Consider the following 461,373-nt stretch of genomic DNA (forward strand, 5'->3'; position numbering starts at 1 on the left):
GTTCCGACATTTTTGCACTTTCATTTCATGTATCAAATATTTAATTTTAAAGATGCTTAATCCAAAATCTTCTCGTATTTTCTTCTTCATCTGATTTATACGGTTCATCTTCTACACCATTATTATTTATAATGACTTTCGCACTTGCATCATTCGATTCATCACAAGTTACAAGAACAGAATGAACACCTTCATTATTTAAATTCTTAACTGCATAATTTAACAACTTTGTCGCATAGCCTTTTCCTCGTTCGCTTTTTCTAACACCGTAACCGACATGTCCACCCTTTTTATTTAAATAGTCATTTAAGGCATATCTAATATTTACAGCGCCAACAATTTTATCATCATCAATAAGTACATACGTTTTTGCTTTTACAAAGTTTGCGTCAACTGGGTCAATTGCTTCTTCTAACATGATTAACATCTTATCAAAACCACCGTGTTGACGGACGTCAGTCGCCCATGGAACAACGTGTTCTTCGTTTTCATACCATTCATTTATATATTCTGTGAATAACGATTCAATATCTTTATCTATTTCTCTGAATTCCATAAATGCATCCCCTTTTAATTTAATTCTTTTATTTGTTCATCATCATTTGTATTTAACATATGATAATAAATGCCTTGTTGTTCGATTAATGCATCTTGAGAGCCAGATTCAATCAATTCACCGTGTGATAATACAAAGACTAAGTCTGCTTTTTTAACTGTATTTAAACGGTGCGCAATAATAACACTCGTTCTACCTTGCATTAATGTATCTAACGCTTCTTGAATTTTAATTTCAGTAACTGTATCGATACTACTTGTTGCTTCATCCAATAAAAGTATTTTAGGATCTTGAAGTAAACATCTTGCGATAGAAATAAGCTGTTTCTCACCTTGAGATAATGAACCAGATTCACCTTTCAATACTGTATCATAACCATTTTCTAAAGCTTCTATAAAGTCATGTGCATTTGCTTTTTTGGCAGCTTCTACAACTTCTTCATATGTAGCATTTGGCGTTCCATACATAATATTGTCTTTAATCGTTCCATCAAATAAATAGGAATCTTGTAACACGACACCTATAGAACTTCTCAAAGATTCACGTGTTATTTTATTAATTGGAATGCCATCAATAAGAATGCGTCCTTTATTCACTTCATAATAATGTAGAATAAGTTGCACGATTGTCGTTTTACCTGCACCAGTTGCGCCGACTAATGCAACAGATTCACCGTTATTAATTTTAAAGGACAAATCTTTTATAGTCGGTACTTTTTGGTTAGGATCATATTTGAATTCAACATGTTCGAATTCAATTTTTCCATTAATATTTTGATAATCTTGCGCCTCTTTATCATCTTTCTCACTTGGCTCATCCATAATATCAAAGACACGTTCGGCACCTGCTATTGCAGATAATACTGTATTAAATTGGTTTGCTAAATCTGATAATGGTCTTGTAAACTGTCTCGCATATTCAGCGAAAATCACGATTACCCCAACTGTAACACCAGCAGTTTGATTAAGAGCTAATATACCACCAATACCGGCTACAATGGCAAAGCTTAAATTATTTAAATAGTTCATTACTTTCGGTATTAAACCACCAAATGTGATTGACCAAAAACTATATTCTCTCACGTCTTTCGCTTTTTCATTAAATGTATCTATAACATACTTTTCTTGAGAAAAAGCTTTAACTACTGTTTGTCCATTTACAATTTCCTCGATATATCCATTCATAATACCAAATTGTTTTTGGCGTAAAGCATATAACACACTTGTTCGTGTAGTAATCCATCTTAAACTTATAAACATGATTGGAATAATAATGACCGTCAATAATGTAAGTAAAGGACTTAAATAAAGCATAATTGAAAGTGTACCAATGAGTGTCACGACACTAGAAGTAAACTGTATAAATGATGAATTTAATACTTGTGATACATTTTCAATATCATTTTGCATTCGACTCATCAGTTCACCGTGTTGCTTTTGATCATAATAAGCGACAGGCAAAGTTTGAAAATGTTTAAAGAGTTGATTTCTTAATAAATATACCGTGCGCTGGGCAATACTGACCATCATAAATGAGCCTATATATGATGTAACTGACAGCATTATATATACAATAGCAAGCAGTATGATATATTGTGGCAGCCCATTTAATTCTTTCGGTATAATTTTCGTATCAATGATATGTCCGATTAAAAACGGTCCAACTAAACTTAATATGGATGAACAAATAATCATTAGAATTACGACAATCAATTGTATTCGCTTTTCATCTATTAATTTCCATATATTTAATAATGTACCTTTCGTATCTCTTGCTCTTTTTTTCTTTTTAGTTGGATTTTGAGTACGATTTTTATCTTCAAATACTGATTTATGACCATAAGGGTTTCTTAGACTCATGATGAACTCACCGCACTTTCTTGACTACTTGCAATTTCTTTATACAATGGTGATGTTTCTAATAGTGTTTCATGTGTCCCAATCGCTTCAATACGTCCATCGACTAGTAACATAATTCGATCTGCTGTTTGAGCAGTTGAAATTTTTTGTGTCACAATTAATTTAGTCGTTTCTTCATCTTCCAAAGCATCCCATAAAGCAGATTCCGTCTTAATATCTAATGCTGATGTTGAATCATCTAAAATTAATAAACCTGGTTTCCTAACAAGTGCTCTAGCAATAGATAGTCTTTGCTTTTGACCACCTGATAACGTCACACCTTGTTGGCCAATCATCGTATCATATTGATGATCAAAACGTTCGATAGATTGATGTATTTGGGCTTTTTCTGAAGATAATTCTAACATTTCACTTTCGGCTGATGGATCTCCAAATTGTAAATTCTCATAAATTGTTCCTGAGAATAACAATGCTTTTTGAGGTACGTATCCAATTGCATCTCTTAAAGATTCAATTTCCCAATCGTTTACGTTTTTATTGTTAAGCAATATTTCTCCAGATGTCACTTTATACATTTTAGGTATCAAACTGAGTAAAGTTGATTTACCAGAACCAGTAGATCCCATAATGGCAAAAGTTTCTCTCGGTTTCACTTCAAATGATATATGTTCTAAAACAGGCTTATGACTATTTGGATACGTGAAAGAAACATCTTTAAATTGAATAGGATATGCATAATTTGGCTTATGTTCGATTTCATTATTGAACACTTTTTCATCTGATGGCGTAATTAATACTTCTTCAATTCGTTCACTTGATGCTTTCATTCTGCTAAGTGTCATGATTAAGAAAGCAAGCATCCCAAATCCACCTTGCATTCTCATACCATAATTTAATATAGCAACTAATTTACCAACTTCTAAAGTAGAATGATCGACCATATCTGAACCAAACCATACAACAGCTAATATACTGCCATTTATAATCAATAATAATGAAGGATTGATAAATTCCATGAGGCGTAACGCGTATGTATAATTGCTTCTAATATCTTTGATTTTTTCATTAAATTGATTGATTTCTTGTTTGCTCGTTTGGCTTGCTTTAATTAATCTAACCGCTTCTAAATTCTGTTGGAAAAATCTATTCATTTCATCAAATTTTCTTTGTATTTTTGTGAATAGTTTAGATCCTTTTCGCGCAATTACAAATATAATAATAAAAATAATCGGAGAACCTATTACTAAATAAATTGCTAATTTCGGTTCGACTGCAAAACTTAATATAATGCTCCCAATAATCATTAAAGGTGCTCGTAACATGATTCGAATTGACATATATACTGCTTGATCACAATTGGTTACATCACTTGTTAACCTCGTAATTAAACTTGAAGTCTTAAACCTCTCTAATGTTGCTAAAGAAAAAGATTGGATTTTCTTAAATTGTTCAGTTCTTAAATCATAAGCAAATGCTTGTGATACATGACCCGCAACAAAACTATTCCATATCCCTGATAAAAGGGCTACTAATCCTGTTACAAGCATAATCATTAAATATAAATATACGTGGTTCAAATCATTCTTTAAAATGCCGTTATCAATAATTTCTGATATAAAAATGGGTTGAATGAGTTCAACCGCTAATTCTACTAACATTAATATTAAACCGAGTATAAACAACCATTTATACGGTCTAATAAATTTAAGTACCGTTTTCAATTTACATATCCCCTTTAATATATTTTCCTATAACATTCTCCTTTTCTTCTAACTCATTATTTTGAAATTATGATTTATACTTATCCGTTAATGTATCCATTGTTATACCTTCAGGCACATGATAGAACTTTATCTGAGAAATAATACTGTCACATTCAAGTTCAACCATACGTTCATTTATTTGTTCAATGAGAATAAGACATGCATTTAAATCTCCTTCTATCGTTGTTTCTAAAGGATGCACTTCATATTTAAGACCCGATTGATCGATGATACTGATTGCCTCATCAACTAATGGAATAACACCTGTTTGTTGATGTTCTGGAATAATTTGAATACTCATTAATGTATTTGTCATTTCGAATCCCCCTTTTCTATGTATAAAAGCTCATAGATAAATCTATGAGCTTAAAGTGGTATAATTATATAATTATTTAAACTGAGAAACAAGTTCATCAAATTGATTTTGTTCTAGTTTAAGTGATTTTTTAACAAGCGGTTGCTCATCAAACTGTTCAATTTGTGATTCATATGATGGTGTATCTTTATCTTGATAAATAATACCTGTAATCATTGATTCAGTATCTAATACAGTTTGCATTGCTTGAGATTTATTCGTATTATCATAACCTTCAATATCTGCAAGCTTTGTTAAATTTTCTTTAAACCAGTCGTACGTATTAATTTTATTATACGTTACACATGGTGAAAATACATTTACAAATGAAAATCCTTTATGTTTAATCGCTTCTTCAATAATACTTGTTAATTCTTTAATATCACTAGAGAAACTTTGAGCGACAAATGTTGCACCAGATGATATCGCCAATTCTAAAGGTGCAATATTTTGTTCGATGTTACCTTTTGGAGTTGATTTCGTTACAAATCCTTTAGCTGAACTTGGTGATGTTTGTCCTTTTGTTAAACCATAAATTTGGTTATCCATAACGATATAAGTCATATCCATATTTCTTCTTAATGCATGAACAGTATGACCCATACCAATCGCAAATCCATCACCGTCACCACCTGAAGCGATAACAGTTAAATCTTTATTTGCCATTTTAACACCTTGTGCTAATGGTAAAGAACGGCCATGTATAGAATGAACGCCGTATGAATTCACATAACCACTTAAACGGCCTGAACATCCAATCCCTGTAATAATGGCAACTTCTTCTGGCTCTAACCCAACATTAGCTGCAGCTTTTTGAATCGCAGCTTGTACTGAGAAATCTCCACAACCTGGACACCAGTTTGGTTTAACATTATTTCTAAAATCTTTAAATGTTGCCAATTAAATCAACTCCTTCATATTACTTACGATTTCTAACGCTTTATCTTCTATTTCATGTGGTAAGAACGGTGTACCGTCATATTTAGTTTGGTTAATAATTTTATTTTGATGATTAATATTCATCTTAATAATATTAGATAGTTGTCCTTGATAGTTATGCTCAGCTACAACAACTTTTTTAGCTTTGTTAAATGCTTCTTGCACAACATCTGAAGGGAACGGATGAAGTTGTCTTATTTGAATGTGATTGACTTTCACATTTTGTTGATCCAATCTTGAAATAGCTTCTTCGATTGCACCAGCTGTTGAGATAAAGCCAACATATAATATATCCGCTTCTTCATATTTTTCATTAGATTCTACTGGCTCATCTATCAATAATTGAGCTGTCTTGCGCATACGTTTATCCATTTGTTTTTGTCTGTTTTCAGCACTTTCAGAAGGTTTTCCTTCTTCATCATGTTCAACACCTGTTACGTGATGGATACCGCCTTTTGTACCTGGTAAGATACGTGGTGAAATACCTGAATCTGTTAAAGCATAACGTTTAAAGTACGCTTTATCTTCTTGTTTTTCTAAATCACCTTCAACCAATGCACCTCTACGAATTTCAACTTTGCTATAATCTAATGATTCGACAGTTTGTTTACCTAATGATAATTGTAAATCTGATAATAAAATAACTGGACATTGATATTCTTCAGCTAAGTTAAACGCTTCTACAGTTAAGTAGAACGCATCACTTGCACTAGTTGGTGCCAATACGATTTTAGGAATGTCACCATGTGTACCATAAATCATTTGCATTAAATCTGATTGTTCTTGTTTCGTTGGCAGACCAGTAGAAGGACCTCCACGTTGTGTATTGACAATCACAAGTGGTGTTTCAGTCATACCTGATAAACCTATTGATTCCATCATTAATGATAAACCTGGACCTGCTGAAGATGTGAATGAACGTACACCTGCATAGTTTGAACCTATAGCCATTGTACATGCTGCAATTTCATCTTCTGTTTGAATAACCGTACCGCCTAATGCTGGTAAACGATCAATCATATACTCCATAATTTCTGATGCTGGTGTAATTGGATATGCTGCCATAAATCTAACACCTGCTGCAACAGCACCTAAACCAATTGCATCATTCCCTATCATAAATAAATGACCTTCTGAGTCAGTTGGTTCTAATGTATGTTCACTTTGTAAATCGTCCATTTGTTCAGACATTAAGCGATATCCTTCATTTAAAGCTTGAATGTTTAAATCTACTACACTCTCACCTTTTTTACCGAATAGATCTTTTATTAATGATTCAAATACTGTCGTATCTAAATTCATTACAGCACAAGTTGCACCAACTGCGACCATATTTTTCATAAGTGCAGTGCCCAATTCTTTTGCTACACCTGTGAATGGTAAACTAACCAATTGTGCTTTACTATCTTCTGGATTTTGTGGTTTCGCTTTTTCATCTGCAATAATAATGCTGCCTTCAAGCATTTCATGATAGTTAACTTCTATCGTCTCTTGATCAAATGCAATTAATATATCTAAATCGTCACTAATAGCTCTTACTGGTTTTGACGATACTCTAATTTTATTATTTGTATGCCCACCTTTAATTCTACTTGAAAAATGGCGATATCCGTATAAATAATATCCTTGACGGTTCATAGCAGTTGCAAAAATTTCACCTGTTGATTCAATTCCTTCGCCTTGCTGTCCGCCCACTTTCCATGAAATTTGTGATTTCATTTTATGGCCTCCCCATGTAATATCTCATGTTATATCATAACAAAAAAACCCTTTTAATCCTATGAAATTAAAGGGTTTTAGTAAAAATCAGTCTAATGGACGATACTATTCAAATGGATGATCGTCATTAATTAATATACGTTGTATTTTTTTAGCTTTACCTGCACTATCAAGGTCAATAATAACACCTGACAATACTTTTCTACCTTCATCAGGTAAATTATGACGTTGCGGTAAACTTGTTATAAATCTTTCAATAACTTCATCTTTATTAATACCTAATATGCCATCATAATAACCTGTCATACCTACGTCAGTAATATAAGCAGTACCTTCATTTAACACGCGCTCATCAGATGTTTGAATATGCGTATGTGTACCAACCATGGCACTTACTCTACCATTCAAATACCATCCCATTGCGTTTTTCTCTGAAGTTGTTTCAGCATGAAAATCTACAAATATATACGGCGTTATTTTTGAAGCTTGTTCTATAAGTTCATCTGCTTTTTTAAATGGGCAGTCTATTGCTGGCATAAATGAACGTCCTTGTAAATTAATGATTGCGATATCTTTATCATTAACTCTAATAATTCTCATGCCAAGACCTGGCGCTTCTTCAGGGAAATTCGCTGGACGAACCATTCTATTCGCTTGTCCAATAAAGTCATATATTTCTCTTTGACCATAAGTATGATTACCCATCGTTAAAAAGTCGGCACCCATTCTCAAAATATCTTTATAAATTTTCTCTGTTAAACCTTTACCATGTGCAGCGTTCTCTGCATTCACAATCGTAAAAGTTGGTTTGTAACTTGCTTTAATTTTTGGTAAATATGTTTCTAACTGTTCTCTTCCTAGTTTGCCTACAATATCACCTATAAATAAAATTCTCAATATTGACATCCTCTCTATTCACTCTATATTCTAATTCAAAATAAAAAATTTTAAAAGAGATGATTATTAATTTTTTATTAGGGTATACATAATACGAGCGTTATTCAAACACATTTGTTTAGTAACGTTACAAAATCTAATAGGAGTGTTTATTTAAACATGGGAATTGAAATCCAACCAGAAAAATTTGCAGAATTAGTGGTTAGAGCAAATCCATCCGTAGAAGAAAATGCAGAAGATATCGCGAAAGACAGTTTAGAACTATACGTTACAGCATTCAAACTCGCTGAAAAATATGGTAGTTGTGGCGTAAATTCACAAGAAACGTCCAACGTTTTAAAAGAAGCATTAGATTTAGAACTGAACTTAACACGTTAAATTTATTATAAAATACTAATATCAAAAACCATCGCTATAGACTGTAGCGATGGTTTTTGGTTTGTATAATAAAAATGTTTGAATAGACGTGAGTTAAAAGATGAATAAACTCACGAGTTCTCTAATCTTGTGGGTTAATGTCTTCGTTAACTCACGAGTTCCCTAATCTTGTGGGTTAATGTCCTCATTAACTCACGAGTTTTCTAATCTTGTGGGTTAATGTCCTCATTAACTCACGAGTTTTCTAATCTTGTGGATTAATGTCCTCGTTAACTCACGAGTTCTCTAATCTTGTGGGTTAATGTCCTCGTTAACTCACGAGTTTTCTAATCTTGCGTGTTAATGTCCTCATTAACTCACGACTTTCCTAATCTTGTGGGTTAATGTCCTCATTAACTCACGAGTTTCCTAATCTTGTGGGTTAATGTCCTCATTAACTCACGAGTTCTCCAATCTTGTGGGTTAATGTCTTCGTTAACTCACGAGTTCTAAGATAACTATTTAAAATCAACACTTTGTATAATACTTACTTAAATATATAATTCACGATATTTTCAGTGGTACCTATTTTGTCATCTTGTAATAGTTGATCTGTTATATTTTGATAATCTGGTTGTTTATTTTCTAGTAATTGCCTAGCTAGTATGCGCTCATCATTACTTGCTATTTCTATTGTGACAAGTTCGAATATATCAAAGTAAAAACCTATTTGTTCTGAGTAAACTTCTGTATCTTCTTGCAATAAGAAAATGGGTTTATTTAAATGTGCATAATCAAATATCGTAGATGAATAATCTGTAATCATGGCATCTGAAATTAAATATAGTTCTTGAATGTCTACAAGTTCATTATAAAAACAATGAATTCGATCACTTAATTCACTATATGTTACTCTCAAATGTGATTCGTTAGGATGTAATTTAACAATAATTTCATATTCTTCAGGCAATTGTTCTAATAAGATATTTAAATTGATTTTTGACAATAATGCTCTTTTTTCTTTTCTCCATGTCGGACAGAACAAAATATATTTTTTATCATTACTTTTAGTAAAGAAATATTTCGTAAGCACGCGTTCTTTCTCTGTTTCGTCATGCTTCATTAAATATTCATTTCTCGGTGCACCGAGTTGAAGGATTTGTAAGTTCTGCTCTGGTTGAATGTTAAATGATGACTCTAGTAACATTGTGTTTACTGCTGAAGAGGTTAATAAGTAATCCCACTTCTTCATTCTTGGTTTAAATGCTGCGACTTGAGCGTTTCTTTCAGTTTTATCTTCTAAATCATTCAACATTCTTTTAAGTGGAAAGCCATGCCATGTTTGTACAAATATTTGATCTTTATGTTTAAACACACTATCTAAAGTATTGCCATTCACCACGACATATTTGCATGACCTAAATGTTTGATTATAAATGGTACTACCAAACCTTATAGGTATTAAATTATGATTTCTAATTTCCATATCTACTAACGCATTTCTAGAACTTACATATACTTCTTTTTCAGGAAAATGTTCTTTAATATATAATGCGATATATTTCGGATCTCCGCTAAAGTTATTCCCATGAAATGACTCAATGAACACTTTGTTTTCTGACGGTGTAATAGCATCGTATTGCTGTTTAAGCTTATCCATTTTTCTTTTTTCGTATTTCTTTTTAGCAAAATTAAAGACTTTCTCATTATTTAACACTCTTCTAATAACTGGTTTAGTCTTATATTGTTCATACAAATCTCTACCATATTCAAGCTTTGATTTTTTACGGACTTTTTGTGTAACTTGTGACTTACTTCCTGATCCTACTTTTAAACCATCCATACATGCTTTAGATGCTTCAATAAAATCAGAAGCATAGTCTCTATTAATAAATGTTGCATTCAATAACGCTACATCTTCACCTCGTTCTTCCTTTGTATATTTATTATCAATAAACTCAATTAAGCGCTCACTATCTTCTTGAATATCTTTCTCCAAAAATTGAACGGCATGATACGGTTCATATATACGTTTAAGCACACCATCTTCTCCAGCGTAAATAAATGCTTTATTTCCTTCTGCTATAGATTCTAATATAGAATAACCTAATGTTTCATACGGAGAAGATGATATATAAATATAGTTTTTAGGTTCACGTTCATTCATATGAACATGTTCCTCTAGTTGATAATAATGAATTAAATTCTTATATAAAATTTCAGATGGTCCATACCCCTTGATATATAAATGTATATCATCATACCCCTTAACATTAATGATACGATTCATCATTTTTATAACATATGAAATATCCTTTATATTATCTTCAAATCTCGCTTTAATTAATAAATTTCTTCGTGTCACACTAGGTTCTTCATTCACAATAATATGTGACGCATCAACATATTGATTAAAGACATTCTCTTTTCCATAACGTTCGATGAAATCATGCTTAATATCAATAGAACTCACTCTATACGCATCAATTGCATCAAAAGCTAAATCTTGGTTATCATCAATATATGCTAATGGCCCATGTATCTCCCCTACGACCATTGCATTTGGATTGATGGATTTTATTTCTCTTGCTAAATAAAAGAAAGTTTCTCTCGTTAGTATAACGAGATCTGCATTTACAAAATCTTCACTTGTTTTAAATTCTTCGAAACTTAAATGCTTATCAAATAATTGTTCATTAATCATTGTATTAAATTTCGCTGTCTTATCAAAAGTTTTAAAATTATAATAAACAACTTCATGATTAGCTTTATTAAACGATTTAATTAAATTGATATTACTTCTTGATGTTCCACCTTTAGCAAAAAGATTGAACCCTAAAATTTTAATTTTCATTCAATCTCGCCCCTTTGTAATTGTTTTTATCTTATAATTAAATTTTCATTCATACTAACACTCCTTATACACTTATTCCACAATTTTTAATTATTTTACACAGAATTATTTGTTAGAAATAATTAATTCTATTGAATATAAAAATAGAAGACAATCTAATATAAGATTATCTTCTATATTACAATATTAAATTCAATTTCTTTTTCTCATCAATCACTTACTAGTATATCTCTTTTTAATTGTATAGCTTGAATAACACCCTTTGAAATTTCTTCATGATTCAGCCAACGTTTAGTTCCATCATCATTTACTCGATGACCCAATTTTACCGTGAATACATTAAAGCCTTTATTCTTAAGCTTATTAATAAACTCAGCATCATCAAATTTATTTGTACCGACGACGTGAACATAAATTGGTTCAGCATGCTTATCCACACTTATATATTTCTCAATGAACTTGAGATGATTGAAATAACCATTACTATGTACCCAACTCACTATCATATTGACATCTCGTATATGCTCATCACCTAACACATTATCATTTTCATAATCATATTGTTTAAAATGTATATTTTTTGAATGAAGTAAGTCCTCTGAGTATTTATTTTGATTTCTAGAAAGTAGCCAAATATCATCATCAAAATGTTCTTTAATCCATTTCGTTGCATCCATCAGCATACCAGATCCACCAGCAATCACAATTGTCACTTTATTCACCTACTTTAATTTTAAAATTTTTTCTTAAGTATGCTTTATATAACACAAGCTTTCAATAGATTTTCATTTATTAAGTCAAATTTATCTCTCACATTTCACTTTACAAATACGAACACTTGTTCGTATAATAAAAGAAAAGATTCTACGGGAGGTGTTTGTGATGAATAAGTATATTAACTTAATGATTCATAAATTTGAAACTTACATTTACATGTTAGATAGCGTTGAACCAACTAATGATACGGCGATATTTTTAAATGGTGAAGTCATTTATAAAGAAATAAACAAAGTTGAACGCTACCTTCAATCATTTGATTATCGAACTGAGAAGTTCATTTTATTTACGGGATATTTAAAGATTTTACGCGTCATTTATCGTGATGTTTATACATCTTCAACACAACGTAATACGATGATTGTTTCTTTGAATAACGCGATTCATTGCTTAAATAAAATGAATAAGGAGCTTGTATATGAAAATCATTAATCCTGACTTACCAGAACCTTATAAATATGAGACAGATTATCGCAAAATTCCTAATCATTATCTACAACGTAATATTCCTAAAGGAAGAGGCATGATTAAATGGGCACCATTTGCAACAATGCCTCAACAATATGAAATGATTAAACAATTTATAGCCGATCAAACAAAAGTAGAGAAACCTATATTAGAAGAAACTGCATTAAATGATTTGAATAACGTATTAGCAGAGAAAATATTTTATAATCCACAAGCACTTATTAAATATTGGGAAGATGGTTATTTTAAAGAAATAGCATGTGAAATTAATAAATTTGATAGTGAACATAAAAAATTAGAAGTCATTGCAGAGGATAAGAAAGTACGATTGAGCATGGATTGTATTGTAAGTATTGAATAGTCATAAACCATTTTCTCCACCTATGCTATGATATGTAAATGGGGGTGGCATCATTTATGATAACGATTGAACGTATTACTAAAAATAATGAGCATGCACTTAAATTACCTAATGAACCATTTGAATTGTTCGGTAAACTTGTCGTTACGAGAACTGCTGATGCATGGCAATATCATGAAGTATTAACGGATTCTGATACGATGATTTTTCCTGATGAAGATTATCAGCTTGATTCAATAGATCAGAAAGGTTTTGCAATAGGTGCTTTTGATGATAACAAATGTATTGGTTTAGGTGTTTTTGAAAAGGATTGGAATAAATATTTGTATTTAAGTGATTTAAAAGTCTCTTCTTCTTACCGCGGTCAAAATGTTGCATCAACATTGTTAAATGCAGCGATAGAATTCGCAAAAGATGAAGGAATGAAAGGACTTTATACGATAGCTCAAGACAATAATTTAAATGCTAATCGCTTTTATTTAAAATATGGCTTTGAAATTGGTGGATTAAATACCAAATCATATCAATTCACACAACAAAAAGGTAAATTTGATATTTACTATTATTTGGATTTTAATGCATAACTAAAAAGCGGGACGGAAATCTTTTTAAATAAATTAGATTTCTATCCCACTCTCATTTTCACTATATTACATTTAGTTTATTTTCTTCGCTTTAAAACATGATATCAGAATGAAAGCAATAAATTTAATGTTTTAATAACCCCGCTATCGTTATGATTGATAGCGATGAGGTTTGCCTCTTTTTTCAATTCTGGATAGGCGTTATCCATTGCTACTTTATATTTAGCTGATTTGAATAAATCTATATCATTAAGTCCGTCTCCAAAAGCAATTGTTTCAGCTGGATCAATGTTTAATATGCTTTGTATTTTATGAATAGTCGTTCCTTTATTCACACCTAACTTCGTAATATCAATCCAGTAATCTTCAGATGCAATAATATACACTTCGTTGTTAAAGTAATCAATTTGTTGTGCTGTTTGTTTACATTTACCTGAAGCGTCATGAACTGTAATTTTCAAGAAATCACTTTTAATTTCTGTGAAATCTTTAATGTATGTAACGTTTTGATATGAACCATGTACAGCTTTTCTCTCTTCTTCAGAAACAGTATCTAGAACATATGCTACATCTTCTGTACATGCAATAATTGTTTGCTCTGGATCTATTTTTGTTAAAGCATCAATAATATTTAATCCTAGTTCATTTTGTATCGTTGCTGTGTAAAGAAATTCACCGTTATATTTTATACGTGTTGCACTATCTCCAATGATAAATGTATCTTTCGTTAAATCACCTACAATATTTTCAACTCTTTCACATTGTTTTCCAGTACAGAACACAAATCTAATATTGTGTGAATCTAAATTATCTTTTAATATACCAAACGCTTCTCTATCAAACTCGCTATTCCCATCTAAAAAAGTACCATCCATATCTGTAACAACTAATTTTATATCCATCTTATTATCTCCTTTACTTTGTAACTATTTAATCACATTGTATCGGTATAATTATAGTTTTTCAATAGAAAGCGTTTACTTTTTTATTTGTTTAAGAAATTGTCTCGGTGTTTGGCCATATCTTTCTTTAAATTTTTGTATAAAATAACTCGTTGTTGAAAAGCCACACGTGTATGAAATATCTGTAATCGACTTATCTGTATGTTTATTTAACATACTGACACTTTTTTCTAATCTATAGTTTAAGATATATTGAAATGGCGTTTGATGAACATATTTACTAAACAGTCGAACAGTCTCAGATTTACTCATATGGATATTGTCACTTAAATCACTCAAAGTTATTTTAGATTGGTAATTATCTTGTATATACTTAATCAATGTTTTAATACGTTGATCAAAATAGTAATGTGCGTCTGTTTCAATTTGCGACATGATATTTATCAAATGTTTCAATGACTCATAATAGCAAATTGAAATATCTAGTTTAAAATGTTGTTCTTTTTTATCAAATTTATCACCCGCTTCTTTAATAATATTAATCAACATTTGATGTTCGGAGAGATTGGGAGACAAGTAAATATAAGGTATTTTATGTGCTAATTCTAATACTTGTGTTAAATATTCCATCTCTATCTGTTTATGCATATCAGCAAGATCAATATTCCAACAAAAATATTCAGTATCAGACATACTTTCATTTATTTCATGAACAACTTGAGAATTGATAAATAACCCGTGCCCTTTTGGAATATATATCAACTCTTCACCTATCCCAACTTTAAGTTCACCATTAATGACATAAACATATTGCAAAGCACTGTGCCAATGAATGGGGATATATCCGTATAACGTTTTGTTTAAAATAGTATGTAAAATAATATGATGCCAATTTTTATAAGGATATTGAATTAATTCTTCTCTTGTTTCTTCAACAATAATTTCAGTATACAATCAACAATCACCTCAATATTTTGATATTATTACACAATATTTATGTATTATATCATGTTTTAAATCACTATAATCAATATATAATTATAAAATGAAGGTGAAACATATGGACAAGTATAATCGCATTAAAGGTATAACTTTAGCAATAGTTGGTGCAAGCTTTTGGGGATTAGGTGCTACAGTTTCTGATTATTTATTTCAACATCAACATATTGATATGAATTGGTATGTAACAGCAAGACTGCTTATAAGTGGTGTATTACTATTATGCTTGTTTAAATTAACGCATAAACAACATAGCTTGTTTAGTATATTTAAAGATAAGGCCAGTATCATTCAGTTGTTGCTATTTTCAATTTTTGGGATGTTTCTCGTTCAATACTCATATATGGCATCCATCAATTACGGTAATGCAGCAGTAGCAACACTTTTACAATATATCGCGCCAGTCTATATCATTATTTGGTATGTCTTAAGAAAGAAAGACACTTTTAAAGCATTTGATTTAATAGCCATTATTTTAACTATCGCTGGTTCTTTTTTATTATTAACAAATGGGAGTATCCACAACTTAATGGTTGCTAAAAGTAGTATTATTTGGGGAATTATATCTGGTTTATCATTAGCTTTTTATACGATTTATGTTGGTAATTTATTAAAAAAATATCCGTCAGTTCTCGTTGTTGGATGGTCAATGCTCATATCTGGTATATTTATCAATTTTAAAGCGCCTATTTGGGATATTGATATTCAACTATTAAATGGCCAAACTATTTTCTATCTCTTATTTGGGATTATTGCAGGTACAACGATTGCGTTCTTCTTCTTTATTTCTAGTTTGAATTATTTAAGTGCTAAAGAAACCGCATTTTTTGGAACAATTGAACCTGTAATTGCAATATTAAGCAGTGCTATTTGGTTAAATGTAGCGTTTTTACCATTTCAAATATTAGGGATATTGTTAATATTAGTATTAATACTCACAATATCATTAAAAAAAGGAAATACTTCCGAAGTTTAAAAATTAAAAACAACCATACTCAAACAAAAATTTTTGTCTCAGTATGGTTGTAAATCATTTATAAAAATATTTGATAAAAGTCTAAATCTAACCACTTATCAAATTTATATCCTACTTTTTCTATTTTACCACTATATTTAAATCCTAATTTTTTATGTAAATCAATACTGCCTTGATTATCACCATCAATTCCTGCAACAATCGTTTTATAGCCATTTTTCTTAGCTAATTCAATAATTTCTAATAATAACTTTGAAGCAATACCTTGTCTTCTGAAATCTGGATTTACATAAATAGAATGTTCAATTGTATATTGATATGCTGGCCAATCTCTGAAAGATCCGTATGTTGCAAAACCAGCAACTTGACCATCCACTTCATACACAATAACAGGTTGGTTATTTTCTACTTTAGTATTAAACCATTTATGACGTTCTTCTAATGTTGTTTCATCATATGTGTATACAGCTGTCGTATTCTTAATTGCATCATTATAAATATATAGGATATCTTTTAAATCTTCTTCATTTGCTAATCTAATCATCTTTCCATCCTCCTTATTTATATTTAGTATACATAAAGAATACAATCACACAAATTTATGTGAATATAACTGACATGACTGTACAATTATTTAAAAACACAAATTTGTTAACATAATATTATTATTTGAAATGTTTTTCTATCCAATTATTTAAACGTAATCTATTTGGATTGATTTGATCCATTTGTTCAAAGTCAACAACATATCCTTTTTCTTCTAGCCAACTTTTTTCAGCAGTTTGACTAGAAAATTGACCTTTTATTTCAGTTTTTATGCCTGTTACATTTGTAAACGTATCAACGACTTCGTTTAATGTTAATTCATCAGAAGCAATTTCAATAGATTGATGATTGTATTCATCTACGTTTTTGAATATTTGAACAGTTATTTTAGCGATATCTTCAGAAGGAATCATCGCAAATTTTATATCAGGTGAAATAAATTCTGGAATATATATGTTATCCGCTTCTACTTTTACAATGCGCAGAAAATTATCCATGAAAAATGATGGTTTAATAATTGTATAATTTAATGGAGATTCACTAAGCATGTCTTCAATTTTAGCTAACGCTTCGAAGTGTGGACCTGTACGATTTCTATTAACGCCTCCTGCAGTACTATATACGACATAAGAAATATTTTGTTTTACTGCCATATCGATTATAGCTTTACCTTGTTGTAATTCTTGTTCTACATCATTCGGTATAATTGGCTGAACACAATATACACCATATTGTTCGTTCATAGCTTGTTCTAAATCACTTTGATTACTTAAATCACCTTCAAATATTTCTAAATTGTCATCTTTAATATTTGCTAATTTATCATTATGTTTATTACGCGTAAATGCACGAACTTTCCATCCATCACTTAGTAATTCTCGAACGACCGCATTACCTTGCTTACCTGTAGATCCTATTACTAAAATACTTTGAGTCATCTATTTCCTCTCCCTTGTAAGAAACTATAATCCTCTTTATTGCCTTTTAAATACGTATACTCAATCGGTTCATTTCCTTGTGCTTTAATTTCTTTATTTATAAAATCTCTAACATCCCATACTAAATGAATAAAATCCATTAATCTATTTCTCATTAATCCATTTGGTGCTTCCATATTTAATGCTTTATGAATATCTTTAGGTGTTACATTCAATCCCTCAGCAATTTCTTCCTCTGTTAAATGAGATGCTTTAAAATGCTCAATTAATTCTTTGCTCGTAACTTTTCTTTGTTCTTTATTTAAAGACATGATATTCCTTCTTTCAATTCAAATTCTTTGAACTTTAACTTTATATTTCATATAATAAACGGACAGGTATCCGATTGTCAATTTAAAAGCAAGGAGGCGTCAACATGAGGAGAGATGCCGAAGAAAATAAACATCGTATAGAAACGAAAGCTAAAGCACTTTTTACTGAATTTGGTGTTGAAAATATCAGCATGAAACGAATTTCTAATGAACTCAATATAGGCATGGGAACACTTTATAGACATTTTGAAGATAAAAGTGCCCTTTGCTACAAATTAATCTCAAATGATTTTGAAATGTTCATGTCGGATCTAAACACAATTTCACAAAAAGAGCATTCAAACAAAATGATTTTTATACAGTCAATCGATCGATTTTTACAGTTCAAAATGGAACATCAAGCATTACTGAAGTGTGTTGAAAATAGTACAAGTAAAAAGGATTTCAAACAAACTGAATTCTATCAACTGTTACATGACTATTATTCAAATCTATTTAATTATGAAGACAATGAACATTTCATTACATTCAAAGTAGATATCCTATTAAATGCACTTACGACTAAAAATTATGAATTTTTAACAGAAAATAGGGAAATGTCTAATGAAGAACTTCGTAATGCACTTGTCCAATTATTTTATAACAATTATCAAGGAGACGATGAACAATGAGAAATGTACTGATTACAGGTGGAAACAAAGGTTTAGGATTTGAAACAGCGCGTGTATTGAAAGAACAAGGTTTTAAAGTATATATCGGTTCTCGCGATGAATCACGTGGTAAAAAAGCAGCAGAGGATATTGGTGTTGATTACGTTCAATTAGATGTAACAGACGATCAATCAGTTAAATCTGCTGCAGAAACAATTCTTAATCAAGAAGGACATTTAGATATTCTCATTAATAATGCAGGTATCTCTGGTGGTTTTACTAAAGTTAGAGATATTAAACCTGAAGATATGGAAAATGTTTATCAGACAAATGTATTTGGTATTGTACGTGTGACAAATCAGTTCATTCCATTATTAGAGAAATCTGAGCAACCTGTCATTGTTAATGTTAGCAGTGGATTAGGCTCATTTGGAATGGTTACAAATGAAGAAACTATGGAATCCAAAGTTAACTCACTTGCTTATTGCTCTTCAAAATCTGCTGTCACAATGTTAACGGTACAATATGCAAAAGGATTACCACATATTCAAATAAATGCAGCAGACCCAGGTTCAACCAATACAGACTTAGTTGGAGATGCAAGTAACCAATCTAAACCAGTATCTGAAGGTGCTAAAGCAATTATTGAACTTGCGACAATAGATCAAAACGGTCCTACAGGTACATTTATAGATGCTAATGGAACAATGCCTTGGTAATATAAACAAATTATATTTCAATTAATTTTAAAAGGAGTTCTAACAATGAAAAGTATTAATTTCGAAGAACATTTTGTATTAAAAGAAGTTCAAGAACAAATGAGTAAAATTATTCAACCATCAGAAAACGGTGTGCCATTAAAAGCGATGTTAGAAGCACTGGAACATCAAACTGGTTTTACGAATGAAGATGAAATTAATCAACATGACCAACGCATTAAGTTTATGGATGAACAAAATGTACAAATCCAAGTGTTGTCTTACGGTAATGGCTCACCTTCCCTTCTTACTGGTGATAAAGCAATCGAATTATGCCGATATACAAATGACAAGTTAAAAAAATATATTGATCAATATCCTGATCGTTTTCTAGGATTTGCTACATTACCTATTAATGAACCAAAAGCAGCTGCTGAAGAATTCAAAAGATGTGTGAATGAACTCAACTTTAAAGGTGCGCTCATCTTTGGTCGTCCAAATGGTAAGTTTTTAGATAGTCCTGAATTCCATACTATTTTTGAAACTGCAGAAGCTTTAGATGTACCTATTTATTTACATCCAGCGCCAATAAGTGACGAAGCATATCAAGCTTATTATCAAAGTGATCAATATTCAGATGCTACTGCTGGATCATTTGCTTGTTTTGGTTATGGTTGGCATGTTGATGTTGGTGTACATGCAATGCGTATTATTTTAAGTGGTATTATGGACAAATATCCAAACTTAAAAATGATTATTGGACATTGGGGAGAATTCACGCCATTCTTCTACGAAAGAATGGATGAAACAATTTATGCACCAAACTTAAAACATAAACCAAGTCACTACTTCAAAAATAATTTCTTTATTACACCAAGTGGTATGTTAACTAAACCTCAATTTGAAATGGTTAAAAATGCAGTCGGTGTTGATCACATATTATATTCTGCAGACTATCCTTATATTCAACCTGAAGAATTAGGTACATTCTTAGATGAATTAGACTTAACAACTGAAGAAAAAGAAAAGATTAGTTTTAAAAATGCACAAAAATTATTAAAACTTTAAAAATGGAGGCAATATAATGAATACATTAAAATTGCAAGGCGCAAACTTGAATTACTATAAAGTTGGAGAAGGACCTGTTTTAATACTTGTCCCAGGTGCTAACGGTACTGGAGATATATTCTTACCTTTAGCCGAACAATTGAAAGATCGTTTTACAGTTGTTGCTATAGATAGAAGAGATTACGGACATAGTGAATTAACAGAACCGCTTCCAGAACGTGCACAAAATCCAGACGATGACTATCGTGTTAAACGAGACGCACAAGATGTTGCAGAACTTGCGAAACATTTAAGTGATGAGCCAGTATATATATTAGGTTCAAGCTCAGGATCAATCGTTACGATGCACGTATTAAAAGATTATCCAGAAGTTGTTAAACAAATTGCATTCCATGAACCACCCATCAATACTTTCCTTCCAGATAGTCAATATTGGAAAGAAAAAAATGATCAAATCGTAGAACAAATTGCATCAGAAGGATTACAGAAAGGCATGAAAACATTTGGAGAAACATTAAACATCTCGGCAATTGATGCTAAAGACATGTCTAAACCAGTTTCAGAAGACGATGAAGCACAAAAAGCACAATACGAACATATGATTTTCTGGGCAAATTATGAAATCAGACAATATACACATTCTGATATTACATTAGAAGATTTATCAAAACATAAAGATATTATCACATTATTAAACGGTACAGATTCAGTAGGTTCATTCCCACAAGACGTTAACTTCTATATAGAAGAACAAACAGGTATTAAAATCGTCGATATACCAGGTGGACACTTAGGTTATGTTCAAAAACCAGAAGGATTTGCAGAAACTTTAACAAAAATGTGGTTATAATATCATAAAACATCGCATGTCACTCATAAACGAATGGCATGCGATGCTTTTTTTGTACAAAGTGTGATTGAGTTTATATATTTATTTACTCATGTAAATACTTAAACATAAGCTATTTCTTTACTTTTTTTCTTTTAGTAAAATTAATATTTAGTTTAGGTGTACCACTCCATACAGAGAAAGTATCCATAAGAAAAGATATCAACTGTTTTAACAGATCAACCATTATATCTCCCTCCTATATTCCACTAAATAAAAAATATTATATAATTACTATACCCTATCTAATACTATAAAACTTTATCTTCAATCAACTTTTCAATAACTCTTTTAGTATTTTGATTATCTTTAAATTCGTTAATTTCTTCATACTTATAATTATATACTTCATTTAGAATATAATTTCCATCAATTGCTTTGTTTATCTCGTCAATTAATTCCGCTTCATCGTAAGCAATTGGTCCTGGTGCATTTGATTCATTTAGGGGTGGTGTTGCTTTATAATTTTTGATTAAGTAATCTTTTTCTTTCCAATAAAATATTGGATATGCACCTCTATAAATAGCATCATATATAATAGACGAATAATCTGTAATAAAAATAATAGAATTTTTTAATGCTTCTGTTGGATTAGTATCAATAATATGAGCATACTTTTTAAAGTTTTCTTTAAAGTACTGGGCAAATTTATTATGAGGTACGATCAATAATCTATCGAGTAAACCTGCTTTTTCAAATGCATCGATTACTTCAATAATTGATTGATAGTATGAAGTTTTTTCTATCTCATTATTTACAACATACATCTCTTCCCAATATCTCCAAGTTGGCATAAATGCTATTTTATTTGCATTTTTATTAAGATATGCATGATCTAATTTAGGCAATCCTGTTTTCATAAGATCCTGTTTATCATATCCCATTTTATAAAATTCTAAAGCTTCTAAATCAGAACTAATAACACTCTTTACTAAATTATTATTTTGATTTTCTTTATAAAAACTCCTACCTTGTGGATTTTCTACAGGTTTGGCAAACATAATACCATGTTGTAAAAAGTACAATGGTGTCTTTTTTATTTTATTAGAAAGTAGATTATCAAAAGTTTTGGTTGCTATAACATGATTGCTAAGTTCACTAGAAATAAAATGATCAGCCATAAACACATAATAATAATGTTTGAATGAAAAACGTTTTAAAATATCGTGTTTATATTGCTTTCGTAAAATTTCATAACTACTAGATTTCTTATCGATAACAAATTTATTCACTGAGTTTAAATGTTCTAATTTTTTAATTGCTTCAAACATTACAAACCCTGATTCAGAAGCACTTGAAGCATCTTTTTCAAAATACAAATTTACATTTTTCTTTTTAAATTTCAAAACAGAATCAGCAATTTTTTTCGATAAGCTAATTTTAAATTGATTGAATTGATTATAAATAGGTAATTTAGGTATTGATGTAATAACCGCTTTATCAACTGCACTTATTCTTGAAATATATGATGTTTTTTTATGATTTTTTGTACATAATACTGTATTCTTTAAATCATCTAGATTATCTACAATAAGCGGATGTATTATGATTTCGTTATAAGCAAAGTATAAGTTATTATGAACTTCTTTTAATTCCTTTAGTTTATATTTGGAAACTTCAAATTCAAAATCCCCGTTATCTTTCCACTTAATTTTGGATAATATGAGTCCATCACGTGTCACAACGTTATTAAAAAGATTATTAAAATGATACTTATAATCTATATGCCCACTAAATTTAATTCCATGCCTTGTATTACTCGAATTAATATGTGAAACATTGAAAGTCGGCTTTTCAACAAGATCTTGTTCAATATTTATTAAATCTGGACTATTGTATGAAATAGTTAATAGTCTATTATTTAATTTAACAATGATAGGATTAAAATTTTGCAAAGCAATTTTTGATTTTATTTTTAAATGTTTTTCTTTAATAAGTTCGCTTATCTTTATGACTTCATTTGATAAATTAGAAAGTTCAAAAGTGTTGTTAGATATCAAATTAAAACCTAAGTTCCCTTCCAAATCTATCATCTGAACATATGACGTTTTTAACGAAAATTCCTTTTTAGAAATCGTATACTCTAAAAAACTCACTATGTGATGATATCTAATCTTTAAATAAATATAAGGTTCATTAGAATGAATTCTTTCTAATGAATCGATTTTTGAGTATCCTTTCAAAAAAATTGATTCATTTAATTCATATTTATTATTGTTCTCATCTAATACTTCATAAGCGTATTTAGTCTTTTGAATTTTAAATTTGTCATAATATGATTCAATGCTAATATCTAAACTTTTTTCTGTATTACCATTTAAATAAGGTGAAATATAAATCATGCCATTTTTAATATGAACATATAAAATCTTTTGATCGATTTCTAATATCATTAAAATGTTATCTTCAAAATTAGTCTTTTTAATGGCATGTTCTCGTAAATCTAAGTATTTTGGAGTGATATAGAAAAATTCATCGCTATCAAACATTTTAATTTTTAAAAAATCATTTGTATTTTTTTCTATTAAACAAACTTCATTAAAAATCTTTTTTATATTCATTACATACCTTCCCCATTATTTTGACTTGTATTAATTTTAATTCCAACTTAATCATTATATTAACATACATACAATTTTAACTTTATAACTTATGAATTTTACCTTCTTCTAAAAATTTCACTTTTTTAAAATGTCACATTTTAGACACAACGTATATAAATTCATTTTTCAAGCTCCCTCTCTTGTATTTACAATAAATACATGTTTATTTATTCATCATTAAGTGACTTTATAATATTTATGAAATTTTAATGTGAGCATATATTCAATAAACCACAATTTATTAATTTATTTATCTTGCCTAGAACATATCCCCAAATGTATACTACAAAAGTTATTATTTTAAGGAGACAAATTATGAAAAAATTAAATTATCTATTGTGGTTGTGTTTTTTAGCTTTGATAACGATTATACCAATGCTTTGGGGAGGGCAAGGTTTATTAGTTATTATATTTACGGGATTAATGCTTCTATCATTCTATTTCACAATTGTATATTCATATAATATGATTGTTTCATTTTTTGGATTTAAAAACATAAAAAGAGATTACCTTATTAAACAAGATAGAACAAAGTTTTTAATTTTAGTTGCAGCTCATAATGAAGAAAGTGTGATTCGGGAAACAATTAGAAATCTTAAACAAATTAATTACGATAAAAATTTATATGATATATGCATCGTTAGTGATAACTCTACTGATCTTACAACACAAATTGCTTTAAATGAAAATGTACTTGTAGTAGATACTATTAAAAATGAATTTGAACGAGAAGGTGTTGGTAAACCTGCAGGTATTCAATACGCACTTAGAAAATTAGGTTTTGAAAATGTTAAACGTCAATATGACATGATTATGGTTTTAGATGCTGATAATTTTGTTAGTAAAAATATTTTAAAAGAAGTTAATTCACAATTTATTACTAAAGGTAGACCAACAGCAATTCAAACTTATCTTGATAGTAAAAACTACTCTAAATTTATGAGTTTAGCCTACTCAGTTGTATTTTGGACAAATAATCGATTTATGCAATTAGCAAAATATAAATTAAACTTACCTAATTCAATTGGTGGTACAGGATTTTTTGTGAAAACAGATTGGCTAATTGATAAAGGCGGTTTCAAATTTGATTCACTTACTGAAGATTTAGAAATGGAAATTGAGATTATCAATGATGGCGGACGTATATTATGGAATGACCATGCGTCTATTTATGATGAAAAGCCAGAAAAAACAAAAGTAAGTATGGTACAAAGACATAGATGGATAAAAGGTCATTGGTACGTTGCTTTCAAACAAATTTTGCCATTAACTAAGAAATTTATTATGACTTTAAATATTAAATACTTAGACAAAATATTCTTCTTAATGAGTATGGGTAAAGCATTTCATATACTCTTAATATTTTTAGTGCTCATCATTAATATTATATTATTAACCCATCATCACATGTTGGTATCAACATTAGCAGCTTTGAATATTTTAGGTGCATTGCATTTATTGAATGATTACATGTTTTATATTACAGGAATAAACGCATTACTTATTATTTATAGTTTCGTCATATTACCTTTGTATAGTGTCTATGCAAAACTTAGAAATATTAATCCAATCAAAATTGTACTATCTTTACAATGGTTTATGATAACTGATTTTATCGTACAATTATTCGGTTTATTTACATGGCCAAATCAACAAACTTGGATTAGAACACCCCACTCTAAAGTTAGTATAGAAACAAGTGAAGAAGCTTACCAAACACCAGGTATTTATGAACACGATAACCAACCTGCAATACAAGTCCCTGAAGTTGGTTTAAATACAAGTAATCATATTGTAGAGCAACATAAATAAACATACAAAATTCACTTTGATGATGTAACCTTGTATGTTTTATTTTTCATTCTTTACTACTTCATATTTTGTTTTAACTGAATATACTACTCTTCTCATAGAAAAAACACCTTCGTATAAAATCATTTTAGTATGAATTCAACGAAAGTGTTTTTTTATTTTCTTTTGACTATATACTATATTTTATCATTTATTGATTTAAAAGTTGTATCCCTAATCAATTTTATAGTTTGAGTATTTTTTTGATTTACGTAGCGCTAAATACGCACCAAAACATGCTAGAATAACACCTACAACTAAATTAACACTGAGTCTAGACTCACCCATAATAACGCTAGCCATACCACCTATCGCTGGAAACATTGCTACCATATATCCACTTTCAGCTGCACCAATGTTACTTATTAGTTTCAAGTAAAACAACCAGGCAAAGAAAGAAGCAAAAACCGATAAATAAATTAAACCAATCCAAAAGTTCAACTCATTTGGTATTTCATATACACTACCTTTTATTAATGTATAAATTATCATAAAAGCCACTGCACTAAACATACCAATTACATTAGAAATCACTGGATTAATATTTTTTTGACTATTATAAAAAGATAATACATCGCCAATAGATGTTACAACTGTACCTAATACTGCAAATGAAATACCTATAATAAACTTTGGTGTTAAATTATTTATATCTGGATAAATTATTACAACCACACTGATAAGACCTAGTAATCCACCCAAATAAATTCTCTTAGCTATTTTTGTTTTAAATACTATGCTTATAAATATTGGTGTTAATATAGCTTTCATAGAAAACAATAAAGTAACTATTGCTGCTGAACTGTAAAATGTTCCATAATATAAAAGCAAGTAACTTAAAGTGAAATTACACAATCCAAAACCTATAACAGAAAATAAATTAACCTGCATAAAATTTATTTTTTTATATAACAAAAAGAATAAAATTAAAAATAACAAAAAAGCAATAGCTGATCTATATAATAATGAAATTTCTAAAGCGACACTATTCCCTTGTATTTTTACTGCAATAAAGTTCAAACCCCACACAAACATACAAAACAAATACATCAAATAATTCATAATATCTCTTGTCCACGCTTAATATCAAGTTTATCAAAAACGTAAACAAGCGATTCAACTAATAAATCAATTTGTTCATCTGTATGATTAGGCGTTACATTAATTCTGAATCGTTCTGTACCTTTTTCAACAGTTGGAGCATTAATTGCTTGGACATATATACCAAAATCTTCTAAAAGCATTTTAGCAGCATCTTTACACTTTTGAGAATCCCCTATTATTACAGGAAGAATATGCGTACTACTTTCTTCTAAAACTTCTATACCATTTAATTTTAATTTTTCTCTGAGTTTTCTTGTTTTACTATGTAGTTTATTTCTCTCTCCATCATTTTTCCTCACAATTTTTATACTCTTAAGGCATCCTGCTACAATTGCTGGAGGAAGGGCAGTAGTAAAAATAAAACCTGATGAGTATGACCTAATAACATCAATCAGCCATTTTTCTCCTGCTATATAGCCCCCTATTATTCCAATACCTTTTGCCATTGTTGATTGAATAACATCAATATCTGCTTGAACACCCAATAGATCTGAGTATCCTTTCCCTTCACTACCATACATACCAATAGCATGTACTTCATCTAAAAAAGTAAGTGAATTATATTCTTTTGCCAGTTTTACTATTTCTCTAATAGGAGCTACATCTCCATCCATTGAATAAACAGACTCAAAAACTATTAATTTTGGTATGTTTATATCATATTCACTTAGTAATTCGCCTAAATGGTTAATATCATTATGATTAAAAATTTTAACTTCATTTTTAACGCTTCTCAATGCATTGATTATTGAAGCGTGATTTTTGGCATCTGAAAATACAATCATTTCAGGGAATGTTCTCAATAATCCTTGTAAAGCAGCATCATTAGAAGAATATCCAGTTGGAAATATTAAAGAACTTTCTTTTTGGTGCCAGTCACACAATTCTTCTTCAATTAATTTAAAATACTTATGACTTCCACCAATATTTCTGGAGCCGCCTGCACCAGCTCCAAAAGAATCAAGAGCTACTTTCATCGCAGTTATTACTTCTGAAATTTGAGACATTCCTAAATAATCATTACTACAAAAAACTATAACCTCATTACCATTCTCATTTTTAGCTAAGGGATATTTTGAAGATACTCTATTAATTTCTATAAATTCTCTATAATTCCCACTATCTTTCAACTCTGAAATTTTATTATAAAATAGTTCTTTATACATAACCAATTCCCCTTTATCATTAATCCTTAAATAATATATCAATTTATAACATAATATCCATTTATTAACAATTAATGGTATGCTAATATTTTAATTCAATCTAAAATTCAATTCAATAGTTCTTTTCAAAATAAGATAAGAATTCTCATCAAATTTAAACTAGGAGATTATGGAAATAGAAAATCTACTTTGTTCGTATAATTTAATTGCAGTTTTTGATTTTAGTTAGGAATACATAATAGATGGGAATTACATCTCAAACTTTCTTTTGAAAACAGATAAATAAACTTTAGTAGGATGAAAGGTTTGATCAGTTAATAGCGATTTAAAATGTTTAGGTCATAAAATAAGAAAGTTTTTTATATTGTCATTACTTACATGTGTATTTACTTTTATAATCACGTTGTTAATTACTGAATTAACAATGCCTTTACTATAGAATGACAAGGATACCATTATAAAATATAATTACTTTTAATTTCATCAGTTTTCTGGACATTATTAACAATCGTAAATACTATACGCGTTCTAAAAAAGAAATAAATTAAATTCTTTCATGGATTTTGACATTTTTTTCATAAATAAAAAAATATTTCTATATACCTATCATTGATATCAAAATAGATACTTATATAGAAATAGTCCTAATTATAAAAGAAATATCTCAATTTACAACTAATATTATAGCTATAAGGAGGAGTAATATGAACAAAAAAGTTGTTTATTCATATTTTTTCTATTTTAAGGTTCTATACTTTATTCCAAGGTATTACCATTTTAATTTCAAATAATTTGTTTTTAGCTACTCAAGATACTTCAAAAGACATATTTCCATACATAATATTTATACTAATTATTCTTTGTATATCTTATAAATATAGAGGTAAAAATATTTATATTTTTTAATCATCTTAAATATGACCAAAACTAATTTTTCATTACTACTATTTTTGCATAATGAAACGTAATAAGATTAGTAGTCAACTAAACTTATTACGTTAGTTGATTTTTCTTTTTATATTACTTAATATACATACTAATATAAAAATTTTTGTAAAGTGCTAATGCCTGAAGAAATAGTATGAATGAGAGAATACAGGCTCTAGCCATACTCTAGGCAAGCATGAACGAATAAAACTCATAGATTATAAAAATAACACCTCATTTGCTGAATAAATCAGTAAATGAGGTGTTAATTAATTAGAGTTAGGATTTATGTCTAAGTTTCTTTTTACTTCCTAATATTCTCAGATAGTAAACTATACATAAATTGATCACTAATTTCATATATAACAGGTTTACTTTTAATTTTTATTAATTTTTCTTCATGGCTAGAAATAACATTATTAATCTTTCCTCTTGAATAACCTGAAGCTTTTTGTAGTTCTTTCAAAGTAATTCTTGAATATTTACTACCAAATACTTTATCTTGTAGCAAAATATATAATATTTTATATTCATACTTATCATAATGTTTGTTGTGTAATGCTAGTTGTATTTTATTGATAATATTAATATTCTCTTCAAAATTATCAATTATATTTTCTTGTCCTTCAATTAAAATACTCAACATATCATCAATAAAATTAGTTAATTCGCCTTTATTGAAATAATTCGAAGTATCGACAAAAGCTTTATAATATTTAGACTTGTTATTATTTACAGAATAAGAAAATGTAAGTGCTGTATATGGGTCTAATAAATCGTTTAATTTTCTAGCTATTATATATCTACCAATACGCCCATTCCCATCATAAAATGGATGTATATATTCAAAAATATAATGACTTGCTAAAATTTTAATAAGTTCAGGTGATTCATGACTTTTTATATAATCTATAAGCTTTGTTAATAATTCTATTACTTTCGATTCACTATATTCATTTCTATGAACCCATTTATTTTTAGAATGATCAAATACACCTATACTACTAGCTCTAAACATCTTACCGTCAGGATGTTCATCTTTTTTGATTTCATCAGAAACAATTTCATCGTATATTTTTCTGAAATCTGCAACAGAATTTAGATCAAGTTCTCCAAATTTCATCATTAAATACTGAGTGACTAATCCAGTAAACCTTTTATCTTTCTTACTTGTATTATTTAATGCTTCAGCTATTTCTTTTTTAGTACTTTTAATATTTTCAGTTTCATTTGTACTTTGTAATTCGTTAATTAATAACTTATTAATATATGCATGTGTTGCTATTCTAGGGAGATTAGCAGATAATTGTTTGATTTTAGATGAATTTAATAGAATTCTTTCATACTGCTTAAACAAGCTTTTATTTATTGAATAAAATAATGGATATTGTATATCGAGCAATTGTTTTTCATCTTGCATGGGACTAATGTTTATATCTAATAAGTAACTTGAATAATGTCTGATTCTCATATCATATTCTGCTTGCATAACATCTGTTCCAAACATATGAAAAATCGTTTTAAGTGATTTATACTTCATTAATTTCACTCCTATTTAACATATATGCCGAATATGTTCATTAGATATATTCATTATATACTCAAAATAGCTAAAATCATAGAATTAGTTCAATAGCTAAAATACAATATCATTGATGGAACTATAATTTTCTCAATAAACACCAAATATTCTTCCTGCTAATCCGAGTACGACGAGTATGGTTGCTATAAACCATTTATTTTGAGCGTCTTTCATATTACTAATGTTGGCGCTAATTTTTTGATCTACTAAATTGATAATATCTTCTTTTAATGATTCAGATTCTCTCATTCTTTGATGACTTTCACTTTTGATATCATTTTTCAATTCGTTTTTCACTTCTCTTAAAGAACTTTCTATTAGATCAAATCTTGTGTTCATATGTTTTTCTAGCATTTGAAATTCTGCTCTAGTTACGTAGTCATTATTCATATATCACACCTCACTTTATATAAATCTACTATGAATGGTTTTATCATTTTCAGTTTAAATTACATTAAATATTTTTACACTTCCATATTATACATATATATTATACTATAATTTTGTATTGTGCAAAAGATTTTTTGATAACAACATAAAAAACCCTAACCGCATTCGGTTAGGGTTTTAAAATTTGAGAACTATTCTACTTAGCGTATTCAGTAGCTCTCATTTCCCGGACAACTGTCACCTTAATATGCCCTGGATATTGTAATTCGCCTTCTATTTGATCTTTAATATCTCTAGCTATTCTATGTGCTTTCAAGTCGTCAATATCTTCAGGAGAAACGATTACTCTAATTTCTCTACCTGCTTGTATTGCGAATGCTTTTTCAACACCTTGATAACCTTCTGATATTTCTTCTAATCTTTCTAAACGTTTCACATAATTTTCTAAAGTTTCTCGTCTAGCTCCAGGTCTTGCAGCACTTAACGCATCTGCTGCTGCTACCAGTATAGAAATAACTGATGTTGGTTCTACATCCCCATGATGTGAGTGTATTGCATTTATGACTGTATCATGTTCATGATATTTCTTTGCAAGTTCTACCCCTATTTCAACATGGCTACCTTCAACTTCGTGATCAATAGCTTTACCAATATCATGTAATAAACCTGCACGTTTTGCTAAAGTAACATCTTCACCTAGTTCAGCTGCTAACATTCCTGAAAGTTGTGCAACTTCTACTGAGTGTTTCAGTACACTTTGGCCATAACTTGTACGATATTTCATACGTCCTAAAATTTTAACCAATTCTGGGTGTAAGTTATGAATACCTAATTCAAATGTCGCTTGTTCACCTGATTCTCTCATTAGGTCATCCACTTCTCTTCTCGCTTTTTCAACCATATCTTCAATTCTACCTGGATGGATACGTCCATCAGATACTAAATTAGTTAAGGCTGTCTTAGCGATTTCTCTTCGAATTGGATCAAATCCAGATAATATAACCGCTTCTGGTGTATCGTCTATAATTAAATCTACACCTGTTAATGTTTCTAAAGTACGAATATTACGACCTTCACGACCGATAATACGTCCTTTCATCTCATCATTTGGTAAATTTACTACGGATACAGTCGATTCTGAAGTATGATCTGCTGCTAATCTTTGTACAGTAATAGACAACAGTTCTTTAGCTTTTTTATCGACATTTGCTTTTAGTTCTCTTTCTTTTTCTTTTACAAGTACAGCAATATCATGTGACAGTTCTTCTTCTACTTGTGAGAATTGCTCTTTACGAGCTTCTTCACGTGTGAGTCCGGAGATGCGTTCTAGTTCTTGTTCATGTTTCATTATTATTTCTTGAACATTACTCTCTTTTGCATCTACCTGTTGTTGTCGCTCTTCAATTTTAGCTTCTTTGTTTTCTAGAATTTCATCTTTTTTGTCTAAAAGATCAGATTTGCGCTCTAAATTTTCTTCTTTTTGAAGTAATCTTGCTTCTTGCTTTTGTAGGTCACTTCTTCTCTCTCTAATTTCACTATCAAGATGATCTCTAATTTGTTGATTTTCTTCTTTAGCTTCAATCAACTTTTCTTTCTTAAGACTCTCAGCTTCTTTATTCGCTTCACTTATAATATAGTGAGCAGACTGACGAGCTTGATCTTGCTTTTTCGTTAAGCTATTATGTGCGAAAAAGTATCCTACAACAACACCTAGAATAACTCCTAGCAAAATGAGTAAGAGGGTTAATAAGTCCACATAAACACCTCCTTCTATCTAGGTTCTACGTCTTATATATACAAAAATATGATTAAATGAAACTATGGAATCATACAACTCAATTGTACGTTTAAATTTGTACAAGTGTCAAGGACATGGACTTTAATTTTTAATTCTATTTTTATAAAAAAACATTCTATAGATTACACAATGAAACGTAATCTATAGAATGTTTAATTTAATGACAAAATACTATTTAGTCTAATAAAGTCTCTTGTTCAGGCTCATTAGGTTTTTCTTCTTTTTTAGCTTCTTCTTTCTTCTTACCGTTAAAGCCTAATTGATCTCTTAAGATTCCATCAATTTCTTCGATAATAGCTGGGTTTTCTTTTAAGTAAGTCTTAACGTTTTCTTTACCTTGACCCATACGTTCTCCGTTATATGAATACCAAGCACCTGATTTATCTACAATATCAAATTCAACTGCTAAGTCGATTAATTCACCTTCACGTGAAATACCTTCACCGTACATAATATCAACTTCTGCTACTCTGAATGGAGGCGCAACTTTGTTTTTAACAACTTTAATTTTAGTACGGTTACCCACTACTTCTTGACCTTGTTTCAATTGTTCAGCACGACGTACTTCTAAACGAACAGAACTATAGAATTTCAACGCACGTCCACCTGGTGTAACTTCAGGATTACCGAACATAACGCCAACTTTTTCACGAATTTGGTTGATAAAGATAGCTGTTGTATTTGATTTAGAAATAGCACCTGATAATTTACGTAAAGCTTGACTCATTAATCTTGCTTGTAAACCAACGTGTGTATCTCCCATTTCACCTTCAATTTCAGCTTTAGGTGTTAATGCAGCTACTGAGTCGACAATAACAATATCAACTGCACCACTACGAACAAATGCTTCTGCAATCTCTAAACCTTGTTCACCGTGGTCTGGTTGTGATAAATATAGGTTATCAATATCTACGCCTAAGTTTTTAGCATAAACAGGATCTAGTGCGTGCTCAGCATCAATAAAAGCAGCTACGCCACCTTGTCTTTGTGCTTCAGCGATAGCGTGTAAAGCTACTGTTGTTTTACCAGAACTTTCTGGACCATATATTTCAATGATACGTCCTTTAGGGTAACCACCCACACCTAATGCTTTATCAAGTGTGATTGAGCCACTAGAAACTGCTGATACTTCTCTACTTGTATTATCCCCTAGCTTCATTACTGCCCCTTTACCAAAGGATTTTTCCATATTCTTAATTACTGTATCGAGTGCTTTTTGACGTTCGTTCACGCGATAACCTCCTATATATATAAAATGAATTTACTTGTTTAATTAGCTATTATTACTATAAATGCTTTTGTTCTAAATTGCAAGCATAAAGCGAATATTTGTTCGTGTTTTTGTACGCATTTTTTAAAATTAAGCGAACATAAGTACCGATTTTATGAATTATTGCAAGTTACCTTAATTGGTTCAAAAACTTTATAAGTGCTATATTGCTTATTCTATCACGTCTTCCAGCATATGATTGACTTAATGACGAAATAAATTTTTCCGTTTTTTGCATATGTGAAATATATACTGTTGATTCTTTATGATCTTGTTTTAACACGATAACACTTTCTACGTTAAATGTTGATTTTAATTTATTTGCAATTTGTTCAATTGAATCATCTTGACTAATATTCAACATTTCATCAGTCCATGAATTTTGTAAGAGATATGATTTTAAATATTGCTTGCTGTCTTTAGATAGTTTAAGTCGCGCATTTAATACACCGTCTGTAATGCCATCATATATAACAAGTGGTTGGTCTAATTCATTAAATACAGCATCTTCAACTGTTAAATCATCACTACCATAATAAAATTCGCCGATTCTATTTAATATTTCTGTTTTAACTGGATGGATTAAATCTATCGCTTGTTGTTTAGTATTCGCATTAGCCGTAATACGGAGTGATACTTCATGTTGACCAGCAAGTGGTGCAATTGTAGGATTGGATTGATTATCTATTAAGTCAATCAACTCTGTTTCCAAACTAGATTCACCAATACCCATGAATTTCAACGACTCTGAAAAGATGACACGTTCTTCATTTAAGAAGAAAGGTACAAGATATTGATTGACCATTGGTTGAAGTTCTTTCGGCGGACCTGGCAATAATACGACTTTTTTGTCATCCACTTCTAAATACATGCCTGGTGCCATACCAAAGTCATTCTTCAGTACTTCACTACCTTCAATAACAAGTGCTTGTTGTCTATTATTAGGTGTCATCGTACGGTTTTCATTTTTGAAATATTGTTCAATCTGATCCATAGCTTGTTTATTTGTTTCTAACGATTTACCTAATACTTTACCAACAGTTTGTTTTGTTAAATCATCTTTCGTTGGTCCTAAACCACCTGTTAAAATTACAACGTCATGATGCGCTAATTCTTCTTTAAAAGTACGCTCTAATCTTCCAGGATTATCACCTACAGCAACATGTCTCATCACACTTGCACCGAGTTCATTAAGTACTTTTGATATAAACTGTGCATTTGTATTTGCAATTTGTCCTAATAAAATTTCAGTACCTACGCTTAAAATACTAACTTTCATACTTTTGCCTCCTACAGAAAAACCTACAAACGAAATGTTGTAGGTTAAATGTTGTTAATATTTTGATCCTTTAAATACATCTCTACCATGATAAAAATACTCTATACCAGATAGAATTGTAAAGAAAGTAGCAATATACATGAGCCATTGCCCAAGATTAATTTGCCATAAAGTAGAGAATGGTTCTTGTAATAGGATAAATACGATTGCAACCATCGTTACAGCCGTTTTAATTTTACCTAATTGACCAGCTGCACTTACAAAGCCTTGTTCAATTTGAAGTAATCTTAGACCTGTTACAGCAAATTCTCTAGCAATGATGATAATAGCAATAACTGATGATACTTTATCAAGTTCTACTAATGCAATTAATGCACTCGCAACTAATAATTTATCAGCTAGAGGGTCTAAAAATTTCCCCATGTTTGTAACAAGTTCCCATTTTCTCGCTAAATAGCCATCAAACCAATCTGTAACAGAAGCTAAAATAAATATAATACCAGCTATAAATTGTTCTATTCTCATTTCTTGTCCAAATAAGAAATGCATGTCACCCATATTAAAATCTACAAGTAAAAACAAAACAAATACAGGTATTAAAATAACACGTAATACTGTTAATTGATTAGGAATATTCATATTCGTTCTCCTTCTTTTCTTACAACTGCATAATAATACTATTATAAATCAATACTATATATAATTAAATGATAATTATTAATAATATCCAACCTATTAAACATATACCAAAGAACGTAACCATTTGTGTTATGAGTTTAGCTACCATTTTATTCTCTGATATTTCAGTTTGGCTTCTTTTTTCTTGCGTAAGCTGTCTAAAAGCTTCTTTAGCAGAAGGTGCTGTTTTAGGCAACTCACTTTGATGTTTATCAATTAATTCTGGTGCACTCATATTGATTGCCGAAGCATATTTCGTTATAAAACCTCTTGTATAATCGGGATTTGGTAGATTTTCAAATTCATTCTTTTCAATCATCATTAAAAATGGTCTTTGTATCTTTGTTTTTTCCTCAAGTTCAACTAAAGTCATCCCTAATTGTTCTCTTTTACTTCTTAACGTTTCTCCAATATATTTCAAATATATTCACCTCAAACAATTTATTCAAAAAATCCAAATCCATCTCCAAATGCCATATTGTCATTTGTAAATAAATCATTTTTATTTAATTGCTCATATGTAATTTCTTGGTCTTCTGTTTCTCTTAGTTCAATAATATAATCAAAATCTTCAAGGCTATATTCAGAGCGCTGTACAAATAAATCAGGATGTTCTACTACTTTAATTGTTGGTAAACTCATAACTTCTCTAACGAGTTGTTTATGCTTTTCGTCAGTTTGTTTAGACGTTACAGCCCCATCAATAATATAAACATTTTCATCACTATATTCACCTTTTAATAAAGAGCTTCTTACAGTTTGTTTAATAAGCGTTGAACTAATAAATAACCATTTTTTATGGGCACATACACTTGCAGCAACAACAGATTCTGTTTTACCTACTCTTGGCATACCTCTTACACCAATAAGTTTATGACGGTTCTCTTTAAACAGTTCTGCCATAAAATCGACTAACAAACCTAAGTCTTTTCTTTCGAATCTAAAAGTCTTTTTGTCATCAACATCTCGTTTAATATATCTACCGTGTCTTACCGCTAATCGATCTCTTAAGCCAGGTGTACGTAGTTTTTTAATTGTGATATCATCAATTTCTTTAACAATATTTTCAAAGCGTTTAACTTTATTCATATCATCTGTCTTAATGAGTAGACCTCTGCGGCCTTGATCGACACCATTTATCGTAATGATATTAATACCTAAAATACCAAGCAAACTAGAGATATCCCCTAATAAACCTGCTCTATTTACTTGTATATCGTATTCTAAATACCATTCTTTTTTAATGACTTCTTCCATAATATCCACCCCAATATTAAATATACCATCCTCCGTTTACACGAAGTACTTGACCGGTCACACTTTGAGATAACGGATTTAATAAATATCCCACCGTTGCCGCAACTTCTTTAGTTTGAACAAACCGACCTTGTGGTATTTCATCTTTTAATTGTGTTTGTGTAATTTCATCAAGTTCATCTGTCATTTTACCATGAACGACCCCTGGACATATAGCGTTTACTGTAATAGATGTTAAAGCAAGTTCTTTTGCTAAAGATTTAACAAAGCCAAGTTGAGCTGCTTTCATTGTTGAATAGATTGTTTCGTAACTTGCACCAGTCTCACCCCAAATAGATGATATAACGATTATTCTGCCATTTTCACTTTTTCTAATATCATCAACAAATAATTGAACAATTTTTATGAGCGCATATACATTCAAATTATATTGAACATCAATATCAACATCTGTAAAATCTTGAATCGCACCAAATGACGATTGCCCAGCTGCATATATTAATTGATCAATATGTCCAATTGAAGTTAAAGACTGTAGATTATCTTTGTTTGTTAAATCGAAATGTAGAAAAGTAACAGGTTGTCCGGCATACCTTTGTTTGAGTTCATTAATATTAGATCGATTATAATGCAGTATCACTTCATGCCCTAGTGATAAACATTCATCAACAATCGATAAGCCAATGTCACCACTACCACCAACAATAAATGTTCTAGCCATTTTGTTTCACCAAACGACTTTCTACAACATGATCAAAGTCTATTAATGAAGCCAATGTTTCTTGTACACTTTCTACTGTTATAGATTCTAAAATGTTTACAAGTTCAAATAGTTCTACACCTTCGAAATAGAATTTAGTATATTGATTCGCAATATATTCTGGAGAGTTTAAGCTCGATACAATTTCCCCTAAAGTTTGTTTTCTCACTCTTTCTAACTCTTCTGGAACAAATCCATTTTCTATATATTTCTTAAGTTCTGCTTTAACCGCTTCTTTAAATTCATGATGATAATCAGTTGTCACAGCTAGAATTAAATAACTATATGTCATTTCGTTAGCAAATTGATAACCAAACGTATCATCAATCACTTCTTTTTCTAAATTTGATTGATAAAATTCAGTTTGTTCACCAAACATTAAATCTAAAGCAATCATCATTTCCATATCATTTTTTACGCGTACTTTATCAGAAATAGTATTAGGCTTGAACTTATATGCCAACATTGATTTTTCTTGGACGATATCCATTTTCGTTTCGACATATGGTGTATGTACAGATGTCGGTTCGTCTATTGCTTTTCTCGTAATAGGTGGCATTTCATGCATATTTCTTTTATCTTCATGTTCACGCACTAATTGTATAGTCTCGTCAGGATTGACATCGCCAACAATGATTAACACCATATTTGCTGGATGATAAAACGTTTCATATGATAAATATAAATCTTCTGCCGTAATGTCATAAATACTTTCTACAGAACCTGCTATATCCACTTGTACAGGATGATTATGATAAAGTGCACCTAAAGTTTGGAACATTAATTTATAATTCGGCTGTTCTTGGTACATCTTAATTTCTTCAGCGATAATCCCTTTTTCTTTTTCTACTGTCTTCTCAGTAAAATACGGACTTTCAATCATCTTTAATAAACGAATAATATTATCGTGTACATTTCCTGTCGCACTAAATAAATAACTTGTTCTATCAAATGTTGTAAATGCATTAACTTGTGCATCATTTTCAGCGAAACTTGTAAAGACATCGCCGTCTTCTTTTTCAAACAATTTATGTTCTAAGAAATGTGCTACGCCATCCGGAACAGTTACAAAATCATCTTTGCCATGTGGCTTAAATGTGTGATCAAGTGAACCGAAATGTGTTGTATATGTCACAAAAGTCTTTGAAAAACCTGCTTTTGGAATGACAACTACTTTTAAACCATTCTCTAAAGTCTCTTCAAATACAGTTTCATCAATCTGTTTATAATATTGATTACGCATTGTTATCACCTTCAGTCAGTATATATATTGTATCTAATTGTCCAAGTTGTGCGATCTTTTTAATATCTTCAATAGTGATAGATTCAATTTCTTTAATCCACTCATCATAGTTATAAACGGATTGATATCTCGCATGTGTATGCAATAAGTCGATCATTTGTCGTTGCTTATCAAACATTTCTCGTGCATGTGAGATTAAGACTTTCTTCGCTAAAGTCAGTCTCTCTGTATCAATTTCACCTTGTTGAATATCTTTAAAAATATTTAAAATTGTTTCTTTAGCGACATGTACTTTATCTTTAGAGATGCCACCAACTATATATAAGAACCCATTTCTTGCATCGATTTGAGAATGTATTGAATATGCTAAACTTTGTTTTTCACGTACTTCACTAAATAAAATTGAAGAAGCATCTCCACCAAGTAACATATTTAACACTAAGAACGAATAATATTCTTTAGAATGGAATGTTATTGGGAACCTATATCCCATATTTAATTTTGCTTGATCAATCTTTGTATAATCAACTATTTCTTTTACTTCTTTAATATCTTTTAATAATGTCGTTTCGATTTCTAATTGACTATTATGATCGAAATTAAAATATTCATGACACAATGATTTAACTTCATCTAATTCAACATTTCCAATAATATATGTAGATATCGCATTCTCATGTAACAAATCATGGTATGTATTGACTAAAGATTCAGGTGTTACGTTATCAATGTCTTCTAGTCGACCTGAAGCTAAATATTTATAAGGCTCATCTTCAAACATATGATTCATAAATTGAATAAATGCGCGTTGAGATTTATTGTCTTCAATTGCAGTTAATTTTTTATGTAATAAAGATTTTTCTTGCTTCGTATATTTTTCGTTAAATTTTCCATTTTCAATAAGTGGGTTAAAAATCACTTCGTGCAATAATTTAACGGCTTGCTCAAACAGTGGAATTTCACTATTTAAATATTTTTCATTTACGATTTCAATACCAATTGTCATGATATGATTATTAGCTTGTTTATTGACATAGCTAAATAAATGCGCACCATATAAGTCCGCAAGCAAATTATTCATTTCTTTATCAGTTTGGTATTGTTTTGTAACACGTGTAATTAATTTACTTAAAATTGACCTAGATGTAATCGTCTCACTGTTTAATGGTGCTACAAATTTAAAAACGATAGTCGTTGTTTTAAATTTTTCAGTTGGTATCACATAAACGTCATTTGAAGATAATTGTATATGTTCTGTTGTTATCATAATAGATACCTCTCTTATATGTATGTATATAGAGAAACAAAGCAACAATTGTTACTTTGTTTCTCTCAATATATTTATTATATCCTATTTCTTGTAATTCGAAACTTTACAAGACTGCTTTTAAAATAATTTAGTGAATAAAGTACAGGTGTACCATGTTCATTATAATGAATTTGTGTTAATAACATCATTGCATCATCTGGTTCAGAATTCAGTATTTCACTAATATACGGCTCATAACTAATAGATTCAATAGATGTATTAGCATGTGTTATTTTAAATTCTACTTTACTTTCAATTGCAGATAAAATAGATGAATTGGATCGGTAGTCACTGCATGCAAATAAATCAGTAGCAATTTTATCTAAACAATAAACGACTGGCTCACCATTAGCTGTGCGTACTCTTTCAATTACTGAAATATATGCATCTTTTTCTAAGTTTAATACTTCTATATCTTTTAAAGTTGCAACTTCTTCATCTAAACTAATAAATTCAGTTCCTGCAACTTCACCATTTTTTTCTATCATTTTTGTAATACTGACTAATTCGTCTAATGGATAATAATATGGTTGTGTAGGTTTAACTACTGTTACGTCGCCTGTTTTTTGAGATAAAATTTGTTCCGTGACAAGTTCATGTATGGCTTTTTCAATTTCATCATAATTTATATTTAACAACTTTTTAATTTCAAACTCATTCGGAATAGCATCTCCCGGTTTGAGTTCAGCTGTTTGAATTTTTTCTAATATCCAATTTTTAACGAAATTTGTACTTGCATTTGTAGACATAATATCCCCCTATTCGTCTTGATAAATATCAACCAATACTTGTCTAGGTTTACTACCTGATTGAGGACCAATAACACCATTATTTTCCAAATCATCCATTAACCTAGATGCCCTATTATAACCTATTCTAAATCTTCTTTGTAATAAACTCGCACTTGCTTTTTGTTCTTCTACAACAAATAAATATGCTTCTTTGTATAAAGCATCTTCACTTTCCATTTCATTTGTTTCAGTTGGTTCATCAGGTTCCATCTCTTTAACATAGTTCGCTGTTTGTTCTCCAACAACATGTTGAACTACTGATTCAACTTCACCATCAGAAAGAAATGCACCTTGTATTCTTGTTGGTTTCGAAGAATCTCTAGATAAGAATAGCATATCACCTCTACCTAGTAATTTTTCAGCACCACCACTATCTAAAATTGTTCTAGAATCTGTTGCAGAACTTACTGCAAATGCAATTCTAGAAGGAATATTAGCTTTAATACTACCTGTGATAACATCAACAGATGGTCTTTGTGTTGCAATAATTAAGTGAATACCTGCTGCACGAGCAAGTTGTGCGATTCTCATAATGGATGATTCAACATCTTTACCAGCAACCATCATTAAGTCAGCAAGTTCATCAACAATGACGACTATATAAGGTAATTGTGCTTGTTTTTCTTCCATTTCTTGATTCGTACGTTCAATGAATTGATTATATCCTTCAATATTTCTTGCACCAACGTGTTGGAACAAGTCGTATCTTTTTTCCATTTCAGATACAATTTTTTGTAATGCTTGATTTGCCTTTTGAGGATTCGTAACAACAGGTGTTAACAAATGTGGTATCCCGTTATACACATTTAATTCAACCATCTTAGGGTCAATAAGCATTAATTTTACTTCATGTGGTTTAGCATTCATTAATATACTTGTGATAATACCATTAATACAAACTGATTTACCACTTCCTGTAGCACCTGCTACGAGTAAGTGAGGTAATTTGTTTAATTCTGCAGTAATCGGTTCACCTGAAATATCTCTTCCTAAAGCAACTTCAAGTTTATTTGATGTTGGTTTTGCCTCATTCAGTACTTCTTTCAACGTTACCATTGAAATATGTTCATTTGGCACTTCAATCCCAACTGCCGACTTACCTGGAATAGGTGCTTCAATTCTAATATCTTTTGCTGCTAAATTCAGTGCAATATCATTACTCAAATTAACAATTTTATTTACTTTCACACCTTGAGCTGGCTGTACTTCGTATTGCGTAACAGCTGGTCCAATTCTTATTTGAGTCACTTTCGCATCAACATTAAAGTTTCTTAACGTAGCTTCGAGTAGTTTCCCTTTTTCTTGAACAGTCTTTTTAGAAACTGATTGAGATTTAGGTGGATCGTTTAAAATCGTAATCGGTGGTAATTTATAATTTAAATTCTCAGTTTCATCTATAGTTGACTCGTTCATTTCAGGTTCATGATTTTCATGCTCTTTTTGAACCGTTTGTTTAGGTTGTTGTGCTCTTTTAGCAGCTAACTTTTCTTGTGATTCAAAGATTGGAATTTCTTCATTAGTTTGTAGTTGGTCATTTTTAGAAATTTCTTGAACTGGTTCGACTTCTTCTAAATGTGAAACGTCTTTAGGTTGCTCTTTTTGACGCTTTTCTTTTTCTAGTTGTTTAGCTTTCGCTTTTTCTTCTCTTTTTTGTTCAAGATTTGTCATTTTTGATTTAGTTTTACTTTGTGCCATATCAAATGCTGATTTCGTAATATCACGATGTCTTTTCTTCATGATTAAAATGACACTAGAAAGTAAAACGAGAATCGTTAATAAACTATATCCAAAGACAGAAATAAGCTTGCTTATGACATTAAACGCATAATAACCAATATAACCACCACCGTTAAAGTAAAATGCATTTCGTTCTAAACTTGAATATGTTTCACTCAAGGTTGTCTTAAACGTATTAAACGATGGATCTTTGAAATATAATACTAACTGCATAATAAACAGCAATGCTACTTGAAAGACGAGCAATCCGTTTACTCTTCTTGTGAATTTTAATTTACCATTCACTGTTATTAATAGTGAAATAATCGCTATCAGTATATAGGTGAAGTATTTTGAGAATCCAAATAAGAAATGAAAGAAGCTATCAATCATTAAACCTATAAATCCTAATTGAAAAATACCTAACACGAGTAAAAACAACACAATCATCTGTATGACGTATTTTAGTGTATTATCTTTTTGCTTTTTCTTGCCACGTGTTGTTTTTCTTTTACGTGTTGCTGGCTTCTTCTTTTGTACCATTTTTGAAATAGCCTCCTTATCTATAATGCAAAAAGAGGCTGGGACATAAATAGATGTCTCAGCCTCATATAGTATGTAGGCAGTTAATGAACAAATAGCGTGTAAGACACATTATTTGTTCATATTTGCCGAGATGGAAAAACCCATTATATTGATATAGAATTTAGTCTCATCTCTTGACTGTTAAAAATCATCCATAAAACAATTCATTAGATTTCTGAAATAATTGGAATAATCATCGGGCGACGTTTCGTTTGTTCATAAAGATACTTACCGAGTTTATCACGCATATTTTGTTTCATTTCAGACCATTCAATTTTCTTTTGAAGTAAACCTTCTTCAACAATTTCACGGACTTTTTCTGAAGCATCGTTTAATAATTCTTCACTTTCTCTAACATAAACGAATCCACGTGATTGAATTTCAGGTCCACCAACAATTTTTCTATTTTTAGGATCTAAAGTTACAACAGCAATAAATATACCATCTTCAGCTAATAAGTGTCTGTCTCTCAAAACAATATTACCGACGTCTCCAACACCGATACCGTCAATTAATACGTTACCAGCTGTAACTTTTTCATTAGCAATCATTTTTTCGCCATCAAAGTTAACAACGTCACCTTTTTCTAGTAAGAAAATTTTCTCAGGATCTACGCCTGTTTCAGCTGCTAATTTCGCGTGTGCGATTTGCATTTTAAATTCACCTTGTACCGGAATAAAGTATTCAGGTTTCATTAAATTAAGCATCATTTTAAGTTCTTCCATACAACCATGACTAGATGCATGTGTTTTTTTGTTATTAGGCATAATATGTGCGCCAGCTTTAACTAATTCATTTAAAGTCTGACCAATAATCACTTCCATATTAGCAGAAGCTGTTGTAGAAATATAAACATTATCGCCTTCTAAAATGTTTAAAATAGGATGTCTTTGTTGAGCCATTTGGCCTAATGCTTCAATTGGTTCACCTTGCATACCTGTAGCAATAATAATTAATTCATTTTTAGGATATTTACTAATGTCATGCACAGGTACTAAAAGATTTTCTGGAATATTGAAGTAACCTAATTTACGTGCAACATTGAAAGAACTTTCTAAAGAACGTCCTAAGAATGAAACTTTACGGTTTAATTTACTAGCCGCATTCAACACTTGTTGAATACGAATAAAGTTAGATGCATAACATGACACGATAATGCGTCCACTTGCTTTTGCAAATTCATCAACCATATGACTTTCGATTACATTTTCAGGAACGTTATAGCCAGGCTTTTCCGCTTCTGTTGAATCACTTATCAACGCAAATACGCCATTTTGACCAATTTCAGTCATCTTAGCGATATCTGGTGCATAGGCACCTTGTAAACTTTGGTCGAATTTAAATTCTCCAGTATAAACGATTGCACCATATGATGTATGGATACATACACCTAAACTATCTGGGATAGAATGTGTTGTATTAAAGAATGTCACGTTAACGTTTTTAAATCTCATGACAGAATCTTTATTTACTGTATAATAACGTACTTTTTTATTGATTTTTCTTGCTTTCATATGATCTTTAACTAATGCGATCGTCAATCTTGATCCGTATACTGGTGCATCAAGCTTTTCAAGTATATAACTTACAGCACCGATAGAATCTTCATGTCCGTGTGATAAAAAGATACCTTTAAGTTTATCTTTATTCTCAATAACATATTGTATGTCTGGTATAACAACGTCTACACCTAACATTTCATCTTCTGGAAACATTAAACCAGCGTCTAACATGAACATTTCTTCGTCCACTTCAACGATATACATGTTTTTTGCAATTTCTCCTACACCACCGAGTGGTATGATACGAATTTTATCATTTTTCTTTTTTATTAAACTCAAAATTGTTCCTCCTAAATGTAGTCCCGTCCATAATATATTTATTTAATCATACCATTTATATAATCGATTATACAAGCACATACAACAGTCTTATACATATTTTAAATTAAGGAAGACAATAATTGTTATATCAGGTCATAACTTTACGATTTCTCTGTCAAAATAAACTCAGAATAAGGTGCATCCAGTAATCTTTTCGTAGCTGATTTAATATCTGCTAACTGTATTTGATTAATCTCGTGCTCGAACTGCTCATTCGTAACTAATTCATTATGAAACATGATTGAACGTGCATTTCTCGTCATTTTATTTTGGTTAGATTCAGATGCCATTAAAAAGCTTGTGACAATATGACTTTTAGCATCGTCTAATTCATTCTGTGTTATACCATCACTTAATAATGACTCGAGCACTTCCGTAATAAGTTCACTTGATGCATCAACATTTTCTTTATCAGTTGCTACATAAATTGTCAGCAAACCATCATTGTGAAAACTTTGGAAATCCGAGTAAACATTATAACATAATCCATGTTCTTCTCTTAGAACTTGGAACAATTTAGAGCTCATTGTTTCTCCTAAAATCGTGTTCAATATATTCGTTGCATAATAGTGTTCGTCATTATAACTTGGTGCATCATAACTTCTCATAAAATGCGTTTGTTCTAGCTCGTTTTTATAATATGTTTCTTTCTTCTCAACAAAAGTCATGCTTTGTTCTTGTTGATTAACTGGTATTTCAACCCCATCAGATAATTGCTTAAGCAATGTTTCTTTCATAGATTCGCTATAAGCACCTGCAACTGAAACAATTAAACGATTACTTTGATAATATTTTTTATGGAAATCAACTAATGTATCTCTATCAATTTGATTGACACTATCAGGCGTACCAAGGATCATTCGTCCTAATGGTTGGTCTTTATAAATTTCATGTTCTAATTTATCCATTAACCACTCTTCTGGTGTATCTTCAATCATTTTAATTTCTTCTAAAATGACTTTTTTCTCACGAACAATTTCTTCTTCAAGAAATAGCGGGTTTTTAACCATATCTATAAGTAAATCAATTGCTTTATGTTCAAATCTTTTTAATGTTTTACAGAAATAACACGTATACATTTTTGTCGTATATGCATTGTTATAGCCACCAATTTTATCAAATTCATTTGATAATTGCTGTCTCGTATAGTGTTCACTACCTTTAAACAACATATGTTCCATAAAATGAGCAATACCTTCTGGATAATCACCTTCATCACCCGTTCCAGTATTGACATAAACACCTACACTAATTGTTTCACTGTTAGGAACTTCTTCAAAAATCACAGTCGTCCCATTATTCAGTCGTTGTAAATCAGCCATATTTATTCACCTCAAAATAAATAGGGACACGTCAATGTCCCTCTATTAGTAGACATACATACTTTCATAACCTCTCTTGCCTAGGGTACAGTCTCAGCCTGTAGTCTTCGACTTGTACTATTCCCTCAGGCGTATCGGTTATAAAAGTATTTTATATGAAGCAATCATTAAATTAAAACCTTTCTTGTTATAAGTATTGAGAAGTATTATGTACATGTATAATCGCAGTATTTGCACCTTTAGTCAGAACTGCTAATAACGGTATCAGTATTTGCACTTTTAGTCAGAACTGCTAATAACGGTATCAGTATTTGCACTTTTAGCCAAAACTGCTAATAACGGTATCAGTATTTGCACTTTTAGCCAAAACTGCTAATAACGGCACCAGTATTTGCACTTTTGACCAGAACTGCTAATAACGGTATCAGTATTTACACTTTTGAACAGAACTGCTAATAACGACACCAGTATTTGCACCTTCAGCCAGAACTGCTAATAACGGTATCAGTATTTACACTTTTGAACAAAACTGCTAATAACGGTATCAGTATTTGCACCTTTTGCCAGAACTGCTAATAACGACACCCTTATTCATACCACTACTAACATATGTCATGTAACTTCTTGTTCTACTTACTCATAAAAAATGCCAACAAAATCTATGACTTTGTTGACACTTTAAATTTCAGATTTTAATGATTGTCAATGTCCCTATCTGAATCATTTCTTTTATTATTTTTGTTCTTTTTCTTCGTTTAACAACACTTTGCGTGATGCGTTTACGCGTCCTTGACGGTCAATTTCAGTTACTTTTACTAAGAATTGGTCGCCAATTTTAGCTACATCTTCAACTTTGTTAACTCTTTCGTTAGAGAATTGAGAAATATGAACAAGGGCATCTTTACCTGGGAAGATTTCAACAAATGCACCGAATTTTTCGATACGTTTAACTGTTGCCATATAAATTGCACCGACTTCAGCTTCTCTTGTAATATCTTCAATAATTTGTCTAGCACGATCGATCATTTCTTTATCTTTAGATCCGATAAATACTGTACCGTCTTGTTCGATATCTAATTTAACACCTGTTTCATCAATGATTTCATTGATTTTCTTACCACCAGGTCCAATAACATCTCTAATTTTATCTGGTTTAATATGCATAATTTCAATTTTAGGTGCATATTGGCTAAGTTCTTCTCTAGGTTCTCTTAATGTTTCAAGCATATGATTTAAGATATATAATCTACCAATTCTTGCTTGCTCAAGTGCTTCTTTTAAGATTTGTTCACTTAAACCATCGATTTTGATGTCCATTTGAATAGCAGTGATACCTTTTTCTGTACCTGCAACTTTAAAGTCCATATCACCTAGTGCATCTTCCATACCTTGAATATCAGATAAAATTGTGTAGTTATCATCTTTAGTAATCAAGCCCATTGCGATACCTGCAACTGGTGCTTTAATTGGCACACCTGCATCCATTAAAGCTAAAGTTGAACCACAAATTGAAGCTTGTGATGATGAACCATTTGATTCAAGTACTTCTGAAACAACTCTTATTGTATAAGGGAATTCTTTTTCATCAGGAATAACTTGTAGTAATCCACGTTCACCTAATGCACCGTGACCAATTTCACGACGTCCTGGTGCTCTCACTGGTCCTGTTTCACCAACTGAGAAGTTAGGGAAATTATAGTGATGCATGTAACGTTTTTGTTCTTCTGTACCTAGACCATCAATGATTTGATGTTCACCTAATGCACCTAAAGTCGCAACTGAAAATGCTTGAGTTTGTCCACGTGTAAATAAACCTGAACCATGAGCTCTAGGTAATAATCCAACTTCAGAAGACAATGGTCTGATTTCTTCAGGATTACGTCCATCTGGTCTCACTTTATCTTCAGTAATTAAACGACGCACTTCTTCTTTTACAAGTGCATCTAATACTTTACTTACATCTTTAAGAACTTCTTCGTTATCTGGATCTTCTTCGTTAGTAAAGTCATTTAGAACTTCTTCTTTAACTGCAGAAATATTAATATCTCTTTGTTGTTTTTCTTCAGTTCTGATTGCTGAAATAATATCTAAAGCTTCTGCTTTAGCACGAACTGTTTCTTCAAATGAAGCTTCAATTTCAACAGGTATAAATTCAGCTTTTTCAGGTTGAATATCTTCAATGATAGCTTCTTGGAATTCAACTAATCTTTGAATTTCTTTATGACCAAATAAAATAGCATTTAACATTGTTTCTTCAGTTACTTCTTTAGCACCCGCTTCAACCATGTTAATCGCATCTTTATGACCCGCTACTTGTAAATCCAATAAAGAGACTTCTCTTTGTTCAACATCTGGGTTGATAACAAATTCGCCGTCTACTAATCCTACGTTTACACCTGCAATTGGTCTTTCAAACGGAATATCTGAAACAGATAATGCCATTGAAGAACCGATCATAGCTGCCATTTCTGGTGAACAGTTTGGATCAACACTCATTACGATAGAAATAACTTGAACATCATGTCTGTATCCTTTAGGGAATAATGGACGAATTGGTCTATCAATTAATCTACTTGTTAAAGTAGCATCTTCACCAGGTCTACCTTCACGTTTATTAAAGCCACCAGGAATTTTTCCTGCAGCATACATTTTTTCTTCATAGTTAACCATTAATGGGAAAAAGTCTACATTTCTAGGTTCTTTTGATGCAGTTGCTGTTGATAATACAACTGTATCCCCATATCTTACTAATACTGCACCATTAGCTTGTTTTGCTAATTGGCCTGTTTCAATTATTAATGGACTTCCTGCCCATTCTGTCTTAAAGACTTTCTTCTCTTGAGACATTTATGAATCTCCTCTCATACACTTAATCTCTTATATCATACCATTATACACATATTTTTTATATTTATTTATAAAAAAATCGAAAGAAATCTGATTGATTTCCTTCGATTGAAATTACGATTAGCGACGTAATCCTAATGATTTAATTAAATCACGGTAACGTTGAACATCATTTTCACGTAAATATGTTAATAAATGTTTACGACGACCAACCATTTTTAATAATCCACGACGTGAATGATGGTCTTTCTTGTGAGTACGTAAATGTTCGTTTAAAGCAGTGATTTCTGCTGTTAAAACTGCGATTTGTACTTCTGGAGAACCAGTATCAGTTTCATGTACGCGGTATTGTTCGATTAGTTCGTTTTTTCTTTCTTGTGAAATTGCCATTGTCAATTTCCCTCCTATAATTGTATTCACCATAAACCTGAGCTGATCGTCGGAGTGTCGATAAGCCAAGGATTAGGCACTCAAATCATTATACATAACTCTTTATGTTCTTTCAAGTGATAATAACGCTTTTGCTTCTTCTTTATCTTGCTTAATTTGATTAACAAGTGCATCTATGCCATCAAATTTTTGTTCTGGTCTAATAAAATGGTGCCAATATACTTCTACACGTTCACCATATATACTTTCTTCAAAATCAAAGATATTAACTTCAATACTTATTTGAGAAACAGATGGATCATGGAATGTTGGTTTCACACCAACGTTACACACACCTTTATATGACTTATCTCTTGATTTAATTAATAATGTTACGGCGTAAACACCTTTTCTAGGTAATACATAGTCATCGCTTGGTTCAACATTAGCTGTAGGAAAACCAATCGTACGCCCTCTTTTTTCGCCTTGAACAACCATACCTTTAATAACATATGGGCGTCCTAAAGCTAAATTACAAGCTTCTATTTCTCCTAGTTCAAGTGATGTTCTAATATTCGTTGTTGAGATTTTTTCATCCTCATGTAATGTTTGCTTAGAAACGACAAATACATCAAATGGATAATCATTCTCTTGTAATGATGCCATATTTCCTTTTCCATATTTACCAAAACTAAAATCATAACCAGCAATAACAGCTTTTACATGATTTTGAATAAAATATTGGTCAATAAAATCATCTGCAGACACATCTGCAAATGTCGAAGAAAAGTTAACGACGAAACAGTAATCTACGCCTAACTTTTCAATTGCTTCAATTTTATCCGCAATAGGTGTTAAATACGTTGTTCTTTTCTTTTCAGGATTTAAGACAACTGAAGGGTGTGGATCAAATGTCATAACAGCTTTTTTTAAATGTTTATCTTTAGCTACTTTAATCATTTTTTTAAGAACTTGTTGATGACCTAAATGTATGCCATCAAAAAAACCGATAGCTAAAGCAATATTTTCATTTACAAATTGTTTAGATTTAATTGGGTGTGTAATTTCTATAACTTCCATCAATATACTCCTTTAAAGAAAAACTTTTTTCGGTTTATAAAGTGTTTCATTTTTATCGTAAGTATCCATAATAGCAATTGCTTTGTCTTCATACCAAACAACAAATTCGCCATCATGTTTACTTTCATCTATTAAAGATTTTTCTATTTTTTGTCCGTTTTGAATACGCGTTACGATATTTTTATCATGTACGGTAATTTTCGTTAAACCATTCAATCCATATTCTAATGGAAGAATCACATCTTGTAACTTATCTTGCTCAACAATTTCTCTTAAGTCATCTAATTTAATAGCTTGATTTAAAGTAAAACCGCCACTTTTCAATCTAATTAAATGAGACATATGTGCAGGATAATTTAGTAACGCACCAATTTGAGTTGCTAACGTTCTAATATATGTCCCTTTGCCACATTCGACTTCAATTTCAAATTTACAAGCATCATTCTCATAAATAATATCAGAAATTAAATCAATACTGTTAATATGCACCCTTCTAACAGGACGTTCAACTTCAATATTTTGTCTAGCATATTCATATAATTTCTTACCATTAACTTTAACAGCAGAATACATAGGTGGAATTTGTTCAATGTCACCTTCTAATTGTTTTAAAGTCGCAATCATTTCATCTTTGCCCCATAAATTTTGATCAACACGCTTCTGATCAACTATCTCACCAGTTTGGTCTTCAGTCGTTGTACTCATACCAATCGTTACTTCAGCTCTGTAAGACTTGCCACTTTCCATCACATAATCACTCACACGCGTCGCTTTCCCAACACAAATCGGTAGTACACCACTTACCTCAGGATCCAAAGTTCCAGTATGGCCAACTTTTTTTGTTTTTAAAATTTTACGAAGTTTAAATACGACGTCATGACTTGTCATACCAACTTCCTTATGAATTGCTAGAATGCCATCCAAATTTACGACCTCCATAATGTTTCTATTCTTTTTAATTTTACATGAAAATATTCATAAAAAGAAGAAATAACTCAATTTCATAAAAAAAGCGATTGTGTTGGGGACAGAATTCTGAGTAATGTCCCTAACTTGGGCGTCGCTCTATTTACCAGAATCCGGAATAATGGTAGTTAGCGCGTTCTTATTACCACAATTCAGAATAATGGTCGTTACAGCCTTCTTATTACCACAATTCAGAATAATGGTCGTTACAACCCCTCTAATCAAAAAAAGACTAAGACATCTTATAGTGTCTTAGCCTAAATTCAGATTAATCATTGCGATTTAAATCTTGAATCATGCGTTCAATTTTATTACCGTAATCGATTGATTCATCATATTCAAAATGCAATTCTGGTAAAATACGTAATTTCATACGATTACCTAATTCTGATTTAATAAAGCCTTTTGCTTTTTCTAAACCTTTAAATGTATCTTCTTTTTCTTTATCAGTACCTAATACAGTTAAATAAACTGTAGCGTGTGATAAGTCTCCTGGAAGTTCTACATCTGTAATTGTTAAAAATCCAACTCTTGGATCTTTAAGTTTATTGTTGATGATATCCATTAATTCTTTTTTCATTTGTTCGCCTACTCGTTCAGAACGAATACTCATATCTTTCACCTCTTAACATTCTCATCTCTCTATATACATTAGTACATTATAGCACATGCTTGAATGCTTAAAAAGATAATCACTCCATTAATTATTTGTTTAAATTACATTACAAAAATAAATGAAAGATTATCGAAAAATAAGTTAAAAAAGAATTCATAAACAATCCATCAATACTTCACTATATACCATCTTAGGCATGCTTAAAGATGATAATAAATGAAACAATAAATAATATTTGCAACAGTGCTCTTAAATATATATTCATCGGTACTTTTCCACCTATAGTAATATTTTTAGCATGTGCTTTCATATAGCCAGGGAACAATACAAAACATAAAATAATACCAATAACACTGAATACAAAATTAACTTTAGGAATAAACACACTTATCGCAATGAGAAATTCTAACCACCCTGTTACATACACAATCATTTTCGGATTTGGAATACTACTCGGAACCATTTTAATAAGTGAATTTCGAATAGAAGGCATAAATCTACCAATAAATGTATACATAAATGCGAAAAATATTGAAAATTGAGCGACATTCATCCACATACTTTCAGTTTGAAATATACGATGTACAATAAATCCAATAAAGCAGCCGATAAAATAAACAATCATTGTTTGCATAAGAACCACTCCAATACGTCATATTTGTAGTTCATGAATAACTTTACTGCATCCAATCTATTTACTTTCTTATTCCCTTATTGGAGTGTAAATATACATTAAAAATAACGATTCATACTTAAATGAATGTCATTAACTGTCACATAACAAGTCATCATCTATAACACAAATTTCACTTTTCTAAATAAACAGTTATGCTATATATATCAAGTATATTTATATACTTGAAGAGAATCCGTATTCTCGACTCAACAATAAAAGTGCTTATCTTCCAAAAATGGGAAGTATATCTCCAGCTAAGGTATACTTCCCATTTACATGTCAGTAAATCCAGTTATTTGATTATGATTATATTTAATAACCTTATTTGCTTCTAAAGTGTCAATTCCCATATTTAAATCTTTGGCTACTTCAACTGATAAAATATAAAATTGTTCTGTAATATTTAATAATGAATTTGTTATATCATCAACTTCACCGTGTGGATATGATTCTAACAATTTATTCCATTCAGACTTAGAAATGTATTTTTTTAATAATTTATGGTTTTTTCCAGTTGAGATTTGCCATTCAAATTTGTTACCGACTTTCCAGTCATACATAGTCAAAAGTAAATCACGCATCATATTTAAATGATCAATAGCATAAAAAATTTCTTCTATTTTAATGCCTTTAACAACATACGTTGATAACCACCAAAATTCATTAAAAACAAAATCAAACCGCTTCTGGTTAGGTTTCTTAATATGATATTTTTTATCATTTGGTTCAATTTGTTCACTAAAATACTGATCCTTATCAATTAATACCTTCAGTAAATAATCTTCATGTCTATATGCTTCTATACATTCAATTGGTATAAATCTGAAATCTACTCGCATATGATTTTCAAACAACACCATATAAAATAATTGATCCTTTATACCACTATCAGAATGCTCTCTATTACACTGTGAAATAATAGGTTCTCCAAAATTTTCAATAAATGATAAATGTTGAATAAATGTCTCATAATTATTTACGATAAATGCAATATCAAAATCTTGATATTCATCCGGTTCAATAAATTTATTAACCCTAGACCCATTCATGCAAACTGCTCTAATATCATCCTCAATCGAAGCAATATTAAAAATTTCTTCCAATACCTCACGTTCTGTTTTCATGATATCACCTACTACTCATTATGATAAATTAATTGTATAACACCTGATTTAAATTTTCTTGAATGTACTAGTTTAAGTTGTTGTCTATCTTCTATATCTATAAATAGTGGTTTTCCTTTTCCTAAAACTATAGGATGTATGGATAGTCTATATTCATCTACTAATCCATAATTTACAAATGTCGTAATTAAGCTAGATCCACCATATAACCATATATCTTTACCTGGCTTACTTTTTATTTCATTTACATGTTCTACGATATTATCTTTAATAACTTTGACATGTTTATCTTCAAACTCAAATTTCTTTGTAAAGACATATTTTTCTTTGGCATGTATGTTTTTCCACATTAATTTGTCTTCTTCTGAATCTTCTAAACTCGGTTGAAAATCTCCCCATGCTTCGTAACTTTTTCTTCCATAAAAAATTGTATCGACTTGATTTAAAAAGTCATCAAAATTCATTTCAGGATCCATAATACACCAGTCAATCTCACCATTTTCACCTTCAATAAGCCCGTCTAATGTAACAGCTAAATCTAAAATGACTTTCCTACTATTATCATCACTACTCATATATTGACCCCCAATCATCTCTTTCTATTATCATACACGAAATGATAATAGAAAACACACCACATTATTTATGATAAATGGGTGTGTCTTGATTCTAATTCTAATAATGATTGCTTCATTTCAAGTCCGCCTCTATAGCCTCTTAGTTGTCCGTCTTTGCCTATAACACGATGGCAAGGTATCACAATGTTTAATGGATTTTTACCGACTGCTGATGCAACGGCTCTAACTGCATTTGGTTTATCAATTTTATTGGCTAAATCTGAATAAGTTGTTGTTTCTCCATACGGTATTTTGGTCAATGCTTGCCACACAGTTTCGTTAAAAGGTGTGGAATTTATATCTATTTTTAAGTCAAAAGTTTTTCTTGTGCCATCAAAATATTCATTCAATTGGTCGATATATGGTTTTACTTTGTCTTGATTTTCTTTAATTTCTATATTTGAAATAAACTGATGTATTTCATTTTCTTTATCAAAAGAGCCTACAAATATGAGACCTTCATCACTTGCATAAATATCGAGTTGTTTATTAAGATGCTTAAGAATACCATGATAAATTATTTTCATCGTCTACCTCCTTTGATGAAAGTTTAAATGAATTTATTTGTAAACTCAATATAAATAGTCGTTATCATAATTAGATAGCAATATAAGGATATTTTTATATGTTATGATATTTTTGAGGTGATAGATTTGGCAATGTATTTAACTGAGAAAAGATGGCAAGACATTCAAACAAACAATAAATTAGCAAATGATGATTTTGTATATGCAGTTAAGACGACAATGATATTCTGTAAACCTTCATGCAATGCTAAATTACCTAATAAAGAAAATGTTTCAATATACCGTGACTATCACGAAGCTATAGAAAATGGTTATCGTCCTTGTAAAAAGTGTAATCCAACAGGTCAATTATTAGAAGATGAAGAATGGGTATTACAAATAAAAAATTTCACTCATCGAAATTATCATTTAAATCTTACATTAGATGAAATTTGTAACCAATGTCACGGTTCAAAATTTCATTTATCAAGACTATTTAAACAAGTAACACAACAAACAATTATGCAATATTTACATGAAATAAGAATCGAAAAAAGTATCGCATTGCTTAATGAGAATATAATGACAATTGAAGATATTAGTAGAAAAGTAGGCTATAAAACAACATCACATTATATCAAAGTATTTAAGCAATTCTATTTTATGACGCCCTTACAATATCGCAAACGGAAAAACAGCTAAGATAGCTTCCTATCTTAACTGTTTTTTAAAAGATTAACATTGTTACATACAATCCTACTAATGTAATGAATAATACGGGTATCGTTATGATAATACCTGTTTTAAAGTATGTGCCCCAAGGTATTTTAACACCTTTTTGTGACAATACATGAAGCCACAATAATGTTGCTAATGAACCGATGGGAGTAATTTTCGGACCGAGATCTGAACCGATGACATTTGCATAAATCATTCCCTCTTTAAGATGACCTACTACATCTGATTGATGGATAGCGAGCGCATCTATGAGAACGGTTGGTAAGTTATTCATAATCGATGACAGAAATGCAGCTATAAATCCCATTCCCATAATACTTGCAAATAATCCATGTTGAGAAACGTCTGTTAGTATATGACTTAAAATTGTAAGGATACCTACATTTTTTAGTCCAAAGACAACTAAATACATACCAATTGAGAATACGACTATATTCCATGGTGCACCTTTGAGCACTTTTTTAGTATGAACTGCAGGAGATTTTCTAGCAAACCATACAAATATAATCGCTACTATACCTGCAATAATTGATACAGGAATGTGTACAAAATCACTGATAAAATAGCCGATGAGTAAAATGGATAAAATTGCCCATGACATATGAAACAGTTTCAAATCTTTAATTGCTTCTTTTGGTTGTTTTAAATGACGATCATCAAATGTACGTGGTATTGACGATTTAAAGAATAACCATAATACAGCAATACTGGCCAATAACGAGAATATGTTCGGTATGAACATATGTAAGAAATATTCAACAAAGCCAATATTAAAATAGTCTGCAGAAACAATATTAACTAAATTACTCACTGTAAATGGTAACGAAGTTGTATCTGCTATAAATCCACTTGCTATTACAAAAGGAAAAATGATTTTTTTATTAAATCCTAGATGACGTACCATTGCCAATACAATAGGCGTAAGTATCAAAGCCGCACCATCATTCGCAAAAAATGCCGCAACAATTGCACCTAATATCATGATATAAACAAACATCTTTACACCATTTCCACGAGAGGCTTTAACCATATGAATCGCAGACCATTCAAAGAATCCTATTTCATCAAGAATAAGTGAAATGATAATAATCGCTATAAATGTTAATGTTGCATTCCAAACAATGCTGGTCACTTCAAATATATCTTCTATTTGTACAACACCAGTTATTATGGCAATTAATGCACCAATAAAAGCTGTTACACCGATATCTAGTCCTTTCGGTTGCCAAATAACGAAAGACAGTGTTAATACAAAAATAATGATTGCAAGTATGGTCATCATCGCTTTCCTCCTTTCATGAAAACCCCAAAATTATGTGCTATATCAAAAAAGACTGAGACAATAAATAAATAATGTCCCAGTCTCTTAAGATTTATATTAAAGTATTCACTTTATTTTCTTTCAATTTCAACCATTTTGAAAGCTTCGAATATGTCGCCTTCTTTAATGTCGTTGAATTTTTCAATTGTGATACCACATTCATATCCAGCTGCTACTTCTTTAGCGTCATCTTTGAAACGTTTAAGTGTATCTAATTCACCTTCAAAGATAACAATACCGTCACGAATAATACGTACACTTGCATCTCTTGTAATCTTACCGTCTGTTACGTAACTACCAGCGATTGTACCGACTTTAGATACTTTAAATGTTTGACGTACTTCAGCTTGACCAATAACTTGCTCTTCAAATTCAGGGTCTAATAGACCTTTCATAGCTGATTCAATTTCTTCGATTACTTTATAAATAATACGGTGTAATCTCATATCAACATTTTCTTCTTCTGCAGCACGTTTAGCACCTGCATCTGGTCTTACGTTAAATCCGATAATAATACCGTTTGATGCTGCTGCTAATGTAACGTCTGATGCATTAATCGCACCAACTGCTGTATGAATAATACGTACATTAACACCTTCAACATCTATTTTCATTAATGATGCTGCTAAAGCTTCTACAGAACCTTGAACATCACCTTTAATGATGATATTTAAATCTTTCATTTCACCTTGTTTCATTTGTTCAAACAAGTTATCTAATGAAACGCTCTTACTATCTTGACGTTGTTTTAAGATATTTTCTTGTTGACGTTTTTCACCGATTTGACGCGCTTGTTTTTCATTTTTGAATACAACAAAGCGATCACCAGCTTGTGGTACATCATGTAAACCAGTAATTTCAACAGGTGTTGATGGTCCAGCTGTTTTGATTCTTTTACCTAAATCGTTAACCATCGCACGTACTCTACCGTATGTGTTACCCACTACTAATGAGTCACCTACTTCTAAAGTACCGTTTTGTACTAATAGAGAAGCTGCAGGTCCACGTGATTTATCAAGCTCAGCTTCGATTACAGTACCTACTGCTGCACGGTCAGGGTTCGCTTTTAATTCTTCAACTTCAGAAACTAAACCAATCATTTCTAATAAATCATCGATTCCGTCACCTTGGATTGCTGAAAGTTGAACGAAGATTGTATCTCCACCCCAGTCTTCAGGATAAAGACCATATTCACCTAATTCTTGCATAACACGATCAGGATTTGCTGTTGGTTTATCAACTTTGTTTACCGCAACAATAATTGGTACTTCTGCTGCTTTAGCATGGTTGATTGCTTCAATTGTTTGAGGCATTACACCATCATCAGCTGCAACAACTAAAATTGTGATATCTGTTACTTGGGCACCACGCGCTCTCATTGTTGTGAAAGCAGCATGTCCTGGTGTATCAAGGAATGTAATTTTCTTGTTATTGTTAACAATTTGGTATGCACCAATATGTTGTGTAATACCACCCGCTTCACCAGCTGTAACACGTGTATTACGGATTGAATCTAGAAGTGTTGTTTTACCATGGTCAACGTGTCCCATGATTGTAACAACTGCAGGTCTTTCAATTAAGTCTGCATCATTTTCATCAACTTCAAAGTAATTTTCTAAGTCAGTAGCATCTACATGTACTTCTAACTCAGCTTCAATATCATAATCTGCACAAATTAATTCAACAGTTTCAGTATCTAATGCTTGGTTAATATTAGCTACGACACCAAGTAAGAATAACTTCTTAATAATTTCAGAAGCATCTTTGTTGATTTTATCAGCTAATTCACCAACTGTAATACCTTCTTCATACGTAATTAAAGATGGTGTTTCTTTAACTTCCGGTTTAGGTTGTTGCTGTTGTTGATTATGTTGTTTTTTGTTATTTTGCTTTTTATTCTTTTGATTCTTTTGTTGATGATTAGGTTTATTGTTTTGTTTGTTATTCTGTTTGTTGTTATTTGATTTATTTGTATTTGCGTGAGTAGTTGTTTGGTCTTTTTTAGCAGAATCCTGCTTTTTAAATGCTTTATCTAAAATTTTAATGTCATTCTCCTCTAATGCTTGCATGTGATTTGATACTTCTATGTTATTCTTTTTTAATTCATCTATGATTGCTTTACTCTTTACATCGATTTCTTTTGCATACTCATATATTCTCTTTTTACTCATATACTCACTCCTCATGAAAATCATGAATCATCGTTTTTAGCTTTTTGCTAAATCCAATGTCAGTTATGCCCAACACCACTCTGCTTTCTTTTCCAATTGCGTAGCCTAATTCATAGCGTGTAGCAAAAGTTAAAAGTGTTACATGATAAGTTGCACATTTATTTTTTATAGTTTTTGTAACATTTGCTGCAGCATCTTCTGAAAGTATGACAAGTTTAACATTGCCTTTTCTTAACTCACTTATGACAATTTCTTCGCCAGTCTTAATCTTTCTAGCTCTTGTTGCCAGACCAAGAAGATTTAAAATTTGATCTTTCTTTTCTATACTCATTTAGGTATACGCTCACGGTAAATTAAACGAATGATTTCTTTATATACAGGTTCAAGTGTTTCTTTATTACTGTCAAAATAACGTTCTAACTTTCCTTGTTTCTGTGCAGTTTCAATAACTTCTAGATCTTTAGAAACATATGCACCGCGACCTGGTGCTTTACCTGTCGCATCTGCTGTTATTTCGCCTTCTTTATTTTTAACGACACGAATCATATCATTTTTAGGTTTCATTTCATTTGAAAGTATACATTTACGCATTGGTATCTTTTTCTTTTTCATGATAAAAGCACCTCACTTTATGATTCTTCAGTTGAAATAATGCCTGCTTCTCTTGCATCAGTTTCTGATTTAATATCAATCTTCCAACCTGTTAATTTTGCAGCAAGTCGTGCATTTTGTCCACGTTTACCGATTGCTAATGATAATTGATAATCTGGTACGACAACTGTAGTCGATTGATTTTCTTCGTCTACAATAACTTCTACAACTTGTGAAGGACTTAAAGCATTTCTTACGAATACTTTTGGATCTTCGTCCCACTCAACGATGTCGATTTTTTCGCCACCTAATTCATTAACGACTGCTTCAACACGAACACCTTTAGCACCAACACATGCACCTACAGCATCGATATCGCCATTTTCTGAAGTGACACTAATTTTAGAACGGTCTCCAGCTTCACGTGCTACAGATTTAACAATAACAGTACCGTCATAAATTTCAGGAACTTCTTGCTCGAATAAACGCTTTAATAAACCAGGATGTGTACGTGATACAAAGATTTGAGGACCTTTAGTCGTTTGTTCAACTTTATTCACATATACTTTAATACGTTCATTTGGTAAATATTGTTCATTTGGACTTCTCTCAGCTTCAGAAAGTACAGCTTCAGTACGGCCTAAATTAACATACACATAACGGTGATCGACTCTGTCGATAACACCTGTTACAATGTCATCTTCTTTATCAATAAACTCATCATAAAGAATGCCTCTTTCAGCATCTCTTAAACGTTGCATAACTGCTTGTTTAGCTGCTTGAGCACCAACACGACCGAAATCTTTAGGTGTAACGTCTTCTTCAAAGACATCTCCAATTTCGTATGCTGGATTTGTAACTAACGCTGTATCTAATGCTACTTGATCTCTATAATCTTCAACATCTTCTACAACATCTTTTCTTGAAATAACTCTATAAGTACCTTCATCAAGATTCAATTCGATTCTAACATTTTTGGCACTGTCATAGTTCTTTTTGTAAGCTGTGATTAAAGCCGCTTCTATTGCATCAATAAGTACCTCACGAGGTATTCTTTTTTCCTTTTCAAGGTATTCAATTGCAAGTAATAATTCATTACCTTTCACAATGTATCCTCCTTTATATTATAACATTACTGATCGACGTGCTTTAGCGATTTTCTTGCGTGGCAACGTGACATTTTTAGTTCTTGTTTTAATTTTCACTTCTAGCGTTATAGATGTTTCAGTAACTTCTTTTAAAACGCCTAACCATTCTTTATCTCCTTCAACAGGTTCGTATAACGAGATAAATACGGGTTGTTCAATTGCATTTTGATAGTCTTTTTCTTTTTTCAATGGGCGTTCTGCACCAGGTGAAGATACATCCATGAAATAAGGTTCTTTAATAGGATCTTCTTTGTCCATAACTTCACTAATCTTTTCAGAGGCAATTGTGCAGTCGTTCAAATCAACGCCACCGTCTTTATCAATTGCAATACGTAGATAATAGTCTGATCCCTCTTTGACATATTCGACATCTACAAGTTCATAATTTAAATCTTCAAGTATTGGTTGAATAATTTCCTCAACGTGTGCTGCAACTTTACTCATAATGACCTCCCTCTTAATACAAACAGAAAAGAGCGGGAAATGTCCCACTCTTTAAACGTCAGAGTATTATTTTAAGCAATAACAGTATATCACATAATGGCGCTATGCTCAAGAACATGCATTATAAATCAAATATTGAAAGTTGAGCTTTATCAGGCATATTTGGTAATGATCCAAGTTCATCGAGATATTCGATGATTTTTTGAGATACACCTGCTTTTTTATTAAGGTCTTCTTTAGCTAAGAATGGACCTTCTTCTCTTGCTTCAACGATACGTTTCGCAACGTTTTCACCTAGTCCAGGAACTGCGATAAATGGTGGAATAAGTGAATCACCTTCAATTTTGAATTCAAACGAATCACTTTTCTCTAAGCTGACTGGTTGGATTTTGTATCCTCTATGTGCCATTTCATTTGTTATTTCTAAAACTGTTAATACATCTTTTTCTTTTTTAGCTAATTCATGGAATCGGCTATAATATTCTTTCACCGTTGATTTAATAGACTCTTTATCTTTTGTCATTGTTTTTAAATCAAAGTCTGTCGCACGTACTGTAAAGTAACTTGCATAATAGAACAACGGATGATGAACTTTGAAGTATGCAATTCTTAATGCCATTAGAACGTATGCAGCAGCGTGGGCTTTAGGGAACATGTACTTAATTTTTTTACATGATTCTAAATACCAATCTGGTACATTATTTTCTTTCATAGCTTCTTCGAATTCATCTGTTAAACCTTTACCTTTACGAACTGCTTCCATAATTTTAAAGGCAAGTGATGGTTCTAAGCCGTTATACATTAAGTAAACCATAATATCATCACGACAACCGATAACACTTGATAAATCACATGTACCGGATTTGATTAACTCTTGTGCGTTTCCTAACCAAACGTCTGTACCGTGTGATAATCCAGATATTTGAACGAGCTCTGAAAAAGTAGTTGGTTTCGTATCTTCAAGCATTTGTCTAACGAATCCTGTACCGAATTCTGGCACACCAAATGTTCCAGTCTTACAAAGAATATCTTCTTCTGTTACACCTAATGATTCAGGTGTACTAAAGATTTTCATTGTTTCTTTATCATCTACTGGTATTGTCTTAGGATCAATGCCTGATAAATCTTGTAACATTCTAATCATTGTTGGATCATCGTGTCCTAATATATCCAATTTCAAAATATTATCATGGATAGAATGGAAGTCGAAATGCGTTGTTTTCCATGGTGATTTTTGATCGTCGGCAGGGTATTGGATTGGTGTAAAATCATAAATATCCATATAATCTGGTACAACAATGATACCACCTGGATGTTGCCCGGTTGTTCTTTTAACACCGGTACATCCTTTAACAAGTCTATCAACTTCAGCTGCACGTTTATGAATACCTTGATCATTTAAATATCCTTTAACATAACCAAAAGCTGTTTTTTCAGCAACAGTACCGATTGTACCTGCTCTGAATACTTTGTCTTCACCGAACAGTACTTTCGTATAATTATGGGCTACTGGTTGATATTCACCACTAAAGTTCAAGTCAATATCCGGTACTTTATCTCCTTTAAAACCTAAGAATGTTTCAAACGGTATATCTTGTCCTTCTTTAATCATATCAACATGACATTTTTCACATTGTTTATCTGGTAAGTCGAAACCTGATCCGACTGAACCATCATCAAAGAAATGACTTTCTTTACAAGATGGGCAAATATAATGTGGCGGCAATGGATTCACTTCAGTTATTTCAGTCATTGTCGCAACAAAACTAGATCCGACAGAACCACGCGAACCAACTAAATACCCATCATTCAATGATTTCTTAACTAATCTTTGCGAGATTAAGTAAATAACCGCAAAACCATTTCCGATAATACTTTCTAATTCTTTTTCAAGTCTATCAATTACGATTTGTGGTAAGTCTTCACCATATAATTTTCTAGCATTCTCATAACTCATTTCACGAATTTCTTCATTCGCACCTTCCATATTAGGTGTATATAATTCATCCCTAATCGGTATTACTGTTTCGAGTCTATCTGCTAAGTCGTTCGTATTTTTCACAACGATTTCATATGCTTTTTCTTCACCTAAGAAGTGGAATTCATCTAACATTTCATCTGTTGTTCTAAAGTGTGCTTCAGGTAATGTTTGTCTATTCAATGGATTACCTGGTTGAGAAGCGATTAATATTTTTCGTGCAACAGCATCATGTTCGTATAAATAATGGGCATTTCCTGTTGCTATAACTGGAATATCAAGTTTCTCACCAACGCTTAATATACGAGTATATATTTCTTCCATCGTTTCATTATCTTTAATCAATTCTCTATCAATTAAATCTTGATATAACCCTTTAGGTTGAACTTCTATATAGTCATAATATTTCGCAACTTTCTCAACTTCATCTTGGTCTTTTTGCATAACCGTTGTAAACACTTCACCTTCATCACATGCACTACCTACTAGAATACCTTCTCTATATTTGTTTAATAACGAGCGTGGTATACGTGGTGTACGATAAAAGTAATCAACTAATGAGGCACTTACAATTTTGAATAAATTTTTCAGTCCGACTTGGTTTTGTACGATTAGCGTTACATGAGAAGGTCTTGCACGTTTATATGCTTCATCATTTGATAGCTTCTCGTTTATTTGATTATGATTATGAACATTGAGTTCTTCTAACTGTTTTAACATCTTAATAAAGATATGCGCTGTTGTTTCCGCATCATAAATCGCTCTATGGTGTTGTGTAAGTTCTACACCATATTTTTTAGCTAAGAAATTCAATCCATGTTTACCATATTCAGTATTCACTGTACGTGATAATTCAAGTGTATCGATAACACCATTTGTCGTAGCACCAAGTCCGATACGTTCAAAACCTGTATCTATAAAGCCCATATCAAATGATGCGTTATGCGCAATATATATTGCGTCTCCAACCCATTCATGGAAATCTTTTAGAACTGTTTCGATATCAGGTTGTCCACGTAACATTTCGTCTGTAATACCAGTTAAATTTTTAATTGTTTCTGATAGACGTTCTCCTGGGTCAGAAAAACGTTCAAAGGTATCAATTACTTCGCCATCTTTAACCTTAACGGCCGCTAATTCTATAATTTGATCATATTGACTTGAAAGTCCTGTTGTTTCGACGTCAAATACAATATACGTTGCTGTCTTAAGCGGAATATCTTGTGACTTGTACGCAATCGGCACACCATCATCTACAAGCATACCTTCCATACCATAAATCATTTTAATACCATTTTTCATTGCTGCTGCATGCGCATCTGGATAACCTTGAACACCATTATGGTCTGTTATCGCGATTGCTTTATGTCCCCATTTAGCCGCTTGTTCAACATACTTACCGATATGTGTTATCCCATCCATTTGACTCATAGATGTATGTAAGTGAAATTCAACTCTTTTTTCATCTGCTTTATCAAGTTTAGGAGACTTCTTAATTTCATGGATATCCGTCATCATCATCACTAAATCACGTATAAATTGATCTTGTTCAATTCTACCTTGCGCTCTAACCCATGTACCTACTTTTAAAGCTTTAAAATGTTCAAGGTCATCTTTACCTTTTCTCGTAAACATTTTAAGTATAAGTGAATCGGTATAGTCCGTAATTTTTAATGTGACAATATGTCTACCACTTTTAAGCTCTTTCATTTCGATATCAAAAATAACACCTTCAAGTGCTACTTTGAACTCTTCTTCGATAATATCTTCTATTTTACGAATAGAATCTACAGGAATGTCTTTACCAATTTGACATCGTGATACAGCATTTTCATTATCACTAGATTCTGCTTTTTCTTTCTTCATACGTTCCATTTTTTCTGATGCAATTCGTGCAGCTTCTTCATCTTCTTGTTGGATGTGCGCTTCAAATGATTCAAGTTCTCTTCTCATTTGTTCTTCATTATCCATCGTTTCGAATATAACACGACTTATTTGAAAGCCACATTTTTGGAGCGCTTTTACTAATGAACCATTAACACGCTTATCGAAATAATCGCGTTCAATATCATTGTTCACTTGAACTTTCACGATATCATCAGCAAAGATAATAGGCTTTTGTTTAAGTTGATGTTTCACTTTATCACTTAATTCAGTACCATCAATACAATGTGGAATGTATTTCAATATATGTTCATCTATTTGTTCTTTAGTTGTCACTTCAATTGTCCAATCAACTTGCGCAATACTACTAAAAGCACTTTTCAGTTGATTTGTAAAAACAAGATACATTTCACTTGATAAATAATATGGCAACTTAATGTAGAAATGCCACAATCTTTTTGATTGGGACACATCAATTCTTGTAAGTTCACCTTGTTCTACGACATCTTTATCAAGTTCATCTGTTATGTTCATTTGCGTGAGAAGCGTTTGGAATTTCTCTTGCCCTGTCATTGACACTTATACGACCACCTTCATCAAAATGAAAAAGAGGCTAATCATTAAATAGCCTCTTTAAATATCTTATATTATATCAGATTTAGTTGTTTTTATCAGTCTATTTTACTGCATCATAGAAAGTAGCAAGTACTTCATCTAATTCATCAATATGGACTTCTTTACTTTCTGAATTATCACGACGTTTTACTTCTACGATACCTTCTGAAGCTTTCTTACCAACCATAACACGTACTGGTAAACCTATTAAATCTGCATCATTAAATTTAACCCCAGCACTTTCTTTACGGTCATCATATAAGACATCATATTTATTTTGCAATTGTCCATAAAGTTGATCTGCTAATGTTTGTTGCTCTTCTTTTTTAGGATTAATCGCAATTAAATGTACTTCATAAGGTGCAATAGCTTTTGGCCAAATAATCCCTTTATCATCATGATGTTGTTCGATTGCTGCTGATAATGTTCTAGAGATACCAATACCATAACAACCCATAATAAGTGGTTGTGCTTTACCTTGTTCATCTAAGAATGTCGCATTCATACTTTCAGAGTATTTCGTTCCAAGTTTGAAGACTTGACCAACTTCAATACCTTCAGCGAATTTCGCAACTCCTAAATCACCCGGTAATGCTTCTTCTTCAAGAATAAATCTAAAGTCTCCATATGCTTCAATCTTAAAGTCTCTATCTACGTTCGCATTAATAAAATGATAACCTGTTTCATTCGCACCAACAGCTAAATTATTAATATCTTGAACGAAATTGTCTGCATAAATTTTGATTTGGTCTACATTAACTGGTCCTAGACTACCTGGCTTAGCACCTAAAATATTCACGATTTCAGACTCAGTTGCCATTTCGATATTATCTGTTTTGAAATATGATTTTAACTTAACATCATTTACTTCATGATGACCTCTAATTAAAATCATGACATACTCATCATCAACTATAAGAATCATTGATTTAATAATTTTATCTAAAGTCACATTTAAAAAGTCTGCTAATGCTTGTGCTGTCGTCACATTAGGCGTTTCCACTTTTTCTATATCTTTTAATGGTGTATGTTCATGATTAGGTGTATAAGCTACTTCAGCTTTTTCAATATTTGCAGCATAGTCACTTGTTTCACTATAAACAATTGTATCTTCACCAATATCAGCTAATGCCATAAACTCATGCGTGTGGTCTCCACCGATAGCACCAGAGTCAGCAAGTACTGGTCTAAAGTTTAAACCTACTCTTGTAAAGATATTATGATAAGCATGATACATATCTTGGTATGTATCATCTAATGAATCTTCATTAGCATGGAAAGAATAAGCATCTTTCATAATAAATTCACGGCCACGTAATAATCCAAATCTTGGACGTTGTTCGTCTCTAAATTTTGTTTGAATTTGGAATAAAGTGATTGGTAAACGTTTATAAGATTTCAATTCATCTCTTACAAGAGAAGTCACAACTTCTTCATGTGTAGGTCCTAAACTAAATTCACGTTTATTACGATCGTGCAATCTCATTAACTCTGGACCATACGCATCCCATCTACCTGATTCTTTCCAAAGTTCAGCTTGTTGTAACACAGGCATAAGCACTTCTACGCCATCGATTTTTTCCATTTCTTCACGTACAATTTGCTCAATTTTGTTGAGTACACGTTTTGCAGTTGGTAAATAGCTATATATACCTCTTGCATTTTGTTTAATCATACCTGACTTTAATAAAAGTTTATGACTAATTGCTTCCGCTTCTGCAGGAACTTCTCTTAATGTTGGTATAAATATTTTCGACTGTTTCATAAGTTTCCTCCTATAAGCTACATGAAGTACCTTTGAATATCATTCCATGTAACCATAATCATTACAAATATTAAAAATACAGCACCAATTGAAAGCATAACCATTTCTGCTTTTTTATTAATCGGTCTTCTGAAAATCATTTCATAAATAACAAATAATAATCTTCCGCCATCTAAAGCTGGAATAGGTAATAAATTCATAATACCTAAGTTAACACTTAATAACGCTGTGTAACCCATTAATGTAATAAATCCTTGCTTCACAATAGAATCTACATTGCTATATATACCAACAGGTCCATTTAACATATCAAAGGAGAATCCACCCGTGAATATGCTCGTAATCAAGCCAAGAACTGCTTGGAATATTAATTGACCTGCCACTATTGTTTTTTCAATACCTGCAATTAATGGACCAAACACTGTGTGTTCTGTCGGTTGTGCAACTCCAATAATGTATCGTGTTTCATATTTACCTTTACTAACTTCTAGTTTATCTTTTTTAGCTGCTACTTTGAAAGTCTTTTCTTGACCATCACGATTAACTTTGATTTCTACAGGTTCAGTTTTCTTCTCTTTAAAAATAGGTTGTAAATCTGTAAACTTTTGAATTTTTTGTCCATCTACTGATAAAATTTCGTCACCTTTTTTAATACCTGCAGTTTGTGCAGGAGCACCGTCTTCTAAATCTCCAAATACTGGTTCATTCGTTGGCACACCATTCCAATAAGCAAGCCCAATAAAAATAACAAAAGCAAGAATAAAATTAAATAACGGACCTGCAAATAAAGTTAAGAATCTTTGATAAGGCTTTTTAGACATTAATTGTCTATCTTTAGGTGCAATTTGTATTAAATCTCCACCTTGAACAAAGTAAGCTTCTCTCGCTATTTTAAAATGATGTCTTTCTTCATCGCTTGCTGTAATACCTTCAATGAAAATATCATTTTCGAAATCACTATCTTTAATTTCAATATGTTCAATTTGTTGGAATTTATGTTGATCATCCATAATAACATGTGTTATTTCGTTTTGATCGTTTAATTTAATTGCGATATGCATACCTGGTGTTAATGGATTTTGTTCTAATCCATCTCCAGCCATTCTGACATAACCACCTACTGGAAGTAGTCTAATTGTATAAAGTGTTTCATTTTTCTTATATGAATATATTTTAGGTCCCATACCTATGGCAAACTCTGGGCACATGATACCTGCACGTTTCGCAAAGAACATATGTCCATATTCATGTACTGTCACTAATAGTCCAAATACAAAAATAAATGCTAATATTGTATAAATCACGCCTACACCCCGTAATCCTTAGATTTATATGTAGCATCAATTTTTAGAATCGTTTCTAAATCTGGATGCTCAATAACTTCATGGTTTTTCATTGCTTCCCCAATCATGTCTTCAATTTCCAAAAATGTTATTTCATTGTTCAAGAACTTATTTACAGCTACTTCATTCACAGCATTTAAAACAACGGGCATTGTACCACCTATTTTAATGGCTTCATAAGCATACTGTATACATTTAAAGCGATCGAAATCCATTTCTTTAAAATTCAACTGTCCGATTTGAGCTAAATTTAATTTTTCTGCATCTCTTGTATATCTTTCTGGATATGTAAATGCATATTGAATGGGTGTTCTCATATCTGGTGTACCCAATTGTGCAATCACGCTCGTATCCTTAAATTCAACCATAGAATGGATAATACTCTCTTTATGTAAGACAGTTTCAATTTGGTCAATATCTAAATCAAATAACCATTTTGCTTCAATGACTTCTAAACCTTTATTCATCATTGTTGCAGAATCTATCGTAATCTTTTGCCCCATAGACCAGTTAGGATGGTTGAGCGCTTCATCACGTGTTACAGATTTGAGTTCTGCACGTGTTAAATCACGAAATGATCCGCCACTCGCAGTTATGATTAATTTATTAACCTGTTCTTTCTTCTCACCATTTAAACATTGAAATATTGCTGAGTGTTCTGAATCTACAGGTAGAATGTTAACATTATGTTCTCTAGCTTTTGACATCACAAGTTCACCAGCTGCAACTAAAGTCTCTTTATTCGCTAGTCCTATATCTATACCAGCTTCTATAGCTGCGATAGTAGGTCTTAAACCTATACTACCGACAATTGAATTTAATAAAATATCGGTATTATGGTATGTTGCAACTGTTAATAAACCTGCGTCCCCATGTACAATTTCAATATTTAAATGTTTAAGTTTATCTATATCTTCTTCATTTTGAACAGATATGAGTTCTGGATGAAATTCTTCAATTATATTCTGTGCATAAGCAATGTTTTTACCGACTGAAAATGCAACTAAATTAAATTGTGATGCATGTTCTCTTATAACATCTAATGCTTGCTGTCCAACAGAACCACTAGCTCCTAAAATAGCTATATTTTTCAAAGACTTCACCCCAATTTACAATTGAAATAGGAATAGATTTAACAGCGGTAATACAAAGATAAAGCTATCAAATCTATCTAATATACCACCATGTCCTGGCATAATATTCCCTGAATCTTTCACACCGAAATGTCTTTTAAGCCCTGATTCTACTAAGTCACCTAATTGTCCAAACATACTTAATAACATCGTTAATGGAATTAATAACCATAATGATACATCCATATCAAAATATTGTCCAAAAATAACTGCAACGATTAAACTCGAGAAAATGCCGCCAATAAATCCTTCAATCGTTTTGTTCGGACTAATTAATGGCCAAAGTTTATGTTTACCAAATAATCTACCAAATATATATGCACCTGTATCAGTTAACCACACTAATAATAATGCGAATAAGATAAATTGTAAGCCATGTTCTCTTGTCTCATAGAAATACATAAAGCCTATTCCGATATATGTAACGGACATGACACAGAAAGAGGCATCCATAAAATTAAATCTATTTTTAGACATCACTGTATAACTCAACATTAAGAAACTCATTACGATTAGAAGTCTAAGTTGAACACTTATATCGTTATTAATGAGTTCTTGAGGCAATAATATTATACATAGCGAAACAGTGGACAAAAAACCTGGTATAGAAATAATTGATAAATTATTCATATTTAAAATTTCTTTTAAAGCAATAATCGCTAATAAATACGCTAACGCTATTACGGGTAATCCACCATATATTACGACTGGAAGAAATACAGCCATAGCAACAATTGCCGATATTGTTCTTGTCTTCATTTTTATCTCCTTTACAGCCCACCAAATCTTCGTTGTCTCGACTGATAAATTTTTAAACAGTCTATGAGTGATTGTTCATCAAAATCTGGCCACAGTGTCTTAGTAAATATAAATTCACTATAAGATGATTGCCATATTAAAAAATTACTTAATCTTTCTTCACCTGATGTACGAATGAGCAACTCTGGATCTGGAATATCTGAAGTGAATAAATATTTCTTTATATTATCTTCACATAGATCATCAATTGTTAAATTGCCTTCTTCAACTTCATGGTAAAGTTCTTTAACAGCATTAAGAATTTCTGCTCTACCACCATAGTTCAACGCAAACACAAGATTTAGCCCTGTATTATGTTTCGTTTTTTCGATAGCTTCTTCAATTGCATTTTTAGTATGCTTAGGCAAAGCTTCGGTAAAACCAATCGTTGTGACTTTAACATTTTTTTCGATCAATTCAGGTAGAAAAGTCTTTAAAAAATCAACAGGTAATTTCATTAAATATTTCACTTCATCTTCTGGTCTCGACCAATTTTCCGTAGAAAAAGCATATAAAGTCAAATATTTCACACCTAAATCACTTGCTTTACGTGTTATTTTCTTAACCGTTTGCATACCTTCATAATGTCCTTTTATACGAGGCATTTTTCTATTTTTAGCCCATCTACCATTTCCGTCCATAATAATTGCTATATGTTCAGGTATCGATAATTCATTGTCTTGATTATTTATTTGTTGTTTTTGCTTTATAAACTTTTTTATCATAGCGTCCTCCATCAAACAAACGCGAATTTATATGTAAAATTAATTAAACATATCGTAATACATTTTATCACAAAAAGAGTGATTCTGTTATATATAAAGAAAAAACCGTACCAAAGTCTGATTTGGTACAGCTCTTATCTTTAAACTTCCAAAATGTCATTTTCTTTTTGAGTCGTTAAATCATCTATTTGTTTGATGAAATCATTTGTAATGTTTTGAACTTCTTCAGTTTGATTTCTTAAATCATCTTCTGTAATTTCGCCATTTTTTTCTTGTTTCTTCAAATCTTCATTTGAATCACGACGAACATTACGAATTGCAACTTTAGCATTTTCAGCTTCTTTTTTAGCTTCTTTTACTAATTCTTTTCTGCGTTCTTCAGTTAATGCTGGTACTGAAATTCTAATAACTGTACCATCACTTGTTGGATTAACACCTAAGTTAGCAGCATTTATTGCTTTAAGTACATCATCAACTGATGATTTGTCATATGGTTGAACAACTAACAAACGCGCTTCAGGTACTGAGATACCTGCTAATTGTTGAATAGGTGTTGGAACACCGTAATACTCAACATTTACTCTTTCTAAAAGATTCGCATTTGCATGTCCAGTTCTAATACCAGCTAAATCTCTATTGAAACTTTCAATAGTTTTGTTCATTTTTGACTTCGTTTCTTGAATAACATCTGCCATGGAATTACACCTCAAGTTTATTTTGTAATAATCGTACCGATTTCTTCACCTTGAACAGCACGTTTAATATTTCCTTCTTCCATAATTGAGAATACAACAAGTGGGATATCATTGTCCATACAGAATGATGAAGCAGTTGAATCCATAACTTGTAATCCTTCTTGTAACATTTGAATATATGTTAATCTTTCGTATTTTTCTGCTTTAGGATCTACTTTAGGGTCAGCAGAATAAACACCATCAACATTGTTTTTACCCATTAAGATAACATCAGCCTCAACTTCAGCTGCTCTTAAAGCTGCAGTCGTATCTGTAGAGAAGTAAGGATTCCCTATTCCCGCTGCAAATATAACGACCCTCTTTTTCTCTAAGTGACGAATCGCACGTCTTCTAATATATGGTTCAGCAACTTGTTTCATTTCGATTGAAGTTAATACACGAGTATCACAATCTAATTGTTCTAAACTATCTTGTAATGCTAAAGCATTCATAACAGTGGCTAACATGCCCATATAATCAGCTGTTCCACGATCCATACCTAAATCGCTTCCAGTTTTACCTCTCCAAATGTTTCCGCCACCAACGATTACAGCAACTTCGCAATCCATTTGAGCAACTTCTGACACTTGTTGAGCGATACTTTTAATTACGACTGGGTTAATGCCAAAGCCTGAATCTCCTGCTAAAGCTTCACCACTTAGTTTTAATACGACGCGTTTATATTTAGAATTCTTAGTCATCTTGATCCCTCTCTATGCTTATAATTAGGTCTTTATATATAACGAAAGAAGACACAAAGCGTGTCTTCTTCCTAAAAAGCAATCTTAGTTGCCTTTCATTTGTCCTTTTACTTCATCAGCAAAGTTATCAGAACGTTTCTCGATACCTTCCCCAACTTCGTAACGAACGAAATCTACAAGCACGCCACCGTCTGTTTTTAAGAATTCAGCAACAGTTTGGTCTGGATTTTTAACGAATGCTTGGTCAACAGCACAGATTTCTTCTAAATATTTACGCATTCTACCTTCAACCATTTTTTCAACGATATTTTCAGGTTTACCTTCATTTAAAGCTTGTTGTTTTAAAATTTCTTTTTCGTGAGCTAATTCTTCTTCAGATACTTGGTCACGAGAAACAAATTTAGGGTTTAATGCAGCGATGTGCATAGCAACGTCTTTAGCTGCTTCTTCATTTGTTGAACCTTCAACAACAGTTAATACACCAATACGTCCACCCATGTGTAAGTACTCACCGAATGAATCGTTATCAGTTTTTGTTTTTAATGTAAATCTACGTAAAGTTAATTTTTCACCAATAGTAGAGATAGCTTCGTTCATTTTTTCTTCAACAGTTTGACCACTAGCTAATTTTGAAGCGTTTAATGCATCAACATCAGCTGGTTTAACATCAAGAATATGATCAGCCATTTCTTTAACTAAGTTTTGGAAACCTTCGTTACGAGCAACGAAGTCAGTTTCTGAGTTTAATTCAAGAATTACTGCATCGTTACCTTTAGATGCAACAAAAGTAGTACCTTCTGCAGCAATACGGTCTGCTTTCTTAGCAGCTTTAGCGATACCTTTTTCACGTAAGTAATCTACCGCTTTATCGATGTCACCATCAGTTTCTGTTAAAGCTTTTTTACAGTCCATCATACCTGCGCCAGTTTTTTCACGTAGTTCTTTAACAAGTTTAGCTGAAATAGCCATAATCTAATTCCTCCATTTATTCAAATAATATATTGTTTATCTTAAATCTTTCTAAAAAAAGGTGATAAGTTATAGAACCTTATCACCTTTTTGAAATTATGCTTCAGTAGTTTCAGTTGATTCTTCTTCAGGTGCTTGTTCTGTTTCGTTTAAGTCGATGTTTTGCTCTTCAGCAACATCTTCATTTGAAACGCCTTGTTGACCTTCTAAAATAGCATCAGCCATTTTACCAGTTAACAATTTAACAGCACGAATAGCATCATCGTTCGCAGGGATAACATAGTCGATTTCATCTGGGTCACAGTTTGTATCAACAATACCAACGATTGGAATGTTTAATTTACGTGCTTCAGCAATCGCATTACGCTCTTTACGAGGGTCTACTACGAATAATGCTTGAGGCATTGATTTCATATCACGAATACCGCCTAAGAATTTGATTAAACGGTTATATTCTTTTTTAAGTTCTACAACTTCTTTTTTAGGTAATACATCAAACGTACCGTCTTCTTCCATTTTTTCAATTTCAGAAATACGTTTTACACGTTTAGAGATTGTTTTATAGTTAGTTAAGATACCACCTAACCATCTTTGGTTAATGTAGTAGTGTCCAGCACGTTCAGCTTCTTCTTTAACTGACTCTTGTGCTTGTTTTTTAGTACCTACGAATAATACTTTACCGCCTTCTTCAGAAACAGATTTAATAAAGTTGTATGCTTCGTCAACTTTTTTAACTGTTTTTTGTAAATCGATAATGTAGATACCGTTTCTTTCTGTGAAAATGTATTTTTTCATTTTTGGGTTCCAACGGCGTGTTTGGTGACCGAAGTGAACACCTGCTTCAAGCAATTGTTTCATTGAGATAACTGCCATGATAATTCCTCCTAATTGGTTTTATTCCGCCATAAACACTTATTATAGAAACAACTTAGTTAAGTTGCACCAATCCATAATTTTCGTGATTATGTGTGAATTTGGCTTTTATAGCCGTTTTCAAATATATCATATCTTATTCTGTTCATCAAGTATTTTATTTAGATAATCCTAACTCATCTAAGAATTTTTCTTTTTTAATTCTAATGAATGTACCCTTCATACCTAAAGAACGAGATTCAATTACGCCAGCACTTTCTAATTTTCTTAATGCATTGACGATAACTGATCTTGTAATACCTACTCTATCAGCAACTTTAGAAGCAACTAATAAACCTTCAGGTGCACCAAGTTCTTCAAAGATATGTTCAATCGCTTCTCTTTCTGAATATGAAAGTGAATTAATTGCCATATTGATTGCTGCTTTATCTCTAGCTTCTTGTTCAATTTCATTATGTTTTTCTCTTAATATTTCCATACCAATAACAGTAGCTGCATATTCACCAAGTACTAAATCGTTGTCATTGAAATCTTGAGATACACGTCCAACTACTAATGTACCTAAACGTTCACCACCACCAAGGATTGGGAAAATTGTTGTTTGACTATCAACGAATAATTCTTTATTTTCTGGTGGGAATACAGTTAATACTTCTTCAATACCGATATTTGATTTCGTTTGTTCTACATGCATTAATTGATCAGTATATTCTTTAGGAATATGTCTGTCTTCTAACATTTTGATAATACGTTCATTGCTTAATAATTCATTTAAACTTGAACCTAAAATTTTACCTCTTCTTGATACGATGAATACGTTTGTCACCGTTACATCACTGATAGTTTTAGCCATATCTTTAAAGTCTACAGCAATACCTTTATGCTTTTGTAATAACGTATTTAATTCTCTTGTCTTTGATAATAAACTCATTTAATTTTTTCTCCTTTTTTATAGAATAAACGCGCTTAAATCTTTATTTGTCGCAATAGATTCTAATTTTTGATTAACATATTCAGGTGTTATATCTACAACTGCATTTGGCATATTTGAAGCTTCAAAAGAAAGATCTTCTAGCATTTTTTCAAGTATAGTATGCAGTCTTCTTGCACCGATATTATCTGTCTCTTGGTTAACTTGAAAAGCAATTTCAGCTAAACGATTAATGGCTTCATCTGTAAAGTTGATTGTCACCATCTCAGTTTCCAACAATGCTTTGTATTGATCAAGAAGCGATTGTTTCGGTTCTTTTAAAATTTTAACGAAATCTTCAGTAGTTAAACTATCTAATTCAACACGAATTGGAAATCTACCTTGTAACTCAGGTATTAAATCACTTGGTTTAGACATATGGAATGCACCTGCACCAATAAATAAAATGTGCTCAGTATTAATTGAACCATATTTCGTTTGAACGACACTACCTTCAACAATTGGTAAAATATCTCTTTGTACACCTTGTCGAGATACATCTTGTCCACCGTTACTGTTGCTCACAGCAATTTTATCGATTTCATCGATGAATACCATGCCCATTTGTTCAGTTAATTGAATTGCTTCTTCGTTAACTGACTCTTGATCAATCAATTCATTCGCAATCTCATCTGTTAAAATTTTTCGTGCTGATTTAACTGGCAAGTTTCTTTCAACTTTTTTCTTAGGCATCATTTGGCTAAGCATATCTTGCATTTGAGGGTTATTTTCCATACTCATCATGCCAAGTGTTTGTTGTTCTTGTTCTACTTTTATTTTAACGATTTCTTCTTCAAGTTCACCGTTTAATAATTGTTTTTTAATATCTTCACGTTTTGTTTTTATCTCTTCAGTTGGTGTTTCTTCAACTTCTTCTTGTTGATTGAAGTTCGGGAATTGTCCACCAAATAATGACTCTAACGGATTATTACTATTACTTTGTGCTTTTTTCTTCATGCTTGGCACAAGCAATTTCACTAATTTTTCATTAGCTTTTTGAGTTGCCTCATCAAGTACGCCTTTTTTCTTTTCTTCTTTAACAAGTCGACGACCAACTTCAACAAGGTCACGTATCATACTTTCAACATCTCGACCTACATAACCTACTTCAGTAAATTTAGTAGCTTCTACTTTTACAAAAGGTGCACCAACTAATCTAGCCATTCTTCTAGCTATTTCAGTCTTACCTACACCTGTAGGACCTATCATGAGAATGTTTTTAGGTATGATTTCGTTTCTAAGTTGTTCATCTAATAAACTTCGTCTATAGCGATTTCTTAGAGCAATTGCTACTTTACGTTTAGCATCTTGTTGACCAATGATATGATCATTTAATCGATCAACGATATCATGCGGTGTCATTTTTAATTGATTTTGTGACAACCTTAAACCCCTCCAATTATATTTCTTCAACTTTTATTTCATGGTTTGTAAACACACAAATATCTGCAGCTGTATTAAGTGAAGCTTCTGCAATTTCTTTAGCCGATAAATGAGGTGCATATGACTTAAGCGCTCTACCAGCACTTAAAGCGTAATTACCACCAGAACCAATAGCAATGATACCATCATCTGGCTCAATCACTTCTCCAGTACCACTTACGACTAATAAATCCGTCTCATTCATAACAATGAGCATCGCTTCAAGTTGACGTAACATTTTATCTCCACGCCATTCTTGAGCAAGCTCAACTGCAGCTCGCGTTAAATTACCGCTATATTCTTGTAATTTAACTTCAAATTTTTCGAATAAAGTAAATGCGTCTGCAACGCTGCCAGCGAAACCAGCAACAACTTTATCATGATATAATCTTCTAACTTTTCTTGCTGTTTGTTTCATGATGACTTGCTCACCTAATGTAACTTGACCGTCACCTGCCATTGCAGAATGACCATTATGTCTTATTGCAAATATAGTTGTAGCATGTAATGAAGAACTCATTATCAAATCTCCTTTACGCACGTGGATGTGCTGATAAGTATACTTTTCTTAATTGATCTTTTGTAACATGTGTATATTGACTTGTCGTTGATAAACTTTCATGTCCCAGTAAACTTTGAACACTTCTCATATCGGCTCCTTGATTTAGCAAATGTGTTGCAAAAGTATGCCTTAATTTATGAGGATGAATATGATACACACCTTGCGTTCTCTTAACAATTTCGTTGAGTGCATATCTTACACCACGTTCAGTTATAGGTTTACCTCTCATGTTTACTATCAAGAAATCATGATCTAAATGCATCTGACTTCTAAATTGTTCAATATAGTCAACGATTGCACTTTGACAATACTCTCCAAATGGAACGATACGTTCTTTATTCCCTTTACCTAGCACTTTGACAAATGCATAATTCAAATCAATATCACTCATTTGAATATGAACTAATTCTGACACTCGAATACCTGTCGCATAAAGCAACTCAAGAATGACGCGATCTCTTATATTCGTTTTTTTACCATCATCAAGTGTTTTAAATAGCTTTTCCATTTCTTCTTCATAGAAAAAGCTTGGTAAATGATGTTCTTTTTTTGGATGTACAAGTTGAATAAATGGATTCTGAATTTCGCTATCAACACTCATCCAATATTGATATAAAGATCTTAATGTAGAAATTTTACGCGAAACACTCGTCCTTTTATGTCCTTTATTATACAAAAACGCAAGGTATCTCCTTGCATCTTTATATTCAAATGATTCTAAAGATAAATGTTCTGATTGTAAAAAATCATTAAATTCATTCAAATCAAGTTGATATGCATTTAAAGTATGGGTGGAAAAATGTTTTTCATAAGTTAACATATCAACAAACTGTTGTTCAATTGTATGTACCATAACTCATTCCTCCCATTTTATCTGAATTGTATCACAATTCTAAAAAATCTTAAAATAATTTACTAAAGCATTACTTTAAATGAATCTAAATGTTTTAATGCACGATTTGCAAGTGTTTCATATCGTTCTTTCTTATCTTTAATACGTTTTTCTAATGTAGGTAACAAACCAAAGTTCGCATTCATTGGTTGGAAGTTCTTATTATTATTCGCATGTGTAATGTAATAAGCCATACTTCCGATTACTGTTTCTCTAGGGAAAACAATTGGGTCAAGTCCTGAAACGAGTTTACTCGCATTAATTCCTGCAATCAGTCCACTCGCTGCACTTTCAACATATCCTTCTACACCAGTCATTTGACCAGCAAAGAATAAATCTTCTCTTGATTTTAATTGATACGTTTCTTTAAGCGCGTTTGGTGAATTAATAAATGTATTTCGATGCATCACGCCGTAACGTACGATATCAACATTTTCTAATCCAGGAATTAGCGAAATAACTTCTTTTTGCGCGCCCCATTTTAGATGTGTTTGGAAACCTACAATATTATATAACGTTCCAGCTGCGTCATCTTGTCGTAATTGAACAACTGCATATGGTCTTTTACCAGTTTTAGGATCTTCTAAACCTACAGGCTTCATAGGACCAAATAATAAAGTTTTCTTACCACGTTCAGCCATTACTTCAAATGGCATACAACCTTCAAAATAAATTTCTTTTTCGAATTCTTTTAAAGGTACAACTTCAGCATTTATAAGTGCATCATAAAAAGTATTGAATTCTTCTTCAGTCATTGGACAATTCAAGTATGCTGCATCACCTTTGTCATAGCGTGATTTCAAATATACTTTATCCATGTTAATAGATTCTTTTTCAATAATTGGTGCAGCTGCATCATAGAAGTACAGTTGTTCTTCACCTGTAATATTCATAATTTGTTTCGTTAAACTTTCTGTCGTTAAAGGACCTGTTGCAATAATTGTTGGTCCATCAGGAATCTCAGTTATTTCTTCATTTTTTACAGTAATATTCGGATGATTCTTAAGCGTATCTGTAATGTATCCCGCAAAATCATGTCGATCGACAGCAAGTGCACCTCCCGCTGGTACACGCGCATTATCTGCTGCTTTTATAATTAATGAATCTAATTGTCTCATTTCTTCTTTTAAGACACCGACAGCATTTGTTAACTGATTACCTCTTAAAGAATTAGAACATACAAGTTCTGCAAATTTATCTGTATGATGCGCTGGTGTTTGTTTTACCGGTCTCATTTCATATAGATTAACATTGAATCCTCTCTTGGCAATTTGATATGCCGCTTCTGAACCTGCTAATCCAGCACCGATAACATTTATTGAAGTCATTATTTATGCCTCCTTGATTTTCGAATTTTTTATTCCATATTGAATTGTATAACAAATCTGAATTTAATCAAATGATAAAGTGATGATAAATTTTAAAAATTAGTGACGTTTTACTATTAAAACATTAAATCAAAAAACAAGTGCAAAAAGTTATCATTAAAATAACTTTTTGCACTGTATTATAACTATTTTTGTTCTTGCTCTTTATAATCACAATTTGGACATATAACTTGAGCTGTTTTTCCTTTTTTACGTTCAACAAGTACTGTTTCACATTTAGGACATGAACGATCTAAAGGTTTATCCCATGATGTATAATCACATTCTGGGTATCTTGAACAACCATAGAATACTCTATTCTTTTTAGATTTACGTTCGACAACTTCGCCCTCTTTACATTTAGGGCATTTAACGCCAATCGTTTTAATGATTGCTTTCGTATTTCTACAATCTGGGAAATTTGAACAAGCCATAAACTTACCGTATCGGCCCATTTTATAAACCATTGGTGAACCACATAATTCGCAATCCTCACCAGCTGGTTCATCTTTGATTTCAATTTTCTCCATTTCTTCTTCTGCTCTTGCTACATCGATTTTAAAGTTTTCATAGAACATATCTATGACTTTCTTCCACTCAATTTCGCCATCTGCTACTTTATCTAGCAATGTTTCCATGTTAACTGTAAAATCAACATCGATAATTTCAGGGAAGTATTCTTTAACTGACTCATGCACGATTTCTCCTAACTCTGTAGGCACAAATCTTTTCTGGTCTAATTTTACGTAGTTTCTTTTTTGAATCGTATCGATTGTAGGTGCATAAGTTGAAGGTCTACCGATTTTTAATTCTTCTAAAGTTTTAACCAATCGTGCTTCAGTGTATCGTGGTGGTGGTTGAGTGAAATGTTGTTTTGGATCGATTTTCTCAGCCGTAACGATATCACCTTTTTCTAACGGTGGTAATTTACCTTCTTTTTCTTCATCAGTATCATCTTTAGCTTCAACATATACTTTCATGAAACCTTTAAATTTGATTGTTTGACCATTTGCTCTGAATTTCAAATCGCCTTGTGTAATATCTGCTGCAACTGTATCAGCAATAGCAGGTGCCATTTGACTTGCCATAAAACGTTCCCAAATCAATTTATATAATCGATATTGATCTCTAGATAAGAATGTTTTCATCTGATCTGGTGTACGTTCCACACTTGTCGGTCTAACTGCTTCATGGGCATCTTGTGCGCCTTGTTTACCTTTTGCTGCTTTTGTTTTAGATAAATACTCTTTACCGTACTCTTTTTCAATAAATGATGCTGCTTCAGCTTGAGCACTATCAGCTATACGTGTAGAGTCCGTTCTCATATACGTAATCAAACCAACAGTACCTTGTTTTTTCAAATCTATACCTTCGTATAATTGTTGTGCTAACATCATTGTTTTTCTAGCTTTAAAATTCAACTTACGTGATGCTTCTTGTTGTAAAGATGAAGTTGTAAATGATTTCGCAGGATATCTTAATTTTTCTTTCTTAGTAACTTGCGTAACTTCAAATTTATCCCCATCTAATTGTGTTGTAATTTTTTGTACGTCTTTTTCATTTTTTAATTTAACGGGTTTACTTTTCTCATGTAAAAACTTCGCACTAAATGTTTTAGTTTTATGTTTAAATAAACCTTCAATAGTCCAGTATTCTTCTGGATTAAAATTATTAATTTCGTTTTCACGATCTATAACGAGTCTTAATGCAACAGATTGTACTCGACCTGCCGATAAACCTTTTTTAACTTTTTTCCATAACACTGGAGAAATATTATACCCAACAAGTCTATCTAGTACACGTCTTGCTTGTTGTGCATCAACTAACTCATGTTCAATTTCTCTAGGATGCTTAAAACTATCTTTTACTGCATCTTTTGTAATTTCGTTAAATACGACTCTTGATTTTTTATTTTCATCTATATCTAATATATGTGCTAAATGCCACGCAATTGCTTCACCTTCACGATCGGGGTCACTTGCGAGATAAACGTTTTTTGCTTTTTTTGCATAGCGTTTTAAATCTTTTACAACTGGCCCTTTGCCGCGAATCGTAATATATCTAGGTTCATAATTATTTTCAACATCTACGCCCATTTGACTACGAGGTAAATCTCTAACATGCCCCATAGATGCAACGACTTTATATTTTTTTCCTAAATATTTTTCAATGGTTTTTGCTTTTGCGGGCGATTCAACGATGACAAGATTTTCTGCCAAAGTAAGTCCCCCTTGCTATTCTATTGATTACAAATGTAAATGATAAACTGATAAATTCAGCTTTGTCAATTAAAACATTTTATAAAATTTATTTTTGTTCAGTAAATATACAATAATCCTCAATGATATCTTGAGCATTTTGTACGAGCTTGGCACCTTCTTTTATTCTATTATTGCCACCTTTGCTTAGAGATTGAAAAATCGTGCCCGGGCAACAATATACATTTCTATTTTGTTCCAATGCCAAGTCTATCGTGATTAAAGAACCACTACGTTCATTTGCTTCAGTTACTAATACACCTTGTGACAATCCACTAATAATACGATTTCTTTCTGGGAAACGCCATTTTTGAACTTTCGTTGTTGGATAATACTCAGATATAACAAGATGATTTTTACGCATCAGTTCACTTATATATTGTGTCGCTTTAGGATAATGGTAATCTAAACCAAATGCAGCAACACCTATAGTTTGACCACTATACTCTATCGCTTTTAAATGTGCAAAATAATCTGCTCCCATAGCCATTCCAGAAACAACTGTAATATGAGACTTAACCAGTTCTGGGACGATAGCATCACAAATTTGTTCTGAATATTGAGTAGCCTTCCTTGAACCGACTATAGCCAATTTTTGTTTATTTTGCAATAACGACATATTACCCATTCCAAAAAGTACAAGCGGATAATCATAAATTTCCTTCAATAAAGTTGGATAACAATCCTCATCAGAAAACACCATTTGAATATTTCTTTTCTTTAATGAAGAACGTATTTTATCTATATGACTATCATTATATTTGTGATACATCGTTAATATTGTTCTCTCTTTAAAACCACTTTTATATACAAAATCAATAAAAGCAGTTCTATATGAAAGAAAATTTAACTCAGGATCATAACGAATCATCTTGTGAATTTGATTAGTCGTAAAACCACTGTAAATTAATTTTAAAATCGATTGTTGATAATCATTCATAAATGTACACCTCTTATAATGTAGATTTTTTCTGTTTTGGCTGGCGGCTAACGATCTTGTTTTGGTTTGTTGAGCGTTAGAATTTCTAACGATCTTGTTTTTCAGTCTTAATCGTTAGCGCGGGGTTCACTACTCATTTTTTTATATTTTTAACGGCTAACGATCTTGTTTCTCAGTCTTGATCGTTAGCGCGGGGGTTACTCCTCTTTTTTTAATTTTTTTAACGGCTAACGATCTTGTTTTACTTTCTTGAGCGTTAGAATTTCTAACGATCTTGTTTTTTAGTCTTGATCGTTAGCGCGGGGCTCACTACTCATTTTTCAAAATTTTTAACGGCTAACGATCTTGTTTTGGTTTCTTGACCGTTAGAATTTCTAACGATCTTGTTTCTCAGTCTTGATCGTTAGCACGACGGTCACCCCTCGTTTTTTAAATTTTTTGACGGCTAACGATCTTGTGTTAGTTTCTTGAGCGTTAGAATTTCTAACGATCTTGTTTTTCAGTCTTGATCGTTAGCACCGCATCACCTAATAAATTCTTCTAAATAATACGTCTTATACCTTTGACCTTTACTCTTAAAATGTTGATTGCATATTCTTTTTACAGTTTGAACATTATTCGCCTCACACCATTCAACTGCTTCTGGTATTGTAAATCCTTCTTTTCCTTTTATTATGGCTAGTTCCATTATGTTGAAATAGTAAATTTCCACTCTTCTAAAATTTTTCAAACAATTTGTACAAGGTATAATCTTCTTCTTTTCTTCAATTATAATAGTATGTAACTTTTTACATTCTGGACATTTTATACCTTTAGTTATCTTATTAAAAGCGACTCTTTCGACTGGTTTAAATCTATGAGAAAATATTTGCTGCTTAGCTAAAATTCGCTGAAGTATTTGTCTATCTTTTTCAATTTGTTGAGATTGAAATAGTTTTGGAAATTTATAAAATTCAGAGCGCAATAGTACTTGCGAGCGGTTTGGTATGTGGTTTCTTAGTGTAAATGTGGGATTTGAAAATACTAAATAGTGATTTATTGGTAAGTTTAGTTTTATTTCTTGAAGTATTGATTGGAGGGTACTTTTAGCTTTGTATAATTGGACAAATGGTGATGTGTAACGTTTATTATAAGAACTCTTTATATAGTTGTCATAGATTTCGAAATCGCCATAGTAGTGTTTAACTTCTAATATACTTATTTGACTGTTATGTATGATTAAAAAATCTATTTGTACTGCATTTGAAGATACAAATTCAAGATTATGGCTAAACACAATTTGGTGTTGTCGCTTTAGTAGATTTTCTACTAGTTGTTCGCCTTCATAACCTTTAAATATATTCATGATTTCAAAATCATGACTGTCTTCATTTAATCTTGATGTTATTGCATTTACATATGCTGTTTCATCGTTAAATTTCATGCCTCACTCCTGTTTGTTAATATTTTACATATATTATAGTTTATGCATTTAATATTGTCTACAAAAAAACCACTAACAAACTAAAATTCAGTTCACTAGTGGGATATATAAATTAAAACACCAAATAAGCACAGTGCTTTTCTATTGTAGAAAGACACTGTACTTATATATATGGTTATTATTTAACTGTTAGACATTTTTCGTATAAACCGTCTTCTTTTTTAATACGGTTTATAAGTGTTTCAGCGATAACAGATGGTGTATCTGCTGTATCAATACCACAGTCATTTAAAGTTTTGATTTTTTCAGATGCAGTACCTTTACCGCCTGAAATAATTGCACCAGCGTGACCCATACGTTTTCCTGGAGGTGCTGTTTGACCACCAATGAATCCTACTACTGGTTTTGTCATGTTAGCTTTAATCCATTCAGCTGCTTCTTCTTCAGCAGTACCACCGATTTCACCAATCATAACAACTGCATATGTTTCGTCGTCTTCATTAAATGCTTTTAATACATCAATGAAGTCTGTACCATTAACTGGGTCTCCACCAATACCAACTGCTGTCGTTTGACCGATACCAGCTTGAGTTAATTGATGAACCGCTTCATATGTTAATGTACCTGAACGTGAAACTACGCCTACGTGACCTTTTTTATGGATGTAACCAGGCATAATACCAATTTTACATTCATCTGCAGTGATCACACCAGGACAGTTTGGTCCTACTAAGCGAGTTTTCTTACCTTCTAAGTATCTCTTAACTTTAATCATATCAATAACAGGAATATGTTCTGTGATACAAATAGCTAAGTCTAATTCAGCATCTGCACTTTCAATAATTGCATCAGCCGCAAATGGAGCTGGTACATATATTACTGAAACAGTTGCGCCAGTTTCAGCGACTGCTTCTTCTATAGTGTTAAATACTGGTACACCTTCAACCACTTGCCCACCTTTACCAGGTGTTACCCCAGCAACGATTTGAGTACCGTATTCTAGCATTTGTTTAGTATGGAAAAGTGCTGTTGCACCCGTAATACCTTGAACTAATACTTTTGTATTTTTATCGATGTATACACTCACGTAACTCTCCGCCTTTCTTATCGTTCTTGAACTAATTTAACAATTTTTTGAGCACCATCAGCCATGATAGATGCTGGCTCGATTGCTAAACCAGATTCTTTTAAGATTTGTTTACCTTGTTCAACATTAGTACCTTCAAGTCTTACAACTAAAGGCATATCTAATTCAACTTCTTTAGCAGCAGCTACGATACCTTCAGCAATGACATCACATTTCATGATTCCACCGAAGATATTTACAAAGATACCTTCAACTTGTGAATCACCTAAGATGATTTTGAATGCTTCAGTAACTTTTTCTTTTGTTGCGCCGCCCCCAACGTCAAGGAAGTTAGCCGGATTACCGCCAAAGTGATTAATTGTATCCATCGTAGCCATAGCTAAGCCAGCTCCGTTTACCATACAACCAATGTTTCCATCTAGTGCGATATAAGATAAGTCGTATTTAGAAGCTTCGATTTCTTTTTCATCTTCTTCTTCTAAATCACGCATTTCAACGATATCTTTATGTCTAAATAAAGCATTATCATCGAAGTTTACTTTTGCATCAAGTGCTAATACTTCACCACTACCTGTTGTAACAAGTGGGTTAATTTCAACAATTGAGCAGTCTTTTTCTACAAACACATTATATAAAGACATCATTAATTTAACAGCTTTGTTAACTGATTCTTTAGGGATGTTAATATTAAATGCTATTCTTCTAGCTTGGTAAGGCATTAATCCAGTAACAGGATCAATCACTTCTTTGAAGATTTTTTCAGGTGTTGCTGCTGCAACTTCTTCAATTTCAGTTCCGCCTTCTTCAGAAGCCATTAAAGTAATTCTGTCTGTAGCTCTATCGATAACGAACCCAATGTAATATTCTTTTTGAATATCGCATCCTTCTTCGATAAGAAGACGTTTTACTTCTTTACCTTCAGGGCCAGTTTGATGTGTAACAAGTACTTTGCCTAATAATTCTTTAGCATATTCACGTACTTCATCAATTGATTTAGCAATTTTAACGCCACCAGCTTTACCACGTCCACCAGCATGGATTTGCGCTTTAACAACATATACATTTGAATCTAATTCTTTCGCTTTTTCTACTGCTTCAGCAGGTGAAAAAGCCACTGAACCATTAGGTACAGCTACGCCCATAGAGCGAAAAATCTCTTTACCTTGATACTCATGGATATTCATTCTCCATCCTCCTAATACATACAATAATGTTTGCTTACTTCTCAATTATAGAAAATGTAAGCGTTATTGTAAACAAGGAGAGTCCAATTTTACGAATTGTTAGACTAATATTTCACTTTTGATTTGATAGGTTCGAAAGTTTTACGGTGTATCGGTGTAATACCATAATTTTCGAGCCCTTCTAAATGTGATTTTGTGCCGTAACCTTTGTTTTTATCAAAATCATATCCAGGATATTCTGTATGATATTGAGACATTAACTTATCACGATATTCTTTAGCAATCACACTTGCTGCTGCTATAGAAACACTATTTAAGTCACCCTTTATAATAGATGTTTGTGGAATGCCATTATCTAGCTTCATCGCATCTATTAATAAGTGGTCTGGTTTAACTGACAATTGATCTATCGCTCGTTGCATCGCTACCTTTGTTGCTTCATATATATTGAGTTCATCAATTTCTTCAACAGTTGCAATGCCAATACCTACTGCATGTGCACGATTATATATTTCTTGTTCGAAATAAGAACGTTTAGCTTGCGATAAAGCTTTCGAATCTGTAATGCCTAAATATTGATGGTCTTGTTCAAGAATGACCGCACTTGCTACGACTGGGCCTGCAAGTGGACCTCTCCCTACTTCATCAATTCCACAAATAACAGCATCTTTGTTTGAGTCTAATACTTGTTTTTCATATTGATTCATTTGAATATATTTAAGATGAAGTTGTTCTATTTTTTCTAACTGCTTGATTCGCTTACTTAAAGCACTTTGGACACCTTTACGTTCATCTTCATTATAAGGCGATGCTTTAACTTCTTGAATCGTTAAATATTGATTAATCTCTTCAACAATTTCTTTAATGCTCTTCTGTTTCATGCATGCCATCCTTCATTTCTTCATATATATCGAAGCAGTAATGACCAATTTTAGCATTACGTAAATCTCTAATAATCAACTCAGTAACAGACTCATAATCCACTTCATTACCACGTTTTAACATGCCTCTTCTTTTACCAATTTGATCAAATAAACCAATGACGTCACCGTCTTCAGGTAATTCAATTTGATAGAATTGCTTTAATTTTTCCGGATCATGATCAATTAAAAAGTTTAATCCATATATCGCAACTTCATCTAAATGAACAATACTATCTTTAATTGCCCCTGTTAAACTCAACTTTTTACCAATGGTTTGGTCTTCAAATTTCGGCCATAAAATCCCTGGTGTATCTAACAATTCTAATTCTTTTCCTACTTTAATCCATTGTTGTTTTTTCGTCACACCCGGTGTATTACCTGTTTTAGCAATTGATTTTTTGGCTAATTTATTGATAAGTGTGGATTTACCTACATTCGGAATACCAACTATCATAGCTCTGATTGCTCTCGGACGAAGACCTTTACTTTTTTCTCTATCAAATTTTTCTTTAGTGGCAGCTTGTGCAGCTTTCATAAGCTCACCTAAATGCTTACCATGTTTCGAATCAATTTGAACTGGGAAAAAGCCTTGATTTTTAAAATATTGCGTCCATTTATCTGTCTCACTTTGTTTTGACATGTCTTTTTTATTAAGTATTACAACACGAGGTTTTTGTTTAACAATGTCATCAATCATTGGATTTCTTGAAGATAGCGGAATACGTGCATCGACTAATTCGAATACCACATCTACCATTTTTAATTGTTCTGTTACTTCGCGTCTCGCTTTGGCCATATGACCTGGAAACCATTGAATTGTCATTTATATTTATCCTTTCTTATCTTAAACTATCGAAATATGATATATTAACCATATCTATATAGGAGGTTTGTTATGTTTATTTCAATTATAGTTCCTCTTTATAATGAGGAAACTAACATCTCTATTTTACATGAAAAAGTATCAAACGTCTTTTTAAATTTGCCACATCAATTTGAAATCATTTTTGTTGATGATGGTTCTACAGATACTTCACTAAATTTAATTCAATCACTATCAAAAAAAGACGAACATGTTAAATACATATCTTTCTCTAAAAATTTCGGCAAAGAATCTGCTATGTATTGTGGACTTGAGCACAGTATAGGAGATGCTGTTATTATTATGGATTCAGACCTTCAACACCCACCTGAGATAATCCCACAAATGATCGAATTACACCTTGAAGGCTATCAACAAGTCGTCGCATTACGCAATCGCGACAAAGAGTCGTTTTTAAAAAGAATCCCAGCTAAAATTTTCTACAAATTATCTAGAAATATGATTGATGTTAAATTAAAAAGTGGTGAAGGTGACTTTCGCTTAATATCTAAAGAAGTTGTTGAGTCTATCATTAAAATGACAGAGTACAATCGCTTCTCTAAAGGTATATTTGAATGGGTTGGTTTTAATAAGACAACTATTACATATAATCATCTAGATAGAAATCAAGGACGTTCTAAATATTCCAACTTTAAATTAATCGATTACGCAATTGATGGTATCGTTAGTTTTAATAATAAACCGCTTCGACTATGCTTTTATTTTGGTGGTATTACAATGTTTATCTGTCTTCTATATATTTTAATTACATTTATAAATATTATGATACATGGCATCGAAGAACCTGGTTATTTCACAATTATTTCCGCCATTTTATTCTTAGGTGGTCTTCAATTATTTAGTTTAGGTGTTATAGGTGAATACATTGGTCGTATTTATTATGAAACAAAAGATAGACCAAAATATATTATTCAACAAACAAACCTTAAATCTCATGAATAACACATATAGGTGAATCAAATGATAAATAAAATAAAAACATTTTTGAATAACAACGCTATTTTCAAATACATTTTACTTTTCGGTGTCTTAGCCATTTTAGGGCATAGTTATATACTATATCGCTATTTTAAAGATGGTATTATTTTCACTGGTCCAAATGATGGTATCGAACAAATGTTGCCAATTCAAATGTATCTATATGAACATTGGACACACGGAACATTTTTCTATTCAACTGATTTAGGTCTTGGTGGAGATATGTTTATGGATTTGTCCTATTACTTCTCTACGAATATTTTGTTCATTATCAATGTCATTTTTGTTTGGATAGGCTCATTTATCTTCCATTTTAATACGGACCATATGTTATTTTGGACTCAGAATGCCATTGTCATATCAATCGTAAAATCATTTTTAATTATGAGTTTTACCTATTTATATGTTAAGAAGATTGGCTTAAATCGAACTACTTCAATAGTCGCTGCTTTTCTATTTGCAGTTTCACCTATATACTTTAGGTTTACTGTATATTGGCCATTCTTTAGCGATGTCTTTATGCTATTACCATTATTATTATTCAGTATTGAAAGATTTTTAAAAGATAAAAAGATTGGCCTGTTTATCTTAATCGTTGCCTTAACGTTTATCAATAACTTTTATTTTGCATACTATCAATTTTTAACAGGACTCATTTACTTTTTCTATCGATTTATTTTTCAACATAAGGCTGATATTGTACCAAGAATTCAACAACTTAAATTACTTGTAGTAGCAAGTATACTTGGACTTGGAAGTAGTTTATTTATTTTCTTCCACTCTGCTCATAGTTTCATTGGGAATAATCGTGCAATTTATAATGGAACGATTCCATTACTGTCTAACTTCAATAAACATGACAATATATTCTATGACAATTATTTAATTGTTGTACTTTTTATAGCCATTCAGGCGCTTTTAACAATAAAGCTTTACAAACATTATTATTATAGATTATTTAGTATTTTCACGATTATTTTAATGATTGCGAGTTTCTTACCTTATGTAGATAGTATTTTTAACGGCTTTTCAGCACCACAAAAAAGATGGCATTATTTATTAACGTTCTTTTCTAGTGGTTTAATTGCAAGTTACGTATATTACTTTAAATCGATCAGTATCAAGCAATATATCATCACGGCCATACCTGGTTTTGTTGTTATTTTTACAAGTTATTATATAACTAAAGATTATGTCAGTTGGATATGGATGGTACCTATTCTATTTATAATAGGATTACTCGTATTAACTATAAAACGTTTTACACGTTTATTGATGCTTGTATTTGCGACTTTGATATTGTTAACTTCTTTCTTAGTTTCAAAGGAACATAGTAAGAACCAAATCTATCACGATGATCATGAAAGACGTGCGAATAAATTCTTTATTCAAGCAAGTACGTTTGATAGTGGCTTACAACGAAGTCATGTATCACATTTAGATCAACAATTGAATCCTGATGAAAGATTAGGATGGCGTGTATTAACACAAGACAACACACCTATGTATCAACATTTTAAAGGTCTTAGTTTATACTCGAGTATTTTTGATGGCGGTTTAAATCAATATCTGTTTGAAGATGCAAAAGTTAATCTACAGAATGAATCGTTAAGTCGTTATAGCGATATGCAAGATCGATCTAACTTATACAGCCTTTGGTCAACAAAGTATATAATGAAGAAATCATACCAAAAATCATCGCCAGCAAACTTTAAATTGATTCAAGACGATGGTAAATATCAAATATTAGAAAATGAGCAACCGTTACCTGCAGTTAAAGTAACCGATCAATATTATGATGCCCATGATATTGATAATCCATTAGATCTTGAACATGCCATGATTAAAGGTGTTGTTACAACAGATAAAGATAAAGTTAATACAGAAATAAACAAAGCACCGAATCTATTAAATCAAACGACCATTACAACGCGTGATGCCGATTATAAAGATGACATGTTGACCGTGCCTCGAAATGGAGATGGTTTAACGATTCAACTACCTAAAAAGTTAACGAATCAATATCAAGATTTATATTTGATGTTACATTTAGAACGTGAATTACCGCAATCAAACTTTACAATTCAAGTAAATGATTATCCAAATAATCGTCTCTTCCAAGATTCAAAATATCGCATGAATCAAGATGATTTACTTTATCGTGTTCCAGTACCTAAAGATGGTAAAATATTCATCTCATTAACGAATGGGAAATATAAATTACAGTTACAAAGTTTATATGGTGAAAATTATCAAACATTAAAGCAAGCTCATAAAGAGAAGCGTTATACTTACCATGAAACAAACGGGAAAATTAATATATCTTTAAAAGAACATAAAAAAGGAACTGCAGTCATCAATATACCGTATAGAGAAGGCTTAAAAGCTAAAGTAGACGGTAAAGACAAAGCCATTCATAAAGTCAATCACATTATGACAGGTATAGATGTAGATCAACAAGACAAAGATATAGAAATCACATATCAACCACCCTATTTTAAAACGATGATCTTGGTTTCAATTGTTTCAATTATTTTAAGTATTGTCTTCACAAGAAAAGTGAATTCGAAGCAGCAAACTTAAATATACTCGACTCATTTTTGTAAATAAAAAATAAGCATATCACTAGCAACTGAGTAATCAGTTCAGTGATATGCTTATTTATTTTGTGTCGGAATATATGTCCCAAACACTTAAACGCTTAGCAAGCAATGCCAAGGTTTATATTATCTAATTTCTTTAATACGAGCAGCTTTACCACGTAGGCTACGTAAGTAGTAAAGTTTCGCACGACGTACTTTACCGCGACGTTTAACTTCGATTTTCTCGATTTTTGGAGTGTGTACAGGGAATGTACGCTCAACACCAACACCGTAAGAAATTTTACGAACTGTAAACGTTTCAGAAATTCCGCCACCACGACGTTTAATAACTACACCTTCGAACACTTGGATACGTTCGCGGCTACCTTCAACGATACGTACGTGTACAGTTAAAGTGTCACCAGCACGGAATGTTGGAATATCCGTACGTAATTGGTCTTTTGTTACTGCTTCGATTAACTTATTATTACTCATTATATTCTCTCCTTCTGACTATGTTCTTGCCCAATGTAATTGTTTCATATAAATGCTAGCAGCGGATCATAGTGAATTTGTGCTCACACACTTATATTAATATATCACATTGCACAAGTTGATTCAATCTATTTTTTGTTATCATTTAAGAAACGTTTATCCGCTTCTGTTAATGGATAACTTTCTAACAAATCTGGTCTTCTCTGTTGTGTTCTTAACAATGATTGTTCATGTCTCCACTTTTCAATGTTGGCATGATTCCCAGATAATAATACATCTGGTACTTTTAAGCCTTCATAATCTGCTGGTCTTGTGTATTGAGGATGTTCTAATAATCCAGATGAAAATGAATCATCTTCATGTGATACTTGATTGCCTAGAACACCTGGTAATAGTCTTACGATTGCATCTGTCATTGTCATGCTCGCAAGTTCGCCACCTGTTAATACAAAGTCCCCAATTGAAATTTCATCCGTTACACAATGTTCTCTAATACGCTCATCATAGCCTTCATAATGACCACATATAAAAATAATATGATCACTTTCTGATAAAGACTCCGCTTTTGCTTGTGTGAATGGCTCACCTTGTGGACACATTAAAATAACGCGCGTATTTTCATCTTTATCTAATGATTGAAGCGCATTAAATACAGGCTCTGGTTTAAGAACCATACCTTGTCCGCCACCATAAGGATAATCATCAACTTGTGAATGTTTATTATTCGCAAAATCTCTAAAATTCACTGTATTAAATTGAACAATTTCTTTATCTTGTGCTCGTTTCATTATGGAATGATTGAGTACACCTTCATACATTTCTGGAAACAGTGTTAAATAATCAATCTTCATCAGTCTATTAAACCTTCTAATGGTTCAATTTTAATAGTCTTCAGATCAACATCAACATGTTTAACAACATCTTCAATATAAGGAATTAAATATTCTTTATCTCCCTTAACGACCCATACATCGTTCGCACCTGTTTCCATAATTTCAATTACTCTACCTAACGCTTCTTCTTCAACAAATACTGTACAACCAATAATATCTGAATAATAGTATTCATTCTCTTCAAGTTCAATCGCTTCATTTGATTGTTCTTGATAAATTTTAGAACCTTTTAAATGTTCGATATCATTAATGTTATGAATACCTTCAAACGTTAATAGATGAAAATTCTTATGAATTCTATGTGATGCTATAGTAAATGAAAATGATTCATTATTTTTCTTAACTGTAATAAGTTGACCTTTTTGAAATCGTTCATCGGTAAAGTCAGAATCTGATAATACTTTCACTTCACCTTTAATACCATGCGTATTAACAATTTTGCCTATTTCAACATTCATTGAGCTGTGCCTCCTCAACTGTTTCTTTCATTATTAACATAAAAAAGAGCACCAATTAGGTACTCTTAATTAACTTCTACAAACACTTTCTTGCCTTGCTCGTTCATTGAACCAGACACAATTGTACGAATTGCTTTAATCATTCTGCCCTTCTTACCAATAATTCTGCCAATGTCTTCTTCATGAACGTCTATATTGAACGTAATGCTAGAATCTTGTTCATCTTTAGATATATTGATGTTCTCCGGATAATCTACGAGCGGTACTATAATTGTTTGTATTAATTTTTCCAATATAATCTACGCTTTACTTAGAAAGTTTAGAATTATGGAATTTCTCCATGATACCTTGAGTTGATAAGATATCACGAACTGTATCAGTAGGTTTTGCACCATCAGCTAACCATTTTAAAGCTAACTCTTCGTCAACTTTGATTTCTGCTTCTGGTTTAGCAACGGGATTGTAAGTACCGATTGGTTCGATAATACGACCATCACGTGGAGAACGTGCATCTGCTACTACTATACGATAGAATGGGTTTCTTTTTGACCCTTTACGTGTTAAACGAATTTTAACTGCCATGTTTAAAAAACTCCTTACTCATTTATAATTTCTTTTCTACAAGTAAATACTATAACAGGATATAAATTGTTTGTAAAGTGTTTTCTCTTTACCAATTTAAATTTCATGCAAAATAAGAGAGCAAAGCTGGCATTATCACTTAAAGATAGCTGCCATAACTTTGCTCTATATTATAGATGCGTCACGCTACTATTAGAATGGTAAGTTCATGCCTTGGAATGGATTTCCGCCACGGTTACCTTTTTTACCTTTTTTACCTTTTTTATTGCTTCCTGTAAATTGTTTCATCATTTTCTTCATGTCGCCAAATTGTTTGATCAATCTATTTACTTCTTGTAAAGAACGACCTGAACCTTTAGCAATACGACGTTTTCTAGAAACATTTAAAATGTCAGGATTATTTCTTTCTTCTAAAGTCATAGAACGGATAATCGCTTGAACATTATCGATTTGTTTAGGATCCATGTTAGCATTTTTCATGCCTTTCATTTTGTTTGCACCTGGAATCATATTCATCAGATCATCTAACGAACCTAAACCTTTAACTTGTTCTAATTGTTCTAAGAAATCATCAAACGTAAATGAAGATGTTCTCATTTTCTTTTCTAATTCTTTTGCTTTTTCTTCATCGACACCTTGTTGGGCTTTTTCAATTAAACTTAATACGTCACCCATACCTAAAATTCTAGATGCCATACGTTCTGGATGGAACAATTCAAGTCCATCTAGCTTTTCACTCATACCAATAAATTTAATTGGCTTTTCAGTAACAGAACGGATTGAAAGTGCTGCACCACCACGTGTATCACCATCTAATTTAGTCAACGTAACACCTGTTACATCTAATGTATTATCAAATGATTCTGCAACATTTACAGCATCTTGACCTGTCATAGAGTCTACAACAAGCATGATTTCATCTGGTTTAGATACTTCTTTAACGTCTACAAGTTCATTCATTAATGCTTCATCAATATGCAGACGACCTGCTGTATCGATAATAACAAAGTCTAAATGTTCTTCACGTGCATATTTCAACGCGTTCTCAGTAATTTGTTTCGGACTTACTTGATCGCCTTCTGTATATACTGGTATATCGATTTGTTTACCAACTGTTTGTAATTGTTGAATCGCAGCTGGTCTATAAATATCACATGCAACAAGTAATGGCTTTTTATTGTATTTTTTTCTCATTAATAATGCTAATTTACCTGCAGTTGTTGTTTTACCTGCACCTTGTAAACCAACCATCATCACAACAGTAGGTGGTTTACTGCTCATGTTAATTTTACTATTTTCTCCACCCATTAAAGTTGTTAATTCATCTTGAACAATCTTGATGACTTGTTGTCCAGGTGTTAAAGATTGCATAACATCTGCACCTAATGCGCGTTCAGATACTGTGTTTACAAAAGATTTAACAACTTTAAAGTTAACGTCTGCTTCTAATAATGCTAATCGTACTTCACGCATCATTGCTTTAATATCTGACTCTGTAACTTTACCCTTACCTTTGATGCGTTGCATCGTGGCTTGAAGTCTTTCGGATAACCCTTCAAATGCCATAAATTTCTCCTCCTATTCAAGAATTTCTAAGCGTTCAATCGCCTGATTAAGTTCTTGATTATCTCCTGACAATCTTTTTAATTCATCAATAATAGATTGTCTTTCTTTAAATTTTTTAAAGAGTTGTAATTTCGTTTCATACTCTTCTAATAATTCATCTGTTCGTTTTATATTATCATATACTGCTTGTCGACTCACATGAAATGTCTCTGCAATTTCACTTAGTGCATAATCTTGTAAATAATATAACTCTAAATAATTGCGTTGTTTTTCAGTTAATAAACCTTGATAAAAATCAAATAAGTAATTCATTCTCATTGTTTTTATAAGTTCATTATTTTCCGTCATTTTGATCAGCTTCTTCAGTAGTATTTTCAACAGACTCATTTGCATCTATCATATCTGCAAATAATCCATAAACATAGCTTTCTGCATCAAATGGTTGTAAGTCATCAAGTTTTTCACCGAGTCCTACAAATTTAACTGGAATTTGTAATTCATTACGTATCGCTAACACGATACCACCTTTTGCTGTTCCGTCAAGTTTCGTTAATACGATACCTGTAACTTGTGTCACTTCTTTAAATGACTTAGCTTGTGATAATGCATTTTGTCCAGTTGTCGCATCTAATGCTAATAATACTTCGTGAGGTGCGCCAGGTACGTTACGATCAATAACTTTTCTAACTTTTTGTAATTCATTCATTAAGTTGGCTTTATTTTGTAATCGTCCTGCAGTATCACAAATTAAAATATCAGCACCTCTATTTTTAGCAGCATTTACTGCATCATACATAACTGCTGCTGGGTCAGAACCTTCTTTTTGACTAATCACTTCTACACCAACACGTTCTCCCCAAACTTTTAACTGCTCAATAGCACCTGCACGGAAAGTATCTCCAGCTGCTAACATAACTTTTTTACCTTCTTGTTTATAACGGTGTGCTAATTTACCAATAGTCGTCGTTTTACCAACACCATTAACACCAACCATTAATATAACATTTAATCGGTCATTTTCAATGTTCATTCGATCAATATCTTCATCATCTTGTACATAAATTTCGACTATTTTTTCAACGATGACTTCTCTTAATTCAGATGTTTCACTAATATTTTGGCGTTTAGCTTCCATACGTAATTCATCAACAAGTTCCATAACTGTGTTAAATCCAACATCTGCTTGAATTAACATTTCTTCTAATGCTTCAAAGAAATCTTCGTCAACTTTACGATACACAGCTAATAAATCATTTAATTTATTTTGGAAGTTCTCTCTAGATTTTTCTAATCCTTGTTTGAACTTAGCACCAAGTTGTTCTGATTCCCATTCTTCAAACTCATCTAATGACATTAAGCCATCGTCAAACTGAATCGCCTCTGGATTTTCCTTTTCATTAGACTCAGGTTCTAAGTCTTGGACTGGTTGTTCTTCTTGGTTTTCAATCTCTTTGTTTTTTTCTTCACTAGGAGAGAATCTATCCTTTAATCGTTTAAAAAAACTCATGATTGTAATGCCTCCAATTCTTCTTCTTTAATTGATTTTAAGTTAACACTCACAAGTTTAGAAATGCCCGCTTCTTGCATTGTAACACCATATAAGCTATCCGCGTATGACATTGTACCTTTTCTATGTGTAATGACGATAAATTGAGTTTCTGATTTGAGCTGATCTAAATATTCTGCATATCTTATGACATTTTGTTCATCTAATGCAGCCTCAACTTCATCTAGAATTACAAAAGGCGCTGTACGTGCTTTTAATATCGCAAAGAGTAAACTAATGGCAGATAACGCACGTTCCCCACCACTAAGTAGTGATAAGTATTGTCGGTTCTTCCCTGGAGGTTGTACAACAATTTCAACACCAGCATCTAAAATATCTTTGTCTGTAAGTTGTAACTCAGCACGTCCGCCATTGAAAAGTGATTTAAACACATTTCCAAAATGATGATTCACTTCATCAAATGTTTCTTTAAATCTAGTTGATACTTCGCCATCCATTTCTAATATGACTTGTTCTAATGTTTCTTTTGCTTCTAATAAATCTGTTCTTTGTTCACTTAAGAAAGTATATCTTTCATTAACTTCTTTAAATTGTTCAATCGCATTTAAATTTACATGTCCAAGTTCATCTATAGACATTTTCGTTAATTTAACAGTTTTTCTTGCTTCTGAAATATCTTCTGGCATTTCATACAATGATTGTGCTTTTTCAAAAGTTAATTGATACGTTTCATTTAAGTGTGTCAATTGATGCTCAATCATAATATCTATTTTAGAGTGCTTACTCACCATATCTTGTAAGCCTGTTTCTAAACCAGAAATGCTTTGATGCATAGATTGCGTATCGCGTTCTATTTGCTCAATTTCTTCTTGAATAGATTTATATTTATCTTGATCATCCATCATTTTCGTTTCTATTTCTTGCTTTTTAGCTGTAAATAGTTGAATTTGACTTTCGACTTTTTCAAATTGACCGCTTCCCATATAATCATCAGAATTGATTAATTCAATTTGATCATTAATCTTAGTTAACGTATGTTCATATTCGTTTAAATCTTCTTTAAGTCGTTTCTTATCTTGTTCTTTCAAACGATTTCGTTCTTTTTCAACTGCAAGATTCGAACGCTTTTCATTTAATGTATTTTGAATTGTTTTTTCGCTATCTTTACTATGTGAAAGAGATGCATTTAATTGATTGATTTCGTTATCAATTTTGTCTATGTCTTGTTTAATCGTTACAAGTTTATTTTGCTTTTCTTGTAATGTTTCTTGACCTTTCACAAAGTTATAGCCATCATTTTTTTCAAATTCAAACGTTTCATTTTCGTCTTTTAATCGTTTTTCTTTAGCTAATACTGCATCTAATTGTAACGTTACTTCATGCTCTTTAGCTCTTAATTCAGTACCTTTTTCTTGCGTTTCAGTTAAGGACTGTTCGATATTTTGAACTTCTTGTTTTAATACTTTGACATTCTCTTCGATTTGAGTTGTTTGTTGCATAAAGTTCTGATACTTATCTTCAGTTGTTTTCAGTTCATCTTTTTGTGATAACAAACTTGCTTTCTTCTCTTTGCCACCACCAGTCATAGCACCGCCTGGCGTAATCACATCACCTTCAAGTGTCACGATTCTATGCTTGAACTGAATTAACCTCGCAAGTTGATTGGCAGTTTCTAAATCTTTAGCAATAATTGTACTACCTAACAAATGCTCTACAATATTTCGATACTTCTCATCATATTTAACACCTTCAGAAGCTACTGTAATGAAGCCTTGTTGATCATTAATTTGCTCGATAACAGATTGTGGTATAAATCGTTTTTTTACCACATTCATCGGTAAGAATGTAGCACGACCTAGCTTTTTATCTTTTAAATATTTAATCGCTAATCGCGCATCTTTCTCTTCTTGTACAATAATGTGTTGCAAAGAAGCACCTAGTGCTATTTCAATAGCTGTTGTCAATTTCGAGGGTGTATCAATAATTTCAGCAACTGCACCTTCTATACCATAGAGTGACTTTTCTTTCAGAACATGTTTAACACCAGAATAAAATCCAGAGTATTCATCTTGCATACTCTTTAACGTATTAATACGTGTCTTCATTTGTTCTGTATAACGATACGCTTGATACAGTTTTGATTCCGTATCTTTATATGCTTGCTCTTTACTTTTTAACAACTTATGGTCAGCTTTATATTTTTCAGTTGTTTCTTGAAGTTCTTTTTCAACAGATTGTAGCTTTTCGGTATATGAAGATTTATCTTCCCAAACGCGTTGAAGTTCTTCGTATACTTCTTTTTGTCTGCCATCTAATCTAGATTGTTTTTCTTGATGTGTTGCTAATTTGTCTTCTAAAAATCTAATATCATTATTAATGTCTGATTGCTCTGTCATCAGTTGATAATAACGATCTTTTAGTTGTTCAATTTTCTCTTCAAATGTACCTTCTTGATTCGATAATTGACCTTCAAGTCCATTAATTTCTTGCACTAATGTTTGATATCTATCTTTAAATTCTTTTAGTTCTACATCTATTTCTTTAATTTGTTCCGTTATTTTGTTAATTCTCGTTTGAGAAGCTTGCTTTTCTTCTTCTAATCTTTCATTTGTCGCATCACTATTTTTTTGACGTTCTTTTAAGACTTCTAATTGACCAGTAAATCGTTCTAATGATTCAGTCGCTTCAACTAATGCCTTGTTATCATTTTGAATTTGATTAGAAATCTGATCTCTCGATTTTTTCTTTTCATTTAATTCAAAAGTCATAGCGTCTAATTCATTTGTTTTTTGTTCTTTTTGATATTGAAAATGCTCAATCTCTTGTTCAAGCTTTTTAAAATCTTTATTTAAACTTTCAATATCATATACCGTTACAGTAATATCACTTTTTTTCATTTCTTCTTTTAAAGCAATATACTCTTCAGCAATCGCAGCTTCTTCTCTTAGAGGCTCAACTCTTGCTTCTAAATCGAATACAATATCTTCTACACGATTTAAATTTTGTTCTGTTTCGTCTAATTTTTGCGTCGCTTCTTTTTTACGTTTTTTATATTTTAATACGCCAGCTGCTTCTTCTATGAGATATCTTCTATCACTAGGCTTAGCATTTAAGACTTCATCAACTTTACCTTGAGATATAATACTAAAAGCTTCTTTACCAAGACCTGAATCTAAAAATAGATCAAGAACTGATTTTAAGCGTGTTCGTTCTTTATTTAAATAATATTCACTGTCACCATTTCTATATAAGCGGCGTTCAACTGTTATTGTATCTTCATCTATATTCAATTTTCTTGAATGATTATCCAATGTTAATTTTACTTCTGCATATTGGCACTTTTTACGTTCTTTCGACCCGTTAAAGATAACATCTTCCATCTTAGATCCACGTAAACTTTTTGCTGATTGCTCACCGAGAACCCATTTTATAGCATCCGTAATATTACTTTTACCACTACCATTTGGGCCTACAATAGCTGTTACGCCATTATCAAAGTCTACATGTGTATGTTCAGCAAAAGATTTAAATCCATATGCATCTATTGATTTTAAATAAACCATAAACTACCCCTTATTGACCATTATTCAACGCTTTTTTAGCAGCATTTTGTTCTGATTCTTTTTTCGTTCTACCTTTTCCTGTTTCTAAAGGTTTGCCATTTAATAGTACTTCAGAAGTAAACATCTTGTGATGTGCTGGACCACTTTCATCTAATAAATGATACGTAATATTGCCTTTATTATGACGATGCATAAATTCCTGCAATTCTGTTTTATAATCACGATTCGCTGTATAATTTTCATCAACGACATGTGGAAATACAACTTTTTCTAAAAATTGCTCTACAATTTCAAGTCCTTTATCTAAATACAATGCACCAATAAATGATTCGAATGCATCGGCGATTAATGATGGACGTTCACGACCACCTGTTTTTTCTTCACCTTTACCAAGTAAAAGTAATTCGTTCATATTTAAACTCATTGCAAATGTTACAAGTGATGGTTCACATACAATTGATGCGCGCAGTTTAGTGAGCTTACCTTCTGGAAGTAATGGAAATTTCTTAAATAAAAACTGTGACACCGTCAATTCTAACACCGCGTCTCCTAAGAACTCTAAACGTTCATTGTGACTTAATTTATCTAATTTAAAGTCATTGATAAAGCTTGAATGCGAGAATGCTTGAACATAAATATCATATTGTTCAAATTCGATATTTATGTCTTTCATAAACACATCGAATTGAGCTTTAAATTGTGCTATGATTTGTGCTTTATTTTTAACCATGCCTATCCTCCCTAATATTATGTTTCCTATCTATTTTACGTTATATTTCATAAAAAAAAAAGAATATTATCATAAACGACAATATCCATTGACACAATATATAAAACGCCTGAACAAATTGCTTTGTTCAGACGTTTATATTATCTTATGTAATCATCATGGATTGCTTAATTTGGTCTTATAAACCACATTTCAGTTTCATAATCATGCGTGATACGTTGTGCAACTTCTGTCTTGTCAGCGCCGCCACCATACCAGTTTTGATCTAAACTTGTAAATTGCATGACGTTACCATCTGCATTACCGTTTAACACAATAGCTGTATGTCCAGCACCTGATCCGAAATCTTCATTAAATACAACGACATCTCCAGGCTGTGCTACAAATGATGGTGTGTTTTTGTACACTGTAGCTTCACCACTAAAATTATTAGCAGTTGGAATATCTTTTGCATAATCACCATGTAAACCGTGACCATATAAATAATTCCAATAATAATTCACTAAATCAAAACATTGCCAACCGTAGTAGCCATCAAAATCCCAACCCTTACCTTCCAATGAATAAACATAATTCATGGCAGCCGTTGAAGATTTTGCAACTTCTTTTTGGACCTTGCTTGATTTCTTATCGTAATCTCTATGTTCAACCTCTACGTTCTGTATCTTAGGTGTCTTATCTTTAGATGTATCACTACCGCCGCCATCCTTAGCGTCAGCATGCAAATTCAAATTCAATGCAGTCAAGCTCGTAAATGCAATAGCTAACAATAATTTGCTTTTAATTTTCATACATCCCCCTAATAAATATGTATTATATATATTCTTAAATAATATATTAAAACATTTTATCATATATAAAGTATACTGGATAGGTTATAATGATTAAGTATTGATTACAAAAAGACCACTAATCTACCTCTCTATTTTATTAAAATTCATGATAACACTTGTTGCGACATAAAAATGCCCCACCAATTATGGCAGGGATATTTTTATTTTGTCTTATCATATATAAAATCTCCAATAATTTTAGAAGATTGACCTTTTTCTATAGAACAGAATTTATCGTAAAACTTTTCTATTTTATCTTTATATTTTTCTTTATGTTTATCAATATCTTTTAATTCCTCAGCTAATTTAAACTCATCTGTAATAATTTCTCCAGGTAAATCATTCATATAATCCATATAAAATCCTCTCAAACCTTTATCATATTTCTCAATATCATAAGCAAAGAAATATTGTGGTCTTTTAAGAATACCAAAGTCAAACATGACTGAAGAATAATCTGTAATGAGTGCATCAGATATTAAATATAATTCGGATATATCATTATAATTAGATACGTCGATTGCAAAATCTTCATATCCACTTAAATCTAGTGCATTTGAAATTAAATAATGCATTCTTAGTAAAACGACAAATTCATCACCTAATTCTTTTTGTAGGTTTTCTAAATTTATTTTTAAATCGAATAAATATTTACCTTTTTTAACAAATTCATCATCTCTCCATGTTGGAGCGTACATAATAATTTTCTTACCTTTTGGTATGTTTAATTCTTTTTTCAGTTTTTCTATATATTCTTGATCATTACTTCTATTAACTAATATATCATTCCGAGGATATCCTATTTCTAAAGTTCTATTCTCATCCATCCAAAATGCCGTTTTAAAAATGTTCGTTGAGTACCTATTAGGAGAAATTAAATAATCCCATCTTGATGTTTCAGCGTAGAAATTTTTTTTATATTTAGGTGTAGTTGTTCCTGGCATTCTTACTATCTTCATATCATTAGCCAAACGTTTTAATGGTGTTCCGTGCCATGTTTGAATGTAAATTTGGTTATCTTTTTTATTTAAATACAGTGGTAACCTTGCATTCGTAACCCAGAATTTAGCTTTTGAGTATGCATCATAATATTCTTTAGATCCTTTTTTAACCTTTACTGCATTACCAGTTATGACATTTTGATTAGGATTTTTAAACACCCATATATAGTTTAATTTAGGATAATGTTTTTGCATATATTCATAAATATATTTAGGACTATCACTATAATTTTTACCACCGAAAGACTCAAAAACGATAGTTTCATTATTAACAGCTTCTTCTTTATCTAATAGTTGATATTTTGATCTATTCTTCATTTTATTATTCTGAACTATATTTTTTACATGTCTACTTACACTTCTAATATTATTTATATATTTAGCATTTTCAATGTCATTCATAGATAAGAATAATAGTTCTAATTTGTAGAGTATTTTCCCATCTTTTATAATGTTCCATTTTAGTCTTTTAACAATTTTAATTAAAGGTTGTGCAAGGACACTATATCTTATATTTATATCTCTCAAAGATGGGTCGAACCCTTTTTTAATTTCAAGTTTCATTTTTTGAGATAAAAAGTTAAGAATATCTTTATTATCCGTTCTTTTAATGGAATCAAGATAACTATTAACGTAATCTTCGAATGTAAAAATGAAATCTTGATCACTTAAAGTATTACCTTCAAATGGATCATAAATTTCACCTCTAAAATAGAAAGGAAAATTACGTAACCTTACAAACCTCTCAACGTATTTAATATATTCAAGCGTAAACGAAGTATCGATATATATTTTTAAATCTTCATTAAATCTAATGTTATGCGCTTTGACAATAGATGTTTTAAATAAAATATTACAAACTGTATTTTTTCTTAAAAAGGAATTAGGATTATTACCTTTAGTTAAGTAGTCAATTCTAATTTTATCTTTATTTACATATTGAGGTTTTTTTAATGAGAATTTATTTATTGGCCCAATTAAGCCGTCTAATCCATTGATTTTAGATAAGTAATACTCAACTGAATAGCTTGCAAGTTGGTCATCAGCATCTAAAAACATAAAATATTTTGTTTCAACATTTTCTAAAGCAATATTTCTAGCATAGGCGTGCCCATAATTTCTATCTAAATTAATGTGATTTACATTTTTATCATAATTATTTATCGCTTCATTAACTAATCTATTAGAAGAGTCTGTTGATCCATCATTAACTATGATTAAATCAAAGTTTTGATTTCTTTGGTTTTTAATACTACCAATACAATCAAGTATATAATCTTCTTTATTATGATAAGTAATGATAATTGTTAATTCATTCATGATATTTCTCCTTAAAGTTTTTTAATATAATTAATATAAAAATATAATGCGTACTCAATTTTTTTATGACGACTTTAGTCATTCTTTTTTAGTACTCAAATAAAAGTACTACCTAAGGCATTTATTTCAATATCTAAAGAATAAATCAATGTATTATTAGGAGAATGGCTAATATTGAGTTTTAAATATTAATTTTACATTATATTATTATAGCTCCTTAATACTATTTGGCAATATTAATAAACAAAAACCTTAAACTGAATTAATTATCCATTTACTTATTTGAATTATTGTTAAATTTTTCAAAACTATTAAAACACTAAAAATATAGATTTTACATCTTCTATAAAAAACATAATAAAAAGCCCGTAGCCAATGGCATACGGACTTTAGTAATTTGAATTATTTTTCTAATGATGAAATACATGTGATTTTCGCATGAGTTTATAGGTGTTCAAGTGTAGTAATTAGCACACTTGAACACAGGTTTTATCCAATGACTATTTCATATTAGTTCATATGAAAACAAACTTTTTGCCCCCTTTTTGCCCCCTTATACATATATACGCCTTCCCTTTACAAAACAGAACATTTGTTCGTATAATGAAACTACTAATTATACGTGAGGTGTTTAATAATGAAAATCATTAATCCAGGCATGCCCGAACCGTACAAGTACGAGACAGATTACCGTAAGATACCAAAGCAATATCTGAATAGTAATATACCTAAAGGGAGAAAAATGATTAAGTGGGCTCCTTTTGCCACAATGCCACAACAGTATGAAACGATTAATCAATATATTAAGGACCAAAGTAAGACAGACAAGCCTATCTTAGATGAATTGGCGTTAAGAGATTTAAATGACATACTAGCACAAAAATTATTTTATGATCCACCTGCTACAATTAAGTATTGGGAGAATGGTTATTATAAATCTATTGAATGCGAGATAAATCGGTTTGATAGCGAAAAGAATAAGTTAGAGGTATTGGAGAATGGTGAGAAAGTGTCATTGAGTATGGATTGTATTGTGGAGATAGAGTAATATTATATTATGGAGGGGATAAAAATGAATCAGGAAATACACAATTATGATAAGGAAGTTGTAAAAGTTATTACTAATGCTATTTTTAGAGAAGAAATAACGAGTAAACAAGTTTTAAAAGACAGAGTATATCAAAATGGGCATGATGACAAAGATGTTTCTAATATTCTACAAGTTTTACTGTATTCAGGAATAATTGAAATGCCTGTTCAAAAAATTGGAGAACATGATTTTTTAGTTAATATGCATAAATTAAATGAAGTAGAACGTGAAGGATTAATTTAAAAAAATAACCCACCAATTAAGGTGGGTTTACTCTGTAATTTTGATATTATTTTTTTCTGCCATTTCTCTAGCAATATTTCTAACTGGCATATTATAATTTGGAAATCGATTCGATTTTCCAGTCAAATCACTAACTATCGATCTCAGATAAGGAAATAAAATTGCGACTGCATTAGTTCTTAAAAATTCTCTAAATTCGATTCCATCTGATTCTTTTTCATCAAATTCGAAATATCCCACTATACTCACTTCAAATGAAAATGGCACGTTTTCATTTTCTTCAAGTTTCGCTCTCAAAGTAATAATTGCTGTTTCTTGTTCGTCTATAATATTAATTTGGGCATCAACGTCTTCTTCAATTACTATATCCTTATTACCATCAATATCAAATTTAGGATTTGTTTTATAAAACATAGTATCTACTACGTAATTAATAAAATTTATAGCCGCCATTATGCTGCCTCCGTAATTAATGGATCATTAGTATTTTCCTTTGAAGGAAAACCGTCTTTTTTAGAATTAGGCGTATTATAAGAAAAATTATTTGCAGCTTTGGTATAGGAGTATTTATTAAAATAATTGTTCTGATATTCTTTATTCTGTCTTTTTGATTTTTTTAAATCAAAAGCAGAAAGAGCATCCCATTTTTCTATTTCACCATTTTCGTTTTTTGAGTAAAAACCACCCTCATTATTATTAGATGCTGATTCAACCTCAAATCCAACTTCTTTAGCTAATTCAACAATCTTTTTAATATCATACATAATTATGACCTCCTAGCTCATGACCTCTATTTCATTATACACTATACATTCTGTATCATGCACACAAATCTGTTTTTCTGTTCTAACATACCCTATACTATCTAAATATTGCTTATACTTTCTATTAGTTGAGATAAATGTAGCAGATATCACTTTAAAATCTCCATATCTCATATATAAATTCATTAATTTACACCTTTTTACTATTTCATCACCAGAAGACATAAGCTTTTCATCACTATTTTCGATAAATCTAATAAATTCTCCTAACTTATCTTCTTCACTAGGTTTATCTAAATTAATATAATGTTTTGCAGGAACTATAATATTTGATTTTATAATTGCTGGTTCTTCTTTACGACTCCCCCACCATTCAGCTTTCTCATATAATTCATAGAAATAAACCCCATGACCAAGCCATTCGTTATTCTTGTCGGATTTTTCAAAATTATTAAGAATTATACTTGAAGCTGAATCACGAGTAGTACCATGATACCCTAATATTTCAATATTCAAACTGCATCCCCATCTTTCTGAAGATATAAAACATATTCATCTTAAACTTTTTACAATAGTTAGTCAATAAATATTTATGAGCACCTATTCATTTAGGTGGGCACTTTATTTTAATAACAATTCTTTTAATGTTAGATTTTTATACTCATCTTCCCATTCATCTTTAAAGCTATCGAAAATTGAATTCTCAGGCAAACTAGTTTCAAATATGAACTCATACAATTCATCTTCTATGTAATTAAAATCGTTTTTGAATATAAAATCTTTAAGCGCTATAAATTTTAATATTTTTTCTTCTTGATTATTCATATGTATCCCCTTTTTTATATCATTAATCTTAATACTATATCAAAATTAAATTGAATAAAAGTCGGAACATCAATCGAACAATTTTTTGTTATAAAACTAAAATGTATTTTAAAAAAAATAAAACCCTACCACTATTGTGATAGGGCATAGGATAACTTAATTAGATTTGTTTATATTTGGAAGAGAAACAAACCTATAATCATTGTAACATAATAAAAACCCCATCACACAAAGTGACAGGGAAAGTTAATGGTTGATTATATATGAAAATTCAGCACCGTATAAGTGCTTATATATAGTAATACTACACTTTAGGTATTAAATCAAATAAATAACACCCCACATAAGTGAGGTGTATGATAGAAACAAATTATTAGATAGATTAAATCGGGAGAAGTAATCAAATCTAAAATGATTATAACATGATTAATTTAAAAAACAACCCTACCTAGTTTCCGCTAGATAGGGCTTTGAATTTACTTCCACTTAATCTTGCCCCAATATTTTTCATTCTTAATCTTCTCATTTTTATCTGTAATCTTGCATACAGCACAATAGAAGTAACCTGCTTTAGGGTTCGTTGGATATTTAAACTTAATCCACCAATAACCGTCTTTCTTAGTTACTGATACGAAATCAACCCAATCACTTTTATCTTTTAACCATGAGCCTTTATCTACGATTACGCCTTTTAATCCTGGTGATTTACGAACCTTAATTTTAGTATTCGGTGTAAATCGACCTTTCCAATCCCACCTAATCTTTTTACTCTTTCCTGCAGGAGTGCCACCTATTGGCTTACCATGAATACCCTCAGCAATACGTTTAGTAAATGCTTGTAGGTTCTTCTTGATATAGTCCATATCTTTCTTACTTGTGATAAACCCTAATTCAACTAAACGATAGTTAATATTTTGATTATAAGCTACGTTAACGTTAAGTAAATCATTACGAGTTGTTATACCTCTGATTGTGCCTACTGTGTCTTCGAGGGCTTTCTGTATACCTTTATCTATACTATCTGCTGCATAGGCATTTTTGATAACGTGACCACCACTAGCGCTCGCACCTGCGCTATCTAAATGAAATTCAATTACGGCATCTGGTTTAAGTTTATTCTTAACCCAGTATAGCCCGTAGTTCTTCGTATCACCACGATTATATCCGTATGCTGTATCTTGATACATATCTTGTTTTTTATCGTATAACGTCACTGTATGACCTGCTGAACGTAAGTATTTTGCAACATTATCAATAATATTCTTACGGATAAAGTCACGTTCATTTGTTCCATTACCAACTGCGCCTGGATCGTTATATCCATGACCAGCAACAAGTACAAATTTCTTTTTAGTTACAGTAGTTTTAGGTTTAACCACACTTGTTACTTTCTTTACCACTGATGTTGATTTGGCATAATGCGGACGGATAAAGTGCATGCCTGTATCATATGAATGTGTACGAACAGTTGCTACTTCTTTTTTAACTGCACCATATCCTAACCAGTTTTGTTCTACAACTGTAATTTGGTTAAGTGTTGCCGATTTAACAACCGCTACATGACCCCAACCACCACCATAAGTATTAGGGAACACAACTAAATCTCCAGGTAAAGCCAAAAATGATGGCGTGTTTTTATATAATGTAGCATATCCTGTAAAATTATTTTGATATGGTATATCTGCTGCACCCATACCTGCAAGTGTTCTACCTGTGACGTAATACCAATAAAAATTGGCTAAATCAAAACATTGCCAACCGTAGTAACCGTCCCAGTCCCACCCTTTACCAACTAAACTATTTAAATATTTAATAGCTTCATCTTGTGTCTTCATTTATTCACCTCATTAAAAAAGGGCGACTCATAATTGAGCCACCCTAAAATATTTTATTTATTTTGTAATCCATCTACTGGTTCTTCAGTAACCGGTGCATAACCTGTAGCTTTAGCCATCTTTTTTTCTGCCTTATACTTTTTCTTTTTTTCATCTGCCCACTTAGCTTCTTTTGTTACTGGGTTGTTTTTCCACCATGCCCAAATACTTGCTACACCCATAAATGCCATTGAGATAAACTGATATAAAGCATCTTCATCTACTGGTATTGGGTTAAAACCTGTTAAAGCTAACGCTTGGTTAATTAAAGCTATTACTAATACGATAATTCTTGTTAAAGTTCCTGCATCTATGTTTTTCATTTAATCACTCCTTATTATTTAAAGAACAATCCGATGAATGGTACTAAACCACCACCGCCCATTAATAGTCCTATGAACCATTTAAAAAGCGTAATATTGTCCTTTTGCCTTTTCTTAACTTCTTCTTTATATATTTTCAGTTCTTCTTTGTTTTCTTCGATGTCTTCGGTGTTCTTTTCAGTTTTATACTTGATATCTTTTATCTCGTCATTCTGTTTAGACATTGTAGTATTTAGCTTAACAAGTTCCGTTTTAACATCCTTATTAACTTCGACCATTTGTTTGTTAACTTCAGTCATCGCCACAATTGCAATTTCTAAACTGTGGTATTTATCATCGTGTTTTTGATCTACTTCATTTATGCGTTGGTGTATTTTACCTCTTGAATGTTCCCACTCATGACGTAAGACATATTTATCTACTTCTTCTGCCATAAGTAACTACCTCCTACAAAAGTAAGAATGGCTGTTAAAGCCCAGAATGTTAGATATTGAACCCATGATAACCAATTTAAAGCATTATACACGCCAACCGTTGACATAATAAAGTAGAAAATAGATGATATTAAACCACCTATCATAATAAACAACGCAGCTTTTTTAGAATGATTAATAGTTGGTAGAAATACACTACCTAAAATCAAACATACGCCACCTAAGAAGAAAAATATGCCCCAAATACTCAACGGCATAACTTGATGTAAAGATAAATATAAGTCGGAATCTTTAATAACTGCATCGCTTTCTGCTATCCAGAACATGCCTCTTTCTCCAGTTAATAACCCAAAACCAAACAAGCATAAACTAGCGATGACACCTTCTATTTTGAGACCTTCCTTTTCATTCATACGACACCCACTCTCTGTAATTTATTTATATAAAAAAGACACTGAAATTAATCAGTGCCTTGTGGTTTATTCTGGATATTTCTCGCCTGTGATAAGTGCGTATTCTTCTTTATCAATAACTTGCATATCTACAAACCATTTTATTTGGTCGTTACTATAACAACCCCAACCATACATTACTTTTATATCTTCAAACGTCGGAAATAACATTTTCATTATTCACTACCTCCATCTAGTTTTTGATTTATCATTACCATTTCTTGTGATAATCTTGCGTTTTGTTGAGTTAGTTGCATGACCATCATGTTCGCTTGCACTAACTGTACTTGCATACTCGCAAACATTTTACGTAGTTCTTCGTCGCTACCTGGTACAGAGTGTGTTGTATCAACAATAGGTGGTTGAATATCATTTGTGTAATTTTCATTAAAGGTAATTTGTCCATCAACATATAAATATAATCTAGGCTTGAATTCTAAAGTAAATGCACTTGGATAATCGTTAACTTCTATACCATCTTTCATGTTGCCTATAACTGCATATGATGTAATTTCATTATTTTCGTTAATTATAATCTGCATTATCTCACCCCTATAATTTCTTTTAAGACGATATCGTTATCATCGTATAAATTTCTTTGACCTTTAACATCAAATGAATTGTTATGTGTCACTTTCACATCAGTATCAGTCGTGAAAATTAAACCCATTTCATTCATCTTAGGATTATCGCCTGCTGCATCTGTCATGTTAAAATCTTGTATCGGTATTTTCTTATCAGTATCTATATGAATAGGTACTGTTTTACCTCCACCAGAGTATCTATAACGAACTAATAAATAAGAAAAGTTTTTGTAGCTTTCACTTATAGTAAAAACAGTATTACGTTCACGAGCATCACCTGAAAACAACGTTTTACGTCTGTTTACCATTGATGAATCAGTGTATTGTTTTGCTTCGCTTAAAGCTAAAGTAACTTTTTCTTGAGAACCATACGTTGTTTCCATGTCTTTATTAGATAATTCCCAATCATTCCAAGTATTATAAAAACGCTTTGTCCATACCTGATTAGAATTGTGAGGCTTAAAAGTTATACGTTTTAGTGCGCCACTATTTTTTTCTAATACTTCAACAAACCCAGAATCGGCAGATGCGCCTGTTATAGGAATAAGTGTGGCAAAATAAAAACCAGGCTTTAAATTATGCAATTTATCAATATTGTTTGCTAAAGAAACATCTAATGTTTGTCCACTGTCTTCAGTTAACTTAAATTTTTGCCAAGTATCGGTCATTGGTTCAGTGATGAAATCATTATTTTCTACATCGATATTAAACTGGTCAATTTTTTCATTAATACCTGTTCTAATATCAGTCAGATCATTCGCGTATTCAGTACCTGTTGTTTCGATTTGATTAACATGTGTATTTCTACTGTTTTCTAATTCAACAAGTGCGCTATCTTTTGTATCATTTATTAATGAAACACCATCATCACTAGCTTTTTGAACTCTTGTAATATAATCATCTATATTTTTATAAGCTTCTTCTATGTTATGCACTTTTGCTTTTAGTAATTTTTCAAGTTCTTCGTATTTACGAATAGTGTTTAATTTAACAACAGAAGGTATTCCATTAATCAAAGCATCTTTAATTTCAAAAGTGAAATCTATACTTGTAACAGTATCCTCTTTATTATCAACACTAATATAAAATTGACCTTTGGATTTACCTGTATGATTTAAAAATTCATTTGGTATAACATACTCGCAAATACCATTCAACTCATCTGTGATAGCTACTTCATCTTGTATGAATGAACCGTCACTTGCTTCAAGATAAATGTAAGTATCTACATTATTTTTGCCCAATGGTAATATTTTATTATTTCTTGTAATGATAAATTTAAGTGTTGAGGTATTAATATCCATGTTATAAAACATAATATTTGTACTTTGTGTATTCTTATAATGTGCGTTAACATCAAGTCTCAATGTACCTATCTTATTCATCGCCATTAATTAGCACCTCCATCATGTCTTATAATATTTCCGTTAATATCCTTAAATCCATAATAATTCTTTTCTTTATCTAAGATTGTAATTGTTGAGTTGCCTGGTTGAATATTCCAAACTTGAATGTTTGTACATTCTTCTGAAACTCTAACAGCATCTACGAAACTTTTACCTACAGCACTTAATGTGTTATTAGTAATTGATCCGTTATGAACATCAACAAAATAAATACCTGCAACTATCCAACTTTGTGTAGCATTCAAGCCGTAGCTAGATACACGATTGCTTTCAACATCAATATATACGGCGCCTTCTGAAACACGAATACCATCTTGTCCAGTATTGAATACTTGGTTGCCATGTATTGATGCATGACTTTGTACACTACCGTTTTCTAACTTTTTATTATTAGATACAAAAATACCAATTGTATTTGCATTAGAAACGATATTATCTGATAGGTTTAACTGCCAAGTACCATATGACTGAATACCGACGTTTGTTTTATCAACTGAATTGCTAGTGATTTTAACTCTGTCAGACTCAGGCACATAGATGCCGACTTTCAGACAATTTCTGATTGTATTACCTTTGATTTCCACAAAGTCAAATGACTCATTTAACTCTGAATCTAATTTGTTAGGATAAGCTGAAACATGTATACCATTTGTCGCTATGTTCGTAATGGTATTATTAATAATTTTCAAATCTTCCCCACCTTGTGCTGCACCCATTTGTACACCTTCAGCATTATGCGAAGATAAGTAACCGCCAGGTGTTGGTGTAGCAAAGATACCACCATTACAATCGGTTATAATATTGCCTTCTAATATCGTGTTCTTAAATTTATATACTCTTAACGCGTAATTCGTTGTACCTTCAATGAAGTTATTCGTTAAACGTACATTCGATACCCATTTGTCATAAACACTGAAATGGTCGCCAATTGCAGTTGCCCAACTTCCAAACTCTTCTGAAGGTCCAAAATAGCAATTTTCAACAACTATATTTTTTGAAGGTGTGCTATCGAATGAACTACTATATTGTTCACCGATACCGTCTTTACTTGCAATGGATACTTGTATAGCTTCCTTATTACCTTCAACAGCATCACGTTGCCCTTTAAAACTACAACGTTTGATTAACACATCCTTACAACCACTTAAATCAATTGCATGTGTACCCGAAACGTTTTTAAATAGACAATCTTCAAATACAATGTTTTCTCCGTGTGCCAGTATTACACCATTCATATTTGTTGTCAGTTCGCTATTACCATCAAATGTTAGACCACAAATTTTTATGTTGCCTTCACCTTCATATTTATAAGGTAGTTCACCATTAGGTAAATTTGTCATCCAACTTCTATTATCTCCATGTCTGATGATTTTTGCGCCATAGCCTAAAATTGTTGTATTTCTATATATGGTTAATTGCTTACCGATTAAATACTCCCCATATGGAAGTATAATTGTTCCTCCGCCTCTATGGTTATTCCAATCTAGCCATGCTTGTAGTCCGTCGCTAGAATCTTCATCTCTGTCTGGATAAACACCAAAATCATAAGCCGAACGGATAATTTTAGATTTTTCTAATTCGTTATTTGTTACGTCAATTTGATTTTCCAAGTTCAAAAAATCTGAACGTAATCTTTTGGCAAGCACTTCATGTCTAGTACCCACCATATCTACTTGCGCTTGCGTTACTTCGGCAATACCGTCACCATTATTAGTAACGATAACATTGTCGAATTCGCCACTCATTCGATTAATTTCTCTATCTAAACTGTTTCCGTTATGATCTATTTGTGATGATTTATGCGCTCTCTTTTCAGTTGTACGGTGCTTATCAAAGATTAATTTCATATCATCAAATTTTTGTTGAATTAATCTGAAATTCTCTATAATAAACCGTCTAAACTTTTGACCTAATTCGATTGGAAAATTAAGTTTTATCTTCATCTACTCGCCCTCCTCTGGTGGTATTGTTGAATCACTTTTCAATACTTCTATTTCTTGTTTCATTTGTTCGATATCTTGTTTAAATTGATTACTGTCCATTTCGAGTTTTGACACCCTATTTTGTAGTGCTGAATTGTCAGTAGTGAGTTTATTAATTAGCGCATTTAAATTACTAATATCATCGCCATTATCAAATTCTTCTAAGCCTAATATGGCGTTAACATGTGTCATAGGGAAATATCTATCCCCATCAGTATCTTGAAGATATCTTATATTAATTTCAGCCATCTAATAACACCACCCCTACAGAATCTGAATATAAATTAGGCATAACAAAAGTCGAGCCACCTAGTGTACCCGACTTGATTTGTTTATCTACATTTTTTATACGCTTATTTATCGACTGTTGTATCTTGATGATATCTGTTTTCTTATTACTGAAATCTACTTCAACTGGTAAACTCAATAACGGGTGTGACTCCGTTATCTTGATGACTTTTAACATCGTGTCAAAACCTAAACCAGTATGTTTAAAGTAAACTAAATCACGTTCAGTAATTTGTTCAGTATCTAGATAATTGGTTGATAGCTCAACTACTGGCTCATCATTTAGTTCTTGAATCAGTTTCTTACGTAATTCTGCTTTATCAAGAATATTATCGTCATAGATTGTCGCAGCTTGTTTAGGGTTGTCTTTATCGTAATATGGCGAATAATAAGTATCACTCACATGATATAAGTCTTCACCTTTCAACACTGCTGTTAAGTTTAACGTTGTAGACTTTTCAGTACCAACATACATTGTTGGTGCAGTTTTGTACTCCTTAACATTTGGATCAGCACCACGATGAACTGCTTTAAATGTGTGCCACCCTTTTGACAAATTTCGAGCAATCACAATTTGTTCAGAACGTGCTGTATGACTGTAACAACTATACCTACCTATCAATTCATCATCTAAATAGACATCTAATAGTCCACCACGAGATAATTTTTTAAGTGACCACATAAGAGTTTCATTACCCCACTTACACTCAAAACGTTTCTCGTAACTCGCACCGACTACTTGTGTACGCCAAGTACCCTCTTTAAAGAAAGTACCATTGTACGTTAAGCTAGGTGGTTTAAATGGCGAATAGTTTTTCGTTTCTGTCTTAGTTTTCTTCTTACCATAGCCTTTTATAAATGTTTTCTGTTCTTGTGTATTAACCGATACGGACGCCTCGTCTACGTTATAACCACCAATCAACTCAACATCAGATGTTTTATAGTAAGTATCCTCGTCATAGATATAAATTGTTTTATTATCAGCATAGAAGATATAGCCAAATAGTTCAGCACCTTCGACTAGAAACTCTATTCCGTTTTTATCTCCGACTTCATCAATTGCGATACGTTGGTCAAACTTTCCTACAATTTTGTAACTGTAACCTAATTTATTTCCTTTGAAACCAAAGTCTAAATATTGTTCTAACGTCCAAGTGGGCGTTGGTAGTTCTTCACTACTATCATTATTCATTTCTTCTGATTCCAAATCTTTGTCGATATAGTGATTCTGAAATTCAAACATAATGTGATGAGCTACAATATCATTTGTTAATGTGACGTTATTACTTTTTGGATCAGTCGTTTTTATGACATACTGTTGACCACGGAATATTAAAATAGATTCGTTTTGTATCAAGTCATATATATCCGGTGCATAACTTGTTTTAAAAACAGTTAGCGATAATGAACGACTACTATTCTTTTCAACTTCATATTTAAACGTTCCTAAATCATAATCAATTAACAACTCTGAAAATGTATTAGCACTATTGGTAATAATTAAGTTATCCATTTAAACACCTACCTATAAATAAACGGGAATATAAACTCAGCAGTTGGCTCAGTTATATCCGTTCCGATTATTTCAATATCGTTATATCCAGGTGCTAGTGATAACCATTCATGATTCGTATCTATACCGACGCGTTTCCCGTCTATCGTTGGATATACGCCATTAATGATGAGTTGTTTGTTTTTCGTGATTGGTTTTTTGTATTCAAATACATCACCAGTTGTACGATTAATAAGTTTAAAGCCTTTTGGTGCATTGACATTAATTTTTATAATTAATTTATGTCGGTGTGGAAAAGGTGCGATTGCATCAGAAGAACCATTAAATATTTTAAAACTTGTATGATTATGTTTATATTTAATATCATCATTCACAAGTAAACCATTGCCGAATTGCCATTTATCAGAAGTCTTGTCATATTCATCTGTTTCGTACAGTGATTCAGAATAGCCTTTATTGCAAGTAAATGTAATAGTGAAATCACTGTGTCTTATTGTTATTGGGCTTTTTTCTACTTTAGGAGTTGGAGCAACAAAATACTTTATTCCAGGCATTCTACTATGGACAACATGATATGGTTCTCTACTTTGTATTTCATTTTCTAATTCAAAGCAAAATAAATCCATATCTATACTATCAACACCCGTATATCTAAAATGTAAATTAAGTTCAAACGGACCAAATGTTGTTGTTCCCATTAAAGCGCCGTCTACTCCACTTATTTCTTGGATATAAGTATTTCCGTTCACTTCGTGTTTATCAAATCCAATAAATTCAAAACCGTCTTTCTCCATGAGATTGACGGTTTTATTGTTGCTATATATTAACTTGACCCATTTGCCATTGTCACAATTCATTTACCCACCTCCTAATACATATGAATTGTTTTTATACATTGAACCTTGTTGTTTACTTACTTGTTGTGCAACTCTTTTACCGTCCATGTATACATTTGTATCCTTGTTAGCAATTCTATTTGTATCTCTGTTGTTGATTTGTTGTAGGCTATTACCTTCATTAATCGCTGTAATAATTCCACGTAGTAATTCAGCATCTTCTGAGAATCCAAGCATTTCTCCTGTTCTGTCCCAAATCACTTTGCTTCGTGCTTTCATTGAAGGGTCATGACTGATTACAGATTCACTAAAGCCACCTTCAGCAAGCCAAGCTATTTCTGGTGAATTGATTATTCCACCACTTGCATAACCATGACCATGACCAATAACATCTAGTAAACTACTTCCATATGTTTTACTTGCATAGTTCATGCCTGCAACTAAGTTGTGTAATGGATTCCAGATGTCACCCATACCTTTTCCTTGATTGGCTTTAAAAGTACCAGGTTTAACTTGTACAAGCCCCATTGCATTTCCGTCAGCTAGTCCGTCGTTACCACCCATAGCATTAGGATTACCACCTGATTCAGTTTCAATCTGTTTCATCCAAGCATTAATATATTTCTGAGTTACAGGGAGTTTGGCAATTTTTAAGGCAGTTATGACATTGCTTAACATGCCACCTCCACCACCTTTAGATGGATTATCTTTCGCCCATTTCAATGGGTCAATCGCTTGATTATTACTAGCATAAGATGTTCCTTTGTTTACTTGCCAGTGAATGTGAGGACCCGAACTATTACCTGTAGAACCAACTTCTCCAAGTTTTTGTCCTTGTTTTACCATATCCCCAGCTTGAACTGATCGTTTATTCATATGCATGAAAATATGTCCCATGCCTCCACTTGCAACTTGAACTTCATTACCGCCACCGTATGGAGATGACCAGGCTTTAACTACACGCCCCGAAACTGAAGATGGAATTTTAGTACCAGTATTAGCACCGTAATCTAGTCCATAGTGACTTGGGGGATTGAACCCTCTAACCCAGTGATAAGCTGGATTATTAGCAAACGGATTGGATCCACCTCCACCACCGTCTGACGCGTCTACAAACCATTCCATAACTTTTTTCTTCAAGCTATTTTTCAATTTGTTATAACTGTGTTTAATTATATCTCCATATACAGCTTTGATATCATCAAAATTCACACCAAATTGATTCATGACCGTATCGACTAACTTACTTGGATTTTCAACATAATCCCAAGCATCTAATGCAACTTTACTTCCTTTAGCAACTAGTTCAGCAGTCTTTTTACTTCCGTATGATTTCAAAGCTTTATATCCAGAATCTACAGATGCCATACCTACTTGTAGTGCATTTGGTCTCTTTTCTGATTTATGCTTTTTGTGTGGCTTATCACCTGTACCATTATGAAAAGCTGCAATATTTCCATTTTCAATCATACTTTGTGTATTTCTACCGTTGATTACTTCCATTCCTTTTCTCAACGGAAGAACTACATTTCGACCTTTAGGCGCAAATAATGAGCCGTCTTTATCTCTTATTAATTCTTGATGTCCATTACGACCTTTCCCGTTACCTGGTCCCTTGTCATTAACCATTGCTAAAGTATCTTCTTGTAATTGACCCTTTGCATTTGTTTTAACAGAATTACTTCCACCAGTACCAGTAGATAATTTTACTTCTGGTATTTCATTTTTTATAAGCTTTTTATTCATTATCTTATCCGATAAGGTATTGATACCTTTAATCATTGCGTTTAAACCTTTGATTGCACCATTAGCAACTCCTGCACCAACTTTTTTAGCAATCGATTTGAAGCCACTCACTGAGTCAGATAAGAAGTTTTTAAGTTTATCTATCCAAGATTTACCTTTGTCATACATGGCTTTGAAACCATTCACAACATTATCTCTTGCACCATGTGCTAAACTTGTCACTCTGTTTTTGATATTCGTAAAGATATTTTTAGCACTCTCGAATAATCTACCGAATATTTCTCTAGAACTTTTAGACATTCCTGAAAACTTATTACGTACGTTAGTCCAAATATTTTGTGCTAAATTAGTAATGAAGTTTTTCATTCTCGTCCACAAATTACGGGCATAATTAAATAAATTACTAAAAATAGTTCTCGTAGATTTACTTAATCCAGTAAACTTATTGCGTATGTTATTCCAAATTGACTGACCTAAAGAAGTGATTTTATTCTTTAATAACGTCCATAAATTACTACACCATTTGAATAAATTTGTAAAAATATTTCTTGTTGATTTATACAAATTACTAAAAGATGATTTAACTTTATTCCAGATTGCATATGCAGTAGTTGCAATGAAGGTGTGTATGAAACGCCAACTACTAGAAACGACACCTTTCAATAAACCTAGTCCAACTTTTACAGCACTTAGTATCTTGCCGACAAACCATAATTGAACTAAATTCCACGCTAAAACAACTGCGCCTTTTAGAATTTGAACAATACCCTGCCATACACCTTTCCAATTACCTGTGAGTAAAGCAGAAAATACTTTAATGACGCCGAGTATTATATTTAACGCACCCTGTATTACGCCTTTGATATTGTTCCATACTGAAACGATTAATAGTTTTATAGCTGGCCATAATAATTTCATGATGTTCCAAATTAGCGTCATGATTGGCTTAATTACATTACCCCAAATGAATTTGAATGTTGTAGAAATAAAACTACCTACATTTCGTAAAGCAATCATTATTTCAGTACCATTTTTAGCCCAAAATGCACTAATTTGTGTGCCAATAGATCTAGCGAAAGTACTTATTGCGTTAACAACTTGATAGAATGTAGTTTTAACTTTTGTGGCAAAATTAGTCAATCCAACAACTACATTAGGAGGTAATATCTTACTTAGTGTTATAACACCGTCTTGACCATTTCCTTTGAATAATTGGAAGAAACCTTTGATGATATTTCCTATCGTTATAAATGTTTGTTTAACGCCATTAAGCGCAGCATTAACGATATTTCTGAATGTTTCTGATTTCTTATATGCAACGACAAATGCAGTTCCTAATGCAATGACTCCTAATGTTATCCATCCAACAGGTCCAGTAAGCGTTCCTAGTATTGCGCCTAATTTAGGGAATACTTTAGTAATACCGATTATTGCACCTTCTGAACTTTTAGCAGCAGTACTAAATTTAGCAAAGAATTTTAAGAACTTGCCAAATGGTCCAAATATAGCGCCAATTATTCCAGTTAATTTACTGAATATCATTAAGACAGGACCAAGCCCGATAAGTATCAATGTACTCCATTGCATAATACTTGCTATCAGTTTTTGAGTACTCTTATCTAAACTGTTGTACCAATTAACAATACCTTTGATACCGTTAACGACTTTACCAAGCACTTGACCTAGTGTTTCTCCCCACTTAGCGGCAGAACCTTCCATTCCGTCAATAGCAGTAGTTAGATCATTCATTAAAGGTTTCATCTTACTGAAGAAACCTCCACCTTTTCCACCGGCATCTAAGAAACTAGCACCAAGTCGTCCAACTGCTGCCCACATATTAGCAAGAGAAGCAGTAAAGGACTTTTGTCCCATTTTTTTAGCTGCGCCACCGATATTTGTTTCAATAGCATTTAAGAACATCTTACTTGAAATTTCTCCGTCACTTGCCATTTTAAATACTTCATCAGCAGTAACGCCTGCTTCCTTAGCAATCCATTGATAAATTGGTATACCACGTTCAGAAAGTTGTTGTAACTCTCCGTTATATGCTTTGTTCGAAGTTTGGACTTTGTTAATAATAGAACCCATTTCTCCCATGCTTGAACCAGCTATAGCAGCAGCATCGCCTGTTAAACTTAAATATCTAGTAAGTTCTTTACCTGGTTTGATTCCAGCTGCAACTGCACTAGATGCAGTCGTCGCAGCTTCACCTAATCCGAATGATGTTCCTTTAACTGATTCTAAGGCGTTATCCATGATTTTTTGAACACTTTCACTACTATGTCCTAAACCATCTAGTTTAGCTTTGGCATTATCAATCTCTACTAATCGACCAAAACCTTTACCAATAGTTATGCTTGCTAAAGCACCACCAGCAATCATTGCAGGCTTTGTAATTTTTTTTGTAAGATTACTACCTACTTCTTCTGATTTTTTAGATATATTATTGAAAGTTGAACCAACCTTTTCAAACCCTTCGCCCGTTTTGAACACTCTATTCATGCCACGAGTCATGTTCTTTTCGATATTTCTTGCAGCACGATCAGATGCTTTTTCAATATCGTTGAGACGATTAGCAATAGCAGTAAATGCCGAATCCATGCCGCTTTGATTGGCGCTAAATTTGGCTTGCAACTCCTTAATAGTTGCCATAAGAACCCTCCCTTCTTTTATTTATTTTTTAATTTACATATTTTGTTCAGCACGTTTTCTAGCTTCGATTTTCTTTTGAACTCTCTCGTTCCATTGATATTTCTTTTTAGGTCTTGAAGATTTTTCAACTTTCTTTTTAGGTTGAATATCTTTCAAGAACTTCTTAACATTTTTCATATCGTCTTTTGACTGAGGATTACTATTTAACATTGCGATAAAGTTCATATAGTAATCAGCTTGCTCTTTTTCTGCTTTGCGTTCTTCGTTTTCGAAGTGTGTCATTAAATAAGCTAGTAACTCACTAAAAGGCGTGCTAAGAACTTCATCACGCCCACCGAGTTCTTTGCTTAATTTATATATAATGACTTCTTCTAATTCGATGTCGCTGGCATTGTTGCTGACATTACTTCGTCCTTCGTTTGTTCCTTCTTCGGAAACAGAACTGCCAGCACCATTGAGAAGGAATCTTTTGACTTTTTTAATCGTTCGATTAATTTCGGAATATCATTAACTTCGATTACTGCATCTATAATGTCTAAGAACGTATAAACGTTTTGTTGACCAATTACATCAGCGTTGATGTTAGATGCTTGAGAAATTAAGTTTTGTAATGAATCTGGTGCGTTCTCTAACACGATTTCAAAAGAACCTAATACATCTTTAAAGAATTGAGCGCCTGCTCGTTTGAACGCCTCTGAACCGTCATATTGAAAAACATTTACTTTATCATCGTCACTTTTAGCTTTTTCAAGCGCTTCTTCATAAAGTCTTCTATTCTCTTCATTGATTTCATTACGTTTCGCAAAGAATGTGTCCACTGCACTTTTTAAGTGATCGTTTGTATTAATATCTTTAACTAATTTATTTAGTTCTCTTGATACTCTTTTAATTTGAAGAATATTCATTTCTTTGATTTCAACGTTTTCAGTTACTAACTTGTTACCTTCATATGTTTTGATTTCTACTTGTGCCATGTGTCATTTCTCCTTTGATATATAAATTAAAAAACAAATAAAAAAGAGTGAGGTTATCCCTCACTCTACTTATCCTGCTGGTATTTCTTCTGGTGCTTCTCCTAATTCATCTGGATCTTGTCCGATGTAGAAGTAGTTATTCGGTTTATTGGCATCTGCGCAATCTTTAGGGAACATTGCAAATTCCATTTCGTAGTTACCTTGCTCGTTTGCGAATGATTTTGTCATACCACTAGAGTTTGCGATTTTATGAATGAAGATATCTTCTGAAGTATCATCTCCCATTTGTCTTGGGTGAATTCTTAATGTTCTAGCACCTTCTCTAAGTGATGCTCCAATAGGTGCATCTGTAACTGATACGACTTTACCGTCCTTTGTTAAAGCAATAGTTCCACTTAATGTTTTACTAATTAAATCTAAAGTTGCTTTCATTGCAACGATTGTTACAGTACCGTTCCAACCAACCACTACTTGGTCGTAGTTTGTATTACCGAAGTCTGGTGAATTAATGTCTTCTAATTCTGGCTCTAATTGAACTTCTCCGCCATCACCTTGTAATAACGAACCATCTTCACACATTTTTCCGTCAAATCTCGTTTCAGTCGGTAAACCTTCATCAAAAATGAAGTCAGCCATACCAAATTCATAACTAATTTTTTCTTGTGGCATTATAATTCCTCCTTAAATTTAGGTATTAAAAAAGCACTTATTCGCAATAAGGCAAAATAAGTGCTAAAAAATTTATTGTGTAGATCATATTGTCACTTTCTACACCCACTCTAATTGGTGGCGATTCTGCGTAAATGTATTGAATAAAGTGTTTATCTGTTCTGATTAAACGACCGTCTTCTAATATTGGGATTTCCATTAACCTATTCTCTATTCCATGAATAGCTTTGTAAGTATCGAAAGCCCTGTTTGCTGCTTTATCAAAGCTTTGACTTCTTATCTCAACTTGATAATTCATCAAGTGTGATTTCATATCACTTCTATCTGGTGGATAACCACCTTCGTAATAAACAACACCGAACTCTGATTGTGCAGTACGATAATCAACTGTCCACTCTAAGTCAGGTATTCTATCCTGTAATATCTTTTTAATAGCGCGTTGTATCATCTAACTGCCTCCTTCTAGTAAACGCTCTAACGCTCGTTCCATTGCTTTTTCAAAATGTTGGTCAGTTAAAATGACGGCGTGTTGTAGAAATTTACGACCTGGTTGATATCCTTTAACATTAGGTTTTTGACGGGTACCTGTACCACGTCCTCTTATATAATAATTAGGATATTTCACACCACGTTCATATTTATCTCCAACTGGTCTAACGTTGTTTAACTCATGGACATATGTTGCATATTCCATATTTGTACCAACGTAGACCACAAACGACTGTCCTTCAACTGTGGCTTGTGTTGAATGAATACTATTCTCTAAATCTCCACTATCACGTGGCGATAGCGCTTTAGCATATTCTTCGCAACTCAGACCGATTTTATCCATTTCATCTAGCAATATAAGGTTGAAACGTTTATTCATTGTTTTAAACTCTTGTTGTAATTCTCGAAGTCCTGTCCATTCAATTTTTAAACTGAGTCCTGACATCTACATATAACCCTTAATAAAATGTGGTTTTCCTGTAATATCTTGCCCGTATTCAAGCTTTTTAACTTGTCCTAATACTTTTGTATGTTTAGGTGTTATATGCTCAATACGTGCGTTTAAATCGATATTTGAAACAGTATCAGATATAGGAATGTAAACTTGAGTAACTGATGTGTATTCTTCACCGTTAGCATTATAGATATTTTGAATACCATATCTAACATGTGCTTTAGTTAATACCTTTTCAGTTAATGGTTTACCGTAGTCATCTTTTATCTGATTACCGTTTGAATCAACCGTTGGCACAATTACGTTAACTTTATCTCTGTATATAATCATATTAATCTCCCAATATGACCTACTGATTTAGTTTGTAATTGTTGGTTGATTAGGAAAAGAACATATTGATCAAGTAGATTATCGGACATCGTTACGCTAGCATCATTAATTTTTTGTGTTTCTACACCTTGTCTTTTCAACATAGCGTAACCATTGGACTCTCCTTCAAGTTTGTACAACATTTGTTTAACAATCATTCGTTCTGAGATTATTACTTTTGGATATAAGGAATGAATATCTTCGTAAGAGTCAAATATATTTTGTTCTAATTCTTGAGGTCCCATACCTTCTAACAACGGATTAGAAGGTATTTTCTCAATGTATTCAATTACTTTTTCAGTATCCAACATATATCATCACCTACTCGCTAGGTTCTTCAATACGTTCGAAATAAGGACCTGTTCCTTTGAATTTCTTTTGTTTATCAATGTTTGTTTCAATTTCTTGAACACGCTTAACAGTTAGTTCAACTTCTTCGCCTGGTTCGAAACGTTTATTCTCTTTCTTACCATCAACTTGTTTAAGCACTTTAAATTTCGCCATTGATTTAACCTCCTTATTTATTTTAGAAAGTTAAAATTAACCTTCAGGAACTTCTTGTGTTTCTTCAACCTGCTCATTTGCAGTGATGATAGATATACCTTTGATGTTTTTCAATACAGGCATTGCTACTTCTCCGACAATTGTTTTCTCTCCAACTGGGTCTTGAGAAACAACAGAAACAACATACTTACCGTTTGCGAAGTTGTTATCAGCGGCTGGACCACTTAATGTATTACCTAAGTTTGCAGCGTGTAATACGACTACATCATCATCTAAATGTTTCTTAACAATATCTCCAGTGATACCTTCGATAATTGTTTGAGCATCATCGATTTCAACTTTAGGTAAGCCAATATCTGTGAATAAAGTATCTAAATCAGATTGACGAACAATTTTGTTTCCAGCCTCTGAACCATATAAGTCAGCAGCAACATTAGGATTACGTTTAATCTTCGCTAATGTTTTAGAATTCATAACAACATAAGCAGGTGCTTGACCATTGTTACGCTCTTTGTACTTTTCAACTTCATTCATTAATACTTCTAATGGATTAACATCTGTACGAGAGAAATCTCCTGCTGTTGTTTTAGCTTCATCTGGTAAATCTAAATCAAATTGAATTTTCACTTCTGATTTTGGATCTTCATAATCAAACACACCACGGTAAACCATGTTTGCTCTGATTAACTCTTTAGTATCTTCAATACCTTCAGATAAATCAGCGATTGATAATAAAGCATTTTGAACTAAAGCATCTTGTTCAGCACTGTTACGTGAGTTTTTGTAACGATACATTTCTTCTTCTGTGTAGTGGTAGGCATGAGCGATTTTAGAAAGCTTAGCCAATACTTGTTGGATATCACCTTTCTTACGTAATGGTGTAGCAGCATCAAATCCAATAATAGAACCTGCTTTAATTCCAGTTGAATCAATAACGTTATACGCTACGTTGATATCGAATACTTGTTCAGTAGGAAAAGCATTTGATAAACGTCTTGAAGATTGAGCTGGTGCATTTTCAATAAATGCTTGTAATGTAGGTGTTTGTAAATTTTCGTGTTCAGTAATTAATACCATTAATATTTCCTCCTTTTATTTGCAATTAAATAGGACGTATTACACGTCGAATGTAATGCGTCCTTGAGTAGCTTTTTTGAAATTGTTTGTTACGCCTGTTAATAGTTCTTCATAAACAGATGCTTTACGTAAAGCTGATACTTGTTCATTAACTTGAACATCATCAATTTTAACTGCATGTCCTGTTAACACTGGAGCAGTCATTGTCTCAGGTGTTGAAGCTTGTACTAACTCAAACAAATCTGATTCAGTGTTTTTAAATACTGCTGTTCCACCTTTAATAACTTGACCTTCTGTTAATTTAGATGAATCTAAAGTGATGTTACCGACAGTCCACTCAAGATTTTTAGCATCTCTTAAAAATTCTGGTTGTTCATTTTCGAATTGAACTTTCTTTGGTTTTAAACTCATTCTTTATTCCTCCTTTTGTTTTCCAAATAATTCATTTGCTAAATCTCTACCACGCTTTGAATAGTCAACCTTTTGCTTACCATTGCCACTTTGTCCACCAGACTTGTAATCATTGCTTGGTGGTGGCGTACCTTCTTCGTCTGAACCACCTTCATCATTTGAAGTGTTAGTTTGATTAAATAAGTAGGCTTTATTCTCACGTAATTCATTCATGACCTCATTAAAGTTTGTGATGTCTCCACTTTCTTCATCACGATTAAACTTTTCTTTATCAATAAATAAAAATACATCGTCTGGATCATAAGCATCTTTAGATACTTCTTTTAAGATTTTCTTATCCAATTCGTTAGATGCTACTTGAACTTTAAAGTCTTTGATTTGTTCTTGAAGTTCTTTATTAGTTCCCTCAAGCTTGTCATAATCATTTGCTTTCTTTTCAAGTGTTGTAATCTGTTTAGATAAGGTTTCTTTTTCGGTTTCTAAAGATTTGATTTCTGTATCTTTCTCACTCAATTGCGACTTGATGTCTTGAATATCCTTACCGTTTTCTGCCATTACTTTTTCAATTTGTTCATCGGATAATTCTAAAGCTTTAAGTGTTTCTCTATTCATATTTATTCTCTCCTCACGTTTTGATAACGATGTCCGACACCGATTGGATTAGTACAATAACGCTTGTACCTGCGACATCGTCTTTTAGTGACTTACGAACAGGTCAAACGGAATACCACCGTTATGAGATACGTTTAGATCACTTCCTTATGATTAGATAAACGCACAAAAATAACCGGCAATCTCACGACTGTCGGCTTGTTTATACATTATCTTGTAACTTATGTTTTATATCGTTGTACGTCATATTAATACTTAATTCATGTTGTCTGTATGCTGCTCGGTTATCTAAGCATCTATCTTTGTCATCTGATTGGACTACATCAACCTCACAAGTATCTAAATGATTACCTTTATTATCTTGATAGAACTCAATAAATGTTTTAATAGCATTAAGGAAATGAACATCTTCTCCCCACTTATCAATGATTATCTTATCTTTAGTTTGTTCAATCATATTCTTCACCCTTTCATTTCTTGCCTAGCGACTCTTAACTTCTGTTTCATCTTTACATAACCAGTACTATTAGAACGTTTCATTCTTCGATATGCACCTAATGTCTTAGGGGCATCATCACCTAATATTGCTTTGATACTGTTATATGTTTTCATTTCTTGTCTTGCTTTACGTTTTAATTGTTGATCGTGTTCATAACTTTCTCTTTGCTTTTTAGTACGAGGGTCAAGATTAGGATTAAAGTCTTTACCTTTAGCAATGTATTTATTAATTTCACTTTCTGATTTGAAGTCAGAAACAAAAGGTCTAACCATACACTTACAGTTTGGATGAACAGGAATAACATCTCGTACATCTAATTGTGGGAATCTTGTATCTTTACCAGTTAAAGAAAATACTCTGTCTTGATATTTAGCACATTCACTACATGTGTTTAAATTGCCTGTGACGTACACCAAATCATTTCCAGTAGCTAAATAATGATTAACATGAGCGTGTGTTCTAGCAGTGCTTATTTTCGTTCTCACGACTGTTTCTGTATAGAAGCCTAAAGGTAATAACTTATTATCAATTGTTCTAAATGATTTCATACCACCTTGAACAAAAGAATCAGACACCCGTTGAATTATCTTCCTACGATTCTGACCGTATAAGATACCTCTTGAAATGTCTGATTGAACTTCTAATAATGTTTGATTAATTGTTGAAACTGTAGTGACAAACGCTTGCCTAAGTGCTGCTTGTAAATCCAGCATTGTATCACTTGTGATAGTCGCTAATGCACTTTTATGAACTTGTGAATTAAGTTCGTTTGATAAAGCTATGCCTTGCTTACTTAATTCTTTCGTTGCGATGTTCAACTCTGATTCATATACTTTTGCAAGTTCGGGTTCAATAAACTCAAAAACATCTGTACCAAATTGTTGAATCAAGTTTTCAATATTTCTAAACATAATTTGTTTATCTCTAGCACTTAATAAATCAACTTCTTGAATTAACTTAAGTATTTCATTTTGCAAGAACTCAACTGTAGGCTTTATTTGTTCAATCTTCATTCAATCACCTACTCCATTCCTTTTACTTCTTCATCAACTGGATTAGTTTCTTCCTCATCTTCTTTATTGTCATTGAAGTTTAAACCTGTCATGTTACCCCTTAACAATGACATGCTATCTTGTGATGTTCTTTCAGCTTCAATCTTTTCTACTTCTTCCATAATCCACTCTTCTGATTTATCTGGATTATTATTTCTAACTGTTTGTTCAAGTGATTGAGTACCTGCTGCATAACTTTGATTGTTTAACGTTGAAGTTTCTTTTGAAGTGACTGGCATCATATCTTTTTGAACAATGATTGGTTTTTCAATAATGATGTCGCTATTATCTCGATTCAGTAACCACATACAGTTTTCAACGCCTTGTTGAATGAACTCAATGTATTCATCTCGCATTTGTTCGGCTTTCATAATCGATAAGAATAAGTCATAAAACTTCGCAGTACCAGATTGTGCTTGTGCGCCTTCCGAAGTAAAGAAATCAATTGCCTTCTCACTTGTTTGTGTTTCCATTAACATCATCTTGATAACGTCTTTCACATAAGTAATGTCACCAATCTTTGAGATATCAATTTGATGTATTTGTATTGACCTTCCGTCTTCATCGATTGATGTCATTTCGATATCGCGATGATCAAACTTATTATCAACACCATATTTCCTTAACGAGACTTCCATTAATCTTTCCATTATCTCTTTTGAAACAGATATTCTAGGTTTACCATTTCGTTCAAAAATTTGTGCTGTTCTTGTCATTGTCCAGTTCACTTCGTCTTGCTTGCCTTCTTGTCCCATCAGAACACTTCTACCGTATCGATTCATGAATGTTGGACTATAAGGTAGGTAAACAAACAATGTTCGCTTACGACCTTTTAAAACGTAATTACGATGCCCTCTTTCAAGCTTAGTAATATCAAATATGATTTCTTCATCATCCACTAATTGTAGGTCTCCATTATCGTCCATATGATAAACAGTATGACTGCCTGTTAATTCGTCTTCTCCTTCGACTTCTTCGTGAACATGTACAAACTTGTCATCACCACGTTCAACAATGTAACGAAGTTGATATGTCTTGCCGTCTTCTAGTTCGTAATACACATTACGTTCTTTAAACGATAACTTTACTTGTCCGTTAATCACTTCAGGTACTGCCACAATGCCACCGTCTATTTGCCATTGCTTTATATTCATTCCGTGATGTTTGTTGAAGTTTGAATTCACTTCTATTTGGTCTAACGTTTCTTGTTGTAAGTCGAATAGTTCGCCATTCAGTGAATCATCTTGTGTTCCCTCGATATGATTATCTTCTGCGTTGAAGTCTTCATCATCTTCTATCTCATTGATTGGATAGTTCGTTTGAAGTTTGCCCATTGACCTCGTAATAAACAGTGTAGGTATATCAACAATCATTTTAGATATATTCACTACAATGTATGGCGTTTGAACGTTTTGTGCTTTAACATCGCCATATTCAATACGGTCAATGATTTCACCTTGTTCAATTAATGCTTTTGCTCTATCGAATAACTTCGAATGACGGCCGTCATATAAGTCTCTATATAAAAACATATCACCGTGCGTTTCAGTGATTTCTTCTTGCGTAAATGATTTTAACTCTGCCATTGTCTACCTCCTTATCCTCACCACATTGTTCTGGATGAAATGACTGCCTTAGGTTTCTTCTTCATATCTTCGCTAAAGGCATATCTAGTAGCATCTATTGTGTGGTTATCTTTATCTTCTAGTCTTGGTTTAGGATTACCGTCTTTATCAGTTTCATAATCGATGTTCTCAAATTCCTTTGCAATGTTTGGTGTACGCTTTGGGTCAATGATTATTGCATCTAAATCATCAAGCCATTGCTCACCATATTCAACACTGTCTGGACCTTTCTTCACACCTTTAATTCGTTTAATACCATGTTCATTCTTTAACTCGTCAATACTTTTAGGTTCAGCACTATCAGCGAATATCTCATCAGACATATATTTCTTTCGTGTTAACCATTTAGCCAACTCTCTATTAGATATCTTCTGACCATAGTATTCATCAACTGCATATATAACGTTTTTCTTTTTGTCATAATGCCAACGAACAAAAGCTAATGGATCAGTAGCATATCCAAAATCGACTGCACTTCGAATGTTATCGAATGAGTTAAATAATTCATCAGGTATTGTTTCAATTTGTAGGTTATCGAATGGAACAACGCCACTACCGATAGCTTCACCTAAATACTCCCAACGATATCTCATTTCACTTTTTTGTTTAGTTGCCTCTGCTTCTTCAACAAACTGTTTCGATATATGTTGGTTATCTTTGTATGTACTGTGATGTACAAAAGTATTATCTGGTTGAATTGATGATTCATACTTTTTATTAACCCATGATTGTTTTCTCTTTGGTGGGTTGTAACTATAAAAGAATTTATAAAAAAGACCATCGTCCAACTCTCCGCGTAATAATGAGTTAGTGATGGTCTTTACTTCATCTTCTGTTTTAAACTCTGCTAATTCTTCTATCCAACCAATAGCGAATGGAAAGTTAGCATCTTTCAATGATTTAATTCTTTCTGGGTCTTTAGCACCTCTAAAAGCAATATAATTCCCTCTAGGTATATAAGTAATCCTCATAGGCGATTTAGTTACTTTGAATAAATGTGAAACACCTTGATGACTAATAGCCCACTTCAATTGTTCATATATTGATAATTCAATCGTGTTATCCACTTTACGTATACAAACTGCGTTAACTGGATATCTCATAATCAGTTGAACAATAATGATTGCTAGGTCAGTTGATTTACCACTACCACGTCCACCTTTTTCCACAATGTGCAATATATTTGGGTCTTTAGCTGCTTTCCATGATTTGTGAAACTCCATAGGCAATAGTTCTGATAGTTTCTTTATGTTTGTCATTCTATATCATCTACAAACGTAACTGCACCACTATGTTCCACCTCTTGTTTTTCAGTCCACATAGCGTACCGTTTACCTAGTAATTCAGCAGCTTTAGTTCTAGCAACTATATCAGCACGTTTTTCGTGTCTTTCAACTTCACTCATGAAATCGCCAGTTGGAACTAACATTAATTCTTCATCTGTCATTTTACCTCTCATAACTGAAGTAAGGTATTGGAGTATTTCATCTTGTTCGGCAATACTTTCTTTTTTCAATTCTTCAAGTCTTGCATCAATATAAGATTTAACACTCACATTTTCCAACAATTTTACAATGTTTCCTTTAGCATAGTTATGACTATAACCAGCACTTACTGCCGACTGATATGCGTTACCTGTTCTGATATACTCATCTGCAAACAACTGTTGTTTTCTTGTTAATTTCATTTCATCTACCACCAACTCTCACGATAATCTCATTCATTTATTTTAATTCCTTTACTTTAAATACTTTCATAATTACTAAATACAAATGTGCTTGAATATAAAAAATAGAGTTAATCACATATTTGAATTTCTTCATGTAATCAACTCTACTTCTATATCATAATCTTTATCGCCTTTAACAATTGGATCATAATCAATTAATACTTTACTTGCCTCAGCATCGTTCTTCAATCTCTTAATCATTGCTATTAAGTGACAATCATTATTCACTTTTCTAATACCTTTTAAAACACCTGCTACTACCACCATTACTTTCATATATTCAACTCCAAATAAAAAACACCTGAACTTAATCAGATGTTTTAAATCTATTTACTAATTCGTTTTTTCTATTTTCTTTCGTAATTTTTTCTTCGACAATAATATTTAATAATTCAAATACTATAATTGCATCGTCTTTATTAATTTCTTCATCTATATTTCTTGGATGTACTGCTCCATTTCCCAAACCTCTAACGCCATGTGCTAATTCTTTCAATTCGGCATCTATTACATTTTCATTGTATAGCCATTCTACTTTTTTGAATAAATTATCTTGTTCTTTTGCACCTAATTTAATACATAACAAATCTAAAGCTAATCTAATTATAGCCAATGAGGATCTAGGAGATGATTCGAACACAGAACTAGCTTCATTATATAAATCTTTAATATTTTTAGGCATATCATTATTAGGTTCTTTTATACTTGAAGTAGTTGGATGTATTTTCATGCCAGTATTAGCATCATAGATACATGCACCTTGACATACTTCACAATTTTCGAAGTAAAATAAATTAGCATATGCATCTATAGAGTCCGAAGCTCCCCGAAACAAACTTTTATATTCCTCATCCCGAAAGGATAATGGCCTATTTATATGATTTCTGGGATATATTCTTTCGTTCTCATAATCTATTACACCTAAATAATAATAATCTTCTCTATTTTTATCTAAACCAATTAATGTCCATAAACTTTTAGTCTTATTACCACAATATTCACAGTCACTAAATCCCCATATTTTCATTGCTTCTTCCATTCTATAACCTCTCCCCCTATAATAATTAAATACAATCTAATTATACGAAATCCACCTAGCAAAAGCCAGATGGATTTAATTAATATATAGGATTATAGAAAGGATATGGACAATAGCCGTAAGGTTGTGTAGGGCGACGTACAAACTTATCAGTTTGATTGATTGAAATTTGCCTAGCCGTCCTGCCTTCCATGGTAAGCTACATAACATATTCTTGTCACTCTTCCTAATTATCATTAATTACTTTAATAACATTAATTACATTAATCGGTCATAATTACTGCTATTTCTTTTACTATTTGGCTTATTCTACTTGGTGTTTTACCCATTGTTTTTGCTATTTCTTCGTAACTCACACCAGAGAGTACTTGGTTTAATATTGTTTCTTGTGTTTCATCTGAAACTCTATCCCAACGATCTTGTACATATTTAATTTTGTTTTCATATCTGTTTAACATTTTATCCTGTTTAAGTAATCTTGTTACTTCTCTAAATACTGGGTCTGATGTTTGACCTACCGCTTTTGGCATTGATGATTCAATTCCATATTGGGCTATGTTTCCACCACATACATTTTCAATATATTCTTTTCTCAAACGTGCAATAGTTTTTACATTGTCTTGATACTCTTTTATTAAAGTTAAAACTTGTTTAGTCGAATAAGTCATGTGTTCAATTCCTCCGATTGGTTTAGTTTTTGATGTGGTCTACATCGGTTAAATAGTCGAAAATTACGCCATTACCACTCCTAACTAATTCAGCATTTTCTTCAAACCATTCGTACGGAATACTTTTACGTTCATGTTGTTTCTTAAAATCATTAAACTGGTCAATGTCTAATTTAAAACATGTGTCGTTAAATCTAAATAGTACTAATAGAAAAGCTTCAGCACCCATTCGTTTAGTATCGGTCAAATACTTAACTTGATGATCACTCACATTTTTCAAAGGTAAATTCTTAATTTTAACTTCTTTCGTATCAAAGGCTATGTACTTACCTTTGTTGTTACAGCCTACAAAATCGACTGTACTCTTTTCTTGATACCGTGCTTTACCTGTCCTAGTGTTATAACTTATCGGTGTTGCTACTTTATCGATTATTGCTATCTTCTTTTGTTTGTACACACGATTGATATTGCCTATTACTGTTTCAAACCACATACCTCGATTAGCTTGTTTTCTGTTCAATTTATCAACTCCTTATTAGGCTATTTACCACTTATACCTTTTACAATTTCCTTTATCGCTACATAGTCTGGTGCAAATATACCAGTGATATTGTCACACATTACAACTATCCCTGCTACACTCAAAACACCGAATACTACTGTCCCTATTACAGTTGGTGTTGATATCGCATTAAAAAAGTCACTTCTAAATCCATTACTTAAACCTTTTTTCTTTGATGTCCAATAACCATACTGTAACCAAAATAAAATTGATAAACTGATAATAGCAACTAACAATCCTGATATTCCTAATGCGATAGATTCTACAAACACACCATGTACATAAATTTCAAAACCTTTTTCGCTTGCTCCTTGAATATACTGCCCAACTTTATCTAAATAATTTAATATGTCTTTATCCATATTAATCACTCCTCATTTAATTTTTTAAATTCACCTTGTAACGACATTAATTCTTGAAGTAACACTTGTTCATTTTCTGTGCCGTAAACCTTAATTGATAAAAAAACATATTCATTGATCAACCATTTAATTAATTCATCTTTAGTTTGAATTTCATTAATTTGTTCTTGTACTGATGCCATACTCTATCCCTCCATTACTGCCATTAATATTAGTGCTAAAACTATAATTACAAATAGTGTTGCTGCGAATATCAATGTCTACCAACTCCACTAAACCATGTTTCTGCCTCTTTATACTTATCTGACTCATAATCGATTGGTGCCTCCACTTCATCCTGCGCGCTTGCATACGTATATGATCGTTTGATAAATGTGTATAGTGCTATAAGCGATATCGTTAATATGATTAGGTATAGTTTCATAATGGTTCCTCCCTGTAATCTATACGACTTATAGTTTTGGTATCTATAATGACCTCTTTATTATTTAAGGTATATACGATTGTCGTATCTTCGTTTTTTACTGCTCTAAGGATAGTTTCTTTAGTCCATCGAGCCTCAGAATATAAGATATATCGGTTATTGTATTTTGTAGTTATAATATATTGGTGTTTCATAAGTTAGTCCTCCTAAAATAAATTCAATTGTTTCCCTTCAAGTAAATCTTTAACATATGGCTTTCCAGTAGTTCTAAAGTACTCGTGCATTTCTTTAATCGAATTAAACACTACAAAGCCGATATCTTCTTTAAACACTTCAATGGTTTCTACCTGTCCCGTATCAAATAGACGAACATAGATGTTGTTATTGTTGCCACCGTTTTTATAACGTTTAACTACTTTATCCATTTCGCTATCATTGCAATACTTGAATTTTTTCATTTTCCTTCACTTCTTCTTCCAAGATTTTCAACACTTCTTCAAATATTGCTTCTAACACTTGAACTACGATACTATTGCCAGCTTGTTTATATAACGTTCCGTTTGTCGTATTCTTACGTGTCGGGTGTTCATCTGCGACCTTATAATAATCTTCATCTTCAAACCCCATAAGTCTCCAACACTCTAGTTCGGTTAATAATCGATACTGTCCATTTCCAATCGGAACGATGCCACTGTTAGGACATCTATTTTGTTTTGTTGTAATCGTCCAGCTATAATTTTCAATTGGTTTGAGTCCTCCACCAAAACCTTGTCGCTTGTTTATCGCACTTAACATAGACGGTGATTTGATTGTGTATTTATCATCAACATTCGTTTCTAAGAACTCACTTACGTTTCTCATAGGTCTACATTTTAATGACGAGAAGTCAAACCAGTGACCGTCCAGCATACTAATAACAAAAACACGTTCTCGTTTTTGTGGTATGCCAAACTCTCTACTGTCCAACACTTTGTAATTGTTGGTATATCCTAGTCGTTCCGTTTCAACAAAATACTTTTTGAAGTTATGGATCATATCTTTTGCTAACACACCTTTGACGTTTTCCCATATCACGACTTTAGGTTTCCAAACGCCCATGTTTTCGATTATCCTAATTGTTTCCCACATCAACGATGAACGTGTTTTATCTTCATCATTACCACCTAATCTAGTTCCAGCGCGACTAAAGTCTTGGCATGGACTCCCATGTACCAATATGTCTGGTTTAAGATTCCAACCAACTACTGATTGTGGTTGATGTAAATGGTCATATAGTGCGTTGTATGTTCTAACTGATTTCTCATCTATTTCTACATAATCAATAGCTTTGTGTGGATAGCCTAGATTTAACATGGCTTTTCTAGGTGCGCCTATGCCACCTAACCAAACAACTCAAGTATTTTTACATGGTTGTTCATTTAGCATCACTCCTTAAAAATCAAATATACTTAACTGCATTCCTAACTCTTCTTCTAACTTCAAATCATGTGCTGCTTTGAATTGTTCAAATGTTTCTTTATTAAACTCACGATGTTTAAATTCTTTGAACTTCTTGTAATGTCCACACACTTTATATGTTCCATCGACTATGTGAACGTGAGCAATACGTTGATTACCTTTGATTAGGTAATACTTGTTTTTAAAGTATTCTGTACGCATTACATCACTCCTTGAACTTTTGAACTTCACCGTTTACAAGATAGGCAATTCCTAAGGCTTTTCTGTAATCATCTGTTATCCAAACATTCCTAATATCTAACTTTTCATTATCGGGTGTATAACTTCCCCAATAACCACCCATTTTTGTTGAGCCTCTTAGGTGGATGTCATTTACATATGAACCCTGCACTTCAACAACATATTTTGTTGGTACATCGTTATACATGTTGCTAATATGTTGAATGACAGGTGGTTCTGCATCTTCTTCGTCTGTTGCTAGGGTGTAGTAATGATAACCATTTAACCCATATTCTTCTGTGTTTGGTCTGCATACCTTGAAATTATTGAATAAAATATTACTACAATCTGTAAGTTCGAAACGAAACTCATCGAAAATTCTTAACGTTGCATAAAAATCTGTTTTTACCCCAAGCAACATTCTCACATGCACTCTATAGCCTGCTTTAAATTCCATTAGCACTCAACCTTTCTATTCTTTAATTTCTCAGCAAACGCTGGGTTACTTTCGATATACTTTAATTGTCTTGGATTGAGTGGTAGTTTATTTTCAATAAATCGAATGATATCTTTTTCAGTTCCATTCATCTTTTCTACTGATTTCAATGACGTTGCACCATAACTTAACCTTTCTGTAGTTAAAGCTTTTTCCAATGACCAACCTCTTTTCACTCTTCCAGTAAAAGTAGATTTATTCACTTTGGCTTTATCTTTGTATAGTCGATAGTAATAAGTCGGACTTGTTTCAAATGTGGACTTGTATTGATCATTAATCATCTCGTAGATAACATTCTCGCTAGGTGTTCTTTTCTTGTTATTTAAATATGTGTATATTTCAAATAACATTGCCAGACTTCCTTTTCCATTTAACTTTTTCACCATCTATATCACCTTCTAAAATTAATAGCATGACTAAATGTCAAATATGCTTAGTTGCTTTTTAACTACTTCTTCACGTTCAATTTTGTAATTCTTATTAATAAATCCTTTAAAAGCTAGTAGATGACCATTAACATCAGCTACTCTAAAAATGTCTACTACATCAACATTTACTCTCCACTCGGTAATAGTGCCTACGCCATTTTTACCAACTTCAAAGCAAGATTTTTCATTACTAATTTTAGTGATCATATTTACCAACTCCCACAACAGTCATTGAATAATTGTTTAGCATAATCTCCGAATTCTGTTTTCTGAAGATATTTTTCTAACCATGGTTTCGGTTTTGAATAATCCTTTTTAGGTTTTCTCTTACGTCCATCTAACTCTTCGAACTTCATATATGCTTCGGCATCACATTTCGGTACACCTCGAGGAACACTTACAGCTAAATTCAACTTCCAACCTGCTCTTATACGCATTCTTATAAAACTTTTATCAAAGTTGTTTTCTTCAGCCATTCTTACTTGTTGTGGCGTTAAAATGTATTCATTGCCATCAGCTGTTATTTTTTCTTCTTGTAACATTTTTTACACTCTCCATTTGGTCATTTAGTTTGTTTAGACTCTTTCTGTTCGACACCAATCTTTGCTTTTCAACTGACATAGTTACTCTGATTTCATTTTCAGTGGTCATGCCGATGTATAAAATAAAGCCATATACATCGTTTTTTCTTAAAAACCACTGCAAAGCATCTGTATCGTTTATATAGTGTCCAGATTGTTTAATACTTGCTATAAACGTCTGAAATTGGTCAATTAACGGACGTTTTAGCTTATAGTTCTGTTTAACTGCATCTGATAACCTAAAAATCGGTTTTGTTGTCATATTTCGCACCTCGTCGAATAAAGGATATGTTCTAAAATTTAGTCAAAAGGTAAATCGTCATCATTAAAATTACTGCCATTGTTGAATGGATTATTTTGTTGGTCGTATTTTGCTTTATTTTGCCCCTGTTGGACGTTTTGGCTATTTTGGGTATAGTTGTTACCCTTTTGATAACTCGTTCCATTTTGATATGAATTTGAGCCGTTTTGACTATCTTTAGGCTCTAGGAATTGAACGTTATCGCAAACAACTTCAGTGACAAATACTTTTTGCCCTTCTTTGTTGTCATAACTTCTCGTTTGAAGTCGTCCAACAATGCCTGCTAACTTGCCTTTAGATAAATATTGATTGACGTTTACTGCTTGTTTTCTAAATACAATGCAATTTATGAAGTCAGCCTCGCGTTCGCCTTGATGATTAGTAAACGTTCGATTGACTGCTAAAGTGAAATTACCTACTTCAACGCCACTCGGAGTAGTTCTAAGTTCAGGGTCTTTTGTAAGGCGCCCGACAAGCGTTACAGAATTGATCATATTGTTGCTACCTCCATTGGTTTATTAATTATGATTGCTGGTGTTGTTTCTCTTTTATGGATTTGTCTTGCGAGTTCTTTTCTGATTAATGCTTGGTCGAAGTTACATAAACTCATAAACTTTCGAGCGTATGCTTCACTACAATTTAATCGTGTAATAATGTCTTTAACTGTTATTGGCATCATTTAATTTCCTCCTGTTAATTACTTTAGACTTCTAAATCCTTTCATTCGGTAATCGTCACCCTCCAAAGTAATGCCAGTGGTGTTAGACATTAACCGGCTAAATAATCTTTGTTGGTCTTTTGTTTTCGTTAATTCTTTGACTGATAGATTAGTTGTTATGATGTTGTGCTTACCTACTCTACTTTCAGCAATTTGAAATAGTTTTGACATGCCATAATCCGTGACATTCATACCGAAGTCATCGAAAACCATTAAATCAACTTGTCCTATCGCTCTTTCTAAATCTGTTTCTGAATATTCGCTATCTTTATCAAAGGTAGATCTGAACTTAGATATCAATTCAGTTAAATTAATAAAGAGTACTGAATAATTTTTAGCTTTCACTTCTTTTATTATTGACATTGCTAAGTGTGATTTTCCTAATCCAAATGAACCTTGTAATAAAAGCGACTGCTTATTATCTTTATCAAATGAGTTGGCATATCTTTCACAGATTACTTTTGCTTTTTCTTGGTTTTGATTTTCTGGAATGTAAGTTTCAAAAGTAGCGTTTTTAGTTTCTTCATTCTCACTTGAAAAACTTAAAATTCTATTTATTTCTTTTTGTTTTTGACGTTGCTTGAAATTACGTGTTAACTTTTTACCATGTTCAATCATGTCGCAGTCACAACCCAGTCTGTAGGTATAACCATTTTTAAATTGATATTCCTCATAATCTCGACCACATTTCTCACATTTGCCTTTTTCTAATAACTTAGGCTGCATTTTTTGTTCTAACTTATTTGCTAACTTTGGATTGAATAGACCATTCATTTAATCACCTCAACTATTCATATATTTAAGATAAGGATTATCTTCATCAGCTATTTCTTTGGATAATTCATTTCGATATGTGTCGAACTTATTTCCAAATAGCGTTGTCGGTCTTAGATACTCAGACATCTTAGGATCATTAATCCATTGTTCTACTTTTACGTTAATAACATGTTTGAAGTCTTCTTCTGTAAAACCTTCGTTTATTCTTGCTTTGATTAATTTTTGCGTATTCTTTGATGTATGCTTATATTGTTTTCCAGTCTTACTATTCAAATATTGAATTATAGATTTATAAGGTGCTGGTGTCGGGTTGCCCGACAATATATCTATTCTTCTTGTATTATTTAATCTTGTAGTATTATTACTTGTATTATTCTCTACGTGATTTGACAATATACCCTTACCGTGTGAATTCGAGATACCCCTATCTTGATTTGTCACGATACCTCTATTGATTTGCGACAATGGGTATATTCTTCTTTTTATTATTTGTTTATCTTTATATTCAATTTCTACATCAATAAATCCATTAGTTTTTAACTTGTTTATTCTTCTAGAAATCGTATCTTTATTTACGTTGTAAAGTTCTGCGAAATACTTGTTAGAAGCACTACAAAACCCGTTTTTATTACTTAAAGCAGTTATTTCAGAAAACAGAACTTTCTCACTGTCGTTTATATATGTGCTATATCTAACATCAGCAGTTAATATTGAGTAATAACTAGGTTGTTCTTTCAATGTTTTCACCTCACGTAATCAATTTTTGGAATTTCTTTTTCTTTAATTTGTTTTCTAAAAGTTGAAGTACTTCAAATGCACACTTACTAGAATCTCTATATAGTTCAGTTCCTGTATACCTAATCACTTCATAACCAAGTTTAGAAATATTTCTTTCTCTAATTCGATCTTGTTCAATCTTTTCTTTAGTGTTGTAATGAAAATCGTGTCCATCACATTCAATGATTAATTTTTGTTCTCTATACAGCATTCCATCTTCCATTTCCATAAATTCAGACATGGATATTAAAAAGTCAGCGAAATATTTTTTATTTCTTGTTTGAATCAAATATTGAGGAGTTATGCTTATTTTTGATTCACCGTGGTAAAATGAGAGATATTTTAAATTCAAATACAAAAGTTGTTCAATTGGTGATTTAATATTTTCAATTTCTGTTGATCCATTAAGTAAGTTTGTACCTATCAAATCGTTCAGCATTTTCACTTTTATTTCTTCATAAACATCTTTTGTTTTATCGAATTCAAATTTCGATAAAATATCACTATCACTATGCATAATAAATTCCATTCCTATTCTCCTTTCTTAAAGTACATATACTGGTCTTCCAGTAACTTTTTGAATAGATTTCTTAAACAATACTTCGTCTGAGTTACTATCAGATAAATGAATTAAATATGTTTCTTTCAATCTCGATAAATCACAGTCATTTATAAAATCAATTACATTCTCTAAACTGAAATGACTTTTTCTAATTCGCTTTTTCAAAGATGAATTTAGTACGCCATTTTCTACATTTCGATTTAATATTTCGATACTGTTATTACATTCAATTAGCATGTGAGTGAGTCCTGTAAACGTATATTTGATGTAATAGGTATCAGTCGCAAACAGTAGCTTGTCGCCACTGTCTGACTGAATGAGATAACCTAATGGCTGACCTGTGTCATGCTGCACATCAAAGGGTAATATTGTTAACGTGCCAATCTTGAAATGTTCTAAAGGCTGAATACCTTTCAATCTAAAGTTGTCATACCTTTTATCTATTGCTATCAGTTCGTCTTTTTCGATTTCACCGATATAACAGTTGATACCGTAGTTCAATAGTTCTTTTAATCCTTTGATATGATCATTGTGTCTATGACTGATTAAACATGCTGAAATGGTTTTAAGTTGGTAATTTAAAGCTTGTTGTATCTTTTTGAAGTTAAACCCACATTCAAGTAATACTTCTGTTTCACCATCTGTAATGTGGTAGCAGTTCCCGCTGGAACCACTACCTATACAATTAATTTTCATTACCAAATAGTCTTTCATCGAATATTGATTGTTTAGCTTGTTTTGGTTCTTTAACTTCTTCAAACTGTACAGGCTCAACTTCTACTTTTTCTTGTTGTTTTGGTGTTTCAACTTTTTGAGGTTCTTCTTTTGGAATATCAATTGCTGTTTTATTAGCATTCTGTTTAATTTCTTGCTGAACATCATCATTTACATTGATTGGTTGAATACTTTCTTCTTCGGTATACATAGCACCTAAATTTTCTGGAAAAGCTTCACGTAGTGCGTTTACGATTGCAGTCTTTCTAATCATTGTTAATGGCATTTGTTTCCATGTAGATTGCTTTTTATCGTATTCATCAAGCGATACTTTAGCTACAATCGGCATTTCTCTATCTTCTCGATAGACCTTTGCCCAGCCACCAATTAAAACATCGTTTTTAAGCTTTACAGCACCTTCAATTTCGTGTAATTCGTTGTTACGTTCAACAATGATTCCAGCTGCAATACCTTTGTATTTAGCGTTAGACTCTGCACGTTTCATAAATGCCTCTTTACCAACAATTATTTGAGCATCTCCACCAAACTTAACGATGTACGCCTCATTTAAGAATGGGTTCAATTTTTGATACTTACAAAGTGATAAGAACATCATAATTTCTTGATCATTAACTTCTTTGTTACCTCTTACTAAATATTTTTTGATGATTGAAGGTGATAACTTAACTGTTTCACCGTTAACCTCATATGTTGTACTTGATTTCTCTACTACTTGATTTTGATTTGTCATTTTAATTCCTCCATTTTTTTTATTAAATTACTTCTACTGTTAACGCTTTGTCCTTTTTACTTACTTCTAATTGAATTTGTTGAGATGTTGTTTTATGAACGTCTGTAACAGATTCAGCGTTATCAATCATGATTGGTGCATAGAAATTAAAGTGCTTAGATAAAGCGTTTATGATATCTAAACCGACGTTTATTCTTGCTGCGTTATTTAATCCACTATCAAATGGAACGCCGTTATGAGTTGCGATACAAACATCTTGAACACCTTGATTAATCTGAACATCAAACAGTTTAAATTTAGTAATTTCAAACTTGTCATTGATTGAACCTTCCATCAGATTTACTTTTTGTTTCGTAAATTCTTCTGTTAAGAATGTCGCATGTTCTAAGTCGTTATATTCTTGTGCTAATTGTTCTTGTTTAGTTTCAAGTTCTTTAATACGATCTACTGCACGTTGACTAACTTGGATATCATCTAATTTTTGTTTAATATCTTGTTGTTGTTTAATTAGTGGCTCTTTTTTGTTTTTAACGATGTTTTGAACGTCTTCGCTCATACTTTGAATAGATTGTCCCTTTTTCTCTTTTAAGGCTTTAATTTCGCTATCTAATTGTTTGTAATCATCTGTATCTGTAACATCTGTATTATTGCTTTCTATTTTTTTGATACTTTCTTTGATTTCTTCTACTTTCTTTGTTTCTTTTTCAATTTCTTCTTTCAGTTCTTCCATAGTTGATTCAATTTCATCGTTTTGTTCTGATAGTTGTTTCACTTTATTTCTAATTTCAATACCGTCTGATTGTATTTTCTCTAATCTTTCAGACTTATCAGCGTTGTAATTCTCTTTCATTTTCTGTATAGCTTCTTGTTGCATATGGTCTGGTATTTCTTGACCACAACAATCACATACAGTAGCTGTCGTAAACTCTTTTTGTTCATTTACTAATTCTTTATGTTTGATACCTAATGCTTTGAATTTTTCGTTTTGCTCTTCCATTACACTTTCATTTTTTTGCAGTTCAGCTGTTAAATTGCTTAAATCTCTACGTTTTATTGCAATTGCTCTTTGTAGTTCAGAATCTTGGTTGATCAATGACGATAATTCTCGCTTGTTACCATGATTGTGATTATCTTTTAAATACTGGATATCGAGTTCTTTAGATTTGATATCTTTCTCAATCTTTTCAATTTCCAAACCGTTCTCTACATCTTTAATTTCAATGTCTACTTCCTTAATTTGATTGTTTATTTCAGTTAATTCTTCTTCTAAAGCTTGTTTGTTATATTTTCGAACGTCTGGCATATTGTGATTGATTTCATCTACACGTACTGGAATAGCCTTTAAATCTTCATTGATAGATTTCTTATTTCGACTTATTCGCATCTTAAAATCTTCTAATGATCCGTCACCTAATAATTTTTTAAGTTCTTTCAACTTACTATCTGAATTAATTACATCTTCGTCTGTCACTTCATCAACTAAACTCATTAATATCTTTTTACGTTCATCTTGTTTTAAGCTGTTAAACCAAAACGGATTAGTTGTTAGTTTGAAAATTTGTTCGTCGCTGATGATTGAATTAATAAATTCATTAAAGTCTTTTAATTTTTTAGGTGTTAATTCATCTTCTGTAGCACCTAATTCGTATACTGTTTCGTGTCCTGTGAAAGTTGATTTCGCTTGACCTCGTTTTCTTGTCCATTTCTCTGAATAAGTTTTCTTAATATGTTGTTCTTTGCCGTCAATATCTAAGACTGCATAAACGCTGTGCTTTAAATTGTTTATTTCTTCTCCTGCGCTATCTAAAGTTTTTATTGAAAATTTAGTAGCACCTTTACTATCTTTGTTGAAAAGTAACCAATAAAAAGCATCTGCAATTGTTGTTTTACCTGTGTTATTTTCGCCTTTAACTACAATGTCTTTACCTTCAGCATTTAATTCAAAATGTTTAGCACCTTTAAAGTTATCTAGCACTAACTTAATCAGCTTGATTTCCATATCCATATCCTCCTGTGGTATAATATTTACAAATCTTATTTCTCATTTGGACACCTTGGTCGAGGTGTCTTTTTTAGTCGAATAAATCATGGTTCCAATGTCTACTGGTCAAATAGTTATACAATCTTTCGTTTTCGGTCGTGTTTTCTAACAAATAGTCATTTAGCATTGCTACAATGTTTTCTTTCTGTGTTTCGTAATCATCAGCTGATGTAAAGCAAGCTGATACTATTGTTCTTTCAGTTCTATTACATCTGATTTTCATATCAATATAGTCATCGTAATAAACAACTTCTTTTTCAAACCAAAATCCTGATAATGAAAAATTTGATTTCCTTTGTTCTCCTACTTCAAGCATTTAGATCCCTCCTTTAAATTTCATCATTTTTTAAACTATTGAATACATGGTCGAACATTTCGAAAAACAAAACTGTTACAAGCCAAAACATTAAGGAATGTTCAATAGGTGTAACTGAAAAACTTGCTATAATAAAGAACTCAATTACTATGATCAATGTAAGTAACGGATATTTTAAAATGTTCATAAATCCACCTTCATTTCTTCGAATTTTTTTATTACATCATTTATTGCTCTGTTATAACCTTTTTTAAATGCTTGCCTTTTGATTTCATTTATACCTTTTGGTCGTTTATCCTCTACTATGTCTTCTATATCGGTAGCACTATATTTAAGAAAGTTAGATAATTTAAGTTCAGTTTTACTAGAATAATTAACTTTATGATTCTTCATTTTTGATAAAAAAGCTGGAGAAACCTCTAATATTAATGCCAGTTTATTAATCGATAATCCAAGTTCATCAGACTTTTGAAAAACTTTGTTCAATAAATTTTCTCTAGCTTTAGTCATTCCTTTCATATAATACCTCCTATATTCTGCGTTCCATTTTTAATTTCTGTTCATGTGCTTTTACTAAATCTCTAATGTTTTTATTAATGTGTTCACATGTCTTATTGATGAATACAGTTCCGTGGAACAATACATCTTCACATTCGGACATTGTCTTTACGATTTCTTCTTTTTCATTTCTAGTCATATATTCCGGTCTTTTTAAGAAATCGCATTCTTCTAAGGCGTAGATTGCTTCTTTCATTTCCTTTATAAGTTGATATTTAACTAAACCAGGGTGATCATAATAATATTCATCACTGTGTGCAGGTGTGGAGAAACCGTCCGAAAATTCATTTAATGTATCTGTTACAAAAACTCCGTCATTACTATTTGTTGCTAAAGCTTTATATGTGTCTGCCGATATATTCCTTTGACCGTTAATCATCATCGACATGTTGCTCTTTGTTGTTAGTGCCATGTCTGCCAATCGTTGCTGTGTCATTCCTGTTCTATCAATTTGCCTTTTGATTACATGTGCCATATTGTTCTCCTTCTTTCTATAATCCTTATTGATTAATGCGTGTGTTTGGTTAACTGTTCCGTCTTTAAAGTTCACATCATGTGATGTATTATTTAGTTATCATCATTTGGTCGAATAAATGATGTGTTCTAAAAATCTCAATTTGGTCATTGAGTGTAACTGGACTGGGTTTGGTCACCTGGTTCAGTTATTTTTTTATGCTTCTTTAAGGTTGAGTTCTAGTTGATATACTGTGTCGTAAGATGGTTGCCATTGTTCAATAAATTTAACTGCTTCTTCGTATCGTCCTCTAGGAATACTGTTATACGTTGGTACTTGGAAGATTTTTTTAATACTTCTATAGATTTCTGCAAACAATTTCTTAGATGTTTCTTTGTAATATCCATTGAATTTATTCCTAACAATCTCTGCTACTTTACGAGCAACTAGTTGTTGAATATGTTTTGCTTGTCCATGCATAATTGGATAACTTTCTTCTATAGCTGTTACACGTTCGTCTAATTCGGTATTACCTTGTGCAATCAGTTGAATTTGTTCTGATGTTGTTAAAGGTTTAACTTGATAAGAACCAGTCTTTCTTAAAGTTGGTAAAACATCGTCAAATACCCACTCTTCAAATTGTTCTGCTTGTGGAAGTTTTGATTTAGTAATTAATCTGTATAAATTTCCTTCGTCAATAAACTTTTTGTTTTGAATACCACCATTTGAAAGGACCTCGCGTTTCACGACCCCCTTTGTTTTAGAATGTCTGTTAATGGCATCATGTGGATTTGAATAACCTAAAATTTCAGCTACCTTAATTGCTGGGAACCATTGCTTTCCTTCTATTGTTAAAACTTCTAAATTTCCGAAACTAGAATTCTTAAAAATTTGTAATTCGTTTGTCATTTGAATGACCTCCTAAATTTGTTATAGATTTATTATTTTGATTTGGTACAATTAATTTAATTTATTATGAAAGCGTGGTGAAATTTATGACTGAGAAAGAATTTAATGATGCGTTTGATAAAGCTTTTAATGAATCTGTTGATTTCGCTACTTCAACAGAAAATATTTCAAAGATAAAACGTATTGTTGATAAAGAAAATCCTACTTTTTCTAAAAACGAAAAAGAATTGATGATTCAACAGCACGTTTTGCAAGCAACATTTACTAATCTAATGAAAAATTCTTTACGTAGTGTATTTGTTCGCGAATCTTAGATTGAATATTGGAAATATCACTTGCTTTAATTGACTTATAATTTTTAGTTTCACTCTTAACACTTTTAATCTCCTCGGCCAAGATGATGATTAGGAGTGTTATTTTGATAATTTTTAACTTGCTCATGTACAGACCTCCTATAACCATTTTTTATGTTTTTTCTTTAAAAATTCTTCTAGTTTTTGAATATTGATTAGTGTTAAACCAGGTGTTAAATCAAGATACAGTCCTTCGATACCTAAATTGTCTTGTTCGTAAGATTTCAACCAGTTGTATACTGTTGTTCTACCTACTCCAAACGCTTTTCCGACTGGACCAGGTTTAGCATAAATAGGATTAAACACAACTTGATCTGAATCTACGATTACATTTTTTTCATTAGGCAATATCTTTAAATTAGACATAGTTTAGTTCCTCCTTTTCTTTTGTTGACGTCCTATTACAACGTTTAGTCTTGGCAATGACTGTTAGATGTATTTAAGCGTGGCTCATATCATCGCTCACTCTAGCTCTTAAACGCTCTAGTAGGACGTCAACATGTTCGTTTTAAGTTCTGTCTTACTTATTTACTTTCAAATTTGTAATATTAAATTTGAAGGGTGGTGATACTGTGGAATTAAATCAAGACTGTATCAGAGATATTTTATTAACAATTGAAGGTATGAATTACACATTAGAAGGTTTAACAAAAGAAAAATTTGAAAAAACCGATCGAATGCAAAAATACGATTCAATACAAATCTTATATACTCTAAAACGTCTATTTGATGCTGGATTTATCAAAGTGCTTTTTGCAAAAGGTGAAGCATTTTACGCTTTCTACAATGTTCATTCAATGACTTATGAAGGTCATCAACTTTTAGATTCAATAAGGGACGACATTATTTGGTCTGAAACTAAAAAGCGTGCTTCTAAAGTCTCTAGTGTTTCAATACCTGTGCTTCAAAACATTGCAACTTCCGTAATGAATAAATATTTAGGTCTCGATTAATCCAACTTGAATTCAACTGTGTCAATTTGTACATAATAATTATTTTTTAATCTTGGCATATGCTGAATTTGTCTATTAATTATATTTTCGGATATTGACATGTTTACATCTTCAATATCTTCAATCTCAATCAGTCGTCTATTACCTAAATCGTCATAAAAGTAATAGATGGCTTTTTCATTACTCATAAAACATCCTCTCTTTCCGTGAACTGACTGGTCTATCATGTTCACTTATTTTTTCGTATTATTTAGTTAGTCGAATAAATCAAGTGTTCTAGTTATATACTTCATCGTACGTATCGCGTACTTGTTTCTCAAAAAAAATTTTCCAATCTACTCCATATAAATCACCAAGTATTATAGCTACCTTTATAGGCAAACTTCTGTGTTCCTGTTCATAGCTTGCATACGTTGATTTTGGAATATTTAAAACTTCGGACAATTTTATTTGAGTGTATTTATTTTCAAGTCTTAATTCTTTAAGTTTATTCATTATTAGCACCTCCTAAGTCTTACGTATTGCGTACTATCAATATATTACATTACGCGTACTATGTCAACAATAAATATTCTTTTCGTAATAGTTTGTATAATTTGTATTCAAAAAGTACGCATATTGTGTATATAATACAATTAAGAGGTGATACTATGTTTGCAGCAAATCTTCAAAGGTTACGCAAACAAAAGCGTTTAACTCAAGTGGAAATGGCTAAAATATTAGATGTAGCAAAAACTACATATGCTAGCTATGAACAAAATAGAAGAATGCCAGATAATATAATTCAAAATAAAATTGCAGATTTTTTTAATGTTACATTAGATGAATTACACGGTCGTAAAACTAAGGAAAGACTTAACCTACTTGAAGATGCTGAAGTTTTGATGTTTTCAGACAAAGAAGGTTGGGACGAACTATCCGATGACCGTAAAAAAGAAATTATGCGAGAATTATCAGATTTAGCCGACTTCTATATAGAGAAAGATAAAAAGGCTAAAGGTGATCAATAGAAAAGAGTATGAACTAACACCCTGTTAGTTTATATTTTTTAACTAAATTTTAGATTGCACTAAATTAGTAGACTAACATTTATAAATTGGATGAAGGTATATTTTTAGTGTTTTATATTATTAATAAATAAGGGGAATATTAAATGAATAAAGTTGCTGAAAAATATTTAGATGATTTTTTAAGTTCATATAGAAATGCTGTTAAAAATAGAATGATTTCACAATACAATAGTAATCCTGAAACTTTTCCATTTATGGAAGATGAGAATTATTATATAGGTTTAATTAAATTAAATGATAAATTTTTTGAATATAGTGATGTAGTTATCATAACTAATAAAAATATTAATGATTTAAATCTTGATTATAGAAATCAAGACAATGTTGAACTTTCAAAAACAGCTACCAAATATATTAGACAACCTATAGAATATATTTTTGATGTTTTAAAAATATTTAATTTCGATGATTACAAAACATTTATAAATATAGTTCATCATTTCGATGATTTTAAAGAGTACAAAAATTATAGGGGGAAAAATTTTCAAAGAGATGGAAGTAAATTAGCTGAAAAACACTTAAAAAATTACGAAAAATTGTCCACAGAAAGAATGTCATCTAAAAAACATAGTAAAGTTAGTCCTTTCAATCATTTAAAATTGGATGATATGGTTAGGGTTGTTGATGATAAGACTTTTGAATATCAAATTAACCAAGGATTAGAAGCTTATAAACGAGAGCTCTATCTACCTGCTGCTGCCACGTTTGCAGTAGCAATAGAAACATTTTTAATAAAATTAAAAAGACTAAACAACATTAAACATAAGGATTCTGATTCAACAATGTATGATAAGTTAATCGAAAATTTAAAAGAAAGAGATAAAATTAACTATCGAACTAAGAGACGAATTGAAGTAGCTTATTCTATGAGAAATATAATTAATCATACTCAAGCTGGAGCTGTAGCAAAAGCAGACTGTGACTTTTTACTCACAACATTAAAAGATATTGTCGACCAAAACCAAACAATTTTCCTTGCAAATCAATCTTCAAGAAGTGAAAGCAATTCTCTAGAGTGATAATTGCTTTCTATTTTCTCAATAATTGACTTATATAGCTCAAATTTAAGTTTTTGATCATATTCATAAATACCGAAAGACTCACTATATGATATAACTGATTCTTTAATATACGCTATTTCTGCTTTACTAAAATTTATTTCCACTTAAATCACCCTTTTTCTTGATATTATATCAAATATAAGGAACCTTACCAATTATACAAGGAGATGCATAAATGAAAAAGCTTTTATTAGCAACACTTACAGGAACTTTATTACTTGGTGCATGTAGTCAGGAAGATGAAAAATCATCTAAAAATGATACTACTAAGAAAATAGATAATAAAGACAAGAATAAAAAAGAAAACGAAAAAACGAACAATACTGATAAAGAAAATAAAAACAAAGATAGTAAAAATGAATCAGAATCAAAAACAGAGGAACAATCTACTGATGAAAATACAACAGAAATTTCTCAATCAGTTGAAGAAACAACCACAGAACAACCTAATCAAGTGCAACAAACTGAGCAAAATGTTTCAACAGAAGAACAACCACCACTATCTGAACAACAGGGTGGATATGATGGTTCGCAACCTGGATGGAATTATAATGAAGACACTGGACAATTTACTGACAGAGATCCGAATTTTGAAAGTAATATGCAAAAAGAAGAAGAATTATTCGACCAATTAGAAAATGGCGATTTATCACAAGAAGAATATTCTAACCAAATGGACGAATTATGGAATCAATAATAACTTTAATTTAGCTGACCACTAAATATTTTGGTCGGCTTTTATTTCAAACTTAAACCGAACATACGTTCTAATAAATTGGAGGAATAGAACATGAATACAAACACATTAATTGAAATACCAGAAAGATATAAACAATTTAGGACTGGAATATCAAAGTTTGCTACATCAAGAGATAACAAAAGAATAGAAAATAATGACCAAGCAATCATTATATATTTTGATGATACAGACAACATTGAGCCTTTGCTATTTGATAAAGATATTGTAGTTATAAATGATGAAATGAACGGTACTCCTTTTAACCAGTTTGTTGCAGAAATTAATTTTATTGAATCAGATAGATTTGAAATAAAAAAATTATCAAACTATGTTGCTATTAATAACACCAGCTACTCTCTTGAAGATATAAACAACGTAAATATAATCGGCAAAGTGATTAAATTAATTAGATCATTTGATTAGATTTGGAGGAAGTAAAATGAGAGTCGAAGATATAGTGAATGAACTCACTGCTTATACTATTTTAGATAAGAGTGACTTGAATATAGATTTTTTAAGCAATATATATAATATTTTAGTGGTCTATAACTCCCCTATTACGTTATATGCGAAAGTAAGGAATAGAGATGTAATATTCATCAAAAACGACAGTAACGAGAATATGTGGAAAGCATTTTGTCATGAGTTTGCACATTTTTACTTACACATTGGAAATCAAAATAAAACAAAACATCTATTCAACTTTAAACAAGAAGCTGAAGCTGAAAAGTTTTCTTTATTACTACGTATGCCAGAAAGATTAATCGTTACAAATGAGTTATGGACTGCTGAACAGCTTGTATATTACTTTGAGGTAACGTATTTAGAGGCATATAAAAGACTAGAGATGTTGATCAATAGAAGTAAAACACATCCTTTAGTTGGTATTAAATCGATTTGATGTAATTTTGGAGGTATAAAAACATGTGGTATGAAGAAAGGGTTTTAAAAAATGGAAAAACAACTTATAAATTTTATGAAAGATATAAAGATCCACTTACTAATAAAAGTAAAAAAGTAAGTATAAGTATGAATACATGTACAAAAAAGGCTAAAAATGAAGCTGTGTTATTGCTAGATAAAAAAATAAATTCTATTATTTCAAATAGTGATACACAACAATTAAGTACTTTAACTTTTTTCGAGGTCTGTGATGAGTATTTTAAACACTATAAAGCGACTTCAGGTAATAAATATAATACATTTTTGAGTAAAGAAAGTGAACTCAAAGTACTAAAAAAATTATTTAATAGTGATGTATTAGTTCAAAAGTTAAATTTATCTTATACTCAAAAGCAATTTGATAAAATTCTAGAATTAAATATTGCTCATGAATATAGCTATAAGATATTATCCCTATTTAAAAACATAATGCGATACGTTAATAAATTTTATAACTTAGAAAACATATCTTTCATTGATAACATTACTCTACCACGAAAAAGTTTATCTATAGAACAAATTAGAAATAAACAATCATTTTTCTTGGAAAATTCAGAGGTTAAATTAATAATTAATAAAATACTGGAAGATTACCAGGCACTTAATAGATTAGATAGCAAAAGAATACGTTTTGTGACTGCATATATTATTGAATTTATGTATCTAAATGGGATGAGGGTCGGAGAACTATTAGCTATTAAAAATGAAAATATAGACTTTGATAAAAAGGAATTAATGATAGAAGGAACTATCAATTGGAAAAAGTCCAATGGTGGTTACGGTGTTAAAGATACTACTAAAAATGAATATAGTACTCGAAAAATTAATATAAATAATAGAAGTTGCCAAATATTAAAAACACTTATCCATGAAAATAAAAAATTACAACTTTATAATAAATCATATATTAATCGAGGTTTTATTTTCACTACAAGTAAAGGTAACCCTATCTTTATTTCTCAAATAAATAAAATATTAGAAGAAGCTGTAGATAAAATTGATTCGATCAATAAAAAAGTGACTACTCATATATTCAGACATTCACATATAACCCTTTTAGCTGAAATGGGTATTCCTTTGAAAGTTACTATGGATAGAGTTGGTCATAATGATCATGATACTACTTTAAAAATATACTCACACGTATCTGAAAAAATGTCTAAAGAGTTAGTAAATAAGTTAGAAAATATTAACATCGTATAGATTTTGCCCCCTTTTTGCCCCCTTTTCATAAAAAGACATAATAAAAAGCCCGAAACCATTGGTATACGGGCTTTTATAATTTGAATTATTTTTCTAATGATTCAATATATTTTACAGCGTCACCAACTGTGTTGATTTTTTCTGCTTCCTCATCAGGAATTTCCATATCAAATTCATCTTCTAATTCCATTACTAATTCTGCGATATCTAAAGAATCAGCACCTAAATCATCTTTAAATGAAGCTTCAGGCGTTACTTTTTCAGCGTCTACACCTAGACGATCTACAATAATGTCTTTAACTTTGTCGAAACTTGCCATTCCATTCACCTCCTTTAAATGATTTAAATCTTATATAATAAGAAATTCAATTTCTCTTACTATCCTATTCTACTATAAAAGTAGTTATTATTGCATATACATTCCGCCATTAACGTGAATTGTTTGGCCAGTAATATAGCTTGCTTTATCACTTACAAGAAATGCTACTGTATGTGCAATATCACTATCTTCACCAAATCGTGCAAGTGGAATTTGTGATTTCATTTGTTCTTTTAATTCATCAGATAATTGATCTGTCATATCTGATATGATAAATCCTGGTGCAACTGCATTACAAGTAATGCCTCTAGATGCTAATTCTCTAGCAAATGTTCTTGTCATACCTTCAACACCTGATTTAGTTGCTACATAGTTCACTTGTCCTGCGTTTCCTAATGATCCTACAACACTTGATAAGTTAATGATGCGACCAGATTTTTGTTTTAACATTGGTCTTGTTACTGCTTGAACACAGTTAAATACACCTTTTAAGTTTGTATTGATTACGTCATCCCATTCGTCTTGTTTCATACGCATCAATAAATTATCTCTTGTAATACCTGCATTATTGACGAGTACGTCGATAGTACCAAATTGAGATGTTGTTTCTTTAATCATAGCTTTCACTTCATCTTGCTCACTTACATTTGCTTGAAATGCAAATGCTTCTACACCAAATGATTTAATTTCAGAAACGACTTCTTCTGCTTTTTCTTTATTTCCTGCATAGTTTACAACTACATTGTAACCTTCTTTACCAAGTTCTAATGCAATTTTACGACCAATACCTCTAGAAGCACCTGTAACGATAGCTGTTTTTGTCATTATTCATTCCATCCTTTAATATCATCAATTGTTTGAATTGATGTTATTTTAACATCACGACTAATTTTTTTAACTAACCCAGATAATACTTTGTTAGGACCGACTTCGATAAAGTGATCTACACCTTGTTCAATTAAATACTCAACAGATTGACTGAATTCAACTGGTGAGAATAATTGTTTAACCATGTTCGCTTTAATAACTTCATGATCTGTTTCAGGTTTAGCATATACATTTTGTACAATTGGGTGTTCAGCATCATTCCACTCAAATTGATTAATGTAGTTTTCAAAATCATCTGCTATAGTTTTCATCATTGAAGAATGAAATGGACCTGAAACTTTTAAAGGCATAACACGTTTAGCACCTAGTGATTTACCTTCTGCTGCAAGTTTATCAATGAGTTCTGCATGACCAGATACAACGATTTGACCTGGGCAATTGATGTTTGCTGGTTCAATAAGTTTGTCCTCTGTTGATAATTGTTCACAGATTTCTCTCACTTTTTCAATGTCTAAACCTAGTACCGCTGCCATAGAACCTACACCTTGTGGAAAAGCTTCAGACATTAATGTACCACGTTTATGTACGATTTGAACGGCATCTTCAAACTTTAATACACCTTCTGATACTAATGCTGAATATTCACCTAAACTATGTCCTAATGCGTAGTCATAATTTAAATCTTTTAAAGCATTCATTAAAGCTGAACTATGCGTTAACAATGCTGGTTGTGTATATTCAGTTAATCCAAGAATTTCTTCTGGATCTTTAAACATAATTTCAAGTAAATCAAATGATAATGATTCATTTGCTCTTTCTAAAATTGATGTTGCATTAATTTCTTCTTGATATAAATCTTCTGCCATTCCTACTTTTTGTGACCCTTGACCAGGGAACATGATTGCAACTTTACCCATTTATTTCACCTACTGCTTTCTTCATTTTATCTACTATTTTAGTATCTGCAGCTAGCTTAGCTTGTTTAATTGCATTATAGAATGCACGTTGATCTGATGATCCGTGTGCTTTAACAACAACACCATTTAATCCTAATAGGACTGAACCACCGTATTCTGCATAGTCCATTTTATTGCTGATTTTTTTAATATCTTTTTTCAAAGTAAGTGCAGCAAGTTTATTTTTAGTTGAAGCAGTCATCGCTTCTTTCAACATTTTAAATATACCTGTTGCTGTACCTTCGATTGTTTTTAACACCATGTTACCGTTATAACCATCTGATACAACGACATCACATGCATCTAACAATAAAGATTTTGCTTCAACATTTCCAATAAAGTTATCAAATTGTTCTTCTTTAAGTAATTGATAAGTCTTTTTCATTAAAGCATTACCTTTTGTTTCTTCAGTACCAATATTTAAAAGAGCCAATGAAGGATTTTCAATACTTCTAATTTGTTTGGCATAAATTTCACCCATTTTAGCATATTGCACAAGATGTTCAGGTTTAGCATCTGAGTTTGCACCAATATCTAAAAATACAAATCCTTTACCTGTCACAGTTGGGAAAGTCGCAACTAATGCAGGTCTTTCAATACCTTTTATTCTGCCGACAATAAATAATCCACTACTCATAAGTGCACCTGTATTACCAGCTGATACACATGCTTCTGCTTTACCTTCTTTAACAGCATTCGCCATTAAAACCATTGAAGCATTTTTCTTTTTCTTAATTGATCTAACAGGTTCATCATCCATTGTTATCTTTTCATCTGTATGATAAAAAGTGATACGATCATGTTTGTAATCAAATTGTTTTTCGTCACCATATAACAAAATCTCTAAATCTGGAAAATCATTAACTGCTTGTTTAACCGCTTCTATTACGATACCTGGCGCGTCATCTCCGCCCATCATATCTATCGCAATCTTAACCATTATTTTCACCCTCGCTCGAATAATACATTTCAAATTGTCCTTGGAAAACAGTTTCTCCATGAACAGTGCTTGTGACATCTACTTTAGCTATATGTTTCGATTTATGAATCACAGTAGCTTTAGCAATGACTCTTTCATTTAGTTTTACTGATTTTTTGAATTGAACATTACTCTTAGTTGTTAATGCTAATTCATCATTAATCAATGCTACACATAATGAGTTAGCTTGGGCAAATAAATAGTGTCCTCTAGCAATACCGTTACGTGTAAAAACATGTTCTTCCTTAATATCTATAATAGATATTGCTGATTTATCTAATTCAATATCTATAATTTCCCCAATGACATCTTCAATGGGTAATGATTTAATTTCATCATGATTTTGTGTTGCTACATCTTTGATGCGGCGTCTTAATTCTGGAATACCTAGCTCCATTCTATCTAGTCTAATAGTTTGGATGCTTACTTTAAAATATTCACTTAAAGTTTCGTCAGTTATGAAAGGTTCAGCTTTCAAACGATTTGTTAATTCCCTCTGGCGATCTGCTTTTGATAATTTCATTTCATCCAAATCCATTCTATTATGTACTTATAGCTAAAATTAGCACCTGCTATCATGACCTACCTTACTTATACTAACATGGGTATAACAATATACTCAACAAATTATACAATAAAAAAGAGCGAAATTTAAAAAATTGGTCATAAGACTTAAATAATAAGATGAGAAGACAAGGTGGAATGAGTAAATTTTTTTGGGGGTGGTTATGGATTTGAGGAGGAAGGTCGGGTTATTTTGGGTGCGAGGTTAGGTGTTGGAATTGGGAGCTGAGGCTTAAGCTATCACTTGGCTTAATGTAGGCATTAAGCTACGATTTGGGCGATTTCTTGGCTTAATGTAGTAGTTAAGCTACGACTTGAGCGATATCTTGGCTTAAGTTAGGAGTTAAGCTATGACTTGAGCAATCTCTTGGCTTAATGTAGGACTTAAGCCATGACTTGGACAATCTCTTGGCTTTATTTAGGACTTAAGCCATGACTTGGACGATCTCTTGGCTTTATTCAGGACTTAAGCTAAGACTTAAGCAATTTCTTGGCTTAATGTAGGACTTAAGCTACGACTTGAGCGATCTCTTGGCTTTATTCAGGACTTAAGCTACGACTTGAGTGATCTCTTGGCTTAATGTAGGCATTAAGCTACGACTTGGGCGATTTTTTATGTAATCAAAAATGTTCATTTCTAAATAATCATTTAATTTTTAAAAAGATGTGAGTTTACTACCACTTTAACTCACATGTTCACCAATCTCGTGAGTTTACTACCTCTTTAACTCACATGTTCACCAATCTCGTGAGTTTACTACCTCTTTAACTCACATGTTCATCTATCTCGTGGGTTTATTACTTCTTTAACTCACATGTTCATCTATCTTGTGAGTTTACTACCTCTTTAACTCACATCTTCTTCAATCTCGTGGGTTTACTTCTTCTTTAACTCACATGTTCGACAATCTTGTGAGTTTACTACCTCTTTAACTCACATCTTTTTCAATCTCGTGAGTTTACTGCCTCTTTAACTCACATCTTTTCAAAACTCGTGAGTTTACTGCCTCTTTAACTCACATCTTTCACAATCTCGTGGGTTTACTGCCTCTTTAACTCACATGTTTTCCAATCTTGTGAGTTTACTACTTCTTTAACTCACATGTTCACCAATCTCGTTGGTTTACTACTTCTTTAACTCACATCTTCTTCAATCTTGTGAGTTTACTGCCTCTTTAACTCACATGTTTTCCAATCTCGTGGGTTTAATACCTCATTAACTCACATCTTCTCGAATATCTCACATTCTCCCTACCTACTCGATGAATCCTCCACACCTATATCCAACAAATCACCCACCTATCTCTCATACCCACTTCATCCAACTCATTTCTCCCAACAAAAAAAGAGCAAAATTTGAAATTTTGCTCTCCTCTATCATAGTTATGCTGCATTTTCTTCTACTGCTGTAAATATCATGCGCTCTTCGAACAATAAAGTATCTGGATTATAATTATCACATGTTATTAATGTTAATTGATTCGGTTTACCTTTATGTTCATCTAATACTTCTACTTGATTTGGCTTCACATTTTTAATGTTTTTAATTATATATGTCTTTTTACCTTTTAATGTGATGAGTTCTACTTTATCGCCAACTTTTGCGCGATCGAGATAATTAAATCTTATTCCTGCACCTTCTACACGATGGCCTGCGATTGCGACATTTTGCTCACTTAATTTTTCGTTCTCATCTACTAAAGACAATCCGTTTTTCAAATTTTGTTCTGTTGCTGGTCCTTTAAATATAGGCTCTGATATATCTGCTGCTGGTACTTTTAAATAACCAACCATGTGTTCATTTACTTTTAAGTTATCTGTTTCTGTTTTTGTAATCCATGATTCTATTGGATTTATTTTAACGCTGTCATCATGATTTTCATACGACTCGATGACTTTATCATTAACACGGTCTGTAAAATACGTTCTAATATCATTCCAGAAGAAAATAGATATTGCCGTCATGATTAATAAGATACCTATAATTTTATATAACCATCTCATGTTTCTAACCTACTCTCAAAATATGGTAATTCAAATTTATACAATACGTGTACCAATGTCAATCAAAATTTTGTTCTGACATAGATTCTTGTACTAATAATCTCAATTTATCATATTCAGGTTTGAAAAATTCACCTGATTGCACTAATTCACTCGCTTCGTCTCTTGCGACTTCTAACATCCTATAATCTTCTACAATATTTGCAACTCTGAAATCAGGTAAACCACTTTGTTTAACGCCAAAGAAGTCACCTGGTCCTCTCATTTCCAAATCTCGTTCTGATAAATAAAAACCGTCAGTAGATTCAGTCATAATGTGCATACGTTCTACACCACTCTCAGTTTTAGGTGATGCTACTAACGTACAGTAACTTTGGTGATGACTTCTACCGACACGTCCTCTTAATTGGTGTAAAGTAGATAAACCAAATCGGTCAGCATCATAGATAATCATAAATGTTGCATTAGGGACGTTTACACCTACTTCAACAACAGTTGTAGAAACTAATATCGCGATTTCATTATTACTAAATTTATTCATGATTTCGTCTTTTTCATCTGCATGCATTTTCCCATGGACAAGACCGACTTTATCCGCACCGAAACGCAACTGTAATTGCTCATAAATTGCGACTACATTTTGAACATCCAACGCTTCACTTTCTTCTATTAATGGACAAATGACATACGCTTGTCGACCTTTTGATATTTCACTGTTTAGTTGATTCAGTACATGATCAATTTCTTCATGTTTAGCCCACGATGTCAAAATTTCTTTTCTCCCTTTAGGCATTTGTTTAATCGAGGTTACATCCATTTCCCCGAACGCAGAGATAGACAATGTTCTCGGAATTGGTGTTGCTGTCATAAATAAGACATTTGTATCTGCACCTTTTTCACGCAACTTCTTACGTTGATTTACACCAAATCGATGCTGTTCATCAATGATAACTAATCCAATATCATTGAACGCTACATCATCTTGAATAAGTGCATGCGTGCCTACAATAACGTCAACTTCTCCTGCTTCTAACTGTTCAAGTAATAATTTTCTTTTTTTACCTTTAACCGAACTTGTTAATAAAGCGACATTCAATTGCCCACCAAACAACTCATCTAAACTGATTGCATGTTGTTCAGCTAATATAGCTGTTGGGACCATAAGCGCACTTTGCTTACCTGCATTAAACATTGCATAAATCGCAATAGCTGCAACAACCGTTTTACCCGAACCTACATCACCTTGTAATAATCGATGCATTTTAATAGGCGCTTTTAAATCTCTAAAAATTTCATTCACACTATTTTTCTGAGCATCTGTTAATTCAAATGGTAATGTTTCGATAAAAGATTTCACCGCATTAACATCATAATTTAAACCTTCTATTTTATTAGATTCTTTTTCTAATTTGCTTAACCATTTCATCTTTAACTGAAATAAGAATAATTCATTAAATGAAAATGTTCGACGTGCTAATTTGAGGTGATTAAATTGAAGTGGTTTATGTAAAATTGGAATGACATCTTTTAATGGCATTAATTTGTACTTATCCATTAAATTTGGAGATAACCATTCATCAATTTCAACAAGTTGTAATGCTTGTTCAATGTATTTATTAAGCTGCTTTTGTTTTAAACCTTCTTTTAATCGATAAATAGGTGTTAACGCATTTCCACCGTCCTCTTTTTCAGCCATTACTTTTTGACCAGCAATAATTTGTTTCTTTTGATCCCATTTACCTTTGATCGTAACTGTTTCACCCATAATGAGTCTTTTTTTCAAATAAGGTTGATTAAAGAATGTGACTTTAACGGCAATTTGATCAATCAGCATATGGCACGTTAATTTAGATTTATTTCTACCAAAAAATGCGACAGTCGGACTAGAGTACACTTCTCCAGTAACAGTGACAACATCACCATCAGTTGCTTCGTTTAAATTTATGACAGATTCATCTTCGTAACGTGTTGGTAAATACAACACTAAATCTTCTAATGTATAGATATTTAATTCATTTAATAACTGTAAACTTTTTGGTCCAACACCTTTAAGTTCTTGCAAAGTTCGGTCTGTATATATTAGATGTTGCTTATTCATTTTTATCACCTATATTTATTAATACTCTAATTATAGAACAAATACATAATATAAACCAATCGATTTCACCAAAATGAGCTTTATACAAACAAATAAAGACTAGGACAATGAATCATGTCCCAGCCTTATAAATTAATGTTTTGGTTAATTTCCAAATATCTCTTGTTTTAACCTTTCTCCTGTTGGCGTACCTGCTAAACCACCACGACCTGTTTCACGTAGTGCTGAAGGCATTGTTTGGCCAATCTTATACATAGCTTCTATAACTTCATCAGTAGGAATTCTTGATTTCACGCCTGCTAAAGCCATATCAGCTGAAATAATTGCATTTGAAGCACCTGCAGCGTTTCTCTTAACACAAGGTACTTCTACTAATCCCGCAACTGGATCACAAACAAGTCCTAACATATTTTTTAAGCTAATCGCAAATGCTTCTGCAGATTGTTGAGGTGTACCGCCAGCCATTTCTACTGTTGCAGCAGCACTCATCGCGGCTGCTGAACCAACTTCAGCTTGGCAACCACCAGCCGCACCTGATATAGATGCGTTATTCGCAACAACAAATCCAAATGCACCTGTTGTAAATAAGAAATGTAACATATCTTCTCTAGAAGGGTTTAGTCTTTTTTTCAGTGCAAATAATACACCAGGCGCAACCCCTGCAGAACCGGCAGTTGGTGTTGCACATATTTTACCCATTGCTGCATTTACTTCGTTCGTCGCAACAGCTTTACTTACTGCATCAATCATTAAATCACCTGAAAGTGATTGTCCACTTTCTAAATAATCTTGTAAAAGTACAGCATCCATTCCAGTTAAACCTGTTGTTGACGTTACACCATTTATACCACGTTCAATGGCTTTTTCCATTGTATCTAAATTGCGTTCCATATTTTGATAAACTTCTTCTTTAGAGAGTTTAGACACACGCATTTCTTGTTCAATCATGACTTCATAAATTTTTTTATTTTCTCTTTCACAAATTTCAATAAGTTCTTTTACACTTTGAAACATGATAACCCTCCTTTTATGATTCCCCCATTAATGTGACTGTCTGTACACCATCAATTTCTTTAATTTTATTTAAGACTTCTTGTGGAATATCATCATCTAATTCACACGTCATTAATGCAAGTTCACCTTTCTCTTTACGCGCCACTTGCATACTACCAACATTAATACGATAATCACCAAAGACATTGGTCACTTTCCCGATTGTGCCAAATGTATCCTTATGAAAAACAAGTAAAGCAGGATAATTCCCACTAATGGCAATTTGGAATCCGTTTATCGCAATGATTTCAACTTTACCACCACCAATTGAAATACCTTCTACTGAGATTTCCATTTCTTTATTTCTCATGTTGATAATTGCTGTATTCGGATGTGATCGTTCTTCATACATTTCGATAAAGTTGACATCAATCTGTTGTTGCTCAGCATCTTGAAGACTTGTTTTGATTCGGTCATCGTCTGTATCATAGCCTAGAATACCGCCGACTAACGCAACGTCAGTACCATGTCCTTTATAAGTTTCCATGAAAGACCCATATAAATATATATCAATATGTTCAGGTTTACCATCAAATAACCCTCTAGCTATTAATCCAATTCTTACTGCACCAGCAGTATGTGATGAAGATGGTCCAACCATTACTGGACCAATAATGTCAAAGACACTTCTATATTTCATCAATAATCACTCGTTTCTCTTTTAATTTCACCATACCATTATAACAACTTTCGCTCGTTTTGTAAGCGTTTTACAACACAAAAGACAACAACGCTTTTGTTTAACATTGTTGTCTTTTATCTTGAGATTATTCTACTGAGAATAAGAATGAGTAAATTGGTTGGTCACCTTGATGTACTTCTACTTCAACTTCTTCATAGTTTTCTTCAACATATGATACTAATTGATCGACTTCTTCATCAGTAGCGTCTTCACCTTTAATAATTGTTAAAATTTCACTGTCTTCATCAATCATTTCATCGATAAGCTTTTTACTAGCTGTTAGGTGGTCAGCATCACTTACTTTAATACTGCTTTCATGGATACCCATGAACTCACCTTTTTTAATTGTAATACCATCTATATTTGTGTCTCTAACGGCATATGTTACAGAACCTGATTTTACAAAACGCATTGCATCTTCCATATGCGCTTTATTCTCTTCGATTGATTGCTCTAAGTTAAGATTTAACATTGCTGAAAGACCTTGAGATACTGTTTTTGATGCTACAACAGCTACAGGTATATCAACTAAATGTTCAACTTGCTCAGCTGCCATAATAATATTTTTATTATTTGGTAAGATGATTGCATTTTTACAACCTGATTGTTTTACAACTTTTACAATATCTTCTGTTGAAGGATTCATAGTTTGGCCACCGCTGATGACATGTGTTGCACCAAGTGATTTAAATAATGTTGTGATTCCTTCACCCATTGAAATTGTAATAACTGCTGTTTCAATCTCTTCTTGCTCTTGTTGTTGTTCTTGTTTGATCTTTTTATCTGCGCTTTTACGAAGTACTTCTCTATGTTGTTCGCGCATGTTTTCGATTTTAATTTTAATGAGTTCACCGTATTGGCTACCGTAAGATAATACTTCACCTGGTGTTTCAGAATGAACATGTACTTTTACGATTTCATCATCAGAGATTACGAGTAATGAATCACCGAATTGACTCATATCTTCTCTAAATTGTTCTTCATCGAAAGCTTTTTTATCTTTTCCAAAGCGAACCATAATTTCAGTACAGTAGCCGTAGACGATATCTTCAGTATTCATGACGCCACCGAAATCATGGTCATCATTAATAAATTCGTCTGTATCTACTTTTTCTTTAGCAGGTTGAATTTTTTCGCCTTTTAATGTTGATAAGAAGCCTTCATAAACAAACATTAAACCTTGTCCACCACTATCCACAACACCTACTTCTTTAAGTACAGGTAGTTGGTTTGGTGTGTTTTCTAATGCTGTTTGACCTTCTTTAATGACTGCTTCCATAACTGTTATAACATCTTCTGTTGATTCAGCTGCTTTAACAGCTGCTTCTCCAGCTACTCTCGCAACTGTTAAAATAGTTCCTTCAACTGGTTTCATTACAGCTTTATATGCTGTATTCACACCTGATTGGAATGCTTTAGCGAATTGTTGAGCATCAATTTCTTGTTCATTCTCAATCGATTTTGAGAATCCTCTAAATAATTGAGATAAGATAACACCTGAGTTACCTCTTGCGCCCATTAACAATCCTTTAGAAAATATTTTACCAACCTCACCGATATGTACATTACTATGAGCTTTAACCTCTGCTGCACCTGATGACATTGATAAATTCATATTTGTTCCTGTATCTCCATCTGGTACAGGAAACACATTTAAAGAATCTACAAAATCTGCATTGTTTGATAAACTATCTGATCCTTGAACGATCATATCAGCAAACAATTTGCCGTCAATCTTATTCATACTGTATTTGCCTCCCTATGCTTCCTCATCATCATTAATAACTCTAACACCTTGGATATATATGTTGACTGCGTTGACTTTTAAATTTAATGATTGTTCTAAAGTATATTTAACAGCAGATTGGACATTGTTTGCTATTTCTGAGATTTTCGTACCATAACTCACAATTATATACATATCTACATCAAGAACACCTTCGTTTTGAGATACAATAACACCTTTGGCATAATTATCACGCCCAAGAATTTCTGCAATGCCATCTCTAACTTGATGTTTACTTGCCATACCAACGATACCATAACATTCTACGGCAGCACCGCCAGCAAGCGTTGCAATAACGTCATTTGAAATATCGATACTTCCATACTCATTTGTAATTTCTAAAGTCATGATTACGTCCCTCCTACACATTTAAATTTTTTCGTTTTATAAACTACTTTATATATGTTCTGTTTAATTATACTTAATATCACATTCACATCGCAAGAATTCATCATTTTAATCACGTTTTTTATACAACGTTTTCACAAGATATTATTATAACAAATAAATTGAACTTTAAAATACTTTTTGCGAAATTTGTTATTATTTTTTCGCTAATTTACAAAAAAGGCGTTGAATAAATGACAAGTGCGTGTTATATTATTAAGGTGTGTAAACGTAAATAAATGTGTATTTATATTTCATTAAAGGAGGATATTTATGGCTAAAGAATGTTTCGTAACAGGTCGTAAAGCTAGAACTGGTAACCACCGTTCTCACGCATTAAATGCTAACAAACGTCGTTGGAACGCTAATTTACAAAAAGTTAGAATCTTAGTTGACGGTAAACCTAAACGTGTATGGGTTTCAGCTCGTGCGCTTAAATCAGGTAAAGTTACACGCGTTTAATGAATATAAGTCACATATAATAAAGAGAACCTTTGTGTGGAAGGTTCTCTTTTTTTATTTATCTTTACTTTGTACCATCAATATATTACCAAGTTCAACTGTTACTAATGGGTGTTCATGACCCGCTTTAAACTCATTACTAATTGTTAACGTTGAGCCTTGAGCCAAAGTTGTAAATGGCAAATCATATTTAAATTCTTCTAATTTTATTCTAATATTCGTACTTAGCGGAATAAACGATACATATTTCATGCCTTCTACTTGTGAAATTCGATGATTTCCTGCTTTTAATACTGTAATTTCATTTTGCTCATCTACAAGCGTAATTTGAATATTATCTTCCAGAAATTCTGGTTTCGTTAATATTTGAACAGCACCCATAAAATGATCTAATCTGCCACCTGTCGCACCATATATTCTTATTTCTTCGTATCCGAGTTCAACTGCTAAGTTAACTGCTAATGCAAGATCAGTATCAACCTTTTCTTTTTTTACTGGATCAATATCGATATGTTTAATAATTTGTTGATACTCTTCATCTGATACCGAATCAAAATCTCCTATAGCAGCAACAGGCTTAATGTCATGTTTAATTAATTCAATTGTGCCTCTATCTACACCTATCCAATCAATGTGCTTTTCATCTTGAAGAATATGTTCATTGATATGACGCATACTACATAATAGATTTACTTTCACGATTAATCACCCTTTAATTTGTGTACAGGTTCTTTGTAGTCTTCATGTTTGAAGTAATAAGATCCTGCAACTAATATGTCTGCTCCTTGTGCTTTACATAACGCACCAGTTTCTTCATTAACACCACCATCAACTTCAATTTCAAAGTTTAAGTCATGTTCATTTCTATATTCGTCTAACCAAGTAATTTTACTTAACGTAGATTCTATAAAGCTTTGACCACCAAATCCAGGATTCACAGTCATAATTAAAACAAAGTCCACGTCACCTAAAATTTGCGACAATGATTCTACAGGCGTTCCAGGATTGATCACAACACCTGCTAATTTATGATGCGCTTTGATTTGTTGTATCGCTCTATGAATGTGTGGTGTCGCCTCAAAGTGAACAGAAACCATGTCACTACCCGCTTCACAAAATGCATCAATCATTTGTTCTGGGTTCTCGATCATTAAATGTGTATCAATCATCATATCTGTTACTTTTCTTAATGATTCTAAAATAGGTAATCCAATTGATATATTCGGTACAAACTGACCATCCATTACATCAAAATGTAAAATGTCTGCGCCAGATTCCTTAACGCGTGTTACTTCTTGTTTTAATTCTGCAAAATCACAAGCTAAAAGTGAAGGTGCTATTTTTACCATTAATATCTTACCTTTCTATTTTGAATTTCTTCGAATAATGTCAAATAGTGCTTATATCTTAACTGATAAAAATGATTGTCTCGTATGCGTTCTTTTACTGCACATTTAGGTTCATTAATGTGCGTACAATTTCTAAATTTACACTGTGATTTAATGGCTTCAAATTCTGGGAATAAATCTGCAAGTTCTTCCTTTTCAATGTGAGAAAAGTCTAATGCACTAAATCCAGGTGTATCCGCTAAATAACCACCATCTAGCTCATACAACTCTACGTGTCTTGTCGTATGTTTACCACGATTAAGCGCTTTTGAGATTTTGTTTGTTTCTAAATTCAAATCCTCGAACAATCTATTCATAATCGTGGATTTACCAACACCTGATTGGCCACTTAACACGATGATACCGTCAATTAAAGGTTTAATCGCATTTGATACATCATCTTCTTCGCCTATAAATAATGTTTCATATCCAATTGATTGATATTGCGCTAATTTATCTTGAATTTTTTGAATTTCGTCATCAGTGGCGAGATCTTTTTTAGTTACACATATTATCGGTGTAATATTGTATGAATGAACGACTACGAGAAATCTATCTAATAATTGTTGACTAAACGCTGGTTCCGATGCGCTCATCACGACAATAACTTTATGAATATTTGAGACTGGTGGTCTTAATAATATATTCTCACGTTCATGAATATGTTGAATATACCCACCCGTTTCATTTTCAACTTGAAAATCAACAATATCTCCGACAACAGGAGATGTCTTCTTCTTTCTGAATAACCCTCGAGCTCTCGTAATATATATACCATCGTCAGCTTGTACTGAATAATCTCCACTTATTGATTTAATAATACGACCCGTTTTCAATATAACACCTACCTCATTTTATTTTTATTATACCAAATCATACTGCTTAAATAATCAATTATTTATGTTGCTTAAACAAAATCGTTACTTCTGTCCCTTTATCGACTTCACTTTCGAAGAAGATTTGAGCATCATGATGTTCAATAATTGAATCAACAATTGATAAACCAAGACCGTTACTATCAACATGAATATTATGCGATTGATCGCCTTTATAAAATCGATCTTTAATATGTTTCAATTGTTTCTCAGTCATGCCATAACCTTCATCAATAATAGAAACTTTTACAAATTCATTTTGTTCTTTAAGATCAATTTGTATCATACTATGTTTAGGTGAATATTTAATAGCATTATTTAATATATTATAGAGTGCTTGATAAAGTAACTTATGATTACCTTTAATAGTTAAATCATCCATATCAAACAGAACTGAGATTTCATTGTCTTCTAATAAGAAATTGAGATTTTGAACGACTTCTTTAATGACTTTTTGAACATGTACTGTTTCATTAAATGACAAATGTTCACTATTATCTAACTCCGATAACAACAATAATTGTTTCGTTAAATTACTCAAACGGTATGCTCTTGCATATATATCTTCTATAATTTGTATTCTGTTATTTTCATCTTGTTCATGTTCAAGTTCTCTTAATAAACTTAAAATAGATTGAAGCGGAGATTTAATTTCATGAGAGACATTTTGAACAAAGGATTGTCTCATCATTTCTAGTTGTTTAAGTTCATCTCTCATCTTAATAAATCGATGTTGTAATATACCTATTTCATCGTCACGTGTTACTTTGATATCGACATCAAAATCACCTTTACGTAATGATTCCGTTGTCTTCATAAGTCTTCTAATTGGGTTTGCCAATGAATAACTTGAAAAGAGCACGAGTACTAATGAAATAACGACAAGTAATACAAGTAATATCGCTAAAAATATTCTAAATTCGCCTAACATAGAACCGACACTAGGTCTTAAAAATAAGGCATATTCACTACCTTGATGTTGAATCTTAATACCGACAGTGTTTCTCGTTTCATTATCAAAGAATCCTGTAATAAAAATATTAAACGGTCTATTTTTAATACCATGATACGTCTTACCGTCTAAAACATCTTCAACAGCTTGTTTATCTAAATTATATTTTCTGAAGTGATCACCATAATAAGTCGGTTTCAACTTATCGTTATATAATACAGCCTGATAATGAAGTTCGCTTAAGTGATTTAAATAATTATCCAGCGACATTTCATTGTCATGATCAATATAATCTTGAACATCTTTTAAAGTATTAAATACTTTGTGATCATTTTTTTCTTTTAAATCTATATGATAATAAATATTTGTAAGAATAAATCCTAAAATAGCACTTACGAGCATCACAACTATTGTATAGATCGTTATACGTTGCGCTAAAGACTTAAACCTCATGAGCAAGCACCGCCTTGTAACCAACGCCTCTCACGGTTTTAATCAAGACATCGCTCTCTAACTTTTCTAATCGCTTTCTAATACGTTTAATATGTACATCAAGCGTTCGCTCGTCTCCTTCGAAATCAATGCCCCATACAACTTCAATGATTTTGTCTCGTTGTAATACTTTATCTTTGTTACGCATTAAATAATCTAGTAATGCAAATTCTTTCTTTGGTAAAAGCATTGTTTTCTGATTAATCGTTATTTCCATATCAACACTATTAATAAATGTGTTACCTATTTGAAGTTCATTGGATGAATTAATTTTAAATCTGCGTAGTACAGCTTTTATTCTAAAAATTAACTCTTTAATTTCAAATGGTTTCGTTACATAATCATCTGTTCCAGCAAGAAATGCATTTTCTTTATCACTCAACTCATCTCTTGCCGTTAACATGATAACTGGAATATCAAAACTATCTTTAAGTATTTGACACAATTCAAAGCCGTCCATACCTGGCATCATAATATCTACAACAGCAATATCAATATATTTATGCTCTACAACTTCTAAAGCTTCCTCACCACTGAGACTTGTTATAACATTTATATGTTCACGTTCAATTTCTCGCTTCAAATCATTTAAGATAAATTTATCATCATCTACAACTAAACAAGTTACCATGTCATCACCTCTTTACCTATGATACCAAATATCTTTGAAAATTTTCATATATACATGAATTCAGGCTGAAATTTCATTAGAAATTTCAGCCTGATTAATATTATTATAATGAATCAATTCATGATTAAACTGATTCTACGTTACGATTTACTAATGCATTAACATTTTCAATGATTGTACCACTTACAACACGACCTGGTAATTTATTTAAATTAACAGATAGGTCTTGGTCTTTTTTCATATCATATGAAATGTTTCTAGCGAAGTATTTCATTGATTCTTCCATGATGATAATTGTCATCCATTCACCCGCACAACGGTGGTTTGTATAATAATCGCCACCACCTTGAGGGATTAAATCAAATGGGCTTCCGTCCCAATCGCTGAAGCGGTTTGGATAGAATCTTTCTGGATTCTCCCATAAGCCTTCTCTATGCAATGTTCCGTAAATATCTAATACTAAGAACGTATCTTTCTCAATAGTATAGCCATCAAATTCGATATCTACTGCTGCTTTACCTGGTAAAAATGGTACGAAAGGATAGAATCTTCTAACTTCTTGTACAAATTTATAAGCATAGTCATTTTCATTATTGAAGACTTTTTCTGCTTCTCCTGGATAATCATGTAATGCTTTCACACCGAAACTAACAAAACGGTTAATTGCGACTAGAGGACGCACAACGTTCATTAAATCGATCGCACACAATCTAGAATCCATTAAATTACCTTCAAAATCTTCCCAATGACTAAATTCATGTAATGCTGTACCTTGTGGAGGTGTTAATTTACCTTCACGTACTGCAATAATTTGATTTTCTAGGAATGTTTCTACTCTATCTCTTGCTTTTTTAGCTTCTCTATATCCTTTGAATGCAGTACCGATATTTTTGAATGAATCGATCATAGTATCCATATCTTTAGCACAGCTTTCGATTTCTTCAGGAGAAGCGATAATGCCTGCCCATCTAAATCCAACTTTAGTTAATAGAATGATAGATTCTTTATAAACGTTAACTTCGTCCATTCTTTCCATACGTTCAGTATTCATAAACCAAGTACTACGTGTAAGTTCTCTCAAATATTCTAAGTTTTCTTCAGTCATTAATGACATAAATAGAGCTTTACGGTCTATGTGTTTTTTACCACCAGTAGTATGTATAGCGCCTTTACCGAATAAAGTATTAACAACACGTTTAGGTAATGTACCTTGTCTTTCGATTAATTCATTGTTATAAAAAATCTCTGCAGCTTCTTTACCGCTAAATACAACTGTTCTTCTTCCACCTAATGCTCTTAATTCAAAAATATTTGTATCAAATTTCTCAAGTCTATTTGGTACATATTTATAGCCTTCTTTTAAGACTTTTAATGTACTGTCTAGCCCTCTATCTTTTGGTATTTGCTTACCCATAAAGTTAATGCCCCCTAGAATTTTTGTAAATTTCATATACTTACATATTATTTCATTTTCTGTGAAAATAATCAATCAACTACTATTATCAATTGAAAATTTTATATCTTTGTCAACTAATGCATGCCTTTTTGACCACTCAATTAGCGTATCTGGATAAACGACATCATGTTGAATCGATTGACTTAGATTTTCAACTGGAAAACTGAGTATAAATCGTTGATCAATAATTTCCTCAACAATATTAAAAAATGCTAGATTTCCACTCGTTGGTCTTCCGACAAGATTGACTATTCCCGATTTTGCTATTTTATAAACGAGCCATTCAGCTGCATAAGATGTATCTTTATCAATTAATACCACAATTTCTTCAAATCGACTTAATCCGATAAAATCAATTTTATCATCATCAAAGAGTTTCCAATCACCAACAGGTTGATCTAAAATATTTTGATAAAAAGCTTGTTCATTCATTTCACTGCACGCTTTATACAAACGTTCTAATTTTTGCTTAAATAACGTCTTATGACGCTCTCGCTCAACCTTTACGTGTGTGTCTCTCGTTAATATCGTTTCTTGATTTCCAATCTCATAAAAATAAGGTATAAGAAACTCTGCGATACTTAAATTTTTAAATTGTGCGTTCCTAAAATCAAACACGACTTTTTTAGATGATTCTTGAATTTTGGATAATTTATATAACGCGTCAACAGCTTGTTCAAAACGAATATCACCGTTAAATTCTAATATTGGTACATCATCCTTAACCGTCACATCAATCGTATGTTCTGTATCGACGGGATAGTGTCTCAATTCAAAGCGATAAGTTTGATTCGCTCTTTTTACTTCTACTTCATTTTGGAAAGTTAATATATGTCCCCATTCTTCCCTATGGTAAGGTTCATCTTTTAATAAACGATGATATCTCATTCTACAATATTCAATAGAATCTCCTGATAACTGTGTAATTTCATCACCAACAACAAAGCGTATATCATCCAGCACTTCCGTAACAACTAAAGCATCTTTAGTAGCTCTTACCTTAATTCCCACTTGCTTGTCAGGAACTTTCAATGCCTTAATAGACGTACTCAACAAGCCTATATCATAGAAGAAATTATTCATAACTTCTATAAAGACTTGATCAGTTAGATGAGATGAGGTCACAATATTTTTATACTCTTCATAAATAGCGTGCTTTTGATCAGCATCTACAATAGCATGTTCTGTTTGACGATATACATATTCATATAAAGACACATAAGGAAGCATATTTTTCACCCCAGACTCATTTTCTAAATTTTACTAAGAACTAAGCATTAAATCAATAGTGTATAAAAATAGAGACTGAAACACTGGTTAATGTTTCAGTCTCACAAATAGCTATATACTTTTCATATATTTAGAAATCATCGTAATCAATTGTGTTACTTTCAATTTCTTTACCATCTACTTCAACGCGATATTCAGCTGATTCACCTTTTGGAATCGTGAAATTAATGCTTCTTGTTGTATCTTTTTTAATCGTAAAGGAATCTGCAACTTTTTTAATATTATTTGATTTATCTTTAACAAAGATTTCTACTTTTTGACCTTTTTTACTATCAGACCCTGTAAATGGTATATAAACGGATTGTGTATATGTTTTATCTCTTGCATTATCATTGTTGTCATCTTTTTTATCTTTGTCATCTGATTTATCTGAGTCAGAGTCTTTATCTTCACCTTTAGATACATCAAAGTAAATCGTTGATTCGACTGGTAATTGTCCATCTTTAAATGATTGTTTGACGATTGTATCTGCTGGTTCATCACTTTCAACTTCAGATTGTTCTACTTTAAATCCAAGCGCTTCAAGTTCAGATGTCGCTTTACTGATTTCTTCACCCGTATAATCTTTAACGTATTCTTGTTTCACGCCGATTGATTTAGTCAAAATAATCATCGTATCTTTAGGTACGACTTTAGAACCTGGTTCGATATTTTGATTAATCACTGTGCCATTCGCCGCTTTATCATACTGTTCTTTTATACGGACAGATTCAAAGCCTTGTTTTTCTAATTGCTTTTTCGTTTTGTCTGCTGATTTTCCAACATAATCTTCTACGGTAAACGTCTTAACACCTTGAGATATCACTAAATCAACTTTAGTCATTTCTTTAACTTTGCTACCAACTTTAGGTGTTACTTTCATAACTTCGCCTTCTTTAAAGCTATTACTATAGGCTTCTGTTATTTTGCCTTTACTTAAACCTTTTTCGTCTATTAAAGCTAAGGCTTCACCACGTGATTTTCCTAATAAATTAGGCACATCTACATATTTAGGAGCCGTTAAGGCAAAACCGATTGCACCTACTAACATACATAATAGTAAAATAGGTACAAAAACGATTAACCATTTATTTCGTTTACGTTTAGGCTTATTTGTTTCCGTATTTTGTTGTTGTGCATTAGCATCTTGTTGAGTCGTTGCAATTGGAACAGTCTTTGTATCACTTTCTTCTTCATCTGCTTTTATAACGGGCATTGTTTTAGTATCTAAATTAGAATCATACCTAGGTAATTCATCTTTACGTTCATCATCCAATGCTGTTAAAAGGTCATAATACATTTCATTTGTGTCACGGTACCTGAGTGACTTTTCTTTACGCGTTGCTTTCATAATGACATTTTCTATACTTTGAGGTATAGATGGTCGTTCTTTTCTAATAGAAGGCAACTCTTCTTGAATATGTTTAATGGCAACACTTACAGGCGTTTCCCCATTAAATGGCGGGTGTCCTGTTAATAATTCATACAATACAATACCAATAGAATAAATATCTGATGATTCATCTGTTGATTGACCTTTAGCTTGTTCAGGCGATAAATATTGAACAGAACCCATAACATGATTCGTTTCAGTTAGAGCTGTTTCACTTAATGCCCTTGCGATACCAAAGTCTAATATTTTTAACGTCCCATTTTTAGTCATGAGAATGTTTTGCGGTTTAATATCTCGATGAATAATTCGATGATGGTGTGCATGTGCGATACCTTTTAAGATTTGAAGGGTCATTTCAACCGCTTCATCTGCAGATAACTTACCTTCTTTACATAGATATTCCTTTAAAGTTGGTCCTTCTATGTATTCCATAACAAGGTAATAACAATTATCATCTTCTTCTACATCAAGTACATTCACAACGTTACTATGACTTAAAATCGTCGTATTTTGAACTTCTCTTTCGAAACGTTCAACGGCTTTTTCTTTTTCATAAGGCGGTATGTTGATTACTTTCACTGCTACATCACGGTTCAAGATCTTATCTTTCGCTAAATAGACGTTACTCATACCACCGCCACCAAGATACTTCACAAATTCATAGCGACCGGCGATTATGCGACCTATCATATTTTTCCACCTTCAAATGGATATAATATTAACGAAATATTATCTTTACCTTCGACTTCGATTGTTTCTTCGATAAGCGTTTCACCAATATCCTCAACCGTACCTTTATGAGACATCACAATTTGTTGAACGTCATCTTCATGTAAGTAATCTGTTAAACCATCTGAATTTAAAAGCAAATAATCATAAAATTTTGTATTGTAGTAAAAAATATCTGGGTTAACACGTTTATCTGTTCCCATAACTTTTGTAATAATGTTTCTTTGAGGATGCGTGAAAGCTTCTTCTTTCGTAATTTCCCCAATCGTAACAAGATGATTAACAAATGTATGATCATTTGTTAATTGCATCATTTCACGACTGTTCATCAAATAAGCACGTGAATCACCTATATTAGCTACAACGATGTCTTTTTCATAGACTAGAGCACAAACACAAGTTGTACCCATGCCTCTATACATCTCATTGTTCATAGACTCGTTATATAATTGTCTGTTTATATCAGCTAAGTTAGATTGCAACCAATCTTCAGCATGATCATATTCAATATAATTTTCATCTTCGAATCTAGCTTTAAGTGAATCATTCACAAATTGACTTGCAACTTCACCTGCAGCATGTCCGCCCATACCATCACAAATCACTAATAAAACTTGACCTGTTTGATTTGTATAGATTCCACCTGCATCTTCATTTTGTTCTCGAAATTGACCGACATCTGTAAAAAACCGTGCTTCCATGATTTGTTACCTCGTTTCTTCTTTTCGCTCTTTTGCTCTTAGTTGTCCACATGCAGCATCAATATCTGCACCTTGATTACGTCTTATTGTAGCATTTATCCCGTTTCTTTTTAATTCTTTTTCGAATTTAAAGATATCTTCTTTTGATGTTTTTACATAATCACGTTCTGGTACGTGGTTAACTGGAATTAAGTTCACGTGACAGTTTAAATGTTTAATTAATTTTGCCAATGCTTTTGCATGATGAACTTGGTCATTCACGCCTCCGAATAAACCATATTCAAATGTGATTCTTCTATTCGTTTTATTGACATAGTATTCAATAGCTTCCATTAATTTATCTAAATCATAAGCTCTGTTAATAGGCATCAATCTAGAACGTGTTTCATTATCAGCAGCGTGTAAACTTAATGCGAAGTTTATTTGTAGTGACTCATCAGCAAAATCATAAATTTTAGGGACAATTCCTGATGTAGACACTGTAATATGACGTGCTCCGATGTTTAAACCTTTATCATGATTAATGATTTTTAAGAATCCCATCATTTCATCATAGTTCTCAAATGGTTCACCAATACCCATAATAACGACTTGACTGACACGCTCATCCGTAGCATCTAAAGCTTTTTGAACTGTTAATACTTGCGCAACAATTTCACCCGCTTCAAGGTTACGTTTCAAACCACCGATTGATGAGGCACAGAACGTACAACCTATACGACAACCTACTTGAGTTGTCACACAAACTGAATTCCCATATTCATGTCTCATTAATACTGTTTCAATCGTGTATCCATCTTGTAATTCAAAAAGAAACTTGATTGTTCCATCTTTACTTTCTTGTTTAACAGCTACTTCTAACGTTGTAATTTCAAATGATTGTACAAGCTTTTCTCTCAATTCTTTTGAAAGATTTGTCATTTCGCTAAAAGCATCTACTCTTTTAACATATAACCAATCAAAAATTTGTTTAGCTCTAAACTTTGGTTCTGATTGATCGATCAACCAATCTTCTAATTCTCCTAATTGTAATGAATATATTGAAGGTCTTTCGAAGTTTGGCATAAATTTATTGCGTTTTTTCTGTATCGCTGGCATATTAACTTTCCTTTCTCTTAATTTTAGTAATAAAGAAACCATCTGAATTATAATCTTGAGGTAGTAGCTGTAATGTTTTAGTTTCTTGATTTGTTCTCGGATCTATAAATGGTGCGAATTCAAATTCTGGATTTGCTTTTAAGAATGAATAAACAACATTTTCATTTTCCATTTGTTCAATTGTACAAGTTGAGTACACTAATTCTCCATTAGGTGCAAGAGATTTACTCGCATTTTCAAGGATTTCTAATTGTAAGTGCCATAATGATTCAACATCTTTTGACGTCTTGTCATATTTAATTTCAGGCTTTCTTCTCATGACACCAAATCCACTACACGGTGCATCTACAAGGATGTAATCATATGTTTGATCAAAAGGCTGAGTTGCATCGTGTACAGCTGCTGTTACATTTTTTAGTCTTAATTTTTTAATATTAAAATCAATTAAATCTATTTTATGTGGGTGAATGTCAAACGCATCAACATGACCTGTTTGATTCATGATTTCAGCGATATGACAAGTCTTACCACCTGGTGCACTACATGTATCTAACACTGTGCTATTCGGTTTCGGATTCAAAATTTCTGCTACAAACATTGAACTCTTATCTTGTACTGATAATAAACCATCTTTAAACAGTCTATCATTTACAATAGCTTCACCTTTAACATGTAAACATCTTTCTATGTCTTTATCTATTTCGACAGTATAACCATTACTTTGTAATCTTTCAACTGCATCTTCAACAGATATACGTGTTGTATTTACTCTCACTGTTGTATCTGGCGGTGTTAAACTTAGTAAACACATTTCTCTTGTCTTTTCATATCCGAAATGCGTAATCCAATGTTTCGTTAACCATAAAGGTACACTACCTTCTATTGATAATTTCTTATCATCATGTTTGATTTCATCTAATGTTCTTAATGGTGCAGACATGAAATTTCTAAGAATTGCATTAATTGCTTTACTATTGTGTAAATCACCGCGTACTTTAGCAATATTGACAGCTTCATTGATAATCGCATGATTTGGGACTTTATCTAAATATACATATTGATATGCACTCATAATTAATAGACGTTTCATCCAACCTTTTAACTTCGTCTTAATAAAAGGCTCAATTAAATATTCTAAAGTGATTTTTCTTTGTAAAGTACCATATACAAGTTCCGTTAATAATCCAACATCTTTTTTAGATACGGCTTCGTTTTTTATCGCTTCATTAAGTTGTAGATTACTATATGCTTCACCTGTTAGTACATCATCTAGAATCGTTAATGCAACGTTTCTTACATTATTTTTCATCATATTAATTTAGTCCCATCAATTTTTGATTGTAATCCGCTTAAATAATCTCGTGCTTGCACTCGTTTTTTACCTGCTAATTGTATTTCAGTTAAAGCAACACCATCTTCACTGCCTGTTGCTACTATAATAGCTGATTTAGTTGTTTCAACAATTTCTCCTGGATTACCTTTAACATTTCTTACTATTTCACTGCGCCACAATTTCATATTTTTATCATTCATCGTTGTATATGCAACTGGCCAAGGTGATAATCCTCTAATATGGTTATGAATTGATTCAGCATCTTGTGTCCAGTCAATTCTTTCATCTTCTCTTGAAATATTAGAAGCGAAACTTACTAGAGATTCATCTTGAGGAATGCTATCATTTGTTCCATTAAAAATAGTAGGTAAAGTTCGTTTCAATAATGCTGTACCGAGTACTGCTAGTTGATCATGAACATCTCCTACTGTGTCGTTCTCTTTAATGTCGATTTCATCTTGGCTAATAATATTACCTGCATCTAATTTTTCTGCCATATACATAATTGTTACGCCAGTCTTCTTCTCACCATTCATAACTGCATAATGAATCGGAGCACCACCGCGATATTTAGGCAGCAATGAAGCATGCACATTGACTGCTTTGTATTTTGGCGCATCTAATAATGATTTTGGTAATAGCTGTCCAAATGCTGCAGTTACGATCAAATCAGGTTGTAAATTAATAATCTCTTCTAATTCTGGTGAATGATTTAATTTTTCAGGTTGATATACTGGAATATTGTGTTCAACTGCTACTTTTTTAACAGGAGGTGGTGTCAGTACTTTTTTTCTACCTACTGGACGATCCGGTTGAGTAACAACTGCAATCACTTCATGTTCTTCGATTAACATTTCAAGAATGCCTGTAGAAAAATCTGGTGTACCCATAAATACAATTTTACTCATCCTTATACATCTCCTCTAGTTCTTCTTCGCTAATTTCTCTTGTCATCTTATCCGTGAATAACTCACCATATAAATGATCTACTTCATGTAAAATAATACGCGCAATATCATCATACGCAGTTAGTTCAACTTCATTACCATTTAAATCATTACTTTTCACAACAATCATTTTACTTCTGTTCACTTCCCCAAAGACACCAGGTACGCTGAGACAACCTTCTACATCAGCTTCAGTTTCTTCAGATTGAGAAACAATCGTTGGATTGATCAGCTGCAAAATACCTTCTTGCTCCATATCTACAATCGCAACTTTAAGATCAACGCCAATTTGAGGTGCAGCTATACCCACCCCATCATTTTCAAACATTGTATCCTCTAAATCAGCAATTAATGTTTTTAAAGACTCATCAAAAGTCACAACATCTTTAACTTCTCTATTTAATATTGGATTTGGTACCGTAACAAGTGGTTTTACAGCCATATCTATCGCTCCTTTTTAAAAACTCATCGTATAATTATAACGTAAATCAATATAAAAAGCGACAGAGAAAATTCATCTACAGTCGCTTATATTGATTTGATAGAAATTTTTGAGTAAACGAAGTAAAATTGAATTACCAATAAATAACAAAAAGGAGTCCTATATGAACGCATCCGATTACTATCAATATTTACTCGCACTTGAATCACGGAAGATTTTATCGAAAGATGAGAGGAATAATCTTCTAACTTATTACAATGGTAAAGAAGGAGAACGGTATTTCAAATCGTTTTTAAACACGATACCAAATGTCACCTATATTTATAACTTCGAATTCGGTAATCAACATCATGTCCAAATTGATTATTTAGTCGCAACAGACAATACACTTTTCTTATTTGAAATTAAACATTATAGAGATGAGTGGCACTTCGAACAAGATTACTTAAAAAATAGTTACGGACTCACTACGAAATCCCCCATTAAACAAACTCAATTTATGAAATCTGAATTAGAAAAATTACTGCATCAAAATGGTATACATATAGATATTCAGCCTTATATCATTTTTACGAACCCTCATTTTATACCAGTTGGAAACTGGCCACATAATCAGAATATCATCTACTTCAATCAGTTAAATCAAATCAAAGAAATTTTACAATCTTATACATCAAAGTTTAACCCCGCAATATTAAACTTTTTATTACAACACAAGAAAATTCACTCCACTTATTATCAAAAAGAAATCACACCATATTTCGATCTCAGTTTAGCTGGTATTAAATGTCCGAGCTGTAGAAAAATGCACACTATCAATATAGTAGAAAGTAAAATCTACTATAACTGCACATACTGTTACTCTAAGATCAAATCCGAAGAAATCGTCCTGTACAATTTGAAAGAACTCTATTATTTAAAAAGAGACGGCTTCACATTTGATGAAGCCATCCAGTGGTGTTATCCGGTGAAGCAATATACAATTGGCCGTGTTTGTAACAAGTATTTCAAATCAGAGAAGAAAAGAAATAGAAAATTTTCCCCTAAATAAACTAGTGTGGTGTTTGCTATTTGCACTTTTAGCCAGAACTGCTAATAACAGGGTCAGTATTTGCACTTTTAGCCAAAACTGCTAATAACGGCATCAGTATTTGCACTTTTAGCCAGAACTGCTAATAACGAGGTCAGTATTTGCACCTTGGACCAGAACTGCTAATAACGGTATCAGTATTTGCACCTTTGGCCAAAACTGCTAATAACGGGGTCAGTATTTGCACCTTTGGCCAAAACTGCTAATAACGGGGTCAGTATTTGCACCTTTGGCCAAAACTGCTAATAACGAGGTCAGTATTTGCACCTTTGGCCAGAACTGCTAATAACGGCATCAGTATTTGCACCTTTGACCAAAACTGCTAATAACGGGGTCAGTACTTCTCCCCCCACATACATCAATCTCTTGAATTTAATCTATTTATTGATATTATCAACTTGAGATGAGGATTATGCACACTAAAAATAAAAATGAATTGGAATTCACCATATTCAATATTGATGTTAAGGTTGTTACTTTTTATAAATTTCTATATCAAATTAACGATATCATTCTTGCGATGATATTTATAACGGGTAGTTTTCTATTTTTTAATGAGTCGACTACTTTTGCAGGAACTGTTCTATTTGTAATTGGGAGTTTCCAAATGCTTATTCGTCCGTTGATTGCAATTTCAAGAGATATTCATATCAGTAAAATTAGAAAAGAGAACTAGAATTCACTCTCTTCATATGAAAAACCCGTGAAATCATCACATTTCACGGGTTTCTTTCTATTTACATCATCATTTGCGGATTAATATCTATTTCTAGTGATAGTTTATCTTTTAAGTATTGTTCGTGATAATAATCATCTAAATATTGTAAGGCTGTTAATAAATCTGGTTCGTTCTTAAATTTAATTAATATTTGGAATCGATGTCTATTATTAATACGTGACAACGGGCTTGGTGATGGTCCTAATACAAAGGATTGTGTTGTAACGTGTTGCAACAATATACCATGTATATGCTTGGATGCTTTTAATACTTTTTTAATATCGGTATGACTAATAGTCAAATTCACAAGATAATAATAAGGTGGGTACTTACCAATCTGTCTAAATTTCATTTCTTTTTGATAAAAGGACATATAGTCATTGCTTGTAACATCTAAGATTGCGTAATGATCCGGGTTATATGTTTGAATCATGACTTCGCCTTGTTTCTCATGTCGACCTGCTCTACCTGCAACTTGAGTTAATAATTGGAATGTCTTTTCACTTGATCTGAAATCTGGCAAGTTTAACATCGTATCTGCATTAAGTACGCCTACTAATGTAATATTTTCAAAGTCCAGTCCTTTAGCAATCATCTGGGTCCCTAACAAAATATTAGCTTCTTGGTTTCCAAAAGCTGTTAATAATTTTTCGTGGGCACCTTTTTTCGAAGTGGTATCGACATCCATTCTAATGACTTTAGCGCGGTCGAATGTGTCGTATATAATTTCTTCTACTTTCTGCGTGCCAACACCCATTTGTCGTATATGTTCACTTTCACAACTTGGACATCTTTGAGGCATAGGTTCACTGTATCCACAATAATGACATTTTAAATCATCATGTGTTTTGTGATATGTAAGCGAGATATCACAATTTGGACATTGTGGCACATGCCCGCAATCTCTACATAATACAAATGATGAATGTCCTCTTCTATTTAAGAACAATACAATTTGTTCACCTTTATCAATGCGATCTTGAATGGCTTTTGTAAGGTCATTAGAGAACATCGAACGATTACCTTCTTGAAGTTCTTCCCTCATATCAATAAGTTCAATTTCAGGCATTTTCTGTTGATTTACACGATCTGGTAATCCTAAATATTGATAAACATTTTTCTCTGCACGTGCAAAAGTTTCTAGACTTGGTGTAGCAGATCCTAATACGACTGGGCATTTGTGATATTCACTTCTCCATATCGCGATTTCTCTTGCATGATATCTCGGATAATCTTCTTGCTTATAAGTTGCTTCATGCTCTTCGTCAATGATAATAAGACCTAATTTTTCAAATGGTGCAAAGACACTTGATCTTGCACCGACTGAAACACTTGCTTTACCATCTCTTATTTTTTGCCATTCATCGTATTTTTCACCTTTAGATAAACCGGAATGTAATACAGCTACTTCATCACCAAAGCGCGCTTTAAATCGGTTAACCATTTGCGGTGTTAATGCAATTTCAGGCACAAGCATAATTGCCTGTTCGCCTTTTTTGAGTACATTCTCAATAGTTTGTAAATATACTTCTGTTTTTCCTGAACCCGTCACACCATGTAAAAGAAACGTCTTCGATTCATTATTTCGAACCGCTTCATCAATCTGTGTAAAAGCTTCATGTTGCGCCTCAGTCAATGCTTTATTATGTTCTTTTTCAAAAATGCGATGCTCATACGGATCTCTATTCATAATGCCATCGTATTTTTCTAATATTTGATTTTTAACAAGCGTATTGATACTCGATTCTGAGAACCCTTCTTCTTTTAATGTTCTGAGCATGACATCTTCTCGTCTATGTTCAATTAAATAGTTCATGACATCGAGTTGTTTTTCTTTTTTACTCAATGACATCAAAATCTCATCTAATCGATCTGTAGGGACGATTCTTACGCAAGTTACATATTTTCTTGTGAGTTGTTGACCTACAATTGTGTCTTTTATAATTGCCTCATTTTCTACAAAGTCTTCTAAAATAGAAACAATTTGAAGTTGTTGCGCTTGTTCAAATGTTAAAATACCTTCTTTATTAAAATGATTTAAATATTGTGCAGGAATCCCTTCTGGATCAGCAACACAATATACTTTTTGATATTTAGCTTTGACAGCACTCGGTAACATAATTTCTAAAGCTGAAATACGCTTAACTAAATGAAAGTTAGACATCCATTCACTCAGTTCAATGAGTTCCGCTGTTAACTCTGGTTTAAAATCTTTAACACGAATGATTGATTTTAATTTTGACTGATCAATTTCACTTGTTAATTCTTCACTTATGCCTATGACAAATCCTTGAATTTTACGTGGACCAAAAGGCACTTCAACTCTAACACCGACTTTGACGATATCTTCAATATCTTGCGGAATTAAATAATCAAATATTTTGTCGACATTTTTAGCTGGAATATCTACGACTACATTTGCAATCAATCTTCCCACCTACTAGTAATTTCATTTAAAATTTTGATGGCCACTTGTTGTTTAGAAGCTTTAGCAATTGGTACTTTATCACCATTTGCAAAATACATATCTACTTCATTATCTGAAGATCTAAAACCAATTGTCTCATTCGCAACGTGATTGGCAACAATGACGTCTGCATTTTTCTTTTTCAATTTACCCATTGCATATTCTTCGACATTATCTGTTTCAGCAGCAAATCCAACTAAATATTGCTTATCTTTATGTTCCCCTAAATATTTAAGGATGTCTGTCGTTCTTTTAAATGTAAGCTGTAAGTCGCCATCTTTCTTTTTCATTTTATGTTCAGAAGTTTCAACCGGTGTGTAATCAGCGACTGCTGCTGCTTTAATAATCATGTCCATATCATTCATACGTGATTTAACAGCTTGGAACATATCTTCAGCACTTGTTACTTGAACAAATTCTACGCCAACAGGTTGCGTTAAATTTGTCTCTCCACTTACCAATGTAACGTTCGCCCCTAAATCTCTTGCAGCTTCAGCTAATGCATAACCCATCTTTCCACTTGAACGATTTGTAAAATAGCGTACAGCATCTACTTTTTCAACTGTTGGTCCAGCAGTTACAAGTACGTTTTTACCTTTTAAAGCAAATGTTTGTGGTTGAGCTTGTTCTTTAAAATAATCATCAATAATTGTCAAAATGGTAATCGGTTCTTCCATTCTACCTCTTGCAACATAACCACAAGCTAAATAACCTTCCCCAGGCGCGATGAATTTATAACCATAATTTCTTAAACGAGACATATTTTCAACGGTAGAAGGATGTTCAAGCATATGAACATTCATTGCTGGTGCGATAAAAACAGGAGCAGTCGTAGCGAGTAATGTTGAAGTCACCATGTTATCTGCTAAGCCATTCGCTAATTTACTAATTGTATTAGCTGTTGCAGGCGCAACAATGACTGCATCAGCCCAGTCAGCTAATGTAATATGTTGAATTTCACTGACATCTTTTTCGTCAAAAGTATCTGTATAAACGTGATTGCGACTGATAGCTTGAAATGCCAATGGTGTCACAAACTGTTTCGCATGTTCAGTTAACATGACGCGCACTTGATAGCCGCTTTGTGTTAATTTGCTCGTTAAATCTATAGCTTTATAGGCAGCTATTCCTCCAGTTACAGCTAGAAGTATATTCTTCATTTGTGTACTCCTCCGATTAATTCGATTCTTAAACTTTATACTTATTATACATTCTTTAAAAAAGACTGTCATGAATCTAAATTACAATATCCATATTCAATAAAAAGACCTTTCATGTATGGATTGGTCGTCCAAACATAAAAGGTCTTTCGTTAATTCAAATGATTAGTCTTCTAATTTAGCATATACTTTATGAGCTGCTATTTCTTCTAGTGCTTGACCTACATTTTTTAGTGAACGATATTCATCTAATAATAAACTGTCAGGGTGTTCTTGTAGTTCACGTGCTCTCTTAGCTGCAGTTGTTACAACTAAATATTTAGAATTGATGCTGTCTTTTAATTCGTTTTGTGGTGGGTATAACATTATTTTTTTGCCTCCAATATCATTTTTCTGTAACGTGCTTCAACACGTTCTCTTTTTAAGTGTTCAGCTTCTACGATGGCTTGAATACGCTCTTTCGCTAATTCAACTTCATCGTTTACAACAACATAATCGTAAAGGTTCATCATTTCAACTTCTTTACGCGCTTCAAGAATTCGGTTCTGGATGATTTCATCTGATTCAGTTCCGCGACCGACAAGTCTTTCTTTCAAATGTTCAAGACTCGGTGGTGCTAAGAAAATAAATAATGCTTCAGGGAATTTCTTTCTAACCTGTTTCGCACCTTCTACTTCTATTTCTAAAAATACATCATAACCGTTATCCATCGTATCTCTTACGTATTGTACTGGCGTACCATAGTAATTACCAACATACTCAGCATACTCTATAAATTGGTCATCAGCAATTAAAGCTTCAAATTCTTCTCTTGATTTAAAGAAATAATCTACGCCATCCGTTTCTCCTTCACGCATGTTTCGAGTAGTCATAGAGATAGAATATTTAAAATCCGTACTCGGATCATCAAATATTGATTTACGTACTGTTCCTTTACCAACTCCAGATGGGCCAGAGAGCACTATCAGTAACCCTTTTTCTATGTTCATGTCAAACGACCTTTCCTAATGAATACTAACGATTTATTATCATTTTGTTTTTTTATATCTTACCATATTTCAATTCTATATGGCTAGAGACGTTTAAAGATTAAACAGAATTATACTCATTTAATCCCTTACATGTTACAATAAATTGACTTTTGATAAAGGTGTGAATGCAAATGGCTTTTGATGGCTTATTTACTAGAAAGATCGTTGAAGATATACAATCGCTCGTAACTGGGCGAATTCATAAAATTGCTGAACCTAGTAATGACACAATTATATTAACAATTCGAAGTGAACGAAAAAATAAACAATTACTATTATCAACACATGCAAATTTCAGTCGTTTTCACTTAACTGCTGAAAAATTTGATAATCCTTTCGACCCACCAATGTTTCTTAGAGTGCTACGTAAACATTTAGATGGCGGCATTATTCAAAGTATTACTCAAATTGGTAATGACCGTTTAGTAGAAATCGATGTTCATTCTCGAGATGAAATTGGTGATTTAAGAAAACGAACAATCGTATTAGAAATTATGGGTAGACATAGTAATATCATTTTAATTGATGGCGACCGTAAAATTATCGACGGCTTTAAACATCATACACCTAATACTAATACTGCTCGTACAATTATGCCAGGTTTCAAATATGAATATCCACCTACTGTTAAGAAATTAAATCCTTTCGAAGTGGATGATATTAATAAATATATTGATTTTAATTCGGGTAAAATTGACCGACAGCTCCTTCAACAATTTGAAGGTTTTAGTCCACTTATAACGAAAGAGATTACATCTAGACGTCCATTTATGAATCAAGAAACATTAGTGGAAGCTTTTAATGAAGTAATGGATGAAGTTCAACAATCACCTAATCCTGTTATTTATAGTGATGATTCGACTGGCAAAGAAATTTTCTATTTTATGCCGTTACATTCTTACGGAAATGACTATATGTCCTTTGATAATTTACATGAATGTTTAGATAGATTTTATGAATCACGTGGTGAAAGAGAACGCGTTAAGCAACGTGCATTAGATTTAGTTAAAATTGTCGACCAACATCTTCAAAAAAATCGCCATAAACTAGAGAAATTAATTAATGAGCGAGAAGCGGCTCGTAACAAAGATGAGCAACAATTATTTGGAGAATTAATAACGGCGAATATGTATCAAATTAAACAAGGTGACAAATCGTTAGAAACTATTAATTATTATAACAATGAGCCTGTTACGATACCTTTAAATCCAACAAAATCACCTTCAATGAATGCTCAATATTATTACAAACAATATAACAGACTTAAGACACGTGAAATAGAATTAGATAAACAAATCAAATTGACACAATCTAATATCTTATATTTCGAATCATTAGAACAACAACTTGCCCATATTTCTGTTGATGATATTGATGACATTAGAGAAGAATTAGAAGATCAAGGTTTTGTTAAGAAACGTAAAAATAAGAAAAAGAAAAATTCTAACAAAATTACGTTAACGACATTTATTTCTACAGATGGTCAAACGATTTTATTAGGTAAAAATAATAAACAAAACGATTACTTAACACATCGTGTCGCAAGAAAAAATCAATTATGGTTCCATACGAAAGATATTCCAGGTTCACATGTTGTCATACAAGAAGACGAACCAACGCAAAAAACAATCGAAGAAGCGGCAATGATTGCTGGGTATTATTCTAAAGCAAGTCAATCAGGTCAAATCCCAGTTGACTACACTGCTATAAAGAATGTCCACAAACCGAGTGGTGCTAAACCGGGATTTGTCACTTACGACAGTCAAACAACACTTTATGTCACAACTGATTATGACGATATTAAAAAATTACTTAAAAAATAACAAAAACTTTCATAACTCGATTGGCCAGAAATCATTTTCAAAGGCTTTTCAGTTATGAAAGTTTTTCTTTTATATATTGCATTTATGACTGTTGTTCAGGTAAAGCAAGTTGGAAGTTCACGCCAAATTTATCTTGAACCCATGCAAACTCTCTAAATGTTGGTGGTAATTCTGTTTTCGGCATAAGAATCGCGCCACCCGATTTAAGTTTTGAATATAAATGTTCCATTTCCATTGCTGATTCACACGTTACATATAATGACATTGCAGGATTCATCTCAATTTCAACACCATTCGTTTGATCGATTCCCATAAATATTTGTCCATTTATTTTAAATATAGAATGTTGAACAGTCCCAGGTTCACCAGGTCCCTCTTCACCATACTTAACCATTGTTAAAATTTCACTATCTTTAAAAATAGACGTATAAAAATTAATCGCTTCTTCAGCTTCACCGTTAAACATTAAAAATGTCGTAATTTTTGGTATCATTGAATAAACACTCCATCAACAGATTTTAATCATTTTTTAAATCGTATATAATTTAGTATAATCTTATTAAGCGTTAAAGACAAAGGAGAGATTTTATGTCACTTTCATTATTGTTACCGATCGTCATTATGTTAGCCATTATCATTGTCGGATATATATTTATTAAACTATTTATGGATTAAAATACAACATAAAGCAATGCTTGGATCAACATCCAAGCATTGCTTTTTTAATTTTATTTCAATTATTTACTTGCTACTAAATCTATACCAAATAACCACGGAACCATGAACCATACAAATCCGACGATAATTACACAGCTGATTAAGTTTAACCAAAATCCGGCTGTCGCCATTTCTCGGATTGTTACTTTGTCTGTACCAAACACAATCGCATTTGGTGGTGTACCGACTGGTAACATAAATGCACAGTTTGCAGCCATTGCTGCTGGAATCATTAATGCTAGTGGATGTACATGAATACCAACTGCAATTGTAGCTAAAATTGGTAAGATCATTGTAGCTGTTGCAGTATTAGATGTAATTTCTGTTAAGAATAATACAAACAGCGTAACAATTCCTATAATTAAGATGATATTGACGCCATCTAATCCTGAAATTTGTTTACCCATCCATTTATCTAATCCACTTTCTGTAATGGCAGAAGCTACTGCTAAACCACCACCAAATAGTAATAAAATGCCCCACGGTAAATCTTTAGCAATTGACCAATCAAGAATTCTAGCAAATTTGCGTTTTGCTGGAATTAAGAAAAGTATAACAGCGATAAACATTGAAATTGTGCCATCTTTAACTAATTCTGTAAAAGGTAATTGTGCTAATAAGAATTCTCTAGATACCCATAAAAATGCAGCTAAACAGAATAGTGTGAATACAACTTTTTCTTCATAAGTCGTCTTACCTAAAGACTTTAACTCTCTTGTAATAATTTCTTTCCCACCTGGAAGTTCTTTCATGTCATGTTTAAATACTACAAAATTTAAATATGCCCAAGTTATCGCGAGTATGATAATGACTGTAGGTACACCCATAACCATCCATTGACCGAATCCAATTTCTTCTCCGAAAATCTTCTCGTATTGACCTTTCAAAATAATAAGAGGCGGTGTCCCAATTAAAGTTCCCAATCCTCCGATTGTACCTGCATAACCAATACCAAGTACGAGTGATTTTTCAAATTGTGATAAGTTGTGGTGCCCATCACCTTCTGCTGTTAATTCATTTGCTTCTTTAATAATTGCCATACCGATTGGAATCATGATCATTACGGCTGCTGTGTTTGAAACAAACATCGATAAAGCACCCGTTGCAATCATAAATCCTAATAAAATTCTACCTGTACTCGTACCAATACTTTTAATAATGACGAGTGCAATTCTTGTATGTAAATTCCATCTTTCCATCGCAACTGCAATAATGAAACCACCTAAGAATAGGAATACAATATCATCTCCATATGCACTTGAAACTGTCGCGCTATCCATAATTCCGCCTAACGGGAAAAGGAATAAAGGCATTAAACTTGTTGCTGGAATTGGTATAGCTTCAGTAATCCACCATACGGCAATCCATAAAGTGGCAGCCATAACGTAGACACCATTTTGACTCAGTCCATCTGCTTTGAAAAATAATAACACAACTAAAAATAGTAATGGACCTAATATTAATCCGATAAGTTGTGCGGTATTGTAAGCTTTCAATTCAGGATCTGGTTTATTTTGATTTTTTAATGCATCCGTTGAAAAGAACTTTAACATTTCTTTCGTACGTCCACTTTCTTTCCAAAGTTGATTCGTAAACTTATTATCACGTTTATTCATACATTTCGCCCCCTTTAAAAGTGTATACGTTTACATTTTAACAAACGTCATTCTTAATTCATACAATTTTCTGAATATTCATGCTTGAAAAATAAAAACTACTAAAAAATTGATACCAATTTTTTTAGTAGTTTTTTCTTAATGTCTTATTAATCATCAAAGAATCCTTTTGCTTCTAATTCTTTTTTGATACTTTTGAATATATTTTTGTCGCCTAAATCATATCTTCTCTGTCTATTCACGTTTGTGTTATTCGAATAACCTGTACGTTCGTACATATTTTCGTCTCTTACTTCATAGTGATTAAAGTCAGGTTTCGCATTAGAATCTTTTTTAAGAAAATCATTAATATGTCCCCATTTTTTTATCTGCTCTTGTTCTTCTGCAGCAGATAATTTATGTTGGCTTTCCATAAAGACCCCCCTTATCTTGACTTTATTATAAAGTATCTTTCCAAGCTTTTAAAGTTTTTATATCTTTATTTTCGATATAACCTTCTTTTTCAGCTACTGAAATCAGTTCATCATAATTAGACAAAGTATAAAATGGGACATCGATTGCTTTGAAAGCTTCTTCTGCTTTGTTAATACCATATGTAAAGATTGCAAATACCCCTAATACTTCCGCGCCATCTTCAATTAAAGCTTCAACAGCATTAATTGAAGAACCACCTGTTGAAATTAAATCTTCAATTACAACTACTTTTTTCCCTTTGCTTAAAGCACCTTCGATTTGATTCCCTTTACCATGACCTTTGCTTTTAGACCTCACATAGCTCATCGGTAATTTTAGTTGATCCGCAACAAATGCTGCATGCGGAATACCTGCTGTTGCCGTACCAGAAATAATTTCAGCGTCTTGAGCGTGTACTTTGATCAATTGAATTAAACCTTGATAAATATTTTCTCTAATTTCAGGATATGCTAATGTCACTCTATTATCACAATAAATCGGTGATTTAATGCCTGAACTCCATGTATATGGATCGTCAGGTGAAAGTGTTACAGCTTTAATTTCTAATAATGATTGTGCGATATTTTGAGTCATATGAATTATCCTTCCCATCTTTGTAATATTTCGTGATATCTTGCTACTGGATCTTCATGTTGCGTAATTGAACGACCCACTACTATATGTGTTGAGCCTAATTTTTTAGCGTCTTCTGGCGTTGTCACACGTTGTTGATCATGTGTCTTATCAGATTCTAAACGTATACCTGGTGTTACTTTTAAGAAAGTTTCGCCGATATGGTCTTGAATTAAAGTAGACTCTAATGGTGAACAAACGACACCATCAAGTCCTGCTTCATGTGCCATTTTTGCATAGTGCACGACTGATTCATTGATGGATGATTGAATATTTTGTTCATCTTTCATTTGTTGTTCTGTAGTAGAAGTTAACTGAGTTACAGCTATTAACTTAGCATTAGGATTTGTCTCACGTAATCCTTCAAGTCCAGCAGCCATCATGTTTTTACCACCGGCTGCATGTACATTGATTAAGTCGATATTGAGTTTACCTAATCCTTTTAATGCGCCTTTAACCGTGTTTGGAATGTCATGTAACTTTAAATCTAAAAAGATATCATGACCTCTTTCTTTAATTCGGTTGATCGTTTCAGGACCATTTTGCAAATAAAGTTCCATACCTACTTTTACAAATAGGGGTTCGTTAAATAAATCTAAAAATTGATCAACTTCCTCTAGAGTTGCAAAGTCTAATGCAATTATTGGTGTATTCTTCATGTTATTTGACAACTCCTTGTTGGTTATAAGTTCTACCTTTAAGTTCTGTAATGTGATCAACACCTAATTTATCGAGTAATGTAGGTAATTCATCAATAATATCTTTACAAACTGTTGGATTTTCAAAGTTTGCTGTTCCAACTGCTACTGCATCAGCACCAACTGAAATGAAATCAATGACATCTTGAGCCGTTCTCACGCCACCCATAGCGATAATTGGAATATCAACATGTTGACTGACTTCATATACCATTCTTAATGCAACTGGCTTGATTGCTGGTCCGCTCAGTCCACCTATAACATTACTGATGATTGGTTTTCCAGTCTTCGCATCAATTCTTAATCCTACTAAAGTGTTGATCATCGTTATACCGTCTGCGTATTCTGCAATAGCTTTCGCCATTTCTACAATGTTTGTTACATTAGGAGATAACTTTACATACACTGGCACTTCTGAAACAGCTTTTACTTTTCTCGTCAGTTCTTTAGCCACTTCAGGTACTGTACCGAATTGAATCCCACCTTCTTTAACATTTGGACAAGAAATATTTAATTCTAGTGCATGAACATTTGATGCTTGTGAAATATGTTTGGCGACGTAAACATATTCTTCTTCAGTCGAACCTGCAACATTAGCAATAATGGGTACATCATATTGTTCAAGGTATTTCAATTCATGTTCCATAATATGGTGAACACCTGGATTTTGAAGACCAATCGCATTAATCATACCGCTTGCTGTTTCAGCGACACGTGGCGCTTCATTACCGTATCTTGCAAATTGAGTTGCAGCTTTAATCATGATTGCGCCAAGTTCTGATAAATCATAAAACTGACTGAATTCTTTTCCGAAAGCAAAGCATCCACTTGCTGGCATGATTGGATTTTTCAAATTTAACCCTGGTAGCGAAATATTTAATCGACTCATATGATGACAGCTCCTTTTTCAAATACGGGACCGTCTGTACAAACTTTGACATAACCCGCTTCATTATCCGTATGGCATACACATGCATAGCAAGCACCGATGCCGCAACCCATACGTTCTTCGAGTGAAATATAACCTTTCACATCACTTAATTGAAGTGTTAAAGCTTTCAACATTGCTTTTGGTCCACAGCTGTAAAAAATATCGAAGGGTGTGTCTAAATTTTCAATAACAGTTGTAACAAATCCTTTAGTACCAAGTGTTCCATCTGCAGTTGCAACATACGTATCACCTAGCGCACTAAATTCGTCTATATAAAATGCATCTTTAGCACTTTGAAAACCTAATACGTGAATCGTCTTGATTCCTCTAGCATTGAGTTGTTTCGACAATTCGTACATAGGTGGCACGCCAATACCACCTCCGACTAATAAGGCAGTATTTTGCGCTTCATCAACTGGGAATCCGTTTCCTAAAGGTGCAATCACATCTATTGGATCACCTTGTTTTAATTGTGAAATCAATTCTGTACCGTGTCCTTCTCTTCTAAAAAGCATAGTAAATGTGTCTTCTTCACGGTTCACTTCACAAATTGAAATTGGTCTTCTCAACATATGTTCAGTTCCTGTACCAGCTTTAATATGAACAAACTGTCCAGGTTTTTTCATATTTTTCGTAAGATTTCCACGTACTTTTAATTCAAAAATTGCGTCTGCTATTTGATTATTTGATACAACTGTCATTATCTCGGACATTATAATCCCCCCACTACATTTGTTCAGTTCTAAATGTCATACTTTCCACTACATCTGCTAAAGCATTTGCCGTATCAAGTGATGTTAAACATGGTATACCATTTTCTACAGATTCACGTCTAATTTGGAATCCATCTCTTTCATATACTTTACCTTTTGTCATTGTGTTGACCACAAGTTGTACTTCACCTTTTTGTATTACTGATAGAAGATCATGTTCGCCACCTATTTTACCAACCGTATACACTGGGATGTCATGTTCGTTAAAGTATTGTGCCGTACCTTCTGTTGCAAAAATTCTATAACCAATCTCATGAAATCTCTTAGCGATTGTTAATGCTTCACCTTTATCTTTATCACTTACAGTGAATAATGCTGTACCTTGATCTTGTACTTTTAAACCACTTGCTGTTAAACCTTTATACAATGCTTTTTCTAAAGTACTATCTTTACCCATTACTTCACCTGTCGATTTCATTTCAGGTCCTAATGTGATATCAACATTTTTAAGTTTATTAAAACTGAATACTGGTGCTTTAACATATACACCTTCTTTATATGGCGCTAAACCACTTTCATATCCTTGTTCTTTCAAAGTGATGCCTGCAATTGCTTTAGTAGCAATCTTCGCCATTGGAATTTCAGTAATTTTACTTAAAAATGGTACAGTACGACTAGCTCTTGGGTTAACTTCAAGTACAAATACTTCTCCTTTAGAAAGCACAAACTGAATATTGATAAGTCCAACTATGTTTAAGCCTTTTGCCAATTTCGTTGTGTAATCGACTAATAAATTAATTTCTTCATCCGTTAAAGTTTGAGGTGGATATACCGCAATTGAATCACCTGAATGGACACCCGCTCTTTCAATGTGTTCCATAATACCTGGAATGACAACTGTTTCACCATCTGAAATTGCATCTACTTCAATTTCTTTACCTGTTAAATAACGGTCAATTAGTACTGGATGCTCTGGGCTTGCTTTAACTGCTTGTTCCATATAATTTCTCAATTCAGGTTCAGCATATACAATTTCCATCGCTCTTCCACCAAGTACGTATGAAGGTCTCACAACTACTGGATAACCAATTTCATTTGCGTTATCTATCGCTTCTTGTACTGAAGTGGCTGTTTTACCTAATGGTTGTGGTACATCAATTTTTTGTAATAAAGCTTCAAATTCTTTTCTATCTTCAGCTCTGTTAAGATCTTCAAGCGTCGTACCTAATATTTGAATGCCTTTTTGTGAAATTTTATCTGCTAAATTGATTGCTGTTTGTCCACCAAATTGAACGACTACGCCTTTAGGTTGTTCGTGATTAATGATACTCATCACATCTTCTTCAGTCAGTGGCTCAAAGTATAACTTGTCAGATATTGAGAAGTCTGTTGAAACTGTTTCAGGGTTGTTGTTAATAATAATTGCTTCATAACCCGCTTCTTGAATAGCCCATACAGCATGTACAGTAGCATAATCAAATTCCACACCTTGTCCAATTCTGATTGGACCTGATCCGAGTACGATGATTTTTTCTTTTTCAGTGACTATAGATTCATTTTCTTCTTCATAAGTACCATAGAAATATGGAGTTTCTGATTCGAATTCTGCAGCACAAGTATCTACTGTTTTGTACACTGGGTTAATACCATGTTCTTGTCTTAAATCATATATATCTCGTTCTGATTGTTCCCATCTATGTGCAATGACTTTATCACTAAAGCCGTATTGTTTCGCCCATAATAATGCGTCTAAATCGCCTTTTTTCTCTTTTAAATCGTGTTCAATGTCGATGATGTGTTTGAATTTATTCAAGAAGAAGTAATCAATTTGTGTTAATTCATTTATTCTCTCAAGTGATGTACCACGTCTAATAGCTTCACCAATAAAGAATAATCTTTCATCATCTTGTGCTTTAATTCTCTCTTCAATGAAATCTAATTCAAATTCATCGCCATTTGGTAAACCTAAATGATGAACGCCATATTCTAACGAACGAATCGCTTTTAATAATGATTCTTCATACGTTCTACCAATTGCCATGACTTCCCCAGTTGCTTTCATTTGTGTTCCTAGATGACGTTCGCCTTTTTCGAATTTATCAAAAGGAAATCTCGGTATTTTAGAAACAACATAGTCTAGTGCTGGTTCAAATGCTGCATAAGATGTGCCCGTTACAGGGTTTAACATTTCATCTAAAGTCATACCGATTGCTATTTTGGCAGCTAACTTCGCAATTGGATAACCCGTTGCTTTGGAAGCTAATGCTGACGATCTTGATACACGTGGATTAACTTCTATTATGTAGTAATCTAGTGATTTTGGATCAAGTGCTAATTGTACGTTACATCCGCCTTCAATTTTTAATGCACGAATAATTTTTAGAGATACATCTCTTAACATTTGATATTCAACATCTGATAATGTTTGACTTGGTGCAACAACAATCGAGTCACCTGTATGAATGCCAACTGGATCTATGTTCTCCATGTTACATACTACGATGGCATTATCATTCTTGTCTCTCATCACTTCGTATTCAATTTCTTTGTAACCTGCGATGGATTTTTCTAGTAAACATTGTGTTACTGGGCTGTATTTCAAGCCATTTTGAACAACTTCTATTAGTTCTTTTTCATCGTGACAAATTCCGCCACCAGTACCACCCATTGTAAACGCAGGTCGCACGATTAGCGGGTAGCCAATTTCGTTCGCAAAATTTAAAGCACCTTCAATATCATTCACGATATCACTTTCAGGTACTGGTTCATTTAATTCATTCATAAGTGTACGGAATAAATCTCTATCTTCAGCTTGTTCGATTGAAGATAGTTGTGTACCTAATAAACGTACGTTATTTTCTTCTAATACACCATTTTCGTGTAATTCAATTGCCATGTTCAAACCAGTTTGTCCACCTAAAGTTGGTAACAATGCGTCTGGTTGTTCTTTACGAATAATGCGACTCACAAAGTCTAAAGTTAAAGGTTCAATATATACTGTATCTGCTATTTCAGTGTCCGTCATAATTGTTGCTGGATTAGAGTTTACAAGTATTACGCGGTAACCTTCTTCTTTTAGTGCTAAGCATGCTTGAGTGCCTGCATAATCAAATTCTGCAGCTTGACCTATAATGATTGGGCCAGAACCAATTACTAAGATGGATTTTATATCAGTTTGTTTAGGCATTGATTGTACGCTCCTTCGCTTTATGTAATTTAATCATTTCAATAAATTCATCGAATAAATAGTTTGAGTCGTGCGGTCCAGGTGATGCTTCTGGATGATATTGTACTGAAAATGCTGGATATTTTTTATGTCTTAATCCTTCAATTGATTTATCATTTAATGCGATATGCGTCACTTCTAAATCAGTTTGTGCAATAGACGCTTCATCAATTGCATAACCATGGTTTTGACTTGTTAAATCTACTTTTCCAGTTTGTAGATTTTGTACTGGATGATTGGCACCTCTATGACCAAATTTCATCTTATAAGAAGTTGCACCTTGAGATAATGCAAACAATTGATGTCCTAAACAAATGCCGAAGAATGGTATTTTGCCGACTAGTTGTTTAATTGTTTGAATGGTTTCTTGTACACTTTCAGGATTCCCTGGTCCATTTGAAACCATTATGCCATCTGGTGAGATATTCAGTATTTCTTCATATGATGTTTGATATGGTACGACTGTTACATCACAGCCTCTTCTATTAAGTTCTCTCACGATATTTTCTTTTTTACCGTAATCAATTAATACAACTTTATAGCCATCACCTGTTGAAATATATGGTCTAACTGATGAAACTTGTTCAACTTCGTCCGTTCTTAACGATTCAGTATTTAAGCGCTGAACAAGACTTTCTATTTCATCGGCATTATCAGTAAATCCAGCTTTAAGGACACCGAATTTTCTAATTTTACGTGTTAAACTTCTTGTATCAACACCTGAAATACCTGGTATATGATAGAATTTTAACGTTTCATCTAAAGACTTACTTGATCTAAAGTTACTTGGGTAATCACACGCTTCTCTCACAACAACACCATTTAAAGTTGGTGTTAATGATTCAAAGTCATCTCTGTTTATCCCGTAGTTACCAATAAGCGGGTAAGTAAATGTAATAATTTGTCCAGTATATGATGGGTCTGAAATTGTTTCTTGATAACCTGTCATTGCTGTATTAAAAACAATTTCTCCAACTGTTAAATCATCTGAACCTAATGCATAACCTTTATATGTTGTACCATCTTCTAATACTAAGTATCTTTTATTTTTCATCTTATACTTCCTCCTTGAAGACGATTTCTCCATCACAAATTGTTAAAATTGGATATCCTGAAACGACTTCTCCTATAAATGGTGTATTTGTACTCTTAGAAGCAAATTCTTCTGCTCGTATCGGTCTTTCTGTTTCCAAGTCTATGATAGTTAAGTCAGCGTAGCTTCCTTCTTCTAATCGACCATAAGGTAAGTTAAATGTTTCACTTGGTTTCGTTGTTAAAAATGCAACAAGTTGTTCTAATGTGAATTTACCTGTTTTCACAAAGTGTGTGTATAATAATTGGAATGCTGTTTCACTGCCTACAATTCCGAAAGGTGCATCAACCATTGACACTTCTTTTTCTTCTTTAGCATGTGGTGCATGATCTGTTGCGATACAGTCAATTGTTCCATCTAATAATCCTTCGATTAAAGCATCTCTATCTTCTTTCGCTCTTAAAGGTGGATTCATTTTGTAAATCGCATCGTCACCTGGTACGTCATCTTCTGTAAGTAATAAGTGATGAGGTGTAACTTCTGCAGTTACTTTAATACCTGCTTTTTTAGCATCTCTAATGACACGTACACTTTCTTTAGTAGACACGTGACACACATGGTAATGACAATTTGCTGCTTCAGCTAACAACACGTCTCTAGCAATTTGTACCGCTTCGCAAATTGAAGGAATACCTGGAATGCCAAGTTCTTCACTTCGTTTACCTTCATGCATTGCACCACCATAAATTAATGAATTATCTTCGCAGTGTGCTACGATTGCTTTATCGATTTTAGCCGCTTCTTGCATCGCTTCATACATCATTGAAGCTGTTTGTACACCTACACCATCATCAGTAAATTGGAACATCCCTCTATCTTTTAATGCTTTGAAATCAACATGCTCTTTACCAGCTTGTCTTACTGTAATGGATGCATAAGGTAATACTCTTACCACTGCATGCTCATCAATGATTTTGTGAAGACGATCTAAATGTTCAACTGAATCTGGGACAGGCTTTGTATTAGGCATTGGACATACTGTTGTAAATCCGCCTCTTGCTGCTGCTTTTGTACCTGTTTCAATTGTTTCTTTATGTTCGCCACCAGGTTCTCTTAAATGTACATGTACATCAACAAATCCTGCTGAAATAAAATGTCCTTTCGCATCAATAACTTCTTGATTCTCTACTTCTATATAATCATCTATTTTTTTAATTTTGCCATCTTCAATTTCAATTTCCTTGTTAACTAATTGACCTTCTAATAAGATTTTTCCATTTTTGATTATAAGTGACATTTTACTTTTTCCTCCTTGTGATTAAGTACATCATGTATACATGCCATTCTAATGAACACGCCGTTCTCCATTTGTTTAAAAATTCTTGATTTCGAACTTTCTACAAGTGAAGTATCTATTTCAACACCTCGGTTGACTGGTGCTGGATGCATGACGATTGCATTGTCATGAAGTTTGTTATATCTATCTATCGTCAGTCCGTATGCATTGTGATAGTCTTCTTTACTAAACGTCGTACCTGAATCATGTCTTTCATTTTGTACTCTTAACAACATACAAACGTCTACTTCTTCTATCACATCATCAATTTCTACATATGGTACATCTGAAAAGTTACATTTCCATTGTTCCGGTGCTGAGAACATCACTTCCGCACCAAGTTTCGTTAAAGCATCTGCATTACTTCTTGCTACTCTTGAATTTTTTATATCACCTGAGATTAAAATTTTTAATCCTTCGAAGTAACCGTATTCCTCATATATTGTCATAATATCTAGAAGACTTTGTGTCGGGTGGTGGCCACTTCCATCTCCACCATTTAATACTGGAATATTAAGCCCTTGTAATGTGTCATAATATGCATTTTCACTATGTCTAATGACTAATGCGTCTACACCAATAGATTCTAAAGTTTTGCAAGTATCATATAAAGATTCACCTTTTTGAACAGATGAAGTACTTATTTCAAAAGGAATGACTTCCAAACCTAATTTTCTTTCAGCCATTTCAAAACTACATTTTGTTCGTGTTGAATTTTCAAAGAATAAGTTTGCGACCGTCATGCCTTTACCAAAAGTTTCTGCACCATTTTCTTTAATGTCTTGTGCTTTCGTTATAATTTTCATGATGTCGTCTTTAGTTAAATCAGTCATTGTTAATAAATTTTTCATATGACACGCCTCCTGAGAATTATTTTATTTTCTTTGGCAATATAAGATTGAGCAAGATACCTACTGTTGCTGCTAAAGCCATACCTTCAATGTTTAAATGTATGCCAATACCTGTGAAGTCTAAATGTGCTTTACCAATTCCTAATACGAGAATGACAGAAGCAATGATCAAGTTACGGTTGTCACCGAAGTCGATATTGTTCTCCACCAACATTCTCAAACCACTTGAAGCAATGATTCCGAATAATAGTATGGAAACACCACCCATAACTGGTGTTGGTATTGTTGAAATCATCGCTGTGAATTTACCAACAAATCCTAAGATTAGTGCAAGTACTGCTGCACCACCGATTACCCATATACTATAAATTCTTGTAATGGCAAGTACGCCAATGTTTTCACCGTATGTCGTACTTGGTGGCCCACCAATAATTGAAGCCATCATCGTTGATACCCCGTCACCGATTAATGAGCGGTGTAAACCTGGATCTTTGAAGAAGTTCTTACCGACAATTTTATTGATGACGATTTGATGACCGATATGCTCACTAACCGTTACAAAAACGATTGGCAGCATGATTAAGATAAGTCCCCATTGTAGCGATGGTGTGTAATCATGAAACGGTAAGTAAATATCAGGCATTTGAATCCATTTTGCTTTTGAAATCGGCGCTAAGTCCACAATTCCAAATAATAATGAAGATATATATCCAACAATAATTCCGATAAGTACTGGAATGATTGATAAGAATCCTTTGAAAAATACTGAAACGATAATTGTTGTAATTAATGTGATGAGTGCGACTGTAATGTAAATGCCACTATAGCCTTTCATTGCATTTGAATCTGTGTACATCGCCATGTTAACGGCTACCGGCGCTAATCCAAGTCCGATAACCATGATGACAGGTCCTACTACAACTGGTGGTAACAGATTAAGCAACCAATTCGTGCCTGTAACCTTTATAATCAAACCGATAATGACGTAAAGAACACCACTCATAAATAATGCGACAAGCATTTCACCAAGGTCATGTGTCTTGAGTCCGACAATAATCGGCGTTATGAATGCAAAGCTCGAACCGAGATAAGCTGGTATCTTTCCTTTCGTTATCAGTATATAAAGTAGCGTTCCTAAGCCTGATGCAATGAGTGCTGCTGAAACAGGTAAGCCTGTTAGAAATGGTACAAGTACCGTTGCTCCGAACATTGCAAATAAATGCTGTGAGCTTAAGAAGAACCATTGTGATGCTTTAGGTTTATCATTAACATCTAGTATGGGTTCTACTGTTCGTTTAAACATTTCTTCATTATGTGACATTTCCATTCTCCTATTCAAAAAAAGATCCCTTTACAAGATATGCAAAGGGATCTATGTATACAGTGATACCTATAAAGGTATAGTTATCTCCTGTAACCATATAAGCTCCTTTGCCAGTCTCTCGTACTGATTTAAAAGGATTTATTTAATTTAATTTTACTGCTGTTTGTTGGTCAAACTCTTCTAGTTCAACGACAACTGATTCATTAGATGATGTTGGAACGTTCTTACCTACATAATCTGCTCTAATCGGAAGCTCTCTATGACCTCTGTCGACTAAAGTTGCTAAACTTATTTTTCGTGGTCTTGCGTGATCTAATATAGCATCTAATGAAGCTCTAACCGTTCTACCTGTATAAAGGACATCATCTACAATAATGACATGCTTATCGTTAATATCTACATCGATATTAAATGATTTCACTTTAATCGTACCTTGCTGATTCTGAACATCGTCACGATAATGTGTAACATCAATTTCTCCAGTTGGTACTTGAACTTGTTCGATGTCTTGGATTTTCTGCTCAATTCTATTCGCAAGAAATACACCTCTTGTCTTTACGCCTAACAAGACAATATCTTTAGTACCTTTGTTCTTTTCAAGTATTTCATGTGACATTCTTGTTAATGCTCTGTTTACAGCAGCAGCATCCATGATTAACCTCTCAGCCATATTCAATCTCCTTCCACAAAAAAATACTCACGTCTTTAGAAGACATGAGTATACACTAGTACCATACAAATATGGTCTACACGCTCATATTATGTCTTCTCAGCCTCTCTGGACTGTCTGTTAAAGACGCTTTAATTGTTAAAACAATAATATCGTTTTTTTCATATGATGTCAAAGTTTAAATAAAATTAAATAAGTATTATTACACGTTGTACTTATTTTTTATCTTCGTGATTTCTTAATTTCTCTAATAATGTTTCAAAATACTCTGGTAGAGGCGCTTCTTTTTCAATATATTCACCAGTAACTGGATGTTCAAATCCTAATAATCCAGCATGTAAAGCTTGTCCACCAATGTTCAATGTCTTCTTCGGTCCATATTTAGGATCGCCTACTAAAGGAAAACCAATATGTTTCATATGCACTCTGATTTGGTGCGTACGACCCGTTTCTAATTGACATTTAACCAATGTATATTTTTCGAACTTTTCAATTACATTAAAGTGCGTCACAGCTTCTTTACCATCATCCACAATCGCCATTTCTTGACGTTCTTTAGGATTTCTACCAATTGGTGCTTCAATTGTTCCAAATTCGTGAGGTATATTACCATGTACAAGTGCTGTATATTCTCTTGTCACAGTTTTATCAACTAACTGTTCAACTAATCCTCTATGTGCAATATCGTTCTTAGCAATCATCAATAAACCTGATGTATCTTTATCTATACGATGTACAATACCAGGTCTAATTTCACCATTAATACCTGATAAATCTTTAATCACATACATCAATCCGTTTACTAACGTACCTGTATAATGGCCAGGTGCTGGATGCACAACCATACCTTTAGGTTTATAAACGACCGCAACATCTTTGTCTTCATAATAAACCTCAATACCTAAATCTTCTGCGACAATATCGACCTCTTCGATTACTTTCTCAGTCACAACAATCACATCATTAAGCTTCGTCTTATAATTTGCTTTAATGACTTTACCATTTACTTCAACTAAACCTAATTTAATCCAATCTTGAATTTGATTTCTTGACCAATCTGGATTCAAATCAGGTAATAATTTATCAATTCTTACACCAATTTCATTTTCTGTCTCTATCTTAAATTCAAATGTATTCAAGCTTTTTCCTCCTTGCCCTCAAATAAAATCACAATTATCAATACAATGACACCTATCGTTAAAGCAGCATCTGCTACATTAAATATCGGGAAATTATAGCTGAAAATATATGTATCAACAAAATCAACAACTTCTCCTCTAAACAAACGATCTATAAAGTTACCAATTGACCCTGCAATTAATAAACTTAGTCCAAGTTGAACATCAGGTCGTCCATATCCTTCATTCTTAAAGAACATAAATAAAATAACGAGCACGACAATTGTTACGATATAAAATAACCACATTTTCCCTTGTAAAATCCCCCAAGCAGCACCTTGGTTTCTATGAGATGTAATATATAAAAAATTACTGATAACCTTTATAGACTCACCCACTTCTAAAGATTTAACAATTAAAAATTTAGTAAGTTGATCAAGCGCGATTAATATAATAATAAAAGTACTCCAAATCGGTACATTGTAACCTTTACGCATCTGCTTTCCACTCCAATCTTGATTATTTTACCACATAACACGACCTAATTGTTAATATGATCTTTTAAATTACACATCTAATTCAAACACCACATCACATATATTTTCTCGCATAAATAAGAAACTAATAAACAAAACAAAAAGAGATCAAGCAACCACAATTGCTTAATCTCTTTCATTCATTAAATTACACTTCATACTTACGAGACAATCTATAAATACCAAGAAAAATTAAAGCAGATAAAATGACTAAACCATTACGTAACCACGTACTATCACTTTCACCCGTCTTAGGTAATTCTTTTTGTTGTTTATCAGATTTAGCTTTATTGTCAGTAGCCTTAGCCTTTACATCTTTATTATTGTCTTCTTTTTTCATATCAACCTTTTTAGAAGAATCAGAAGATTGAGGATCAGACTTTTGATTATTCATTGCCACTTTATTTTGATCATTAGATTTATTATTAGATATAGCCTTATTATCTTTATTTGTATTAGCTTTATTTTGATTAGCAGTATCTTTCTTATCAACTACATTACTATGAGTATCAGAATTTTTATCAACTTTAGCCGGTTGTTCTACTTTAGCAGGAACATCTTGTTTTGGTTGTTCTGTCATAGACTGATTGTCAGTAGTGTTTTTATTAGGTACTGTTTGATCATTTTTAGGTTCATCTTTTTTGTCATTATTCTTATCATTTACATTATTTTGATTATCTATTTTATCATCAACTTTTGTGTTATCTGAAGTATTATCATATTTAGGTACAAATATTTCCCCATCTAATGGTCTAGGATGTTCTCCAACGAATAAATCAGCAGTTCGACCTTTTGATGCATAAAAATCATAGTACGCCCATTGATCCCATATGTGTTTATACTTTGGTGTGAGTTCATCAGTATCTACACCATTTTTCTTCACATAAAGGTCGACTGGCATACCTACAACATCCCAATGGTCTCCGTTAGGGTCAGGTATTGTCATTGAACCATCTAAATTAATAATTACTCCAGAATTTCCTCCATTATGAAACACATATTTAACAGGTTTATCTTGTTTCACTTCTTCTGCATTAACTTTACCTATTAAAGGTGTAGTTAGTGTTGTACATAACAATGTTGATAAAAGTATTTTCATTAACATAAACTTCTCCCCTTTTTGAATACAAATATAGTATTTTAAATTTTAACCTTCATATAACTTTCTTATATTTCGGTTTATATTTTTATCGCCTATACTTTATCTATATTGAAGAAATTTATACCTCAGATTAATTAAGGATATTATACAATGTAAATTTTTACCATTCAATATATTTTTTTACATTTATCATATTAAATTATGCCTCATATAAAAATTGTTAGACATAATTTTTTCTACAAAAAAACTCACGAGATTTATATCTCGTGAGTTCGTTTATGATTATTAAATTTATACTAATGTTTTTACAACTGTTTGACAGCGTGGGCATAGGTTATCTAATTCGCCTACTGAGCCTAGTTCGTCTGAATAGTTCCAACAGCGTTGACATTTTTCTCCGTCAGCATGTTTCACTTTAACTTTCACATATTCATATGCTTCGCCGTCTGTTAATTCATCAACGACATCTACTTTAGATACAATGAAGAGTTGTTGTAAGTCTTGGAATTGACTTAAGAATTCAACTGTATCAAAGTCTTCTGAGTTTGATAATGTGATGTGTGCTTCTAATGATTTACCGATTACTTTTTCATTACGTGCAACTTCTAATGCTCTGTTAACATCGTCTCTTAATTTCATCAGTTTAGACCATTTTTCCACTAATTCTGTATCAACTTCATGTGGGTCTGGCATATTTGTTAAATGAACACTTTCTTCTTCAACATGTGGAATATGTCCCCAAATTTCATCAGCTGTATGTGGAATGATTGGTGCTAAAATTTTAGTTAATTTAACTAATGTTTCATAAAGCACTGTTTGCATACTACGACGTTTTAATGAATCTACTTGTTCGATATAAAGGATATCTTTACCGTAGTCTAAGTAGAAGTTACTTAATTCTACGTTAATGAAGTTTTGAATATCTTGATAAATATCTAGATAGTCGAATGCTTCATAGTGAGATAATGTACGGCCAATAAATTGATTTAATCTATTGTGCATATATTGATCGATTTCAAGCATATCTTCATATTTCACACTATCTGTTGCTGGATTGAAATCATTCACATTACCTAATAAGAAACGGAATGTATTTCTAATTTTACGATATACATCAGAAGTTTGTTTTAAGATGTCGTTTGAGATACGTACGTCTGCTAAGTAGTCTACACTACTTACCCATAATCTCGCGATATCAGCACCCATTTGTTTCACAATTTTATCAGGAACGATTACGTTACCTAATGATTTACTCATTTTCTTACCTTCTCCGTCCATTACGAAACCGTGAGAAAGTAACATTTTGTATGGTGAGATACCTTTAGTTGCTACTGATGTAGTGATTGAAGAGTTAAACCAACCTCTGTATTGGTCACTACCTTCTAAATAAATATCAGCTGGGTATGATAATTCTGGACGTGTTTCTAACACACCTCTATGAGTTGAACCTGAATCGAACCATACGTCCATAATATCTGTTTCTTTAGTGAATTCACCATTTGGGCTACCTTCATGCGTAAAGCCTTCTGGTAATAAGTCTTTCGCTTCTCTTTCAAACCAAATATTTGAACCGTGTTGTTCGAATAGATTTGCAACATGATTAATTGTTTCTTCAGTCATGATAATATCGCCATTTTCAGCGTAGAAGACTGGTAGAGGTACACCCCATACTCTTTGACGAGAGATAACCCATTCTCCTCTATCTCTGATCATATTGTAAAGACGTGTTTTACCCCAATCGATTTTAAACTTCGTATCATCAATTGCATCTAAAATATCTTGTCTTACTTTACTGATTGAAGCGAACCATTGTTCAGTAGCTCTGAAAATAACTGGTTTTTTAGTTCTCCAGTCATGTGGATATGAGTGTTTGAAGAATGTAAGTTTTAATAATGCGCCAACTTCGTCTAATTTTTCAGTGATATTTTTATTAGCTTTATCATAGAATAGACCTTCAAATTCTCCAGCTTCTTCAGTGAATACACCTTTATCATTAATTGGACTAAGCACGCCTAGACCATATTTTTGACCAACGATATAGTCATCTTCACCGTGACCTGGTGCTGTATGAACACAACCTGTACCTGCATCAGTTGTAACGTGGTCACCTAAAATTAATAATGAAGTACGATCGATAAACGGATGTTGCGCTGTTGCATATTCTAATTCAGCTCCACTGAATTCTTTATCAATTGTAATTGTTTCTTTATTCCAGTCTAATGCTTCACAAACTGAATCAAGAAGTGCTTGGGCAACAACGTATTTTTTGCCTTCTACATTTACTTGTACGTAGTTCAATTTAGGATTAACAGCAATTGCTAAGTTTGATGGAATTGTCCATGGAGTTGTAGTCCAAATAATAAATGCTGCATCTTCATCTACAACACCTTTACCATCTACTACATTAAATGCTACATAGATTGAAGGTGATTTTTTATCTTGGTATTCAATTTCAGCTTCAGCTAATGACGATTCACTTGAAGGAGACCAGTAAACTGGTTTTTTACCTTTATAGATTAAACCTTTAGCAGCCATTTCACCGAATACTCTAATTTGTGCCGCTTCAAACTCAGGTTTTAACGTAATATATGGATTATCCCAATCACCGTTTACACCTAAACGTCTGAAATCAGCTTTTTGTAATTCAATTTGTTCTAATGCAAATTCTTTACATTTTTCTCTGAATTCAGCAATTGACATTTCTTTTCTTTTAACACCTTTGTTTGTTAAAGCTTGCTCGATTGGTAAACCATGTGTATCCCAACCTGGCACGTAAGGTGCATAATATCCAGACATTGCTTTTTGTCTAACGATGATATCTTTTAAAATTTTATTTAAAGCGTGACCCATGTGTAAATTACCATTAGCATATGGAGGACCATCATGAAGAATAAATGGTGTATTACCTTTATTTTTTTCTAAAATTTTATTGTATAAATCTTTCTCTTTCCACTCTTCTTGAATTTGTGGTTCTTTATTTGGTAAACCACCTCTCATTGGAAAACTTGTTTTAGGCATAAGTAACGTATCTTTGTAATCCATAAGTCTTAATCTCCTTCTTAATAAAAATAATATAAAAAAACTCTAAGCTGAAATAATAGGGACGACATACATCGCGGTACCACCCTTATTAACTCAACTTAGAGTTCACTCATTAAACATATATCATATTCGCAAACAGGTGATACCTAAAGAAATGAATTTATTAGGCTCTCACTATCCCTAACTCGCTTCTCAATTCGTTTATTCTTCAGACTTGTCCTCTTCACTTTTAACTGCTTGATTATTTATCTGTTCTTGATTATTTTCTTCTTCTTTGTTCAAAATGTCAATATTTTCTTCAGTAACTTTTTGTTGATCGACATCATAATTCAGTAAATAATCCCAATCTTCATTTTTCAATAAATCTAATTGCGCTTCAACTAACATGCGGAAACGTGAACGAAAGACTTTTGATTGACGTTTCATATCTTCAGTTTGGAAACTGATATGACGCGCTTTTTGAAGTGCATCATTAACGATTTGATCAGAACGTCCCTCTGCTTCTTTAATAATAGCATCTGCTTTTAATACAGCAGTATGTTTCGTTTCTTCACTTGTTTTTTGCGCTTGTAATAATACGTCAGAGATTGTATTTTCGACTGCTTTGAATCGACTAATATTCTCTTCTTTATCATCTATAATACTTTGTAAATGCGCTTTATCTGATTTTAATTTTTCAATTTCATCACTTAAAGTTTGTAGATATCCACGTACTTCAGTTTCATCTAATCCTTTATGAACTCTACTAAATTCTTTTTGTTTGATTTCCTCTGGGGTAAATGCCATAAGTTTTCCTCCTCAGCACTATTTAAACAATGTTCGATAAGCTATTCTTATCTTGCCTTTTTTTGAAGTTCCATTATTTTGAATGATCTTCGCACGTCCATATCCTTTAATAGAGATCAAATCATTTTCTTCGACTATAAAGTCTACTTGTTCGATTTCTCTATAATTGACTTTAACGCGTTTACTTTCAATCAATTTCTTACTAATTGTTCTACTCGTATTTGTAAGGTGTTTAATGATTACATCCAATCTCAATGCACTTACAGTTGCGTCATGTGTCTGCCAATTCTCACTTGATTGTATCATATTTTGGAATGGAATAGAACTCAATTTGATTCCAGCACCTTTAATCTTTGTTAATTCCATCATAATATACGATTCAAATCTCTTTGTCAAAACAAACTGTATACGGTCATTAACAATAATATCCCCTAGTTGATTTCTATCAATCCCAAGCGACATGATCGTACCTAATACATTACGATGCGTCAATTTAACAAATTTTGAAGGATAAGTAAGCTCAATAAGAACCATCTCATAATCCGCTTCAGTCGGTTCAAAATAATCAGGTGCGACGATTGCACGTTTTCTTTCTGATTCTTCATTCCCACCAAAGTAATGTACATTTAAATCATCGAAGCCACCCACGATTGTTTGTAATATAAATTGTTCTCTAGGGTCCAGAAATTCTGTAAGCACTGGTTGATAATTTCGTTCAGCAACTTCACACCTATTTAAAAATAAATCAATAATCTCTTTTTCTTCTTTTCTAAAGTGTTGATATATATCCATTTTGACACCTCTAATTCAATAAAAAATAGGATGTGACATTACGTCTCACCCTACTGTCATTTATCGTTTAATTATAATATTGGCATTACAGGTACAATCATATTAAATATATTAACTAAACCAACATAGAATAAACTTAACGTTATAAACGCCACTAATGAAGATATGTCTAACATACCTAAAGGTGGGATGATTTTTCTAAATGGTTCTAAAAATGGTTCATATATTTTCCCTAAAAATTGTCCAAATGCGCCTTCCCTAACGCCTGGTAACCATGATGTAAGGAAATAAACGATCATACCATATTGATAAATTTTAACGACGAATAATACAAAGCCTAATATCGTACTTAATAATCCACTATCCATATCTTAAATTCCTCTATTCTTGATAAGGTTCAACTTGTTCTAGTTGCTCAGTAATTGATCCAGCTACTTCAACATTATCAGGTGTACATAAGAAGATGTCTGTTCCTACACGTCTTATATCTCCACCAATCGCATAAACAGTACCACTCAAGAAGTCTATAATTCTTTTAGCTGATACTTTGTCAATGCGTTGTAAGTTTACTAATGTTGTACGTCTATTTTTAAGTTCATCGGCGATATCCTGCGTATCTGAAAATACTCTTGGTTCAAATAAGCACATTTTTGAACTTTGCGCAAAATCCATATTCCCGCTCATACTAACGACATTCGTTTGAGATGAATTTGTACGTTTCTCAGTCATGGCCTCTTTCCTTTCAGGTTTTTTAAAATCACGAGAACGTTGTGATTGGTATCTAGTTGTATTTGATTTTTGTGTTGGTACACTTTTTAAAGATTGTTGTTTTGGTTTTTGTTCTTGTATAGATGATTCTTGTTGTGGTGATTTTGTTTGTTCTCTTTGTGGCTCTTCGTATACTTCTTCTTCTTCATCGACTACGAAAAAGCCTTTAAATACATCTTTAATTGCCATAATTTACACTCCTATTCGCCAACTAATTTTGTACCAATTCTTACATAAGAAGCACCTTCTAATATTGCTTCATTGAAATCATTGCTCATGCCCATAGATAATTCAGTGCAAGGTGCATATGATAAGTTTAAGGATTGTACTTTCTCTTTCAATAATCTTAGTTGGTTAAAATATTGTCTTAATTTTATTTTGTCTTCAGTTAATGGTGCCATAGTCATTAAACCAACTATTTCAATATGTTTAAAATCCTTAAGCTCTCGAATAAATGGGATAACTTCATCAGGCGACATGCCATGTTTTGATTCTTCTCCCGAAACATTCACTTGAACAAAGCATTTTACAACATGTTCAGCACGTTTTTCAATTTCTTTAGCTAATTTTAATCTATCTAATGCATGTAAATAATCAATTTCATTAATGATGTCTTTTACTTTTCTTGTTTGTAATGATCCAATAAAATGCATGATAGCATCATCTGGAAGATGCTTTTTCTTTTCCAAAAATCCTTCAATACGATTTTCTCCAAAGTTTTTCAAGCCTGCTTCATAAGCTTCTTTAGCTCGGTCTATTGTAACATATTTTGTCACAACAATCACTTGAGGCGCCGTATTAAATTCTGATTCTTCACTACTGTTACAAATTTGTGAATTGATTTCTACTAAATTTTCTTTTACTGATTTCAAATCTATACCTACTTTCTACCTATAAATGCAAGCATTCTACCAGTTTGCCCTTTTTCTACTCTATATGAGAAGAATAAATCCGTTTCACTAGCCGTACAATGATTCGTCTTAACGATATGTTCAGGATTAACACCATAATGTATGGCAAGTAGTTCATTTGCTTGTTTTAAATCTATGGCGTATCTATCTTGTCCTCTTTGTACAATGTACGCTTCAGAGTCTATTGGTAATGTTTTGAACTTTTGATAAATGTCTTCGTTAATTTCGTAACTGTCAGATGTGGATGGTCCTATAACAACTCTCAAATTTGAAACGTCTCCGTTATATTGTTCAATCATCTCTTTAATAATTTGGGAATACGTACCTCTCCATCCGGCATGACAAAGACCAATATAACCATTTTGCGTATCATATAAATAGATTGGTACACAATCTGCAAAGCACATCGTTAATAATAGGTCAGACTCATAAGTATAAAGTCCATCTATTCCATGAAGTGCTTCAGTTAATGCATTGATATTTGTACCTTTATCCTTTGAAGATACTTCTCGAACTTTATTCTCATGTGTTTGAATTGGAAATACCCAATTGTCACAACTAAAATTAATTTCATTGGCTAATATTTGCTGATGCTTTGAAATATTATCTGGATCGTCATTGATATATCGCGCCATATTAAATGCATTCTCCGGATATGGACTATAACCACCTTGACGAGTTGTAATACCTATCGTTAAATCATTTCTATCATCGGCTTCATATGATAAATAATGATTATGTTGATTAAAAATCTCTTTCATTTCATCTCTCCTAACAAAAAAAGTCATCAGGACTTAGCCTGATGACTTTTTAAGTTCATTTATCGTCTAGAGCGTCTAGAACGTCTATCTTCTCTATTTCGAATGAAACTTGGAATATCACTATCATCAGTTGATTCATTTGCTGATTTATTTTCAAATGAAGCTTTTCTACCTAGTGATTCTCCTTCTTCTCTTTTAGAAGCAGGTTCTTCTGTAGTTCCACCAAATGCTCCGCCACCTTGTGGTTTACGAGCATTAGAAGGTTTGTCATTAAATCCAGTAGCAATTACTGTAACGACTAATTCGTCTTGTAATTCTGGGTTTATAACTGTACCAAAGATCATATTAACATCTTCGTCTGCTGCATCTTGAACAATATCTGCTGCTTCTTGAGCTTCAAATAGTGAAAGTGACTCTCCACCTGTAATGTTCATTAAGACACCTTGTGCGCCTACGATTGAAGTTTCTAATAATGGTGAAGAAATGGCTTTTTTAGCAGCTTCGATTGCTCTATTTTCACCAGAAGATACACCGATACCCATTAATGCTGAACCTTGGTTAGACATAATAGTCTTAACGTCAGCAAAGTCTAAGTTAACTTCACCAGAAACAGCGATTAAGTCCGAGATACCTTGTACACCTTGACGTAATACATTATCTGCTTCTTTGAATGCTTCCATCATAGGTGTTGATTTATCAACGATATCTAAAAGACGATCATTAGGAATAACGATTAATGTATCTACTGCAGCTTTCATAGATTCTACACCAGCAGCAGCTTGAGTTTGACGTTTACGTCCTTCAAAGCTAAATGGACGTGTAACAACACCAACAGTTAATGCACCCATCTCTTTTGCGATTTTAGCAACAACTGGTGCAGCACCTGTACCAGTTCCGCCACCCATACCAGCAGTAACAAATACCATGTCAGCGCCTTGAATAGCATCTTCTATTTGTTCACGTGATTCTTCAGCAGCTTTTTTACCGATTTCTGGGTTTGCACCTGCACCTAATCCACGTGTTAATTTTTCACCAATTTGAATTTTAGATGAAGCTTTAGATAAGTTTAAAGCTTGACCATCTGTATTAATAGAAATAAATTCTACATTGTTCATTCCATGATCTATCATGCGGTTAACAGCGTTATTACCGCCACCACCAACACCAATTACTTTTAAAGTAGCTAAATGATTAAACCCTTGCTCAAATTCTAACATTTATTATCCTCCTAATCTTTATGACCCATCAATCAAATAACGATTTCATTAATTTTTTTAATACACTTGGCTTCTCTTCTTGACTTTCCGAATCATATTCTGTTTCGGAGACTCTGTCATGATCAGAATTTGAAGCTTTTGCGTCATTGTTTTTGTTTGATTTCTTTTTAAACCATTGTTCATATGGTTTAACTTTAGTTTCTTGAGTTTCTTCTTCGTATGTTTCTTCTTCGACATTATCAGCGTCATAATTATTCATTGTAACATAATCTAGTAGCTCATCAAAGTTAATTCCACTAGATATAGTAGATATACTAGAAGTAAACTCAGGTTTACGTATACCCATTTGAGACGGTGTATGTACACGTACTTTTTCATTAACCATATCTTGTAATAATTCTTTAATACCAAGTAGGTTTGAAGTACCACCTGTTACGACGAATCCACCGTTAACATTTGTAATACCCATATCTTGTAATAAATCAAATATTTCAAAGAAAATTTCTTCTACTCTTGATTCAATATTTTCACTTAATTCTTTTTGAGTGAATTGTGCGTGACCATCTTCGTTAATTTGTTCAACACTAAAGACATCTTGATCTGATGCAGAATCGTAGAATGCATGTCCATATTGTTGTTTAATCTTCTCGGCATTGTCATATGTAGTATTTAATGATTTCGCAATATCTGTTGTTATGCTTCTACCTGCCATTTCAATCGTATCAGCATCAACTAAATTGCCTCTTTCATAAAAGCCTACTTGCGTTAAATCTTCACCAATATCAATGACGCAAGCACCAAGTTCAACTTCTGTTGGAGATAATATAGATTGATAGTTATAAGCATCAGAAAATACTTCTAATACATCTACTCCACAAGATTCAACACATTTAATGATGTTGATTAATAATGATTTTGATGTTGCGATAACGCCTGCTTCTACTTTTAATGATTGCGTTGCAACCATCTCTTTAGGATCAGAAACCTCATGTAAGTCATCTACAATAAATTTCATTGGGAATACACCAATGACTTCAGTTTCAGGTACATCATTCAATTCTCTAATGCCCTCTAATACTGATTCTATATGACTGCCATTTATTTCAGTTTCTGTACCATCAAAAGGTATTTCAAATTTTTCGTCGTAAATCTCTGTATTCACGATAGGCATTTTTAAGAATACTTCTTTAATATCTATTCCAGAAGCAATTGCTGCTTTTTTGATTGTATCTTTAATTGCTTGTTTAGCGATATCAAAATCATCTATACAACCATTTCTTATACCATTCGTATAAGTTTGCCCTGTACCTATCACGTTAATGCCATTATGAAATTTTTCTCCTACTATTACTTTTACACTCGATGAACCTATATCTAAACTAATATAATAATGTTCCTCCATCGATAGGCACCTCCTCTAACACATGATAATCAAATTTAAACTATTATTAGTTTACATGATACTTGATTTAATGTGAACTAATTATAGGTTTATTTATTGATTTTTTTACTTATTCTTCTGATTTCTCAGTTGATTTTGGTTCTTCTCCAGATTTATCCAATTCTTTAGATAAATCTTGTAATGCTTGGTCTAATTTTTTCTGTTCAGTTTTATTGTTTTCATCTTGTTTTGTTTCTTTTTCTGAACGTTCTTTTTGCTGTTCTTCTGTTTCATACGGTAAGAATGTTACACCGACTTGTAAATCTAAAAATCCAGGTGTTTTGAGCGCTCCAGAATTGTCTCTCTCTAATTTATCAGAAATACTTGGATAATAGTTGATTTTATTCGCAAAAGTTTGAATATCTCCAACAACTTCTACATTATCTGTCATAAATAGTTGGATTCTATTCTGATTGTTCTCACCTGGCTTATAATTAATTTCCGATATCATTGATTTAACTTTAGGTTTCACCTTTTTCAATTCAGGAATCAATTTATTTAATTTTTTAGAACTGAAATCATTCAAAATCGGAACATCAATTGGTAAATCTGTTGATAAGTTTTTAATTGTTTTTCCATTTTCTAATAACGGTACGTAACGTTTTTTCTCTTTAACTAAGCCAATCGTTTCATATTCATTTACATTTACCGTTAAATCATTTGGAAAATGACGTTTAATTTCAACACTTTTAACGCCTTCAATTTCTTCGATTTTCGATTTCATATCACTTACAGGAATATTGTATATTCGAGAATCTTTTTTAATGTCTAAAGCTTTTTCGATATCCTTTTTAGATACGATTTCTTCACCTTTAATGTCCACTTGATCAACTTTACTGATGTCTGTAAACATGTACAGTAAAATCAAGATAACAAGGAGTATAACACCTATGAATACACCTAATTGAATTTGACGTCTACGTTTTCTTTTCTTCTTTAAAATTTCTAATCGTTCATCTTCCGTAGTCGTTTCAAATTGCAATATATCATCATTGTTATCAGAACTTTTATTCACGGTTGTCACTCCTTCTTTTCACAATTTCTAAAATGTTGGTAAATGTTTTTGGAAACTTTCAATAAATTCGTCGCCACGCGCTTCAAATGTATCATATTGATCCCAGCTTGCACACGCTGGTGATAGTAAGACAACATCATTAGATTGTATATAATCTTGAATCAAATTGACGGCATCTTTAACGTCATTTGCTTGCAAGACCTCTTTACCTTGACTCGCACCTAACGTTTTTAATTTATCTTTTGTTTCGCCAAATGTAACCATCAAACGGACATTATCCATATATGGTATTAAATCATCAAAGTCATTTCCTCTATCTAATCCACCACATAACCAAATGATTGGCGAATTAAATGAACTTAAAGCAAATCGTGTCGCTAAAGTATTCGTCGCTTTAGAGTCATTGTAATACTTATTACCTCTATTATTCCCAACATATTGAAGTCTATGTTTAATACCTGAGAATGTTGTTAAAGTATGCACAACCGACTTCACGTCAACACCAGATAATAATGAAGCTAATACAGCTACAAGTACATTTTCTAAATTATGTTTACCAGGTAATACAATATCTTGCGTATTGATAATTCTTATACCATTATATACGACATAATCATCTTCAATATAAATGCCATTTACTTTTTGATTAGTTGAAAAATATAATATTTTAGATTTAATATCATCTGTATTGATTAAATGTCTTTGTTCATAGTTAAAAATTAAATAATCGTCTTCGGTTTGATTCTTAAAAATATTTTTCTTAGCATTCTGGTATTCTTCTAAACTACCGTGATAATCCAAATGTGCAGAATAAATATTTGTAACAATCGCGATATGCGGACGATAATGGATTGTTCCTAAAAGTTGGAATGAAGATAGTTCAGTAATAAGATAATCGTCTTTCGTAACTTCTTGAGCAACTTTTGATGCAACTACACCAATATTACCGGAAACTTGACCATTCACTTTACTATTACCAAACATATCACCTATTAAAGAAGTCACCGTAGTTTTACCATTTGTACCGGTAATACCGATAATAGGTGCTTCTGAAATGTAATAACTTAATTCAACTTCTGTTATGATATCCAATCCTTGATTCATCGCTTCTTGCAATAGTGGAATATTGTAAGGTATACCAGGGTTTTTTACGATTAAAGGCTTATTATCGAGTAGTGACAATGGATGTTCACCACTGATTACACGTATCCCTTGTTGCTCTAATTCAAGTGCATGCGGATCAGATGATAAATCTTTACCGTCGTTAACTGTTACTTCAGCTCCTAATTTATGGCATAACTTTGCACTTTCATATCCACTTTTTGCTAAACCTAAAATAAGAACAGGTTTCTCTTTTAATGCATCATATGCTTTCATATTACATTACCCCTATCCATAAACCAATTGCACCAGTAACGATACCTGTAGCCCAGAATACTAATACTATTTTCCATTCACTCCAACCAACTAATTCGAAATGGTGATGCAATGGGCTCATTTTAAATATTCTTTTTCCTGTAAGCTTGAATGACGTTACTTGTAACATAACTGATAATGTTTCAATTACAAATACTAAACCGATTAATAATAATGTTATTTCTTGGTTAAGCATGATTGAAATCGTTGCGAAAATACCACCAAGCGCTAAGCTTCCAGTATCTCCCATGAACACTTTTGCTGGGTACTTGTTGTAAATTAAAAATCCAAATAAACTTGCAAGCATCACTAAACAGAATAACCCTATTTCTGGTTTATCAAGAATAAATGATAGTGCCGCGTAAAAACCAAATGCAATGATGGATAAACCAGTTGATAGACCATCTAATCCATCTGTTAAGTTCACAGCATTACTGAATCCAACTTGCCAAAATACTATGAATATAATGTAGAAAACAGACAATGGTAATGACCAATCAGTAAACGGAATGTTGATGGCAGTTTCAAATTCATAGTTTGGTAATATAACACTTACGATATAGAATACAACGGCTATCGCAATTTGAGCTAAGAATTTTTGTTTACTTGTTAAACCTTGGTTATTTTTCTTAACGACAATAATATAATCGTCTATAAAACCAATAAGTCCAAAACCTAGTGTTACAAATAATAACAGAATGAGCGGACCTACTTGCTCAACATAGAATAACGCAATGATTGTTACAACGATTGTTGCTAATAAGAACGTTAATCCACCCATAGTTGGTGTTCCTGTTTTCTTCATATGACTCTTAGGTCCTTCTTCTCGAATACTTTGCCCAAATTTTAATTTTTTAAGTGTTGGGATTAAAACGGGTACTAGTATCAAAGTCAATAAAAACGCAATGACAGGTAGCGTAAAATTCATAATTGTTCACCTTTTCTTTTGTATATTATCTATCATCCTGTGATTTATGATTCACTAGATGTTTTTTCTTCTTTACTATCTTTTTTATCATCTTTATTTTTGCTTTCATCTTTAGATGTTTCTTCATCATCTGGAACTTGTCCTATTGAATCATCACCATTCGGATGATTGTTAGAAAGTGTAAATTTAACTTTAGTACCAGATTTAATTGTTTGGTTCTGACTGACAGATTGCTCAGAAACATAACCAGAACCTTCTGATTCTACTTCAATACCTGTCGCTTCTTGTAATTTTAGTAAATCTCGTTTAGTCCAATTTTCAGTATCAGGCATCGTCATTTCACCGTCTGTAACGAGTAAAATCCTTTCTTTATCTTGGACATTTTTACCTTTAAGCGGTATTTGTTTCTTAATTTTATCACCTTTACCAATTACAATTGGCTCAAGTTTTTTACCTTTTATTGCATCAGTTGCTTTTTGTGTACTCATATTAACAACATCTGGTACATCTGATTCATTTGTCTTAGCTTTGCCTTCAGTTTCTTCTACATCTAAATATTTCAATGTGTTTTCCATAATTGGATTGAAACCTCTTGATACACCATACTCATACGCCTCTAAGTCACGTTTTTGTGCAAGTGACATACCAGCATAAACTACCACTTCAGGATCTTTAGCTGGCGCATAGCCCATAAAGCTTACGAAATAAGGATTGGCACCATCTACATAACCACCGTTTTTAGTATCTGGTACTTGAGCTGTACCGGTTTTACCTGCAACTCTGTAACCATCTATTTTATAGTTAGTAGCATGACTTTCTTTACTATTTACTACTTTATCTAATTCTGTCATTGTCTTCTTGGCTGTATCTTTAGATATTGGATTACCAACTACTTTTTTCTCGCCTTTTTTAATCGTTTCGTTACTTTCTTTGTTTTGAATCGATTTTACATAATAAGGTTCGAGCATATTACCTTGATTTATAATAGCTGTTTCAGCTTGTAACATTTGGATTGGCGTTACTGTAGTAGACTGACCAAATGAAGATGTCTTTCTTTGAAGTTCGTTATCAAATGCAATATTCCCTGGCGCTTCACTATCAAATAAGCCACCTGTTTTTTTACCGAAACCAAATTTCTCATAATATGCCTTTGCTTTATCAGCACCGACTAAGTCTTGAAGTTTCATCATTAATGTATTCGCTGAATATGTAAATCCAGTTGTCATAGGGATATTTCCCCAACCATCATCGTTCCAATCATAAATTTTAAATCCATCTATTTCTCTATGACCTGATTTAAATTTCTTGTTTGGTTCGAATTTACCTTCTTCAATTGCTGCAGCTAGACCATATGTTTTGAATGTTGAACCTGGTTCGTAAGTATTTTGATATAAATCATTCGCCCATTTTTTCCCGAAGTCTTTTTTCGTATCAGGATTAAACGTAGGTCTCTGACTGTAACCTAGAATTTCACCAGTTTTCGCATCCATGACAACCGCAAATAAATCTTTAGGTTCATAGCGATCTACCATTTCGTCGAGTGCATTTTCAACAAAGACTTGAATATTAGAGTCTAGTGTAAGATGTACATCATCACCATTTTGCGCTTTAATACTATCTTCACTGTTCGGTACGAGCATACCCCATATATCTTGCTTATAAGAGTTTTTACCCGTTTTTCCTTTTAAATAGCTATCAAATACTTTTTCAGCACCTGATACACCTTTTAATTTATTCGTATCTGGGTCTTTATCTGCTAAACCTATTAGATGAGACGCGAAATTACCATTAGGATAAAATCTTTTTTTCTCCGTTTCAAACGTCAATCCTGGTAATTTAAGCTTTTCAATTTGTGTTTTTTGTTTATAAGTTAAATCTTTACCTTTTTGACCAAACTCAACTTGAAAGGCATTTTTAGTTTTAAGTTTATCTAAAATATCATCTTCATCCATATCAAGAATTTTAGCTAATGCTTTAGCTGTTTTCTTCTTGTCTTTTACGTGTCGAGGTTTATCGCTACCTTCGCTCATTTTTTTATCTAATATTGCCACTAATTTATAACTATCTGTATCTTCGGCAAGCACTTTACCATTACGATCATAAATTTTTCCACGTTCAGGTTCAGCGACTGTTTGTCTTAAATATTTCTCACTTGCCCTGTACGCTAAATCTTCACCAGCTGAGTGACCACTGATCATTAAATACGAATATCTTACGGCCAATATAAAAAAGAGCAGTCCGAAAAAACTTACTAAGAGGACTGCTCCTATTTTATTTTTCTTTATTTTAATTTTGGGCATCACTACGCACTACCTTTACATTGTCATTATTCAACTTTAGACCGTAGTCTTCAGCTTTTTCGTAGATGCGTTCGTATGACGATTGTTTCATTGATTCCGTCTTCAAATCACTGTTTGTTGTTTGTTGTTGTTCAATTTTACTGTCTAATTCTGCGATTTGTGTCTTGTTATTATACGCATCCATTTTTAAAGATAGCATATAAATACTTATCAACGCAATCATAGTTATTAATGATATGTATACGACTTTTTCGATCCTCGATATTCCTACTACCTTGGTCTTTTTTACTTTTTTCTTCTGTGGTTCGAGTTGTGGCTCTTGCCACTCATCAGGTCTATAATTCGGATATACTCTTTCTACTGCCATTCAATTGCCACTCCTCTGTTTACTTCAAAATTTCCGCAACTCTTAACTTTGCACTTCTCGCTCTATTGTTATGCTCAAGTTCTTGTTCATCAGAAATAATTGGTTTTTTGTTTACTCTTTTTAGTTTCGGCTTGTACGCTTCCGGTATAACCGGCAATCCCCTTGGTACATCTGGGCCTTTTTCATATTCTTGAAAGACTTGTTTACACAAACGATCTTCTAAAGAATGGAATGTAATAACTGAAATTCTTCCGCCAACTTTAACGTGTTGTATTGCCGCTTCAATAGATGTTTCAAATGCACCTAATTCATCATTAACTGCTATTCTAATCGCTTGGAAGACACGTTTAGCAGGGTGTCCACCCTTTCTACGTTTAGCTGCTGGAATACCTTCTTTAATTAAATCCACTAGTTCGAAAGTCGTTTCTATAGGTGCTTGTTCTCTTCTTGCTTCAATCTTTCTAGCTATTTGTTTTGAAAATTTCTCTTCACCATATCTAAAAAAGATTTTGACAAGTTGTTCATATGACCATTCATTTACCACTTCATAAGCTGATAAAGATTGTGATTGATCCATTCTCATGTCTAATTTAGCATCATAATGGTAACTAAATCCTCGTTCTGGCGTGTCGAGCTGTGGACTAGATACACCAAGGTCATAAAGTACACCATCTACTTTACTAATATGTAGTTCTTCTAATATATGTTCTAAATTTCTAAAGTTGTTTTGTACAAAAATCACTTTATGCATATGGTCCTTTAAGATACCTTTAGCATGTTCAATTGCTGTTTCATCTTGATCGATTGCTATAAGTCGGCCTTGGTCATTCAATTGTTCAACTAGGTACAAACTATGACCAGCTCCACCTAATGTACAATCAACGTAAGTACCATCTGGTTTTATGTCTAATTTATCTACTGTTTCTTTCAATAGTACGGATACGTGATGAAACATTTAATTCACTCCTAAAAATCAAAGTCAATGAGATCTTCCGCAATGTCCTCAAAATTGTCTTCAGATTCATCATAAAAATCATTCCACGTAGAACGATCCCATATTTCAATTCGGTTAGAAACACCAATAACAGTACATTCTTTACTTAAATTAGCGTAACTTCTTAAATTTTGAGGGATGTTAATACGTCCTTGTTTGTCTAGTTCTACTTCAATCGCACCTGAGAAGAACATTCTCATGAATTTACGGGCATCTTTTTTTGTAATAGGTAAGGTTTTGAGTTTTTCTTCGATGCGCGCCCACTCTTCAAGTGTGTAGCCAAACAAACATTTATCTAGGCCTCTAGTGATAATAAAACGTTCGTTCAAATCATATCTGAATTTAGAAGGCACAATCATACGCCCTTTAGTATCCAATTGATGTTGGTATTCACCCATGAACATTTTATCTCACCTCACCTTATTTATAATTTACCACATTCCCCCACAATCCTCCACTATTTATACAAGATTTCTTAAAATTTGTGTAAATAGTAAAAAAAACACCCAATTTACGATTTCGTAAATTGGGTGTTAATCCTTGTTATGACTATAGTTCAAGCGTTATATGTTTAAAAGTGTAACGAAGTGGTGGATAGGTGGAGGGACTGAACATAGTAATCCCAAATTGATTCATTACTTGGATAGGATTCCACACTCTTTCTTGTAATCCGTGGTGAGGATGTAATGTATGCTCTACTATTTCGAAATGTCTCATACTGATTTCATTTTCTCTTTCAACATTTAATAAATATCTATCTATTAAATATTGATATTGGTGCTGATGTATTTGATTATTTTTTTCGACTAATTTTCTGTTTTGATAATCGTCACCAATTTCTTTAATCAGTTTTTGATGAAATTGAGATTGGCTTTCTTTCATTTCTTCAATTTCTCTTAAGACTTCATCAGAAGCTTTTGCTCTAATAAATTTTTCTTTATCGTTTTGAATACCATCTACTAAAACAGTATCTAGATCTAAGTTATAGTTATCGATACATTTTTTCGCTTCTTGCGTTAAATAACTAATACGCATACGCGGTGTAACTATAGGCATTTCAATATTAAATAAATTGAATACACCTTTTAATTCACCCCAATAAATAATTTCACTTGGCCCACCAATGAAACTTAAAGTATTAAATAAATATTCTTCCATTAAAGGTCTAGTTACAACATTATTAGAAAATCGTTCAGGATGTTCTTCTACAAGACTGAGTAATTCATCTTTAGTAAAGGTTACATCTGTATCTTTATTTAAATAGAATTTTTCATCTTCGTACATAATGAGCTGCCTTTTGTCGTCATGCTCATAGAATAAGTGAACATTACCATCCGTTAAAATCATGCGCTTTTTAATAACTTCAGCAAATTGGTCTTGTGTATTTCTAAATGCTGAATCTACTTCTTCATGTTTTTCAATGATTTCCTTGAAAAATGGTACTTCTAAAGATCTTAGTTCTGGATCATTCGCATCAATTAATAACAACCCATATTCTTTAAACACTTCATGTGTGATGACTTTAAAAATTTCACTCCATGATTCAGAAGACTCGATTGCTTTATGAATCAATGATTGAATATCTTTAGAGTGAACAGTTTCTCCGATAGAACTGAACATGTCATTTAAAGCATCTTTGATTAGTGTTTTATCAAAATGATAATGAGAAACACTCTTTTCTGGTGGTTCTAACGTACTATATTTCACCTTATTTAACTGTCTTGAAATACGATCATACGCATATGTATGATTCACTTCATCAAAATCATGATCTTCACCTGCTATCCAAAATACAGGAATAATTGGCGTATTTAATTTTTCACTTTGTTCGTTAGCTAAAACGATAATTGAAATGATTTTATGGAATGTATATAAAGGACCGGTAAAGAGTCCAGCTTGTTGACCACCAATAATGACTTTGTGACCACGTTTTAAATTTTCAATGTTTTCAAGTTGTTTATCTGTTAAATCCAATTGAGACATATAATTGTATATGACTTTTGAAAGAGCTTCTTCTCTACCATTAGCTGATAAATTCGAGCGTCTTTCGAATTCAGATTGGTCCCCTGGTTTATATCCATAAAAGTTTATAATTTCAGTATTATGATTTGTATATCTCTCTATAAAACTATTTTGTTGATCAATTACAGTCTTCTTACAGTCCATACGAGTCTTTCTCCTTCGAAATTAATTACTATCAATAGTATAAAGATTGTAGTTAAATAAAACAATCTAACGGCTTATAATTTAAAATTTTATTCAAATGAAGTATAATTAAGGAAAGAACAAGGGGGATTATCATGGCTAAAGTAGAACATTTACAAATTAATTACAAAACTGAAGAAGCATTCGAACAATTTCGTAACTTCGGAAACGAAGGTTTATATATGGTTGAAGAATTAAAAGGAAAAATGATCGATGCTAGTTCAGATTCACCATTTTACGGTATTTATGTTGGCGACAAGTTAGTAGCAAGAATGTGTTTATTTAAGCAAGATGAAGTAGAAAAAACTTACTTCCCAGCATTTAATGATTACCTCATTTTATGGAAACTAGAAGTATTAAGAGACTATCAAGATAGAGGATACGGCAAACAGTTATTAGATTACGCTAAGAGCTTCGATTTACCAATCAAATGTATCGCACGTAATCAATCTAAAGATTTCTTCTTAAATCATGGTTTCCAAGATATCGAGCAACAAAACCAATCCGGTGAAGATATTGTGATATGGACACCAGATAAATAATATACTAAAGGTCCCGTAGAGTGAGTGCTCTACGGGACCTTCTTTTCGTTTATATTCCCCATAATGTGTAGCAAGCAACTGCTGCCAATAAGATAATCATCACCAGTGCATGTGTCTTTTTAAACATATAAATGATTGCTAAATATTCTCTAATATATGCATTTGGATAGAAGTATGATTTCGATGATCCGCCCGTAACAGTTGCGTTCATTTTAATTTTCTTAGATAAAAATGCTGCTCTTAAAATATGAAAATGATTAGAAACAATCGTAGCAATTGCATGTTGTTTATAAGTGTTCATTATCTTCATAGAGAACACTAAATTTTCTTCTGTATTAGTTGATTTGTCTTCCATTATAATTTCTTCATTACGTATGCCTTGTTCCACTAAATATCGTCTCATCGCTTCAGCTTCACTGATTGCTTCATCCGAACCTTGGCCACCACTTACAATCATTTTAGTATCTAAACTTTTTCTTTTTAATTTAATCGCTTGATCTAATCTCGCTTTTAAAAGTGGTGTTACCTTTTCTCCTATAATACCTGCACCCAGTACGATAATAAAATCTTGTTTCTTTCTTTTAGAAATGCCACTCACAATCCAAGCGTATAAATTATGCAATATAAATATTAAATTCAAATAGTAAAACAAGCTAGAAATAGCAATTAATATCAATCCGTTCCATAATTCTACTAACAGATACGGTTTAAAAATAATGATTAAAAAGTTAATTAAGATGAAAGATCCGTAACCAATGACAATCATGTTTGTTACAATTTTACCTTCATTTGCTATTCGCTTTTTAGTATTTAATAAAGCTAAGAGCATAACCACAATTACAATTAAACAGTAAATGATATTCGCTATGATAATGTAATTAATATTTAGATTTAAATCTAATGTTGGCACAATGATTTCAATCAATATCGTACTCATTAAACTGATGATAAACAATCCTAATAAGAAGACATTTTTATATTGTCTAAAATCCACTAAATAACTGATTATAAATAAAATTAAAAATGCTAACGTAACAAACATCATCGTCACCTCCTAGCCTATTATTTTCACAATCAAAGTATATCATCATAACCAACAAGATACACATAAAATTATTTTCAGAATTTTCAAAATAAATATTGAATTAGGTCAATATAGCTGATATACTATTTCACATTACTTACTTAAATATAGGAGGCAATTTATATGGAATATCAATCATCAAGTAGTCAAACAAAGGACGAATGTGAATCCACCTTTGGTAACAAAATGTTAACTATGTCGTATCAATCATCAAAAGGATGGTCTTCTCCTATCATTAAAGATTATGCACCTATCACAATTTCTCCAAGTGCACAATGTCTTCATTATGGTCAAACCGTTTTTGAAGATATGGTCGCCTATCATATCAATGACGATATTCATATCTTCAAACCTTTCGAGCACTTTGAAAAGTTCAATCAATCACTGAACCGAATCGAAATGCTAGCTATTAATAAAAGCGAGCTACTTTTAGGCATCCAACACCTTATTAATCAAGAACGTCAACTATTCGATTTACATGAACATCAACCTGTTAACATTAGAACAGTTATGTTTGCATCAGAGAATAAATTAGGTGTTAGTAAATCTGATACATATGAACTCATTACATTCCTATCTCCACTACCTAAAAAGCTGAATTGCCTAACACCAGAACTTATAAAAGCACATGTAGAAGATGAATATGTTAAATCTGTTACAGGTGGTGCTGGTTTTACACAATTTGGTGGTAACTACGCCGCTTCATACGCTGCAAAATCTAAAGCAGCTCAATTCGGATACGACCATGTAATTTGGCTAGATGGTAGAGAGAGAACCTATATAGAAGAATTAAATAATATGAACATTTTCTTTGTTATCAATCATACACTGATTACGCCAGCATTAGACGGTATTACAGTACCAGGTGTAACACGACAATCAATTATTGAATTAGCAAAAGAATTAGGCTATCAAATAGAAGAAAGAGAAATTAGTATTGACGAAGTCCTTCAATCATATAAAGATGGATTATTAACAGAAGTCTTTAGTACGAGTACTTTGAATGCTATCACCCCTGTCTGTGAAATTAAATATAAAGACAATGTTTTAACCATTCATAACAATAAAATCGGACCAATTACACAACATTTATATACAACTTATACATTTATTCAGCAAGGTAAGCTTCCAGACATGCATCAATGGAACTATACAATCGAACGAGAACCAATCAAAATGTAGTATCTGTAAAAAGACTGGCACAACAATTTTGCCAGTCTTTTTTATTTGGAAAAATCAATGTTAGTGGGAGCTTCTATGTTGCTTGTTTGGTGTGTCTTGCAACATACGGAGCTTCTATGTTGCTTGTTTGGTGTGTCTTGATAAATACGTGGCACTTATTTATCTTGTTTCACCAGTCTTGATAAATACCAGGCACTTATTTATCTTGTTTAGTCAGTCTTGATAAATACGAGGCACCTATTTATCTTGTTTGGTCAGTCTTGATAAATACGAAGCTCCTATTTATCTTGTTTAGTCAGTCTTGATAAATACGAGGCACTTATTTATCTTGTTTGGTCAGTCTTGATAAATACGAGGCACTTATTTATCTTGTTTGGACAGTCTTGATAAATACCAGGCACTTATTTATCTTGTTTGGACAGTCTTGATAAATAGGAGGTCCTCAACATTGCTTGTCGCGTCTCACTTGCAATATTCAGACCTCCAACATTGCTTGTCGCGTCTCAGTTGCAATATTCAGACCTCCAACATTGCTTGTCACGTCCCACTTGCAATCTTTTCCCATCCTATTTCTAAAAATATGAAAAGGAGTCTAGAACATTTCTGTCCCAGACTCCTTATGAACTTTATTTATCTTTCACTTCTTTAATGACTAAATTATCTAATACGAAATCTTTAGTCCCTTCAAAGTTCACTTGGCCTTCATTTTTAACACCTTTATTGTCTGCCTTTTTATCTGTTGATGCTATGCCAATCCATGTTTGACCATTTTTATGACCTTTAATTGTCGTTTTGAATTGACGATGTTTTTTATTATCTACAGTACCTTTCAATGGTGTTTCTTTATATTTTTGATTATCAATATTGTCGTTACCTGTAGCAAAAGCATATGTGTCATCAGATCCTGCTTCATAATCAAATGAAACTTCATATGTCTTATTTGGTTCAAATCTAAAGTTTTGAGGTATCGTTTGATAAGCAAGTTTATTCTTTTCTACTTGACCATTAATTTTTAATGACCATGTACCATCGATGACATCACTTATACGTTTATTGTTCCACCCACGTTGTGTATATGGTGCATGTTTTTCGGATAAGTGTGTTCTGTTATCTTCTACGCCTTCAATATCAGATACGACAAACGGGAATATGCCTTGAGGTACTTTTTCAAAATTTTGTTTAAACACTTTATCTTGTGAATATAATTGTTGATCATTTTCAAAAATTCGAATGTCATCAAAATATGTGACACCTTCACCTTTATCTCTAGAAAGCATTAAAGTTGCTTTACCATTTTTAGGTGCTTTAAAGTGCACATACATATTTTGAAAATAACTGTCATTACCTTTCGTTGCAGATTCTTTAGTTGTATTATGAGCGTTAGCTTTAACATAATTTTTAGCGATGGATTTAGTTGTATAATTTTGATGTGTCGTACCATCTGCATCTACACTAATACGTGCTTTTTGATCACTTCGATTATCCACACCAACATAAACTGCATATTGTTTACCAGGTTTCAAATCTGTTAATTTTTGTTTCAATTCAACATTTTTCTTCGGATTATTAATCGTTAACATATTGTCGCTACTGTTTGATTTCGTAATAGAAACGTCTTTTTTAGATCCTTTAATTTTCCAATCTTTAAGATTTTCTGCATTAAATCCTGGATCTTTAATATGCATATCTTCTCCGTATTTTACTTTCTCATTACGTTGTTTTGATTTATACAATACATATGGTGTATTTGCTTTAACATTGCTTAAAGTAACTTTTCCATCTTTAACGCGCACATTATCAACATATTGACGACCATGCTCTGTTAGTTGGTATAATTTTAAATGCTTACTATTCCAACCTTTTGGTAATTCCCAAGTTGATTCTCCACCATCTTCATTATAATGATAGAGCTTTTGTTTCTTACTGTTTAATTGCTTGCCATTTTCATCCCAGTTCCATGGAATTAAATATTTATTGTCATCTAATATCTTTTGACCATTTAACGTTATCGTTCTAGATCTGTAGTTTTCTTTGTCATTTTCATAATCATTAGATTTACGTTTAATAACTACTTTATCTTTACCATTTTTTAATTGGATTTCCATTTCAGGCGTCCATTCAACTGTTTGGTCATTTGCTGTCATTTTGACTGGCTTGCCATCTACCCACTTCGTAACTTCAAAGTGCTGTAAGTATTTAGTAGATAAATTTGTTTTAAAGATATTGTTGATGTATTCATCAAAGTTGTTTCTACCTTGCCAACCTTCAAAGTCTTTCATATCATATCCACCGAGTAATGGATAATCAGCTGCGCCTGAATAAGTTTGGTAATTACCTACCCAAGAGTCTTTCTCGTGGTTTCGAATAAATCTTGCGACTTTTGAATTAATCCCTTTGTTTTCATATCCACCATAAGTTAAATCTGCAGCCCAATGTTGGAATGTTGAATCATATTCCATACCGTGACCCCATTCAACAGCTACTCTCCAACCTAAATCTTGTATTTCTTTTGCTAATTGATGAGACATCCAAGCTTGGTTATCACCTGATTGACCATTGCCCCATACATCTACATAAATAAAGTCTAAATCTTTACCTACTTTATCTTTAAAAGCTTTTAATCGGTCTTTCCTACCGTGCAACATGTCATATTTTGCATCAATGTTAATACCTTGATCTAACCAATTCCAACCATAATTATACGTACCGTCTTCATTTTTTCTTAAACGGTCGGGATTAAATGCTTTAGACTCTGGATATGTTTCACTCGCATTAATATGTACGCCAAACTTTGCACCATATTTCTTACCGTTCTTAAGTAATTTCTTCATATCTTCTGCGCCACCAATACGTTGACCAATATTATCATAATCAAGATGACCAGAATCGTGACCTTCACTACCATATCCTTTTAATATAATGGACTGACCTAACCCATCTGTATTTAAATTAACTTTTTTTACACCATCAAGCGATTTTAAAAATGGATTTTGTGCTTGTGAACCGAAATTCATTGCGATACGGTGTGCAACTAAATCAGGTACAGACTCTGAACTTGTCGGATGATTCATGATAGCTCTATATGCAATAGCACCATCTTGCCAATCTGTTTTTCCATCACCATTTTCATCATCTGTTATAACAACTTTTGTTTTCGGCATTAATTGTTGTTCTTTAGCATTTTCATAACCTTGACCAGGCTGCAATATCCATTTAGAACTGGATAAACCGACATATTTATCTTTATCTACTTGTTCCGAAGTCGCATTTATTCTCGTATAATCTAACTCTCCAGTTCCTTCAGAATGTTGTGAATTACTCCAAACACCTGCACTCGTCTTATCATTTGAAACAAAACCATACATCATTGGATAATTAAAATCATCTTCAATATCTTTGTTAACTTTAAAGTTTTTATCGCCACTTTTCATCGTATTTGTAGACATACGTGTTGTTTGTAAGTTAGCATTTTTCTGTTTAGAATTCACAGAAACTAATGAATGATTAGGTATTTCAATATCTTTTATTATAGTATCATCACTTTTACCATCTAACTTATTTTTATAATCCTTCATATCAAAATGCAATTGGTTATCTTTAACCTTCATCTCAATTGTAAATTCAGCATCTATTTTTTTATCTTTATTAGAAGCAATTAATTGATATTGAGCTGCATGTGCATTAAGTTTTTTATACTTAACTTTCGGTTGAACCGATTTACCATTCACTTTAATCGTCTTAATTTCTTTAACTTGGCCATCCATCTTCTTACCATTTTTCAAAGTATATTCAATAGCCCTTGGAAATGACTTATCAACCATCACTTTCATCTTATTGCCCTTTAATACGTCCCCTTTGTCTTTTGCTTCTACATGATGATTCGTCAGCGTTAATAAGCTGAACAACATAACAGAAACAATTGATACGACAAACAGTTTTTTCCTCCATACAAATGTTTTATTACTAAAATTCAAATTAAACACCCCTTTTTAAATTTGAAAACTTACATTTATTGTATACTTTTATATCATTATAGTCTAGCGTTTTTGTTCTATAATGTTTGATTTAACTTTCTATTTTGTTCATATAAACAAAAAGAACGAAATGATGAGATTCATCATTCCGTTCACAATTCATACTATTTATTTATAATTTTTAATTACTCTGACTATCAGTGCAATCATGGGAAAAATCATTAAGACAAGAACAATATAATATAAATTAACAATACTATTTTCCCAAGTAATTGGCACAATCACACCAAGTGCCATAATAAGCACTAAAATGATAATGTTAACAAACATGCATACTAACAAATCACGAAAACTTGATTTATTCTTGTAATCGAATGTTTGCTTCCAAAAATTTATATATGTCATAAGCAACCCTCCATTCCATTTACAGAATATACCAAATATATCAATTAATATCAATTGTTTTTTAGTGGATCATAAAAAATATTAAGAACATAATTTGTTTTAAATTACTCAAATAAGTTAAACTTAATTTACTATCTAGAATGATGAGGCATATTATGAATTTATGACATATTCAAAAGGACTGATAAAGATAATGAAGGTTAATATCGAAAAATATAATCCTTATTGGGTAAATCTTTTTGCAAAAGAATCAAACAATATAAAAAGAATACTTGGTGATGAATTACATTCAATTCATCATATCGGTAGTACATCGATTCCACATATATCTGCAAAGCCAATTATAGATATTATGCCTATCGTTAATAATATTGACAATGTGGATAAATATAATCTTGCTTTTGAAGAGTTTGATTATGATGTGCATGGCGAATATGGAATCGTTAATAGAAGATACTTTACTAAATTTGATAAAGAAACAAATAAAAAACTTTACCATGTTCATATTTATGATCGTAAAGATGATAAAAACATTATTCGCCATCTCGCTTTTAGAGACTTCTTAATTGAGTTTCCAAAAGTAGCAAAAGAATATGAGGATTTAAAAATGATGCTCATTAATAAGTATTGTGGAGACAAAGAGCAATATGTAAATGGAAAAAATGAATTTGTAAAAATGACTGAAAAACTTGCTATAAATTGGTATTTACAAAAAAAGATTACCGACTATAATTCTTATCAAAAATAAAATATAGGTGATAACAATGATACATATAAAAGAATTTTATAATTCATTACCAGAGTTGGAGAATAAAGAACTGTCTAAAATACATAATGAAATCTTCGATACAAATGAAAATTTAAACGACAAATTCTTAAGTAAAAATAAAGTTATAATTTTAGTCGCCTATAAAGAAAAGACAATTGTTGGATATAAAATTGGATATGAAATTGATTGTTCTACATTTTACAGTTGGTTAGGTGGCGTTGAAAAAAATAATCGAAATCATGGAATTGCGCAAATGCTTATGGATAAACAAATAAGCATATTAAAAAGTAAAAGGTATGAAAAAATTCAAACTAAAACTTTTAATAAATGGAAAAGCATGCTCATTTTAAATATAATAAATGACTTTCAAATAAAAAATTGTTATCCAGATAAAAATGACTTAGCGATTATTTTAGAGAAAGATATCAAATAGTAAATTACAAAAATAATCTACAACATAAATACTTGATGATCCATGTTGTAGATTATTATACTTTTGACACATATTTGACACCTGCATTCTGCTTTACTTTTATTAACCTTCTATAGAATATCCTTTGTAGTTATTACAATTTTTATAACGTTGGCGTTACGTTGGCGCAGTTACGCTATTTAACAAACCTTTTATATATACAAAAAAATCCCGTCATATCTACGTTACAAGTAACGAGATACAACGGGATATTGGTAATTTACGTCCTGGGAGGGAGTTTATCACTCTTTATAACCATTGATATAACAGTATTTATATATCTTTTTTGGGGACTATATGGGGATTAAAATATTTTTACTTAATTTTATGACGTCACTTTTTTAATACTTTTTGACCAATAACTAGATCCAATTATATCACTAGTCTGCAACCACATAAACAAAAAAACCACTCTAGTCAATGAAGGGTTTCCTAGAGTGGCCAAACAAAAACAGATTATATTAGTTGTACAAGGATAAACAAAATGGGTGTTAAGCTAATCCTTGTATTACTAAATTACCAAATTATGCTAAATATTACAATATAAAATTAAAAATATCCCATCACATAAGGTGACGGGATCAAAAATATCATATAGAGATTTAATTTGTATATATGGAAAGAGAGAATTAAATCTATAAATCAAGTTTAACATATTAAATTTTCCATGTAAATCAACTATATTATCAAATATTTAATTGTGGTAAATTACACTTTTAAACCCCGTTAAATCAACGTTTCAAATTTTTAAAACATCCATTTACACACACTTTTTCAATTCGTTATGACCAAATTATGACCATTATTTTTTAGGTTTAAAATGCAGTTCGCACTACACATTATAAGTGAATTTATTCACACATTTTTACATTCTATTTTCAACATTTTCAGCAAGTTGAGAGTGGGTCGATTAATTTACTTTTAGAATCAGTACCGGGCAAAGTTTAGGCTACCCTAAAATATTTTCAAGCAATATTTAATATCAGTATCACAAAAATTTATGACCACCCCTACTTTATATTATCTATTGCAACAATAAATGTAGGACATGTATTTAACCATCATAATTATTCAAACATACAAGCAACATTTATCCCACTTCATCAGCTAACTTTGTGTCACATATACTCTAAAATGGGTACTTCCTCCAAGTACCGTTACAATATACCATTTAAACTTACCAACTTAAGATATATAACTTTTAAAATTTTGCAAAACTCTACGTTATGACTATTTCCTTCTTTATGTAATATATCATCATAAACAGTTAGATCATATATATAAAGCAACATAATCTATCTAAAAGATTTTGACTGTCAAAATTCTCTAACGTTTTTAATTTCTTGTTAAACAAATTCAATAAGTTTTAATTTAAAATCTTCTAATCAAACTTAAAAAACATATTCAAGTTTGATATTAAATTATAAAATTTATTTAAACTATGCTTTGTTCACCAATAAAACACATTAGAACTTAAAATATGTTCATTACTTCAATATTTTTTAAACATAAATGATTACTAATAACATTATGTTAATCATAATTGATTACTTTTACCAAAAAGAATTTTTGTCTGTTTGTAATAAAGTTTTATTCACATATTTATTTAATGTCTTAAAATATTTTAAATCATTATTTAGTTGAACATATTAATAACGAAATCATTAGTAATGACATGATCATATAACAAAAGTAACCACATGTTACTAAAGTGTATGCTACTATGTGGCCAATTGTAATCCAAACACTTATGGCGTGTAACCAATGTACTTAACATAGGTAGATACCTATAGTCCTAAAAAGTACATTAGACTATTTTAAAATAGTTTGGCTCTTAATATACCAAAATACACTAATAGCAGTTTATATACTAATTGACGTAACGATACATTAAGCCAGCTTATCTAACTATTAAAACGTTATATTAGTTTAACCTCTATCCTGATATTTTAATAATATATAGTACCAGCGATTGTTATAAGATTATTTATTTTAAATAGAACGGAAATATTCGTCTAATCTCCAAATTTGGTCGAATTACAATATCACTAAAAGCGATTTCTAAGCAAGTTAGCCTATAACTACCCACATAAAAGTGTTAACTGTTGTCAGAATCACAATGAGTAAAGAGTTATTTATGATCTAATGTCGTGATTCACGACTATCTTATAAATAATTTCATTAGTAGTGGCATCATATATCTGTATATACATATTTCTAAAATAGGAATGTGTATAATATAATACTATTTTGATGGTGTAATGATTTGCTACTCCATCATCAAACGCACAGAATTTGGGGCGTCCTTTTATAAAGGGAACTGTATTATGACGACACCTTATTATCTGTGGTACTAATTTAGTACTTTAGTTTCTTGACCTGCGTACCCAATATGACAACGCAGGTATAATAAAATGTAACAATTGGTAATGATAGCTTGTTAATAAGTCCATACATGAAAGTAACACGTAGACTATTTAAACTATTCATTGTTATCAAATACTATTAAATGTAACATTGAGTATGGATTGTATTGTAGGAATAGAGTAGAATGATGATTAACATTATTATAAAGGGAGTTCATTATGTTAAACATTTTACAAGCGATTGGTTCAATTGGTACCTTTATTATGGCGATTTTATATTTCATTTCAGTAATGATACAAATAAGACAAATTAAAATTTCTTTTATACCATTTTTGGCCTTTGACCAGATTATAATTGAAAAAGCAAAGCGTTTAAAATTAAAGAATTTAACAGAAACTGATTCTGACTACGTTAATACAGCTTTTAAACTACAAAATTTAGGCGGTGGAACTGCTAAAAACATAGATATAACAGTCTATTTAAATGAGAATGAAGTATTACAAGAAAAACACATTAATGTTTTACCTAGTAATAAATTTTATCTAATGCCTATTAATAAAAAAGCATTTGAAGAATTTGAAGATACAATAGAAAATAATGGTTATACAACTAATATGTATATAAATATAAGATATTATAGCCAAATATCTAAAAAACAAAATAGTATCACTTATAGAGTAAATATTGAAGAGTTTGTTAATTTAGATGATAAAAACTTGTATGAAATGACATTTGAAACTATTAATTCATAAAATTTTTAGAATTATATAAACTTCCAAATTTTTTATTATCAAAGAGGAGAATAAAAGTGATATTTAAATTAGATAAAAAAGACAAAGACACCCTAAATAAACTAGGAGCAATCTGGTTGAATTCCAATATAACCACTCATAATTTTATTGATGCCCAATATTGGCATAATAATTACGAAGATGTCCTTAATGCATTCGAAGAGGCAGAAATAGTTGTATATACGAAAAATGGAAATATTTTAGGTTTTTGTGGTTTAGTTGATAATTATATAGCAGGTATGTTTGTTGATGAGAATGAAAGAAATCAAAATATAGGAACAAACCTATTACAATATCTTCAAAAAGAAAAAGAATACCTATCTCTAAAAGTATATAAAGAGAACAAAAAAGCAGTTAATTTTTATAAGAAAAACCACTTTAAAATTGAAGAGTTAAGTGAAGATGAAACTGGAAACGATGAATATACAATGTATTGGAAAAATAAATTCGCTAAGCAAAGATAATTTTAACAATAATAAACAAAATACAAATAAAAAGATTACCAAGTAACATAGTTGGTTATATGTTCTTAAGACCTCTTTCGTCTAATGAAATTATAGTATAAAAAATAGCCACCAATTATTGTAGAATTTACTTATTCGTATAGATGTTTTTTACAAATTTTCTAGTTCTTTTGAAAACTATTCTTGACTTTTTTACAGTTTGATAGCACTTAAGTAAGACTAGATAATCCAATATATAGCTTCCATTAAAAGAGGGAGAAATTCAATCATATGAATTTCCCCCTCAATTTGTAGTTAGCACATTAGTCAAAGAGTATTATTAATTTATTTATTGAATATCAATTATTTTAGATTTTTTGTTAATAGAATTTAGTTTGGGAACTGATACATGTAGTACACCATTCTCAAAATCTGCTTTAATATTGTCCTCATCTCCATTTGGTAAATGATAATACCTACTTATTTGTGATTTTGATCTTTCTGTAAACACAGTGTTCCCATTATTATCTTTTTGTTCATTTTCATTACTTTGTATAGCACTTAAGTACAGTGTATTGTCTTCATAAGTTAAATTAATATTTTCTTTATTGATACCAGGTAAATCAATATCAACAATATACTCGCTATTTGTTTCCCTTAAATCCGTTTTTGGAATAGCTGTATTAAAATATTTAAATAGCGAATTAAAATGATCATCAAATATTCTTGATGGTGAAAAGTCAAAAATATTTTTATTAAATGGTGTTAAGTTTGACATATAACTTCACTCCTTATTTAAATTTGTTTTATCATTTTGATAAACTTTAGAAAAATCTAAAAAAGGTAGTTTGTCATTTTCGACGTTTTTAAATATATCATTAGTTTTAATTTTACCATCTTTATATTGATTTATAGTTTCAACAATATCTTTTAAAAACAAGGTCAATCACCACTTATTATCAGTAATCTAATTGACTTAACGCAGTTAACAAATCTTTATCATTTTTTAATGCTTCATTATCAATTGTTCCATCTATTTGTATATATGGTATCAGTTGGTTTATTATAGATACTTTTTCATAATCTTTATGAATATTCTCTATAGCCTTTTGATAATCTTTAGTGATTTTAAGGTTTTTAGCTTTTTGTTTTGCATATGCCTTTTCTAATAAATTAAATCGGTGAGATGAAACATGATTTTCTGAATCTGTAACTTCCAACACTGTTGGTGTTATTTGATTACCTAGAGCTTGGTGTCTTGAAAACTCCGTTGGAGACATATGACAAGACTTAGCTATTTGTTTGATTTTTTCATATTCCTTAGTTGTTATTTTAAATGTAATTGCCTTTTGATCGCTTCTAGTCATATACTACTCCACTTCTTAACTTATAATATCGAACAACCACGGAATATGTTTAGAAAAATTAGTGTCATTAATTTTCACACCACCTCCTAAAGTTGTTTGAGTTATCAAATGATAATTATTTGAATTATTTTTTCTCAATATTTTTCGATATATCTATAGCTTTTTTGTATGAATCCCACGTAAGTGGCGAAGAAAATTCAATAAATTTATTATTATTGGATTCTCTAGACAATAAATCAATGCTTTTTAACTCAGTAATTCGAGGTGAATAGTTAATGTAATAAGAAGTTTTTGGTTTATCTTTTAACATAATATCTACCTCCAGTTACTTAAAATTATCATTTGATAACTTTTAATTATTTTATAACATATTTTTTATTGTAATGCAACCATTTTTTAAAACTTTTTTTAGTTATTCAAATTTTATCATCGCTATATATAACCTTCATATTATCAATGTGCTCACGATTAAATCAGTAATCAAAAAATGCGCATTCGGTATAAATAAAAACTTGATATTTATGGCTTATTAAAAGACTACTTTAATGCAATAAAAACCCCATCACACAAAGTGACAGGGAAAGTTAATGGTTGATTATATATGAAAATCCAGCACTTTATAAGTGCTTATATACTATAATATTACACTTTTAGGATTAAATAAACTAAATAACACCCCGCATATTAGCGAGGTGCAAAAAGGTATTACCAAATATGAGTTTAAAACTAAAACGGAGATAATAGGTTTAAACTAATATTATTGTATCATTAAAATTATAAATTGGAAATTAAATATACCCTACCTAGTTTCCGATAGATAGGGCCTTTTGACGTCTATGAAATTTGTGAGAGTAATAAAGTAATTACTCTATGCTTTGATTTTATCATAATTTTTTATTTAAATGTACCCATAAATCTCCTAGAAACATTCTTAGATGGTTTACCTTTAACGTTTCTAATCAGTAAATAAATTAACGACCAATCGTATCATACATAGGGGGGTTTAATAGCTTATATTTTTCAAAATTTTAGTTTTAGGAATTTGGTCGTATTTAAGAGTGGGTCGATTAATTCCAACTGATTTCATGACGGGGGTTAAGAAAAGTCCCCCTTTAATTTTCAAAATTTTATTTTTGATGATCGCTCTACTTTAATATATACCCACAGTTGAATAATTTGTCACCCTATTCTATTTAATCATTCTACTACTTTTATTGCTTATTTAACTAAAGACTATTAATCATTCATAAACCTTTTCAAAGGCTCTTAAACACGCTCTATCAACGTTAGAATGGCATTTCTGTACATATTAATAAGCATATACAAGTTAATTAAATATATAACTATTAATGCTGCACATACTTATAATGTGAATAGAGTTATCCTTATACACTTGCATACACGACTTGTGATGTGATTGCTAACGATATATAATTATCGACTTCTCTATTATGTTTAAAAATAGTTTCAATCACTTTATTAACTTTTTTTATCAAAGTTGAATAAGAAGTTTTAATAATCTTTTTATCTTTTACTTTGTACTTACTTCAAATGATAAATGAGTGATCTAATAAACTTTTCCTTTTCTTATTAACTCAATACTTTCATTTATATAATTTACTTTATCCTTTAACTAATTGACTTTATATATCATTTGTTTGTTCAAGTTGATTAATTAAATATTAATCTTTGATTGTTCAATTATCATTTCATTTCGCTTAATCATTTCATCAATTCAATAATTGCTTTTAATAATATAAAACAAATCATCATAACAATATTTCATTTTGAATTATCAATTCTTTACTTGAATTGTCTTAACTTGTTTTAACGTGTGATTGTTGTATCTAGATAATATCTTACCTATTCTATTTATAACGGTATTGAGTTGCCTTGTATTTACTATGCCTCTATTACCATCTTATTCAGTATGTATCATGTTGTATTATTACTTAGGTAGTACAGTCGCTAACGCTTGTTATAGGTATGTATAATGCATTATATCCATTCTGTCGCACTCACACCAGCTTACATAGTTTTATAAAAATACCCACCAACACATTGAGTGATGATGGGCTAGCACAAGATTATCTCATGCACAAATTTGAAGGAGTATATTCTGGAATTAGAATATTGCAAAATTAAACCTGTTAAAGTTGAAGAAGACGACAAAATTAAAAGATTATTTGCTTTGAATACTTTATAAAATAGTCAAAGGATAGCCTTAACTATCTACCTTTATTATACTAAATTTTCTACTCTCAATCAAGAACATTAGTTCTCTATAATGCTATTTTTAACGAACTACAGTTCTCTATTATTATTGATTAATACTAATCACTTTAATCTTACCAATACGCTTTATATAGTCCACATTACCTTTCTTTTCACTCTGTTCATCTTGGATAATCATACTTGTACTTTTAACCTTATTTTGTTTTACCATAGTTAAGATATCATTTGCTATGCTACGTTGAAATTCAAATTTACCACTTTGCAACTTAGCTATATCTAATTTAAAAGCAATTTTATCTTTATAAACCATTAACTCAAACAATCCGTTATCTGATCTACCTACTACTTGTTCAGTATCAGCATTTATTAACATAATTACATTATCTGCATTTGTATCTTTAAATGATTGTTCGTCAACCACACATTCTTTGCTAACCTTTAAATCCTTACTAGCAACACCAGTTTTAAACGTTTTATCAAATTGACCTAATACACCTATGATGCTTTTCTTATCTTTAGAATAACCAACATTATTCCCTACTTGTGTTATTAATCTACTTGTCATTTATGTTCACCTCAATATTAATTATTTGAAGGGTAGATATACTACCCTCTATTACCATTGTTTCTTGTTATAATAATATGCTTGATAGTCTTTTAAAGACGCTGCTTTTAATTCACTCATAACTAAGTTTCTATAGGCATGTGGCGTAGTATTACCACCTATCTGAACTTCGTTCGCTAAGATTTGACCTTTATAAACTGGCTTGAAATCTGTTTTAGTACGATCTACATATTGTTTTCTTGAAATACGTCTACCAGCATTGTTTTTATTAATAATCATTCGCTCGTAAACTTCACCGAGTTCTTTTATTTTATCTTTCATTTCTTTTCTCAGTTTCTCATGTTCTGCTTTGATTGGTTCTAATTCTTTATCAAAAGCTTCATAAAACCTAATATAATCATCTTCTAAGATTGAGTAATCTTCTTCTTTTAATCTATTATCTAACACTTCTATTTCGTCCTCTAGTGTCTTCTGTTCACGTTTTAAGCGTGTAACTTCTGCATAGTCATCATTACGTCTATGATAGTCAATTTTGTTATCTAACGCCTTTAATTCGTCAATTAAACCATCATACTCACGTTTTAATGATTTAGCTTTTTCCACTTTACCGTAAATTCCATTTGCGAATATTTCGATTGATTTTTCTTGTAATTTTTTCATAGTTTATTTTCCACCTTTGTGATATTTTTTGTATGTTTTATTTTTGTTCATATATTCGTTAATAATGATTTGTTTAATTTCCCCAAACTCAACAGAACTTTTAGTTCTTTCACCAATCACCCTATTAAGATAACTCATTGATACATTTTCGATATTTGTCGGTAACCTTGCGACAATTGAATGTGCTATCCTTTTGTATTTCATCCTGTCCCCCCTTATGAAGTTTCAACTTTACTTAACAACTCTGCTTTTTCCCTTGCTCTTATACGTGCTGCTCTCAACTTGTTTGATAGCTTATAAGCATCGTATTTCAATCTTGCTATAACTCGATTAGGATAATCCTCACCGTCTGTCTTAAAGAACAGATCTATATCATCTTTATCAGATTGACTATAGTGTTGTGTAACTTCTTCAATTACTTTTAAATTTGTATTAGTCCGTTCGATGTACTTTCTCAAACCCTCTTTATATTCAATAATTGAAATGGCCAGATTCTCTAAATGTACCGATTCAAAGTAGATAGTATGTGTTGCTAAATCACCAACAGCATGAGGATAGTGATAATCATACATAACTTCGATATAGCCATATGAACATTCAATTTTATTCTTTATATAGTACGGATTGTAATGAACTAATAACTCATAATCACTTAACTCTTGTTTGATTTCCCACACTTTAATAACTCACACCTTTGTTAGTTCGCTATTTTTAATCCCTTAACACTGTTCTCTGATATATTAAAATGCCAATTCAATAGATCAATGTTTTCGATTTTAAACCCTGTCATGATTAATGCTGCTTTCAATTGTCCATTAGTGATATAAAAGCCATGCTCTGATTGTTCGAATAGATGTTTTAGTCCATATGATGAATGTTTTTGATTAAACGACTTAATAGGTTTTAAATTACTACACCACAGTATTAACTGCTCTTGCTTTTCTATTGGTAAGTAATTAATTGAATATGGACTATCCAATTCTATAAACGTTGTATAAGCATTTTTATCTTTACTGTATATAGCATTTTTAGGTATTATCATTTATCTTCACTCCTTAGTTTTTTGATTTATTTGTTTTTCTATATATATCCACTATCATCAACATTACAGAATTTAAAATCATCGTCTTTAGTTAAAGCTATACACATTATCCGTGTATATATATTTTCGACTTCACTATTTTTATATGTTGAATATAAGCTTTTTGGTGCTGGCATAATTTGAATAATATTATGATTCTTGTTCATATTCTCTCTACATTTTCTTTTTTATGAATTGAATATAATTATTTGTACGTGCCATTACTAATTCAAAACTTCCCTGTGCAAGAATTTTATAATTACTAATTCTTTTACTATTTAAAATATAAGTTTCTCGCCACGCTAACCAATGATCGCCAATTTTCTCAACATATACAGTAGATACACGACTTAATGTACAAAAATATATTTCTTCTGATATTCCTACAATTAATCCTATCTTTCGTGCTTGAGTGTCATAATTATTTTTTGTAGCTTGCACTTCTTACAGTCGCCTCCCACTCACTTTGCTTAAATTCATCACCATTTTTAACATCACCGATTAATATTCTTAATGGCTCTATATCCACGTTACATTGCATTGCATAACTTACTGCCAAATATAAGTCGTTATTCCTTTCGGTGCTTTGGCCATCAACGATACGCTGATATGCTTGCTTACCTAGTCCACCTTTGCCATTATGTTCTAAATGTGAAAAGTCATAATTATTCAAAGTATTTTGTACAGAATAATCGTCTAAGACCTGTTGAGAATAATTACCACGTTTAGAAAATATACGTTCTTCAAACTCACCTTCGTACTTGGTTACACGCACACTATTGTGTGTGTACTTACCTTTAACGGTTTTACTACCTGCAAGCACAAAATAATTGTTAGGGTGTGCTTTGATATCTACTGAAGGTAAGTAATCAATTTTTTGACTATAATTTATGCCATCACGCTTTTTGAATATAATGTGCTTACCACCACTTGGCGTAGTTTGTACCAACGTATTATCCATGTTGGCCACAAGTTCATCATTAAACGGTATATGTTCAATACTTTCAAAACCATTCTTACCTTCTGTATGGTCTACATCAATATCGATACACCATACACCACGAGTAAGTACACCTAAAACGTGAGTTTGATGATAATACCTAGCGTGATATTCTATGAAGTCATCATCAATGACTGCATCTTTAAATGTTACTGTTGGCTTTTTATACTGATCTAACGGAATTACCTGTATGTTCTTTTGAAGTAGTTCTTTTGCAACATGATATCCTGACATTTAATACCTCCTTTAAACAAGAGTTACGGTAACCCTTGTAACCTGTTTTTTTCTCTATATAGCAAACTTATTTTTAACTTGTACAAAACGCTATAGAAATTAGAGTTACAAAGGTTACCGACTGTTATATAGCCATTCTTAGAGTTACTATAAGAGTTACTAAGAGTTACGGTAACCCTTAATCTTTATTTATAAGCTCTAGTGCCATATTAAATAGTTCTGGATTACCTATTTTGTGAACTTTAGTATTTACGCCATCAATCTTTTTTTGATGATTAATACTTATCCCAATCTTTTTCATATCGTTTTTTGCTTGCTTGTATCTCAAACTTTTATAATCTTGTTCAATTAACCTTTGAATTGTTTCATCACCAGCATATACAAAGCCATGCTCCGATAAAGTTTTAAGCAAAATAACTTGTGTTTCTGTTAATTCATCAGCACTAAAATAATTTTTAAGTGTTACATCATTAAACTTGAACTCTCGCCCAATTTCATTAAGGTATTCTAAACTTGCTATCAAGAATGAAACTGATGCTGTTACTGATTTTTTACCATGTGGCTGTACGAAGTCCCAATATGGCTTGAATATTTGATAACGTTCTTCGTCTGTTTCGTTTAGTGGTCTATCCTTTAATGAAATTTTGACTGTACGTGTTGTGTTAGCTGTAATTTCTCCTGTATCTACACTTTCATTTGTATCAAGTATCAGTACTGCGTTATTCTTAAATGTGAAAGCATTTCTACCGATACCACGACCTGAAATATATTCACCTGTAGCAATCTTTCTCAATATACGCATCATAACTTTTGTGATTTCCCCTGTTTCGTTAGCATGAGCAATATCTGCACCGTAAAAATTCATCCACTCGTTAGATGCTTCAAAACCACCCGTTATTAAACTATCGAAATTTACTTTATTTACTTGTAACAAAGCATCAAAAGTAGTCATAAACAAACCTTTGCCCGAACGTCCGAAGTCTTTCATCAGCATCCACTTTTCTGCTTGAATTAGATTCATTTTTCTATACATTGTATAAGCGTGCATAAGCATTAAATTGTTTTTACTCTTATCATTTTCAGTGACTAGATCATAAAATTCTTTAGCTTTATCTGTGTCTATATCTTTAGCATTTACATCATACTTTTTGATATACAACTCGTTTGGTTGAAGTAATTTTTGACTATATTCCAATTCTCTACAATCATATATCCAATCATTACCAGCGATTGTATAAGGCAGTATATTATATCTGTGCTTAACGTTTAATCGCTCTCGATAGATTTCAAGCATGACTTCTAAAAAATCATTAATCTGATGCTTATTATCTATTGGATAATTTAAAGCAAAGTTTGTTTCATCTATTACTTCATAAGTGTTATCTTTTACGATAATGAAACAATCAAGTTCATCTGAATAAATTACTAAATCCGAAATGAGATCAGCTATAAATCTTGCATAGTTGTTAAATGTATCAGACTTAAATGTAGACTTCTTTTCTTCTTCGCCATTATCATTTTCTGTAGTTTTTGTATAGATCGTCCCATAGATTATGCCCAATGACTTGGCTTTTATGGTATAATCTAAAGTAAGATTATTAATGTAATCGCCTATATCACTTTTTTCACGATGATATAAGTTACCTTTATTATTAAAAACTTGTTTTTCATTAAAGATAGAAGCGAAGTTAATTCGCTTGCTAATCTCTTTGATACGTGACAAGTTTATAGTATTCACATAATCTAATTGTGAGTGAAATTCCAAATGTTTATTATAAAGAGTTGTTTCATCCATTTAATCAAACCTTTCTTTGTGTTAGAATAAATTTATGTTAATTTTTTTAATCGTTTGTTACCTTCTGACGACTGCCATCGTTGGAAGGCTTTTTTAATTCCATGATATTCACGTACAAATAAGCTAGCATAACTGTTATGAGTGCTGAAAAATAGCAAGCGTTTATAGCACTTACACCGATAAATAATAGTATGATTCCATTACATAACGTTAAATAGATTAGTGCGATCCCCCTCATTTAAATCACCTTCTTAACATCTTCTTCTGGGTCTAATCCGAACGATAAAGCTAATTTAGTTATTGCCCATTCTAGTAAAAATACAGTTGAATCTAATGTATCTGTTTCTGCATTGGATAAGGTCTGTAGTACATAAGTCACGTTATAATCTTCGCTTGATGTAAGTTGATAATGCTCAATAAGTTCGTAAGAAAAACCTGTCAGATATGTTACTAGGTTATCTAAAAACTGCTTTCTTCCTAACGTTTTGCCTGTAACTTGTTGTGTTATAACTTCGATGTTTTCTACTTTGATAACTCGATAGATATCTTGTAATTTTTCTTGAATGACCTTCTGTTTCTCATTGACCATATTATTCAGCCTCCGTTAATTGCTTTTTTTGTATTTGACCTTCCCAAGCCTCAAGTTGAATCTTGTCAGCTAATCCTGTCAAAAAATCATTTAATAAATACTCAGGACTTACACCTGCGTTTAAATTTTTAGTTACTTCGGAAGTTTTGTCGCTTAACCATCTGCATATCTCAACCTCGTATGACGACCTTCCATATAAATATGCATATTTCTCTTGATCACTCAATTCATTGAAATAATTGTCTAACATTTTTACGCCCTCCTATTTATTTTTCCTTTCAAAAATACTTATTGAATGTTCATCAAAATATTTATATGCCTTTTTTTGATGAACGTGATATCGTTGTCCACTTACAGATGGATAGTGAATAAATTCTTTTAAATCATTCTTGTATCTAGGATTAAATAGAATATTTTCCTTTAACCATTGCACACTGCAATCAAGATGATCTGCTAACTCTTTTAAACTAATAAATTTACCGTCATTGTGATTGTTCAATAATTGTTCATACTCCACTTTTGTAATCAAAATAAAATCAGATGGAATATTAATTGTTGCGTTTAGTTGTTGTTGCATATCGTTTCCTCCTTATCTTTAAATGTAAATAATCCCTCTACACTTACATCGAACACTTTAGATATCTTAGTTGCCAGCATCGCACTCGGCGTTCTTTTACCATTTATGATCTGACTCATGTAAGATATTGAAATACCAACTTCATCAGCTAATGTTGAAAGGTTATATCCTTTTATAAACATTAACTCTTTTAAATATCTACTTTTGATAACCACAGTCATTGATAAGCCCTCCTTTTACTATAAGTTGTTAATTAATTACTATCATATTAGTAATTAACTATAGTTTACTTTTTTATAAATGTATTGTCAATACTTTTTACTACATGATAGTATTATAATAATAGTTAATTGGTAATTATCTTTTGTTTTACAAAGTTTCACTAAAAATAATTGTATATTTTACAAACATATGATAAATTTTACTTGATTACTATTGGAGGAATGAACATGATTAAATTCAATCTCAAAAAGATAATGAAAGATAAAAAAGTTACTCTTAAAGAGTTGTCTAGCAAAACAGGGTTATCTATAAATACTTTAAGTTTATTATCGACTGGTAAAAGTAAAGGTATTCAATTCGAAACATTAGAAAAAATAGTAAGTACATTAAATTGTAAAATAGAAGAATTATTAATTTTAGATGATGGTTATAATACTCTAGAAATATTAGATGTTGAACTGATTCCAAAAGATGATTATTTTGTAATGGTTAACAATGATGAAAATATGTATCTAAAATGCACTTATCTAAATGAAGATCGTGAAATTAAAAAATTACTATTAACTTTTAATAAAAATACAAAAATAAAAGGTGTTATCGTTAATATATCAGGTGAATTTCCCATAGAAATATTAACCAGTGGTAAACATGTAAGGCACATTGTTAAAAATAGAACTAAAGAAACTACACTTAATTTATTCATTCCATTTATGGGTTTAATTTTCAAAAAAGCATACGAAAATGGTATTTATGATTTTTCCACGTTCCCTCTTGGTGTAAATTTTATGCCTTATGCAGATACAATGGTGTCATCTACAACATGGTATTCAAAGCATTTCTATTCTGACAGTTTTAAAAAGGCTGGTGAATTAGATAAATATGTAAAGATAGAAGAATACAAACTATTCATTTCTTATGAAATGTATGAATATGAATTAAAGATAGAAAATGAAGGTGATTAAATGGCATCTTATGAAAAACGTGGTAAAACATGGCGTTATGTATTTTATGCTACGATTGACGGTAAAAAAGAGAAGATACAAAAAGGTGGCTTTCGTACTAAACAAGAAGCACATGCTGAAGCTGTTGAGTTAGAATCTTATTACAGAAAAGGTATTGTGTTAAATAATAAGGTTGAATTTGCAGATTATTTCAAATCCTGGTATGAAACAAATAAGAAGGATAAAGTCACAAAGAAAACTTATGATCGTTATGTTATAGCACACAGATATATTAAAGAATATTTTAACCACACATTACTAACAGAACTGAATAGAATGGACTATCAGAAATTTATAAATGAATATGCTGGTAATCACTCGACTGATAGTACTCGTAAATTAAATAGTTATATTCGCAATTGTTTAGACGATGCTATACATGATGGTCTAATACACAAAAACGCCACATATAAAGCCAATACAAAAGGCTCTGTGGCGTCTAAAGATGAAAAGGATAAATACATTAGTCATAGCGAATTTAAACGTTTAAAAAGCTATTTAGAAACAAAAGAAAGCATGTCCTCACTTCTATTACTTGTGGCTATGGTTACTGGTGCTAGATTTTCTGAAATTCAAAAAATGAAACGTGAAGATTTTAATTTACCTAATAATCAAGTTCATATACCTGGTACAAAAACAGATACATCAGATAGAATAATTTCAATGGATCTAAAAACTTTGAAACGTGTAAGAAACTTTATCAATAATCGCCCACAAGATATTAATGGATATGTATTTTCTGAACATGGGACACTGATAAGCAATAACGCAGTAAATAAAGCCCTTAAACGAGCATGTAAGCATTTAGGTATCAAAGATATTACAATACACTCATTAAGGCATAGCTTATGCTCTGTGTTGCTACATGAAGGGTGTTCTATACACTATATTTCTAAACGTCTAGGACACAAGAATATTAATGTTACTCTATCCATATACTCACATTTATTAGAGGAAACATACCAGCGTGATGATGAACAAGCTATAACATTTTTAAATAGCATATAAAAAAAGCACCTACAAATTAATGTAGATGCTTTTCTTCGTGTTTGGGGATAATTTGGGGATTATAATAAAATATTCTATGATATTCAATATAACCTCAATTACTCCAAACCATTGGTATAAAGGGCTTTTCGTATTTTAATAATACTCTTTAAACCCTACTTAGCGTCCTGGGAGGGATTCGAACCCCCGACCGACGGCTTAGAAGGCCGTTGCTCTATCCAGCTGAGCTACCAGGACATTTTCAACACAAGAATAATTATATCGAATAGATACTGATTTATCAATACTTTTTAAAAAGAAAAAGGTTTATTAAATCGCTTTCGAAGTATTATTACACGTTTAGTTATTTTATTTTACTTTTATTCGGTGATAACTATGTCATTAACTTTAACTGTATTGGCTTTTTCGGCTTTACACAAAGATTTATCTTCAAATATTTCTATAACACTCGCATGTACTAGTCCATTTGCTGTTAATACATATATGTTTTCGTTCTTATGTAAGTCGTTATATTCGTTTTTATTTATACAAAACTCATCATCATTGATAACTGATGTAACGTGTGTTCTGCCCATTTCTACCCCTCCTACGTATCATAACTTATTAGTTTTTACATAAAATTAACGACATTCATAATTATAAAACAATTTTTGTTTAATTGAAAGTTTATTCTAAATTTTTAATAAAATTGAGATATTCGTAAGAATATCTCAATAAATAAAATCTATTTGCCATTTTTGTTTTGCAAAATATATATTTAAAGTGCTAATGATAATTTTTCTATTTCTTCATTATTTCTATTTAAATATGTTAAAGTTGCATTATTTAATGCTTCGTCGAATTCGATGATGGCATATGTTTCTTCCCACTGTCCTCTTGTTTGAGAGATGCTTCCTGGATTGATACAATAAACGCCATCTATTGACTCACATAAAGCTATATGACTATGTCCATAAAATGCAAATTTAGCATGGTTATTTTTAGCATGGGCACTTAATACTTCTCTAGATGCTTTAATATCATATCTATGACCATGTGTATAGAAATAACCAATACCTTCTATTTCACCTTGTTCTTCTATTGGAAATTGTGGATCGAAATCACAATTTCCTTTAACTCTTTGATACAAACTTAGTTCTGTATCGTTATAGTCAAATTCAGAATCACCTAAATGTAAAAATAAATCTGCGTCTTTATTTTTTTCGTATATTTCATGAAGTATGCCTTGTTCGCCATGATTATCGCTAACAATTACCCATTTCATTGGAATCGCTCCCCTATATCTTCATTCATTAATTTAATTGCATTACCACGGTGACTGATTGCACTTTTTTCTGCAGCAGTTAATTCTGCCATCGTTCTGTCTTGTGATGGTACGAAGAAAATTGGGTCATAGCCAAATCCATTTTCCCCTCGTGGTTCGTCTATAATTTCACCAGGTGCTTTACCTACATATGTAACAGTTTCTTTACCAGGCTCACTTACAGCAATGGCACAAACAAATTCTGCTGCTCTATCTTCTATACCCTTTAAGTTTGTTAATAATTTTTCTATATTATCTTGATCATTTTTTTGTGCGCCTGCATATCTTGCTGAATAAATACCTGGTTCACCATTTAAAGCTTTTACAGATAATCCGCTATCATCAGCAATAACGATTTTATTTAATTGTTTTGAAGCCGCTTCTGCTTTCAAAATTGCATTCTCTTCAAATGTTGTACCCGTTTCTTCTACATCAAAATCAGGTGCAATTTCAGAAATACCTATAACATTTGCTTTTGGAAAAATGGTTTTAAAGTCATTTATCTTTCCTTGGTTATTTGATGCAATAATAATATCTTTCATATTTATCTCTCCTTACAATGTTATTCGTTCAACATGAGCATCTTCTATATGTAGCCACTCTTTTATCGTTCTCGTAATATGTTCAACATCACCGTTTGCAAAAAATTGATGTTTCGGATTTGGTGTATAATAAGAATGCTCATTACTAAAAGTCAATAATGCACTTACTTCTCTTGCTGTTTCTAAACCTGAAGATATAATTGTCTTGCCATCATCAAAATACTGATGAATCGCATCATATAGTAGTGGATAATGTGTACATCCTAAAATTACTGTATCTGAGTCATCATATCGCCACTGTTTAAGCGTTTGATGGATAACAATACTCGTAATCGTCGGATCTTTATATCTCATTTGTTCAACTAAAGGAACGAATCCTGGACAAGCGACGCCTTTAACTTCTACTTGAGGATTAATAGATTTGATACTTCGTCTATATGCTTCAGATTTAATTGTCCCTTCAGTACCAAGAACAAGTACACGATTATTTTTAGTTGTCATAATTGCTGTTCTTGAACCTGGATCAATAACTCCAATCACGGGTATTGATAACATTTCTTGTAAAGGTTTCAAAGCAACCGCAGTAGCTGTGTTACATGCGATGACTAGCATTTTAATATCTTTTTCAACTAAAAAGTTAGCTAATTGAATGGTAAATGATTTAACTTCTTCTCTTGTTCTCGGGCCATAAGGACACCTTCCTATATCACCTAAATAAAATATCGTCTCATTTGGCAATTGTCGCATGATTTCTTTAGCAACTGTTAAACCACCAATTCCTGAGTCGATTACGCCAATTGGTTTATTCATTCATCTTCACTTCGCATTCTTTTCAACATAATTTCTAACGCTTCATTAAACTTTATTTTATCTTCATCTTCCATAATAGATAGAAGATCTTCAGTATAAATTTGTCTCGCCTGAACAACTTCGTCAATAAGTGCCGTGCCTTTTTCTAATAACTTGACGTGGAATACTCTTTTATCTTTCTCAGATTGAATTCTTTGAACGAGTTCTTTTTTCTCAAGTTTATCTACTATATCTGTTGTTGTAGAATATGCTAAAAATAAACGTTTAGATAACTCACCAATTGTAATTTGATCATGCTCATTGAGCCATTGTAAAGCAATAAATTGAGGCGGTGTTATATCATAAACCTTTAACTGCCCTCTTGATTTTAATTTCGTTCTTTCTACTATATGTCTTAACGAATATTCAATCTGTTTTGTAATTTCTTCCATAGTTGTTTGTACCTCTTTTCTCATCAAACTTATATTAATAATAATAACACATACGCTTATTTGCAGTTAATGAATTGGTCTTTATGTTATATAAATAAACAAATAAGAGGCCAAGACATAATATTATGTCCCAGCCTCTCATATCTTTATTAGTTTACTTCGTGATCTGAACCGAAGAATGATTTAAACATTTGGAAAGTAGCTTCTCTATTCATTGCTGCGATTGATGTTGTTAAAGGAATACCTTTTGGACAAGCATTTACACAGTTTTGAGAACTACCACACTCTTGTATACCACCATCAGACATAAGTGCTTTAATACGTTCATCTTTAGTCATGCTTCCAGTTGGATGCAAGTTGAATAAACGAACTTGAGATATTGCTTGAGCACCCATGAAATTATTATTCACGTTTACGTTCGGACAAACTTCTAAACATACACCACATGTCATACATTTAGAAAGTTCATATGCTGTTTGACGTTTTTTCTCAGGCATACGAGGTCCTGGTCCTAAGTCATAAGTACCATCAATTGGTACCCATGCTTTAACTTTTTTCAAGTTATCGAACATACGAGAACGGTCAACTTGTAAATCACGAATAACTGGGAATGTCTTCATTGGTTCAAGTTTAATTGGTTGTTCCAATTGATCAATAATAGCTGAACATGATTGACGAGCTTTACCGTTAATAACCATAGAACATGCACCACAAACTTCTTCAAGACAGTTCATATCCCAAGTTACTGGTGTCGTCTTTTCACCATTTGACTTAATCGGATTTCTTTGAATTTCCATTAAAGCTGCAATAACGTTCATATTTGGTCTATAAGGAATCTCAAATTTTTCTTCATAAGGTTGAGATTTATCATTTTCTTGACGTTTGATAATGATTGAAATCGTTTTGTTTTCTTGGTTTTGACCTTGTGCATTGTTTTCAACTGTTTGAGTGTCTGCCATAATTATTTACCTCCTTCAGATTTCTTAGAGTAATCACGTTTACGAGGTTTAATGTGACTAATATCCACTTCTTCATATGAAAATTCTGGTGCTTCTTTAGGTCCTCTAAATTGAGCAATCGTTGTTTTTAACCACTCTTCATCATTACGGTCTGGGAATTCAGGTTTGTAATGTGCACCACGTGATTCGTTACGATTATATGCACCAATCGTAATAACTCTTGCTAACACTAACATATTCCATAATTGACGCGTAAAGAATACAGCTTGGTTACTCCAAGTAGATGTATCTTCCATATCAATATTTTGATATCTTTCCATCAACTCAACAATTTTCTTATCTGTTTCAAGAAGTTTATCATTATGACGAACAACTGTAACATTGGCTGTCATAATTTCTCCTAATTCTTTGTGTAACTTATAAGCATTTTCTGTACCTTTAAGTTGTAATAAATGATCGAATTTTTCTTGTTCTTCATTTATACGTTTTTGGAAAATTTCTTCATCTAATTCTGTATATGATTTTTCAATATTATTAGCATATTTAACCGCATTTGGTCCTGCAACCATACCACCATAAATAGCAGATAATAATGAGTTTGCACCTAATCTATTACCACCATGTTGTGAGTAGTCACATTCACCAGCAGCGAATAAACCTTTAATATTTGTCATTTGATCAAAGTCTACCCAGATACCGCCCATTGAATAATGAACTGCTGGGAAAATTTTCATTGGGACTTTACGAGGGTCGTCACCAGTGAATTTTTCATATATTTCTATTATACCACCAAGCTTAACATCTAACTCATGTGCATCTTTGTGTGATAAATCAAGGTATACCATGTTTTCACCGTTAATACCAAGTTTTTGGTTCACACAAACATCGAATATTTCACGAGTCGCAATATCACGAGGTACTAAGTTACCGTAATCAGGATATTTTTCTTCTAAGAAATACCAAGGTTTACCGTCTTTATACGTCCAAATACGTCCACCTTCACCACGAGCTGATTCACTCATTAATCTTAATTTATCATCACCAGGAATTGCAGTTGGATGAATTTGAATAAACTCACCATTTGCATATTTAGCACCTTGTTGATAAACAACAGAAGCTGCTGAACCTGTATTAATCATTGAGTTAGTAGATTTACCAAATATGATACCTGGTCCACCAGTTGCCATAATTACAGCATCTGATCCAAATGATTCGATTTTAGAGTCTGTTAAGTTTTGAGCGATGATACCACGTGCAGCATCTTCCTCATCTTTAACAATACCTAAAAATTCCCAACCTTCATATTTTGTAACTAAACCTTTAACTTCATAACTTCTAACTTGTTCGTCTAATGCATATAGTAATTGTTGTCCAGTTGTTGCACCTGCATATGCAGTTCTATGATGCAAAGTACCACCAAATCGACGGAAATCTAAAAGACCTTCTGGTGTACGGTTAAACATAACACCCATTCTGTCTAATAAATGTATGATACTTGGTGCTGCTGCAGTCATATTTTTTACAGGTGTTTGGTTAGCGAGGAAATCTCCACCATACACTGTGTCATCAAAGTGAATGTCAACAGAGTCACCTTCACCTTTAGTATTGACAGCTCCGTTAATACCTCCTTGAGCACAAACAGAGTGTGAACGTTTAACAGGTACTAATGAGAATAAATCAACATGCGCACCTTGTTCAGCAGCTTTAATAGTTGCCATAAGTCCTGCTAAACCACCACCGACAACAATGATTTTGTTGTTTGCCATAAAAATTGTCACTCCCCTAAAAAGTATAAATCCTATACGAATGCAAAAATAGCTCTTAAGCCAATAATACTAATTACGATAAATACAAATAAAGTTACATAAGTCATAAAACGTTGTGATTTTGGTGATTGTGTAATTCCCCAAGTAATGAAGAATGACCATAAACCATTTGAGAAATGGAATATAACACTTAATACACCAATAACATATAGCGTTACAGAAATTGGATTAGATAAAATATCTGAAACCATATCAAAGTCAACGTGATGTCCTAATGCAGCTTGAATACGTGTTTGGTAAACATGAACAGCTATGAAAATAAATGATATGATACCAGTTAAACGTTGTAATAAGAACATCCAGTTTCTAAATAGTGAATGCCTTCCTACGTTTTCTTTAGCTGTAAACGCTATGTATAATCCATAAATAGCGTGGAATAGTATAGGAATATAAATAACTACAACTTCTAATACAATTTTAAATGGTAAATTCCACATAAAATCTGATGCTTTATTAAAAGCTTCTGGACTTATCGTTGCAAAATGGTTAATAACCAAATGCTGAATTAAGAATATTCCTATAGGAATTACACCTAATAATGAATGAATACGACGTAAAATAAACTGTTTTTCGCTTGACGCCAAAAGAAGTCCCCCCTAACTTTAATCTATGGCTCTATCGTTATATTAAGAATATAATAATCTGAAAACGATTACATACATCCCAAAAAAAATTCGATGAGCATTTACATGTATATTGTAACATCATTAAGTATGAATTTGGGCATGAGAATTATTCTCATACCCAAATATATAGATTTTTTGTTGTAATTTTACCATTTATTTACTAAGCTTATCTACTAAGTTTTGAGCAACCTTTTTCGGAACACCAATTTTAACAAAATCCTCTAAATTCGATTCTCTCATTTTTTTAATAGAGCCAAAATGTTTTAATAATGTTTGTTTACGTTTTGGTCCAATACCTTCTATTTCATCTAAAGCTGACTTAAGTGATGTTTTTTGTCGTGTTGATCTATGGAAACTAATTGCAAATCGGTGCACTTCATCTTGAATGCGTTGAAGTAAATAAAATTCTTGAGAATTTTTCTTTAGTGGTATAATTTCTGCTTGTGATCCGTACAATAATTCTGAAGTTTGGTGTTTGTCATTTTTACTTAGACCTGCAATTGGTATATCAAGTCCTAGTTCATTTTCTAATACATCTCTCACTGAAGACATATGTCCTTTACCACCATCGACAATAATCAAATCAGGAATTGGTAGTCCTTCTTTTAATACTCTTGTGTATCTTCTTCGAACCGCTTCTTGCATCGACTTATAATCATCTGGACCTTTTACAGATTTAATTTTATATTTGCGATAGTCCTTTTTACTTGGCTTACCATCCACAAAAGCTATCATAACAGACACTGGATCTACACCTTGAATATTAGAATTATCAAATGCTTCAATTCTAATCGGTGTTTGAATACCCATAGCCTCTCCTAAGTTCTCAATAGCTTTGATCGTTCTAGATTCATCTTTCGCAATTAATTCAAATTTATTTTTAAGTGAAATACTCGCATTTTTTATCGCAAGATCCACCATTTCTTTTTTCTGACCTCTTTTAGGCTGAACCACTTTTGAATCAACGACTGACTCAACTGTTTTAATGTCTAAATTTTTCGGAATATGAATTTCCTTAGGCGTTAAATGTTGATTTAAAGAATAGAATTGTCCAATAAATGTATAGAATTCTTCTTCAGCAGTTTGAATAATAGGTATCATAGATGCTTGTCTTTCAATTAATTTACCTTGTCTAATAAAGAATACTTGAATACACATCCACCCTTTATCAACAGAATAACCAAATATATCCCTCATTGTCATGTCTGCTGACATCATATTCTGTTTATAATTTAACATTTCAATATGTTGTATTAAGTCACGGTATTCTTTCGCTTCTTCAAACTTCAAAGCTTCACTCGCTTGATTCATCTTCTCGTTTAAGTCATTGACGATTGTTTTGTCATCACCATTTAGAAAATCAGTAATTTCTTTAACCATCGTTTGATACTCGCTTTGTTCGACTGGATAAACGCAAGGTCCTAAACATTGGCCAATATGATAATAAAGGCATACTTTATTTGGCATTGTGACACATTTTCTTAACGGATAAATTCTATCTAGTAATTTTTTCGTTTCATGTGCGGCATAAGCATTAGGATATGGTCCGAAGTATTTACCCGAATCTTTTTTTACAGTTCTCGTCACGATGAGTCTAGGATGTTTTTCTTTTGTAATTTTTATAAATGGATAACTTTTGTCATCTTTTAATAATATATTATAACGTGGTTGATGTTTTTTAATTAAGTTAAGTTCAAGTAATAAAGATTCTATTTCACTTGAAGTCACGATAAATTCAAAATCTCTAATCTCCCCTACGAGTCGAGTTGTCTTTTCATCATGTGCACCTGTGAAATAGCTGCGAACTCTGTTTCTTAATCGTTTAGCTTTTCCAACATATATGACTGTTTGTTGTCTATCTTTCATGATGTAACATCCAGGTTCTGTTGGTAAAACTTCAAGTTTTTGCTTAATTTTCTTTTGGTAGTCTTCCACCTTTATCACCTACCTTTTTAAATTCATTATATCAATAAAATTTGCATTGACCAAAACATACGTTCTATATAAATATCTATCATCACACAAAAACTGCCTACAAAGTCATATGCTTTGTAGACAGTTTGGATTAATCATAGGTTATAACGATTAATAATGTTTAGATAATACTTGTTCTAGTTGTTCTTTAGGTTGGAAACCTACTACTTTATCTACAGCTTCGCCATCTTTAAATACGATTAAAGTTGGGATACTCATAACTTCGTATTTAGCTGCTGTTGCTTGGTTTTCATCTACGTCTAATTTAACGATGTTAGCTTTACCTTCAACGTCTTTAGCTAAATCTTCTAATACTGGCGCGATCATTTTACAAGGTCCACACCATGGTGCCCAGAAGTCCACTAAACTAACGCCTTCTTTGATTTGTTCATCGAAATTTGCATCTGTTGCTTTTAATAATGCCATTGGAAAAATCCTCCTTGTTAACTTATGATAATGAGAGTATAGCACGCTTTATTTTGCAATGCATGTTGTTTGCTCAAAGTGTATTGTACTTGATATGAACTATATTAGCAATCACTTAAATTCAGGTTTTCTTTTGTTTATAAATGCATCAATACCTTCTTTTGCATTGTCGCTTTCAATAATATCAACGAAATGTCTTTCTTCAATTTGATCACTTTCTAATGATAAATCTAAATTAGACATTTGCTTGATGACTTTAATAGAGTCTAAAGATTTAGAAGCGATTGTAGTAGCTAATTTTTCAGTAGCTTGTTCTAATGCTTCTTTATCTTCAACTATTACATTAAATAAATGTTTCACTTCTTCTAAATTGATATTCTCACCAGTTAACGCAGCTTGTAATGCTTTATGTTGACCTACCATAGCAGATAATCGTCTGACACCACCAAAGCCTGGGAATATACCTAAGTTAATTTCAGGTAATCCTACTTTTGTATCTTTCGTGATTAATCTCATATCACATGCTAAAGCAAGTTCAAAGCCACCGCCTAAACAAACACCATGAATTGAACTGATAACTGGCTTATGACATGTCTTAATCAATCTAAATAATTTAGCACTTGTAGAAGCTAAATCTAATCTTTCATGTTTAGTTAGTTCTGGGAATGATTTAATATCTGCACCCGCAGAGAAACATTTTTCATTACCTTTTATAACGATGACTTTCACATCTTCATTGAATCCTTCTGTTTCAATTGCTTCAATAATGCTATTTAATACTGCCTCATTTAAAGCATTTACCGGACCATGATTTAATTGTATATAAAGAACGTGGTTTTCGACATTTGTATTTATCAAGAAAATTCCTCCTTATAAAAATATTAAGTATGCAATACCTGCTATAAATGTTAAAGCAGAAATAACGAGTAATACTTTAGCTAGTTTATACATATCAAAATTATCCAATATGTTTCCTCCTTATTTCAATGTTACAACAGTAACACCAAATCCACCTTCTGAAGGCATACCTGTACGATATGATTCTACAGAACGATGTTTTTTAAGATGGTCAGCTACACCTTTTTGTAATGCACCTGTACCTTTACCATGAATAATATTCACTGTACCGTAATTAGAAAGTACTGCTTGATCGATATATTGGTCTAATTCTAACATAGCATCTTCATATCGGTAACCACGTAAATCTAAATCCATTTTTATAGTAGATCGATTCGTTCTAGGAACAACTTTACTTGGTTGTTGTTTCTTTTTATCTAGTTTTTCTAAATCTTTTACTTCTATTTTCATTTTGAGTATACCCATCTGAACAACAACTTCTTCATCGCTGATCACATCGATAACTTCACCTTTTTGACCGTATGATAATACTTTAACGTCATCACCTTTTTCAATCTTATCGTGACGTTCTTTCTTAACATTTTGTTTCAGAGATTGCGATGTATATTGATTATCAAGTCGTTTCTTTCGCTCAATGAGTTCATGCTCTTTTACATTTGCAGCTGAATTATCTCGCATATCTCTTAGTTCTTGAAGGATTGTTTCCGCTTCTTCAGTCTTCTGTTTAACTTCTTGATTCGCTTTATTTCTCGCTTCATCCATCAGTTGTGTTTTGAAGTTTTCAAAGCGTTGTAATTCTTGCGTTAATGATTGATGCAAGTCTATAGATTCTTGTTTTAATTTTTCAACTTCAATACGATCATTTTCGACAGATTTAGCATTTTTCTCAAGTGATTCTATCATGACATTGATTTCTTTTTCATCTTGACCAATCAGTGATTTTGCATGATTGATGAGTTCATTTTTTAGCCCTAATTTTTTAGAGATTTCAAATGCGTTTGAGCGTCCTGGTATACCCATTAATAATTTATAAGTTGGTCTTAATGTTTCAACGTCAAATTCAACACTTGCATTCATCACTTTCTCTCGATTATAGCTATATGCTTTAAGTTCAGGATAATGTGTTGTTGCCATGATTAAAGCATCTCTTTCAATCGTATAATCTAAAATACTCATTGCTAATGCTGCACCTTCACTCGGATCAGTTCCTGCTCCTAATTCATCAAATAAAATTAATGAGTCTTTATCCGCTTGATCAATAATGTTGACGATATTTTTCATATGTGATGAAAAAGTCGATAACGATTGTTCAATAGATTGTTCGTCACCAATGTCACAAAATACTTTCTTAAATATTGTTATAATTGCGCCATCTAATGTCGGAATTAACAAACCAGATTGTGCCATTAACGTGATTAAACCAACTGTTTTTAAGGTAACGGTCTTACCACCAGTATTAGGACCTGTAATAATAACAGCATTAATGTCTTCTTTAAATTCAATCGTATTGCTAACAACTTCTGATTGATTAATTAATGGATGTCTTGCTTTAGGTAAATATATTGCTCTATCTTCAGATATGATTGGTTTAGTAGCTTTAATAGTTGCACCGAATTTAGCTTTTGCTGTCACAAAGTCTAAATGCCCCATAACTTCTGTACTTGAAAGTAATTCATAGCCTACTTCGCTTACTTGTTCTGTCAGTATATATAACAATCTATCTTTTTCTTCTTTTTCTTTAGCTTTAACTTGAGCAATTTGATTATGCATTTCAACAATTGCACTTGGTTCAATATATAATGTTTGGCCAGATGCAGATTGATCATGCACGATACCATTAAAATCTTGACGATATTCTGCTTTAACCGGAAGTACATGTCTATCATTTCTAACCGTTACAATAGAGTCCGATAATTTCTTCTGATTAGCTGAAGATCTAACCATTTGTTCTAATCTTGATTTAATACGATCGTTCGTTTTTTTAATTTGATGTCTCAATTCAGCTAATTTCGGACTTGCCGTATCAAACAAATCGTGTTCATCACACTGTTCACTTATTTGATTCAGTAAGTCACTTAATACTGGCAATTGCGCTACATAACCATCGATATTTGGATAAAGGATTGCTTCATCTTCATCAACGATACTAGCGTAAAATGTTTTGAATCTATTTTGAACTTGAATATTACGTTTAATTTGGTTTAATTCTTCAACGTATAACAAACTGCCAATTTCTGCACGTCTTACATAGGATTTAATATCTTTTAGCCCTGAATACCCAGGTACTCTATGTTTATTATAAATTTGAGTCATTTCGTCTGTTTCATTTATGCTTTGCTGAACCGTTTCAAGTTCATCACTTGGTTTAAGTTCGTTAATAATACGTTCAGCAATATCACTTGTCGCATGAGTAGACAATTGTTGAATAATTAAGGGATATTCAAGAACTTTTAATGTTTTCTCATTCATATTATCTTCCCTCTTCTTTTAATACTTTATTTTGTTGATTGGATCCATTTTTTAAATGCCTCACGTGATTTAGCATTAATAACTTGTGATTTTTTAACCCAACCTTTTTGAGCCGTTCCAACACCATATTTCATGAAATCAAAATGATCAATATGATGGGCATCCGTATTAATTGTAATCATTAGGTCAGGATTATTTTTTAATACGTCAGCGTTTAAATCTAATCGTTGTGGATTAGCATTCAGTTCTAATACTGTATTAGTATCTCTTGCCATTTTAATAAGTTCATCAATATTAGGACGATATCCTTCTCTTCTGCCAATAATTCTACCTGTCGGATGTGCTATATGTCTGACATATTGATTTTCACATGCAGTTCTAAGTCTATTCATAATCTCTTCTTCAGATTGATTGAAACTTTGGTGGATTGCTGCAATCACATAATCTAATTCTTTCAATACGTCATCTGGATAATCTAAACTACCATCTGGTTTAATATCCATTTCTGTACCACTATAAATATCAATTTCTTTATATGATTCATTTAGTTTTTTAATTTTTTCGTTTTGTTCCAATAAACGTTCAATAGATAATCCATTTGCTACTGCTAAACTTCTAGAATGGTCTGTAATACAAATAAATTGATATTGACGTTCAATTGCCGCTTCAATCATTTCTTCAAGTTTAAATGCACCATCACTATAAGTTGTATGCATATGAATATCACCATTAATATCTTCTAACTGTATGATATCTTGAATATCTTTATCAAATTCTGTACCATCCTCACGCATTGTTGGTGGTATATATGGCACGTTAAAATGATCATAAATTTCCTTTTCACTTTGATAAGTAATGATGTTACCATTTGCTTCTTCTATACCATATTCACTTACTTTTTCATTTTTTTGTTTAGCAAGTTGTCTAATTTTTATATTATGGTCTTTAGAACCTGTAAAATGTTGCAATGTATGATAGAAAGCTTCTGGTTGAATCAGTCTAAAATCAACACCAATAACATTATCTTCAATTTGTAAATCTAAAGAAACTTTCGTTTGGCCAACAGCAATTTGTTCTTTAATATCTGGAAACTCAAGTAGTGCTTGTTGTACTTTTGTAGGTTCTTCAGTCGAAATAATATAATCTAAGTCTTTGCTCATTTCTTTCATTCTTCTGAAACTACCTGCAACTTGATATTGAATAATACCTTCAATATTATCTAAAAATTGATTAATCACTTCATGTGCTTTAATCATAGTATTGATTGGATATTTTTCAGGTCGTTGCCCTAACACTTTCGCTTCTTCAAGAAGTTTTTGTTCTGTCTTTTTCGCAAAACCTGGTAATTCAGACACTTGATTATTTTCACACGCTTTGATTAAATCTTCTTTATTTTTTATATCTAATTCTTTATATAATTTCGCAATTTTTTTACTACCTAATCCAGGTATTTTTAATAATGGAATAAGTCCTTCTGGAATTTCTTGTTTTAACTCATCTAAATAACTTTGTGTCCCATTATCTATATATTCATTTATGACATCGCCTACACCTTTACCAATGCCTTTTAATGATGTCACATCTTCAATTTCGTTTAACGTTCTTTCATCTGTTTCCAATGATTGACTTGCTTTTCTATATGCTGATACTTTAAATGGATTCTCACCTTTAATTTCCATGTATATTGCAATTGTTTCTAACATTTTTACGATATCTTTTTTTGTTAACATGTCTATTCCTCCGTAAAAAAAGTCATAGGTTCTCCCATGACTTTTTTCAATATGAATTCATTTAATTTGAAAGCCATTTTACTAATTGATCAGATAAGAATGGTGTCTTTGTTAATACTGCATTTCCAATAGAAGACTGTTGTAATGCATCTATAAAAGGTGCTACGGGGATTACCGCAACTGCTGCTAGTATGATAATTACAACTAAATATGCTTCTATAAATCCAAGTACGATACCATAATACCTTGCATATTTACCGCCAAATTCCATTTGATGATAAAAATCAAATACTGTTGCTACAATTTGTAAAATTATTTTAGTAAAAACAAATAAAATGAGAATCGCCATAATATTATAAAATGCATTCTCATTATTAATACTGTTAAATATTGCATTCTTACCTTCTGTAGACGCACTCGGATAAGGTAATATTAAATGCAATTGCTTGCTAAATGGTGCGTAACAAATGCTGGCAATCACCAATGAACTAATCGTGCCGATAGAATGTAATGATTGTAATACTAAACTACGTCTATATCCAATGATGACACCTATAATTAAACATAAAAATATAAGTAATGTTATCATTCTAAATGTCCTTTATTTTTTAATTGTTTGATTTCTTCTCTTAACTTTTCATTTTCTTCTTCTAATTTAACATATTCATGCATAACATTAACAGCTGTAAGAACAGATTTACGCGTTGTATCCAAGCCTGCATTTAATTGCCCGAGCGCTTGCAACTTTTCATCCACTCTACCAGCTACATATCGAATATGTGATGGATCGTCTTCACCAATAATTGTATAATGTTGATCATTTATAACCACTGTCACTCTATTTTTATTTTCACTCATTATACTACCCCTGTTCAAATTATAAATGGATTTCTATATATGTAATCATACTATATTATACATGACATAAGTTCATTTGTGTATGAATATCCACCAACTTGATTTGAGAAAATTCGTTTATATCATAAATTTATGCTACTCTATTTATAGAAAAAATTAAAAAGGCAGGACTTAAAAGTGGCAAACATCGTAAAAACAATTGACTCCAATACAATCAATCAACTTATAAAACAATATAATATGGAAACAAAGAACTTACCAACTGGCACTTTAGCCCGCAAGAAAATAAAAAGTACACAAGTCCAAATATACCGTTCAAAAAAAATAATGTTTCAAGGTAAAGATGCAGAACAAGTAGCAAGTGAAGTACTTAATCAAAACATAACGTCATCACCATCTAAAGCAACGCCAGCTACAAAAAAATATGAATTTGATATACATAATACAATTGGTAGTGATGAAGCAGGAAGTGGCGATTATTTTGGCCCACTTACAGTATGTGCAGCATACGTATCTAAACAAAACGCTAAAATATTAAAAGAAATTGGTGTAATGGACTCCAAGTCTTTAACTGATCCTAAAATTGTAGAACTAGCTGAACAAATTATACAAATATGCCCTCATTCTCTAATTGTACTTGATAATCCCAACTACAATACAAAGCAAGCAGAAGGTTGGAGTCAAGTTAAAATGAAAGCAGTCCTTCACAATCAAGCGATTAAAAATGTCATCTCACGAATCGACGAACAAGAATTAGAACAAATTGTGATTGACCAGTTTGTGCAAGCAAGCACTTATGAACGATACATCATTGGTCAAATGCCACGAAAAGACATTACACACTTTGAAACAAAAGGTGAATCAAAATCTATCGCAATTGCTGCAGCAAGTATTATCGCAAGATATGCTTTTGTTAAACACATGGATCAATTAGCAAAATCTTTAAATGTCATTATTCCTAAAGGCGCAAGTAATAAAGTAGATCTAGAAGCAGCAAAAATCGTCCAAAAATATGACATGCAACAGTTAGATAACATTACGAAAACACATTTTAAAAATAGAGATAAAGTATTAGACCTTATTAATCGAAAAAGGAGAAATTAATATGTTACTTATCACTTTCAGTTGGCAAGTCATACTTGCCCTAATCATTATTTGCTATTTAATTTGGTTTATCGGTAAACAACTGACCAATTCAACAAACAAACGAAAAAAATAATATAAAAACACAGCAAGCTGATATGAACCTTCAGATTGCTGTGTTTTTTATTTATATATCTTATGCTCTTAATGTCGCACCATTTTGTTCTAATGCTGTTAAGATCTGCTCGTGAATTGCTGAAACTTTATCTTCTGTCAATGTTTCATTAACGTCTAAATAATCTAAGCGAATTGCGACCGATTTCTTGCCTGGTTCCATATGTTCGCCTTCGTATACGTCAAATACTTCTGCGTTATTTAATATATCTGCACCATTTTCATTAATTGTATGAATAAGTGTAGCTGCCGTAACTTCTGTGTTAACAACAAGTGCAATATCTCTTGAAACTCCTGGGAATTTTGGAATAGCTTCGTATTCAATTTTGCCAACAGGTTGTCCTAAGATTTTTGTGAAGTTTAACTCAAACACATAAGTGCGGTCTAAGTCATTTTCTTTTTCAACTTTCGGATGTAATTCTGCTATTAAACCAACAACTTCATCATTTAATTTAACGTACGCTGTTCTACCTGGATGTAATAAGTCTAATGTCGTCGCTTCATAAGTGAACGTTAAGTTTAATTGTTCTGCAATACGTTCTACTATACCTTTCACTAAGAAGAAATCAACAGGTTCATCTTTTTGTTGCCATTTATTACCTGTATATTGTCCGGTTAATATACCACTTAAAAATTCAACTTCTGTTGGTAATTGATCTTTTCCGTTACTATAGAACACTTTACCAAGTTCATATAATGCAACGTTTTTATTCTTACGTGCAACATTATAACGTGTAGCATCAACTAATCTAGGTAATAAACTTTGACGTAATACAGCTTGATCTTCACTCATAGGCATCATAAGTTCTACAACTTCTTGTTGTTCTAAAGTATAGTTTTGAGCAACATCTTTACGAACTAATGAATACGTAATCGCTTGATCTAAACCAGCACCTTCAAGAATTTCTTTAACTTTTCGTGTCTTCAATTGGTTATCTGTTAAGTAGCCGGCAGTTGCATTATCAAAGTTTGGTAATGTCGAAGGTAATTGATCATATCCGTAAATACGCGCAACCTCTTCGATTAAGTCTGCTTTAATCGAAATATCATTTCTTCTTGATGGCACTTCTACTTTAAAGGCATCTTCAGAGACAATCGTTTTAAATCCTAAACGATTAAATATTGTATTAATTTCATTTGTAGAAAGATCGAAACCGATTAATTGGTTAACATCTTGTGTTGTAATGTCTATCGTACGAGACAATTCTGGTAAAGTACCGTCTGATACAACTTCACTTAACACAGTTCCACCAGCAATATCTTGTAATAATTTTGCTGCTCTATCTAAAGCATCGAGTACTCTTTCACTCGCAATACCTTTTTCGAATCTGCTTGAAGCTTCACTTCTTAAGCCTAATCGTCTTGATGTTTGTCTAACATTTGTGGCATTAAATAATGCACTTTCGATTACGACATTTTGAGTGTTTTCTGTAACTTCTGAGAAATCGCCACCCATTACACCAGCGATTGCAATTGGTTCTTCACCATTTGTAATAACAAGGTCTGAAGTAAGTAGTTCTCTCTCAACATTATCTAATGTCGTGATTTTTTCATTTTCATGTGCGTAACGTGCAACAATTTGATCTGAACCAATTTTGTCTTGATCAAACATGTGTAACGGTTGACCGTACTCTAAAAGTACGTAATTCGAAACATCTACCACGTTGTTAATTGGACGGATGCCAGCTTTCATTAATCTAGACTGCATCCATGATGGAGATGGTTCAATTGTTACATTTTTAACAACTCTAGCTGCATAGAATGGAACACCTTCTTGATCTTGAACAGTCACTGATAATGATTCACTAGCTTTTTCTTCAGATTCATCTAAAGAAGTATTTGGGTATTGTATGTCATTGCCATATAATGCACTCACTTCATGCGCAGCACCAAGCATACTTAAACAGTCTGCTCTATTTGGTGTCAAATCAAAGTCTAATACATCGTCATTTAATAATAATGCTTCTAGTGCATCACTACCAGGCGTTGGTTCGTTTGAGAAGACGTAAATGCCATCTGCATATTTTTTAGGCATCACATTTGGATCAATACCTATTTCTTGTAACGAACAAATCATACCTTCTGATACTTCACCGCGTAATTTAGCTCTTTTAATTTTAACGCCACCAGGTAAACGACCACCTACTCTTACAACGATGACATATTGATCTTTATCTACATTTGGTGCACCACAAACGATTTGTACGGGTTCTTCTTCACCAACATCCACTTTACAAATATTCAGTTTATCTGCTTCTGGATGTTTCTCTTTAGAAAGCACATGTCCAACTACTAATTTTTTAATATCGTCTCCATAATGTGTAACACTATCAACTTCAATACCACTTCTTGTAATTTTTTCAGCTAAATCTTCAGTATTAGCATCTATATTTATATATTCACTTAACCACTCTTTACTTACTAACATTATGCTTCACCACCATCTTCTACAGGCTTAAATTGTTCTAAAAATCTCACGTCGTTTGTATAGAAATGTCTAATATCTTCAATTCCATATTTCAACATTGCCATTCTGTCTGGTCCTAAACCAAAAGCAAATCCAGAATATTTATTTGAATCAAAGCCAGCCATTTCTAATACATTTGGATGTACCATTCCTGAACCAAGAACTTCTATCCAACCTGTTTGTTTACAAACGTTACATCCTTTACCTTTACATTTGAAACATGACACATCTACTTCAACTGATGGTTCAGTGAATGGGAAGAAACTTGGTCTTAATCTAATTTCACGATCTTTACCAAATAATTTACGTGCTAATAATTCTAATGTTCCTTTTAAGTCACTCATCTTGATATTTTCAGCTACGACTAAACCTTCAATTTGCGTAAATTGATGACTGTGCGTCGCATCATCAGAGTCTCTACGGTAAACTTTACCTGGACAGATAATTTTAACTGGTCCAACACCATTACGTTTTTCTAAAGTTCTCGCTTGTACAGGAGATGTATGAGTACGCATTAAGATTTCTTCTGAAATATAAAAAGTATCTTGCATATCACGTGCTGGATGAGACTTTGGTAAATTAAGTGCTTCAAAGTTATAATAGTCAGACTCTACTTCATAACCTTCAACGATTTCATAACCTAAACCAATAAATAAATCTTCTAAATCTTCATTGATTTTAGTTAGTGGATGTTTCGCACCTAAACTTACTTTTCTACCAGGTAACGTTACATCGATTGTTTCATTCTCTAATTGTTGGTTTAATGCTTCCTCTTCTAAAAGTACTTGTTTAGCTTCGATTTCTTTCTCAACAGCTTTACGTACTTCGTTCACAAGTTGACCGAATTCTGGTCTTTCTTCTTTAGGTAATTCTTTCATTTCTTTCATAAGGCCTGTAATAACGCCTTTTTTACCTAAATAATTTACTTTCACGTCTTGTAATGATCTTTCTGCTTTTGCTTCATTAATTCTTACAAGCGCATCTTGTCTTAATTCAGATAACTTTTCTCGTAATGACATATATATCCTCCTATTTTGGTCGAAAAAAAGACTCCGCCTCCTCAAATATAGAGGGACGAAGTCTTCCGTGGTACCACCCAAATTTATACATAGTTATGCATACACTTATATGTTGATAACGGATCTACATTCCGACTTAAATTTCTTTAAGTAGCTAAAAAGATGAAAAAAATTAAGTTACAACATAGGATTTTTCAGTCTCGAATCCATTCCCTTGTCATGTGTAAACATTAATTTACGTCCTTTTGTAAGCTCATATTGATTATGAAATCATTATATTAAATATTATATAATTGGTCAACCTTTCAAATGATAAAGCAAGATACCACAAGATACAGCTACATTTAAACTTTCAGCTTTGCCATATAGCGGTATATGAAGATTCTTAGTCGTTTGTTCGAGTATCGCTGGATCAACACCTGCACCTTCATTACCCATAATTAATGCAAAGTTTGAATGGCTTTCGACTTCTCGATATTCAACTGCATTTTGAAGACTTGTTCCATAAGTTTCGCCATCAAATTGTTCCATAAATTCAAATATATCTTGCTCAACAACTGGTAAATGAAAGACACTACCTTGTGAAGCACGTAATACTTTATCTTGATATGGATCAGCACTTCCTTTTGAATAAATAACAGCGTCCATACCTGCAGCATCAGCGTTACGAATCAATGCACCCATATTGCCTGGATCTTGTACTCTATCTAATACAAGGACTTGTTTAAAATTACTCGTTTCATATGTAGGCATGTCGACAACCGCAAATATACCTTGAGGTGTCGTTGTGTCTGATAATGATTCTGCTACTTTAAAATTAATGACATATGCTTCCTTTGCATATTCAACAATTTTCTCATCAACTCTTGCATAATCTACTGCTAATAATGTAACGATAGTCAGTTGACTATGATAAGCTTCTTCGATTAAATGAAAACCTTCAATCAGAAATTGACCTTGTTTAACACGTTCTTTTTTCTTTTTTAATTTATTCATTTGTTTAATTTTATTATTTTGAACTGAAGTAATTTCTTCCATAGTAACGCCTCATCTTCTCATTGTGATATAAAAATATTATATACGAAAAAAGACTGCCAACAAAGTCAAAGACATTGATGACAGTCTTAAGCACCTTAGTTTAGGTGTTTAAATATTAATTATTATTTAGAAACGACTTCTTTACCTTTGTATGATCCACATGCTTTACATACACGGTGAGATAATTTCATTTCTCCACAGTTTGAACATTCTACCATACCTGGTACTGAGATTTTGAAATGCGTACGACGTTTTCTTTTAGCTGTTTTTGAAGTTCTTCTAGCTGGAACTGCCATGTCTTATTCCTCCTTAAATTTTATAAACACTTTTCCGATTATTTTTCGTCATCGAAGAATTGTTGTAATTTTTGAAGTCTTGGATCAACTTTCTTTTCAGTTTCTTGTTCTGAATCTTCGGTTGACTCAATTTGATCTTCGCCAATAACTTCCCAACCATCGCCTGCCATTGAAATATCTTCGCTACCTTCAGAGAATACTTGTAACGGTTTCTCTAAAATAACAAGTTCTTCAATGATTGGTAATAAATTAATCATGCCGCCTTCGAGTTTATGTCTCAATTCGTCATCATAATTATTATTTTCACTGAATTCATCTAGCTCAAATATTTCTACTGATGTAGTATCAAATGGTAGCTCTACTGGCTTTAAAGTACGGGCACATGGTAACGTCAATACACCATTAATGTCAAGATTGACAATTATCTCATGCATTCGCACTTGAACGTCTCCTGTTACTTTTATTGGAGATATATCGATAAGTTCATCTACCCTATCAATAAGGTATTTCATATCGATTTCTTTATCAAAAGTAAATGGTTCGTTTTGGTATTTTTTAAGTTGTGTTATTGACCACTTCATCTGGGTTCACCTCTTACAAACACAAAAATTATTGTAACCTTAACGACAATGTTTGTCAAGATTTTTTCTTAACATTCATTATCTGATACAATACTTATGATGAAGTGAAATGGGAGGAAATGCAAATGAAAAGTGTTGCTTTAATAACAGAATATAATCCATTTCATAATGGGCATGTATATCACGCAGAATCTTCTAGAAAATTAACAAAAAGTGATGTTGCTATTTCTATTATGAGTGGTTCTTTTACAATGCGTGGAGAACCAGCAATTTTAAGTAAGTTTAAGCGTGCCGAAATGGCCATTCAATATGTAGATTTAGTTATTGAATTGCCCCTTGTATATGCCATATCATCTGGTGATTTATTTGCTAAAGGCAGCGTTCAAATAGCAGAACAACTTGGATGTGACACATTATCTTTTGGAAGCGAATCTGGAAATATTGACGATATTAAACATGTCATTAAAGAAATAGAACAAGTATCTAAAAGTGAAAAATACAAACAAATGTTGAAAGAAGGAAAATCACACCCGAGAATTATTTCAGAATTAATACCTCATAATCAAATGCTTAAAGGTTCAAATAATTTACTCGCAATTGAATATGTGAAACATATCATGCAGCATAACTTAGCAATAGAACCAACAACGATTCAAAGAAAAGATAATATGTATTTAGATGCTCATTTAAACGAAACAACACACATTTCAAGTGCAACTTCTATACGTAACGCCTATTTTAGACAGGACGATACATATCAATTAAGTTTACCGATAACAAGTTCAAATATATTAAAGCACGCTCATGCAGTTAACTGGGATCACTTTTTCCCATTATTAAAATGGACAATATTAAGAGCTACCCATGAAGAATTGCAAGACATATATATGATGACTGAAGGATTAGAATATAAAGTTAAAAAAGAAATTAAAGAAAGTACGAACTTTGAAATGTTTGTACAAAAGCTCAAATCTAAGCGATATACGTGGACAAGAATACAACGCTTGTTAACCGCAATTTTGTTAAACGTTTCGAATGAACAAGTTTCTGAATATAATCCAACTGCCATACGTGTACTTGCAATGTCTAAAAAAGGACAAGCATATTTAAAATCTATTAAAGAATCATGTCCGTTACCTATCGTTACAAATGTAAATAAACAAACAGCTGCTCACTTCACTAATGAAATTAAAGCAACAGATTTATATCAATATATTTCAGGTGATTCTGATACTGATTTTAATAAACCAGTCATAATAAAAAACGCATGACATATGCATGCGTTTTTTATTATGATTCTTTATTTTTTATTTTTTCTTTCAATGCTTTATTCACATTTTCAGGAACAAATTCCGAAATATCGCCGTCAAATTGTGCAACTTCTTTCACAACACTTGAACTTATAAATGAATAATGATTATTTGTCATCATATATAATGTTTCAATGTCGTCATCTAGTTTTTTATTCATAGATGTCAATTGCATTTCATACTCAAAGTCGCTAACAGCTCTTAACCCTCTTACAATCGTGTTAGCATTTATTTCTTTGCAAAAGTCTACAAGTAACCCATGAAATGAATGCACCACTATATTTGGTACATCTTGTACCGCTTCTTTAATTAATTCAACACGCTCTTCTGTACTAAATAAGCCTTTTTTAGAACCATTTTTCAATACAGAAACATGAATCTCATCAAATATTTTTGCACTACGCTTAATAATATCAATATGTCCTAATGTTATTGGATCAAAGCTACCTGGAACAACTGCTATTCTCTTAGTCATTGTCTTCTCCTTTTGTTAGCAACATAACATGCGTCAGTCCATATTCATACTTTTTAAGAACTTTGAACGCACCCGTATCTATGTCTTCACTTTTATCAAATTCGCAAATTATTGTACCATTTACATTTAATAAGTCAAACGCTTGAATTTTTTCTAATGATTGATCTATGAGCGATTTTCTATAAGGTGGATCTAGAAATATATAATCAAACTTAATATCGCGTTTATTTAAAGCTTTTAACGCTCTAATTGCATCATTTTTATAAACTTCGTATTGAGTTTCAGGTATATGTAATGTATTTAAATTTTCTTTTATCATTTTAGTTGCTTTGAAATTACCGTCCACAAAAATCACTTTATCTAAACCTCTAGACAATCCTTCGATACCAAGTCCACCACTACCAGCAAACAAATCTAACCCGATACCTTCTAATTCTTGAAGGCCATTAAAGATATTTTCTTTCACTTTATCTGTAGTCGGTCTCGTTGATTGACCATCTATTGTTTTTATATGAAGTCTCTTGTATTTCCCACCTATTACTCTCAATGTTAATCATCACTTTCTTTATTATTAATTATTATTTATACTTATCCATATAGTATTTAAACGAAAACGAGGTTTATAAAAATGAAACAATCATTTATCGTCATCGGTCATGGCCAAACTGATTTATTTGAATTTCAAACGTTAATCGAATATAACCATGAACGTATTTCTGACATTATTATGTTACATACACCATTATCTAAGGAGAAACTATCTTCAGCTTGTATCATTATGAAGCCTACTAAAGGTCAACATTTTCAAGCGATTTACATGATAATGGAAGGTATTAAATATCCTTACCCTGACTCAAATAAAAAATTCGATTTAATCAATGAATGGGCTAATGCATATCACATACAAGTTAAAGGTCTTGATGTTAAATCACGTGCTGATTTCGCTGAAGATGAACTTTACTTCGCCTATTTAAAAGGTGTATTAAGACTTGAAAGATACTTGCCTCCGCTTCAATAGTTAAAAGTTTAAATACTCTTTTTTGTCCGTATTTGAATTAGAGTAATCTCTTTTAACATATTTAAATGGTGAAACTTTTACATCTTTAACATATTTTAGTTTCATTAAATGTTGAACAGTATCGTCTATTTTATCTTCATTTGTATATAACATGACGTATTGTTCTTTTCTATGTGCAAAGTATATATTACCAAACTTGCGTAATTGTCGTTCGTGTTTCATATTCTTTAAATATACGACAATACTGATTCGTTCTACTAATTCCATCAAAATAACCTCCTAACGCTTTTTATTTTTATATTAGCACTTTCTATAAAATGATGAAAGAAGATAACTCCAAGCACATGTGACTTGCTTTCTTATCTTAAATCAATTTGATAGAATATATATAAGTCTTTATTTGCATTTCGAAAGGATAGGATAACATGTCAAAAATTAATTTATTAAAAACAACAGGTCTTATCGGAGGCATTGTTGCGGGTTCTTGGATTGTGACAAAAGCAACATCAAACGTTAAACCACGTACGATTAAACCATTCTTTACACAACCAGCTCCTTATGTATTCGCTCATCGTGGAGGCATGGCGTTAAGACCAGAACATACACGCTTAGCTTTTGATCATGCATTAAAATACGAAGTAACTGGATTTGAAGTAGATGTTCGACTTACTAAAGATGAAGTACTTGTTGTAACACATGACAACACAGTCGATCGTACTAGTAACGGTTCAGGGTATGTAGGTGATCATACATTAGAAGAACTACGCCAATTAGATTTCGGATACCACTTCAAAGATATTAATAACCAGCATCCTTATAGAGGAGATGCCAAAGCTAAAATCGTCACTTTAAAAGAGTTATTAACTGAATATCCAGATGTCTTAGTAAATATAGATATTAAAGACCATCCTGAATCATATAGTGGTAGTTTAGCACCATCACACTTATATCGTTTAATTACAGAACTTAAAGCTGAGGATCGTGTTAATATTACAAGTTTCTATGATGAACAAATTGATCGCTTTAATTTATATGCTCAAGATTCAATTGCATTAGGTACAGGTCAAAGCGAAGTAGCTAAAGCTTTCATAGCTTATCAATCAGGATATGGTCATACGTATCAACCTAAATCCGATACATTCCAAATTCCAATACAAGCTAAAGGGCTTCCTTTAGACTCAGAAGGTTTCATTCAATTTTTAACATCACTTAATATATCTGTTGCTTATTGGGTTGTAAACCAAATCGATACAATGGATGATTTAATTCAAAAAGGTGCACATACGATTGTAACTGATCGACCAGATACTGCACACTTCTTAATTAAAAAACAATACTAATTTAAAAAGCTTTCCATCTGTCAAATGACAAATGGAAAGCTTTTTTTATGTTATGTTGAACATCCACAAGAACCACCAGTAGAACAACCACCACCATGTGACTCACTACTAAAGAATGGATTACCTGTATCCACTTTAACATTGCTTGAAACTGAATAAGAAACAATGCTAATCACTTCATCTAATAAATCTTGTAAAGCAGTTTCTTTAGTCTTAAATTCAGAAACAACTGGATGCATTTCATATGCTCTCTTTTGTTGTCTTGTTTCTTTCATAACTCTACTGTAATCAGGATGATATCTGCCAAATCTTAAACAATCATCATAATGTGATTTTATTTGATCAAATTTTTGTCTTAATATTTTAACTTCAAAATTTGTTTCAAGTTGATGTTTTGCTTCGATGTATTCTTGATAAATATATGAATCTTTAATACATGCACTTAGTTCGTCTGATTGATCAAGTATATCAACTGTTTCTGCAGTAAACATAATATGATTCCCCCTTATTCTTTATTTTCTTTGAAAACAAGTGAATAGTATTCGCGAGAATTACCAGCACCAAATTCATCATATTGACTACCTAATAACTTTTCTCGATACGTGTTGTTGTTTAACCAGCTATTGATAAGTGTTGGTACATCATAGAAATTGTATGCTAAATTTTGGTTAATGGACTCATATTCAATCTTTTGATTATTGATATGTTTTGTGATGCCATCTTCTAGAGATTTAACTGCCTCTTCCTCATCGATATCATCTTCAATTAAATCTGCTTCCATTTGTGTTATATACGTAAGTTGATCATTAATCTGTAATGGTTTGACATCTTTCATTTCTCTAATTTCATTTACGATTTCAAGAAGTGATAAATCTTTATTTATATGAGCTTGGAAGTCTTGTTTGTCTGTTCTCTTTAAATCTTGACCTTTGTCATTATTTATCTTAGTCATTGAAAATGGTGCATGCTCAATAACAGCATCTGAATCCATAAATTGTACGCCCATCACTTCATTTGTTTCACTATCAATTAAGACTTGCGCATAAACATTACCGTATTTAATCAGTAATTGTGTCTTGATATCACGTTCAGATAATTCTAATTGATATTTTCCATATGCACTTTCAACAACTGGTTCCATATCTATATTTGTACCATTAAAAATCTTTGTTGCATCTTGTTTCATTTTAATTGGTGAAACATTCACTTTATTTCCTGTAGCAAATACTGAAGAGACTTTATCATTTTTAGTAGATATTAAATAATAGTGCTCTTTATTTTTAAAGACATAATTCTTTCTACCGTGCTCTGCCTTATATACCCTATCTGGTTGTCCTAAATCATTTATGACTTCTTTAATATTTTTATAGACATATGTACCTACGCCTTCTTTCAACTTTGCATTGCCAGTTGATTTTTCAGCTTGTTGCTCATAATAATTCTCATTTGCTTTATCATGAGAGTAGTTAGGATTCTTTAAAACATCAAATTCTAATTTAGGTGAATAGAATAAATAAAAGAGTACAATGATTAAAATAGTTATTGCTACAACTTTTATGATAATATTTTTCAACTATTTACCTCCTCATTTATTCCTATATTCAATTATATCATTTTACAGGAAAACATTTACCTAAATCAATCGAAATGTTGTCATATTTGTTAAATATAAATGTACATTGCAACATTGGCGCTTTTATCATAAAATAAACTTAAAGGTACTTAGAGGGAGGAAAAATACATGGTATTTGATAATACAGGTCTTGAGAAGGTTATCATTGAACAAGAGCTATTAAAAGATGTTATGAATAAACATGGTTTTATTGCTGGAGGACATTGGGATTATGAGCGTATTACTTATGATTTTAAATATGAAATACGTGAAGGCGTCTATTACTTAAGAATTCCAGGTTATGCACTTAAAGGGGACATCGGTGCCAATAACGCAACAATTCAATTAATGGATCCATATCTCGGTAAACACTACTATCCAACAGGTGTAGAATACGGAGATGATGAAGTTTACCCAGATAATTTAGTTGCACATTGTAACTTATTAATTGAACGTATCACATCAGATATTAATGCATTAAATACATTAGGTGCGCATTAATTAAAATATTACTAACAGAGTAGAGACGTGATATTTCACGTCTCTTTATTTATATATAAATGAGCAAAGAGGTCATCATTATGAAAAAATGGATAAACAAACGAAACATAAGCATATTTATCATTATAGTTTTATCTATTCTATTTATTTATTTCATTTTACCGATATCAATACCTTTAATAACAGCACTTGTTATCGCATTAGCACTCAATCCGCTCGTTAATAAACTTACACATAAAATTAAAAGCCGGAAATGGAGCGTAACGATTATTTATACGTTACTCCTTACGATAACAGGATTTGTTATATTTTTATTTTTAACAAAATTAATAGACCAGATTGTGCTATTTATTAAAGATTTGCCTAATAAAATTAATATACTCATCACTGTCATTGAACAATACAATGACAAAATGAAAGCTATTTTACCAGATGAAATGGCAGTTACAATCAACAAGGAACTGCAGAACTTTGTTGCATCTTTAAGAGATTCAATCGCAAATTATTTAAGCGTTGAAAATATAACAGAAGTTGTATCTTCTTTACCCGGTTTTATAATAAGTCTTGTAGTGTTTCTTGTAGCATTGTTCTTATTTATGTTAGAAATACCAAATATTCATAAATTTATTAAACAACATCTATATCCGTCGACTTATCATGAAATTTATAAAATATACAATAAAATTGGCCATTCTATTATTGGAATGATATCTGCTACCGTCGTATTAAGCTTTATAACTTGGTTATTTACATACGTTGGTCTACTGATCATTGGTGTAGAATCAGCGTTTATCATCAGTTTATTTATATGGTTTATAGATATCTTACCGATTGTTGGTGCAACAGGTTTTACAATTCCGTGGGCAATCTATGCTTACATAGTTGGAGACCCGACGCTCGGTATTCAACTGATTATACTATCTGTTATATTACTCGTTCAAAGAAAAATATTAGAACCTAAAATATTCGGTACAGGTGTTGGTTTATCTCCACTACCTACTTTAATATCCATGTTTATCGGTTTAAAATTACTAGGCTTTATTGGATTCTTTATCGGACCATTATTCTTAATCGTTATCAAAACGATACTAGAATCTGGTCTTATAAAAACAGACTTTAAAATATAATATATGCAAAAAACCTCTCAACCCATTATATACGGATTGAGAGGTTTTAATTTAATGTCCTAAAATTGCTTTTATCATAGATGTTGTATCGCCACCATGATAGAACACATATAATAATAAATAAACGGCAACACCTGTAATAGCTGTACAGAACCAAATAATAGATGTTACTGGCCCAAATTTACGGTGTCTATCCAGTTTGTTCGTCCAACCTAAATAAATCGTATAGATCCCCATCACTGCCCCGACAGTCGCTAGTGTTATATGGAAAATCAAGAAAATTGTATAATAAATTTTGATATTATCCGGTCCACCAAATGAAGTATTTCCAATAAATACTGTTCTACTAGCATAAATGGTAAAGAACACAACTGCCGCAACTGCTGCAGATATCATAAACTTTTTGTGTGTTTCAATTTTTCGTTGTGCAATAAAGTACCATCCGATAGCAACTAAAATAGCGCTTAATACGATGAAAGTTGTACTTATTGTCGGTAAAATTGGTAAATTCATTTTCATACATCCTATCTAAATTGATTATATAATGCTTTTTGCTCTTGTAATTTTCTCAAGCTATCTTCAGTGATTTGCTTTTCATTTTTTCTCTCATATCTAAACCATCTCATGAAAATGATATATAAATAAATACCAAACACGATTTCTTGCATAACTTTCATGATGACACCACCTGTTTGCTGATCTTCTAAAGGTGTAAAATTCGTAAAGTATTCTGGACCAGATAAACCTGTTCCTTGAACGACTGAATTTAACGTATCAGCTGGTACACATAAAGTCATCGCACCAAGCCATGCTTTACCTGACGTGTATGTTTCATACATTGCAGAACCGCTAAATATGATAAGTCCACATGAAGGTGTTAACAACACACCGATAAAGAAGATATATAAGATTTTCTTAATGTTACTCATGTGCAGTTCTTCAGGAATATGTTTGTTAAATATTGGATGCCACATAAACCATGCACTTATGAATAAAATAATCGTATATAACTCATGCAAAACAAGATCTTGTTTTAATGTATCTAACACAAGTGGTATATGATATACAGAGAATAAACCGTTAAAAAGAAAAATTGCTAATATCGGCTTTGTAAATAATTGAACAATCTTATTAATTACAGGTAGTTCTTCCACATATTTGATGATGTATTCTGGGATAGCAAAATATAGCAATGGAACTACAATTAAAAATAATAAAGCCATTTGCAACATATGGAAACTAAATATGATATGTGAAAGCAGATCAATAGGTCCACCTTCTAATAAGTATATCGTTAACATTAAGATAACGAAAAGTGTCGCTTCACCTTTTCTTAAAGGTCTTCCACCAGGTATATCTTTATACCATTTTCCACAAATTAAAAAGTATAAAATAATTACACACAATACGCCTACAAAGAAGAATGGCGTCCAGTTTGCCCAAAAACCGAATATAGATATTGAGGTTAAGTTACCCATCTCTTTACACTTCCCCACTTAGTCATTACTTTTATTATAAAATTTAATCCATCGTTAAACAACCCAACAATGTAAATAGTTATGACAATGATATGACCAATTAAAAAAAGACTCGAGAACTTATATAACAAAGTTCTCGAGTCTTTTATAAATTATTTTGTTTTTACGAATAACGGATCGCCTAACCATACGATGTAAATAAATGTTACAACGAACGATAATCCGAAGAATACACCCGTAATCATAAATAATTTTGATATACCATGCTTTTCAGCTTTCATATGCATGAAATAATAGAATTGTAATACAACTTGTAGTACTGCTAATCCTAAAATAACTGGTATAACGAATTCTTTAGGAAGTTCTGCAGCAACTAATGCGAAAGCAATAAAAGTAACAAAAATCATAATAGCGAAGTTTGTAACTTGCATACGCATTTCTTTTGTACTTTTACGCTTCTTATAATCTCTAAGTGCTTGTGCGTCATGATTTAATTGTTGACTCATATTATCCTAACGCTCCCATCAAGTATACTACTGTAAAGATAAACACCCATACAACGTCAATGAAGTGCCAATATAAAGCAGCAGTATTAAATTTATGTGCATTATAAATACTTAATCCTCTAGCTCTATTACGGAAGATGAGTAATGTTAACCATACTAAACCTATAAGTACGTGGAATCCGTGTGTTCCTACTAAGAAGTAGAAGGCACTACCGAAAGCACTTGAACGGAATGTATGACCTTGATGTACATACTCTACGAATTCATAAATTTCTAATCCTAAGAATCCTAATCCTAACAGTATTGTAATACCAATCCAAAGGAATAATCCTTTAGCATTGAAATTACGCATATGATATAAAGCATACACACTTGTTAGAGATGATGTTAATAATAACATCGTCATTACGAACGCTAATGGTAAATGGAATAAATCTTTAGCTAATAAATGATCTTCACTTGGTACAGCATCTTTTAGTGCTAAGTAAGTAGCGAATAGTGATGCGAATAATGCAACCTCTCCACCTAAGAACACCCAAAATCCTACGAGTTTGTTCTTACCTTCCATAGATGCTGTTTCAGGATGGTTTGGCCAATTGTCAGCTGTAAATTTTGCTTCTTCATGTGACATTAACGCTCACCCCTTTCATACTCTAATAACTCTTCTTTAGAAATATAATGACCGTGATCATCTTTAAGTGATCTTACAATCATACTTCCTGCAGTAATACCTAAACCAAGAATCAATACGTATACTGCCCATGGTTTTTCATGTAAATCTTTAACTGCATCTAAAGCCCATTCTTTACCATCTGCAAAGTATAAAGCACCGAATGCAGCTACGAATAAACCGAATGCTTGCATAAATGGAATAAATGAATTATTAGGCATATGAATCTCATCTAAAGATTCAGCTGGAAGAATTTTTCCGTCACCTTGAGTTTTTTCAATCCATAATGCATCTAATCCACGAACTAATGGTGTTTGTGCAAAGTTATAATGAGGTGTTGGTACTGGTAACGCCCATTCTAAAGTACGGCCGTCTCCCCAAGCATCTTTTCCAACTTTTTCACCTTTAGCTAATGTCATGATTACATTGATAACTTCAGTAATAACAGCTACTGCCATGAATAGCGCACCAATTGTTGATACTAAGTTTGGTATGTCATACCCTTGACCAGGTAAGTATGTAAATACTCGACGTGGCATACCCCATAGTCCTAAGAAATGTTGAATTAAGAATGTTAAATGGAAACCAATAAAGAATAACCAGAATGTTACTTTACCTAATTTTTCACTTAACATTTTACCAGCTATTAGCGGGAACCAATAATGTAAACCAGCTAATAATGCAAATACTACACCACCAACAATTACGTAGTGGAAGTGAGCAACGATAAAGTATGAGTCATGTAATTGATAGTCAGCTGGTGCTGATGCTTGCATGACACCTGTTACCCCACCCATAACGAATGATGGAATAAAGAATAACGCATATAACATTGGTGTTGTGAATTCAACGCTACCGCCCCATACAGTTAGTAACCAGTTGAATATTTTCACACCAGTTGGAACAGCAATTGCCATTGTTGCAACAGCGAATATAGCGTTAGCTACTGGACCTAAACCTACAGTGAACATGTGGTGAGCCCAAACCATGAATCCTAAGAAACCGATTAATACTGTAGCGAATACCATCGCTGAATAACCGAATAAACGTTTTCTAGCGAATACAGGTATAATTTCAGAGAATATACCGAACGCTGGTAATACTAAAATGTAAACTTCTGGGTGTCCAAAGATCCAGAATAAATGTTCCCAAATAATTGTGTTACCACCTTGAGAAGCAACAAAGAATGATGTACCAAACATTCTATCGAAAATTAATAAGAAAATACCGATAGTTAATGGTGGGAATGCAAATACGATTAATGTAGAAGCAACAAATGTTGTCCAAGTCATTAATGGCATACGCATATACGTCATACCAGGTGCTCTCATGTTAACGATTGTAGCTACAAAGTTAATACCAGCAATTAATGTACCAGCACCAGAGATTTGTAACCCTAGAGCATAGAAGTTAATACCATGCCCTGCCGATTCTAAAGATAAACTTGCATAAGATGTCCAACCTGCGTTAGGCGCTCCACCTAAAATCCAAGATAAGTTTAAGAATATTCCACCGAAGAAGAATAACCAGAAACCTAATGCATTTAAGAATGGAAATGCAACATCTCGTGCACCAATTTGTAATGGGACAACTGCGTTCATATAACCGAATAACAAAGGCATTGCGGCTAAGAATATCATTGTTGTACCATGCATTGTGATAATTTCATTAAACAGTCCAGCTGTAACAAAGTCGTTTTCTGGAACTGCTAACTGGATACGAATTAACATTGCTTCGATACCACCGATAGCAAAGAATAATCCCCCAGCAATTAAATACAAAATAGCAATTTTTTTGTGGTCGACTGTTGTTAAATAGTCCCAAATAGTCGATCCAAACCCCTTTTTACTTTGAGTAGACACTAGAGTAACCTCCCTTTCAATTCTTACTTATCAACTTTTCTTTCCATTAAGTAGGCAGATAAAGCGTCAATGTCTTCATCAGAAACTTTATATTGACCAGTCATCTTATTACCAGGTTTAACGCTTTCTGGGTCTTTAATCCATTTTTTAAGATTTTCTTCATCATGTTTTAAGTAACCTGCAATTAAATCACGATCACCAAAGTTAGTTAAGTTAGGGCCTTTAGCGCCATCTCCAGTTGGTGTAACAGCGTGACATCCTGCACATGATTTGTTAAATACCTTTTCACCCTCTTTAGCTTGGCTAGAAGTAGCGGCTACAGGTTTTTTAACGTCTTTCATATCTTTAACCCATTTATCAAAATCATCTTGTGGTAGGGCTTTCACTTTAAAGTCCATTAAAGCATGTGATGGTCCACATAATTCAGCACACTTACCATAGAATAGATTTTTGACTTCTTTAGCTCTTTTATCATCGAATTTTAAGTAGAATTTATTAATACCTTCTACGTTAGTATCCAATTTTCCTCCAACTGCTGGTACCCAGAATGAGTGTTTAACATCAGCTGAATGTAATCTGAAGTAAACTTTCTTATCAGTTGGTACAACCAGTTCTTGGCTGGTAACAATTTTTTCATTTGGATAACTAAACTCCCACCAATAAAGGTTAGCAGTTACATCAATAACAAGTTCTTTACTTTTACCTTTTTCATCTACTTTATCGATTGCTTTCGTATCTCCAAGTGAGAACGTTAGCATAACAGTAGGAATTGCTAGAATAATAAGTAAAATGATTGGGATGATTGTCCAAACCAATTCTAATTTATGATTTCCTTCAACGTCTTTAGGTACATAATCTTCACCTAATTTTTTACGACGGAATTTAATCATTGCAAATAAGAATATAACAACAACTACAACAATAACTAGCAACATAATGCCTATTGAAAGCATTAGTAAAAAGAATTGTTTATCAGCCACTTCACCAGCTGGGTGAAGTACTGATAAATGTTTTTGTCCACAACCTGCTAATACAAACAGCAAAGTAGCAAGCAAACCGAACATTTTCGTGTTTTTTAAACGTGTCTTCATTCGTTTAACCCCTCTTTCATGCATTCATTCATAATTAATTATATTAATTGTATAACAGTTACGATAACTGTCATGACAAAGAAAATAACAAGATAATTTAAAGAAAAAACAAACATACTCGTAGCCCATTTTGATTTGTTTATTTCTTTTTTAAATCCATATAAAGCTAATAACATCCATGCTAAGTTGAGCAGTGTTGCAATAACGATAAACACTGTACCAAGTTGCGTCATTAAGAACGGTATCGGTAATAATAAAACTACCCAAAACAACATACTTAAACGCGTTCTATTGAAGCTTTTAACTGACGGTAACATTGGTATATTAGCTAAGGCATATTCATCTTTACGACGATAAGCTAAAGCATAAAAATGAGCAGGTTGCCATGCAAATAACACTAAGAATAGTGTCCATGCTAATGGGCTTAATGATGGATCAATACTCGCCCAACCGATTAACGGCGGTATTGCACCTGGAAAACTTCCTACAACTGTATTCCAAACGGTATGTCTTTTTGACCATATTGAGTACAGTACAACATATCCAAATATACCAAGTAATCCAATTATGCCAGTTGGAATGTTTATCATGAATAATAAAATTTCACCCACAATCATTAATCCGAAACTTAATTGAATTAAGTGGCGATTACTAATACGTCCATTTACTGTAGGTCTCTTTTGTTTTGAAGGCATGATAGAATCGATATCTTGATCGTAATAATTGTTTATAGCACATGCTCCGCCCATAATAAGGGTTGATCCTACCATCATTAATAGAACAACCGGTAAACTGTGGAAGAAGTTAAATCCACCAAATACTATTGCAAGCCACGCACCTGCAAATGTTGGGATCAGATTTCCTTGAACAAGACCCATTTTAATGATGGCTTTAATTTCATACAAAGTGAGACGTCCAGTTTCTATTTCTTTCTCCGAAGTCACACTATATTGATTTTGTTGCAATTTTGTCCCTCCTTCCATTATCTTTCACATATAACTCAATGATATATGAAAATTGTCACATAATCTATACATTTTTGAAACAAAATTTTGACATTTTATTACTTATCCTTTGTTCGCATAAAAAGTCATTATTGTGTAACATTTACAATGCACATTCATTGTTATACTATAGATATTAGTGTTTAAATTAGAATCGTATTAAAGTAAGAATAATTGTTAATACGTTGTTCTCTTAAATTCTATCATATTTTGACATATAAATAAGGTTTATTTTAGAATAAAACTCATTTTATAGTACTATAAATATCAATTTTAATTTTACTTGAGGTGTTCGAATTGTTTAGTGATAAATTTTTAAAATGGCTATCTACTATAGCGACAATTGTGATGCTCTTTGTCCAATTAGGTGGTGCATTAGTTACTAAGACTGGTTCCGCTGATGGTTGCGGAAACTCTTGGCCATTATGTCATGGCTCTGTTATACCTGCAGATTGGCCAGTTGAAACGATTATAGAATTAGCACATAGAGGCGTATCTGGATTAGCACTTATTCTTGTTTGTCTACTTACTTATATAAGTTGGGTCAAACTTGGTCATATTAGAGAAGTTAAACCACTTTGTATTACGAGCATTGCATTTATCTTTGCCCAAGCTTTAATTGGCGCAGCAGCTGTAATATGGCAACAAAATGATTTTATTTTATCTCTACATTTCGGAATATCACTCATTAGCTTCGCATCAGTTTTATTATTAACATTAATTATTTATGAAGTTGATCAAAAATTCGAAGCTACAAGCTTAATAATAGATAAACACTTAAAGTTCCACACTTATGCTGTTACATTATTTATATATTTTGTGATTTATTCAGGCGCACTTGTAAGACATGCAGATGCAAGTTTAGCATGTTTAAGTTGGCCATTATGTAGAAACGGTGAAGTCGGACTACCTCAAAACTTTTATGAATGGGTTCAAATGTCACATAGAACTTTAGCTTTCATCATATTTATTTGGATATTATATATATTCATTCATGCTTTCAAAAATTATACACAATACCGCGTTATTAAATACGGTTGGACATTAGCTTTTATACTGGTTTGTTTACAAGTAACAACAGGTGCTTTATCAGTTATCACACGTGTTAATTTATTTATCGCACTCTTCCACGCATTATTTATAACAATGCTATTTGGATTATTATGTTACTTTATCATGTTAATATCACGATCTAAACGTCGAAGTTAACATACAAAAAGCCGCTTAAATCATTCGATGATTTAAGCGGCTTTTATTTTATTATGCTTTATCGATTGTAATAATCAAATCTTGTGTTTGAATACTGTCACCAGCTGAAACGTAAATATTGCTTACCGTTCCATCAAATGGCGCTTGTATTGTTGTTTCCATTTTCATTGCTTCAGTGATAATAAGTGCGTCACCTTGTTTCACTTCATTGCCTTGTTTCACTTTCACTTCTGAAATTGTACCTGGCATTTGAGCACCGATATGAGATTCATTACTTAAGTCTGCTTTTTGTAATACTGCCTCAGATACTTTAACATGTTCATCTTTAACGTATACTTTTCTTGGCTGACCATTCAACTCATAGTATACCCAACGATGACCATCTTCGTATACATGACCGATAGAAAGTAATTTAACAATTAAGATCTTACCTTTATCAATTGTTATTTCAACCGTTTCATTTTTCTTCATACCGAATAAGAATGTAGGTGTATCTAACAATGATAAGTTTCCGAAACTTTCATATGTCTTAATATATTGTTCGTATACTTTAGGATAAATGGCATAACTGATTAAATCTTGTTCCGTTACTTCCTCTTGTTGTTTAGCTTGTAGTTCTTCACGCAATGCATCAAAATCAACAGGCTCTAACAATTCTCCAGGTCGTTTTTCAATTGGTTGTTGTCCTTTTAAGATGACTTTTTGTAATTCTTTATTAAAGCCATTTACCGGTTGACCAATTTCTCCTTTAAAGAATGAGACAACTGATTCAGGGAAATCTAGTGAACGGCCACGTTTAATGACACTTTCTTCATCTAAATCATTTTGAACCATGTATAATGCCATGTCCCCAACTACTTTAGAAGAAGGTGTTACTTTTACGATATCACCAAATAATAAGTTAACACGTTTATACATGTCTTTAACTTCATTAAATCTTTCACCTAATCCTAAACTCTTAGCTTGTTGACCAAGGTTAGAATACTGTCCACCTGGCATCTCATGTTGGTAAATTTCAGTATGTGGAGAACGAATATCACTTTCAAAATCAGAATAATAGTTTCTAACTGTATCCCAATATTGAGATAATCTTTCAAGACCATCAATATTTGTTCTAACATCTCTTTCATTACCACTTAATGCATAGTATAAAGAGTTAGCTGAAGGTTGTGATGTTGTACCACTCATACTTGCTACTGCAGTATCGATTACATCGACACCTGCTCTAATCGCACTTTGATAAACAAGTAATCCGTTACCACTCGTATCATGAGTATGTAAATGGATTGGAATATCAATTTGTGTCTTCAATTCACTAATTAATTCATAAGCTGCTTTAGGTTTTAACAATCCAGCCATATCTTTAATACCAAGGATATGTACGCCTTCACGTTGTAATTCTTTAGCTAGATTAATGTAATACTCTAAAGTATATACGTTAGATCTTTCTGGATTTAAGATATCGCCTGTATAGCAAATCGCACCTTCAGAAATTTTACCTGATTTTTGTACCGCTTCATTTGCGACTTTCATTTGATCTAACCAGTTTAATGAATCGAATATTCTAAACACATCGATTCCAGCTTCAGCACTTTCTTTAACAAACTTTTCAATCACATTATCAGGATAGTTTTTATATCCAACTGCGTTTGATGCTCTTAACAACATTTGGAATAACACATTTGGAATTTTTTTGCGTAAGCGTGTTAAACGTTCCCATGGATTCTCTTTTAAGAAGTTGTATGCCACATCAAATGTTGCACCGCCCCACATTTCTAGTGAAAATGCGTCATTTAAATATTTAGCTGTTTCAGGAGCAATTTGTAACATATCGTAGGTTCTCATACGTGTTGCTAATAATGATTGATGTGCATCTCTAAACGTCGTATCCGTCAATAGCACTTCTTCTTGTTCTTTTAACCATTTACTTACGCCTTCAGGTCCATGTTGTTCTAAAATTTGTTTCGTACCTGATAATGATGCAATTTCTTCATTAGATACTTCTTCTAATTTGAACTTTTCAAAGTGTGGTTTTTCTCGTTTTTCAACACCAGGGAATCCATTTACCGAAATGTTCCCGATATATTGTAACGTCTTTGTACCTCTATCTCTAGTCGGTGTAATATCAAATAGTTCTGGGTTGTTTTCTAAGAATTTAGTTGTATATGTACCCTTCGCGAACTTCTCGTGATTTACCACATTATATAAGAATGGAATATTTGTTTTAATACCTCTTATTCTCATTTCTTTAAGAGAACGCAACATTTTTTCAGTCGCTTGTCTTAATGACATAGCATGTGTTGAAACTTTCACTAATAATGAATCGTAATAAGGTGAAATTTCTGCACCTTCAAATCCATCACCAGCATCTAGTCTTACACCGAAGCCACCACTTGAACGGTAAGCAATAATTTTACCTGTATCTGGCATGAAGTCATTTAAAGGATCTTCAGTTGTGATACGACTTTGAATTGCAAAACCTAAAGTAGTAATATCTTCTTGTTGTGGCATTTCAATTTTGTCACCAAATAATGATTCGCCTTCAGCAACTAGTATTTGCGTCTTAACAATATCGATACCTGTTACCATTTCAGTAATAGTATGTTCAACTTGTACACGTGGATTAACTTCAATGAAGTAGAATTCATCTCCTGAAACTAAGAACTCAACCGTACCTGCATTGACATATCCGATTTTCTTCATTAAGTCTAATGCGACATTACAAATACGATGTCTCAGTTCATCACCTAATGAAACAGATGGTGCAACTTCTACAACTTTTTGATGTCTACGTTGTACTGAGCAATCTCTTTCATATAAATGAACTAAGTTTCCGTGTTCGTCACCTATGATTTGAACTTCAATATGTTTTGGTTGATCTATGTATTTTTCGACATAAACTTCGCTATTTCCGAAAGATTTTCCAGCTTCTGATTTAGCTCTTTGGTATGCATCTTCTAATTCACTCGCATTATTGACGATACGCATACCTTTACCACCACCACCAGAAATGGCTTTGATGATAACTGGGAAACCGTGTTCTTTAGTAAATGCTTCTACTTCCTCAAATGATTCAACCGCACCATCAGTCCCTGGAATAACTGGAACATCTGCAGCTATAGCTGTCGCTCTCGCTTTTACCTTATCCCCAAACATGTCTAAATGTTTAAGTTCTGGTCCGATAAATTTAATACCTTCTTCAGCACATCTCTTTGCGAATGTTTCATTTTCACTTAAAAAGCCATATCCCGGATGTATTGCATCGACTCCTGCTTTTTTAGCAACTTTAATAATTGCCTCTATATTTAAATAACTTTCTGTAGGTCCTAAGTTTTCATCTACTAAATAAGACTCATCTGCTTTATATCTATGCAATGCCCCTAAGTCTTCATTAGAATAAATCGCTACTGTTTCAATATCTAGCTCTGTTGCTGCTCTAAAAATTCTGATTGCAATCTCGCCTCGATTGGCTACTAATAATTTATTTATTTTGCTCATATTTGGAGGCTCCCCTCAATGTATTTGAATTTTCTAAAAACAATATATTAGTCCATTATATAAAAATTGCGAATTATATTCTACTATAATCCGCAATTTTTATATAATTTATTAATTTGTTTGATTAATTATACATTTATCTCGTGCTTTGACGACTCTCAATTCTTATTTGTTTAGCCGTTAATAATAGTATACCTGTCGCGATACTTAAGCTTAACATAGAGGATCCGCCAAATGTCATAAATGGCAATGGAACACCTGTTAAAGGAATTGTTCCTGATATACCAGCTAAGTTTACAAAAGTTTGAATACCAATATAGCTTGAAATACCAACACATACTAATTTAAAGAAATATGAATCCGTAAGTGCTGCATATAAGAAACCTTTATATACAATGAACCCAAGTAAACCTATTATGAATAACACGCCAACTAAGCCTAATTCTTCAGCGATAACTGCAAAGATAAAGTCTGTATGCGGCTCAGGTAAATAACCTAATTTCATAATACCGTTACCTAGTCCTTTACCAAAGAGGCCTCCGTTACCGATTGCTAATAATGAATTAGCTAAGTGATATCCGATACCACTTTCATAGTTGAAAGGATTCTCAAGTACATGAAAACGGTCAGCTTGGTGTTGTGACAGAATGCCACCTTTAAACACTATACTAAAGATAACCAGTAATACCACACCAGCAAATATTGGTCCAGACCATTTTAAAATTGCTTTAATACCAATACCTGAATATGCGAAAATACATAATACAATCATACATAGTATCAACGCTTGACCTGTATCATTTTGTAATAAGACTAATCCAATACAAGTACCAATCAAGAATAAAGGCATCATCAGTGCAAGCTTAAATTGTTTAAGACGATTTCGTCTTTTATCGATAATGAATGATAAGTATAATATCATTGCAACTTTCAATATTTCAGATGCTTGTAAGTTCATAAATCCTAAGTTAATCCAACTTTTTGCACCGTTAATTGTAGTACCAACAAGTAAAGTTAGCACGAGCAAACCAAATATTGTGAATATGACAATTTGTTGTACTCTTTTATTCTTTAAAATGTTAATGTGCATAAAATACGACATAAAAAATACAATAAAAAATCCAACTATACAATATAATAACTGCCTTATAAAAAAGTAAGTACCCGATACTGGGATACCACCTGTTAAAGTACCTTTTGTAGCAGCTACCATACTTGCGCTGTATACCATCACTAAGCCAATGAATGATAAAATGATATAAGTAATTAACAATGTGAAATCTATGTATTTTGAGTAATTCTTAATGTACTGGAAAAACCTCTTAATATATTCCATCGACTCATTCCAATTCTAAAAAAATAAGTCTAAAGAAAGATTTCTCCTCTCTAGACTTTGTATAATTTAAGCATTTGTGAAAGCATCATGCAATTTAGATAGTTCCTTTTCTAAACTTGCCATAAGTGTCTGACCCTTTTCTCTATCAACAAGTCCAATTTGTACTGCAAAATCTACTTCCTTTTGAAGACCAAACATTTGCGTATCTAAAACTTCCTCATATAAAGGACATTGTGGCATAGTTAAGTTGTCCATTTGTACCTTTATTAACTGAAGGATTTTTTCAGAATCGTTATATAATTGGTCATATGCCCTTTGACAAATTTCTGAATCGTAATGCATGACATACTCCCCCTTAATCTTTTTAAGTTTCTATACTTATAAAATTTTAGCCTACAAATCTGAAAATTGCAAGCGAAAACAGAAGGTTATTAATTACAAATATGTTAAAATTGAATTGTGAGATTGATAGGAGTGAAAAAATTGATACAAATTAAAGGAAATACGAAGTTTAATATTACGTTAGATGCAACAACATGGATTTTTGATGATCGCAAAGTAAAAATTGAAGATTTAGAGCAAGGTATCTTTAATGGCGAAAAGCCAATTGAATTTGAAAATAATGTTGCATGGAACCGTGCAATCCTTGAAGGGGCTACAAATCCTCCAACATTAAATAGTGAAACAACTTATAAAAGACGTTCATTTTTAAAAGATACTTATGTTATAAATGCGATGCCTTTCATCAAAAATGCAGAACCAAATGAAAGCGCTACAAAAGTAGTCTTAAAAAATGATCAAGATTCAATTGAGATTCCGATTGAACAATGGCCATATTTATTTTTCCAATTCTCTAAAGAAGGTAAAATGATATATAAAGATGGAAAAATCGACGCTTTTACTTATGATCAAGAAAATGGTTACCGATATAAATTCAGTTATGTTTCAGACATAGAGGTTGTTTAACCATGATTATGAAAGTAAAATGTATTATTTGTGATTCTGTCGTTAATTTAGATTCTAAATCTAAAGAAGCAAAAAGATTAAGAAATCACCCAATCCGTACATTTATGTGCGATGATTGTAAAGCAAGACTTGATAAACCTAAATCAGAATAAAAATAAAAAAAGGCAGCTCTTACGAGCCGCCTTTTTTTATTGTTGTTTACCGCTACTTCGTTCTTTATGAAGTCTGTAACGATATAGACCTAAAACAATTGCTGCTATTATTAAACTTTCTCCTACAGGCAAGAATACCGCTAGAAACGTTAATAATAAACAACCTAAAAACAGTAATATATAGATAATAATGTTTTGCCAAAACTTTAGTTTTCTTGCAAACCCTAAATTATAAACAATCGCACTTAATACAAAAATCGTTAATAATAAAAGCCACATACCAAGCTCTGGGTTCTCATCTACTCTAAATAACTTACCAAAAAATGAAAGCCTTTCTGTTGGATTAACACTTACATTTTTAGCAACTAAGAGCATCTATATCACTCCTCTTCTTGTTCAGCCATTTTTTGTCTCTTCTGAGCTCTTTCTCTTTCTGCTTTATCTAAAATTTTCTTTCTTAAACGAATTGATTCAGGTGTTACTTCAACTAATTCGTCATCATTTAAGTATTCTAACGCTTCTTCAAGTGTTAAAATTCTAGGTTTTTTCATTGTTGTTGTTTGTTCTTTAGTAGCTGAACGGATGTTGTTAGCTGCTTTAACTTTTGTAATGTTAACTGTTAGATCGTTTTCACGAGTGTTTTCACCAACAATCATACCTTCATAAACTTCAGTACCTGGTTCCATGAAGTTTACACCTCTATCTTCTAAGTTCAAGATAGCATAAGTACTTGCTACACCTTTATCGATTGATACAAGAACACCATTTCTTCTTCCACCAATACGTCCTTTAATTCTTGGACGGTAAGAATCGAATGTATGGTTAATGATACCATAACCACGAGTCATTGACATGAATTCAGTAGTGTAACCAATTAAACCACGAGCTGGAACGATAAAGATTAATTTAGTTTGTCCATTTTCGTTAGATTGCATATCAACCATTTCACCTTTACGAGATCCTAAAGATTCAATAATTGCACCTGTATATTCATCAGGAACATCAATTTGAACACGTTCATAAGGCTCAGATTTAACGCCATCTATTTCTTTAACAATAACTTGAGGTTTAGAAACTTGTAATTCATAACCTTCACGTCTCATATTTTCAATAAGAATAGATAAATGTAATTCACCACGACCTGCTACAACCCATGCATCAGGTGAATCTGTAGGTGTTACACGTAAAGATACATCTGTTTCTAATTGTGTTTCTAATCTTTCTTCAATCTTACGAGCTGTTACGTAAGTACCTTCTTTACCAGCGAATGGAGAATTATTAACTGAGAATGTCATTTCTAATGTTGGCTCATCAATTCTTAAAATTGGTAAAGCCTCAACATGATCTTGAGGTGTAATTGTTTCACCTACGTTAATATCTTCCATACCACTAATAGCGATTAGGTCACCAGCGTATGCTTCATCAATTTCTATACGGTTTAAACCAAAGAAACCAAAGATTTTTGTAACTCTGAAGTTTTTAACACTACCATCAATCTTAACTAATGATACTTGTTGTCCAACTTTAATTGTACCTCTAAATACACGTCCTACACCAATACGTCCAACATAGTCATTATAATCTAATAATGCAACTTGGAATTGTAATGGCTCATCTCTATTATCAACAGGTGCTGGTACATATTCTAAAATTGTTTCATATAGACATTGCATGTTATCGTCTTGTTTATCAGACTCTAAACTAGCAGTACCACTTAATGCAGATGCATATACAACTGGGAATTCAAGTTGTTCATCGTTAGCATCTAATTCAATAAATAAGTCTAATACTTCATCTACAACTTGTTCTGGTCTTGCAGAAGGTTTATCAATTTTATTAACAACTACAACTGGTTTTAAATTTTGTTCTAATGCTTTTTTAAGTACGAAACGTGTTTGAGGCATCGTTCCTTCATAAGCGTCTACTACTAATACAACACCATCAACCATTTTCATAATACGCTCAACTTCTCCTCCGAAGTCAGCATGTCCAGGTGTATCTAGTATATTGATACGGTGATCTTTATAGTCAATTGCCGTATTTTTAGCTAATATCGTAATACCGCGTTCTTTTTCAAGGTCGTTTGAATCCATCGCACGTTCTGCTATATGTTCATTTTCACGAAAAATACCAGATTGCTTTAATAATTCATCTACTAAAGTTGTTTTTCCGTGGTCAACGTGGGCAATAATCGCAATGTTACGTACATTTTCTCTTAAATTAGTCATGCAAAAAATTTTCCTCTCCGATTTAAATTAATCGACATTTATTCGACTTAAATTTATAACTTGATAATTATAACATAAATCGTTTGAAAAATAACTATTATTGAACAGATTTACTCAATTTTCCATATTTTTTATTTGGTACCGTTTTAATGAACAGGTTGATTTTTCTTTAAATGTGAAGCATAATAAAATAATGAAAACGGTTAAAGGATGGATATAAATGAAGAAATCTAAAGCAATATTCGTACTACTTGCTTTAATTGTAACATTTCTCCTTTTAGTGTTTAGCTTTGCATTAGCAGAAGGTTCTATGTTGTTTATGTTATTAGCAGTATTGTTAATCGTTGCAACAATGGGATTTGGTTTTACACTTAAAAAGAAATACCGCGAAAACGGTTGGCTATAAACAACATACGACATCAAATGAAAAGCATATCACTTAACGAAACGTTATCGTGATATGCTTTTTGATGTGTTAAATTTAGTTGTAAGGTGTTTAACGGAGATGGTATTGATAGTTAGTTGATAGATATTGTTAGGATCTTGTTAGGATCTTGATTTCATTATTCCGAATTGTGGTAATTAGAATGCTGTAACTACCACTATTCTGAATTGTGGTAGTTAGAATGCTGTAACTTCCATTATTCCGAATTCTGGTAGTTAGAATGCTGTAACTTCCATTATTTCGAATTCTGGTAGTTAGAGCTCGCTAACTTCCATTATTCCGAATTCTGGTAATTAGAATGCTGTAACTTCCATTATTCCGAATTGTGGTAGTTAGAACTCTGTAACTTCCATTATTCTGAATTGTGGTAGTTAGAACGATGTAACTTCCATTATTTCGAATTCTGGTAATTAGAGGGTACTCCTTAGAGACACTTCTCGGAATTCTGTCCCTAACGAAACTTCTTACGGACATTTTTCAGAATTCTGTCCCTAACAACACCTCTTACGGACATTTCTCAGAATTCTGTCCCTAACAGCACCTCTTACGGACATTTCTCGGAATTCTGTCCCTAACGACGCCTCTTACGGACATTTTTCAGAATTCTGTCCCTAACATCCTCTCTTACGGACATTTCTCAGAATTCTGTCACTATAAAAAAGAGGCTTAAACAACATTTGTTTAAGCCGCGATTCCTATTTTCCTTTAAATCTTTCTGTATGAATTTGTTCTAACATTGTCTTATATGGTAAGAAGTATTCATTCAATAGTTCTTGGTGAATTTTTTTATTACCTATTAGTATTGAATTGGCTTCTAATATATTTAATTGTTCTCCTAATTGGTTTGTTACAACTGCGCCTACTTCTTCAGCAATTATTAAGCCTCCTGCAAAGTCCCATGGATGTAATCGCATTGTTAAATACGCACTTGTATTGCCTTTTGCAACGTTAGCAAAGTCTAATGCTGCTGATCCGTATGCTCTTGTGCTTCTTGCTTGATCAACAATCGGCATATAGATTTTAGCTAATTTTTCTTTTGTTAACCATAATGGATTTGTTGAAATTAAACTGGTCTTCAAATCAGTATCTTCTAATGGTTTAAGTTGTTCATTATTTAACCATGCCCCTTTACCAGCTATGGCGTGATACATTTTATCGTTCATGACATCATATACAAATCCTGCATATTTTTCGCCATCAATAAAAATACCGATTGAAATGGCAAAATTTTCTTGTTGATGTACAAAGTTTAGCGTGCCATCTATTGGGTCAACAATCCATAGGACGCCCTCTGTATTATCAATATCTGTACCGTGACCTTCTTCTCCTAAAATACGATGTTCTGGATATGTAGATTTAATTTGATTAAATAATCTTTCTTCTGTTTCTTTATCTATATTTGTCACTAAATCATTAGGATTTGACTTTGTTTCTATTTGAATATCGTCATCTATTGAATCACGAATAATTTGACCCGCTTCTAGTATTATTTGATAAGCAAATTTGTATATTTCCATGACAAAACCTCCTATGTTATTTTTATATTAGCATTGTTCTTTATATATTCAAAAAAATTTATGATAAAATATTGTTAAGTACCACAGTTATAAGGAGGACAACTATGACTAAGTATACGTTTAAACAAAAAGATTTTAAAGTTTTTAGTGTTGAAGGTTTAGAAAATAGGATGCAAGCACTAGACGAACAAGTAAGACCACAATTACATGCTTTAGGTGAAAGATATACAAAATATTTAACTGAACAAACTGGAGATACATTCCATTACCATGTTGCAAAACATGCGAGAAGAACTGTTAATCCCCCTAAAGATACTTGGGTAGCATTTGCGACTAATCAACGAGGATATAAAATGTTACCACATTTTCAAATTGGTTTATTTGAATCACAATTATTTATAATGTTTGGTGTTATGCATGAAAATAAAAATAAAGGTCAAATGGCTGACTTTTTAAATAAAAACTTTAACTTATTAGAAGATTTACCAAGTGATTATTCATTATGTTTTGATCATTATAATATTGATAAGTCTCCTATTGATTCGTTATCTACAGAAGATTTGAAACATCATATTAAGAGACTTAAAGATATTAAAAAAGCTGAGTTCTTCGTAGCACGTACTTTAGATCCTAAATCTGATGTATTAAAAACAGATAAATCATTTACTGCATTTTTAGATGAAACATTTGATGAATTAATCAAATTTTATAGTTAATATTAAAAACAACAGCCCTTCAGTTCGATACTGAGGGGCTGTTGTTTTATTATATATTGATTAATAAATATATGGATCGTCATCTTTTTTCTTTTTATCTTCTGAATTAAACTGATTTTGTTGATGATTGTTACCATCTAAATGATTATGGTCATTTTGGAAATTCACATCTTCAAATTGATGATTTTTATCTTTTCTCACTAATAACATAATACCTGCAATAATTAATACAAGGAATGAAATAACGTTAAAGATGAGTATTGAAACAAGACCACCAAGTATAGCTGATATACCAGATAAAATTCTTTGTTTTTTTACAAATACTAATGCCACTATTGCTAATACAATACTGATGATGAGAATAACAAGCGCATAATTCGTAAAGCTACTCATAATAGTTGATAATTGATCCGAAGATATTTCATTTTGCAAATCTGGATTATTTTGCACTTGTCGCTCAAATTCCATTTTAAATTCAGCAGTATTTGAAAAAGATTTAGTTATAAATGCCAATACAATTCCAATTAATGAGAATATGGCACCAACAACGAGTAATATATATTCTGTTGTTCTTTTCATGTAAACCCTCCTAAAATTTGTCAATTACTATTATCTCAATCTGAATTTTATTTATCAAGTTTATTATCGTTTTTTTCTATATTTTGTTCATCTTTATTTTTTTCTTCGAAATATTTTTTCTGTTGTAGCATTCTTTTTTCGTAATTCTTTCTTCTTTCAATTGTTGCATTAGGTTTTACTTTTTTAGGTTTCTTTTCTTTTTTCAGTTTACCAGGTTGAACTTGATACTCATCTGATTGTGTTGTTTCATAATTGTATGGATCTTCATGTCTTTGACCAATATCCTCTTGTTGATCAATATCGGACTGATTTGCATCATCTAAGTCTTCAACATTTGTTTCTTGTTGTTGATTTCTTTGTTTTTTATTTTGATGCTTTTTACTACGAGAAAGTACTTCCTCACTATGCGTCGTTTCAGTTTGTTCTACTTGGTCAACTTGTGCTGAACGTTCTTTCTCTTGTAATGGTTCTTCTACATGTTCTTCTCGATATTGCTGTTTAGGTTCAACTTGCTGACGTTCTCTTGGCTGTGGTTGAATATTTTCACGTTGATTTTCATAATAAGGTTGTTGTGGTGCCATACCTTGAACTGGTAATATTTTATCTTTTCTTACGAATAATAAAATACATACAATAAAGAAGAATAATGGTACAAGCACAATAAATAATGGAATTGTAATAATTGCTAAAAGTAAAAATACAAAAGCAGAAAATATTCTCCATCTCATTAAAACTAAACCAATAAATGAAAATATTAAAACAATAATCAAGTAAATTATAAATAACCAAATACCATTTTGAATATTGAGTGCTACTTCACTAGCAGACATTAATTGTCCATTAGTCGTAATATTAATATTTAGTCTATTAATTAACGTTTCTAGCCTAGTTATATTTTCTGGATTATTTAATACGACAAGTGCAGCAAATAAAGATAAAGCTGTTATGCCCAATAATATAATCCAAGCAAACCAGCCGAGAAATTTTTCTACACCTCTACCAACTGGCTGTCTCACATGTTCTACATATGAATTCATCATGTTTACCTCCTAATAATGAATTGGTTTTAATTATAACAAAAAAAGGGCTTTGTTTCTCACAAAGACCCTTTATAATGACTAATTAAGCGACATTTTAAATTTTAAAAAGGCTTCATTATACGCTGCTATATTTTCTTTTCCTAAATCTTCATAAACTTCAAGTTTATTTCTTACTGAAGAATCAGGATAGAAACGCTCATCTTCTCTAACACTCTTATCTAAAAGATTATAAGAAGCTTTGTTAGGTGTTGCATATCCAACCCATTCTGCATTTTGCTTTCCATTCTTCTCTTCTAATAAGAAGTTAATAAATTTATGTGCGCCATCAACATTCTGTGCTGTCTTAGGTATAATGATATTATCAAACCATAAGTTTGATCCTTCTTTAGGTACGACGAAATCCAATTTATCATTTTCAGTCATGATATCAGCTGCCATACCACTCCATACAACGGCTACATCCGATTCATTCTGAACCATCATTGTATTAATTTCATCACCTACAACACCTCTAACATTAGGTGATAACTTAATTAATTTATCTTGTGCTTTTTTCAGTTTTTGTTTATTCGTTTCATTTAAACTTTCATTCATACTATTTAATGCAAATCCTATACCTTCTCTTGATCCATCAACGATTAATACATCATCTTTAAGGCGTTTATCCCATAGACTATTCCATGTATTAAAGTTGATCCCTTTCGTTGTTTCTGGATTATACAAAATGCCTACTGTTCCCCAAAAATAAGGTACGGAATATTTATTCCCTGGATCAAATGGTAAATTCATAAAATCTTTATCAATATTTTTTAAATTCGGTATTTTTTTATGATCAATCGGTATTAATAACTTTTCTTTTTTCATTTTTTCAACAGTATACTCACTCGGCACTGCAACATCATATGCTGTACCACCGTTTTTAATTTTAGCCATCATCGCTTCATTTGAATCAAACGTTTCGTATACAACTTTAATACCTGTTTGTTTTTCAAATTTTTTCGTCAAATCTGGGTCAATATATTCTCCCCAGTTATATACATAAATAACATTCTTTTTCCCTTTAGAAGGAGGCGGATCAATTAATTTAGTAGATAACATTAACAATGCACCTACAACAATTGAGATGCCGACTAACTGCATTAATTGTTTCATCTTATAATGCCCCCTCTTTTTTCAAGTCTTTTTTGTTGGCTTCTTTTTATGAAATAATATCCTAAAATCAGTATCATAACTAACACAAATAGTAATGTAGAAATCGCATTGATTTCCATCGTAATACCTTTTCTAGCCATTGAATATACTTCAACAGATAATACGCTAAAGCCACTACCTGTCACAAAAAAGCTCACTGTAAAGTCATCTAATGAGTACGTAAGTGCCATAAAGAATCCACCAATTGCACCAGGTAGAATATGAGGAATCACAACTTTAATAAGTGTTTGCCATGAAGTTGCACCTAAATCTTTAGCAGCATCAATCATAGAAGTATTCATATCATATAGTTTAGGAAGTACTAAAAGCACGACTATTGGTACACAAAATGCAATATGAGATATTAATACCGACCAGAAACCAAGCCCCATTCCTGTATAGTGACCAATAACAGTAAATAATAGTAAAAATGATGATCCGATTACAACATCAGAACTTACCATTAAGATATTATTCAATGTTAGTAATCCGACTTTTAATTTTTTATTTCTTAAGTAGTAAATACCTATAGCGCCACATATTCCGATTAAAGTAGAAATACTCGCGGCCAACAATGCAATCGCAATGGTATTCACGATAATCACTAACAATCGTTTATTTTGAAACACTGATGTGTAATGATCAAATGTAAAGCCTTTAAAGTGCGTCATATTACCTGCACCGTTAAATGAATAAAATATTAAGAAAAAGATAGGCGAGTATAGAAATATAAGTATGATTGTAAAATAAATTTTTCCTGTTAATTTCATACTATACCTCCTTATTCTCTGATTTAGATTTCGTAATAATGAGTATAAGTGCCATAGCTAATATTAAGAATACAGCTATCGTAGAACCCATACCATAATTTTGTGTAACTAAAAACTGTTCTTGAATTGCTGTACCTAAGTTAACAACTTTATTACCTGCGATTAAGCGTGTAATCATAAATAATGATAATGCCGGTATAAATGTAATTTGGATACCCGTTTTCACACCTTCTAATGTTAAAGGCACGATGACATTTTTAAATGTTGTAAAACTATTTGCACCTAAATCTCTTGAAGCTTGCAACAAATTCTCTGGTATTTCATCCATTGAATTAAAGATTGGTAACAGCATAAATGGAATATAAATATAAACCGAAACAATGATAAACGCTGTACTTGTAAATAATAATTCTGTTGATGGTACATGAAATACACTTAAGATTTTATTTAATAAACCATCATGACTAAGAATTCCGATAAAAGCATACGTTTTAAGTAACAAGTTAATCCAAGTTGGTAATATAATAAGTAATAATAATATATCTTTATGTTTAGCATTTCTAAGTGTTAACGCTAAAGGATAACTGATCAATAAACAAAAGAAAGTAATAATTAATGCATACCAAGCTGAACTTAAAGTCATTTCTAAATAACTACTTGTAAAAAAGTTTTTGTAATTCTCGAATGAAAAGTGTCCATGAATATCAAGTAATGATGCATAGAAAATCATAGCAATCGGAACGATAATAAATAATACTATCCATATCATGTAAGGTACGAGTAATAATGATTTTATTTTATGCATGTTCCTCATCCTCATAGCTTTCGATTCGACGATCAAATTCTTCTTCAGTTTCACCTGGCAACATAATATGAATGGCTTCTGAATCAAAATCAAGTCCTACTGTTTCACCAATTGTTGCTTTTTTCGTCGTTTGGATAATCCATTCATTACCTTGCGCATCATAGCAACAAATTTCATAATGAACACCTCTAAATAATTGAGAATCAACTACTGCAGAGATACGACCTTCATTCTCTGATTTAATCGTGATATCTTCTGGACGAATCACGACGTCAACTTTAGCATCTTTTTCAAATCCAGCATCTACACATTCATAAGGAATACCGTACATTTCAACAACATAATCACGTTTCATTACACCTGTAACGATATTAGATTCACCAATGAAATCTGCAACGAATTTATTAATAGGTTCGTCATATATGTCGACAGGCGTACCACTTTGTTGAATTTTACCGTCTTTCATAACAAATATGTAATCACTCATTGCTAATGCTTCTTCTTGGTCATGTGTAACAAATATAAACGTAATACCTAATCGTTGTTGCAATTCACGTAGTTCATATTGCATTTCCGTTCTTAACTTTAAGTCTAAAGCTGACAATGGTTCATCAAGCAAGATAATTTCAGGTTCATTCGCAATTGCTCTAGCAATCGCAACACGTTGCTTTTGACCACCACTCATTTCAGTGATTTTACGTTGTTCATAACCTTCAAGTTTCACTAATTTTAATGCTTCTTTTACTTTAGTTTGAATATCTTTTTTATTTAACTTTTTTATTTTTAGTCCAAATGCTACATTATCGTATACATTTAAATGAGGAAATAATGCGTAATCTTGGAACACAGTATTAACTTTCCTATTATTTGCTGGCACTTTATTAATAATTTTATTATTAAACAAAATATTACCTTTAGTTGGTGTTTCAAATCCTGCTATCAATTTTAAAATAGTTGTTTTACCACAACCTGATGGACCTAATAATGTATAAAATTTACCTTCTTCAATTTCAAAACTGACATCATCTAATACTTGCGTGTTGTTAAAGTTCTTTGAAATGCCTTCGAACTTTATGATTGGTTGTTTCATGCCTTACCTCCTATAAATACGATTCTGTAGCTACAATCAATACCTCAGCATCTTTGCTAGATTGATTTAAAAATTGATGCGTTTCATGCGCTTTAAAATAAAAACATTCTCCACTTTTAGCAGTATATGTTTGATTCCCTATATTCAAAGTTATGAATCCTTTTTTTACATATGCAAATGTTTCAGAATTTGATGGGCTAAATGCTTTATATTTAGATCCACTTTTTAAAGTGATAATTACAGGTTCCATTTCAAATTCATTTGAATCTGGAACGAGCCATTTTATTTTGTAACCTAAATCATATTCATCATATATTGTGTGTTCTTGTTCAGGATAATGTATACGAGCTTGATACAATTTCTCATTAAAAAACTCACTCGGTTCAACCCCTAATACATCTAAAATATTCAAAAAAGTTTCCATAGATGGTGAAGATAAATTTCTTTCTAATTGTGAAATATACCCTTTAGATAAATCTGTACGCTCTCCAAGTTCTTCTTGTGTTAGGTTCTTTTGATACCTTAAATTTTTAAGTTTTTCTCCTATATTCATAAATCCCCCAAGAAAGTGTAATGTTTACTTTTACTAAACATTAAGTTTAGTACCTTTAATAAAATAACAGAAATCATTTTATAGTTCAACACTTTTTTGGGGGATTTTATAATATTATTTAACTGAAATCGTTGTCGCTTCTTTATTTTCTTTTAAAGCTTTTACAACTTTATAGCCATCATAACCACTTTCTTCTTTGAAAGCTTTATAAAAATTATTCTCATCAGCTTTACCAGGAATAATTTTTTTGAAGTTTTTATATGCTTTGTCTAATTGTTCTCTATTTGCTTCACTTTCATATGCATCTTCTATAAGGTTATAAAATGCCATCACTTCGAGAATCTCATCTTGCGACCAATCCACATCTATTGGATAACTATACTCCATGTTTTCTACTCCTTTACAAAAAAAGGCTGGGACATAAATATGTCTCAGCCTTATATTTTTATGATTACATTGTATGGATAGGTGTTCCTAATGCTACTTCTGCAGCTTCCATAGAAATTTCACCTAATGTTGGGTGAGCATGAATTGTTAATGATACGTCTTCAGCAGTCATACCTGTTTCAATTGCTAAACCTAATTCAGCAATGATATCTGAAGCGCCTGTACCAGCAACTTGTGCACCAATTAGAAGACCATTTTCTTTTAAAGTGATAAGTTTAACGAAACCAGCAGTTTCATTTAATGCTAATGCACGACCATTTGCAGCAAATGGGAACTTAGCAGCTTTAATTTCTAATCCTTCTTCTTTAGCGCTAGCTTCTGTATAACCTACTGTAGCTAATTCTGGCTCAGTGAAACATACTGCAGGAATACCTAAGTAATCTACAGCTGATTTTTCACCAGCAATTGCTTCAGCAGCAACTTTAGCTTCATAACTTGCTTTATGAGCAAGTGGAGGTCCAGCAACGATATCACCGATTGCATAGATATTGCTAATTGAAGTACGGCTTTGTTCGTCAACTTCAACTAAACCACGATCTGACATTTTTAGACCTAATTCTTCAAGACCTAATTCATCAGTATTTGGTCGACGTCCTACTGTAACTAATACATAGTCAGCATCGATTTCTTTTGTTTCTCCGCCAGCTTCGTAAGTAACTTTAACGCCGTTATCAGTTTCTTCAGCTGATTTAGCCATCGCTTCTGTTACGATTTCTACACCTTTAGCTTTAAGACCTTTTTTAACGATTTGAGTCATTTGCTTTTCAAATCCGCCTAAAATATCTTTAGCACCTTCAAGGATTGTTACTTCAGAACCAAAGTTAGCATATGCAGTACCTAGCTCAGATCCAATGTATCCGCCACCTACTACTACTAATTTTTTAGGTACTTCTTGAAGTGATAATGCACCTGTAGAATCGATTACACGTTTACCAAATTTGAAATTAGGAATTTCGATTGGACGTGAACCAGTTGCGATAATAGCATTTTTGAAAGTATAAGTTTGAGATGCTTTTTCAGTCATAACTTTTAAGTTATTTTCATCTACAAAATATGCTTCTCCGTTAACAACATCGATTTTGTTACCTTTCATTAATCCAGCTACGCCGCCTGTTAATTTTTTAACTACGCCATTTTTGAATTCTTGAACTTTTTCGAAGTTTAATGCTACTTTCTCAGCTACAACACCCATATCTTCTGAATGTTGAGCGTTGTGGAAACGGTGTGATGCTGATAATAAAGCTTTAGATGGGATACAACCAACGTTTAAACATACGCCACCTAATTCGCCTTTTTCAACGATTGTTACTTTTTGTCCTAATTGTGCTGCACGAATTGCTGCAACATATCCACCAGGACCTGCTCCAATTACAATAGTATCTGTTTCAATAGGAAAATCTCCAACTACCATTTTTACCCCTCCATTAATAATAATTCTGGATTATTTAATAATCTCTTAATATGGTTCATTGCATTTTGTCCAGTAGCACCATCAATTTGTCTGTGGTCGAAACTTAATGATAGTGATAATACAGGTGCAGCAATAATTTCTCCATCTTTAACGATAGGTTTTTGAGCAATACGACCGATACCTAAAATAGCTACTTCAGGATGGTTGATTACTGGTGTAAACCATTGTCCACCTGCTGAACCGATATTACTAATCGTACATGTTGCGCCTTTCATTTCGTTAGCTTGTAGTTTACCGTCACGTGCTTTAACAGCTAATTCGTTAATTTCATCAGAAATTTCGAACATTGATTTGTGATCAGCATTTTTAACTACTGGTACTAATAAACCACGATCAGTATCCGCAGCTATACCTATATTATAGTAATGTTTATGAACAATTTCACCATTTTCTTCATCAAATTCAGTATTTAATGCTGGGTATTTCTTAAGTGCAGATACTAATGCTTTAACAACATATGGTAAGAATGTTAATTTAGTACCTTGCTCAGCAGCAACTTCTTTGAATTTTTTACGGTGATCCCATAATTCTTGAACATCAATTTCATCCATTAATGTTACGTGAGGTGCAGTATGCTTAGAGTTAACCATTGCTTTAGCAATTGCTTTACGCATAGCTGGTATTTTCTCACGAGTTTCAGGGAATTCTCCTTCTGGTACTTGTGGAGATTGTACTGTTTGTGTATCTTCAGATGAAGTTTGAGCTTCTTCTTTAGCTGGTTGCTCTGTAGTAGCGCCACCATTTAAGTATGCTTCAACGTCTTCTTTTAAGATACGGCCATTTTTACCTGAACCTGAAACAGCTTTAATATTTACATCGTTATCACGAGCAAATTTACGAACTGAAGGCATAGCAATTACACGTTTAGACTCATCAACATTTTCTGATTGAGTTTCAGTAGTTGCTTCTTCTTTAGCTTCTTCAGCTGGTGCTTCTTCTTTAGTTTCTTCTTCATCGTCGTCATGACCTTTGAATTGTAAGCCTTCTGCATCAGGTGCATCAATTTTAACAATTGTATCACCAACAACAGATACTGTACCTTCTTCAACCATAACTTCTTCAATTTTACCTGCAACAGGTGATGGAATTTCAACGACAGATTTATCATTTTGAACTTCACATAATACATCGTCTTCTTGAATTTCGTCTCCTGCTTTAACAAACCATTTTACAATTTCACCTTCGTGGATACCTTCACCGATATCTGGTAATTTAAATTCGAATGACACGATTTTTTCCTCCTAAATATTAAATCCGTATTTTAATGCGCATTAAAACTCTAATGTTTCTTTAGCTTGCGCTACGATATCTTTTTTGTTTGGTAACCAAACACCTTCAGCTTGTGTGAATGGATAAATAGTGTCAGCAGCTGCCACACGTGCAATAGGAGCTTCTAATGAAAGAACAGCTCTTTCAGAAATTTCAGCTACAACATTTGCGCCAACGCCTGCTTGTTTTTGAGCTTCTTGAACTACGATTACACGGTTTGTTTTTTCTACTGATTTAACAATTGTTTCAATATCTAATGGTTGAACAGTGATTAAGTCAATAACTTCAACTGAATAACCATCTTTTTCTAAATCTTCTGCTGCTTTTAATGATTCTTGAACCATTGCACCATAAGTGATGATTGTTAAATCTGTACCTTCTCGTTTAACTTTAGCTTTACCGATTTCTACTTCGTACTCTTCTTCAGGTACTTCTTCACGGAATGAACGGTATAACTTCATGTGTTCTAAATAAACAACTGGGTCATTACTGCGGATTGCAGAAATTAATAATCCTTTAGCATCGTAAGGGTTTGAAGGAATAACAACTTTCAAACCTGGAGATTGAGCTACTAAACCTTCTAAGTTGTCTGCGTGTAATTCTGGTGTATGAACACCACCACCAAATGGCGCACGGATTGTGATTGGAGCCACTTTAGAGTTACCTGAACGGAAACGGTGACGAGCTATTTGACCAGCAATTGAGTCCATAACTTCAAATACGAAACCAAAGAATTGGATTTCCATGACAGGACGGTAACCTTCAAGCGTTAAACCTAAAGCTAGACCACCAATACCTGATTCAGCTAGAGGTGTATCAAATACACGATCTTCACCGAATTCTTTTTGTAAACCTTCTGTTGCACGGAATACACCGCCGTTTACACCAACGTCTTCACCGAATAATAGAACATCTTCGTCTCTTTTTAATTCGTTTTGAAGCGCATTGTTAATCGCTTGAATCATTGTCATTTGTGCCATGACTTATTTCGACTCCTTCTCTTTGTAAATTTCATATTGTTCAGCTAAATTGTAAGGCATTTCTTCATACATATTTTCCATTAAGTCTGTAACTTTTTGTTTAGGCGTATTATCTGCCTCTTTAATAGCTGTTTTAATTTCTTCTTTAGCTTTTTCCATTACTTCGTTTTCTTTTTCTTCAGACCATAAGTTTTTCGCTTCAAGATATTTTCTGAAACGTACTAATGGATCTTTCTTTTCCCAATCAGAATCTTCATCAGAAGTTCTGTAACGAGTTGGATCGTCACCAGCCATTGTATGTGGACCGTAACGGTAAGTTAATGTTTCGATTAATGATGGACCTTCACCATTTACTGCACGTTCACGCGCTTGTTTAGTTACTGCATATACTGCTAATGCATCCATTCCATCTACTAATACACCTGGAATACCAACTGCTACTGATTTTTGAGCTAATGTTTTAGCAGCTGTTTGTTTGTCACGAGGTGTTGAAATCGCATAGTTGTTATTTTGGATTACGAAAATTGCAGGTGCTTTGTAAGCAGAAGCAAAGTTGATACCTTCATAGAAGTCACCTTGTGAAGAACCGCCATCACCAGTGTAAGTAATTGCAACATTTTTCTTACCACGTTTTTTAAGACCTAGTGCTACACCAGCTGTTTGGATAAACTGTGCACCGATAATAATTTGTGGACTTAAAGCATTAACACCTTCTGGGAATTGGTTTCCAATAAAGTGTCCACGTGAGAATAAGAAAGCTTTAGTTAATGGTAAACCATGCCAAATTAATTGTGGCACATCACGGTAACCAGGTAATACATAGTCTTCTTTCTCTAACGCATAATGTGAAGCTAATTGTGAAGCTTCTTGTCCAGCTGTTGGTGCATAGAAACCTAAACGTCCTTGTCTATTTAATGAAATAGAACGTTGATCTAGAACACGAGTCCAAACCATTCTTTCCATTAATTCAACAAGTTCTTCGTCAGATAAGTCCGGTAACAAGTCACTATTTACGACATTTCCTTCTTCATCTAAAACTTGAACCATTTCAAACTTAGACTCTATTTCATTTAAAGTCGCTACTGCATCGAATTGGGCTTTTTTTCTCGGAGCCATTCAATTCACCATACCTTTCCCTATATTAAATAATCATTTCTTAATCATTCTAACACAAAACTGTTTTACTGTTAAATAAAAAATACTAACATCTTAAAAACCCCTCAAATCAAAGGTTTTTATGTAACTGTACTAAAACATAATATTAGCTGTACTAATACAAATTATTTATCTAAAATAGCTGAAACATCTTTCTTTTCTTGTTGGACTTTTCTTAAAGTGTTTTGATAATCTGTTACAACTTTTTCAGTCTTTTTATTAACTTCAGTTAACTTAGAAGAACGATCATTTGCACCTTTTTGCGTTGCATTGTCTTTTGATAGATAACTAAATAAATCTTTTTCAGTTTTTAATACTTCTTGATAAGCATTCATTACATCATTATGTAGCTTGTACTTTTCATCTAGAGCGTTCTTTAAATCTTTAGCTTCTTTTAATTGTTCTTCATCTTCTATATTTTTATAATCTTTTTTAGATGATTCATAAATGTCCTTAGATTTCTTCATTGCAGCTTTTTCATCTTTTACAATTTCTTCCCTATCTTTAACGCCGTCCGTTAATTCTTTCGCTTTTGCTTTAAAATCATCATTTTTAGCTTTATTTAATGCTTCGATTTTTTTAACTTTATCTTTTTCTGCCTTAGTCATTTTCTCATTTAAATCAACTATAACTTTTTCTTCTTTATTTGCTTTTTCAACTTTGTTATAAAAAGATTCAAGTGATTCTTTAGATTGACCACACGCTGTTAAAATTATTGAAGTCGCTAATGTTAATGTTACAAATTTCTTGCCAATCATTGGTAATTCCTCCTTTTAATCCTATCAATATGTTACTCTGTTTTTTTTATTTATACAATTAATAATAGATGTAAAAATGACCAGTTTTTGATAATATTTTATATGAGGAAGGTGCATGTAAATGATAACGATGGAAAATATTATTCGTGACGGCCACGAAACACTTAGAAAGAAAGCCGAAGAAGTAGAATTACCAGTATCGACTGAAGATAAAGAAACATTAAATGAAATGATGGAATTCCTAAAGAACTCTCAAGATGAAGATCTTGCTAAAAAATACAAATTACGTTCTGGCGTAGGACTAGCCGCTCCACAAATCAATGTTTCTAAAAAAATGTTAGCTGTATATATACAAGATGACGGAAAAGGAAACCAAATAGAACTTCAACTTATCAATCCTAAAATCGTAAGCCACAGTGTACAAAAAGCATATTTAAATGGCGGAGAAGGATGTTTAAGTGTAGACGAAGCTAAACCAGGACTCGTTCATCGTAATTATAAAATAACAATTCAAGCATACGATATAGAAGGAAATCCATTTAAGAAAAGATTCAAAGGATATCCAGCAATCGTATTGCAACACGAAATCGATCATTTAAATGGCATCATGTTCTATGACTATATTAATGAAGAAGATCCATTCAAACCACTCGATGATGCAGTAGAAATTAATTAATAAGTAAGATGATAAAAGAGCGAATACCATTCAGTCGGTATTCGCTCTTTTTAATGTCATTATTCCGAATTGTGGTAATTAGAACGCTGTATCTTCCATTATTTCGAATTCTGGTAGTTAGAACGCTGTATCTTCCATTATTTCGAATTCTGGTAATTAGAATGCTGTAACTATCATTATTCTGAATTCTGGTAATTAGAATCCGCTAACTTCCATTATTCTGAATTCTGGTAATTAGAATCCGCTAACTTCCATTATTCTGAATTGTGGTAGTTAGAACGCTGTAACTTCCATTATTCTGAATTGTGGTAATTAGAACGCTGTAACTTCCATTATTCTGAATTGTGGTAATTAGAATCCGCTAACTTCCATTATTCTGAATTGTGGTATTTAGATGAGCGCTCATTTACGGACACTTCTCAGAATTCTGTCCCTAACAACGCCCCTTACGGACACTTCTCGGAATTCTGTCCCTAACTACCACACCACTATAACTTCTCTCCTATCAAAAAACAGTAATCTCAATCTTCCAATTGTAGATTACTGTTTTTCTGTTTCATAATTTTGTTCATTACATAAATTCATCTCTTCGTTCGATGAAATGAATGTTTTTTTCTTTTAGTGCTTTTTGAATAGCGGTTAATTCGTCCAAACTTAACCATTCTGGATCTTTGTTATGTCGAATGTAATGTGGATCTTGTTTAACGTTATTAATCATTTCATCATAGTTATAGATCATCACAACTTCATTTTTTCGAATATTAAATTCTATTCCTTTAAATTGTTTGTCAGATCTGTTTTTTTCTGCATCGATTGTTTTGATGATGCGTTCGACCTTATCCATAAAATTCACATCCTATTCATCTATCAATCCTAATTCTTTACAAGCATAGTATATACCATTTTCACTTACATGTTTCGTTTCAAAATCACAAACTTCTTTTAGTGCGTCAACGGCATTTCCCATTGCTACACCACACCCTACTTCAGTAATCATTTCTACATCATTTGGTCCATCACCGAATGCAACTACTTCGCTTAATGGGAATCCTAATTTATCACTGAGTTCTTTTATGCCTTCTGCTTTAGAACGATCATTCGGCACTACATCTCTACTTAGTGGATGCCATCTATAGAATTTCAATGCATTGAATTGATTATCGTACTTGTCATCTTCATCGTCAGCATGGAAAATAAGCGCTTGATAGACTGGGTGATCAAGATAATATGTATTGTGATATTCTGGATAATCCATCTTTAATGTTCCAAGACTTTCAGAAATGTCGTTATCACTTTCTACATTTGCATATACTGCAGTTTCACCGAAGAATACTAGTGGATGATTATTTGCATGTGCTTTGTCTACTATGCTCGTAAGTTCCTCTTTATTTAATGGATATTTACTTATAATTTCTCCATTATATACAACAATTTGTCCGTTTAGCGAAACAAAAGTATCAATACCTGTTTCTTTAATAACTTCTTTAAACATATATGGTGCTCTACCTGTTGCAATTGCGACGATATGGCCAGCTTCTTTTAAATTTTTTATCGCATCAATAGTTGATTCTGGAATTTCTTTGTTTTCATCATAGATTGTACCATCTATATCGAAAAATATTAATTTCTTATTCAACTTTCATCGCCTCCTTGTCTCTATTCTAGTTGATAATCAATATATATGAAAGATTTAGTTAAATATCTTTATTTATCTCTAATTATCATGTAAAATGAACTTATTAAAAAGGTATTTATATATTTTCATATAATTACTTTTAAAAATGTACGGGAATCAAATTTTGAAATTGACAAACCCTAGACTTAAAAACTAGGGCTTTATTTATGTTAATTAACCTAGGAGGATTTATATATATGGCAGTATTTAAAGTATTTTATCAAGAAGACAAAAGTGAAGTAATCGTACGTGAAAGTACACAAACAAAATATTTCGAAGGACAAACTGAAGAACAAGTTAGAAGATATTTATCTGACCGTAATTACAATATCGAATTTGTCCAAAAATTAGAGGGCGCTCATTTAGAATATGAAAAGAAATCAGATCACTTTAATGTGGAGACAATCTAAATGAAGCCTTTACAAAAAAATGAAGTAGGCGTATACGCACTGGGTGGTCTCGGTGAAATTGGTAAAAACACGTACGCCCTCGAATATCAAGATGAAATCATTGTCATTGATGCAGGTATTAAATTCCCTGATGACGATCTTCTTGGTATCGATTACGTGATACCAGATTATACGTACTTAATTCAAAATAAACATAAAGTGAAAGCTTTATTTATCACTCATGGACACGAAGACCATATTGGTGGTGTCCCATTTTTATTAAAACAAATGAATGTTCCGATTTATAGTGGACCACTTGCTTTAGGTCTTATTAGAAATAAATTGGAAGAACACAATTTATTGAAGACTGCTCAATTAAATGAAATTGATGAAGATTCAGTATTTGAATTTAAACATTTCAAGATTTCATTTTATTTAACAACTCATAGTATTCCAGAAGCATACGGGATTATTGCAGATACACCAGAAGGTAAAATCGTTCATACAGGTGACTTCAAATTTGATTTCACACCTGTTGGTAAACCTGCAAATATTGCCAAAATGGCTCAACTTGGTGAAGAAGGCGTATTATGTTTGTTATCAGACTCTACAAATTCTGAAGTTCCTAACTTTACATTAAGTGAAAAGGAAGTTGGACAAAACGTAGATGAGATTTTCCGTAAATGTTCAGGTAGAATTATTTTTGCGACATTTGCTTCTAATATTTATAGAGTTCAACAAGCTGTTGAAGCAGCCGTTAAATACAATCGTAAGATCGTTGTCTTCGGTCGTTCAATGGAGAACAATATTAAAATTGGTACAGAATTAGGTTATATCAAAGTACCACCTGAAACATTTATTGAACCTAACAAAATTAATACCGTTCCTAAACATGAAATTCTTATTTTATGTACAGGTTCTCAAGGTGAACCAATGGCAGCACTATCAAGAATTGCTAATGGTACACATAGACAAATCAGCATTATTCCAGATGATACAGTTGTATTCAGTTCATCACCTATTCCAGGTAACACGAAGAGTGTAAATAGAACAATCAATGCATTATACAAAGCTGGTGCTGATGTTATTCACGGTAAATTGTCTAACATTCATACTTCAGGTCACGGTTCACAAGATGAACAAAAATTAATGTTACGTTTAATTAAGCCTAAATATTTTATGCCGATTCACGGTGAATATAGAATGCTTAAGAAACATAGTGAAACTGGTGTGAACTGTGGTGTAGATCCAGATAATATATTCGTATATGAAATTGGCGATGTCCTTGCACTTACAAAAGATTCTGCAAGATATGCTGGTCGTATTCCATCAGGAAATGTATTTGTTGATGGTAGCGGAATTGGAGATATCGGTAATGTCGTAATTAAAGACCGTAAAGTCCTTTCTGAAGAAGGTCTTGTAATAGTTGTTGTAAGTATAGATTTCAAAACGAAACAACTGCTTTCAGGTCCAGATATCATCTCTAGAGGATTTGTATATATGAGAGAATCAGGTCATTTAATTTACGATGCACAACGATTAATCAAGAAAGCTGTTATTGAGAAGCTAAACAATAATGATAAAGTAGAATGGCATCACGTTAAATCTACAATTACTGAAGCTTTACAACCTTATTTATACGAAAAAACAGCTCGTAAACCAATGATTTTACCAATTATCATGAAAATTAAATAAAACATTAAAACACCCGTAATTTCTAAAAATTACGGGTGTTCTTTTATTCGTTTACTAATTTTTTCTCAAATCTATTTAAATCATTGTCATGACCTATCACGATTAATATATCATGAAATTCAATATTTTCATTTGGATCTGGTGCTACGATGATATCTTTACCTCTTTTAACTGCAATGATATTTATACCGTAATTTGCACGTACATCCAATTCTAGTATAGAACTACCAGCAAGTCTTTCCCCTGCTTTAATTTCTACAATTGAATACTCATCAGAGAGTTCTAAGTAGTCTAGTACAGATGCACTAGCAACATTATGTGCGATACGACGACCCATATCTCTTTCTGGATGGACAACAGTATCCGCACCTATTTTATTCAGAATTTTAGCGTGATAATCGTTCTGAGCTTTTGCTGTAACTTTTTTAACACCTAATTCTTTAAGAATTAATGTTGTTAACGTACTCGCTTGTATATTCTCACCTATCGCAACAATGACATGATCGAAATTGCGTATACCTAAACTTTTCATGACCGCTTCATCTGTTGTATCTGCAATCACCGCATGTGTGGCGATATCACTGAACTCATTCACTCTTGCTTCATCTGCATCAATGGCCATTACATCCATATCTAAAGCATTGAGCTCTCTTACAATACTTCCGCCAAATCGGCCTAAACCTATAACTACATACTCCCTACTCATGATATGCCTCCATACTTTATAATAATATTATTTTTTACCTTTAACGTAATCTGCATCAAAGATAAATAATCTTAATAATAATATAAGCGATGGCACGAGTAAAAGTAAACCTAAAATAAATACGATTACAAGCATTAATGCCATTTGATCGTTCACAACTGCTTTATCAATATTGATAAATGGATCTAAAATATACGGCAATTTACTTACACCATATCCAAAGAATGCTGTACCGAATTGTAATAATATCATGATAAATGCAACACCATGTGCTTTTTTAAAGTATATTAATCCAACAGCAATGATAAAGAATATAATACTTAATCCGAATAACCACCAATAACTGCCGACTGCATTATTAAAATGCGTTTCATTATGTTGTCTTAATGATAAGAAAACGAACTGACAAATGATGATCATTGGAATTGCCCATATAAGGAACCACTGTCTCAATAAATGATATGCTTCAGAATCTTTAGCTTTATTCGCATAAAATGTTAAAAATCCTGATGAAATATATAACACTGAGATAATTGCTAAAAATACAACTGCCCATGCATATGGACTTAATAATAAATCAACCCACTGTAGGTGAACGCCATCACTTGTTTCTTTAATATAGCCACCTTCAGCAATTGTTAAAATGGTTGATAATGATGCTGGAATCAATAAACCTGTTCCACCATATAAGAATAACCATGATAATTTACTATCTTGTCCATAGTTTTCAAATGCGTAAAAGCTACCACGAATGGTTAGTAAAATTAATGCAATACTACCAGGTATTAATAATGTTGACCCGAAATAATATGCAGAGTCTGGGAAGAATCCAACTATTCCTACAAAGAAGAATACGAAGAACACATTTGTTACTTCCCACACAGGGTTTAAATATCTAGAAATCAAGTTATTGATAATATGATCTTGCTTCGTTAATTTAGCGTGAAATGCGAAGAAACCTGCACCAAAATCAATCGCACCAATAATAATGTAACCAAACAGAAAGAGCCAAAGCACTGTAATACCTATATGTTGATAATCCATTATACTTCACCCTTTCTGTCTATTATTTTGTTCACATCATCAGTCGCTTTACTGTGACTAAACATTCTAATAAGTACATAACTTGATGAAATACCAAGAACTAAATAAAGTATTGCGAATGCAATGAATACAAGTGCAAGTCCATCAGCATTTGTTGCAGCTTGTGCAACTTTTAAGTAACCTCTTAATATCCAAGGTTGTCTACCCATCTCAGCTAAGAACCAACCAAATTCAATTGCAAGCATTGCAAGTGGTCCCGTTAATACCGCTAAATATAAGATTGGCTTACTATATTGCGACCATTTTTTCACCCATTTTAATACGATAAATAAAGCTGAAACGACAAAACAATACACACCAAAGAATACCATCAAATCAAAGAAATAGTGAATGATAAGTGGTGGTGTTTCATCACTCTTAAATTCGTTTAATCCTTTAACTTCAGTATTAAAATTACTATCTGATAAGAAACTTAAAGCGCCAGGAATTTTAATAGCACCTTTAACTTCTTGTTTATCTTCATCAACTACCCCAAATAATACTAGGTCTGCTTTTGATTCACTTTCAAAATGCCACTCCATAGCTGCTAATTTTTCAGGTTGTTCTTGATGTAAGAACTTAGCTGATAAATCTCCTGCTAACATTGCAAGTAAACTCGCAATTAAACCAACTATCATTGTAAGTTTAAGAGCTTTTTTATGATATTCTTTATCGTCTATAAATTTATTCTTAATTAAACGATATGCTGCTATACTTGCTAAAATAAATGCAGCTGTCATAAACGCAGTCGCTATAACGTGAAATGCTCTAATACCGAATGATGCATTAAACATCGCAGCGATTGGATCAATGTTCATCAATTTTCCATTGATAAAATCGAATCCATTTGGCGTATTCATGAAAGAATTCACAGATGTAATAAAGAACGCTGAGAATGTACCACCAATAATTACTGGTAACGTAATTAAAAAGTGCGTCCATTTACCTTTGAATCTATCCCACGTATATAAATAAATACTTAAGAAAATAGCCTCAAAGAAAAAGGCGAATGTTTCCATAAATAATGGTAGCGCAATAACTTGCCCACCTAATTGCATAAATGCTGGCCACAATAATGATAATTGTAGACCAATAATTGTTCCCGTAACTACTCCGACCGCTACAGTAATCGTATACCCTTTAGACCAACGTTTTGCCATTGCTATATACATAGGATTATTGTTCTTAATACCTATGAATTCAGCAATTGCAAACATTAATGGGATCCCCACACCAATTGTTGCAAAAATGATATGGAATCCCAATGTCATAGCAGTTAATAAACGACTTATAACTACTGCATCCATAATATTCCTCCATTCAACGTTTGTGATATACATCACAATTTAATCTTATTATACAACACTTTAATCATTTGTGAAATGTTTAACATTTACAAAGTAATGACAAATTAATGGCAAAATAGGACATAATCGTTGAACGCTTTAAAAAATCATTTATAATATGTCTATATAAAGTTGAGGTGAAAGCTATGAGTGAAGTTACAATTTATACACAAGACCAGTGTCCCCCTTGCCAATTTGTAAAACAATATTTTACTGAAAAAGAAATTCCGTTTACAGAAAAAAATATAAAAAACAAACAATTTAAAAACGAACTTATCGATCTAGACAGTTTTTCAACACCTACTGTTCTCATTAATGATGAAGTTTTTTATCAAGTTGATATAGAATCTTTTAATAAAGCATTAGGCATTCATTAATGAAGATTCAATTTCCAAGTTCTAAAATTAAAGTCACCACACATTCTATTGATACAAACTTAAAATCAAATCTGAAACTCATTCATATAACAGATTTGCATTTAGGTTATTATTCTAATTTAGAAAATTTATATCAACTTGTACGTCTTATCAATGAGCAAGAAGCAGATATTGTTTGTTTCACAGGTGATTGTTTTGATGATATTGCTCAAATTTCATTTGACCCTTATCTAGTTATACCTTTATTTCGTACAGTTCAATCAAAATATGGAAAGTTTTTTGTTCCAGGCAACCACGATTACGGTTCAAACGGCATTCATACGGTATTAGATATCATGAATAAATCGGGTTTTGAAGTCTTGTTAAACAGTTCTTACGTCGTCAACACACCTGACGGTAATATTCAGATTAACGGTATTGACGATTTATGTTTTGGTCAGCCTAACTTTAGCAGTTCATTCCAAGTAACTAATTGTCGTATAGACTTTAGAATAGGACTCGTACATGAACCAGATAAAGTTAAACTATTAGATCCAAACATCCACTTAGTACTTTCTGGACATACACATGGTGGTCAAGTTCGACTTCCTAAGATTGGCGCTATTTATACACCAACTTATGGAAAAGTATATAAACAAGGTTTATATCAAATTAGAACTGGACAATACCTTTATGTTAATCAAGGCATAGGTATGACAAGACTGCCTATTAGAATATTTTGTTCACCTGAAATTGCGATATTCAACTTGAACGCTCATTAAAATCTGAAAAGATCATTCACATATAAAAACAGAGCAGTTATCTACTTAATGTTAAGAGATAACTGCTCTGTTTTTTAATTTTAAAGAATTTGATTAACGAGTTCTACAACTTCTTCTTCTGTTGCACAGTTAATTGCTTTGTTCGCTAATTCTTGCATTTCTTTTTGATCTAATTGTTTGATTTGCTTTCTAGCTTTTAGAATACTTGTCGCACTCATAGAGAATTCATCTAAACCTAATCCAAGTAATAATGGAATTGCTGTATTGTCTCCAGCCATTTCTCCACACATACCAGTCCATTTACCTTCTTTATGAGAAGCTTCAATTACTTGCTTAACTAAGCGAAGAATTGCAGGGTTATATGGTTGGTATAAGTAAGAAACACGCTCAGACATACGGTCAGCAGCCATTGTATATTGGATTAAATCATTCGTACCAATACTGAAGAAATCAACTTCTTTAGCGAAGATGTCTGCAAGTGCTGCAGTAGATGGAATTTCTACCATAATACCGATTTCGATATCATCCGCAACGTTAACACCTTAAGAAACTAATTTTTCTTTTTCTTCAAGTAAGATTGCTTTAGCGTCTCTAAATTCTTTAATAGTTGCAATCATTGGGAACATGATATTTAACTTACCAAATTCAGAAGCACGTAATAAAGCTCTTAATTGTGTTCTAAAGATATCAGTTTGATCTAAACATAAACGAATCGCTCTATATCCTAAGAATGGGTTCATTTCTTTAGGTAAGTTTAGGTAAGATAATTCTTTATCTCCACCTATGTCTAAAGTACGAACGACAACACGATTGCCGTCCATTTCTTTTAAGACTTTGCTATATGCTTCAAATTGTTCTTCTTCTGAAGGCATATTGTCTCTACCCATGTATAAGAATTCAGTACGGTATAAACCGATACCTTCTGCGCCGTTATTTTTAACACCTTCTAAGTCATTAGGTGTACCAATATTCGCAGCTAATTCTACATGAACACCATCTTTAGAAACAGATTCATCATTAACTAATTTAGCTAATTCTTCTTTTTCAGCTAAGAAGTTTTTCTGTTTTTGTTCGTATGCTTGAACTTCGTCATCTGTTGGGTTAATGATTACATCACCAGATAAACCATCAATGATTAAACTATCACCATGGTTAACGCGATCAGTAATATCTTTAGTACCTACAACAGCTGGAATTTCTAATGAACGACTCATTATTGCTGAGTGTGAAGTTCTTCCACCGATATTTGTCGCAAAACCTTTAACAAACTCTTTGTTAAGTTGCGCAGTGTCAGATGGTGTTAAATCTTCACCTACAATAATAACGCTTTCATTGATCATACTAGGATTTGGTAATTCTACACCTAAAATATGTGCCAAAACACGTTTAGAAACGTCACGAATATCTGCCGCACGTTCTTTCATGTATTCATTATCCATATTTTCGAAGATTGTAATGAAGTTTGTTGATACTTCATTTAATGCAGTAGGTGCATTTACTTTGTTATTGCGAATATTTTCTTCAATTGGATTTAATAATTCTGGATCTTCTAACACTAATAAATGCGCATCAAAAATCGCAGCTTTATCTGCACCAAGTTGTTTTTCAGCATTATTACGAATTTGAGTTAATTCAACTTTTGATTGATTAACAGCCGCTTTAAACTTTTCAACTTCGCCGTCTACATCGCTGATATTTTCGCTTGAAAACGATAAGTCAGGTTCAACTAATAAATATGCTTTACTAATAGCCACACCATCAGATGCAGCTATACCTTTTAATAATTCAGACATTATTTAGTTAATCCTTCTTTAGATAATACTTCAGTAATTGCTTCGATAGCTTCTTTCTCATCACTACCCTCAGCGTAGATAGTAATTTCAGCATCTTTACCAACACCTAGGCTCATTACACCCATAATTGATTTTAAGTTAACTTTTTTAGCGTTATATTCTAATTGTACATCTGAATCAAATTTAGATGCAGTTTGAACTAACATTGTTGCTGGTCTAGCGTGAATACCCGTTTCGTCAATAATTACGTATGAATTTTGTTCCATTTTTATTGTCTCCTTCTGATACCTATATTAAATTTGTATAAAATCAAATTTTATCTATACGATTAAAGAATATCAAAAAACCACTTACAATTCAATCATATTACATAAGTATGCAATTATTTGAGCTGATTATTCTTTATTTTTGAAGGTTCGTGTATTCAACTGCTATTTGTGTACCAATTTTAGCGTTATGTTCAACAAGTTTAATATTTGTTTCTAATGATTTACCTTCAGATTGCTTAACGATTTCACCTAATAGGAATGGTGTAGAATCTTTGCCGTGAATACCTTCTTCTTCAGCTTTAGCAACTGCTTTGTCAATAATACCATTGATGAAACTTGGCTCTAATTGATCCTCTTCTGGTACCGGGTTAGCGACAACAATACCTGTTTCTAAACCTAAGTCCCATTGTACTTCTGCAAGTTTCGCGATTGTACTTACTTCATCAATTCTTGTGTTTAATTTAAGGCCACTTTCTCTAGTAAAGAATGCTGGAAGTTCGTCAGTTTGGTATCCAACTACCGGTACACCTTTTGTTTCTAAGTATTCTAATGTTTTGTCTAAGTCTAAAATTGATTTAGCACCTGCACAAATAACAGCTACTTTCGTTTTTGAAAGTTCATCTAAGTCTGCAGAAATATCCATTGTGTGTTCTGCACCTTTATGAACACCACCGATACCACCAGTAACAAAGAATTTAATATCTGCTAATTGAGCACAAATCATTGTTGAAGCCACTGTTGTTGCACCAATTTTTTTAGTTGCTAATATTTCAGCGATATCTCTTCTAGAAACTTTTGCTACATTTTCTGCACTTGCTAATAATTGTAATTCATCTTCGCTCAATCCAATTTTAATTTTTCCATCAATAATTGCGATTGTTGCAGGTACCCCACCATTATCTCTTACAATTTGTTCTACTTTTTGTGCCATTTCTACGTTTTGAGGATAAGGCATACCATGTGAAATAATTGTAGATTCTAAAGCAACAATTGCTTTACCTTCCTCTTTTGCTTTTTCTACCTCTGCTGAAAATTGAATATAGTTTTCCATTATAAAGCCTCCATGTCCTTAATTAATTGTTTTTTATCTAAATCTTGTCTTACTGTATAAGCTGTTTGAATTGTTTTAGATGCATTTGCTTTTGCTAAATCAATAATTTTGTCGATTTCATATGATTTCAACCATCCATAAATTAAACCTGATGTAAATGCATCACCGGCACCTGTTACATCAACGACATTATCCACTTTTTTAACTTCAAATTGTCGTTGACCTTCCTCACCATCATAAATAATATTATCTTTACCTGATGTCACAACTAAGTTCTTCACACCTAGTGATCTAATTTCACCAATGTATTGAATTAATTCTGCTTCTGTTCGTGCATCTTTACCTACGAATGATTCAACTTCATCTTTATTTAATATGAGCCAATCAACCGCATGTAAATTATGAGGTAGACGATTCATTTTAGGTCCCGAAACTGCAATCAATACTAATTTAATCTTTTTCTTCTCTGCATATGAACATAAAAACTCTATCGTCTCTTTAGGACAGTTTAAATCTGCAATAATACATTTTGATTTATTGAGTAAATATGTGTTTTTAATCATAAATTCTGGCGTAATTTTGTCATATACTGACATGTCCGCAAACCCCATCGTCATACTACCATGTTGATCTAACAATGCCGTATAACTTCCCGTTGATTCACTAGAAATCTTCTCAACATAATCCACATTCATAAATGGTGATGATAAATCAGAAATATGTTGCCACTCTGCATCATTACCTGAAGTCGTTAATAACAGAACATCTTCACCGATGCGTCCTAAATTCTCAGCAACGTTTCTAGCAACGCCACCAATAGAAGTTTCAGAAGTTACTGGATTTGAAGTACCCTGCACTAATTCGTCTGTAATATGAAATTTCCTATCTATGTTAGCCCCACCAATACAAACAATTGGATTTTGCTCGTTTAACACATATGCTTTCCCTTGAACATATTCTTTCTTAACTAAACCTGAAATAATATTTGCAACTGCAGGTCTAGACAAACCAACTTTATCCGATAACTCTTGTTGTGATATAAAAGGATTCTCTTTAATTAAGTTAAGAATTAATTTTTCATTTTCATTCATTAATTTCACCTCACAAACATTTGTTTATATTTCAAACTTTAGTTTACATTTTGATTATAAAGCGTTTTCAGAATAATTGCAAATATAAAATAAAAAATTACACAAAAATAAGCTAAGACATTACAAAATGCCTTAGCTTATTTCAATATTTTATTCACCTATAAAGTCTTGAATGACTGTTTCACATTTTTTAATGTGATCTTCACCCATTTTTTTCATTAAATAATAACTAATTGAACCAGCAACTGCTTGTCCAACTAATGGTACCCATCTTGATTGTTTTGCCGCTTCTCTTTTTACAACTGATCTAAATATAACTTTTACCATTGCATTCGTTACTTTTTGACCAATAAACTGGCTACCTCTCATTGCAGCTGATGTTAAAACTTTTTGTTTTAAATCATCTTGCATTTTATTAACTTGTTTATGGCTTAATCCATAAATTTTATTAATATCTTCAATGATATCGCCCATTAATTTAATATCCATACCAACACCAAGTCCTGGGATTGGTACTACATTTGCAGCTGAAGACATTAATGACTTCTTATGAATAAGTTCTTTAGCTTTTTTTCTACGTTCTAACAATTCTTCTTGTGAAGTTGGTAATTCAGAACGTTTCTTTATTTCTTGTATACCAAATGCTTTATTACCTGCTTTTGTCGTAATTTTATCGAAAATTCCCATTGTTTCCATTCTCCTCACAGTTCGATTATATTCAAACATTATTATAATAATATATACCCGAACTAGGAAATTTTAACCATTTATTTGTACGAATACGACTTTCAAGTATTTACTTGGTTTATAGTGTGGATGACTCTTGAAGTCTTTAGGTAATCCCATTACATCAGAGATTGTATAATCTACACCTAATTGATCTAATGTTTGATTAATCATTTTTTTGAATGCTTTTTGTGGAAAAGCACTTGAATTTGTACTTAACACTAAGTTACCATTCTCGTTTAATAATTCTAATGCACCTTCAATTAATTCAGGATAGTTTTTCTGAACACTAAAAGTCTTTTTCTTATTACGTGCAAAGCTTGGTGGATCAATAACGACAACGTCATAACTTAAACCATGTCTTAAAGCATATTTGAAATAATCAAATACATCCATTATAAATATATGGTTCTGATTAAGATCCATAGTATTTAAACCAAAGTTTGCTTCAGTTAATGGTCTAGCTCTATTAGCTAAATCCACACTTGTAGTAGATAGAGCATTTTCACTTGCTGCAACTGAAAATGCACCCGTATAACTAAATAAATTCAATATATCTTTATCTTGACTATAGTGGTCTCTTAATTTTTTTCTAACATCTTTTTGATCTAAGAAAATACCTGTCATTGGCCCATCATCAAGGTTAATATTATAGAACATATGGTTTTCTTCTATGACATATGGAAATTCTGGTGCTTCACCCGTTACGAAGTCTGACGCTGTTTCCATTCCTTTAAATCTTCTTTTCTCAAAAATTGATTTATAATCGAAGACTTCTTTAATTGCAGGTAATATTCTATCTTTTAATCGATATATACCTACTGAGTACCATTGAACTAATAAATGACCGTCATAATGATCAATTGTCAGTCCACCAATTCCATCGCCTTCAGCATTAAATAATCTATATGCATTGATTCCATCTACATTTTCATAATATGCTCTATCATTTTTAGCTTCTTCAAATAACTTTACAAAAAAGTTATGATCAATCTTTTCAGTTGAGTCTAATGATAATACCCAGCCTATACCTTTATTTTGTTCACCATAATATGCAGTTGCAATGAATCTTTTTCCTGCATCAACAAGCGCAACTAATTCGCCTTCATCCATTTTAGGCATATCAAAAACGTCGTCTTTTTCAACTAGAGGATACCCTCTTAAATATTTATCTTCTTTTCCTTTTTTGAGCATTAATTGTTTCATTATATATTAGCCATCCTTTCGAAATGTCTCACATATTATAACGTATATTATTCAAAACACCAAAAAACAGAGTATTCCCCTTTAGAATACTCTGTTAACCGAATTTTATTAATCAAAATTTCCCCCAGAAAGTTTTGATCCCCTTATATGTAAACGCTTACTAAAGTTAGTATAAAGGATAAGATTATTCCACGCAATACATTTTTTGAATAAATTCATTAAAATAGTTTACTTATTACATATTCAAACTTTTAAATACAGCAATTGCTCGTGCAAATTATAAAATAAAAGACACTTTATTGAGCGCATAGCGCTCAATAAAGTGTCTAATTATATCGTGTAAGATATTAAAATGATTTTTTCAAGTGAATGATAAATGCAGGTGTTACAAATAATAATAGTAAAAATGAAATTGGTGTGATAAACACGGAAAATTGTGACGTTTGAATTGCTGAAACAAAGAATGTCGTTGCAATTTCAAAGAATAATGCTGAAATGACAAACAACTTACCAAAATTATTTTTATTCTTATAATTTGTTGTGTAATTAAAGTATGCATATAAAATAATCAATAACATCATAATAAATAATGTTAGCCATTCAAAAACATATTGAATTTGAGATAATTTCCATTCACCTGATAAGAATAAACCATTTCGGTTATTAAACTCTATAAATGTAAATAAGAATAAAACTACAGTACTTATCCATTCTATATAGCTTTTCTTTAACCATTTCGGTCTTCTCATCCATCTTGGAATATCGTCTTCTTCGATTTTAATAATCTCTTTCCATTTTTCATTACGGCGTTTTCTTTTAGCAATTGCCTCTTCAGAATTGAATTTTTCTAAAGTCGCCTGTTTGAAATTCTGTAATTTTTGGTAAAAACCTTCTGCTAAAGTATATATTTTTCTTGTTAAGCGGTTATTTTTAACTCTTGAATATCTTTCTTCATGAAATTGTTCAATGTCTTCATCACTTACAGGTAAAGATCTTCTTAAATATAAACTAATCCAAACTGACATTTGACTTAGACACCATAACAGAATGAAGAATAAGTTAACACTCATAACGTCTATAGGCTTTACATTTTGAGCATCGATATTATGGTTCATTGCAAATTGTGAAATGAAATAACATAATCCATATGAAATGATAATCCATAAGTAATGTTTCTTTCGATGCATTGGATTAAGCTCATTTTTATAAACGACATATCCCACATGAATAGCAAATGGAATAATAAATAAGAAAGATGCAAAACTATATACTTGGAACATGGTCATCATAATAACAATCATTAAAATAATTGTCAGTCCGATATAAAATACAGAAATATCATAATCGTAATGCGTTGTTCTTCTTAAAGTACGTCCTACTAATAATACAAACACACCAAATAGCAATACGATAATTGCTGCGATAACTGGAAAGTTACCAATATAATGGTGCAATATTCTTACTAATTCATCAAAAAAAGCTACAAAAAAGTCCCAAATGTTATTGATATGGATATTACTTGAATCCTTGATATTATAGTCTTTAATACGCGGCGCATTAAAAAGTATAAGTAATCCAGTAATCAAAAGAAATATACCTATAATTCGACTAAAATGAACTTCCCAGCTTTTTTTCTTTATAGCCATGTTCTTCACCTCATTGAACATTATAATTGTTTCATTTTCAATTGTCTTTAATTATATTGAAAATCAGTCCCAAGTACTAGCAAGAAGTTTAATACTTATATGTAGTTGGGTATATAATAATATCATACATTTTAAAGGAGTGTTATTATGACTCATAATGATAAGCATAAAGAAGAAGCAGAAAAAGCTAAAAAGAAAGAACAAGAAAATAAGCAAGACAACAACAAAGGTCAGGATGAAACAAAAGAAAATATACAAGACACATTTGAATAAATGAATTTCATTACCTATTCGGGAGCGAAATCGCAAATTTAGATATATTGCGATTTCGCTCCTGATTTTATTTCGAATTTATTTTAATAACTTATAAATCATTTATTTAAGAAATTAATTTCATTTTTATGATTTACTATTGACAAATAGATTAATAAGACTTATCGTATGGATAACAAATTAATAAATGCACTAGGGGTGTTTTGAAACTGAGACAGACATGAAAAGGTCTGAACCCTTTGTACCTGATCTAGATGATACTAGCGTAGGAAAGTGTTCGTAAATCATATAATATTCATTTTTAAATGATAACAATATTTTTGTGCGCTTCTATTTAGATATAGGAGTGCACATTTTTTTATTTAAAAGGAGAATTTAACATGTCAAAAAGATTAACGTTATCAGATATTTTAGTAACTGTATTAATTGGTGCTTTGTTTGCAATCATTTATAAGTTCTTATGGATACCTTATGAAATTTTAAAACCACTCGGTCTACATTTAGAACAATCTGTATACGGTGTATGGTTTATTGCAGCGATTGTCACTTATTTAATTATTCAAAAGCCTGGTGTTGCAATTCTTGCTGAATTTGCTGCCGGTGCTGGCGAAACAATTGTAATGGGACAATTCGATATTCCAACATTTGTATACGCATTATTACAAGGTTTAGCTTGTGAAATCATTTTCTTAGCTGTTCGATATCAATCTAGAAAATTATCAGTTGCTGTTATAGCTGGTATGGCTGCAGGTATTATTACGTTACCAATTGATTGGTTCTATAATTACTTAGGTGACGTTGCTTTATGGAATGTTATTTTAATGTTTACGATTAGAATTTTAAGTGGTGCAATCGTTGCTGGTGCATTAGGCTATGCAATTGTAAAAGCACTCGACCAAACTGGTGTTACGAAATTGTTCAGACCAGCATCTAAAAAAGATTATGACTTATTATAGGAGTTATTCAATTGTTATCACTAAAAAATTTAAGACTAAAGTATCCTGATGATGAACGCATTATATTTAGAAATTTAAACATCAATATTAATGATAAAGAAAAAGTACTGTTACTAGGTCCAAGTGGATCTGGTAAAAGTACATTATTAAATGTATTAAGCGGTATTATACCGAGATCGATGGACATACCGATGAAAGTAGATTCAATCGATATCGATTCACTTCCGGGTGTTATTTTCCAAGACCCAGATACGCAATTTTGTATGCCTGAGATTAAAGAAGAATTAGCGTTTGTGCTTGAGAATATGAACATCGAACCTGATAAAATGGACGGATTTATAAAAAATGCCATGAAACAGGTAAATTTAAATGCTGACCCTTCACTTAAAATCAATCGTTTAAGTGGTGGTATGAAACAAAAATTAGCGATTGCTTCTATATTATTACAAGATACAAATACGTTATTTCTTGATGAACCGACAGCAATGCTTGATCATCAATCAACGACACAACTATGGGATTTGATTATGGAGCATTGGGATAATCAAACTGTTGTAATCGTAGAACATAAAGTTGATTATATTTGGAATTATGTTGATAGAGTTATTGTAATGAATGAAAATGGTGAAATCACTCATGATAGTACACCTCAAGATATATTAGATCATCATACAGACATTTTAAATGAATACGGTGTTTGGCACCCTAACTCATGGCAATATGCCCCAAAATTGTCTAACCAGACTGCTGAGCACAATCCATTGTTAAATATAGAGCAGTTAAATGTGCTGCGTGGCTCCAAAAAACTATTTACTATAGATGAATTGACGATTTCAAGTGGCGAGTGGCTTACAATCACTGGACCAAATGGAACAGGTAAGACAACATTTTTAGAAACGATGATGCAGCTCATTAAATATAATGGTCAAATATTTTACAAAAATAAACAGATCAAAAAAGTAAAAGATGCTTCTAAACATATGTATTTCGTATATCAAAATCCGGAATTACAATTCATTGAAACATCCGTATATAACGAAATATTTATCAATTATGCATATCAAGATAAACAAACAGCTCATGACAAGACCCAAGACATGTTGACGCTATTAAAACTCAATCATGTGAAAGACCAACACCCTTTCGAGTTATCAATAGGACAGAAAAAAAGATTAAGTGTCGCAACTGCATTAAGTACGAATTCTGAAATTATTTTACTTGATGAGCCAACATTTGGTTTAGACAGTCACAATACCTTTGAACTCATCAAATTATTTCATGAACGCGTTCAACATGGTCAAACTATCTTAATGATTACGCACGAAAATGAGATTATTAATCGTTATGCTACTAGAAGATTGACGATCAAAGACGAGCAATTACATGTAAGCGGTGGTGAATCTCATGTTAACTAATTGGAAGAAATACTCTACATTTATTGATGATGTGAATATTCTAACGAAACTTATATTAGGTATCACTCTATTTTTCCATGCGATATTTATTCATCAATTTGATTTCATGCTTTATTTAACGATTATTATGTTTCTTTATCTAATCTTTATGAGTGGCGTGAGATGGTTACCACTATTAATCGTCATTGCTATCACTTTATTTTTCGGACTCACTTCTTCCCTATTTATGATTTTTTATGGTGAAGGAAATGAAACAATTTTCAAGTTTGGTATTATTCATATTACTGAAGAAAGCTTTTTGAGAGGTATTCACGTAACCATGCGTACACTTGTCATTTCATTTTACGGCATGGTTATACCATTTACTTCACAAATCATTTATGTGTTTTATAGTTTCATGCAACATTTAAAAGTAAAACCTAAAATCGCATATGCTTTCATGGCTTCTATACGCATGATACCGCTTATGTTTAGTTCTTTTATGCAGTTAAGACAAGCTTTAAAGATGCGTTATGCAGTTATAGATAAAAGCAATCGTAAAGGCTTAAAATGGATACACCATTTACTCATTCCAACATTAAGTCAAAGTATAAGAAAATCTCATAGGTTAGCTGTTGCGATGGAAGCAAAAGGATTCACAAACGGCAAAAGAACTTTCTATTATAAAGTACCTTTCACTAAAAATGATTTATATTTCATCTTATTGACGATTGCACTCGTTGCTGTCGCATATTTATTAAATGTTTATTTACCTATAACACACATTTCAGATATTCGATAACATTGCGTTATATTTGACCATACCTTTCCCTAAAAGAATGAAATATAGCGCAATGAAAAGGCTGAGACAAACTTTGTTGTCTCAGCCTTTAATTATGATTTATATGCTTTTAATGCTTTATGTCCAATATCATTTCTATAGAATAGTTGTTCACTTTTAATGTGTTTGACTTGTTCATATGCATTTTTTTGAGCCGCTTCAATATTGTCACCTGTACCGATAACGATCATGACACGTCCACCGTTATTTTCATACTTGCCTTCTGAATTTTTCTTCAAAGCACTCACAAAATATTGATCTACATGCTCTAAACCTTCAACTGAATATCCTTTAGCATAACTACCTGGATATCCTTTAGATGCTAATACGACACCTACAACACTTTCATCTTTCCATTTTAATGTTATTGGCTCTTTATGATACACCTTGTTTAATATTTCAATAAAATCAGAATCTAATTTAGTCAATAATACTTGTGCCTCTGGATCACCGAATCTTGCATTAAATTCAATTACTTTTGGTCCTTCTTTTGTTAAAATTGCGCCAATATAAATCAAACCAAAATAGTTAATGCCTTCACTCACTAAAGCATCGGCAATAGGTTGTGCGATTTTTTGATTCGTTTCTTCCAATACATCGTCCGTAATATGAGGTACTGGACAGTATGCACCCATACCACCAGTATTCGGCCCTTTATCACCATCGAATGCACGTTTATGATCTTGGGCGATACAATCAAATGGAACTGCATATGATTGATTTACAAATGTCATAACTGAATATTCTTCTCCATCAAGAAACTCTTCGAATACGACTTTCTCATGAGGTGTTTGATATAAATTTTCTACGCCTTCTCTTGCTTCTTCACGTGTTAAAGCAACGATTACACCTTTTCCAGCTGCAAGTCCATCTTTTTTAAGTACAATAGGTATTTTACATTGCTCAACATAATTGATTGCTTCTTCTTTTGTTGTGATTGTCTTATATTCTGCAGTTGGAATATCATACTTTTCCATAATTTTTTTCGCAAATTCTTTAGAACCTTCTAATTGCGCTGCTTCTTTATTAGGTCCGAAGACTTTAGCATTTGTTTCCTCTAATGCATCTGTTAATCCATCTATTAAAGGTTGTTCAGGTCCAATTATTACCCATTCAATATTGTTTTCTTCTACAAAAGATTTTATAGCTAAATGGTCATTTTCTTGAACATCCGATACGATTGTCGCAACTTCTTCCATTGCATCATTACCCGGAATGACAAAGACTTCATTTACTAATTTAGACGATTGACATTTTTGAGCTAACGCATGTTCTCTTCCACCTGATCCTATAACAAGTACTTTCATATTGACCTCCTAATGTTTAAAGTGTCTCATACCAGTAAATACCATACTGATGCCATATTTATTTGCCATATCTATTGAATCTTGATCTTTAATAGATCCACCTGGTTGGATAATTGTTTTAATACCTGCTTTAGCAGCTGTTTCTACAGTGTCACCCATTGGGAAAAATCCATCAGAAGCTAAGGCTACATTTTCATTCATTTCAATAGCACGTTCAATTGCTATTTTTGCAGAACCAACTCTATTCATTTGTCCAGCACCTACACCAACAGTTTGGTGATCGTTCGCTAGTACAATGGCATTACTTTTAACTGAGCGGACAACTTTCCATCCTAGTTCTAAAGCTTTCCATTGTGCTTCAGTTGGTTCAACGTCTGTAACAACTTTCATTTCTTCGCGCGTTAATGTTGCATTATCTTTATCTTGAACTAAGTACCCACCTGAAACTGATACAAATTCTTGTTCATCTTGCGTTTCTGTCATATCAATTTCTAGTAATCTAATATTCTTCTTCGCTGTTAATACTTCTAACGCATCTTCGTCATAGCTTGGCGCAATAATAACTTCCAAGAAAATAGAATGTAATTTCTCTGCTAATTCCTTTGTAACGGCTCTATTTAAAGCGACAATACCACCAAAAATAGATTGAGAATCCGCTTCATATGCAAAATCGTACGCTTCTTCAATTGTTGCGCCTACACCAACTCCACATGGGTTCATATGTTTTACTGCAACAGCTGCAGGTTGTTCAAACTTTTTAATAAGTGATAACGTTGCATCGGCATCTTTAATGTTATTAAAGCTTAAAGCTTTACCATGTAATTGTTTAGCGCCAGCTAACGTATTCGGTTCGTTAGAAGTCTTTACAAAAGTAGCATTTTGTTGAGGGTTTTCTCCATATCTTAATGTTTCTGATGTATTTCCAAAGAATTCAACAATCGCATTATCATAATCATTTGTATGTTTAAATACTTTTACCATTAGTGATTTACGATAATCTTCATCTAATTTGTCAGAAGCAATACGTTCAATAACTTCATTATAATCAGAAGGATCTACGACTGTTGTAACAAATTTGAAGTTCTTAGCTGCTGCTCGTAACATAGTAGGTCCACCAATATCGATGTTTTCAATAGCTTCATCTTCTGTTACATCTTCTTTCTTAACAGTCTCTTTAAATGGATATAAATTTACGACTACTAAGTCAATTAAGTCGATGTCTTGTTCTTTCAATGCTGTTAAATGTTCAGGAATAGAACGATTTGCAAGAATCCCTCCATGTACACCTGGATGTAAAGTTTTGACTCTTCCATCCATTATTTCTGGAAAGTTTGTTAACTCTGAAACTGAATATACTTCAATCCCAGCATTTTCTAATGCCTTTTTAGTACCACCAGTTGAAAAGATTTTATAATCATTTTCTATTAATTTGCTTGCGAAATCTTCTATATATGTTTTGTCTGACACACTTAATATTGCATACTTCATTTTGTAAAGACTCCTTTATTGAATAATTTCTTTCATAACACGTGGATATAATTCATATTCTAAGTTCTGTATTCTTAATTGTAATGTTTCTCTCGTATCATCTGGATATACTTTACAGCTTAATTGGTCTATAATTTCGCCAGTATCCATACCGCTATCAACATAATGAACGGTTGCTCCTGTAACACGTACGCCGTAATCTAATGCTTGCCCTACAGCGTCCTTACCAGGAAAACTTGGTAATATTGATGGATGTATATTCAACATTTTACCTTCATATTGTTTTAATAATGTAGGACCAACAATTTTCATATATCCTGCTAAAATAACCCAACTTACACGATCTTGAGATAATCTCGTGAGTAGAGCTTCTTCATATTCTTTTTTACTATCGTAAGTTCTTGGATCAATGATATAAACAGGTAAATTAAATCTTCTTGCTCTTTCTATACAAAAGGCATTAGGGTTATCTGTATACAATGCTGTTACTTCTATATGGTCTAAATAACCTGCTTCGATATTTTCCATTATTTTCTCAAAATTTGATCCATTTCCTGATGCAAATACTGCTATTTTAATCATGATTGAACCCCCGTCAATTTGACCTGACCTGTTCCATTTGAAATTTCACCTATTACATATGCTTCTTCATTTTTTGCTTTCAAGATATCTAATGTTTCTTGAGCATCTTCTTTGTTAACGATAAGTACAAAGCCGATTCCCATATTAAACACATTATACATTTCCTCTGCTTCAATCTTTCCTTGCTCTTTTAACCATTGGAATATTTGTGGTACTTCATATGATTGAACATCGATATGTGCATCTTTATTTTCTGGAATCGCTCTTGGAATATTTTCAATAAATCCTCCACCAGTTATGTGAGACATACCTTTAACTTTTACTTTATCTAACACGGTAAGAACAGGTTTAACATATAGTTTTGTTGGTTCAAGAAAAGTTTCTAAATACGTTCTTTCTTCATCAAATGCATCATTTAAGTTAATTTGACTTTCTTTAATTAAATTTCTAACTAAACTGTAGCCGTTTGAATGTATACCACTTGATGTAATACCAATTATGACGTCACCTTCATTAACTTCACTGCCGTCAATATAGTCATCTTTTTCAACAGCGCCAACACAAAATCCTGCGATATCATATTCTCCTTCATGATACATTTCGCCCATTTCTGCAGTTTCTCCGCCAATTAATGCACAGTTCGTTTCTTTACAACCGACAGATACACCTGAAACAATCGCTTCAATCGTTTCAGGATTTACTTTATTCGTCGCAATATAATCAAGGAAATACAAAGGCTCTGCGCCAGTCGTTAAAATATCATTCACACACATCGCAACGGCATCGATACCGATTGTGTCATGTTTGTTATAATCAATTGCGAGTTTAAGCTTTGTACCAACACCGTCTGTTCCAGAAACAAGTACTGGTTTCTTCATATTTAATTGTGACAGATCAAATGCAGCACCAAAGCCACCTAAACCGCCTAGAACTTCCTTTCTCATCGTGCTTTGAACATGTGACTTCATTCTATTGACCGCTTCGTAACCAGCTTCAATATCTACACCAGATGCTTTATATGCTTTCGACATTAAGATTACCCTCTTTATCAAAGTATTGTTTATTACTAGCTAAATAAGCTTTTTGACGTGGACTTAAGTTTTGATAATATCTTTCTTCATAGTCATAAAGACCTGCTGGATAGTCACCAGTAAAGCTTTCTACACATAATCCGTGATAAGGTACGTCTTTATCTAATCCTATTGATCGTATTAAGCCATCAACTGATAAATATGCAAGTGAATCTGCACCGATATAATCTCTAATTTCTTCAGGTGATTTATGTGCAGAAATCAGTTCAGCAGATGTCGACACATCGATACCATAGAAACTTGGAAACATGAATTCTGGTGATGCGATACGTACGTGAACTTCATTTGCTCCAGCGTCTTTTAACATTCTGACGATACGTTTACTTGTTGTCCCTCTCACAATAGAATCATCAACAAGCACAATATTTTTACCATGTACGATATCTTTTACAGCTGATAATTTCACGCGTACACCTTGTTCTCGTAATTCTTGTGTCGGTTGGATAAATGTTCGAGCGACATATTGATTTTTTACAAGCCCCATTTCATAAGGCAAATGACTCTCTTCTGCATAACCAGATGCTGCTGAAAGTGAAGAGTTTGGTACGCCGATTACCATATCAGCATTTAAAGCCGGACTTTCTTGAGCTAATTTTTTTCCAGATGCTTTACGAACTGCATGAACATTCTTACCTGCAATTGTAGAATCGGGTCTTGCAAAGTAAATATACTCCATCGCTGAAATTGCAGTCGTTGTTTCCGTTGTGTATGATTCAACTCTTATACCATCATCATTTATAACAATATACTCACCTGCATGAATATCTCTCACAAACTCTGCGCCAAGTACATCAATTGCACATGTTTCACTAGCAATGATATAAGCACCCGTCTTCATTCTGCCTACAGCTAAAGGTCTTATTGCATTTGGGTCAACAGCACCATATAGTGCATCTTTTGTTAATAAAGCAAATGTGAAACCACCTTTAACTGTATTCAAACTTTCCTTCAATGCTTCTTCGAAAGTAGGCGCTTTACTTCTTCTTATAAGATGCATAATCACTTCAGTATCAGAAGAAGAATGGAAAATTGCGCCTTCTTGTTCTAATTCTTTTCTTAAACTTTGTGCATTGACTAAGTTACCATTGTGACAAACACCAACACTCATATCATAAAAGTGATATAAAAAAGGTTGAATATTTTCAATTCCTTTATTACCAGAAGTTGCATATCTTACATGACCTATCGCATGTTGATTCCCTTTAAAACCTTCTAATTGCACATCCGTAATCGCATCAGATAATAATCCTAATCCTCTTTCACCTTTTAACTCGAAACCGTTTGAAGTTACAATTCCTGCACCTTCTTGACCTCTATGTTGTAAACTATGAAGCCCCATGTATGTGAGTTGTGCAGATTCTGGATGATTCCATATACCAAATACGCCGCATTCTTCATTTAAACTCTTGATTTCATGCATTGAGCTATTGCCCCTTTCAATTGCTCATTCAAATCAGATACATTGTATTTAATTTGAGCAGCATCGTTTTTAATCGTAAATTGAGCATTATCAGTAACGCGACCTATTTCAACGGCATCGTCAATATCTATAGATTGTCCTTCTTTAACGATGACAATATATCTACCTTGAGTTTCACTAAATAATTGAGCATTTGTTACTGGTAACGTCACATCTAATCCTAAGTTAAAGTGTGTAGCTATTTTTGCAAGTCCAATAGCAAGACCACCTTTACCAACAGCTTGCGTATGTGAAATTTTGCCTGAACGTATAGCATCTTTAATTTGTTCTCCACGTTTTACTTCTGCTGATAAATCAATTGAACTTGGTTCATGATTAACTTCTTTAAATAATAATTTTTCAATCTGACTGCCACCAAAGTCATCTTTCGTTTCTCCAACTACGTATACACGATCATTTACTTTTGGTTGATAATCATTTAAATACGTCACATCTTCAATTAAACCAACCATACCGACTACAGGTGTAGGGAAAATTGACGTCCCTTTTGTTTCATTGTATAAAGAAACATTCCCTGATACGACTGGTGTATTTAAGGCTTCACAAGCTTCAGCCATTCCTTTAGTAGAATCTGCAAGTTGTTGGTATATATCTTTCTTCTCAGGAGAACCATAATTTAAGCAATCTGTCATTGCTAATGGTTTAGCACCTACAGAAATTAAATTTCTATACGCTTCTGCAACAACCATTTTTCCACCTTCATATGGATTGTTATAAACATATCTCGCTTCTCCATCTATAGTAGAAGCTATCGCTTTATTTGTACCTTCCACTCTAACTACTCCAGCACTTATACCTGGCTTGATAATTGTATTGGCACCAACTTGTTGATCATATTGGTCATATGCGTAATGTTTAGATGCAATTGTTGGATGATTAATTAGTTTTTGGAATACTTCTTCTACATTGATTTCATCATATTGATTATCATTGTGTTTAAATTCTTTTGCTTCCCCTTCAAGAATATAAACAGGTGCTTCATCAGCTAAAGGTTCAACAGGAATATCTGCGTATATTTCATCTTCATAAGATAAAACAAATCTATTTGTATCTGTTACTTCACCTATAACAGCAGAATCTAATTCATGATGATCAAATAAGTCTAAGAATTTTTGTTCTGTACCTTTTTCAACTACTAATAACATACGTTCCTGTGTTTCTGAAAGCATCATTTCATATGGTGAGATACCTTCTTCTCTTGTCGGTACTTTCTCTAAATGAAGATGGATACCACTTTCACCTTTAGCTGCCATTTCAGAAGAAGATGACGTTAATCCTGCTGCACCCATATCTTGAATACCTACTAATTCAGGATAAGTAATTGCTTCTAATGTCGCTTCCATTAATTTTTTACCTACAAATGGATCGCCTATTTGTACTGATGGTCTTTTACTTTCGGAAGCTTCACTCAATTCTTCAGATGCAAATGTTGCACCGTGAATACCGTCTCTACCTGTTTTTAATCCAACATAGATAACTGGGTTTCCGATACCTTTAGCAGTACCTTTTTGAATTTTGTCATGATCTATAATGCCAACACACATCGCATTAACAAGTGGATTACCATCATATCTTTCATCAAATTCAATCTCACCTGCTACTGTCGGTATACCGATACAGTTTCCGTAACCACCGATACCTTTTACGACTCCACTAAACAATCTGCGGTTTGTCTTATTAGATAACTCGCCAAATCTTAAACTATTTAATAAAGAAATAGGTCTTGCTCCGATTGATACGATATCACGGATAATACCACCAACACCTGTAGCAGCACCTTGATAAGGTTCAATTGCTGAAGGATGGTTATGAGATTCTACTTTAAACACGACTGCTTGATTATCACCGATATCTACAACACCAGCACCTTCACCTGGACCCATTAATACATGTTCTCCAGAAGTAGGGAATTGTTTTAAAAATGGTTTAGAATGTTTATATGAGCAATGTTCACTCCACATTACCGAGAATATACCTATTTCAGTAAAGTTCGGTTTGCGTCCTAAAATGCTTACGACTTTTTGATATTCTTCGTCCGTTAAACCCATATCTCTATATAAATATTCTTTTTCAATTTCTTCTATACTAGGTTCTAAAAACTTAGACATGTTGTTCCCTCCAACTTTCGATCATAGATTGAAATAATTTAACGCCACTATCTGAACCAAGTAATGTTTCCATGGCACGTTCTGGATGAGGCATCATCCCACAAACATTTCCTTCTTTATTCGTAATTCCAGCTATATCTTTATATGAGCCATTAGGATTATCATTGTAAGTTAAAATAATTTGATTATGTTTCACAAGTTCTTCATATAATTCATCTGTACAATAATAGTGACCTTCACCATGCGCAACAGGATAAATGACAGTTTCATCTTTATCATACTGATGTGTGAATTTCGTTTCGTTATTTACAATTGTTAACGATTCATTTCTACTTACAAATAAATGACTATCGTTATGTAACAGTGCACCTGGTAACAAACCAACTTCTGTTAAGATTTGGAATCCATTACACACACCAAGTACTGGTTTACCTTCACTTGCAAGTCTTTTTACTTCACTAATAATTGGTGCTACGCGTGCCATTGCACCTGATCTTAAATAATCACCAAATGAGAAGCCTCCAGGTATTAACACACCATCAAAACCTTCAAGAGAAGTTTCTCTATAGTCTACATATGCCGCTTCGACACCTGAACGTTTAGCAGCATTATACATATCACGATCGCAATTAGATCCTGGAAATACTAATACAGCTAATTTCATTATGCGTTCTCCTTATCTTCTAAGATTTTAAAACTATATTCTTCAATAACCGTATTGGCAAATAGCTTCTCACTTAAAGTATTAACGATATTCTTGATTGAATTTTCATCAGTTTCATCAACAGTCATGTAAATAACTTTACCTACTCTTATATCATTAACTTGTTCATAGCCTAAATCGTGTACCGCTCTATTTAAAGCTTGTCCTTGTGTATCTAATACTTGACCTTGTAACGTAATATGCAATTCAATCTTTTTCATTTTATAGTTCCTCCAATTTTTTGTAGAAAGTTTCATAAGTATCAATTAATGAGCCTGTATCTTCTCTATATACATCTTTATCAAAGTTTTCTTTTGTTTCTTTGTCCCAAATTCTGCATGTATCTGGAGAAATTTCATCCGCTAATAAGATTTCTCCATCAGATGTTATGCCAAATTCGATTTTGTAATCTACGAGTATTAAATTCATGTCATCCATAATTTCACTTAATACTTTATTTACTTTTAATGCTTCTTTTTTAATGGTTGATAATTCTTCTGATGAAGCAATATTCAATAATGACACGTGATCATCCGTAATAAGTGGATCATTCAACTCATCTTTCTTATAGAATAGTTCTAATAAAGGTTCTTTAAATTCATGTCCCTTTTCAAAACCTAGTCGTTTACAAATTGAGCCTGCTGCAACATTTCTTACGACAACTTCTAACGGGAATATTTCTACAGCTTTAACAAGTTGTTCTGTTTCAGAAATTTGTTCTACAAAGTGGCTCTCAACGCCTTTTTGTCGCAATATTCCAAATATTTTTGATGTAATTAAATTGTTTAAACGCCCTTTTCCAAGCATTTTATCTTTTTTAGCACCATTTCCAGCAGTCACTTCATCTTTATATTCGATTCTCAAAATACCATCTTGATCCGTATTGAAAACTCTTTTAGCTTTGCCTTCATAAAGTAATGACATATTAATCGTTCCGCCCTTCAAATAATTGATTAAATTGGTTTTCATCTTTATTTAAATCTGTTGATAATTTTGTAATATGTCCCATTTTACGATTTACTTTATTGACCTTTTTACCGTAAATATGAACGTGCCATTCAGGATGCTCACTAAAAACTTCTTGTAAATTCAACACATCTTGTCCTAGCAAATTCATCATGATTGCTGGTTGTAATAAAGTAATCTTTTTCGGTAAATGCCATCCTGCAACAGCAAGTATATGTGTATCAAATTGTGAGTAATCACATGCTTCGATAGAGTAATGTCCTGAATTATGTGGTCTTGGTGCAATTTCATTCACATAAAGTTGATGATCTTCCGTTACAAAAAATTCAATTGTAAACGTTCCTACAAAATGTAACTTCGTCATAATTTTTTGAACTTCTTGTATAGCTTGTGCTTCTAAATCTACTCTAGCTGGAACAACTGTCTTATATAAAATTTGGTTTCTATGTTCATTTTCTTGTAATGGAAAATAAACTGTATGATCATATATATCACGTGTTGCTGTTATGGATACTTCTTTAAATAGAGGGAGATATTTTTCAACTACGCAAGGTGTATCAATAATTAATTTCTTAGCTTCATCTAAATCTTCTTTAGATTGAATGACAAGCTGACCTTTACCGTCATATCCACCAAAGCGTGTCTTTATAATAAATGGATAGCCAATTGTTTCTATAGCTTCATTCAAGTCTTCTGTTGACTTAACTTCCATAAACGGTACAATTTGAACATTTGCGCTTTCTAATGTTTGTTTTTCAGTTAAGCGATCTTGTAATAAAGCAACTGTTTGGCTCCCTTGAGGAATATTAAATTGATTGGAAAGTTTTTCTAACTGTTGTGCATCTATATTTTCAAATTCATAAGTTACAACTTTAGAGATGTCACCAAGCTGATTGAGTGCATCTATATCCGAAAATTCAGCGTTTATAAATTGGTGTGCTACAAATCTTGCAGGGCAATCTTCGTCAGGGTCTAAAATGGCAACTTGAAATCCCATTCTTTGAGCAGATTGAGCCATCATTTTACCTAATTGACCTCCACCGACAATACCTATCATGTCACCTGATTCTAGGTTATAATAAGTCATTTTGCATTTCCTCCACTTTATCGACTAAACTTTTTTCATAATTAACAAGTTGTTTTCTTACATTTTCATCTGTCATACCGATCATTCTTGCGGCTAAAATACCAGCATTTTTAGATCCGGCTTTTCCTATTGCAGTTGTCGCAACCGGTATCCCACCAGGCATTTGTACAATCGACAACAATGAATCCATACCTTTTAAGCTTTTTGATTCAATAGGTACACCAATCACTGGAACTGTTGTTAATGAAGCTACCATTCCTGGTAAATGTGCTGCCCCACCTGCTCCAGCAATAATAATATCTATATTATGATCAGTAGCATTTTTAGCAAAGTCAACCATTTCTAATGGTGTTCGATGTGCAGATACGACCTTTTTCTCATATTGGATATTAAAATATTCAAGCATATCGCATGCTTCTTTCATGATTGGCCAATCTGAAGAACTACCCATTATAACTGCCACTTTCATGTAGGTCACCCTTTCAAATAGTTGAAATATTTAATCTTTTCTGTGTATATTACAGATATAGCATAACAATTGATCATGCTATTTTCAATGAAAAAACGAACATTTTATATATTTTTTACAAAAAAGTTTGATTTATGTTCGTATTAAGGGCATAATTTTCATTGTATCAATCAATATAGTTCGATTATTAATAGGAGGCAATTTTCATGGTAGCTAAGATATTAGACGGTAGAGAAATAGCGAAGACTTACAGAGCAGGTCTTCAGGCAGAAGTAGAAAAGTTAAAAGAACATAACATCGTACCTAAATTAACGGTCATACTCGTTGGTAATGATGGCGCGAGTCAAAGTTATGTTAATTCTAAGAAAAAAGCAGCTGAAAAGATTGGTATGATTTCTGAAATTGTACATATGGATGAATCATCTACTGAAGAAGAAGTATTATCTGAACTCGATAGATTAAATAATGACGATTCAGTAAGTGGTATATTAGTCCAAGTTCCACTTCCAAAACAAGTTTCTGAAGCAAAAGTATTAGAAGCAATCAATCCTGACAAAGATGTAGATGGATTTAATCCTATAAATATTGGTAGATTATATACTGGAGAAAGAACATTTATCCCATGTACTCCACTAGGTATAATGGAAATTCTCAAACATGCAGATATTGACTTAAAAGGAAAAAACGTAGCTGTAATCGGTAGAAGTCATATTGTTGGTCAACCAGTTAGTAAATTATTAACAGATCAAGATGCAACTGTTACTTTATTACATTCAAAATCAACAAATACAGAAGAAGTCTTAAAACAAGCAGACGTAATCGTAAGTGCAGTCGGACGCGTACACCTCGTTACAAAAGACTTAGTAAAACCAGGAGCAGTTATTATCGATGTCGGTAACACACCAGATGAGAATGGTAAATTAAAAGGTGACGTCGATTTCGAAGCTGTTAAAGAAGTAGCTAGTGCAATCACACCAGTACCAGGCGGCGTCGGTCCATTAACAATCACTATGGTATTGAACAATACATTATTAGCTGAAAAATGGAAAAACGGACTTGAATAAAATTATAATATAGAAAAAGCGGAACCCGATGACGGTTCCGCTTTTATTTATTGTGGTAGATGGAATGTGCTAACTTCCATTATTCTGAATTCTGGTAATTAGAATCCGCTAACTTCCATTATTCTGAATTCTGGTAATTAGAATCCGCTAACTTCCATTATTCTGAATTCTGGTAATTAGGATGCGCTAACTTCCATTATTCTGAATTGTGGTAGTTAGAACGCTGTAACTTCCATTATTCCGAATTGTGGTAATTAGAATCCGCTAACTTCCATTATTCTGAATTGTGGTAATTAGGACTCGCTAACTTCCATTATTCTGAATTGTGGTAATTAGGCGGGCCATTCTTACGGACATTTCTCGGAATTCTGTCCCTAACAACGCATCTTAGAGACACTTCTCTGAATTCTGTCCCTAACAATATAAAAAAACACCACCCCATTATGCTGATCATAATGGGATGGTGTTTCGAATACTAATATTATACGTTTGTAATACTCATTTTTGGACCAAATGGTTCGAAGTGAACATCTGCTTGGCCAATATTTAATTTTTCTAGCTCATCAAATATTGTATCCATAAATGTGATACCACCACATAAATAGATGTCGACGTCTTCATTAATCCAATTGCTTAATTCATTGCTTGTTAAATATCCGTCTTTTTCTTTTAAATGATAAGTAACTTCTACATTTTCGTTCATTGCGTTTAATGCGTCTACTTCTTCTTTAAATGGTACGTCTTTTTCTGCTTCATTTACATGTACGAAATGAACATTTCTACCTTTATATGCTTCATCTTCTAACATAGCTAGCATTGGTGTAACACCTGCACCAGAAGATAATAGTAATAATTTTTTATCTTTATCTGATTCTACTTTGAAATCACCTGCTGGAGCTGAAAGTTCAATTGTATCTCCAACTGAATACTTATCATGTAAATCATGAGATACTAGACCTTTTTTCTCGCCTTCTCCTTCACGTTTTACAGCAAATCTTAATTTACCGTCATTTTTTACAGAGTAAATTGAGTAATGTCTTAATGCTAAATTATCATCGTTTGTTGGTTTAATACGTACAGTGATATATTGGCCTGCAACAAGTTCAGGAATTTTAATGTTATCTACTGGTTCAACTTCGAATGATTTCATTGAAGTACCTTGATCTTCAATATTTGTAATTTTAAATGATTTAAAGTCGTCCCAAGCTGCTGCTTCGTACATTGCTTTTTCCATTTGGATAAATACGCCTGCGATTTCACCATATGCTTCTTCCCAAGCATTCATAATATCATCTGTAGCTGCATCGCCTAGAACTTCTTTAATTGCTTTTAATAAGAATTCACCAACAATTGGATAATGTTCCTCTTTAACTTGTAATGCACGGTGTTTATGTGCAATTTGATTTACGTTAGGAACGATTGCTTCTAAATGATCGATATGTTTAGCTGCTGCTAAAACTGTTTGTGCTAAAGCTGTCTGTTGTTTACCTTGTTTTTGATTAGATTTATTAAATATGTTCAATAATTCTGGATGAGCTTCAAACATTCTTTGATAAAAGACTTTTGTAATTTCATTTCCGTATTGTTCTAATACTGGTACTGTTTGTTTTACGATTTCTTTAGTTTGTTCTGATAACATCAGAAGTCCCCCTCTAAAAGATATATTTTAAATACATGTTTAATTGTAAATAATTTCACAATGTTTTTCAATACAGTTTGCAAAAAGTTTACAAAGTTGTCACTCTTTTAAAAATACATATATTGATTGATTGTTTTTTAACCTTCATATTAAGTATAATTAATATATTATAAGGAGGTTGAACTTTATGAAGCTCACCCAATACACGGATTATTCTTTACGTGTCCTCATGTATTTAGCCCAACAAAATAAACAATCTCAAATAGAAGAGATTTCAAACTTTTATGGCATATCAAAAAATCATTTAACAAAAGTCGTACATCAACTTGTTAAGTTAGGATACTTAAAATCTATAAGAGGAAGAAATGGTGGCATAATCCTCAATCAGTCCCCCAGTGACATTAATATAGGTAAACTTGTTAGACAAACTGAAGATCATTTTGAATTAGTTGAATGCTTTAATATGGAAACAAACACTTGTCCAATAGCATTAAATTGTGGATTAAAAGGTGCACTCAATCATGCTTTAATGGAGTACTTACGTACGCTTGATCAATATTATTTAAGTGATATCATCCCTAAAAACACCCTAAAAGACACTGTTTACACTACTTAAGTTAGGAAATCGGTCTAAAGGTCGATGTAAATGTGAAAATATTACGATAATATATCATTTAGTAAGGAAATGAAAAACGAGACATGTTATTCTTTCCTTATAGCTTACAACAAAGGAGTACATAAAAAATGATGAATAAAATATTACAATCACTTACAGTACTTGGTGTTTCTGCTTCACTTGTTACACCTTCATTAACTGCGAGTGCTACTGGAAACAGCCTTCCACAAATTAAAGGTGTTGAGGGTGACGTTGTTGAAAAAGGTGCTGACTACGATTCATTAAAAGGCATAAAAGCATATGATAAAGAAGATGGAGACTTAACAGATAAGATTAAAGTAACTGGTGACGTTGATACTTCTAAATTAGGTAAATACAAAGTACAATATAAAGTCACAGATTCTGATGGCGCATATAGAACAAAATGGCATTATGTATATGTTGTCAAAGAAGGTTCATTAAATGGTTCTAAAGATAACGATACTAAAGATAAGAATAAAGACGAATCTAAAGCCGAAGTAGCATCTAACAAAAAGACATCTACTAAAGATTTAGATGAAAATATGCCAATTATAACAGTGCCAACTAAAGATTTAGTTTATCAAGGTGACCACTTCGATCCGATGAAAGGTGTTAAAGCATCTGACAAAAAAGACGGAGACATCACTGATAAAGTAACTGTTAAAGGTGATATTGACACATCTAAAACTGGTTTACAATATATCACTTATCACGTAAAAGACTCTGATGGCTACTACTACACATACAAAAGAGGCGTTTACGTAAACGATGCAGATTTAGCACCTAATCCTGAATTATCAGGAATTAAAGACGTTACCATTAAAAAAGGTCAAGACTTTGACTTATTAAAAGGTATAACAGCTAAAGATAAATCAGGAAAAGATTTAACATCTGACATTGTTACAAGTGGTGAAGTAGACACTAGCAAACCAGGTAAATACAAAGTTGGTTACGCAGTATCAGATGCTGACGGTCATATTTCAGCTGAAGGTAGAACAATTACAGTAAAATAATCATATATAAACGAGCCAAATGACTTCATTCATTTGGTTTGTTTTTTTATATTTATCAAAAGTGTAATTTTTAATTTTATGTTTCATTTAAGTACTTATTAAAGAACATTAAAAATATTTTAAACTATTCTTAATAAGCTGAAAACTCAATGTTTTTAACAATTTAAAGATGTTTTTTCGTTTTTTTAAATATTTTTAAAATGTACACAAAAATTTAACAATTAGGAAAAAACGCGTCATATCAAAGTTAATTAAATACATTTTTATATTATAACGCTTACACCCTATTTTATAGCCTTGTAAATATGTTTAAATCCTTTAAAATTAAGGTCTAGCCATATATATAGGTATATAGAAAATTGGGAGGTAAAAAACGTGGCAAAGTTAAAGTCAATACTTCTCATGTCAACATTAGGTATTTTACTTAGTGGTTGTTCAAATTTAGAAGTATTAAACCCCAAAGGCCCTATGGCTGAAGATCAACATTTCTTAATTATCTTTTCAATTATAATGATGGTCTTTATTGTTATAGTGGTCTCCGTTTTGTTTTTAATATTTATTATTAAATATAGAAAAACAAAAAACGAAACATCTGGTACGATGCATCACAACGTCGTTTTAGAGGCTGTATGGTTTATTATTCCAATAATCATACTTGTGGTATTAGCTGTACCAACAATTAAATCATTGTATTTCTATGAAGAAGCACCAAAGTCAGAAGAAGACCCAGTTGTTATTTATGCAACAAGTGCAGGCTTTAAGTGGTTCTTTAGTTATCCAGATGAAAAAGTAGAAACTGTCAATCATGTAACAATTCCAGAAGGTCGACCAGTTCTATTTAAATTACAATCTATGGATACAATGACAAGTTTCTGGGTACCTCAATTAGGTGGACAGAAGTACGCGATGACTAGCATGACAATGGATTGGACATTGCAAGCAAACGAAACAGGTACATTTAAAGGTAGAAACTCTAACTTTAATGGTGAAGGGTTCTCTAGACAAACATTTAATGTTAACGCTGTAAGCAATGAAGATTATGATAAATGGGTTTCTAAATCTCAAAAACGTAAAACAATTGATCAAGATACATTCGATCATCAACTTTTACCTACAACTAAGAATGAAGAACTTACTTTTAGTGGAACACACTTAGCATATGTAGATCCTGCTGCGGATCCTGAATACATTTTCCATGCTTATAAACGTTTCCGCTATGAACCAAAAGATCCAAACTTCTATGATGAAAGTGAAGGCGTAACAGAAAAACCAGTATTACCTGCACGTAAAGTGACTGTTACTAACCCTAACTATGACCGTCATGGAATGAAACCTATGATTCTTAAAAATAACGAAAAATATGACAGTGACTTCAAAAAAGAAGAAAAACATCATATGGACGAAATGGAAAAAATGCAAGAAGATGCAAAATCTGATGATGAAAAATCTTCAGATAAGAACCATGGAGGTGACAAGTAATGAATTTTCCATGGAATGAATTTATCGTTCAAAGTGACTGGATGATAACAATGGCACAAGTTTTACTTGTATTAACAGGTATATGTGTTGTTGGTGGACTAACATATTATAAAAAATGGAAATGGCTTTATACAGAATGGTTAACTTCAGTTGACCATAAAAAAATTGGTGTAATGTATATTATATCTGCAATCATTATGTTCTTCCGTGGCGGTGTAGATGCACTTCTTATCCGTTTACAATTAATGACACCAGATAACACATTACTTGAATCTCAGCACTATAATGAAATCTTTACAACACATGGTGTAATCATGATTATCTTCATGGCAATGCCGTTCTTAATTGGTTTAATGAACGTTGTTGTACCATTACAATTAGGTGCTCGAGATGTTGCATTCCCTATGTTAAATAACTTAAGTTTCTGGTTATTTGCTGCCGGAATGGGATTATTTAATATTTCATTCGTAATTGGTGGTTCGCCAGCTGCTGGTTGGACAAACTATGCGCCACTTGCAACTGACTTCAGTCCAGGTACAGGTATTAACTATTATTTAATTGCAATTCAAATCGCTGGTATTGGTACGTTAATGACAGGTATTAACTTCTTTGTTACGATCTTAAAATTACGTACTAAATCAATGAAATTTATGCAAATCCCAATGTTCTCAATGACAACATTAATTACATCATTATTAATTATCTTAGCCTTCCCTATTTTAACTGTCGCACTTGCTTTAATGACATTCGACCGTTTAATGGGAACAAGCTTCTTTGAAGTTGCTAATGGTGGTATGCCAATGTTATGGGCTAACTTCTTCTGGGTATGGGGTCACCCTGAAGTATATATTCTAGTATTACCGGCATTCGGTATATACTCAGAAATCATCCCTACTTTTGCTAGAAAAAGATTATTCGGACATCAAAGTATGGTCTGGGCAACTGGTGGTATTGCGTTCTTAAGCTTTATCGTTTGGGTTCACCATTTCTTCACTATGGGTAGTGGTGCATTAGTTAACTCATTCTTCTCAATAACTACTATGTTAATTGCCGTACCAACAGGTGTTAAAATATTCAACTGGCTATTAACGTTATATAAAGGTCGAATTACATTTGAATCACCTATGTTATTCGCATTAGCCTTTATTCCAAACTTCACATTAGGTGGGGTTACAGGTGTTATGCTTGCTATGGCAGCAGCGGACTATCAATATCACAATACTTATTTCTTAGTGGCACACTTCCACTACGTTATTATCGCTGGTGTTGTATTCGCATGTTTTGCAGGTTTAATATTCTGGTATCCAAAAATGTTTGGTCACAAATTAAATGAAAAGATTAATCAATGGTTATTCTGGACATTTACTTTAGGATTCAACTTATGTTTCTTACCACAATTCCTATTAGGTTTAGATGGAATGCCACGTCGTTTATATAAATACACTCAAGCAGATGGATGGTTCTCATTAAACTTCATCTCTACAATTGGTGCATTCTTGATGGGTATTGGTTTCTTAGCTCTAGTATGGAACGTCGTATACAGCTTTGGTAAAGCGAAACGTGAAGCAACTGGTGACAACTGGAATGGTTTAGGTAGAACATTAGAATGGGCTACTCCTTCAGCTATGCCACCACACTACAACTTCGCTATTACACCAAAATGGTATGATACTGAAACATTTGTAGAAATGAAACAAAATGGTAAACACTATTTAGACGATAGAGATTATAAAGATATTCATATGCCAAATAATACACATATCGGATTCTGGATGGCAGTATGTTTCTTATTCGGTGGATTCTTCCTAGTATTCGAAACATATATACCAGCAATTATCTTTGGTGTTGGCGTATTAGCATGTATGGTTTGGAGAAGTTTCGAAAAAGACTACGGCTACCATATTCATGCTGAAGAATTAGAAGAAAATGAAGCAAAATTACGCGAATTACGTAAACAAGAATTACAGGAAAAGGAGGACAATAAAGATGAGTAATGAACACCACAATACAATTGATACTGTTAATGAAACAGGACAATTAAATAAACTCGGATTTTGGGTCTTTCTTACTGCTGAGGTTGCGTTATTCGGTACATTATTTGCAACATTCTTAGTATTACAGAAAAGTGGTTCATACGGTGGTTTCACTACACCAGAATTATTTGAATTACCATTAGTTATGATCATGACATTCTTATTACTTGTAAGTAGTTACACTTGTGGTATCGGTGTTTACTACATGCGTAAAGAAAATGTCAAAATGATGATGGTATGGATGATTATCACACTTATCTTAGGTGCAGGATTCGTAGGATTTGAAATTTACGAATTTACTCACTATGTTCATGAAGGTGTTACACCTCAATTAGGATCATTCTGGTCTGCATTCTTTATACTTTTAGGTACACATGGTCTCCATGTTACTTTAGGTATATTCTGGATTTCAGGTGTACTAATCCAAATCCTTACACGTGGATTAAATGAACACAATGCACCAAAAGTATTTATCGGAAGTTTATACTGGCATTTCCTTGATGTTGTATGGATCTTTATCTTTACATTAGTTTATCTTGTAGGGATGGTGAGTGGGTCATGAATAAAACAGTCGTTACACATACAGTCGGTTTAATATTCTCAATTGTATTAACATTAGTAGCTGTTTATGTCATGTTATACACTGGCATGTCACTACAAGTAAGAACATCAATCATTATTGGATTTGCTTTCTTACAAGCATTAGTTCAATTACTAATGTTCATGCATTTAACAGAAGGACCAGATGGACGCGCAACTGCATTCAAAGTACTCTTCGCAGTAATTATTACTTTATTAGTAATAATCGGTACTTATTGGGTTATGGTTGGCGGACACAGCGCCCATATGTAAAACCTATATATTTAAAGCTGTTAATAAAGTCAGAGACTTTATTAACAGCTTTTTTATTTTGTATAGAATTAATTAATGGCATGGAGTGTGCGTTGGGTGGTTGGGGATTTGGGTTGGGGATTTGGGTTGGGGATTTGGGTTGGGTGTTGGGGTTGGTTGGTTTGGGATTTTGGATTGTATTGAGGTTGCTATGTTGCTAGTTTAGTCAGTCTTGCAACATAGAGAGGTGCTATGTTGCTTGTTTGGTCAGTCTTGCAATATTCGAGGGCTCTATGTTGCTTGTTTGGTCAGTCTTGCAATATTCGAGGCTTCTATGTTGCTAGTTGTGGTTGTCTTGCAACATACGGGGGTGCTATGTTACTAGTTTGACTTGTCTTGCAACATAGAGAGGTGCTATGTTGCTTGTTTGGGTTGTCTTGCAATATTCGGAGGCTCTATGTTGCTAGTCATGCCCCACTTGCAATATTCAGACCTCTTATTTATCTTGTTTGATCAGTCTTGATAAATACAGACCTTCTATTTATCTTGTTTAGTCAGTCTTGATAAATACATGCCTCCTATTTATCTTGTTTCACCTGTCTTGATAAATACGGACCTCCTATTTATCTTGTTTGATCAGTCTTGATAAATACAGACCTTCTATTTATCTTGTTTCACCTGTCTTGATAAATACAGACCCTCTATTTATCTTGTTTGATCAGTCTTGATAAATACAGACCCTCTATTTATCTTGTTTCGCCATTCTTGATAAATACGGACCTCCTATTTATCTTGTTTGATCAGTCTTGATAAATACGGACCCACTATTTATCATGTTTCGCCATTCTTGATAAATGGAATCCCCTAACTTAAATATTTAAGTTAGGGGGATTCTGATCAAATTGCACTTGTATTATTATATATGATATAGGCTTCGGTTTATCTTACAATTAATAGTCACTCAAATTTACAATTGGTTTCCCTTGTATATCAAATGAATCGGTTATCATTTAATTACCTCCCTTAATCATTTATAGTACTTAACCAACTCTTTATTTCTTTCCCTACTGTTACAGGGTTATCTATATAAATATCGTGGCCACTGTTAGGGATTGTTTTACAGGAAATATGTGAAGGTATATTTTTAATTTTCATGTCTAAGATGAATTGGTCCTGTTCTTGTGGTAATAAGACCATTATATTTCTGTCTATTAATTGATTGAAGGTAGGTAAGTTGATTTGTCTTCTTATTTTCAATAATTTTAGAATAGAAAGTTCATTAATATTAAGTTCATAAACATGTTTATTTAAATTGAAAGTCATCCTTGCAGTTGATGCTTCTAATAAATTTTGATTCCATGTTTTATATGCGTCTTTTTCTGTCTCTATAAATTCGTCCAAGTTCTTGAATTGAAAATTTTCTAAATGATTTTTAGTATCTTTTATTTCAACTTCACTGCTGTATTCTAGGTCTTCAAGATTAAATAATCCACCATCTAATAATATAATATTTTTAATTTGTGGAACCTTGATACTTATATAAGATAATAAATCTGCTCCTAAAGAATGTCCCATTATAGACAGTTCTTCATTACCATAAATTTTTATCTCTGTTTTAAACCACTCCACTAATTCATTTAAATCATTAACAATAACATCTAAATTCAAACCATGACCTGGCAGATCAATTTGAACTAAATTCAGATTATCCAATTGGTTATTTAAATCTTCCAAAAATAATCTATGACTGCCTAAACCAGAAAGAAATAATATTTGTTCTTCCATATAAGCTCCTTCATTAAAGATAAATGTAGTTTTTTACTTACTTACCTCTACCAAATCTACAAAATCAGATTTTCAAAGTTACGACTGACTTGGGATACTTTTTCTTGGTTTCCGACTTCTCTATAATATAGGATTGCTTTTTGATACATTTCGATTGCTTTTTTTCTGTTTTTTTGTGATACGTATATTTCAGCAAATTTGTTAAACCCGTCTCCCATTATTTCAAAATCATATCTTACAACATTTGCTTCTAGATCTCTTAGTAACATCATTGCTTCTCGTTCATTACCTACTTCAATAAAATTGCTAACGCGTTCTATACTCTTTTTAATATACATCTTACAATTACTCCTTCTACCGTTACTATCTTAATTATATAATTGTAATCCCAATATTTACAAAACACAAGTTAGTTAATATTAACGGTAACGACTTCAAACAACATAAAAAGGTCTACGATGCCGAGGCATGGTAGACCTTTTGTCATTTTGTATGAACTTGAGTTATTGGATGTTCTATTGGTACAAATTGATTATAGACTTCGAGTAATTTTGATTTTTCATTATTCCAATTATAGATTTCTTTGGCTTGTTTAGTGTTTTCACTTAATTGATTTCTTAAGCTTGTATCTTTTACAAGTTGATTCACAGCATTTGCTATTTCTGTAGCGTTATGAGAATCCACAACTAAACCTGTATTGGTTTCTTCAACTACTTTCTTAATTTCTGGGAAGTCACAGCTGATAACTGGTACGTGAGCCATCATATATTCAAACAATTTATTTGAACTTGCTGAATAGTGATTGAAGCAAATGTTCTGCAACACTTGGAATCCAAGATATGCTTCACGCGTATATGATGGTAATTCTTGAAATGGTACTTTATCTAAGAAATGAATTCTATCAGTTTGTTTGGAAGCTTCGGCTTGTTCTTTTAAAGATTGCGTTAACTTCCCTCCGCCGATAAATAGTAAATGACCTTCTTCAATTTCATCCATTGCTTCAATTAATAATTCAAGCCCTCTTCCTTGTTGGAGTCCGCCTTGATAAAGTAAAATTTTCTCATCTTCATTGATGCCTATTTTCTTATGTAAATTGATTTGTGGCTTTTCTTCAATGTTGTATTTCTCTGAGTAGTTATACAATGTTTTAGGATAGAATCCATAAATATCTTCATTGTATTTTGCTCTTGTATGATTTTCTACAATCATTTGATCTACAAATTTTAACATAAATGACTCAATACGCTTAATTGTTTTTGGATTATAGCCCGTTCTGTCTGATTGAACTTCATGGCTATCATAAATTAATGGTTTTGGTTTTAAGCGCAATTTAGAACATACGATAGCTTGAGGCAATGTGTTTAAATCATTTGCATGATAAATATCAGCATTTTGTATATAACCTTTTAAAATCATTCTCGTAATAATCGCACCATTTATAAACCATTTTCTTATTTTTTTAAACTTTATCATACCTGCTGCAACTACGAGTGATAACAGATAAGCTGCCATTAATGTAAAGCTAATGTAGAAAAGACTTGGTATAATAACAACTTGGACTCCAGCTACAACTAATAAGAATTTCTTGCCATTATCTTGATAAGCTTGCAATAACCATGGATATCTCTTCACTCTATGAACTTTAAATGTATTAGATATTTCTTCATAAGCTGAAATAGCAGGATTTTTCGGATCATTTATCGCAATTAAATTTACATCATATCCATTATCCGCTAAAGTTGTACACTCTCTATTGACTCTTGCATCATTCGTAAAATGATTCCATACAAACATTGTGACCTTTTTCATTTGATAACCTCATTCCATGCAATTTATAGTATCCCTACTTGGAATAGTAGTATATATATCCATGCCACACTCATGATCCCAATCATGGCTAATAAACTTGTTGGTCTTTTTTCTTTTTGTATGACTGAATCATCAACTTCTTTATTACGTTGTTGTTGGATTTTTATACGTTTATATTCTAATTGTTCTTGTTTCGATTTCTTTTTTACTTTCTGAATAAGATTAACGTACCTCGTTACGATATCATTGACTTCACCATATGCAACCATCTCACCGTAATGTATCCAAATCGCTTTTTTACACATTTTTTTGATTTGTCCTGCTGAATGAGATACAAAAAATATTGTTTTTCCTTGTTCTTGTAAATCATGCATTTTATCTATACATTTATTCGAAAAAGTTTCATCGCCTACTGACAATGCTTCATCGACAATAAGTATATCTGGATCTGTATGAATCGCAATTGCAAAGCCTAATCTTGATTTCATACCACTAGAATATGATTTTAAAGGTTGATAAATAAATTCATCAAGTTCACTAAACTGTACAATATCATCAAATTTTTCATTTATTTCTCGTTGCGACATACCGTGCATTAAACATTTATAATGAATATTTTCTTCACCTGTAAATTCAGGATTTAACCCTGCGCCAATCGCAATTAGCGACGGCTTACCATTTGTATAAACTGTACCAGACGAAGGTTCAACAACACCGCCTAGAATATTAGATAAAGTTGATTTACCTGAACCATTTAGTCCAATTATACCTACAGATGTCCCTTCTTCTACTTCAAATGAAATATCATGTAAAGCATAATAAGGTTTAGATTTATAACTTAATCCAAAAGTAAATAAAGATAGCAGCTTATCTTTTCTGTTTACATTTAAGTCGTAAACTTTCGAGACATTTTCACATTTTATTTTATAAGTATTTGTCATCTCTATCACCTTTTCTTAAAAATGTCATAAGCTTTTCAATATTATCTTCCCAAATGAGGTGTTCATCACGATATTCACGTGCATTCTTAGCTTTAATAGATAAAGCTTGTTCATCATATTTTAATGATTCAATTTCGTTAACGATTGTATCTATTGAAGCTTGTCTTCTTGCAAATCCTAGATTATATTTTTGAATAATGGCTTCAGTTGGACCACTAATATTAGATATAGGAGGTGTTCCGACACCAATAGCGTCTACAATTTTTCCAGGCATCACATTCATAAACACATCTGAAGATTCTAAAATGGAAAGTGAAATATGATGTTTAGATATTTCAGTTAAACAAGCTGTACGATCCATTGGCTTTTTCACTTGAATATATTTACAATCTCTCACAGCTTTTCTAAACTTGTCAGCTTGAACACCATAAACAATCGCTGTAACATTGATTTGTTTATCATTTAAAGCTAAGCATATTGAAATAAGTTTATCTACATCTTGGGCATATCCAATATTTCCTGTATAAATAACACTAAAATCATTATATTTTTCTTCAGTAATCAGTTCATTTCTTGAAATGCCGTTTGGTAAATAAAATATAGGCACTTTTCGCTGTAATCGTTTCTGAATATGTGACCTAAATGCTTCATTATTAATGACAATTTTATCAGCAGAATTATACATTTTTTTCTCTAAATATTTTAATAGTGGCATAAATAAACTTATGTTAATATGCTTTAATCCATTTACACTGTCTGGCCATAAATCTCTAATTTCTAATACATATGTCGGATGTTTCGCACTTTTAAAAAATAACGTCGCCCATGCTAGAAATATATTTGGACTAGAAACATACACAATATCGTAATCGTCATTATGCATTTTCAAGAAGACTCTTAATCTAACGTATTGTTCTATATAATAGACTAACCTCATGATAAAATTACTATTTTGCTTATTACCATGCATTTTCATTCGAATAATTTTCTTCTTTTCTAATTTATTTAAAGATGCATCTGTAAAATAAGATTGGTCTTCAAATAAACTTTGGTTAGGATATGTTGGCTCAGTTGTTAACATTGTCGGATCTGAACCACTTGAACGAAAAGCTTTGAACATCATTTTCATTCGATTTGCAGCAGACCCAAGTTCTGGATAAAAATTTTGTGAAATCATTAATAATTTCTTTGTCATATTATGAACACCCTATAAGTAGTCTAGTAATTTCCGTTTAAACCTTGAATGAACCAATGAACCTATTAATAATAATATAATTGTTAAAAGCCAAAAATATAAATGATCATGCCATTGTCCGTACACAGAAACGTTATCATGCACAAACGCCGTACGATAAACACCTACTAAATATGCAAATGGGTTTAAGCTTGCTAATCTTTGTAAAATACCATGTGCTTCTTCCATCGCCCAAAATATAGGTGTCATAAAGAATAGCATTCTTATAACATTTTGTAATAAATTTTTAGTATCGCGAATAACAATAATTAATGTACTCATAATTAATGAAATACCAAAAATAATTGCATAAGATGCGACTAAAAAGTATATAAACCAAAAGTAATGCCACCAAGGTACATATCCATTAATGACAGATACGACAAATAAAATGGCTGATGTGATCATTAAATTAATCATATTATTCGTTAAAGCTATAGAAATAAATATTGAAGATGGGAATTTCATTTTTGATAAGAGTCCAATATTGCCTTGAATAGCAGATGCACCTGTATTGATCCCTTGTGATATAAATAACCAAGGAAACAAACCTGAAATAAGATGTACTAAAAATGGTACGCCTACTACTTGAGCACTCGCATCTCCTCTTAACCCTAAACCAAACACAAGATAATATACAGCAACTTGTAAGATGGGTTGTAGTATATTCCAAAATACACCAAGATAATGATTGGCATATTGACTTTTCATATTATAAATTGCAAGTTTAAAAATTTTAGGTAAATTATTAAATTGTTCTTTTAAGATATCAATAACTATCTTCATATATAACGACCTACTTGATTTTTATTTTTCAATAAGTTCAAATTGTGAAGCGCTAACCCAAGATTCTTTTTCAAAACTCTTACTTGCGTAGACAGATATTGTAATAGATGATTGTGGTTTTATTGTCAATTCTAAATTGTTTTTACTCAAATCTACTAAGTCGATTGACTCACTTTCTATATCAAAGTACACCGTATCTCTGCCTTTTTTATTTTGATAAAATGTTCTTAATTCAAGTGTAATCGTGTTATCCTGCGTATTCGTTAACATCATTTTCTTTTGATTGTCATAACTAAATTTAGGTGTTAATGCACGAAATAACTTTTTTTCATTTTGTATCACTTGATAGAAATCTTCAGTTTGAATCATAATATTCGCCAAACTTTCTACTTGCTCATTTGTGTCTTCTTCTAATTGAATTATTCTATCCTCTAATGTGTTCACGTCATTGATTTGAAAATAATTTAAAATTGGCCAATGATGTTTAATCATCAATTTATGTAACATTTGGTTTTGCTTATCTTCCTGATTAATACTCATAAATTCGAATAAGATATGCCTCGTATTGATTAAGCTAAACACATCTAAATAATCATCACTTTCTTGAACAATACAGCTATGCCAACCGTTCATTCTAGATTCGTAATACAACGTTTCATAAGGATGATAACCTAATTCAATCGTCTTATAGAGATTATTTCTTTTAACAAATTCTAGTAAATAATCGTGAGATAATTGATCCACTGGAAAATCTTTAGCCCATTTTTTGATTGCATTTTCATACGGTAAAAATGAGTCTGCTCTTTGTATCCGCTTCGGAATAATACTTTTAGCAAGTTCAAAGATAGTAGATTTTAAATGTATACAATGATTAAACGACCTATTCTCATGATAATAATTGATTAAATGAATACTATGATTTGTTTCATATAACTGATATCTATCAATCAAATTTGAATTGACTGCTAGTTGATCCATATTAAATAACGTATGCTTTAAATTTAAATTGTATGCTAACTTTTGAGAAATATATTCATCTATACGATAAATATGAGCAGCTTGTTTATGTTCTAATTCATCAATATTTTTTGTATAAGTAAAGAAATTCACATCATTGATATGTTCTTTAATATAAGATAAGGATACTTTAGAATCATGACCAGCTGTGATAGAACAAATCACTTTTTGATCAAATCGAAATAAATAATCAACCGCTGCTTCAATTTCATCATTAACAATATCATATACTTCTTCTGCTGATTTCTTAACACATGGGTTGATTGGATAAATTCTTTTAATTGTATGGTCAGTTATATTAAATCTTGTATTGGCATTGAATTTATAAACATCTTTATATTTGCTATAGTCTAAAAATCCATATGACTTATGTGCGATTCTTTCACAAGTCTTATCAAAACATAATTTTACGAGTTGATTTACTAATTCTGAATGACTAGCGTACAAATCATGAGATGCATGATAATACAATGATAAAAATGACGTTGCATCATTATATAGTAGCAAACATCCATTATACTCTATCAACATAACATACCTGCCATTATAAAAACTCATCTCTTCAAGAAAAGCATAAGAATCAATTTCGTGAGACAATAATTGGGAGCATATTTCAGGATATTTTAAATCGACATTTTTCGTATGCACAAAATGACCTAATATGACTACTTTGATGTCATTCTTTGTATACTCATATGAACTTAAATCATTTGAAAAATAAATCGTAAAGTCAGTGAATTGAATATGTTGACGATAGTTTTGATCTTCAATTGAAATTTGTCGAGGAACAATCATATATGCTTTGTTAAATCTTATGAACGTATTATCCATCATACACACCCCCTTATATCAATCACGCAATTATTGCTGAACCTCTTGCTTTAAATGTTCAACATATTGATTTAAATCATGGTCTTCAGGTCGTTTATATTGATCATACAAACTATATATTTCTAAAAATCGTTCTACGGCTTCTTTTCTTTCTTCTGGTTTCACTTTTTCTAATCTTGGCAAGTACCAGCCTTTTACGTAAAAATTAAATCTATGTTCTAAGTAGGATGTTAGTAATCCATGTTTTTCGTAAAATGGAATTCTTTCAATTTCTAATGTGTAATATTTATCAAATAGCTTCTTAGAAATCGAATTTGTAACTGATCCAGACACGGCAGCGTAATACATATGAATAACATCTGTTACAGCTTGTACTTTTTTAGAATGAATCATTAATTCTTGGAAAAATAACGTATCTTGGCCAGCAGCACCTTCAATCATTCGAATATGATTATCTTTAATAATTTGTGATTTAATGATTAAAGCTTGAATACTTTGAGCACGTAGACCACATTTTTTCATATATTTTTTAGGGTCGTCGATTAATAATTTTCCATCGTTATACTTCATCACTGTGCCCGCATAATTAAACAGTGCTCTGCGCTTGTTATCTTCTTTAATAATATTACCGACGACCATATCGACATCTTTATTCGATTCTATTTCTTCTAATAAAGTTGCATACCCATCACCAGTCGCTTCGTTATCAGGGTCTAAATAAGTAATATAATCTGTAGAGGCAAGTTCAGCACCTTTATTTCTAGGTCTTGAAGCACTACCTGATCCTTCTTCATATGCATAGTAAACGATATCTGGGTATCGTCTTCTTAATCGATTAATAATAGATATCGTTTCAGAATCCGTACTACCATCATTTACGAATATAATTTCCATCTCTTTAAATATTGAAGATCTTCTTAAACTTCTCATACACTTATCTTCTAAATAAGTACCGTTATTATGAATTGGAATAATGACACTTAATTTTTTCTTGCGGTTATTTTGACCATATAAAGATGCGTCATAAATTTCTGATTGATCTAAATTATAACCATTTTGAGATTGTGTAACATTCAACTGTTGATCGAATATATTTTTATGATACATTGTTACATATTTATTTTGAGCTTTTTCAATAAATTGATGTGCTTCATGTTGTTTATCTTTCGTAACAAAATCAACATCTACATATTTAAATGCTGATAATAAATCTTCTAAATAATACTCTTCATATTCAATTGAATCTTTCATGTAAGTTATAAAATCATATTGTGATGCATCTTCTACTGTATCTTGAGCTTCTATAACATCAAACTGAACATGTAATTGTCGATATAGAATATCTTTCATTTTATCGGTTAATGCATCAACAACTACGAGTATTTGTGATTCTTTTTGAGTCGGTTCAATGCCAATATATGATAAGACTTCATCTAAACGATGATATGTCGTACAATTTCTCATCACACTACGTATACTTTTAGCTTGCATATCTTCTATTTCATATTCTTGATATTGGTTCATAATTGGTGCCACATCAGTTTTATGATTAACCATAAATACATTTGGAAATTGATTATTAACACCTACTGAATAGTTAGATAAGATTAAATTCCCAAAAGCTTGTAATTCAAATATTCTATTCGCAAACATCGTTTCTGAATATTTTACTGAATTGACATTTATTGCCCATCTATATACTTTATGCAGTTTCATAAGTTCTTCATGATCAATTGGCATTGTTAAGTATGGGATATATTTCATTGGGAATTGATAACGTTTTCTTCGCAATGGTAAATTTCTATCAATAATGGTTAATTTATGATTTTTTTTGATTAACTCATCAAAGATTCTTGCAGATTCTTGGTTTCTAACAGGATATTTCTCAGTCCAACTTCCTGCAAAAATAACATCGTTTTTAAATGATTTATTATATGAACTTCTCGTCCCTACTGGATTATGGTAATGAGGATTAATACCAAATTGAAGTACATATACTTTATCATTTTGACAATATTCTTTATAATCTTCTACTACTTCAGCAGCTGATGTCAGAATAATATCGCATTCTGTCGCGATATCTTTGTATAAATGGAAATTGACGGGATCTTCTTTAGAATAAAAGACAATCGGTATATTGAATTTTCTAGCTTGTTGAATACCTTCAAATAACATTCTTCTTTTCTTACTATTAACTGATGCTAAACCAGTCCAACTTCCGTCTATACCTCTCCATGCTGTCGCAACGATTAAAACATCCATATCACGACTTAAATCTGTAAATTTACTATCTAAATAAACGATATTACCAATATCTTTAAATGAGTTATATAAAAATTCATCAGCTATAAGACCAACTTTGTATTTGTTTTTAGTAAATACACGCGATGTATTAGAATTCACAAGGTTTGATAAATGTTGTTGGTGTTTTTCAAGGAAATCTAATTTTGATTCTTCTGCTACTTTTTTATAGTAATTATGATGATTTGTATGATCTTTAACCTTTTTTAATTTATATAGTCCATACATATAATCTTGTTCAACAATATTTAACACTTCTTCTAATTGTTCAACTTTTGTTTTATCATCAAAATTGACTAAAGCCTCTTTAGTTGATTCGATATTACTTTTTTGATTGATATTTGTTGGCATATTTGAAGACATTATGATTTCCTCCTATTTCTCCAACTCCAGTATTTCGTTTGAATCTTTCCTAATTTAGAATTTTTTAAATTCATATATAATCGTTCATACTGATTTTTCTCTTCATTTTTATTTGTTTTTTGTAATGAGATATTTTCGTTTATTAAACGAACAATTGCAGATTTTGACTCTTTTCTTTCTTCTTGAAAGTTTGTAATCATATCCAGCTGTTCTAGCGTTAATTCGTTATAGTTTTCATATTGTTTAGCTTCTAAATCTTGAATGATGCTTTTATCTTTTAAGTCATTAAAGCTCATCCAATATTTTTTCTTTTTAATAATAATCCTTACCGATTCTGCTTTTAAGAACACCATATCGATCAAGACGTTATTGAAATCAAATTGTTCTTTATCCAAGGATAGATCAATTGATTTGTGCAATGCGCTATCTTGATAAAGGACTGTAGATTCTTCTATTGATACTTTTTTATTAATAGGAATTGCTCTATCTATGTCTTTCGTATGCACAAATCCTGCAAATGTTCCTTTATTAAATACAGCTTCTAACACTTCACCTCCAAATAAATATAATGCTCTAGATGAAAAGTTTTTTTCTTTAAATAGTAAATTATAGTCATCACCAAACCCTAGTTCTCTATTAATTTGTGGTGTAGAAAAATAGCTTAAATCTACTCTTATCGTATCAATAGGTTTAGAAATTAATTTGATAGAATGATTTAATCTTGTCCACCCTATAATATTCGTACCTCTTACAATTAATCCATATAGTTCACTTTCTATCACTTTTATAGAAATAACTTTTAATGCTTTATTTAAATAATCAGAAGCATATCCTACAACAAGTTCATTTTTATCTACATCAAATATTTTTTGATTTTCTGGTTCTCTTAAAATTATTTGAAAGCTCAATCCGCTTTGAATAATTGGACTGTTAACGTCTATCATATGAAGACCCCTCAATCTTTACTTATTAAATGAAAGTGCAATATTTTTTCCGAAAGTATATAAATTTCCGTAGTTGTAATATTTAACTTGCTCAAATTGTGATTGAACAACATTTTTCGTATCGAAAATGACTTTGTCTTTCATACCTTCAAAATCTTGATCTACTAAATTTTTGAATTCTGAATGGTCACTCAAAATTAATACAAGAGATGCATCTTTAACGGCTTTTTGAATATCTTTTTGGACAAAACCTAGCTCAACATGTGGATCATATGCTTCTACTTGAATATCATTTTCTTTTCTCAAATCATTATAAATATCAAATGCTGGCGATTCTCTGACATCGTCTACATCACCTTTATAAGTTAATCCAAATACAACAACCTTATGACCATTTAAAGTTTCTAACATTTTCTTAGACTCATTAATTACATATTGAGGCATTGAACGATTAATACGTCTACCTTCTTGAATGAGATTCGTTGTTTCTGGATCTTTAGCGATAATAAAGTATGGATCAACTGCTAAACAATGACCACCAACACCTGGACCTGGTAAGTGAATATTCACACGTGGATGTTTGTTCGCCATCTTGATAACTTCTAATACGTTAATATCTAAATGATTACATACCATCGCAAGTTCATTTGCTAGCGCAATATTCAAGTCACGGTAAGTATTTTCCATTAACTTACTCATTTCTGCTGTCTTAGCATTTGTTTCAATCATTTCACCTTGTACGAATGTTCCATATACACGTTTACCCGCTTCAACACATGCTGGCGTTATACCACCAATTATGCGATTGTTATGAATAAGTTCATGTAATATTTTTCCTGGTAACACTCTTTCAGGGCAATGTACTAAAAATATATCTTTACCAATTTCAAATCCTTGGCTTTCAAGATATGGTTTAACATGATCATCCGTTGTTCTTGGTGCTATCGTAGATTCTACAATGACCGTATTACCTTTTTCTAAAAATGGTACGATAGATTCAACTGCACCCATTACTAACGAAATATCACATGATTCATATTGATCATCATTATTTGGAGTTGGAACTGCAATAATAAATGCATCTGCTTTTTCAGGTTGCATACTTGCTTTGAATTTATTTTTAGCTAACACTTCTTCATAAGCTTCTTGTAAGCCAGGCTCTTCAATATGAATTTGACCATTATTTAATTTATCTACTGCTTCTTTATTTATATCGACACCTACAACATCTACACCATGTTTCGCAAACATAATTGATGTTGGTAATCCAATGTATCCTAAACCAATAGTAGTTAATTTCATATTTTATCCATCCTTTAATAATTAATTGTTAAGCTATTACTTTCGTAATGTTAAATATATTGTAACTTCTATGAATACAATAAACAGTCGTTTAACAGATACTTAAGGAAGGGTTTACACTCTTTTATCATTGTTTACAATTGCTCAATATTTCGTGTTAAAAATAGCCCCTCGCTCATATAAATTCATATGATTGAGGGGCTTTATAGATTAATGATTAAGTTCTTTAAAGTATTGTTCGATATCTTTCTTTATTTTAGGACCAAACGTTTTAGAGTAACTATTTGATATATGTCCTTTGTCCATATATACAATGACGTTACCTATTACAGGTGCAAACTTTCCATCTTCTTTGAAATACGATGTATAATCTACATATTTTGTTTGTTCTGGCTTTTGTTCAAGTTGATCCCATTTAGATACTTTTGGCAAACGTTGTTTAGCATTCATCTTCTTAATCGTTTCTTGTTCTCCGAATTTATCTAATGTTTCTGGGACATTAAACTCATATCTCGGATTATCTCTTATTGCCATAATCGGTGTTTTTGTATTTGTAATGTTTTGATATTGTTTTAATTGTAATGGATCGATTTGTCCATTTACATCTGTACTTGAATCTGCAGTTGTTACAACTAAATCGACATCTTGCTTATCAAGTTCTTTAATTAAATTTTTATTCCACTCTGTACAATCTCGGTCACTGTCATTCGTTGTTAATACACAGCCACTTTTCGTCATGCTTAATACTCTATAATTGCCTTCTTCAGCTGCTTTTTGAAGTGCACCTAACCAATGTTGTGCGTGAGAGCTCCCTACTAAAGCGATTGTCTTATCATAGTTTTCTTTTTTACCGTACTCTCCAACTAGAACTTTTGATTCACCTATTTTTTGATGAACTTTGTCTCTTGTAGAATCAGGTGATTCATTTCTGATTTTTGAAAACTCTGGAATTGCTTCTACACCTTTTTTAACTTTTACATGCTTTTCTGCAGCCATTGCTCCGGGATAATTTTCACTCAATGCTACTTTTTCTTTTTCAAAAGGATTATTAAAGATAACGAAATATAAAGATGCGATTGCCAATAACTGTATCGCTAATCCAATTCCTAATTTTTTGAATGCAATTTTATCAGAAGATGCTGATCTAATTGGCTTTTCAATATAACGCGTCATGAAATATGATAATAACCATGACAGTAAAATCATACAAATACCTAATACAATTCCAGGACGTTCATTATTATGGTACTGATAAAATGATAAAATCACCCAATGCCATAAATATAAACCAAATGACAATCCGCCAATCTTCACCATAATGGATGATCCTAAGAATTTCTTAACACCATATTTAGTTTCATAGTTACCAGAAACGAGTATAAATACGGCACATAACATTGGCCATAGTGCAATATATCCAGGAAACATTGTTGATACATTAAAAATAATACCCGTTAAGATCAAGCCAATTAAACCTAACCATCCAATTAAACTTGCTACTAGACGATTAATTTTAATTTTATTAAGATTGATTGCTAATAAGCCACCGAGCGAGAATTCCCAAACTCTTGTAAATGTATGGAAATATGCCCAAGGTTGATTGACGTGCGTTAAATAAATAGAATACGACAACGAAACGATAAATAATGTACCTAAAAAAAGGTTTATGACATTAATAACTTTAAGGTTAGTGTATTTTTTATATAACATAAAAATCAAACTAAAAATAACAAACCATATAATATAGAATTGTCCTTGAATCGACATTGCCCAAAAATGTTCAACTGGCGTCTTCATTTGATCTTTATTTAAATAATCTGTACTCGATAAAGCGAGTTGCCAGTTTTGATAATAAAATAAAGAAGCAAAGATTTCTTTTATCGTTTTGCCAAGTATTGATTCTGGCAATAAGAAAAAGCTTAAGATAACCGTAACAAGTAACACCGTTATAACAGAAGGAAATAACCTTTTAATTAATCCTGTTATGTAAGGTATAAATTTAAATGACCCTGTTTTATTGTATTTAGAAATAATGGAAGTGGTAATTAAGAATCCTGAAACAACGAAAAATACATCGACGCCCCCAGACACTTTCCCAAACCAAATATGATATATTGCAACTAATAATGCTGCAATAACTCTTAGCCCCTCAATTTCAGGTCTAAATTTTTTGTCTAGATTAATAGGATTTGTCTGCATATAAAAATCTCCTTTAAGTATTATACAGTTGTAAGTATATATATAAGGATATTTATTAGAAAGACAATTAATTAATATTTACAATATCTTAACACTCTATTAAAAAATCCCTAACAATTGGCTTGTTAGGGATTCAGATTGTTTCTTATTTAAAGTGTTTGTTTAAATCATTTATAAATTGCTCATAAATGACATCTCCGTCGAAATCATTACTTCTTTCTAGACCTTTTTGAATGACATTTTGAACATCATGATGATGATAATTTTCAATAACATACGCAAGTTGTGCTCCATATTGTTTAGCATCTTGGTAGTCTACTAAATAACCATTTTTTTGATTTTCAATTAAAAATTCTGGACCATAACAGCCCTTATAACTGATAACTACATTTCGTTGATACATAGCTTCTAAAATAACAAGTCCAAAACCTTCAACTCTAGAAGGAATAGCCGTAATTTTACTTTCAGCTAATACTTTTGATAATGCGTTAGTAGTAGGCTTAAGTTTCACAATATCTTGAATATTATATTGATTGATCAATTGATGGAATTGTTCTTTTTCTTGTCCATCTCCATATAATTCTAATTGAAATTGGTGTTTTCGCATTGTGTCTTGAATTAAATTGATACTATCCAGTAACAAATCAAACCCTTTTTCATGCTCAAATCTACCTGCAGCAACAATTGTATTATGTTTCTCTACATTATATTGAGTTTCATTTAGTATATTTGGAACAATAATCACTTTAGTGTGTGTTAAACCTTTTTGATAATCTTGTTGGTCTTCTTTAGTTAATGTCGTCACTAAATCAAGTCGTTCATAAGTTTTAAGCATATCTTTTTGATATTGCTCATCATGCGCATGTAAATACATATGTTCCATACCAATTTTAAATACCGACTGTCTTGCATATTTACTAACAAGTATATTGTAACTTGCACGTGTACCTACAATAATATCTGTATTCACATTCTGAATGGCTTTAACAATTTGTTGCTCAATATGACTTGAAAATTGATGAAGTCCAGGTTCAGATGGATGAATAATTTTAGGACTCAAAAAAGGTGTATACTTATTGATTCTATTTACAAATATATTTTTCAACCCTTTGATGGTTTTGTTATATTCAATAATGGGTTGAATTTCTATATTTTCATGCAACTTAAAATAAGGTTCATCACTCGCTTTAAATACTGACAATATTTTTACAGCGTGACCTTTTTCACTTAATTTATTTGCCAGATTAGAAATTGATTTCGTCGTCCCACCCATATGATAAATATTGTGAACTAAAAATGTAAAAGATTTCATATAAATCCTCCTTTTCAGTCCATAGCTTGTTCTATCAATTGCGTGATAGTTTCGTATGACTGATTATTTTTGTTGATAAATTGATCACTAATCGTATGATAATCATTATTCATAATTGCATTAAACAATAATGACTTTTCAAAATATTGATTATCATTGATAGTTTCATATACTTCTTTATATAAACCACGGTTATAATCGTAATTATTAAAATCCGGTGTATATAAATACACTTTTTTATCAATTGTTAATGCATCAAATACAATTGAAGAGTAATCACTAATTACAATGTCTGAAACAAGTAGTAATTGTTGTGTTTCAAACTGTCTTGTATCGATATAATTATACTGTTTATTAGCATGATCTTCTTCGTGATATTTATAAATGATGTTATATTTCGCTTTCATCTCATCTGTAAATTCTAATAAAAATTCTTCTTCTTGATTATCTCTCCATGTCGGCGTATACAGAATTGTTTCTTTTTCAGTATTTAAATTTAACTGTTGTTTGATTTGTTTTATTTCATTAGAAATTGAGTGCTTCTCTAATAAATATTGGTTTCTAGGATAGCCACATGCAACAAGTTCAGTTTTTTCCATTGGAAATGCGGATTTAAATACATCGTTTATAGATTCTACATCCGTTATAAAATAATCTTGTTTAATTAATTTATTATATTTACGTGCTCGATAATTATAAATATCAATATTTTGTTTAGGTTCTTTGCTATCTAAGAATAGTCGTTTTAAAGGTGTACCATGCCATAACTGAATGATTGTACCATTAGGTTTAAATTGATCTGGCAAGTAACTTTCAAGTATCACTACGTTAGCTTCCTCTATAATTTGTTTCGTATCAGAATGAGAAGGAGAAACAAAGTGATCACCTTTTTCTTCGTCCGTAATAAAGTACACCGTATATTTAGGGTGTTGCTTTATTAAATATTCAAATAAATATTTTGAATTACCTCTGTAACCATAATCGAAACCTAAAAATACAATATGTGGCTTAATTTTCGTCTGATCTTTGTCATATATATTAATTGCTTTCATTTGTTTTTGTTGTGCCGTATGACTTAATTTTTGATAAGCAATCTTCGGTAATTGAAACTGTGATTTTGCCATCACTTTATCAATCGTTCTGGCGATTGAAGGAATATGTGTTTCTCTCGCTTTAAACAATGGTGAAATTCCATTTAAAAGTGCTGTTTTATTTAAATAAAATTTCTCTTCATGACTTAGACTTTCATTTTTAAATGCTGATAAACAGCTTGCACTTAGTTTACTTTGTTCAACATAATCAAAAATAACGTGAGCATCAATTTTAATTTCATCCAAGTGGAAAATTGCATTTAATGTAATATCAAATATCGTTTCCCACTGATAATTAGAAATTAGCCATAATAGCTCATCTTTCTTAAAAATGATATTTGGTTGAAGCGTTATATTATTAAACCAATCAGCAACTGTAATAAATGCCTTTCCCATATATCTACTATCGTTTGTATAATAACCATTGTTAGTATAATCAACAATATAAGATTGGTTATCCAATTCTAAATTGTTCAATACATCTTCCCTAACTCGCGTATTTTTATCTATTAAAATAATATGATTTTCTTCATGACATTCTGTAATTATATAATTTTCTAAATTATGCTCGTCATGAATATTTATAATTTTAATCATTTTACACCCCATATATTTTAAGCTATACAATAAATTGACTTCTTTATTTATTCATATTACATTATACAAACAATGTGAGACAAATTTGCCACATTGTTTATACAATTTGATTTTTTAAATGAATGGAGTTAATTTATGTTATTCAAAAGTAAAAAGCTTTTTTCAATTATTGTCACAACGTATAATAATGAAGCTAAAGTAGAACGTGCGATTGATTCAATATTAAACCAATCTCTAGATGCAAGAAATTACGAAATCATCATAGTAGATGATCATTCTACGGATAATACTCAAACCTTAATTAAAAACTATGAAGCTAAAAACATCAAATTTATCATATTAGACGAAAATTCAGGTGGTCCTTCAAAACCTCGTAACATTGGTATTGCAAAAGCAACCGGTCAATATATTTATTTTCTAGATGCTGATGATTATTTAGCACCAGATATATTAGCAAGAATTGCTAACGACGATGCACTTCTTAAATCAGACATGATTGTCGGTAGGACGTTACGTCAAAATGATCATTCTTTAACTGTACATGCTAGATTTATGAGTAACAATAATCGTTATAATTATAACATCAATGACATCCCATATATATATAATCACTTTGGTCCGCCATCAAAATTTATTAAACTAAGTCATATTAAAAAACACAATATAAAGTTCCCAGAAGACTTACATTTCGGTGAAGATAAAATGTTTTTCACTAACTTGAGTCCTTACATTAATAATGTATCTACGGTGACAGATAATTGTTCAATTATTGACAGAACAACATCTAACGAGTCACTTACTAGAAGTATAGATTTTTATGAAAAACGTGATTCAGATTTAGAAATTATTAATCATTTACTAAAACAAGAATCAAACATTAAAAACATTCGATTGTTAAATCGATTTTTAGAGTATGATTTATTGAAAAGTTGTAATAGTCATGTATTTTTAAATAGTGATAAAAATCAGCAAGTCCATTACTTTAAACAACTAAATGAGCTTTTCAACCAATCCTATATAATAACAGATATCATTCCAAGAATAAGTCAAGAATATATAGACGCAATTAAATTTATTCAAACTAATGATTTTGAGTCATTTATCAATTTCTTTACGTGGCTTAAAAAACAACCTAAAATTATTCAAAAGCAACCAAAACAAACAATATTAACTGATGTTACTGAAAGATTTACAATACCATTTCAACAGGCAACGTTATTAAACATAGCTGAAGTAGACAAATCCATCAAAATACAAATTGAAATAGATGGTATAGAGATTGAAGAAATACGTAACTTGTCTCTTATGTCTCGAAAAGATTACAAAGATGATATCGTTATTGAGAATATAGATGTCCAAGATAACCTCTTAACCATCTCAATACCTAAAACTGAAATCAATAATAAACCAGCAGCAATATATAACTGTATCATTGTATATGATGGATTTAAGCATTTAAATATTAAATTTGGGTATGATAAGAAAATCAGTTTAACGGATAAAAAAGGTGTTTTCTACCCTACTATAAATGGAAACCTTTCGTTAAAATTAACGAATAAATAATAAAAAGCAGAACTGCCAGAAAATACATCGTCAGTTCTGCTTTTTTTATTTAAAATAATTTATCAACAATTTGTTTCGCTGCTGTTCCTTTTTCAAATGAACAGAATTTCTCATAGAATTTATCATATTTATCTTTATATGATTCATTAACCGTTTCTATATTTAGAATAGCATCTATTAAGCTTTCATTGTCTTTCAACAATGGACCTGGTGCTTCGTCTTCGAAGTTCATATAGAATCCTCTTAAATTATCTTTATAATGTTCTAAATCATATGTGAAGAAGAGTAATGGTTTTCGTGTATTAGCATAATCAAACATTACAGATGAGTAGTCTGTAATACAGATATCACTAATTAAATATAAGTCACTAATATCTTCATAACTCGCAACATTATAAATAAAGCCTTCTAATGATTTGTCGATAATAATATTATTACTAATAATGATATGCGGTCTTAATAGTAGTACGTACTCGTCTCCAAGTTTTTCTTTCATTTGATGTAGATCTAATTTTAAATTAATTAAATGTTTTTTCGCAGATGATACTTCGTCATCTCTAAATGTTGGTGCATATAATATCACTTTTTTATCTTTAGGAATTGAAAGTTTACGTTTGATAATATGTTGTTTTTCTTCAATATCACTTTCATTTTCATAGAAGATATCATTACGTGGATAACCTACTTCTAATATTTCTTTATTAAAGTTAAATGCAGATTTAAAGCAACTCGATGCATATGGACTTGGTGAAACTAAATAGTCCCATCGTGACACTGAACGATTAATTCTGTCTATATACCCTTCATCTCTACCTTTAAAATCATCGACATCATTTAACATTTTCTTCAATGGCGTACCATGCCATGTTTGAATATATGTTGTATTTTTCTTTTTCTCAATATAATGAGGGAAGTTCTGATTATTAATGCAGTATTTAGCAATTGATAAATATTTATAATAACTTGGACTTAAACGTTTCACTGTTATTACATTTTCATCATCAAATGGATATATTTTATTGGATACCCATACGATCTTATAACCTTTATCGAGCGCTTTAATTTGATCGTAAATCATTTTAGGACTATCCGTTACTTGTTTACCTAAATTACTTTCTATCACAATTAGTTTTTCATCTATTTTCCCAAATCTTACAAGGAATTTATTCATATAGGACATAATATCAAAGTATTTTTTATGTCTTCTAAATCGTTTAAACACATGTTGTGAAAGAATATCATATTTTAAAGTATCCTTTATGATATTTCTACGTTTAAATGATTTAGCTTCTTCATATATACGCTGTGAATTGTTTGTATCTTTATATGCTACAAAGTTATTAGCTTTATTGATAATTTGTTGTTCATTCTTGAAGCCGTTATTAACATAATGGTTAGCCGCTTCTATAACTGCTTCAACATTATCAACAATTTTACCAGGTAGTTCTTTATCAAGATCTAAATGCGATGGTAATTTACCGATAAATCTATCTCTATCAAATTGATAGTAAATAACTGGTTTTTCTAAGAAACTAAAGTCAAACGCAACACTTGAATAGTCTGTAATCATCAATTTACTTTCTTTAATAAGTAATTGAACATCTACTTCACCTTGTCTAATGACTTTAATGTAATCAGGTATATCAAAATACTCAACAAATGCCTGCATATTAGGATGTAAACAGAATATGATATCTACATTTTTTGTTTGAGCAATTGTTTTCCATTCTGGTCTATTCAATAAGCTATTATAATTTTGTAGATAATCAGATTCTAAAAGACTATTAATATTTGTTATCCAATCACGCCATGTAGGTATAATTAAGATTTGATTTTTAACTTCTACGTTTTCCTTAAATAATTCATCAAATCTTGAGAGACCTGTAACTTTTGCTTGATATGAATCAAATAATAAATCTCTATTAACGATTTGTTTTTCTCGATTAGAGCTTGTGATAAACATATCAACATTAAAGTCTTTCAGTTGTTTACCATTTATCTGTGTTAAGTTTTTAGCACCTAATACACCATGTTGTAAGAAGACGCGTTTAGCTCTAATTTTTTTCACATAACTTGCTTCATGACTTGGGAACAATAATTCTGTATGATGCGTACTGCAAATAATATCTGCTTTAATCATAACTTCGAAATGTTCTTTTGATTTAAAATCAATGACATTTCCATATGGTTCTACGTTTTTTCGTTCTTCAGAATTTTTATCAATAACATAATATACTTCTTCATTTGGATGCTCAGTTCTCATATATTTAAAGAAATGATAGCCATTATCTTGGGCTTTATATGATTTTTCACCAATCACCCAAACTTTATTTTTGTTCAAATTGTTTTTGATTAATGTAGGATAGTCGTGCATTAATTTTTTGTATGCTTCATAATCTTCTTTTGCATATTCATTAATTCTAAATGATAGGTTTCTACCTTTTATCGTGAAATATGGTATAGCCGTTTTTACAGTTTGCCCAAGATCAATTGATACTTCACCTTTAGCAAATCTTTCTACCATAATTCTTGGGTTACCCAATTTTACATCTATTACATTTTTAAATTCATTTACTTTAATATTTAAGTAGATATCAATAATATCTTCAGAATCAAAGTCATTTTCTAAATACTGCTTAAGTTCATTAAAAATATCAATTTCAAAATCATAACTTGTAGAATTTAGTGACTTATACACATTAAATACAACTGGATCTAATGGTATCTCAATAACATGCTCACTTAACCTTGAAGTGATTCTTATATGAGCATATTCAAGTGTTGAATTTTGAATTGAGAACTTCCCTTTTAAAAATGCTTGTTTATTATTTATGATAATTTTATCTATATGTCTTCTTGCAAAATAAGTAGACACTGGTAATTCTGGTTTTAATGTGAATTGTATAATTCCGTTTTTAGTAATATACGGGGTAATAGTCGCCTCATCATGAATAACTGTTTCAAAGTTTTGTATATTATATTCATATTTTTTTATGTTTATTTTTTGAATGGATTGCGTAATACCATCAGATCTTTCTAGTAAAATAAAGATTGTTTCTCTATCATACTGTGAAAATTTTTCTAAAACGTCATTCAAATTAATTTTAAATTGATTTTTGATATTGGTTTGTGGAATGATTATTTCATCAAATTCATTTTTTATATAAACATTTTTAATATTATCCAATGTTTGATCAAACTCAAAGACTAGTAAATCGCGTTCTTGATAAATATTTAATATTTTCATATTTATTGAAACTCCTTTTCTTTATCTAGAGTGCCGATAATCTTTTCACTTACTCTTTCAGTTGCTCCTCCATCATCAAGTTGATTATATTTATTATTGAATTTTCTATAATTATCAGAATGTGGAATATCTACATATTGCATTGATTTAATATACTCAATTAATGGTTCACTTGTTTCAAATACGGGTCCTGGTAAATCTGATTCATACGGTAAATAAAATCCTCTAATATCGTTAGCATATTCATCTTTATCATATGCAAAAAATAAGATTGGTCTACTTAGATTCGCATAATCGAAATAAACAGACGAATAATCTGTGATTAATACATCACTCATTAAGAATAATTCGTTGATATCATTAGCATTAGATAAGTCATACACATTTGAATAACTTTCTAAATTCAAATGTTCTGATACTAAATAATGTGCTCTTATGAGCAATACATATTCATCGGATAGTTCTTTACTAAACGAATCTAAATCAATCTTCAATTTAAAATTGTAATTACCTATATCTGTACGATCATTATCTCTCCATGTCGGTGCATACAATATGACTTTTTTATGAGAAGGAATTTCATATTTTTGTTTGAGTTGATTAATATAATCTTCATTATTTAACTGAACTAAATCATCATTTCTTGGATATCCTAAAGTTAAAATCTGTTCTTCTTTCAGATTAAAAGCAGATTTAAATCGTTTAGTAGCAGTTTCACTCGGAGATATTAGGAAATCCCACCTACTTGTTTCTTTATTAAAGCCATAAAGATACTCTTCAAGCGTAATTTCGGGAATAGAAATAACCGTTTGATCATTAGCCAATTTCTTTAAGGGCGTACCGTGCCATGTTTGAATAAAAAGTTGATTTTCTTTTTTCTCAAGTTGGGGTGATAATCTCGTATTAGCAATCCATACCTTGGCTTTATGATATACTTTGAAATATTGTTTAGTATTTTTTTTAACTGTTTCTATATTTAATAATCTAAGATTTTCATCTAAATCATGATTATCCGTTACTACAATATGTTTATAATTAGGTAGTGCGTCTTTTAAGTAAAAATAAAGCATCTTTGGAGAGTCCGAAAATGCCCTACCATTAAATGATTCATAAACAATAGTCTTGTCTACCTTACTTGGATTAAAATCTAAGACATAGTTTTTAGAGCGTAAAATGGATAAAGATTTACGAAACTGTGATAGCATATAACTATATTTATAATCTCCTCGTTTCATAGCTTTACCTTCTAAATATTTAAAAACACTTTTTTTAGGAGTGCTGTAGTTAATCTTTCTTAACAAAATTGACAAACCATTTCTATTTTTTAGTATAAAGTCAAATTTATAAGGAAATAGAGGATTGAAAACTTTGTTGAAATAATAAAGTAATTTCTCTTTATCTGTAGAATTGACATCTTCTTTATTATTAAAATATTCTATCGTACTTTTAAATGAATTTTCAGTCATTAAAAATAGTTTTTCTTCCATAGATACTCCTCTAATTCATAATTTACATTAAATTAACATATTCTATTATAATACACTACATATTTATAAATTTAAACTGATGACTATTTAGCGACATGTATAATAAATTTATTTATTTCAATATATACTTCTCCTATTAAAATACCTTCAAAATAAATTTACAAACTTTGCAAACTATTTACAATAATACATATATATATTAATATTAAAGATATCAAATAATGGGGTGAAATAATGCGTAGAGTAATTACTTATGGAACATATGATTTACTACATTACGGTCATATTGAGCTTTTAAGAAGAGCTAAACAGCATGGAGATTATCTAATTGTTGCTTTATCAACAGACGAATTCAATAAGTTGAAAAATAAAAAATCATATTACAATTATGAACAAAGAAAAATGATGCTAGAGTCTATTAGATATGTTGACTTAGTTATTCCAGAGAATAATTGGGAACAAAAAACAGAAGATGTAGAAAAATTTAATGTTGATACATTCTTAATGGGACATGATTGGGAAGGCGAATTCGACTTCTTAAAAGACCATTGTGAAGTGATTTATCTTAAGAGAACAGAAGGTATTTCAACAACTCAAATCAAAAAAGAATTATACGGTAATGACTAGAACACATCAATGTGTTCTTTTTTACAATATCAAATGTAAAAAAATAGCATTCATGGTAATATAATGTAAAAACATCAGGAGAAGAACATGAAGAAATTAAATAAACTTATATTATGCATCATCGCTATATGCCTTATCATCTTATTAAAAGATGTCTACCAAGCTCGCCAATATAAAAAAGAGCAATCACAAACCCATATTTATAAAAAACATAAAGAAAATAAGCAAACATCTAAAATGAATTTTTCAGAGGAAAGAAAAATTGATAAGTATTTAAAATCAAAATCTTTTAATGGTAATATAACCATTTATAAACATAATCAACCATTAATGAGTAAAGCATATGGTTTCAGGGATATTGAAAACAATATAAATAATGATCGCAAATCAATGTACCTACTAGGGTCAGCTAACAAATTTATAACAGGTTTAATGTTGAAATCGTTAGAAGATCAAGGGAAAATCAATATTAATGACAATGTTAATAAATACATACCAAACTTTCAAAATGTATATCCTATTACCATTAAAGATTTAATGTTGCATAGAAGTGGCTTAGCTAAAGCAAAATTCCCAACTAGTGCAATGGGCTTAAATGGTGCAATAGAAAGTATTAAATTAAATGGTGTTGTACCCCAAAATTATCATAATTATTTTTATAATGATGCAAACTACATCACAATTGCTAAAGTCATAGAAAATGCTACAAAAAAATCATACGCACAAAACTTAAATGAACTTATCATTAATAAAGCTCATTTAAAATATACTGCTCGCTATGACGCAATTACTCAACAAGAGTTTATGGTAAAAGGTTATAAATTTAAAAATAATCAACCTATATATTTCTATCCATCCACTTTGGATAAATACGATGGCGCTGGTAATATCTATATTTCAACAGATGATATGGCTAAATTAGTAAGTCAATTTAAATCAAATAAATTACTTTCTAAATCATCAACTGATAATTTACTATCACAAGCCTCTACAAATTTATATCCTAGCCCTTATAGATATGGATTTTATAGTTACCCTAATCACCAAAGATACAGAGGCATATTTTATCAAAATGATTTTGTAACATATTCTAACAACGAATTTATTGTTTCTATTGCTAGCAATAAATTGAATGACCATTATCATGGTGACACTGAAAAAATTTTAAAGCACATCTTTAAAGATATACTCAAACAAAAATTATAAAAATTGAGAGTGGACATTGTCCGCTCTCTCAGAGTGCCGACAAAGTCTTAGACTTTGCCGGCATTTTTTTATGCGCATGCTTTCCGCGGGCATGTTCTCAGCCTGTAGTCTTCGAATCATGCTGTTCCCGCAGGAGTCAGCGCTAAAAAAATACCATCTTTAATCTCTATTTTTTTTATTCTTATAATCTTTTTTTATAACATCATAAATTCTCCAAAATGGAAGTATAAGAATTAATATCGTGCAAACAATATAAACATAATTTAAACCTTTAAAAAACATCGATATACTAATGCTAATAAGACCTATAATCAAAAAAATATTAATTATTAAAGTCATCCAGTTTAAAAAATCTTTTTTCATAGTCCTAATTCCCCATTTTCAACTATATTTGACTTATATCACCTCTATAAAACATATAAACCAGTTTAATAATACCATTTATTACAATTTTAGGTATACACCCTAAAATACAGGAAATACAAATCCCATTTATAAAGTTCCCCAGTCACTATATTCAATAATTTATACTTTAATATTAAAAAGCATGGGACGATTGGTCCCATGCTTTTGTTGCCTACTTTGTCCGCTCTCTATTTTTTTACGATAGATTTAATTTCTTTACCTAAAATAGGTCCGAAAGATTTTGAATAAGTGTTTGTCATATGGTCCATATCACGATACACAACAATATTACCTATAATCGGTCTATAATTGCCATTCACTTTAAAGTATTCTGATGGATCGAATTTTGGTAATTCTTTGCTTGTTTCTGATAGTTTTTTCCAATATGAAGTATCTTGTTGGTTATTTCCTTTATTCATAAGTTTAATTGTCTCTTTTTCACCAGATTTTTCTAGTTCTTCTGAAACATTAAAATCATATCTAGGAATATCTCTTATCGCCATTACATCAATATTATAATCATTTTTAACTTTTAATAATTCATCTACCATTTGTTGTTGAATCTTATCGCTATTTGAGTCAGCTGCTGTAACATGTGATAACACTAGATCAATATCATCAGATTTCTTTAAATAGTTTTCGACATTTTTAACCCATTGCCCTTTTAATGAATTATCATCATAACCTGTAGAGAATCTTGTTCCAGATCTTGTGATATTAATCACTCTGTAATCATGCTCTTTTGACGCTTCAATAACTGCTCCTAACCAATGTTCAGAATGTGAACTACCTACTAAAGCAATTGTTGCTTTGTAGTCTTTTTTCTTACCATAAATACCAATCTTTAAATCTGATTTTTTTAATCCTTGATTTGAATCATCTAAGTGTGATTGTGGTAAATCATCAAATACATTGGCAAATTCAGGCTTAGGATCATTTTCTTTAATTTTTTGTTTTGATGTTGCGGCTAGTGCTCCTGGATAATCTTTCGATGCTAGTGTTTTATCGTCAGATATTTTCACATATGCATTATGAGAGACTAAACCAGCGATTAATATGATATTAGCTAATGCAATAATACCTATTCTCTTAAATGCGACTTTATTTAAATTTGCACTTCTTATAGGTGTTTCAATATATTTAGTCGTAATAAATGACAGAGCAATTGATAATACAATGATAAGTATCCCTGAAATAATACCAGGTGTTTCTGAAATATTGTATTTGTAGAATGATAGCAATACCCAGTGCCATAAGTATATCCCGAATGATACTCCACCTAGTTTAATCATAATCGGCATAGATAAGAAGTTCTTAACACCGTATTTAGTATCTTTATTACCTGATAAAATAATCAGTAATGCACAAGTCATAGGCCATAAAGCAATATAACCTGGAAACATTGTTGATACATCAAATAAAGCCCCCGTTAAAATTAAACCAATAAGACCAATCCATCCAATAATTTCTGCTGTTAAATTATTGATTTTAATTTTGCTTAAGTTAATACAAAGTAAACCACCTAACGCAAATTCCCAGACTCTCGTAAGTGTAATAAAGTATGCTAAAGGTTGATTAACTGCTGTTAAATACACTGAGTATGCAAAGGATACAATAAATATAAAACCGAGTAAGTAATTTACTATTCTCTTACCATTTACTAATTTATATTTTTTTATTATGAATAATATAAATGTAAATAATAAGAACCAAATGATATAGAATTGTCCTTGAATGGACATTGCCCAATAATGTTCAAGTGGACTTTTCATTTGGTGTGCATCTAAATAATCTGTATTACTAATTGCCAACTGCCAATTTTGATAATAGAACATTGATGAAATGACTTCTTTCATTGTTTTATCAAAAATGGTTGAAGGTAAGAAAAATATACTTAATATGAGAATCACTAATATAATAATAAATGCAAGCGGAAATAAACGCTTCATTAATTTAGATATGTATGGCCAAAACTTAAATTCCCCTGTTTTATTGATTGTAGATATGATTGATGTTGTAATCAGAAATCCTGATACAACAAAGAAAACATCTACCCCACCAGATACTTTACCAAACCAAATATGGTATATAGCGACTAATAAAGCTGCAACAATCCTTAGGCCTTCAATTTCTGGCCTAAACTTTCTTTCAATATCAATTATATTTTTATCCATATTTTAATTCCATTTTAATTTAATTTGATATGCAATTGTAAATTATATAAAACAATTAACTATTGTAAAGTTTATGTATATTTAATTAATAAACGGAAATATTGATTCGATAATAGAAATTAATATATGAAAATAAATAAAAAAATACTAACAACCATTTAAGGCAGTTAGTATTTTTTATTTTTTATAATTTAATGAGATATTTTCTTGCTTTTATTTCTTATATTTCTTAAATTCATTTTTGTCTTAAGTTTAAATAGTTTGAGTTTATAAGAACGATAAGTTTTTTTATCAATTTGCATATCTAAATTACTTGCCACTTCTTTAAATCTTTCAAAATTGTAAGTCGCAGCAATTGTCAATACAAGTTCTTTTAAATCTTTCACACTATTAGTTTGAAGTGGTTGAACGACTTTTAAATAGTTAATTGCTGGATCTATAACATGATTTAAGTTATCTACTTTCATAAAATTATTTCGAATTAAAAAGTAAATAATAAGATAATCCATTCTATAACTATAATAGTTACTCACTTTTTCTTTTAAATCACTTAAAATGTCCAAAGTTCTTTTTCTAACTTCAATGGCATCATTTAAATATTTTTCAATATTTTTGTAACTTGTCGCTACTATTGAGTCTTCAATACCTATATTATACAAGTACGCTGAATCATCTAATATTGTAATACGACTCTTTGACCAAGCTTTTAAATTAAAGGTATGCTCTTCACAAAAAGTAATATCTTCATCGAATCTAATATTTTCTAATACGTCATGTTTGTACAGTTTACCATACGGTCCTATTGATTGGGTAACTTCTGGTGTTAAGTTTAATGTTGTATGATCTACAGCTTTTAAATCATTGTATGTTTGAATCGGCCTAATCTGATCACCAATTAAATGAGAAACCTTACCAACCACGATATCTGTATCATTCCTTTTTATCGCTTCAACCATCTTGTCGATAATACCTTCACCTAATTTATCATCTGCATCACAAAACATAATATATTTACCTTTTGCGATACTAATACCTTCATTCCTCGTTGCCGCAGCACCTTTATTTTCTCGATTCACAAGTACAATATTAGGATTATTAATTTTGCTAATTACAACTGCACTATTATCTTTAGATCCATCATTAATACAAATAATTTCATGCTCATAATGACTTTTAATTGATTTAATGGTTTGCTCTATTGTTTTTTCTGCATTATAAATAGGGATGATGACACTTACTTCCATATCGTTAAGCTCCTTTGTTTATAAAATCAACTAACTTCCCAGTTGCATCGAAGTTTGTATATTGATGCCACATAGGTTTAATTTCATTATTAATTCTATTTAGATTCACAAGTTTATAAAGTGTTTCTAAATCATAAGCTTTGTTCTCTTTCGTCATTTCATAATAGTATTGATTAAGTCCTCTCATTTCATCATACTTTGATTCATCATAACTATAGAAAATAATCGTTTTATTTAAAAGTGCGGCTTCAATACTTAATGAACTGTAATCTGTAATGATGATTTCTGCCATTTCAACTAGATCTTGTATATCTCTCGAATCTGAATCATGTGAAGTAATGCTTGGATGTAATTTAGTCACGAGTTCGTATTCAGGGCACATTTTTTCAAATTTCTGTTTATCTATCATATGAATTTCATTTGTATAATCTCTATAAGTAGGAACATATAAAGCTATTTTTTTGGATTTAATAGGATACTCATGTTTATCTTTATATTGGTCTAACCTTGGTAAGCCAAATGGTAATATTTGATCGGGCTCGGCATCTAAACTTTTAATAAAGACATCTTTCATAATATCTGAGCTGACTAGATAATAATCTGTAAAATGATAAACAGATAAGTAATTTTTTATCTGTTGTTTATCCTCAAGATTAATACTTTTATCTTCTAAACCAAATTTCTTCAAAGCACCAGCAGCATGCCAAGTTTGTATAACTTTTTGTTCTGGCGTTTTGCTGATACTGCCTAATAATAAATAATATGTATCAATAATTATTATTTTACTGCTTTTAATTGCTTTAATCTGTTGTAAGACATATTTATTACTTAAGTTTATCACTTTATCTACATCTATATCATTCAAAAATTCAATCCACTTCGGATGCGCAATTACCGTAATATAGTATTCTTCTTTCTTTAATGCTTCAATAACAGGTAACACATCTTCTTTAAATGTCATAAACACCACGACATTTTTACGTTTCACATTACTTTTAAATAATTTATTAAATATAAAAATAATAAAAAGGTAGACTTGTTTAATTATGCTTCTTACCACAATGACACTTCCTTATATAAAATTTACTAAAGTAAAAATTGACCAAAAGCAGCTATATATTGAGATAAAGGCTGAGACAATCATTAATGTCTCAGCCTTATCATTTATTAATCATTTTAAATAAAGTCAGCAAATCTTTGTCTAAATCTAACATGTAATATTGCACCTACTACAAAGAATAACACTGTTACACATAAATTATAAAGTAATAATTGCCAATGTTCTATGAAGTACCAATTATTATATAATATTGCTGCTCTGTACCCTTCTGCAAAGAAGAATACTGGATTTAATTTCATAATCATTTCAATCACTGAACCTTTATCAGGTACCCAAAGAATTGGTGACATGTAAAATAGCATTCTCAAAATAGCTTGCATTGCCATTTGTGTATCTCGAATAATGACACCTAAAGTCGATGTTAATAACGAAACAGAAAATGCAAATAAATACACTAAAGGTAAGTATATGAATAATTGCAAAATATAAATCGAAGGTATAATACCGGCAGGCATACATAATAAAATAATAATTAAAACTAAAATAATATGACCATAAAATCTACTTGTTAAAATATATGCGGGTATTGCAGATAAAGGGAAATTCATTTTTGCTACTTGATTAAACTTAGTACCTATTGATTTAGTCCCTTCAAGTATACCTTGGTTTACAAAGAACCACATACTAATACCAACTAATAAATATAAGATAAACGGTACACCATGTACTGGGTCATTCTGCCTTATACCAAAACCAAATGCAAACCAATATACAAATATTTGTAGTATAGGATTAATAAGTTCCCACGCTAATCCTAAATAATTATCATGATTCGAAATTTTTAATTGGAATTGTGCTAATCTTTGAATCAAATAAAAGTTTTTGACGTGCTCTTTTATTACTGTAAAAACAGCATGCATGAATATCACTCTCTCGCTAAGACATTTATAACTTAATCTTTAATATAGCATCAAATGAGCATAGATGATATATTAAACTTTAGGTTAATCTCATAATTATAGAACATATATAATTTACATGATTCTAACAGAATTTACAATAAATTTACTAAACTCATAAAATAATGCATAATAGAAATGTTAATAATTATAAGGAATGAAGTACATATGAAAGAATCAGTTATCATTAATAATTTAACAAAAGAATATAAAATTTTCCGTAATAACAAAGAGAGATTAAAAGATGTTTTTTTACCAAAGCATCAATCACAAAGATTTTTAGCGCTTAATGATATATCATTTACTGCTTACGAAGGCGATATTATCGGTTTAGTGGGTATTAACGGATCAGGAAAATCAACATTAAGTAATATTATCGGCGGCTCACTACAACCAACAGACGGTATAATTGAACGCCACGGTGATGTTAACGTTATTGCAATTAACTCTGGTTTAAACACGCAACTAAACGGTATAGATAATATCGAATACAAGATGTTATTACTTGGTTTCTCTAAAAAACAAATTAAAGAACTAACACCTCAAATTATCGAATTCTCTGAATTAGGTGAATTTATATATCAACCTGTCAAGAAATATTCAAGCGGTATGAAATCTAAATTAGGTTTCGCAATCAATGTAACTGTCGATCCAGATATTCTTGTAATTGATGAAGCATTATCTGTAGGTGACCAAACATTTACTAAAAAAAGTTTAGACAAAATGAATCAATTTAAAGAAGCTGGCAAGACTATTTTCTTTGTTAGTCATAATATAGGTCAAGTTAAAGATTTTTGTACAAAAATAGCTTGGATTGAAGGCGGCAAATTAAAAGAATTTGGCTCTACTGAAGATGTACTTCCAAAATACCAAGCATTCTTAAAAGAGTTCAATAAAAAGTCAGCAAAAGATAAAAAAGCTTTTAAAGACGAATTAGATGCTACACGTTTTTATTTCAAATAACAGAAAGCACATCACCTTTATCAATGAAGGTGACGTGCTTTTTTACTCTACTCTATAATTCCCTTTTATCATTGCGTTAATAGAATTTCTACCAATTATAAATCTAGAAAGTGGTATAAATGACAGAACAACTGCTAAGCCTACACTTAAAGATAAAGCAAAGATATACGTTGCAATATTATACATAAAGAATTGATCTATAAAATGAAATGTATATTTTGCCATGTAATAGACCATAATTTTATGTGTTAAGTAAATAAAGAATGATATTTCACCAATAAAATATAAAAAGCTTATATTAAAGTTAGACAACTTTTTAGAAATAACTAAGATAACTATAAACGCTAATGCTGAATATATTAAAATATCATAACGGTTAGATTGAACAACTGTTACATCATTTTGATGAATTGAATAAATAACTAAAAGAGTCACCGCACTTAAACTTCCTACTAACCACGTAAACTTCTTCTCCATAAACGATAGAACTTCATTGTAGTATCTACCTAAGTAAAACCCAAATACAAAATAGAATAACCAATAAAGAATATTCGTTCTATGGAATAACGGGTAAAATTCATTCCACCAATTCGTATACGCATCATTATCGTACATTAAATATGAATGTGCGAGACTGATCGTAAAGCTGATGACCAGCATAACAACTGGATTAGCTTTACTTAATGCTTTATGGAACATTAAATGTAAAATATAAAATTGGAATATGACAATGACAAACCAACCATACCAATTCCCAATTAATAAATTTTCTTTAAACAACTGCCAGAATGTTTCTTCATTTGCATCTACTTTATACTTTGTATACACATAAAATGTTCCAATTGAAAAGTAAGGAATCATAATATATTTAAAGCGTTTGACTAGAAAGTTTTTCGGTAATTTATCTTTATAAACCATTGAAATCAGTGATTCTGACAAAATAATAAAACACGGCGTTGCAAACAAAATTAATATTTGGAATGTTAATACAATCATGCGATTCTGATCTTGTAATTCTACGTCTCTCAAATAATTTGATAATATATGCACTGCTACTATAATTAAGCAAAATATTGCCCTTGCATATGTAATTTCATGTTTTCTATCCATAAGTACTCCAACTCTTAATTTTTTGTCACTTATGAAGATTACATGATTTTAAATTAATTGTAAAATAATTATATAGTATTTTTATAACTAAACTTTTGTTGGATAAATCTTACATTTAATTTATTGCTTTTCAACAATAATCTTTACCATCCCTTGTGGATTGAAACATTTAATCCTATTATCTTGAAGTACTTTTTCTAATATTTCATCTATATAAATTGGATTTTTGTATTTCACAGTATAATGTTGCCACTCAACATCTTCTAACAACCATTCACATACAAGTTGGCCGGGTACAATTTCTTGATGGATTGGATTTAAATCATGAATAATAGTTAAATATTTGTTAACAAGACTAATATCAAATTTCATACTATACCTCACTTTCCAACGAATGTTTGCTTGAGTCGAGTGTATATGTTATCTCCACTTGTAATCGTCAAACTAAATTCGTAAATCGTAAACGACTTTACTTTTTTTATTTTCTCATTTTTTAATTCTGCTTTATAAATTGTATCAACATCTATTGCTTTATACTGTTCAACTGATGTTTCTTTTAAGTAAATCTCTTTTTCTAAAAAACGCTCAAACATTGAAAATTCCGGCCATATACTTGCTAAATACAATACTGGCACAGCGCAGTTATTCTTTTTTATAGGAAGTATTTTTTTATATGCTTCAACATCTTCTTTGTTGAAAATGACGTCAATTATTTCGATTCCATCTTCTAAATAATGTTGCATGTCCCATGCCGCCTCCTATTCCCATTGTTGCTATCGATGTCTCAATTTCTTTCATATGATATAAACGCGTAACGAGGCTAGCACCACTAGCTCCATATGGATGTCCAATAGCTAATGCGCCACCATACAAATTAAATTTATCGTCTGGAATATTTAACATATCTTTTGAAGCAAGAACTTGAGAACTAAATGCTTCATTAAATTCAACACCGTCAATATCTTTCATTGTTAAATGTGATTTCTTTAATAAACTTTCAACAGCAGGTACTGGACCTATACCTAGTAATCTAGGATCTACACCTTTTACAGAACTATCGATAAATTCCAGTCCTTCGCGATAACCTAAAGCAGCCGCCTTTTCTTTACTCATAATTAAAAGTAATACCCCACCGTCATTTTTCATGCAACTATTACCTACTGTTACAGTCCCATCTTTAATAAGTGGTTTTAAACGTGATAACGTTCTTAAAGTTAATTTAGGTTTAACACCTTCATCATGTTGGATCCATTCATTCCCTACTTTAATCGGATAAATTTCATTTGATAAATAACCTTTTTCCATAGCTTTTATTGTCTTTTGATGACTATTGTATGCAAATTCGTCCTGGCTTTCTCTAGAGATTTGATATACTTGCGCAACATTTTCAGCCGCTTCAATCATTGAAGGGTCTTCTCCATCAGGCGCAAATGAAGCACGCTCAAAAAATTCTGGTGCGTCATAAACTGATTGTGGTCTTTTGATTTTCCAAGGTGCTCGACTTGTACTTTCAACACCACCAGCAATATAAACTTCACCAGCACCTGCTTGGATCATTCTACAAGCATAAGTGACCGCTTCTAATCCAGCACCACATTGTCTATCTATTGTGACACCAGGAATATCAACCGGCAAACCTGCTTCTAGCAAAGACTTTCTTGCGATATTACCTCCATTACCTACTACGTTTCCTAAAACAACCTCACTTAAATGTTCAAGTGCCTCAGCATGATCAGATAACAAATATTCATATAAAGGTTTCAAGAGTAATTCGGGTTCTAACTGTTTAAAAATGCCGCCATATTTACCGAATGGCGTTCGTTTTGCAGCTACAATAACTGGTCCCATGCTTTTCCTCCTATCTCATAAATAGATTTCATCTTATATCTCGCTATCTTTCCACTAGAAGTATATTTCATCTGTTTAACTCGTATCATTCGAGATGGTATTTCATAACGACTTAACCCACACGCTAACAAATACTCTTTCATGCTTATATATTGCAAATGATCTTTACCTTTATATAATAAAATTGCTATTTCTCCAAATTTATTATGTTGCTTACTTATAATAATTGCCTCATCAACAATATCTAGATTTAATAATTTTTGCTCAATAATCTCTGGATATACGTTTTTACCACCAATAATTAAACGGTCACTTTCTCGTCCATATAAGCGTAGTTCTTGGTCTGCAGAAATTGATGCCCAATCGCCTATTTTAATCCACTCATCGTGGACTTCTTCATTCAAATAACCACTAAATGTCATGTCACTTTTGACATATAACCTGCCTATATTATTTTCATCTTTGTCTTTAATTTGAACTTGTACAGAAGGAAATAGTTTACCTACAGATTCTGAATCTGCTTGTCCATTAATATTGTAACTAATAAAGCTCGCTTCAGAGCTTCCAAAGAATTCAATTAAATCAATATCAGGATACTTATATTTAAATTTTTCAAATATTTGTGTAGATAATTTTGCACCTGATGAAAAAATGCTCGAAACATTCATTAAATGAACGTTATGATTCAATAAACTATATAGCATTGTAGGCACAATAAACATCGTTTGATTTTTACTAAATATATTGATTAATTTATCTAGTATTTGCGTATTAAATTTCTTTTGGCCAATAAATGTTCTACCTGTACATAATGCATAAATCATAGCGTATAGTGTTAAAGAATGTGCATGTGGTCCAGGTGCTATAATAATGTCTGTATGACCATTGAGTAAGTCTTCATTATATTTAAATGATTGAATCCAAGATTGATGATTCCTCATATATGCTTTAGGAATACCTGTCGTCCCAGAAGTAAATCCAATATGTAAGATATCTTGAGGTAATACCGTATTATTTTCTATTTGTCGATATATTACCTTATTGCTGTCATCTACTAATAACGGAATATGATATAACCTTATTAATTCATACTTTTTCTCTTCAGCTATATAAGGATCTAGGACGCACGGTATAAGTTCACACTTTAAAGCTGCAATATACCATTTTATAAACTGAAGTGGATTTTTCATTGAAATACCAATCATGATATGTTTTGGATATTGTTTTAACGTTGTGGCAATTTTTTTAGATTCTATCAATAAATCGTTATAAGATAAATGCATCTCATCAATATACATGGCAATTTTATCTGCTTTTGTATTTAATTGTTGATTTATAAGTTCCAGTACTTGCATGATCATACCACCTACTTTTATTGTTACCTTTATCATATCATTAAGTTAACAATTGAATAGATAAAATTCTTCATAAAAAAACACCTTAATGTTAAATTTCAACATTAAGATGTTTCTAAATTATCTATTCTTCATATAATCATATTTATTCTTTTTAGGTGTACATGATTTTTGGAATTGAACTTCTTTTAAAAACAGTGGAATTTTAAGTGCTCTATTCACACGTTTTAAATCAGTTATAATTCTATATAACCACTCTAAATTAAGTTTAATAAACATTTTTGGTGCACGTTTAACATTTCCGCTTATGACATCAAATGAGCCGCCTACCCCCATCATTACTGTATGCTCAAAGTGATGACGGTTATAATAAATCCAATCTTCTTGTTTAGGAAAACCCATTGCCGCAAAAATAAAGTCTGGATTAAATTTCTTGATTTTCTTAGTTACTTTATAATCTAATACATGTTTATAGCCATGTTTATGATCAAACGTAATATTTGGATATTGTTCTTCTAAAATTTTGCGAGTTGCTTTAACGCCTTCTTTAGAAGAACCTAATAAGAATACTCTCTTACTACTTGCGTTAGCAATATTCAACATTTCTTCCATTAACTCTATTCCCGGAACACGTTCTTTTAATGGCGTATTTAAATATTTAGCTGCTTTAACAATACCAATACCATCTGGTACAATGTAATCTGCATGTTTAATACGTCGTTGATAGTGATTATTGCTATAAGCATAATGTGCAATTTCAGGATTAGCTGTTACAATAAATAAATTGTCTTTCGTTTCCTGATTTACAAAATACTTAATGCGTTCTACCATTTCATTTGCCGTCAGGTTTGCAAATGGCAAACCTAGAACATTAACGGTTGGAGGCTTAATCACGTCATACGAATTCTCTCTGTTTAACTCTATTTGTTCACTTATACTATTTAAATCTTTTTCTAGTACTTTTGCCATTTGTATCACCTCTCATTCTTCACTATAATTTACACCATTTCCATAAATTTTACAACAAATTTACATTCTATATTTGATAAGTAGTACACATAATTCATTTAAATTGTTGAATTTTACTTGTATAATCATATATGATGTATAATATGCAAAAATAGATATTTCAAAACACAATACGAATAGAAGGGTAAATATATAATATGAAAAGATTTGCAAAAATAGGTTTACTTTTGATGTCAATAGTACTCATGATTCTACCCGTAGTATTTGGACTCATGCTTTATCTTGAAACTAAAGGTGCGATTAATGATTCATTTCTTGATTCTAAAAAAAGCAAATCATCTTTAAGAGATAAGCCAGTAGATCCTAGTTTAGATCATGTGTCGGTATTATTTTTAGGTATAGATGATAGTACATCAAGACGTGAAGGTGGTCAAAAAGCTAACCAATCTCGTACGGATGCTATGATTTATACAACATTTAATAGAGATAAAAAGCAAATACGTATGGTTAGTATTCCACGTGATACATTAAGTTATATACCAGCCGTAAAATATTATGATAAAATCACGCACGCTCATGCAATAGATGGGCCAGAAGGTTCAATGGAAAGTGTTGAAAGTACTTTGAACGTTCCAGTAGATTACTATGCAAGAATTAATATGGAAGCTTTTGTTGAAGTTGTAGATGAGCTTGGTGGTATTGAATATGATGTGCCATTTGATTTAAACGAGCCTAACACAGAAGATAAAGGACGTATTAAAGTTAAAAAAGGTAAACGTAATTTATCTGGTGACGAAGCACTTGCAGTTGTTCGTTCAAGAAAACAAGATTCAGATTTAGAGCGTGGTAAACGTCAAATGGAAATGATTAAAGCCATTATCAAAAAAGCTCAAGAAACAAATTCAATTAATAAATTAGATGACTTAGTTAAAATCGTTGGTAAAAATGCGAAACACAATTTCACATTTGAAGATATTCAAAACTTAGCAACGACTTATTCATCAAGTAAAGTAAAAATCAAAACAGAACAAATTACAGGAACTGATGCTAATTTCAATGGTGTTTACTTCTTCAATCCTGACTTAGATAATTTATTAGAACTTTCTAATAAACTTAGAAAAGACTTAAACTTACCTAAAACTAAGAAAACAGAATTGATGAATTATCTTATGATTCAAGCGTATGGTGATTTAACACCTTATATCGAAGTATCTAAGAAAAGTCTAAAGAGCGGAAACACATCAGGTGACAACGATTCAGCTGAAACAGTTGAACCAGCTATAGAACCTGATACTGAAGAAACAACAGAGCAGCAGACTGAACAACCGTCTGAGCAACCATCCGAACAACCTGTAGAACAACCTGTACAACAACCTGTACAACAAACACCTACAGAAGAAGTACCATCACAAGAAGTACCACAACAACCAACACCAGATCAAAGTGGTCAAGCACCAGATCTAAGCGCTCAACAACCTGGTCCAGAAGTTTACTAGGAAAGGAGGCAAATTATGATTCAACGTAAAACATATGAAAAATATGAACAAATCAATACAATGTTTGATGCACTTGAAAATCAAATCATTCATTCTGGAGATTTGTCTCACTTCAGACAAAATTTGTACTATGTTAATCACGAACATCATGAGAATTATGAAGCGTTATTACTATACTATAATCAAGCAAACAACGATCCAATTGTAGATGGCGCTTGTTACATCATTGCCATCCCAGAAATATTTAACGTTATCAATATCTTTGATAACCCCCTACCTTTTTCATGGGTATATACAGAAACAGGCTTAACAGAAGAAATGAAATCATTAAGCGTTCATTTACAATATCTAGTAGCAGCAGCACTAGAAACAAGCCAAATTCAAATATTCACACCAAGCGGTTATACAATGGGTATGACAAATTGGAACATTCACCAATTAAGATTATTTTGGCAATATACCGCAATCGTTAGAAGACAAGCAGTACAAACGATATAAATTAAAAGCTGAACCGTATAAAGTGGTTCAGCTTTTTTGTGTGAACAGAAATAAGATGGACTTATTGTGAAAATATAGTGTGAATGTTGCTAGATTGGATTGTCTTGCAATATACGAGTGATCTATGTTGCTTGTTTGGGATGTCTTGCAATATTCAGACTCTCTATGTTGCTAGTTGTCCTCGTCTTGCAATATTCAGACTCTCTATGTTGCTAGTCAGCCTCCTCTTGCAATATTCAGACTCTCTATGTTGCTAGTCAGCCTCCTCTTGCAATATTCAGACTCTCTATGTTGCTAGTCAGCCTCCTCTTGCAATATTCAGACCCTCTATGTTGCTAATCATGCTCCACTTGCAATATTAGAGATTCATTTTATCTTGTTTAGTCAGTCTTGATAAATACAACGTCCCTATTTATCTTGTTTAGTCAGTCTTGATAAATACAACGTCCCTATTTATCTTGTTTAGTCAATCTTGATAAATACAACGTCTCTATTTATCTTGTTTAGTCAGTCTTGATAAATACAACGGCTCTATTTATCTTGTTTAGTCAATCTTGATAAATACAAGTTCTTTTTACCAAATATTTATTGAGTTTTTTATTTACTACATCAATTAGAATAATCATAATGTATAATAAATTGAATCAACACAATGGAGGTATCACAATGATTAAAATAGCAGAAAGCGAAAAAGATATACAAGATGGATTAAATATTAGAAAAACTGTCTTCGTTGAGGAACAAGGTGTTTCTTTAGATGCAGAGATAGATGAATTTGAAAATGTTTCTAAGCATGTTGTTCTATATCACGATGATAAACCAGCTGCGGTAGGTCGTTTTAGAAATTATAAAGATGGATATGCGAAAGTAGAAAGAGTTGCTGTTTTAAAACCTTATAGAAAATTTGGTTACGGCAAAGATGTAATGAATTTTATTAACGAAAAAGCTAGTGAAGATGGATACAAGGGTACTGTACTTAATGGACAATCTCACGCTAAAGGTTTCTATGAAAAATTAGGTTATAAAACTGAAGGCGAAGAATTCTTAGAAGAAAACATTCCTCACTATTTTATGAAACTAACATTTTAGATAAATTATTAATATCTCAAATATTAAAGTTACATTACATTTCATAAAAAGTTCATCTTTTAATATTAAAAAGCCTTATACTGTTTATAAATAAATACCTATACAAAAGGAGATTGTTTATGGATAAAAAATTCTATTACAAAACCCCCGCACTTGTAGCAATGACATTAGCAGGTACTACGCTTGTAACACATCAAGTTAATGCAGAAGAACAAACAACAAACAAAGAAAATAAAAACATCATTGAACAACACGATAATGCTAGTCAAATTCAAGATGAACAAAAAGAATTAAAAAGCCAATCTTTAAACGTTTCAGGTACGAAAGAATATAAAGATCCTTCTATCATTGATGAACCAAAACAAGAAGTGGAAAATACAGCTGTTGAATCAGTACAACCTACTTCTAATGAAGAAGAGCAAAATTCTGATGTAGCTTCTACTGAAGATAATGCTGAAGTTTCAAACAACGAAGACGTTTCTGATGACTCAGTTCAACCTACTTCTAACGAAGAAGAGCAAAACACTAATGTAACGTCTACTGAAGATAATGCTGAAGTTTCAAACAACGAAGAAGTTTCTGAAGATTCAACTCAACCTACTTCTAACGAAGAAGAGCAAAACTCTGAAGTAGCTTCTTCTGAAGATAATACTGAAGTTACAAACATTGAAGAGGTTTCTGAAGATACAGCACAAACTGCTTCTAACGAAGAAGACCAAAACACTAATGTAACGTCTACTGAAGATAACTCTGAAGCTACTAATAATGAAGAAGTTTCTGATGACTCAGTTCAACCTACTTCTAACGAAGAAAAACAAGACTCTGAAGTAGCTTCTACTGAAGATAACTCTGAAGTTTCAAACAACGAAGAGGTTTCTGAAAATTCAACTCAACCTACTTCTAACGAAGAAGAGCAAAATTCTGATGTAGCTACTACTGAAGATAATGCTGAAGTTTCAAACAACGAAGAAGTTTCTGATGACTCAGTTCAGCCTACTTCTAACGAGGAAGAGCAAAACACAGATGTAACGTCTACTGAAGGTAATACTGAAGTTGCGAACAACGAAGAAGTTTCTGAAGATTCAACTCAGCCTACTTCTACTAATGATGCTCAAAATACTGAAGCGGCTACTAGTACTCAAAACGACAAAGTTCAATTAGAAACTGCTAGTGTTCAACCACGAGTTAGCACTTTTGCATTTAGATCTGTAAGTAGTGCGCCTGTTGTTAAAAAAGCAGTAGCTACTACTAGTTCTTATAGTCCTACAGTAAGTTCATCAATAAATAGTCAAATTAGAAATAATAATTATGCTGTTCCGACATATGTTGAAGATTTTTCAAGTCATATTCCTAAAATTCCATATCGTAATGGTGTTGGTAAACCTGAAGGAATTATTGCACATGAAACTGCAAATCCTAATTCAACAATTCAAGGTGAAATTGCATATATGAAAAACAACTACGAAAGTGCTTTTGTACATGCCTTTGTAGATGATAATAATATTATTGAAGTTGCGCCAACTGATTACTTAGCTTGGGGTGCTGGTGGTGTCGCAAATGAACGATTTATACATGTTGAATTAGTTCGTGTTTATGGCGGAGATCGTTTTGCTCGCTCTATTAACAATTATGCAGATTATATCGCAACAAACTTATCATATTATGGCTTACCATTTGATAGTGCTGAAAATGATGGTACTGGTACTTTATGGTCTCATGATGCCGTTTCAAGATATTTAGGCGGCACAGATCATAGTGATCCATATGGTTGGTTTGCTGAAAATAATTATACTTTTAATGAACTTGTAGATTTAGTACGAGAAAAATATTTATATAAAACAGGTAGCGCAACTCAACCTACTACGCCTGTGGTTTCTAAACCTAAAACGACTACTCCTGTAGTCTCTAAACCAAAACCTACTACACCTGTAGTTTCTAAGCCTAAACCTACTACGCCTGTAGTTTCTAAGCCAAAACCTACTACACCTGTAGTCTCTAAACCTAAGACTTCTACACCTGTAGTTTCTAAGCCTAAAACGACTACTCCTGTAGCGAGTCCTGCTAAAACAGTAGTTGTTAACTATAAAGGTAAAGTTAATACAAATGCATCAGGTGTCTATAGTTCAGTATATAATACTAAAACGAAATCAGCTGCTAACAAAGTTGGTAAAACATTTAATATCGGTAAACAATCTAACTATAACAACCAAGTATATTATTTATTACAAGATAATAACGGTACACCTTTAGGTTGGGTGAAATCTAGTGATATTCAACTGCAAAATAATACTAAAGCAACTCCTAAACCTGTTGCTTCTAACACTGTAAAACCTAAAGCAACTCCTAAACCTGTTGCTTCTAACACTGTAAAACCTAAAGCAACTTCTAAACCTGTTGCTTCTAACACTGTAAAACCTAAAGCAACTTCTAAACCTGTTGCTTCTAACACTGTGAAACCTAAAGCAACTTCTAAACCTGTTGCTTCTAACACTGCAAAACCTAAAGCAACTCCGAAACCTGTTGCTTCTAAGACAACAAAGGCAAACGCAGTTGCTAAAACAGTTCGTGTTAACTATTTAGGTAAAGTTAATAAAAATATTTCTGGTGTATATACTTCTGTATATGATCAAAAAACTGTACCTGCAATCAACAAAGCAGGAAAAACATTCAAGATTGGTAAACAATCAACTTATAACAATCAAACATATTATCTACTTCAAGATAATAATGCTATTCCATTAGGATGGGTAAACGCTAAAGACATTCAATTGCAAAAAGTAACAACACAACCAAAAGTTGTTAATAAACCAACTGTTGCTCAACCTAAAAAGACTAATGCTATAAAATCAAGTGCTGTTAACAATCAACCTATTGTCTTAAAAGAGAATTATCAAAACTACTTAATTTTTGATAACAGTGGATATTTCTATAGTGAACCTTCAGTATCTAAAAAGACATTACTCGGTTCATTACAAAACTATCAATATTCATACTTTAAAGTGATTACATCTCAAAAAGTTGGTAATGAATTATGGTATAAAGGTTTATTAAATGGTAAAACTGTATGGATTAACGCTAAGTATTTACAACTCGCTACAGAATCAACAAATATTTCAACTAGCCCATACACGTTAGATCAAGCTGTTGATATTCAAATGGCATTAAGAAATGGTTCTGAACCTAAAAAAGTATTAGCAAGTGGTATTAGAAATGCTACTAGAGCTGAAGTTAAAGATGCAATGGATACAAGTAAGTATGTAAACGATCCAGTTCAAAAATATCAATTTTTAGACTTAAACAAATCTCAAAATATTTCAGTAACTAAACTAAATGACTTGTTACGTGGAAAAGGAATTCTTGAAAATCAAGGTAGTGCCTTTAGCCAAGCTGCAAAAGCAGTAGGTATTAATGAAATTTATTTAATTTCACATGCATTATTAGAAACTGGTAACGGTACAAGTGATTTAGCTAACGGCGGAGCAATTGACCAAAATGGTAATGTTGATTTAAATGCACAAACAAAATATTATAATATGTTTGGTGTTGGCGCTATTGATAAAAATGCATTATACGGCGGTATTAAATATGCTCAACAAGCAGGATGGAACACACCTGAAAAAGCAATCCTAGGTGGTGCTCAATTTATAGCTAATAATTACATTAAATCAGGACAAAACACACTTTATAAAATGAGATTTAATCCACAAAATCCAGGGGTTCATCAATATGCAACAGGCATAGACTTCGCTAAGTCTAATGCAAAACGAATTAGCGACTTCTATCAACAGATTCAAACAGACGGTCAATATTACGATGTCGACCAATATAAAGCATAATATTAAAGTAAAAACCAATGCCTTTAATAAGGCATTGGTTTGATTTTATAGTGTTAACGAAATAAAATTATTTGTACTTTTGAAAAATTTAATTTATAATCTACATTTCAAGTAATTTGTAGATTATCGTTTTAGGGGAGCACTTTTCATGGCAAACGAAAAAGAAAGAGACCATTATTTTGATAACGCACGATTTTTCTTAATTGTGTTAGTTGTATTCGGTCATTTAACAAGATCTTATGTTAATGAAAGTCATATTTTCAAAGCACTATATATGTTTATTTATAGTTTCCATATGCCAGCATTCGTACTGATATCAGGATTCTTTGCTAAAGGTGTAGGAAAACCAGGTTACATAAAAAAAATTACAATCAAACTCTTACTACCTTATTTAATATTCCAATTATTTTATGGTTTATATTACTACTATATTGATAGAGACGATACATTAAATATTAGTCCCTTCGATCCACAATGGGCAATGTGGTTCTTAGTAAGTTTATTCTCATGGCATATTATTTTGCATTTTGTGAGAAACTTCAATCCATATATCACATTTACAGTAGCAATATTATTAGGTTTAGTTGTTGGTTATTTTGACTTTATTAATGCAAAACTTAGTCTATCAAGAACATTTGTATTCTTCCCAATTTTCCTATTAGGCTATTATATTAATAAAGAACAGTCATTAATTTTAAGAAATAAAAAACATATTTGGTTATCTTCTATTAGTTTAATTGTTATTTTTATCGCTTATTTACTAACTGATTATAACTTTGAATGGTTATTTGGTAGCAAACCTTACTCTGCACTTGAAGGCGATGTAGACGTTTATAGTGCATTAAAAAGATTATTCATATATGTCGTCATTTTCGTTTCAACATTTAGTTTCTTAAACTTAATACCAGAACGTAAATTACCATTAACTTATATTGGTTCAAGAACAATGTTTATTTATTTACTACACGGCCTTTTCGTAGGTCTATTCCGTTCGAAAGAATGGGATCAAATGTTATTAGACCAACCTTATGTTTGGATTGCAATCATTCTTATAACAATTGCTATTGTTTACTTCTTTAGTAGCGATCTTGTAAGACATTACGCAAATCCCGTTGTTAACATTAAAAAGCCACCAAAAAAGAAAAAATAAATATAGAAAAGCCAATCCATTGAGTACTTAACTTTAGGATTGGCTTTTTTGTTTATCTAATTAATGTTGCATAAGATATCGTGCCTATAAATTTATCTTCACTATTCAATAAATATGCTGGTATTTGAACATGTTTATGTGTAATGGGCGCTAACTCATGATTGTTATTATAAAGATTCTCTAATACTTCATAGCTCGCACTTAATAAGTATGTTAAATAATCTACCCACTCTTGCGTATACGGTGTATCTGACTGAATAAATAATATTGGATTCTCTTTTTTAGACGTTGGTTGCATAAAATCAGAAACAAATTTTCTTTCGTCTAACGATAGTTCTTCTTTCACTTTAAATTTAATATGGAATTGCGCATTCTTAATAAGTCGATTATCTTGCCCGAAATAATATCGATGAAAATGTGGTAATTGAGCTTCTGCTCTACAAATATGTATTGAATCTTCTTCAAATGAAACCATCCATTGTTCATCATTATTTTGTATCAATACAAACGTTGGATGTGGTAACCAATCAAAAATATTTAAAGATAGTAGTAACTTTAATCGTTGATTCATATTAGCTAAATTCACCATATAAACATCCCCTATTATTGTAATGTTTCCCTTATTGTAATACGTTTTCTAAATTTTTGCTATATTCATTTATTTGTATGCTTTTTAAAGTTATAATTAAACTATCGTTTTGAAGAGGTGAAAAAAATGCAATTACCATTAAATAAATTTGCATCTCAACTTCAAGTGTCTGGAATTAGAGCGATATCTAACCGTATACCTGAAATTGATGATGTGATTAACTTAACAGTTGGTCAACCTGACTTTCCTGTACCAACAAGTGTTAAAGATGCAATGAAAGATGCAATTGATCATAACTTTACATCTTATTCTCATAATGCTGGTTTACCAGAATTGAGAAAAATCGTTGCACAATATTATAAAAATCGCTTCAATGCTTCATTTGAAACGGATGAAATCCTCATCACTAATGGTGCAAGCGAAGCGTTAGACACGACATTAAGAGGGATTCTTGAACATGGCGATGAAGTATTAATTCCTTCACCAGTATATGCTGGGTATGTCCCCCTTATCGAATTGTTAGGCGCTAAACCTATATACATAGATACTACCCAAACTGGCCTTAAAATAACACCTGAATTAGTTAAATCTCATATTACTGATAAGACGAAAGCTATCTTGCTGAATTATCCTAATAACCCTACTGGTATTACGCTGAATCAACAAGAAGTAGAAGCACTTGTTGATGTATTTAAAGACTACCCTATTTATATAGTCAGCGATGAGATTTATGCTGAGAATACATTTAATCAAACGCATACATCTTTCGCTTCATATGATGCAATCAAAGATCAATGTATTTTACTAGGTGGCTTGAGTAAGTCTCATTCAATGACTGGCCTTAGAATTGGCTTTTTATTAGGACCACAATATGTTATGAAACAATTAACATTTGTACATGCCTATAATTGTATTTGTGCAAATGTACCGAGCCAATATGCTGCAATTGAAGCATTAACAAATGCAATTAATTCACCTAAAGAAATGAATAAAGCGTACATAGAACGCAGAGATTATGTATACAAGCGATTAATTGAAATCGGCTTTAAATTAAATGAAAAACCTCAAGGTGCATTTTATATTTTTCCGCAAATATCACATTTCGGAATGGATGATTATGAATTCTGTATGAAAGCACTTGAAGATTACCACGTCGCGATTGTACCTGGTTCAGCTTTCACCCATATTGGCAAAGGCTATATTAGAATTTCATATGCTTACAATTTAAAAGCACTTGAAGAAGGACTGAATAGATTAGAAAGAATGATTCAAGAACTATTTTAAAGGGGCTGGAACACAATGAATTTATTATGGCAAACGTTTGAAGATAGAAGCGATTTACTTAAAAGCTTGGTCAGACATCAATCTATAACACATTCAGAAGGAGAAAAGACTTTTCCTTACTTTTTAAGAGATCAATACTTAAAGTTAGATTATTTTAAGCGTAATGCTGATCAAGTTATGCTGCAACCGACTGGGGATGGTCGTCATGCAGTTCTTGCATATTACAAAGCGCCACAATCTAAAAAAACGCTCGTTTGTATAAGTCATTTTGACACGGTCGGTATCGATGATTATAGCGAATATAAAGATGATGCTTTTGATATGGATAAAATTACAGAGAAATTTCGACAAGATATGAAATACTTAACGCCTGATGCTAAAAAAGATATCCAAACACAAAATTATTTATTCGGACGTGGTTCAATGGATATGAAACCAGGTCTTATGATACATATGTCTCTGATAGAAAAAGCAATCCAAGAATCATGGGATATTAACATAATCGTAGTTTCAGTACCTGATGAAGAAGTTGAGTCTAAAGGTATGCATGCTGCCGTTCAAAAGCTCAATCAAATTCGTAAAGAAGACCATTTAGATATAGCTTTACATTTAAACAGTGAACCTACTTTTTCACAAGCAGAAAATGACCCAAATCATTATGTTTATTCAGGTACAATAGGCAAAATCATGCCTTCAGTATTATGCTATGGTAAAGAAACACATGTTGGACAACCATTGAATGGTATTAGTTCGAACTATATACAAAGCTTTATTAATAGCAAAATGGAATACTGTACTTTGTTTAAAGAAACATATAAAGATGAAACGACACCGCTTCCTGTCTCTCTCATGAGTAGAGATATTAAAGATCATTATGACGTTCAAACACCATTTAGAACTGTTTCATTATATAATGTATTCTTATTTAACAGAAATGCAGAACAAGCTTTTAAAATTTTTAATGATGTTGTTAAAGATGCCATTCACAATTGTGAAAAAGCATATCAAGAAACATTAAAATCCGAGGGCTTTGATAAAAAGTTATCCATTAATATCTTAACTTTCAAAGAATTAAAAGCACTTGCAATAAAAGAGTATGGTGAAAGTAAAATTAATCAAATCATTGAACAAATTGTTCATGAAATTCCTGATGAAAGAGCACAATCAATAGAAATTACGGATCGATTTATGCATATGCTGAAAGGTTTAGGACCAAGTGTCGTGACATTCTTTGCACCACCTTATTATCCTGCTGCACACTCTTCTGAAGATCCATTTATTGATGAAATCGTCCAAACTGTTAGTGAAACATCTTTAAAACAGTTTGATAGAGTGTCAAAAAGACAATATTTCTTTAATGGTATTAGTGATCTGAGTTATGCCAAATATAGACAAGACGATTTAGGATTTGAAAGCTATATTGAGCAAACACCTGTCTTTAATCAATCATACTTTATACCATTTAAAGATATACAAGAAATAAGTGCACCTGTCATAAATATTGGACCTATCGGTAAAGATGCTCATCAAGTAACAGAACGTATCAACATGAAAAGTGCGTTTGAAGAAATACCTTCTATTATCGAGCAAGTTATAAGAAAACATTTATTATAAAAATAAGAGTTTGGGACAGAAATGTTCTAGACTCTTTTTCATATTTTCAGAAATATAGTGTTGAACATTGCAAGTGGGGCGTGACTAGCAATGTTGGAGGGCTGAATATTGCTAGTGGAGGGTGACTAGCAATGTTGGAGGTCTAAATATTGCAAGTGGAGGGTGACTAGCAATGTTGGAGGACCTTGTATTTATCAAGACTAGCCAAACAAGATAAATAGGCGCTCTGTATTTATCAAGACTGGCCAAACAAGATAAATAGGCGCTCTGTATTTATCAAGACTGGCCAAACAAGATAAATAGGCGCTCTGTATTTATCAAGACTGGCCAAACAAGATAAATAGAAGCTCTGTATTTATCAAGACTACCCAAACAAGATAAATAGGCGCCCTGTATTTATCAAGACTGACCAAACAAGATAAATAGGTGACTCCTATATTGCAAGACTACCCAAACAAGCAACATAAAACACTTCATATACAGATATTTTTTCCATAAAAAAGGCTGAGACATTATAAAATGTCTCAACCTCTTATTTTTTGTATCAATATTAAGGAAACTTAGGAAATTGATCGAAGTCTGGTTGACGTTTTTCTTTGAAAGCGTCTCTTCCTTCTTTTGCTTCGTCTGAAGTGTAATATAATAATGTTGCATCACCAGCAAATTGTTGTAAACCAGCTAATCCATCAGTGTCAGCGTTCATAGCAGCTTTTAAGAAACGTAATGCAGTTGGTGAATGTTGCATCATTTCTTTACACCATTGAACTGTTTCATCTTCTATTTTATCTAATGGTACAACTGTATTTACAAGACCCATATCAATCGCTTCTTGTGCATCGTATTGACGACATAAGAACCAAATTTCACGTGCTTTTTTATGTCCAACAATTCTTGCTAAATAGCCTGAACCATAACCAGCATCGAATGAACCTACTTTAGGTCCAGTTTGACCAAATCTTGCATTTTCAGCGGCAATTGTTAAGTCACATACGATATGTAGTACGTGTCCACCACCAATAGCATATCCTCTAACCATAGCTACTACTGGCTTAGGAATTACACGGATAAGACGTTGTAAATCTAATACATTTAATCTTGGAATTTGGTCATCGCCAACGTAACCACCATGTCCACGAACAGATTGGTCTCCACCTGAACAGAATGCTAAGTCGCCTTCACCAGTTAAGATGATAGAACCTACTCTTTCATCATCTCTAGCTCTAGAGAAAGCATCGATCATTTCTTGAACTGTTAAAGGTGTGAATGCATTACGTACTTCTGGACGGTTGATTGTAATTTTAGCAATACCTTCGAAAAATTCATATTTAATTTCTTTATATTCTTTTATAGTTTCCCATTGTCTTGACATAATTTGCCTCCTAAAATAAATTCTATTATTATTGTATCAAATTTTGAGGGTTGTTCCACATGAATTGTGTGCCCAGCATCATTAACAATATAAAATTTACTATTTTTTATACTTTCGTTCATTTGTTTACCTATTTGAATAAACTTTTCATCTTTTTGACCGACGATAATACAAGTTGGCACAGTCATTGTATTCAAATGATGCCAATTGGATGGTTGTGAACCTGTACCATAATCTTTTAGTGCTTTACTTAAGCCATTAGGATTTTGAGAAAGTCTCATTTGTTTAATACGTTCTCTTTCTTCAGTAGAAAGTATAGACTGACTATTAAATAATGGAAGTTTAGACCATTCCTCGACAAACTTAGGTAATCCAATTTCATGAATGCGCGCTGCTCTATTATGATCGACTTCAATTCTATTCTGTTTATCTGATGGATCTTTAAGTCCTGGACTAGCACTTTCTAAAATCAAGCCGTTTAATAACTCTGGGTATTGCACAGCAAAGCTTAACGCAACACGCCCACCCATTGAATATCCATGCAAATAGACCTTTTTAAGCTCTAAATAATCAATGACTTCTTTAATCTTAGAGACAATAAAATCCATTGACCATATTTCATCATAACTTGATTCATCATGTCCATGTCCAGGTAAATCAATGGTTATGACATTTAAGCCTTGGTTACTTAACGTACGCTCAACTAAATGAAATGATGTATGATCACTGATGAAGCCGTGTAATAAAATAATAGACTGTTTAAGTTCATCATACGACTTAACGTGGTGATTTAACATATTGGATACCTTTCATTTGTTCAAAAAGTTGTCTATGTGTTGCGGTATTTTCTTCTCTATTCGTTAGAATTTCGTATAAATAAGAACCGAATTGAGGTAATGTTTGTTTCTTATAATCAGAAACGCTTTCAAATTTTTCATAACCTAACTCATATAGATGTGCAACATGTTGGAAATCTAAATCTAGTGGCGTACCGAATAATTTCTCAAAATGTTCAGGTGCTTCTTCTTTTGGTGCTAAGTAATTGAAGATGCCCCCACCATTATTGTTTAAGCACACAATTGTAATATCTAAATCATGTAGTTTACTCATTATCAAGCCATTCATATCATGGAAGAATGAAACATCACCAATGATAAGTGTAACTTTTTTATATACAGACATACCAAGTGCAGTCGACACGACACCATCTATACCATTTGCACCTCTATTAGCAGCTATTTCAGCTTTTGAGTTTAAATTAAATGTATCGACATCTCTTATTGGCATACTATTACCAACAAATACAGTATCTTTAGAGGTCATTTTTTTCAATAAACTACCGACTGCAGCACCTTCATCTGTTTCTTCTTCGATATATTTTTCAATCAATGCACTTGCTTCTTTGTCCATAGTTAACCATTTTTCTAACCAATTCTTGTTTTGAGTTGGTGATACATCTTGAGCTTGTCTGAAGAAATCATTTGGACTTAGTTCCACTGAAATCGTTGGTACTTTAGGATAAGCATCAGGTGTATCATTATTTTGCACAAGAATTTGCGGACATTTAACTTCTTTTAACCAATTGTTTAAATGTTTCGAAACGACTGGTTGCCCCACTCTAATAATAAATTGTGGTTCAATACTTAAACCACCTTTGAATAATGCATCATAAGTAGAAATCACATTTGGATGATTTAATTTTCTTAAATTACTTAATGGATCAGCTAATATAGGAATATTATGAATCGCTGAATAAGTTAATATTTGAGATAAATCTTGACCTTGTGTATCTCCTACAATAACGACACCTCTTGGTTTTTCGATATATGTTTGTATACTCGTAAAATCAATCGATTTTTGATATTTTGTTTCTAATTTTCGTTTAGAAGACAAATATCTTCTTAATTTCACATTAGGAATTAATGGTTCTCTAAATGGAAAATTAAAATGTACAGGCCCTCTTTGTGGACCAACAAAATGTTTTTCAGCTTTAATCATATTCATATTAATTGCATTTAATGTACCCTCTGAGTCATCAGCTATAGGCATATCAAATTGAAACTTCGTAAAGTTTTGGAACATATTTACTTGATTGATTGCTTGAGGTGCACCAACATTACGTAATTCATGTGGTCTATCACTTGTTACAACAACAAGTGGTAATCGACTAATAAATGCTTCAGATACTGCTGGCATATAATTTGATGCAGCTGTTCCTGAGGTACAAATGATTGCGACAGGCTTTTGACTTGCTTTAATTATGCCAAGTGCAAAAAATGCTGCGCTTCTTTCATCTGGATGAACCCATGTTTTTAAATGTGGATGTCTTTCACAAGCTATTGCTAATGGTGTAGATCGTGATCCAGGACTAATAACAACATCATCGACACCATATTCATATAATTTAGAAACAAATGTAAATACTTGTTTAGTGAGACTTTCAGTATGTGTACTCAATTCTACATCACTCCTAGTGCTTTCAACATTGGTTTAAATTTTAAGTCTGTTTCTTCAAACTCAGATATTGCTTCAGAATCTTTTACAATACCACAACCTGAATACAATGTTGCAGTATGATTGTTCACTAACATAGATCGAATAGATACAACAAATTCACCATTGTTTTCTAGATCGATATAACCTAATGGTGCACCGTAAAATCCTCTTGTACCAAACTCTTCATGTTCTATAAATTTTATCGCTTCAACTTTAGGAAACCCTCCTAATGCTGGCGTTGGATGCAATTGATTAACAATTTCTAATACATTTTCAGATAGTAAATCTGCTTGTATTTTCGTATATAAATGATATAAATGCTTGTTAGTAAGTATGGTTGGCTTTTTATCGTATTCAATGTGTTTCGTAAATGATTGAATATCATGAATAATACTATCCACTACATAACGATGTTCAAATTGATTTTTAGAATCATTAAGAAGCTCATCTTTTAATTCATCATTCTTTGTTTCATCTTCTGTTCTTAAAATCGTACCAGCAATTGCATTTGTATATAGTTTACCATCTTCTATTTGGCACAGTTGTTCAGGCGTTTGTGAAATAAATTGGGATTTACCTGACTCAAATAGCAATAAATAGCTTGATTCATTTGAATCTAATGACCTTTGTAATGCATCTTCAACATTAACACGATCTTCAAATTCGATTTGTCTTCTTCTGGATAGTACGACTTTTTGTAGTGCTACAGATTGATTCATTTGTGAAACAACTTTAGTAACTAACGCTTTCCATTCTTCACTTTGAATATCTTTATTTTCCACTACTACAGGTTCACTCGATTCGATTTTTTTATTTTCTGTTTCTAAAATATTTATAACTTCGTGAATGTTGTCGATATCGAATTTGTTACTATGATCCGTATAAGTAAGATAATAATGACCATTTTCTTTTGTTACCAAATATTTCGGCAATACAAAATGACTCATCCCGTAATCTTTCCATTCATTCGTTAATGAATGCTCAGAAAATTGAAAGCCACCAAAGAATTTTAGATGGTGCTTTTCATCATGTAACTTAATCGTATTTAATTGTTCTTTAATATTTTGCCAGTATTCATATATATCATCATGTTCTAGATGCGAATACCTAGCTTCTAATAAATATCCAATTCCACACATTTCTAATTTAGAATCTTTAGATTTGTAATAAAAATGTTGTCCTGTATAATTGATTTCTTCCCTTAATAAATGGATTAAATCTGGTTGATATTGAAGCTCAATTTCAACTGAAATATAATTTTTATTTCCATCGATTTCAGAAATTATCTGTTGCTTCAAATCCGTCCTCAAGGCCATTTCACTTCCACTTCTTTCCGAAAAATATCTATCTACTTATTTTATCATTTTTTAAGTCAACATGCGTTAATATTGTACTTTAAATACAGAATATAAATTAAAATTTTACACAATTACAGTGATTGACCAATTGATAGCGAAAGCATATACTAATACTGTCAAAAATATAAATTTAAGAGGTAAATACATGTCACAAAATTTATCACAGCATTCAGGCTTGAAAAAATATTATCATTTGATGAGACCACATACCCTTACAGCATCATTTGTTCCTGTACTATTAGGTACCGCTTCATCAAAGATTTTTTTAACAGGTGCTGAAGCATCCATTAAAATTTCAGTCGTATTAGCAATGTTACTCGCAAGTATTTTAATACAAGCAGCAACTAATATGTTTAATGAATACTTTGATTATAAGCGTGGATTAGATGACCATACTTCTGTTGGTATCGGAGGGGCAATCGTAAGAAATGGTATGTCTCCTAAATCCGTTTATAATTTAGCGATAGCATTCTATGTTATAGCTGTCATATTAGGTATTTACATATGCATGCAAAGTACATGGCTATTAATACCAATAGGATTAGTTTGTATGGCAATCGGTTATTTCTATACAGGTGGACCAATCCCTATTTCATGGACGCCATTCGGTGAAATATTCGCTGGATTCTTCATGGGATTTGTAATTGTTATGATTTCATTCTATATACAAACAGGTACTTTAAGCTTTTATCCAGCATTATTAAGTATTCCAGTTTCTATTACAATTGGACTTATCAACTTAGCAAATAACATTAGAGACCGCGAAAAAGACAAACAAAGTGGTAGAAAGACTTACGCAATCTTAGTCGGTAAAAGACTTTCCATCATGACTATGGCAATTCTATATATTTTCGCATATGTCTTTGTTATTTACTTAGCATTATTTAAACCATACGGCTCTCTATTATGGTTGCTCGTCTTAATATCTGCACCATTCCCAATCAAAGCCGTACGTCGATTTAATAAAAATGACACACCACAAACAATGATGCCTGCAATGGCAGCAACAGGTAAAGCAAACACAATCTTCGGATTGTTATTAGCACTTGGTGTATATATTAGTGGTTTATTAGGTGGATTATAAAACATCATTAAAAAGAGGCTTGGACAATGTCCAGCCTCTTTTTTAATTTATATAAGTTAGTTTAAATATTCAAAAGCTGTTATACCATATATTTTCTTAAAGTTTTTATTTAAATGCGATAAGTCTACAAACCCACAGTTTGTAACAGCAGCATAAATATCTTTAGTCATTTCTAAATTTAATTTAGCTTGCTCTACCTTTCTATTCAAATAATATTGATAAGGTGTGAAGCCAGTATATTTTTTGAAATAGCGAATAAATTGATATTGAGTCATATTTAATTCTAGACTGATCATTTCTACATTTAATGTATCAAACAAGTGGCTTTCTATAATATTCTTCGCCATATTTATGAGCCTGTTATCTTTAGGAGCTACATTTATATCATTATTCAACAAAGCATCATTAACTTGTAATAATTGTTCTAATACATAAGCATCTTCTTGATTCGTTAAAATGGCATTAGAGAGATGGATAATTTTGTTTTTTAAATTTTGGTCATTTGATATAGGTTTATTGAAAATTATATTTTGCGGTATGTTATCATTTCCAAGAATATGTTCTCGCTCTAAATAAATCATTGTGTATTTAAGATCTTTCTTGTCAAAAGAACTACCATCATGAATTTGTTCCGGATTAAAGAACATAACATTATTTGGGTAAGACAAATATTCTGCACCATCTAAAGTATAGTGTTGAATACCATCTAATGTTACACCAAGTGCATATTCTTTATGCGCATGTTTTTTATATTTAAACTCGCTCATTTGAGCTAATAATGCTGTAACACCTATACGCTTTTTATACAAAAAATTATCCATATAACCCCTCCTTATCTATATCCAAATTAATAATGTCGCCATAACTAGTGCCATTGACATAACTACATTAAAAACTTTCAAATGTTGATCTATAAATCTTTTCAGAACCGTACCGAATAAGAGCCAAGACGCAAATGCTAAAAATCCAATAATCGTTATGATAGTTACATTAAGAAACACATCGTTAAAAGTAGAGTCTGCTTTTAAAACAAAGCTCGGTAAAACCGTTAAACAGAATAATACAACTTTAGGATTTAGAAATTGCATAACAAACCCAGATGTAAAGTTACCGTAATTTGTATCATTATGTGATTTTGACGCGTTTAAAATCTGATATGCCAAATATAACATATATATTGTTCCAATAATTTTCATCGTAAATATGATATTTGGCATAATGTTTACGAGTATTGTATTAAATATTGCAGATAATAACAAAATTAAAAAGAATGCTACAGTAGAACCGTACGTATACTGTAAAGCTTTTTTAGTACCGTAATTTTGAGTTGTCGTTAATATTACGATATTTGTAGGTCCAGGTGTGAAAGTAATCATAAAACAGTAAAATAAAAATGATAATGTACTCATCGAATCCCTCCAATATCTTTGTATTTTCTCAATAATGTCAAAATTGATATAGTACAAAATTGCATTCACACAAAAATAAGACCATGCCAATATTTGTTGGCATGGTCTTATTTTTTTAAGAACTCAAGTATATCTTGTTCAATTTGTTCTTTATCGTCACTTCTTGTCATTAAATGTGTTGCATTTTTATAGGCTTTTAATTCTTTATGTTCTGATGCTATATCATGATATATTTTCTCAGCACTATCTTGATAGAATGTTTGATCTAATTCTCCATACTTTATAGAGATAGGTATATTTACTGCGTCTAAATGATTCATAATATCCTCTATAAATGATGTAAAAAGACGTGCACCTTCATCATAATCATCAATGAGTGCAAGTTGACGTTTGCTTTCATCTTCATCTAAACCTTGGATCTGATTAATTCTTTCTCCATAATGATAAAGCCTTCTTTTAATATCATTATTTGTTCTATTATGAGGTGTTGACATTGCTATACATTTCTTCACATCAAATGTTTCGACAAGTTTTAAAGACATAAGCGCACCTAATGAAACACCGAGCACATGAATGGATTCATGTCCACTATCCTTTAAATAATGATAACTCTCTTGTACCTGCTCCCACCAATCATTTGTCGTATAGGCTAATAAACCTTCTAAACTTAATCCATGTCCTTTATAAGCTGGAATATAGCAAGTATATCCCGCTTCGTTTAGAAACTCTGCTAAAGCTTTTACATCTCTTACTGTACCTGTAAATGAATGCAATAATATAACTGCTTCATCTCCACCTTTTAAAAATACATTTTGAGATTCTTTCAATTTCAACAATCAAATCACTCCGATTTCAATTTCGATATCTCTATTATAACGCTTTTTCCATATAATAGTTTGTCGTTTCAAATCCCATTTTTTTATATAACTCATACGCAATTTGATTATGACCGAAAACATGGAGTCGAATACTTTTAATGTCATGTTCCTTGCAATACTCATCTAAAGCTTGCATCGTCATTTTACCTAAGCCTTTACCTCTTTCAGATTCGTCAATTTTAATATCATAAATAAAACTCTTTAATACATGGTCTTTCTCGAATACATGTAGCCATAAAATACCTATCTTATCCCCTTCATTAAAGATATTAAAAATTTTATGACCTTCCGTATGTAAACCATCAGGTAGAAGTTTCTTAAAATATGCTCTACCTCTCTCATCCGCTTCTTCAACGGACCAAGATCCACTTTTCACTTGTTCATCAGCAAATTCTTTCAAAGAAACCTCATAAAAATCATTAAAGTCCTGCATTTCCATTAATCTTAATTCAACAGTCATATAATCCCCTCCCATCTCTATATTTAGGTTCATTATACACTTCTATAAATTAGAAACAAAAATACAATTATTTGTTTAACCACTTAATAAACATAATCCCTAAAATTAAAATATTCACAGCAACGAGCGATTCAATCTTCTCTTTCTTCGTCGTTTTACGAATACTTATACTTGCTTTCAAATCAATCACACTCCGTCCATAATAAACTCAATAATCATTTCACTAGCATTATTTTGAACGTTTAATCATTCCTGCTATTATCAATACCGTTCCTACAATATTTGTAATAATATTAATAATTGTTAATAATCTTGACACCTTTTTCATATCAATCACACCTCTTAATCATTAATTTTTCACAATAGACAAATTCTACCAAATTATGTTATAATCCAATTGAAAAAGGCCAACGTGCTCCAACACGTTGGCCAATGAGCCCGTTATAAAGACGGTGACCATAAATTAAAGATTAAATAAATCATCTCTAACAGGTCTAAAGTTGTAAGAGATGGTTTATTTTTTATGATTTAATTTTACAATTGCAATAACTAAACCGATTAAGACAACGATAAAAGTACCGAAATCCATCATCAGTCTAATTGTATCTACAATTGGAATCATAAATGCCTTCTCCTTTCTAAAGATTTTGTTGATACTTTCATAAGCATCACCTCACTTTATACTAAGATCGGCCACCATCTATCCAACTTGCTCTGTTATATTATACCAAATTCCTAGTATTTGTTATATACATTTATAACCTTAATAGACAAATTATCCCAATTTGCGATATTATAGAAGTGAAAAGACAACGTGCTACTACACGTTGTCCAATAAGCCCGTTTAAAAGACGGTGGCTTTATTTAAATGATTTCAAAAATAACCATCTAAACATTCCAAAGTTAGAGATGGTTATTTTTTTACTTTTGTTCTTTATCAAAAATATCTTTCTTAATGATATATTCAAAAATAATTTTTATTATTACTACACCTATTGGTAATAATACATAGTGTGTATTATTGTCATGGTTGCCAATATGCTGATCATACATACTTAATATAAAATACATAACAAAACAATAAATAAGACATACTACAATTCCCGTTTTATTTATTTTTCTTTTCAACTTTCCTTCCCCTTTCTATAAAACGAAAATTAGCTCTTTTTATTTATTATAATTTTTGGTTGTAATTTGTAAATACATTTTACATAAATTGGATATAATAAAGTGTATGGATAAGATTAATTACATAGTGTAATATTATCTTATTGGAGGGGTTTATGATGACGAATACGATAGACGAAGTTATCGAATTAAGATCAAAGAAAGAATATATAAAAGCAAAAGAAAAAATGGAAGGTATATTAAGTAAAGATCCTAACAATGCATATTACAATTATCAAATGGCATGGTGTCTAGATAATTTAGGAATCGAACACGAGGCTATTAATTATTATCATAAAGCTATTAATAACAATTTAGACCTAATATATCTAAAAGATGCTTATATAGGTTTGGGAAGTACTTATAGAAGTATTGGCAAATACAAAGAAGCTGAGCAGATTTTAAATGAAGGATTAACAAAATTTGAAGACAGCCCTGTATTAAAAATATTCCTTGCTATTACAAATTATAATATGAATAAGAATCAGGAGTCTGTTTCACTATTAATTGATACATTGCTAACAAATGATGATAATGCTGAGATTTACGAATATAAAAACGCTTTGACATTTTACAACGAAAATCTAGATAAAATATTCAATTGATATAGAGAAAGTCACCCGTAATAATCCGACTACAAAATAGACAAATATTGCCAAATTGTGTTATAATTTATCTGAAAAAGGACAACGTGTTACTGCACGCTGTCCAATGAGCCCGTTATAAAGACGGTGACCGTATTTATAAATGATAGAATAAATCATCTCAAACTAGTCAAAAGTTGTAAGAGATGGTTTATTTTTTTGGTTCAATTTAACAATCGCGATCACTAAACCCAATAATAGTAGGATAAAACTACCGAAACTAAACATTAAGTTTAGCGCTTCGCTAATCGGAACCACTATAGCCTACTCCTTTCTAAAGATTTTGTTGATACTTTCATAAGCATCACCTCACTTTATACTAAGATTGGCCACCATCTATCCAACTTGCTCTGTTATATTATACTAAATTACCAGTATTTGTTAAATACATTTACGACCATAATAGACAAAATATTCTAAATTATGATATTATATAATTGAATGACAACGTTATATAACACGTTGTCCTATGAGCCATTTTAAAGACGGTGACTATATTAATTACTATAAAAATAGCCATTTAACATGCCAAAGATAGATAATGATATTTTTTAGTTTTATAACTAATTAATAATTCATAAAAATAAAGACCCTATCTTACTATGCAATATAAGTTAAGGTTATATTTTTTTACCCAGTTTTAGATTGCATTAAATTTTATTTTAAAAATATATAAAAGTATAAACCTATAAAGAATGTGTTAGTTTTATGTCAAATATATTTAACTTTCGACATAAATTACTTCATTATTACGCAAGGGGTGATTAATAGTGATAGAACAAAAAGATAATAATTTATCTGTAGGTATTTTTGCGGGTATTTTACCAATTTGTATTATAATCTACGCTCAATTTATCCATGCATTATTATATAGCAACTCAATGATTTTAAAATCATTTGTCGTAGTTATTTTATTCATTTTAACAACAGGAATTGTTATCTCAATTTCAAGTTTCATTTCGCAAATCAAAAAGCAACTTAAGTAAGCGTGAAAAATTTTTAAAATATCAAAGAAGCGTATAATAAATTGACTCATTTCATATTATCTTAAATAATTATGTTTTAAAGGTAAAATATATATTAGACAATAAGGATTGGTATCATGAAAAATTATGCTCTTAATCTATTATTTATCGTTATACTTTTATTCTTTACTTTCAATTTATTTGTCATATTTAATGTCATCCAAATTAAAGAAAGTTATTCAAGAGTTTATAGCATATTTATCATTATATTTATCATACTAAACTTAATATATTTTAAAGCAAAAGAAAAACAGAGAACTAATAATAAATGAGGTGTACTAAATAATGACTAACATGAAAAATATCTTAGTTGCATTAATACCTATATATCTTTATTTTTTCATTCAAGGATTCTATGTTGTTATATATAAAGAAAATCCTATCGCTAGAATACTAGCTGTCATTAGCATGTTGATTTTTACTATATTAATCACACTTTTCGTTTCAACTGTATTCGATCCTAGCAAACAAAATAAAAATGGTAAGATAAAATAGCAAAATTTGAAAAATAAATATTCTTTTTCAAATCTTTGAACTTTATTTTCCATACATTCTTATAATATCATCAAAAAAATTTTTACATAAAAACAAGCTATCACAACACTGTGATAGCTAAAAATTTGACAAAAAAATAGTACCATAACCATTAATTTTTTTTTAGGTGCTTAATCTAAAATTTCAATCGACTTTATTTCACTTTCATCAAAGTCGTATATTTGTATTCCTGTATCTAAATATATAGAATATTCTCCACTTTCATTATCCATTTCATCATCATAAGTTATAACTTTACCTGTGAATTGTTGACCATCATCTGCTTCAATTAATACCATTTTTCCTACATAAGTCCACAGTTTCATAATTTATCCCCATGCTACAAGATCGGTTTCAGGAAACTCATTATTTTTGATATATTTCTTAATTCTATAAATCGCATGCCCTAAATAGTTACTTGTATCTTGATCATATTCCGATTTTTTTGCATAGAGTATTTCACAATCATCAATTCTTATAGTAATTCTCCCTGACGCTTTTTCGTTTTCGGGATAATAATCATAAGTCACGCTTTTTTCGTCTTTACATACTAATATTAAAACTAACATTACTCATTACATCCTTTTTCTAATTAACTCTTCTAGTGTTTTAATTCATTTTCTCTTTTTGTTTGTCGGTGTTTTAGTTGTTCTTTTTCTTCTCTCTCAGCTCTTTTTTAGAATGCTTCAGCCGTATTTTTAAGTGGCATATAAGTGTCTAGTGTCATTTCGTATTTCTTCAACCTTATATCTCACTTATTGTAAGAATTTTTACTATATTATATAATTTTTTCAAAATTCTTACAATAAAGAAAAAAGCTATTAAACATTGTGATTAACATCAACCACGATCTCAAACTAAAAAAGCCCACCTATTTCATTTAGGTAAGATTTTTGATATTCATATTTAGTTACGTTATGATTAAGATTATTAAATTAGCCTATTAAAAAAGACCCACTAATTAAAGTGGATCATTATCTTGAATGCGACAATTATCTCGCCAATCAACTTAATGTATATTTAACTCTCACACATAGATATATAAAAACATAATAAATAAACTAGTAAGATGAAAGTGTGAAAGAAATTTCATATTATCTTAAGTAATTATTTTTGAGTACAATGTCTATTTCTTTTTGCAATTTTTTCTTTTCTGCTGCATACGATTTACCAGCCGTTTCATGGATTCTATTTACTGCTCTTTGAGCAACTCTATGGCTTTTAATCGTTTTATCGCGTTTCAACTTATTTACAGCTTGTTTAGCTGCCATAACCTTTTCATCTAATAAGTTCTTGTAATCATAGGCATTGTATTTTACCTGAGTTTGACCAGCTTGTTTAGCATCAGCCTCTCCTATCGAAACTGTTAGTGCCAATCCTAATGATGTAAATGCTAATAGTAATTTTTTGGATAATTGCATATGTATTCTCCTATCTATAAAGTATATGTATATTTTACAGAATGAGTAATATAAAACCATTAACTATTTCTTAATTAATTATTAAATACAAATGGCACCATCAGGTTTTTGACTTGTTGAACTCCCACAAATGATTTACATACAATAATGTAGAAAAATATCAAATAATGCATTAAACATTGTGTTGAACATCAACCACGATCTCAAACTAAAAAAGCCCACCTATTTCATTTAGGTGAGCTTTTGTGTATTCATATGTAGTGTTGGCTATTTCATTCTTCATATATTAATTCCGAGTCTATTTTTATTTGGTTAACATATAATAAATTAAGGAAATGCAACAAATAATGATTATTATATTGATAGTAATCATAAAAATATCTTTAGCTTTATTTGTCATTGTAATCACCTCATATTATTATAACGCTACACAGAGCTTATCCCCATGCAACGAATTGTGTTTTAGGTAATTCTTCTAAATCAACAATATCTCTCATTCTACTAGCAGCATGTACAAAATATAATGACTTATATTTTTCCATTTCAGTTTTAGTAAAATCTATTATTTCTTTGTCGTGTCTACGCATTGTAATTTGACCAGGCGTTAGTTCTTTATTATCTTCAGGATAATAATTATAAGTCATTATTTCATCATTGTATTCAATTAACTCCATTGTTAACATCTTAATCACTCCATTTAAGACTTAAATGACTAAAGTATTATTGCTAATACGCTTTTTATATCCAATATTATAATTATTCACTAAATTATGTTCAAGAGCTTTTTTATAACTAGGATAAATGATCATTATGGTCACATGATTAAAAATATGATGCTAGTGTGACCAGGCTGTGACCAAAAATAATAAATCAGCCTAAATAAAAAAAGAAAAAACCTTGAATTATCAAGGTTTTTTCTTTTCACTATACGTGACTAATTAATCTGAGCGGAGATGGAGGGATTCGAACCCTCGCGCCGCAGAACGACCTACACCCTTAGCAGGGGCGCCTCTTCAGCCAACTTGAGTACATCTCCATGGCTCCACAGGTAGGACTCGAACCTACGACCGATCGGTTAACAGCCGATAGCTCTACCACTGAGCTACTGTGGAATAATTAAATTTTTATCAAGCACAAATACTATTATATCAAGCATCGTAATATTTTCAAGAGAAAACCTAAAAAAATTAACGGAACATTTACACTTTAGTTGCACTTGTTCCGTTAATATTTATTTTAATATGCTAATGTTGATTTTTCAAATACATCTTAATAACATCAAGTACACTATACCCATCTTGAGTTAAATCTATATTTGGTGTATTTAGCTGCTTAATAAAGATATTATTACGGTGATTTCTATAGTACAAACATAAACAGTTTAAGTATTGGTGATTAATTACGTGGTAGGAAATTGGAAAAACGAGGCTTTGATCTTGCTCTAAAAACATCTTGGTCTTATTACCATTATATTCTTTGAAATCTTTAACATAGAGTATATTTATCCATGTGTTGTCTATTGACCTTTCAGAACCTGTGCAGAAAAAATAAGTGGATGTAACTGCGGATACTAAAATCGGGGGTTTGCTTGTAATTCTGGTAAGCCTTTTTGTAAAAAGCTTTCTTTCATTGAAGTGTTCGCCATAAAAGCGACATGACTGATTCATAATTTCTTGAGGCTTCTGTTTAACGATGAATGGTTCTCTACCCGCTTCAGACACCTCAGTATGAATGGTGTGATCGTCTACTTTAACTCCTCTAATGTACATCGTATTTTGTTTAATTACGTATTTAGTCATAATATTCTCCTTTCAAATTTTATGTAATTACAACGAATGGATTTACATTTATTGTAATTACATAAAATATAATCTATATTTAAATAGAAGTCAATACTTTTTGAAAGAAATTCTATTGTTTTTCTATAAATTCTAATCGATTTCCAAAAGGATCTAATAAATGGATTCTATTTGCATCTGGAAAACGATTATCTGCTTTAAACTCTATTTTTTCATTCGTTAAATGTTCTTTTAAATCATCTAGATTTTCAACATTAATAGCTGGATGCGCCTTTTTTAATGGTTCGAACGCTTCTTCAATACCAATATGCAAATCAATTTGATTAATATTAAACCAAACGCCTCCATTACCTCTCAATGACTCAGGCTTTTCTACTTCTTTAAACCCTAATTGATTACAATAGAAATATCGTGCTTTATCCTCTGATCCTTTAGGTGCTGATAATTGAACATGATCCCAATTTTTTAATTGATACATAATGATTCTCCTTAAGTATTTTTGTTATATATGGTTCGACTGCTCAAAACTTTCACAACCGTATTCTGAATTGTGAGCAAAATAATTTGAAATTAGATTATAGTAACATATAATGAATTTATAGAGTAAGTTTATCACTGATTTCGAATTATAAATTTACTTTTTAAAATTTCTGAATATTCATTGCATTTAGAAAATAAATACGCTATAATTTTAACAAATAAAGTCAAGGGGTTGTTTAAAATGAAACAATATTCTCAAGTTAAGCACCAGAGTTTAGAAACTTTTGTTAATAACTTAAATGATTTATCAGTTGAGCTTGTAATTGACTCTGCTTTACGTGAAAATCGTAAAAGAGAATTAATGGTTTTAATTGATGAAGCACTTGCGAATCGTAATAATACTTTATTTGAACAATACAGTGAAGAATTAATTCAGTTGGAGGATTTACAATCGTGAGTTGTCATTTAAAATTTAACACATAATAAGAGACTACTTTTGAAAACATTCAAAAATAGTCTCTTTTATTTGTTTATAGCATTAAATTAATAATTTCTTCTTTAGCGATATCTCCAAAATAGTGATAAACATCAATATCTTTTAATGCTTCTTGAATGGATGATTTTTGATGTTGAACACCTATTAATGCTTCTTCAATATCTTTTACATCGCCGACACCAAAGAAATCACCGAATATTGCTGCGTGTTCTATTTTACCTTTTTTAACATCTAATTTAATTTGGACAAGTCCTCTATCAAATTTATGACTTCTTTCAAAGTTGTATTTAGGATTCTTACCGTAATTCCATTCCCATTTTTGGTATTTATTTTTACTTAGTTCATTAATGTTATCCCAATCTTCATCTGTTAAATGGTACTCTTCAACTTCTTCACTACCTTGTTGTTTGAAGATAGAGGTAAGTATACGTTGTTTAAATGTTTCAATATCCATTGGCTCTTCTAAGAACTCTTGTATGTTTGCGACACGTGATCTTATAGATTTAATACCTTTAGATTTTATTTTTGCTTCGTTAACGCGAAGTGCATTTACAACCTCTTCGATTTCACTATTTAACATCAATGTTCCATGTGAGAACATGCGATCTTTTTGTTTAACCATTGCATTACCTGATATTTTTCTTTCCCCGACTTGTATATCATTTCTACCAGATAATTCTGCTTTAACGCCCATTTCATTTAAAGCATCAACAATTGGTTGTGTAAATTTCGCAAAGTTATGGAAACTGTCTTCGTCATCTTTTGTAACAAAACTAAAGTTTAAATTACCTAAATCGTGATATACAGCTCCACCACCAGAAATTCTTCTTACAACTTTGATGTTGTTTTTCTCAACATACTCTTGGTTAACTTCTTCGATTGTATTTTGATTTTTCCCTACAATAATGGATGGTTGATTAATATAGAAAAGGAAATAACTATCATCTTTAGGAAGAGAAGTTAAGACATATTCCTCCATAGCTAAATTAATCATCGGATCGTTAATACCATTATTACTTACAAATTTCATTATATTTCCTCCTTCTTTTCTCCCCAAATAGCCTCAAGTATATAGTACCATATGTTTGATTAATCATATGTATGATATGTTTATGTTAAAATAGAGTATATTTGTTAATACTTTATAAACTGGGTATTATTTAGTATAATGTTTCTTAGTATTATTTAGGAGGAATAAGATGACAATCGCAGAAGTTGGAAATATCATAGAGTTTCAAGATGGATTAAGAGGTAGAGTTGAAAAAATTAATGAAAACTCAGTTATCGTAGATATCACAATTATGGATAACTTTGAAAGTTTAGAGTTACCTGAAAAAACTGTAGTGAATCATAAGCGTTATACAATAATTTCTGAAGAGGGATAATAGTGAAGAGACAAATTAATCCTCAGTTAATATGGTTCATATCTAGTTTCATTATTTTTCACATTATTTTATTCATTATGCAAGGTGAAAAAGAAGTATTCTGGTACTTATATACTGGTATTATGCTGATTGCGGGCATTAGCTATGTCTTTTATCAACGTGACATCAAATCTAAGCGATTACTTCAATCAATTGGATATGGTCTCATTGGTGCCATTATATTAGTTCTACTTCAGCTATTATTATCACAAATTTATAATGGCTTGTCATATGCATCCTTATTAAAAGAATTAATGCATGCTGGCGTATTTTATAAGTGGCAAATGCTTGTAACAATTGTTATTGCTATACCTTGTCATGAGTTATATATTAGAACAATTTTACAAAATCAGTTACAACTGAAATTTTCACAACCTATTATTGCAATCGTTGTGAGTGCCCTTGCATCTAGTTCACTATTTTTATATTTAGATAATTTAGCTATATTTATGTTTATATTTTTAGCACAACTCATATTATCTACATTGTATTTCTATACGAAAAGAATCGTAACATCTTATGTAGCTCAAATTGCAGCAATCATCATACTCGTTATCATTTTCAGCTAATACATTTAATAAAAACAACCCCCAAAAAGTTTAGCAATTATGCTAACTTTTTAGGGGTATTTTTATATTATAATACTTCAAAATGATGTTCTAAATTATATTTACCTTTTGATTCTGCCAGTTCTTCAATCATATATTCGATGACGGTCTTCTTCGCTCTCTCATACGTTGATTCAGAAATAATCTTATTAACGTGTCTAAATAAATAGTCCGTCATAATAACTGAATAAGAAGCTTCTAAATCAATATTATTTAAGTTAACTCTACTACCTACAGGTTTACTCAAATCAATCGTATATTCAAAACCTTTCCATACAGTCATAAGTGTCGGTTCTAAAATATGGTCATTATATTGAACCGTGTCCCCTTCTTTATACAGTGCTGTAGCAGTTCTTTCTATAATGCGCTTTATTTCAGCACCAGATAAATTAATTTTGACAGGTTTATCAGTATGTACATATGATTGATAAACATCTTTAACTTGTAACTCGCCACGTAAACCGTTTCCTGTCGGATTTCCAATTTGTGCACAAACAAAATCAGACGCTTTAAATGCTCTCGTCATACTTTGTTGAATACATTCCATGAACTTATGCGGTTTAATAAATAAGTCTGTTAAATGTTTATAATCTAATACAACAGGTACGTCAACAACGCTCTGTTCAGACCAATGTTGGACAGCTTTTTGGTCGAAATACGTTAGTTCCAATAAATCTCTATCTTCAGGATAACTTGAAATTTCTACGTGCTTAATAGAAGTATCAATAATTTCTACTGAGTTTGCTCTTTTCTTAAATTGAATAGACATATCTACAATATTCGTAGCATCTTTACCTGGTTGTATAAACTGTGTTTCTTCGACTTTAAGATCGACGATATGTTCTTGATGACCTGTAATAATGACATTAACGCCTTCCGTACTTTTCGTCATACTTTCAGCGTTGTTACTGTAATATGATCTATAATTATTTTTATCTGTATAAGTGTTTAAGCCACCATGGTATAACATAATCAAGAAGTCAGGGCTTTCTTTTTCATGTAAATATCTCACCCATTTTTTAGCTGTAGTCATAGACTCACCAACAAGCACTTCGTCTTCAAACTCAACGTTTTTATTTTCCATAAGGCCACTTGATGTAAATCCTATGATACCTATTTTTATACCTTCTACATATTTAATCGTATAAGGTGTTGTAAAATATGGTTCACGTGTCTTACTATGTTCAATATTTGCTGCTAACCAAGGAAATCTGCTTAATGCGATAGATTTATTTAAGAAGTCTAAGCCAAAGTTGAATTCATCAGGGCTCACACCACTTGCATCAAATTGCATTTCATTCATCACTTTAATCATTGGATTTCTCTTGTATGGGGCAATTTGAGCATAATAAAAAGCAAACATTGAACCTGACAACATGCCACCATTATCTAACAATAAGACATGGTGATTGGTTTTGCGTTTATGTTTAACGTAAGTGGCCATCTTTAGAATGTTACCACTAATACCACTTTTTCCTATTTGTCCATGTAAGTCAGAAGTAGCTAATAAATCAATTGTTATGGTTTCATTCGTATTCAATGCTATCCCCACCTTTTTTATTTATTTTACCATTTTTAAATACTGTTAGGGCAGTTTACGACCATTTGGATAGAAAATTTATTTAATATGTATTGGCAATAATTGTTAATCATAATATACTCTATTAGTAAACAATAAACTTGGAGGCAATAATGAAATCATTTAATAAATTAATCATCATTAATTTTGCTATCGCTTTAGTCATTTCATTAACTATCGGTTTTATTATAAATAAAAATTATACAAATAGAGTGAATCAAAGATTAGAAACGACAAAAGAAATTGTAAACTTAAAAATTAATACATTTATAAACGAATCAAATAGCATCTCTGAATCTTTAACGACTATTTTATCTAACAGCCGCAATGAAAAATTTATTAATCAATTTTTAGAAGATAATCACATTAGATATACATGGATTGATCATATTTATATTTTGAATGACAAGAAAGAAATCGTCTATGACTCAAAAGGGGCTGATTATACCTCTCTTAAAGATTTTAACAAATATAAATTTCATTTTCCTTTTACAGCTAATTTAAGTTTAAGTAGTGAAAATATTTCATTAAAAAATGCCAATACATTGTTATTAACGAATCATTTAAAAGTTCAAAACAAAGACTACATTGTCGCATCAGAAATAAATATGTCTTCTTTTAAAAATGAAGTTAATTTAATTTCTCAACGATATCATATTCAAGTCAATGGTATCGATGGAACTGAAATCTATCAAGTTGGAAAAGAATATAAACATTCTAAATCTATAAATTATATGTATGATCAATTACCTATTTCATTAACAATTAGCGGACAGTATAATTTTATAACGCGTATTATTTTACCGATTCTTTTAATATTTTTAGTGGTATTTTTATTATTATCTATTGTGACACTTATATTTAAAAATAGATCCGAACGATTAGAACATGAAAAAGTAATCGAACAAGCTAATAATGAAAAGCTTAGATTAATTGGTACACTCGCTGCTAATACAGCACACGAAATTAAAAATCCACTTACAAGCATTAATGGATTTATTGAACTAACGAGAATGAAATATGATAAAGATAAACAAGATCATCACTTTAATATCATTTCAGAAGAACTAGATAGAATTAACAATATCGTTACTCAATTTTTATTTTTAGGAAAGCCAACTAATCTTGCCTATTCAAATGTCGACATTAATCAATCTATCAAAGAAGTTTCTCAGTTTTTGAAATATGAACTTGAACAACATAACATTAAAATTGCTTTAACATTGCCAGATACCCCTATCTTTGCATTTATTTCAGAAGATCAATTAAAACAAATTCTCATCAATCTTATTCAAAATGCTAAAGATGCTTTAATAGATGTTGAACAACCAGAAATTGAAATTCAATTACAACATACACATGCAAACCAAGTAACGATTATATTTAAAGATAACGGTGTCGGTATGTCTAAAGAGACACAACAAAAGATATTCGATCCTTTCTTTACAACGAAAGAATCTGGTAGTGGACTCGGTTTATATTTAAGTAAGAAACTCATTGAAGATTGGGAAGGCGAAATTAGCGTATTTACAAATATGACTAAAGGTACTACGTTTATAATCACCATACCAACTATTAAGCCATAAGAAAAAGCAAGCGGCCCAGCCGCTTGCTTTTTATATTTAGCCTATTTGTATACGTTCTTTAGGATAATGGAATTTATCAGGTGTTGATTTTCCACCTAACATGACGACGAAACATAATAGACCTACCCGACCTATAAACATCAACATCATGATGACGATTTTAGATCCTAATTGTAAGCCATCTGTAATCCCCATTGATAATCCACATGTCCCGAACGCTGACATCGTTTCAAAGAATATAGATAACAAATCATGTTTACCATCTTCAAATCGAACAACAGATAACACACCTACAAACGTAATCGCTAATGCAAGTGAAATAACTGCAAATGATCTTTGTATATCAATTGGATGTATTTCTCTATTGAAAGCTTTAATAGTTGTTCGACCATTACTAAAGTTCACTAAGTATAAGACAAGTATTGTAAATGTTGTTGTTCTTATACCACCACCTACTGAACTAGGTGAAGATCCTATAAACATTAATCCACCTAAGAAGAAGTTGGTCGCTTCAGTAAAATGACTTAAATCTATAGTTGAAAGTCCAGCACTTCTTGTAGATGATGATTGGAACATTGCATAGAATAAAGCTTTATGCCACGAAACATCTTTAAATGCATTTGAAAACTCAAATAAATAAATCACGATTGTTCCTAATAAAAATAAAAATAAATATGTCGCACTCGCAATTTTAGTGAATAGCGAGAATCTAAAGTTTGGAATTGTATTTTTCATGTATGTTTTGACTTCAATTAATACAGGGAAGCCGATTGCACCTAACATAATAAGTAACATAATGATTGTTTGAACGAAATAATCATTCGCATAAGGCGCTAATGATTCGCCTGTAATATCAAGCCCACCGTTTGTAGTTGCTGAAATAGATGCAAAGATACCGTGATGGATTGCTTCTTTCACCGATCCAATATCTTTATAGAAGTAAAATGATAACAATATCGCACCAATAACTTCAATCATTAATATTGTTCTCACAATATCTAATATTAACTTCACAACACCATTCATTGCGTTTGAATTACTATCTAACATGATTAATTGGCGTTCACGTAAACCGATATGTTTACCTAAAATGACCCATAGTAATGTACCAATAGCCATTACACCTATACCACCAATATTAAGTATAATCAGGATAATAGCTTGTCCAAATATGGTGAACGTATCTTCAATTGTAACAGGTGTTAACCCCGTTACACTGACACCAGATACAGCAACAAATAATGTATCGACTGGTGCAATTTTAACACCAGGTTTAACAACATAAGGTAAATTTAATAATAAAAAGGCGACAATAATTGCGCCCAAATAATATAATACAATACCTTGTTGTGGAGTCATTTTTTGAAAAAAGTATTTTATAATGGACACAAATTGTCACCTCTATTTTATTTCAATGTTAATTTTTTCGTAATTTCTTTTCCATCTCGGATAAGCTTCAAGTTAACACTGTCGCCTTTTTTATGATTATTATATAACTCTTTTCTAAATTCAAGATTATTTTCAATTTTTGTATCGTTAATACCAACGATTACATCATTAAATTTAACGCCAGCTTTATCTGCGTTACCGTCTTTTGTAACACCTGTAATTGCCATTCCTGATTTATATTTATCAGGTAAAGATATTTGTGACTTTTCGCTATCACTCATTTTAGAATAGTTTTGAGCCATAATACCTAATTCTGGACGTTCAATTTTACCATTTTTCTCTAATTTATTAATGTAATCAGTAGCGTCATTTGATGGAATTGCAAACGCCATACCTTCTACATTAGGCATATCGATTTTCAATGATACAATACCGATTAAATTACCTTGTGAGTCTAATACAGGACCACCTGAGTTACCAGGGTTGACTGCAGCATCTGTTTGAATAGCTTTAATTTCCCAATCATACTCGTCATCGCCATTAAAATCAACAGGAACTTTTCTGTCTAGCCCAGAAACAACACCTGTAGAAATACTATTTTGGAATTCAGCGCCTAACGGACTACCTATGACGATAGCTGTTTCACCTAAAATTAAATTGTCTGAGTCCTCAAATTTAATAGGTTTAAAATCTTCAGTTTTTTCGATTGGAATCGTTAAGACTGCAATATCAGACCATTGATCTGATCCTAATACTTTACCATCATACTTTTTACCATTTGCTGCTGTAATAATTGGTTTCTTATCACTTGATACAACATGTGCATTTGTTACTATGTATGCTTTTTTATTTTCAACTTTGTAAACGACGCCTGAACCGACGCCGCTATTTTCTTCTTTTTCCTTCGCTGAAGATTCTTTCTTACTAGATACATCTGAATCTTCATGAGATACACCTACTACTGAGTTTTTAGATTTCTCTACAGCTTCCATAACATTCGTAATAGGCTTTTGGAATCCTTTTTGAGATTGTTTTTCTTCAATCGATTTTCTACTTTCGTTAGGAGGATTTACATTTTGGAATATACTCCACACTAAAATAAATATTAATATGATTGCTAAAATAATTGCAATGATTGGCCAATGCTTTTCTATTTTAGTTAAAAATGTATTGAGAAAACTATTTTTATTTTGAGATTTTTGTTCTACTTTTTCATCATGTCTTGCACCGAGCTGTTTATTTGTTTCAAAGTCATTGTCTTTAGAAAAGTCTTTATCTGTTTCTGCCTGTTTTTGTTCACTTACTTTTTCATATTTAATCTCTTCAGGTTTTTCCTCTGAGTTTATTATGCTATCTTTTTTGTTTGTTTGAATTTCATCGTTATGTAATACATCATCTTGTTCACTATGTTCTTGATGTGTTTCAGCAAGTCGGTCATCATCTAAATCAATTGTTGGATGTGATTTGGATTCTTCTTCCTGTTTTTTAATTTCTTCTTTCGTTAATTTTTCAATACGTGCTTTTTGCATATTTTCCTTAACACGTAATTCGTTTTTCTTTTGAAGTTCTCGTTCATTAGCTTTTTTTATTTCATATTCTTTTTTCTCTTGTTCGATTCTTTTTTCACGTTCTTCGTTATGAAAAAATTCACGTCGCTGTCTCTTATATTCATTTCTAGGAATGACATGCTTTTTTCGTGACATTTATTGCCCTCCTCAATCTAAACACTTAATGTATCTATTATGCCATATAATACTAAATTTATTAACATAAAACCATTGTAATTCTCAATATTATACACCTATTTTTACATATATTTACGAATTCATTCAATATGGATTATTCAATTAAAAAAAGATAAAAAAACACCCACAAAGTCAACAATAAACTTTGTGAGTGTTTTGCTTAATAAATATTAATTTGTTGTCTTTTTATTATTACGTACTGAAGTGATCCAGCCAATAATAACGAGTAATAATAATACTGACCAGAATATAGATTGCCATAGTATGCCATGAGGGAAATCATGTGGTAATACACCAATTTCATCATGTGACAATACGATAACAAACAGTTTAATACCTACCCAACCTACAATACCAAATGCTGCTGCTTCTAAGTTTGGATATTTATTTAATAATTCTACAAAGTATGTTGCTGCAAATCGCATAATAATAACACCAATCATACCACCGACAAACATAACACCGAATTGACCAGCGTCCATTCCACCAAAGTGTATACCCATTGCTGGTAATGTCACTGCGATAGCAAATGCTGCTAACATTGAATCAATCGCAAATGCGATATCTGCAAATTCTACTTTGAGTACAGTCAACCAGAAATTCTTTTTCAATTTATGATGACCATGTCCATCTGAAGGAAATTCTGATTCAGGGAAATCATCTTGAGCTTCTACGTCATCTGGTGTCTTGAGCTCTTCACCTTTATGTTTTCTAAAGTCTATCAAATTCTTAATGGACATATAAATTAAGTACAATGCCCCTGCTGCTTGAATTGGCCAGAAGTTAGCTAAGAAACTAATTAAGAATAATGATAAGAAACGAAATACAAATGCACCTAATAATCCATAGAATAATGCTTTTTTCCTTAAATCTTCTGGTAAATGTTTGACCATTACGGCCATAACAACTGCATTATCAGCTGCTAATAATCCTTCAAGAAAAATTAAAACAATCAATACCCAGCCGTAACTAATTAACAAACTCGGATCCATCTATTCACACTCCATTCTTTTTTATAAAAAACAAAAGAGACCATGCCTAATAAAAGGCAAAGGTCTCACTTAACATTTATATGATGTCCATATTACCGGAAACTTGCGCTTCGTAATGACGATAATATGCTAGAATTTTTAAGTTCTAAAGTTACTCCCCTTCGACAAAGTCGTAGGTCTATTTAGTTTTACTTAGTCATTATACAATGTTTTGTTCATTATAACAAACTAAATAATTTAATTTCTGGGAATTTATCTTCAAACCATCTTGTTGCAAATTCATTTTCAAATAAGAATACATATTGATCAAAGCGGTCTTTTACTAAAATAGATCGACTTGAATTCATATTGTCTGTAATATCTTTTTCATTTTCAATCCATCTTGCTATTTTCTTACCGACTTGTTCCATAACAACATCAACATTATATTCATTTTTCATACGATGCTCGAATACTTCAAATTGTAATTGTCCAACTGCACCTAATATGATTTGATTCGTGTGCAACGTTTTATAAAGTTGAATCGCACCTTCTTGAACTAATTGTTCAATCCCTTTATGGAAATGCTTTTGTTTCATAACATTTTTAGCGCTAACTTTCATAAATATTTCAGGCGTAAATTGTGGTAATGATTCAAAATGGAATTTCTGATTTCCACCTACAAGTGTGTCACCTATTTGATAATTTCCAGTGTCATATAACCCAATAATATCACCACTAACTGCATGGTTTACAGTTTGTGTATCATCAGCCATAAATGAAGTTGAACGCGTAATTTTTTGTTTTTTCTTATTACGTTGAAGTGTAACATCCATACCTCTTTCGAATGCACCACTCACAACTCTCATAAATGCGATTCTATCTCTATGTCTTGGATCCATATTTGCTTGTATTTTAAAGATAAATCCTGAGAAGTCTGGATCGAACGGATCTACAACATCACCTTCTTCAGTCTTGCGTCCACTTGGCATTGGTGCATAATCAACATACGCATTTAGGAAGTTTTGTACACCGAAATTCGCTAATGCTGAACCGAAGAATACTGGTGTTAACTCTCCAGCTAACAATAATTCTTCATCAAATTGCTCACCGACTTCATCAACAAGCATTAACTCATCAATTGCTTGAGCAAATTGTGAATCATTTTTGATTGGATGATCTTCTTCTAATTCATAGTCATCATTTAAATGTAAAATATTCTCTTCATCTCTGAATGGTTCAATTGTTTTATCGGATCTATCAATAATTCCGAAGAAATTTTGTCCCATTCCAATTGGCCAGTTCATAGGATAAGTTTCTATTTCTAATGTTTTCTCAATTTCTTCTAAAAGTTCAAAAGGTTCTTTACCCATTCTGTCTAATTTGTTGATAAATGTAAAAATAGGAATACCTCTCATTTTACATACTTTAAACAATTTCAATGTTTGTGGTTCGATACCTTTCGCACAGTCAATTACCATTACGGCACTGTCTACAGCCATTAATGTTCTATACGTATCTTCTGAAAAGTCTTCGTGTCCTGGTGTATCTAATATATTAATATTGTAATGATCATAATCAAATTGCATAACTGAACTTGTAACAGATATACCACGTTCTTGTTCCACTTTCATCCAGTCACTTGTCGCAAACTTCCCTGTCTTTTTACCTTTAACGGTACCTGCTTGTCTAATCGCACCACCAAAAAGTAATAATTTTTCCGTTAATGTTGTTTTACCAGCATCTGGGTGGGATATAATCGCAAATGTCTTTCTACTTTCTACTTCTTGTTTAATCGTCACAATTCATTTCTCCTTATAATTCGGATGTCCATTGGCTAATTCTATTTGCTAATTCATTTGCTTCATCTTCATCAAGCACATTAAACAAATGCAAGTACAAATGCTCAATTAAAGATTCTCCGTATAAATCGTAATCTACTTCAATAGACCAAAATAAATCCGGAATTGAAATCACAAAATATTCTTCTTTTTTATTTTCATATATATAAACTTTACAATTTAAGTTTTGCGAATGACTTTCTCTAATCTTCACTTGACTTTCCTCCATACTTTTCATATGCTGCCTCTAAACCGATTAAATCATCTCTATGAGGCACTTTGATATGTCCAGGCATGATTTGATATGGTTCTCTACCTTTAGATGCGAGTACAACTGTATCCCCTGGCTCAGAAATTTCTATTGCATGTTTAATGCCCTCTGCTCTATCTTCAAATTCTAAATAATTATTATGTGTCGCTCCTTTAGCTAATTCTGCTGTTAACATTTTCGGATCATCATTTGCAGGATTATCTGGTGTGAATATCACATAATCTGCTCGACAACTTATTTTACCCATTTCTGGTGTTTTTGTTAAGTCTCTTTCTCCGGCCATACCAACTAAGAATATTAATTTTTGTTTTACAAATGGTTTTACAGCATCTATTAATTTATCCATTCCGTCTGGCGTATGTGCATAATCAATAATTAAATCTATTGGTAAGTTTCTATCTAATACTTCTAAACGTCCTTCAACTGCAGGCATATTTTCAACAGCTTCAGTTATGTCGTTTAAGTCATAACCTTGTGCCCACAAACTTATAATGCTCGCTAATAAATTAAGGACATTAAATTTACCTAAATAAGGTGATTGTACTTTGTAAGAACCAAATGGTGTTTCAAGTGTAAAACGAACACCGCTGATAGATTCTTCTATATCTTTAGCCATAAAGTCTGCTTCGTTATCTATACCATATGTAAATATTTCGAATGGTGTTACAGGTATTAATTCTTTTATATATGGATCATCTGCATTCAATATGACATATTTATCTTTTCTGTAGTCTTGACCTAATTGACTAAATAATAATGACTTTGCATGTCCGTAAGCTTCCATCGTACCATGAAAATCTAAATGATCTTGTGTTAAATTTGAAAAAATAGCGATATCAAATTCTAAACCGCGAAGTCTACCGATAACTAATCCGTGACTTGAAACTTCAAATGTCATACTCTCACATTCTTTATCAACCGCTTCAACGATATGTTTCGTTAAAGTAACGGTTTCTGGAGTCGTATTAACACCTTTTGTAACTGTTTCATTAATTTGAAAACCGTTCGTTCCTAAATAAGCACTATTTTTTCCTAAACCTCTCGTTAAATGATGAATCATTGTCGCAATTGTTGTCTTACCATTTGTGCCAGTTACACCAATTGTCGTTAATTTTTGACTAGGAAAATCAAATAATACATGACTAAAGATACTTGCCACTTTCAATGTATCCTTAACCACAATTAATAATACGTCATCATTTAATTCTACGTAACGGTCACTCACAATGACGCTACATCCTTGCTCTATTACATTCGGTATAAATTTATGACTATCTACTGTATAACCTTTTGATGCCACAAATATAGAGCCTTCTTGAGCATTTCTTGAATCTGTCGTAATATCATGAACTTCTTGGTCAATTTGACCGTAAGTTTGTTTAATTTTTATTTTATTTAATAACGTTTTAACATTCATCGTTATTGCTCCTTTATTTTCAATAGGTCTATTATACACTTTCTTAAGTTGATTTTATAGCTTAGACTATAACTATAAACAATTATAAAATGAGTGAGCGTTTACTTTTAAATAAAGGGGTGCTTTTATGATTGATATTCAATCCATTACAAAATCTTATGGAAAAGCAGTTATTTTAAAAGATGTAACAACTCAATTTGAACCTGGTTTAATAACTGGTTTAATTGGCCCATCAGGTGCTGGCAAGACGACTTTGATCAAATGTATTTTAGGCATGACAACTATGGATTCCGGTACAATTTCGATCAACAGCAATCGTATACCTAATAGAGAAATTTTAAGGTCTATTGGTTATATGTCTCAAAGTGATGCATTATTTGATGATTTAACCGCTGTTGAAAATTTAAAATTCTTTGCGAAATTATATATTCATAAAGCACTTAAATTGGACATCAACGAACAAATAGAACGCACGCTGGAAATTGTCAACTTATCACATGAAAAACATAAAAAAGTTAAGGCATTTTCTGGAGGTATGAAACGCAGATTATCTCTTGCAATTAGTATGATCCAAAATCCAGACATATTGATTTTAGATGAGCCAACAGTGGGCATCGACCCTAGATTAAGAAAATCAATATGGAATGATTTGTTTCAATTTAGAGATGAAGGCAAGACCATTCTGATCACAACACATGTATTAGATGAAGCAGATAAATGCGATCGTTTATTACTAATGAGAGAAGGGCAAATAATTTCTTATGGTACGCCAAATGAAATTAAATCATCATATAATGTAAAAACGATTGAAGATGTCTTCTTAGCGTTAGGAGATGGTGCAGATGATTAATATTGCCACGCGTATTTTAAAACAAGTTATTAGAGATAAACGTACCCTTATGCTCTTACTCGTTGCACCGTTATTAATAATGACGTTGATTTATTTTTTATTTAATTATTCAGATGAGTCAACTGATCTAAAAGTGGGTACATATCAAGTAAACGATCAAATCATTTCAAGCCTCAAAAAACAGGATATTAACATTCAAAAGTATTCAAATCAACAAGATTTAAAACATAAATTTAAAGAGGATCATTTAGACGGTTTTCTATCATTAAACGATAACAAACTAGATGTAACTTACGAAAATACTGACCCAAGCAAAACGAGTCAATTAAAGTTAACCATCAATAAATTAGTCATTATGCAAAGTACAAAGCAGTTGTCATCTGTCGTTAATCAACAAGGGAAAATCATTCAGTCAATCACTCAGCAACTACCAAATGCCGAAAAGTCTCAAGTTTCGGCTAAATATCCAACTCATATAACAAAGTTAGATGCCAAAGAGCATTATTTACATGGTGATAAAGATACAAATTATTTTGATACAATAAGTCCTATTTTAATCGCATTTTTCGTATTCTTCTTTACATTCTTAATTTCAGGTATTTCATTACTCAAAGAAAGAACATCTGGAACTTTAGAAAGAACTTTATCATCACCTATTAAAAAACATGAAATAATTTTAGGTTATATAGTTGGTTATGGTACATTTGCCATCATACAAACAACTTTGATTGTTTTATATGCTATTTATGTATTACAAATGGTTACAGAAGGCAACATATTATTAGTATTTATTACGAATGTACTCGTGTCATTTATAGCACTTACACTTGGTTTATTGTTATCGACATTCGCATCATCAGAATTTCAAATGATTCAATTTATTCCTTTAGTTGTGATTCCTCAAGTCTTTTTTGCAGGCATCATACCAGTGGAAAGCATGCATAAAGTACTCGTATATATCGCACATATCATGCCACTATACTATGCAGGTGATACCATTCAAAATGTTATGTTAAGAGGCTATCACTTATCAGATATTTATATAAATTGGATCATACTATTAGGTATATTCTTATTACTGTTAGTATTAAATATGATTGGTATGAATCGATACAGAAAAGTTTAACTATATCTCATGCATAATGACGTATAATTTGTTAAATATCTCCAACTAAAACATTGATATAGTATAAAGTTTTTATATTAATTTTGTAATTATATGCAATATCTTTTCACAAAATAGCGAAAATGCGTTAAACTATCATAGAAATTAAATACAAATACGGAGTGTGGCTAATGGTTTCTCAAAACAAAAAATTATTGATTATTACAGGTTCTTTTGGTAATGGTCATTTACAAGTTACGAATAGTATTGTGAAACAATTTGGTGAAATGAATTTAAATCATTTAACTGTTATTGAGCATGATTTATTTTTGGAAGCACACCCTATTATGACTTCAATTGCGAAACAATGGTATATAAACAGCTTTAAGTATTTCAGAAATATGTATAAGTTCTTCTACTATAGTAGACCTGAACAAATTGATAAATGTTTCTATAAATACTATGGGTTAAACAAATTATTGAATTTACTTATAAAAGAAAAGCCTGATTTGATTTTGTTAACTTTTCCGACACCGGTCGTATCAGTTTTAACGGAACAATTCAATTTAAATATACCTATCGCTACAGTTATGACGGACTATCGTTTACACAAGAACTGGGTAACACCACACTCAAATAGATACTACGTTGCTACGAAAGATTTGAAAAAAGAAATTGAATCTATCGGTGTAGAAAGCGATGCAATCAAAGTAACAGGCATACCTATATCGAAACAATTTGAGCAACCAATCGATCGATATCATTGGTTAACGAAACATAAATTAGATCCAGATAAGAAAGTCATTTTAATGTCTGCTGGTGCTTTCGGTGTATCAACAGGTTTCTCAACGATGATTAGTAAAATAGATATGTACGCTAAAGATGCTCAAGTTGTCATGATTTGTGGTAACAGTAAAAGCTTGAAAAATGAACTTAGACATCATTTTAAAGATAATGATAATGTGTTGATACTCGGTTATACGAAACACATGAATGAATGGATGGCATCAAGCCAACTTATGATTACTAAACCAGGTGGTATCACTATTTCAGAGGCATTCTCTAGGCATTTACCATTAATATTCTTAAATCCAGCACCTGGACAAGAGTTAGAAAACGCTGAGTATTTCTCACAAAAAGGATACGGTAAAATAGCACACACACCAGAAGAAGCGACTAAACTTGTTATTTCACTTATGAACCAACCATCAAGACTAAAAGAAATGACACAATTACTTGAAGAAAACTATATTGAAAAATCAACAGAAAATATTTGCAAAGACTTACTTTCATTATTAAGTGATTCACTTTCTTATAATGAAGTTTATGGAAAGGTTCCTATGTATGCCAAATACTTCATCAGATAAAACATTTCACAAAAAAGATTTTCGGTTAATGCTCATCATATTATTTATGATGGAATTTGCGAGAGGAATGTACATTTTAAGTTATTTACCAATTCTACCAACAACCACTGCTAAAGTGACTGTTGGTATTACTTCTTTAGCGATTTCTTTACATTTCATCAGTGATGCATTAACCAATTTCGTAATAGGTTTTCTTCTAAAACGATTTGGTCCAACTGTTATATTAACGTGTGGATTTATATTAGCTTTTTCAAGTTTAGCACTCATTATTTTTATACCGTCACCTATCGTATTTATTTTAAGTGCCATATTATTAGGTATCGCGGTCAGTCCAATTTGGGTCATTATGTTATCTAGTGTAGACGAAGCTTCTAGAGGTAAACAAATGGGATACGTTTATTTCAGTTGGTTAGTTGGTTTATTATCAGGTATGATCTTTATGAACTTACTATTTAAACTACATCCTACTCGATTTACATTTATGATGGCGCTATGTGTACTCATCGCATGGATATTATTCTATTTCGTTAAAGTACAATTAACAAACTATGAAAGTAAATCTGTTAAAAAACAACTACGCGAAATCGTACAAGTTACAAGAAGACATTTATTACTATTTCCAGGTATCTTTTTACAAGGATCTGCAATAGGTATGTTGGTCCCTATATTGCCTACATACGCGACAAAGCATATGGGTGTTACGACATTAGAATATACACTTCTACTTATTGTTGGCGGTATTGGATGTACTATTTCTATGTTATTCTTTTCTAAATTGATGGATAAACATTCTAAAGCATTTACACACCTTATCATTTTTGTAGGATTTTTAGCATATAGCTCATTCATATTTGGCTTAACGATCTTAACACAATTATTTATCGTTCTATTGATTGCTTTACTCATTGGTACAATTTATGGATTACTCTTACCAGCATGGAATACATTTATGGCTGGTCAAATTCATAACAAAGTACAAGAAGAAACATGGGGTGTCTTCAATAGCGTTCAAGGATTTGGAACGATGATTGGCCCGGTATTAGGTGGCTTAATATCTGAAGTATTTAGAGACGTGTATTATACAATTTATGCTTCAAGTATTATGTTCTTATTCTTAGCATTATTCTATGGTACATTCTTTATTATTAATTATAGAAAAAGAAAATCAGCATAATATAAAAAGGAAGCAGAAGGTATTAAATCCATACCTTATGCTTCCTTATTTATATGAAATAAATTTCAATTTATCCTAGTGTATATGAAGCTTCTTCAGACCATGTTTCGTCGTCATTTTGCTTCATAAGTTTAATTGTATCAATTGTTTCTGAATGATCTATACCAGCCATTCTTACTTGGCCATAAATATCTTCAAATTCTTGGCTTGAAAGACCTTGTGCAATTGTAAAGTGTGGTACGAATGGATGTGTACTTTCACCATAGAATGCTTCATTATTAAATTTACTAAATAAAGATTCTAATTCATCCGTTTTAGTCACTTTAAAATAAATAACATTTTTAGTAGGTGCAAAGCTTGATGCTTTAGACACTTGGATATTTAATGGTTCAAATGCTTTAGCTGTTGCCTCTAATTGTGATTTCACTTCATTTAGTTTACTATCTTCAATTTCAAATTTCTCTTTAATTGTAATATGTGGTGCAATTAACGCATAGTGTTTGTCATATCTTTTACGATAAGCATTCACTTGTTCTTGGAATGGTTTAGACGGAATAAGTACGATGCCTAATTTCATAATGATACTTCCTCCTTTGTTTTTCTACATTATTATTATATCAAATTTTTTTGATTTTGATGACTTAAAAAGTAACTTAACATATTTGGTAATTCAGGCTTCCATGTTTTCCATGTATGTCCACCATCTAATTCAGTGTATTCATATGTTAAATCTTCCTGCTTAACGCGTTCACTGAATGCTCGATTCGGTGTTAAAAAGTCTGCCATATCTCCACTTATAAGTTTGAAAGAATCTTCTTCTTTACCTATATAATGTTTGATTGTTAATAGATGTTTAGATGAGCAATTGTTAAATGCTTCTATTACTGTATCGTTGATCAGTGGACTGAACAGACCTGCTTGACTAAAATGATGCGGGTATTCTAAACATGTCATTAAAGCGATACTTGCTGCTAGACTATCGCCTAGTAACATTCTTGCATTACCTACTTTCAAAGTTGAGAATGTTTTATCAATATAAGGACATAGCTCTTTCACCACAAATTGTGACGTTTCTTTTCGGTATTCTCCATCGGGATGAAATTCTGTTCTTCTCTTATCTACATCTTCATAGTGAACACCGACAATGATTGCCCTTTCTATCTCATCATTTGTTCTTAATTTCTCGTATGCACGATGAATTTGACCAAATTGGAAAAAGTCCCTACCGTCAAATGTAATAATCACATGATGTTTATATAGATCTGTATAGTCTTTAGGTAAGTAAATTGAGATTGTCACTTCCCTTTTTAAGAATTTACTTTCGAGTTTAATTTGGTCAACAAGACCTATTTTTTTATCCATAAAGAACGCTCCCAACTGTACATATAATATTATTGTACAGTAGAGAGCGTATATTTGAAAGCGTTTGATATTGTTTAATTATTTATCATCCAAGTTATATTCTTTTAAACGTTTAGGATAATCTTCATGCCAGAATTTTGCTGTTGGTACATCATCAGGTTCTGGTCTATATATCGCATAGTAACCTGATCCTTTTTGTTTTTTCTGAATTTCAAAGTCACGTAATGCTCTTAAGGCTGGTTTATGGAGTATCCAAATTGCAATGATATTTAACCATGCCATCATACCTACACCTAAGTCACCCATCGCCCACGCAACATCAGCTGTTTTAACACATCCGTAAATTGTGGCACCAATGAGGATTAACCGTACTAATATAATCCATATCTTTTGTTTATCGGACGGTATGATATAACTTACGTTAGTCTCTGCGATATAGTAATATGCCAGTATCGTTGTAAATGCGAAGAAGAACAATGCTAACGCAATAAAGTAAGAACCGAAACCTGAGTACGCTGGATCAAACGTGTAGTTATCTCCAGAGAACGCTTTATCGATACCTGCTTGAGCATACATCGCTGTACCTGATACGTCTTTACTACCATCTGGGCCTTGTACATAAATTCCATTATCATGAATTAAGTGTGGTGAACCATCTTTATTTGTTCCACCATCTGTTGTATTAAATGTACCTGACATTAAAATCATTAATGCTGTAGCTGTACATACTAATAAAGTATCTACATAAACTGAGAATGCTTGTACAAGTCCTTGTTTAGCTGGATGTGATACTTCTGCAGCAGCAGCAGCATGTGGTCCAGTACCTTGACCTGCTTCGTTTGAATAAAGTCCACGTTTAACACCAATTTCAATCATCGCACCGAATATACCACCAAAAGCAGCTTCAACACCAAATGCAGATTTGAAAATTAATGCAATTAAACCTGGAACTTCTTGAATATTTAATATAATAATAACAATCGCTAAACCTATGTAAACAATAGCCATAAAAGGTACAACGGCTGTCGCAACATTTGCAATTGCTTTAATACCACCGAAAATGATAAGCGCTAATAATACAGCTAATACTATAGCAATAATCCAAGGATTTAAACCAAATGCATTTTTCATTGAAGAAGCAATGGCATTTGATTGTACACCTGGAAGTAATAAACCTACAGATAGTACTGTAACAAGTGCAAATATAATTGCATATATTTTACCAGCTTTACCTTTTATACCTGATTCTATGTAGTATGCTGGTCCACCACGATATTGACCATTAATTTCTCTTTTATAAATTTGACCAAGTGTTGATTCTATAAATGCCGAACTCGCACCTAGAAATGCTGTAGCCCACATCCAGAATACTGCACCGGGACCACCGATAAAGATTGCTGTTGAAACACCAACAATGTTACCTGTACCAACACGACCTGCTAATGATACTGCGATTGCTTGGAAAGAAGAAATACCCGTTGGTGATTTTTCCCCTTGAAACATTAACCGAATCATTTCTTTAAAGTGCCTGACTTGGAAAAACCTCATCATAAATGAAAATAAAACACCAGTCAGTAAAAGACCATATACTAACGCTTTACTCCATACAATCTCATTCGCAAAGCTAACAATAGATTCCATAATTAATCTCCCCTTTGTTGTAAGCCTTAAGATAACCTCATGTTCAGAAAATTTCGAAATTACCTTGTTATGATTATACCATGTATAAATACACAATCAATATTTTTTTGAAATGAACATAACATAAATTGTAAGCGCTTACTATATTGTCAAAAAAGCTTTCTTGAAATAATAAGTGTAAAATCTTAGAGTTGCTTATATTCATAATTACTTAATAATTATTCTAATCCGTACAACTTAAAATAATATATAAAAATATAAACTTTCAAACAATACACGAATTCTAGAAACTATTTTATTTATCATTGTTAATTCTGTAATTTCGCTTATAATATAAAAGTATGAGAAAGTTTGATAAGGAGGACTTCTATTGTTAAATAAAGCATGGTTTCGTACAGGAATAGCTATTCTCCTTACGTTTCTAATTATTAAAATATTTATGGAAATCAATGAAATATTTTATCCGATTATCATTATCGTAAAATCCATATTACTACCATTATTATTAGGTGGATTCTTATTCTATATTTGTTTACCTTTTCAGAAGATGTTAGAAAAAAGGAAAGTACCAAGATGGGGAAGTATTTCGATTATCATCGTTGCATTAATACTAATTGTTGTATTATTTATCTCTATCATTGCTCCTGTATTAACAAATCAAATTAATAATTTAATTAAGAACATTCCATATATACAACGTGAAATTCAGCATGTTGTAGATTATGCATTACAACAAAGAGATCGATTACCAGATAATATATCACAAAAGATTAATGATTCAATCGAAAGTATAAGCGGTATCGTAACAGATATGTTAACCAACTTATTTAGTTATATTTCATCATTTGTTTCAACAATGTTCTTATTAATCTTAGTGCCTTTCTTCTTAATATATATGTTAAAAGATCACGAAAGATTTATACCGTTTATTGCGAGACCTTTCAAAGGACGTACGAAATGGTTTGTCGTGAATTTAAGTAAAGACATTAATCAAACTTTACAATCTTATATACAAGGTCAAGTTACAGTTAGTGTTATATTAGGTGTCTTATTGTACCTTGGTTATACTTTTGTAGGATTAGATTATGCATTACTTTTAGCGTTATTAGCATTGATTACCAATATGATTCCATTCTTAGGACCATGGTTAGCATTTATACCAGCAGCAACAATCGCGCTTATACAAGATCCTATGATGCTCGTTTGGGTAAGTATTATCACTTTAATTTGTCAGCAACTTGAAGGTAACGTCATTACACCAAACATTATGGGTAAATCATTAAATATTCACCCACTTACAATCATTACAGTAATATTAGCTGCAGGTAATTTAGGTGGATTCGTAGCTATCTTAATAGCCGTGCCAACTTACGCAGTACTTAAGACAATCGTTCGAAATGTATACACACATAGACAATCTATTAGTTCAAGTGCGAACCGTACAGTTGAAGACGATCCAATACATGATAATAACTTAAAATAACAAAAAACTGAAACCAATGCGGTTTCAGTTTTTTGTTTGGTGTGGAAGATGTTATTGTGGTAGGCCTTAGTTACACTTTCGCCAAGTTTTGTTACTATGGGCGGCCTTAGTTACATTTCTGCCAAGTTTTGTTACTATGGGCATCCTTAGTTACACTTCCGCCGACTTTTGTTACTATGGCCTCTCTTAGTTACATTTCCGCCAAGTTTTGTTACTATGGCCTCTCTTAGTTACATTTCCGCCAAGTTTTGTTACTATGGCCTCTCTTAGTTACATTTCGTCCGACTTTTGTTACTATGGCCTCTCTTATTTACACTTCCCCATCTTTTTGTTACTACATATACAAAAAAACCAACAAAATCATAGATTTTGTTGGTTCTCTTAATTATCTTACAACGTGGTAACCTGAGTCTACGTGAATATTCTCACCTGTTACACCGCTTGAGTAGTCACTTAATAGATAAGCTGCTGTTTTACCTACTTCGATAATATCTACATTACGTTTCAATGGTGAACGTTCTTCGATTTCTTTAAGAATCGCATTGAATCCACCTACACCTTTTGCACTTAATGTACGGATTGGACCTGCAGAGATTGCATTTACTCGAATGTTATCTTCGCCTAAGTCACGTGCTAAATATTTAACGTTTGCTTCTAAGCTTGCTTTAGCTACACCCATTACGTTATAGTTAGGAACTGCAAATTCTCCGCCTAAATAAGTAGTTGCAACGATGCTTCCACCTTCTGGCATTAATTTTTTAGCTTCTCTTGCAACGATTGTTAATGAATAAGAACTAATGTCTTGTGCTAATAAGAATCCTTCACGAGATGTATCTGTAAATCTTCCTCTTAAGTCTTCCATGTTAGCAAAAGCGATTGAATGGTAAACACCATCAATATGACCAAATTTTTCTCCAATTTGTTCAAAAGCATTTACAACATGATCGTCTTTTTGAACATCACACTCATAAATGTGTTGTCCTTTTTGATTTTTTAATTCTTCAAATAATTTAACAAGTTGATCTTTACTACGTTCTTTTCTGTATGTGAATACTAAGTTAGCACCTAGTTCGTCTAACACTTTAGCTACACCAAAGCCAATACTTCTTTTGTTCGCAATACCCATGATTACATATGTTTTACCTTCTAAATTAAACATTCACTATACTCCTTTAATATGTATATTATACTAAACATTCACTCGTTATAATAACACTGGTCAGACCACCTGACAAGCATTATACTTTTATTTTATATTGAATAAAAAGTAAAAATGAGGTCTATAATTCAACCTCATTTTTACAAAGTTTATTAAATAAATTCCATATCTTGTTTTAATTGTGAAACATATTCTTTAGATCCTGTCACAATTAATTTATCTCCGTATTGTAATTCAGTATCACCATGAGGTACGATTGAATCTTTTCCTCTAATAATACGTACGAAGATTACGTCCCCAGCAAATGGGAATGATCTTAACAGAACATTATGGTAGCTATGGTTCTTCATCTCTATTTCATATAGAGATGTTTCCACGTTACTTAATAAGTTCAGCATGTTTGGAGATTCAATTAATCCTTTAAGTAAGATTTTATTACTTAAGAAACTACTAAAGAATTCAATGTTCTTACCTTCAAATGCTTCATCTTCACTACCATTTTCTTGCTTACAAATAATTCTTTTAACGCCATGATCATGTGCCATTAAAGCCACTTGTTTATTGATATGATCATCGTTTGCAGAACATACAATGATATCTGAATCAAATAAACCTAATTCTACAAGTTCCTCTTCAATATAATCATCTAACTCATATGTTTTAATGCTTTCATCTAACTTTCTATTATCTGAAAGGTCTTTTCTAAAGAACATTGAAGTTTGATAAATGTGAGAATGAATACTTTGAGCAACTGGAATCGATAATTGGTTCTTACCAATAAAGCTCACTTTTACAATTCTCTTAGTTTCTTCTGGCATTGGGAACATCTTCTTAAATACAATCGGTACAAAGACACACGTGATAACCGCACTTAGAATAAGTATGCCAGATATTTCTGAACTGATTGTTCCGAGTTGTTCAGCGATTTTTGCTGCTGCGATTACAAGTGACAATGTTGACGTTAATAGGAATGCCGAAGATATTGTCGTTTTACGGTCATACCATTTACCTATAAATGCTACTGGAATTAACTTAGAAATTAAAAAGGCAATAAACAGTAAAGGTATGATAATTAATAATCCTGGCTCTTGCACTAGTGATGGAATGTTTAAATTCACACCTACCATAATGAAGAATATTGGAATAAAGAAACCATATCCAAATGAGTCCAATTTCTCTACCATATCTTGGTCAGGTCCTAATAACGATACGATAACACCTGCTAAGAAGGCACCTAATATATTTTCAGCACCCACACCTTCAGCTAAACCAACAAGTAGAATAATAAGTGCAAATACAGCACGAATACCTATTTGAGTCGTACCTGAAGTTAATTTTTTTAAGAATGGTGATTTTTTAAATAAACCACCCATAATATAAAAGATAAAACTAAAGACGATTAGAATACCTATAAGCCATAACGGTGAATCACCTTTAGCATTAATTGTTCCGTAAACTGTTAACAGTAACATTGTTGCTAAATCTGCTACAACTGCAACTAACAAGATAAATTGTCCGATGCTTGTATGCATTATATTCATTTCTTTTATTGTTGGTACAACTACACCTAAACTAATTGTCGAAATGATGATAACCATCAATAATACGTCGTCTATTAAACCAGTCCATTTGAATATAAAGGCTAATAAAATAGATAAAACCATAATTAAAGAAAATACGACAGCCGTTAAATATAAATTACTTGGAATATTATTTCCTTCTTGTTCATCAGAAGTTTGTTTCGTCTTAAACGCGTTAAAATCAATTTCTAAACCACTTAAGAACATTAAAAATATAAAACCTAACGTCGACAAGATAGATAACCATGCATCTTCTTTTACTAATCCAAATAAAGAGTCACCTATGATTATCCCCATTATGATTTCAGCAACGACAACAGGTAAGAAAGAAATTTTCAACCTATTTACAAGTATAGGTGTTAAAAATGCAGCAATAACAACAATAACGAGAGATGTAAAACTAGAATGCTCCATATTATTCTCCTTATATTAGATAAGACATAAATGCTGTTGCTAAACCAAAGTAGATCAACATACTGACAATGTCGTTTATTGTCGTAATGAATGGTCCACTTGCAACTGCAGGGTCAATATTCATTTTATTCATAAACATCGGTATAATTGCACCCATTAATGTACCAACAGTCATCGCGATTGTTAAACTAACTGAAACGATGAGTGCCAATACAGGTTCGCGATATAATAAGACAATTATAATAAATAAACTTATTGCACAGAAAAAACCAGTCAGTAATCCTGAACCAGATTCACGAAGTGCGAGCTTAAATTTGCTTTGTTCATTTATTTCACCTGTTGAAATATTACGTACAGATACGGCAAGAGATTGTGTACCTGAGTTACCACTCATACCACTAATGATAGGTATAAATGCTGCAAGAAGTGCAACTTGTGAAAGTGTATCTTCAAATTGTCCTAATATGGATGCTGTAATCATACCTAAAACCGTTAATATTAATAACCAAGGTAAACGTTTCATAGCTGTTTGGAAGACTGAATCATTTGTAGAGTCGATGTCAGATACACCGGCTAATTTAGAGTAGTCTTCACTTGCTTCTTCATCCATAACGTCCAAGATATCATCGATTGTAATGATACCTAGTAAATGATCTTGATAGTCGATTACAGGTAACGCAATCAAGTCATAATCACGCATTGTTTGTGCTACGTCTTCTTGGTCATCAGCTACATTAGAACTGATAACACGTTCACTCATAATTTCTTCAATATATGCATCATTTTCAGCAACGATTAAGTCTCTTAATGAGATAACACCTGCTAACTTTTTATTTTCGTCAACAACGAAAATAACGTATATTGTTTCCGCTTCAGGTGCTTGTTCTTTAACGTAGAACATCGCTTCTTTAACAGACATTGTTGAATATACTGAAATAAACTCAGTGGTCATAATACCACCGGCAGTGTCTTCTTCATAGTGAAGTAATGCTTTAATCTCTCTAGCATCTTCACGATTCATGAGTGTGAGTAAAGTGGCTATTTTACTTTTAGATAATACATTCAAAATATCAACTGCGTTATCGTATGACATGTCACTTAACATTTGACTTGCATAATTAGCATTCATATTTTGAAAAATTTCTTCGTATTCTTCATCATCTAACTCAGTCGTTTCAAAGAAGTCAGCTACTTCTAACGGAGAAAGGAATTGATATATTTTTTGTTTAAGCTCATTATCACATATTTCAAAGTATTCACCTTGGTCATATGTATGCATATTTAAAAATTCTTCTCTAAATTGGTCTATTTCATCATTTGCTAATAGTTCGTCTAACTTTTCTTTATCAAAAGCTTCGTCTTCGATGTAATTTTCATTATTTTCATTAACCAACTTTGCCACCTCCTCATAAAAATACAATTTATTATATCATACCTACACCGCTTAGGTTATAGTGCATTTCATCAACAATATGCAATTGTTTTAAAGTAATGGGATGTATAAATTCTATATGATTGCACTGCAGTAATTGATGCTCATATTGACCATCTTCAAATCCATATAAACTATCCCCTATAATAGGATATCCAATATGTGCGAGATGCACTCTTATTTGATGTGTTCTACCAGTAAACAACTGTAATTTAAGCATGCTATTTTCAGAATCACCATCTAAATATTCATATTCTGTATGTGCAAACTTTCCTTCTTCAGAAACTTCTCTTTCTATAATAGAATGTTTAGCACGTGCGATTGGTGCTTTAATAACACCTTTCTTCGGTTCAACAGCCCCGTGGACAAGTGCAACATAGTATTTACTAATTGTCGTATTTGAAACCATATGATGTAATAATTGATGCTTTGCAAATATAACTATACCACTTGTACCGCGATCTAAACGTGTCACAATGTGTGGAATCGTTCGTTCACCATTCATTATCATATGGCTTAATACCGCTTCAACTAAACTATAATGTGGATGTTCTCTAGAAGGCGCAGTATTCATCATGGCAGGTTTAGAAACAATAATAAACCATTCATCTTCAAATAAAATATTTAAATCAAACGTAAATGGTTCTAGATTATGACTAGGCAATTCATTAGGTAAATGGACATCAATTTCATCACCTTCATGAATTTCTTTTCTAACGGTAGCATGTTTTTTGTTCACTAATAAAGCGCCATTCTGCTTAATGGCGCTTAAACTCTTTTTAGAAATGCCTTTATCATATAAGAATGTCTTCAAAGTCATTGAAGAAGTTGCTCTATATTGTAATACTTTCATATTTAATCCTCATTCGAAATAAATGAATCATGTACTCTTTTCCAGAAAGGAAATGGTCTAAATCTCGCAAAGCGGACTTTTTCATTTGCTACTCTATATTGAATCGATTCAATATTTTTATGTTTAACATTTACATGATCAATCGTAACTTGTAATGTATCGTTATTTACAGGATGTATATGACAAACGTGATGTTTAGGCAATACAAGCGGAGAACCGACTGTTCTAAAGACACGGTTATTAATAGAAGCTATTTCAGCTATTTGCATAGCTTCTAGTGATGGATGTATAAGTGCCCCACCTAAAGCTTTATTATAAGCCGTTGAGCCAGATGGTGTTGATACGCATAAACCATCGCCTCTAAATCTTTCAAACTGCTCGCCTCTTAATACTAAATCTACGACTAGTGTTGCGCCATTATCTGTTTTAATTGTCGCTTCATTTAAAGCTAAATATCTCGTTTCATATCCGCCTTTTTTGTAACGAATGATCACTTCTAATAATGGATATTCTATCACTTGATAAGTTGAATTGTTAATTTCAATAATGAGTTTTTCAACTTCATGTGGCAACCAATCAGCATAGAAACCTAAATGCCCAGTATGTACACCTACGAAACTGACATCACCTAACATATGACTATATTGGTGAAATGCTTGTAATAAAGTACCATCTCCACCAACAGAAATTACGATATCGGGTGATTCTTTGTCTTCAACCATATTAAAGTCATTCATATGATTTTTCATCTTATACATTAAAGCATTCGATTTTGAATCACCTTTTGATAATATATTATATTTCAAAGCATTCACCCCTAATCGTGTTTGTGTTTATTACTTTTCTGTCTGGAATAATATTTCTGTGCTTCTTGAATTTCTTCACGTATTTCAGACATTTCTTCATCTAATAAAAATGCTGCCTCAGCTGCTCTCTCTAATCTATTTCTTATTTCAGGAGGATAATCACCATCGTACTTATATCTTAAAGTGTGTTCAATCGTCGCCCAGAAATTCATCGCTAATGTTCTAATTTGAATTTCTGCCAAAATATTTGTTTGACCATGTAACGTTTCAATTGGATAACTAATAATGACATGATACGAGCGATATCCACTTTCTTTTGTATATTCGATATAATTTCGTTCTTCTACAACTTCAAAATCTTGTCGTTGTCTTAATAGTTCTACAACGATATCTATATCATCAACAAACTGACACATCATTCTTAAACCTGCAATATCATACATTTCCTCTCTTAATCGATCAAAAGGAATATTACGTTGATTTGCTTTATCTATAATACTTGAGATAGGTTTAACACGACCTGTAACAAACTCAATTGGCGAAGGTTTATCTGAAGATTCATATTGTTTACGTAACCCCTTCAATTTAATCTTTAATTCGTCAATTGCTTGTTTATATGGTGCCAAAAATTCTTCCCATTGATTCATAACCATCACTCCGCTTTGTTTAATTCAAATGCTTCCTCTACCGAAGCTACAAACGCTTTACCATAGTTGTGATTATCTGCGATGTTATCTAATAAAAATTCCATTTCTTCTTTAAATGAAGTTAATACTAAATGATCGTTGACGATGACCTCTTTGTCGAAGTGTTCATGAATCATTGACCATGTTTCCTCTACAAATAATAAATAATGGTATTGTTCACCGCTATCAAGCATATATACAAATGCATGATTATCGCTATCTACAATCATATGCTCTGCTGGTTCTAATCCCTCAGTTGGTTGGTCTGTATAACATTTGATTTGATTATCATTTATTTTAATTTCATTTACATAAATACGCATTGTTGTTCCTCCTTATTCCAATCTATTTTAACACATTTTAATTTAAACATTCATATCATCAAGTCAATTTTGTATAATTACTTGTTTATCCGTAAATCTTCTATAATAATAGTGTAAAAGGAAGTGTATATCAAAATGGGACAAGAACTCGAAATTGAATTCAAGAATATGCTCACGCTTGAAGATTATGAATTAATCAAACAATATTATTTTAAACAAAGTGAGCCTTTTAAACAAACAAATTACTATATAGATACAAATAATCATGATATTATGTCACAAAAAATGGCACTACGAATACGTGAAAAGAATCATAATTATGAAATGACATTAAAAGTCCCACAAGAAGTTGGTCTTCTAGAATATAACGAAATAGTTGAGGATGTTCCTAAACAAGGTGAACGATTAGACAAACAATATCTTCCAGAAAACATTACTGAAATATTAAATAAGTTCAATATTCCATTGAATGACCTAAGACAACTTGGTGATTTAACAACTTATAGATTAGAAAAAGATATAGGCACTGGACTTTTAGTATTAGATCATAGTATTTATTTAGGTATTGAAGATTACGAATTAGAATTCGAAGTTAAAGACTATGCTAAAGGCGAAATAGCTTTTAATAAAATTTTGAATGACATGAATATAGAAAGAAATATTCCAAATAATAAAGTGGTACGCTTTTTCAATGCAGATCGCAAAAGAACATGAATTTACTTTCGTTACAAGTCGAAATACTTTTAAAAATTTAAGAACATGTTATATTAATATTATCGATAATGAAATAAGCAAGAAAAGGTGAAATTATGACCCCATATGAAGTAATCGACCCCCAAGATTTGTACGACATGATTGATCACTTTTATTATCTCGTAGAACGCGATAATCGTATTAATCATCTTTTCCCTGGTGACTTTGCAGAAACGAGTCGTAAACAGAAACAGTTTTTAACTCAGTTTTTGGGTGGTCCAGCATTATATACAGAAGAACATGGTCATCCGATGTTACGACAACGTCATTTACCTTTTAGAATTACGAATAAAGAAAGAGATGCTTGGCTAGAGAATATGCTTGAAGCCCTTACCCAATCTCGATTAAATAAAGATATACAAGAATATTTATATGAAAGACTCAAGCTAACTGCAAACCACATGGTTAACGCTTAATATAGTTGAAGGTGGATAATATGGCCGAAGAATTAAGACTAATCCATGCTAATGAACAAAATAACATAGATTTAACACCTGTAAGCAAAATCGAAATTTATTCATTTTTCGATCCATTTTGCGAAGATTGTTTTAATCTATCAGCTACATTAGCAAAGTTAAAAATTGAATATCAAAAATATGTTAAAATTCGTCAGATTTTGAACCCATCTCTAAAAGTTTTGACTAAATGTCAGGCTCAAAGCACATGTGAATTTGATAATGTAGCTTTAGCATTTAAAGCAGCAGAATTACAAGGACATAATAGAGCGAGCAGATTTCTAAACTTAATTCAGAATGAAATTATACCTCATGAAAAAATCATTACAACTGAGTTAATTAGAAAATGTGCGTACAAATCTGGAATTGATTTATCTGTATTTATTAAAGACTTAAAAGAACAGTCATTGACTGAAAGTTTACAAACAGATTTGCACATTGCACGTGAAATGGATATCAATATGACACCATCACTTGTGTTCTTTAATGAAGATGTACATTCTGAAGGACTTAAAGTAGAAGGTTTATACCCATATCATATTTATACGTATATCATTCAAGAACTTATTGGAACTGAAGTTGAGAAACAACTTCCTCCAAAATTACTCGACTATATACAGTCGCAATCCATTATTTCTGAACAAGAAATTGCGACAATATATGAATGGCCAGAGAAAATCGTCAAACGCGAATTAAAAAAATTACAACTCCAAAATTATATAGAACAACAAGATTCTGTACACGGAGATTTTTGGAAATTCAAGAAAAGTAAATAATAAGTATAGGATCTGTATCCTTATTTGAATTAAATAACATCTCATTTCACTGGTTTATTCAGTTAGAAATGAGATGTTATTTTTTATGTTTTAGATAAAATGCATAAAATAAAAAAACAGCAGTCATTCATCATTAAGATGAATAGCTGCTGTTTAAATTTGGACATTTATGCCCTACTCAATTTTTAGCATGAACATTAAGTTTCATACTCTATGGTTAAATATATGTTCTTGTAACTTATACTTACCATTTAATAGATAACTTTTGGGATGTTAACTATGAATGAACAAACAAATAAATAAAAAACACCGTGTCTGATTACACGGTGCTTAAACAAAGGGGATGGGAGAAATTTTTCACTTCAAACAAAGGGGTATGTTTGTTATGTGATTAATTTCATGTATGTAATATAACATGGTCTGTACACTAAATTCAACAAAAAACATCGGTTTTTTTAATTTGTCACACAGTTGTCATATTGGAAACGTCTACATACATTTATTTCTCTTTTACAAGCTTTTCAAAGGCATTTAGTTTCTGTTCAAATACTTCCATTGCCTCTTCTATTGGTTGTTTAGATGTCATATCTACACCAGCTTTTTTCAATACTTCGATCGGATAATCTGAGCTACCTGCTTTTAAGAATTCATTAATATATCTCTCAACAGCTGGTTCGCCTTCTTCTAATATTTGTTTGCTTAATGCTTGTGCCGCACTATAACCTGTAGCATATTGATAAACATAGAAATTATAATAGAAATGAGGAATACGTGACCATTCTTTGGCAATGTTCTCATCTGTAACAACAGCATCTCCGAAATATTTTTTATTAAGTTCTGCATACTCAGAGTTTAAACGATCTGCAGTTAATGGTTCACCATCTTCTACAATTTTATGAATAAGATATTCAAATTCAGCGAACATTGTCTGTCTAAATAATGTTGCTCTAAATCTTTCTAACTCTTGGTTTAATAAATATTTACGCTTTTCAGGATCTTCTAAGTTCTTATCCATATATTCACTTAATAACGCTTCGTTAGTTGTTGAAGCAACTTCTGCTACAAAGATTGAATAATCACTTTCATTTGATTGTTGATGTTTTCTACTGAAATAACTATGTGCAGAATGTCCAAATTCATGAATTAACGTAAATAAATCAGAAATAGAGTCTGTCCAGTTAAGTAAAATAAATGGATTTGTTAAGTGAGCGCCTGAAGAATAACCACCAGAGCGTTTACCTTTATTCTCATAAACGTCTACCCATCTATTATTTAAACCTTCTTCAACTACATCTGTGTACGTTTGACCCATAGGTTGTAACGCTTTAACCATCCAGTCTTTAGCTTCTTCATATGGCATTTCAAATGAAGAGTTTTTAACAAGAGGTGTATACATATCATACATATGCATTTCATCTAAACCGAGTAATTCTTTTCTTAAAGCTGTATAACGATGTAACAATGGTAAATGCTTATGTACAGTCGCAATTAAGTTATCGTATACTTCTTCTGGAATAAAGTTATTTGATAATGCTTGTTCACGAGCTGAGTTGTACTTGCGAACTTTTGAACTAAATATAGCAGTCTTTACTTTCCCACTTAACGTCGCAGTTAATGTATTGTTATGACTACCATATGCTTCATATACATTATCATAAGCAGATTTTCTTAACACGCGGTCTTCAGATTCTAACAATTTAGTATATGTACCTTGTGTCAGTTCGTGTTCATTACCATCTTTATCAACTGCTGGTTTAAATGTTAAGTCAGCATTATTGAACATACCAAATACATTGCTAGGTGTTTGTAATGCTTCCCCTGCTTCAGCTAAAATCTTTTCCTCTTTATCGCTTAATATATGAGGTCTTTTCTTATTAAGTTTTTCAATATCAAATTGATATCTTTTTAAATCATCATTAGATTCAACAAATTCATTTAATGTTGCTTCATCAATAGACATTAATTCAGGTAAAATAAAGCTCCATGCACTCGCAAATTTATTAGCAAGTGTTGCTGCCTTCGCTTCATATCCAGCGTATTTATCATTTGCTGTGTCTTGATCATGTTTCAAATGAGCATAAACATAAACTTTACCTAGTTTCTCATCAATTTCACTATCAAGTAATAACGCTTTATACAATGTTTCTGCACTATCTTTCAAGTGACCTTTGAATTGTTCTTCTTTACCTAAATAGCCTTCTAACTCTTTAAAAGCTTCTTCATATGCTTCGTCAGAAGAAAAGATAGTTGTTAAGTCCCATGTATATTGTTCTTGTTGTTCTTCCCTTGTAATTAACTTCGCCATCTTAATAGCCTCCTTAATATTTCATATTTATAATTTTCTCATTAATTAGTCCATTTTGCACGTGAAATAGCCTTTCGTTTTACAATTGAAATATATGAGTAAAAGGCGTTTAAAAGGATTTCTTTCTTAGAGTAATGACAATCATAAAATGATCTAAATTCTATGAACTGATAAAATTTTTCAAAAGTAAATGTCTTATTTTTCATTTCTAAAAATAAGTATGATTGCCATGTTATACAATGTGTTAAAAAATATATTTGTTCAGGTACAATAATGCCAATAATCGGTTGTCTATTCTTATGTATTAAGCGTGCATTATATAATAACGATAGCGTCGGTTCTAATACATTCTTCTGTTTCCTACATTTAGTTAAATATTCTTGATAAGCTCTATCCGTTAACGCTAAATTTGGTATTTGCTTTAACGGGTAATCTTCTAATAAATGTTCCCATTGAATTTCCCGTCTATAACCGATAAATCTATGTTTATCAATTGATTGTAAACATTCATATCTTATTAACAGTCGCTCTTCAGGATTATAAGTTATAAGTGTTCTTTCTCTATGATTAATGAGTGCTGCTTCGAAATAACTGAGGGTTAATATACCATTCTGATATTTAATTTCTTTACCAATCCAAATTACTTTCATATTCATTACTCGAAATCCTTCACTTCTATCCATTAATAAATCAAAGCTAATAGGTGAATATTGAAATTCGACAACGATATTGTTATTAATCAGTATGTCAGGAATTTGTTCTATCTCTGAAATATAATATTCCATATCTATGTTAACTTTCCCATTTAAGCATGCATAAATATGATGTTTAGATGATATGTGATCAAGAGATTCTTTCTTATAACTATTTCTCAAACAATAACTATCTACTTTATGAGCAAAGTGCGCAACAGTATGTTTCCCTTTCTTGATAACTAGTTCAGATAAACAATCCGGACACCTATAAATTTCATTTGCCTTAGCGTGTTGTGCATATATTAACTGATTATGTTGATTAAGTCCCATTAACATAAAAAAACACCTCTTTACTATATAAAACGTAAAGAGGTGCTAAAATTACTTATTTAATTTTTAGGTTCAAAATATCTTCTCACTTGACCCATAACATTATAACTCATGACAACTTTCGCATAATCATCTAGATATAATTTAGACACTTGAGTTGGATTAGCATATTCAAGTAATTGTCCGTAGAAGTCATTAATAATGTCTTCACTATCTATTTGATCAAATTGTACATAATAATAATATTTGTTATCTAACATGTATAATAAGTCTGTAAATACAATATCTTTATGTTCATTATAATGTGCATATTCAATAATATCTTCTAACTCTTCGAATCTTACAAGTAAGCCAATGTCTTTAGGAACAAAGTGTTTTTCAGCTTCTTTCTCTTCATTCAAGAGATCTCCGATATTCTGATCAGAATCGAGTGCTTGAGATAAGAAATCATTGACTTGATACTCTAATTGTTCATTAGATTCTTCGTCAGTCATATTTAACAGTTCGTCACCTTTAGATTTAGAAACGGTTACTTCAACACCCTTTTCAAATGCATGCACTTGGATCCACAATGGTCCTTCAACGACAAATTCTTCCTCATCATTGATTTCATCCATCATAGACCAGAAAAATTCTTCGCCACGTTTACGATTTGTCCATAAATCTTCACGTTTGAAACCTCTTGCTTCGATATCTTGATAAGTTATAAATAATTTTACCGTTGTTTCATCAATTCGTTCTATTCTCATAATGTCACACTCCCTTACTCTAGGAATAGTACATTCATTGTATTATAAACAAGTACATTTTAACAGTAATTTGTTCGAACTATTCACATTTAATTTTATATACAAAAATAGCCCCTGTAAACAGGAGCTATAATGTTAATATTAGACTAAATTAGTCAACCATACGTTGTGCTTCCATTAATTGGAATGTACGCACTTTTCTTGGTAAGAAACGACGAATTTCATCTTCGTTATAACCAACTTGTAAACGTTTATCATCTAAAATAATAGGTCGACGTAATAAACCTGGGTTGTCTTGTATAATTGTATATAATTCTTGTAGAGGTAATGCATCGATATCTACATTTAATTTTTGATATGTTTTAGAACGAGTTGAAATAATTTCGTCTGTTCCATCTTCTGTCATCTTTAAGATTGATTTAATTTCATCTAATGTTAAGTGTTCTGAAAAAATATTACGCTCCGTATACGGAATGTCATGTTCTTGTAACCATGCTTTCGCTTTACGGCAAGATGTGCAACTTGGTGAAGTAAATAATGTTACCATACATCTCACTCTCCTAATTGAATATTATTTATGTTAAACGTCAGTGAACTTATAAGATAAAATACACTTAATTATATATACCCTATATCTTACTAGGTTAAACATATATTGCTCACTTGGTTTAATCTTTATCTAATTGCTATAAATATATTATATAACTCAAAGATTAAAATTAAATGAGAAACTGCTAATAATTCATTAAAAAGCACATAAATTATAGATGAATATGTTTATGACGACATATTTATCTAATTACAAGAATAACACAACTTACAAATGAATAAAATACTGTTATAATGATATAAAGAAATTTTGTAGAAAAGAGGCAAGGTTAATGGAAACTTTATTTTCAGGTATCCAACCAAGTGGTATCCCTACTTTAGGTAACTACATTGGTGCATTAAAACAATTTAATGAAATTCAACACGACTATGACTGCTTTTTTTGCATTGTAGATCAGCATGCAATTACAGTACCTCAAGATAGACTTAAATTAAGAGAGAACACACGTAAATTAGCTGCGATTTACTTAGCATCTGGATTAGATCCAGAAAAAGTAACACTTTTCATCCAATCAGAAGTACCAGCACATATTCAAGCAGGTTGGATTTTAACAACAATCAGTTCAATTGGTGAACTTGAAAGAATGACGCAATATAAAGATAAAGCACAAAAACAATCTCAAGGTATTCCAGCAGGTCTATTAACTTATCCACCATTAATGGCAGCAGATATTGTACTATATAATACAAATATCGTACCTGTCGGCGATGACCAAAAACAACATATTGAATTAACACGTAATGTCGTTGATCGCTTTAATACGAAATATAATGATGTTTTAATTAAACCAGAAATTCACATGCCTAAGTTTGGCGCTAGAATTATGAGCTTACAAGATCCATCTAAGAAAATGAGTAAGAGTGATGATAATCAAAAGAACTTCATCTCATTATTAGACGAGCCAAACGTTGCAGCTAAGAAAATTAAAAGTGCTGTTACAGATTCTGATGGCATCGTTAAATATGATAAAGAAAACAAACCAGGTATCAGTAACTTGCTCGTTATATACTCTAGCCTATCAGGACAATCAATTGAAGAATTAGAAGCACAATATGCTGATAAAGGATATGGCGATTTCAAAGGAGACTTAGCTGAAGAAGTTAAGAAATTCCTTGTAGAATTCCAAGAAAAATTCAATTATTATTATGAAAACAAAGAAGTATTAGATGAAATACTTGATAAAGGTAGAGATAAAGCAAGTTTCGTAGCCAACAAAACATTGAAAAAGATGGAAAACGCTATAGGATTAGGAAGAAAAAGAAAATAATTATAAAAAGAGATGGTATTGACCATCTCTTTTTTATGCTAGATTATATTTGGTTATCATAACGCACGATATTTCTTAGTCTTCGTGCGTTTCACCCTGATTTTGTACCTTAGCGCACGATATCTCTCAGTCTTCGTGCGTTTCACCCCTATTTTGTACCTTAGCGCACGATATCTCTTAGTCTTCGTGCGTTTCACCCCTATTTTGTACCTTAGCGCACGATATCTCTCAGTCTTCGTGCGTGCCCAACTACCAATTTCATCTCCAACCTATAAAAAGCAGTAGAAACTCACATTTAAGTGAATTTCTACTGCTTCTTTAATGTCTATTTTTCAATATAAGCTTCTTTTAATGTAGAAACGCCTCCGAATTGGTGGTTCACTACATTTTTAACGTTAGGTTTTTGAAGTTGTGCTACACCGACTTGATAAAGTGGTACAATACCCGCTTCATTTAATAACATACCTTCAGCTCTTTGTAATTCTGAAAGTCGTTTGTCAGGGTCGCTTGCTAATGATGAGTCTGCTGCTTTAATAATACTGTCATACTCTTTATTAGACCAGCCAGTATTATTATGAGAACCGTCTGTTACATAAAGTTCTAAGAATGTCATTGGATCTGGATAGTCTGGAATCCAGTTTTCTAGTGACATTTCATATTCACCTTTTGAAACAAGATCAAGTTTTTGTTTAAATGGTTGTTGTTTAATTTTAATTGTAACTCCATCTAAATTTTTCTCTAATTGTTCTTTAAAGTATTCAGCATCTCGTTTAGCTGTGTCTTTATCATAAGTCATCAGCTCAATTGTAAATTTGTCTTTACCTAATGCTTTTTTAGCTTTTTCATAATGTTCTTTTGCTTCTTTAACATTATATTGGTTCGTATTTTTCACGCCATCTTGATATTCTTTACCTTTACTGTCTTTAACAAAGTCTTTCGGTACAAAGTTATCTGTTGGAATAGATCCGTTATTCAAGTTATTTTTCACGTATGCTTCTTTATCAATTGCTTTAGCAAATGCTAATCTAAAGTCTTCATTCTTGAATTCAGGTACTGTATCTTCATTTAATTTGAAGTAATACGTTACAGTATCTAATTCTGTATTAAATGCTTTATCATCTTTATATTTCTTAACTTGTTCTGCTGGTAAATCTACAATATCTAATTTATTCGTTTCATATAAGTTTACAGCTGTTGAAGCTTCTTTAACGACTTTGTAGTTTACTTTGTTTAATTTAACTTTATCTTTATCCCAGTAATCATCATTTTTTTCTAACGTAACTTTATCATCTGTTTTCCATTCAGTCATTTTGAATGGTCCATTATATAAAGTTGTTTTGACTGTTGTACCATACTTGTCACCTTGTTTTTTAACGAATTTTTCATTTTGTGGCATAAATGTACCGAATGACAATAATTCTTTATAGTATGGTAATGATTTCGTTAGTTCAAATTCTAATGTATGATCATCTACGGCTTTAACACCAAGTTCTTCAGGCTTTTTGTCACCTGAATTAATTTCTTCTGCATTTTTAATATCGTATAAGATATATGCATATTCAGATGCAGTATCTGGGTCTACAACTTTTCTCCAAGCAAAGACAAAATCATGTGCCGTTACTGGATCCCCATTTGACCATTTTGCATCATCTCTTAATTTAATCGTCCACTTCTTACCATCGTTCGTAATTTTCGGATCACCTTTTGCTACTGCTGGTATTGCTTTATCATCTTTATCTAATGTGTAGAGACCTTCCATTGTTTGGAAGAACATATCAAATGATAAACCATCTGTTGCCATAGCTGAATCCATCGTGGGTATATCACCATTGATTTGTAAATCTAATGTTTCGTCACTCTTGCCTTTACTTCCGCCACCCGATGAACATGCACTCAATACGAGTACAGCTGCCAACATCATTGTTAAAACTTTAAATATTTTCGACATGTAACTCATCCCCTAAGTTTATATTTAGTTAAACTACCGATTTGTTACTTTTGAACATAAGCATGTTTTAAATCTGTATCTCCACCAAACTTATGTCTTTCAATATCTTTCACATAACTTTGCGTTAATCTTGCATTACCTTGTTGATAAATAGGCACAATAACCGCTTCATCTAACAATAATGATTCAGCATCTTGCATAGCTTCAACACGTTCTTGTTCTTTATCTAACAATTTATCTCCCGCATCATTAATTTTGCTATCATATTCTTTGTTTTTCCAACCAGTTTCATTCATCACATTATCGCTTGTAAATAATTCTAAGAATGTCATAGCATCTGGGTAATCAGGACCCCATCTACCGAATGAAATTTGATAATCCATGTTCGCTTCTAGTTTTAATTTTTGCTTGTAAGGCTGTTGTTTAACTTTAATTGTCACGCCTGGTAAGTTTTGCTCAATTTGCTCTTTAAAGTATTCAGCATCTTTTTTAGCGTTATCTTGGTCATACGTTAATAATTCAAAAGTAAATTCATCTTTACCAAGTTCTTTCTTAGCAGCTTCTAAATGTTTCTTAGCTTCTGCTTTATTGAATTTATTATCTGATTTAACACCTTTAGTATAGTCTTCTCCTTTAGTATCCTTTACGAATTCTGTAGGTACTAATGAGTTTGCTGCTTTAGAACCATTGTTTAAATTACTCTTAACATATTGTTCTCTATCAATTGATTGCGCAATTGCCATTCTTAAATCTTTATTTTTGAATTCAGGTACATCTTTTTGATTCATTCTCATAAAGTAAACTCTTGATTCAAGTTCTGTGTTATAAGCTTTATCTTTTTCATATTTCTTAACATTTTCAGCTGGGATAAGTGCCTCATCTACATCCCCTGCATTATACATGTTTAGAGCTGTTTGAGGTTCTTTAACAACTTTAAAATTCACACTATCTAGTTTCACATTACCTTTATCCCAATATTCTTTGTTCTTAGTTAAAGTATAATTATCTTCTGTCTTCCAGTCAGATAACGTAAATGGTCCATTGTATAGTGTATCTTCAGCAGTTGTACCGTATTTATCGCCTTTTTCTTTTACGAATTTTTCATTTTGCGGTAAAAATGAACCAAATGACAATAATTCTTGGTAATAAGGTAATTCACGATTAAGTTTAATTTCTAATGTCTTATCATCAATCGCTTTAACACCTAATTCTTCAGGTTTCTTGTCACCTTTATTAATATCTTCAGCATTTTCAATATCAAACATAATAAATGCATATTCAGAAGCAGTCTTTGGATCAACTAATTTACGCCAAGCATATACGAAATCATGTGCAGTAACTTCATCTCCATTCGACCACTTTGCATCTCTTAATTCAATCGTCCAAGTCAAACCGTCTTTAGACTTTTTAGGATCACCCTTTGCAATACCCGGAATTGCTTTGTCATTTTTATCTAACTTATACAACCCTTCCATCGTATTATTTAATGCATCAAAAGACACAGCATCAGTTGCTAAAGATGAATCCATTGATGGAATATCCGAAATAGAAATTAATCGTAACTTTTTGCCATCCCCTGCAGAACCGCCACTTTTATCCTTTCCGTTTCCACCACTACATGCCGATAAAAGTAAAATTATCGACAGAAAAACTAAAAAACTCCACCTTGCATGTTTGTTTTTCATAAACATTTCCCCTTATTCAATTTTTGAAAATTCAGTCATTTCTGAACTTTCTTCAATTATAATGTTAATTTGTTTATGTCGCAACATAAGTTATCAAGTTGATAGCAATAATATTTTACAAATTAAAATTAAGAGGAAAACTAGTAATTATTTATACCTATAGTATTTTCAAAAGCCACATCTGGATTTTGAGTATGATTTAATTCTAACCACTTGTCATAGTTTCCTTCATATACGATTTCTCCATGATCTATAAATATGATATGTGGATTTAAATGAACTAAATCTTGTAATTGATGAGTGGCTAATAGACAAATTTTACCTTTATGTATTAATGACTGTAATTTTTCCATTATCATTTTCCTAGATACTGGATCAACACCACTCGTTGGTTCGTCAAATAAGAACAGCTTTCTATCCAAGTTTGAAAAAATCACTGTTAACAGCCATTTAGTTTCTCCAAATGACATCTTCCCTATTTTCATTTTTAATAAATGATCATATTTCTCTTTTTCGATGTTGGATAAACCTTTATAAAAATGATCTTTGAACTTCTTTTTTTCATCCTTAGGAATAATGCCTAAAAATAACTTTATAAGGTCTTCTCCAGTATTATTTGGTGCGTAATAATTATATTGTGTAAGAAATGAAATATCATTCAATTTCGGCATATTGATTTCATCGCATTCTGCTTTTAAATGATTCGTTATACAATCGAATAAAGTTGTTTTACCAGCTCCATTCATACCTATTAATACATTTAATCTGTCTCGTTTTAGATCAAACGAAATATTTGAAAGTACAGCTTTATCACTATTTTTGTATGTATATTTTAAATTTTTTACATAGTACATGTAACTCATCCTTATCTAATAATTTTAGAATTAATATCTAATTTTATAAGTGCATATAAACCAATTACGACATAAAGTACGTAGATTATAGGAATCATCATGCTAAAATGATTAAAACCAAGAACAATCAATTCCCCTAATTTATAAAGGAAATGTAACGGATTAATCCATTCCAATCCAAAGAGTTGCATATTGACAATGTAAAATAATGCAATTGAAAGTATCGTTGAAATAGTAGCGATAGAACTTGCTTTAAAAGGCAATGACGTTACTACTAAGAATATAAATGATATAGGAATGATTAAAAGTATATAAATAAAGGCATATAATAAAATTTTCAAACTAAAGAGTTTAAATAAAGCCATAAATAGAATGGATATAACACTTATGCTTATAGATAAAATTAAGATTTGAGATACTAATATTGCCAATATAAATGGATACTTGGACCCTGCCAACATAACATAACTTTTCAGTGCGCCAACTTCTCTAATATTTGCAATTTCAACTGCAATGCCATTAAGTAATATCAGGATTGTCATAAATGACCAAAATTGAACTAATAATATTTCCTTATCTTCAATAGTCTTGACACTATTTTGATAAACTGAAAAATTAATGATAATCATTAGAATCGGAAAAATTAGCGTCCAAACTAAAGTAATCCTATCTTTCAATATCGATTTTAAATTAAATACAAGAAAAGAATTAAGTTGATTCATAGTTCCCTCCAATTAGCTTTTAAAAGCGTGAATTTTCTGACTTTATTTAGTTTAATTATATATAAAGTCTATTTCAGTATCAATAAAGTGTTAAAAATTTACAAAATAAATAGGGATATAAAATCCATACACAAATGGTTTTTATATCCCTTTTAAATTAATTTATTTAGCGCCTTCTATTTCGACACCTTTTAATGTGTAATCTCCACCGTATTTATGGTTTTGCCAATTTTTAATATATGGTTGTCTCAATCTTGCAGACCCTGTTTGGAATAATGGAGATATGGATGCTGAATCTAAAAATTCTGATTCTGCATCTTGTAATGCTTTAATACGTTTATCGCTATTTTCTGGTTTCAACATTTCATCTGAATTGGCTTCTTCTAATGCTTTATCATATGCTTTGTTAGCATATCCTGTTTGGTTATGCGGTGAATCAGACGTAAATAAATCTAAGAATGTTGTTGGATCTGGATAATCTGGGAACCAACCTGCAAATGAAATATCAAAGTCTTTTTTAGACTCAAGTGCGAGTTTTTGTTTAAATGGTTGTTGTTTAATTTTTAAAGTAACACCAGGTAAATTTTTCTCTACTTGTTCTTTGACAAATTCTCCTGCTTTTTTAGATTCATCTTCATCATACGTTAGCAATTCAATTGTAAATTTATCTTTACCTAAGTCTTTTTTCGCTTGTTCAAGATGTTCTTTTGCTTCTTTTTTATTATAGCTCAGTGACGATTTCACACCTTCTGTATAATCTTTATCATCGCTATCTTTCACAAAGTCTTTAATCATTAATGTATCTAATGGTTTAGATCCATTATTCAACAACGAATTCACATATGATTTCTTATCGATTGATTTCGCAATTGCTTTTCTTAAATCTTCATTTTTTAAATTCTCATTTTTCTCTTTATTAATTCTAAAGAAGTAACTTCCTGATGTTGCTTCAGTAGAAAAATCTTCTCTGTCTTTATATTTTTTTATGTTTTGCGCATCTAAACCAACCATGTCTAACTTACCTGTTTGATACATATTAATGGCTGTTTGCGTATTTTTAACTACTTTAACGTTCACGTCTTGAACTTTGACTTTATCTTTATCCCAATATTCATCGTTCTTTTCAAGCTTCCATTTATCTTCTGGTTTCCACTCTGTTAATTTATATGGTCCATTAGATAATGTTGTCTTAGCTGTTGTTCCAAATTTGTCACCTTGCTTTTTAACAAACTTTTCATTTTGAGGCATGTATGAACCGAATGCTAATAAACTTTCCATCCAAGGCACATCTTTAATGAGTTTAATTTGAAGCGTGTGATCATCAATCGCTTTAACACCTAATTCTTCAGGCTTTTTTTCACCTTGCGTAATGTCTTTTGCATTCTCTATATTTTCAAACATATAGGCAAATTCTGCAGCTGTATCTGGGTCCACTGATCTTTGCCATGCATATACGAAGTCATGTGCAGTTACTGGATCTCCGTTAGACCATTTTGCGTTATCTCTTAATTCAATTGTCCATGTTTTCCCATCGCTAGACTTTTTAGGTTTATCTTTTGCAACGCCTGGTATAGGTTTGTCATTTTTATCTAATACATATAAGCCTTCTAGCGTTTGAGCAAAAGTTGTAAATGAAACTTGGTCAGCTGCTAATGATGGATCCATAGTTGGTATATCATCCCCTGATGATAAATTAAGCTCATTTTTAGATTTGGATTGTTTAATATTACTGCCTTTTTCATCTTTATCATTACTACACGCTGACATAATAAGCATCAATGAGACAACTATCATAAATATGACTTTATACTTTTTCATTTTTAATGCGCCTCCTCATTATTGTGTCAAACATCTTGAATATATAAAGAAAAGCAATCAATGTTTCCATTGATTGCTTTCATTCACTTTTATTTAGCTCCAGCGATTTCTACTTCTTTAAGTGAGTAGTCTCCACCGAATTTATGTGGTTGCCAGTTTTTAACGTAAGGTTGACGTAAACGTGCAACACCTTGTTGGTAAAGTGGCCCAATTGAAGCTGAGTCTAAGAATTTAGTTTCAGCATCTTGTAATAATTTAGTACGTTTTTCACTATTTTCATCTTTTAACATTTCATCAGAATTAGCTTCTTCTAATGCTTTATCGTACTCATCATTTGAATATCCTGTTTGGTTATGTGGACTATTTTTCTTAAATAAATCTAAGAATGTAGTTGAGTCTGGATAGTCAGGACCCCAACCAGCAAATGAAATGTCATAATCGCCTTTAGATTCTAATGCTAATTTTTGTTTGAAAGGTTGTTGTTTGATTTTTAAAGTTACACCTGGTAAGTTTTTCTCAACTTGCTCTTTAACGAACTCAGCTGCTTTTTTAGATTCATCAGCATCATAAGTTAATAACTCGATGTTGAATTTATCTTTACCAGTTGCTTTTTTAGCTTTTTCTAATAATTTCTTAGCTTCCTCTTTGTCATAATTTAATGGAGATTTAACGCCATCGATGTAGTCTTTACCGTCTTCATCTTTAACGAAATCTTTAACCATTAATTTATCTGAAGGAACAGAACCATTATTTAATAATGATTTAACATATTGTTCTTTATCAATAGATTTTGCGAATGCTTTTCTTAAATCTTCATTTGCTAAATCTTTATTCTTAGTTTTGTTAATTCTAAAGAAATAGTTAGAAGAGTTTAATTGAGTAGAGAAGTCTTCTCTATCTTTGTATTTTGTAACGTTTGAAGCATCTAATCCAACAGTATCTAATTTACCAGTTTGGTACATGTTAATAGCTGTTTGTACTTCTTTTACAACTTTATAGTTAACTTCTTTAAGTTTAACTTTGTCTTTATCCCAATATTCTTTGTTTGGTACAAGCTTCCAGTTATCTTCAGTTTTCCATTCTTTCATGATGAATGGACCGTTTGATAATGTAGCATCAGCAGTAGTCCCGAATTTCTTACCTTGCTTCTCAACGAATTTTTCGTTTTGAGGCATGAATGAACCGAAAGCAAATAGACTTTGCATCCACGGAACGTCTTTAATTAATTTAACTTCTAAAGTATGATCATCAATTGCTTTAACACCTAATTCTTCAGGTTTTTTCTTACCTGCAGTGATGTCTTTAGCATTCTCGATGTTTTCAAACATGTATGCATATTCTGCAGCTGTGTCTGGATCAACAGTTCTTTGCCAAGCATAAACGAAGTCATGCGCTGTTACTGGATCACCATTTGACCATTTTGCATTGTCTCTTAATTTGATAGTC

458 protein-coding genes, 3 tRNA genes, 3 pseudogenes and 1 riboswitch (1 of these 465 running past the window's edge) are annotated in these 461,373 nt (G+C 31.7%); of the genes and pseudogenes, 91 read left to right on the plus strand and 373 right to left on the minus strand.

Features of this window, described 5'->3' with window-relative positions:
- Positions 1-46 precede the first annotated feature (46 nt).
- The 7 genes from LQ622_RS00820 to LQ622_RS00850 form a co-directional block, all read right to left on the minus strand.
- A complete protein-coding gene (locus LQ622_RS00820; protein WP_239762364.1) occupies positions 47-556 on the minus strand; it encodes a GNAT family N-acetyltransferase in 510 nt (169 codons plus the stop codon).
- 14 nt (positions 557-570) lie between these two features.
- Entirely contained in the window at positions 571-2,415 is a 1,845-nt protein-coding gene (locus LQ622_RS00825) for an ABC transporter ATP-binding protein (RefSeq protein ID WP_239762363.1), read from the minus strand.
- Positions 2,412-4,136 (minus strand): ABC transporter ATP-binding protein, encoded by a 1,725-nt coding sequence (locus LQ622_RS00830; protein WP_239739439.1) that lies wholly within the window; start codon positions 4,134-4,136, stop codon positions 2,412-2,414. The genes LQ622_RS00825 and LQ622_RS00830 overlap by 4 nt, the downstream gene beginning before the upstream one ends.
- A gap of 67 nt (positions 4,137-4,203) precedes the next feature.
- Positions 4,204-4,494 carry a thiamine-binding protein gene (locus LQ622_RS00835; RefSeq protein ID WP_025905601.1) on the minus strand — a complete coding sequence of 97 codons (291 nt, stop codon included), beginning with the start codon at positions 4,492-4,494 and terminating at the stop codon, positions 4,204-4,206.
- Positions 4,495-4,566: 72 nt separating this feature from the next.
- Positions 4,567-5,433, minus strand: a complete 867-nt coding sequence (locus tag LQ622_RS00840) for a 2-oxoacid:ferredoxin oxidoreductase subunit beta (protein WP_239762362.1) — start codon at positions 5,431-5,433, stop codon at positions 4,567-4,569.
- Positions 5,434-7,191, minus strand: a complete 1,758-nt coding sequence (locus tag LQ622_RS00845) for a 2-oxoacid:acceptor oxidoreductase subunit alpha (RefSeq protein WP_126477442.1) — start codon at positions 7,189-7,191, stop codon at positions 5,434-5,436.
- A gap of 105 nt (positions 7,192-7,296) precedes the next feature.
- The gene (locus LQ622_RS00850) at positions 7,297-8,088 is read right to left on the minus strand and encodes a TIGR00282 family metallophosphoesterase (protein WP_037587854.1); all 792 of its coding nucleotides are present in this window, start codon (positions 8,086-8,088) and stop codon (positions 7,297-7,299) included.
- A gap of 159 nt (positions 8,089-8,247) precedes the next feature.
- Here LQ622_RS00850 and LQ622_RS00855 point away from each other — a divergent pair, with 159 nt between their 5' ends.
- Positions 8,248-8,466, plus strand: a complete 219-nt coding sequence (locus LQ622_RS00855) for a hypothetical protein (RefSeq protein ID WP_025905597.1) — start codon at positions 8,248-8,250, stop codon at positions 8,464-8,466.
- Positions 8,467-8,992: 526 nt separating this feature from the next.
- Here LQ622_RS00855 and LQ622_RS00860 read toward each other — a convergent pair.
- Both LQ622_RS00860 and LQ622_RS00865 read right to left on the minus strand, forming a co-directional pair.
- Positions 8,993-11,299 carry a CDP-glycerol glycerophosphotransferase family protein gene (locus tag LQ622_RS00860; protein WP_239774535.1) on the minus strand — a complete coding sequence of 769 codons (2,307 nt, stop codon included), beginning with the start codon at positions 11,297-11,299 and terminating at the stop codon, positions 8,993-8,995.
- 209 nt (positions 11,300-11,508) lie between these two features.
- Complete coding sequence (locus LQ622_RS00865; protein ID WP_239774537.1) at positions 11,509-12,012, minus strand: Rossmann-fold NAD(P)-binding domain-containing protein; 504 nt, start codon at positions 12,010-12,012, stop codon at positions 11,509-11,511.
- 169 nt (positions 12,013-12,181) lie between these two features.
- On the opposite strand from LQ622_RS00865, the gene LQ622_RS00870 reads away from it, so the two are divergent.
- From LQ622_RS00870 to LQ622_RS00880, 3 genes are read left to right on the plus strand one after another with little or no spacing between them, the layout of a single operon-like run.
- Positions 12,182-12,508, plus strand: coding sequence for a hypothetical protein (locus LQ622_RS00870; protein ID WP_232180542.1), 327 nt, complete (start codon positions 12,182-12,184; stop codon positions 12,506-12,508).
- Positions 12,495-12,905 carry a YolD-like family protein gene (locus tag LQ622_RS00875; protein WP_065381131.1) on the plus strand — a complete coding sequence of 137 codons (411 nt, stop codon included), beginning with the start codon at positions 12,495-12,497 and terminating at the stop codon, positions 12,903-12,905. The genes LQ622_RS00870 and LQ622_RS00875 overlap by 14 nt, the downstream gene beginning before the upstream one ends.
- Positions 12,906-12,961: 56 nt before the next feature.
- Positions 12,962-13,489, plus strand: a complete 528-nt coding sequence (locus LQ622_RS00880) for a GNAT family N-acetyltransferase (protein ID WP_037587845.1) — start codon at positions 12,962-12,964, stop codon at positions 13,487-13,489.
- A gap of 104 nt (positions 13,490-13,593) precedes the next feature.
- Here LQ622_RS00880 and LQ622_RS00885 read toward each other — a convergent pair whose 3' ends face one another.
- Positions 13,594-14,391, minus strand: a complete 798-nt coding sequence (locus LQ622_RS00885) for a Cof-type HAD-IIB family hydrolase (protein ID WP_037587844.1) — start codon at positions 14,389-14,391, stop codon at positions 13,594-13,596.
- A 75-nt stretch (positions 14,392-14,466) separates the two neighbouring features.
- Positions 14,467-15,345: an AraC family transcriptional regulator gene (locus LQ622_RS00890; RefSeq protein WP_239774539.1), complete on the minus strand. Its 879-nt coding sequence runs from the start codon at positions 15,343-15,345 to the stop codon at positions 14,467-14,469.
- Between the two features lie 106 nt (positions 15,346-15,451).
- Here LQ622_RS00890 and LQ622_RS00895 point away from each other — a divergent pair, with 106 nt between their 5' ends.
- On the plus strand, positions 15,452-16,366 hold the full coding sequence (locus tag LQ622_RS00895) for a DMT family transporter (RefSeq protein ID WP_239774541.1): 915 nt from the start codon (positions 15,452-15,454) through the stop codon (positions 16,364-16,366).
- A gap of 58 nt (positions 16,367-16,424) precedes the next feature.
- Here LQ622_RS00895 and LQ622_RS00900 read toward each other — a convergent pair whose 3' ends face one another.
- The 3 genes from LQ622_RS00900 to LQ622_RS00910 all read right to left on the minus strand — a co-directional run bounded on the left by LQ622_RS00900 (position 16,425) and on the right by LQ622_RS00910 (position 18,161).
- Positions 16,425-16,910 (minus strand): GNAT family N-acetyltransferase, encoded by a 486-nt coding sequence (locus LQ622_RS00900; protein ID WP_196307401.1) that lies wholly within the window; start codon positions 16,908-16,910, stop codon positions 16,425-16,427.
- A 121-nt stretch (positions 16,911-17,031) separates the two neighbouring features.
- The gene (locus LQ622_RS00905; RefSeq protein ID WP_239774550.1) at positions 17,032-17,850 is read right to left on the minus strand and encodes an NmrA/HSCARG family protein; all 819 of its coding nucleotides are present in this window, start codon (positions 17,848-17,850) and stop codon (positions 17,032-17,034) included.
- On the minus strand, positions 17,847-18,161 hold the full coding sequence (locus LQ622_RS00910) for a DUF2316 family protein (protein WP_191835506.1): 315 nt from the start codon (positions 18,159-18,161) through the stop codon (positions 17,847-17,849). Before LQ622_RS00910 ends, LQ622_RS00905 begins: the two co-directional genes overlap by 4 nt.
- A 104-nt stretch (positions 18,162-18,265) precedes the next feature.
- Between LQ622_RS00910 and LQ622_RS00915 the strand changes: the two genes are divergently transcribed.
- The 4 genes from LQ622_RS00915 to LQ622_RS00930 are packed head-to-tail and all read left to right on the plus strand — an operon-like array spanning position 18,266 to position 21,427.
- A complete protein-coding gene (locus tag LQ622_RS00915) occupies positions 18,266-18,832 on the plus strand; it encodes a TetR/AcrR family transcriptional regulator (protein WP_239774552.1) in 567 nt (188 codons plus the stop codon).
- Positions 18,829-19,530: an SDR family NAD(P)-dependent oxidoreductase gene (locus tag LQ622_RS00920; protein ID WP_239774553.1), complete on the plus strand. Its 702-nt coding sequence runs from the start codon at positions 18,829-18,831 to the stop codon at positions 19,528-19,530. The genes LQ622_RS00915 and LQ622_RS00920 overlap by 4 nt, the downstream gene beginning before the upstream one ends.
- 45 nt (positions 19,531-19,575) lie before the next feature.
- The gene (locus LQ622_RS00925; protein WP_239774554.1) at positions 19,576-20,577 is read left to right on the plus strand and encodes an amidohydrolase family protein; all 1,002 of its coding nucleotides are present in this window, start codon (positions 19,576-19,578) and stop codon (positions 20,575-20,577) included.
- A 16-nt stretch (positions 20,578-20,593) separates the two neighbouring features.
- On the plus strand, positions 20,594-21,427 hold the full coding sequence (locus LQ622_RS00930) for an alpha/beta fold hydrolase (protein WP_239774555.1): 834 nt from the start codon (positions 20,594-20,596) through the stop codon (positions 21,425-21,427).
- Positions 21,428-21,717: 290 nt separating this feature from the next.
- Here LQ622_RS00930 and LQ622_RS00935 read toward each other — a convergent pair whose 3' ends face one another.
- Complete coding sequence (locus LQ622_RS00935) at positions 21,718-24,027, minus strand: CDP-glycerol glycerophosphotransferase family protein (protein WP_239774556.1); 2,310 nt, start codon at positions 24,025-24,027, stop codon at positions 21,718-21,720.
- Between the two features lie 357 nt (positions 24,028-24,384).
- Here LQ622_RS00935 and LQ622_RS00940 point away from each other — a divergent pair, with 357 nt between their 5' ends.
- Positions 24,385-25,881, plus strand: a complete 1,497-nt coding sequence (locus tag LQ622_RS00940) for a glycosyltransferase family 2 protein (RefSeq protein WP_239774557.1) — start codon at positions 24,385-24,387, stop codon at positions 25,879-25,881.
- A 213-nt stretch (positions 25,882-26,094) separates the two neighbouring features.
- On the opposite strand, the gene LQ622_RS00945 is transcribed toward LQ622_RS00940, so the two are convergent.
- From LQ622_RS00945 to LQ622_RS01070, 26 genes are all read right to left on the minus strand, one after another.
- Positions 26,095-26,982: a DMT family transporter gene (locus LQ622_RS00945; protein WP_239774558.1), complete on the minus strand. Its 888-nt coding sequence runs from the start codon at positions 26,980-26,982 to the stop codon at positions 26,095-26,097.
- Positions 26,979-28,190, minus strand: coding sequence for a 5-aminolevulinate synthase (hemA, locus tag LQ622_RS00950; protein WP_239774559.1), 1,212 nt, complete (start codon positions 28,188-28,190; stop codon positions 26,979-26,981). The genes LQ622_RS00945 and hemA overlap by 4 nt, the downstream gene beginning before the upstream one ends.
- A gap of 1,231 nt (positions 28,191-29,421) precedes the next feature.
- The gene (locus LQ622_RS00955; RefSeq protein WP_239774560.1) at positions 29,422-30,657 is read right to left on the minus strand and encodes a Fic family protein; all 1,236 of its coding nucleotides are present in this window, start codon (positions 30,655-30,657) and stop codon (positions 29,422-29,424) included.
- Positions 30,658-30,789: 132 nt separating this feature from the next.
- On the minus strand, positions 30,790-31,089 hold the full coding sequence (locus LQ622_RS00960) for a hypothetical protein (RefSeq protein ID WP_204188650.1): 300 nt from the start codon (positions 31,087-31,089) through the stop codon (positions 30,790-30,792).
- A 196-nt stretch (positions 31,090-31,285) separates the two neighbouring features.
- The gene (rny, locus tag LQ622_RS00965) at positions 31,286-32,845 is read right to left on the minus strand and encodes a ribonuclease Y (RefSeq protein ID WP_037587823.1); all 1,560 of its coding nucleotides are present in this window, start codon (positions 32,843-32,845) and stop codon (positions 31,286-31,288) included.
- A gap of 217 nt (positions 32,846-33,062) precedes the next feature.
- The gene (gene recA / locus LQ622_RS00970; RefSeq protein ID WP_049319417.1) at positions 33,063-34,076 is read right to left on the minus strand and encodes a recombinase RecA; all 1,014 of its coding nucleotides are present in this window, start codon (positions 34,074-34,076) and stop codon (positions 33,063-33,065) included.
- Positions 34,077-34,287: 211 nt separating this feature from the next.
- Positions 34,288-35,436: a CinA family nicotinamide mononucleotide deamidase-related protein gene (locus tag LQ622_RS00975; protein ID WP_037587822.1), complete on the minus strand. Its 1,149-nt coding sequence runs from the start codon at positions 35,434-35,436 to the stop codon at positions 34,288-34,290.
- Positions 35,437-35,490: 54 nt separating this feature from the next.
- Entirely contained in the window at positions 35,491-36,075 is a 585-nt protein-coding gene (gene pgsA, locus LQ622_RS00980; protein ID WP_239774561.1) for a CDP-diacylglycerol--glycerol-3-phosphate 3-phosphatidyltransferase, read from the minus strand.
- Between the two features lie 64 nt (positions 36,076-36,139).
- The gene (locus LQ622_RS00985; RefSeq protein WP_037587819.1) at positions 36,140-36,535 is read right to left on the minus strand and encodes a helix-turn-helix domain-containing protein; all 396 of its coding nucleotides are present in this window, start codon (positions 36,533-36,535) and stop codon (positions 36,140-36,142) included.
- Between the two features lie 20 nt (positions 36,536-36,555).
- The gene (locus LQ622_RS00990; RefSeq protein WP_025905363.1) at positions 36,556-37,371 is read right to left on the minus strand and encodes a YmfK family protein; all 816 of its coding nucleotides are present in this window, start codon (positions 37,369-37,371) and stop codon (positions 36,556-36,558) included.
- A 16-nt stretch (positions 37,372-37,387) separates the two neighbouring features.
- Positions 37,388-38,092: an elongation factor P 5-aminopentanone reductase gene (gene ymfI, locus LQ622_RS00995; RefSeq protein ID WP_037587817.1), complete on the minus strand. Its 705-nt coding sequence runs from the start codon at positions 38,090-38,092 to the stop codon at positions 37,388-37,390.
- Positions 38,085-39,374, minus strand: coding sequence for an EF-P 5-aminopentanol modification-associated protein YfmH (gene yfmH / locus LQ622_RS01000; RefSeq protein WP_037587815.1), 1,290 nt, complete (start codon positions 39,372-39,374; stop codon positions 38,085-38,087). The genes ymfI and yfmH overlap by 8 nt, the downstream gene beginning before the upstream one ends.
- Positions 39,367-40,641 (minus strand): EF-P 5-aminopentanol modification-associated protein YfmF, encoded by a 1,275-nt coding sequence (gene yfmF / locus LQ622_RS01005; protein ID WP_239774562.1) that lies wholly within the window; start codon positions 40,639-40,641, stop codon positions 39,367-39,369. The genes yfmH and yfmF overlap by 8 nt, the downstream gene beginning before the upstream one ends.
- Positions 40,642-40,718: 77 nt before the next feature.
- Positions 40,719-41,432: a GntR family transcriptional regulator gene (locus tag LQ622_RS01010; RefSeq protein ID WP_037587813.1), complete on the minus strand. Its 714-nt coding sequence runs from the start codon at positions 41,430-41,432 to the stop codon at positions 40,719-40,721.
- Positions 41,433-41,441: 9 nt separating this feature from the next.
- Positions 41,442-43,733 (minus strand): DNA translocase FtsK, encoded by a 2,292-nt coding sequence (locus LQ622_RS01015; protein ID WP_037587811.1) that lies wholly within the window; start codon positions 43,731-43,733, stop codon positions 41,442-41,444.
- 209 nt (positions 43,734-43,942) lie between these two features.
- Positions 43,943-45,616 carry a ribonuclease J2 gene (gene rnjB / locus LQ622_RS01020; RefSeq protein ID WP_025905357.1) on the minus strand — a complete coding sequence of 558 codons (1,674 nt, stop codon included), beginning with the start codon at positions 45,614-45,616 and terminating at the stop codon, positions 43,943-43,945.
- 143 nt (positions 45,617-45,759) lie between these two features.
- Positions 45,760-46,980, minus strand: a complete 1,221-nt coding sequence (locus LQ622_RS01025; RefSeq protein ID WP_239774563.1) for a M16 family metallopeptidase — start codon at positions 46,978-46,980, stop codon at positions 45,760-45,762.
- A gap of 732 nt (positions 46,981-47,712) precedes the next feature.
- On the minus strand, positions 47,713-49,827 hold the full coding sequence (pnp, locus tag LQ622_RS01030; protein WP_239774564.1) for a polyribonucleotide nucleotidyltransferase: 2,115 nt from the start codon (positions 49,825-49,827) through the stop codon (positions 47,713-47,715).
- Between the two features lie 120 nt (positions 49,828-49,947).
- On the minus strand, positions 49,948-50,217 hold the full coding sequence (gene rpsO / locus LQ622_RS01035; RefSeq protein ID WP_025905354.1) for a 30S ribosomal protein S15: 270 nt from the start codon (positions 50,215-50,217) through the stop codon (positions 49,948-49,950).
- 102 nt (positions 50,218-50,319) lie between these two features.
- Positions 50,320-51,276, minus strand: a complete 957-nt coding sequence (gene ribF / locus LQ622_RS01040) for a riboflavin biosynthesis protein RibF (protein ID WP_025905353.1) — start codon at positions 51,274-51,276, stop codon at positions 50,320-50,322.
- Positions 51,277-51,288: 12 nt separating this feature from the next.
- Positions 51,289-52,200: a tRNA pseudouridine(55) synthase TruB gene (gene truB / locus LQ622_RS01045; RefSeq protein ID WP_275590355.1), complete on the minus strand. Its 912-nt coding sequence runs from the start codon at positions 52,198-52,200 to the stop codon at positions 51,289-51,291.
- A gap of 310 nt (positions 52,201-52,510) precedes the next feature.
- Positions 52,511-52,855, minus strand: a complete 345-nt coding sequence (rbfA, locus tag LQ622_RS01050) for a 30S ribosome-binding factor RbfA (protein WP_037587805.1) — start codon at positions 52,853-52,855, stop codon at positions 52,511-52,513.
- Positions 52,856-53,048: 193 nt separating this feature from the next.
- On the minus strand, positions 53,049-53,492 hold the full coding sequence (locus LQ622_RS01055; RefSeq protein WP_239774565.1) for a hypothetical protein: 444 nt from the start codon (positions 53,490-53,492) through the stop codon (positions 53,049-53,051).
- Between the two features lie 314 nt (positions 53,493-53,806).
- The gene (locus LQ622_RS01060; protein WP_239774566.1) at positions 53,807-54,658 is read right to left on the minus strand and encodes an aminoglycoside 6-adenylyltransferase; all 852 of its coding nucleotides are present in this window, start codon (positions 54,656-54,658) and stop codon (positions 53,807-53,809) included.
- An 11-nt stretch (positions 54,659-54,669) separates the two neighbouring features.
- Positions 54,670-55,233: a dihydrofolate reductase family protein gene (locus LQ622_RS01065; RefSeq protein ID WP_239774567.1), complete on the minus strand. Its 564-nt coding sequence runs from the start codon at positions 55,231-55,233 to the stop codon at positions 54,670-54,672.
- 68 nt (positions 55,234-55,301) lie between these two features.
- Positions 55,302-55,802 (minus strand): methylated-DNA--[protein]-cysteine S-methyltransferase, encoded by a 501-nt coding sequence (locus tag LQ622_RS01070; RefSeq protein WP_037587800.1) that lies wholly within the window; start codon positions 55,800-55,802, stop codon positions 55,302-55,304.
- Between the two features lie 132 nt (positions 55,803-55,934).
- On the opposite strand from LQ622_RS01070, the gene LQ622_RS01075 reads away from it, so the two are divergent.
- Positions 55,935-56,483, plus strand: coding sequence for an Ada metal-binding domain-containing protein (locus LQ622_RS01075; protein ID WP_239774707.1), 549 nt, complete (start codon positions 55,935-55,937; stop codon positions 56,481-56,483).
- Positions 56,484-56,508: 25 nt separating this feature from the next.
- Here the strand turns inward: LQ622_RS01075 and arsB are convergent, their stop codons facing one another.
- The 28 genes from arsB to ylqF form a co-directional block, all read right to left on the minus strand.
- Positions 56,509-57,798 (minus strand): arsenite efflux transporter membrane subunit ArsB, encoded by a 1,290-nt coding sequence (arsB, locus tag LQ622_RS01080; RefSeq protein ID WP_239774708.1) that lies wholly within the window; start codon positions 57,796-57,798, stop codon positions 56,509-56,511.
- A gap of 113 nt (positions 57,799-57,911) precedes the next feature.
- Positions 57,912-60,011, minus strand: a complete 2,100-nt coding sequence (infB, locus tag LQ622_RS01085) for a translation initiation factor IF-2 (protein WP_159315108.1) — start codon at positions 60,009-60,011, stop codon at positions 57,912-57,914.
- Positions 60,012-60,015: 4 nt separating this feature from the next.
- Positions 60,016-60,342 (minus strand): ribosomal L7Ae/L30e/S12e/Gadd45 family protein, encoded by a 327-nt coding sequence (locus LQ622_RS01090; RefSeq protein ID WP_025905336.1) that lies wholly within the window; start codon positions 60,340-60,342, stop codon positions 60,016-60,018.
- On the minus strand, positions 60,339-60,623 hold the full coding sequence (rnpM, locus tag LQ622_RS01095) for an RNase P modulator RnpM (protein WP_037587795.1): 285 nt from the start codon (positions 60,621-60,623) through the stop codon (positions 60,339-60,341). Before rnpM ends, LQ622_RS01090 begins: the two co-directional genes overlap by 4 nt.
- Before the next feature lie 17 nt (positions 60,624-60,640).
- Positions 60,641-61,708 (minus strand): transcription termination factor NusA, encoded by a 1,068-nt coding sequence (gene nusA, locus LQ622_RS01100; protein WP_037587793.1) that lies wholly within the window; start codon positions 61,706-61,708, stop codon positions 60,641-60,643.
- Positions 61,709-61,726: 18 nt separating this feature from the next.
- A complete protein-coding gene (rimP, locus tag LQ622_RS01105; RefSeq protein ID WP_037587791.1) occupies positions 61,727-62,194 on the minus strand; it encodes a ribosome maturation factor RimP in 468 nt (155 codons plus the stop codon).
- 121 nt (positions 62,195-62,315) lie between these two features.
- On the minus strand, positions 62,316-66,635 hold the full coding sequence (locus LQ622_RS01110) for a PolC-type DNA polymerase III (RefSeq protein ID WP_481817259.1): 4,320 nt from the start codon (positions 66,633-66,635) through the stop codon (positions 62,316-62,318).
- A 97-nt stretch (positions 66,636-66,732) separates the two neighbouring features.
- Positions 66,733-68,436 (minus strand): proline--tRNA ligase, encoded by a 1,704-nt coding sequence (locus tag LQ622_RS01115; protein WP_239774568.1) that lies wholly within the window; start codon positions 68,434-68,436, stop codon positions 66,733-66,735.
- Between the two features lie 17 nt (positions 68,437-68,453).
- Positions 68,454-69,740, minus strand: coding sequence for an RIP metalloprotease RseP (gene rseP / locus LQ622_RS01120; protein ID WP_037587784.1), 1,287 nt, complete (start codon positions 69,738-69,740; stop codon positions 68,454-68,456).
- A 2-nt stretch (positions 69,741-69,742) separates the two neighbouring features.
- Complete coding sequence (locus LQ622_RS01125; protein WP_239774569.1) at positions 69,743-70,873, minus strand: 1-deoxy-D-xylulose-5-phosphate reductoisomerase; 1,131 nt, start codon at positions 70,871-70,873, stop codon at positions 69,743-69,745.
- Between the two features lie 15 nt (positions 70,874-70,888).
- A complete protein-coding gene (locus LQ622_RS01130) occupies positions 70,889-71,671 on the minus strand; it encodes a phosphatidate cytidylyltransferase (RefSeq protein ID WP_037587782.1) in 783 nt (260 codons plus the stop codon).
- A gap of 11 nt (positions 71,672-71,682) precedes the next feature.
- On the minus strand, positions 71,683-72,435 hold the full coding sequence (locus tag LQ622_RS01135) for an isoprenyl transferase (protein WP_025905327.1): 753 nt from the start codon (positions 72,433-72,435) through the stop codon (positions 71,683-71,685).
- A 140-nt stretch (positions 72,436-72,575) separates the two neighbouring features.
- Positions 72,576-73,130, minus strand: a complete 555-nt coding sequence (frr, locus tag LQ622_RS01140; RefSeq protein WP_037587780.1) for a ribosome recycling factor — start codon at positions 73,128-73,130, stop codon at positions 72,576-72,578.
- Positions 73,131-73,147: 17 nt separating this feature from the next.
- Positions 73,148-73,870, minus strand: coding sequence for a UMP kinase (gene pyrH, locus LQ622_RS01145; protein WP_025905325.1), 723 nt, complete (start codon positions 73,868-73,870; stop codon positions 73,148-73,150).
- Positions 73,871-73,954: 84 nt separating this feature from the next.
- Positions 73,955-74,842 carry a translation elongation factor Ts gene (gene tsf / locus LQ622_RS01150; protein ID WP_185805765.1) on the minus strand — a complete coding sequence of 296 codons (888 nt, stop codon included), beginning with the start codon at positions 74,840-74,842 and terminating at the stop codon, positions 73,955-73,957.
- Positions 74,843-74,935: 93 nt separating this feature from the next.
- On the minus strand, positions 74,936-75,712 hold the full coding sequence (rpsB, locus tag LQ622_RS01155; RefSeq protein ID WP_025905323.1) for a 30S ribosomal protein S2: 777 nt from the start codon (positions 75,710-75,712) through the stop codon (positions 74,936-74,938).
- Between the two features lie 157 nt (positions 75,713-75,869).
- The gene (gene codY / locus LQ622_RS01160) at positions 75,870-76,643 is read right to left on the minus strand and encodes a GTP-sensing pleiotropic transcriptional regulator CodY (protein WP_025905322.1); all 774 of its coding nucleotides are present in this window, start codon (positions 76,641-76,643) and stop codon (positions 75,870-75,872) included.
- 18 nt (positions 76,644-76,661) lie between these two features.
- On the minus strand, positions 76,662-78,044 hold the full coding sequence (gene hslU / locus LQ622_RS01165) for an ATP-dependent protease ATPase subunit HslU (protein WP_481817261.1): 1,383 nt from the start codon (positions 78,042-78,044) through the stop codon (positions 76,662-76,664).
- A 37-nt stretch (positions 78,045-78,081) separates the two neighbouring features.
- Complete coding sequence (gene hslV, locus LQ622_RS01170; RefSeq protein ID WP_037560086.1) at positions 78,082-78,624, minus strand: ATP-dependent protease subunit HslV; 543 nt, start codon at positions 78,622-78,624, stop codon at positions 78,082-78,084.
- Positions 78,625-78,637: 13 nt separating this feature from the next.
- Positions 78,638-79,519, minus strand: a complete 882-nt coding sequence (xerC, locus tag LQ622_RS01175) for a tyrosine recombinase XerC (protein WP_239774571.1) — start codon at positions 79,517-79,519, stop codon at positions 78,638-78,640.
- 62 nt (positions 79,520-79,581) lie between these two features.
- Positions 79,582-80,886, minus strand: coding sequence for an FADH(2)-oxidizing methylenetetrahydrofolate--tRNA-(uracil(54)-C(5))-methyltransferase TrmFO (gene trmFO / locus LQ622_RS01180; RefSeq protein WP_025905318.1), 1,305 nt, complete (start codon positions 80,884-80,886; stop codon positions 79,582-79,584).
- Positions 80,887-81,071: 185 nt separating this feature from the next.
- Positions 81,072-83,144 carry a type I DNA topoisomerase gene (topA, locus tag LQ622_RS01185; protein WP_239774572.1) on the minus strand — a complete coding sequence of 691 codons (2,073 nt, stop codon included), beginning with the start codon at positions 83,142-83,144 and terminating at the stop codon, positions 81,072-81,074.
- Between the two features lie 88 nt (positions 83,145-83,232).
- On the minus strand, positions 83,233-84,123 hold the full coding sequence (dprA, locus tag LQ622_RS01190) for a DNA-processing protein DprA (protein WP_204255129.1): 891 nt from the start codon (positions 84,121-84,123) through the stop codon (positions 83,233-83,235).
- 523 nt (positions 84,124-84,646) lie between these two features.
- Entirely contained in the window at positions 84,647-85,546 is a 900-nt protein-coding gene (locus LQ622_RS01195; protein ID WP_239774573.1) for a nuclease-related domain-containing protein, read from the minus strand.
- A gap of 178 nt (positions 85,547-85,724) precedes the next feature.
- Complete coding sequence (sucD, locus tag LQ622_RS01200; protein WP_025905314.1) at positions 85,725-86,633, minus strand: succinate--CoA ligase subunit alpha; 909 nt, start codon at positions 86,631-86,633, stop codon at positions 85,725-85,727.
- 17 nt (positions 86,634-86,650) lie between these two features.
- Positions 86,651-87,817 carry an ADP-forming succinate--CoA ligase subunit beta gene (sucC, locus tag LQ622_RS01205; protein WP_025905313.1) on the minus strand — a complete coding sequence of 389 codons (1,167 nt, stop codon included), beginning with the start codon at positions 87,815-87,817 and terminating at the stop codon, positions 86,651-86,653.
- 104 nt (positions 87,818-87,921) lie between these two features.
- Positions 87,922-88,698, minus strand: coding sequence for a ribonuclease HII (locus LQ622_RS01210; RefSeq protein ID WP_239774574.1), 777 nt, complete (start codon positions 88,696-88,698; stop codon positions 87,922-87,924).
- Positions 88,679-89,563: a ribosome biogenesis GTPase YlqF gene (gene ylqF, locus LQ622_RS01215; protein WP_204188663.1), complete on the minus strand. Its 885-nt coding sequence runs from the start codon at positions 89,561-89,563 to the stop codon at positions 88,679-88,681. The genes LQ622_RS01210 and ylqF overlap by 20 nt, the downstream gene beginning before the upstream one ends.
- Positions 89,564-89,635: 72 nt before the next feature.
- On the opposite strand from ylqF, the gene LQ622_RS01220 reads away from it, so the two are divergent.
- Both LQ622_RS01220 and LQ622_RS01225 read left to right on the plus strand, forming a co-directional pair.
- Positions 89,636-90,565 carry a glycosyltransferase family 2 protein gene (locus tag LQ622_RS01220; RefSeq protein ID WP_239774575.1) on the plus strand — a complete coding sequence of 310 codons (930 nt, stop codon included), beginning with the start codon at positions 89,636-89,638 and terminating at the stop codon, positions 90,563-90,565.
- A gap of 18 nt (positions 90,566-90,583) precedes the next feature.
- Positions 90,584-93,184, plus strand: coding sequence for a YfhO family protein (locus LQ622_RS01225; RefSeq protein WP_239774576.1), 2,601 nt, complete (start codon positions 90,584-90,586; stop codon positions 93,182-93,184).
- Positions 93,185-93,327: 143 nt separating this feature from the next.
- Here the strand turns inward: LQ622_RS01225 and rplS are convergent, their stop codons facing one another.
- From rplS to LQ622_RS01285, 12 genes are all read right to left on the minus strand, one after another.
- Entirely contained in the window at positions 93,328-93,678 is a 351-nt protein-coding gene (rplS, locus tag LQ622_RS01230; RefSeq protein WP_025905308.1) for a 50S ribosomal protein L19, read from the minus strand.
- Between the two features lie 128 nt (positions 93,679-93,806).
- Positions 93,807-94,529, minus strand: a complete 723-nt coding sequence (gene trmD / locus LQ622_RS01235) for a tRNA (guanosine(37)-N1)-methyltransferase TrmD (protein WP_126476474.1) — start codon at positions 94,527-94,529, stop codon at positions 93,807-93,809.
- Positions 94,529-95,029 carry a ribosome maturation factor RimM gene (gene rimM, locus LQ622_RS01240; RefSeq protein ID WP_239774577.1) on the minus strand — a complete coding sequence of 167 codons (501 nt, stop codon included), beginning with the start codon at positions 95,027-95,029 and terminating at the stop codon, positions 94,529-94,531. Before rimM ends, trmD begins: the two co-directional genes overlap by 1 nt.
- 65 nt (positions 95,030-95,094) lie before the next feature.
- The gene (locus LQ622_RS01245; RefSeq protein ID WP_025905305.1) at positions 95,095-95,322 is read right to left on the minus strand and encodes a KH domain-containing protein; all 228 of its coding nucleotides are present in this window, start codon (positions 95,320-95,322) and stop codon (positions 95,095-95,097) included.
- Between the two features lie 13 nt (positions 95,323-95,335).
- A complete protein-coding gene (rpsP, locus tag LQ622_RS01250; RefSeq protein WP_016910739.1) occupies positions 95,336-95,611 on the minus strand; it encodes a 30S ribosomal protein S16 in 276 nt (91 codons plus the stop codon).
- 192 nt (positions 95,612-95,803) lie between these two features.
- Positions 95,804-97,177, minus strand: a complete 1,374-nt coding sequence (gene ffh, locus LQ622_RS01255) for a signal recognition particle protein (RefSeq protein ID WP_239774578.1) — start codon at positions 97,175-97,177, stop codon at positions 95,804-95,806.
- A 12-nt stretch (positions 97,178-97,189) separates the two neighbouring features.
- A complete protein-coding gene (locus LQ622_RS01260) occupies positions 97,190-97,525 on the minus strand; it encodes a putative DNA-binding protein (RefSeq protein WP_025905303.1) in 336 nt (111 codons plus the stop codon).
- Positions 97,512-98,684 (minus strand): signal recognition particle-docking protein FtsY, encoded by a 1,173-nt coding sequence (gene ftsY, locus LQ622_RS01265; RefSeq protein WP_037587754.1) that lies wholly within the window; start codon positions 98,682-98,684, stop codon positions 97,512-97,514. The genes LQ622_RS01260 and ftsY overlap by 14 nt, the downstream gene beginning before the upstream one ends.
- Complete coding sequence (gene smc / locus LQ622_RS01270) at positions 98,681-102,247, minus strand: chromosome segregation protein SMC (protein WP_239774579.1); 3,567 nt, start codon at positions 102,245-102,247, stop codon at positions 98,681-98,683. The genes ftsY and smc overlap by 4 nt, the downstream gene beginning before the upstream one ends.
- A gap of 10 nt (positions 102,248-102,257) precedes the next feature.
- Positions 102,258-102,977: a ribonuclease III gene (rnc, locus tag LQ622_RS01275; RefSeq protein WP_037587752.1), complete on the minus strand. Its 720-nt coding sequence runs from the start codon at positions 102,975-102,977 to the stop codon at positions 102,258-102,260.
- A gap of 167 nt (positions 102,978-103,144) precedes the next feature.
- On the minus strand, positions 103,145-103,768 hold the full coding sequence (locus LQ622_RS01280) for a CHAP domain-containing protein (protein WP_025905299.1): 624 nt from the start codon (positions 103,766-103,768) through the stop codon (positions 103,145-103,147).
- 203 nt (positions 103,769-103,971) lie between these two features.
- Positions 103,972-106,131, minus strand: a complete 2,160-nt coding sequence (locus LQ622_RS01285) for a bifunctional glycosyltransferase/CDP-glycerol:glycerophosphate glycerophosphotransferase (protein WP_239774580.1) — start codon at positions 106,129-106,131, stop codon at positions 103,972-103,974.
- Positions 106,132-106,768: 637 nt separating this feature from the next.
- On the opposite strand from LQ622_RS01285, the gene LQ622_RS01290 reads away from it, so the two are divergent.
- On the plus strand, positions 106,769-107,179 hold the full coding sequence (locus LQ622_RS01290) for a YolD-like family protein (protein ID WP_239774581.1): 411 nt from the start codon (positions 106,769-106,771) through the stop codon (positions 107,177-107,179).
- A gap of 24 nt (positions 107,180-107,203) precedes the next feature.
- Positions 107,204-107,464 carry a hypothetical protein gene (locus LQ622_RS01295; protein ID WP_204178502.1) on the plus strand — a complete coding sequence of 87 codons (261 nt, stop codon included), beginning with the start codon at positions 107,204-107,206 and terminating at the stop codon, positions 107,462-107,464.
- 27 nt (positions 107,465-107,491) lie between these two features.
- On the opposite strand, the gene LQ622_RS01300 is transcribed toward LQ622_RS01295, so the two are convergent.
- From LQ622_RS01300 to LQ622_RS01595, 60 genes are all read right to left on the minus strand, one after another.
- Positions 107,492-107,917 (minus strand): protein-export chaperone SecB, encoded by a 426-nt coding sequence (locus LQ622_RS01300; RefSeq protein WP_239774582.1) that lies wholly within the window; start codon positions 107,915-107,917, stop codon positions 107,492-107,494.
- Positions 107,917-108,228 (minus strand): hypothetical protein, encoded by a 312-nt coding sequence (locus LQ622_RS01305; RefSeq protein WP_239774583.1) that lies wholly within the window; start codon positions 108,226-108,228, stop codon positions 107,917-107,919. Before LQ622_RS01305 ends, LQ622_RS01300 begins: the two co-directional genes overlap by 1 nt.
- A 12-nt stretch (positions 108,229-108,240) precedes the next feature.
- Entirely contained in the window at positions 108,241-108,744 is a 504-nt protein-coding gene (locus LQ622_RS01310) for a hypothetical protein (protein ID WP_239774584.1), read from the minus strand.
- Between the two features lie 105 nt (positions 108,745-108,849).
- Entirely contained in the window at positions 108,850-109,053 is a 204-nt protein-coding gene (locus LQ622_RS01315; protein WP_239774585.1) for a hypothetical protein, read from the minus strand.
- Positions 109,054-109,529: 476 nt separating this feature from the next.
- Positions 109,530-110,888, minus strand: coding sequence for an N-acetylmuramoyl-L-alanine amidase (locus LQ622_RS01320; RefSeq protein ID WP_239774586.1), 1,359 nt, complete (start codon positions 110,886-110,888; stop codon positions 109,530-109,532).
- A gap of 53 nt (positions 110,889-110,941) precedes the next feature.
- Complete coding sequence (locus LQ622_RS01325; RefSeq protein WP_345773278.1) at positions 110,942-111,241, minus strand: phage holin; 300 nt, start codon at positions 111,239-111,241, stop codon at positions 110,942-110,944.
- Between the two features lie 23 nt (positions 111,242-111,264).
- Positions 111,265-111,684: a hypothetical protein gene (locus LQ622_RS01330; protein WP_204182028.1), complete on the minus strand. Its 420-nt coding sequence runs from the start codon at positions 111,682-111,684 to the stop codon at positions 111,265-111,267.
- On the minus strand, positions 111,669-112,097 hold the full coding sequence (locus tag LQ622_RS01335) for a hypothetical protein (protein WP_126476776.1): 429 nt from the start codon (positions 112,095-112,097) through the stop codon (positions 111,669-111,671). The genes LQ622_RS01330 and LQ622_RS01335 overlap by 16 nt, the downstream gene beginning before the upstream one ends.
- A 66-nt stretch (positions 112,098-112,163) precedes the next feature.
- Positions 112,164-112,313, minus strand: a complete 150-nt coding sequence (locus LQ622_RS01340; protein WP_204256643.1) for an XkdX family protein — start codon at positions 112,311-112,313, stop codon at positions 112,164-112,166.
- The gene (locus LQ622_RS01345; RefSeq protein ID WP_239774588.1) at positions 112,313-112,678 is read right to left on the minus strand and encodes a DUF2977 domain-containing protein; all 366 of its coding nucleotides are present in this window, start codon (positions 112,676-112,678) and stop codon (positions 112,313-112,315) included. The genes LQ622_RS01340 and LQ622_RS01345 overlap by 1 nt, the downstream gene beginning before the upstream one ends.
- Positions 112,678-114,111: a BppU family phage baseplate upper protein gene (locus tag LQ622_RS01350; protein WP_239774589.1), complete on the minus strand. Its 1,434-nt coding sequence runs from the start codon at positions 114,109-114,111 to the stop codon at positions 112,678-112,680. The genes LQ622_RS01345 and LQ622_RS01350 overlap by 1 nt, the downstream gene beginning before the upstream one ends.
- Positions 114,111-116,069, minus strand: a complete 1,959-nt coding sequence (locus LQ622_RS01355; RefSeq protein ID WP_239774590.1) for a right-handed parallel beta-helix repeat-containing protein — start codon at positions 116,067-116,069, stop codon at positions 114,111-114,113. Before LQ622_RS01355 ends, LQ622_RS01350 begins: the two co-directional genes overlap by 1 nt.
- Complete coding sequence (locus LQ622_RS01360; protein ID WP_239774591.1) at positions 116,070-116,357, minus strand: hypothetical protein; 288 nt, start codon at positions 116,355-116,357, stop codon at positions 116,070-116,072. It abuts the gene before it with no gap.
- Positions 116,350-117,909 carry a prophage endopeptidase tail family protein gene (locus LQ622_RS01365; protein ID WP_239774592.1) on the minus strand — a complete coding sequence of 520 codons (1,560 nt, stop codon included), beginning with the start codon at positions 117,907-117,909 and terminating at the stop codon, positions 116,350-116,352. Before LQ622_RS01365 ends, LQ622_RS01360 begins: the two co-directional genes overlap by 8 nt.
- 8 nt (positions 117,910-117,917) lie before the next feature.
- Complete coding sequence (locus tag LQ622_RS01370) at positions 117,918-118,766, minus strand: phage tail domain-containing protein (protein WP_239774593.1); 849 nt, start codon at positions 118,764-118,766, stop codon at positions 117,918-117,920.
- A complete protein-coding gene (locus LQ622_RS01375; protein WP_239774594.1) occupies positions 118,767-123,143 on the minus strand; it encodes a peptidoglycan DD-metalloendopeptidase family protein in 4,377 nt (1,458 codons plus the stop codon).
- A gap of 33 nt (positions 123,144-123,176) precedes the next feature.
- The gene (locus tag LQ622_RS01380) at positions 123,177-123,425 is read right to left on the minus strand and encodes a hypothetical protein (protein ID WP_058612495.1); all 249 of its coding nucleotides are present in this window, start codon (positions 123,423-123,425) and stop codon (positions 123,177-123,179) included.
- Positions 123,426-123,514: 89 nt separating this feature from the next.
- A complete protein-coding gene (locus tag LQ622_RS01385) occupies positions 123,515-124,117 on the minus strand; it encodes a hypothetical protein (RefSeq protein WP_107590656.1) in 603 nt (200 codons plus the stop codon).
- A 69-nt stretch (positions 124,118-124,186) separates the two neighbouring features.
- A complete protein-coding gene (locus LQ622_RS01390) occupies positions 124,187-124,786 on the minus strand; it encodes a hypothetical protein (protein WP_204178219.1) in 600 nt (199 codons plus the stop codon).
- Between the two features lie 37 nt (positions 124,787-124,823).
- Complete coding sequence (locus LQ622_RS01395; protein WP_239774595.1) at positions 124,824-125,234, minus strand: hypothetical protein; 411 nt, start codon at positions 125,232-125,234, stop codon at positions 124,824-124,826.
- Entirely contained in the window at positions 125,235-125,720 is a 486-nt protein-coding gene (locus tag LQ622_RS01400) for an HK97 gp10 family phage protein (protein WP_275590357.1), read from the minus strand.
- A complete protein-coding gene (locus LQ622_RS01405; RefSeq protein ID WP_119494030.1) occupies positions 125,721-126,059 on the minus strand; it encodes a hypothetical protein in 339 nt (112 codons plus the stop codon). It lies immediately after the preceding gene.
- A complete protein-coding gene (locus LQ622_RS01410; protein WP_239774597.1) occupies positions 126,056-126,409 on the minus strand; it encodes a hypothetical protein in 354 nt (117 codons plus the stop codon). Before LQ622_RS01410 ends, LQ622_RS01405 begins: the two co-directional genes overlap by 4 nt.
- 10 nt (positions 126,410-126,419) lie before the next feature.
- The gene (locus tag LQ622_RS01415; RefSeq protein ID WP_037587707.1) at positions 126,420-126,602 is read right to left on the minus strand and encodes a hypothetical protein; all 183 of its coding nucleotides are present in this window, start codon (positions 126,600-126,602) and stop codon (positions 126,420-126,422) included.
- A 36-nt stretch (positions 126,603-126,638) separates the two neighbouring features.
- Complete coding sequence (locus LQ622_RS01420) at positions 126,639-127,679, minus strand: major capsid protein (protein ID WP_239774598.1); 1,041 nt, start codon at positions 127,677-127,679, stop codon at positions 126,639-126,641.
- A gap of 39 nt (positions 127,680-127,718) precedes the next feature.
- Positions 127,719-128,090, minus strand: a complete 372-nt coding sequence (locus LQ622_RS01425) for a hypothetical protein (protein WP_065381301.1) — start codon at positions 128,088-128,090, stop codon at positions 127,719-127,721.
- Positions 128,091-128,093: 3 nt separating this feature from the next.
- Positions 128,094-128,702, minus strand: coding sequence for a phage scaffolding protein (locus tag LQ622_RS01430; protein ID WP_239774599.1), 609 nt, complete (start codon positions 128,700-128,702; stop codon positions 128,094-128,096).
- Between the two features lie 202 nt (positions 128,703-128,904).
- Complete coding sequence (locus LQ622_RS01435) at positions 128,905-129,159, minus strand: hypothetical protein (RefSeq protein ID WP_239774600.1); 255 nt, start codon at positions 129,157-129,159, stop codon at positions 128,905-128,907.
- Positions 129,160-129,164: 5 nt separating this feature from the next.
- The gene (locus tag LQ622_RS01440) at positions 129,165-130,214 is read right to left on the minus strand and encodes a phage minor capsid protein (RefSeq protein WP_239774601.1); all 1,050 of its coding nucleotides are present in this window, start codon (positions 130,212-130,214) and stop codon (positions 129,165-129,167) included.
- 8 nt (positions 130,215-130,222) lie between these two features.
- Positions 130,223-131,839 carry a hypothetical protein gene (locus LQ622_RS01445; protein ID WP_239774602.1) on the minus strand — a complete coding sequence of 539 codons (1,617 nt, stop codon included), beginning with the start codon at positions 131,837-131,839 and terminating at the stop codon, positions 130,223-130,225.
- Positions 131,840-131,856: 17 nt separating this feature from the next.
- Positions 131,857-133,137, minus strand: a complete 1,281-nt coding sequence (locus LQ622_RS01450; RefSeq protein WP_239774603.1) for a PBSX family phage terminase large subunit — start codon at positions 133,135-133,137, stop codon at positions 131,857-131,859.
- Complete coding sequence (locus LQ622_RS01455; RefSeq protein WP_107617047.1) at positions 133,134-133,565, minus strand: terminase small subunit; 432 nt, start codon at positions 133,563-133,565, stop codon at positions 133,134-133,136. Before LQ622_RS01455 ends, LQ622_RS01450 begins: the two co-directional genes overlap by 4 nt.
- 132 nt (positions 133,566-133,697) lie before the next feature.
- Complete coding sequence (locus LQ622_RS01460) at positions 133,698-133,883, minus strand: hypothetical protein (protein ID WP_119493579.1); 186 nt, start codon at positions 133,881-133,883, stop codon at positions 133,698-133,700.
- Between the two features lie 31 nt (positions 133,884-133,914).
- Positions 133,915-134,646 (minus strand): DUF4145 domain-containing protein, encoded by a 732-nt coding sequence (locus tag LQ622_RS01465; protein ID WP_119493580.1) that lies wholly within the window; start codon positions 134,644-134,646, stop codon positions 133,915-133,917.
- A 263-nt stretch (positions 134,647-134,909) separates the two neighbouring features.
- Complete coding sequence (locus tag LQ622_RS01470; protein WP_210126550.1) at positions 134,910-135,314, minus strand: hypothetical protein; 405 nt, start codon at positions 135,312-135,314, stop codon at positions 134,910-134,912.
- A 22-nt stretch (positions 135,315-135,336) separates the two neighbouring features.
- Complete coding sequence (locus LQ622_RS01475; protein WP_239774604.1) at positions 135,337-135,834, minus strand: Holliday junction resolvase RecU; 498 nt, start codon at positions 135,832-135,834, stop codon at positions 135,337-135,339.
- 20 nt (positions 135,835-135,854) lie between these two features.
- On the minus strand, positions 135,855-136,238 hold the full coding sequence (locus LQ622_RS01480; RefSeq protein ID WP_239774605.1) for a hypothetical protein: 384 nt from the start codon (positions 136,236-136,238) through the stop codon (positions 135,855-135,857).
- A 5-nt stretch (positions 136,239-136,243) separates the two neighbouring features.
- Positions 136,244-136,420, minus strand: coding sequence for a hypothetical protein (locus LQ622_RS01485; RefSeq protein WP_239774606.1), 177 nt, complete (start codon positions 136,418-136,420; stop codon positions 136,244-136,246).
- Positions 136,421-136,491: 71 nt separating this feature from the next.
- The gene (locus LQ622_RS01490; protein WP_239774607.1) at positions 136,492-136,662 is read right to left on the minus strand and encodes a hypothetical protein; all 171 of its coding nucleotides are present in this window, start codon (positions 136,660-136,662) and stop codon (positions 136,492-136,494) included.
- A gap of 206 nt (positions 136,663-136,868) precedes the next feature.
- Complete coding sequence (locus tag LQ622_RS01495; protein ID WP_239774608.1) at positions 136,869-137,120, minus strand: hypothetical protein; 252 nt, start codon at positions 137,118-137,120, stop codon at positions 136,869-136,871.
- Positions 137,095-138,036, minus strand: coding sequence for a DNA cytosine methyltransferase (locus LQ622_RS01500; RefSeq protein WP_481817262.1), 942 nt, complete (start codon positions 138,034-138,036; stop codon positions 137,095-137,097). The genes LQ622_RS01495 and LQ622_RS01500 overlap by 26 nt, the downstream gene beginning before the upstream one ends.
- 57 nt (positions 138,037-138,093) lie before the next feature.
- Positions 138,094-138,321, minus strand: coding sequence for an SAV1978 family virulence-associated passenger protein (locus LQ622_RS01505; RefSeq protein ID WP_239774609.1), 228 nt, complete (start codon positions 138,319-138,321; stop codon positions 138,094-138,096).
- 4 nt (positions 138,322-138,325) lie between these two features.
- On the minus strand, positions 138,326-138,796 hold the full coding sequence (locus tag LQ622_RS01510; RefSeq protein ID WP_239774610.1) for a hypothetical protein: 471 nt from the start codon (positions 138,794-138,796) through the stop codon (positions 138,326-138,328).
- Entirely contained in the window at positions 138,796-139,221 is a 426-nt protein-coding gene (locus LQ622_RS01515) for a hypothetical protein (RefSeq protein ID WP_239774611.1), read from the minus strand. The genes LQ622_RS01510 and LQ622_RS01515 overlap by 1 nt, the downstream gene beginning before the upstream one ends.
- 30 nt (positions 139,222-139,251) lie before the next feature.
- Entirely contained in the window at positions 139,252-139,470 is a 219-nt protein-coding gene (locus tag LQ622_RS01520; protein WP_239774612.1) for a hypothetical protein, read from the minus strand.
- 2 nt (positions 139,471-139,472) lie between these two features.
- A complete protein-coding gene (locus tag LQ622_RS01525) occupies positions 139,473-139,805 on the minus strand; it encodes a hypothetical protein (RefSeq protein WP_239774613.1) in 333 nt (110 codons plus the stop codon).
- A complete protein-coding gene (locus LQ622_RS01530) occupies positions 139,777-140,106 on the minus strand; it encodes a hypothetical protein (RefSeq protein ID WP_204168940.1) in 330 nt (109 codons plus the stop codon). Before LQ622_RS01530 ends, LQ622_RS01525 begins: the two co-directional genes overlap by 29 nt.
- Positions 140,107-140,144: 38 nt before the next feature.
- Positions 140,145-140,639 carry a single-stranded DNA-binding protein gene (gene ssb / locus LQ622_RS01535; RefSeq protein WP_239774614.1) on the minus strand — a complete coding sequence of 165 codons (495 nt, stop codon included), beginning with the start codon at positions 140,637-140,639 and terminating at the stop codon, positions 140,145-140,147.
- Positions 140,636-140,824 carry a hypothetical protein gene (locus LQ622_RS01540; RefSeq protein WP_239774615.1) on the minus strand — a complete coding sequence of 63 codons (189 nt, stop codon included), beginning with the start codon at positions 140,822-140,824 and terminating at the stop codon, positions 140,636-140,638. The genes ssb and LQ622_RS01540 overlap by 4 nt, the downstream gene beginning before the upstream one ends.
- A gap of 18 nt (positions 140,825-140,842) precedes the next feature.
- Complete coding sequence (locus LQ622_RS01545; RefSeq protein WP_239774616.1) at positions 140,843-141,637, minus strand: ATP-binding protein; 795 nt, start codon at positions 141,635-141,637, stop codon at positions 140,843-140,845.
- Between the two features lie 9 nt (positions 141,638-141,646).
- The gene (locus LQ622_RS01550; RefSeq protein ID WP_481817260.1) at positions 141,647-142,387 is read right to left on the minus strand and encodes a conserved phage C-terminal domain-containing protein; all 741 of its coding nucleotides are present in this window, start codon (positions 142,385-142,387) and stop codon (positions 141,647-141,649) included.
- Position 142,388: 1 nt separating this feature from the next.
- A complete protein-coding gene (locus LQ622_RS01555; protein WP_204182928.1) occupies positions 142,389-142,946 on the minus strand; it encodes an endonuclease domain-containing protein in 558 nt (185 codons plus the stop codon).
- 15 nt (positions 142,947-142,961) lie between these two features.
- Positions 142,962-143,675 (minus strand): MBL fold metallo-hydrolase, encoded by a 714-nt coding sequence (locus LQ622_RS01560; RefSeq protein WP_239774618.1) that lies wholly within the window; start codon positions 143,673-143,675, stop codon positions 142,962-142,964.
- Positions 143,665-144,444 (minus strand): phage recombination protein Bet, encoded by a 780-nt coding sequence (bet, locus tag LQ622_RS01565; RefSeq protein ID WP_239774619.1) that lies wholly within the window; start codon positions 144,442-144,444, stop codon positions 143,665-143,667. The genes LQ622_RS01560 and bet overlap by 11 nt, the downstream gene beginning before the upstream one ends.
- Positions 144,445-144,466: 22 nt before the next feature.
- Positions 144,467-146,443 (minus strand): hypothetical protein, encoded by a 1,977-nt coding sequence (locus LQ622_RS01570; RefSeq protein ID WP_239774620.1) that lies wholly within the window; start codon positions 146,441-146,443, stop codon positions 144,467-144,469.
- A gap of 73 nt (positions 146,444-146,516) precedes the next feature.
- Entirely contained in the window at positions 146,517-146,801 is a 285-nt protein-coding gene (locus LQ622_RS01575; protein ID WP_239774621.1) for a hypothetical protein, read from the minus strand.
- Positions 146,802-146,814: 13 nt separating this feature from the next.
- The gene (locus LQ622_RS01580) at positions 146,815-146,988 is read right to left on the minus strand and encodes a hypothetical protein (protein ID WP_185805782.1); all 174 of its coding nucleotides are present in this window, start codon (positions 146,986-146,988) and stop codon (positions 146,815-146,817) included.
- Positions 146,985-147,320, minus strand: coding sequence for a helix-turn-helix domain-containing protein (locus LQ622_RS01585; RefSeq protein WP_210146489.1), 336 nt, complete (start codon positions 147,318-147,320; stop codon positions 146,985-146,987). The genes LQ622_RS01580 and LQ622_RS01585 overlap by 4 nt, the downstream gene beginning before the upstream one ends.
- 10 nt (positions 147,321-147,330) lie before the next feature.
- Positions 147,331-147,834 carry a helix-turn-helix domain-containing protein gene (locus LQ622_RS01590; RefSeq protein ID WP_210146488.1) on the minus strand — a complete coding sequence of 168 codons (504 nt, stop codon included), beginning with the start codon at positions 147,832-147,834 and terminating at the stop codon, positions 147,331-147,333.
- Positions 147,835-148,029: 195 nt separating this feature from the next.
- Positions 148,030-148,722: a BRO family protein gene (locus LQ622_RS01595; protein WP_239774622.1), complete on the minus strand. Its 693-nt coding sequence runs from the start codon at positions 148,720-148,722 to the stop codon at positions 148,030-148,032.
- A gap of 86 nt (positions 148,723-148,808) precedes the next feature.
- Between LQ622_RS01595 and LQ622_RS01600 the strand changes: the two genes are divergently transcribed.
- Entirely contained in the window at positions 148,809-149,036 is a 228-nt protein-coding gene (locus LQ622_RS01600; protein ID WP_239774623.1) for a hypothetical protein, read from the plus strand.
- A 138-nt stretch (positions 149,037-149,174) separates the two neighbouring features.
- On the opposite strand, the gene LQ622_RS01605 is transcribed toward LQ622_RS01600, so the two are convergent.
- A complete protein-coding gene (locus LQ622_RS01605) occupies positions 149,175-149,441 on the minus strand; it encodes a helix-turn-helix domain-containing protein (RefSeq protein WP_107590690.1) in 267 nt (88 codons plus the stop codon).
- A gap of 206 nt (positions 149,442-149,647) precedes the next feature.
- Here LQ622_RS01605 and LQ622_RS01610 point away from each other — a divergent pair, with 206 nt between their 5' ends.
- Positions 149,648-150,028 (plus strand): DUF2513 domain-containing protein, encoded by a 381-nt coding sequence (locus tag LQ622_RS01610; RefSeq protein WP_107617182.1) that lies wholly within the window; start codon positions 149,648-149,650, stop codon positions 150,026-150,028.
- Here the strand turns inward: LQ622_RS01610 and LQ622_RS01615 are convergent.
- Both LQ622_RS01615 and LQ622_RS01620 read right to left on the minus strand, forming a co-directional pair.
- Entirely contained in the window at positions 150,025-150,216 is a 192-nt protein-coding gene (locus LQ622_RS01615) for a hypothetical protein (RefSeq protein ID WP_107617181.1), read from the minus strand. The genes LQ622_RS01610 and LQ622_RS01615 overlap by 4 nt on opposite strands.
- Before the next feature lie 88 nt (positions 150,217-150,304).
- Positions 150,305-150,523 (minus strand): helix-turn-helix transcriptional regulator, encoded by a 219-nt coding sequence (locus LQ622_RS01620; RefSeq protein ID WP_239774624.1) that lies wholly within the window; start codon positions 150,521-150,523, stop codon positions 150,305-150,307.
- Between the two features lie 155 nt (positions 150,524-150,678).
- On the opposite strand from LQ622_RS01620, the gene LQ622_RS01625 reads away from it, so the two are divergent.
- From LQ622_RS01625 to LQ622_RS01650, 6 genes are all read left to right on the plus strand, one after another.
- Positions 150,679-151,038 carry a helix-turn-helix domain-containing protein gene (locus LQ622_RS01625; RefSeq protein WP_239774625.1) on the plus strand — a complete coding sequence of 120 codons (360 nt, stop codon included), beginning with the start codon at positions 150,679-150,681 and terminating at the stop codon, positions 151,036-151,038.
- Between the two features lie 143 nt (positions 151,039-151,181).
- Positions 151,182-152,117 carry a hypothetical protein gene (locus LQ622_RS01630; protein ID WP_239774626.1) on the plus strand — a complete coding sequence of 312 codons (936 nt, stop codon included), beginning with the start codon at positions 151,182-151,184 and terminating at the stop codon, positions 152,115-152,117.
- A 217-nt stretch (positions 152,118-152,334) separates the two neighbouring features.
- A complete protein-coding gene (locus LQ622_RS01635) occupies positions 152,335-152,856 on the plus strand; it encodes a hypothetical protein (RefSeq protein ID WP_239774627.1) in 522 nt (173 codons plus the stop codon).
- Between the two features lie 93 nt (positions 152,857-152,949).
- Positions 152,950-153,321 (plus strand): hypothetical protein, encoded by a 372-nt coding sequence (locus LQ622_RS01640; protein WP_239774628.1) that lies wholly within the window; start codon positions 152,950-152,952, stop codon positions 153,319-153,321.
- 16 nt (positions 153,322-153,337) lie between these two features.
- On the plus strand, positions 153,338-153,799 hold the full coding sequence (locus LQ622_RS01645; protein ID WP_239774629.1) for an ImmA/IrrE family metallo-endopeptidase: 462 nt from the start codon (positions 153,338-153,340) through the stop codon (positions 153,797-153,799).
- Between the two features lie 23 nt (positions 153,800-153,822).
- On the plus strand, positions 153,823-155,043 hold the full coding sequence (locus tag LQ622_RS01650) for a tyrosine-type recombinase/integrase (protein ID WP_210136179.1): 1,221 nt from the start codon (positions 153,823-153,825) through the stop codon (positions 155,041-155,043).
- Positions 155,044-155,128: 85 nt separating this feature from the next.
- On the opposite strand, the gene LQ622_RS01655 is transcribed toward LQ622_RS01650, so the two are convergent.
- From LQ622_RS01655 to LQ622_RS01705, 11 genes are all read right to left on the minus strand, one after another.
- Positions 155,129-155,362 (minus strand): acyl carrier protein, encoded by a 234-nt coding sequence (locus tag LQ622_RS01655; protein WP_017000113.1) that lies wholly within the window; start codon positions 155,360-155,362, stop codon positions 155,129-155,131.
- A gap of 87 nt (positions 155,363-155,449) precedes the next feature.
- The gene (gene fabG / locus LQ622_RS01660) at positions 155,450-156,187 is read right to left on the minus strand and encodes a 3-oxoacyl-[acyl-carrier-protein] reductase (RefSeq protein ID WP_239762340.1); all 738 of its coding nucleotides are present in this window, start codon (positions 156,185-156,187) and stop codon (positions 155,450-155,452) included.
- Entirely contained in the window at positions 156,187-157,107 is a 921-nt protein-coding gene (fabD, locus tag LQ622_RS01665; protein WP_204179223.1) for an ACP S-malonyltransferase, read from the minus strand. Before fabD ends, fabG begins: the two co-directional genes overlap by 1 nt.
- Positions 157,100-158,086: a phosphate acyltransferase PlsX gene (plsX, locus tag LQ622_RS01670; RefSeq protein ID WP_196307669.1), complete on the minus strand. Its 987-nt coding sequence runs from the start codon at positions 158,084-158,086 to the stop codon at positions 157,100-157,102. The genes fabD and plsX overlap by 8 nt, the downstream gene beginning before the upstream one ends.
- A complete protein-coding gene (gene fapR / locus LQ622_RS01675; protein ID WP_025905295.1) occupies positions 158,079-158,648 on the minus strand; it encodes a transcription factor FapR in 570 nt (189 codons plus the stop codon). Before fapR ends, plsX begins: the two co-directional genes overlap by 8 nt.
- A gap of 1,424 nt (positions 158,649-160,072) precedes the next feature.
- Positions 160,073-160,693, minus strand: coding sequence for a class A sortase (locus LQ622_RS01680; protein WP_126476882.1), 621 nt, complete (start codon positions 160,691-160,693; stop codon positions 160,073-160,075).
- 58 nt (positions 160,694-160,751) lie between these two features.
- The gene (recG, locus tag LQ622_RS01685) at positions 160,752-162,791 is read right to left on the minus strand and encodes an ATP-dependent DNA helicase RecG (RefSeq protein WP_204168241.1); all 2,040 of its coding nucleotides are present in this window, start codon (positions 162,789-162,791) and stop codon (positions 160,752-160,754) included.
- Between the two features lie 144 nt (positions 162,792-162,935).
- On the minus strand, positions 162,936-163,805 hold the full coding sequence (sdaAA, locus tag LQ622_RS01690) for an L-serine ammonia-lyase, iron-sulfur-dependent, subunit alpha (RefSeq protein WP_037587619.1): 870 nt from the start codon (positions 163,803-163,805) through the stop codon (positions 162,936-162,938).
- Between the two features lie 13 nt (positions 163,806-163,818).
- On the minus strand, positions 163,819-164,484 hold the full coding sequence (gene sdaAB / locus LQ622_RS01695; RefSeq protein ID WP_239774630.1) for an L-serine ammonia-lyase, iron-sulfur-dependent subunit beta: 666 nt from the start codon (positions 164,482-164,484) through the stop codon (positions 163,819-163,821).
- A 127-nt stretch (positions 164,485-164,611) separates the two neighbouring features.
- Positions 164,612-166,270 (minus strand): fatty acid kinase catalytic subunit FakA, encoded by a 1,659-nt coding sequence (gene fakA, locus LQ622_RS01700; protein WP_239774631.1) that lies wholly within the window; start codon positions 166,268-166,270, stop codon positions 164,612-164,614.
- Positions 166,271-166,285: 15 nt separating this feature from the next.
- On the minus strand, positions 166,286-166,660 hold the full coding sequence (locus tag LQ622_RS01705) for an Asp23/Gls24 family envelope stress response protein (protein ID WP_016911554.1): 375 nt from the start codon (positions 166,658-166,660) through the stop codon (positions 166,286-166,288).
- 312 nt (positions 166,661-166,972) lie between these two features.
- Between LQ622_RS01705 and rpmB the strand changes: the two genes are divergently transcribed.
- Positions 166,973-167,161, plus strand: coding sequence for a 50S ribosomal protein L28 (gene rpmB, locus LQ622_RS01710; RefSeq protein ID WP_017000124.1), 189 nt, complete (start codon positions 166,973-166,975; stop codon positions 167,159-167,161).
- 54 nt (positions 167,162-167,215) lie between these two features.
- Here the strand turns inward: rpmB and LQ622_RS01715 are convergent, their stop codons facing one another.
- From LQ622_RS01715 to def (LQ622_RS01775), 13 genes are all read right to left on the minus strand, one after another.
- The gene (locus LQ622_RS01715) at positions 167,216-167,860 is read right to left on the minus strand and encodes a thiamine diphosphokinase (protein WP_239774632.1); all 645 of its coding nucleotides are present in this window, start codon (positions 167,858-167,860) and stop codon (positions 167,216-167,218) included.
- Positions 167,861-167,862: 2 nt separating this feature from the next.
- Complete coding sequence (rpe, locus tag LQ622_RS01720; protein WP_191836240.1) at positions 167,863-168,510, minus strand: ribulose-phosphate 3-epimerase; 648 nt, start codon at positions 168,508-168,510, stop codon at positions 167,863-167,865.
- Positions 168,510-169,385 (minus strand): ribosome small subunit-dependent GTPase A, encoded by an 876-nt coding sequence (rsgA, locus tag LQ622_RS01725; protein WP_239774633.1) that lies wholly within the window; start codon positions 169,383-169,385, stop codon positions 168,510-168,512. Before rsgA ends, rpe begins: the two co-directional genes overlap by 1 nt.
- A gap of 58 nt (positions 169,386-169,443) precedes the next feature.
- Positions 169,444-170,829 carry a sensor histidine kinase gene (locus LQ622_RS01730; protein ID WP_239774634.1) on the minus strand — a complete coding sequence of 462 codons (1,386 nt, stop codon included), beginning with the start codon at positions 170,827-170,829 and terminating at the stop codon, positions 169,444-169,446.
- A complete protein-coding gene (locus LQ622_RS01735; RefSeq protein ID WP_126476892.1) occupies positions 170,819-171,499 on the minus strand; it encodes a response regulator transcription factor in 681 nt (226 codons plus the stop codon). Before LQ622_RS01735 ends, LQ622_RS01730 begins: the two co-directional genes overlap by 11 nt.
- Positions 171,500-171,623: 124 nt before the next feature.
- Positions 171,624-172,913, minus strand: coding sequence for a cytochrome P450 (locus LQ622_RS01740; RefSeq protein ID WP_025904560.1), 1,290 nt, complete (start codon positions 172,911-172,913; stop codon positions 171,624-171,626).
- A 75-nt stretch (positions 172,914-172,988) separates the two neighbouring features.
- Positions 172,989-174,185, minus strand: a complete 1,197-nt coding sequence (locus LQ622_RS01745) for a hypothetical protein (protein WP_239774635.1) — start codon at positions 174,183-174,185, stop codon at positions 172,989-172,991.
- A 130-nt stretch (positions 174,186-174,315) separates the two neighbouring features.
- Entirely contained in the window at positions 174,316-176,307 is a 1,992-nt protein-coding gene (gene pknB / locus LQ622_RS01750) for a Stk1 family PASTA domain-containing Ser/Thr kinase (protein WP_204188673.1), read from the minus strand.
- Positions 176,304-177,050: a Stp1/IreP family PP2C-type Ser/Thr phosphatase gene (locus tag LQ622_RS01755; protein WP_037587595.1), complete on the minus strand. Its 747-nt coding sequence runs from the start codon at positions 177,048-177,050 to the stop codon at positions 176,304-176,306. Before LQ622_RS01755 ends, pknB begins: the two co-directional genes overlap by 4 nt.
- A 3-nt stretch (positions 177,051-177,053) precedes the next feature.
- Entirely contained in the window at positions 177,054-178,145 is a 1,092-nt protein-coding gene (gene rlmN / locus LQ622_RS01760; protein ID WP_025904564.1) for a dual-specificity RNA methyltransferase RlmN, read from the minus strand.
- 1 nt (position 178,146) lies between these two features.
- Positions 178,147-179,457: a 16S rRNA (cytosine(967)-C(5))-methyltransferase RsmB gene (rsmB, locus tag LQ622_RS01765; protein ID WP_204252919.1), complete on the minus strand. Its 1,311-nt coding sequence runs from the start codon at positions 179,455-179,457 to the stop codon at positions 178,147-178,149.
- Positions 179,454-180,386 carry a methionyl-tRNA formyltransferase gene (gene fmt, locus LQ622_RS01770; protein WP_037587594.1) on the minus strand — a complete coding sequence of 311 codons (933 nt, stop codon included), beginning with the start codon at positions 180,384-180,386 and terminating at the stop codon, positions 179,454-179,456. Before fmt ends, rsmB begins: the two co-directional genes overlap by 4 nt.
- On the minus strand, positions 180,379-180,867 hold the full coding sequence (def, locus tag LQ622_RS01775; protein ID WP_107565732.1) for a peptide deformylase: 489 nt from the start codon (positions 180,865-180,867) through the stop codon (positions 180,379-180,381). The genes fmt and def (LQ622_RS01775) overlap by 8 nt, the downstream gene beginning before the upstream one ends.
- A 163-nt stretch (positions 180,868-181,030) precedes the next feature.
- On the opposite strand from def (LQ622_RS01775), the gene LQ622_RS01780 reads away from it, so the two are divergent.
- Both LQ622_RS01780 and LQ622_RS01785 read left to right on the plus strand, forming a co-directional pair.
- Positions 181,031-181,918: a nuclease-related domain-containing protein gene (locus tag LQ622_RS01780; RefSeq protein WP_239762332.1), complete on the plus strand. Its 888-nt coding sequence runs from the start codon at positions 181,031-181,033 to the stop codon at positions 181,916-181,918.
- 451 nt (positions 181,919-182,369) lie between these two features.
- Complete coding sequence (locus tag LQ622_RS01785; protein ID WP_037587587.1) at positions 182,370-182,633, plus strand: YrhK family protein; 264 nt, start codon at positions 182,370-182,372, stop codon at positions 182,631-182,633.
- Positions 182,634-182,694: 61 nt separating this feature from the next.
- On the opposite strand, the gene priA is transcribed toward LQ622_RS01785, so the two are convergent.
- From priA to gmk, 4 genes are all read right to left on the minus strand, one after another.
- On the minus strand, positions 182,695-185,103 hold the full coding sequence (gene priA / locus LQ622_RS01790; protein ID WP_204168247.1) for a primosomal protein N': 2,409 nt from the start codon (positions 185,101-185,103) through the stop codon (positions 182,695-182,697).
- Positions 185,100-186,302 carry a bifunctional phosphopantothenoylcysteine decarboxylase/phosphopantothenate--cysteine ligase CoaBC gene (coaBC, locus tag LQ622_RS01795; protein WP_191836231.1) on the minus strand — a complete coding sequence of 401 codons (1,203 nt, stop codon included), beginning with the start codon at positions 186,300-186,302 and terminating at the stop codon, positions 185,100-185,102. Before coaBC ends, priA begins: the two co-directional genes overlap by 4 nt.
- Positions 186,303-186,467: 165 nt before the next feature.
- Entirely contained in the window at positions 186,468-186,668 is a 201-nt protein-coding gene (rpoZ, locus tag LQ622_RS01800; protein WP_016911048.1) for a DNA-directed RNA polymerase subunit omega, read from the minus strand.
- A complete protein-coding gene (gene gmk, locus LQ622_RS01805) occupies positions 186,668-187,291 on the minus strand; it encodes a guanylate kinase (RefSeq protein WP_025904573.1) in 624 nt (207 codons plus the stop codon). Before gmk ends, rpoZ begins: the two co-directional genes overlap by 1 nt.
- 173 nt (positions 187,292-187,464) lie before the next feature.
- Here gmk and LQ622_RS01810 point away from each other — a divergent pair, with 173 nt between their 5' ends.
- Positions 187,465-189,156, plus strand: coding sequence for an Rqc2 family fibronectin-binding protein (locus tag LQ622_RS01810; RefSeq protein ID WP_191836230.1), 1,692 nt, complete (start codon positions 187,465-187,467; stop codon positions 189,154-189,156).
- Positions 189,157-189,238: 82 nt separating this feature from the next.
- On the opposite strand, the gene LQ622_RS01815 is transcribed toward LQ622_RS01810, so the two are convergent.
- The 33 genes from LQ622_RS01815 to bshC all read right to left on the minus strand — a co-directional run bounded on the left by LQ622_RS01815 (position 189,239) and on the right by bshC (position 225,017).
- The gene (locus tag LQ622_RS01815) at positions 189,239-189,649 is read right to left on the minus strand and encodes a VOC family protein (RefSeq protein ID WP_048542477.1); all 411 of its coding nucleotides are present in this window, start codon (positions 189,647-189,649) and stop codon (positions 189,239-189,241) included.
- Between the two features lie 244 nt (positions 189,650-189,893).
- Positions 189,894-191,426 carry an SLC13 family permease gene (locus LQ622_RS01820; RefSeq protein WP_239762367.1) on the minus strand — a complete coding sequence of 511 codons (1,533 nt, stop codon included), beginning with the start codon at positions 191,424-191,426 and terminating at the stop codon, positions 189,894-189,896.
- 212 nt (positions 191,427-191,638) lie between these two features.
- Positions 191,639-191,902, minus strand: a complete 264-nt coding sequence (locus LQ622_RS01825; RefSeq protein ID WP_025904577.1) for a hypothetical protein — start codon at positions 191,900-191,902, stop codon at positions 191,639-191,641.
- Between the two features lie 25 nt (positions 191,903-191,927).
- Positions 191,928-192,536 carry an orotate phosphoribosyltransferase gene (gene pyrE, locus LQ622_RS01830; protein WP_232173401.1) on the minus strand — a complete coding sequence of 203 codons (609 nt, stop codon included), beginning with the start codon at positions 192,534-192,536 and terminating at the stop codon, positions 191,928-191,930.
- Between the two features lie 5 nt (positions 192,537-192,541).
- Positions 192,542-193,234 carry an orotidine-5'-phosphate decarboxylase gene (gene pyrF / locus LQ622_RS01835; protein ID WP_126476906.1) on the minus strand — a complete coding sequence of 231 codons (693 nt, stop codon included), beginning with the start codon at positions 193,232-193,234 and terminating at the stop codon, positions 192,542-192,544.
- Between the two features lies 1 nt (position 193,235).
- Complete coding sequence (locus tag LQ622_RS01840; protein WP_107577360.1) at positions 193,236-194,162, minus strand: dihydroorotate dehydrogenase; 927 nt, start codon at positions 194,160-194,162, stop codon at positions 193,236-193,238.
- Entirely contained in the window at positions 194,159-194,917 is a 759-nt protein-coding gene (locus LQ622_RS01845) for a dihydroorotate dehydrogenase electron transfer subunit (protein ID WP_107565511.1), read from the minus strand. The genes LQ622_RS01840 and LQ622_RS01845 overlap by 4 nt, the downstream gene beginning before the upstream one ends.
- A gap of 13 nt (positions 194,918-194,930) precedes the next feature.
- On the minus strand, positions 194,931-198,104 hold the full coding sequence (gene carB / locus LQ622_RS01850) for a carbamoyl-phosphate synthase large subunit (RefSeq protein WP_239762330.1): 3,174 nt from the start codon (positions 198,102-198,104) through the stop codon (positions 194,931-194,933).
- Positions 198,097-199,197, minus strand: coding sequence for a carbamoyl phosphate synthase small subunit (locus LQ622_RS01855; RefSeq protein WP_025904583.1), 1,101 nt, complete (start codon positions 199,195-199,197; stop codon positions 198,097-198,099). The genes carB and LQ622_RS01855 overlap by 8 nt, the downstream gene beginning before the upstream one ends.
- A gap of 1 nt (position 199,198) precedes the next feature.
- A complete protein-coding gene (locus LQ622_RS01860) occupies positions 199,199-200,473 on the minus strand; it encodes a dihydroorotase (RefSeq protein ID WP_037587563.1) in 1,275 nt (424 codons plus the stop codon).
- On the minus strand, positions 200,461-201,363 hold the full coding sequence (locus LQ622_RS01865) for an aspartate carbamoyltransferase catalytic subunit (RefSeq protein WP_037587561.1): 903 nt from the start codon (positions 201,361-201,363) through the stop codon (positions 200,461-200,463). The genes LQ622_RS01860 and LQ622_RS01865 overlap by 13 nt, the downstream gene beginning before the upstream one ends.
- A 19-nt stretch (positions 201,364-201,382) precedes the next feature.
- Positions 201,383-202,684, minus strand: coding sequence for a solute carrier family 23 protein (locus LQ622_RS01870; RefSeq protein ID WP_037587560.1), 1,302 nt, complete (start codon positions 202,682-202,684; stop codon positions 201,383-201,385).
- A 145-nt stretch (positions 202,685-202,829) separates the two neighbouring features.
- On the minus strand, positions 202,830-203,357 hold the full coding sequence (gene pyrR / locus LQ622_RS01875) for a bifunctional pyr operon transcriptional regulator/uracil phosphoribosyltransferase PyrR (RefSeq protein WP_025904587.1): 528 nt from the start codon (positions 203,355-203,357) through the stop codon (positions 202,830-202,832).
- Between the two features lie 215 nt (positions 203,358-203,572).
- Entirely contained in the window at positions 203,573-204,496 is a 924-nt protein-coding gene (locus LQ622_RS01880; protein WP_103361372.1) for an RluA family pseudouridine synthase, read from the minus strand.
- Positions 204,493-204,972 carry a signal peptidase II gene (gene lspA / locus LQ622_RS01885; RefSeq protein ID WP_037587555.1) on the minus strand — a complete coding sequence of 160 codons (480 nt, stop codon included), beginning with the start codon at positions 204,970-204,972 and terminating at the stop codon, positions 204,493-204,495. Before lspA ends, LQ622_RS01880 begins: the two co-directional genes overlap by 4 nt.
- A 187-nt stretch (positions 204,973-205,159) precedes the next feature.
- Positions 205,160-206,116 (minus strand): LPXTG cell wall anchor domain-containing protein, encoded by a 957-nt coding sequence (locus LQ622_RS01890; protein ID WP_126476912.1) that lies wholly within the window; start codon positions 206,114-206,116, stop codon positions 205,160-205,162.
- Between the two features lie 288 nt (positions 206,117-206,404).
- Positions 206,405-209,155: an isoleucine--tRNA ligase gene (gene ileS / locus LQ622_RS01895; protein WP_204168363.1), complete on the minus strand. Its 2,751-nt coding sequence runs from the start codon at positions 209,153-209,155 to the stop codon at positions 206,405-206,407.
- A gap of 201 nt (positions 209,156-209,356) precedes the next feature.
- A complete protein-coding gene (locus LQ622_RS01900) occupies positions 209,357-209,941 on the minus strand; it encodes a DivIVA domain-containing protein (RefSeq protein WP_025904594.1) in 585 nt (194 codons plus the stop codon).
- 18 nt (positions 209,942-209,959) lie between these two features.
- Complete coding sequence (locus tag LQ622_RS01905; protein WP_239762326.1) at positions 209,960-210,733, minus strand: YlmH family RNA-binding protein; 774 nt, start codon at positions 210,731-210,733, stop codon at positions 209,960-209,962.
- Between the two features lie 71 nt (positions 210,734-210,804).
- Positions 210,805-211,101, minus strand: coding sequence for a YggT family protein (locus tag LQ622_RS01910; protein WP_037587547.1), 297 nt, complete (start codon positions 211,099-211,101; stop codon positions 210,805-210,807).
- Positions 211,102-211,114: 13 nt separating this feature from the next.
- Positions 211,115-211,690 carry a cell division protein SepF gene (locus tag LQ622_RS01915; RefSeq protein ID WP_107596659.1) on the minus strand — a complete coding sequence of 192 codons (576 nt, stop codon included), beginning with the start codon at positions 211,688-211,690 and terminating at the stop codon, positions 211,115-211,117.
- An 11-nt stretch (positions 211,691-211,701) separates the two neighbouring features.
- On the minus strand, positions 211,702-212,373 hold the full coding sequence (locus LQ622_RS01920) for a YggS family pyridoxal phosphate-dependent enzyme (protein ID WP_107617819.1): 672 nt from the start codon (positions 212,371-212,373) through the stop codon (positions 211,702-211,704).
- A gap of 8 nt (positions 212,374-212,381) precedes the next feature.
- Entirely contained in the window at positions 212,382-213,173 is a 792-nt protein-coding gene (gene pgeF, locus LQ622_RS01925) for a peptidoglycan editing factor PgeF (protein ID WP_239762325.1), read from the minus strand.
- 59 nt (positions 213,174-213,232) lie between these two features.
- On the minus strand, positions 213,233-214,390 hold the full coding sequence (ftsZ, locus tag LQ622_RS01930; RefSeq protein WP_037587538.1) for a cell division protein FtsZ: 1,158 nt from the start codon (positions 214,388-214,390) through the stop codon (positions 213,233-213,235).
- A gap of 28 nt (positions 214,391-214,418) precedes the next feature.
- Entirely contained in the window at positions 214,419-215,792 is a 1,374-nt protein-coding gene (gene ftsA, locus LQ622_RS01935; protein WP_239774636.1) for a cell division protein FtsA, read from the minus strand.
- 109 nt (positions 215,793-215,901) lie between these two features.
- Positions 215,902-216,846 (minus strand): cell division protein FtsQ/DivIB, encoded by a 945-nt coding sequence (locus LQ622_RS01940; protein ID WP_191836222.1) that lies wholly within the window; start codon positions 216,844-216,846, stop codon positions 215,902-215,904.
- Between the two features lie 27 nt (positions 216,847-216,873).
- Positions 216,874-218,223 carry a UDP-N-acetylmuramoyl-L-alanine--D-glutamate ligase gene (gene murD / locus LQ622_RS01945; protein WP_107596655.1) on the minus strand — a complete coding sequence of 450 codons (1,350 nt, stop codon included), beginning with the start codon at positions 218,221-218,223 and terminating at the stop codon, positions 216,874-216,876.
- Between the two features lies 1 nt (position 218,224).
- Entirely contained in the window at positions 218,225-219,190 is a 966-nt protein-coding gene (mraY, locus tag LQ622_RS01950) for a phospho-N-acetylmuramoyl-pentapeptide-transferase (protein ID WP_191836221.1), read from the minus strand.
- A gap of 44 nt (positions 219,191-219,234) precedes the next feature.
- The gene (locus LQ622_RS01955) at positions 219,235-221,490 is read right to left on the minus strand and encodes a penicillin-binding protein (RefSeq protein WP_037587531.1); all 2,256 of its coding nucleotides are present in this window, start codon (positions 221,488-221,490) and stop codon (positions 219,235-219,237) included.
- Positions 221,477-221,857, minus strand: coding sequence for a cell division protein FtsL (gene ftsL / locus LQ622_RS01960; protein ID WP_037587528.1), 381 nt, complete (start codon positions 221,855-221,857; stop codon positions 221,477-221,479). The genes LQ622_RS01955 and ftsL overlap by 14 nt, the downstream gene beginning before the upstream one ends.
- Before the next feature lie 19 nt (positions 221,858-221,876).
- A complete protein-coding gene (gene rsmH, locus LQ622_RS01965; protein WP_037587526.1) occupies positions 221,877-222,812 on the minus strand; it encodes a 16S rRNA (cytosine(1402)-N(4))-methyltransferase RsmH in 936 nt (311 codons plus the stop codon).
- 11 nt (positions 222,813-222,823) lie between these two features.
- Entirely contained in the window at positions 222,824-223,255 is a 432-nt protein-coding gene (gene mraZ, locus LQ622_RS01970) for a division/cell wall cluster transcriptional repressor MraZ (protein ID WP_025904608.1), read from the minus strand.
- Positions 223,256-223,400: 145 nt separating this feature from the next.
- Positions 223,401-225,017, minus strand: coding sequence for a bacillithiol biosynthesis cysteine-adding enzyme BshC (bshC, locus tag LQ622_RS01975; RefSeq protein ID WP_126476921.1), 1,617 nt, complete (start codon positions 225,015-225,017; stop codon positions 223,401-223,403).
- Positions 225,018-225,151: 134 nt separating this feature from the next.
- Between bshC and LQ622_RS01980 the strand changes: the two genes are divergently transcribed.
- On the plus strand, positions 225,152-225,598 hold the full coding sequence (locus LQ622_RS01980) for an N-acetyltransferase (RefSeq protein ID WP_037587520.1): 447 nt from the start codon (positions 225,152-225,154) through the stop codon (positions 225,596-225,598).
- 49 nt (positions 225,599-225,647) lie between these two features.
- Here LQ622_RS01980 and LQ622_RS01985 read toward each other — a convergent pair whose 3' ends face one another.
- On the minus strand, positions 225,648-226,643 hold the full coding sequence (locus LQ622_RS01985) for a YdcF family protein (protein ID WP_239774637.1): 996 nt from the start codon (positions 226,641-226,643) through the stop codon (positions 225,648-225,650).
- A gap of 162 nt (positions 226,644-226,805) precedes the next feature.
- Between LQ622_RS01985 and LQ622_RS01990 the strand changes: the two genes are divergently transcribed.
- On the plus strand, positions 226,806-227,864 hold the full coding sequence (locus tag LQ622_RS01990) for an aminotransferase class IV (RefSeq protein ID WP_239774638.1): 1,059 nt from the start codon (positions 226,806-226,808) through the stop codon (positions 227,862-227,864).
- Between the two features lie 626 nt (positions 227,865-228,490).
- Here the strand turns inward: LQ622_RS01990 and LQ622_RS01995 are convergent.
- Both LQ622_RS01995 and LQ622_RS02000 read right to left on the minus strand, forming a co-directional pair.
- Positions 228,491-231,838, minus strand: a complete 3,348-nt coding sequence (locus tag LQ622_RS01995; protein ID WP_275590359.1) for an endo-alpha-N-acetylgalactosaminidase family protein — start codon at positions 231,836-231,838, stop codon at positions 228,491-228,493.
- 168 nt (positions 231,839-232,006) lie between these two features.
- Positions 232,007-232,243: a hypothetical protein gene (locus tag LQ622_RS02000; RefSeq protein WP_037559882.1), complete on the minus strand. Its 237-nt coding sequence runs from the start codon at positions 232,241-232,243 to the stop codon at positions 232,007-232,009.
- A 193-nt stretch (positions 232,244-232,436) separates the two neighbouring features.
- Here LQ622_RS02000 and LQ622_RS02005 point away from each other — a divergent pair, with 193 nt between their 5' ends.
- From LQ622_RS02005 to LQ622_RS02020, 4 genes are all read left to right on the plus strand, one after another.
- Positions 232,437-232,991, plus strand: a complete 555-nt coding sequence (locus tag LQ622_RS02005; RefSeq protein WP_239762322.1) for a GrpB family protein — start codon at positions 232,437-232,439, stop codon at positions 232,989-232,991.
- A 16-nt stretch (positions 232,992-233,007) separates the two neighbouring features.
- A complete protein-coding gene (locus LQ622_RS02010; protein ID WP_239748051.1) occupies positions 233,008-233,445 on the plus strand; it encodes a GNAT family N-acetyltransferase in 438 nt (145 codons plus the stop codon).
- A gap of 2,624 nt (positions 233,446-236,069) precedes the next feature.
- Positions 236,070-236,603: a hypothetical protein gene (locus tag LQ622_RS02015; protein WP_239774639.1), complete on the plus strand. Its 534-nt coding sequence runs from the start codon at positions 236,070-236,072 to the stop codon at positions 236,601-236,603.
- Between the two features lie 56 nt (positions 236,604-236,659).
- Positions 236,660-237,106: a GNAT family N-acetyltransferase gene (locus tag LQ622_RS02020; RefSeq protein ID WP_239774640.1), complete on the plus strand. Its 447-nt coding sequence runs from the start codon at positions 236,660-236,662 to the stop codon at positions 237,104-237,106.
- A gap of 328 nt (positions 237,107-237,434) precedes the next feature.
- On the opposite strand, the gene LQ622_RS02025 is transcribed toward LQ622_RS02020, so the two are convergent.
- The 16 genes from LQ622_RS02025 to LQ622_RS02100 all read right to left on the minus strand — a co-directional run bounded on the left by LQ622_RS02025 (position 237,435) and on the right by LQ622_RS02100 (position 247,409).
- Positions 237,435-237,863, minus strand: a complete 429-nt coding sequence (locus LQ622_RS02025; protein ID WP_049320665.1) for an Hsp20/alpha crystallin family protein — start codon at positions 237,861-237,863, stop codon at positions 237,435-237,437.
- Between the two features lie 181 nt (positions 237,864-238,044).
- Positions 238,045-238,452, minus strand: a complete 408-nt coding sequence (locus LQ622_RS02030) for a plasmid mobilization protein (RefSeq protein ID WP_025907452.1) — start codon at positions 238,450-238,452, stop codon at positions 238,045-238,047.
- A 124-nt stretch (positions 238,453-238,576) separates the two neighbouring features.
- Positions 238,577-238,762 carry a hypothetical protein gene (locus tag LQ622_RS02035; protein WP_016998735.1) on the minus strand — a complete coding sequence of 62 codons (186 nt, stop codon included), beginning with the start codon at positions 238,760-238,762 and terminating at the stop codon, positions 238,577-238,579.
- Between the two features lie 2,010 nt (positions 238,763-240,772).
- Positions 240,773-241,252 carry a hypothetical protein gene (locus LQ622_RS02040; protein WP_239774641.1) on the minus strand — a complete coding sequence of 160 codons (480 nt, stop codon included), beginning with the start codon at positions 241,250-241,252 and terminating at the stop codon, positions 240,773-240,775.
- Between the two features lie 51 nt (positions 241,253-241,303).
- Positions 241,304-241,912 carry a hypothetical protein gene (locus LQ622_RS02045; RefSeq protein WP_239774642.1) on the minus strand — a complete coding sequence of 203 codons (609 nt, stop codon included), beginning with the start codon at positions 241,910-241,912 and terminating at the stop codon, positions 241,304-241,306.
- Between the two features lie 3 nt (positions 241,913-241,915).
- Positions 241,916-242,116 carry a hypothetical protein gene (locus LQ622_RS02050; protein ID WP_239774643.1) on the minus strand — a complete coding sequence of 67 codons (201 nt, stop codon included), beginning with the start codon at positions 242,114-242,116 and terminating at the stop codon, positions 241,916-241,918.
- 11 nt (positions 242,117-242,127) lie between these two features.
- A complete protein-coding gene (locus LQ622_RS02055) occupies positions 242,128-242,589 on the minus strand; it encodes a hypothetical protein (RefSeq protein ID WP_239774644.1) in 462 nt (153 codons plus the stop codon).
- A 20-nt stretch (positions 242,590-242,609) separates the two neighbouring features.
- Entirely contained in the window at positions 242,610-242,954 is a 345-nt protein-coding gene (locus tag LQ622_RS02060; protein ID WP_239774645.1) for a hypothetical protein, read from the minus strand.
- Between the two features lie 38 nt (positions 242,955-242,992).
- Complete coding sequence (locus LQ622_RS02065; RefSeq protein ID WP_239774646.1) at positions 242,993-243,160, minus strand: hypothetical protein; 168 nt, start codon at positions 243,158-243,160, stop codon at positions 242,993-242,995.
- A 7-nt stretch (positions 243,161-243,167) separates the two neighbouring features.
- Positions 243,168-243,434: a pathogenicity island protein gene (locus tag LQ622_RS02070; RefSeq protein WP_239774647.1), complete on the minus strand. Its 267-nt coding sequence runs from the start codon at positions 243,432-243,434 to the stop codon at positions 243,168-243,170.
- Complete coding sequence (locus tag LQ622_RS02075) at positions 243,415-244,227, minus strand: bifunctional DNA primase/polymerase (protein ID WP_239774648.1); 813 nt, start codon at positions 244,225-244,227, stop codon at positions 243,415-243,417. The genes LQ622_RS02070 and LQ622_RS02075 overlap by 20 nt, the downstream gene beginning before the upstream one ends.
- Before the next feature lie 178 nt (positions 244,228-244,405).
- Positions 244,406-246,022: a phage resistance protein gene (locus LQ622_RS02080; protein ID WP_239774649.1), complete on the minus strand. Its 1,617-nt coding sequence runs from the start codon at positions 246,020-246,022 to the stop codon at positions 244,406-244,408.
- A gap of 238 nt (positions 246,023-246,260) precedes the next feature.
- Positions 246,261-246,611 (minus strand): hypothetical protein, encoded by a 351-nt coding sequence (locus LQ622_RS02085; protein ID WP_239774650.1) that lies wholly within the window; start codon positions 246,609-246,611, stop codon positions 246,261-246,263.
- Position 246,612: 1 nt separating this feature from the next.
- Complete coding sequence (locus LQ622_RS02090) at positions 246,613-246,861, minus strand: hypothetical protein (protein WP_239774651.1); 249 nt, start codon at positions 246,859-246,861, stop codon at positions 246,613-246,615.
- Between the two features lie 12 nt (positions 246,862-246,873).
- Positions 246,874-247,188, minus strand: coding sequence for a DUF771 domain-containing protein (locus LQ622_RS02095; protein ID WP_239774652.1), 315 nt, complete (start codon positions 247,186-247,188; stop codon positions 246,874-246,876).
- Positions 247,173-247,409: a helix-turn-helix transcriptional regulator gene (locus tag LQ622_RS02100; RefSeq protein ID WP_239774653.1), complete on the minus strand. Its 237-nt coding sequence runs from the start codon at positions 247,407-247,409 to the stop codon at positions 247,173-247,175. Before LQ622_RS02100 ends, LQ622_RS02095 begins: the two co-directional genes overlap by 16 nt.
- 228 nt (positions 247,410-247,637) lie before the next feature.
- Between LQ622_RS02100 and LQ622_RS02105 the strand changes: the two genes are divergently transcribed.
- Together LQ622_RS02105 and LQ622_RS02110 are read left to right on the plus strand one after the other, a co-directional pair.
- On the plus strand, positions 247,638-248,372 hold the full coding sequence (locus tag LQ622_RS02105; RefSeq protein ID WP_239774654.1) for a helix-turn-helix domain-containing protein: 735 nt from the start codon (positions 247,638-247,640) through the stop codon (positions 248,370-248,372).
- A complete protein-coding gene (locus LQ622_RS02110; protein WP_239774655.1) occupies positions 248,373-249,419 on the plus strand; it encodes a site-specific integrase in 1,047 nt (348 codons plus the stop codon).
- Between the two features lie 163 nt (positions 249,420-249,582).
- On the opposite strand, the gene LQ622_RS02115 is transcribed toward LQ622_RS02110, so the two are convergent.
- The 16 genes from LQ622_RS02115 to zapA all read right to left on the minus strand — a co-directional run bounded on the left by LQ622_RS02115 (position 249,583) and on the right by zapA (position 264,231).
- A tRNA-Arg gene (locus LQ622_RS02115) sits at positions 249,583-249,656 on the minus strand.
- A gap of 122 nt (positions 249,657-249,778) precedes the next feature.
- Positions 249,779-249,994 carry a hypothetical protein gene (locus tag LQ622_RS02120; RefSeq protein WP_037587508.1) on the minus strand — a complete coding sequence of 72 codons (216 nt, stop codon included), beginning with the start codon at positions 249,992-249,994 and terminating at the stop codon, positions 249,779-249,781.
- A gap of 182 nt (positions 249,995-250,176) precedes the next feature.
- Positions 250,177-250,683 carry a metallophosphoesterase family protein gene (locus LQ622_RS02125; protein WP_037587506.1) on the minus strand — a complete coding sequence of 169 codons (507 nt, stop codon included), beginning with the start codon at positions 250,681-250,683 and terminating at the stop codon, positions 250,177-250,179.
- Positions 250,680-251,264 carry an XTP/dITP diphosphatase gene (locus LQ622_RS02130; RefSeq protein WP_107576978.1) on the minus strand — a complete coding sequence of 195 codons (585 nt, stop codon included), beginning with the start codon at positions 251,262-251,264 and terminating at the stop codon, positions 250,680-250,682. Before LQ622_RS02130 ends, LQ622_RS02125 begins: the two co-directional genes overlap by 4 nt.
- Positions 251,265-251,276: 12 nt before the next feature.
- The gene (gene racE / locus LQ622_RS02135; RefSeq protein ID WP_025904622.1) at positions 251,277-252,074 is read right to left on the minus strand and encodes a glutamate racemase; all 798 of its coding nucleotides are present in this window, start codon (positions 252,072-252,074) and stop codon (positions 251,277-251,279) included.
- Positions 252,071-252,505, minus strand: coding sequence for a MarR family winged helix-turn-helix transcriptional regulator (locus LQ622_RS02140; RefSeq protein ID WP_025904623.1), 435 nt, complete (start codon positions 252,503-252,505; stop codon positions 252,071-252,073). The genes racE and LQ622_RS02140 overlap by 4 nt, the downstream gene beginning before the upstream one ends.
- Positions 252,506-252,654: 149 nt before the next feature.
- The gene (gene sdhB, locus LQ622_RS02145) at positions 252,655-253,464 is read right to left on the minus strand and encodes a succinate dehydrogenase iron-sulfur subunit (RefSeq protein ID WP_037587502.1); all 810 of its coding nucleotides are present in this window, start codon (positions 253,462-253,464) and stop codon (positions 252,655-252,657) included.
- Positions 253,465-253,466: 2 nt separating this feature from the next.
- Positions 253,467-255,230, minus strand: a complete 1,764-nt coding sequence (gene sdhA, locus LQ622_RS02150; protein WP_037587500.1) for a succinate dehydrogenase flavoprotein subunit — start codon at positions 255,228-255,230, stop codon at positions 253,467-253,469.
- A 32-nt stretch (positions 255,231-255,262) separates the two neighbouring features.
- On the minus strand, positions 255,263-255,874 hold the full coding sequence (locus tag LQ622_RS02155) for a succinate dehydrogenase cytochrome b558 subunit (RefSeq protein WP_025904626.1): 612 nt from the start codon (positions 255,872-255,874) through the stop codon (positions 255,263-255,265).
- A gap of 195 nt (positions 255,875-256,069) precedes the next feature.
- Positions 256,070-257,851 carry an excinuclease ABC subunit UvrC gene (gene uvrC / locus LQ622_RS02160; protein ID WP_239762321.1) on the minus strand — a complete coding sequence of 594 codons (1,782 nt, stop codon included), beginning with the start codon at positions 257,849-257,851 and terminating at the stop codon, positions 256,070-256,072.
- Positions 257,852-258,001: 150 nt separating this feature from the next.
- A complete protein-coding gene (gene trxA / locus LQ622_RS02165) occupies positions 258,002-258,316 on the minus strand; it encodes a thioredoxin (protein WP_025904628.1) in 315 nt (104 codons plus the stop codon).
- A gap of 111 nt (positions 258,317-258,427) precedes the next feature.
- Positions 258,428-259,174, minus strand: coding sequence for an enoyl-CoA hydratase-related protein (locus LQ622_RS02170; protein ID WP_037587496.1), 747 nt, complete (start codon positions 259,172-259,174; stop codon positions 258,428-258,430).
- Positions 259,175-259,294: 120 nt separating this feature from the next.
- Positions 259,295-261,643, minus strand: coding sequence for an endonuclease MutS2 (locus tag LQ622_RS02175; RefSeq protein ID WP_204168371.1), 2,349 nt, complete (start codon positions 261,641-261,643; stop codon positions 259,295-259,297).
- 26 nt (positions 261,644-261,669) lie between these two features.
- Entirely contained in the window at positions 261,670-263,373 is a 1,704-nt protein-coding gene (gene polX / locus LQ622_RS02180; protein WP_204168372.1) for a DNA polymerase/3'-5' exonuclease PolX, read from the minus strand.
- Positions 263,374-263,434: 61 nt separating this feature from the next.
- Positions 263,435-263,962 (minus strand): CvpA family protein, encoded by a 528-nt coding sequence (locus LQ622_RS02185; protein WP_037587489.1) that lies wholly within the window; start codon positions 263,960-263,962, stop codon positions 263,435-263,437.
- The gene (zapA, locus tag LQ622_RS02190) at positions 263,959-264,231 is read right to left on the minus strand and encodes a cell division protein ZapA (protein ID WP_025904633.1); all 273 of its coding nucleotides are present in this window, start codon (positions 264,229-264,231) and stop codon (positions 263,959-263,961) included. Before zapA ends, LQ622_RS02185 begins: the two co-directional genes overlap by 4 nt.
- 177 nt (positions 264,232-264,408) lie before the next feature.
- Between zapA and rnhC the strand changes: the two genes are divergently transcribed.
- Positions 264,409-265,335: a ribonuclease HIII gene (gene rnhC, locus LQ622_RS02195; RefSeq protein ID WP_204255152.1), complete on the plus strand. Its 927-nt coding sequence runs from the start codon at positions 264,409-264,411 to the stop codon at positions 265,333-265,335.
- A 175-nt stretch (positions 265,336-265,510) separates the two neighbouring features.
- On the opposite strand, the gene pheT is transcribed toward rnhC, so the two are convergent.
- From pheT to LQ622_RS02220, 5 genes are all read right to left on the minus strand, one after another.
- The gene (gene pheT / locus LQ622_RS02200) at positions 265,511-267,916 is read right to left on the minus strand and encodes a phenylalanine--tRNA ligase subunit beta (protein ID WP_239774656.1); all 2,406 of its coding nucleotides are present in this window, start codon (positions 267,914-267,916) and stop codon (positions 265,511-265,513) included.
- Positions 267,916-268,974 carry a phenylalanine--tRNA ligase subunit alpha gene (pheS, locus tag LQ622_RS02205; RefSeq protein WP_025904636.1) on the minus strand — a complete coding sequence of 353 codons (1,059 nt, stop codon included), beginning with the start codon at positions 268,972-268,974 and terminating at the stop codon, positions 267,916-267,918. The genes pheT and pheS overlap by 1 nt, the downstream gene beginning before the upstream one ends.
- A gap of 297 nt (positions 268,975-269,271) precedes the next feature.
- Positions 269,272-270,012, minus strand: coding sequence for a TrmH family RNA methyltransferase (locus LQ622_RS02210; protein WP_204255149.1), 741 nt, complete (start codon positions 270,010-270,012; stop codon positions 269,272-269,274).
- Between the two features lie 122 nt (positions 270,013-270,134).
- The gene (gene rpmF, locus LQ622_RS02215; RefSeq protein ID WP_025904638.1) at positions 270,135-270,308 is read right to left on the minus strand and encodes a 50S ribosomal protein L32; all 174 of its coding nucleotides are present in this window, start codon (positions 270,306-270,308) and stop codon (positions 270,135-270,137) included.
- A 38-nt stretch (positions 270,309-270,346) separates the two neighbouring features.
- Entirely contained in the window at positions 270,347-270,889 is a 543-nt protein-coding gene (locus tag LQ622_RS02220) for a YceD family protein (protein WP_239774657.1), read from the minus strand.
- 125 nt (positions 270,890-271,014) lie between these two features.
- On the opposite strand from LQ622_RS02220, the gene LQ622_RS02225 reads away from it, so the two are divergent.
- Positions 271,015-272,160 carry a nucleotidyltransferase gene (locus tag LQ622_RS02225; RefSeq protein WP_239762318.1) on the plus strand — a complete coding sequence of 382 codons (1,146 nt, stop codon included), beginning with the start codon at positions 271,015-271,017 and terminating at the stop codon, positions 272,158-272,160.
- Between the two features lie 19 nt (positions 272,161-272,179).
- Here the strand turns inward: LQ622_RS02225 and coaD are convergent, their stop codons facing one another.
- Both coaD and rsmD read right to left on the minus strand, forming a co-directional pair.
- The gene (gene coaD, locus LQ622_RS02230) at positions 272,180-272,674 is read right to left on the minus strand and encodes a pantetheine-phosphate adenylyltransferase (RefSeq protein ID WP_037587476.1); all 495 of its coding nucleotides are present in this window, start codon (positions 272,672-272,674) and stop codon (positions 272,180-272,182) included.
- Positions 272,667-273,221 carry a 16S rRNA (guanine(966)-N(2))-methyltransferase RsmD gene (gene rsmD, locus LQ622_RS02235; protein WP_037587475.1) on the minus strand — a complete coding sequence of 185 codons (555 nt, stop codon included), beginning with the start codon at positions 273,219-273,221 and terminating at the stop codon, positions 272,667-272,669. Before rsmD ends, coaD begins: the two co-directional genes overlap by 8 nt.
- Positions 273,222-273,302: 81 nt before the next feature.
- Here rsmD and LQ622_RS02240 point away from each other — a divergent pair, with 81 nt between their 5' ends.
- On the plus strand, positions 273,303-273,692 hold the full coding sequence (locus tag LQ622_RS02240) for a DUF7147 family protein (RefSeq protein WP_239762507.1): 390 nt from the start codon (positions 273,303-273,305) through the stop codon (positions 273,690-273,692).
- On the opposite strand, the gene LQ622_RS02245 is transcribed toward LQ622_RS02240, so the two are convergent.
- The gene (locus LQ622_RS02245; RefSeq protein ID WP_037587474.1) at positions 273,693-273,959 is read right to left on the minus strand and encodes a DUF2129 domain-containing protein; all 267 of its coding nucleotides are present in this window, start codon (positions 273,957-273,959) and stop codon (positions 273,693-273,695) included.
- A gap of 158 nt (positions 273,960-274,117) precedes the next feature.
- On the opposite strand from LQ622_RS02245, the gene LQ622_RS02250 reads away from it, so the two are divergent.
- Positions 274,118-275,032 carry a glycerophosphodiester phosphodiesterase family protein gene (locus LQ622_RS02250; RefSeq protein ID WP_239774658.1) on the plus strand — a complete coding sequence of 305 codons (915 nt, stop codon included), beginning with the start codon at positions 274,118-274,120 and terminating at the stop codon, positions 275,030-275,032.
- A 50-nt stretch (positions 275,033-275,082) separates the two neighbouring features.
- On the opposite strand, the gene LQ622_RS02255 is transcribed toward LQ622_RS02250, so the two are convergent.
- Both LQ622_RS02255 and LQ622_RS02260 read right to left on the minus strand, forming a co-directional pair.
- Positions 275,083-275,523, minus strand: a complete 441-nt coding sequence (locus LQ622_RS02255; RefSeq protein ID WP_037587470.1) for a YlbF/YmcA family competence regulator — start codon at positions 275,521-275,523, stop codon at positions 275,083-275,085.
- A 14-nt stretch (positions 275,524-275,537) separates the two neighbouring features.
- Entirely contained in the window at positions 275,538-276,605 is a 1,068-nt protein-coding gene (locus LQ622_RS02260) for a CAP-associated domain-containing protein (protein WP_191836202.1), read from the minus strand.
- A gap of 168 nt (positions 276,606-276,773) precedes the next feature.
- Between LQ622_RS02260 and LQ622_RS02265 the strand changes: the two genes are divergently transcribed.
- Both LQ622_RS02265 and ytvI read left to right on the plus strand, forming a co-directional pair.
- Positions 276,774-277,145, plus strand: coding sequence for a YugN family protein (locus LQ622_RS02265; RefSeq protein ID WP_239774659.1), 372 nt, complete (start codon positions 276,774-276,776; stop codon positions 277,143-277,145).
- Positions 277,146-277,225: 80 nt separating this feature from the next.
- Positions 277,226-278,272, plus strand: a complete 1,047-nt coding sequence (ytvI, locus tag LQ622_RS02270; RefSeq protein WP_239774660.1) for a sporulation integral membrane protein YtvI — start codon at positions 277,226-277,228, stop codon at positions 278,270-278,272.
- 51 nt (positions 278,273-278,323) lie between these two features.
- On the opposite strand, the gene LQ622_RS02275 is transcribed toward ytvI, so the two are convergent.
- The 7 genes from LQ622_RS02275 to cyoE form a co-directional block, all read right to left on the minus strand.
- Positions 278,324-278,785 carry a DUF420 domain-containing protein gene (locus LQ622_RS02275; protein WP_037587463.1) on the minus strand — a complete coding sequence of 154 codons (462 nt, stop codon included), beginning with the start codon at positions 278,783-278,785 and terminating at the stop codon, positions 278,324-278,326.
- An 11-nt stretch (positions 278,786-278,796) separates the two neighbouring features.
- Positions 278,797-279,750, minus strand: a complete 954-nt coding sequence (gene ctaG / locus LQ622_RS02280) for a cytochrome c oxidase assembly factor CtaG (protein WP_037587461.1) — start codon at positions 279,748-279,750, stop codon at positions 278,797-278,799.
- Positions 279,751-279,902: 152 nt separating this feature from the next.
- Complete coding sequence (locus tag LQ622_RS02285) at positions 279,903-280,256, minus strand: cytochrome C oxidase subunit IV family protein (protein ID WP_025904652.1); 354 nt, start codon at positions 280,254-280,256, stop codon at positions 279,903-279,905.
- 1 nt (position 280,257) lies between these two features.
- The gene (locus tag LQ622_RS02290; protein WP_025904653.1) at positions 280,258-280,887 is read right to left on the minus strand and encodes a cytochrome c oxidase subunit 3; all 630 of its coding nucleotides are present in this window, start codon (positions 280,885-280,887) and stop codon (positions 280,258-280,260) included.
- The gene (ctaD, locus tag LQ622_RS02295) at positions 280,887-282,788 is read right to left on the minus strand and encodes a cytochrome c oxidase subunit I (RefSeq protein WP_239774661.1); all 1,902 of its coding nucleotides are present in this window, start codon (positions 282,786-282,788) and stop codon (positions 280,887-280,889) included. Before ctaD ends, LQ622_RS02290 begins: the two co-directional genes overlap by 1 nt.
- Before the next feature lie 23 nt (positions 282,789-282,811).
- A complete protein-coding gene (gene coxB, locus LQ622_RS02300; RefSeq protein WP_037587457.1) occupies positions 282,812-283,879 on the minus strand; it encodes a cytochrome c oxidase subunit II in 1,068 nt (355 codons plus the stop codon).
- A gap of 38 nt (positions 283,880-283,917) precedes the next feature.
- Positions 283,918-284,823, minus strand: a complete 906-nt coding sequence (gene cyoE / locus LQ622_RS02305) for a heme o synthase (protein WP_037588060.1) — start codon at positions 284,821-284,823, stop codon at positions 283,918-283,920.
- A 357-nt stretch (positions 284,824-285,180) separates the two neighbouring features.
- Here cyoE and LQ622_RS02310 point away from each other — a divergent pair, with 357 nt between their 5' ends.
- Positions 285,181-286,092, plus strand: a complete 912-nt coding sequence (locus tag LQ622_RS02310; RefSeq protein ID WP_037587456.1) for a COX15/CtaA family protein — start codon at positions 285,181-285,183, stop codon at positions 286,090-286,092.
- 51 nt (positions 286,093-286,143) lie between these two features.
- Here LQ622_RS02310 and LQ622_RS02315 read toward each other — a convergent pair whose 3' ends face one another.
- The 3 genes from LQ622_RS02315 to LQ622_RS02325 all read right to left on the minus strand — a co-directional run bounded on the left by LQ622_RS02315 (position 286,144) and on the right by LQ622_RS02325 (position 291,268).
- Positions 286,144-289,590, minus strand: coding sequence for a pyruvate carboxylase (locus LQ622_RS02315; RefSeq protein ID WP_239774662.1), 3,447 nt, complete (start codon positions 289,588-289,590; stop codon positions 286,144-286,146).
- A 136-nt stretch (positions 289,591-289,726) separates the two neighbouring features.
- Entirely contained in the window at positions 289,727-290,926 is a 1,200-nt protein-coding gene (locus tag LQ622_RS02320) for an FtsW/RodA/SpoVE family cell cycle protein (RefSeq protein WP_204188697.1), read from the minus strand.
- Positions 290,927-290,992: 66 nt separating this feature from the next.
- Positions 290,993-291,268 (minus strand): Fpa/YlaN family protein, encoded by a 276-nt coding sequence (locus tag LQ622_RS02325; RefSeq protein WP_025904660.1) that lies wholly within the window; start codon positions 291,266-291,268, stop codon positions 290,993-290,995.
- A 141-nt stretch (positions 291,269-291,409) separates the two neighbouring features.
- On the opposite strand from LQ622_RS02325, the gene LQ622_RS02330 reads away from it, so the two are divergent.
- Positions 291,410-291,892 carry a hypothetical protein gene (locus tag LQ622_RS02330; RefSeq protein ID WP_037587448.1) on the plus strand — a complete coding sequence of 161 codons (483 nt, stop codon included), beginning with the start codon at positions 291,410-291,412 and terminating at the stop codon, positions 291,890-291,892.
- Positions 291,893-291,897: 5 nt separating this feature from the next.
- Positions 291,898-292,044 carry a DUF2197 domain-containing protein gene (locus LQ622_RS02335; RefSeq protein WP_075578086.1) on the plus strand — a complete coding sequence of 49 codons (147 nt, stop codon included), beginning with the start codon at positions 291,898-291,900 and terminating at the stop codon, positions 292,042-292,044.
- Positions 292,045-292,080: 36 nt separating this feature from the next.
- Here the strand turns inward: LQ622_RS02335 and LQ622_RS02340 are convergent, their stop codons facing one another.
- The gene (locus tag LQ622_RS02340) at positions 292,081-292,419 is read right to left on the minus strand and encodes a YlaH-like family protein (RefSeq protein WP_037587446.1); all 339 of its coding nucleotides are present in this window, start codon (positions 292,417-292,419) and stop codon (positions 292,081-292,083) included.
- A 5-nt stretch (positions 292,420-292,424) separates the two neighbouring features.
- Positions 292,425-294,272 carry a translational GTPase TypA gene (gene typA, locus LQ622_RS02345; RefSeq protein WP_037587443.1) on the minus strand — a complete coding sequence of 616 codons (1,848 nt, stop codon included), beginning with the start codon at positions 294,270-294,272 and terminating at the stop codon, positions 292,425-292,427.
- Positions 294,273-294,492: 220 nt separating this feature from the next.
- On the opposite strand from typA, the gene LQ622_RS02350 reads away from it, so the two are divergent.
- Positions 294,493-294,678, plus strand: coding sequence for a DUF5325 family protein (locus tag LQ622_RS02350; RefSeq protein WP_037587440.1), 186 nt, complete (start codon positions 294,493-294,495; stop codon positions 294,676-294,678).
- A 734-nt stretch (positions 294,679-295,412) separates the two neighbouring features.
- Here LQ622_RS02350 and LQ622_RS02355 read toward each other — a convergent pair.
- On the minus strand, positions 295,413-296,234 hold the full coding sequence (locus LQ622_RS02355; RefSeq protein WP_239774663.1) for an inositol monophosphatase family protein: 822 nt from the start codon (positions 296,232-296,234) through the stop codon (positions 295,413-295,415).
- 104 nt (positions 296,235-296,338) lie between these two features.
- Between LQ622_RS02355 and LQ622_RS02360 the strand changes: the two genes are divergently transcribed.
- The gene (locus LQ622_RS02360) at positions 296,339-296,950 is read left to right on the plus strand and encodes a YktB family protein (protein WP_037587436.1); all 612 of its coding nucleotides are present in this window, start codon (positions 296,339-296,341) and stop codon (positions 296,948-296,950) included.
- Positions 296,951-297,010: 60 nt separating this feature from the next.
- Here the strand turns inward: LQ622_RS02360 and LQ622_RS02365 are convergent, their stop codons facing one another.
- The 13 genes from LQ622_RS02365 to LQ622_RS02425 all read right to left on the minus strand — a co-directional run bounded on the left by LQ622_RS02365 (position 297,011) and on the right by LQ622_RS02425 (position 309,058).
- The gene (locus tag LQ622_RS02365) at positions 297,011-297,529 is read right to left on the minus strand and encodes a DUF4064 domain-containing protein (RefSeq protein ID WP_196308169.1); all 519 of its coding nucleotides are present in this window, start codon (positions 297,527-297,529) and stop codon (positions 297,011-297,013) included.
- A 47-nt stretch (positions 297,530-297,576) separates the two neighbouring features.
- Positions 297,577-298,569: a DUF4064 domain-containing protein gene (locus LQ622_RS02370; RefSeq protein WP_239774664.1), complete on the minus strand. Its 993-nt coding sequence runs from the start codon at positions 298,567-298,569 to the stop codon at positions 297,577-297,579.
- 78 nt (positions 298,570-298,647) lie between these two features.
- Positions 298,648-299,721 (minus strand): ABC transporter substrate-binding protein, encoded by a 1,074-nt coding sequence (locus LQ622_RS02375; RefSeq protein WP_239774665.1) that lies wholly within the window; start codon positions 299,719-299,721, stop codon positions 298,648-298,650.
- Positions 299,718-300,530 (minus strand): ABC transporter permease, encoded by an 813-nt coding sequence (locus LQ622_RS02380; protein ID WP_239774666.1) that lies wholly within the window; start codon positions 300,528-300,530, stop codon positions 299,718-299,720. The genes LQ622_RS02375 and LQ622_RS02380 overlap by 4 nt, the downstream gene beginning before the upstream one ends.
- A 1-nt stretch (position 300,531) precedes the next feature.
- Positions 300,532-301,335 carry an ABC transporter permease gene (locus tag LQ622_RS02385; RefSeq protein ID WP_126476956.1) on the minus strand — a complete coding sequence of 268 codons (804 nt, stop codon included), beginning with the start codon at positions 301,333-301,335 and terminating at the stop codon, positions 300,532-300,534.
- Complete coding sequence (locus LQ622_RS02390) at positions 301,328-302,425, minus strand: ABC transporter ATP-binding protein (RefSeq protein ID WP_126476958.1); 1,098 nt, start codon at positions 302,423-302,425, stop codon at positions 301,328-301,330. The genes LQ622_RS02385 and LQ622_RS02390 overlap by 8 nt, the downstream gene beginning before the upstream one ends.
- Positions 302,426-302,435: 10 nt before the next feature.
- On the minus strand, positions 302,436-302,978 hold the full coding sequence (locus LQ622_RS02395; protein ID WP_025905171.1) for a helix-turn-helix domain-containing protein: 543 nt from the start codon (positions 302,976-302,978) through the stop codon (positions 302,436-302,438).
- Between the two features lie 114 nt (positions 302,979-303,092).
- Positions 303,093-303,365 (minus strand): UPF0223 family protein, encoded by a 273-nt coding sequence (locus tag LQ622_RS02400; protein ID WP_126476959.1) that lies wholly within the window; start codon positions 303,363-303,365, stop codon positions 303,093-303,095.
- Between the two features lie 64 nt (positions 303,366-303,429).
- Positions 303,430-304,836 carry a dihydrolipoyl dehydrogenase gene (gene lpdA, locus LQ622_RS02405; protein WP_126476961.1) on the minus strand — a complete coding sequence of 469 codons (1,407 nt, stop codon included), beginning with the start codon at positions 304,834-304,836 and terminating at the stop codon, positions 303,430-303,432.
- A 2-nt stretch (positions 304,837-304,838) separates the two neighbouring features.
- Positions 304,839-306,125 carry a dihydrolipoamide acetyltransferase family protein gene (locus LQ622_RS02410; RefSeq protein WP_159315167.1) on the minus strand — a complete coding sequence of 429 codons (1,287 nt, stop codon included), beginning with the start codon at positions 306,123-306,125 and terminating at the stop codon, positions 304,839-304,841.
- 42 nt (positions 306,126-306,167) lie between these two features.
- Positions 306,168-307,145, minus strand: coding sequence for an alpha-ketoacid dehydrogenase subunit beta (locus LQ622_RS02415; protein WP_025905175.1), 978 nt, complete (start codon positions 307,143-307,145; stop codon positions 306,168-306,170).
- Between the two features lie 3 nt (positions 307,146-307,148).
- Positions 307,149-308,261: a pyruvate dehydrogenase (acetyl-transferring) E1 component subunit alpha gene (pdhA, locus tag LQ622_RS02420; RefSeq protein ID WP_025905176.1), complete on the minus strand. Its 1,113-nt coding sequence runs from the start codon at positions 308,259-308,261 to the stop codon at positions 307,149-307,151.
- Between the two features lie 164 nt (positions 308,262-308,425).
- Positions 308,426-309,058 (minus strand): YkyA family protein, encoded by a 633-nt coding sequence (locus LQ622_RS02425; protein ID WP_037587419.1) that lies wholly within the window; start codon positions 309,056-309,058, stop codon positions 308,426-308,428.
- Positions 309,059-309,179: 121 nt separating this feature from the next.
- On the opposite strand from LQ622_RS02425, the gene def (LQ622_RS02430) reads away from it, so the two are divergent.
- The gene (def, locus tag LQ622_RS02430) at positions 309,180-309,734 is read left to right on the plus strand and encodes a peptide deformylase (RefSeq protein ID WP_025905178.1); all 555 of its coding nucleotides are present in this window, start codon (positions 309,180-309,182) and stop codon (positions 309,732-309,734) included.
- A gap of 571 nt (positions 309,735-310,305) precedes the next feature.
- Here def (LQ622_RS02430) and LQ622_RS02435 read toward each other — a convergent pair.
- Together LQ622_RS02435 and LQ622_RS02440 are read right to left on the minus strand one after the other, a co-directional pair.
- Entirely contained in the window at positions 310,306-310,578 is a 273-nt protein-coding gene (locus LQ622_RS02435) for a hypothetical protein (protein WP_025905179.1), read from the minus strand.
- Positions 310,579-310,590: 12 nt separating this feature from the next.
- Entirely contained in the window at positions 310,591-311,370 is a 780-nt protein-coding gene (locus LQ622_RS02440; protein WP_191836196.1) for a Cof-type HAD-IIB family hydrolase, read from the minus strand.
- 236 nt (positions 311,371-311,606) lie between these two features.
- On the opposite strand from LQ622_RS02440, the gene LQ622_RS02445 reads away from it, so the two are divergent.
- Entirely contained in the window at positions 311,607-311,819 is a 213-nt protein-coding gene (locus tag LQ622_RS02445; RefSeq protein ID WP_025905181.1) for a DNA-dependent RNA polymerase subunit epsilon, read from the plus strand.
- Positions 311,820-313,493 (plus strand): ribonuclease J1, encoded by a 1,674-nt coding sequence (rnjA, locus tag LQ622_RS02450; protein WP_025905182.1) that lies wholly within the window; start codon positions 311,820-311,822, stop codon positions 313,491-313,493.
- Between the two features lie 43 nt (positions 313,494-313,536).
- Here the strand turns inward: rnjA and LQ622_RS02455 are convergent, their stop codons facing one another.
- From LQ622_RS02455 to LQ622_RS02465, 3 genes are read right to left on the minus strand one after another with little or no spacing between them, the layout of a single operon-like run.
- A complete protein-coding gene (locus LQ622_RS02455) occupies positions 313,537-314,199 on the minus strand; it encodes a potassium channel family protein (RefSeq protein WP_025905183.1) in 663 nt (220 codons plus the stop codon).
- A gap of 27 nt (positions 314,200-314,226) precedes the next feature.
- Positions 314,227-315,243 carry a cytochrome d ubiquinol oxidase subunit II gene (locus LQ622_RS02460; protein WP_037587410.1) on the minus strand — a complete coding sequence of 339 codons (1,017 nt, stop codon included), beginning with the start codon at positions 315,241-315,243 and terminating at the stop codon, positions 314,227-314,229.
- Complete coding sequence (locus tag LQ622_RS02465) at positions 315,243-316,589, minus strand: cytochrome ubiquinol oxidase subunit I (protein WP_239774667.1); 1,347 nt, start codon at positions 316,587-316,589, stop codon at positions 315,243-315,245. The genes LQ622_RS02460 and LQ622_RS02465 overlap by 1 nt, the downstream gene beginning before the upstream one ends.
- 185 nt (positions 316,590-316,774) lie before the next feature.
- Between LQ622_RS02465 and LQ622_RS02470 the strand changes: the two genes are divergently transcribed.
- The gene (locus LQ622_RS02470; RefSeq protein ID WP_239774668.1) at positions 316,775-317,005 is read left to right on the plus strand and encodes a glutaredoxin family protein; all 231 of its coding nucleotides are present in this window, start codon (positions 316,775-316,777) and stop codon (positions 317,003-317,005) included.
- The gene (locus tag LQ622_RS02475; protein WP_204254988.1) at positions 317,005-317,766 is read left to right on the plus strand and encodes a metallophosphoesterase; all 762 of its coding nucleotides are present in this window, start codon (positions 317,005-317,007) and stop codon (positions 317,764-317,766) included. The genes LQ622_RS02470 and LQ622_RS02475 overlap by 1 nt, the downstream gene beginning before the upstream one ends.
- An 80-nt stretch (positions 317,767-317,846) precedes the next feature.
- Here LQ622_RS02475 and ptsP read toward each other — a convergent pair.
- From ptsP to auxA, 7 genes and pseudogenes are all read right to left on the minus strand, one after another.
- Positions 317,847-319,559, minus strand: a pseudogene (gene ptsP, locus LQ622_RS02480) (phosphoenolpyruvate--protein phosphotransferase).
- Positions 319,559-319,825, minus strand: a complete 267-nt coding sequence (locus LQ622_RS02485) for a phosphocarrier protein HPr (protein ID WP_016912884.1) — start codon at positions 319,823-319,825, stop codon at positions 319,559-319,561. The pseudogene ptsP and the gene LQ622_RS02485 overlap by 1 nt, the downstream one beginning before the upstream one ends.
- A gap of 136 nt (positions 319,826-319,961) precedes the next feature.
- Entirely contained in the window at positions 319,962-320,879 is a 918-nt protein-coding gene (locus LQ622_RS02490) for a pseudouridine-5'-phosphate glycosidase (RefSeq protein ID WP_126476967.1), read from the minus strand.
- Positions 320,879-321,970, minus strand: coding sequence for a carbohydrate kinase (locus tag LQ622_RS02495; protein WP_239774669.1), 1,092 nt, complete (start codon positions 321,968-321,970; stop codon positions 320,879-320,881). Before LQ622_RS02495 ends, LQ622_RS02490 begins: the two co-directional genes overlap by 1 nt.
- Before the next feature lie 150 nt (positions 321,971-322,120).
- The gene (locus tag LQ622_RS02500; RefSeq protein WP_025905191.1) at positions 322,121-322,657 is read right to left on the minus strand and encodes a hypothetical protein; all 537 of its coding nucleotides are present in this window, start codon (positions 322,655-322,657) and stop codon (positions 322,121-322,123) included.
- A gap of 72 nt (positions 322,658-322,729) precedes the next feature.
- Positions 322,730-323,902, minus strand: coding sequence for a class I SAM-dependent rRNA methyltransferase (locus LQ622_RS02505; protein ID WP_204254992.1), 1,173 nt, complete (start codon positions 323,900-323,902; stop codon positions 322,730-322,732).
- A gap of 347 nt (positions 323,903-324,249) precedes the next feature.
- Positions 324,250-325,548: a lipoteichoic acid stability factor AuxA gene (auxA, locus tag LQ622_RS02510; protein ID WP_037587396.1), complete on the minus strand. Its 1,299-nt coding sequence runs from the start codon at positions 325,546-325,548 to the stop codon at positions 324,250-324,252.
- Positions 325,549-325,695: 147 nt separating this feature from the next.
- Between auxA and LQ622_RS15020 the strand changes: the two genes are divergently transcribed.
- The 4 genes from LQ622_RS15020 to LQ622_RS02525 all read left to right on the plus strand — a co-directional run bounded on the left by LQ622_RS15020 (position 325,696) and on the right by LQ622_RS02525 (position 328,973).
- On the plus strand, positions 325,696-325,821 hold the full coding sequence (locus tag LQ622_RS15020; protein ID WP_255201038.1) for a hypothetical protein: 126 nt from the start codon (positions 325,696-325,698) through the stop codon (positions 325,819-325,821).
- 184 nt (positions 325,822-326,005) lie between these two features.
- A riboswitch (TPP riboswitch) is annotated at positions 326,006-326,110 on the plus strand.
- 91 nt (positions 326,111-326,201) lie between these two features.
- Positions 326,202-326,777 (plus strand): ECF transporter S component, encoded by a 576-nt coding sequence (locus LQ622_RS02515; protein WP_025905194.1) that lies wholly within the window; start codon positions 326,202-326,204, stop codon positions 326,775-326,777.
- 11 nt (positions 326,778-326,788) lie between these two features.
- Positions 326,789-328,192 carry an ABC transporter ATP-binding protein gene (locus LQ622_RS02520; RefSeq protein ID WP_239774670.1) on the plus strand — a complete coding sequence of 468 codons (1,404 nt, stop codon included), beginning with the start codon at positions 326,789-326,791 and terminating at the stop codon, positions 328,190-328,192.
- Positions 328,182-328,973: an energy-coupling factor transporter transmembrane component T family protein gene (locus LQ622_RS02525; protein ID WP_239774671.1), complete on the plus strand. Its 792-nt coding sequence runs from the start codon at positions 328,182-328,184 to the stop codon at positions 328,971-328,973. The genes LQ622_RS02520 and LQ622_RS02525 overlap by 11 nt, the downstream gene beginning before the upstream one ends.
- 92 nt (positions 328,974-329,065) lie before the next feature.
- Here the strand turns inward: LQ622_RS02525 and purD are convergent, their stop codons facing one another.
- The 11 genes from purD to purE are packed head-to-tail and all read right to left on the minus strand — an operon-like array spanning position 329,066 to position 340,293.
- The gene (purD, locus tag LQ622_RS02530) at positions 329,066-330,319 is read right to left on the minus strand and encodes a phosphoribosylamine--glycine ligase (RefSeq protein ID WP_206167185.1); all 1,254 of its coding nucleotides are present in this window, start codon (positions 330,317-330,319) and stop codon (positions 329,066-329,068) included.
- A gap of 9 nt (positions 330,320-330,328) precedes the next feature.
- Positions 330,329-331,807 carry a bifunctional phosphoribosylaminoimidazolecarboxamide formyltransferase/IMP cyclohydrolase gene (purH, locus tag LQ622_RS02535; protein WP_239774672.1) on the minus strand — a complete coding sequence of 493 codons (1,479 nt, stop codon included), beginning with the start codon at positions 331,805-331,807 and terminating at the stop codon, positions 330,329-330,331.
- A gap of 15 nt (positions 331,808-331,822) precedes the next feature.
- Positions 331,823-332,389 carry a phosphoribosylglycinamide formyltransferase gene (purN, locus tag LQ622_RS02540; RefSeq protein ID WP_025905199.1) on the minus strand — a complete coding sequence of 189 codons (567 nt, stop codon included), beginning with the start codon at positions 332,387-332,389 and terminating at the stop codon, positions 331,823-331,825.
- Positions 332,386-333,420, minus strand: a complete 1,035-nt coding sequence (gene purM / locus LQ622_RS02545; protein WP_239774673.1) for a phosphoribosylformylglycinamidine cyclo-ligase — start codon at positions 333,418-333,420, stop codon at positions 332,386-332,388. Before purM ends, purN begins: the two co-directional genes overlap by 4 nt.
- Positions 333,404-334,900 (minus strand): amidophosphoribosyltransferase, encoded by a 1,497-nt coding sequence (gene purF, locus LQ622_RS02550; protein WP_103361917.1) that lies wholly within the window; start codon positions 334,898-334,900, stop codon positions 333,404-333,406. Before purF ends, purM begins: the two co-directional genes overlap by 17 nt.
- Positions 334,879-337,068 (minus strand): phosphoribosylformylglycinamidine synthase subunit PurL, encoded by a 2,190-nt coding sequence (purL, locus tag LQ622_RS02555; protein WP_239774674.1) that lies wholly within the window; start codon positions 337,066-337,068, stop codon positions 334,879-334,881. Before purL ends, purF begins: the two co-directional genes overlap by 22 nt.
- A complete protein-coding gene (gene purQ / locus LQ622_RS02560; protein WP_037587382.1) occupies positions 337,061-337,732 on the minus strand; it encodes a phosphoribosylformylglycinamidine synthase subunit PurQ in 672 nt (223 codons plus the stop codon). Before purQ ends, purL begins: the two co-directional genes overlap by 8 nt.
- The gene (gene purS, locus LQ622_RS02565) at positions 337,732-337,992 is read right to left on the minus strand and encodes a phosphoribosylformylglycinamidine synthase subunit PurS (protein WP_025905204.1); all 261 of its coding nucleotides are present in this window, start codon (positions 337,990-337,992) and stop codon (positions 337,732-337,734) included. Before purS ends, purQ begins: the two co-directional genes overlap by 1 nt.
- Position 337,993: 1 nt before the next feature.
- Positions 337,994-338,695 (minus strand): phosphoribosylaminoimidazolesuccinocarboxamide synthase, encoded by a 702-nt coding sequence (purC, locus tag LQ622_RS02570; protein ID WP_126476986.1) that lies wholly within the window; start codon positions 338,693-338,695, stop codon positions 337,994-337,996.
- 1 nt (position 338,696) lies between these two features.
- Positions 338,697-339,824: a 5-(carboxyamino)imidazole ribonucleotide synthase gene (purK, locus tag LQ622_RS02575; RefSeq protein ID WP_239774675.1), complete on the minus strand. Its 1,128-nt coding sequence runs from the start codon at positions 339,822-339,824 to the stop codon at positions 338,697-338,699.
- Positions 339,811-340,293: a 5-(carboxyamino)imidazole ribonucleotide mutase gene (gene purE, locus LQ622_RS02580; RefSeq protein ID WP_025905207.1), complete on the minus strand. Its 483-nt coding sequence runs from the start codon at positions 340,291-340,293 to the stop codon at positions 339,811-339,813. Before purE ends, purK begins: the two co-directional genes overlap by 14 nt.
- Before the next feature lie 206 nt (positions 340,294-340,499).
- On the opposite strand from purE, the gene folD reads away from it, so the two are divergent.
- Positions 340,500-341,357, plus strand: coding sequence for a bifunctional methylenetetrahydrofolate dehydrogenase/methenyltetrahydrofolate cyclohydrolase FolD (gene folD, locus LQ622_RS02585; protein WP_037587375.1), 858 nt, complete (start codon positions 340,500-340,502; stop codon positions 341,355-341,357).
- 481 nt (positions 341,358-341,838) lie between these two features.
- On the opposite strand, the gene LQ622_RS02590 is transcribed toward folD, so the two are convergent.
- Positions 341,839-342,996, minus strand: coding sequence for a globin domain-containing protein (locus tag LQ622_RS02590; RefSeq protein WP_126476990.1), 1,158 nt, complete (start codon positions 342,994-342,996; stop codon positions 341,839-341,841).
- Between the two features lie 187 nt (positions 342,997-343,183).
- Between LQ622_RS02590 and LQ622_RS02595 the strand changes: the two genes are divergently transcribed.
- From LQ622_RS02595 to qoxD, 7 genes and pseudogenes are all read left to right on the plus strand, one after another.
- The gene (locus LQ622_RS02595) at positions 343,184-343,612 is read left to right on the plus strand and encodes an RrF2 family transcriptional regulator (protein ID WP_037587372.1); all 429 of its coding nucleotides are present in this window, start codon (positions 343,184-343,186) and stop codon (positions 343,610-343,612) included.
- Between the two features lie 131 nt (positions 343,613-343,743).
- A pseudogene (locus LQ622_RS02600) lies at positions 343,744-344,055 on the plus strand (immunoglobulin-like domain-containing protein); the annotation flags it as partial.
- 165 nt (positions 344,056-344,220) lie between these two features.
- Positions 344,221-344,646, plus strand: a pseudogene (locus LQ622_RS02605) (immunoglobulin-like domain-containing protein); the annotation flags it as partial.
- Positions 344,647-345,021: 375 nt separating this feature from the next.
- Positions 345,022-346,125 (plus strand): cytochrome aa3 quinol oxidase subunit II, encoded by a 1,104-nt coding sequence (qoxA, locus tag LQ622_RS02610; protein ID WP_159315184.1) that lies wholly within the window; start codon positions 345,022-345,024, stop codon positions 346,123-346,125.
- Complete coding sequence (qoxB, locus tag LQ622_RS02615) at positions 346,125-348,119, plus strand: cytochrome aa3 quinol oxidase subunit I (RefSeq protein ID WP_239774676.1); 1,995 nt, start codon at positions 346,125-346,127, stop codon at positions 348,117-348,119. Before qoxA ends, qoxB begins: the two co-directional genes overlap by 1 nt.
- Positions 348,112-348,720, plus strand: a complete 609-nt coding sequence (gene qoxC, locus LQ622_RS02620; RefSeq protein WP_103361567.1) for a cytochrome aa3 quinol oxidase subunit III — start codon at positions 348,112-348,114, stop codon at positions 348,718-348,720. Before qoxB ends, qoxC begins: the two co-directional genes overlap by 8 nt.
- Positions 348,717-349,010 (plus strand): cytochrome aa3 quinol oxidase subunit IV, encoded by a 294-nt coding sequence (gene qoxD / locus LQ622_RS02625; RefSeq protein WP_025905215.1) that lies wholly within the window; start codon positions 348,717-348,719, stop codon positions 349,008-349,010. The genes qoxC and qoxD overlap by 4 nt, the downstream gene beginning before the upstream one ends.
- A 1,002-nt stretch (positions 349,011-350,012) precedes the next feature.
- On the opposite strand, the gene LQ622_RS02630 is transcribed toward qoxD, so the two are convergent.
- The 13 genes from LQ622_RS02630 to LQ622_RS02690 form a co-directional block, all read right to left on the minus strand.
- Entirely contained in the window at positions 350,013-350,774 is a 762-nt protein-coding gene (locus tag LQ622_RS02630; protein WP_204252836.1) for an alpha/beta fold hydrolase, read from the minus strand.
- Positions 350,775-350,830: 56 nt separating this feature from the next.
- Positions 350,831-351,112, minus strand: coding sequence for a hypothetical protein (locus tag LQ622_RS02635; protein ID WP_103361564.1), 282 nt, complete (start codon positions 351,110-351,112; stop codon positions 350,831-350,833).
- Between the two features lie 145 nt (positions 351,113-351,257).
- Positions 351,258-352,583, minus strand: a complete 1,326-nt coding sequence (locus LQ622_RS02640) for a glycosyltransferase (protein WP_239774677.1) — start codon at positions 352,581-352,583, stop codon at positions 351,258-351,260.
- Positions 352,584-352,606: 23 nt separating this feature from the next.
- Complete coding sequence (locus tag LQ622_RS02645) at positions 352,607-353,449, minus strand: ABC transporter ATP-binding protein (RefSeq protein WP_414797449.1); 843 nt, start codon at positions 353,447-353,449, stop codon at positions 352,607-352,609.
- Positions 353,450-353,507: 58 nt separating this feature from the next.
- Positions 353,508-354,719 (minus strand): glycosyltransferase family 4 protein, encoded by a 1,212-nt coding sequence (locus LQ622_RS02650; RefSeq protein WP_037588950.1) that lies wholly within the window; start codon positions 354,717-354,719, stop codon positions 353,508-353,510.
- 12 nt (positions 354,720-354,731) lie between these two features.
- Positions 354,732-355,544, minus strand: a complete 813-nt coding sequence (locus tag LQ622_RS02655; RefSeq protein ID WP_037588949.1) for an ABC transporter permease — start codon at positions 355,542-355,544, stop codon at positions 354,732-354,734.
- A gap of 21 nt (positions 355,545-355,565) precedes the next feature.
- Positions 355,566-357,392, minus strand: a complete 1,827-nt coding sequence (locus LQ622_RS02660) for a hypothetical protein (RefSeq protein WP_239774678.1) — start codon at positions 357,390-357,392, stop codon at positions 355,566-355,568.
- 30 nt (positions 357,393-357,422) lie between these two features.
- Complete coding sequence (locus LQ622_RS02665) at positions 357,423-360,056, minus strand: glycosyltransferase (RefSeq protein ID WP_239774679.1); 2,634 nt, start codon at positions 360,054-360,056, stop codon at positions 357,423-357,425.
- The gene (locus LQ622_RS02670) at positions 360,056-361,000 is read right to left on the minus strand and encodes a hypothetical protein (RefSeq protein ID WP_239762458.1); all 945 of its coding nucleotides are present in this window, start codon (positions 360,998-361,000) and stop codon (positions 360,056-360,058) included. The genes LQ622_RS02665 and LQ622_RS02670 overlap by 1 nt, the downstream gene beginning before the upstream one ends.
- Before the next feature lie 18 nt (positions 361,001-361,018).
- Complete coding sequence (locus LQ622_RS02675; protein ID WP_126477807.1) at positions 361,019-362,302, minus strand: nucleotide sugar dehydrogenase; 1,284 nt, start codon at positions 362,300-362,302, stop codon at positions 361,019-361,021.
- 210 nt (positions 362,303-362,512) lie between these two features.
- The gene (locus tag LQ622_RS02680) at positions 362,513-364,501 is read right to left on the minus strand and encodes an acyltransferase family protein (RefSeq protein WP_126477806.1); all 1,989 of its coding nucleotides are present in this window, start codon (positions 364,499-364,501) and stop codon (positions 362,513-362,515) included.
- 145 nt (positions 364,502-364,646) lie between these two features.
- Positions 364,647-365,813 (minus strand): glycosyltransferase, encoded by a 1,167-nt coding sequence (locus tag LQ622_RS02685; protein WP_126477805.1) that lies wholly within the window; start codon positions 365,811-365,813, stop codon positions 364,647-364,649.
- Positions 365,814-365,827: 14 nt separating this feature from the next.
- Positions 365,828-367,501, minus strand: a complete 1,674-nt coding sequence (locus LQ622_RS02690; RefSeq protein WP_126477804.1) for a CDP-glycerol glycerophosphotransferase family protein — start codon at positions 367,499-367,501, stop codon at positions 365,828-365,830.
- A 135-nt stretch (positions 367,502-367,636) separates the two neighbouring features.
- Between LQ622_RS02690 and LQ622_RS02695 the strand changes: the two genes are divergently transcribed.
- Entirely contained in the window at positions 367,637-369,064 is a 1,428-nt protein-coding gene (locus LQ622_RS02695; protein WP_126477803.1) for a glycosyltransferase family 2 protein, read from the plus strand.
- A gap of 49 nt (positions 369,065-369,113) precedes the next feature.
- Here LQ622_RS02695 and LQ622_RS02700 read toward each other — a convergent pair whose 3' ends face one another.
- Positions 369,114-372,311 carry a CDP-glycerol glycerophosphotransferase family protein gene (locus tag LQ622_RS02700; protein WP_239774680.1) on the minus strand — a complete coding sequence of 1,066 codons (3,198 nt, stop codon included), beginning with the start codon at positions 372,309-372,311 and terminating at the stop codon, positions 369,114-369,116.
- A 2-nt stretch (positions 372,312-372,313) separates the two neighbouring features.
- Positions 372,314-373,798 (minus strand): CDP-glycerol glycerophosphotransferase family protein, encoded by a 1,485-nt coding sequence (locus tag LQ622_RS02705; protein WP_239774681.1) that lies wholly within the window; start codon positions 373,796-373,798, stop codon positions 372,314-372,316.
- 234 nt (positions 373,799-374,032) lie between these two features.
- Here LQ622_RS02705 and tagD point away from each other — a divergent pair, with 234 nt between their 5' ends.
- Together tagD and LQ622_RS02715 are read left to right on the plus strand one after the other, a co-directional pair.
- A complete protein-coding gene (tagD, locus tag LQ622_RS02710; protein WP_037588940.1) occupies positions 374,033-374,425 on the plus strand; it encodes a glycerol-3-phosphate cytidylyltransferase in 393 nt (130 codons plus the stop codon).
- Positions 374,426-374,512: 87 nt separating this feature from the next.
- Complete coding sequence (locus tag LQ622_RS02715) at positions 374,513-375,631, plus strand: serine hydrolase domain-containing protein (protein WP_126477800.1); 1,119 nt, start codon at positions 374,513-374,515, stop codon at positions 375,629-375,631.
- 593 nt (positions 375,632-376,224) lie between these two features.
- Here the strand turns inward: LQ622_RS02715 and LQ622_RS02720 are convergent.
- From LQ622_RS02720 to LQ622_RS02735, 4 genes are all read right to left on the minus strand, one after another.
- Entirely contained in the window at positions 376,225-378,210 is a 1,986-nt protein-coding gene (locus LQ622_RS02720) for an acyltransferase family protein (RefSeq protein ID WP_239774682.1), read from the minus strand.
- Between the two features lie 191 nt (positions 378,211-378,401).
- Positions 378,402-379,454 carry a glycosyltransferase family 2 protein gene (locus LQ622_RS02725; RefSeq protein WP_239774683.1) on the minus strand — a complete coding sequence of 351 codons (1,053 nt, stop codon included), beginning with the start codon at positions 379,452-379,454 and terminating at the stop codon, positions 378,402-378,404.
- Positions 379,455-379,458: 4 nt separating this feature from the next.
- On the minus strand, positions 379,459-380,514 hold the full coding sequence (locus LQ622_RS02730) for a CDP-glycerol glycerophosphotransferase family protein (protein WP_239774684.1): 1,056 nt from the start codon (positions 380,512-380,514) through the stop codon (positions 379,459-379,461).
- Positions 380,515-380,630: 116 nt separating this feature from the next.
- Positions 380,631-381,434 carry an ABC transporter permease gene (locus LQ622_RS02735; protein ID WP_037588933.1) on the minus strand — a complete coding sequence of 268 codons (804 nt, stop codon included), beginning with the start codon at positions 381,432-381,434 and terminating at the stop codon, positions 380,631-380,633.
- Between the two features lie 207 nt (positions 381,435-381,641).
- Here LQ622_RS02735 and tagH point away from each other — a divergent pair, with 207 nt between their 5' ends.
- Positions 381,642-382,436, plus strand: coding sequence for a teichoic acids export ABC transporter ATP-binding subunit TagH (gene tagH / locus LQ622_RS02740; RefSeq protein WP_037588932.1), 795 nt, complete (start codon positions 381,642-381,644; stop codon positions 382,434-382,436).
- A 42-nt stretch (positions 382,437-382,478) separates the two neighbouring features.
- Here the strand turns inward: tagH and LQ622_RS02745 are convergent, their stop codons facing one another.
- The 6 genes from LQ622_RS02745 to LQ622_RS02770 form a co-directional block, all read right to left on the minus strand.
- The gene (locus LQ622_RS02745) at positions 382,479-383,546 is read right to left on the minus strand and encodes an acyltransferase family protein (protein ID WP_239774685.1); all 1,068 of its coding nucleotides are present in this window, start codon (positions 383,544-383,546) and stop codon (positions 382,479-382,481) included.
- Positions 383,547-383,666: 120 nt separating this feature from the next.
- Positions 383,667-383,918, minus strand: a complete 252-nt coding sequence (locus LQ622_RS02750; protein ID WP_239774686.1) for a hypothetical protein — start codon at positions 383,916-383,918, stop codon at positions 383,667-383,669.
- 8 nt (positions 383,919-383,926) lie between these two features.
- Positions 383,927-384,289 (minus strand): hypothetical protein, encoded by a 363-nt coding sequence (locus LQ622_RS02755; RefSeq protein ID WP_051575415.1) that lies wholly within the window; start codon positions 384,287-384,289, stop codon positions 383,927-383,929.
- Complete coding sequence (locus tag LQ622_RS02760) at positions 384,252-385,394, minus strand: thiolase family protein (protein ID WP_239774687.1); 1,143 nt, start codon at positions 385,392-385,394, stop codon at positions 384,252-384,254. The genes LQ622_RS02755 and LQ622_RS02760 overlap by 38 nt, the downstream gene beginning before the upstream one ends.
- On the minus strand, positions 385,376-386,749 hold the full coding sequence (locus LQ622_RS02765; RefSeq protein ID WP_239774688.1) for an AMP-binding protein: 1,374 nt from the start codon (positions 386,747-386,749) through the stop codon (positions 385,376-385,378). The genes LQ622_RS02760 and LQ622_RS02765 overlap by 19 nt, the downstream gene beginning before the upstream one ends.
- A gap of 120 nt (positions 386,750-386,869) precedes the next feature.
- Positions 386,870-387,718 carry a WecB/TagA/CpsF family glycosyltransferase gene (locus LQ622_RS02770; RefSeq protein WP_025905458.1) on the minus strand — a complete coding sequence of 283 codons (849 nt, stop codon included), beginning with the start codon at positions 387,716-387,718 and terminating at the stop codon, positions 386,870-386,872.
- Positions 387,719-387,915: 197 nt separating this feature from the next.
- Between LQ622_RS02770 and LQ622_RS02775 the strand changes: the two genes are divergently transcribed.
- The 5 genes from LQ622_RS02775 (at position 387,916) to LQ622_RS02795 (ending at position 395,787) form a co-directional block, all read left to right on the plus strand.
- Positions 387,916-389,214, plus strand: coding sequence for an LCP family protein (locus LQ622_RS02775; protein ID WP_239774689.1), 1,299 nt, complete (start codon positions 387,916-387,918; stop codon positions 389,212-389,214).
- An 18-nt stretch (positions 389,215-389,232) separates the two neighbouring features.
- Positions 389,233-389,712 (plus strand): DUF2538 family protein, encoded by a 480-nt coding sequence (locus LQ622_RS02780; protein WP_204167961.1) that lies wholly within the window; start codon positions 389,233-389,235, stop codon positions 389,710-389,712.
- Between the two features lie 666 nt (positions 389,713-390,378).
- Complete coding sequence (locus tag LQ622_RS02785) at positions 390,379-390,801, plus strand: GNAT family N-acetyltransferase (RefSeq protein WP_239739643.1); 423 nt, start codon at positions 390,379-390,381, stop codon at positions 390,799-390,801.
- Between the two features lie 119 nt (positions 390,802-390,920).
- Positions 390,921-394,637, plus strand: coding sequence for an N-acetylmuramoyl-L-alanine amidase (locus LQ622_RS15025; protein WP_275590360.1), 3,717 nt, complete (start codon positions 390,921-390,923; stop codon positions 394,635-394,637).
- Positions 394,638-394,785: 148 nt separating this feature from the next.
- On the plus strand, positions 394,786-395,787 hold the full coding sequence (locus LQ622_RS02795; RefSeq protein ID WP_126477792.1) for an acyltransferase family protein: 1,002 nt from the start codon (positions 394,786-394,788) through the stop codon (positions 395,785-395,787).
- Positions 395,788-395,839: 52 nt separating this feature from the next.
- On the opposite strand, the gene LQ622_RS02800 is transcribed toward LQ622_RS02795, so the two are convergent.
- Complete coding sequence (locus tag LQ622_RS02800; protein ID WP_025905464.1) at positions 395,840-396,376, minus strand: hypothetical protein; 537 nt, start codon at positions 396,374-396,376, stop codon at positions 395,840-395,842.
- 126 nt (positions 396,377-396,502) lie between these two features.
- Between LQ622_RS02800 and LQ622_RS02805 the strand changes: the two genes are divergently transcribed.
- Together LQ622_RS02805 and LQ622_RS02810 are read left to right on the plus strand one after the other, a co-directional pair.
- On the plus strand, positions 396,503-397,660 hold the full coding sequence (locus LQ622_RS02805) for an aminotransferase class I/II-fold pyridoxal phosphate-dependent enzyme (RefSeq protein ID WP_239774690.1): 1,158 nt from the start codon (positions 396,503-396,505) through the stop codon (positions 397,658-397,660).
- Between the two features lie 15 nt (positions 397,661-397,675).
- A complete protein-coding gene (locus LQ622_RS02810) occupies positions 397,676-399,274 on the plus strand; it encodes a M20/M25/M40 family metallo-hydrolase (protein ID WP_159315208.1) in 1,599 nt (532 codons plus the stop codon).
- Between the two features lie 550 nt (positions 399,275-399,824).
- On the opposite strand, the gene menB is transcribed toward LQ622_RS02810, so the two are convergent.
- The 4 genes from menB to LQ622_RS02830 are packed head-to-tail and all read right to left on the minus strand — an operon-like array spanning position 399,825 to position 404,437.
- Entirely contained in the window at positions 399,825-400,646 is an 822-nt protein-coding gene (menB, locus tag LQ622_RS02815) for a 1,4-dihydroxy-2-naphthoyl-CoA synthase (RefSeq protein ID WP_025905467.1), read from the minus strand.
- Positions 400,619-401,440, minus strand: coding sequence for a 2-succinyl-6-hydroxy-2,4-cyclohexadiene-1-carboxylate synthase (gene menH, locus LQ622_RS02820; RefSeq protein ID WP_239774691.1), 822 nt, complete (start codon positions 401,438-401,440; stop codon positions 400,619-400,621). The genes menB and menH overlap by 28 nt, the downstream gene beginning before the upstream one ends.
- Positions 401,421-403,100: a 2-succinyl-5-enolpyruvyl-6-hydroxy-3-cyclohexene-1-carboxylic-acid synthase gene (menD, locus tag LQ622_RS02825; RefSeq protein ID WP_206167216.1), complete on the minus strand. Its 1,680-nt coding sequence runs from the start codon at positions 403,098-403,100 to the stop codon at positions 401,421-401,423. The genes menH and menD overlap by 20 nt, the downstream gene beginning before the upstream one ends.
- Positions 403,101-403,102: 2 nt before the next feature.
- Positions 403,103-404,437, minus strand: a complete 1,335-nt coding sequence (locus LQ622_RS02830; protein ID WP_239739650.1) for an isochorismate synthase — start codon at positions 404,435-404,437, stop codon at positions 403,103-403,105.
- 205 nt (positions 404,438-404,642) lie between these two features.
- On the opposite strand from LQ622_RS02830, the gene LQ622_RS02835 reads away from it, so the two are divergent.
- The gene (locus LQ622_RS02835; RefSeq protein WP_025905471.1) at positions 404,643-405,581 is read left to right on the plus strand and encodes a 1,4-dihydroxy-2-naphthoate polyprenyltransferase; all 939 of its coding nucleotides are present in this window, start codon (positions 404,643-404,645) and stop codon (positions 405,579-405,581) included.
- Positions 405,582-405,637: 56 nt separating this feature from the next.
- Here the strand turns inward: LQ622_RS02835 and LQ622_RS02840 are convergent, their stop codons facing one another.
- The 6 genes from LQ622_RS02840 to LQ622_RS02865 form a co-directional block, all read right to left on the minus strand.
- On the minus strand, positions 405,638-406,402 hold the full coding sequence (locus LQ622_RS02840) for an AraC family transcriptional regulator (protein ID WP_239774692.1): 765 nt from the start codon (positions 406,400-406,402) through the stop codon (positions 405,638-405,640).
- A 15-nt stretch (positions 406,403-406,417) separates the two neighbouring features.
- Positions 406,418-406,990, minus strand: coding sequence for a LysE family translocator (locus LQ622_RS02845; RefSeq protein WP_239774693.1), 573 nt, complete (start codon positions 406,988-406,990; stop codon positions 406,418-406,420).
- A gap of 107 nt (positions 406,991-407,097) precedes the next feature.
- Entirely contained in the window at positions 407,098-407,826 is a 729-nt protein-coding gene (locus LQ622_RS02850) for an alpha/beta hydrolase (RefSeq protein ID WP_239774694.1), read from the minus strand.
- A gap of 34 nt (positions 407,827-407,860) precedes the next feature.
- Positions 407,861-408,328 (minus strand): GNAT family N-acetyltransferase, encoded by a 468-nt coding sequence (locus LQ622_RS02855; protein ID WP_239774695.1) that lies wholly within the window; start codon positions 408,326-408,328, stop codon positions 407,861-407,863.
- Positions 408,329-408,842: 514 nt separating this feature from the next.
- Positions 408,843-408,950 carry a putative holin-like toxin gene (locus tag LQ622_RS02860; RefSeq protein WP_239774696.1) on the minus strand — a complete coding sequence of 36 codons (108 nt, stop codon included), beginning with the start codon at positions 408,948-408,950 and terminating at the stop codon, positions 408,843-408,845.
- 299 nt (positions 408,951-409,249) lie between these two features.
- On the minus strand, positions 409,250-409,456 hold the full coding sequence (locus LQ622_RS02865; RefSeq protein ID WP_204255049.1) for a hypothetical protein: 207 nt from the start codon (positions 409,454-409,456) through the stop codon (positions 409,250-409,252).
- Positions 409,457-409,614: 158 nt separating this feature from the next.
- Here LQ622_RS02865 and LQ622_RS02870 point away from each other — a divergent pair, with 158 nt between their 5' ends.
- Positions 409,615-410,100 (plus strand): tetratricopeptide repeat protein, encoded by a 486-nt coding sequence (locus LQ622_RS02870; RefSeq protein ID WP_239774697.1) that lies wholly within the window; start codon positions 409,615-409,617, stop codon positions 410,098-410,100.
- A 165-nt stretch (positions 410,101-410,265) separates the two neighbouring features.
- Here LQ622_RS02870 and LQ622_RS15145 read toward each other — a convergent pair whose 3' ends face one another.
- Positions 410,266-410,397, minus strand: a complete 132-nt coding sequence (locus tag LQ622_RS15145; RefSeq protein ID WP_345773277.1) for a putative holin-like toxin — start codon at positions 410,395-410,397, stop codon at positions 410,266-410,268.
- Positions 410,398-410,909: 512 nt separating this feature from the next.
- Between LQ622_RS15145 and LQ622_RS02875 the strand changes: the two genes are divergently transcribed.
- Both LQ622_RS02875 and LQ622_RS02880 read left to right on the plus strand, forming a co-directional pair.
- Positions 410,910-411,125, plus strand: coding sequence for a hypothetical protein (locus LQ622_RS02875; RefSeq protein WP_037588914.1), 216 nt, complete (start codon positions 410,910-410,912; stop codon positions 411,123-411,125).
- Between the two features lie 324 nt (positions 411,126-411,449).
- Positions 411,450-411,659, plus strand: coding sequence for a hypothetical protein (locus LQ622_RS02880; RefSeq protein WP_126477171.1), 210 nt, complete (start codon positions 411,450-411,452; stop codon positions 411,657-411,659).
- Between the two features lie 170 nt (positions 411,660-411,829).
- Here LQ622_RS02880 and LQ622_RS02885 read toward each other — a convergent pair whose 3' ends face one another.
- The 8 genes from LQ622_RS02885 to LQ622_RS02920 form a co-directional block, all read right to left on the minus strand.
- Positions 411,830-412,024 carry an LSM domain protein gene (locus LQ622_RS02885; RefSeq protein ID WP_239774698.1) on the minus strand — a complete coding sequence of 65 codons (195 nt, stop codon included), beginning with the start codon at positions 412,022-412,024 and terminating at the stop codon, positions 411,830-411,832.
- 3 nt (positions 412,025-412,027) lie between these two features.
- Positions 412,028-412,267: a hypothetical protein gene (locus LQ622_RS02890; RefSeq protein WP_204252815.1), complete on the minus strand. Its 240-nt coding sequence runs from the start codon at positions 412,265-412,267 to the stop codon at positions 412,028-412,030.
- A 525-nt stretch (positions 412,268-412,792) separates the two neighbouring features.
- Positions 412,793-413,119 carry a fibrinogen-binding protein gene (locus tag LQ622_RS02895; protein ID WP_239774699.1) on the minus strand — a complete coding sequence of 109 codons (327 nt, stop codon included), beginning with the start codon at positions 413,117-413,119 and terminating at the stop codon, positions 412,793-412,795.
- A gap of 437 nt (positions 413,120-413,556) precedes the next feature.
- Positions 413,557-413,802 (minus strand): hypothetical protein, encoded by a 246-nt coding sequence (locus LQ622_RS02900; RefSeq protein WP_239774700.1) that lies wholly within the window; start codon positions 413,800-413,802, stop codon positions 413,557-413,559.
- 265 nt (positions 413,803-414,067) lie between these two features.
- Positions 414,068-414,155: transfer RNA gene (locus LQ622_RS02905), tRNA-Ser, on the minus strand.
- A 1-nt stretch (position 414,156) separates the two neighbouring features.
- Positions 414,157-414,231 (minus strand) — tRNA-Asn (locus tag LQ622_RS02910).
- Between the two features lie 132 nt (positions 414,232-414,363).
- Entirely contained in the window at positions 414,364-414,918 is a 555-nt protein-coding gene (locus tag LQ622_RS02915; protein ID WP_037588907.1) for a competence protein ComK, read from the minus strand.
- Positions 414,919-415,030: 112 nt separating this feature from the next.
- A complete protein-coding gene (locus LQ622_RS02920) occupies positions 415,031-415,396 on the minus strand; it encodes a VOC family protein (protein WP_204167918.1) in 366 nt (121 codons plus the stop codon).
- 243 nt (positions 415,397-415,639) lie between these two features.
- Here LQ622_RS02920 and LQ622_RS02925 point away from each other — a divergent pair, with 243 nt between their 5' ends.
- Positions 415,640-415,855 (plus strand): IDEAL domain-containing protein, encoded by a 216-nt coding sequence (locus LQ622_RS02925; protein ID WP_016911637.1) that lies wholly within the window; start codon positions 415,640-415,642, stop codon positions 415,853-415,855.
- Positions 415,856-415,928: 73 nt separating this feature from the next.
- Here LQ622_RS02925 and lplA read toward each other — a convergent pair whose 3' ends face one another.
- Positions 415,929-416,924: a lipoate--protein ligase gene (lplA, locus tag LQ622_RS02930; RefSeq protein ID WP_204252813.1), complete on the minus strand. Its 996-nt coding sequence runs from the start codon at positions 416,922-416,924 to the stop codon at positions 415,929-415,931.
- 169 nt (positions 416,925-417,093) lie between these two features.
- Between lplA and LQ622_RS02935 the strand changes: the two genes are divergently transcribed.
- Together LQ622_RS02935 and LQ622_RS02940 are read left to right on the plus strand one after the other, a co-directional pair.
- The gene (locus tag LQ622_RS02935; protein WP_025905642.1) at positions 417,094-417,279 is read left to right on the plus strand and encodes a YkvS family protein; all 186 of its coding nucleotides are present in this window, start codon (positions 417,094-417,096) and stop codon (positions 417,277-417,279) included.
- Between the two features lie 2 nt (positions 417,280-417,281).
- Positions 417,282-417,887: a CPBP family glutamic-type intramembrane protease gene (locus tag LQ622_RS02940; protein WP_025905643.1), complete on the plus strand. Its 606-nt coding sequence runs from the start codon at positions 417,282-417,284 to the stop codon at positions 417,885-417,887.
- 67 nt (positions 417,888-417,954) lie between these two features.
- On the opposite strand, the gene LQ622_RS02945 is transcribed toward LQ622_RS02940, so the two are convergent.
- Positions 417,955-419,466 carry a bifunctional metallophosphatase/5'-nucleotidase gene (locus LQ622_RS02945; RefSeq protein WP_037588904.1) on the minus strand — a complete coding sequence of 504 codons (1,512 nt, stop codon included), beginning with the start codon at positions 419,464-419,466 and terminating at the stop codon, positions 417,955-417,957.
- A gap of 152 nt (positions 419,467-419,618) precedes the next feature.
- On the opposite strand from LQ622_RS02945, the gene LQ622_RS02950 reads away from it, so the two are divergent.
- Positions 419,619-421,091, plus strand: coding sequence for an ATP-binding protein (locus LQ622_RS02950; protein WP_239774701.1), 1,473 nt, complete (start codon positions 419,619-419,621; stop codon positions 421,089-421,091).
- A gap of 36 nt (positions 421,092-421,127) precedes the next feature.
- On the opposite strand, the gene LQ622_RS02955 is transcribed toward LQ622_RS02950, so the two are convergent.
- From LQ622_RS02955 to LQ622_RS02980, 6 genes are all read right to left on the minus strand, one after another.
- A complete protein-coding gene (locus tag LQ622_RS02955; protein ID WP_037588901.1) occupies positions 421,128-422,480 on the minus strand; it encodes a TrkH family potassium uptake protein in 1,353 nt (450 codons plus the stop codon).
- 17 nt (positions 422,481-422,497) lie between these two features.
- Entirely contained in the window at positions 422,498-424,183 is a 1,686-nt protein-coding gene (locus tag LQ622_RS02960; RefSeq protein ID WP_037588900.1) for a S1C family serine protease, read from the minus strand.
- A gap of 212 nt (positions 424,184-424,395) precedes the next feature.
- Complete coding sequence (locus LQ622_RS02965) at positions 424,396-425,217, minus strand: TerC family protein (protein WP_239774702.1); 822 nt, start codon at positions 425,215-425,217, stop codon at positions 424,396-424,398.
- A gap of 218 nt (positions 425,218-425,435) precedes the next feature.
- Positions 425,436-426,998, minus strand: coding sequence for a peptide chain release factor 3 (locus LQ622_RS02970; RefSeq protein ID WP_037588898.1), 1,563 nt, complete (start codon positions 426,996-426,998; stop codon positions 425,436-425,438).
- A 13-nt stretch (positions 426,999-427,011) separates the two neighbouring features.
- Positions 427,012-427,251 carry a YueH family protein gene (locus LQ622_RS02975; RefSeq protein WP_025905650.1) on the minus strand — a complete coding sequence of 80 codons (240 nt, stop codon included), beginning with the start codon at positions 427,249-427,251 and terminating at the stop codon, positions 427,012-427,014.
- Entirely contained in the window at positions 427,241-428,725 is a 1,485-nt protein-coding gene (locus LQ622_RS02980; protein ID WP_239762394.1) for a UDP-N-acetylmuramoyl-L-alanyl-D-glutamate--L-lysine ligase, read from the minus strand. The genes LQ622_RS02975 and LQ622_RS02980 overlap by 11 nt, the downstream gene beginning before the upstream one ends.
- 127 nt (positions 428,726-428,852) lie before the next feature.
- Here LQ622_RS02980 and LQ622_RS02985 point away from each other — a divergent pair, with 127 nt between their 5' ends.
- The 4 genes from LQ622_RS02985 (at position 428,853) to ltaA (ending at position 433,221) form a co-directional block, all read left to right on the plus strand.
- Positions 428,853-429,575 carry an ABC transporter ATP-binding protein gene (locus LQ622_RS02985; RefSeq protein ID WP_239774703.1) on the plus strand — a complete coding sequence of 241 codons (723 nt, stop codon included), beginning with the start codon at positions 428,853-428,855 and terminating at the stop codon, positions 429,573-429,575.
- Entirely contained in the window at positions 429,568-430,701 is a 1,134-nt protein-coding gene (locus tag LQ622_RS02990) for an ABC transporter permease (RefSeq protein ID WP_239774704.1), read from the plus strand. Before LQ622_RS02985 ends, LQ622_RS02990 begins: the two co-directional genes overlap by 8 nt.
- Positions 430,702-430,871: 170 nt before the next feature.
- Positions 430,872-432,047 (plus strand): diglucosyl diacylglycerol synthase, encoded by a 1,176-nt coding sequence (locus LQ622_RS02995; protein WP_037588893.1) that lies wholly within the window; start codon positions 430,872-430,874, stop codon positions 432,045-432,047.
- Complete coding sequence (gene ltaA / locus LQ622_RS03000; RefSeq protein ID WP_103361603.1) at positions 432,025-433,221, plus strand: lipoteichoic acid biosynthesis MFS flippase LtaA; 1,197 nt, start codon at positions 432,025-432,027, stop codon at positions 433,219-433,221. Before LQ622_RS02995 ends, ltaA begins: the two co-directional genes overlap by 23 nt.
- Positions 433,222-433,291: 70 nt before the next feature.
- On the opposite strand, the gene LQ622_RS03005 is transcribed toward ltaA, so the two are convergent.
- The 3 genes from LQ622_RS03005 to LQ622_RS03015 form a co-directional block, all read right to left on the minus strand.
- Entirely contained in the window at positions 433,292-433,798 is a 507-nt protein-coding gene (locus tag LQ622_RS03005) for a YjcG family protein (RefSeq protein ID WP_037588891.1), read from the minus strand.
- Between the two features lie 35 nt (positions 433,799-433,833).
- On the minus strand, positions 433,834-434,583 hold the full coding sequence (locus tag LQ622_RS03010) for an esterase family protein (RefSeq protein ID WP_025905657.1): 750 nt from the start codon (positions 434,581-434,583) through the stop codon (positions 433,834-433,836).
- A 78-nt stretch (positions 434,584-434,661) separates the two neighbouring features.
- Positions 434,662-436,224, minus strand: coding sequence for an alanine/glycine:cation symporter family protein (locus LQ622_RS03015; protein WP_275590361.1), 1,563 nt, complete (start codon positions 436,222-436,224; stop codon positions 434,662-434,664).
- A 370-nt stretch (positions 436,225-436,594) separates the two neighbouring features.
- Between LQ622_RS03015 and LQ622_RS03020 the strand changes: the two genes are divergently transcribed.
- On the plus strand, positions 436,595-437,707 hold the full coding sequence (locus tag LQ622_RS03020) for an AI-2E family transporter (protein ID WP_037588889.1): 1,113 nt from the start codon (positions 436,595-436,597) through the stop codon (positions 437,705-437,707).
- Positions 437,708-438,092: 385 nt separating this feature from the next.
- Here LQ622_RS03020 and fabI read toward each other — a convergent pair whose 3' ends face one another.
- The 7 genes from fabI to LQ622_RS03055 all read right to left on the minus strand — a co-directional run bounded on the left by fabI (position 438,093) and on the right by LQ622_RS03055 (position 444,960).
- Positions 438,093-438,866 (minus strand): enoyl-ACP reductase FabI, encoded by a 774-nt coding sequence (gene fabI / locus LQ622_RS03025; RefSeq protein WP_037588888.1) that lies wholly within the window; start codon positions 438,864-438,866, stop codon positions 438,093-438,095.
- A gap of 152 nt (positions 438,867-439,018) precedes the next feature.
- Positions 439,019-440,860: a cation:proton antiporter family protein gene (locus LQ622_RS03030; protein ID WP_037588887.1), complete on the minus strand. Its 1,842-nt coding sequence runs from the start codon at positions 440,858-440,860 to the stop codon at positions 439,019-439,021.
- Positions 440,861-440,870: 10 nt separating this feature from the next.
- Complete coding sequence (mgtE, locus tag LQ622_RS03035; protein ID WP_025905662.1) at positions 440,871-442,253, minus strand: magnesium transporter; 1,383 nt, start codon at positions 442,251-442,253, stop codon at positions 440,871-440,873.
- 31 nt (positions 442,254-442,284) lie between these two features.
- Positions 442,285-443,145, minus strand: coding sequence for an RluA family pseudouridine synthase (locus LQ622_RS03040; RefSeq protein ID WP_239762377.1), 861 nt, complete (start codon positions 443,143-443,145; stop codon positions 442,285-442,287).
- Positions 443,146-443,147: 2 nt separating this feature from the next.
- Entirely contained in the window at positions 443,148-443,951 is an 804-nt protein-coding gene (locus tag LQ622_RS03045) for an NAD kinase (protein WP_025905664.1), read from the minus strand.
- An 11-nt stretch (positions 443,952-443,962) separates the two neighbouring features.
- Positions 443,963-444,598 (minus strand): GTP diphosphokinase, encoded by a 636-nt coding sequence (gene yjbM, locus LQ622_RS03050; protein ID WP_037588886.1) that lies wholly within the window; start codon positions 444,596-444,598, stop codon positions 443,963-443,965.
- A 5-nt stretch (positions 444,599-444,603) separates the two neighbouring features.
- Entirely contained in the window at positions 444,604-444,960 is a 357-nt protein-coding gene (locus LQ622_RS03055; RefSeq protein WP_025905666.1) for a UPF0738 family protein, read from the minus strand.
- A 135-nt stretch (positions 444,961-445,095) separates the two neighbouring features.
- Between LQ622_RS03055 and LQ622_RS03060 the strand changes: the two genes are divergently transcribed.
- The 3 genes from LQ622_RS03060 to LQ622_RS03070 all read left to right on the plus strand — a co-directional run bounded on the left by LQ622_RS03060 (position 445,096) and on the right by LQ622_RS03070 (position 446,944).
- On the plus strand, positions 445,096-445,674 hold the full coding sequence (locus LQ622_RS03060) for a CYTH domain-containing protein (protein ID WP_126477187.1): 579 nt from the start codon (positions 445,096-445,098) through the stop codon (positions 445,672-445,674).
- A 95-nt stretch (positions 445,675-445,769) separates the two neighbouring features.
- Entirely contained in the window at positions 445,770-446,129 is a 360-nt protein-coding gene (locus LQ622_RS03065) for a globin domain-containing protein (RefSeq protein ID WP_049319860.1), read from the plus strand.
- Between the two features lie 20 nt (positions 446,130-446,149).
- Positions 446,150-446,944, plus strand: coding sequence for a DsbA family protein (locus LQ622_RS03070; RefSeq protein WP_025905669.1), 795 nt, complete (start codon positions 446,150-446,152; stop codon positions 446,942-446,944).
- Positions 446,945-447,443: 499 nt separating this feature from the next.
- On the opposite strand, the gene pepF is transcribed toward LQ622_RS03070, so the two are convergent.
- The 4 genes from pepF to spxA form a co-directional block, all read right to left on the minus strand.
- Positions 447,444-449,249, minus strand: a complete 1,806-nt coding sequence (gene pepF, locus LQ622_RS03075; protein WP_107565922.1) for an oligoendopeptidase F — start codon at positions 449,247-449,249, stop codon at positions 447,444-447,446.
- Between the two features lie 41 nt (positions 449,250-449,290).
- Positions 449,291-450,280 (minus strand): competence protein CoiA, encoded by a 990-nt coding sequence (locus tag LQ622_RS03080; RefSeq protein ID WP_159315232.1) that lies wholly within the window; start codon positions 450,278-450,280, stop codon positions 449,291-449,293.
- 53 nt (positions 450,281-450,333) lie between these two features.
- Complete coding sequence (mecA, locus tag LQ622_RS03085; RefSeq protein WP_025905672.1) at positions 450,334-451,023, minus strand: adaptor protein MecA; 690 nt, start codon at positions 451,021-451,023, stop codon at positions 450,334-450,336.
- Between the two features lie 151 nt (positions 451,024-451,174).
- On the minus strand, positions 451,175-451,570 hold the full coding sequence (gene spxA, locus LQ622_RS03090; protein ID WP_025905673.1) for a transcriptional regulator SpxA: 396 nt from the start codon (positions 451,568-451,570) through the stop codon (positions 451,175-451,177).
- A 334-nt stretch (positions 451,571-451,904) separates the two neighbouring features.
- Between spxA and trpS the strand changes: the two genes are divergently transcribed.
- On the plus strand, positions 451,905-452,900 hold the full coding sequence (gene trpS, locus LQ622_RS03095; protein ID WP_037588881.1) for a tryptophan--tRNA ligase: 996 nt from the start codon (positions 451,905-451,907) through the stop codon (positions 452,898-452,900).
- Positions 452,901-453,225: 325 nt separating this feature from the next.
- Here trpS and LQ622_RS03100 read toward each other — a convergent pair whose 3' ends face one another.
- The 6 genes from LQ622_RS03100 to LQ622_RS03125 form a co-directional block, all read right to left on the minus strand.
- Positions 453,226-454,848 carry a peptide ABC transporter substrate-binding protein gene (locus LQ622_RS03100; RefSeq protein ID WP_025905675.1) on the minus strand — a complete coding sequence of 541 codons (1,623 nt, stop codon included), beginning with the start codon at positions 454,846-454,848 and terminating at the stop codon, positions 453,226-453,228.
- Positions 454,849-454,892: 44 nt separating this feature from the next.
- The gene (locus tag LQ622_RS03105) at positions 454,893-456,533 is read right to left on the minus strand and encodes a peptide ABC transporter substrate-binding protein (RefSeq protein ID WP_159315233.1); all 1,641 of its coding nucleotides are present in this window, start codon (positions 456,531-456,533) and stop codon (positions 454,893-454,895) included.
- Positions 456,534-456,673: 140 nt separating this feature from the next.
- A complete protein-coding gene (locus LQ622_RS03110) occupies positions 456,674-457,387 on the minus strand; it encodes an ATP-binding cassette domain-containing protein (RefSeq protein WP_159315234.1) in 714 nt (237 codons plus the stop codon).
- 11 nt (positions 457,388-457,398) lie between these two features.
- Positions 457,399-458,109, minus strand: coding sequence for a hypothetical protein (locus LQ622_RS03115; protein WP_204258326.1), 711 nt, complete (start codon positions 458,107-458,109; stop codon positions 457,399-457,401).
- Positions 458,110-458,271: 162 nt separating this feature from the next.
- Complete coding sequence (locus LQ622_RS03120; RefSeq protein WP_159315236.1) at positions 458,272-459,927, minus strand: peptide ABC transporter substrate-binding protein; 1,656 nt, start codon at positions 459,925-459,927, stop codon at positions 458,272-458,274.
- A gap of 89 nt (positions 459,928-460,016) precedes the next feature.
- Positions 460,017-461,373 carry the 3' portion of a peptide ABC transporter substrate-binding protein gene (locus tag LQ622_RS03125; RefSeq protein WP_037588875.1) on the minus strand. Its footprint extends 314 nt past the window's final position, so only the last 1,357 of its 1,671 coding nucleotides appear in the window; its start codon lies beyond the right edge, outside the window; it ends in the stop codon at positions 460,017-460,019.

The sequence above is a fragment of the Mammaliicoccus sp. N-M50 genome (assembly GCF_022386995.1).
In the GTDB taxonomy this organism is placed as follows: Bacteria; Bacillota; Bacilli; order Staphylococcales; family Staphylococcaceae; genus Mammaliicoccus; species Mammaliicoccus sciuri_A.

Excerpts from the sequence above, each read along its gene's own strand:
- LQ622_RS00820 (WP_239762364.1), bottom strand. The coding sequence starts at position 556 with ATGGAATTCAGAGAAATAGATAAAGATATTGAATCGTTATTCACAGAA.
- LQ622_RS00825 (WP_239762363.1), bottom strand. The coding sequence starts at position 2,415 with ATGAGTCTAAGAAACCCTTATGGTCATAAATCAGTATTTGAAGATAAA.
- LQ622_RS00835 (WP_025905601.1), bottom strand. The coding sequence starts at position 4,494 with ATGACAAATACATTAATGAGTATTCAAATTATTCCAGAACATCAACAA.
- LQ622_RS00845 (WP_126477442.1), bottom strand. The coding sequence starts at position 7,191 with ATGAAATCACAAATTTCATGGAAAGTGGGCGGACAGCAAGGCGAAGGA.
- LQ622_RS00855 (WP_025905597.1), top strand. The coding sequence starts at position 8,248 with ATGGGAATTGAAATCCAACCAGAAAAATTTGCAGAATTAGTGGTTAGA.
- LQ622_RS00860 (WP_239774535.1), bottom strand. The coding sequence starts at position 11,299 with ATGAAAATTAAAATTTTAGGGTTCAATCTTTTTGCTAAAGGTGGAACA.
- LQ622_RS00870 (WP_232180542.1), top strand. The coding sequence starts at position 12,182 with ATGAATAAGTATATTAACTTAATGATTCATAAATTTGAAACTTACATT.
- LQ622_RS00875 (WP_065381131.1), top strand. The coding sequence starts at position 12,495 with ATGAAAATCATTAATCCTGACTTACCAGAACCTTATAAATATGAGACA.
- LQ622_RS00880 (WP_037587845.1), top strand. The coding sequence starts at position 12,962 with ATGATAACGATTGAACGTATTACTAAAAATAATGAGCATGCACTTAAA.
- LQ622_RS00885 (WP_037587844.1), bottom strand. The coding sequence starts at position 14,391 with ATGGATATAAAATTAGTTGTTACAGATATGGATGGTACTTTTTTAGAT.
- LQ622_RS00895 (WP_239774541.1), top strand. The coding sequence starts at position 15,452 with ATGGACAAGTATAATCGCATTAAAGGTATAACTTTAGCAATAGTTGGT.
- LQ622_RS00900 (WP_196307401.1), bottom strand. The coding sequence starts at position 16,910 with ATGATTAGATTAGCAAATGAAGAAGATTTAAAAGATATCCTATATATT.
- LQ622_RS00905 (WP_239774550.1), bottom strand. The coding sequence starts at position 17,850 with ATGACTCAAAGTATTTTAGTAATAGGATCTACAGGTAAGCAAGGTAAT.
- LQ622_RS00910 (WP_191835506.1), bottom strand. The coding sequence starts at position 18,161 with ATGTCTTTAAATAAAGAACAAAGAAAAGTTACGAGCAAAGAATTAATT.
- LQ622_RS00915 (WP_239774552.1), top strand. The coding sequence starts at position 18,266 with ATGAGGAGAGATGCCGAAGAAAATAAACATCGTATAGAAACGAAAGCT.
- LQ622_RS00920 (WP_239774553.1), top strand. The coding sequence starts at position 18,829 with ATGAGAAATGTACTGATTACAGGTGGAAACAAAGGTTTAGGATTTGAA.
- LQ622_RS00925 (WP_239774554.1), top strand. The coding sequence starts at position 19,576 with ATGAAAAGTATTAATTTCGAAGAACATTTTGTATTAAAAGAAGTTCAA.
- LQ622_RS00930 (WP_239774555.1), top strand. The coding sequence starts at position 20,594 with ATGAATACATTAAAATTGCAAGGCGCAAACTTGAATTACTATAAAGTT.
- LQ622_RS00935 (WP_239774556.1), bottom strand. The coding sequence starts at position 24,027 with ATGAATATAAAAAAGATTTTTAATGAAGTTTGTTTAATAGAAAAAAAT.
- LQ622_RS00940 (WP_239774557.1), top strand. The coding sequence starts at position 24,385 with ATGAAAAAATTAAATTATCTATTGTGGTTGTGTTTTTTAGCTTTGATA.
- LQ622_RS00945 (WP_239774558.1), bottom strand. The coding sequence starts at position 26,982 with ATGAATTATTTGATGTATTTGTTTTGTATGTTTGTGTGGGGTTTGAAC.
- hemA (WP_239774559.1), bottom strand. The coding sequence starts at position 28,190 with ATGTATAAAGAACTATTTTATAATAAAATTTCAGAGTTGAAAGATAGT.
- LQ622_RS00955 (WP_239774560.1), bottom strand. The coding sequence starts at position 30,657 with ATGAAGTATAAATCACTTAAAACGATTTTTCATATGTTTGGAACAGAT.
- LQ622_RS00960 (WP_204188650.1), bottom strand. The coding sequence starts at position 31,089 with ATGAATAATGACTACGTAACTAGAGCAGAATTTCAAATGCTAGAAAAA.
- recA (WP_049319417.1), bottom strand. The coding sequence starts at position 34,076 with ATGGAAAAATCCTTTGGTAAAGGGGCAGTAATGAAGCTAGGGGATAAT.
- LQ622_RS00975 (WP_037587822.1), bottom strand. The coding sequence starts at position 35,436 with ATGAAAGTTAGTATTTTAAGCGTAGGTACTGAAATTTTATTAGGACAA.
- pgsA (WP_239774561.1), bottom strand. The coding sequence starts at position 36,075 with ATGAATATTCCTAATCAATTAACAGTATTACGTGTTATTTTAATACCT.
- LQ622_RS00990 (WP_025905363.1), bottom strand. The coding sequence starts at position 37,371 with ATGGAAGAAGTCATTAAAAAAGAATGGTATTTAGAATACGATATACAA.
- ymfI (WP_037587817.1), bottom strand. The coding sequence starts at position 38,092 with ATGGCTAGAACATTTATTGTTGGTGGTAGTGGTGACATTGGCTTATCG.
- yfmH (WP_037587815.1), bottom strand. The coding sequence starts at position 39,374 with ATGCGTAATCAATATTATAAACAGATTGATGAAACTGTATTTGAAGAG.
- yfmF (WP_239774562.1), bottom strand. The coding sequence starts at position 40,641 with ATGATAACAACAGAACATATACAATTATCTTCAAATGACGTTTATGTG.
- LQ622_RS01010 (WP_037587813.1), bottom strand. The coding sequence starts at position 41,432 with ATGTCTACAAATGCAAGTACAAATTTCGTTAAAAATTGGATATTAGAA.
- LQ622_RS01015 (WP_037587811.1), bottom strand. The coding sequence starts at position 43,733 with ATGGTACAAAAGAAGAAGCCAGCAACACGTAAAAGAAAAACAACACGT.
- LQ622_RS01025 (WP_239774563.1), bottom strand. The coding sequence starts at position 46,980 with ATGGCTGATTTACAACGACTGAATAATGGGACGACTGTGATTTTTGAA.
- pnp (WP_239774564.1), bottom strand. The coding sequence starts at position 49,827 with ATGTCTCAAGAGAAGAAAGTCTTTAAGACAGAATGGGCAGGAAGTCCA.
- rpsO (WP_025905354.1), bottom strand. The coding sequence starts at position 50,217 with ATGGCAATTTCACAAGAAAGAAAAAACGAACTAATCGAACAATACCGC.
- ribF (WP_025905353.1), bottom strand. The coding sequence starts at position 51,276 with ATGGAAGTTATAGAAATTACACACCCAATTAAATCTAAACAATTTGTA.
- rbfA (WP_037587805.1), bottom strand. The coding sequence starts at position 52,855 with ATGAGTATTCGTTCTGAACGAGTAGGCGAACAAATGAAAAAAGAATTA.
- LQ622_RS01055 (WP_239774565.1), bottom strand. The coding sequence starts at position 53,492 with ATGCAAACAATGATTGTTTATTTTATCGGCTGCTTTATTGGATTTATT.
- LQ622_RS01060 (WP_239774566.1), bottom strand. The coding sequence starts at position 54,658 with ATGAAAACAGAACGTGAGGTATTGGAAGAAATTTTTAATATTGCTTCG.
- LQ622_RS01065 (WP_239774567.1), bottom strand. The coding sequence starts at position 55,233 with ATGAGTAGTGATGATAATAGTAGGAAAGTCATTTTAGATTTAGCTGTT.
- LQ622_RS01070 (WP_037587800.1), bottom strand. The coding sequence starts at position 55,802 with ATGAAAATAATTTATCATGGTATTCTTAAGCATCTTAATAAACAACTC.
- LQ622_RS01075 (WP_239774707.1), top strand. The coding sequence starts at position 55,935 with ATGTATTTAACTGAGAAAAGATGGCAAGACATTCAAACAAACAATAAA.
- arsB (WP_239774708.1), bottom strand. The coding sequence starts at position 57,798 with ATGACCATACTTGCAATCATTATTTTTGTATTAACACTGTCTTTCGTT.
- infB (WP_159315108.1), bottom strand. The coding sequence starts at position 60,011 with ATGAGTAAAAAGAGAATATATGAGTATGCAAAAGAAATCGATGTAAAG.
- LQ622_RS01090 (WP_025905336.1), bottom strand. The coding sequence starts at position 60,342 with ATGAGTATAGAAAAGAAAGATCAAATTTTAAATCTTCTTGGTCTGGCA.
- rnpM (WP_037587795.1), bottom strand. The coding sequence starts at position 60,623 with ATGAAAAAGAAAAAGATACCAATGCGTAAATGTATACTTTCAAATGAA.
- rimP (WP_037587791.1), bottom strand. The coding sequence starts at position 62,194 with ATGAGTAAAGTTGCAGCACACGTTGAGGAAATTATTCAACCAATACTT.
- LQ622_RS01115 (WP_239774568.1), bottom strand. The coding sequence starts at position 68,436 with ATGAAACAGTCGAAAATATTTATACCAACATTAAGAGAAGTTCCTGCA.
- LQ622_RS01130 (WP_037587782.1), bottom strand. The coding sequence starts at position 71,671 with ATGAAGACAAGAACAATATCGGCAATTGTTGCTATGGCTGTATTTCTT.
- LQ622_RS01135 (WP_025905327.1), bottom strand. The coding sequence starts at position 72,435 with ATGATAAAAAAGTTTATAAAGCAAAAACAACAAATAAATAATCAAGAC.
- frr (WP_037587780.1), bottom strand. The coding sequence starts at position 73,130 with ATGGCAGATGTTATTCAAGAAACGAAGTCAAAAATGAACAAAACTATT.
- pyrH (WP_025905325.1), bottom strand. The coding sequence starts at position 73,870 with ATGACTAAGAATTCTAAATATAAACGCGTCGTATTAAAACTAAGTGGT.
- rpsB (WP_025905323.1), bottom strand. The coding sequence starts at position 75,712 with ATGGCAGTTATCTCAATGAAACAATTGCTTGAAGCAGGTGTTCACTTC.
- codY (WP_025905322.1), bottom strand. The coding sequence starts at position 76,643 with ATGAGTTTATTATCAAAGACAAGAGAATTAAATACGTTATTACAAAAG.
- hslU (WP_481817261.1), bottom strand. The coding sequence starts at position 78,044 with ATGACACCGCATGATATCGTTGATCGATTAAATGATCATATCATTGGT.
- hslV (WP_037560086.1), bottom strand. The coding sequence starts at position 78,624 with ATGAGTTCTTCATTACATGCTACAACTATATTTGCAATAAGACATAAT.
- xerC (WP_239774571.1), bottom strand. The coding sequence starts at position 79,519 with ATGGTACATACAATTGAACAACAGTTTGTTGATATGTTAACTTATGAA.
- trmFO (WP_025905318.1), bottom strand. The coding sequence starts at position 80,886 with ATGACTTCAATAAATGTTATCGGTGCTGGATTAGCAGGTTCAGAAGCG.
- dprA (WP_204255129.1), bottom strand. The coding sequence starts at position 84,123 with ATGAATGATTATCAACAATCGATTTTAAAATTAATTTACAGTGGTTTT.
- LQ622_RS01195 (WP_239774573.1), bottom strand. The coding sequence starts at position 85,546 with ATGAAATTTAACGATGAAACAGCATATGTAAATGCAATAACATCAAGA.
- sucC (WP_025905313.1), bottom strand. The coding sequence starts at position 87,817 with ATGAATATCCATGAGTATCAAGGTAAAGAGATTTTTCGCTCTATGGGC.
- LQ622_RS01210 (WP_239774574.1), bottom strand. The coding sequence starts at position 88,698 with ATGAAACAGAAGAGCATTAAAGAAATTGTTGAAGAGATTAATCAATAT.
- ylqF (WP_204188663.1), bottom strand. The coding sequence starts at position 89,563 with ATGACAATTCAATGGTTTCCAGGTCATATGGCCAAAGCGAGACGCGAA.
- LQ622_RS01220 (WP_239774575.1), top strand. The coding sequence starts at position 89,636 with ATGTTTATTTCAATTATAGTTCCTCTTTATAATGAGGAAACTAACATC.
- LQ622_RS01225 (WP_239774576.1), top strand. The coding sequence starts at position 90,584 with ATGATAAATAAAATAAAAACATTTTTGAATAACAACGCTATTTTCAAA.
- rplS (WP_025905308.1), bottom strand. The coding sequence starts at position 93,678 with ATGAGTAATAATAAGTTAATCGAAGCAGTAACAAAAGACCAATTACGT.
- trmD (WP_126476474.1), bottom strand. The coding sequence starts at position 94,529 with ATGAAGATTGATTATTTAACACTGTTTCCAGAAATGTATGAAGGTGTA.
- rimM (WP_239774577.1), bottom strand. The coding sequence starts at position 95,029 with ATGAATGTTGAAATAGGCAAAATTGTTAATACGCATGGTATTAAAGGT.
- rpsP (WP_016910739.1), bottom strand. The coding sequence starts at position 95,611 with ATGGCAGTTAAAATTCGTTTAACACGTAAAGGGTCAAAAAGAAACCCA.
- ffh (WP_239774578.1), bottom strand. The coding sequence starts at position 97,177 with ATGGCATTTGAAGGGTTATCCGAAAGACTTCAAGCCACGATGCAACGC.
- LQ622_RS01260 (WP_025905303.1), bottom strand. The coding sequence starts at position 97,525 with ATGACGGAAAATAATGAACTTATAAAAACAATGAGAATGAATTACTTA.
- ftsY (WP_037587754.1), bottom strand. The coding sequence starts at position 98,684 with ATGAGTTTTTTTAAACGATTAAAGGATAGATTCTCTCCTAGTGAAGAA.
- smc (WP_239774579.1), bottom strand. The coding sequence starts at position 102,247 with ATGGTTTATTTAAAATCAATAGATGCATATGGATTTAAATCTTTTGCT.
- rnc (WP_037587752.1), bottom strand. The coding sequence starts at position 102,977 with ATGGTTAAAAATAAAGCACAAATCATAGCACAATTTAAAGCTCAATTC.
- LQ622_RS01280 (WP_025905299.1), bottom strand. The coding sequence starts at position 103,768 with ATGAAAATTAAAAGCAAATTATTGTTAGCTATTGCATTTACGAGCTTG.
- LQ622_RS01285 (WP_239774580.1), bottom strand. The coding sequence starts at position 106,131 with ATGAATGAATTAACAATTATCATTACTTATCATAATAAAGAAGATTAT.
- LQ622_RS01290 (WP_239774581.1), top strand. The coding sequence starts at position 106,769 with ATGAAAATCATTAATCCAGGCATGCCCGAACCGTACAAGTACGAGACA.
- LQ622_RS01295 (WP_204178502.1), top strand. The coding sequence starts at position 107,204 with ATGAATCAGGAAATACACAATTATGATAAGGAAGTTGTAAAAGTTATT.
- LQ622_RS01300 (WP_239774582.1), bottom strand. The coding sequence starts at position 107,917 with ATGGCGGCTATAAATTTTATTAATTACGTAGTAGATACTATGTTTTAT.
- LQ622_RS01305 (WP_239774583.1), bottom strand. The coding sequence starts at position 108,228 with ATGTATGATATTAAAAAGATTGTTGAATTAGCTAAAGAAGTTGGATTT.
- LQ622_RS01315 (WP_239774585.1), bottom strand. The coding sequence starts at position 109,053 with ATGAATAATCAAGAAGAAAAAATATTAAAATTTATAGCGCTTAAAGAT.
- LQ622_RS01320 (WP_239774586.1), bottom strand. The coding sequence starts at position 110,888 with ATGAAGACACAAGATGAAGCTATTAAATATTTAAATAGTTTAGTTGGT.
- LQ622_RS01330 (WP_204182028.1), bottom strand. The coding sequence starts at position 111,684 with ATGGCAGAAGAAGTAGATAAATATGTCTTACGTCATGAGTGGGAACAT.
- LQ622_RS01335 (WP_126476776.1), bottom strand. The coding sequence starts at position 112,097 with ATGAATGAAAAGGAAGGTCTCAAAATAGAAGGTGTCATCGCTAGTTTA.
- LQ622_RS01340 (WP_204256643.1), bottom strand. The coding sequence starts at position 112,313 with ATGAAAATGTTATTTCCGACGTTTGAAGATATAAAAGTAATGTATGGT.
- LQ622_RS01345 (WP_239774588.1), bottom strand. The coding sequence starts at position 112,678 with ATGCAGATTATAATTAACGAAAATAATGAAATTACATCATATGCAGTT.
- LQ622_RS01350 (WP_239774589.1), bottom strand. The coding sequence starts at position 114,111 with ATGGCGATGAATAAGATAGGTACATTGAGACTTGATGTTAACGCACAT.
- LQ622_RS01355 (WP_239774590.1), bottom strand. The coding sequence starts at position 116,069 with ATGAAGATAAAACTTAATTTTCCAATCGAATTAGGTCAAAAGTTTAGA.
- LQ622_RS01360 (WP_239774591.1), bottom strand. The coding sequence starts at position 116,357 with ATGGCTGAAATTAATATAAGATATCTTCAAGATACTGATGGGGATAGA.
- LQ622_RS01365 (WP_239774592.1), bottom strand. The coding sequence starts at position 117,909 with ATGGATAACTTAATTATTACCAATAGTGCTAATACATTTTCAGAGTTG.
- LQ622_RS01370 (WP_239774593.1), bottom strand. The coding sequence starts at position 118,766 with ATGAATTGTGACAATGGCAAATGGGTCAAGTTAATATATAGCAACAAT.
- LQ622_RS01375 (WP_239774594.1), bottom strand. The coding sequence starts at position 123,143 with ATGGCAACTATTAAGGAGTTGCAAGCCAAATTTAGCGCCAATCAAAGC.
- LQ622_RS01380 (WP_058612495.1), bottom strand. The coding sequence starts at position 123,425 with ATGACACACTTCGAAAACGAAGAACGCAAAGCAGAAAAAGAGCAAGCT.
- LQ622_RS01385 (WP_107590656.1), bottom strand. The coding sequence starts at position 124,117 with ATGGCACAAGTAGAAATCAAAACATATGAAGGTAACAAGTTAGTAACT.
- LQ622_RS01390 (WP_204178219.1), bottom strand. The coding sequence starts at position 124,786 with ATGCCACAAGAAAAAATTAGTTATGAATTTGGTATGGCTGACTTCATT.
- LQ622_RS01395 (WP_239774595.1), bottom strand. The coding sequence starts at position 125,234 with ATGATACAACGCGCTATTAAAAAGATATTACAGGATAGAATACCTGAC.
- LQ622_RS01400 (WP_275590357.1), bottom strand. The coding sequence starts at position 125,720 with ATGTCAGGACTCAGTTTAAAAATTGAATGGACAGGACTTCGAGAATTA.
- LQ622_RS01405 (WP_119494030.1), bottom strand. The coding sequence starts at position 126,059 with ATGATTATATACAGAGATAAAGTTAACGTAATTGTGCCAACGGTTGAT.
- LQ622_RS01410 (WP_239774597.1), bottom strand. The coding sequence starts at position 126,409 with ATGTTGGATACTGAAAAAGTAATTGAATACATTGAGAAAATACCTTCT.
- LQ622_RS01415 (WP_037587707.1), bottom strand. The coding sequence starts at position 126,602 with ATGGCGAAATTTAAAGTGCTTAAACAAGTTGATGGTAAGAAAGAGAAT.
- LQ622_RS01420 (WP_239774598.1), bottom strand. The coding sequence starts at position 127,679 with ATGGTATTAATTACTGAACACGAAAATTTACAAACACCTACATTACAA.
- LQ622_RS01425 (WP_065381301.1), bottom strand. The coding sequence starts at position 128,090 with ATGAGTTTAAAACCAAAGAAAGTTCAATTCGAAAATGAACAACCAGAA.
- LQ622_RS01430 (WP_239774599.1), bottom strand. The coding sequence starts at position 128,702 with ATGAATAGAGAAACACTTAAAGCTTTAGAATTATCCGATGAACAAATT.
- LQ622_RS01435 (WP_239774600.1), bottom strand. The coding sequence starts at position 129,159 with ATGATTGAACAAACTAAAGATAAGATAATCATTGATAAGTGGGGAGAA.
- LQ622_RS01440 (WP_239774601.1), bottom strand. The coding sequence starts at position 130,214 with ATGAAGATTGAACAAATAAAGCCTACAGTTGAGTTCTTGCAAAATGAA.
- LQ622_RS01445 (WP_239774602.1), bottom strand. The coding sequence starts at position 131,839 with ATGGCAGAGTTAAAATCATTTACGCAAGAAGAAATCACTGAAACGCAC.
- LQ622_RS01450 (WP_239774603.1), bottom strand. The coding sequence starts at position 133,137 with ATGACAAACATAAAGAAACTATCAGAACTATTGCCTATGGAGTTTCAC.
- LQ622_RS01455 (WP_107617047.1), bottom strand. The coding sequence starts at position 133,565 with ATGAAATTAACAAGAAAACAACAGTTGTTTGCAGATGAGTATATCAGA.
- LQ622_RS01460 (WP_119493579.1), bottom strand. The coding sequence starts at position 133,883 with ATGAAAGTAATGGTGGTAGTAGCAGGTGTTTTAAAAGGTATTAGAAAA.
- LQ622_RS01465 (WP_119493580.1), bottom strand. The coding sequence starts at position 134,646 with ATGGAAGAAGCAATGAAAATATGGGGATTTAGTGACTGTGAATATTGT.
- LQ622_RS01470 (WP_210126550.1), bottom strand. The coding sequence starts at position 135,314 with ATGACTTATTCGACTAAACAAGTTTTAACTTTAATAAAAGAGTATCAA.
- LQ622_RS01480 (WP_239774605.1), bottom strand. The coding sequence starts at position 136,238 with ATGGATAAAGACATATTAAATTATTTAGATAAAGTTGGGCAGTATATT.
- LQ622_RS01485 (WP_239774606.1), bottom strand. The coding sequence starts at position 136,420 with ATGGCATCAGTACAAGAACAAATTAATGAAATTCAAACTAAAGATGAA.
- LQ622_RS01490 (WP_239774607.1), bottom strand. The coding sequence starts at position 136,662 with ATGAAACTATACCTAATCATATTAACGATATCGCTTATAGCACTATAC.
- LQ622_RS01495 (WP_239774608.1), bottom strand. The coding sequence starts at position 137,120 with ATGAAAAAATTCAAGTATTGCAATGATAGCGAAATGGATAAAGTAGTT.
- LQ622_RS01505 (WP_239774609.1), bottom strand. The coding sequence starts at position 138,321 with ATGCGTACAGAATACTTTAAAAACAAGTATTACCTAATCAAAGGTAAT.
- LQ622_RS01510 (WP_239774610.1), bottom strand. The coding sequence starts at position 138,796 with ATGGAATTTAAAGCAGGCTATAGAGTGCATGTGAGAATGTTGCTTGGG.
- LQ622_RS01515 (WP_239774611.1), bottom strand. The coding sequence starts at position 139,221 with ATGGTGAAAAAGTTAAATGGAAAAGGAAGTCTGGCAATGTTATTTGAA.
- LQ622_RS01520 (WP_239774612.1), bottom strand. The coding sequence starts at position 139,470 with ATGATCACTAAAATTAGTAATGAAAAATCTTGCTTTGAAGTTGGTAAA.
- LQ622_RS01525 (WP_239774613.1), bottom strand. The coding sequence starts at position 139,805 with ATGTTACAAGAAGAAAAAATAACAGCTGATGGCAATGAATACATTTTA.
- LQ622_RS01530 (WP_204168940.1), bottom strand. The coding sequence starts at position 140,106 with ATGACAACAAAACCGATTTTTAGGTTATCAGATGCAGTTAAACAGAAC.
- ssb (WP_239774614.1), bottom strand. The coding sequence starts at position 140,639 with ATGATCAATTCTGTAACGCTTGTCGGGCGCCTTACAAAAGACCCTGAA.
- LQ622_RS01540 (WP_239774615.1), bottom strand. The coding sequence starts at position 140,824 with ATGATGCCAATAACAGTTAAAGACATTATTACACGATTAAATTGTAGT.
- LQ622_RS01545 (WP_239774616.1), bottom strand. The coding sequence starts at position 141,637 with ATGAATGGTCTATTCAATCCAAAGTTAGCAAATAAGTTAGAACAAAAA.
- LQ622_RS01555 (WP_204182928.1), bottom strand. The coding sequence starts at position 142,946 with ATGGAATTTATTATGCATAGTGATAGTGATATTTTATCGAAATTTGAA.
- LQ622_RS01560 (WP_239774618.1), bottom strand. The coding sequence starts at position 143,675 with ATGAAAATTAATTGTATAGGTAGTGGTTCCAGCGGGAACTGCTACCAC.
- bet (WP_239774619.1), bottom strand. The coding sequence starts at position 144,444 with ATGACAAATCAAAATCAAGTAGTAGAGAAATCAAGTACAACATATGAG.
- LQ622_RS01570 (WP_239774620.1), bottom strand. The coding sequence starts at position 146,443 with ATGGAAATCAAGCTGATTAAGTTAGTGCTAGATAACTTTAAAGGTGCT.
- LQ622_RS01575 (WP_239774621.1), bottom strand. The coding sequence starts at position 146,801 with ATGCTTGAAGTAGGAGAACAAAGGAAATCAAATTTTTCATTATCAGGA.
- LQ622_RS01580 (WP_185805782.1), bottom strand. The coding sequence starts at position 146,988 with ATGAACATTTTAAAATATCCGTTACTTACATTGATCATAGTAATTGAG.
- LQ622_RS01585 (WP_210146489.1), bottom strand. The coding sequence starts at position 147,320 with ATGAAAGGAATGACTAAAGCTAGAGAAAATTTATTGAACAAAGTTTTT.
- LQ622_RS01590 (WP_210146488.1), bottom strand. The coding sequence starts at position 147,834 with ATGGCACATGTAATCAAAAGGCAAATTGATAGAACAGGAATGACACAG.
- LQ622_RS01595 (WP_239774622.1), bottom strand. The coding sequence starts at position 148,722 with ATGACAAACGAATTACAAATTTTTAAGAATTCTAGTTTCGGAAATTTA.
- LQ622_RS01600 (WP_239774623.1), top strand. The coding sequence starts at position 148,809 with ATGACTGAGAAAGAATTTAATGATGCGTTTGATAAAGCTTTTAATGAA.
- LQ622_RS01605 (WP_107590690.1), bottom strand. The coding sequence starts at position 149,441 with ATGTCTAATTTAAAGATATTGCCTAATGAAAAAAATGTAATCGTAGAT.
- LQ622_RS01615 (WP_107617181.1), bottom strand. The coding sequence starts at position 150,216 with ATGAGTAATGAAAAAGCCATCTATTACTTTTATGACGATTTAGGTAAT.
- LQ622_RS01620 (WP_239774624.1), bottom strand. The coding sequence starts at position 150,523 with ATGAATAAACTTAAAGAATTAAGACTTGAAAATAAATACACTCAAATA.
- LQ622_RS01625 (WP_239774625.1), top strand. The coding sequence starts at position 150,679 with ATGTTTGCAGCAAATCTTCAAAGGTTACGCAAACAAAAGCGTTTAACT.
- LQ622_RS01630 (WP_239774626.1), top strand. The coding sequence starts at position 151,182 with ATGAATAAAGTTGCTGAAAAATATTTAGATGATTTTTTAAGTTCATAT.
- LQ622_RS01635 (WP_239774627.1), top strand. The coding sequence starts at position 152,335 with ATGAAAAAGCTTTTATTAGCAACACTTACAGGAACTTTATTACTTGGT.
- LQ622_RS01640 (WP_239774628.1), top strand. The coding sequence starts at position 152,950 with ATGAATACAAACACATTAATTGAAATACCAGAAAGATATAAACAATTT.
- LQ622_RS01645 (WP_239774629.1), top strand. The coding sequence starts at position 153,338 with ATGAGAGTCGAAGATATAGTGAATGAACTCACTGCTTATACTATTTTA.
- LQ622_RS01650 (WP_210136179.1), top strand. The coding sequence starts at position 153,823 with ATGTGGTATGAAGAAAGGGTTTTAAAAAATGGAAAAACAACTTATAAA.
- LQ622_RS01655 (WP_017000113.1), bottom strand. The coding sequence starts at position 155,362 with ATGGCAAGTTTCGACAAAGTTAAAGACATTATTGTAGATCGTCTAGGT.
- fabG (WP_239762340.1), bottom strand. The coding sequence starts at position 156,187 with ATGACAAAAACAGCTATCGTTACAGGTGCTTCTAGAGGTATTGGTCGT.
- fabD (WP_204179223.1), bottom strand. The coding sequence starts at position 157,107 with ATGGGTAAAGTTGCAATCATGTTCCCTGGTCAAGGGTCACAAAAAGTA.
- plsX (WP_196307669.1), bottom strand. The coding sequence starts at position 158,086 with ATGGTTAAGATTGCGATAGATATGATGGGCGGAGATGACGCGCCAGGT.
- fapR (WP_025905295.1), bottom strand. The coding sequence starts at position 158,648 with ATGAAATTATCAAAAGCAGATCGCCAGAGGGAATTAACAAATCGTTTG.
- LQ622_RS01680 (WP_126476882.1), bottom strand. The coding sequence starts at position 160,693 with ATGAGATGGTTATATAAAATTATAGGTATCTTATTAATCATGACGGCA.
- recG (WP_204168241.1), bottom strand. The coding sequence starts at position 162,791 with ATGAATAAGCAACATCTAATATATACAGACCGAACTTTGCAAGAACTT.
- sdaAA (WP_037587619.1), bottom strand. The coding sequence starts at position 163,805 with ATGTTTCAAAGTGTAAAAGAACTTATTGAAATTTGTGAAAGAGAAAAT.
- sdaAB (WP_239774630.1), bottom strand. The coding sequence starts at position 164,484 with ATGAAATATAGAAGTGTCTTTGACATTATTGGTCCAGTAATGGTTGGA.
- fakA (WP_239774631.1), bottom strand. The coding sequence starts at position 166,270 with ATGAATAAGATTGACGGCAAATTGTTTGCTGATATGATCGTTCAAGGA.
- LQ622_RS01705 (WP_016911554.1), bottom strand. The coding sequence starts at position 166,660 with ATGACTTTAGAAATTACAAATGAGTATGGAAGTATCGATATTTCAAAT.
- rpmB (WP_017000124.1), top strand. The coding sequence starts at position 166,973 with ATGGCTAAAGAATGTTTCGTAACAGGTCGTAAAGCTAGAACTGGTAAC.
- rpe (WP_191836240.1), bottom strand. The coding sequence starts at position 168,510 with ATGGTAAAAATAGCACCTTCACTTTTAGCTTGTGATTTTGCAGAATTA.
- LQ622_RS01730 (WP_239774634.1), bottom strand. The coding sequence starts at position 170,829 with ATGAGGTTTAAGTCTTTAGCGCAACGTATAACGATCTATACAATAGTT.
- LQ622_RS01735 (WP_126476892.1), bottom strand. The coding sequence starts at position 171,499 with ATGGTAACTTGTTTAGTTGTAGATGATGATAAATTTATCTTAAATGAT.
- LQ622_RS01740 (WP_025904560.1), bottom strand. The coding sequence starts at position 172,913 with ATGGGTAAGCAAATACCAAAAGATAGAGGGCTAGACAGTACATTAAAA.
- LQ622_RS01745 (WP_239774635.1), bottom strand. The coding sequence starts at position 174,185 with ATGCTTCCTTATGTGTCTTTATATGAATATGTATATCGTCAAACAGAA.
- pknB (WP_204188673.1), bottom strand. The coding sequence starts at position 176,307 with ATGATAGGTCGCATAATCGCCGGTCGCTATGAATTTGTGAAGTATCTT.
- rlmN (WP_025904564.1), bottom strand. The coding sequence starts at position 178,145 with ATGCCAGCGATACAGAAAAAACGCAATAAATTTATGCCAAACTTCGAA.
- rsmB (WP_204252919.1), bottom strand. The coding sequence starts at position 179,457 with ATGATGAAAAATAATGTAAGAAACGTTGCATTAACGATTCTAGATGAT.
- fmt (WP_037587594.1), bottom strand. The coding sequence starts at position 180,386 with ATGAGTAAAATTGTATTTATGGGTACACCAGATTTTTCTACAGGCATT.
- def (WP_107565732.1), bottom strand. The coding sequence starts at position 180,867 with ATGGCTGTAAAACCACTTGTTACGGTACCAAATCCAATATTAAATAGA.
- LQ622_RS01780 (WP_239762332.1), top strand. The coding sequence starts at position 181,031 with ATGAACGCATCCGATTACTATCAATATTTACTCGCACTTGAATCACGG.
- LQ622_RS01785 (WP_037587587.1), top strand. The coding sequence starts at position 182,370 with ATGCACACTAAAAATAAAAATGAATTGGAATTCACCATATTCAATATT.
- coaBC (WP_191836231.1), bottom strand. The coding sequence starts at position 186,302 with ATGAAGAATATACTTCTAGCTGTAACTGGAGGAATAGCTGCCTATAAA.
- rpoZ (WP_016911048.1), bottom strand. The coding sequence starts at position 186,668 with ATGTTATACCCACCACAAAACGAATTAAAAGACAGCATCAATTCTAAA.
- gmk (WP_025904573.1), bottom strand. The coding sequence starts at position 187,291 with ATGAACATAGAAAAAGGGTTACTGATAGTGCTCTCTGGCCCATCTGGA.
- LQ622_RS01810 (WP_191836230.1), top strand. The coding sequence starts at position 187,465 with ATGGCTTTTGATGGCTTATTTACTAGAAAGATCGTTGAAGATATACAA.
- LQ622_RS01815 (WP_048542477.1), bottom strand. The coding sequence starts at position 189,649 with ATGATACCAAAAATTACGACATTTTTAATGTTTAACGGTGAAGCTGAA.
- LQ622_RS01820 (WP_239762367.1), bottom strand. The coding sequence starts at position 191,426 with ATGTTAAAGTTCTTTTCAACGGATGCATTAAAAAATCAAAATAAACCA.
- LQ622_RS01825 (WP_025904577.1), bottom strand. The coding sequence starts at position 191,902 with ATGGAAAGCCAACATAAATTATCTGCTGCAGAAGAACAAGAGCAGATA.
- pyrE (WP_232173401.1), bottom strand. The coding sequence starts at position 192,536 with ATGACTCAAAATATCGCACAATCATTATTAGAAATTAAAGCTGTAACA.
- pyrF (WP_126476906.1), bottom strand. The coding sequence starts at position 193,234 with ATGAAGAATACACCAATAATTGCATTAGACTTTGCAACTCTAGAGGAA.
- LQ622_RS01840 (WP_107577360.1), bottom strand. The coding sequence starts at position 194,162 with ATGAGTCGATTAAATATTTCGCTACCAGGGTTAAATTTGAAAAATCCA.
- LQ622_RS01845 (WP_107565511.1), bottom strand. The coding sequence starts at position 194,917 with ATGTCCGAGATAATGACAGTTGTATCAAATAATCAAATAGCAGACGCA.
- carB (WP_239762330.1), bottom strand. The coding sequence starts at position 198,104 with ATGCCTAAACAAACTGATATAAAATCCATCTTAGTAATTGGTTCTGGC.
- LQ622_RS01855 (WP_025904583.1), bottom strand. The coding sequence starts at position 199,197 with ATGAAAAATAAAAGATACTTAGTATTAGAAGATGGTACAACATATAAA.
- LQ622_RS01860 (WP_037587563.1), bottom strand. The coding sequence starts at position 200,473 with ATGTCACTTATAATCAAAAATGGAAAAATCTTATTAGAAGGTCAATTA.
- LQ622_RS01865 (WP_037587561.1), bottom strand. The coding sequence starts at position 201,363 with ATGAAAAATTTATTAACAATGACTGATTTAACTAAAGACGACATCATG.
- LQ622_RS01870 (WP_037587560.1), bottom strand. The coding sequence starts at position 202,684 with ATGTCACATAATGAAGAAATGTTTAAACGAACAGTAGAACCCATACTA.
- pyrR (WP_025904587.1), bottom strand. The coding sequence starts at position 203,357 with ATGGCTGAGAGGTTAATCATGGATGCTGCTGCTGTAAACAGAGCATTA.
- lspA (WP_037587555.1), bottom strand. The coding sequence starts at position 204,972 with ATGCGTAAAGGTTACAATGTACCGATTTGGAGTACTTTTATTATTATA.
- LQ622_RS01890 (WP_126476912.1), bottom strand. The coding sequence starts at position 206,116 with ATGTTAATGAAAATACTTTTATCAACATTGTTATGTACAACACTAACT.
- ileS (WP_204168363.1), bottom strand. The coding sequence starts at position 209,155 with ATGGATTACAAAGATACGTTACTTATGCCTAAAACAAGTTTTCCAATG.
- LQ622_RS01900 (WP_025904594.1), bottom strand. The coding sequence starts at position 209,941 with ATGGCATTTACCCCAGAGGAAATCAAACAAAAAGAATTTAGTAGAGTT.
- LQ622_RS01905 (WP_239762326.1), bottom strand. The coding sequence starts at position 210,733 with ATGGATATATATCAACACTTTAGAAAAGAAGAAAAAGAGATTATTGAT.
- LQ622_RS01910 (WP_037587547.1), bottom strand. The coding sequence starts at position 211,101 with ATGGATAGTGGATTATTAAGTACGATATTAGGCTTTGTATTATTCGTC.
- LQ622_RS01915 (WP_107596659.1), bottom strand. The coding sequence starts at position 211,690 with ATGGCAATTAAAGATGTATTTAAAGGCTTTTTCGTAGTCGATGAAGAA.
- pgeF (WP_239762325.1), bottom strand. The coding sequence starts at position 213,173 with ATGAAAGAGATTTTTAATCAACATAATCATTATTTATCATATGAAGCC.
- ftsZ (WP_037587538.1), bottom strand. The coding sequence starts at position 214,390 with ATGTTAGAATTTGAGCAAGGGTTTAATCATTTAGCTACTTTAAAAGTA.
- ftsA (WP_239774636.1), bottom strand. The coding sequence starts at position 215,792 with ATGGAGGAACATTATTATATTAGTTTAGATATAGGTTCATCGAGTGTA.
- murD (WP_107596655.1), bottom strand. The coding sequence starts at position 218,223 with ATGAAAGCATATGATGCATTAAAAGAGAAACCTGTTCTTATTTTAGGT.
- mraY (WP_191836221.1), bottom strand. The coding sequence starts at position 219,190 with ATGAATTTTACGCTACCTGTCATTGCGTTTTTATTGACTTTGATACTA.
- LQ622_RS01955 (WP_037587531.1), bottom strand. The coding sequence starts at position 221,490 with ATGCCCAAAATTAAAATAAAGAAAAATAAAATAGGAGCAGTCCTCTTA.
- ftsL (WP_037587528.1), bottom strand. The coding sequence starts at position 221,857 with ATGGCAGTAGAAAGAGTATATCCGAATTATAGACCTGATGAGTGGCAA.
- rsmH (WP_037587526.1), bottom strand. The coding sequence starts at position 222,812 with ATGTTTCATCACGTATCCGTACTATTGAAAGAAACAGTAGATAAATTA.
- mraZ (WP_025904608.1), bottom strand. The coding sequence starts at position 223,255 with ATGTTCATGGGTGAATACCAACATCAATTGGATACTAAAGGGCGTATG.
- bshC (WP_126476921.1), bottom strand. The coding sequence starts at position 225,017 with ATGGACTGTAAGAAGACTGTAATTGATCAACAAAATAGTTTTATAGAG.
- LQ622_RS01980 (WP_037587520.1), top strand. The coding sequence starts at position 225,152 with ATGGCTAAAGTAGAACATTTACAAATTAATTACAAAACTGAAGAAGCA.
- LQ622_RS01985 (WP_239774637.1), bottom strand. The coding sequence starts at position 226,643 with ATGATGTTTGTTACGTTAGCATTTTTAATTTTATTTATAATCAGTTAT.
- LQ622_RS01990 (WP_239774638.1), top strand. The coding sequence starts at position 226,806 with ATGGAATATCAATCATCAAGTAGTCAAACAAAGGACGAATGTGAATCC.
- LQ622_RS02000 (WP_037559882.1), bottom strand. The coding sequence starts at position 232,243 with ATGACATATATAAATTTTTGGAAGCAAACATTCGATTACAAGAATAAA.
- LQ622_RS02005 (WP_239762322.1), top strand. The coding sequence starts at position 232,437 with ATGAAGGTTAATATCGAAAAATATAATCCTTATTGGGTAAATCTTTTT.
- LQ622_RS02010 (WP_239748051.1), top strand. The coding sequence starts at position 233,008 with ATGATACATATAAAAGAATTTTATAATTCATTACCAGAGTTGGAGAAT.
- LQ622_RS02015 (WP_239774639.1), top strand. The coding sequence starts at position 236,070 with ATGTTAAACATTTTACAAGCGATTGGTTCAATTGGTACCTTTATTATG.
- LQ622_RS02025 (WP_049320665.1), bottom strand. The coding sequence starts at position 237,863 with ATGTCAAACTTAACACCATTTAATAAAAATATTTTTGACTTTTCACCA.
- LQ622_RS02030 (WP_025907452.1), bottom strand. The coding sequence starts at position 238,452 with ATGACTAGAAGCGATCAAAAGGCAATTACATTTAAAATAACAACTAAG.
- LQ622_RS02035 (WP_016998735.1), bottom strand. The coding sequence starts at position 238,762 with ATGTTAAAAGATAAACCAAAAACTTCTTATTACATTAACTATTCACCT.
- LQ622_RS02040 (WP_239774641.1), bottom strand. The coding sequence starts at position 241,252 with ATGACAAGTAGATTAATAACACAAGTAGGGAATAATGTTGGTTATTCT.
- LQ622_RS02045 (WP_239774642.1), bottom strand. The coding sequence starts at position 241,912 with ATGAAAAAATTACAAGAAAAATCAATCGAAATATTCGCAAATGGAATT.
- LQ622_RS02050 (WP_239774643.1), bottom strand. The coding sequence starts at position 242,116 with ATGAAATACAAAAGGATAGCACATTCAATTGTCGCAAGGTTACCGACA.
- LQ622_RS02060 (WP_239774645.1), bottom strand. The coding sequence starts at position 242,954 with ATGATAATACCTAAAAATGCTATATACAGTAAAGATAAAAATGCTTAT.
- LQ622_RS02065 (WP_239774646.1), bottom strand. The coding sequence starts at position 243,160 with ATGAACAAGAATCATAATATTATTCAAATTATGCCAGCACCAAAAAGC.
- LQ622_RS02075 (WP_239774648.1), bottom strand. The coding sequence starts at position 244,227 with ATGTCAGGATATCATGTTGCAAAAGAACTACTTCAAAAGAACATACAG.
- LQ622_RS02080 (WP_239774649.1), bottom strand. The coding sequence starts at position 246,022 with ATGGATGAAACAACTCTTTATAATAAACATTTGGAATTTCACTCACAA.
- LQ622_RS02085 (WP_239774650.1), bottom strand. The coding sequence starts at position 246,611 with ATGGTCAATGAGAAACAGAAGGTCATTCAAGAAAAATTACAAGATATC.
- LQ622_RS02090 (WP_239774651.1), bottom strand. The coding sequence starts at position 246,861 with ATGTTAGACAATTATTTCAATGAATTGAGTGATCAAGAGAAATATGCA.
- LQ622_RS02095 (WP_239774652.1), bottom strand. The coding sequence starts at position 247,188 with ATGCAACAACAACTAAACGCAACAATTAATATTCCATCTGATTTTATT.
- LQ622_RS02100 (WP_239774653.1), bottom strand. The coding sequence starts at position 247,409 with ATGACTGTGGTTATCAAAAGTAGATATTTAAAAGAGTTAATGTTTATA.
- LQ622_RS02105 (WP_239774654.1), top strand. The coding sequence starts at position 247,638 with ATGATTAAATTCAATCTCAAAAAGATAATGAAAGATAAAAAAGTTACT.
- LQ622_RS02110 (WP_239774655.1), top strand. The coding sequence starts at position 248,373 with ATGGCATCTTATGAAAAACGTGGTAAAACATGGCGTTATGTATTTTAT.
- LQ622_RS02120 (WP_037587508.1), bottom strand. The coding sequence starts at position 249,994 with ATGGGCAGAACACACGTTACATCAGTTATCAATGATGATGAGTTTTGT.
- LQ622_RS02125 (WP_037587506.1), bottom strand. The coding sequence starts at position 250,683 with ATGAAATGGGTAATTGTTAGCGATAATCATGGCGAACAAGGCATACTT.
- LQ622_RS02130 (WP_107576978.1), bottom strand. The coding sequence starts at position 251,264 with ATGAAAGATATTATTATTGCATCAAATAACCAAGGAAAGATAAATGAC.
- racE (WP_025904622.1), bottom strand. The coding sequence starts at position 252,074 with ATGAATAAACCAATTGGCGTAATCGACTCAGGAATTGGTGGTTTAACA.
- LQ622_RS02140 (WP_025904623.1), bottom strand. The coding sequence starts at position 252,505 with ATGGAAGAAATTACAAAACAGATTGAATATTCGTTAAGACATATAGTA.
- sdhB (WP_037587502.1), bottom strand. The coding sequence starts at position 253,464 with ATGGCAGACACTCAAACAGTTGAAAACAATGCACAAGGTCAAAACCAA.
- sdhA (WP_037587500.1), bottom strand. The coding sequence starts at position 255,230 with ATGGCAAACAACAAAATCATTGTTGTCGGTGGTGGTTTAGCAGGACTT.
- trxA (WP_025904628.1), bottom strand. The coding sequence starts at position 258,316 with ATGGCATTATTAAAAGCAACAGATGCAAATTTCGATGAACAAATCAAA.
- LQ622_RS02175 (WP_204168371.1), bottom strand. The coding sequence starts at position 261,643 with ATGAATGAGAAAACATTAAAAGTTCTTGAATATCCCTTAATTATTCAA.
- polX (WP_204168372.1), bottom strand. The coding sequence starts at position 263,373 with ATGTTAACAAAAAAAGATATCGTAAAAATGTTAGAAACAATTGCAATA.
- LQ622_RS02185 (WP_037587489.1), bottom strand. The coding sequence starts at position 263,962 with ATGATAACATTACTTATATTTTTATGTTTAATTATAGGTGTCATCATT.
- zapA (WP_025904633.1), bottom strand. The coding sequence starts at position 264,231 with ATGAGTGAAAATAAAAATAGAGTGACAGTGGTTATAAATGATCAACAT.
- pheT (WP_239774656.1), bottom strand. The coding sequence starts at position 267,916 with ATGTTAGTAAGTAAAGAGTGGTTAAGTGAATATATAAATATAGATGCT.
- pheS (WP_025904636.1), bottom strand. The coding sequence starts at position 268,974 with ATGTCATTACGAGAAAAGTTATCTGAATTAAGACAAGATGCGCTTGTA.
- LQ622_RS02210 (WP_204255149.1), bottom strand. The coding sequence starts at position 270,012 with ATGGAAGAAATTACTTCAGTTCAAAATAATAAAATTAAACAAATGAAT.
- rpmF (WP_025904638.1), bottom strand. The coding sequence starts at position 270,308 with ATGGCAGTTCCAGCTAGAAGAACTTCAAAAACAGCTAAAAGAAAACGT.
- LQ622_RS02220 (WP_239774657.1), bottom strand. The coding sequence starts at position 270,889 with ATGAAGTGGTCAATAACACAACTTAAAAAATACCAAAACGAACCATTT.
- LQ622_RS02225 (WP_239762318.1), top strand. The coding sequence starts at position 271,015 with ATGAAAAGTGTTGCTTTAATAACAGAATATAATCCATTTCATAATGGG.
- coaD (WP_037587476.1), bottom strand. The coding sequence starts at position 272,674 with ATGACTAAGAGAATAGCAGTTGTTCCAGGTAGCTTTGATCCAATAACA.
- LQ622_RS02240 (WP_239762507.1), top strand. The coding sequence starts at position 273,303 with ATGAAACAATCATTTATCGTCATCGGTCATGGCCAAACTGATTTATTT.
- LQ622_RS02245 (WP_037587474.1), bottom strand. The coding sequence starts at position 273,959 with ATGGAATTAGTAGAACGAATCAGTATTGTCGTATATTTAAAGAATATG.
- LQ622_RS02250 (WP_239774658.1), top strand. The coding sequence starts at position 274,118 with ATGTCAAAAATTAATTTATTAAAAACAACAGGTCTTATCGGAGGCATT.
- LQ622_RS02255 (WP_037587470.1), bottom strand. The coding sequence starts at position 275,523 with ATGTTTACTGCAGAAACAGTTGATATACTTGATCAATCAGACGAACTA.
- LQ622_RS02265 (WP_239774659.1), top strand. The coding sequence starts at position 276,774 with ATGGTATTTGATAATACAGGTCTTGAGAAGGTTATCATTGAACAAGAG.
- ytvI (WP_239774660.1), top strand. The coding sequence starts at position 277,226 with ATGAAAAAATGGATAAACAAACGAAACATAAGCATATTTATCATTATA.
- LQ622_RS02275 (WP_037587463.1), bottom strand. The coding sequence starts at position 278,785 with ATGAATTTACCAATTTTACCGACAATAAGTACAACTTTCATCGTATTA.
- ctaG (WP_037587461.1), bottom strand. The coding sequence starts at position 279,750 with ATGGGTAACTTAACCTCAATATCTATATTCGGTTTTTGGGCAAACTGG.
- LQ622_RS02285 (WP_025904652.1), bottom strand. The coding sequence starts at position 280,256 with ATGAGTCAACAATTAAATCATGACGCACAAGCACTTAGAGATTATAAG.
- LQ622_RS02290 (WP_025904653.1), bottom strand. The coding sequence starts at position 280,887 with ATGTCACATGAAGAAGCAAAATTTACAGCTGACAATTGGCCAAACCAT.
- coxB (WP_037587457.1), bottom strand. The coding sequence starts at position 283,879 with ATGAAGACACGTTTAAAAAACACGAAAATGTTCGGTTTGCTTGCTACT.
- LQ622_RS02315 (WP_239774662.1), bottom strand. The coding sequence starts at position 289,590 with ATGAGCAAAATAAATAAATTATTAGTAGCCAATCGAGGCGAGATTGCA.
- LQ622_RS02320 (WP_204188697.1), bottom strand. The coding sequence starts at position 290,926 with ATGGAATATATTAAGAGGTTTTTCCAGTACATTAAGAATTACTCAAAA.
- LQ622_RS02325 (WP_025904660.1), bottom strand. The coding sequence starts at position 291,268 with ATGCATTACGATTCAGAAATTTGTCAAAGGGCATATGACCAATTATAT.
- LQ622_RS02340 (WP_037587446.1), bottom strand. The coding sequence starts at position 292,419 with ATGCTCTTAGTTGCTAAAAATGTAAGTGTTAATCCAACAGAAAGGCTT.
- typA (WP_037587443.1), bottom strand. The coding sequence starts at position 294,272 with ATGACTAATTTAAGAGAAAATGTACGTAACATTGCGATTATTGCCCAC.
- LQ622_RS02350 (WP_037587440.1), top strand. The coding sequence starts at position 294,493 with ATGAAGAAATCTAAAGCAATATTCGTACTACTTGCTTTAATTGTAACA.
- LQ622_RS02355 (WP_239774663.1), bottom strand. The coding sequence starts at position 296,234 with ATGGAAATATACAAATTTGCTTATCAAATAATACTAGAAGCGGGTCAA.
- LQ622_RS02360 (WP_037587436.1), top strand. The coding sequence starts at position 296,339 with ATGACTAAGTATACGTTTAAACAAAAAGATTTTAAAGTTTTTAGTGTT.
- LQ622_RS02365 (WP_196308169.1), bottom strand. The coding sequence starts at position 297,529 with ATGAAAAGAACAACAGAATATATATTACTCGTTGTTGGTGCCATATTC.
- LQ622_RS02370 (WP_239774664.1), bottom strand. The coding sequence starts at position 298,569 with ATGATGAATTCATATGTAGAACATGTGAGACAGCCAGTTGGTAGAGGT.
- LQ622_RS02375 (WP_239774665.1), bottom strand. The coding sequence starts at position 299,721 with ATGAAACAATTAATGCAGTTAGTCGGCATCTCAATTGTTGTAGGTGCA.
- LQ622_RS02380 (WP_239774666.1), bottom strand. The coding sequence starts at position 300,530 with ATGAAATTAACAGGAAAAATTTATTTTACAATCATACTTATATTTCTA.
- LQ622_RS02385 (WP_126476956.1), bottom strand. The coding sequence starts at position 301,335 with ATGCATAAAATAAAATCATTATTACTCGTACCTTACATGATATGGATA.
- LQ622_RS02390 (WP_126476958.1), bottom strand. The coding sequence starts at position 302,425 with ATGAAACAACCAATCATAAAGTTCGAAGGCATTTCAAAGAACTTTAAC.
- LQ622_RS02395 (WP_025905171.1), bottom strand. The coding sequence starts at position 302,978 with ATGAATATAGGAGAAAAACTTAAAAATTTAAGGTATCAAAAGAACCTA.
- LQ622_RS02400 (WP_126476959.1), bottom strand. The coding sequence starts at position 303,365 with ATGGAGTATAGTTATCCAATAGATGTGGATTGGTCGCAAGATGAGATT.
- lpdA (WP_126476961.1), bottom strand. The coding sequence starts at position 304,836 with ATGGTAGTTGGAGATTTTCCTATTGAAACAGATACTATTGTAATTGGA.
- LQ622_RS02415 (WP_025905175.1), bottom strand. The coding sequence starts at position 307,145 with ATGGCACAAATGACAATGATTCAAGCGATTAACAATGCGCTTCAAAAC.
- pdhA (WP_025905176.1), bottom strand. The coding sequence starts at position 308,261 with ATGGCTCCGAGAAAAAAAGCCCAATTCGATGCAGTAGCGACTTTAAAT.
- LQ622_RS02425 (WP_037587419.1), bottom strand. The coding sequence starts at position 309,058 with ATGATTGGCAAGAAATTTGTAACATTAACATTAGCGACTTCAATAATT.
- def (WP_025905178.1), top strand. The coding sequence starts at position 309,180 with ATGATAACGATGGAAAATATTATTCGTGACGGCCACGAAACACTTAGA.
- LQ622_RS02435 (WP_025905179.1), bottom strand. The coding sequence starts at position 310,578 with ATGGATAAGGTCGAACGCATCATCAAAACAATCGATGCAGAAAAAAAC.
- LQ622_RS02445 (WP_025905181.1), top strand. The coding sequence starts at position 311,607 with ATGGCAGTATTTAAAGTATTTTATCAAGAAGACAAAAGTGAAGTAATC.
- rnjA (WP_025905182.1), top strand. The coding sequence starts at position 311,820 with ATGAAGCCTTTACAAAAAAATGAAGTAGGCGTATACGCACTGGGTGGT.
- LQ622_RS02455 (WP_025905183.1), bottom strand. The coding sequence starts at position 314,199 with ATGAGTAGGGAGTATGTAGTTATAGGTTTAGGCCGATTTGGCGGAAGT.
- LQ622_RS02460 (WP_037587410.1), bottom strand. The coding sequence starts at position 315,243 with ATGGATTATCAACATATAGGTATTACAGTGCTTTGGCTCTTTCTGTTT.
- LQ622_RS02465 (WP_239774667.1), bottom strand. The coding sequence starts at position 316,589 with ATGGATGCAGTAGTTATAAGTCGTTTATTAACTGCTATGACATTGGGA.
- LQ622_RS02470 (WP_239774668.1), top strand. The coding sequence starts at position 316,775 with ATGAGTGAAGTTACAATTTATACACAAGACCAGTGTCCCCCTTGCCAA.
- LQ622_RS02475 (WP_204254988.1), top strand. The coding sequence starts at position 317,005 with ATGAAGATTCAATTTCCAAGTTCTAAAATTAAAGTCACCACACATTCT.
- LQ622_RS02485 (WP_016912884.1), bottom strand. The coding sequence starts at position 319,825 with ATGGAACAAAATTCATACGTAATTATTGACGAAACGGGTATTCACGCT.
- LQ622_RS02490 (WP_126476967.1), bottom strand. The coding sequence starts at position 320,879 with ATGGAAAACTATATTCAATTTTCAGCAGAGGTAGAAAAAGCAAAAGAG.
- LQ622_RS02495 (WP_239774669.1), bottom strand. The coding sequence starts at position 321,970 with ATGAATGAAAATGAAAAATTAATTCTTAACTTAATTAAAGAGAATCCT.
- LQ622_RS02500 (WP_025905191.1), bottom strand. The coding sequence starts at position 322,657 with ATGGGAATTTTCGATAAAATTACGACAAAAGCAGGTAATAAAGCATTT.
- LQ622_RS02505 (WP_204254992.1), bottom strand. The coding sequence starts at position 323,902 with ATGAAACAATTAATGCTCAAAAAAGGAAAAGAAGATAAATATTTAAGA.
- auxA (WP_037587396.1), bottom strand. The coding sequence starts at position 325,548 with ATGGCTATAAAGAAAAAAAGCTGGGAAGTTCATTTTAGTCGAATTATA.
- LQ622_RS15020 (WP_255201038.1), top strand. The coding sequence starts at position 325,696 with ATGACTCATAATGATAAGCATAAAGAAGAAGCAGAAAAAGCTAAAAAG.
- LQ622_RS02515 (WP_025905194.1), top strand. The coding sequence starts at position 326,202 with ATGTCAAAAAGATTAACGTTATCAGATATTTTAGTAACTGTATTAATT.
- LQ622_RS02525 (WP_239774671.1), top strand. The coding sequence starts at position 328,182 with ATGTTAACTAATTGGAAGAAATACTCTACATTTATTGATGATGTGAAT.
- purD (WP_206167185.1), bottom strand. The coding sequence starts at position 330,319 with ATGAAAGTACTTGTTATAGGATCAGGTGGAAGAGAACATGCGTTAGCT.
- purH (WP_239774672.1), bottom strand. The coding sequence starts at position 331,807 with ATGAAGTATGCAATATTAAGTGTGTCAGACAAAACATATATAGAAGAT.
- purN (WP_025905199.1), bottom strand. The coding sequence starts at position 332,389 with ATGATTAAAATAGCAGTATTTGCATCAGGAAATGGATCAAATTTTGAG.
- purM (WP_239774673.1), bottom strand. The coding sequence starts at position 333,420 with ATGTCGAAAGCATATAAAGCATCTGGTGTAGATATTGAAGCTGGTTAC.
- purF (WP_103361917.1), bottom strand. The coding sequence starts at position 334,900 with ATGCATGAAATCAAGAGTTTAAATGAAGAATGCGGCGTATTTGGTATA.
- purL (WP_239774674.1), bottom strand. The coding sequence starts at position 337,068 with ATGTCTAAGTTTTTAGAACCTAGTATAGAAGAAATTGAAAAAGAATAT.
- purQ (WP_037587382.1), bottom strand. The coding sequence starts at position 337,732 with ATGAAATTAGCTGTATTAGTATTTCCAGGATCTAATTGCGATCGTGAT.
- purS (WP_025905204.1), bottom strand. The coding sequence starts at position 337,992 with ATGAAAAAGATTGAATTGCATATTACGTTACAAGGTCAAGTATTAGAT.
- purC (WP_126476986.1), bottom strand. The coding sequence starts at position 338,695 with ATGTCATTACTTTATGAAGGCAAAGCTAAAAGAGTTTTCAATACGGAT.
- purK (WP_239774675.1), bottom strand. The coding sequence starts at position 339,824 with ATGACTTATTATAACCTAGAATCAGGTGACATGATAGGTATTGTCGGT.
- purE (WP_025905207.1), bottom strand. The coding sequence starts at position 340,293 with ATGAAAGTGGCAGTTATAATGGGTAGTTCTTCAGATTGGCCAATCATG.
- folD (WP_037587375.1), top strand. The coding sequence starts at position 340,500 with ATGGTAGCTAAGATATTAGACGGTAGAGAAATAGCGAAGACTTACAGA.
- LQ622_RS02590 (WP_126476990.1), bottom strand. The coding sequence starts at position 342,996 with ATGTTATCAGAACAAACTAAAGAAATCGTAAAACAAACAGTACCAGTA.
- LQ622_RS02595 (WP_037587372.1), top strand. The coding sequence starts at position 343,184 with ATGAAGCTCACCCAATACACGGATTATTCTTTACGTGTCCTCATGTAT.
- qoxB (WP_239774676.1), top strand. The coding sequence starts at position 346,125 with ATGAATTTTCCATGGAATGAATTTATCGTTCAAAGTGACTGGATGATA.
- qoxC (WP_103361567.1), top strand. The coding sequence starts at position 348,112 with ATGAGTAATGAACACCACAATACAATTGATACTGTTAATGAAACAGGA.
- qoxD (WP_025905215.1), top strand. The coding sequence starts at position 348,717 with ATGAATAAAACAGTCGTTACACATACAGTCGGTTTAATATTCTCAATT.
- LQ622_RS02630 (WP_204252836.1), bottom strand. The coding sequence starts at position 350,774 with ATGGAAGAACAAATATTATTTCTTTCTGGTTTAGGCAGTCATAGATTA.
- LQ622_RS02635 (WP_103361564.1), bottom strand. The coding sequence starts at position 351,112 with ATGTATATTAAAAAGAGTATAGAACGCGTTAGCAATTTTATTGAAGTA.
- LQ622_RS02640 (WP_239774677.1), bottom strand. The coding sequence starts at position 352,583 with ATGAAAAAGGTCACAATGTTTGTATGGAATCATTTTACGAATGATGCA.
- LQ622_RS02650 (WP_037588950.1), bottom strand. The coding sequence starts at position 354,719 with ATGACAAAGAAATTATTAATGATTTCACAAAATTTTTATCCAGAACTT.
- LQ622_RS02655 (WP_037588949.1), bottom strand. The coding sequence starts at position 355,544 with ATGAAGATAGTTATTGATATCTTAAAAGAACAATTTAATAATTTACCT.
- LQ622_RS02660 (WP_239774678.1), bottom strand. The coding sequence starts at position 357,392 with ATGGATAATACGTTCATAAGATTTAACAAAGCATATATGATTGTTCCT.
- LQ622_RS02665 (WP_239774679.1), bottom strand. The coding sequence starts at position 360,056 with ATGTCTTCAAATATGCCAACAAATATCAATCAAAAAAGTAATATCGAA.
- LQ622_RS02670 (WP_239762458.1), bottom strand. The coding sequence starts at position 361,000 with ATGATAGACGTTAACAGTCCAATTATTCAAAGCGGATTGAGCTTTCAA.
- LQ622_RS02675 (WP_126477807.1), bottom strand. The coding sequence starts at position 362,302 with ATGAAATTAACTACTATTGGTTTAGGATACATTGGATTACCAACATCA.
- LQ622_RS02680 (WP_126477806.1), bottom strand. The coding sequence starts at position 364,501 with ATGCAGACAAATCCTATTAATCTAGACAAAAAATTTAGACCTGAAATT.
- LQ622_RS02685 (WP_126477805.1), bottom strand. The coding sequence starts at position 365,813 with ATGAAATCTTTTACATTTTTAGTTCACAATATTTATCATATGGGTGGG.
- LQ622_RS02690 (WP_126477804.1), bottom strand. The coding sequence starts at position 367,501 with ATGATTAAAATTATAAATATTCATGACGAGCATAATTTAGAAAATTAT.
- LQ622_RS02695 (WP_126477803.1), top strand. The coding sequence starts at position 367,637 with ATGTTATTCAAAAGTAAAAAGCTTTTTTCAATTATTGTCACAACGTAT.
- LQ622_RS02700 (WP_239774680.1), bottom strand. The coding sequence starts at position 372,311 with ATGAAAATATTAAATATTTATCAAGAACGCGATTTACTAGTCTTTGAG.
- LQ622_RS02705 (WP_239774681.1), bottom strand. The coding sequence starts at position 373,798 with ATGGAAGAAAAACTATTTTTAATGACTGAAAATTCATTTAAAAGTACG.
- tagD (WP_037588940.1), top strand. The coding sequence starts at position 374,033 with ATGCGTAGAGTAATTACTTATGGAACATATGATTTACTACATTACGGT.
- LQ622_RS02715 (WP_126477800.1), top strand. The coding sequence starts at position 374,513 with ATGAAGAAATTAAATAAACTTATATTATGCATCATCGCTATATGCCTT.
- LQ622_RS02720 (WP_239774682.1), bottom strand. The coding sequence starts at position 378,210 with ATGGATAAAAATATAATTGATATTGAAAGAAAGTTTAGGCCAGAAATT.
- LQ622_RS02725 (WP_239774683.1), bottom strand. The coding sequence starts at position 379,454 with ATGGAAGTAAGTGTCATCATCCCTATTTATAATGCAGAAAAAACAATA.
- LQ622_RS02735 (WP_037588933.1), bottom strand. The coding sequence starts at position 381,434 with ATGCATGCTGTTTTTACAGTAATAAAAGAGCACGTCAAAAACTTTTAT.
- tagH (WP_037588932.1), top strand. The coding sequence starts at position 381,642 with ATGAAAGAATCAGTTATCATTAATAATTTAACAAAAGAATATAAAATT.
- LQ622_RS02745 (WP_239774685.1), bottom strand. The coding sequence starts at position 383,546 with ATGGATAGAAAACATGAAATTACATATGCAAGGGCAATATTTTGCTTA.
- LQ622_RS02750 (WP_239774686.1), bottom strand. The coding sequence starts at position 383,918 with ATGAAATTTGATATTAGTCTTGTTAACAAATATTTAACTATTATTCAT.
- LQ622_RS02755 (WP_051575415.1), bottom strand. The coding sequence starts at position 384,289 with ATGCAACATTATTTAGAAGATGGAATCGAAATAATTGACGTCATTTTC.
- LQ622_RS02760 (WP_239774687.1), bottom strand. The coding sequence starts at position 385,394 with ATGGGACCAGTTATTGTAGCTGCAAAACGAACGCCATTCGGTAAATAT.
- LQ622_RS02765 (WP_239774688.1), bottom strand. The coding sequence starts at position 386,749 with ATGCAAGTACTGGAACTTATAAATCAACAATTAAATACAAAAGCAGAT.
- LQ622_RS02770 (WP_025905458.1), bottom strand. The coding sequence starts at position 387,718 with ATGGCAAAAGTACTAGAAAAAGATTTAAATAGTATAAGTGAACAAATA.
- LQ622_RS02775 (WP_239774689.1), top strand. The coding sequence starts at position 387,916 with ATGAAAAGATTTGCAAAAATAGGTTTACTTTTGATGTCAATAGTACTC.
- LQ622_RS02785 (WP_239739643.1), top strand. The coding sequence starts at position 390,379 with ATGATTAAAATAGCAGAAAGCGAAAAAGATATACAAGATGGATTAAAT.
- LQ622_RS15025 (WP_275590360.1), top strand. The coding sequence starts at position 390,921 with ATGGATAAAAAATTCTATTACAAAACCCCCGCACTTGTAGCAATGACA.
- LQ622_RS02795 (WP_126477792.1), top strand. The coding sequence starts at position 394,786 with ATGGCAAACGAAAAAGAAAGAGACCATTATTTTGATAACGCACGATTT.
- LQ622_RS02800 (WP_025905464.1), bottom strand. The coding sequence starts at position 396,376 with ATGGTGAATTTAGCTAATATGAATCAACGATTAAAGTTACTACTATCT.
- LQ622_RS02805 (WP_239774690.1), top strand. The coding sequence starts at position 396,503 with ATGCAATTACCATTAAATAAATTTGCATCTCAACTTCAAGTGTCTGGA.
- LQ622_RS02810 (WP_159315208.1), top strand. The coding sequence starts at position 397,676 with ATGAATTTATTATGGCAAACGTTTGAAGATAGAAGCGATTTACTTAAA.
- menH (WP_239774691.1), bottom strand. The coding sequence starts at position 401,440 with ATGTTAAATCACCACGTTAAGTCGTATGATGAACTTAAACAGTCTATT.
- LQ622_RS02835 (WP_025905471.1), top strand. The coding sequence starts at position 404,643 with ATGTCACAAAATTTATCACAGCATTCAGGCTTGAAAAAATATTATCAT.
- LQ622_RS02840 (WP_239774692.1), bottom strand. The coding sequence starts at position 406,402 with ATGGATAATTTTTTGTATAAAAAGCGTATAGGTGTTACAGCATTATTA.
- LQ622_RS02845 (WP_239774693.1), bottom strand. The coding sequence starts at position 406,990 with ATGAGTACATTATCATTTTTATTTTACTGTTTTATGATTACTTTCACA.
- LQ622_RS02855 (WP_239774695.1), bottom strand. The coding sequence starts at position 408,328 with ATGACTGTTGAATTAAGATTAATGGAAATGCAGGACTTTAATGATTTT.
- LQ622_RS02860 (WP_239774696.1), bottom strand. The coding sequence starts at position 408,950 with ATGATTCCAATTGTAGATACAATTAGACTGATGATGGATTTCGGTACT.
- LQ622_RS02870 (WP_239774697.1), top strand. The coding sequence starts at position 409,615 with ATGACGAATACGATAGACGAAGTTATCGAATTAAGATCAAAGAAAGAA.
- LQ622_RS02880 (WP_126477171.1), top strand. The coding sequence starts at position 411,450 with ATGACTAACATGAAAAATATCTTAGTTGCATTAATACCTATATATCTT.
- LQ622_RS02885 (WP_239774698.1), bottom strand. The coding sequence starts at position 412,024 with ATGAAACTGTGGACTTATGTAGGAAAAATGGTATTAATTGAAGCAGAT.
- LQ622_RS02890 (WP_204252815.1), bottom strand. The coding sequence starts at position 412,267 with ATGTTAGTTTTAATATTAGTATGTAAAGACGAAAAAAGCGTGACTTAT.
- LQ622_RS02895 (WP_239774699.1), bottom strand. The coding sequence starts at position 413,119 with ATGCAATTATCCAAAAAATTACTATTAGCATTTACATCATTAGGATTG.
- LQ622_RS02900 (WP_239774700.1), bottom strand. The coding sequence starts at position 413,802 with ATGTTAACAATGGAGTTAATTGAATACAATGATGAAATAATGACTTAT.
- LQ622_RS02915 (WP_037588907.1), bottom strand. The coding sequence starts at position 414,918 with ATGACTAAATACGTAATTAAACAAAATACGATGTACATTAGAGGAGTT.
- LQ622_RS02920 (WP_204167918.1), bottom strand. The coding sequence starts at position 415,396 with ATGTATCAATTAAAAAATTGGGATCATGTTCAATTATCAGCACCTAAA.
- LQ622_RS02925 (WP_016911637.1), top strand. The coding sequence starts at position 415,640 with ATGAAACAATATTCTCAAGTTAAGCACCAGAGTTTAGAAACTTTTGTT.
- lplA (WP_204252813.1), bottom strand. The coding sequence starts at position 416,924 with ATGAAATTTGTAAGTAATAATGGTATTAACGATCCGATGATTAATTTA.
- LQ622_RS02935 (WP_025905642.1), top strand. The coding sequence starts at position 417,094 with ATGACAATCGCAGAAGTTGGAAATATCATAGAGTTTCAAGATGGATTA.
- LQ622_RS02950 (WP_239774701.1), top strand. The coding sequence starts at position 419,619 with ATGAAATCATTTAATAAATTAATCATCATTAATTTTGCTATCGCTTTA.
- LQ622_RS02960 (WP_037588900.1), bottom strand. The coding sequence starts at position 424,183 with ATGTCACGAAAAAAGCATGTCATTCCTAGAAATGAATATAAGAGACAG.
- LQ622_RS02965 (WP_239774702.1), bottom strand. The coding sequence starts at position 425,217 with ATGGATCCGAGTTTGTTAATTAGTTACGGCTGGGTATTGATTGTTTTA.
- LQ622_RS02980 (WP_239762394.1), bottom strand. The coding sequence starts at position 428,725 with ATGAATGTTAAAACGTTATTAAATAAAATAAAAATTAAACAAACTTAC.
- LQ622_RS02985 (WP_239774703.1), top strand. The coding sequence starts at position 428,853 with ATGATTGATATTCAATCCATTACAAAATCTTATGGAAAAGCAGTTATT.
- LQ622_RS02990 (WP_239774704.1), top strand. The coding sequence starts at position 429,568 with ATGATTAATATTGCCACGCGTATTTTAAAACAAGTTATTAGAGATAAA.
- LQ622_RS02995 (WP_037588893.1), top strand. The coding sequence starts at position 430,872 with ATGGTTTCTCAAAACAAAAAATTATTGATTATTACAGGTTCTTTTGGT.
- ltaA (WP_103361603.1), top strand. The coding sequence starts at position 432,025 with ATGCCAAATACTTCATCAGATAAAACATTTCACAAAAAAGATTTTCGG.
- LQ622_RS03005 (WP_037588891.1), bottom strand. The coding sequence starts at position 433,798 with ATGAAATTAGGCATCGTACTTATTCCGTCTAAACCATTCCAAGAACAA.
- LQ622_RS03010 (WP_025905657.1), bottom strand. The coding sequence starts at position 434,583 with ATGGATAAAAAAATAGGTCTTGTTGACCAAATTAAACTCGAAAGTAAA.
- LQ622_RS03015 (WP_275590361.1), bottom strand. The coding sequence starts at position 436,224 with ATGGAATCTATTGTTAGCTTTGCGAATGAGATTGTATGGAGTAAAGCG.
- fabI (WP_037588888.1), bottom strand. The coding sequence starts at position 438,866 with ATGTTTAATTTAGAAGGTAAAACATATGTAATCATGGGTATTGCGAAC.
- LQ622_RS03030 (WP_037588887.1), bottom strand. The coding sequence starts at position 440,860 with ATGGAGCATTCTAGTTTTACATCTCTCGTTATTGTTGTTATTGCTGCA.
- LQ622_RS03040 (WP_239762377.1), bottom strand. The coding sequence starts at position 443,145 with ATGAAAGTATTACAATATAGAGCAACTTCTTCAATGACTTTGAAGACA.
- yjbM (WP_037588886.1), bottom strand. The coding sequence starts at position 444,598 with ATGAATCAATGGGAAGAATTTTTGGCACCATATAAACAAGCAATTGAC.
- LQ622_RS03055 (WP_025905666.1), bottom strand. The coding sequence starts at position 444,960 with ATGCGTATTTATGTAAATGAAATTAAAATAAATGATAATCAAATCAAA.
- LQ622_RS03060 (WP_126477187.1), top strand. The coding sequence starts at position 445,096 with ATGGGACAAGAACTCGAAATTGAATTCAAGAATATGCTCACGCTTGAA.
- LQ622_RS03065 (WP_049319860.1), top strand. The coding sequence starts at position 445,770 with ATGACCCCATATGAAGTAATCGACCCCCAAGATTTGTACGACATGATT.
- LQ622_RS03070 (WP_025905669.1), top strand. The coding sequence starts at position 446,150 with ATGGCCGAAGAATTAAGACTAATCCATGCTAATGAACAAAATAACATA.
- pepF (WP_107565922.1), bottom strand. The coding sequence starts at position 449,249 with ATGGCGAAGTTAATTACAAGGGAAGAACAACAAGAACAATATACATGG.
- LQ622_RS03080 (WP_159315232.1), bottom strand. The coding sequence starts at position 450,280 with ATGTTAATGGGACTTAATCAACATAATCAGTTAATATATGCACAACAC.
- mecA (WP_025905672.1), bottom strand. The coding sequence starts at position 451,023 with ATGAGAATAGAACGAATTGATGAAACAACGGTAAAATTATTTATAACT.
- spxA (WP_025905673.1), bottom strand. The coding sequence starts at position 451,570 with ATGGTAACATTATTTACTTCACCAAGTTGCACATCTTGCCGTAAAGCG.
- trpS (WP_037588881.1), top strand. The coding sequence starts at position 451,905 with ATGGAAACTTTATTTTCAGGTATCCAACCAAGTGGTATCCCTACTTTA.
- LQ622_RS03100 (WP_025905675.1), bottom strand. The coding sequence starts at position 454,848 with ATGTCGAAAATATTTAAAGTTTTAACAATGATGTTGGCAGCTGTACTC.
- LQ622_RS03105 (WP_159315233.1), bottom strand. The coding sequence starts at position 456,533 with ATGAAAAACAAACATGCAAGGTGGAGTTTTTTAGTTTTTCTGTCGATA.
- LQ622_RS03110 (WP_159315234.1), bottom strand. The coding sequence starts at position 457,387 with ATGTACTATGTAAAAAATTTAAAATATACATACAAAAATAGTGATAAA.
- LQ622_RS03115 (WP_204258326.1), bottom strand. The coding sequence starts at position 458,109 with ATGAATCAACTTAATTCTTTTCTTGTATTTAATTTAAAATCGATATTG.
- LQ622_RS03120 (WP_159315236.1), bottom strand. The coding sequence starts at position 459,927 with ATGAAAAAGTATAAAGTCATATTTATGATAGTTGTCTCATTGATGCTT.